Source organism: Methylocystis iwaonis (assembly GCF_027925385.1).
Lineage (GTDB): Bacteria > Pseudomonadota > Alphaproteobacteria > Rhizobiales > Beijerinckiaceae > Methylocystis > Methylocystis iwaonis.
Genome location: NZ_AP027142.1, coordinates 3,062,501 through 3,517,060, shown reverse-complemented (window position 1 = coordinate 3,517,060; position 454,560 = coordinate 3,062,501). Strand labels below are relative to the sequence as shown.

Below are 454,560 nucleotides of genomic sequence, written 5' to 3'. Positions count from 1 at the left end.
CGACCTGCCGAAGAAGGTCCGCACCCTCGCGCTGAAGCACGCCCTCTCGGCCAAGGCCAAGGACGGCGGCATCATCGTCTGGGAAAAGGCCGAGCTCGAAGCCGCCAAGACGAAGGTTCTCGCCTCCGGCTTCGCCAAGACCGGCCTGCAGAATGCGATCATCATCGTCGGCGGCGCGCCGCAGCAGAATTTCGCGCTTGCCGCCCGTAACATCCCGCTGATCGACGTGCTGCCGGTCGAGGGCGTCAATGTTTACGACATCATCCGTCGCGAAAAGCTGGTCCTGACCCGCGAAGCGGTGGACGCGCTGGAGGCGCGCCTGAAATGAGCAAGGACGTGCGCCATTACGACGTGATCGTCGCCCCGGTCATCACCGAGAAGGCGACCATCGCCTCCGAGAACAACAAGGTGGTCTTCAAGGTCGCCAAGACCGCGACCAAGCCGCAGATCAAGGCGGCGGTCGAGGGTCTCTTCGACGTGAAGGTCGAATCCGTGAACACGCTTGTCCGCAAGGGCAAGGTGAAGGCGTTCCGCGGCGTGCGCGGCCAGCAGAGCGACGTCAAGAAGGCCGTCGTGACGCTTGCCGAAGGGCACAAGATCGACGTGACGACCGGACTGTAAGGAAGGCTTAGAGAACCATGGCGCTGAAGACATTCAAGCCGGTCACGCCGGGCCTTCGCCAGCTCGTCATCGTCGACCGCAGCGATCTTTATAAGGGCAAGCCCGTCAAAACCCTCACCGAGGGCAAGAGCTCCAAGGGCGGCCGCAACAATAACGGCCGCGTCACGGTTCGCTTCCGTGGCGGCGGACATAAGCAGACCTATCGCCTCGTCGACTTCAAGCGTCGTAAGCTCGATGTCGTCGGCAAGGTCGAGCGTCTGGAATATGATCCGAACCGCACGGCCTTCATCGCGCTCATCCGCTATGCGGACGACACGCTGGCTTACATCCTCGCCCCGCAACGTCTGTCGGTCGGCGATTCGGTGGTCGCCGGCAATCAGGTCGACGTGAAACCGGGCAATGCGATGCCGATCGCCAATATCCCGGTCGGCACGATCGTCCACAATGTCGAGATGAAGATCGGCAAAGGCGGCGCGATCGCGCGTTCGGCGGGCACCTACGCCCAGATCGTCGGCCGCGACCAGGGTTACGTCATCCTCCGCCTGAACTCGGGTGAGCAGCGCCTGGTTCACGGCCAGTGCTTCGCCACCATCGGCGCGGTGTCGAACCCCGACCACATGAACACCTCGATCGGCAAGGCCGGTCGTTCGCGCTGGCTTGGCCGTCGCCCGCATAACCGCGGCGTCACCATGAACCCGATCGACCATCCGCACGGCGGCGGTGAAGGCCGCACCTCTGGCGGCCGTCATCCGGTCACGCCCTGGGGCAAGCCGACCAAGGGCAAGAAGACCCGCAGCAACAAGTCCACCGACCGTTTCATTGTGTCCTCGCGGCACAATCGCAAGAAGAAGGGCTAATCCATGGCTCGCTCGATTTGGAAAGGCCCGTTCGTCGACGGCTATCTGCTGAAGAAGGCGGAAACCTCGCGCGCCTCCGGCCGCTCCGAAGTTATCAAAATCTGGAGCCGCCGCTCCACCATTCTGCCCCAGTTCGTCGGATTGACCTTCGGCGTGCACAACGGCCAGAAGCATATTCCTGTGAATGTCAGCGAAGACATGATCGGGCACAAGTTCGGCGAATTTGCTCCGACGCGCACCTTCCACGGCCACGCGGCGGACAAGAAGGCGAAGAGGGGCTAAGAAATGTCCAAAGAGGCTAATCCGCCCCACGTCGCGGAGAATGAAGCGCGGGCCGTCGCGCGCATGATCCGCGTGTCGCCGCAAAAGCTCAATCTTCTTGCCCAGCTCATCCGCGGCAAGAAGGTCGACCGCGCGCTTGCCGATCTCGAGTTTTCCCGCAAGCGCATTGCGCATGAGGTGAAGAAGACGCTGGAAAGCGCCATCGCCAACGCCGAGAACAATCACGGCCTCGACGTCGACGATCTGATCGTCGCCCAGGCCTATGTCGGCAAGGCGCTGGTCATGAAGCGCTTCCACGCCCGCGCCCGCGGCCGCGCGAGCCGGGTCGAGAAGCCCTTCTCGAACCTCACGATCATCGTGCGCGAAGTCGAAGCGCAAGCGAACGCCTAAAGGATAACAACCATGGGTCAGAAGGTTAATCCGATCGGGCTGCGCCTCGGCGTCAATCGCACCTGGGACTCGCGCTGGTTCGCGAGCAAGGGCGAATACGCCAAGCTTCTGCACGAAGACATGAAGATCCGCGAGACGGTGGCCAAGACGCTGAAGCAGGCGGCCGTCTCCAAGATCATCATCGAGCGTCCGCACAAGAAGTGCCGCGTGACGATCCATTCCGCCCGTCCGGGCGTCGTGATCGGCAAGAAGGGCGCGGACATCGACAAGATTCGCAAGCTCGTCGCCAAGCTGACGGGCAGCGAAGTCGTGATCAACATCGTCGAAGTGCGCAAGCCGGAAACGGAAGCCGCGCTCGTCGCCGAGTCGATCGCGCAGCAGCTCGAGCGCCGTGTGGCTTTCCGCCGCGCGATGAAGCGGGCCGTTCAGTCGGCCATTCGTCTCGGCGCCCAGGGCATCCGCATCAACTGCTCGGGCCGTCTCGGCGGCGCGGAAATCGCCCGTCTGGAATGGTATCGCGAGGGCCGCGTGCCGCTGCATACGCTGCGCGCCGACGTCGATTACGGCGTCTCCACCGCGCATACCGCCTATGGCGCCTGCGGCATCAAGGTTTGGATCTTCAAAGGCGAGATCCTCGAGCACGATCCGATGGCGTCCGAGCGGCGCGCGGCGGAGCAGGCGTCTTCCGGCGACCATGGCGAGCGTGAACGCGGCGACCGCGGCGATCGCGACCGGCGTCGTCGTGAACCGCGCGAACCCCGCGGCGACGCTGCCTAAGGCGCAACAAACGATTTAAAGAGCACCCATCATGCTGTCACCCAAGCGCACAAAGTTCCGCAAGGCCTTCAAGGGCCGCATCCACGGCGTCGCGAAAGGCGGCTTCTCGCTGAACTTTGGTCAGTTCGGCCTGAAGGCGCTCGAGCCCGAGCGCGTCACCGCGCGTCAGATCGAGGCGGCCCGCCGCGCCATGACGCGCCATATGAAGCGCGCCGGCCGCGTCTGGATCCGCGTCTTCCCCGACGTGCCGGTCTCCACCAAGCCGACCGAAGTCCGCATGGGTAAGGGCAAGGGCGCTCCGGATTTCTGGGCCGTGCGCATCGCGCCCGGTCGCATCATGTTCGAAGTCGACGGCGTTCCGGCGGCGCTGGCCCGCGAAGCTTTGACGCTCGCGGCGGCCAAGCTGCCGATCAAGACCCGCTTCATCGAACGCATCGCAGAATAAAGGGAGGACGACATGAAATCCAAGCAACGCCTCTCCGACATCAAGGCGATGACCGAGGACCAGCTCAACGACGAAGTGCTGAAGCTCAAGAAGGAGCAGTTCAATCTGCGCTTCCAGCGGGCGACCGGCCAGCTCGAGGACACTGCCCGCGTGCGCGTCATTCGTCGCGACATCGCCCGGATCAAGACCGTCGCCGCGCAGAAGAGCGCGGACAATCAAGGTTAAAGCCCAATGCCGAAGCGAATTCTCCAGGGCGTCGTCGTCAGCGACAAGCAGAACAAGACCGTGGTCGTGAAGGTCGAGCGCCGTTTCACGCATCCGCTGTTCCAGAAGACGGTGCGTCGCACGAAACATTATCACGCGCATGACGAAAACGGCGCCTTCAAGGTCGGAGATACGGTTTTCATCGAAGAAACCGCGCCGATCTCGAAATTGAAGCGCTGGCGGGTTGTGGAAACCGGCGCAACCGCGTAAATACCCCGCTCGAGCCGGCTGACAGAGGTCACGAAGCTTTTCGGACCCGGCCGCTCGTGCCCTGAAAAAACTGGCGCGCTTCTCGATCGCATGGACCATGCGATTTGGAAGCGCGCTGGAAGTTGGAAACAAAGGTTTTCCGGACGAAGTCGGTCGTCGCGATTGGGCGGGTCCGAAACCAGACCGGAGTGAAAGGCGGAAATGCCATGATTCAGATGCAAACAAACCTCGACGTCGCCGATAACTCCGGCGCCCGCCGCGTGATGTGCATCAAGGTGTTGGGCGGCTCGAAGCGGAAATATGCCGGCGTCGGCGACATTATCGTCGTGTCGATCAAGGAGGCGATTCCGCGCGGGCGCGTCAAGAAGGGCGATGTGCTGAAGGCCGTCGTCGTGCGCACCTCGAAGGACATCAAGCGGTCGGACGGTTCGGTGATCCGTTTCGACTCGAATGCTGCCGTTCTGATCAACAATCAGAAGGAGCCGATCGGCACCCGTATCTTCGGGCCGGTCCCGCGCGAGCTGCGCGCCAAGAACCATATGAAGATCATCTCGCTCGCGCCGGAGGTGCTGTAATGGCCGCCAAAATCAAGAAGGGCGACAAGGTCGTCGTTCTCGCCGGCCGCGACAAGGGCAAGTCCGGCCAAGTGCTGAGCGTGAACCCCGACGAGGGTCGCGCCATCGTCGACGGCGTCAATATGGTCAAGCGCCATCAGCGCCAGACGAAGGACCGCGAGGCGGGCATCATCAACAAGGCCGCGCCGATCGACCTTTCCAATCTTGCGATCGCCGACCCCAAGGACGGCAAGGCGACCCGCGTGGGCTTCAAGATTCTCGACGACGGCCGCAAGGTCCGCGTCGCCAAGCGTTCCGGAGAATTGATCGATGGCTGAGGAAAAGAAAGCCAAGGGAGCCAAGGCGCCGAAGGCCGCCAAGGAAGCTCCGGCGGTCGCCGCCGTCGCTCAAGCGAGCATCGCTGGCTATACGCCGCGCATGCGGAAGCACTATGAAGAAGTCGTTCGCGGACAGCTCATCGAGCAGTTCGGCTACAAGAACGCTTTCGAAGTGCCGACCATCGAGAAGATCGTGCTGAACATGGGCGTCGGCGAGGCGGTCAACGACACCAAGAAGGTGACGTCGGCGGCTGGCGATCTCAGCCTCATCGCTGGTCAGAAGCCGGTCATTACCCGCGCCCGTAAGGCCATCTCGACCTTCAAGGTGCGCGAGAACATGCCGATCGGCGCGAAGGTGACCCTCCGCAAGACCCGCATGTACGAGTTCCTCGATCGTCTGATCACGATCGCGCTGCCGCGCGTGCGAGACTTCCGTGGCTTGAACCCGAAGTCCTTCGACGGGCGTGGCAATTTTGCGCTCGGCATCAAGGAGCACATCGTGTTCCCTGAAATCGACTACGACAAGGCGGAGTCGATCCTCGGCATGGACGTGATCGTCTGCACGACGGCCAAGACCGACGACGAAGCGCGCGCTCTGCTGCGTGCGTTCAATTTCCCGTTCCGGCAGTGAGGGGTTAATCCCTCTCAAACGCGGATACCGAAAGGCTAATACTGATGGCGAAGAAAAGCGCGATCGAAAACAACAAAAAGAAGGCGAAGCTCGTCAAGGCTTTCGCTGGCCGCCGCGAGCGGCTGAAGGCGAAGGCCAACGACAAGTCGCTCTCCATCGAGGAGCAGTTCGAGGCTCGTCTGAAGCTCGCTGAGCTGCCGCGCAACTCCGCGAAGATTCGCGTTCGTAACCGTTGCGAGATTTCCGGCCGCCCGCGCGCCTTTTATCGCAAGCTGAAGATGTCGCGCATCGCGCTGCGCGAGCTCGGGTCCAAGGGTCTGATCCCGGGCCTGGTGAAGTCGAGCTGGTAAGGAGACTCTTAAAATGGCGATCAACGATCCGTTGGGAGATCTCCTCACCCGCATTCGCAACGCGCAGATGCGCCGCAAGGACAAGGTGTCCTCGCCGGGCTCCAAGCTGCGCGCTCATGTCCTCGACGTTCTCAAGGACGAGGGCTACATCCGCGGCTACTCGGCGACGGATTTCGGCAATGGCCGGACCGAGTTCGAGATCGAGCTGAAATATTTCGACGGGCAGCCGGTCATCAAGCAGATCGAGCGCGTTTCCCGCCCGGGCCGCCGCGTCTACGCGGCTGTCGACGCCGTTCCGCGCGTGGCCAATGGCCTCGGCGTGACGATCATGTCGACGCCCAAGGGCGTGATGGCCGATCATGCGGCCCGCGAGAACAACGTCGGCGGCGAGGTGCTCTGCAAGGTCTTCTGACCTTGTGTGAGCGCTCAGACTGAACAGGATTGCAACTATGTCACGTATCGGCAAGAAGCCTGTGGTCGTCCCGGCCGGCGTCACCGCCAAGGTCGACGGCCAGCTCGTGTCCGTGAAGGGCGCGAAGGGCCAGCTCGAATTCCTGGTGCCGGACGACGTTTCCGTCGTGCATCAGGACAACGCCATCAAGGTCGACCCGCGGGGCGACTCCAAGCGCGCCCGCGCGCTGTGGGGCACGTCCCGCGCCCGCGTCAACAATCTGATCGTCGGCGTCACCTCGGGCTTCGAGAAGAAGCTCGAAATCACCGGCGTCGGCTATCGCGCCGCTGTCCAGGGCAAGGTGCTCCAGCTCGCGCTGGGCTATTCGCATGACGTGAACTATCCGATCCCCAACGGCATCGCCATCGTGACGCCGAAGCCGACGGAAATCACGATCAGCGGCATGGACAAGCAACAGGTCGGCCAGGTCGCGGCCGAGATCCGCGCGCTGCGCGGCCCCGAGCCCTATAAGGGCAAGGGCGTCAAATACGCGAACGAATTCATCTTCCGCAAGGAAGGCAAGAAGAAGTAAGGACCAGGCTCCATGGCCAAGGATGTCAGCATCGAACAGCGCCGCAAGGCGCGTGTCCGCAAGGCGATCCGCGAGCGCGCCTATGGCCGCCCGCGTCTCTCCGTGTTCCGCTCGTCGAAGCAGATCTATGCTCAGATCATCGACGACGAGAAGGGGCAGACCCTCGTCGCCGCTTCCTCGATCGAGAAGGCGAACCGCGAATCTTTGAAGACCGGCGCGAATATCGACGCCGCGAAATTCGTGGGCAAGCTTCTCGCCGAGCGCGCCGCCGAAAAGGGCGTCAAAGAGGTCGTGTTCGACCGTGGCGCGTACATGTATCACGGCCGCGTCAAGGCGCTGGCCGACGGCGCCCGCGAGGGCGGCCTGCAGTTTTAATTTCCCTTCTCCCGCACGCGGGAGAGGGCGCCATGCGAAGGCGTGGCGGATGAGGGCCTTACCCGACCTCTGCGGAGGCCGGGTCCGCTGTTTCCCGAAAGGGGGAGAGGCGGGAAGCCCAACGAAGCGAGCGGCGGAGACGCCGCGTAAGTGACGGAAGAAAAAATGGCGCGTGAAGCTGAAGGCGGTCGCGGTCGCGACCGGGATAGAGAAGAGCGCGATAGCGAATTCGTGGATCGTCTGGTCCACATCAATCGCGTCGCGAAAGTCGTGAAGGGCGGCCGTCGTTTCGGCTTCGCCGCTCTCGTCGTCGTCGGCGACCAGAAGGGTCGCGTCGGCTATGGCCATGGCAAGGCGCGCGAAGTGCCGGAAGCGATCCGCAAGGCGACGGAAGCCGCCAAGCGCGCGCTCATCCGCGTGCCGCTGCGCGAAGGCCGCACGCTGCATCACGACGTCTATGGTCGTCACGGTTCGGGCCGCGTGATTCTGCGCGCCGCGCCGGCCGGCACGGGCATCATCGCGGGCGGCCCGATGCGCGCCGTCTTCGAGACGCTCGGCATGCATGATGTGGTGGCGAAGAGCCAGGGCTCCTCGAACCCCTACAACATGATCCGCGCCACCTTCGACGCGCTCGGTCGCGAGGACTCGCCGCGTTCCGTCGCCGCGCGCCGTTCGCTGAAAGTCTCCGCGCTTCAGGCGCGCCGCCAGGGCGTCGACGCTGACGCCGTCGACGCGTAAGGGAGGCTCTCGACATGTCGAATGGCAAGCAGATCACCGTCGAGCAGACGGGCAGCTCGATCGGCCGTAACGAGCGTCAGCGCAAGACGCTTTTGGGCCTCGGCCTGACCCGCATCGGCCGCAAGCGCCAGTTGGAGGACACTCCGGCTGTGCGCGGCATGATCGCCAAGGTGGCGCATCTCGTCAAAATTGTCGGCGAGAAGTGAGGACGCGGCAATGAAACTCAACGAAATCTCCGACAATCCGGGCTCCAGCAAGAACCGGATGCGCGTTGGCCGCGGCATTGGCTCTGGCAAGGGCAAAACCGGCGGACGCGGCGTGAAGGGCCAGAAGGCGCGCACCGGCGTCGCCATCAAGGGCTTCGAGGGCGGTCAGATGCCGTTGCATCGGCGTCTGCCGAAGCGCGGCTTCCACAATCCCTTCCCGACCGACTACAATGAGATCAACATCGGCCGCGTGCAGCAGGCGGTCGACGCCGGCAAGCTCGACGCGAATGCGCCGGTGACGGTCGAAGCGTTGATTGCGGCCGGCCTCGTGGCCAAGGCCCGCGACGGCGTGAAGATCCTCGGGCAGGGCGAGATCAAGGCGAAGCTCGCCTTCGAGGTCGCCGCCGCCTCCAAGAGCGCCATTGCGGCGATCGAGGGCGCGGGCGGGTCGGTGAAGCTCCTCGCGGGCGAAACGGCCACGGCCTAAGGTCAGGTTTTTAGGCGGCCGCTCTCGCAAGAGCGGCCGCTTTGTCTTATAGAGGCGTCTCCCGTCGCTGATGCGATCGGGCGAACACTGCCCTCCGGGCGACAAACAAAAAAGGCGCCAAAGAAAAATAGGCGCGACAAAGGGGAGTTCCTCCATGGCATCGGCAGCCGAGCAGCTCGCGGCCAACGTCAATCTCTCCGCCTTCGGCAAGTCCGAGGAACTCAAGAAGCGCATCCTGTTCACGCTCGGGGCGCTGATTGTCTATCGCCTCGGCACCTATGTGCCGCTGCCGGGCATCGACCCGGAGGCTTTCGCGAAGAGCTTCTTCGGCCAGTCGAAAGGCATGCTGGAGCTGTTCAACATGTTCGCCGGCGGCGCCGTGCAGCGTCGCGCGATTTTCGCCCTCAACATCATGCCGTATATTTCGGCGTCCATTATCATTCAGCTTTTGACCTCGGTGTTTCCGTCGCTCGAATCGCTGAAGAAAGAGGGCGAGCAGGGCCGCAAAGTCCTCAATCAATACACCCGCTATCTCACCGTCGCGCTCGCGACCTTCCAGGCCTACGCCATGGCGATCGGCCTCGAAGGACAGCAGGGCGTCGTCACCGAGCCCGGGCTCTTCTTCCGCATTACAACCGTCGTGACGCTTGTCGGCGGCACCATGTTCCTGATGTGGCTCGGCGAGCAGATCACCTCGCGCGGCATCGGCAACGGCTCGTCGCTGATCATTTTCGCCGGTATCGTCGCAGCCTTCCCCTCAGCGATCGTCTCGACTCTCGAACTCGGCCGCCAGGGCGCCATCTCGACCGGCATCATCCTCGGCGTGATTGCGATGTCGTTCCTCGTCATCGCCTTCATCGTCTTCATGGAGCGCGCCCAGCGTCGCCTGCTGATCACCTATCCGAAGCGTCAGCACGGCAACCGCGTCTATGAGGGGCAGACGTCCTTCCTGCCGTTGAAGCTCAACACGGCCGGCGTCATCCCGCCGATCTTCGCTTCGTCGCTGCTGCTGTTGCCGACGACTGTCGCCAACTTCTATCAATCGACGGGCTCGGAAAGCATTTTTGCGACGATCTCGGCCTATTTCGGTCACGGGCGTCCGCTCTATATGCTGGCCTATGTCGGCCTCATCGTCTTCTTCGCGTTCTTCTACACGGCCATCGTCTTCAACCCGACGGAGACGGCCGATAATCTCAAGAAGCATGGCGGCTTCATCCCCGGCATTCGCCCGGGCGAGCGCACGGCGAAGTTCATCGACGACGTGCTCATGCGCATCACCGTGCTCGGCGCCGCCTATCTCGCCATCATCTGTCTTCTGCCGGAAGGGCTCATCGCCTATGCGAACCTGCCCTTCTACTTCGGCGGCACCTCTTTGCTCATCGTGGTGAGCGTGACCATGGACACGGTCTCGCAGATCCACGGCCATATGCAGGCGCAGCAATATGAGGGGCTGATCCGCAAGACCAAGCTCAAGGGACGTCGTAAATGAGGCTCGTCCTTCTCGGCCCCCCGGGCGCCGGCAAGGGAACGCAGTCCGCTCGCCTCGTCGAAAAGCTGGGCGTGCCCCAGCTCTCGACCGGCGACATGCTGCGCGCGGCCGTCGCGGCCGGAACGCCGATCGGCCTGAAGGCCAAGGCGCTGATGGACTCCGGCCAGCTCGTGCCCGACGAAGTGGTCATCGGCATCATCGACCAGCGGATCGATGATGCCGACTGCGCCAATGGCTTCATCCTGGACGGCTTTCCGCGCACCGTCGCGCAGGCCGAGGCGCTCCGCGATCTTCTGGACCGCAAGGGGTTGAGGCTCGACGCGGTGATCGAGCTTGTCGTCGACGAGAATGCGCTCGTCGACCGGATGCGCAGGCGCGTCGCCGAGACGCTTGCCGCCGGCAAGCCGGTTCGCGCCGACGACAATCCGGAAAGCTTCAAGACGCGGCTCGACACCTATCGCGCGCAGACTGCGCCGGTCTCGGCGCATTACGCCGGGCGCGGCGAGCTGAAACGGATCGACGGCATGGCGCCGATAGACGATGTGACGGCGGCAATCGACAGATCGCTCGGCGCCTGATAGAAAGCTTCAAGAAATCAGACATCGGCCCGGCTCTGCCGGGCCGATGCTTTTTGTCCTCCCGACAAACCCAGAGACTTCACCGATGGAAGCAAAGTCATTTTGCGGCCTGGACTTCGGCACGTCGAATTCGACAGTCGCCGTCGAGGGGGCGCAGGGCATGGAGCTCGCGCCGCTCGAAGGCGGAAGCCGCACGCTGCCGAGTTCGATCTTCTTCGATTTCTCGGACGGTTCGCCCATCTTCGGCCGCGCGGCGATCAAAGCCTATGTCGACGGCGTCGAGGGGCGGCTGATGCGCAGCCTGAAATCGGTGCTGGGCACAGCGCTGATGGACGAGACCACGCGAATCAAGACGAAAGCCTATTCGTTCAAGGACATCATCGGCCTCATCGTCGGAAAGCTGAAAGACGCCGCCGACGGCGTCGCAGGCGAGGACGTTACAAAGGTCGTGCTCGGCCGGCCTGTGCATTTCGTCGACGACGACCCGGCCGCCGATCGCCGCGCGCAGGACGCACTCGAGGAAATCGCGCGGGCGCGGGGTTTCCGCGAGATCGCCTTTCAATATGAGCCAATCGCCGCGGCGCTGACCTATGAGCAGAGCGTGCGGGAGGAGCAATATGCGCTTATCGCCGACATCGGCGGCGGCACGTCGGATTTCTCCGTGGTGCGCGTTTCGCCGCAGGCGCGTTGGCGCGCGGATCGGGCAGGGGACGTGCTCGCCAATAAGGGCGTGCATATCGGCGGCACGGATATCGATCGGCTCTTCAGCCTGAAGTCGGTCATGCCGCATCTGGGGCTCGGGAGCGAGATGCGCCTGCCTTTCGGGGACAAAGTGCTGCCGGCCCCGAACGGCTTTTTCGTCGATCTCGCGACCTGGCATCGGATCAATCTCCTCTATACGCCCAAGGTTGCCCGGGAGCTCGAGGAGATGGAGCGCTATTCGCTCTCGCCCGCGAAGATCGCCCGTCTAGCGGAGGTGATCGAAAGCCGCCGCGGCCATTCGATCGCGCTGTCGGTGGAGCACGCTAAGATCGATCTGTCGGACTCGGATCGCGCGACGATCGACCTCACAGAAGTGGAGCGGGCATTCGAGGTCGAAACTTCCGCCAATACGCTGCATGAGGCGATTGCGGACCAGCTCGGCTCGCTCTCGCGCACGCTGAAGGAAACTCTCGCCGCCTCAGGGCTTTCCGGCGGGCGCATCGATGCGGTCTTCCTCACCGGCGGCTCGACCGCAATTCCGGCCGTGCGTGCGGCGGTCACCGGCCAGACACCCGGCGCGAAAATCGTCGAAGGCGATATGTTCGGCGCCGTGGGTCTCGGCTTAGGGCTGGACGCGCAACGAAAATTCGGTTCTGATGGCTTGCGTCGCAGCGCTTGAGTCTCGCGAGGGAAGAAAATCGCATTTCCCTCGCCAGTTTTGCTTGACTCGTGCGCGATCGCTCGCTATCGCCTGACTTCTGACGGAAATTCGAGGGAAGCTCTCTTCGGAGGGCTTCCGTTTTTGCGTTCGGACAATCGGAATCACCCGCAGGGGCCGGCCTCCACCGGACGCGGGTTCACTCCGGCGGCGCCGCAAGGCTGTCGCCCGAAATGGAGAAAATCGTGGCACGTATCGCAGGCGTCAACATCCCGACCAACAAGCGCGTCGTCATCGCGCTTCAGTATATTCACGGCATCGGCCCCAAGAAGGCTGAAGAAATCTGCGAGAAGGTGAGCATCCCGGCCGAGCGCCGCGTGGCCCAGCTTACCGACGCGGAAGTCCTGCAAATCCGCGAGACCATCGACCGTGACTATCTCGTGGAAGGCGATCTGCGCCGCGAAGTCGCGATCAACATCAAGCGCCTGATGGACCTCGGCTGCTACCGTGGCCTGCGCCACCGCCGTCAGCTTCCGGTTCGCGGCCAGCGCACGCATACCAACGCCCGCACCCGCAAGGGCAAGGCGAAGCCGATCGCCGGCAAGAAGAAGTAATTCCGGCAATCGTCAAGTCGGGCAGTCGGTAACTCTGGCTGCCTGCAAGGTGGAGCCGCTGGCGTTACGGCGGCGTCGATATCGAAAGGCAAGAGTTAAATGGCCAAGGACACTACCCGCGTTCGTCGTCGCGAGCGCAAGAACATCGTCTCCGGCGTCGCGCATGTGAACTCGACGTTCAACAACACGATGATCACCATCACCGACGCTCAAGGCAATACTGTGTCGTGGTCGTCGGCCGGCTCGATGGGCTTCAAGGGTTCGCGTAAGTCGACCCCCTACGCCGCGCAGATGGCCGCCGAGGACGCCGCCCGCAAGGCCGGCGAGCATGGCGTGCGCACGCTCGAAGTCGAGGTTTCGGGCCCCGGTTCGGGCCGCGAATCGGCTCTGCGCGCGCTGCAGGCGGCGGGCTTCACCGTTACGTCGATCCGCGACGTGACGCCGATCCCGCACAATGGTTGCCGTCCGCGCAAGCGCCGTCGCGTCTGACGCTACGGCAATAGGAAGCCTGCTTTCAATCGAGCATATTTCGCGCGGCCCCGGCTCCTCCCCGCCGGAGCCGCGTTCAGGAGCTTCAAGGAAAGGCGCCCCAGTGAGCATCCAGAAGAACTGGCAGGAACTCATCAAGCCGAACAAGCTCGACGTGACGCCCGGCGACGATCCGCGCCGCGTGGCGACCGCCGTTGCCGAGCCGCTGGAGCGGGGCTTCGGCGTGACGCTCGGCAACGCCCTGCGCCGCATTCTTCTCTCGTCGCTGCAGGGCGCGGCGATCACCTCGATTCACATCGACGGCGTTCTGCACGAATTTTCGTCGATCCCCGGCGTGCGCGAGGACGTGACCGACATCGTCCTCAACATCAAGGACATTTCGGTCAAGTATCAGGGCGAGGGCGTGAAGCGCCTGACGCTCAAGAAGACGGGCCCGGGCATTGTCACCGCTGGCGACATTCAGGCGACGGGCGACGTGCAGGTTCTCAACCCCGACCTCGTCATCTGCACGCTCGACGAGGGCGCCGAGTTCCGCGTCGAATTCACCATTTCGACCGGCAAGGGCTATGTGCCGGCTGACCGCAATCGCGCCGAGGATGCGCCGATCGGCCTCATCCCGGTGGACAGCCTTTATTCGCCGGTGAAGAAGGTCAGCTATCGCGTCGAGAACACCCGCGAAGGCCAGGTGCTCGACTATGACAAGCTGACGCTGACCGTCGAGACCAATGGCGCGATCACGCCGGAGGACGCGCTCGCTTTCTCGGCGCGCATCCTGCAGGATCAGCTGAACGTCTTCGTCAATTTCGAGGAGCCGCGCCGCGAAGAGGCCGCCCCGTCGATCCCGCAGCTCGCCTTCAATCCGGCGCTGCTCAAGAAGGTCGACGAGCTGGAGCTTTCGGTGCGCTCGGCGAATTGCCTGAAGAACGACAATATCGTCTATATCGGCGACCTTATTCAGAAGTCGGAGGCGGAAATGCTCCGCACCCCGAACTTCGGCCGCAAATCCTTGAACGAGATCAAGGAAGTCCTTGCGCAGATGGGCCTGCATCTGGGCATGGAAGTCCCCGGCTGGCCGCCGGAGAACATCGACGATCTCGCCAAGCGGTTCGAAGAGCATTATTGAGTTTGCGCCCTTCTCCCGCTTGCGGGAGAAATGAGGGCCCTCACCCGACCCCTGCTCCGCAGGGGCCACCCTCTCCCGCAAACGGGAGAGGGACATAAGGAGACGGCCGTACCTTGGCACGGCGGCCGCATAAGCAACGGAGAGCCACATGTATCACGGTCACAAGAAGCGCCGTTTCGGCCGCACCCATGAGCACCGCAAGGCCATGTTCGCGAATATGGCGCAGGCGCTCATCAAGCATGAGCTGATCATCACCACTCTGCCGAAGGCGAAGGATCTTCGTCCCGTGGTCGAGAAGCTGGTGACGCTCGGCAAGCGGGGCGATCTGCACGCCCGCCGTCAGGCGATCGCCCAGATCAAGGACGTCAAGCTCGTCGCGAAGCTCTTCGACGTTCTCGGCCCACGCTACAAGGAGCGCAATGGCGGCTACACCCGCGTTCTGAAGGCGGGCTTCCGCTATGGCGACAATGCGCCGATGGCCGTCATCGAATTCGTCGATCGCGACGTCAATGCGCGCGGTCAGGACTCCGGCCCGGTTCAGGTCGAAGAAGAGGCGGCGTAAGCCCATGAAGACGATCGGCGCGGAACCGGGTTTTGTTTCCGGCGCGCCGAAGCTTTTGCTGAGAATTGAAGGGGCGGCGCTGATGGCGGCCGCCCTTTTCTATTACGCGCAGGCCGGCGGCGACTGGGGACGTTTCGCGCTGCTGTTTCTGTTCCCGGACCTTTCGCTCTTGGCTTATCTCGCTGGGCCGCGGCTCGGGGCGATCGCCTATAATCTCGCCCACACGACCATCGGCCCCTTCGCCTATGGCGTCTTGGGCGCCGCGACCGGGCAGCCGCTGCTCATGCAGATCGCAGCGATCCATTTGGCCCACATCGGCTTCGATCGGCTGCTGGGCTTCGGGCTCAAATATGGCGTGAGCTTCTCCGCCACGCATCTTGGTCCGGTTGGAAAGGCGGCGCCCCGGACCGCGAGCCTTCAGGCTCGCTTCTAAAGGCACTCCGCAAACGTCGATAGACTTTTGCGAAAAGAATGCGCTCCAGCTTTTTGGATCTGCTAAGCGCGCCCAAAGGCGGCGGTCCATAGCTGCATCCTCGCGGTCGCCAGAATTCATGCTTATATACCGCCCCGTTGGATTCTCTTTCCGGAGCGGCTGATGCGCCTCGATCTGCGCCACCTTGTTTTTGGAGCTTTTGCCTGCGCGGCCGGCGTTAGCGCCGCCTATATCGAACGCGCGGCCGAGCCCGCGCCCGCGCATGCGCAGGCGGTAGAGGGCAGCGTCGTTCCCAAAAGCCGCGCAGAGATCACGCTTTCCTTCGCCCCGGTCGTCAAAAAAGCCCAGCCGGCGGTCGTCAACGTCTTCGCCTCGCGCGTCGAGCGCATGCCGGCCAATCCCTTCCTCGACGACCCGATCTTTCGCCGCTTCTTCGGCGAGGGTGGCGGCATGCCGGGCCGCTCCAATACAGCGCAGTCGCTCGGCTCCGGCGTCATCGTCGACCCCGCGGGTCTCGTCGTGACAAATAACCACGTCATCGAGGGCATGACCGACGTGAAGGTCGCGCTCGCCGACAAGCGCGAGATCCCCGCCAAAATCCTGCTGCGCGATCCCCGCACCGATCTCGCCGTGCTGAAGCTTACCGAGGGAACGAACTTCCCGACGATGGAGCTTGGCGATTCGGACGCGCTCGAAGTCGGCGATCTGGCGCTCGCCATCGGCAATCCCTTCGGCGTCGGCCAAACTGTCACGCAAGGCATCGTCTCGGCCCTGGCGCGCACCCATGTCGGCATCTCCGACTATGGCTTCTTCATTCAGACGGACGCCGCCATCAATCCCGGCAACTCCGGTGGCCCGCTCGTCGATATGAACGCCCGCGTCGTCGGCATTAATTCAGCGATCTTCTCGAAGTCCGGCGGCTCCATCGGCATTGGCTTCGCGATCCCCGTCAATATGGTGAAAAGCGTGCTGCTTGCGGCCAAGGGCGGCGGCAAGATGGTCAAGCGCCCGTGGCTCGGCGCGACGCTGCAAACCATCTCTCAGGAGATCGCCGAAGGTCTGGGGCTCGATCGCCCGACCGGCGCGCTGCTCGCCGACATCGACCCCAAGGGGCCTGCCGCCGATGCGGGGCTAAAGCGCGGCGACGTGATTGTCTCCATCGACGGCCAAACGGCGGACGATCCGGAGGCGGTCGGCTATCGCCTGGGCACCAAGCCGCTCGGCGGGCAGGCGACGCTCGGCGTGCTCCGCGGCGGCAAGAAGATCGTTGCGCAAATGCGCCTGACCCCCGCGCCCGAGACGCCGCCGCGCGATACCATCAAGCTTAAGGGCCCGTCGCCTTTCGCCGGCGCCACGGTGGTCAATGTCTCGCCGGCCGTCGTCGAGGAAATGTCGGTCCAGGGCGCCGCCAATGGCGTCGTCGTGTCCGAGATCGAGGACGGCTCCTTCGCCCAGCAGCTCAATCTGCAGCGCGGCGACGTCGTGCTCGCGGTCAACGACCAGAAAATCGAGACGACCCGCGACCTCGAAAAGGCCGTCTCCAGCCGCGCTTATTACTGGAAGATCACGCTGGCGCGCGGCGGGCAGGTCTTCACCACGGTCGTCGGCGGCTAGGATGAGCGGCGTCTCGATCCTGGTGACGACGATCGATTCGGACGAGAAGGCGCGCGCCCTAGCGCATGCCGCTCTCGCCGAAAAGCTCGCCGCCTGCGTGCAGATCACGCCGATCTCCAGCCTCTACGTCTGGAAAGGCGCATGCTGCGAGGAGTCCGAATTCCGAATCGAGATGAAGCACCGCACGGAAGATTATGCGGCGCTCGCGGCTTTGGTGCGCCGCCTGCACAGCTACGAGACGCCGGAGATACTCCGCGTCGACGCGGCCGATACGGATCCCGCCTATGCCGCCTGGCTGCGCGAGTCGACGCAGCGCGGCTGATTTTGCGAAAATTTGAGCCCTTTCGCGGCGTGGGCTTTGCAAACCGCCCCAGCGGCGCTTACCTACTGCCCGCAGCACAGCGCTGCCAGGAGCGATGAATGACGGCAACCACGGATTATTTGCTCGACCGTCGGCGGTTGCGGCGAAAACTCGGCTGGTGGCGCATGGGCGCCATTGTTGCGGCCGTGATCGCCGCGCTCATTGCGCTCTCGCGGCTGTCGGGCGCTGATTCTCCTGACAAGCTTACGCCCCACGTCGCCCGACTGTCGCTGCAGGGCGTGATCACCGGCGACAAGGATACGATCGACCTCATCAAGAAGATCGGGGAATCGAGCCAGGCAAAGGCGGTGCTGCTGACGATCGATAGCCCCGGCGGGACGACGACAGGAGCCGAGAGGCTCTACAACGAGCTGCGGCGCCTCGGCGAGAAAAAGCCCGTCGTCGCAGTCGTCGGCACGGTTGCGGCCTCCGGCGCTTACATTGCGGCGCTCGCCGCCAATACGATCGTCGCCGAGAGCAATTCGCTCGTCGGCTCGGTCGGCGTCCTGTTCCAGTTTCCCAATTTCTACAAGCTTTTGGAAAATGTCGGCGTAAAGGTCGAAGAGGTGAAATCCTCGCCCCTGAAAGCCGCGCCCAATGGCTACGAGCCCACGAGCGAGGCGGCCAAGGCGGCGATCGCCAACCTCGTCGCCGACTCCTATGGCTGGTTCAAGGAGCTTGTGAAGCAGCGCAGGGGGCTCGACGACGCCGAGCTGGCGAAGGTCGCGGACGGCCGCGTTTTCACCGCGCGTCAGGGTGTGCCGCTCAAGCTCGTGGATATTATCGGCGGCGAGCGCGAGGCGATCATCTGGCTCGAGACCAATAAGAACATCGCCAAGGACTTGCCGGTCCGGGACTGGAAGAAGAAATCGAGCATCGAGCGTCTTGGGCTCGTCGAAGGCGCGGCCGCGCTCGCCAGGGTCGCCGGCCTCGCCGCCATCGCCGAGGTGCTGGATCAGGCGGCGAGCGCCGAGCGGAGCGCGAGTCTTGACGGTCTTCTGGCGATTTGGCAGGGTTTCGACGCGCGCTGACGCCGACCCGAGGTCGATTTTCAGCAGAAAAGGACACTAGAGCCAACATGATCAAGTCGGAGCTTATTCAGCGAATTGCACGCCGCAACGGTCATCTTTACCAACGTGACGTCGAGACGATCGTCAGCACGATCCTCGACGAGATCACAGCGGCTCTGGCGCGCGGCGACCGGGTTGAGCTGCGCGGTTTCGGCGCTTTCTCGGTCAAGAAACGGGACGCGCGCACTGGCCGCAACCCGCGCACGGGCGCGCAAGTCTCCGTGCAGGAAAAATCCGTGCCCTTCTTCAAGACGGGCAAGGAGATGCGCGAACGCCTGAACGAGAACTACCAGGGCTGACGCCAGCCGCCGCGCTCGATCGGGCGCGGCGCCATCATGACGCCGGGCTCCCGCGGCCGATGCGCTGCCAACAAGCCGGCGCGCGGTCGACGTTAGGGAGAGGCAATGAAATCCATTCTGCGAGTCCTCGTCTTCGTTCCGCTGGCGTTGATCATCCTGTTCTTTTCCATGGCCAATCGCGCGATGGTGAAGATCGGGCTCGATCCTTTCGCGGCCAATCCGGCCGACGCGCCTTCTGTCGAAGCGCCGATGTATCTGGTCGTCCTGGCCGCGATGGCGCTCGGCGTGCTCGCCGGCGGCGTCTCCTCCTGGCTCGGCCATCTGCCGGTGCGCCGCGCCGCCAAAGTTGCGCGCGCCGAAGCCAAGAAAACCCGGCTCGAGATCGAGAAGCTGCGTCAGCAGGCGCTTGCGGAACTGCCGAGCGAGTCCAAGGCGGCCAAGCGTTGACGGCTCGACCGGGCGGAAGGCGCGACTCACAAAATCTTGCAACCAAGACGCTTGAAAAACCAGCCGCACGCCGATAAGAGAAACCCGCGCGCCCAGAGCCGCGCATGCCGCAATAGCTCAGCTGGTAGAGCACATCATTCGTAATGATGGGGTCGGGGGTTCGAATCCCTCTTGCGGCACCATATCTACCTCCGAGAACGTCCAAATCCGTCTAAAAATCGCTGAAAAACAAAGCCTTCAGGCAAATTCGTAGTCTGAGGGCGTCCTTTGTCGTCCGGTTGTGTCCAACAAATTCGTTGGTATCGTTGTTGGCATATTCCCCGCTTTCAGGGCGATACCAACATGCCGCTCAACGATCTTGAAATCCGCAACGCCAAGCCCAGCGACCGACTCAGGAAGCTTTCGGACGGCGGAGGCCTCCAGCTTTGGATCACACCGGACGGGGCGAAGCGCTGGAGACAAGAAGCGCCGCGAGGAAAATGCCGACCGGACGCTCTCCAAGATCAAATGGCTGTTGAGCCTCGCCAAGTCCGATATTGGGGCGCGCCCGATTTCCGAAATCAGCGCCCCAGAAGTTCTCCGGGTCCTGCGTGCCGTCGAAGCGCGGGGCCGCCATGAGACTGCGCGCCGGTTACGTGCGACCATCGGGCAGGTTTTTCGTTACGCCGTCGCCACTGGCCGCGCCGACACCGATCCGACTGGAGCGCTTAGAGGAGCTATCATCGCGCCGGTGGTGCGCCATCGGGCGGCAATAATCGAGCCAAAGGCATTCGGAGGCTTGCTGCGCGCCATTTGGGATTACGAAGGCGCGCCTGAAACCAGGATCGCGCTGGACCTGCTTTCGCTGACTTTCGTCCGCCCTGGCGAACTACGCGCGGCCGGATGGTCGGAATTCGACCTGGAAGCCGCAGTCTGGGCAATACCGGCGGAAAAGATGAAAATGAAGCGCACATCGGGTTCCCCTCGCGCCCCAAGCCGTCGCCCTGTTGCGAGAACTTCACGCAATCACCGGTGACGGCAAATTCCTTTTCCCTTCCGTTCGCTCGGCGAACCGCTGCATGAGCGAGAACACAATCAACGCCGCATTGCGTCGCCTCGGATTCGGCAAGGAGGAAATAACGGGGCACGGTTTCCGGTCTGCGGCTTCGTCAATTCTGAACGAATCGGGATTGTGGAATGCCGACGCCATCGAACGCCAATTGGCTCACGTCGACAATGACTCGGTTCGGCGCGCCTATGCCCGCGCGGATTTTTGGGACGAGCGCGTCCGCATGATGGCTTGGTGGGCGGAAAGGTGCGAGGAGATGCGCCGTGGCGGGGTTGTCATCCCGTTGCGAGCGTGATCGGTGAATGATTATCTTTCGCGGACAGAAAAAATTTCCGCGTGAAAGGGAGCCCGATCGATATGACCCTCCGAGGCCCTGAACTTTAACCCCACCGCCTGCGGCGGATTTCCATCAAGCGATTTCCTGCAGAAGCGCCTCGGCCTGGGCCAGCACGGTTTGAACGGCTTCTTCCGCAAGGTCCGGCGGATAGCCGTATTTTTTCAGGATGCGCTTCACCAACACGCGCATATTGGCGCGTGCGCTTTCTCGTTTCGCCCAATCGACAGTCACATTCTTGCGTAAGTTTTCGAGAAGCTCATGCGCGATGACGCGCAGCTTTTCGTCGCCCATCGCCTTGACTGCGCTTTCGTTCTCCGCGAGCGCCTCATAGAAGGCGACTTCTTCGGGGGACAGCCCTAGCTCTTCGCCCCTCGCGCGTGCCGATTGCATGTCCTTGGCGAGTGCGATGAGTTCGTTGATCAGTTCGAGCGCGGAAATCGCGTTGGTGTGGTAGCGCGCCACCGCCTCTTCAAGGCGGGTGGAGAATTTCCTGGCTTCGACAAGGTTCGATTTCGAGCGGCTGCGAATTTCGCCGTTCAGCAGCTTTTTCAGCGCCTCCAGTGCAAGGTTCTTGCGCTTCATGCCCTGAATTTCCGCGAGAAACTCGTCGGACAGGATCGAAATATCCGGCGAGGTCACGCCCGCCGCCTTGAGGATGTCGACGACTTCCGACGAGGCGATGGCCCGGTCGATCAGTTGTTGCACGGCAAGGGCGCGCTCGGCCTTGCCGATTCCGCCTTTCAATGTCGATTTGGCGATCGCCGCGCGGACGGTCTGGAAGAAGCCCACCTCGTCCCGGATGGCCGCCGCCTCGTCGCTCGCCGAGGCCAGCGAATAGGCCTTGGTCAGCTCCAGCACCAGATCCTGATAGGCGCGATGGGCGCGCTTCTTCTCCTCGTCGCTGGCCTTTTTGGCGGCCTCGCCCTCCTGCCATTTCAGCACCCAGTCGATGGCGCCGGCGAGCGTCGCTAATCGTTGCTGCGGCGGCCCAGCCATGCCGGTGGCATAGTCGAAGCCGTGATAGACCGCTTTCACGCGCTCAAAGCATTCGCGCATCTTGGCGATGGCGGCTTCTTCGTCGATGCCGGTCTTATCGCGGTCCGAGTCGCTATAGTCCGCGAGCGCCTTTCGGAGGTTCTGGGCGATGCCGATATAGTCGACGACAAGCCCGCCCTCTTTATCACGAAAGACCCGATTAACGCGGGCGATGGCCTGCATGAGCCCGTGGCCGCGCATCGGTTTGTCGATATACATCGTATTCATGCAGGGCGCGTCGAAGCCCGTCAGCCACATGTCGCGCACAAGAACGAGCTTTAGAGGGTCGTCGGGATTGCGCGCGCGCTTGGCCAGGGCGTCGCGCCGGCGCTTGCCGCCAATATGCTGTTGCCAAGGTGCCGGGTCGGAGGCGGCGCCGGTCATGACGATCTTGATCGCGCCTTCCGCGTCGTCGTCCGAATGCCAATCGGGGCGTAGAGTGACGATTTCGTCGTAGAGTTTCACGCAGATGCGCCGGCTCATGCAGACCGCCATCGCCTTGCCCTGCAAGGCTTCGAGGCGCGCCTCCAGATGCGTGACGAGATCGGCGGCGATTTGCTTGATGCGCTTGTCCGAGCCGACCAGCGCTTCGACCGTCGACCATTTCGCCTTGAACTTCTCCGCCTCGGTCAGCGTCTCGTCTTCGAGCATCTCCTCGATTTCGGCGTCAATCTTCGGCTTTTCGTCTTCGTTCAGCTCGATGCGCGCGACGCGGCTTTCGTAATAGATCGGGACGGTAGCGCGATCCTCCACCGCGCGGGAAATGTCGTAAATGTCGATGTAGTCGCCGAAAATCGCAGGCGTGTTGCGGTCGTCGCCTTCAACGGGCGTGCCGGTGAAGCCGATGAAGGAGGCGTTGGGGAGCGCCTGCCGCAGATAATGCGCATAGCCGTAGCGGCGCTTGCCGGTCTTCGTGTCGAGCTTGGCGTCGAAGCCATATTGGCTGCGATGCGCTTCGTCGGCGACGACGATGACATTGCGGCGATCGGTCAGCAGCGGGAAATCCTCTTCGCCAGGCGCCGGCGAGAATTTCTGCAAGGTGGTGAAGATGACGCCGCCAGCCGAGCGCTCCAGCAGACGCTTCAAATCATCGCGGCTCGTCGCCTGTTCGGGCGTCTGGCGGATGAGATCGCGGCAGAGGCTGAAGGTCGCGAAAAGCTGATCGTCGAGATCGTTGCGGTCGGTGAGGACAACGAGCGTCGGATTGGCCAGTTCGCTCGCGCGCACGGCAAGGCCGGCGAAAAATGCCATGAGATAGCTCTTGCCCGAGCCCTGGGTATGCCAGATGATGCCGATCTTGCGGTCGCCGTCCGGCTGCGACGCAGCGATGGCCTCGCTGATCGCCTTTTGCGCGCCGTGGAACTGGTGATAGCCGGCGATGATCTTGAACGGGCCTTCGCCCTTGTCGCCGAAGACGGTGAAGTCGCGAATGAGCTTCAGGAAGTTTGCATGGTCGAAGACGCCGCGTAAAAGCGTGTCGAGTTCCGGCGCGCCGGGCGGGGCGTAGTCGGCGCCATTGACGGTGCGCCAGGGCATGTAGCGCTCTTCGTCGGCGGTCAGAGAGCCGATGCGCGCCCTTATGCCGTCGGAGACGACGAGGGCGGCGTTGGCGCGAAAGAGCGAGGGAATTTCGGCCTTGTAGGTTTCGATTTGGCGAATGGCGGCGGAAATCGTCGCGTTTTCGTCGCCGGGATTTTTAAACTCCAGCACGGCGAGCGGCAGGCCGTTGACGAAGAGAACCACATCGGCGCGGCGATTGCGTCGACGCTCGATCATCGTGAACTGATTGACGACGAGCCAGTCATTGGCCGCGGGATTGGAAAAGTCGACCAGCCAGACTTTGGCGGAAAGGACTCGGCCCGCATCCTTATATTGGACATCGACGCCTTCGGTGATGAGCCGATGCAGGCGGCGATTTTCTTCAACGAGAACCAGCGTTTCGTCATTGAGAACGCGGCGGATGGCTTCGGCGCGCGCTTCTTCGGGAATGGTCGGATTGATGTCGGCGACGCAGGCCTCAAAGCGCTTGACGAGGATCGCATCCTTGAAGGAGGCGCGTTGCGGGGCGGCGCCGTCGGGGGAAATGTCGCCCCCGTGGAAATAGGCCCAGCCGAGCGATTTAAGCGTCTCGATGCCGGCATGCTCGACATGGTCTTCGGAGAAACCAAAGCGAAAGTCAGCCATCTAAACCGCCTTCCATCAAACTGATTAGGAGGTCCTCGATGGATTGATCATGATCGTCCGGTGGATAGTAGATCGGGTGGATTTCAGCATCGGCCAAAAAAGCGCGTCTTTCTGGCCTTTCTGCTTCGGGCGGGCAAGGCAAGAATGCGTAGTGTCGGACTGGAGTATCGGGCGCGTTTGACCGGATTTCTCGTAATGCATTGATCGTTCGGTCCGCTTGCAGGCTGCATCCCATAAACAGAAGGCTGCGGCTACCAAGAAGCACGTTCAAAATTGCCGTAAGTGTAGTGCGCCCATTGTAAGCGGCCTCGTATTCGGTCCTGGTCAGCACGCGTCCGTCACTCGAATCTGCCTCGCCGTGCAAGCGAAGGAGACAATGAGGATTGTTGGCGATGCGAGACCGAGCATCAGCCAAACGCGATCCTGAATATTCGATTGGAAAGGCCTTACCGGCATTTCGATAGACATGGGTGAGTACGTAATCAAAATTGGTTGTGATAACTTCTTGCTCAAACAGAACCGGCATCAACTGAACGGGGCCTGCAACGTTCCGGCAGTGACTTCCGAGGTGGCTATGAATTTCCTCATTGAAGGCTCCACGCAGCTCATTTTGAATGCGCTCAGCCGCCTCCTCATAAAGCCCTTCACGTAGAAGCCGCTCTATGTCTGATTTCAAATGGGGAAGGTCCACCAAAAGAGAGAGCAGGAAAGTGCCCCACGGCTTGAAGCCGCTGGCCAACGACATTCCGGCTCCCACGAAAGGCAAGACCGCGCCGTTACGAAACCTTTGCGTGAGCGCGCGAAATCGCGGGAGGCCTCCATTATCTGTCAAGAACTGGCGCGCGCGCTCTTTTGCAGCCTGCTTTGCATCGTCCACCCATTCGATGAAAACCTGAATATAGCCGTCAGGGTCCAGACCTTCGAGGACTTGCTGACGAGACCAGCGAAGACCGCGAATTTTGATATCGCCTTCTTCGTTCAATTCATCAAGGAAGCGTTGGCGAAAGTATTCCATTGCAGCTCTCAAACGAACTTTTCAGCATCGCGCACGCGCACGCGCACGCGCACGCGCACTCCGCCGGACATGAGTTTGGAAAGGAGATAGTCGCGGGTTTCGGCGAGGGTGCGGTTTTCGGAGCCTCGGCTTTGAATCAAGTTCAGCAACGGGCCTACGAGTTCGTCGTGCGCCGACAGCAATTTTTCAGGCGGCAAATCCAGCACGATTTGTCGAATGCTCTCTGAGTTTACGGCAGTTGCGATAGACGATGTGCTCCCTAGAGGGTGTTATGTACTTTGGTAGTTGATTATCTTAATGGAATCGGATGTCTCCGATTCGCAAACCGTATCCGTCTGATGTCAGCGACGAGGAATGGTCGCTGGTTGCGCCGTATCTGACGCTGATGGACGAGGGCGCTCCGCAACGTCAGCATTTGCTTCGTGAGCTATTCAACGGCCTGCGCTACGTTCTGCGTTACGGCATAGCATGGCGCGCCATGCCCAACGATCTGCCGCCCTGGTCCGCAGTGTATCAGCAATCGCAGCGCTGGCTGGCGGCGGGCGTGTTCGAAGAGCTTGCGCAGGACCTGCGCGCCTTGTTGCGCGTCGCCTCCGGTCGCGCCGAGGAGCCAACCGCGGCGATCATCGACAGCCGCACGCTGCGTTCGACGCCGGAAAGCGGTCCACGGGCCGGCTATGACGGCGCCAAGCGCAAGCGCGGCTCCAAGCTGCACATGGCGGTCGACACGCTGGGGCACTTGCTGGCGCTGCACGTTACGCCAGCGAATGTCGACGACCGCGCCGAGGTCGGCAAGCTCGCCGCCGCTGTGCAGGACGCCACAGGCGAGAACGTCGAGCTTATTTATGTCGATCAAGGTTATACCGGCGAGAAAGCCACGGAGGCGGCCAAAGCGCAGGGCGTCGAACTCTGCGTGGTCAAACTCTCCGAAGCGAAAAAAGGCTTCGTGCTGTTGCCCAAACGCTGGGTTGTCGAACGATCCTTCGCTTGGGCGACCCGATGCAGGCGGCTGGTCAAAGACTACGAACGCTACGCCGACACACTCGCTGGCCTCCACGTCGTCGCTTTTGCCTGCCTCATGCTCAAACGCGCAGCCGACTTCGTAATACAGAGTGCATAACACCCTCTAGTAGGGAATAGTCGAATTGCTTCATGAAGGAATAAGTGAAGGCGGTCGGCGGACTTTCAGCTTTAATGGCTAACTGCGCGATGGCCTCATTAGACAGCATTTGTCGTTCTGCAATAGCGACACGCCCAACGGTCAGCTTAAAGCTAACGAGGACTGTACCCTTTTCGATAAGCGGAACTCTAAATTCATTTACTGCGTCGGCGGTCAAACATTCAGACGTCGAGTGTGCGAAAGTGCCGCATGTTCCGAGATCGCGAATGGATAGCCATGGAATGCCGTCGGCTTCATTTCCAACGAAATGATGCCTTTCCTTGCGAGGCGGAGTTCTCCCAATCTTTATCTCGAATAGTTTCCCCAATTCGCTAGGGCTCCATCCCGCAGGCACGCCATCATCGCCGAGCGTATCGGGAAACAGCGCCGCGAGTTCATCGGCGCGGACGGCGTTCTGGACGAGGCCGCCCATGATGGCTATGGGGTCGCTCGCACCTTCCTGCTTGCGGCGGACGGGGCCGAAATCGACAAACCAATCCCGAAAAATCGCCTGCGCCATTTGCTCCAGCGTCTCATTCATCCGTCGGTTCAGTTCGATCTTGTCGTCGAGGGCTGAAAGGACAGACGCGATAGCTCGCTGTGTATCGATATCTGGCGCGCGAATAGGGATGCGACTTAGGTTGGCTTGGGTCAATTTCGGCATCGTTGAGCCAGACAAATAGCTCGTAACGTCGGCTATTTGCAGCGCGTAATGCAGAAATCGCGTATCTGCCTTGTCATTCCCGCGCACAATGTGCGCGTGGTTGTTTACCCAGAATTTTCCGTCTGCCAGAAAAGCGATCGGAAGTTTGCGAGTTCTCAGATTCTCCCCGTCCTCCGCAATAAGCAAATGAAGCCCTTCGAAAAGGTAATCATCGACATAATCGACAACACCCGATGCTCCATAATATGGGAATGGGCCACGCTTGCGATCGGCTTCCTTTACGGGTTTTCGTCGAGAATCGAGGTTTTCCGTCAAGGCAGCAAGGGAATAAACAACCCAATTATTCACCGACTCTCACTCCTGAGAGAGCTTCGATAATCTTTGCCTCTAAAGCCCTTCCTTCCGCAAATTGAATTGACAGTCGGTCTTTCAAATCGGCGATTCGTTCCTCGAACGCGACCCCGTCATCCTCGATATCTGCCGCCCCAACATATCGCCCCGGCGTCAGCACAAAGCCCTGCTTGGCGATATCCGCGATCTTTGCTGACTTACAGAAGCCCGGCACGTCTTCATAAAGCCCGAAATCCGCGCCCTTTGCTCGCCAGCGGTGATAGGTCCCGGCGATCTTCTCGATATCCTCCGGCGAAAACTCCCGCCGCGTGCGGTCGACCATGCGCCCGAGATTGCGCGCTTCAATGAAGAGAATTTCGCCGCGCCGGTCGCGATGGCCATTCGCGCTCTTGTCGCGCGCCAGAAACCACAGGCAGGCGGGAATCTGCGTCGAATAGAAAAGCTGGCCCGGCAGCGCCACCATGCAGTCGATGGCGTCGGCGTCAATCATCTTACGGCGGATGTCGCCTTCGCCCGATTGCTGCGATGACATGGAGCCATTGGCCAGCACCACGCCCGCCGTGCCGCGCGGCGCGAGGTGATGATAGATGTGCGACAGCCACGCATAATTGGCGTTGCCCTGCGGCGGCGTCCCGAAACTCCAGCGGATGTCGTCCTCCAGATTCGCCCGCCACCAGTCGGAGACGTTGAAGGGCGGATTGGCGAGGATGAAGTCGAACTTCACATTGGAGAATTCGTCGCGGACGAAGGAGCCTTCATTGTTCCATTTGATGTCCGCGTCGATGCCGCGCACGGCGAGGTTCATCTTGCAGAGGCGCCAGGTGGTGTTGTTGCGCTCCTGCCCATAGATCGAAAGATCGTTGAGCCGACCGCCATGCTCCTCGACGAATTTCTCTGAACTGACGAACATGCCGCCCGAGCCGCAGCAGGGGTCATAGACGCGGCCCTTATAGGGCTCCAGCATGTCGACGAGGACGCGCACCACCGAGCGCGGCGTAAAGAACTCCCCCCCGCGCTTGCCCTCGGCGCCCGCGAAGCCCGAGAGGAAATATTCATAGGCGCGGCCGAGAAGGTCCTTCGTCTCCTCGCCCTCTTCATGCATGCCGATATCGGAGAAGAGTTCGACGAGATCGCCGATCATCTGCTTGTCGAGGGCCGGGCGGCCGTAGTCTTTGGGCAGCACGCCCTTGAGGGTCGCTTCGTTGGCCTTCTCGATCGCCTCCATCGCGGCGTCGATAAGCCCGCCGATGTCGACGCGGCGCGGCTTGCCGGTGGCCGGGTCCGTGATTTCGAGATCGCGCGCGCGGGCGTTGGCCTTGAGGTTGGACCAGCGGGCGATTTCCGGCACCCAGAAGACGCGGGCGGCCGTGTATTCCTCCGGGTCTTCGGGGTCGGCGTATTCCTCCTTCTCCAGCTTCACGCGCTGAATCTCGAAAGCGTCGGAGATGTATTTCAGGAAGATGAGGCCGAGGGCGACGTGCTTATATTCCGAGGGCTCCAGATTGCCCCGCAATTTATCCGCCGCCTTGAAAAGCTCCGCCTCGAAATTGAGGTCGCCCCCGCCGTTACGCGCGCCTGCCATCGCCTTGTTCCAATCGTCCGCCCTGTCGGGCAAGTTCTTATTTTCTCGTCGGAAACGGGGTTTTGGTGAACCGAATCCCGGAAACGTAACCTTTCACATCCCCGGTGGGGCGCGCAAGCGGGTTCGCGGTTCAGACGTCTGTCGAAGCAAGAGCGGCTTCTTTGGCGCTGCGGAGGAAGCTCTCCAGCCCATCGATATCGAGCCCTTTCACCGAAAGATTTTGCCGGGGGGTGGCTAGGGCGCGCATGATTTCCGACTGGCGATGCGCCGGCACATGGCCATAGCCAACGAAAGTCGTGGCCTCGCTTTCATGCCCGAGATTTTGGCTCCAGGCCTTCCACTCCTCGGGGGTGCGGCAGAGCTGCTCGCCGAGCTGCGCCAGCGTATCCCGGAAGCTATGGGGCTTGGCGTAGGGCAGGCCGGCTGCCGCGAAGGCGTCACGGAAGATTTGCCGGATCGGCGCGGCGGTCCGCCAATGCTCCCGAGACAGGCCAACCGGCATGAAGCCCCGGTCCTCGCCCCGGCCGATGAGGGTCGCGGGGAAAAGCGGGGCCTCGGGGCCGAAACCCAGTTCGCCCGTCAGCATCGCAATGTAATCGCAGACGATCGCCAGAGGCTCGGGGCCAACCGGGAAGAAGGCAGAAGTGAACGTCTTGCGCCGCTTGGTGTTCACCTCGCGCCCGTCCTGGAAGACGGTCTGAGCCTTCAGGTCGACATGCTTCAGGCGAAAGGAGGCGATTGCGCTGTCGCGTGCGCCCGAAAGAATGGTGAAGGCGACGAGCGCCCGGTCCCGCTTTTTGATCTGACTTGCAGCCGGCATGGCGGCTAGGACCTGGGCAATTTCTTCGAAGGTCGCCACGCGCTTTTCCCGCCGCGCCGTCGCCACGCGCAAGTCCTGGTCTGAGGGCGTGAAATAGTTGGCATCGTTCGGGTTCAGCGCAGACCGAAAGCCGGGCTCGCGGGACAGCCAGAGGAAGAAGTTGCGAAGGTGCTTGAGAGTCGTGGTGATGGTCGCGGCGCCGAGAGGCTTCCCATTCTTCCCGGTTTCTTCCAGGAGACGGGCGCGGAATGAGCGGGCCTGTTCCACATGGAATTTGCGGAAGGGCTTCCGGCCGGTCAAGACTTCGAAGCGCTCGATGGCGCGCAAGGCCGCGTCGATGGACGCGTCCTGCTTGCCATTCGCCGCCTCCAGGAAGAAGGCGTAATCGCGCTTAACCCGCTCGTTTTCTGGGTCATATTTCTTCATGGGTTCCTACCCCCTTTCAAAGTATGGATTGCAGTTAGAGCTGTGCGTCTCGCCTAGGCGCGATTCCGCGTGCTTGATTGAGACCTTCAAATCACCGGTCGCTGCATGGAGCTTGGCGATGGAGGTTCGCCGGTGCATGAGGCCCGCACAGTTGGGACAGAGGCCCGTAAGCGTTCCGAGCTTCGGCCCGTCGGGGCAGAATTCAGCCTCGCCGAAAATCACTGAAAAAGAAGGCCTTCAGGCGGAGATGTCGTCTGAGAGCGTCCTTTGGCGTCCGGTTGTGTCCAACAAATTCGTTGGTATCGTTGTTGGCACAGGGCGATACCAACATCGCCGCTCAACGATCTGGAAATCCGCAACGCCAAGCCCGGCGACCGACTCAGGAAGCTTTCGGACGGCGGCGGCCTTCAACTCTGGGTCACGCCAGATGGGGCGAAGCGCTGGAGGTTGGCCTACCGCTTCGCTGGCGCGGAGAAAAACCTCGCCATTGGCGTCTACCCGACCGTTGGCCTGAAGGAAGCGCGTGCCAAGCGTGACGAGGCGAAGCGGCTCTTGGCGGACGGACAGGACCCATCGGTCGCCAAGAAGATTGCAAAGGCCGCCCGCGCACAAGCGGTTGCCGATACATTTGAGGCCATCGCGGCCGAGTTGACGGACAAGAAGCGCCGCGACGAAAAGGCCGACCGGACACTCTCCAAGATCGAATCGCTACTGAGCCTCGCCAAGCCGGATATTGGCAGTCGGCCGATTGCGGAAATCAGCGCCCCCGAAGTCCTGCGAGTTCTTCGGGCCGTCGAAACGCGGGGCCGTCACGAGACGGCGCGCCGGCTGCGCGCCACCATCGGGCAGGTCTTCCGCTACGCCGTCGCGACAGGCCGCGCCGACACAGACCCGACTGGAGCGCTCAAAGGAGCCTTCGTCACCCCAGTCGTGCGTCATCGAGCGGCAATCAGTCGGAAGTTGTCCTAGACGCCGCCGTATGGGCGATACCGGCCAAAAGGATGAAAATGAAGCGCCCTCACCGGGTTCCTCTCGCGCCGCAGGCTGTCGCCCAGTTGCGCGAGCTTCAGGCGATTACCGGCGGGGCAAGTTCCTATTTCCGGTTCGTGCGCCGAATCGTTGCATGAGTGAAAACACGATCAATGCGGCGTTGCGTCGCCTTGGCTTCGGCAAGGATGAGATGACCGGCCACGGTTTCCGCTCTGCCGCTTCGTCGATCCTGAACGAATCGGGCCTTTGGCACGTGGACGCAATCGAGCGTCAATTGGCGCATGTCGACAACGATTCGGTCCGCCGCGCCTATGCGCGAGCTGATTACTGGGACGAGCGCGTCCGCATGAGGGGTTGGTGGGCAGAGAAGCGTGAGGAAATGAGGCGAGGCGCAACCGTCATTCCATTACGGGCATAATCACACTGCTCGCGCGATGATCGTTTCTGCCCGAATAGTCGACGCAGGGGCGCGGGCGAACAGGTATAGCGTCAGTTCCGGTTGAGACCGAAATCGCCGCGTGCCATGAGGATGCGCTTCCAGAATGCCTCGCGGGCGAGGATGACGTCGTCAGCTGTCGGCGCGGGACGGGTTTCGAGCAGCGCTAATCGAAAAGCCTTGCAGCAGTATTCCAGCGACGGATCGCTTACGAGGGTACGAAGCTCCACATTCCCGCCGTGACCGCTCGTGACGTAATCGCACCAGCGGGACCAGATGCCTTGATCGCCGTAGCGGATCCGATATAGCGTTTGCCCGTCTTAACATCTGAAATCAGATAAATGCCCTGTCCCATAGCGATAATCATCGACGGTCACTTGCGCGCCGCACACTCCGTAAGAGGTTTCTTCAAGCTCAAAGCCGCAGTTTGCGCATCGGTTCTCCTGCACGATAAATGTCGCGCGCCCACATTCCGGGCAGTTCTCCAATGGAGAATCGCCGCCATCTTTGATCGCCACGTGAGCGTCACACGCAAGATGCTCTTCGATTGCGGCCTCGATAACCGCTTCGTGGTCGGCTTCTTTGCCGCACTCGGAGCAGATCAGGTGAAGGTCCGTCGGTGCCTTTGCATCTGCGTTATCGTTGCGGAGGAGCGCGGCCGAACAATTCGGGCAGCGGAACTCCGTTACTGTCTCGGCAAGGGTCTCGCTTTCCCAGTCGATAGCCTCGAAGCTTTTCCGGCAGGCATCCTGCTCGGCTTTAAACACCTTAGCTTGATCCGGTAGGGCGTCCCATGCGGTTTGTCCGAGCAAGGCGGATGGTTCCTCTTGAAGTTCCTTCACGGTGATGTCGCGGATGATTGGCATCGCGTCCGCGATCGCCTCTTGGATCAGTGCGGGCGCATGCTGCGGATGCATGTGCTCGATGTCATTTCGAATGTCGGCGAGGCGCTTCAGGTTCGAGAGGTCGACTGCCAGTTGAGGTTGCTTGAAGGTCTCCTCGATCTCGAAGCGGTCGAGTGTCTTCTTACCATCGCCGACGAGCATAACAGTTCCATCCTGCTGCTTCACCGCCCTCTTCTTCGTGCGGATTAGAATATCGTTTGATCCAAGCGGAGACAGCTAGCGAAGCACATCCTTCGCCAGCAGCAACACCCCCGAATAGAGGTTTCTCACTGCCGAGATGATGCGGCGCTTGTCGTTAGAGCGGTTTCTTTTCAAAGAGGCTCATAGCCTGCTGCGGCGAAGAAGTTGGCGCTTTCCTGCGGCGTGAACTTCTCGAGCAAGGCGCCAATTCTATCCCACAATGTATCGACGCTCCGCTCCGCGGCCTTACGCAGCAGCGCTTTGAGCTTCGAGAAGGCTTTTTCGACGGGTTGAAGTCAGGGCTGTAGGGCCGCAGGTAAAGCAGCGTCGCCCTCTCCTCCTCGACCGCCCTGCGCACCCCAGCGGCCTTGTGGCTGCCGAGATTGTCCATCACAACAATGTCACCCGGCGAGAGCGTCGGAACGAGAACCTGCTCGACATAGGCCTGGAACCATTGGCCGTTGATCGGCCTGTCGAGAACCGTCGGCGCTGTGAGCCCGGATAAGCGCAGGCCGGCGATAAAATTCGTCGTTTTCCAATGGCCGTGGGGCACAGCGGCGCGCAGTCGCCCAGGTCTCGTCGATGAAGACGAGCTTCTCGGGGTCGAGGTCCAGTTGATCGTAGAACCATGCCTGGCGGCGCTTCATGACGTCCGGCCGGTCCTGCTCGCTCGCGTGAGCGGTCTTTTTTTCCAGGTGATGTCGTGGCGGTCGAAGAAGCGCCATAGCGCGCCGATGCTGAGGGCGATGTCGCAGGTCTCCTCGACGAGCGACAGGATCAGGCTCTTGTGCGCATCGATACGCGCCGACCAGCGATCGCCGCCGGGCTTGTAGGAGGCCGGGCTGCCAATCTCCTTCTGCCTCTGACACCATCGGATGGCGCTTGCTGCGGAGTCGCCGAAGCGTTCCGCCGCCTGCCGCCGAGACATGCCACTCGATACGGCGGCGACCACGCGTTCCCGAAGATCGAGCAAAAGGGTCTTCTTCGACATGCCTGCCAGCCTCCTTCGCCAGCAGGCAGGTTGAATCAGACTGCAGCCGATTCGTGAATCCCCGTCGATTCAGTCAGACAAGAAACCGGCAGCAGGCCCGACGCTCCGACAGGCTCATCACGGCCCGAAGGTGCGCGATGGCTTCGCGCTTGACGGCGGGCCCTACCATTTTTTCCCAGAAGCTCCCGGAGCGCCGCGGCCTCGAGCATCTGATCCGCCAGGAGCTTCTTCAGCTTTACGTTCTCCTCCTCCAGCGCCTTCAGCCGCTTCGCTTCCGAAACGTCCATGCCCCCGAATTTGGCCTTCCAATTATAGAGCGTCGCTTCCGAAACCGCGTATTTGCGCGCCAGATCCGCGACCTTCGCGCCCGCTTCCTGCTCCCGCAAAATCCCGATGATCTGCTCTTCCGTGAACCTCTTCTTCTTCATCTCGTCCGTCCTGCAATGTGCCGGACTCTAATCGAAGCTGGAGGAGTTTTTCAGGGCAGGTCAATATGGCCGAGGCGTTCCTTTGTTCTTGGACTTATCAAGCATCTTTCCGAGGCGTGCTTCGGACACATCTCCTACACGAACCCAACCCCATGCCGGAGGCGAGGCTCGCCGTCGCCAGCCGGTCGCACGTCGCCTCTTGGCGTTCCCGTGCTGCCTCCAGCCGGTCGCCCTGGCGCATCAATTCATCGACCTTGGCGACGATGCGGCGCTGACCAGACTCTGTTCCGTATCTGGTCTTTTTGCGCGCGCGCCGAGGCCCTGACCAATATGCGCCCTTGGGAAGGCGGAAAAAATCAGCCAAAGTTATAGCATTTACCTCATCGGGACGGGACGTGATCGCCACTCGAATTCATCGCAGATGCAGGGGAAATGCGAATCCCCTGCCGTTTCCGCAGAGTCTTCTTGACTTCTGCCCCGTGAAACAATTAAGGAGATGCCGCAAATTAAGTGGAGAGTTAGCTGGCCGAAAGCGCAACTTGGCATGGTGCGTCGCACCAAATATGACAGCAAACCGAAATTCCCGCGCCGCAAGAATCGCATAGCGCGCAATTCCAAATCACGATTTGCACTCAGGGTTGCAAATTATCTGCGACGAAAAATGAGGTGATAGGTGAGCTCCTGCCCGGCAAAAAGGTCTATCGTGAGGTTTGCATTGAGGCGTTTCTAGCGAAATACAGGGTTTTGGCGACACTCCCGTATCCCTAAGGCGGAATTAGACAATTCCAAATTTCGCCTGACTGCCTTGTCCTTTTTCTGGAAGCGAACCAATAAGCCTTTAGCAAAACGAACGGAGCCTGAAATGCTTGTCGATCCCCAAAAGCGGGTGTCTGAAATCCGCCGCGTCGACCAAACGAAGCTGGAAAGCACCTACATTTCCCGAAGCGGTTTCAACGAGTTTTCCCAGTATGGGGAAGACGGCGTGATCAAAAAAATATTTTCTATCCTCAAAGAGGACTCGCGGTGGAGTGTCGAATTCGGCGCGTGGGATGGGAAGTATCTGAGCAATACACACGCGCTCATGCGGCAAGGATGGGATGGTGTCTTTATCGAAGGAAATACCGAACGCTTCAAGGACCTGCAGGCGACCTATAGTGGCAATAGCAAGGCTCACATGATCTGTGGTATGGTTGACTTCGACCCCGAAAAAAACAGCCTAGAATATTATCTCTCAAAGACAGCCATTCCTCTGAAATTTGATTTACTGTCAATCGACATCGACGGCAACGACTGGCATATTTGGAACTCGATGACGAAATACCGTCCCCGTGTGGTGGTGATTGAGTTTAACCCGACCGTTCCGAACGACGTGTTCTTTACACAAGAGCGCGATTTTTCGATCAACATGGGGTGCTCATTGTTGGCACTCGTCGAACTCGGGAAGGACAAGGGCTATGAGCTTTGCGCCGTCACGAATTCCAACGCGTTCTTCGTCGTTGACGAGGAGTTCGGCAAGCTCGGAATTAAAGACAACAGCATTCCTGCCATGTATCATGACTTTCAATCAGCTAGGATTTTCACCGGGCCGGCCAGCGAGATCGTGACAGTGGAGCTGATCTTGTTCTGGTATGGTGTGACGAAGGTTCCGCCGGATCTACTACAGGTGCTCCCGAAAGATCAAATCCGCTATGGTGACGCGCTCGGGCTGGCAAGGAAGCCGGACTAATATATAGTGTCATAATTCGAATGCGAGCTCATCGTACTAGACGCGGTTGAATAAGGCGTTCGAGAACGTAATCTGCATCAAAGCGATATTCGTTTGCCGACAAAGAATCGCTTTTGTGAATCAACCACGCCGATTACGATGGTCCAGACCCATAAAATTCTTGGCGTGTTGCTCTGATTATGATTCACGGTTTCCGAAAGGAAACGCGCGCGTTCTGCGGACCAGCGACGCTTACCAGTTCACAGACCCTCGGGAACCGTCATCGGCTTCTAAAGCTAGAAACCATCCTGGAGAACCTCAATCCAAGATTCTTCGTTCGATACGGGGAAGCCGCAAGAGCCGCTCTTCCCCGTATCGAGGCCGCGTTGGGGCGCTTGGGTCTGAAAAAGCCAAGTCGCCGCTTGTTAAAGCGGCGGCTCGGGAGCGGCTGCGCTTTGGCGATTCTCAAGGAGCTTCGTGAGCAAACGCTGTAAATTGTCGGCGGAGCGCTCATACTGATAGCCCGGCGCTTCGTCCACGAGCGCAATCTAGTCCAGATATCCAAGCAGCACGCCAGCGATTTTTTTACAGCGCCAGCCAACCGGGGCTTCTTCCAAGTTCAGGTGATGAGCCAAAAACGACTTTCATCCTTTGGGAAATAAGCCGATGCACAAAATCGAGGGGGACGAAGAGTCCATCCTGCTCCGCGAACGGAACATTGAACTTCCGGGCGACGCCAGCGTGACGCCCACATTTTCACAACACACCTGAAACTTTACCGCTGGTCTCTTCCTTCGAAGCCGAGCGTCGTCAGCATCGGCGAGCAAAATCGTACGGACGCCATCAGCCATGACGGCGTAAGTCATGGAATGACCGACCAGCTTAAATGTCCGGCTATGGGTGATTCGAGGATCGACGCTCTTGGTCGTATGCAGCGTCAGCCGTGCAAAGACGCGCAGGCGGTAATGACGTCAGCAGCGCCAGAGCGCAGCGAACGTCACCCAGTTGGCCAGGCGTCACTTCAAACGCGACGGGGCGTCCTTCTCCATCGACGACTGCGTGGATCTTTGTCGTATGTCCCCGCGCGAGCGCCCGATCGCCTGTTCCGTGGCCCCCTTTTCCGCCGGCCGCCGAGCGGTGGGCCTTGGCCGTGGTGGAGTCGATCATCTGGACGTCGTCGGAGCTGGTTTCCGCCAAGGCGGCGAACTGGTGCCGCCACTGCCCCTTGATGCTCCAGCGTCGGAAGCGGTTAGAGCTGGCTCCAGTTGTTTGGACAGCTCCCCACGGATTTTAAGTGGATCTCTGCCGGGGTTTGCTGAACGCGAGGTTCTTCGATTTGCCGCGGCGTCGGGAGGGCCGTAGGCCCGACCAGAGCGGCGACAAATCGAAAGGCGAAGTCATGCGGACATCGCCGTTTCCTTGGCCCCAAAATAGGCCTCGTCCGGCGTGCGCCCGTCAAGCGACGAATGCGGGCGTCGCTCGTTGTAGAATTCCAAATACCGCCCGATCGACGCGCGCGCCTCGGAGACGCTGTCGTAGGCGTGCAGATAGACTTCCTCATATTTCACGCTGCGCCACAGTCGCTCGACAAAGACATTGTCGCGCCAAGCGCCCTTGCCGTCCATGCTGATGGCGACCTTGGCGTCGAGCAGCACGCGGGTGAAGTCCAGACTGGTGAACTGGCTCCCCTGATCCGTGTTGAAAATCTCAGGCTTGCCATGTTTCGCCAGCGCCTCTTCGAGCGCTTCGACGCAGAACGCCGCCTCCATCGTGATCGACACGCGATGCGACAGAACGCGGCGGCTGGCCACGTCGACGACTGCCGCGAGATAGACAAAGCCGCGCCGCATGGGGATGTAGCTGATGTCCATCGCCCAGACATGATCCGGCCGCTCGACCGTCACGCCGCGCAAAAGATACGTAGATCTTGTGGCCGGGCGCCGGCTTGCTCGTATTCGGCCGCCGGTAGATAGCCTCGATTCCCATTCGTTTCATCAGCGTCGTCACATGCCTGCGGCCGACGACGGCGCCCTCGCGCCGCACAGATCGCGCAGCATCCGCGCCCCCGCGAAGGGGTAATCGAGATGCAATTCGTCGAGGCGCCGCATCAGCTTCAGATCATCGCTCGAGACCGGCCGAGTCTTGTAATAGACCGCGCTGCGGGCGAGGCCGAGCATCTTTGCTTGCCCTTTGATCGGGAAGGCGTGGCTGCGATCGATCATCGCTTTGCGCTCAGCAGGCCGGATTTGCTGAGCGCGCCCTCTAAAAAATCATTGGCCAGGGTCAACTCGCCGATCTTGGCGTGAAGCGACTTCAAATCCACGGCTGCCTCTTTCGGCTCCGCCTTCTCCTGCCCGAACACGCCCGCCGCGCCTTCGAGCAACTGGCTCTCCCAGGTCGTGATCTGGTTCGGATGGACGTCGAACTGCTGCGCCAGTCGGCCAGCGTCTTCTCGCCCTTGATCGCGGCCAAACCCACTTTCGACTTGAACGCCGGAGAATGCATCCGGCGGCATTCGCTTCGTCATCGAATGCTCCTGATTCGCGGCGAGAATCCTCGCCGCCGTCAGGCAGAAAATCCACTCAAGCTACTGTCCGAATTTGCGGGGCCAGCTCTAGGAGCCAATCAAGCGGATTCCATATGACAGGCTAATGTCCGAGGCTGAAAAAGATCGGCCTGCTTTTATTGGAGCACAGTCTTCAATCGTCTGAGGCATGGGCGCTTGCGCGCATTCCACGGCGTTGGAGTTTATGGCTGGCCCGCCGACCGAGGAGGCAAGGGTCGCCGCATAAAAGAAAAGGCCCGGCGTTAGCCGGGCCATCTCTCACGTCACGAACAGAGGCTGGATCTGTTCGATCAGTATTTCGCGACGACCGGAGCAGGGGCGCCCCAGTTGAAGTGATAGTTCAGGCCCGCGCGGACGATGTTGCCGTTGAAGCGGGTCGTGACTTGCGGGAAAGCCGAGCTGTAAGTGCCGCCGGGAACGGCCGACGCGGGGCCGCCGATATTGACGAGCGGGCTGCCGGCCACGGTGACGCTGCCGAGATCATAATAAAGATATTCGACCTTGGCGGACCAGTTGGGCCAGAACATCCATTCGACGCCGCCGCCAGCCGTCCAGCCGACGCGCGTATCCGAGAAGGTCGCCGCCGAGAAATAGCTGTTCGGCAGACTTGCGTCTCTGAGTTCGGTGCCGACGGAGCCGTAATTCAGGCTGACGCCGCCGTAAGCGAGGCCGCCCGTGCCATAGATCAACAGGGTCGGCGTGGCCAACCAGCCGAGACGACCGCGCACCGTCCCGATATAATCGAGCGAACGCGACACGGAGGTCGTCTGAACGAGCAGATTGGTGAAGCTCGGGTTCTGCAGCGCGGCCGAGGAAATCGCGTTGCGGCGGGACGCGGCGACGCCCTGGATGTCCGCTTCGACGCCGACGACGAAGCTGTTGTAGAACTGCCAGTTGTAGCCAATCTGGCCGCCGCCGATGAAACCGCCCTGGTTTCCGTTGTTGATGTTGCCGGTCGACACCGCGGCCAGGAGCTGGCTGGAGTTCGGAACCGCGGCGCAGCCGGGGAACCCTACGTTACACCCGCCCGGGAAGGACGCGTAAGTAATATTGTTGCTGTTGGACCAAGTGCCGCCGGCGTTCAGGCCGACATAGAAGCCCGTCCAAAGCGGCGGCGGGGGCGGCGGCGGAAGGACCGGCGGACCTTTGCGGGAGGGGAGGTCGGCGGCGAGGGCCGAGCCGACGGTCATCGTCAGGGCAAGAGCCGAAAGAGCGATTTTGTGCATGTGTCTTTGATCCCAATTAGAGGCGACCGCAAATCGCCCTAACACAAACGAACAGGCAAAAACCGGAAAAGTCTTTGCGGAAAATCAAATATAACGACATTGCCGCGCGCAGCGGTACTTGTACAACATATAGCTAAGATCGCGCTTGATAGATAAAATGGCCACCTGGAGGCGACGTCGCAAATTTGTATTTGGAGTTTACTTTGGCCGAGCTTACGCTCTGCGAAATGCCGTCGCGACGGGCGGGCGCGATCGGATCAAGCGAACGACGGCGCGGCTGCAAGCGACCTGGGCATATTTTTCGGCTATTATCCGGCAAGGAAAGCGGCGCCTCGACCCCATCCAGGCGCTTCGATACAAGTGAGGCGCGCGGGTATGGGAAGAGATCCGCTCGATTGGTTCGGCGCCATTCGCGACGCTTCGCGCCAGCGAAGCGATCGGGAATCCAGAGCAAAATCATCGCTTTTGCGGCTCTGGATTGTGGGGCGGGCTTTCTTTGCGTTTGCGGCAATCGCGAGCCTCCTCGGCGGCGTCGTCCCGAGCGTCGGCCAGGAATCGAATTCGCTCGCCGCCGATGCGCGCATCGCGGGCCATAAATTCGCGCTCCAGGTCTGCGCGGCCTGTCATGTTGTCGCCAAAGACCAGACGACGCGGCCGATTTTGAAACCGCCGGCGCCGAGCTTTTTGCGCATCATGCGCCGCCCGAGCGTGACTGAAGCGTTTCTTCGGGGATTTTTGAGAACCCCGCATGGGAAGATGCCCAATCCGGAGCTTGCCGATTTCCAGATCGACGAGGTCGTGGCCTATATGCTGAGCCTCGAGCAGAAAAAATAGCGCTGCGCCGAGATGTTCGAGGATAGCCGATGTTCGTGAGGTCGTTTCGCGGCGCTGTGAGCCTGTTCGCTGTCGTTCTCATCGCGTCGGGCGCCGCTGCGCAGGCGAGCAAGCCTTCGGCGCCGGAGCGCCTCGACATCGCCGATATGACCTGGGTGGAGCTGCGCCAGGCGATCGAGCAAGGCTACACGACCGTCATCGTCCCGAGCGGGGGGATCGAGGAAAACGGCCCGCATATGGTCTTGGGAAAACACGACCAGATCGTTCGCAGGACGTCACACGAGATTGCGCGCGCGCTGGGTAACGCTCTGGTGGCGCCGGTGATCTCCTTTGTTCCGGAGGGCGAGGGCCTGATGCAATTTCCCGGCACCATCGGCGTGCCCGAAGAGGTTTTTGCCGGAGTGCTCGAGGGCGCGGCGCGCAGCCTGAGAGGGAGCGGGTTCAAGAATATATGTCTCATTGCCGACCATGGCGGCAGCGTCGGGCCGCAAGCAGAGGTTGCGACACGTCTGACGCGCGAATGGGCCGGCGACGGCGTGCGCGTTTTCGATGTCTCGGATTATTACGGATCGATTGCGGCTCAGAATGATCTTTTGAAAGCCCAAGGCGAAACGCCGGCCTCGATTGGAGAGCATGCCGGCATTGTCGATACCTCCGAGCTGATGGCGATAAATCCGAAAGGCGTCGATCTCTCGCGCGTCAATGAGGCGTCGCCCTTTGCCGTGAGCGGCGTCATCGGCAATCCAAAGAGAGCTTCGGCGGAGCGTGGGCAGGCGTTGCTCACCATAAAGATCGAGAAGGCGGTAAAGCAGATTAGAGCGTTGATCCTTCAACCGGCGGCAAACGCTTACGAAGGCCGATAAGGCGAAGCAGCTCCTCAAAGGGATAGATGAGCTGGCGCGTGAATCTCGGCGGAAAGGCTTGGTCGTCGATACCGTAACGCGCCGGAAGCGCGCCGGCCGGCATGAAAAACGTGCCGAACAGGACATCCCAAATGGCGAAGGTCGGCGCGAAATTGGCCGCGCCGCCCTGATTGGATCGGGTGTGATGCCAGCGGTGAAAGACAGGCGTCGCAATCACATATCGCAGCGGGCCGAGAGTCCAGTTGAGATTGGAATGCACAAAATAGCCGACTGCCGTGTCCAAGGGCGCCAGGAGGATGATGACCTCGAGTGGGATGCCAAGATAAAGCATCAGCAACGGAACCAAATGGGCGCTCAGCGCCAAATTGATGGGATGCATGCGGTATCCGCTCGTCCAATCGACGTCTTCGCTCGCGTGATGAATCGCGTGGAACGGCCAGAGAATTTTGCGATGGAACCCACGGTGAATCCAGTAAAGCAAAAAATCGGATATGGCCAAATAGAGCGCGCATTGCGCGGCAAGCGGGAAACGCGCAAACAGGCCGTTCCCCTGCAGCAGCCGGATAATTTCGACCGCCGGGAGGAACAAGGTCAAAGTCAAGGCAAGAGCGATTGCGACGGCAGTTGAAAGATACGTGGCCAGGATCGCATTCAGCGCCAGAAAGCAGCCGTCTGTGGCGAGGCCGCGATTTCGCCACCAGGGCTTTCCGGGATTGCACGCGACGCCGGGGACAAGTGCCAATGCGGTGAAAATGGCGCCGCCGGCAAGGAGCGACGTCGTCATATTTTGCATGGCGCTCAGGATTTCCGGCGATAGCTGCTGCAATAGCCCTTGCATGATTTCTTGCCCCTGACTTGGCTGCATCGCTGACTGGCTGGCGATGATGAAGCGAATGAGAATTGAAATCGCCGGTACGAAAAGCCAAGACGAGCCGCCAAGACGGCATCGACCTTGTCTTGCGAGTCATGCCTGATCGCGCTGCAACAGCACTGGCCCCGAGCCGGTGGCGCCTAACTCGTCGGAGGGATTACGTAGCGGACAATCCTCTAGCGACAGGCATCCACACCCGATGCAGCCATCCAGATGGTCGCGCAATCGGGTCAGTCCGTCGATGCGAGCCTGCAAGGACTGCCGCCAGTTGCCGACCATCTCACGGACAGCAGCGGCTGTAGGTTGTTTTCCGGCTGGTATCGGCTTCAGAAGGGCAGTGATTTCCGCCAACGGCAGCCCCAGGTGCTGCGCCACTCGGATAATGGCGATCCGACGCAGAATATCCCTCGAAAAGCGCCGCTGATTGCCGCGGCTGCGGGTTGCCGCGATGAGCCCCTTGGCCTCGTAAAAATGCAAAGTCGAAACGGCGACGCCGCTCCGTTGCGCCACTTCGCCCACTGTCATTTGCTGGGGCGGTGTCCCACGTCTGTCCAATGCGAAAAACCCTTGACCTCAACCATGCTTGAGGTTTTATACAAGGTGTCCGCTTGCCTATGCAAGCCCTTCAGCCAAGCTCGGCCGAAGTGTCTCCTGCGTCGACGGCCGTGTTCGCGTGGAGGACCGGCGTGACGCTTGCACATATGGGACGGACATAATGGGGACAACAGAGATTATCGTCTTGGTCAGCGGCGCGAACCGCGGCATCGGGCTCGCCATTGCAACCGGGCTGGCCCGTCATAAAGGCGTGAATGTGCTGCTTGGGTGCCGCGATCTCGACCGAGGCAAAGAGGCGAGTATCCCGCTGCAGGCGGAGGGGCTACGCGTCAGGCCGGTGCAACTGGACACTACGGACGAAGACAGCGTATTGGCGCTTACTGACTTGATCGAAAGAGAATACGGCCGACTGGACGCTCTGGTCAACAACGCCGGTATTGGGTTGGATTATCACCCGACGTTGTCCGTCGCCGAACAGATGAGGCAGACCTTGGAGGTTAACGTCGTCGGCGTCTTACGACTCACAGAAGCGATGGCGCCGTTCCTGGCGAAATCTAACCGTCCGCGCATCGTCAACGTATCGTCGGAACTGAGTTCGTTCGGAATGCGCGCGGATCCGAACTGGGCTTATAGCGCCATCAAGCTTCCCACCTATGCGGCATCTAAGGCGGCGCTGAACTCGCTGACCGTCAGCTATGCCGACCAACTGAGAGATAAAGGGTTCAAGGTAAACGCCATTTGCCCGGGCTACACGGCGACCGAGGCGACCAATTTTTCAGGGACACGCACGCCCGAACAGGCGGCCGTCATTGCCGTCAACTTCGCGTTGCTCGACGAGGAGGGACCCAATGGTATTTTCGTCAATGAAGCACGAGAACTGCCTTGGTAAGGTGAGCTGAAATCAAGCGCAAAATTAGCCCGTGGGCGTCGATTCGCAGACAGGATCGTGGTGCGTCGGAGACGAAGTAACCCGGTCCGTCTGTACGGCCGCTGCTATAGGCCACGTTTATGTGGCAATTCCTCGTCTGCACTGGGTAGACGCCGCAACCTCCGGACCGGAAAAATTCTCGTCGCAAACAGAGCTGGCGAGGCCCGCCCGTACAGGAACAAAAACCTTCTGGATGCGTTGTTGGGCTTTACCGAGACGATCTGCGACCGTAACCGACTCGGGCGCAACGCATGAAGGGAACACAATGCCTTTCGCGCAGAGATCGAGCGCCCGGCGACCCCTATCGTTCACGCCTGCGGCGGCGGCGCCGCTTACGCGCGGGGCCGGCGGCGAGCCCCATTCGGGTCGCGGTTGATCATGCTTCCCGGCGCGTCCGACATCGGGCGACTTACCTCGCCCGACGCATTTTTATGGGCGGTGGGAATCGAAGACACTTTCATAACGGCTCCGCATCGCGGAACTGGGCGGACGCTGGACGAATATGAGCTGACCGACCATTACGGCCGGTGGCGCGAAGACATCGGCCTGATGGCGCAACTGGGCGCGCCTTGCGCGCGCTACGGCGTTCCCTGGCATCGCATCCAACCTGCGCCCAATGTCTGGCAATGGGATTTCGTCGACGCCGCGCTGGAGCGGATGCTCTCGCTAAAGATCGATCCGATCGTCGATCTCGTCCATTACGGCCTGCCGGCCTGGATCGACCAGGCTTTTCTCAACCCGGATTACCCACATTACGTCGCCGAATACGCCACGCGACTGGCGGAGCGGTTCCGTGGGCGCGTGCGGTGGTACACGCCGCTGAACGAGCCGCGCATCACCGCTTGGTATTGCGGCCGGCTCGGCTGGTGGCCGCCCTATCAGCGAAGCTGGCGCGGATTTGTCGCGCTCATGCTCGCGATCTGCCAAGGCATAGTGGAGACGGTGCGGGCGCTACGCCGGGTCGATCCCGAAATCACGCCCTTCCATGTGGACGCCACGGATGTCTTCGAGACCGACGATCCAGCGCTCGCGGCGGAGGCCGCCCGGCGTCAGGAACTCGTCTTTCTTGCGCTCGACCTTATCAGCGGGCGGGTCAATCCGGGGCACGCGCTTTGGAATTGGCTGCGCAGCAATGGGGCGGATGAGAAGCGGCTCGAAAGCTTTGCGCGTGAGCCGCTGGAATTGCCGATCATCGGCGTCAATCTCTATCCGATCTTCACCAAGAAACGGATTCTGCGCGACCACGAAGGGCGGCTGCGGATCAGAATGCCCTATGCCTCCGGCGATCTGGTCGAGAAGATCGGACATATGTATTTCGAGCGCTACGGCGTTCCGTTGATGATCTCCGAGACGGCGGACAAGGGTTCGGTCGAGCGGCGGCTCGAATGGCTGCGCCGCTCCGTCGCCGCGGTGGGCGCGCTGCGCGCGCAGGGAATTCCTATGATCGGTTATACTTGGTGGCCGATGTTCGCGCTGGTGACCTGGGCCTATCGCCAGGGCCTGCGGCCGTTGCACGACCATCTCTTGCAAATGGGCCTCTGGGATCTCGATCCAGATCCCAAAAGGCGTCTGGCGCGGATCGAAACCCCGCTCGTCGACGCTTATCGCGGCCTCGTGTCCGGCGGCGCCGCGGCAGTGGGACGCCTCGCGACGGCCGAGGCTTCCGTCGATCGCCTGCGCGCCGGATAGCGCGCATTTCGCCTCCTCTTTGGCCAATAATGAATGCGGAGGAAAATTATGTTTCGCAGCTTCTTTCTTGCCGGCTTCGAGGGCTCGACCGGCTACAACCGGCATGGCGAATGGTTCGATCACGTGGCCGCGACCGGCCATGACGCCATGGCGGACGAGGATTACCGCGACATCGCCGGGGTCGGCCTTCACGCGGTCCGGGAAACGGTTCGCTGGCCGCTTGTCGATATTGCCGGACGCCACGACTTTTCCACTGTGAAGCCCTTCATCGAGGCGGCGAAGCGTCACCATGTGGAAGTGATCTGGGATCTCTTCCACTACGGCTTTCCCGACGACCTCGATCTCTGGTCGAATGCTTTGCCCCGGCGCTTTGCGGCTTACTGCTACGCCTTCGCGCGCTATGTCGCCGCGCATATGGACGGCCCTCATGTTTTCACCCCGGTAAACGAACCGTCGTTCATGTCTTATGCGGCGGGCGAGAAGGGCTTGTTCGCGCCGCATGCGACGGGCCGCGGCTTCGAGCTCAAGGTCGCCCTCGCGCGCGCGGCGATCGCGGGCATAGACGCCATTCGCGCTGCTTGCCCGACTGCGCGTTTCGTCAATGTCGATCCGCTCTGCCGCGTGGTCGCGCCCCCCGACCGGCCCGATCTTGCGGCGCAAGCCCATCATTTCAACGAAGCGCTGGTGTTCCAATCCTGGGACATGCTTTGCGGGCGGCTGCTGCCGGAATTGGGCGGCAGTCCAGACCATCTCGATGTCGTCGGGATCAATTATTATTGGACCAATCAATGGGCGCTCGATGGCCTCCCAAATGCGCAAGGGGTTATCCCGCCGCTTGCCGACGACGATCCGCGCCGCGCGCCGCTCGCCGATCTCATCCGCGCGGTTTGCAAGCGCTATGGCCGCGATGTGATGATCACGGAAACGAGCCACGTCGGCGACAATCGCGGACCATGGCTGCTTGAGGTCGCGGCTGCGTGCGAGACGCTGCTTTGCGAAGGCGCGCCGCTGCGCGGCGTATGTCTCTACCCTATTCTCGGCATGCCCGAATGGCATGATCGAAACATCTGGACGCCGATGGGCTTGTGGGATCCGATGCATCGTCACGATCCCTGCGCCGGGCGCCTTTTATGCGAGCCCATGCTGCATGCGCTTCGTTCGGCGCAGAAGACTGTCACGCCACGCTGGCAGCCGCTGCGGCGAACAGAGACGTTGGCGCAAAGACGCGGGCGCCCCGCGTCACGACTAAATGCGCACACTGTCGCCAGTGATCGCGAACGGAGCGAATTTAAAAGGCGGCGAAGCTGGCGATGGTGAAGCGCTGCTTCCGGTCGTCAGTCTAACAAAATGTCGCAGCCGCAAGGCTGGCTCATGTCCGGCTCGGACCTAGATGCTCACAACGGGGCGGGCCGCGGCCGCCCTAGCCCTAGCAGGGAGCCGGGAGCATGGAGACAACGCCTCAAATCGATTTTCAGGGCATGGAGCCATCGCCTGTTTACCGTCAGCAAATATTGGAACACATCCAGCGACTCGAGGATAAATTCGGGCGGATGACAGCCTGCCGTGTCGTGGTCGAGGCGCCGAGCGGGCGCCATCGCACCGGCGGTCTTTACGAGGTTCATATTTACCTGGCCCTGCCGGACGAGCGGGAGGTCGCCGTCGACCGCACCCCGCATCTCGACGAGCGTTTTCAGCGCTTCGAATTTGCCCTCAACGACGCCTTCAGCCGCGCCGGACGCCAGCTACAGGATCAAGTCGGGCAAATGCGCGGGAAAGTGAAGCATCACGAGGAGGCGCCGACAGGTGTCGTGAAACGGCTGATGCGCGAGGACGGCTACGGTTTTCTCGAGAGCGTCGATGGTCGCGAAATCTATTTCCACCGCAATAGCGTGAGGGAGCCGGGTTACGACCATCTGGAGCTCGGCGTGCGCGTGAACTTCGTCGAAGAGGAGGGCGCGCAGGGGCCGCAGGCCAGCCGCGTCATGCCGATCGCCGAAAAGGCGCCGGAATAGCGCGCGTTCTTATCGAAAAACGCCCTGAACTTTTCAGGAAGTCGCTCTAGCTAACGAAAGAACGAGGTCCCGTTTCAGGCGCTGCGCCGCTTATGGACATGAACGCAAATGCGCGATCTGACGCCCCCTCGGGCGGGCCGTCGCGCGAGGTCGCCCTCATCGCTTTGCTGGAAGAGCTTTCGCATGAGCTGCGCCCGAAGCAGAGCCAGCCTTTCGGCGTTCGAGCGGCGAGCAGACTCGAACAGGATCTCGGCATAGATAGCCTGGCGCGAACGGAGCTGAGTGCGCGCATCGAGCGGCGCTTCGGCGTTCGCTTAGCCTTCGACGCCGTCAGCCAGGCCGAGACGGTCGGCGATCTGCTTGCGGCGCTCGAACTTGCGCCAGCGACTGGGGCGGGCGCCGAACCGAGCGCGGTCGCGGCGGCGCCGCCCTTGCCGAGCGCAGCGACGCCAACGACCGCGCGTACGCTGATCGAGGCGCTCGAATGGCATGTCGCGCATCATCCGGAGCGGCGCCATCTCAGCGTGCTGGAGGATGACCGCAAAATCATCGGCGAGCTGACTTATGGACAGCTCGCGTTGCAGGCGCGCCGTGTTGCGGCTGGCCTCGTTGAGCGGGATATCGTGCCCGGCGACCGGGTCGCGATCATGCTTCCGACAGGGCTCGATTTCTTCACGGTGTTCTTTGGTATCTTGTATGCGGGCGCGACGCCGGTTCCGATCTATCCGCCGATGCGGCTGTCGCAGATCGAGGATCATCTGCAACGGCAGGCCGGGATTCTGCGCAACGCCGGCGCGCGTATTCTCGTCACCATGCCCGAGGGGCTGCGCCTTGCGCAGCTCTTGCGCGCACAGGTCGAGAGTCTCGATTCCATCGAAAGCGCCGCAAGCCTTTCAGCCGCCGAGGACGTCGCCTTGCCTACGTCGCGCGACGAGAAATCCATCGCGCTGATCCAATACACGTCCGGCAGCACCGGCGATCCCAAAGGCGTCGTGCTCAGCCACGCCAATCTGCTCGCCAATGTGAGAGCGATGGGCGCGGCGATCGGCGCAAGCTCCAAGGATGTGTTCGTGAGCTGGCTGCCGCTCTATCACGACATGGGGCTCATCGGCGCCTGGCTCGGCTCGCTTTATTTCGCCGCGCCGCTCTTTGTCATGTCGCCTCTGAGCTTCCTGGCGCGGCCCGCGAACTGGCTCTGGGCCTTGCATCGCTTTCGCGCGACTTTGAGCGCCTCGCCGAATTTCGGCTTCGAACTCTGCGTCGCCAAGGTGGATGAAGCGAGCCTTGCTGGACTCGATCTTAGTTCCTTGCGCATGGTCGCCAATGGCGCCGAGCCGGTGAGCGTCTATACGCTCCGGCGCTTTTGCGAGAAATTCCGCCGCTTCGGCTTCAGGGAAGAGGCGATGGCGCCCGTCTATGGCCTTGCCGAAAACGCCGTCGGCCTCGCCTTTCCGCCGACCGGCCGTCGCCCTGTGATCGACCGCATCGAGCGGGACGCCCTGACGCACCGCGGCCTTGCAAAGCCGGCGCGCGAAGCGGACGCCAAGGCGATCGAACTCGCGGCCAGCGGCCAGCCCTTGCCGGGCAACGACATACGCATCGTCGACGAGGGCGGGCGCGAGCTGGGCGAGCGCCAGGAAGGGCGCCTCGAATTCCGCGGCCCTTCGGCGACGGCGGGTTATTTCATGAATGAGGCGAAGACCCGCGAGCTCATTCACAACGGGTGGCTCGACAGCGGCGACCGCGCCTATATCGCCAATGGCGACGTGTTCATCACCGGGCGGATCAAGGACATTATCATCCGCGCCGGCCAGCATCTCTATCCGCAGGAGATCGAGGAGGCCGTTGCGCGCATCCCCGGGATTCGCAAAGGCTGCGTCGCCGTCTTCGGCGCCGCTGATCCGCGTTCGGGAACCGAGCGCGTCGTCGTGCTCGCCGAAACCGCCGAAACCGACCCATCGGCGCGCGCAGGGCTCGAAACAAAGGTGCAGGAGGTCACGACGGACATCAGCGGGACGATCGCCGACGAGATCGTGCTGGCGCCGCCGCGCAGCGTTCCGAAGACGTCGAGCGGCAAAATTCGCAGAAGCGCCGCCAAGGCTCTTTACGAGCGCGGCGCCGTCGGGGGGGCGCAGCAGCCAGTATGGCGGCAATTTTTACACCTGGCGCTCGCGGGTCTCGGTCCGCAATTGCGCCGTTCCCTGAGTTTCGTCGGCGGCGGCCTTTATGCGGTCTGGTGGTGGCTGGTTATCGGTTCGAGCTATGCGGCCGCTTGGTTGGGCGTGATGGCGCTTCCGGGGCTGGGACGACGTTGGGCTTTCGTGCGACGCCTCGCCAATGGCGCGCTCGCCGCGTTGCGCGTTCCCATCTCCGCGAGCGGGCTGGAAAATATTCCGAACGGCAACGCCATGCTCGTCTTCAACCATTCGAGCTACGCCGACGCCATTCTCCTTACCGCCATATTGCCGGGCGCGCCGGCTTTCGTCGCCAAAAAGGAGCTGGCGCGGCAGATGTTCGCCGGACCATTCCTGCGTCGCCTCGGGGTGCAATTTGTCGACCGTTACGATGTCGCGAGCAGCCTCGGCGACATCGACGCGCTCATCGCGGCGGCGCGGGGAGGCCGCAATCTGGTTTACTTCCCCGAGGGGACATTCACGCGCCGGGCGGGACTTTCAGGCTTCTATCTCGGCGCCTTCAAAACCGCCGCGGAGGCGGGCCTCGCCGTCGTCCCAGGCGCATTGCGCGGAACGCGCTCCATGCTGCGCGGCGAGCAATGGTTTCCAAGGTGGGCGCCGCTCGGCGTCACGATCGGAAAACCCATAAGCCCCGCCGAAAAGGATTTCGCTTCCTTGCTGAAGCTGCGCGACGCGGCGAGACGCGCAATATTGGCGAATTGCGGCGAGCCCGATCTGGATGAACTCGTCAAGCCGCCCGCGCCCGGCCTCGCAGACAAGCCGAGCGCGACCTCGTGAGACGCCGCCGATCTTGCGATGCAAGGCTTGCGGCGATGCGCGCAATCTCCGTGTTGCCGATAAGGTTTTGGCAAGCCTTCTGGGCTAAGTTGATTCGGTAGAATCGGCGCGCCGCTCGAAGATGAATTTCGACCCCCGCCTCGTCTTCCCCGGAGCCCAAAAGTGTCGACGATTTCCAGCTATCAGCAGATCTCGAAAAATTTGAGCAAGTGGCAGGCGATAGAGGCCAAAAAGCCTGAGGTCTCGACAGCGAACAAATACTTCCAAGAGAATATCGGAAAGGTAAAAAACGCGGATGATTTGATCAAAAATCCGCGCCTCTTCAACTACGCGATGTCAGCTTTTGGGCTGGGCGACCGGACCTACGCCAAGGGCCTCATGAAGCAGGTCTTGCAGCAGGGGGTGACAAGCAGCAAGGCGCTCGCAAACAAGCTCAACGATCCTAATATTCAGGCATTCGCCAAGGCTTTCGACTTCGCCGCCAAAGGCGCCGATACGACCAAGTCGTCCACGCTCGTTTCCAGCGTCGTCAACCGCTACACGGAAAATGCGCTGGAGACGGATCAGGGCCAGCAAAATCCGGGCGTCCAACTGGCGCTCTATTTCAAGCAACATGCGCCGAGCATCACCAGCGCCTATGGCATACTCGCCGATAAAAACATCTTGACCGTGGTGCAAACCGCCCTTGGCATTTCGCCGCTCACAAAGGCGCAGCCCGTCGACACGCAATATCGGCTCTTGAACCAAAAGCTGAACATCAAGGATTTCCAGGACCCCAAAAAGCTCGAAGCCTTCATCTCGCGCTTCGCCGCCATGTACGACTCCAACAGCGTCGACCCGACGAGCGCGTCCTATACGGGGGCGGGCGCGGCGAATGCGATCCTGCTCGGCGCCTCGGTGGCGGGCACGGATGGCGTTATCGGGGTTGACCAGAGTCTTCTTCTGCAAATAGCCGGCAAGCGCACGTCCGCATATTTCGCGTGATCACACGAGGTCGCGCCGGGCCAATGATCGGAAAAGGCCATTGCCGCCAATCCGCCAACGGCCTGCCTTGTAATCGCCCGATCAGGCGTTAACTCTCCAATGCGCCGGCGGCTTGGTCCGCTGGAGAAAAACGGCCCGAGCGCGAAGGTACCGCCGGGCCGTTTTTCGCGATGTCAACGCCAGTGGCCGCGCCCGCCGAAGCCGTGATGCCAGCCGCCGCCATGCCCGCCACGCCAGCCATAACCGTAATGGCGGTAGTGAGGATGGCGCCATCCGTAGTGGTAGCCATAGGGACGGCGCCAGCCGTAACGATAAGCGCCGTAATAGGGGCGCCTATAGCCGTAATAAGGGCCAGTCGCTCTCCACCAGCAATGGCCATAGGCATTGCACACGCGCACGGCGGCCACATCCTCGATCTGCGGCGCCGGGGCGAGATCGACATTGGCGATCGGCATCGCCGACGCCGCGCTCGGCGCCATGGCGGCGGCCCCACAAGCGAACGCCGCCGCGACAGCAAATTTGACAGGGTTCATGCCAGACATCCTTCCACTGCGGCTACACCGCTGAACGCGCCATTGCGAAGGCTTGGCGAGGGCGCCATCCAGGGCCGCAAGGCCGCTCTGGATGGCGTCGCTTCGCTCACAATGACCCGCAGCATTTAAGCGCCGGGTACGAGCGTCGCGTTCGACGAAGGCGACGAACGGAACCTGTCGCTGGCGGCCTGTCTTTCAAGCCCTAGCGCGCTTTCCGCTCGCATGGAATCATGCGAGCGATGAGAAAGCGCGCAGGTTCAAAAAGCTGGAGCGCATCAGCTTTTGCAGAATGCGCTCTAGCGCGCTTTTGGCGCGCGCCCGAGTGTTTTTTCGACGTCGACGATACGCGTCGTTGTCCGCAGGATGGTGTCGGGGTTCAGGCTGATCGAATCGATGCCGAGGCGCACCAGAAACTCCGCCATCTCAGGATAGTCCGACGGCGCCTGGCCGCAGATGCCGCAATGACGCCCGTTGCGTTGCGCGCCCTCGACCGCCATGCGGATGATCGTCTTCACGCCCTCGTCGCGTTCGTCGAAATCAAAAGCCACGATCTCCGAGTCACGATCAACGCCGAGCGTAAGCTGCGTGAGATCGTTCGATCCGATCGAGAATCCATCGAAATGTTTCGAGAATTCGTCGATCAGCATCACATTGTTGGGAATCTCGCACATCACGAAAATTTCGAGTCCGTCCTTGCCGCGCTCGAGGCCCAATTCGCTCATGAGCGCGATGACCTTCTGTGCTTCGTCGATGCGGCGGCAGAAGGGGATCATCAGTTTGACGTTCGTCAGACCGAGATCGTCGCGCACCCGCTTCATCGCCGCGCATTCCAGCGCAAAGCCCTCGCGATAGTTGGGGTGAGCGTAGCGCGACGCGCCGCGGAAACCGATCATCGGATTTTCCTCATGGCACTCGAAAACGCGCCCGCCCAGAAGCGAGGCATATTCGTTGCTCTTGAAGTCCGACATGCGCACGACCACGGGCTTGGGATAGAAAGCGGCGGCGATGGTCGCGACGCCTTCCGAGAGGCGCTCGACGAAGAATGTGCTTGGGCTCTCATATTGCGCCGTCAGCCGTTCGATTTCGGCACGCTCCTTTGCGTCGAGGCGTTCGGGGTGGATGAGCGCCATCGGATGCGCCTTGATCGACTCGGCGATGATGAACTCCATGCGCGCAAGCCCGACGCCGTCATTGGGCAGCGCCGAAATGCCGAAGGCGATATCGGGGTTGCCGACATTCATCATCACATGCGTCGCCGGCCGCGCCAGATTGGCGAGATCCGTTTTCACCACCTCGAAATCGATTTCGCCCTCATAGACCTTGCCGACGTCTCCCTCGGCGCAGCTCACGGCGATAAGGTCGCCGGTGCGGATGACATGCGTCGCCCGATCCGTGCCCACGATGGCTGGAATGCCGAGCTCGCGCGCGACGATCGCCGCATGGCAGGTGCGTCCGCCGCGATTGGTGACGATGGCGGCGGCCGATTTCATCACTGTGCCCCAATCGGGCGAGGTGGTGTCGGCGACGAGGATCTCGCCCGGCAAGAAGCTCGACAACTCGGTCGAATGCGCGATGACGCGGGCCTTGCCGAAAGCGATCTTGGCCCCGACGGCGCGGCCTTCGACTTTTGCCGCGCCATGCTTCTTGACCTTATATTCCTCGACGACATTGCGGTTGCGCCGCGACGCGACGGTCTCGGGCCGCGCCTGCACGATGTAGAGCTTGCCGTCGACGCCGTCCTTCGCCCATTCGATGTCCATCGGGCGATGTTCGCCCGCCTTGGCGCTGTAATGTTTCTCGATCTCGATCGCTTGGCCCGCGAGCGTCAGAACTTCGTCATCCGCGATGCAGAATTTCTCGCGCTCCTTGCGGTCGGTGGGGATGTTGCGCGTGGTGACGCGGCCGCCGCTGGAAAAGATCATCTTGATCTTCTTGGGGCCCAAAGTCCGTTTCAGCACGCCGCGCTTGCCTTGCGCATAGGTCGGCTTGAAGACATAGAATTCATCGGGATCGACCGCGCCCTGCACGACGTTTTCGCCGAGCCCATAGGCGCCTGTGATGAAGACGACGTCCTCGAAGCCGGTTTCCGTGTCGATCGTAAAAATCACGCCGGAGGCGGCGAGGTCCGAGCGCACCATCTTCATGACGGCGACGGAGTTGAACACTTTGAAATGATCGAAGCCATTGTCGATCCGGTAACGGATGGCGCGGTCTGTGAAGAGACTCGCAAAGCAATGGCGCACCGAGTCGAGTGTCGCCGCCTCGCCGTGAATGTTGAGATAGGTGTCGTGCTGGCCGGCAAAACTCGCGCTCGGCAAATCTTCCGCCGTCGCGGAAGAGCGCACCGCGACCGTCAGCTCCGCGCCATATTCTTCGGCCAGCCGCGCGAGCGCCGCGCGAATATCCGCTTCGACCTCCGCCGGCAGGCCGGCGCCATAGACGATTTCCCGCGCACGGGCGGCGCGGCGGGCGAGATCGTCCACGTCGTCGGGATTCAAGCCTTGCAACGATTCCTTCAGCGCCGGCCAAGCGCCGGCGGCGTCGAGCGCATGCCGATAGGCTTCGGCGGTAACAGCAAAACCATTGGGAATGAGAAGCCCTTTCGCCGTCAGCTCGCGATACATCTCGCCGAGCGACGCATTCTTGCCGCCGACGAGCGGCACGTCGGCGATCCCGATCTGCGAAAAGAAACGGACATAACGGCCTGCCTCGGTCTTCCCCGACGCGCGTGTGTTTTTGGTCGGCTGCATGTCTTCCTTCCCTCTCATTGGGCGCTTCCAGCGCCTTATGTCAGTTGGATAGCGAGTCGATTTTGCGACATTCAGCCTAACGGGGCCTTGCCTGTTCGCCTTGGAGGCATTTAGCCGCGCGTCGCTTCGGCGCCATAGCGGTCGAGAAGGTCGATGACCTCATCGTCTTCCGTCTGGCTGAAATCGGCGTAGTAGCAGCCAACTCCCAGGAAATAGTCATGCGACTCCAGGCAGGTAATCTCGTCGGCCTCGGCGCGCAGCTCTCCGAGGCTCTCTGTCGGCGCCACCGGCACGGCGAGGATCAGCTTCTTCGGCGCGCGGGCGCGGACCGCCCGGAGCGCCGCGCGCGTCGTGGCGCCGGTCGCCACGCCGTCGTCGACGACGATCGCAACGCGTCCTTTCGCGTCAGCGCGTTCGCGCCCGCCAAGATAGAGGCGTCGGCGGCGTTCGATTTCCACAGTTTCATGGGAGACGGCGCGGTGGAACTGCGTTTCGGTCACGCCCGCGAGCGCGATGACGTCCTCGTTGCGCGCGACGACGAGCTCGCCGCCATCCGCGATGGCGCCCATCGCCAGCTCGGGCTGAAAGGGAACGCCTATCTTACGCACCAGCACGAGATCGAGCGGCGCGCCGAGCGCCTTGGCGATTTGCGCGGCGACAGGAACGCCGCCGCGCGGCAGAGCGAAGACCACAGTGTCCGGGCCCTTGAAGCGCTTGAGCGCTTCGGCAAGGCGCTGGCCGGCTTCTTGACGATCCTGGAACGGCAAATCCTCCTCCCTTCGATTAAAACCCGCCGTCGAGCGCCCGCGCAGCGAGACCAAGATAACGATTTGCGAGAGGGGCCCATTTCTCCGGGTGGCGCGGCGACGCATCCAGCAGGTGCGCGATGGAAAGGCGCGCGCGCAGCGCCGCGCGCCAGGCGGCGTAAAGCCAGATCAAGTCCCATGGCGGGACGGCCTCTTCCAAATGCGACGCAAGCGCCTCGATGAAGCGGCGCAACAAGTGGGGCGCGCCGAGTTGCGCGCATTCGACGCCCAGAAAGGCGACCTCGTCGAACGGATCGACCTGACGCAGCTCGGCGTTGAATTCGAGGCAATCGAAAATGACGACGGGCTCGGTGAGGCAAATATGTTCGGGGCGTAGATCGCCATGCCCATCGACGATGCGCCCCGCCGTGACGCGCGCTTCGAGCTGCGGGCGCTGGGCGGCGAGGCGCGCGTCGAGACGCTCGAGGATCTGCGGGGCGCCGTCGATCCCGGGATGCGTCAGCATTGCGCGATTGATGTCCTGCTCGGCAGCGAAGCGCGCGATATATTGCTCAGGCCGAATCTTGGAGCGCTCTGCGCGCCGGTAGAATTGCGCGAGCGTTTCGCAAACGGCCGTAATCTGTGAAACGCTTACGCCCCTGGTCTGGAGCAGAGAGTTGAGCATGAGCTCGCCCGGCAGGCGGCGCATCTCGACAAGCCAATCCACGATCTCGCCTGTATCGCCAAGCGACAGGCGATCACCGACTGCCGTGAGCGGCGCCACGTCGAGATAGACGTCTTCCGACAGGCGGCGGTTCAGGCGCAGCTCTTCGCGGCAATCGCGCTCGCGCGCCTCGATGGTGGAGAAGTCGAGGAAAGGATAGCGCACCGGTTTCTTCAGCTTGTAGGCGCGCGCGCCAGCAAGGAAGACATAGGACATATGCGTCTCGACCAGCTGGACCATGGCCGGCTTATGCGGATAGGCGGAGGGCGCGCAGAGAAAGCGCAGCTTGTCGCGAATTGAAAGCGCGCTCTCCGAAGCGCCTGGTTCGAGCTTTGCAACCATTCGCATTCCTGCCCGTTCATCACATATGATAGGCCGCCTTCGATCATGATGGAAAAGGCTATGGCCTGGGACATATGGACGCGAAATCCTTTCGCTTGGCCGCTCTTGACCATGGAGATATGGCGCCGCGCGCTGGAAGAGGCCGCTTTTCCGGCGCCGGCGCCGGGCGTCGGCCCCGAGTGGTGCACGCCCAATCGGCTCTTGCTCGAGCTCAATGGGCTTCGGCTGTGGGATTTTTCGGTTTCGGACGCAGGCGCGCCCGTGCTTATCGTCGCGCCTTATGCGCTTCATGACGCTCAGCTTGCGGATCTCGCGCCGGATCACAGCATTGTTCAAGCTTTGCTGCAAAATGGCTGTGAAAGGCTTTATCTCGCTGAATGGAAGTCGGCCACGTCCGAAACGCGGCTTGTCGGCATCGACGCTCAGCTTGCGGCGCTGAATGTTGCGGTCGACGACATCGGCGGGCCAGTCGATCTCATCGGCCCGTGCCAGGGTGGTTGGTTTTCCCTCGTCTATGCTGCGCGCTTTCCCCACAAAATCCGCCGTATCGTGGTCGCCGGCGCGCCAATCGATTTGCAGGCCGCATGTTCGGCCCTGTCCGAGCCAGTCGAAAAAACGACGAACCATGTGATCGATCGGCTGATCGAGAGCGGCGGCGGCATTGTGAAAGGCGAGCAGATGGCTCCGCTCTGGCCGCGAGAGGATTGCGAGGAGAGGCGACTCGTCGACTCGCTGCAGCTCCGGCCGCCTTTTTCGTCGCCTCCTGAACAGGCCGCCGTCGTCGCCTTCCAGCGTTGGGACAAACGCGTCGTCGATCTGCCGGGCCCCTACTACCGCGAAGTGTTCTGCCGTCTTTTCCGTGAGAATCTACTGGCGCGGGGCGCCTTTCCGGCCTTGGGCAAGGCGGCGAATATTTGCGCGCTCGACAAGCCCCTGTTTCTGCTCGTCGGCGAGCATGACACAATCGCGCCGCCGGGGCAGGCTCTGGCCGGCGCGGATCTTGTCGCAGGCGCGGTGGAGACGGCGATCGCGCCATGCGGCCATCTTGCGCTTTTCATGGGGCGCAGCACGATTGCAAATGAATGGCCGCGCATCGCATCCTGGCTCGTGGAGGCATAGGCGCCGTCATGGGGAAGCTCTCTCTCTTTGCGCAGGGCTCCAGCCGCGCTTTTGGCGAGGCCGTCGCGCGTAGGCTTGGCGTCGATCTCGCGCCGCTTGAAGACCGCGCATTCGAAGACGGCGAATATAAGCTGCGCCCGCTTACGAGCGTGCGCGGCCATGACGCCTATGCGCTCTTCAGCCTGCATGGCGAAGCAGGCGCAAGCAGCGCGGATAAACTCCTGAAGCTTCTGTTTTTCATCGGCGCGCTGAAAGATTCCGGAGCGGCGCGGGTGACGGCGGTCGCGCCTTATCTTTGCTTTTCGCGCAAGGACCGTCGCACCAAGCCGCGTGATCCCATCACGACACGCTACGTGGCGCAGCTCTTCGAGGCCATGCGGACAGACGCGGTGATGACCGTCGACGTCCACAATATCGCGGCTTTCGAGAACGCCTTTCGTTGCGAGACAATTCCGCTCGACGCTCATGCGCTTTTCGCGCGCCACTTCGAGCCTCTGATCGGCGAAGCGCCCGCCGCGGTCGTCTCTCCCGATCTCGGCGGCGAGAAACGCGCCGAATTGTTCCGCCAACGGCTGGAGGGCGTGCTGCGTCGCCCTGTCGCCAAGGCTTTCATGGATAAGACGCGCAGCGAAGGACGCGTTACGGGAGAGATTTTCGCGGGCGATGTCGACGGACGCGTCGCCATCATCCTGGACGATCTTATCGCGGGAGGCGGCACCGCGGCGCGGGCTGCGGCGGCATGTCGCACGCATGGCGCCGCGCGGGTTTTCGTCGCGGCGACGCACGGCGTCTTCGCCAAGGCCGCGGCGCAGACGCTGCGGGACGCGCCGATCGACGGCGTCGTCATTACAGACGCCGTTCCTTTGCATGGCGGCGATGCAACGGCGCAAGCGCTGGGAGAGCGCTTAACCATCGTTTCAATTGCCGATCTCTTCGCGCAAGCGATCAGGTGGCGTCATGAAAACGGCTCGATCACCGAGCTGCTGGCTGAGGGCCCTTAGCCTGACCTTCACGCATTTGCTATAATGCGGCGGCAGAGTAGGGTGGACGTAAAGGGCCAGCCATGGACCAGCCTGTTACAAAGCGTAGCTCGGATGCTCCCCGCGCTCTCGAGCGCCGTGCGCCGCCGCCGCTCATGTCGTTGACGCGGCCACAATCTTTCGAGACCGTCGACCGCGTCGCGCAGGCGACCATCGCGCGCTTTACCCAGGGCATTTCGCCGCATGCGCAAATCTCGGCCTGGATCGACTGGGCGGCGCATCTTGCACAGTCGCCGGGACGTCAACTCGAACTGACGATGGAGGCCTTTTCTTCGGCCGCGCGACTTGCCCATTTCGGCATGCATAATCTCGTCAGCGACAAGGCGGAGCGCCCCTTTGCGCCCGAGCCTTCCGACAGACGCTTCAACGATCCCGCCTGGGCGGCTTTTCCCTATCTCTTCTTCGAGCAAGCATTTCTGTCGCAGCAGCAATGGTGGCGCAAGGCGACGAGAGAGTTGCGCGGCATGCGGCCGAACAACGCCGCGCGCGTGTCTTTTCTCGCGACGAAATATATCGACGTCTTTTCGCCCTCGAACTTTCCCTGGCTCAATCCCGTCGTCATGGATCGAACCCAGCGGGAAGGCGGCGCCAATTTGCTGCGCGGGCTCGAATTTTTCATTCAGGATTTTCTCGACGTCGCGACGCAATCCGGCAATGGCGACAATGGCTATGAAATCGGTAAGGATGTTGTGGCGACGCCGGGCGAGGTGATCTTCCGCAATCATCTCATAGAGCTGATTCAATATCAGCCGACGACCGAAAATGTGGTGGCCGAGCCCATACTGATCGTTCCGGCCTGGATCATGAAATATTACGTTCTCGACCTTGCCGCGCATCATTCGCTTGTGCGCTATCTGGTCGAGCGCGGCTTCACCGTGTTCATGATCTCCTGGCGCAATCCGACGGCCAAGGACCGCGACGTCGAGTTCGACGACTATCGCACCTTCGGCGTCATGGAAGCGATCGAGGTCGTCAACGCTGTCTTGCCCGGACGCAAGATCCATGCGGCCGGCTATTGCCTCGGCGGAACGCTGCTCTCCATCGCGGCGGCGACAATGGCGCGTGACGGCGACGATCGGCTGGCGTCGATGACGCTTCTTGCTTCGCAAACCGACTTCAGCGAGCCCGGCGACCTCATGCTCTTCGTCGATGCGGCGCAGGTCGCGTTCCTCGAAGACATGATGTGGGATCAGGGCTATCTCGACACGCATCAAATGTCCGGCGTCTTCATGGCGCTGCGCTCCAACGAGCTCTTCTGGGCGCGGGCAATACAGGAATATTTCCTGGGCGAGAGAGATCACGCCACCGATCTCATGGCCTGGAGCGCGGATCAGACGCGCATGCCCTATCTCATGCATTCGCAATATTTGCGCGGTCTGTTTTTGGAAAACCGGCTGACCGCCGGGCGCTACGCCGTCAATGACGACGTCATCGCCTTGAAGGATATTTCCGTTCCCATGTTTGTTGTCGGCACGGAGACCGACCACATCTCGCCTTGGCGCTCCGTCTATAAGGTTCACCTCTTCACGGATAACGATCTGACCTTCGTGCTCACCAATGGCGGGCACAATGCCGGCATTGTTTCCGAGCCCGGCCATGAGGGGCGGCGTTATCATCTCGCCGTGCGCCCGCGAAACGACCGCTATGTCAGCGCCGAGCATTGGCGCGAACGCGCCAAGCTTTTTGAAGGCTCATGGTGGCCGGCCTGGGCCTCATGGCTGGAGCGGGAGAGCGCCAAGGAGCGCGTTGCTGCGCCCCAGATGGGCGCGCCGGAAAAAGGCTTCGTGCCACTCGAGCCCGCGCCGGGCAGATATGTTCATCAACACTGATCGAGGCGGCGGCCGCTCAAGCCTGCGCCGGGGTGTTTGTCTGAACATCGTTTATCCACACAAGTGTTGAAAAATGAAATGAAATCGACCCGCAAAAGCGCGAAAACGGATTAAGCTTGCGCCCGTAGCGAATCGTTCAAGCGAGCTGGGAATTGCGCGAAGAGGGGATCGACATGGCGACGTTCAGGCCGGAAGAGGAAGATTCCATCTATATCGGACAAGGCGCCGAGCTAACGGGCGCGATTAAGGCGCGCGGCAGCGTCGTGGTCGACGGTTCGTTCGATGGCGAGATCGATTGCCGACACCTTCTCGTTGGACCGACGGGCGTCGTCAAAGGCAAGATCGAGGCGTCGACCGCCGACATCTCCGGCTACGTCAACGCCGACATTGCCGCGCGAGATTTGCTGGCCGTCCGCGCCATGGGCCGCGTCGAAGGCAAATGGGACTGCGGCGCCATCGAGGTGACGCGTGGCGGCGTGCTGAACGGCGCAGCTCATGTGTCCGAGACCGAGAGCGGCCGGCGCGTGGTCGAGGAATTCCAGGAGACGAGAGTTGCGCTCATCGAGCGCGAAGAAGCGCCTCTGGCGCTCGAGCCGCCGCCCGAGCCCCGCAAGGTGACCAAGCTTCAACTCCGCTCGCCGCTGCGCTCGTCGCGCCGCTCGGTTGGGTGATAGTCACGTAACTTGGGGCCGGTGTCATTCCCGACGCTCGCGTAGCGAGCGATCGGGAATCCAGAGCCGAACCAGCGCTTTTGTGGCTCTGGATTCTCGGTCGGGCTTTCAGCCCGCCGGGAATGACATGTCCCAATACGAGCGGTTCAAACGAAACGCGAGTTAAACCTCAACCTTCCAAATCTCTTCCGCATATTCGCGAATGGTGCGGTCGGACGAGAACCACGCGACGCGCGCTGTGTTGAGTATTGCTGAGCGACGCCACGCCTTCTGGTCGCGCCAACGCGCGTCGACCTTGCGTTGCGTGTTGCAATAGCTGTCGAAATCCTTCGTAATCAAGAAGTGATCGTAATAGGTCAGCGTATCGACGAGCTGCGCATAGCGATGCGGATCGTCGGGCGAGAACATGCCGCTCGCCACCGCCTGCAGCGCTTCGGCGAGACGTGGGCTCGCCGCAATCGTCTCGCGCGCGTCTATTCCGCGCGCACGGCTTTCCGCCACCTGCTGCGCCGTCAGCCCGAAGATGAAGATATTGTCGTCGCCGACATGTTCCTGGATTTCGACATTGGCGCCGTCGAGCGTGCCGATGGTCAGCGCGCCATTGAGCGCGAATTTCATATTGCCTGTGCCTGAGGCTTCCATGCCGGCGGTCGAAATCTGCTCGGAGAGATCGGCGGCGGGGATGATGACTTCCGCCAGGCTCACATTGTAGTTCGGCAGGAAAACAATCTTGAGCAGATCGCGCGTCGCGGCGTCCGCGTTCACAATGCTCGCGACGTCATTTGCGAGCTTGATGATAAGCTTCGCTTGATGATAGCTCGCCGCCGCCTTCCCGGCGAAGATTTTCACGCGCGGCACGAAATCGCGGCTCGGCTGCGATTTGATGTCGAGATAGAGCGCGACAGCCTCCAGCACATTGAGGAGCTGGCGCTTATATTCGTGGATGCGTTTGATCTGCGCGTCAAAGAGCGCGTCGGGATCCACTCTGACGCCGACGCTCTCGAAGATTTTAACGGCGAGCCGCTCCTTGTTTTCGCGCTTGGCGGCGGCGAAGCGGCTCTGGAAATCGGGGTCGTCCGCGAAGGCTTCGAGCTTGTTGAGCAGTGTGGCGTCGTCGAAGACGCTTGTTCCGATCGTCTCGGCCAGCAGGCGCGACAGCGGCGGATTGGCCTCGAGCAGCCAACGCCGGAAGGTCACGCCATTTGTCTTGTTGACGATGCGATCCGGGTAGAGACGATGGAAATCTTTGAAAACCGTTTCCTTCACCAATTCGCTATGCAAGGCGGAAACGCCATTGACCTTATGCGAGCCGAGAAAGGCGAGATGACCCATGCGGACATGGCGTCCATTGTGCTCGTCGATGAGCGAGACGGATGAGAGAACGCCAGAATCCGCAACGCCCTTCTCGCGTAAGCCGTCGAGATGCATGGCGTTGATGAGATAGATGATCTGCATGTGGCGCGGCAGCAGCTTCTCCATCAGCCACACCGGCCAGGTCTCGAGCGCCTCGGGAAGCAATGTATGATTGGTATAGGCGAAGGTCGCCTGTGTGATTTTCCAGGCCTCCTTCCATTCAACGCCATGGACGTCGACGAGAAGGCGCATCAGCTCGGCGACGCCGATCGCCGGATGTGTGTCGTTGAGCTGGATCGCGGTTTTTTCGGCGAGCTTCGTGATGTCGCCGGTCTGTTTCATGTGGCGGCGGATGAGATCCTGCAGCGACGCGGAGACGAAGAAATATTCCTGCCGCAGCCGCAGCTCCTGGCCGGCGGGCGTCGCGTCGCTGGGATAGAGAATCTTGGAGATCGCCTCGGCGCGCACCTGCTCGGTGAGCGCGCCCACATGGTCGCCCTGGTTGAAGGCGTCGAGACGCAGCGGATCGAGGGCGCGCGCCGACCATAGGCGCAGCGTGTTCACATGCTTGCCGTGCCAGCCGACCACCGGCGTGTCATAAGCGACGGCGACGATCGTCTCGCCGGGTCGCCACACATGCGCCGCAGCGCCATCCGGCAGCCGCGTCGTCTCCACATGGCCGCCAAAGCCAATGTCATAAGTGATTTCCGGGCGCGGGAACTCCCAGGGGTTTCCGAAAGACAGCCAATCCTCGGGATATTCATGCTGCCAGCCGTCTTTGATCGTCTGGCGGAACAGGCCGTGGTCGTAGCGGATGCCATAGCCGCAGGCGGCGATTTCCAGCGTCGCCATGCTGTCCATGAAGCAGGCGGCGAGGCGCCCCAGCCCGCCATTGCCGAGCGCAGCGTCGGGCTCGACGTCGCGCCGCTTCTCCAGATCGACCCCGAGCTCGGCGAGCGCGTCGCGCATGGCGGCGGTTAGGCCGAGATTGGTCAGCGTATCGATCAGAAGCCTGCCGATGAGGAATTCGAGCGAGAGATAATAAACGCGGCGGCGATCTTCGCTGTAATTGCGCTTGGTCGAGGCGAGCCAGGACTCGACCACCCGGTCGCGCGCCGCCAGCGCGGTGGCGACGAACCAGTCGCGCGGGCTGGCGGTCGCCGCGTCCTTGCAGATCGTGAAGGTGAGGCGATGCAGCACCTCTTCCTTCAGCGCGGCGACGGTTGCGGCGTGATCGGGCGGCGTGATGGCGTTCAAGGCGGTCTTTCTCTCCAGCGAAGGGCGCCGCACGGCTGATCCGGGCCGTTCTTTGTCGAAAACAAAAGCTGTGCCGCTCAGCGCAGGATGTATTCGATCGCGACGGGGCGGCGCGCCTCGCCCGCCTTCTCGCAGCAGCCTATGGCGACGAGTTTATGGCCAGAAACGCCTTCCAGGCGCAAATAATGCACGGCCGCCAGCGCGCGGCGGCGCGACAAGAGATCGTCCTCGGCGCCGGCGTCGCCATGGCCGCGCACTTCGATGGTCGCTTCGGGGCACTGGCGAATGATTTCAGCGGCCTTGTCGAGCGCAAGCGCCGTGCGTCGGTTGACCGTGGCGCGCGCTTCGTGGAAAGCGACCGGGTCGGAGACTTGGACAGCGTCCAGCGCGCGCTGGCAGGCGGCGCGGTCTAATTCGGCCGGCGGCCGGGACACAGAAGCCGAGGTGCTCGCAAGCGTCGGCGAAGCTTCCGCAGCGGGCGCTGCGACATTCAGCTCCTTATTCGCGGCGACTGCCGGGGGCGCCGACGCGTTTCGTCCCGCAAGCGCCATTCCCGCGGGATCGGCGCCTGCCGTCTGGGTCAGCGCCGCGATGCGTTTTTGCAGATCCGCTTCATAGGTGCGCTCGATGAACTCTGATGCGCCCCACCACAGGAGCGCGGCGGGAATGAGCCCGAGCGCCCAGGCCTCATGGCCTGCGAGCGTGCGCTGGAAGATGAGCGCGCCGGCGCCAGCCCCGATCAGGAAGGCGGCAAAGCAAGCGAGCGCGGCTTCAATATGGAGGGAGGCAGTCTCCTGAACGGCCCCGAGTGCGATTGCAGCGACGCCGGCAATCGACGCGAGGCCGAGCCATATCAGCCAGCGGGCCGGGGGCTTGCCCCTCGTCTTCCCCGGGGCCAGCGCACCCATCGCCGCGCCCACGGCAAAGCAGGCGGCGAGCCAGGGCCAGAGAGGGACATAGAAATCCAGCATGGAAGCCTTTGTTCTGTAGGAACGTGGCTTTTTGACAATGACGCGCCGCCTCGCCGCTCGCAAGCGCTCAGAAGCGCTACACGCCGTCGCGCCTGCTCCGCCACGCCGGGGGCTTGGTGGGCGCTGAACGCCGTTAGACGCGCATCGGCATCAGCACGTAAAGCGCGCTGGCCCCGTCGCGGTCTTGGATCAGCGTCGGCGAGCCCGGATCGGCGAGCTTGAAGAGCGCCGTATCGCTGTCGAGCTGCTGGGTGATGTCGAGGAGATATCTGGCGTTGAAGCCGACGTCGAGCGGCGCGCCGTCGTAGTCAGCTTCGATCTCTTCGACCGCCGAGCCCTGATCGGGGTTGGTGACGGAGAGCACGAGCTTGCCTTCCGTCAGAGCGAGCTTAACCGCGCGGCCGCGCTCCGACGAAATGGTGGAGACGCGGTCGACGGCCTTGGCGAAGACGTCGCGCTCCACGGTCAGGCGCTTGTCGTTGCCCGCCGGTATGACGCGGCCGTAGTCGGGGAAGGTGCCGTCGATGAGCTTCGTCGTCAGCAGCGCGTCGCCGAAGGAGAAGCGCATCTTGTTCGTCGAGAGCTCGACCAGCACCTCGCCCTGGGCGTCTTCGATGAGGCGCTGCACTTCCTGCACCGCCTTACGGGGGAGAATGACGCCGGGCATGCCCGCGCAGCCTTCCGGCGCCGGCAGCTCAAGACGGGCGAGGCGGTGGCCGTCGGTCGCCACTGCGCGCAGCATCAACTGGCCCTCGACCTCCATCGCATGGATGTAGATGCCATTGAGATAATAGCGGGTCTCTTCGTTGGAGATGGCGAATTGCGTCTTCTCGATGAGCCGCTTGAGATCGGCGGGCGCCAGCGAGAAGCTATGGCTGAACTCGCCCGAGGTCACGTCGGGGAAGTCGCTTTCGGGCAGCGTCGACAGGTTGAAGCGCGAACGCCCCGAGCGCAGCGTGAGCTGGCCGGCCTCTCCGGAGCCGTCGAGCGACACCTGCGCGCCTTCGGGCAGCTTGCGGACGATATCGTAGAGCGTATGGGCGGGAAGAGTGGCGCCGCCGGCCTGTCCGACCTCGGCCGGCGCCTTTTCGGTGATCTCGAGATCGAGGTCGGTCGCCTTCAGCGTCAGCGTTCGGTCCCTGGCGTCGATCAGCACGTTGGCGAGAATGGGGATCGTGGTGCGCCGTTCAACCACCCGATGCACATGGCCGAGCGCCCGCAACAGCGCCGCTCTCTCGATCGTAACCTTCATCGCCTTGGAAACCGTCTCGTTCATTGACGCGGCGCGCCGGGGGCGGTGACTTTGGCAAGCCCGAGAAGGAAGCGCAAGGGGCGGCGCGTCGGGAGTGGTGGAGAAATTCAGCCTGCGAGCCAGCTTTCGGGGTCTCTTGCGCCATGAACAATGGCGATGATTGTGAGGCCGTCTTCCGCAGGCTCGTAAATAATCAGGTAGCGCCCCTCGACGAGGATGCGGGCGTTAGCGCTCAGCTCGGGTCGGGGCGCGCCCATCCGCGGATTTTCCGCGGCAAGTCGCGCTTTCTTCATTATGCGTTGGAAAAGCCCGTCGGCCGCTCGGACATTATCGAGCGCCACTGTCGCCCATATATCGAAAAGCGCCGCTTCCGCAGCCGGCGTGAGGGTGACCCTAGCCACTCAGGCCGGCTTTCCTTTTGAACTCGGCCAGCAGCGAATCTGCTTCCACCTCGCGTCCGGGGCCGCTCGCCAGGCCAGTCTCATAGGCCTGCTTGAGTCGCTTGAGTTCGAGCGCGCGGATTTCCTCGCGTTGCTCCCAAAGGCGAAGCGCTTCACGGAGCACCTCGCTATTCGATGCATAGGCGCCCGTTTCCACCGCTAGCTGGATACGGCGGGCCTGCTGGTCAGAGAGAGAGATTGTCATCGTGCGCATGCGGCATGCTCTCAAAAAATCACAAAAATTAATAGCCCGCGCCCGCGCGATTTCTTAACCAGCCCTTAAAGCGCCTTCCTTAAGTTGAATTCAGGGGCAGGCGGAGAGCCTCTGGACGGAAAAAATGGCGCGCGGCGGCAAACGTCAGGAACCTAGGTTCGACGACGGCGAGGACGACGACTGGGACTTGCGGGCTGAAAGACGGCCCTCGCCCCGGTCTCGTCAGGCGCGTGAGGCGGAGGAGCCGGACGATTTCGACGCTGAAGCAACTGCCAAACCGAAGCCTCGGCGGTCCAGATCGATGATCGGCGCGCTCTTTTATTGGGGCTTCACCCTTTCAATCTGGGGCGTGGTCGGCGCCGGCGCGCTCGCGGTCTATTACGGCTCGCAATTGCCGCCGATCGACCAGCTCGCGGTGCCCAAGCGCCCGCCCAATATTGCGATCATGGGCTCGGATGGCGAGCTGCTCGCCAATCGCGGCGATACGGGGGGCGCGGCGATCCGCATTTCGGAGCTGCCGCCCTATCTGCCCAAGGCCTTCATCGCCATCGAGGACCGGCGTTTCTATTCGCATTGGGGCGTCGATCCGCAAGGCATCGGCCGCGCGCTGCTGCGCAATGTCACCGGCCGCGGCGGCATGCAGGGCGGCTCGACGCTGACCCAGCAGCTCGCCAAAAACCTGTTCCTGACGCAGGAGCGGACGATTTCACGCAAGATCCAGGAGGCGATCCTCGCGCTGTGGCTCGAGCATAAATATTCGAAGGACCAGATTCTCGAGCTTTACCTCAACCGCGTCTATTTCGGCTCCGGCGCCTATGGCGTGGAGGCGGCGACGCAGCGTTATTTCGGCCATAGCGCCAGGACCGCGACGCTTTCCGAATCCGCCGTGCTCGCAGGGTTGATGAAGGCCCCGAGCAAGCTCGCCCCCGACCGCAATCCCGAAGGCGCGACCGAGCGCGCCGCGCAGGTCATCACGGCCATGGCGCAGGAAGGCCATATCAGCGAGACAATGGCCAAGGCGGCGCTCGCCCATCCGGCGCAGGCGGCCAAAGGCTTGGGCGCGGGCTCGGCCAATTATGCGGCCGACTACGTTATGGACATGCTCGACGACACGATCGGCGCCATCGACCAGGACATTGTCGTCACGACAACCATCGACCCGCGCCTGCAGGCCGTGGCGGAAGGCGCGCTGAAGGAGGAGCTCGACAACAAGGGCGCAAAATACGGCGTGTCGCAAGGCGCCATCGTGTCGATCGACCCCAATGGCGCGATCCGCGCGCTGGTCGGCGGCCGCGACTATTCGGAGAGCCAGTTCAATCGCGCCGTCTCCGCCAAGCGCCAGCCGGGCTCGGCCTTCAAACCCTTCGTCTATCTCGCCGGTCTCGAACATGGCATGACGCCGGAGTCCGTGCGCGAGGACGGTCCGCTCAACATCAAGGGCTGGACGCCGGAGAACTACAGCCACGAATATTTCGGCCCCGTCACGCTCACCAAGGCGCTGGCGCTCTCGCTCAATACGGTCGCGGTGCGCGTCGGCCTGGAAGTTGGGCCGAAGGCCGTGGTGAAGACGGCGCACCGGCTCGGCGTCCAATCCGACCTTCAGCCCAACGCCTCCATCGCGCTCGGCACGTCGGAAGTGACGCCGCTGGAGCTTGTCGCCGCCTACGCGCCCTTCGCGAATGGCGGGGTCGGCGTGCAGCCGCACATCATCACACGGGTGAAGACGGCGAGCGGCAAGACGCTCTACCAGCGCAAAGGCTCCGTCTTCGGCCGCGTGATCGAGCCGCAATATGTGGCGATGATGAACACGATGATGCAGGAGACGCTGCTGACCGGCACGGCGCGCAAGGCGGCGCTGCCCGGCTGGCAGGCGGCCGGCAAGACAGGGACCAGCCAGGATTTCCGCGACGCCTGGTTTGTCGGCTATACGAGCCGGCTCGTCACCGGCGTGTGGCTTGGCAATGACGACAGCTCGCCGACGAAGAAGGCCTCGGGCGGCAATCTGCCGGTGGAAATCTGGAGCCGCTATATGGGGATCGCCCTGCGCGGCGCGCCGGTCGCGAGCCTGCCGACCGGCTCCTGGCGCTCGGACGCCGAGGAAGTCATCGCCAAGCCGCTCGATGAGTTGATCGGCATCTTCACAGGCGCCGACCACCAGCCTGCGCCCGCGCCGCCGCCGAGGCCACAAAGACAAGCGCCGCCGCCTCCGGCGGAAAATCGGGCCGCCGAGGAGACGCTGTCGTCGCCGGACGAAACGGCGACGATACTGCCGCCCCCACGCGCTCGCGCGGCGCGCACGAGAGAGATCGACGACCTGCTGCCGCCCGCGGACGTCCCCAATGCCGGCGCGGCGCCGCCCCCCAGCCCGCGGCGCGGGCGCAGCCCGGCGCCGCAGGAGAAGAATATTTTCGAACAGCTCTTCGGGGGCAATTGAACGCGCGAGCCTCGCCCGCTCAGTCCGACGTCACCATGACTGGCGGCATCTCGTCGTTTTCCGGACGATCGAGTCCATCTTCCTCGGCAAGCTCCACCCCGGTGATGCAGACGTCCTCGCCGTCGACGACGACCTCGATCTTTTCCAGCGCGGCGCCGGCGCAAGGGCCGTCGTAACAATTGCCCGTCACCGGATCAAAGAGCGCGCCGTGCTTGCCGCAGACGATGGCGCGGTGGCCCTGGTCGAGGAAGTGGCCGGGCTGGAAGTCGATCCGCGCGCCCTGATGCGGGCAGCGGTTGGCGTAAGCGTGGTAGACCCTGCCCTGGCGGACGACGAAGATTGGGAAGGGCACGGTCTTGTCGCCCTCCCTGCGCGCCAGCACGAAGCCGACCGCGCCGCGCTTGGCGACGTCGTTAACGTGACAGACAGCAAATAACTCGGTTGCCGGCATGAACGCCTCCATGGCGGGGCAGGCGGCCCCTTTCCGATATGGAAGCAAAAACCCTGCCTTCGTCCCGCCGGTAGGGCGAATGGCGGTTATCAAATGAAAATGCAAAGGCGGCCCCGGCCCCGCGGCGGGCCGGGTCTATTGCCCAACATCAGTGCAGGCTGACCATGGTGAGGTCGTTTTCCCGGGCGTTGCCAATGGCGCCCTCTTCCGAGTCGGCGAGAACGATCGGGGCGCCGTCGGCGCCGATCAGCGCGAAAATGGTGAGACCGGGTTGGATCTGCGGCGCTTGCGGATAGAGGCGGTTGACGTCTTCGGACCGCATGGCGCGCACATAAGCTATCATGCCGTCGCCCAGATTGGCGAATTGTTCCGGCGTCAGGAGCGGCTCCCTTCGCTCGATCGTGATTTTTTCTTGCATGTTGCTCCTCCTCGGCGTCCGTGACGACCCGCCCGTCGACGCCTGCCGCGCAGCGCGTCTTGCACCTAGATGTGTGGCGCTTTGGAGCAGTTTTAAAGAGGGCGCCAAGGCCGATTCTGCGGCCAAGGTTACCCCTTTATGCGGGAGCGAAGCGGCTGTTTCTGGCTCAGCGCCTCACCCTCTCTAGCAGGAACCGTGCGGGTTTCGGGGAGGGGCGCTCCCCTCCCCTTACAGCGCCAGCGCCAGACGGCCCGGGTCCTCCAGCGTCTCCTTGACGCGCACGAGGAAGGTCACCGCCTCCTTCCCGTCGACGAGGCGATGGTCGTAGGAGAGCGCCAGATACATCATCGGGCGGATCTCGATCTTGCCGTCGACCGCAATCGGGCGCTCCTGAATCTTGTGCATGCCCAGAATGCCGGATTGCGGCGCGTTCAATATGGGCGTCGACATCAGCGAGCCATAGACTCCGCCGTTCGAAATGGTGAAAGTGCCGCCCTGCAGATCGGCGATGTCGAGCGCGCCGTCGCGCGCCTTCTTGCCCAGCGCGGCGATGCTTTTCTCGATCTCGGCCAGAGACATGCGATCGGCGTCGCGCACCACGGGCACGACGAGGCCCTTATCCGTGCCCACCGCCACGCCGATGTGGCAGAAGCGCTTGTAGATGATGTCCGTCCCGTCGATCTCGGCGTTGACCGCCGGGATTTCCTCCAGCGCCTGACAGCAGGCTTTCACGAAATAGGACATGAAGCCGAGCTTAACGCCGTGCTTCTTCTCGAAGAGATCCTTGTATTTGTTGCGCTGGGCGATGAGCGCCGACATGTCGACCTCGTTGAAGGTCGTCAGCATCGCCGCGACGCTCTGCGCTTCCTTCAGGCGCCGAGCGATGGTCTGGCGCAGGCGCGACATTTTCACGCGCTCCTCGCGCGCGGCGTCCTCCTGCGGCGCGGGGGCGCGCGGGGCGGGCGGCGGCGGCGCTTCGACGACTGGCGCCGGCGGTGCAGGGGCTCGGGCGGCGAAATCGATCACGTCGGATTTGAGCGCCTGACCGCGCTTGCCGGAACCTGAGACCTGCGAGACGTCGATGCCTTTCTCCGCCGCGATCTTGGCGGCGGCGGGCGAGGGCGGCATGGTCGTGGCCGGCTGGCTCGGCGCGGCGGGAGCGGGCGCAGCGGCGGCAGGCGCCGGAGCGGGTTTTGCGGCCGGCGCCGGCGCAGCAGCAGCGCCCCCGGCGACGATCTGGCCGAGCAGCGCGCCCGGCTGCACCGTTTCGCCTTCCTTGACCAGAACTTCGGCGAGGACGCCCGCCGCAGGGGCGTTGACCTCTAAGGTCACCTTGTCGGTCTCGAGCTCGGCAAGCGTTTCATCGGCGCGCACCACGTCGCCCGCCTTTTTGAACCAGCGGCCGATCGTCGCCTCCGTGACGGATTCGCCGAGGGTCGGGACACGAATTTCAGTCATCGATCATTCCTCGTATGGCTCAGCGGAGTTAGCTAATTTTCTAAATGTGCTGGCGAGGCCCCCTCCCTGTCCCTCCCCCGCTCCGCGGGAGAGGGGACGCTCGTGATCAGCGTTGTCGATGAAGGCCACGATGTTCTCCCTCTCCCGCAAAGCGGGGGAGGGCTGGGGAGGGGGCGCTAGGCCGCAAAAGCGTCATCCAGGAAAGCCCGAAGCTGCGCGAGATGCTTCGACATGGCGCCGGCGGCGGTCGAGGCCGAGGCGGGGCGTCCGATATAACGCGCGCGCTTCGCCGTCGCGCCCACCTGGGCCAGCACCCATTCCAGATAAGGTTCGACGAAGAACCAGGCGCCCATGTTCTTGGGCTCCTCCTGGCACCAGGCGATGTCGGCGTTCTTGAACCGCGACAAAGCGGTGACGAGGCTCTTCAGCGGGAAGGGATAAAGCTGCTCGACGCGCAGCAGATAAACGTCGTCGATCCCGCGCTTCTCACGGTCTTCCAGCAAATCGTAATAGACCTTGCCGCTGCACAGCACGACGCGGCGAATCTGCTCGTCGGGTTTCAGCAGCGCCGTCTCATGCGTCTCGCCGTCGTCGAGCAGGATGCGCTGGAAGCTCGACGCCATGCCCATCTCGCCGAGGCGCGAGACGCAGCGCTTGTGACGCAGCAACGACTTCGGCGCCATGAGAATGAGCGGCTTGCGCAAGTTGCGATGGAGCTGGCGGCGCAGAATGTGGAAGTAGTTCGCCGGCGTCGAGCAGTTCGCCACCTGCATATTGTCTTCGGCGCAAAGCTGCAGATAGCGTTCGAGGCGCGCCGAGGAATGTTCCGGCCCCTGTCCCTCATAGCCATGCGGCAGCAGGCAGACGAGGCCGGACATGCGCAGCCATTTGCGCTCGCCCGCCGATAGGAACTGGTCGAAGATCACCTGCGCGCCATTGGCGAAGTCGCCGAACTGCGCTTCCCACAGCACGAGCGCATTGGGCTCGGCGAGGGAATAGCCATATTCGAAGCCGAGCACGGCTTCTTCAGAGAGCATCGAATTGATGACCTCGAACCGGCCCTGCTCTGGCGAGATGTGATCGAGCGGAATGTAGCGCGCTTCCGTTTCCTGATCGATCAGCACGCTGTGGCGCTGCGAGAAGGTGCCGCGCTCGCTGTCCTGGCCGGAGAGGCGCACGTCCCAGCCCTCGATCAGCAGCGCGCCGAAGGCCAGCGCCTCCGCCGTCGCCCAGTCGATCGACGTCCCTTCCTCGATCGCATTGCGGCGATTGTCGAGGAAACGCTGGATGGTGCGATGCGCTTTGAAATCCGGGGGAATCGTCGTCAGTCTCGCGCCGATGTCGCGCAAGGTTTCGAGCGGCGCGCCGGTCTTTCCTCTTCGCTCGTCCTCGGACGCCTGATAGCCGGGCTTCAAGCCCGCCCAGCGCCCGTCGAGCCAATCCGCCTTGTTGGGCTTATAGGTCCCGCTCGCTTCGAACTCGACCTCGAGCCGCGCGCGCCACTCCTCCTTCATCCGGTCTGCGTCGGCCTTGGCGAGCTGGCCTTCGTTGGCGAGCTTCTCGCCATAGAGGTCGAGCGTCGTGCGGTGCGCGCGGATCTTTTTGTACATCAGCGGCTGGGTGAAGCCGGGCTCGTCGCCTTCATTGTGGCCGAAGCGGCGGTAGCACCACATGTCGATGACGACGGGTTTCTGGAATTGCTGGCGGAACTCGGTCGCGACGCGCGCAGCGAAGACGACCGCCTCCGGATCGTCGCCATTGACGTGGAAGATCGGCGCTTCGACCATTTTCGCGACATCCGACGGATAGGGCGAAGAGCGCGAGAAGCGCGGATAGGTGGTGAAGCCGATCTGGTTGTTGATGATGAAATGCACCGAGCCGCCGGTGCGATGGCCCTTGAGCCCAGAGAGGCCGAAACATTCCGCCACGACGCCCTGGCCCGCGAAAGCTGCATCGCCATGGATGAGCAGCGGCAGCACCGTGCGGCGGTCGCCATCATGCTGATCCTGCTTGGCGCGGACTTTCCCGAGCACGACCGGATCGACGATTTCGAGATGCGAGGGGTTCGCCGTGAGCGAGAGATGGACCTTGTTGTTATCGAACTCGCGATCGGACGAGGCGCCCAAGTGATATTTCACGTCGCCGGAGCCTTCCACCTCGTCGGGCAGGAAAGAGCCGCCCTTGAATTCGTGGAAGAGCGCGCGATGCGGCTTGCCCATCACCTGGCAGAGAACATTCAGGCGGCCGCGATGGGCCATGCCCAGGACGATCTCCTGCACGCCGAGCGCGCCGCCGCGCTTGATGATCTGCTCCAGCGCCGGGACCATCGCCTCCGCGCCGTCGAGGCCGAAGCGCTTGGTGCCGGTATATTTCACGTCGAGGAATTTCTCGAAGCCCTCGGCCTCGACAAGCTTCTTGTAAATCGCGCGCTTGCCCTCGTCGGTGAAGACGATCTCCTTCTTGGGGCCTTCGATGCGCGCCTGCAGCCAGGCCTTCTCCTCCGGATTGGAGATATGCATAAATTCGAAGCCGATCGAGCCGCAATAGGTGCGGCGCAGGATCGTCACCATCTCGAAGACGCTGGCGTATTGCATGCCCAAGACGCCGTCGATGAAGATCTTGCGGTCGTAGTCCTCGTCCTTGAAACCGTAGGTTTCGGGATGCAGCTCGCCATGGTCGGGGCGCTGCTCGAGGCCCAAAGGATCGAGATTGGCGTGGAGATGGCCGCGCATGCGATAGGCGCGGATCATCATCAAAGCGCGCACGGAGTCGCGCGTGGCGCGTTGAATATCGTCGGCCGTTGCGGCCGCGGGGGCCGGCGCCGGCGCGCCTTTGGCGGCGGGCTTTTGGGCCGGGGCGGGGTATTCGCCGGTGAGCGCGCTGACCCATTCGCCATTGGCCGTCGGCGGCCAATCGCGGCGCGCCCAGGAGGGGCCGGAAGCAGGGGGCTGGGCGGCGGTCGGCGCTATTCCCATTTCTACGAAGAATTTCGCCCATTCGGGACTGACCGAGGAAGGGTCGGCCTCATAGGCGTCGAGCAGGCCCTCGATATAGGCTGCATTGGCGCCCTGTAAAAATGAAGTGGCTGCAAAATTATTGTTTTGCGTAGAACGCGGGCCGCCGGGAGCCGCCGGTCCGGCCACGCCATCAGTTTCAAGACGCGCCATTGTCTCGCTTCTCTTGGAGCCGACGATGGCGCGTCTGCGAGCATGCAACCCGCCGCCGAAGGCTGATTTCGAGGCGCCGCCGACTTGCGGCGTCGCCTCTAATTTAAGTTCCTCGAGGCGGTATAGAAGAGGCGCGGCTGCGCCTAACCTTTGAGCACCTCGACCAAAGTCTTGCCCAGACGGGCCGGAGACGGCGACACGCGAATGCCGGCCGATTCCATCGCCGCGATCTTGCTCTCGGCGTCGCCCTTGCCGCCCGAAATAATCGCGCCGGCGTGGCCCATTCGACGGCCGGGAGGGGCCGTGCGGCCGGCAATGAAGCCCACCATGGGCTTCTTGCGACCGCGCTTGGCTTCGTCCTTCAAGAATTGGGCCGCTTCTTCCTCGGCCGAGCCGCCGATCTCGCCGATCATGATGATCGACTTCGTCGCCTCGTCGGCGAGGAAGAGCTCCAGGATCTCGATGAAGTCGGAGCCCTTGACCGGATCGCCGCCGATGCCGACCGCGCTCGTCTGGCCGAGGCCCTCGCGGCTCGTCTGGAAGACGGCTTCATAGGTCAGCGTGCCGGAGCGCGACACGACGCCGACCGAGCCCTTCGAGAAGATATTGCCGGGCATGATGCCGATCTTGCTCTCGCCCGCGGTGACGACGCCCGGGCAGTTCGGCCCGATGAGGCGGGACTTGGAGCCTGACAGCGAGCGCTTGACGCGGATCATGTCCTGCACCGGCACGCCCTCGGTGATGCAGACGATCAGCGGGATTTCCGCGTCGATCGCCTCGCAGATGGCGTCGGCCGCGCCCGGCGGCGGGACATAGATGACCGAGGCCTCGGCGCCGGTTTTCTCGCGCGCTTCCACGACCGTGTCGAAGACGGGGAGGCCCAGATGGCTGGAGCCGCCTTTGCCCGGAGACACGCCGCCGACCATCTTGGTTCCATAGGCGATCGCCTGTTCCGAATGGAAAGTGGCGGTCTTCCCGGTGAAGCCTTGAGTGATGACTTTGGTGTTCTTGTCGATCAGCACGGACATGCAGCGATTCCTAAAGAGAACGGGCGGCGCGGAAAGCGCGAGCCGCCGCCTCCCCAAGGGGAGCCGGGCTCTCGCGCCGCGATTTTTCGCGGTCGCCAAACTATTGGGAAGATCGCCCGCATACAAGGCGGAAAGCGCCCACTTGGCGGGCTGTCGGGATTAATTTTGGCGCAGGGACAGGCCGAGCGCATGCCGCAAGCGCTCTCGCCCCGGCTCGTCTTCCATTAGAAGAGGATGATCCGACGGAGTTCGTCGCTCCCCTTTCACAAACGCGTCCAAACCCCTATATTCGTTCTGCCGGTTCGCGCCGGCTATGGCGATAAACGAACATCGAAATAAACCATCCGGACCCGGGGGCGGTACCCGGCGCCTCCACCACAGCGCGTCACGGCGCGCTGCGGCGGGGGCGAAATAGGATCGACGGGGGCGTAAAGGGTGCTTTTTCGCTCGGCATGATACCGCCGTTATCGGGTCAAACCTTATAGTTGCCAACGACAACTATGCTCCGGTGGCCGTCGCCGCGTAATGCGGCGCCCAAACTGGGATCAAAGCCCTAGGGGTTAGCACTTCTAGGCGGGGCTCGGAGGCGCCTGGCAACAGAAGCCTCCACTTCATTTTTCGCGCTGGCCGGGAGGCTGGGCGCAGGCGCGTGATCGTGGCGCCCCTTTTGGGACGGGACCATGCGCCGGGGAAGAGCGCATGGCCACTGATCTTATTCGTTACGATCTACTCGTTCAGGATGCGATGCGCAGCGTGGTGCGCAAGGTTTTGGGAGATGTGGCGGCGAGCGGCTATCTACCCGGCGATCATCACTTCACCATAAGCTTCAAAACCGACGCGCCCGGCGTGAAAATCTCGCGCCGTCTGGCCGAGCAATGGCCGCAGGAGCTGACGATCATCCTGCAGCATCAATATACCAACCTCGAGGTCGACGACGAGGGCTTCGGCGTCACCCTGTCCTTCCGCTCGATCCCCGAGCGCCTCTACGTCCCCTACGCCTCGATCACCGGCTTCTACGATCCGTCGGTGGAGTTCGGCCTGCGCTTCGAGGCTGCCGATCTCGAGGAGGAGGAAGAGGAGGAAGAGGTTTCGCCCACGCGCCCGAGCCTCGTCGCGGCGCGCCCGGCCGAGGAGAAGGCCGAGGCAAAGCCAGAGCCCCAAAAGCTGGAGAAGGCGGATAGTCCCAAGCCTGCGGCCGCCGAAGCCGCGGAAGGCGAAGGCGACGCCAAGGTCGTCTCCATCGACGCATTCCGCAAAAAGACCTGATGGCCGAAGTCGTCAATCTCCGCCGCGCCCGCAAGGACCGCGCGAAGCGCGAGAAAGAGGCGCAGGCGCAGGAGAATCGCGTCGCTTTCGGCCGCACGAAAGCGGAGCGCGACCTGACCGACGCGCAAAAGCGGCTGGAGGCCGCCAAGCTCGACGCGCATAAGCGCGATGACGCCCCATGAGCACGGACCGCGCGCCTTCCGGCGCGCAAGCGGATGGCTTCGGCGAAGGTCCGCAGCCGGAAGGCCGCAAGTCCGGCGTCCGGGTCGTCAAACATTCCATCGTCATCGCCGGCCACCGCACCAGCGTCTCGCTAGAAGACGCCTTCTGGCGCGCGCTGAAAGGCATCGCGGCAAAGGACGGCGTCTCGCTTGCCGGGTTGGTTGCGCGCGTGGACGCCGAGCGCGGCGAGGCGAATCTCTCCTCTGCGCTGCGGGTGTTTGTGCTGGAGCGGGCGAAGGAGCGCCGGCCGTCCGACGACTGAATACACTTCCCGGGCTGGGTTAAGCCCTCATCGCGCGCATCCGGACTCTGCCGGGCTCGATTACGGAAAAGTGACTTTCCCAGTCACCGCGTTCTTCTATTCGAGCGAGCAACGTCGCGCCGATCGATTGCGCTGGCGGCGTCGGCAAGCGGAAAAGAATAATCCCGCAACAGGCCGAATGACCTTTGCGCCACGCAAGCTCGCCGAAATCCTTATCGAAAGTCAGAAGGATGCGCGCTTGCGCAACCGCCATTTCCAGGACGCGGGCGTCACTCGCGCCAGACGCCGTCTCGCTTACCCAGAGAATGTCGTGCCCTGCTGAGCGCAGCGCCGTCACCGCCTCGCCGGGGAAGTTTTCATCGGCGAGGAAGCGCATGTCAGGCGGCGCTGGGGTAGGTTTTCTCGGATCTCAGAGCGTCTCGCGCATAGGCAAGGCAGGCAGAGATATCCTCGTGCGCCAGCGCCGGATAGTTGCGCAGGATATCGGCCTCGCTCCAGCCATCCGCCATAAGGCCGATGACAAACTCGACCGAAAGGCGCGTGCCGCGGACAATTGGTTTGCCGGCCAGAATTTCGGAGTCGAGAATAATGCGGCGCGATGGGTCGGACATTGGCGGCCTCCTGCCCGGATTATAGCCTTCGACCGCCTCTATCCCAACACTTCGGTCACACCAACCGGCTCTGCGCCTTCGCCGCCGCAATAAAGCTCGCGAACAGCGGATGCGGTTCGAACGGCCGCGACTTCAGCGCCGGTGGCGCTCGGAGATTTGGGTCAGGTCTTGCCGTAGATATCCGCGATGCGAGTGTTCTGCTGGAGCGGGCGACGATGGGGGGCCGACCGTCGGCCGACTGAGAGTCGACGCTCTGGCGCTATTCCAAAATGGCGGCGAGCTTGGCGAGCGCTTCGTCGACGATTTCCGGCGGTGCGCTTTCGAGCTTGCGGCCACGGCGTGCGCCGAGGTCGAGGGCGCGCGGCTGGTCGCAACGGATGACGCCGGTCGTCTGCGTGCCTGCGCCCGAGAGAGACACTGCAAAGCCGGCTGTGCGCGCGAAATTGCCGCTGCTGGTAATCGGCAGGACGATGGGCGTTTTCGTTATTTTGTTGAAGGCCGTCGCCGAGACGATGAGCACCGGCCGCGCGCCCCGTTGCTCGTGCCCCGAGGTCGGATCGAGCGAGACGAGGTAGATGTCGCCGCGCTCCATGTCAGAGCAGCTCCGAGCCTTGCGGCTTATCACCGAGCCAGGCGCGATCTTCCTCGGAAGATTCGCCCTGGGCGTCGCATTGGGCGAGAAGGTCGCCGAGCGTGTAGCGCGGCTTTGACGCTGGCGCGATAACAAGCTTGCCGTCTTCGACGGAGACGCCAACCGTCGCCCCGGCCTTCAAGTTAAGGAGGTCGAGAATGGCAGGCGGCAGAGCCAACATGACTGACCCGCCGACTTTCCGAAGAGTGGTTGTGGGCATTGGATAGCCTCAAGTTATACGTCAGTATAACTTATGAAGCCTAGAGTTCGCAAATCCAGTTCACGTCATGCCCGGCCTTGTGCCGGGCATCCACGCGGCGCCGCCATGACTACGTCGATCGAAAGCCGCAGTGTCTTGGCGTGGATGGCCGGGACAAGTGTTCAGTCCGGATAGATGACCGACGGGTGTTCGGGGACATAGCCGACACGTTCACAATGGCTTGGATTGGCAATTTGGAGGGCCGTCCATGCCGTGGCTGGAGGTGTCGATCGTGGAACAGCGTCGGGAGTTTGTGCGGCTTGCGAGCCAGGAGGGGGCGAACCGGCGGGAACTATGCCGCCGGTTCGGCATACACCCGGATACGGGTTACAAATGGTTGGCCCGCTGGGCCGAAGGCGAGGCGGGGCTGGCCGATCGCTCCCGCCGGCCGCGCAACAGCCCCTCGCGGAGCGCGGCCGAGACCGAAGCGCTGGTGCTGTCGGTGCGGGACGACCATCCAGCCTGGGGCGCGCGCAAAATCCGGCGCGTTCTGGAAGAGCGCGGCCACGCCGTTCCCGCCTCTTCGACCATCCACGTCATATTGAGCCGGCGCGGCCGCATTGTCTTGCCCGCAGGCGCGCCGGCCGGGCCCTATCAGCGCTTCGAGAAGGACGCCCCCAATCAGCTCTGGCAGATGGACTTCAAAGGTTGGATCAAGCTCGCCGACGGCCGCCGCTGCCACCCTTTGACCATCGTGGACGATCACTCTCGCTTTGCGCCTTGCCTCAAAGCCTGCGGCAATCAACAAGGCCCGACAGTTCAAGGCCATTTGACGACGACGTTCGAACGCTATGGTTTGCCTGACGCCCTGTTCGTCGATAACGGCGCGCCGTGGGGGGACGCCTCGGGCCATTGGACGGCCTTGCGGCTCTGGCTTTTGAAGCTGGACGTTAAAGTCATCTATTCCCGGCCCTATCACCCGCAAGGCCGCGGCAAGAACGAGCGCTTCCATCGCACCCTCAAGGCCGAAGTCTTCGCCATGAAGCGCTTCGCCGACCAAGCCCAGGTCCAGCGCGCCTTCGATGCTTGGCGCGAGGTCTATAATTTCGAACGCCCCCATGAAGCCTTGGGCCAGAAGCCTCCCGCCAGCCGCTACCGCCCAAGCCCGCGGCCGATGCCAAAGCGCCTGCCCGCGCCCGAATATGACGAAGGCGAGATCCTGCGCATCGTGCCGCGCTCCAAAGACTACATCAGCTTCAAGGGCCGTCTGTGGAAAGTGCCTCAAGCCTTTCGGGGAGAGCGCCTGGCCATCCGCCCCCGCGACAAGGACGGTCGGTTCGCCGTCTGCTTCGCCTCGCATCAGATCACAACTATCGACTTGACCGACCCCGAAGGCGTCGGTCATGTCTCCGAACATGTGTCGGCTATGTTCCCGGACTGAACAACAAGCCCGGCCATGACGAAGGAAACGCTGCGAGGCTCGTTGGGGAGCCAGCTATCCTAGGGAATCACACCAACCGGCTCTGCGCCTTCGCCGCCGCAATAAAGCTCGCGAACAGCGGATGCGGCTCGAACGGCCGCGACTTCAGCTCGGGGTGATATTGCACGCCAATGAACCACGGATGGTCAGGGATTTCGACCGTCTCGGGCAGGAGACCGTCCGGCGAGGAGCCGGCGAACAGGAGCCCGCAGGACTCCAGCCGCTCGCGATATCCGAAGTTCACCTCATAGCGGTGGCGATGGCGCTCGGAGATTTGGGTCTTGCCGTAGATGTCAGCGATGCGCGAGCCGGGCTTCAGCAGCGCCGGAAAGGCGCCGAGGCGCATGGTGCCGCCGAGATCGCCGCCCGCCGCGCGTTTCTCGAGCTCGTTGCCCTTGAGCCATTCGGTCATCAGGCCGACGACCGGCTCCTCGCAGGGGCCGAATTCGGTGGAGTTGGCCTTCTCAATTCCGGCAAGCGCGCGCGCCGCCTCGATCACCGCCATCTGCATGCCGAAGCAGATGCCGAAATAAGGCACCTTGCGCTCGCGGGCGAAGCGCGCCGCGAGAATCTTGCCCTCGGCGCCGCGCTGGCCGAAGCCGCCCGGCACGAGAATGCCGTGCACATGTTCGAGATAGGCGGCCGGATCGCCTTCCTCGAAAACTTCCGATTCGATCCAGTCGAGATTGACCTTCACGCGATTTGCCAGGCCGCCATGGGCAAGAGCCTCGATGAGGCTCTTATAAGCGTCCTTCATCTCGGTATATTTGCCGACGACGGCGATGGTGACCTCGCCCTCGGGATTCATAATCCGCTGCGTTACTGCGCTCCAGCGGCTCATATCGGGCTTGGGCGCCGGCTCGATGCCGAAGGCCGCCAGCACCTGCGCGTCGAGGCCCGCCGCATGATAGGCGCGCGGAACGTCGTAGATATTGGCCGCGTCGCGCGCCTCGATCACCGCCTGTTCGCGCACGTTGCAGAAGAGGCCGAGCTTGCGGCGCTCCTCGCGCGGAATCTCGCGGTCGGTGCGGCAGAGCAGAATGTCCGGCTGAATGCCGATCGAGCGCAGCTCCTTCACCGAATGCTGCGTCGGCTTGGTCTTGAGCTCCCCGGCGCTCGGGATGAAGGGCAGCAGCGTCAGATGCACATAGATGCAGTGATGCGGCGGCAGGTCGTTCTTGAGCTGGCGGATCGCCTCGAAGAAGGGCAGGCCCTCGATGTCGCCCACCGTGCCGCCGATCTCGATCAGCGCGAAATCGACATTGTCATTGCCGTCGAGGACGAACTCCTTGATGGCGTTGGTGACATGCGGAATGACCTGGATCGTCGCGCCGAGATAGTCGCCGCGCCGCTCCTTGTTGATGATGTCCTGATAGATGCGGCCGGTCGTGACATTGTCCTGCTTCGTGGCCGGACGGCCAGTGAAGCGTTCGTAATGCCCAAGGTCGAGATCTGTCTCGGCGCCGTCGTCGGTGACGAAGACTTCGCCGTGCTGATAGGGGGACATCGTCCCCGGATCGATGTTGAGATAGGGGTCGAGCTTGCGGAGCCGGACGGTGTAGCCGCGCGCCTGCAAGAGCGCGCCGAGAACCGCCGACGCGAGACCCTTGCCGAGGGAGGAAACCACGCCGCCGGTGATGAAGATGTAGCGCGCCATGGGGCCTAACGCCTAACGCCTTTCGGTGGATTTTGATAGCGCTGATTGCGCCGGGGAAGCAGTCTTCCCCAGCGGAGTTGCGTGTCGTCTGTGTGAAGGAGCCGCGCGCTTATTGGGTAGGCGACTTCCACTGCGTCGGGGCCGACGGCTTGTCGGCGGGCGTCTCGGCCTTGGTCGCGTCCGAGGCCTTGGGCGCTTCCGGCGCGGCGGTCTCGGGCTTGGGAGCCTCAGCTTTCGGAGCCTCGGCGGGAGCCGGCGCTTCGGACTTGGTCGCCTCCGGGGCCTTGGGCGCTTCCGCGGCCGGCGCTTCGTTCTTCGGAGCCTCGGCCTTCGGAGCCTCAGTCTTGGGGGCTTCCGTCGCCGGCTCGGACTTCGGGGCCTCGGCCTTCGGCGGCTCCTGCGACGGGCGGAGGGCCGGCTTTTCCTCGGCCGGAGCGACCGGCGTGCTCTGCTGGCGCTTCTGCTGGGCGCGCTGGAGCTGCTCGAAGACCGAGTCTTTCCCGGCCTCCGGCGCCTTCTCGCCGGGCTTCACTTCCTTGAGCTTGATGTCGCCCTGGTCGATCGCCTTGGTCCAGTCGTCGCCGCCCGCGGCGCGGCGTTCCCAGGCCGGCAGCACGGTCAGCGCAATGCTGGTGAGGAAGAAGATCGTCGCGAGAATGCCGGTCGCGCGGGTGAGCGCATTGGCCTGGCCGCGTCCGGTGAAGACGCCGCTGCCGCCCATGCCGAGCGCGCCCCCCTCGGACTTTTGATAAAGAACGAGGATAACGAGCGCCGTCACCACCATCAGGTGGATCGCGATAATGACCTGCTGCATTTTCGACCTTCTTCCCGAGCGGAGCCGCGGCCTGGCCGGGCTCGACGCCTAATCCCTAGGCGGCTTCTACACTATGCGGAAGGCGCAAGGAAGGGGCCTGTTTCGCCGGCTTTTTTACCAAAGGCGCGGTAAGACGCCGTCGAACGCCGGATCGGCGGAAACGAGCGTCAGCCTGTCCAGTATCGCTGTCGCTGCGATCAGCCGGTCGAAGGGATCGCGATGCGCCCAATCCATCGTGCCCGCTAAAGTGCAGACAACGGGGTCAAACCGGGCCGCGCGACCGCCCTGTTCGAGGAGCAGATCAGGCAGGGACCCGATATGTGGCTCCATTTGGGGCCATTTGCCGAGCCGCACCTTTTGGGCGATTTCATAGAAAGTGATCGGGCTCACATAGACCACGCCCGCCGATCCGATCGCCCGACGCGCCGCTTCGGAGAGCCGCGGATCGTCCGTCAGGCTCCATGCCCACGCATGCGTGTCGAGCAGAACGGCGCTCAGAACGCTTGTGACGGCCCGCCGCCCTCCCAAAGACCAAGCTCTTCCTCATCGAGCGGCTGAAGAAAATCCGGCCCGGACCCGAGCTTCTTGTCCCTCAGCAAGCCGATCTTGAATGCGCCTTGCTCCATCGCGACGAGCCGAACGACCGGCTTGTCGCCCCTGGCGATGATCACGTCCTCGCCAGCGAGCGCGGCTTCGATCAGCTTCGAAAGCTGCGTTTTCGCCTTATGGATATTGACCAGCAAGGAAGCCCCCTTAGCTAAGCTAGCTAAAGTTAGGCGAAGGCGACGAATTCTGCAATCGCATCGCTCAACAAAAAAGCGGGCCGCCCGGGCCCGCTTCTCGATTTCTCCGATGCTTCGGCTCAATAGAGATTGCCGTCCTGGCCTTTCCACTTGCCGCCGCTCTGGTCGAAACGCGTCTCGTCCTTGAACTCGACGACCTTGCCGGGCTCGATATACTGCTTTTCCTTGATCATCTGGTTCTGGACGGTGGTCGAATAATAGGCGCTCGCCGAGCAGCCTTGCTTCACCTGGCCGGCGCTGTCGGGCTTGCATTCCAGATTGGCGCCCTTGGGGAAGCGCACACTTGCGGTAAAGTAGAATTCATAGCCCTTGTGACCCGCGCCCTCGACGTCGAGCGGCCAATAACGGGTGACGCCGAACTTCTCGATGGTCGCGTCCGGGTCGAACCTCTTCTTGATCAGATTTTCGAAAACCTTGCGCGCGTCCTCGGGCTTGGGCTCGCAGTTGAACAGGCAGAAAGCCTTGGCGGGCAGCGCCCCGGCAAAGGCGGCGAACGCCGCCAGCGCGACAATCTTCATAAGCTTCATGAGTAGCGTCTCCCTCGTTCCGCCCTCGGCGTTGCGAACGATCGACGCTCGTTTAGCGCGCTTTCGGCTCGGGCGGAATCGCCCAGCAAAAATCGCGCGTTGGAAATGGCGTCGACTTCGAACCGCAACGCTTTTGACATTTTTCAAGCTGCACGGCTTCGCCCTTTCCGGCAAGAGCGGCGCGGCCGCGCGAATTGTCGCACGGAAGGCCCCGCGCGTCGCCATGTTGCGCCGCTCGCCGCGCCGCTCTATTGACCGGCGCAGGCTTCTCGAACGCAAAGAAGAGGGTTTCATGTCCGCCTATAAGCTCCTGCTCCTGCCCGGCGACGGGATCGGCCCCGAAATCTCCGCCGAGGCCGAGAAGGTGATCGACTTCCTGGGGCAGGCGGGCGTGGCGAAATTCGAGGTGGAGCGCGGCCTCGTGGGCGGCTCCGCCTATGACGCTCATGGCGTCGCGATCAGCGAAGGCGACATGGCCCTGGCCCAGGCCGCCGACGCCGTGCTGCTGGCCGCCGTCGGCGGGCCGAAATGGGACGGCGTGCCTTATGACGTGCGCCCCGAGGCGGGCCTCTTGCGCCTGCGCAAGGACCTCGCCCTCTTCGCCAATCTGCGCCCGGCGATCTGCTATCCGGCGCTGGCCGACGCCTCGTCGCTCAAACGCGAGCTGGTCGACGGCCTCGACATCATGATCGTGCGCGAGCTCACCGGCGGCGTCTATTTCGGCGAGCCGAAGGAGGTCGTCACCCTCGAGAACGGCGAGAAGCGCGCCGTCGACACGCAGGTCTACACGACCCACGAGATCGAGCGCATCGGCCGCGTCGCCTTCGAGCTCGCGCGCAAGCGCAACAACAAGGTCACCTCGTCCGAAAAGGCGAATGTGATGAAGTCGGGCCATTTGTGGCGCGAAGTCATCACCGCGCTGCACAAGCGCGAATATCCGGATGTGAAGCTCGAGCACATGCTCGCCGACGCGCTCGGCATGCAGCTCGTGCGCTGGCCCAAGCAGTTCGACGTGATCTGCACCGACAACCTCTTCGGCGACATGCTGTCGGACGTCGCCTCCATGCTCACCGGCTCGCTCGGCATGCTGCCCTCGGCTTCGCTCGGCGCCGCCGACGCCAGCGGCAAGCGCCACGCCATGTATGAGCCCTGCCACGGCTCGGCGCCGGACATCGCCGGCAAGGGCATCGCCAATCCGATCGCCATGATCGGCTCGCTCGGCATGGCGCTGCGCTATTCCTTCGACAACGCCAAGGCGGCGGATGCGATCGACAACGCCATCGCCGGCGTGCTCGCCAAGGGCCTGCGCACCATCGACATCAAGGGCGATGCGCCGACCTCCATCTCGACCGCCCAGATGGGCGACGCCATCGTGGCCGAGCTGAAGACCATCCTGGCGTAAGAGCCTCGCGTCGATAATCAGGCGCTCGCCGCGAGCTCGGCGAGCGCCTGTTCTATTTTGGGGCCGAGAGTTTTCTCCCGGCTGGCCAATAGGTTCCTGACCTTGTCGGTGTATGAGTTTCGGCCGGCGATCATGCAATCGACAAAGGTTTGCCCGCCCTCCGGATGCAGGCCGACGGTCGCGACGCTTTCCGTCCTCCCCAAGTCGAGCTGCAGGACGACAAGCGCGTCGGGGCGGCTTTCGATCACCGCGGCCGCGCCGAGCGCGGACCAACGCGCGGGATCGCTCACGAGATTGAACAGCTTGTGCGTCCCCGCGTCGATCGCGATCGAGCGCCGCACCATATAGCGGTCGGATTGCAGGATGATCGCGGCGGCAAGCAGGGCCAGCGCGAAATAAAGCAGAACGAGCCCGACGCCCAGCATGATCGCCTCCCTGGCGCGCGCATGGAGGTCAAACTAGCGCTCCTCGGCGCTGCGGCGACTCCACCATGCGCGGCGCTGTCCTGTTGCGGGCTAGCGCGCTAAGATCGTCGCGATGCCGACGACGCCCCAGCAAATCGATCTCAACGCCGATCTCGGCGAAGGCTTCGGCCCTTGGCGCATGGGCGACGACGCCGCCATGCTCGATATTGTGACCAGCGCCAATGTCGCTTGCGGCTTTCACGCCGGCGACCCCGACATCATGGCCAGAACCTTTGCGCTTGCCCGGGAGAAAGGCGTCGCGATCGGCGCCCATGTGGGCTTTCCCGATCTCGCAGGCTTCGGGCGCCGCCCGATGGCGATGACGCCTAAGGAGATTGAACATGCGGTCGCCTATCAGATCGGCGCGGCGCAGGCGCTCGCCGCCTATGCGGGCCATCGCATCGCTTATGTGAAGGCGCATGGCGCGCTGGCGAATATTGCGGAGAAGGATGCAAGTGTCGCCGACGCTCTGGCGCGCGCGACGCGCGCGGTCGATCCTTCGCTGACTCTTCTGGCCATTGCGCTTTCCGAACAGACGCGGGCGGGCGAGCGGGCGGGCTTGCAGATCGCCCATGAGATATTCGCCGACCGCGCCTATCTGGACGACGCAAGGCTGCAACCGCGCGCCGAGCCCGACGCGGTGATCTCAGATTGCGACGCGGCGATTGCGCGCCTGCGCGAGATGCTGAGCGCGGGCGCTCTCGTCACGGTCAGCGGCAAGCGCCTGCCGACGAAGATCGACTCCGTCTGCGTGCATGGCGATACGCCCCATGCCGTGGAGATGGCGCGACGCCTGAGGGTGGCGCTGGCGCAAGAGGGGTTCCGGCTGCGTCCCTTCGTCGAGGGCTGAGATGCGCTACGATCGTCCGCGCTTTCTCGACCAGGGCGAAGCGGCGCTGACAGTGGAGTTCGGCGACGCCGTCGACGCCGAGCTCAATGCACTGGTTCTCGCGCTCGACGGCGCTTTTCTCCAAGAGGGTTTGCAGGGCGTGCGGGAAACCACGCCAACTTACCGTTCGCTGCTCGTGCATTACGAGCCATTGGAGATGTCGCGGCAGGCGCTCATCGGCTGGATCGAGCAGCGCCTTCCCGTCATTGCGAGCGAAGCGAAGCAATCCAGAGCCGCGGTCGCTGGCGCTTCTCGCAATGACGGCGGGGTATGGGTTATCCCGTGTTGCTACGATCCTGAGATTGCCGAGGACATAAAGGAGGCAGGGTCAATTCTGGGCCTCTCCCCGTCGTCGCTCGCCGAAGCACACGCGGCGGCGGACTACCGCGCCTTCATGTATGGCTTCGCGCCCGGCTGGTGCTATCTCGGCGGCCTGCCCGAGGCGCTCGCCATCCCGCGTCGCCTGGCGCCGCGCGGCCTGACGCCCGAGGGCGCCGTGCTGATCGGGGGCGGGTTGTCGCTTGTCGCGACCAACCCTATGCCGACAGGTTGGTATATCATCGGTCGCACGCCAGAGCGGCTGTTTTCGCTCACCCGCGAGCCGCCTTTCCTTATCGCGCCTGGCGAGGCGCTGCGTTTCGAACCCATCGACGCCGAGACTTTCGCGGCGCTCGACGCCCGCGCGGCGAAGGGCGAAATCCTCGCGCGGCGCGAGGAGAGGGCGTGAGCGCGCGGTTGCACATATGCGCCGCCGGGCCGGGCGTCACCGTGCAGGATGCGGGGCGCTTCGGCTATTCGCGCTATGGCGTCACGCCCGCGGGCCCGATGGACGAAGCCGCCTTCCTGACGGCGACCCGCGCCGTCGGCGCCGCTGCGGCGATAGAAATCTCGCTCGGCGGCGTGACTTTGGAGACCGAAGGCGCATCGCTGGCGGTCGCCATCGCGGGCGGCGCCTTCGACATCCGGCTCGATCAGCAAAAACTCCCTTCCGCCTGCCTCATTCCGCTTACGCCGGGCGCGCGGCTGACGATACGCGCGGGCGTTTCTGGCGCCTGGTGCTATGTGGCCGTCGGCGCGCGCTTCGATCTGCCCCTGGCGCTTGGGTCGCTTTCGACCCACGCCCGCTCAGGCATCGGCCCCAAGCCGCTTGCAGCTGGCGACGCCTTAAGGTTTCTCGGCGTGGCGCCTGCGCCGGATGGCGCGCAAGCGATCGAGGCGCCCTGGCTCGCGCGCGATGACGCGCCGATCCGCGTGATGCTCGGCCCGCAGGATGATTATTTCACGCCCAAAGCGATCGAGGCTCTTCTCTCGGCCGAATGGCGGGTCGGCGCGCGCAGCGACCGTATGGCCTATGCGCTGGAGGGGCCGCAACTTACCCATTCGCGCGGCCACGACATCGTATCCGACGGCGCCGCCATCGGCGCTATTCAGATTCCCGGCTCCGGCGCGCCATTTGTCTTGATGGCCGACCGCCAACCGACCGGCGGTTACCCCAAGATCGCGACGGTCATCGGCGCCGACCTCGGGCGGCTGGCGCAATTGCGCCCCGGGGAGACCCTGCGGTTCACGAAGGTGGGGTGGGCGGAAGCCGTCGCTGCGCGGGCGGCGCTTAAAAATAAATTGGCGGCGGGAGCGGTTTTGACGCCCCTCGCCGCCGAGGTCTCGACGGAGAAGCTGCTTGCCGTGAATTTGATTGGCGGGGTCGTGAGCGGGCGGGAGTGAAACGGGGGACGCCCAGCGCCGTCATTGCGAGCGAAGCGAAGCAATCCAAGGCCGTGATGTGGCTCTGGATTGCTTCGTCGCTTCGCTCCTCGCAATGACGGTGGGCTTCAGCCCGCCCTTTACTCCGCCGGCTCCTTGACCAGCGTGGCATTCTCCGCCGCCGCCGCGACGACGGGCGCCTGCGTGGCCTTGCGCGCCTTGCGCCATTTCCACAGCATCATCCACCAGGGATCGCCGACATGCAGATGGTAGCGCAGCGGCGTCTTGATGATGGCGAGCACCAGGCCGATCGAGAACAGGCACCAGACCGCCGGCCATTCATTGATGTTGCTTGTCGTGAGCCCCGCCAGGAACGGGCCCGCCACCCAGGAGAACAGGATGAAGCGCCAGCTTCCGTAGAGCGAGGGAATGAAGAAGGCCATCATCGGATAGCCGATAAAGCCGCGACCAAGCCACGCGTCGCCGGCCATGGAATTGCCGATGCCGTTGGTCGGCAGCAGCCAGGCGATGTGCCATTCGCCCTTCACCGTGCAGAGCACATCGCCGCAAAGCGGACGGCCGACGGCGCAATGGCCCGCCCAGGCGAAGGGATAAAGCTGGATCAGCATGAGGATCGCCGCGACGAAACAGCCGAAATAGGCCCAGGGCGCGATGATCCGGGCGCTGTCCTTCGGCATGAAATACAGCGCCACGGCGTTGATGAAGAAGGGCTGGAAGGTGATGTGCAGATAACCGAACAGGGTCATCACCTGATTTAGTGGCGAGTCGCATTGGTTGAGCACCGAATAGGCGACCGCCTGCAGCGACTCCATGCTCGCGAAATAGAGAAGGCACACCCATAGCGCGAGCGGCTCGGGGTTCTTTTTGAGCGCGGAATAGGCCGCGCCGGCGATGCCAGTCGCCGCCAAGACAGTAGAAGCTTCCCCACTCCAGCACATGGGCGCGGTTTCCTCGTGAAATGTTGTTATGCGCCCCGATACACTATCCCGCGGCCTGCAAAAAGCCCCGCTCTCGGACTCGCCTCAAGCGAGCGGGATCTGGCCCGGCTCGGCGATCTCGAAATGGGCGAATTCGAAGCCCGGCGCGACGGTGCAGCCGACAAGCGTCCAGGCGCCGAGGCTCTCGGCCGATTGCCAGACCCCCGCCGGCACGATCCCCTGCGGGCGCTCGCCGCCCAAGAGATCAGCGCCGAGCCGTATGGCCGTGCGGGCGCCGTTTTCGAACAGCGAGAGCGCCAAGGGCGCGCCGGCGTGCCAATGCCAGATTTCAGCGGCGTCGACCCTGTGCCAGGCCGAGATTTGTCCGGCCGGCAGCAGATAGTAAATCGCGGTCGACGCCGACCGGCCGTCGATGAGGCGCGGATCGCGGAAGGTCTCGCGGTAGAAGCCGCCTTCCGGATGCGGGGCGAGATCGAGCAGCCGCGCAACCTCTTCCGCTGAGAGGCGATCGAGCCCGCTCATCCGGCGAAACTGTTTTTGCGTTCGCGCATCGTGGCGAAAACGGCGAAGGGATCGGCGCCGGCCATGCCCATCGCCGCCTTCACCTTCGGGTCTTCGGCGCGCAGGAAGGGATTGGTCGCGTTTTCGAGACCCACCGTCGAGGGCAGGGTGAACTCGCCCGCCGCGCGCAGTCGCGCGACGTCCTGGATCCGGTCCCGCAAGGCAGGATTTTCCGGGTCGACCGTGACGGCGAAGCGGCCGTTCGCCTGGGTGTATTCGTGGCCACAATAAACGCGGGTCTCGCGCGGCAGATTGGCGATCCTTTCGAGGGAGTGGCGCATTTGCGCCATCGTGCCGTCGAAAACCCGCCCGCAGCCCAAGGAAAACAGCGTGTCGCCGACGAAAACCGCCGCGTCGTCCGGGAAATAATAGCAGACATGCCCCGAGGTATGGCCGGGCGTGGCGATGATCTGCGCGCGGGAGGCGCCGAGGCGCAGCTCGTCGCCGTCCGAGACGGCCTGGTCGAGCGGCGGCAGGCGATGCGCGTCCTTGGCGGAGCCGACGATCTTCATGCCGGGAAAACGCTTTTTCAGCACGTCCCAGCCCTCGATATGGTCGAGATGGTGATGGGTGATGAGAAGATGGGTGAGCGGCCAGCCGCGCCGCTCGGCCTCAGCAGCAATGGCCTCGCCTTCGGGCGCGTCGATGCTGGCGGTCGCGCCGGTCTCGCGATCATGGACCAGCAGGCCGAAATTGTCGGTGAGGCAAATGAATTGGTCGACCTCTATAGACATCGTTTTCCCCCGCGAGCGAACCTTGCCGAAACAGCCGGCAGGAAGTCGCTCCGCTATGTTGGATAGCGCTGGTCGCGGCCATCATACCGCTTGCAAGCAAAAATGCGACCGGCGGCTCCCTTGCGCCTCGCCGCGAATAAGGAGATGATCCGGCCATGGCGCTGGACGTGGTCGAGCTGCGGGCCTTTTACGAAACCGCTTTGGGCGAGGTCGCCCGCCGCGTCGTCGGGCGTCTGCTGCGCGCGCGCTGGGACGACCATGTCGGCCTGCGCGTGCTCGGCATGGGCTATGCGCCGCCCTATCTCGACAATTTCCGCGAGAAAGCCCAGCGCGTGCTGGCCTTCATGCCGGCGACCCAGGGCGTGATGCATTGGCCGCTCGACGGCCGCTCGGCGACGGCGCTGGTCGAGGCTTCCATGACGCCGCTGCCCGACGCCAGCATGGATCGTATCCTGCTGGTGCATGCGCTGGAGGTCGAGGAGCATCCGCAGGATTTGCTCGACGAGGTCTGGCGCATTCTGGCGCCCGGCGGGCGGGTGGTGATCGTCGCGCCGAGCCGCACCGGCCTCTGGGCGCGCCTCGACACCACGCCCTTCGGCCATGGCCATCCCTATTCTCGCGGCCAGTTGCAGACGCTGTTGCAGGAGGCGCAGTTTCTGCCGGTTTTCTGGGGGGAGGCGCTCTATGTGCCGCCTTTCCAGCGGGTCACGCTGCTGCGCTCGGCCCCGGCCTTCGAGCGCATCGCCGGGCGCTTCTCGCTGCCGGGCGGCGGCGTGCATGTGGTGGAGGCGACGAAGCAGCTCTATCGCCCGATCGTCCGCCGCGCCGTGCGGCGGATTCCGCGATTCGCGGAGCCGGTGCTGGAGCCGGCGCTCGAGCCGGACGGGGCGGAGCCGGCGTGAGGCGTAGGCCCTCATCCGACCCCTGCTAACGCAGGGGCCACCTTCTCCCGCTTGCGGCAGGGCTGTCCGGGGAAATCATAGGGCCGCGAGCTGGAGCTGCAGACTAGAGAAGTCTCGGCCGGGCTTGGGCCTGATTGGCGGCTTGTCGATAAGCGCGATCGGCCGGCGGTCGAAGAGGAAGCGGCCGACGAGCTCGGCGAAACGCAGTGCCGCCATGTCGATCTTGTGGACGCAGGCGGCGATGCGCAGCAGGGTGAAGGCGATCATCGCGGCGAAGAGCTGCAGGCGCACGGCGTTTTCGGCCTCGCCGATGAAGCTCTTGATGTTGAGATGCTGCTTGATCCAACGGAACAGCAGCTCGATTGCCCAGCGGCCCTTGTAGAGCGCGGCGATTTCCGCGGCCGGGCGGCGCATGTCGTTGACGATGAGGACGATGCGGCCTTTGGCCTCGTCTCTTTCCACGGTGATGCGCCGCAGCGGCATGGGCAGCTTGGAATCGCCTTTGCTGGCCAGCGCCACCTCCTCGTCGGCGATCACGGCGAAGCCGTCGCCCCGCGCGCTTTCGGGGTCGAGCGGGCGGGCGGCGATCGCCCGGAAGCGGGCGTTCGCCTTCGGCCGGGTGACGAAGAAAGCGCCTTGCGCGGCGATCTCGGTCCACCAGCGATAGTCGCAATAGCCTTTGTCGAAGACATAAGCGGCGCCCGGCTCGATATCGGTTTTCTTGCCGATCTCTATGTCGTTCACATTGGCGGGCGTGACTTCCGCGCGAAGGGGCCGATTGGCGCGCGGGTCATGGACCACGTGCATTTTGAGGCCGTGAGTGCGGCCGTTGGAGCGGGCGTAATCGAGGAATTTGCTCAAAGGGATGGGCGTCGAATCGATGAGGCGGATCATGTCCGCGCCCTCCCGGCGCGTATGACGGTCGAGCGCGCCGGAGAGCATGGCGAAGAGATCGGCGAAGACGGCGACGGGCCGGCGGGCGTTGGCGTCGGAAAGGGTCGTGCGCGCGAGCCGCCGCGTCCCGAGGTGATAATGCGCGCGCGCGTCGGCGTTGAAGGCGGGAACGAGGGCGCGCAGGCTGGAGACCCCGGCAAGCTGGGCGTAGATGAGCGCGACGAGGTGATCCCAGCTCTTGAAGGATTTGTCGTAGGCGTCGCCGCCATGCCGCTCGACGATCTGCTTGAAGGCGCGCCGATCGACCGGCTTGAGCAGTTGGGCGAATACAGTAGAGTGCACGGGCATGTCCGGTCCTTTTTTCCAGTCTCGACAACCGGAAAATACCCGACAACCGTCGGGAAAACCGGGCATGCGCCCGCGACCTTTCGACTCATTCCCCGGACAGCCCTGCGCTTGCGGGAGAAGGGAAGAACCTCTCGGTTTTGGATCACAAATATTGGGACGCGATTCCTTCGCCCGTTTACGGGAGAAGGTGGCCCCGCGAAGCGGGGGCGGATGAGGGCGCGCCCCGCCTACCGCCGCCCGTATTCCACCTTCACCCCAAAAGCCTGCGCCAGAAACAGCGCCCCATGGATCAGCCCGGCGTTGTCGATGCCGTGGCCCAGGCCGGCGGACATATGCCATTGCGCCGGCACGCTCATGTCGGCGAGCGAATTGGCCGATAGCATCATGGCGTCCACGGGGATGAGGTCATCCTCTTCGCCATGCACGAGCAGCACGGAAGGCGGCGGGTTCTGCGGCGGCCGTTCGGCCCCCGGCTGGTTGGGGCCGAGCACCAGAATGCCGGAATAGCCGAGAATGGCGCGCGGCGCCTTGGGCCGGCGCAGCCCCGTATGCAGCGCCATCATCGTGCCCTGGCTGAAGCCGACCAGCGCCAGCGAGCGCTCGTCGAAGCCGCGCTTTTCCAGCTCCGCGTCGAGGAAGGCGTCGAGGGTCGGGCGGGCGGAAATCACCCCGCGCCAGCGCTCGTCCGGGTCGCGCATGGTGAGCGGGAACCATTGCCGCCCCATGGGCGACATGGCGCAGCGCTCGGGCGCATGGGGGGCGATGAAATCCGCGTCGGGCAGGAAGGAGCGCCATTGCCGCCCGATCTCGATGAGATCGGCGCCATCCGCTCCAAAGCCATGCAGGAAGACGACAAGCTGGCGGGCCTTGCCCGATTTCGCCCCAACTCTCGGACCGTCGATCGCCGCAGCCATATGTCGCGCTCCCCCCTTTTTGACAGATTAGCTGTCACGGGTTCGCGCGCCGAGGTCAAGAGGCGGCGACGCCCAAGAAATCGGCGCCGACGCGGGAGCGCGAGCGTCAGTGGGCCAAAGCGAAGCGCAGAATCTTGAACGCGAAGATGCACGCGCCGGCGAGCGTGCCGTGCTTCACCATTGTCATAGCGATAAAGAGATGGTCCGGCCTCATCATGTTACTTTTACCTTTTCGATCGAGCGCGTACGGCGCCCGCGCCTTCGCTGAGAGTGAAGAAGAGACGTTTTGTTATTCGGGTTCAGGGCGTCCGCGTCTCGACAGGCCCTTGCGAAAGACGCGCCATGGCGCCTTCATTCGGCTGAGCGATTTCGTCGCACTGTGGCGCGATCCGTCGCTGCTCGAAACCCGACAGCGAGGTATCGGCGCGCCCGCTTTTTTGCAAGCGAAGAGGCTCGCGATTTGGCCTTTCGCGACAATATGTCGCCTCGTGCGGGGGATGCGCAGCGGAGAGGCGAGTAATGCCTAGATTGTTGATTTTGGTCGGGATCGTGCTTATTGCGCTCGGCCTGTTGTGGCTCGCGGCGGAACGTCTGGGCCTCGGGCGCCTGCCCGGCGACATCGTCTTCGAGCGCGGCAATCTGCGCGTCTATATTCCGCTCGCCACGTCGCTGCTGCTGAGCGTCATATTGAGCCTGATCTTTTGGCTCCTCAACCGATAGAGCGGGTTTTGACAAAGCCTTGCTTCCATCGCCAAAATGATGGCGCGGGGAGTAGGCGATGCATGATTTGTTAAAAGGTTTTTCGACGATGGAGCTGGCCCTCATTTACTGCGTCGGCTTCGCGGCGCTCACCGTGGCCTGTATCTTCCTGTGTCGGCCCTATTCGCGGCGATGGATTCACGGCCGACGCAACGCCAATGACATGATCGGCTTTTCGCTGCAGAGCTTCGCGGCGCTCTACGGCATTCTGCTCGGCCTGCTCGCCGTCGAGGCCTATCAGGACTTCTCGAGCGTCAAGGACGCCGTTTCGAAGCAGGCGCTCACTTTCGCGACGCTGCGCCACAATCTCGATGGCTTGCCGGCGCCTGTGAGCGGGGCGCTGCAGGAGGATTTGCGCGATTACGCCGTGGAGGCGCTCGAGACCCACTGGCCCAAGGATGTGACGACGCCGACGCCGACCGGCGCGTCGCCGATCTTGCGCCGCATGCTCGGCAGACTCCTCGCATTCCAGCCCGCGACCAAGAGCGAGGAACTCGTTTACGGCGAGGTTTTCCGCCAGGTCAATCTGCTCATCGAGCAGCGCCGCCTCCTGCTGTCGAGCGAAGGCAACGGCATTCCGGGCGCGATGTGGGCCGTCGTTTATATCGGCGCCTTTCTCTTCATTCTGCTCATGTGCCTCTTCGATATGGAGGCGCATGTGCATGTCTTGCTGGGGGCGACCACCGCGCTCTTTCTCGGCGCCGTCGTCTTTCTGATTGCCGCGCTCGATAATCCGTTCCGGGGCGGCGTCACTGTCGACCCCGCGCCCATCGTCGAAATGCGCGACGCGCTGGCGCATGAGAATCCCCCCGCCGCGGCGGGCCAGCGGCGAGAACTCTGAAAGTCGATTCTCGGCCTTTTTTAAAGAGGCGGACCGCTGAGAGGCGGCGGATGCGCTTCAAGCTTCTGCGTATTTCCCGTAACGTAAGCTCGAGCTTTTATTCAAGGGGAGAGCGGTCTTGACACTCGATAGGACTTTCGCGCGCGGGCTTGTGTTTTTTGCCGGCCTTCTCATCTCTGGCGCCGTCTCCGCCGAGGAACTCAAATCGCAATACACCTCTCTCCAGGATTGCGAGACGCTCGAACGCCTGAAGCTGCCCGGGCGCGCGCTCGAGAAAGGGGCCGGGACGGGCATTTTCCGTTGCAAGGGGATCGACAATTATTCTGTCTATGTGATCGAGGACGATCCGCGCAGCTTTCTGGTTTTGGGGCGCGACGGAAAGCTTTTCTCCCTGGAAAAGCCGCTGGTCTCGAATTTCAAGCTCGGCGAGTTTCCCAATGTCTCGGGCGCCAAGAAAGCGGAGTGGCGGCTCGACGCCGACGGCAAGGCGGCGGGGCTGATCGTGCGCGTCTCCTATCAGCGTGCGGAGAAGCCCGGCGCCTCCGCCTCGGCGCTCTTCGTGTTCGATCTGCGCGGGGAGCCTGCCTTCATTGGCTCCGCGGCGACAAATGAGGAAGCGCGCGGGCTTATCGACGGCGCGCTTGGCGCAGGCGCTGCGGCCGAGGACAAGCGGTCGCGCGACTGCAATGCGATCTATGCCGGACTCTGCAAGGGATTCGAGCCCGGGCCGGAAATGCTCGGGCGCTGCTTCGACAAACGGCCGGCCATCGCCGATAAAATTCCGCCCAAATGCATCGCCGATTTCCAAACGAACATCGAAAACTATCACGAGGCCACCGCCGGCGGGAAATAAAGGACGTCCCTTATCTCCCTTTGCCGTGTGAAACGCCGGCAAGCGAGAGCGTGTGGGCCGCCTCCAAAGGCGTCCAATGAGGCGCTCTTTCAGCATACAAAGAAAAGCGCTGGCTTAGCGTTTGATGTATCTCAAAAATTATAGGTCGCTGGAAATTTTGTAACAGGGAGTTAAGAAAATTACCGCAGCTTATTCGAGTAAATACTTGCATAAACTATGCAGTTTCCGCGAGTTTTGGATGAGCGTGGCAGTATGCCTGGAAGATATGCTTCAGCTTTGCGACAATATCTCCGCAATGCCACTGCTTTGGCGTTCGGCGCATTCGCCGGGGACACTGCTGGGTCTTATGTCGTCCTCGCCGCTCTCTCGATGCCTGTCATCATCGGCAGCGTCAGTCTCGGGGCGGAAGTTGGGCTCTGGTATTACAAGCATCAGCTCATGCAGAGCGCGGCCGACTCCGCCGCGCTCAGCGCTGCGGCGGCGGCCGCTCTCGGCGAGAGCAATCTCACGACGCAAGCCGCGGCCATTGCGTCCTCCTATGGCGTTGCGCCGGGAACGAACGGGGTCACGCTCGCCCTCAACACGCCGCCGCTCTCCGGCCCCAATCGGGCGACCGCGGGCGCTTTAGAGATCGTCCTGCAAGGGCCCCAGCCGCGTTTCTTTTCGCAGTTTTTCAGTTCGCAGCCTCTCGCCGTTGCAGCGCGCGCCGTCGCGGTGAGCGGCCATCCGGGCTGCGTCCTATCCTTGAACGCGAGCGCGAGCAGCGCGATCAATCTTCAAGGGACCAACACGGTCGCTCTGAACAATTGCAGCCTCTACGGTAATTCCAGCAGCGGCGCGGCGCTCAACGTCGGCGGCTCCGCCACGCTCTCAGCGATGTACGCCGCGGTCGTCGGCGGCATATCCGGCGCGTCGAATATCACGACCATGCTGGGCATGAAGTCCGGCGCATCCGCTGCCGCGGACCCTTACGCCAATGCGGCCTATCCGCCGTTCTCAGGCTGCGACTACAACAATTTCACGACAAGCATCACGCAAACTATGGCCCCGGGCGTCTACTGCGGCGGCATGACGTTCAAAGCCGGCGCGAATGTCACGCTGTCTCCGGGCGTTTATTATCTCGATCAGGGAAGCTTTCAGGCGGCCGGCCAGTCAACCATTCAGGGCGCGGGCGTCACGCTGGTTTTCACGTCCAGCACGGGAAAAAACTACGCCACCGCGACATCGACGGGCGGGGCGACCATCAATCTCACCGCGCCGACGACGGGTCCGCTGGCGGGCGTCGTCATTTTCGGCGATCGCGGAATGCCGACATCGACGAGCTTCAAATTCGCCGGCAATGGCGACCAGGTCTTTGGCGGCGCCGTCTATCTGCCGAAAGGCGCGCTCTCCTTTTCCGGCGGCACGGGCGGCGCGAATAATTGCACCCAGCTCATCGCCGACACCATCAATTTCGTCGGCGTCTCGAACCTCGCCATCAACTGCGGCGCCTATGGGACGAAGCAAATGTCCAATCTCGCGTCGCTCGTGGAGTGAAGATGATGCGTCTTTACGCGCAAACGGCGAGCGGCGCGCTATTCGCTCTTCGGACTTTGTTCGACCACAGCGGGCGGTCGATCGCGGGGGTAATGAGCATAGAGCTCGCGCTCATCCTTCCGGCGCTTGCCCTTTGCATCATCTGCGTCGCGGATCTGGGTCTCGGGATCTACCGAAAGATGCAGGTGCAATCAGCCGCGCAAGCCGGCGCCGAATATGCCGCCGTGCATGGCTACGATCAGAACGGAACGACCAACGCCATTCTCGCCGCCACGAGCTATTCGGGGGTCAGCGCCGCTCCGCAGCCGCAGCTCTATTGCGGTTGCGCCTCGGCGACCGGTGTTGTGGCGGCCGCCTGCGGCTCGATTTGCGCCTCCGGTTCGGCAGCCGGTCAGTTCGTGCAGGCGTCGGCGAGCGCGACCTACCAGACCGTCCTTGCCTATCCGCTGCTTCCCAAAAGCTTCGCCCTCACGGCTCAATCGACGGTGCGCATCAAATGATTTCCAAAAAATTCCTCGATAATGTCTCTGGCGTCGCCGCCGTTGAATTCGCTTTCACGGCGCCGCTGTTTCTGCTCGGTCTGTTGGCGACCTTTCAGCTCGGCATGTGGATGTGGACGCAAGTCGGATTGCAGCACGGGGCCGAAATGGCCGCGCGATGCGCGACCATTAATCCGGCGGTCTGCAGCTCGCCCGCCGCGATCCAGCAGTTCGCAGTCGGTCAGGCTTTCGGTCTGAACCTTCCCGCTACGACCTTCTCGTTCAGCCAGTCATCCTGCGGCAATCTCGTTTCGGCGAGCTACGCCTTCCCGAATTTCGCGCCCTATTTGAACCTGCCGAGTTTCGACATCCGTGCGTCGTCCTGCTTCCCCGTGTGAGGACTCAAAGACCGAGTTCGGTGAGGCCGGGGAAATCGTCGGGACGACGCCCTTGCGGGAAGGTCAGCTTGCGCTCTTTTTCGTCGATCGGCAGATCATTGATGCTGGCGATGCGCCGGCGCACGAGCCCGTTTTCGGCGAACTCCCAATTCTCGTTGCCATAGGCGCGAAACCAGTTGCCGGACGCGTCGTGATATTCATAGGCGAAGCGCACGGCGATGCGATTGCCCTGATGCGCCCAGATCTCCTTGATCAACCGGTAGTCTTGTTCGGCCGCCCATTTGGCTTCGAGAAAGGCGATGATTTCCGCGCGGCCCGAAATGAATCGCGACCGATTCCGCCACTGGCTGTCGCAGGTATAGGCCAAGGCCACGCGCGCCGGGTCCCTGCTGTTCCAGGCGTCTTCGGCGAGCCTTACTTTCTGCCGCGCCGTTTCGTCGGTGAACGGGGGCAGCGGCGGGCGGGCTTCATCGGCCATGGATCAGGCTCCGGAATAATCGGTTGTCGAGCCGGCGGGCGCGTCTCCGACGCCAGTTTCAGAAGGGAAGATGCAGGCTGAGGCCGCCGCCGTAATTCGACGTAACCGAGTTTCCGTTCGATTGGTAGGTGTTTTCCGATTGATAGGCGCCGCCGCCGGGGCCGGTCGGGCGCGGGTTGAGCTTCGCTGTCGGCTTGATCTCGATGCCGTCGGCGGTCCGCTCGTGTTGGATCGAGGCAGCCGAGGGAACCGGCAAAGCGTCTCGGTCTCCTTCTCCGAAGCAGACGGGATCGTCCTTCCATGTGGCGCGAGGGCAGGGCGCCGGCTCGCTCACGGGCGGCGCCGGTCGCTTTTCCGCGCTGGATTTCCTTGCGTGGGACGGTCGATCTTGCGCATTGGCCCACCCCGCGGCGAGCATGATGATCACAGCGGCAAGGAAAGCTGTTGGGCGGCGGCGCATATCCGAAAATCCATCAAAAAGGAAGGGCGCGAGAGCGTACCGCGGCATCGACGCCGCAGCGCATCTTTTGGCGGAAGCGTCCGTGTGAAAAGAGGCGCGAAGATGGCTCAGATGCGACGTCATGGAACCGGGCGCTTCCTCGCACGGACGCCGCACAGCGACCCTCATTGGCGCACGGCAAAGCATGTCCTCCTGTACGTAGCTACACGTAAGCAGATATAAGTAAGTATAAATACTACACATGCCTATGACTTAACTGTATTATTGGCAATATTTGTTGCACATTTGGCACATGCGATAATAAAGAACGACTTTGCCGTAATATCCATCTTCTCATAAAACTATACGTGCGATCTATTCCCCGCGATCACTAGAGGCGTGATTCAAGGAGGATGATCGTTATGAAAAAATTCTGTCTTTCGGTTGCAGCTTCGGCGTTGATGGCGGGCTCCGCCTTTGCGGCGGACCTTCCGTCCCTTAAGGCTCCGCCCGCCGTGGCGCCGGCGGCTGCGCCCTTGCCGACCTGGACAGGTTTCTATGCTGGCGTGAACGCCGGCGGGACATGGGCCTCCGACACAACGGCGACGCTCACGCAGTTCGACGGCGTCCTGGTGACGTCTGCGCCCGCCAAGCGCTGGGGCGGCCCCCAGCCTGCGCCTGCGCCCGGCCAATGGGCCTGGTTCAGCGGCGGCCAGGGATTTGCGGGGATCGGCAACCGTTCCGGCTTCATCGGCGGCGGCCAGGTGGGCTATAATTACCAGTTCTACCAGAACTTCCTCGTGGGCCTGGAGGCGGACATCCAGGGCGTCGCCAGCGGCGGCGGCGACACCACCCTTTTTGGCGTGCTGCCGCTCCCCTCGGGCTTCAGCGTGAGCCAGTTCACGCGGCTTTCAGGCAGCCTCGACTATCTCGGCACGGTGCGTGGTCGCTTGGGCTGGCTCGTCATGCCGACCCTCTTGCTCTATGGCACGGGCGGCTTCGCCTATGGCGGCGTGACCTTGAACGCGAGCACGCTTCAAATCCTCAACCCGACCGGCCAGTTCGGCGCCGGCTTCTCGAGCTTCTCCGACACGGCGACGGGCTGGACGGCGGGCGGCGGCCTCGAATGGATGTTCATGCCAAACTGGTCCGCAAAGGTCGAATATCTCTATTACGACCTGGGCACGATCCACACCTTCGGCGGCGCAGGCATCGCTTTCACGCCGGTTCCCACTTGGAGCTTTGCAGCGACAACGCCTGTGGTCTCCGCGCCCATCCGCGGCAATATCGTGCGCGCGGGCGTGAACTACCATTTCAACTGGGGCTCGGCGCCGGTCCTCGCGAGTTTTTGACCGAGCGAAATCCAGCCTTTCGTTCGTCAAGGGGAGGCCCGGTTCACGCCGGGCCTTTTCTTTTTGGCTAGTGATCATCGAACGACGAAACAAATCAAACGGGTAAGCAAAGAACCTTAGGCTAAAAGCAGAGGCGCAAATGACGCGCCGGATCAACGCATAACGATATCTTTATGTACTAGTATCAAGGGTTTGCGGTGGAATATGCTCAGTTGGCACTCGACTCGCGAGAGCGCCAGCGCAAAACTCATGCCTTCGGCGAATCAAGAGGGGGACAGCCGATTGCCGCGGCGTCCCCCAAATTCAGGTCAAGCCGCTAGGCCCTTCCTCCCTGAACAAGCGGACCCTATGCCGAAAGTCCGTGGGCAGTCTAGTGTCTTGTCGCCGCACAAAGGCGTACAAATGACTGATAACAAACTCGACTTCTTCAAAGTCAAAGGCCGTAAAATCGCAGTGGATGGAAAAGGGCGCATCCGCCTCGATGACATCCACAAAGCCGGCGGCTTTACGCGACAAACACCCTACGAGTGGGGCAGGCTTGCAACGACGCTCTCGCTTATCACGTTTACGGCAGAAAAAAACACGGGGAAATCCCGTCTCTTGTCAAAAGATGATCTGTTATCAGTGTTTTGCGCTAGACGTGGGAACCTTGGTGGCGTTTGGGCGCATCCAAATCTTGCCCTCGCATACGCTAAGTATCTGAGCCCGTCGCTTCATTACGAAGTCAACGAGGTTTTCCTTCGCTACAAGGCCGGCGACGCAACGCTTGCGGATGAAATCCTCCAGCACGCGCCCGCGAAGGATAACGAATGGGCTGGCGTTCGCGCTCTTGGTCGAGCCAAGCGCATCGATCTAACCGCGACCCTCAAAGAGCACGATGTAACGAAGCCTCTTGAATTCGCTCGCGTTACCAATGGCACATACAAAGGCCTTCTGGGCAAGACCGCCAAACAATTGAGAGCTGAGAAAGGCCTGTCAAAAACCGCCAGTTTACGGGACGCGATGAATACTCGCGACCTTGTGTTCGTCATGGCCTCCGAGCAATTGGCTAAAGAACGGATCGAAGACGAAGACTCGCGCGGCGTTCACCAGTGTGAGATTGCGGCCACCAAAAGTGCTGCGAGTATCCGTAGCGCGATCGAAGCAGACCGCGCCGACCGCAGCAAACGCCTCGTCTAGCTCTTAGACTTGCCCTTGTGGACGCGCCCCTTGCTCGCAGGGCGCGTCTTTTTATCCATGCTAGGCGGGCGGATTTATGCTTTAGGCCGCCCTTAACCGCAGCGTCTACGGCACACTCAAATCGCGCCCAAGCATCTTGATCAGACGCGTCACCGCGCGGCTCACTTTCCTGTTTGGACTTTGACATGCCTTACATCCCCGGCGACGATGAGAACTCCGAATTTGCCACGTTCATTAGCGCCTTCGAGGAGCTGTACCACGACTATTGGTTCCATCTCGGGAAATTCATCCATGCATTCTCCGGAACGGAATCCGATCTGCTAAGGCTTTTGGTCAAAATTCTAGGTCTCCGAAAAGCAAAGCAGGGGCAATTATCACCATAACGTAGTAGGCGACTAAATGTCGGCAACATCTCAAGCTGACCAGCAAGGGAGAGAGGTGGTTATAACCACTGAGATGTTGGACGCGGCGTGTCGGGTTATGGAGAGCTTTGACGCTTGCGTAGGAAGTCCAGACGACTTCGCATGTGTATTATATGTCGCGATGTTACAGCATGACCCATCAGTGTCTTCGGCTGGTTGCCGTGTGACAGGGCTGACTTTACGTTCAGGGCCATTGGAGCGACGCATTTTCTAAATGTCTGCATGTCGGCAAAAATCTCAAAGCAATGCTCGACATCTGACTGAATTATTTTAGATTTTACCGCGCCTGTCGCCTTACCTGTGACATGGCGTTTCGTTAGCGTTGCTGTTTTATCGCCCTCCGGCGGGAGGGCGTGGCTTAGGTTGTTTCGCTCCACCCTTATCGCGTTGAAAAACGCGCATATGTCGTCGACTTCACTCAAAAAATCAGCGTCTTGAAAGTGCACCATAGCGGCGTTGCGTAGCAATTCTGTGCGACTCACGTTGGCGATCATGTTTGTGATTAGCTCGCCAACCTTTTGATCAAGACCTAGCATGGTCCAGAGCGCATATTGCATGTCGAATTCGGCACTTACCCATCCTAGTGAAACAATTCCGATGGCGGTAAGGTGGTCTTTGTCAACGCCCAGATGTTGGGCTGCGCTGTCAAACCTGTCTGGGGTCGAGGACATGCCGGGAAACCATAAAAAAGAGCCTGTTGGCGTGGGGGATGAGCCGGAGGCATGGTCCCGCTTTGAACGCGCCGTCGATGCAGCGGTTAAGAGCGGGCCGAAACGCAATCCTGCGCCGCAGCCTGTGAACAAGAAGGCGCGCCCCGCGAGCAAAGGGCGTGTCCATAAGGGGAAGAAAGATGGATGAGGATAGGCTCGCGTCGGTTTTAGCAGCTGCGCTTTATCTTTCGAGCCCGCATTTGTGGGAGGACCCGGCGCGTGCCGTAACGACAATCAAGGACGCTATCTTGAACTTGTCCCGTATTGAGAGCTTAGGCGCGCCATCTTCTCCATCATGCGCCTCTGGTGTTCTTGCTGATCGGCAAACGACTGCATGATTTTTTGGATTGCCTTCAGCGTCTCATTCATTTGCTCCAATTGCTGAAGCGTCTTTTCCTCAAATTCTGTCATGGCTTATTCCTCTTTCTCCAACGAATGAAAGCGTGAGCCGCCTTTTTAAAGTGGGCCTGCTTCACCAGCGCGCCGATACATCAAGCGCTTTCCGACAATGCCGGGGATGCTCCCGGCCATACGGTCGAAATCGCGCGTAGAGCGCGTGTTGTAGCGGTAATCGAATTCGAGCATGTAGCGGTGAAGGTGCGCCTCGGAAACGTGATGATACGAGCCGATGATGCCGCGCTTCACGATGCTGAAGAAGCTCTCGGCTGTGTTGATGTGGATGTAGGAACCAAGGCGGACATACTCGTTGGCGGAATGGTTGACCGTGTGGTGGGCATCGAAACGCTTGCCAATGCCGCTATAAACCGGCGCTTCATCGGTCATGAGCACGGAAGCCGCCTCGACGTTCTTCGCGATGATGGGCTTCAGCGTCTTGGCGGTCACGTTCGGCACATGGAACGAGCGGACTTGGCCTTTCTCGCGGTCGATAAGGGAGAGAACGGCCTTCTTGGGGGCGGGTTCCTTAAAGGCGCGGTTCTTCGCCTTGCCGCCGACGAAGGTTTCATCGGCTTCAACCGGCGTGTTCGGGCCGCCGAACGGCGTGGCAGCGTCATTGCGGAAGCTCTCGCGGATGCGATGGCACATGAACCAGACCGTCTTGTAGGGGCGGCCGATCATGCGGCTGATTTGAAGGGCGCTCATGCCCTTCTTTGAAGACATCATCAGGAAGGTGACGGCCAGCCACGTATGCAGCGGCACCTTTGAGCTTTCGTAAAGCGTGCCAACGGTGACGGTGAACGGCTTAAGGCAGGCGTTGCACTGGTAGAGGCCCGCGCGATGGCTCTTGCCCTTCATAAGGGTGGCGTGGTTCTCCGCCTTGCAATGGGGGCAAACCGGGCCGTTCGGCCAAACCCGTGCTTCCAACCAAGCGCGAGCGGCGTCTTCGTCATGGAAAATCGGGTTGGAAAGGTCGTTGGCCATCTGAATTGCTCCTTATGGGAGCATAACAACATATGGCCACTACTACGTCAAGGTGATAATTGCCAAAGCAGGAGCCATTTTTAATGGGGTAAGACAAGACGTCGCGAGGACGTATATAAAGTCGGTGTTAGACGCAACAAAACAGAAAAAACGCAAACTTAGGATTGAGAGGCCGTTTGATCAGTTTGGAGCTATCGCCACACTTAGGAACGAAGTTGTGCACTGGGGAGCAAGCTCGGATTTATGCGGAAACTTCATTATTTCAAATTATGATAGGAAGCCTCTAAAGCCGAAATTGTATCAGATAAATATTGAACACCTAAAGCATGCTTGTGCGGACCTGCTGAAAATTTCGCTTTTCATTCAATTTGAGCTCGGTGAGATAGACGTTCCAGTTGAGAAGGTTGACGCATATATGCGCGAAGCATGGCAATATAAACCGCCTCAGCTTTCTGCTCAGCGTCAAGCCCAAGATATTCGCCGAGCAAAATAGCCGCCCCCGCGACCTGAAAAAACGAACATTCAATTAATTCGGCTAGGACGATACAACGAGAAGTCGGCCATCGCACACCGAATGATGAGGCGTCAGCGGCTCTTGCAGCAGGGGCGCCTTGGCGCCCGCGTTGTGATCTGTGGCGGTCCCGACAGGATTCGAACCTGTGACCTTCGGTTTAGGAAGCCTCAGTCAGGGCCGAGCCATCAAAGCCTTAGCGCTCGCCGGGCTGTAAAACCGGCGACGGGAAATCAGCGGCTTACGGTCGATTTGTCAAACCAAGACCATCGCGACTCCGACCGTTCGACCAGGGGGGCGTGATGGGAAAAGACGAAATCGCCCAGGCCGTCGAGGGCGCGGAAATCTTGGCCTTCCCAGGGGCGCGCAAGGCGACGCGGGCGGAGGGCGGAGCCGCTGCCGAGTTTGAGCATGATCGGCCGTGTAGTGGTGGCGGCGACTCCGAGCCACCCAAAGATGACGCGTCGCCAGAAGAGGGGGACGGCGGATCGGGCGATTTAATTGACGATATGAATCGTGAGTGGAGCTTCGTTTTGATGGGCTCCCGTGCCGTCGTGATGCGTGAAACGCCTCAGGCGCCGATCGAGGATCAGACGCGAGTTCTGTCAATCGACGCGTTCAAAGCGTATTTTCAGAACACGTTCTGTCCCGTCCTCAAGCGGGAGCGACAGGAAGACGGCTCCTATCAGACCGTCCGTCGCTATGTGTCCGTCGCGCCCTATTGGCTCAAGCACGCGCGCCGGCGCACCTATGATGGCATCGAGTTTTTCCCCGATCCGAACAATGCGCCGGGGACGAAGGGCTATTTCAATTTGTGGCGAGGTTTCTCTGTCTCGCCGGACATGGAGACGCCTGCCAAAGAGCGTTGGAAGAAATATTTCACCTTCCAGGATCACGTGAAGGCGAACATCTGCGATAGCAACTACGAAATCTATCGCTGGGTCTGGCACTGGTTCGCCCATCTCGTGCAACGGCCACGCGAGCGCATCGGCACGGCGATCGTGTTGCGCGGCAAGATGGGCACTGGCAAGACCGTCGTCGGCGACGTCATCGGCTCGCTCTTCGCCTCGCACTATTTTCTCGTCGACGATCCGCGTTACCTCGTCGGCCAGTTCAACGCCCATATGGGCTCTTGCATTCTGCTGCAGGTGGATGAGGGCATTTGGGCCGGCGACAAGGCGGCGGAAGGTCGGCTGAAGGGCCTCGTCACCGCGCCCAAGCAGATGATCGAAGCCAAGGGCGTCGATCCAATACGGCTAGACAATTACGTCCGTCTGCTCTTCTCATCGAATGAAAACTGGGTGATCCCCGCTGGCATGGATGAGCGCCGCTTCGCCTGCTTTGATGTCGCGGACCATTGGAAGGAAGATCACGGACGTTTTGCGCAGCTTTACGCCGAGCTCAATAGCGGCGGGAGAGAGGCGTTGTTGGCCGATTTGCTGTCGGTCGATCTCGACGCGCCGGATGCTCCCAACCTGCGAGTGATCCCGAAAACACCGGCGCTGCTCGAACAGAAAATTCGGTCACTCGATCCGATCGCGGCCTGGTGGCTTCAGCGCCTCGAAGATGGCGCGCAGACGCATCGTGCGGGGGCCTGGCGCGAGAAGGTGCCGGCTGCAATGCTCTTCAATGATTATCTCCGCACGAACGAAAAGATTGGTGTGCGGCGAAAGGCGAGCGAGACAGAATTCGGAATAGCGATTCGCCGCTTGGTGCCTGGCGTCGAGCGCGTGCGCTCCGTCGAAGAAATCGAGGTCTGGGACGAAGAGACGCTAAAGCCCGTCCAGGTCACGCGGCGCGTATGGTGCTTGCGTTTTCCGTCTCTCGCGCAGTGCAAGAGGAGTTTCGAGGCGGCGCTGAAGCAGGAATTTCCATGGGGCGAAGCCGTGCCCGAGGAAGAAGCGGAGCCCGACGCGATCTGAAAGTGTCCCACCTTGTCCCACCTTCTCGCAAAGGTGGGACACTGTAAGCAACTGAATTCAAGAGCGTTGTCCCACCTGTCCTACCTTTTTCGGCAATTCGAACAAATTGGCCGGCGCGGTCCGATAAGCAAAATAGGTGGGACAGGTGGGACAGGTGGGACAAGCGACGTGTAATCAGGTTGTTAGCGTGTCCCACCTTTATTTTTTTATCTATCGAGGTGGGACAGGTGGGACACTTTAGTTGAGTGTGACCCGGGGGCATCCGGCGAGGCGAGCAGCAATCAAACGGCGCTGGCACGTGATCGAATGCTACAGGCTAAGGACACGGCCCCCGAACGGGTTACGGGTCCTCCCCGCGCGAAGCCAATACGATAGAGGCGGGGGTCCGGGGGTGGGGACGAGGTTGGAATTTGCGGCAGAGTTGCGGATTGCAGGTTGCACGTTAGTTGAGGTTGCAGATGGACCTGGATGGTTGCGCGAGCGATGCGGAGTTGAGGGAGGATGCTGGCGACTGGGCCTCGATGACAGACCTGGCCTGCATTACCGGCACGTCGCATCAAAACATCTCAAAACGTGTCGCTGCCTTCGTTAGGAAGGGTTTGTTGCAGACAAGGCGGGCGGGAAAGACGAAGCTGGTCCATCGGCCAACCTACGAGGCGCTCGCTCTCGCGGCGCATGATCCGGCGCAGGGTCTTCGCCTAAGGCACGTCAAGGCCGCGAGCGACTCAAACCCAACGACGACTATTCAGCCCCGCGATGTTGCGGGGAAGGGGCGGGCTTCCGTCGCGGACTATGACGACGCCGCCGCGCGGGAGAAGAACGCCAAGGCCGCGCTCGCCGAGTTGGAACTGTCGCGCCGCCGGGGAGAGCTTGTTTCGGCGCGGGACCTCGAGGGCGCCGCAGTCGCGGTTGGAACAAGCATTGCGCAGCGCGTCGCCGCGTTGAAGACGCTGGCCGGGAAGCTCTATGCGGCATCCAAGGGCGGGGAAGAGGCGCTGGCGGCAACGCTGACACAGGAAGTCGCCGAGGTATGTCGCTTGATCGGTGAAGATATGCAGAAGCTAGGTGAATTTGGCGAAGCGAAGGATGCGGCGGCGCGGTCGAACTGACGATCGCGCAAACAAAGCAAAGCGGGACTGAGATTAGCCAGGCGTGCAGTCCAAAGGCCTTCGCAAACAGCCGCGTTGCCGGAAGCCTGCTCTACGAGCGCGCCTTAGATCGGCGACGTCGTCTTGACTGTTAATGGGCGTCTCGATACGTTTTCCGGAGCTTACGCGTGAAGCGCCCCAACAGGCGCTGGCCTGGCGCTTCGCTAGGTCTCATTTTATTGTTCCCACTTGCGGCCTCGGAAGACGGCTTTGGGCCATCGTCTGGGGACCGCTCCGCTCGATGGCCCAAAGCCGTCTTCCGAGTCCTTAAAGGTAAGCTATTGTTGCCGTTTATCGAAGATTTTGATGTAGATCGCATCCATGTAAGGGAGCCGTTTGAGGTAATACTTCTATGCGGCGGCGAATACGGTGACATAAATGAACCGGTTCCGAAATCACTGCGCGATGCCTTTTTGAAGGCAACTCCTCCGAAGTCCATCGCCAATCGCGAGCTAATACAGGCCGAAAGTATCACTAAGGAGTATGATTTCTTTGAAAGCTATCCAGACATACTAATTTTTGAGACTGACCTCGCGCAAATAGTGGACCTTATAATTTTGTTCTGTGAAAGCGAAGGTAGCCTTGCTGAGTTAGGCGCATTCGCTGTTATGGAAGAGACTCTAAAGCGTTTGTTCGTCGTTATCAGAGAAAAGCATTGGAAGAATGCCTCTTTTGTAAGGCTAGGCCCTCTCAAGCGCATAGAAAATGAGGTTGATCGCAGTGCAATACAAGTAATTGCGGATGCGGACGTTGGCTTAGAAGAGCGATCGGCCGCTAAAGTCGATAAGCATAAATTGATAGAGCTTCTTGATGGGCCTCTAGAGAGGCGCTTAAGTGTCGATCGTGAGTCCACCACGTTCGATCCCGCGCGTGCAGGGCATGTGATAAAGTTAATAGTTGGTCTTGTCCAAGAATACGGCGCGCTTACGTTGGCAGAAATTTCGCTTTTATTAGAGAAATTCGAAGCGCCTAGGGATGAAAAGCAAATAAAAGGCTATCTCAGGTGTGCAATGGTCGTCGGTTGGTTGACGGTAATCTCGAAAGGAAGTGATGATTATTATGTTCAGACCCTTAGCAGCCTTGCGAAGGGGGTGGATGCCGCGACTTTGCCAATGAAGGATGGGTCCAAAGAGACGAGCAAGCCACGTCGACGCGCTTTCATAAGGGAGTATTGGAAGGAAAAGGACAAGATTCGATTTGCAGCAATTCAGCAATCGGCAAGGTCTCTCGCCAGTGTCTAAATTTATCCGCTCGCTCGTTGAAGCCTCTGGGATGAGTGAACTGGATGTACGAGTAATTGTCACCACGGCACCCGTGCGCTACAAAAGATATTCTATAGAAAAGAGAAATGGTGGCGAGCGGATAATATCTCAGCCTGCTAAAGAGGTGAAATATCTCCAGCGTATTTTCGTTGAAGAATTTTTGACAAAACTTCCGGTGCACAGCGCGGCAAAAGCGTATCGAGAAGGCCTGTCCATTCGAAGCAACGCGGAAGTTCACGCTGAATCCGGTGCTATACTTAAATTTGACTTTTCGAATTTCTTTCCGTCGATCCGATCGGATGATTGGTCGCTTTACTGTAAGAAAAATAGTGTATTCGATGAAGACGAAGATATATATCTAAGTTCCATGTTATTGTTTAGTCGCACTAGTTATGGGTCGCTCTTGAGATTGGCGATAGGCGCTCCATCGTCGCCGGCTCTTTCTAATATTCTAATGTTCGACTTTGACAGCCTGATAACAGAGGAAATGAAAAAAGATAAGGTAAATTACACGCGCTATGCAGATGATCTAACTTTCTCTGCCAAGCGGGTTGGTAATCTATCTGGTGTTGAACGTGCGTTGCGTAGAACTATAAAGGAGGTATCTTTTCCAAGATTGCGGTTAAATGAAGATAAAACTGTTCTTGCAACCAAGAAATACCGAAGAGTTGTTACCGGATTGGTTCTTTCGGACGCGGGGACTGTGTCGCTCGGACGCGATCGCAAGCGGGAAATTCGCGCAGCCGTCCACCATTACACGATGGGCCGGCTTGATTCTAAAGAAATATCTCGCCTCGGTGGTATGCTGGCTTTTGTCAAGGCAGTCGAGCCTGATTTTCTATTGAGGCTTTCTGAAAAATTTGGTCAAGGTACTATCAAGCGGATCAAAACCGGTCAGCCTCCCCAGCGTCCTCTACATGCGCAGGCTGACAGTTCCTTCTAGGATTTTTTTAGTCGAACGCCTGCGCCGCCGCCGTTTTCGGGTAGGAATTCGACGCCGGCCGCTTCAAGCGCGGCCTGTATGGCGGCAATTGTGCGGGGCTTTAGCTCTTCGCCTGCTTCCAAACGCGAGATCGTATTGGGCGCTACCTGAGCCAATTGTGCCAACTCTCGTATGCCAAGCCCAGTCGCAACCCGGGCCATTTTGCACTGGATCGCATTCATTTCGAAACCATGCTCTCTTTTGGCGTTGACGTATCGATTAATGGCCTCTAAAAAGTAGCCTCGTTTCGATTTCATATCACGTAACCAACGGCGAAACCAACGTTTCGGTGAACAGGAGAATTTTGCCATGAGCCAGGCGCGGGAATTCGTTGAATTGCCACGAGGAATACGGGCGCGCATCGAAGCGACGATCGAGGCGTTGGTAGCAGCCCTCGATGAAATGGACGGCGATTCCGATGTCGAGCCGAGCCTCGGATCTACCGAAATGTCGGCAGAACGCAGCCAGCTCTATTGGGGCGCGAGCGGCGCGCCGGAGGGCGAAGACGAAGAAGGCGGCGACGATGAGCCCTCGGGAGACGAGCGCGAGCCGACCCTGGGCGCGACGGCGGCGCTCAACCAACCGACCGCCTGGGCGTCCCCACGCGACACTTGGATAACGGGCGGCGAGGGCGAACTGGAGCCGTCTCTCGGCTGGACGCGACATGGCTACGGTGCGCCGGGAGCCTTCAACCGAGGCTATGACCACGACCGCGAATTCACAACCGGCCCGAACGATGAGGAAGGAGACGTCGCTGAATTATCGGGAGTTGGCGATGCGGATGGCCTCGCCGAACAATGCCCGAGTTGGACCGGAGCGGCCGAATGATCTGAAAGACGCACGTTCGTGCGTGGCGTCGCGCTTTTTTGATCCGCTAACCAACTGATTTCCAACGACGGGTTTTGCGTCGCCCGTCCGCAGTGTCTATTTCGAGTATGATGATACTTGAATATCGCTGTGTTTGAGTTATATTCAGGCACGAGCATACAAGACGGAGGCCGTCGTGATCTTCGCCGATGGGTACCACGTATCGACAGGAAAGCTTGCCGTCCTCACGGGCCGTAAGCACGACCGCGTGAATAAGTTCGCCGAGCAGCTCGCGACGAAGGCGGTAGGAACCTTTTTCCTCACGGAAGGCGGCAAACGCCGCTGGTTTGCGTCGCAGGTGCTTCGCGCTGAGATAGCCTTCAACGCCGCCGACCTGGATGGGAAAACAGGCGGCATGTCTGCGGTCGACCTTTTTCGTAACCTCGACAGCGTCGACCACCTTCCCGCCGCGTTCGACGACGTTTTCGAGCCCTATCCGCGCGGGAAGAAGACAGAGATTTGGACCGATCGCACCAAAGACCTCTATGTCGCCATATGGTTCTACACCCACGCGGGCGACGATATCGCGTCGAAACACAGCTACCTTGCGACGGCGTGTGGAAGCCGTGAGCAGATCATTGAGAAACTCGCCGCGTGCGATACGAGTATCTGCGTCAATCAGGTGCATCTTTTCAACGTGCACGCGGCAGCGGCTCGCGTTCAGCATCGCGCGCGTGAGGCGGGGCTCGATTTCCCCGCGCTGCGTGAGCATCTCGGCCGCCCCGAACTAACGGCTCCGCAGGACTGAGGGCGCAACGATGAAAAAGACCGCGAAAGCCTTCCAGTTTGAGACCAAGCGCTGCGAGAGGGCCGCTCGGGGCCAGAAGGTCTCGCATCTCACGCTTGAGTCTTTGCCTGTCAAAAAATTCACCCCCTCGCAGGGGGCGATCATGACGCGTGCAGCGCCCCGTGTTGGCGCGAAGCGCAGTGGGCCTCCCGCGTCGAGCCAGTCGCGCTCTGCGAGTGTCGCGCCGGGCTCTTACGACCCCGAGATGCGCAGTTTCCGCACCGTCCTCTCGACGGGTGCGAGCGTCAAGCGCTACGGCTTCAACGAAGAACTGAACATGGACCCCGCCGCCGTCGACCTTTCGCGAGTCGCGCTTGGGCAGGTGAAGTTTCTCGACTCCCATAATCAGGGCGCGGTCGGCGCCATTATTGGCACTTTGACAGACGCTCGTTTCGAGAATGGGCTTTTGGTCGGGATCGTGCAGCTTGCCGAGTCTGAAGCGGCGCACGCAATCGAGCCGGATATTGCGGCCGGGCATATCAAGGGCATTTCGATCGGCTATCGCGTCGATCAGTGGACGTTGGTTGCGAGCGGCGACGTCGAAACCTGGCGCGCCGATAAGTGGGCGCTGTTGGAAGCTTCCGCCGTCAGCGTTCCCGCCGACGCGGGCGCGATGATCCGCTCGTTAGACGAAGGCGAGGAGGATTTCGACGACGAGGATTTCGGCGGGTCCGCTCCTGCATCAAGCGGAGCGCGAAAACGCAAAAATCCACTGGAAAAGCCGATCGACGCACGCGGCTACCAGCTCTTCGTCGAAATTTTCGGGGAGGGCTTCAAGCCGCATCTCGACCAACTTGTCGCCCAGGACGCCTCGTTTGCCTCCGTTCGTGAAGCGGCGATGGCCTACAAGCGTGCGCTGACCGAAGCCGGCCCAATCATTTCCAACATCAATCGTGAGGCAAGCGATGCCCGAGGCTATCGCCTAGAGCCTCGAAATTCGTCCGAACATGACATCGGAGAACGTGGCTATATGCGCGCAAACGCAGAGACTCTCGACAACCCGCAGTTCTTGCGCCAGACGCTCGAAAACGCCCTCTATGCGCGGATGGCAGGCAAGCCGCCGGAAGGCGCTGCCAAACAGTTCGTTAACACCCGGCTTGCGGACTATGATGACATTCTCGCCGAGTCGGGCGGCGAGCGCCGCTCCTGGCTCTCGCGCGGACCGGGCCGCTGGTTTGGCGGAGCGCGGGCCTCACACACGACGAGCGACTTCCCGAATCTATTGATGGGCGCGGGCAACCGCGTGCTTCAGGACGCCTATCAGGTCGCGCAATCGCCTCTCATGATGTTGAGCCGCGAGCGCATGAGCGCCGATTTTCGGCCCGTGAACATTCTCAAGATTTCGGAGGCACCGGAACTCAAGGAAGTGAAGGAGAGCGGCGAAATCACCTATGGTTCGCGTGGCGAAGAGGCTCAGGCTTTCAGCGTGAAGACCTTCGCGCGCCTCTTCTCTCTGAGCCGGCAAGCCTATACGAATGACGACCTTTCGGCTTTCGCCGACTTTCTGCAAGCCTTCGGTCGCGCGGCGGCCGAGACGGCGGCAAGCCAGATGGTTGCGCTTTTCACGGCGAATAGCGGCAACGGCGTAAACCTCTCGGACGGAAGCGCGCTGTTCACGACGGCGCGCGGGAACAAAGCGGCAGCCGGGGCGGTGATCGCTGTCGACTCGCTCGGCGCCGCGCGACAGGCGCTGAGGGAAACAAAGGGCCTCGACGGCAAGACGCCGATCGGCCTCACGCCGCGTTACCTCGTTGTCGGTCCCGCCAAGGAAACCGAGGCCGAACAGGCAATCTCGGCGATCATGGCGAACCAGGTTAGCAACGCCAATCCCTTCGCCGGCAAGCTCGAAATCCTAGTCGAGCCCCGCTTCGCGGGGAACGCCTGGCGCGTCTTCGCCGATCCCGCGCAGCAGTCCGTTATCAGCCATGCGTTCTTGAACGGGCGCGGCGGGCCGATCCTCGAAACGCGCGAGGGGTGGACAACGCTTGGCGTCGAATTCCGCGCCATCCTAGACTTCGGATGCGGCGCGACCGATTGGCGTGGCGCTTATCTCAATCCGGGCAACTGACGCCCGCAAGCTTTCCCCTCGCGCGAAACAGCGGCCGTGCGAGGGGATGAGCGCTCGTCTTCCGAATTTCTTGGCGGAACGGCGGAACTGGCGAGCGCGGCCCGCGTGTGGGGTAATCCTCGCTCTGCGCGCGGGCCGCCATCCGAAAAGCGTGAGGTTGACGACGTGGCCAGTGCGACAGTGCAACTCAACATCATTCCAAAGCGCATGCTGACCAGGGCGGAAGCCGCACACCATTGCGGCAGGCCGGTCAAACGCTTCGAAGTTGAGTGCCACGTTGCGCCCGTGCGCTTTCCGAATGGCGACGCTCGCTACGATGTGCGCGATCTCGACGCTTGGCTTGATAGCCTTAAAGGTGGATGCTCAAGCGACGCCGACGATATTGTCGGGAGGCTCGAGTGACGAAGATAAAGCTACGCGGCTTCCAGATTTTCAAAGACCGCCATGGGCGGTGGCGCTGCTACCATCGGAAATCGCGTACAGCTATAGACCTTATGAAGTTCCAGCTCGGCTCGGCTGAGTTTTTTGCGGAATGCTCGCGGATTGCGGCGCTGAAAGAGGCGCAGACGCCGAAGGAAAAGCCGGGCACTCTTGGGATGCTCATCGCAGGCTATCGCTCGCATACCGCGTTCCTCGACCTCGCGCCCCGCACGCAGGCGGACTACCAGGGGCATTTCGACTACTTGCGGCCGATCGCCGACACGCCGCTCGCCCGCTTTGATCGGCCGCTTGTTGTGCGCATCCGCGACAAGGCGGCGGCTACCAAGGGCCGGCGATTCGGAAACTATCTCAAGGCGACGCTTTCCGTGCTTTTTGGCTGGGGTCGAGAGCGTGGCTATCTCGCCGACAATCCCGCGTCGGGCATTAAATCGATCCGTCGGCCAAAGGGCGCGCCGGATGCGAACCGGCCGTGGAGCGACGCGGAACGCCATGCCGTTCTCGACGCAGCGCCGGCGCATATGCAGCCGGCAATCGCGCTCATGATGATGACAGGGCTTGGCCCCAAGGATGCGCTCGCGCTCCCACGCAATCACTGGCGCAACGGCGAGATTGCAACGAAGCGCGCCAAGACCGGTGAGCCTGTGTTCTGGCCTGTCCCGGCGCCATTGGAAGCGATTTTGCGAGCCGCGCCGGGTCACGACGCCGTAACGCTTTGCGCCAGCTCCACGGGCCGCCCCTGGACCCTCGACGGCTTTCGGGCTTCGTGGCGGACGCTGCGCTTGAAACTGGAAAAGGAAGAGGAGGTCGGGCCGGGCCTCACCCTCTACGGGCTCCGCCACACGGTCGCGGTCATCCTCCGAGAGGCGGGCCACGATGAACGCACGATCGCCGACGCCCTCGGGCAACGCACCATCGAGATGGCGCGTCGCTACGCTCGCGGCGCCGACCTCCGCCCGAAGATGAGAGGCGTTGTCACTTCTCTGGAGGCCGAATTGGACAAGCGGCGAACAAAGACTGTCAAACCCGCCTAGGAAAAGTGTCAAACTTTGCGGCGGCGCAGAGAGGTCAAAGCCAAATGTGTATAGAAATCAGTAGATTGAGTGGCGGTCCCGACAGGATTCGAACCTGTGACCTTCGGTTTAGGAAACCGCTGCTCTATCCTGCTGAGCTACGGGACCCGCTCGCCGCTACATCTACCACAGCTTGCCCGTTTGAAAAGTTGCCTTTGCCGGAAAGAGACCCATGTTCGAATCCGCCAACCTGCCGCATGTCATGACCAGAGACGAGTTCGAGGCCGCCGAGACGCGGTTGCGCGAGCTTTTGCTCGACGCGCAGTTCGAGGTGGCGGAGCAGAGGCGCGCCGCGATCATGGTGCTCGTCAACGGCTCGGACGGGGCCGGCAAGGGCGAGGTCGTCAACCGGCTCTACGACTGGCTCGACGACCATCTCGTCGAGACCCTCTCTTACCGCAAACCGACGGACGAAGAACGGGCGCGCCCCGGCTCCTGGCGCTATTGGCGGGATATGCCGTCCAAGGGACGCATCGCGCTCGTCATCGGCTCCTGGCACCATCGGCTGCTGCGCAACCGCGCCTTGGGGCGGCTGGACAAAAACGCTTATGACAACGCCCTGGAGGATATGATCCGCTCCGAGGAAATGCTGCGCCGCGAGGGCGTGCATCTCCTCAAGATCTGGCTCCATATGGACGATCGCGAGGCGCAGAAGCGGCTCGAGAAGCTGCGCGAGGCCAATGGCGCGCTGCGCCGCCCCGCCGTCATCGAATGGGACGAGATCGACGGCGGTAAGGCTCGGGCCCGCCTGACCGACGCGGCGTTGGAGATGATCGAAAAGACCTCCACCGGCAATGCGCCCTGGGCCGTGGTGCCGGCGTCCGACCCGCATTACCGCGACGCCGCCGTCGGCGATCTCTTGTTGCAGACTCTGACCGGCGCCGCCGAGGGGACGCCGGCAGCGCCGAGCACGCAGGCCGTCGCGACGCCGGAGAGCGCTTTGCCGCGGCCGAGCCTCGTTTCCGCGCTGGATCTGGCGAAAACCGCCGATCGGGAGACCTACAGCCAGGAGCTGCGGGACTTGCAGCAGCGCCTGACCGAGGCCACGACGGCCAAGAGCTTTCGGAACAGAGGGCTGGTCCTGGTCTTCGAGGGCAATGACGCGGCGGGGAAGGGCGGGGCGATCCGGCGCGTGCGCGAGGCGCTCGATCCGCGCCGCTTCCGGGTCCATGGCGTCGCCGCGCCCAGCGACGAAGAGCTGGCGCGGCCCTATCTCTGGCGCTTCTGGCGCAATCTCCCGCGCCGCGGCGACGTCGCCATCTTCGACCGTAGCTGGTACGGACGCGTGCTCGTCGAGCGCGTCGAGGGCTTCGCGCCGCCGGAGGATTGGATGCGCGCCTATCCGGAGATCAATGATTTCGAACGCCAGCTCGGCGAGTGCGGCTATCTCGTCGTCAAATTCTGGCTCGCCATCTCGCAGGACGAGCAGTTGCGCCGCTTCCAGGATCGGGAAGCCAAGCCGTTCAAGCGCTACAAGCTGACCCCCGACGATTGGCGCAACCGCGAGAAATGGGCCCTTTACGAACAGGCGATGACCGAAATGGTCGACCGCACCAGCTCGCGGCTCGCGCCCTGGACGCTGGTCGAGGCCAATGACAAGAAGTTCGCCCGTCTCAAGGTGCTGCGAACCATCGTCGAGCGGCTGGAGGCGTGATTGGAGAGCCCCTTCAACTCGGCTTCGTGCGCCTTCAACCGGCGTAGACGTCTCCCGCGTCATGGCCGCGCTTGTCGCGGCCATCCACGCCGCGCCGAAGCGGAAAGCTGAGAACATGAGCGGGACCAACGCTTATGCTGCCCGCGTGTCGTAACGTCCCGGCGTGGATGCCCGCGACAAGCGCGGGCATGACGCGGCTGCGTAGGGTTTTCTAACCTGGATTCGGAGCCCTGAGTTTTCAGCGGTGGGCGACGCGGCGACCCACCGCAGAACCGGCCTACCCCGGATGACCCGACCGCTCGCCGAGCTTCCTCTCCCAGTCGAGCGCTTGCCGCACGATCTCGTCCAGATTGTCGTGCTCCGGCGTCCAGCCGAGCACATTTCGCGCGCGATCATTGGCGGCGACGATCGCCGCCGGATCGCCCGGCCGGCGCGGGGCGTAGTCGACCGGAAAATCGACGCCGGAGATGCGCTTGACCGCCTCGATGACCTCCAGCACCGAAAAGCCATGCGCATAACCGCAATTGGCGACGAGGCTTTTCCCGCCGTCGCGCAGATAGCGCAAAGCGTCGAGATGGGCGCGGGCGAGGTCCGTGACCTGGATATAGTCGCGAACGCAGGTGCCGTCGGGGGTGGGATAATCCGTGCCGAAGACCTGCATCTTCGGCCGCTTGCCGAGCGCCGCCTGCGCCGCGACCTTGATGAGATGGGTGGCGTTGGGCGTGGATTGGCCGGAGCGGCCCTTGGGGTCGGCTCCCGCGACGTTGAAATAACGCAGCGCTACATAGTCGAAATCATGCGCCCGCGCGGTATCCTCCAGCATCCATTCGACCATGAGCTTGGAGCGGCCATAGGGCGAGACGGGCTTCAAGGGCTCGTCTTCGGTCACGGGCAGATGCTCGGGATCGCCATAGACGGCGGCGGTCGAGGAGAAGATGAAATGCTTCACGCCGCAGCCGACCGCGGTCGCGATCAGCGAGCGCGCTTTCGCCGTATTGTTGAGATAGTAGCCCAAAGGATCGGCGACGGAGTCGGGGACGACGATCTTGGCGGCGAAATGGATGATGGCGTCGACTTTGTGGTCGCGGATCAGCTCCGCGACGAGCTTTTCGTCGCCGTCGTCGCCGACGACGAGTTGCGCCCCCTCGGGGACAGCCCAACGAAAGCCGGTCGACAGATCGTCCAGCACGACCGGTCTTTCGCCGGCGTCGAGGAGCTCGAGAACTGTATGGCTGCCGATGTAGCCAGCGCCGCCCGTGACCAAAACCGTCATCTTGCCCCTCCGGTGTTCCTCACCCCAAATTAACGCCGCATCGTTAAAACTCAGGCCGGCTGCGTAGAATTTGAGTCTTTTACGCGAGATTCGGCGCTTCCGTAACCTAACCACTCGAAGTCGGACCAATGACCAAACGCATACGTAAGGCTGTTTTTCCTGTCGCCGGCCTCGGCACGCGCTTCCTGCCGGCCACAAAGGCGGTGCCGAAGGAAATGCTGACGGTCGTCGACCGTCCTGTGGTCCAGCATGTGGTCGACGAGGCGCGCGAAGCCGGCATCGAGCATTTCGTTTTCGTCACCGGACGCGGCAAGGCCGCGATCGAGGACCACTTCGACATGTCCTATGAGCTCGAGGACACCCTTAAGCGCCGCAACAAGACAAAAGAATACGAAAGCCTGATGGCCGATCTGCCGAAGGCGGGCGCCACGAGCTTCACGCGCCAGCAAGCGCCGCTGGGTCTCGGCCACGCCGTCTGGTGCGCGCGCGAGATCATCGGCGACGAGCCCTTCGCGGTGCTGCTTCCCGACATGATCACCCTCCCGGCCGCCGGCAAAACCTCGCGCTGCATGGCGCAGGCCGTCGAGGCCTATGAGAAGCACGGCGGCAACATCATCGCCGTCGAGGAGGTGAGACCCGAGGAGACGCATCAATACGGGATCGTCGCCAAGGGCAAGGATTTCGGCGAGACGTTCGAGATCACCGGCATGGTGGAGAAGCCGCCGCAGGGCACCGCGCCCAGCAACTTCATTATCTCGGGACGCTATATTCTTGAGCCGGAGATCTTCGCGCTGCTCGAAAAGGGCGAGAAGGGCGCGGGCGGCGAGATCCAATTGACCGACGCCATGATCCACCTCGCCAAGGAGCGGCCCTTCCACGGCGTGCGCTTCGACGGCCGCACCTATGACACGGGCTCGAAGCTCGGCTTCCTGGCGGCGAATGTCGCCTTCGGCTTGGCGCGGCCGGATGTGGCCGATGGGCTGCGGGCGGAGCTGAAAAAGCTTCTGGGCTGAAGATAATCAAGCGCGCCTAAAGGCGCGCTCGGACTGCTGATAAAGTGGCGGCGACGCCCCTCGTGCTTCGAGACGCCTGCTGCGCAGGCTCCTCAGCATGAGGGGCTTCTGCATCAAACACTTAGGCCTCATCCTGAGGAGCGAGCGAAGCTCGCGTCTCGAAGGACGAGGCCGCCTTGGAGGTTTGCTGATAAACTGAGCGCGCCTGAAGGCGCGCGGTCCAATGGTGGCGCTGGACCGCGCGCCTTCAGGCGCGCATCCGGGACCGCTCAGCCCTTCTTGGGGCGAATGCGGATGATCACGTCGCAGCCGACGATCTCCATGCCCTCCGGCGGCGCCGGCAGGCGGGAGAACTCCACCGAGCGATCGGCCGCGTCGAACATGCGGCCTGTGGCTTCATCCATGAAATGGTGGTGAGGCGAGGTGCGGGTGTGGAAATAGGTGCGCGGGCCCTGGACCGCGATCTCCCGCAGAAGCCCAGCTTGCGCGAATTGGTTCAGCGTGTTGTAGACAGTCGAGAGCGACATGGTGAGGCCGGCTTCGCGCGCCTCGGCATGGAGCGCCTCGGCGCTGACGTGGCGATCGCCTTTGCCGAAGAGAAGCTTACTGAGCGCCAGACGTTGCACGGTGGGGCGCAGGCCGGCGTTGCGGAGCTTGGTCTTCGGATCCAGCGGAACGCCGGCGGGCTGCTCCCGCAAGCGGCGGGAGTCGTTGAAGCTTCTAGGCACAGCTTGATGTGTCATTGTAAGGACCGACAGCGAGCAATCTCGCCCCTCGAAACTCTGTTGTCTTCAGTAGACGGCAGCGCGGCTGGCCTGTCAAATGCTGCAATATGAAAGATTTCCAAACAAGCAGGGCCAGGGGAAGACAATGAGCCGCAGGGAAAGGGCCTTGGGCCCTCTCGATCGTCGCCGCGCCTTGCAGGGGCTGGCTCTGAGCCTGATCGCGCTCGCCCTTCCGGCGCAGGCTGAAGATTTCGCGCAATTTCTGCAAAACATCTGGCCGCAAGCCCAGGCGGCGGGCGTCTCCCGCGCCACCTTCGAGGCGGCGGTCTTTGGCCTCGCGCCGGAGCCGGGCGTTCTCGCCAAGCCCAAGGCCCAGGCCGAATTCACCATCTCCATCCCCGCCTATCTCGCTGGAGCGGTGACGAGCAGCCGCGTCGCGCGCGGCCAATCCGTCGCGGCGGAGCTCGCCGGCCCTTTGCGCCGGGCGACGGCGCGGCATGGCGTTCCTGGCGAGATCATCGTCGCCATTCTCGGCGTCGAGAGCAATTTCGGGACGGCGACCGGGGGCGCCGATGTTCTGAAGGTGCTGGCGACGCTCGCCTGGAAAGGCCACCGCGCCGAGACGTTCATCGAGGAATTCGTCGCCGCTCTGGTGATGCTGGAAAAGGGCTATGCGACGCGCGCGCAATTGCGCGGCTCCTGGGCGGGCGCCATGGGCCAGCCGCAGTTCATGCCTTCCGCCTATCTTAAATATGCGGAAAGCGACGACGGCGCCGGCGCGCCGGATATCTGGCGTTCGCATGCGGACGCCGTCGCCTCGATCGCGCGTTTCCTTGCGAAATCCGGTTGGGTCGCTGGCCTTCCTGCGGTGGTCGAGGTCCGCCTGCCGGATGGCTTCGATTACGCGGCTTTCGATCTCGACTTCGGTCGCTGTCGGTCGCTGGGCGTTCAGCGGGCGGACGGAGAGGCGCTGCCTTCAAGTGGCGCAGCAAGCCTTTACTTGCCGGCTGGCGCGAATGGGCCGGCGTTTCTGATCTCGGATAACTTCGAGGTCATTCGGCAATATAATACTTCGGACGCCTATGCGATGTCGGTTGCTATTCTCGCGGATCGTATCGCCGGACGAGAGACGCCGTTAACCCCTTGGCCGCGCGTCGCGCCACTTTCCACCGGCGACGTCAAGGCGATGCAGCAGTTGCTGACCGAGAAGGGCTATTACCGGGGCGCAATCGACGGGAAGTTGGGCCGCACCAGCCGTAACGCCGTCCATGCCTTTCAGATCGCGGAAGGGATACAGCCCGCCGACGGCTTCGCGACGAAGGAAATCCTCACGAGGTTGAAAGGGCGCTGAGCGTCAGACCATTTCCGTTTGAACAAGTGCTGAAAGCCCGACCGGGAATCCAGAGCCAAAATAGCGCTGGTTTTGCTCTGGATTCCCGATCGCTCGCTGCGCGAGCGTCGGGAATGACACTGACCCAGTCCATGCGGACCTAGCACCGGTCGATCATTGCGAGGAGATCGCGCTTCGCTACGCTCGCAATGACGGCGTGATTAGCGTACGGGCGCGGAGACGAAGCCGAAGGCGACGCGCGTCAGCATATCCGAGCCGAAGCGCTCTTCCGCGCGACGGACGGTCTGGCCGCCGAGGCCGCGGTAGAAAGACAGCGCCTTCTCATTATCAGCGAGCGCCCAGACGATCGTCGAGAGATAGCCGTGCTCGGCGAGCTCGCGCCGCGCCGCGTTGAACAGGCGCCGGCCCAAGCCCAGGCCCTGATGCTGCGGCGCCAAATACAGCTCGAAGATTTCGCCCGAATAGGGCATCGACGGCACGCGGTTGCGGCCATAGGTCGAGTAGCCGGCGATCTGCTTGTCGAAATCCAGCACGAGCAGGCCCGTGCCGCGCACGATCGCGGAATGCCACCAAGCCGGCCCGCGCCGCGCAATCATGCGTTCGAGTTCGACGCCAGGAATGACGCCGCGATAGGCGTCGCGCCAGGAAGCGTCGTGAACGCGTGCAATTTCCTCGGCGTCGCCGGGGCGTGCGTGGCGGATCGAGAAGGCGGTTTTGACCATGGAGAGATGTTAGGGCTCATATCGGCCTTTGGGCAAGAGGCACGAAAGGCGGAAAGCGCAAAAAAACAAATGCGCTTCGAATAGACTTTTGATAGCCTCGACTTACGTCGGACACGCAGGCGGTCGCTTGCCTGCCGCCGCGTATTTGCTTATCCTTGGGCGATTTCGGCCTGGAGAAGGCCGTCGAAGCGAGGACGTCGGAAGGTGGCTGCCGATACCGCCACATTTGAAGCTAAAAAGGCGTGCGGGCTTGCCGGCTCTTGCGCGGCTTTTGCGCGCGCCGGCCTGCTGCTTCTTCGTCGCCCCTGACGCCCGCAGGGCTTTTGCCCAGGCGGTCAGGGGCTCGACGTAACCCGGATATGCCCTGACATCGGGCGCAGCAGCTTCAGAAAGTTTCATCATGACCCATACCGCACATGGCTGCCAGGACGGCGAGCGCGTCGTCATTTTCGACACGACCCTGCGTGACGGCGAGCAATCGCCCGGCGCCTCCATGACGCTGGAGGAAAAGCTGGAAGTCGCCGAACTGCTCGACCAATTGGGCGTCGACATCATCGAGGCGGGCTTTCCAATTGCGAGCCCCGGCGATTTCGAAAGCGTCTGCGAGGTCGCGCGGCGCGTGAAGAATGCGACGGTCGCCGGCCTGGCGCGCGCGTCCGAAAAAGACATCGACCGCTGCGCCGAGGCGCTGCGCGAGGCGAAGCGGGCGCGCATCCACACTTTCATCTCCACCTCGCCCGTTCACATGAAATACAAGCTCCAGATGGAGCCGGCGCGGGTGCTGGAGCTGGTCGCCTCCTCGGTTGGTCGCGCGCGCAATCAGGTGGCGGACGTCGAATGGTCGGCGGAGGACGGCACGCGCACGGAAATCGATTTCCTGTGCCGCTGCGTCGAAACGGCGATCAAAGCCGGCGCGACGACGATCAATATTCCCGACACCGTCGGCTATACGACGCCGCAGGAATATGAGCAGCTTTTCCGCACCGTGCGCGAGCGCGTGCCCAATTCGGACAAGGCGATTTTCTCCGTCCATTGCCACGACGATCTGGGTCTCGCGGTCGCCAATTCGCTCGCCGGCGTGCGCGGCGGCGCGCGGCAGGTCGAATGCACGATCAATGGTCTGGGCGAGCGCGCGGGCAACGCCGCGATGGAGGAAATCGTGATGGCGTTGAAGACGCGTCACGACATTCTGCCCTATCACACCAACATCGACGCCACGCTGCTGACGCGCGCCTCCAAGCTCGTCTCGGCGGTGACGTCCTTCCCGGTGCAATACAACAAGGCGATCGTCGGCCGTAACGCCTTTGCGCATGAGAGCGGCATCCATCAGGACGGCATGCTCAAAAATGCGCATACTTACGAGATCATGACGCCCGAGAGCGTCGGCGTCACCAAGACCTCGCTCGTCATGGGCAAGCACTCCGGCCGCCACGCCTTCCGCGAAAAGCTGAAGGAGCTGGGCTACGACCTCGGCGAGAATGCGTTGCAGGACGCCTTCAACCGCTTCAAGGATCTCGCCGACCGCAAGAAGTTCGTCTACGACGAAGATCTGGTTGCGCTCGTCGACGACGAGATCGTTTCGGCGCATGATCACATCAAGGTGCTCGCCTTGATGGTCATGGCCGGCACGCATGGTCCGCAGTCGGCGGCTCTCACGCTCGACATCGACGGCGACAAGGTGACTCACCAGGCGACCGGCAATGGCCCGGTGGACGCGATCTTCAACGCCATCAAGGCGCTCGCGCCGCATGAGGCGACGCTGGAGCTCTATCAGGTCCACGCCGTCACCGAGGGCACCGACGCGCAGGCGGAAGTCTCCGTGCGCCTCACCGAAGAGGGCAAATCCGTCACCGGCCGGGGCGCCGATCCGGACACGCTCGTCGCTTCGGCGCGCGCCTATGTCTCGGCGCTCAATAAGCTGATGGTGAAGCGCGGCCGCTCCAAGCCGGAGGCGATGCAGGCGGTCTGATTGTCGAAAATGAGCGTCCCTCGACCTCTCTGGCGAGGGACGCCCTTTATCTCGTGACGGAACGACTATCGCCGGCGTTTGCCTTCGCGCCAGCGTCGCGAGCCGAGGGCGCCGGTCTCGCGTGCGTGGCGCGCCGAAGCGTCGTTCCGCTCATTCCCGATGAAAATTGCCCGACTGGATAATCCCATGCCCGAAGAAGAGAGGAGTTTTCCGGATACGATCGTTCAGGAAAACTATGTGACCTTTCAGCACGAGTTCATCGAGTTTCTGGTCGCCCAGCTCATCGATTTTCGTAAGGTATTCAACGGTGATCTCGACGAGCTGCTGATCTTTATTTTCGTTTCCCGTTACTATCTGCGCGAGGAGCGCGGCCGCCTGCAGGAGCAGGAGCAGGACGTTCTGTGGGCGGTTCCGCCCACCCTCTCCCGAATATCGGAACTTACCGGAATCCCGCGGGAGACGGTGCGCAGAAAGCTGCTCGCTTTGCAGAAGCGCGGCCTTCTGGAAAAGGTCGAGCCGGATAAATGGCAGGTGGCCGTGCGTAACGACCAGCCGATCATCCGGGCGGATTACGAACAGTTCTGGCAGCGAGAAATGCGCCGCCTCGTGAAACTGGTGCGCGCGCTCGCGCCTTATATCTGATCACGAAAGAAAAATGGGCTGCCGTCGCCAGCAGCCCAAGTCGGGGGGAGAACGCCCAAAAGGGCAAGATCAGCAGGAAGGTAAGCTGACTGATTGTGAATCTATTGGGCGCTTCCGTTTGCTTCAACGAGGCCGCGCCCATTTTGGGCGTAGAACGCAAGAATGGACAAAATGCCGCAACGCAGCGCGTCGCGCAAAAGCGGCAAGCGCCTCGGAACGCTCGGCATTTACGCGCGTTAACGATCCATTGCTTGAGCCGCGCGTAAGCGCTTGCCGTTAATCGACGCGCTTCTACTCGGGAGATTGGCGTCCGAAACCGCAGGATTGCTGCGAGGAGAGAGGCTCCGCCGTGAATTTGCCCCTGGATGAAGCGCAGGCGCCCGAAACAGCGCCGCACCCCCGGATGAAACGTCGCCAGCGCGCCCTCGACGTGCTGGTCGTGGAAGACGAGTCGATCATCGCCAAGGACATCGAGTTCATCATCACCGATCTCGGGCATCGGGTGATCGGTCCGGCCCGCACCCAGGAAGAGGCGTTGTCGCTCGCCCTCAAATCGCGGCCGGCGGTGGTGGTCGCCGATGTGCGGCTGGCCGACGGCAGCTCGGGAATCGTCGCGGTCGACGAGATGCTCAAGCAGATCGACGCCGCGGTGGTGTTCGTGACCGCCGTTCCGCAATGGCTTCAAACCGGCGACCTCGAGCCCGTGTTGGTGATACCCAAGCCTTACACGGTCGAGGAGGTGAAAGCCGCTGTGGCGCAGGCCGCCTCCAAGCGCGCGCAGTCGCTCGAGACCATCATGGCGACGAAAGCGGCGGTCGGCCGCCTGACGCGCAAGCAATAAGGATTTTCTAGCCATGCGGCGACCCGCCCGCTCGCGCGGGGATGGCCGAGCGCCTATATTAGGCCGGACGATTTGAACGAAAACCATAGAGGGAGGCGGCGGCGATGTACAAGAAGATTCTCGTGCCCGTGGATTTGGGCGAAGCCGACATGACTAGGATCGGGCTCGACGCCGCCTTGTCTCTGGCGAAGGCCGCCCCCGAGGCGCAGTTGCGCCTCGTGAGCGTCCAGCCGCTCGTGCCGGTGGCTTTTGTCGATTACATCCCGCCGAATTTCGACGAGGAAATGCGCCTTGCGGCGGAGAGGGATCTGGCGGATGTCGCCGGCAAGGTCGATCTGCCGGCCGGGCGGGTTTCTTCCACGGTGCGTTTCGGCGCCGTCTATCCCGAGGTCCTCGCCGAGGCTGAAGACTGGGGCGCCGATCTCATCGTCGTCGGCTCGCATCGCCCGACCATGGCGACCTATCTCCTGGGCTCCAACGCCAAGACGATCGTGCGCCACGCCAAATGCTCGGTGCTGGTGGTGCGGCAATAGGCGCGGATGGCGGGCGCAGGAGCGGCGGCTAGATTGACGAACATGCTTCGCTTCGCGCTCTCCGCCGCCCTCGTTGTTCTTGCCGCCACGCTCGGCTTGGCGCCTGCCGCGGCGGACAGGGGGCGTCTGGCGCTCGGGGCCAGCATCGCAAAAGCCAATTGCAGCCGTTGCCACGCCATCGGCCGAACAGGCGCGAGCGCCAACCCCAAAGCGCCGCCCTTCCGTTACCTCGCCCGCAGATATCCGCTCTCCAATCTGGAGGAGGCGCTGGGCGAGGGCATCGTCGTCGGCCATGAGGGGCCGGAGATGCCGCAGTTCCGGTTCGACGCGCAGCAGATCGAGGCGCTGCTCGCTTATCTGGCGTCGATCCAGCGATAGGCCTGCAACGCCCCGCGCCGGCGTTTCTGAGCGGACTTTGCGCTTCCCCTTGGGCTGGTCTAAAACGCCCCGAAAGCAGCCGAGGAAAAGATGTCCGCCATCCCCGATTTCACCAAAATCCCCTTCGCCGCCACCAAAGTCGCGCAGGAGGCGCCGCCGCGCAGTTGGCTGACGCCCGAGGGCATCGAGGTGAAAAGCGCCTACGGGCCGGGGGATGTCGAGGGGCTTTCCTTCATCGACGGTTTCCCCGGCGTCGCGCCTTTCGTGCGCGGGCCTTACTCCACCATGTATGTCGCCCAGCCCTGGACAATCCGCCAATATGCCGGCTTCTCCACGGCCGAGGACTCCAACGCCTTCTATCGCCGCAATCTCGCCGCCGGCCAGAAGGGCCTCTCCGTCGCCTTCGACCTCGCGACCCACCGCGGCTATGACTCCGACCATCCGCGCGTCATGGGCGACGTCGGCATGGCGGGCGTTGCGATCGACTCCATCTACGACATGCGCACGCTCTTCGACGGCATTCCGCTCGATCAGATGTCCGTGTCGATGACGATGAACGGCGCGGTGCTGCCGGTTCTCGCGCTCTTCATCGTTGCGGCGGAAGAGCAGGGCGTGTCGGCCGACAAGCTCACAGGCACGATTCAGAACGATATTCTCAAAGAGTTCATGGTGCGCAACACCTACATCTATCCGCCGGACCCCTCCATGCGGATCGTGTCGGATATTTTTGCGTACACCTCGCAGAACATGCCGAAGTTCAACTCGATCTCGATCTCCGGCTATCACATGCAGGAAGCGGGCGCCTCGGCGGATTTGGAGCTCGGCTACACGCTCGCCGACGGCGTCGAATATGTGCGCGCCGGCGTTGCGGCGGGCCTCGATATCGACGCTTTCGCGCCGCGTCTCTCCTTCTTCTTCGCCATCGGCATGAATTTCTTCATGGAGGTCGCCAAGCTGCGCGCCGCGCGGCTGCTCTGGGCGCGCCTCATGAAGGATCTCGGCGCCAAGTCGGAAAAGAGCCTCACGCTGCGCACCCACTGCCAGACCTCCGGCTGGTCACTCACCGCGCAGGACGTCTATGTCAATTCGATCCGCACCTGCGTGGAGGCCATGGCGGCGACGCAAGGCCACACCCAATCGCTGCACACCAATGCGCTGGACGAGGCGCTGGCGCTCCCCACCGACTTCTCCGCCCGCATCGCCCGCAACACGCAGATCGTGTTGCAGCAGGAGAGCGGCACGACGCGCGTGATCGACCCCTGGGGCGGCTCCTATTATGTCGAGCGCCTCACGGCGGAACTCGCCAAAAAGGCCTGGGCGCATATCGAGGAGATCGAGGCGTTAGGGGGCATGGCCAAGGCCATTGCGGCGGGCGTGCCCAAGCAGCGCATCGAGGAGGCCGCCGCCAAGACGCAGGCGCGCATCGATAGCGGGACGCAGATCGTCGTGGGCGTCAATAAATATCAGCCCGAGAACGACGCCAAGCCGAATGTGCTCAAGGTCGACAACGCCGCCGTGCGCGCCGCGCAGCTCGACAAGCTGAAGCGCCTGCGCGGCGAGCGCGGCGAGCGCGACGAGGCGACGACGCAGGCCGCGCTGAATGTGCTGACCGAGGGCGCGACCTCGGGCGCCAATCTGCTCGACCTTGCGGTGAAGGCGGCGCGCGCCAAGGCGAGCGTCGGCGAGATTTCCTTCGCGCTCGAAAAGGTCTTCACGCGCCACAAGCCCAAGGCCAATGTCATTTCGGGCGTCTATGCGCGCGAGGCCGGCAAGGACAGCGCCCAGGTCGGCCGCGTTGTCGGCATGACCCGCGACTTCGAGGACAACACCGGCCGCAAGCCGCGCATCCTCGTCGCGAAGATGGGCCAGGACGGCCACGACCGCGGCCAGAAGGTCATCGCCTCGGCCTTCGCCGACATGGGCTTCGACGTGGTGATCGGCGATCTTTTCGCGACGCCGGACGAAGTGGCGCAGAAGGCCAAGGAGGCCGACGTCCATATCGTCGGCGTCTCGACCATGACGGCGGGCCATCTGACGCTGACCCCGGAGCTGCGCGACGCGCTGGCGGGAGTGGGCCGCCAGGACATTATGATGGTCGTCGGCGGCGTCATTCCGCCGGACGATTTCCAGGCCCTCTACGATTTCGGCGCCGCGGCGATCTTCCCGCCCGGCACGAATATTCCCGCTGCGGCCGAGAAGCTGCTGTATGAGCTGAACATCCGCCTCGGCTATGCGCAGCGCGAGCCAGCGAAGGCGTAATCGGGACGCGCCCGACTCCTCTCCCCGCTTGCGGGGAGAGGTTGGGTGAGGGGCCGGGGGATTATCGAGCGCCTTTCCCATGCGCGACCTGCGCTTCATCGAACTCCGGCGCGCCGTGAATTGCGCCGAAACGCGACTTTTGCCGGAAAAACTTTATCGGCGCGATTGAACCGGCAGTACAAAAACCAACTCGACACCCTGACCCAATCGAGATACAGAATTTCAGTTCTGATATTTCAGGGCGGTTATCGATGGCTAGAACCCGAGAATTTGATCCTGCGGCGGCGCTCGATGCTGCGATGAAAGTGTTTTGGCGATACGGCTATCACGCGACCTCTATTGAGGACCTCGTAACTGGCACGGGCGTCAGCCGCTATGGCCTTTATGGGTTGTATGAGAGCAAGCATGGTCTCTTTCTTGCGGCGCTTGACCACTACCTAACCACTGTGGTTCGGGAACTAGCGGGCGTCCTGCACCGCGACGATGCCTCGCTCGATACAATCAAAGACTTTATACATCGCCTCGGAGAAATCGCGGCTAAGCCATCGGGCCGGATAGGATGTTTGCTGTGGAATACAGCTACTGAGGTTGGCCCCGATGACAAAGCGGTAGCGCGAAAAGTCGCCGACTTTCGAACTTTCCTGTCAACAGGCTTCGAAAGCGCCCTTCGCAATGCAGTGGCTAACGGCGAGTTGAGGCCTGAGTTCGACACCAAGGGGGAGGCAGATTTCCTTGCGGGTGTTGTTCAAAATCTCGCCGCTCTCGCGCGGTCGAGCGCGAGTCCTCGCTCCATCGCCAATTTTGTAAATATCAGCCTTGGGACCCTGAGCTAAGCGCGCAGCGTCTCTAAAAATAACAGAACAATTGTTCTTGTCCCTATTGACTCTTTTCAGAACGCATGTTCTGTTATCTGTCGAGATTAAAAGCGAACACTCGCAAGACGGTTCGTTCGCGGATGTTGATGTTGCAAAAGGAGTGGATGCATGAATGTATTTGCGGTCGGGAATGAAGCCGTGTGTGCGGAAGCCGCCAGCAAAATTCGAGCGCCATTGCGCTTCGAAGGTGTCGGCTACTATGACGCCGCCCCCGAAAAAATGTTTGCGGCCATCTCCGAGCCGGAGTTGATGAGCAAATGGCTCCCGATGCTCAAATCATTGCATTTGAGTCATGCGGCGTCTGACAACGGTCCCGCCTCATGCGGAATCGGTTCGGAGCGCAGCTGTTCATTCAGCATGATGGGCGACGTTTTCGAGCGGGTGATCTGGTGGGACCCGCCGCGTGGTTATGCTTTCAGCTTTCAGCCCAAAAACCGGGTCATGATGCCGACTCGCGATCACTCGGTCGTTTTCCTCGTGCGTCCTCATGGAAATGGCGGCAGTGAATTCGTTTTCCGAACCTACTTCAACTGGCAGCCGGGACCAATGCGTTTTGTGGCGGCGCACATGATGCCGATGATCCTGAACATGTCCCTTGCAAACCTTAAGAGGCTGCTCGGCGGCAAGGGCGGCAAAGCGCGGCGGGTGGCTTAAGATCATGAGCAAGCAGCAAGCCAACAGCATCGACCCGGAAATCCTCGCGCACGAGTCCCTTACACAGCAGATCGCTGCATTCACCGCAGCGGCGGAGCAGCGTCTTCCGTCTGGCTACATCGACTCTTTCCGAGCCTTGGTGGCCCGTCTCAAGAATGAAGGTATCGGATATTGCACGCCAGTGGTTGGCGCGGAATTTCCAGACTTCGAGTTGCACGATGACGGCGGGAACAATGTGCGCGCCAGTGACTATTGGGGCCGTCGCACCCTGATTATCAAATTTTATCGCGGTCGGATGGTGTCCCTACTGCAATCTGGAGCTTAAAGCTCTGCAAAAGCATCAGCCAGACTTTGAGCTGTTAAACGCCGGGGTTTTTGCGATCGCGCCGGAAAAATCTATGGCGCTCATCGAGACCAAAGCGAAGGCTGCGGCGAATTTCAGATTCCTGTGGGACAACGATAATAAGCTCGCTCGTCGACTCGGTATTTCGTTCGCTGTTGGCAACGAGGTTAAGGACATTTACGGAAAGCTCGGGCTTGATCTTCTGGAAATCAATGGCGCTTGGGAACTTCCGGTGCCCGCGACATTCGTGGTCAGGGACGGTCGGCTAAAATATCGGTTTCTCGACGCGAACTATCTGGAGCGACAGGATCCGGCCGAACTAATCGCGTGGCTAAAAACGGACGCGGCAATCAATCGAGCGGGGGCACTTAATGGCTAAGAACTCGTCTAAGAAAAAGCCGCAGCAACGTGACACACAGTGGGAAGGTTCCCGCCTGTTCGAAGTCGTCGCCGAAGCAATGCACGCGACTGAGTCGCACGTTGAGCGGGTGAAACTATTCGGGTTCGACTGCCTGCGGATCAAGGGGAAGGTGTTTGCAAAAGCCAGCAAGGGGCGGCTTGTCGTGAAGCTCCCCGCGACGCGCGTCGCTAGCCTCATGATGGCAGGCTGCGTTGAGCCCTATGCGGGAGCGCGGGGCAATATGAAAGAGTGGGCGGTCGTCACGACCGACGATTTAGCGGCCCTTGGCCTCTCGCAGGAGGCGCTTTCCTTCGTCAGGTGATACCAACTCAAATTACGCAAAAGTCCGCCCTTCCGGCGGGCTTTTGCACTTTACCGCTGCGCCCATATGCATAATTCTTGATATTTGCACGATTATGAGATGCCGAAGACCGGCCCGATGATCATCATGGGCTAATCCAAGTGGAGGCAGGTAGCCATCAGCAGGCAGCGGCCAAACAGCAAATTTTTGCTCTTGCGGCGAGTCTGCTTGCTTTACTGTTCCTTTTCTTGTTCCGAGCTTATCAAGCGAGCCTCCTGCCGGGATGACTCGAGTTCATAGGTGTCAGCACCAGCACACACGCATGGGCGATGCGGCCACTTATCTCTCAAAACCCCTCACGAACGCGACCCGCCCACCCTGCCCAACAGGGGGAAAGCTGCGCGCGGGCCTTCGTCAAATAAATCTATCCCCACCCCCCTGACTCGCCCTTACGCTCCCCCCGCCTCGTCACCTAAGGGGCGTCGTCAAGGTCGGCGGCGCGGCGGGGCCGGTCAAGCGTCCGCCGGGCCTTTCGGCGGATGTGGGCGGGTCGTCGGTCGGGCTTCCCCTTGGCGGGGGGCGCGTGAATGCTCACGCGCAAAAGGCTGGGCCTCAATATTCCTTCGGGCTACGCCGCGGTCCCTCCTGAAAAGGGAGCCCGCGCCTCAAGGAAGACGGCATTGGAAGACTGCGGGAATGACATTGCCCGCGGCGTTCGAGCGCGCGCCCGTCTGGCCATTTGGTCAGGAGGGAAAGAAGCGGTCCTGTCAGGGGCCGTGTCCGGGAGCGAGGTCACTCCGTCGGGAAGAGGTGCGCGTGTATAAAGACCGTGTCCGGGACGCTTTAGCTCCGGTGCGCATAAACAAAATACATCTCGGCCGAACGGGGCCGGGGCGTTCCGGACTTCCCTTACAACTCGCGTCGAGAGACGGCGGGGCGTTTGGCGTCGGTGAATTTGCTGGAGAGAAATTGCCTTGGCTGCATCGCCCCCTGGCTCATGCAATGAAACGCTGGATGCAAGCCCCCTTGCGTCCGTGCCGTTCTATCGCCATTTGCTGTGCGGTCGCCGCGCGGGCGGCTGCCGGAGCGCGCAACCATCGCCGCTTTTCATCAAAGGCGCGCTTCCAAGAAGAGGCCATGCATGACTTTCATGTTCGACGCCGCCCTCGCCTCCCTGCGCGAGATCGTCTCGCCGCCGTTCCGCAATGTGCTGTTCAAGAGCTTAGGGATGACCTTCCTGCTGCTCGCGCTGGCATGGGTCGGGCTCGATAAGCTTGCTTTGTCCTATATCTCCGTCGACCATTCCTGGCTGCAGCTCGCGCTGACTTATGCGACGGGCGTCGGGCTGTTTGTCTTTCTCGCTTTTCTCATCGGCCCGATATCGGTGCTGGTGGCGGGGCTTTTTCTCGATGATCTCGCCGATGTCGTCGAAGCCGATCTTTATCCACCCGGCGAAAGGGGCACGGCCATACCGGTCTCTCAGGCGGTCATGATGGGCGTGAAATTCGCAGTCGTGTCGGCGGGCGTGAATTTCCTGGCTTTGCTGCTGCTGCTTCTGCCCGGCATAAACGCCGTGGCCTTTCTGCTCGCCAACGCCTATCTGCTCGGGCGCGAATATTTCCTCTTCGCCGCGACGCGCTTTCGCTCGCTCGAGGAGGCGATGGAGCTGCGCCGGCGCTACGCGCCGCAGCTCTTTCTCGCCGGCCTGTTCATGGCCGCCTTCGTCGTGACGCCGGGCCTCAATGTGCTGACGCCGCTCTTCGGCGTCGCCTTCATGGCGCGGATTCACAAAATGCTGTCGGCGGAGCGGCAGGCGCGTTGGGCGGGGCGGTGATTTCGCGCGCCCGCGCCGCCGTCATTGCGAGCGAAGCGAAGCAATCCAGGGCCGTGATGTGGCTCTGGATTGCTTCGTCGCTTTGCTCCTCGCAATGACGGGGTGGTCGCTCGCCGGGAATGATGTCATTCCCGACGCTCGCAAAGCGAGCGATCGGGAATCCAGAGCAAAACCAGCGCTGTTGTGGCTCTGGATTCCCGGTCGGGCTTTCAGCCCGCCGGGAATGACAATCCTAATGCGAGCTGTCCTAATGCGAGCTGTTCAAACGAAAATGGTAAGACCCGCGCGCCTGATTATCCCTCACGCCTCCAGGCGCTGCGCCTGATACTGGCCGGTCTTGCGGTAGCGATAGAGATAGGTCGGCGCGATGGCCTCGAAGGACTGCGGCTCGACGCCGAGCCCCTGCAGCGTGCGGCCTTCCTTGATCGCCGCAGCGCTCACGACATTGTCGTGCTGCAGCAGCTCCACCTGATCGGCCGTCATGCGCAGCAGCGTCGGGAACAACCCGAGCGACAGCTTGGTGAACAAGCTGGTGATGGAGGCGACGAGCTTGCCGGTCGCGAAGGAGAGCTTGGCGACATGCCGCTCGCGCTCGGTGACCTTCAGGACGAAGTCGATCAGCGCCGCGAAGCTGCGCACCTCGGGGCCGCCGAGCTCATAGACCGCGCCCGCCGTGGCGCGGCCGGCGATGGCGGCGGCAACCGCCTCGGCGACATCGCCGACATAGACCGGCTGGAACTTCGTCTCCGCGCCGACGACCGGGATCGCGGGGAAGTAGCGGGCCATGGTGGCGAAGCGGTTGAAGAACTGGTCCTCGATGCCGAAGATCACCGACGGGCGCAAAATGACGGCGGTGGGAACCGCGGCGAGCACGGCGGCCTCGCCAGCGGCCTTGCTGCGGGCGTATTGCGAGGCCGAACTGGCGTCCGCCCCGATCGCCGAAATATGCACGAGAGTGTCGATGCCGGCGGCCTTGGCGGCCTCGGCGATGGTCTTGGCGCCCTCGGCCTGCACCTTGGAGAATTTCTGCGCGCCGCTCTCGGCCAGGATGCCGACGAGATTCACCACCGCCGAAGCGCCGCGCAGCGCGGCGGCGACCGATTCGGGATGGCGGACATTGGCCTGCACCGCCATCACCTGGCCGACGCGGCCCTGCGGCTGCAGGTGAAAGGCGAGGTCAGGGCGGCGGCAGGCGATGCGCACGCGCCAGCCGTCGCGCGCCAGCGCCCGCACGACATAGCGTCCGACGAAGCCCGAACCGCCAAATACCGTCACAACGCGCCCCGCGCCACCGTTCACGCCGTTCATCGTTCTCTTGCTCCGTTCGCCGCGCCGGCCGGGCCGGCTGGAAAATTCGTCGCCCGTGCTCTAGCGAAATTCGGTGGGGAAGGAAATGCGCCGCGAGGCTTTGGCCGCCCCGCTGGCGCTCTTTTTCCGTTCGAAGGCGCATTTTCCCACAGAGCCACATTGACAGACGCCATGCGGCGCCCCTAAGAGAGCGTCCCACGTGCCCAGGTGGCGGAATTGGTAGACGCGCTGGTTTCAGGTACCAGTGGTGAAAGCCGTGGAGGTTCGAGTCCTCTCCTGGGCACCATCCTTTCAAGGATCGTGCTGTAAGACGACAGCCATTCGGCACCGATGCTGGTCAGCGCTCGTTCTTCCTATTGGCGAGTTCCGGCTCCACCAGACTGTAGCGGATCAGAAATTTCAGCGCCCGGCTCCAGGATTCGTCGGTTTCGTTGCGCAGGTCAGTTTGCGAGACATTGACGAGCGCGCCGGTTTTGGCGTCGCGGATACGAAACTCCAGATTTTGCTCCATGACGCTGATCTTGCGGAAGAAGCCCATGAAGGACATGTCGGCCCCGAGTTCGCGGGCGGCGTCAGCCTCGCATCCGTTGCACTTTCGCAGCCAGTGATCCTTGGCCATCGGGTGACTGGAGTTGCTTGCGTCGACGATCTCGAACAGGCCGGAGCGGGCCAATAAGTCGCGCACCAGGCGATTCATGCGCTGGAGCCGCTCGGTCTCAGCGGGGCTCTCGCCCGCGAGCGGGCCGCCGGCGCTGAAATCGTCCAGCTCCATATCGAATACGGCAAGCTTGATCGGGCGCGTGGTTTCCGCGACGCTCGCCGACGGCTGAAATAAAAACAGCCCGAAGGCGAGCAGGCAGGCGGGTGCGGCCATATTGAAGGCGCGGCTGCGCATAGGCGTCTCCTGAAGTCGTCTCGCAGACTTTGCGTCTGCGCGGCTATTTTAGGAGAGGGTCCGGACCGAAGGCCTCGGCGCTTTTCCCGCCGCCTGCCGGGCAAAATTCCTGGAGATCACGTCACGTCGGCGTCACCGACGAGTCCTGCGCCGATGGCGAGCCAAACCAGATGGGCGTCCGTCTTCGCGCCGATCTTGGATTTGATTTGGTAGTGATAATTCTGAACCGTCTTGCAACTGAGGTTGAGCAGCGCGGCGATCTCGTCGCTCGTTCGCCCCGACGCCACAAGACGCAATATTTCCGTCTCGCGCGGGCCGAGCTCGTCGGCGAGCGAACGGCCCTCGCCGAGGCGTTCGGCGGCGATTTCGCGCGCAATGTCGTCGCTGAGGGCGCGCCCGCCATGGGCCACGGTCGACACGGCCCGCAGCAGCTCCGCGGCGTCGCTGCTCTTGGTGATATAGCCAGCGGCGCCTGCTTCGAAAGCCTTGAGCGCGAAGGCTGCGGCGCTATGCATGGTGAAAACGAGGATGCGCGCCTGCTTGTCCCATTGCCGGATATGGCGCACCGCCTCTATGCCTCCGGCGCCCGGGAGCGATAGATCCATGATGACGACATCAGGCGAGGTCTCGCGATAAAGGCGATAGGCCGCAACGGCGTCTTCGGCCTCCGCGACCACCGAGAAGCCTGCGTGGCGCTCCAGGAGACGGCGATAGCCCTCCCGAACAACAGGATGGTCGTCGACGAGAAGGATTCTCACATCGCTCATGTTCGATTGCGTGATCGGGGCCCAAGGGAGCGGCCATTAGATCAGCAATCAGGATGAGTGCAATATGAGCGGCGCGCTTTTGGCGCTCGCGGTATGACGTCGGGCAAATTGCCTATGGAGGCCGCGCGTATTCGCGGCCTCTCTTTTCTCGCAGATGTTTACTTGAGCTGATCCGCTACCTTGTCGATCGCCGCTTTCGCGCAGGCTTCGTCCTTCTCTCCGCCGGGCGCGCCGGAGACGCCGACGGCGCCGATCACCGTGTCGCCGGTCTTGATCGGCAGCGCGCCCTGGGCGGCGACGATATTGGCGAGATGCACCTGCCCCGAGGTCGGATTGTCCTTCACGCGCTGCGCAAATTCGCCGGAGGGGATGCGGAAGGTGCGCGAGGTATAGGCCTTGCGGAGGCTATTCTCGATCGTGTGAGGCGAGGTGCTGTCGCCACGAAGCGAGATCAGCGGTTGGCCTTCGAGACCAACGACAGTCACCGACACATGATAGCCCTGCTGCAGGCAGGCGTCATAGGCGGTTTGAGCGATGCTCAAGGCGATGGGCGCTGACAGCGCCTTGAGCGAGAGAAGCTCGGCGCGCGCCGGCAAAGCGAACGGCGCGCCAAGAGAAGCGCCAAGCGTCGCGACGGCGGCGAAAGTGGCAAGAAACCTCATAAATTCAGCTCCAAACTGAGGCCGCCGGGTCGGCAGGCATATTCATACTAGGATTATGCATTTTACTCAGTCAAGACCGCGGCGCAGATCGCACGCATATCGCGCCAGATGGGTAGGCATACCCATCCCTTTTTGCCTAATCAACAAAACTCCTTGACCACGGCTGAGTTGGAGACATAAATGGTTAGATGATAGGGTCTATAGACATGAACAAGCATGGTCAGAAGCGCGAGGCCGCAGCGGAAAGCGCCCTTGCCGCGCTTGTCGCCGATCGATTGAAGCAACTCGTCACGCTCGAGGGCCGTTCCTTCAAGAGGCTTGCGCAACTGACCGGCATAGATCCTTCCGAGCTTTTGCGGATCGAGGCGGGGGCGGTGGCGCCGACGATCAACCATCTCTGGCGCATCGCCAATGCGCTGGGGGTTCCCTTCGGCCGTCTCGTCGCCTCGGCGGGGCGCCGCGGCGTCCTGGTTTTGCGCAGCGACTCGCGTCAGAGCGTCACGTCGCAGGACGGAAATTTCAGCACGCGTCCTCTCTTTCCTTATGACGGGCTCCGTAGCGCGGAGTTCTACGAGATCACGCTCGCGCCCCACCATAGCCAGCATGTCGAGGCGCATGCGCCCGGCACCAAAGAGAATCTGGTCGTCGCCAAGGGGGCGATCGAAATCGTCGTCGGCCGTGAGAGCCCGCAAATTCTGCAGGAGGGCGACGCCATCGATTTCCTGGCCGATGTGCCGCACCTGTATCGGAACCTCGGCGACGCGCCTGCGACGCTTTATCTAGTCATGTCCTATGAATTTTGCCCTCCAGACGGGGCGCTTTGAGACAATTCGATCAGTTTGGGCCGGCCCCGCAAGGGCTGCTCGCATGCACATATCTTCATGTCGCCGCCCTCGTCATGGCCGGGCTTTTCCCGGCCGCTCACGCCACGCAAACAACGGCGAATGCCGGTCATAGGTCGGCGTGACCGCAAAGCCTGTACCGAGCTTTATCCATAGCGATAACGCGTCTCGTTGAGCTGCGCCCGGGGGGCGTGGGTCGCCGGGACAAGCTTTCCCATGACGGTCCTCGAAATGTGTGCTCCCTTCGCCCTCGGGGGCAGGGGGCCTCTCAATTGCTATAGCGAAACCCGAAGGCTAGCCGTCAACCGCCAGGTCCGCCGCGCCAAAAAATCTGGATTTAAAACATACAATATAGGTAGACTTCATAGTTTAGGTAGGCTAGCTTTCGCTCATTCGGGACACGCCTATCCCAAAAGCGAATCCGCAGAGAGCCATTGGATCGAGGCAGAAGAAATGAAGAAAACTGCGAAGAAAGCCTACCTTGCGATGCTCATGAGCGTCTCCCTCGCCGCGCTTGCCGTGGCGGCGGAGGTGAAGCCCAATGATTCCGCCGCGGCGGCGCCCGAAGCTCCGAAGGCCGCAAGCCCCTCATCTAAGCCGCATTGGTCGTGGCTGCCCGTCCAGGCGCAATTCGTTCCTGTCGTGAAGCAGAAGGAGTGGGTGCGCTCGCCCCTCGACGCCTTTGTGCTCGCGAAGATCGAAGGCAAGAGCCTCGCGCCCTCCAAGGACGCCGACCGCGCCACCTTCATCCGGCGCGCCACGCTCGACGCCTGGGGCATTGTCCCGGCGCCGGAGGAGGTCGACGCCTTTGTGAACGACACCGCGTCAGACGCCTATGAGAAGCTTGTCGACCGCCTTCTCGCCTCGCCGCGTTACGGCGAGCGTCAGGCGCGCCTGTGGCTCGATCTCGCGCGCTATGCGGATTCGACCGGCTTCCAGAACGACAATACGAGGCCCAATCTCTTCCGCTACCGCGACTATGTCATCAAGGCGTTCAATGAGGACAAGCCTTATTCGCGTTTCATTCAGGAGCAGATTGCCGGCGACGAGATTGCCCCGAACGATCAGGACGTCCTCGTCGCAACCGGCTTTCTCGCGGGATATCCCGACAACAGCAATTCGCGCGACCTCGTGCAGCGCAAATATCAGATCACCACGGACATCGTCGATACGATCGGCCAGGCCGTTCTCGGCACGACGGTGAGCTGCGCCCGCTGCCACAATCACAAGAGCGACAAGTTCACCCAGAGAGATTATTTCTCGCTGCAGGCATTCTTCGCCAATACCGCCTTCCAGGAGAAGGCGCCCGCGAAGAAAGGCGAGCAGGAGCTCGCCTATGAAAAGGCGCAGGCGATTTACGACGAGGCCACGAAGGATATTCGGGCCAAGCAGAAAGCCATTATCGATGGCGTTTACGAAGCCGCGCTCAAATATCACAAAGAGCGCTACCTCACCGACAGCCGCGAATCCATCTTCAAGCCGAAGGACCAGTGGAACGCGCTCGATCGCTGGGTCAATCATCGTCTCGACGCGGTGACAGACCGGCCGCAGCTCGCCGCCTATCTGCGTTACGCCGCCGAGGATAAATCGGCGCCCGAGCACAGCCCAGAGGCGGTGCAGAAATACGAGGAGTATCAGAAGCTCCAGCGTGAGCTGCAAAAATTCGCCGATAAAAAGCCCGCGCGCGGCGCCAACACCTTCACGACGGCGACGGAGCTCGGCCATCCGGACGCGCCGCCAACCTATGTCCTGTTCGGCGGCAATCACGAGAAGCCTCTGGAAGAAGTCCAGCCCGCTTTCCCCGAGGCGATCACCGGCGAGAAGCCCGACATCAAGCCGACGGCGACATCGTCGGGCCGTCGCACGGCTCTGGCGAGCTGGCTGGCGAGCGCGACGAATCCGCTCACCGCGCGCGTCTTCGTCAATCGCGTCTGGAACCAATATTTCGGCAAGGGCATTGTCGGCACGGTCTCCGATTTCGGCAAGGCTGGCGACAAGCCGACCAATCCGGAGCTGCTGGATTACCTTGCCGATCATTTCGTGAAGGACGGTTGGAGCGTCAAAAAGCTCCATCGCGACATTCTGCTCTCGTCGACCTATCGCCAATCCTCCGATTTCCGCGAGGATATCGCCAAGGCCGATCCGGAGAACAAGCTCCTCGCCGTCTTCCCGCGCAAGCGTCTCGAGGCCGAAGAGATTCGCGACTCTGTTCTCGTCGCGTCGGGTAAGCTCAATGAAGAAATCGGCGGCCCGAGCGTCTTCCCGCCGCTTCCCGCCAATGTGAGCGGCGGCAACAACTTCAACGCGGACCCGGCCTGGACGACGTCGAAAGACCCGAAGGACCATGCGCGCCGTAGCCTCTACATCTTCACGCGCCGCAGTCTGCCCTATCCGCTGCTCGAAACCTTCGACATGGCGAATGCGCAGCAGATTCACAGCAAGCGCGACGTGACGACGACGCCGCTGCAAGCGCTGACGCTCTACAACAGCGATCAGTTCTTCCAGTGGTCGCAGGCGCTCGCCGGCCGCGTGATCAATGAAGCCGGTCCGGATGAGACGGCGCGCATCGACCGCCTGTATCAAATCCTCTTCTCGCGCAAAGCGACCGACGCCGAGAAGGAAGCGCTGCGCGCCTTCCTCGATCAGCACCAGAAGACGATCGCGCAAAAGGCCGAAGACGGAAAGCTCGCCATCGCTTTGCCGATCGGCGCCAAGGAAAAGCCTTCCGATCCGCTGCGCGCCTCGGCCTTCGTCGATCTCGTGCACACGGTCATGAACTCCAACGACTTCGTCTATCGCTTCTGATCCTTCGAAAGGAACATTCGTCATGTTGATCAAGACCTCTCGTCGCGACTGGTTGCGCGGCGCCGCTTACGGTCTCGGCGGCTACGCCGTCAGCGGCATGATGCCGGGGGGCGGCTGGTTCGGCGCTCCAGCGGCCAACGCCGCCGGCTTCGTCGATCCGCTGGCCCCCAAGGCCCCGCATTTCGAGCCGAAAGTGAAGTCGGTGATCTGGCTTCACATGGATGGCGCGCCCTCGACGCTCGATCTCTTCGACTATAAGCCCGAGCTCGTGCGCCTCGCCGGGCAGGAGGTGCCGGAATCCTTCCTCAAGGGCATCAAGACCTCGACCCAGGGCGGCGTCGGCAAGCTCTTCGCCACCAACCGCACCTGGAAGCAATATGGCCAGAGCGGCGCCTGGTTCTCCGATTGGGTTCCAAACATCGCGCAGCACGCCGATAAGCTCACCTTCATCAAATCGAGCGTCACCGTCGGCGCCACGCATGATATTTCGATCCTGAAGCTCAACACCGGCGACCTCTCGCCGGGCCGCCCGTCGCTCGGCGCCTGGGTCACTTATGCGCTTGGCTCCGCCAATCCCGATCTTCCGCCCTATGTCGTGCTCTACAGCGGCAAGCGCGAGCCGCGCGCGGGCTCGGTGAACTGGAGTTCCGGATTCCTTCCGGCTGTCTATCAGGGCACGGCCTTCCGTCCCGGCGCGCAGCCGATCCTGCATCAGGCGCCGCCGGATCTCATCGGCTTGCAGCAGCAGCGCGAGAGCCTCGACCTCTTGAAGCAGCTCAACGATCTGCGCGGCGCAGCGCATCCGGAGGACACCGAACTCGAGGCGCGCACGCGCTCCTATGATCTCGCCTATCGCATGGAGGCGACGGCGCCGGAGGCTGTCGATCTCTCCAAGGAAACCGAGGCCACCAAAGCGGCTTATGGCCTCAATGAAGACGCCACGAAGGACTACGGCACCGTGCTGCTGCGCGCGCGTCGCCTCGTCGAGCGCGGCGTTCGCTTCATCCAGGTTGTTTCGGGCCCCATCGAAGGTTCCGGCGTCGGCGACGACTCTAACTGGGACGCGCATCGCCAGCTCGAAAAGAACCACAGCATGCATGTCAAAGCGGTGGACAAGCCGATCGGCGCTCTCCTCGCCGATCTCGAGGCGCGCGGCCTGCTGGATCAGACGCTCGTCATCTGGACCTCGGAATTCGGCCGCACCTCTTACGGCCAGAGTGGCGACGGCCGTGACCATAATCCATGGGGCTATACGCAATGGCTCGCCGGCGGCGGTCTGAAGCACGGTCTCACCTATGGTCAGACCGACGAGATCGGCTTGAAGACCGTCGAAAATCCGGTGGACACCTACGACGTCCATGCGACGGTCCTCCAGCTTCTCGGCCTGGATCACCTGAAGACGATCTATTTGCGCGCCGGCCGCGCCGAACGTCCGACCGTCGTCTATGGCAAGGTCGTCAAAGACATCCTCGCCTAGGCGCCGCTTCATGCAGCTTGGTCGCGGATCTTTCTTTCTCCTCTTTGGACTGGCGGTCTCCGCCAGTCCTTCCACAGCAGGGGCGCAAAGCGCGCCGGCAAAGATCGTCATCGAACACTATGCATTCGGTCCGCCGGCTCTCAGCGTGAAAGTTGGAGAGAGGATCGAATTCACTAACAACGACCAAATTCCCCATTCGATTGTCCTCGAAGGGCCGAATGGCGAGACCTTTCGCTCCAAGGAGCAGCTCGACGAGGGCGAGAGCTTCGGCGTCGTGCTCTCGGCGCCCGGCGAAGCGGTTTATTACTGCGGCGTGCACTCGGGGATGCAAGGGAAAATCACGGTGACCAAATGATCGAGTTTCTCAAGCTACTGCGTGTCGACTTCCTGATTGCATTCGCCGCGGTTCTCGTGAGCGCGCCCGTCATCGCAGCGATCGATCTGCGTGACTACGACAATGATCTCATGCGGGACCTCGATAAGACCGTCAAATATTTCGAGCCCGACATCACCGCGAAGAATGCGGATGCGGCGAAGGAAGATGCGCAGGTGCTGCTCGACGGCTTCAAATATACAGAAGACTATTTCGCCAAGAAGGGCGCCGACGACGCCGTCGAAATCTCGCGCAAGGGCGTGAAGCTCATCAGCGCCGTATTGGCGAGCGTCGACAGCAACGACTTCGATGCGGCGGCGTCGGCCGCGCGCGGCGCGCCCGATCTCTGCAAATCCTGCCACGACATCTACAAGCCGCGTCTCGCGCGCTAGGCCTTCAATCCAACGCCAAAGGGAAGAACATGACTCGCAAGACGGCAAAGGATTTCAGTCCCGCTGTGCTGAAGTCTTTCGATCTCTATGTCCACGGCGACATCGACCGGCGGGGCTTCCTCGATCGCGTCGGCAAGCTCGGGCTCGGCGCCGCCGGCGCGGCCGCGATGCTCGACGCCTTGAATCCGCGCTTCGCCGAGGCCGAACAGGTCAAGAAAGACGATGCGCGTATTGTCGGGCGGATAGTCGAATATCCGTCGCCGGACGGCAATAGCGTGGTGAAGGGCTATCTCGTAAAGCCGGCGAATGTCAGCGGGAAGCTGCCTGTCGTTCTCGTCGTCCATGAGAACCGCGGCCTCAATCCGCACATCGAAGATATTGCGCGCCGCCTGGCGCTCGCCAATTTCATCGCCTTTGCGCCGGACGCGCTGGCGCCGCTCGGCGGCTACCCTGGCGATGAAGACAAAGCGCGCGAACTTTTCCAAAAGCTCGATCAGGAAAAAACACGCAAGGATTTCGTCGCGGCGGTTTCGGCGCTGAAGGCGCTGCCGGACGGCAATGGCAAGGTTGGCGTCGTGGGCTTCTGCTACGGCGGCGGCGTCTCCAATTTCCTGGCGACCAAAGTTCCGGATCTGGCGGCGTCCGTGCCGTTTTACGGCGGACAGCCGAAGGCCGAGGACGTCAAGAACATCAAGGCGCCTCTGCTGCTCCATTACGCCGGCAATGACGATCGCATCAATGCAGGCTGGCCGGCCTATGAGGCGGCGCTCAAGGACGCGAAGATCTCCTATGAAGCGCACGTCTATCCCGGCGTACAGCATGGCTTCAACAATGACACCACGCCTCGCTACGACGAGGCTGCGGCGAAGCTCGCATGGGGGCGCACCATCGATTTCTTCAACGCCCATCTGCGCGGCTGACACAGTTCCCAAAGGATACACGCCATGAAGACACCGCTCTTGTTCCTCGTCTCTTTTCTCGCCGCCACGACGGCCTTCGCCGCCGACAATCCGGCTGCGCCCGCAGCGGCGGCGCCCGCGGCGACGAATCCGGCGCCTGTCACGCCGGCAAATGACCCGGCCTATACCTATAAGACGCTTCGCCTCAATCGCGCGGCTTTCGATGCGCTCGCGGCGCGTCCCGGTGAGCTGCTCGTTCTCGATGTGCGGCGGCCCGACGAGCTCACGAAAGTGGGGGGCTTTCCTGTCTATCTCAGCATTCAGACGAAAGAGGTGCAGAATAGTCTCGCCTATATCCCCCGGGATCGGCTGATCGTCGTCGTTTCAAATCGCGCGCATCGCGCCGGCGCTGTCGGTGATCTGCTCTCGTCTTATGGATTCCGTGTCGTCGGCGCCATCGGCGTGCGCGATTATGAAGACGAGGGCGGTTCCCTGTTGAAGATCGCGCCGCCTGCGCAGAGCGCCGCCGCGCCTAGCGCCGCGCAAACGGCTGCCGCGGCTCCTGCTCAACAGGCGAAATAGAAAAGGTCCGTCGCGATGAACATCACGCGCGTCATCATTTCGCTGTTCCTCGCTTTGTCGGCCAGCGCGGCGCAAGCCGCGTTGAAGCCCGGCGACGCAGCGCCGGACTTCGCCGCGCAAGCGGCGATCGGCGGCAAGGATTTCAACTTCTCCCTCACGGAGGCTTTGAAGAAGGGCCCCGTCGTCCTCTACTTCTATCCGAAATCGTTTACGCGCGGCTGCACGATCGAGGCGCATGAATTCGCCGAAAGCTATGACAGTTTTGCTGCGGCGGGCGCATCCCTCATCGGCGTATCGAGCGACACGATCGAGACGCAGCGCGAATTCTCGACGAAAGAGTGCCGCGACAAATTTCCTGTTGCCGCCGATCCAGCCTTCAAGGTGATCAACGCCTATGACGCCAAGCGGCTCAAGCCGAGCGCCTCGGGGGATACGGTTGCCGACCGCATCTCTTATGTGATCCTGCCGGACGGAAAAGTCGCTTTCTCACTGACCGACTCCAACCCGAGCCGGCATGTCGAGAGCACGCTCGAGTTCGTTCGCAAATGGCGTGAAGAGCACAAGCCGTAAGCCGGCTGTTTCCACCACTATTACTCATCGCAAATGGAGTTCGTTGCATATGTCTCGTCTATCACACCGCGCCGGGCCTCTCATGATTGCCGCCGCCGTTGCCCTCGCGAGCGTCGCTATTGTGGCTGGCGCTCAGGCGCAGAACGCGCCCGCGCCTGGTAAGCAGGCCGTCGAGAACCGCAAGGCCGGTTTCCTGCTGATCGGCAATTACTTTCGCTATTTCGGCGCTGTTTCGAAGGGGACCGCCCCGTATGACGAAGCGGAGGCGACAAAGCGCGCGTCGAGAATCGCCTTTTTGTCGACGATTGTCGAAGACGCCTTTCCCGAAGGCTCGAACCCCGGCGAGCCCGAATCCAAGGCCAAGGCCGACGTCTGGAGCAATCGCGCCGATTTCGACAAGAAGCTGAAAGATTTCCAGGCGCACGCCCAGGCGCTCGTCGAGGTCAACGCCAAAGAAAAGGGCGCGACCGACGCTTTCAAAGCGGCCGTCGCGGCTCTGGCGGGTGACTGCAAGGGCTGCCACGAGACCTACAAGGCGAAATAACCAAGGCGAAATAAGACTAAAACGGTGACGAGGCCGATATGACCACCATCGAGAATGACCGTCTCTCTTCTGCGACGTCGTACAGTGAGACGAGGACTTATCGCAAGGTCTGGGATTGGCCGACACGGTTCTTCCATTGGAGCCTCGTCGCCGCATTCGCCGGAGCCTATGCGTCCAACAAGCTCGGCGCGGCCTATTTCTCGCTGCATTTGTTTTTCGGCTATGCGGTTATCGTCCTCGTGACTTTCCGCATCGTCTGGGGCTTCGTCGGGGCGCGGCATGCGCGTTTCGCCAGTTTTTTAAAAGGGCCGCGCAGCGTGTTGCATTATGTGAGCGCGGTTGGACGCGGTCGACATACACGCTATGTTGGGCACAACCCGCTCGGCGCATTGATGGTGATCGCGCTGCTGGCGGCGCTCGGCGCGCAGGCGGCTTTCGGGCTCTTCGGCGACGATGAGATATTCAATGCGGGGCCGCTTGCCCCTCTTGTCAGCAAGGACGCAAGCCTCCTGCTGACCTCGCTTCATCGCAAGCTCTTTTACCTCATTCTCGCGGCGGTCTTCGTGCATGTCGCCGCAGTGCTCGCGCATGTCGTCGTTGCGCGGGAGCCGATCATCCGCGCCATGGTGACGGGAAGCAAACCCAGTGAATTCGTGCCGGCCGAGGAAACGCTGCGATCTTCTCGCGGCGCGGTCGCCTTTCTCCTGTTCGTCGCGATCGTCGCCGCTTTCGCGTTCGGCCTGCGCTTTGTGCCCGGGGCGCAGGTCGATATCGCCGCTTTCTGAACTTTATCCATAGTCACGAACGATGGAATAGCCGCGTAGGTCCCCTCGCGTTCTCCTACGTGGCGACAAGGCCGCGATCTCTCACGAGATCGCGGCCGATTTTGTTTTGTGTGCGTTTTGTTGCCGTTTTGCAACATCAGGCGATATTGGGCGCAGTCTGGCGGCGAGATCGGGCGCGAATGCGATTGCCAGCTTGACCGGCAGTTACAAATATACATAGTTGGTAGATATAATAAGCAAACGGGTGGGTGTTCCAATGCGCCGTAACGGCTTCGCGTTTCGTAGAATGCTTCTTTCCAGCGCCGCACTCGCGCCGCTGTCCCTTGGCGCGCTTGCGACGCTGGTCGCCGACGCCGCTCGCGCCCAGGATGCGCAGGTGGAGGAGGTAAAGGTCACGGCGCGTCAGCGCGAGGAGAAAGCGCAGGATGTGCCGTTGCCGGTCAGCGTGGTCGGCGCCAAGACGCAGGAGAGAGAGCGTCTCGAGCGCCTGCAGGACTTCGCGCAGAAAGTCCCGAATTTCGTGCCGTCGATCAACAATCCGCGCACCTCGGCCATGTCGATTCGCGGCATTTCCGGCATCTCTGGCGGCGCCGACGGTTCCGAGTCGGCGGTCGGCCTCATCGTCGACAACGTCTTCTACACGCATGTCGGCTTCCAATGGGCCGACTTCGTCGATTTGCAATCGCTCGAGGTTGCGCGCGGCCCGCAAGGCACGCTGCTCGGCAAAAACACGACGGTGGGCGCCGTCGTGATCCGCACGCAATTGCCGTCCTTTGCCCGATCTGCGACGTCCGAGACGACCATCGGCGCCTACAACCGCGTCACGCAAAAGCTCAACGTCACCGGTCCGATCATCGACGACAAGCTCGCCTATCGTGTGACGCTCTATTACGATCGTGGCGACGGCTGGATCCATAACCAGTTCAACAGCCAGAAGCTCCTGGACAATAATCGCTGGGGCATTCGCGGGCAGTTGCTCTATGTCGGCGAGAACTTCACCGATCGCCTGATTTTCGACCGCCTGCGTTCCGATGAATACAACAACTACAGCGGCGTCGTCGGAAACTCCTTCCCGCTATGGGCAAATGGCGCTCTGGCGAGGACCTATGCGCAAAATCTCTGGACGCGCCTGCGCACGCCGATCCTCACATTCGATCCCTACCAGCCTTATCTCACGCGACTGGGCAAGCTCGATCAGCGCACGACCGGCGTCTCGAACGAGTTCAATTACACTTTGGGAGAGAATACGCTGACCGGCGTCTCGGCCTGGCGTCAATTCATTCTGCATCCCAACAACTCGACCGGCAATCAGCTCACCGACATCAGCGCGAACGCCTATGACGTGAAGGTCGATCAATTCTCGCACGAAACGCGCCTTGCGTCGCCGCAGGGCCAGGAATTCGAGTGGACGATCGGCAACTACAATCTCTACGAACATGTCTGGTCGTATAACCACGTCGATTTCGGTTCACAGGCGAGCCAGTGGTTCGCCAACAACATCAACGCCAATCCCTATAATCTCTGGGGCCTCTCCTATCGCAACGACGGCGTCGCGCGCACTTTCAGCACGGCTGCTTTCGGCCAGGGAACTTGGCACATCGACGAAAAATGGGCGCTGACGGCGGGGTTGCGCGACACTTACGAGATACGTGAGGGGTCGGATTTCGGCTGGATTCAGGGGCTTTCCAGCCTCAGCCAGCTCGCGGCGGTCAGGCAGGCGACCGGCGGCACGACGTTCTTCGACACGGGCGGACAGCAGAAACGCGTCAATTCGATCTCGGGACTTTTCAATCCCTCCTATCGCATCAACGAAAACGTCATGACCTATGGCTCGGTGGCGCGCGGCGAAAAATCCGGCGCGGTCAATACCCAGGCCTTGCCGATCCTCAACAGCGCCGGCGTTTTCCAAGGGTGGCAGCCCGTCATCACCAAGCCGGAAGTCTCATGGGACTATGAAATCGGCGTCAAGACGAACTGGTTCGACAACCGGCTCATCCTCAACGCCAACGCCTATTGGAATGATATCTACAATTTCCAGTCGGTGCTCGTGAACACGGATTATACCGACGTCTCCGGCGTGCCGATTCGCAAGAACTATCTCGGCAACATCGGTCATGTGCGTCTGCGCGGTTTCGAAATCGACGGACGCTGGAGCCCGATCGATCGCCTCTGGCTGACCTTCTCGGGCGCTTATACCAACGCCCAATACGTCGATTTCCCCAAGGCCTCGCCATCGCCGGAATTCCTGTGGCCGGCCTCGAGCAATATCGGCGGCGTGGCGGCGCCGGCCTATATGAGCCTCTCGGGCCACAGCATCACCGGCGGCGTTTCGGGAAATAACCCGGTTGCGCCGTTCTCCTTCAACCTCGGCTTCAATCACGAATATCCGCTTGGTGCGATCTTCCGCGACGTCGGCTATACGGGGCCCGTGACGCTCTTCAGCTATTCCAACGCCGCATGGCGGGCGCGCACGCAGCTTTCCAATCCGCTGTCCATCTATCCGCTGTTCATGCCAGCCTACGCGATCTGGAACGCTGGCGTCGGTCTGAAGACTGACGACGATGTCTACAGTTTCAATCTCTGGGTCCGCAATCTTCTCGACGAGCGCATCATCGTCGCACAAACGATCGCGTCTACGGGCCTGTCACCCTCGCCGTCCACCGTCACCTTCGACGCATACAACCCACGCACCTTCGGCGCGACGCTGCGCGTCAAGCTCTATTGAGCAACGTCTCGCTACACGTTCAGGAGTTCGTACGATGAAGAGAATTACCGTCTTCCATCTGGCCGCTATGACGATCTCGCTGCTCGCAGGATCGGCGGCGGCGGCCGATCTGCCGAGCGCCAAAGCGCCTCCACCGCCCCCGCCGCCGCCGGTGTTTAGCTGGCAGGGCGGCTATGTCGGCGTTTACGCGGGCGCAATTCTCGGCGAGGGCGCATTCACGCTCGTCAATCAAACGCCCCTGCGCGGCTCGGCTTTCGTGGGTGGTGGAACGATCGGCTATAATTGGCAATGGACCGATACGATCGTTCTCGGCGCGGAAGCCGATTTCGGCTATCGCGGCAGCATTCAGCCTGGTCGCACGGGTTGGAGCTATCCCGGCCGGACCGACTCCGGGGTGCTCGGGACCCTGCGTGGCAGAGTGGGCTACGCCTTCGCGCCGCGCTGGCTCGCTTATGTCAGCGCCGGCTTGGCTTACGGAACGAATTTCATCTCGAATAATTTTTCGAGCCTTCCGCCTTTCACCTATGGGCAGTTGAGTTCGGGGCCGACGCTGCGTCCCGGTTGGACCGCTGGCGCCGGCTTCGAATATGCCTGGAACGACAAAATCTCGATCAAGGGTGAATATCTCTATGCCTGGCTTGCCGAGACAGGCGTCGCCTACAACACTAATCGCGGCGTCCTCAATGCGAATGTTTCGAGCGCCGGACATGTGGTGCGCGCTGGAATAAACTATCATTTCTCCGCTGGCCCGCTCGCGGCGCCGCCGGCGCTCGTTAAATAGGTTTTGGTGGTTTGCGGCGCTTTGGGCTCGGGGCATTTGTTCCGAGCCCTTTTTTGTTGCGCGGCTGACGCATGAAGTGAAAAGAATGTGCGATGCAGCTATAATCACATTGCGTCTATAGGAAATATACGCTAGTCATTGGGCGTCTGGTTTTCATGAGAAAGGGCGACATCGATGGCGACAGCCGCCGCGCCGAATTTCGACTCCGCCGACGCCGCCGGCGATGATTTCCTCGTTGATCCGCAGGGTGTGCAGGGATTGCTGCAGCCGAGTGGGCTGCGGCCGAATTATCCCGCCCAATTGGGCGCGGCCGCCCTCTACGCTCTTCTGCTCGGCCTGATCGTCACCCTGTCTTTCAAAGCCGCGGAGGCGCCCGTCGAAGAGCAGCAAGTAATCGAACTTGCGCCCGTGCCGGCCGAGGAGCCGCCCCCGCCAGAGGACACGCCGCCGCCGCCCGAGGAGCTCGTGCTCCCTGACGAGCCGCCGCCGCCCCCGCCGGTCTTGGACCCGATTGCGCCGATCGAACCGCCGAAGCCGATCGAGAAACCCGCCATCAAGCCCAAGCTCGAGAAGAAAATCGAAAAGCCGGTCGCCGCGAAGCCGGCGACCGCCCGCGCGCCGACGGCCGCGAGAACGGATGCGCCTGCTGTTCGTGCGCCGGCGGCTCCCTCGGGCGCAACGGCCTCGGCGATCGCCAACCAGTTCCACGCTTGCATGCAGCGCGCCGCCGCCAACGCCTATCCGGATTCGCAGGCGCCGCGCACCGCGCATATCGGCTACCGCGCGACCTTCGGCGCCACCGGATCGATGACCTCTTTCTCGATCACGCCTTCGGGCAATGGCGCTTTCGATGCGGTCGCCAACCGGCTCGGGGGCCGTTGCGGCTCCGTCGCCGCGCCCGGCAAGCCGGTCTCGCTTTCGGGCTCCTTCACCTTCAGCCCCTGATTCCCAGCTATTGAAAGGCAGATAAATGGCAGATCCTGTCACCAACACGGCCTCGACGGCGCTCGCGCATACGCTGACGCCCATCGAGCTCTTCCTGCAAGCCGACGCCATCGTGAAGAGCGTCATCATCCTGCTCATCATCGCTTCGGCTTGGGGTTGGGCGGTGATCGCGGAGAAGCTCATCCGTCTGCGCATTCTGCATAAGCGCGCCGACAAGCTCATCGCCAGCGTTCAGGACGGCCTGCCGGTTGCGGCGGTCGCGGAGAGCTTCAGCTCGGCTTCCGAGGACGATCCGCTCGTGCAGGTCTATCGGGCGATGGTCGACGAGCAGACACGTTCGGCGGATCTCGTTTATACGGAGGCGCAGCGCGACTCCCTGCAAGACCGCGTTCACCGCGTTGCGCAGCTTGCGAGCTCCCATGCGCTCGATCAACTGCAGTTGCGGCTGCCGTTCCTCGCCACCATCGGCGCAGTGGCGCCCTTCGTCGGCCTCTTCGGCACGGTCTGGGGCATCATGAACTCGTTCCAGGGCATTGCGGCGTCGAACAACACCAGCCTCGCGGTGGTTGCGCCCGGCATCGCCGAAGCGCTCTTCGCGACCGCGCTCGGCCTCGTCGCCGCCATTCCCGCCGTCATTTTCTACAACCGCATCAGCGGCGACATCGGCGCCTATGGCAAACGCCTGACCGCCTTCATCGGCGTCTTCGAGGTGGAACTGTCCCGTCATCTGTCCAAGAGAGGAGAGCGCAATGGCCTTCGCGTTGCGTAAGCACGATTCGGAATTCGACTCGCAGCCTATCGCCGACATCAATGTCACGCCGCTCGTCGACGTCATGCTGGTGCTGCTCATCGTCTTCATGGTGGCGGCGCCCTTGATGACCTCGGGCGTGCCTGTCGATCTGCCCAAGACGGCGGCCAAGCAGCTCAATGACCAGCAGCCGCCGATCGTTGTCAGCGTCGACGCCAACGGCTCCTATTTCGTCGACAAGAAAGAGGCGACCGGCGTCGAGGGCCTGCTCGCCGTGCTCAAGGAGAACAGCGAGAACAACAAGGACCGCCGCATCCATCTGCGCGCCGACAAGGCCGTCGCCTATGGCAAGGTCGCCGAGGCGATGGGCGTGATCAACGCCGCCGGCTATGTGAAGGTCGCTCTCGTCTCCGAGGGCGCTGGATCGGGCGCCAGGGCCGCTTCGGCGGCGCAATAGGCGCGCGAAACGTCCCGGGCTCGTTTCCTCAAGGCGCTCCGCCGTCCTCGGAGCGCCCAGTTTCTCCCGGGCCCGGGACGTGTTTTTTGATAATTTCAGATTATAAAATCAGTTGCTTGCCCCGACCGCCCAGGCGGCGGAGGCCGATAGGCAGGCAGATTTGCGCTTCTGCTTTCGCCCGATGTTCCTATATGATAGCTAGCGTTGATCGGGGCGGTCCGCATCGGAGGGCCTCCCAAGCGCGCGGGCAGGCCGATTTGGCCTCGAAAGAAGAATGCTCTCGAATAAAGCGAAATACGGGCTGAAGGCGCTCATCCATCTCGCCAAGGCGGACGACAAATGTCTGGCTGGCGATATCGCGACCGCCAACAACATCCCTCGGAAATTCCTGGACGCCATCCTGGTCGAGCTGCGCAACGCCGGCATTCTCAACAGCCGGAAGGGCAAGGGCGGCGGCTATCATCTGGCGCGCCCGGCGGAGAAGATCACCGTCGGCCAGATCATCCGCATCCTCGACGGCCCGCTCGCGCCGATCGCCTGCGCGAGCCGCACGGCCTATCAGCGCTGCGCCGACTGCCCGGACGAAGACGCCTGCGCGATCCGCGACATCATGCTGGACGTGCGCGATTCGATCGCGCTCATTCTGGACCGCACCAGCATTGCGTCGCTGCGCAACCGCGGCAATCGAGAGACGCAGATTTTGCGGTGACGCTTTCCGCTCGCCCGGGTGCGGTCGAGTGGCGAGAAATCGCGCCGCCTCGAAAAGTGGGGCTGTTATTCCCGGCGGGCTGGAACCCCGACCGGAAATTCAGAGCCTTCCGTCGTTGCGAGCGAAGCGAAGCAATCCAGAGCCGCTATAGCTGCCCTGGATTGCTTCGTCGCTCTGCTCCTCGCAATGACGGTGGGCGCCAAAATATAGCGCTGGATTTGTTCTGGGTTCCTGATCGCTCGCTTCGCGAGCGGCGGAAGGGCAACAGTCGTTTATTTTACTTCGGTTTCGGCCAATTGCTGCTCTGCGGATCCGGCGCGCCGACTTGCGTCGTCGTTACCGGTCCGACGCCGATGATCTGCACGACAACCTCTTCCGCGCCGGCGCCGTCCCAATGCACGCCATTGGCCGGATGCAGCATGTAAGAGCCTTCCTTCAGCGGCGCGGCGGCGTTGAAGTCGATCTTCTCGCCCACTCCAGTGTACCAGACGCCCTTGATGACGGTCGCGTGCCGGTCCTGGGAATGGAAATGCGGGTTGGAATGCGCGCCGGGCGGGAAGCGGTTGCGCACGACATAGAGACCGGGTTTGGAAGGATCGCCATAGATGATCGCCTGGGACGGCCCTGCGCCAAGCGGCGATTTGAAGGGCGCCTGCTCGGGCAAAAGGCGGATGAATCCGTTTTCCGTGTCCGCCCGGCTCGGGAGGGCGACTTGAAGCGCCCCCGCGAGGCCCAGAACAAGACCCGCGCCGAGCGACGCGTTCAGCAATTTACCCATGTCTATCTCACTCCCGGATACGAGCGGCTCGAGCGGCCATGCATCGACCTCATTTGCTATCGAACAAAATGACCGCAGCGCTTCTCGCATCCTCCGCGCGGTCGAATACGAGCTCTTCGAGTTCTCGAAAAGAGTCTTCGATCGCGTAGAAGCGGTAGCCCTCGGGTCCGTCCGCGACGACGCCGACGGGGTCGACGCCGATCTTGATCAAATAGACGTGAAACATCGCTGGCCTCGCTCGATCGCCGTGCTTACTTTGCTTTGGCCGAAATATGGAAACTCGCGTTCTCTGGCGGCGTCACGCTTTCTTCGCTATGCGGCGTTCCCTCCGGCGCCCATTCGTAAGGAACCGGCTGCGCCCGATAGACCGCGTAACTCACAGTGGCGCGACCGGTCTCGGGATCTTTGCCGCGGCGCGGATAAGGATTGACATATTCCCAGACGATCTCGCCCGCCGGCGTCACCTGGAAGAAACGGCCGATCTGACCTTCGTCGATGAAGGTGTTGCCGTTGGGAAGCCGGCGCGCATTGCTGATATGCGTGCTTCGGAACGCCCATCCCTGCTGGCCCGAGCTGGCGCCCGTATATTGCCAGACAATTTCCTTCGTCACTGGATTGATCTCGAGCACGCGCGAGCCGCCGGTGATGGAGACGGCGGCGTGCGGATAGCCGGCCTCGCCCTGGTTGTCGAAGACGAGGAGATTGCCCGCGCCCGGCAAGCCTTTTGGAATGATATGCGCGTCGTGCTGGCCGGAGATCTGATCGACCGGACGTGGCACCTTCCGCGAGGTCGGGCTCCCATCTTCCGAAATCCCCGGATAATGCGGCCCCAGGGTCCAGGCGATCTTGCGCGTCTTGCGGTCGATGATCGCGATGAAGTTCGCAGAGCGTGAATCGAAGATGAGATTGTCCGGCGCGAAACGCTGGTCGCCTTCGTCGAACCAATGGTTCGGGCCGACGGGCTTCAGATCATTGACGTGAAGATAGTCGGCGCTTTTCGAGTTCTTTACGAGTTTCAGCTCGTCGGCGGTAAAGCCGATCTCGTCGATATGGTCCGATGCAGCCCATGTCCAGACGATGTCGCCCTCCGGATTCACTTCATAGGCGACGTCGTCGAGCACTTGCGGCGTGGCGAAGCCCGGCAGCGGGTAGACGATATTCGAGAGCACGAGCGTATTGCCGTTTGGCAGCCGTGCAATGTCGTGATGTTGCTGCGCACGGCCGCCGGGCGCGTTGGCGCCGAATTCCCAGAGCTTGGCGCCGTTCCAGTCCACCTCGCCGACGCTTTTGCGGATTCGCGTGAAGGTGCGGCCGGGCACGAGATCCGTGCCTTTGCCTTCCTCCGTTTCCAGCGTGACGAAGACATGGCCGCGCGCGCCGCCGACAAGCGCCGGATCGATAAAGGCGACGGGCTGCCCCGAATATTTCCATTCGTGCACGACCTTTCCGGTGAGGTCGATCAAGCGGGAAACGTCGTCGCCGCCCGGAAAGAGCACGTAGGAATTATAGGCCTTGGCCGGATCGTAGATCGTGGTTCCGGTGGGGTAGACGCTCGGTTCGGCGTGGGCGGGCGGCGCCGCGCGCATCGCGAAGAAAAAGAAAGCGGCGCCCGTCAAAGCGAGGAGCCGCTGCTTGCGAGATTGGTTCTGAACGAGCGCGCAAGCCGTCGAATGAGCCATGAGTCTACCTCTCCGTCGCCTGGAACTGAGGCGATTATAACTATAGTGTTTTGGTATGCAATAGCCTGCGACCGGGACGAAGAGAATAGAGTGTTTGGTGCTTTTATATAAGGAAAAAGTTGTGCATGACGAGCGCGCGCTTGTCGCGGCAATATAAAATATCCTTCTTGTGGATAGGTAAGAACATGTTAGTTTGCCGCGCCGAAGACGTCGCCTCGAAGGAAGCGCCTATGAAATCATCCGTCGTCCTTGCTTTGAGCCTCTCGCTGTCCGCCGCGGCCCAAGCCGGCGCCGAAACAGCGCTCACGCTCGACCCCGACGACATCGGCGGCGTCGTGACGAGCCGCGTCGGCGCCGAGGCGGGCGTATGGGTCATCGCCGAGACGACGGAACTCGGGACTCGTTTCGCGAAGATCGCGGTGACGGACGAGGCGGGGCGCTACGTCATCCCGGATCTGCCCAAAGCGCATTACCGGCTTTGGGTGCGCGGCTATGGGCTGGTCGATTCGCCAAAGGTCGCCGCGGAGCCGGGACAAAAGATCGATCTGCAGGCAGTCGTTGCGCCGAGCCTCTCGGCCGCGGCGCAATATTATCCGCCGATCTACTGGCTTTCCCTGCTCAAAGTTCCCGGCCGTGAGAAGTTTCCCGGCACGGGAGCGAGCGGCAATGGTGTGCCTGAGAATTTTACATCGCAAGAGCAATGGCTCGATCTTGTGAAGACTAATGGTTGCGGTCCTTGTCATCAGCTCGGCAATCTGGCCACGCGCGCCATTCCCGCTTCGCTGGGGCACTTCGATTCATCCATCGAGGCTTGGCGGCGGCGCCTGCAATCGGGTCAGGGCGGCACGGCAATGATCAACGGGATTGCCCGTCTCGATTCGCCGGATGGCGGGCAGCTCGCGCTTTTTGCTGATTGGACCGACCGTATCGCCGGCGGAGAGTTGCCGCATGAGACGCCGCCTCGCCCGTCCGGCGTCGAGCGCAACATCGTCGTCACCGTGCATGATTATGCGGACGCGAAGCATTATCTCCACGACCTGACTTTGACCGACAAGCGCAAGCCGACCGTCAATCCCTATGGCCTGATCTATGGCGCGACCGAACTCGGCAGCGACGACATTCCGGTTCTCGATCCGGTCAGGAACACGAAATCGCTGCTGCCCGCGCAGTTGCGCGACGCGGATGCGCCAAGCTCGCTCCTCGCCAATCCGGTGATCGCGCCTTCGCCCTATTTCGGCAATGAGGCCTTGTGGAACAGCAAATTCAACGCCCATACGCCGACGATGGATTCGCAAGGCCGCGTCTATTTCGCGGCGCAAATCCGCTCGCCAAAGAACACGCCAGATTATTGCACGAAGGACTCCCCACTGCGTTCTGCGCAGCTTTATCCGTTGCCCGCTAAGCCCGAAGGCTTCGTCGGCAATGCGCGTCAGGTCTCGGTCTATGATCCGAAGACGAAGAAATGGGCCTTCATCGACACCTGCTTCGGCTCGCATCATTTGAATTTTGCCGAGGATAAGAGCGACACGCTGTTCCTCAACAATGTGGGGCAGGGGGAGCTTGCCGTCCTCGGCTGGGTCAACACCAGGAAATTCTGGGAGACCGGCGACAGCGCGCAATCGCAGGGGTGGACGGCGCTCGTCGTCGACACCAATGGCGACGGCAAGCGCTCGGAGGACTACAACCAACCGGGCAAGCCGATCGACGCGACGAAAGACACGCGCGTGCCTTACGGGCTCTACAGCGTCGCCTCCAGCCCGCTCGACGGTTCCGTGTGGGGCTCCAATCTCACTTTCCCCGGCTATGCGGTGCGCGTCGCGCTCGGCGCCAATCCGCCGGAGACGGCGCTCACCGAAATCTACAAAGTGCCGTCGCCGGGCTATGGCATTCGCGGCGCGGACGTAGATCGCAACGGCGTCTTTTGGGCGGCGCTCGGCAGCGGGCATCTGGCGAGCTTCGACCGCCGCAAATGCAAGGGGCCGCTCAACGGGGCCGGCGCCGAAAAGGGCGAGAAATGCCCTGAGGGCTGGAGCTTCTATCCGCTTCCGGGCCCCGGTTTCGCCGGCGCGCCGGGCGCGGCGGAGACGCCCTATTACGCCTGGGTGGATCAGCACGATATTCTGGGCCTCGGGCCGAACACGCCCTTCGCCACCGGCAATCAATCGGACTCGCTGCACGCGCTGGTGAACGGACAGATTGTCGAGCTGCGCGTCCCCTATCCGATGGGTTTCTATGCAAAGGGCGTCGACGGCCGCATCGACGATCCGTCCGCTGGCTGGAAAGGCCGCGGCCTTTGGACGACTTCCGGCAATCGCACGCCTTTCCATATCGAGGCGATCGACGCCCCTGCGCCGGGCGCGCCGGGCAAGACGCCGGAAACCTATTCGGCGCCGCTTGTCGTGAACTTCCAGCTTCGCCCGTCGCCGCTTGCACATTGAGAACCGAGGAGGAGGCCCCTTGTCGCGTTTTCTGCTTCTGACGCTGCTCCTGCTGTCGATGTCGGCGCCGCAATCAGTCATTGCGGCCGGCAAGCTCCCGCCTTGCCCGGCGAGCCGAAAGGTCGTGTGGACCGATTGCGAAGGCGCTTACACTTATGACGATTGGTCGAAATATGTCGGCGCGTTCAAAGACGATAAAAGACATGGGCAGGGCGCGATCACTTATCCGGATGGGCAGCAATATACCGGCGGCTTCGTGAATGACCGCCGCGAAGGCGCAGGCGTCTATACGAGCCAGAACGGCAACAAATGGTCGGGCGAATTCAAAAATGATAGACCGAATGGGCGCGGCGTGCTCACTGATAAATCGGGAAAGATTTTGAAGGAAGGCGTCTGGGTCGACGGCGCCTTCGCGGGGCAGGGCGCGCAGACGCCGCGCTGATCGCTATGCATATGCCTGGCGCAAATTGGACCGGTCGAGGCAGTCAGCTTGCGGAAAGCTTGTCTTCATAGGCTTGCAGCCGGCGACTTCCTTTTTTCGGCTCACCTTTGCCTATGGCCCGGTCTCGACATCAGACAGTACGACATGCGCCCAGCGCCTTCGCGCCGCCAGTAGGCGCGGCGTATTTTGTCGCGAAAGGCGCGGCCGAGCTTTTGGCGCGGCGCTATGCGCAGGCGCATGCCGCTTATAGCAAGGCGCTCAAATTCGATAAAAACTGCATCGACGCGCTGAGGGGACGCGCGCTGTCTCTGCACGCATTGGGCCGCGACAATGAAGCCCTCTTCGATTACGACGCCGCGCTCGCTCTTGCGCCGCGAGAAGAGGATCTATGGTACAATTTCGGCGTCTCATTATTGGGGCTCGGCGCGGTCGACGACGCGCTTCTCGCCTTTGCGCGGGCGCTGGAAATCAACCCGAGCTATGCGATTGCCGCGGATTCGGCGGCTTTCGCCGAGAGCAAGCGTGGGCGATTTCTGGAGGCGATCGCCTATTGCGATCGGCTGCTCGAGAAAGACCCGCGCAACCAGCGCGCCTTGCGCCTCAAGGCCGATGCGCTGCTCGCGGCGAAACGCTTCGACGAGGCGTTGAAAATCTACGATGCTGCCTTGCGCCTTTCACCGCGCGACGTCGAGCTTCTCGTCAATCGCTCTACGGCGCTTCTCTCGCTCAATCGGCGCGACGAAGCCTTCGCCAGCGCAAAAGAAGCCCTTGCTTGCGACGCAAACGTGTCGCTGGCCTGGCGCGCCTATGGCACTGTCGCTTTGAAGCTCGGCTTGTATGAGACGGCGCGGGACGCCTTCATCCGCGCGCTGGAGCTCTCCCCCAATGACGCGGATGCCTTGAGCGGCCAGGCCATTGCGCTCAAAGAACTCGGAGAGATCGACGCCGCTTTGCGCACATTCGATGCGGCGCTGGCGATCAACCCTGAAAATGAAGATGTGAAAAGCAACAAGGGCGCTCTCTTGTTGCTGCTTGGCCGCTATCCCGAGGGGCTTCCGCTCTTCGAATATCGGCGGGCGAATAGCCACACTCTACACTTGAAAGCGTGGTTGCCCTGGCCGGAATGGCGCGGCGAGGATTTAACAGGTAAGCGCCTGCTGGTGATGGATGAAGCCGGTCTCGGCGACGTCATCCAATATAGCCGCTATTTTCCCTTATTGGCGCGAGAACCTGCGCGCCGAGTTGCATTTGGTTGTCGCGCGAGCATGCGCGCTTTGATCGAGACACTCGACCCGCCGACCGAGCTGGTGACGGATGTGCGGGTCGACGAGTTCGATCTTTTCACGCCGCTTTGCAGCCTTCCGCTCGTCTTAGGGACGAGGGTCGACAGCATACCGGCGCCCGCGCGTTACCTGGCGGCCGATCCTCGGCGGCGTGACGTCTGGCGGCAGCGGATCGGCGCCCACGGGTTCAAGATCGGCGTCTCCTGGCGCGGCAGCTCGACCGCCCAGTCGGATGATACCCGCAGCGCGCCGCTTTCCGCTTTCGCGCCGCTCGCCGAGCTTCCGGGCGTTCGTCTCATCAGCCTGCAGAAGAACGAGGGCGTGCAGGAAATCACGAAGGCCAATGGGGTGTTTCGGATCGAGGAGCTGGGCCCGGATTTCGACACGGGGCCCGATGCTTTTCTCGACACGGCGGCGGCGATGGAGGCGATGGACCTCGTCATCACGATCGACACGTCGATCGCCCATCTCGCGGGCGCGCTAGGTCGTCCGCTATGGATCGCCCTCAAATATGTGCCCGAGTGGCGCTGGCTGCTGCAGCGCGACGATAGCCCATGGTATCCGACCGCGCGGCTTTTTCGCCCGCGCACGTTGGGCGATTGGGGCGGCGTGATTGCGGACATGACGGAGGCTTTGCGAGCGAGGCTATGACGACGAAGCAGTCGATCTTCGGAAACAATGATCCCTTGATGCTTCCGTCTTCGATCGGAGAACTCTTCGATCGCATCTCCATATTGGAGCTCAAGGAGCATCACATCGAAGATGCAAAGAAGCTTACCAATGTTCGGCAGGAGCTGAAGCTCTTGCGCGAAACGGAGTTTCGTCTCGGTCTCGGGGCCTCCGATCTGGAGTCCGTACGTCGCCAATTGGCCGAGGTGAATGCGGCGCTTTGGGCGATCGAGGACGAAATCCGCGACTGTGAGCGCAAGGGCGATTTCGGCCCGCGTTTCATCGAGCTTGCGCGCAGCGTTTATCACCAGAACGACCGGCGCGCCGCGCTGAAATATCGGCTGAACCAACTCTGCGGCTCGTCTCTGGTCGAGGAAAAATCCTACTGCTGAGGCGAGTCGCGTCATTCCCGACGCTCGCAAAGCAAGCGATCGGGAATCCAGCGCGAAACAGCGCTGTTGCGGGCTCTGGATTCCCGGTCGGGCTTTCAGCCCGCCGGGAATGACGGCGGCTACAACCCTTCGAAAAGCGCCGTGGAGAGATAACGCTCCGCGAAAGACGGAACGATCACGACAATATTCTTTCCTTCGGCCTCCGGGCGGGCGCCGATCTCCAATGCGGCCGCGAGCGCCGCGCCCGAAGAAATGCCGACGGGGACGCCTTCGGTCCGTGCAATGAGTCGCGCGGTGTCGAGCGCCGTCTGATTGCCGATGGTGACGATCTCGTCGATCACGCTCCGGTCGAGAACGGGCGGCACGAAGCCTGCGCCAATGCCCTGAATCTTGTGCGGTCCCGGCGGGCGGCCGGAGAGCACCGCCGAGTCTTCCGGCTCCACGGCGACGACGCGCAGATTTTGGTTGCGCCGCTTCAGCACTTGTCCGACGCCGGTGATCGTGCCGCCCGTGCCGACGCCTGAAATGAAATAATCGATCTCGCCATTGGTGTCGTTCCAGATTTCCTCCGCCGTGGTCGCGCGATGAATTTCGGGATTGGCGGGGTTCTCGAACTGCTGGGGGATGAGCGCGTCGGGGTTCTGCGCAAGAAGCTCATTGGCTTTCGCGAGCGCGCCCTTCATTCCTTGCGAGGCAGGCGTGAGCACGAGCTCCGCGCCGAGCAGAGCGAGCATCTTGCGCCGTTCGAGCGACATCGATTCAGGCATCACCAGAATGAGCCGGTAGCCGCGCGCGGCGGCGACGAAGGCGAGCGCAATGCCGGTGTTGCCGGATGTCGGCTCGATTAGAACCGTCCTGCCGGGCGCAATACGCCCCTCCTTTTCGAGCGTCTCGATCATCGCAACGCCGATGCGGTCCTTGACGCTGGAGATGGGATTGAAGAATTCGAGCTTCGCCAGAATATTCGCCTTCACGCCTTTGAGGCGCGCAATGCGATCGAGCCGCACGATCGGCGTGTCGCCGATGGTTTGGGTGATGGAGTCGTAGATCCGGCCGCGCCCTGGCCGCGCCGCCGGGGTGAAGTTCACGCTGTGAATAGTCATTCGTCTATCCTTTCACTTCCTGCCGAAGCGCTTCCGGTCCGCCGATCGAAACTCATATGCCTGCCCCATGGTCGAAGACTTCCACGCGCGCCTTCGCCTGGGAAATGTTGGCGCCGGGCGGCACGCTCTGGGTGAGCCAGACATTGCCGCCGATGGCGGAGCCACGACCGATGGTGATACGGCCGAGCACGGTGGCGCCCGCATAGATCACGACGTCGTCCTCGATGATCGGATGGCGCGGCTTGCCTTTTTCGAGTGCGCCGTTCTCGTCGACGTCGAAACGCTTGGCTCCGAGGGTAACGGCCTGATAGAGGCGCACGCGCTTGCCGATGATCGCCGTCTCGCCGATGACGACGCCTGTCCCGTGATCGATGAAAAAGCTTTCGCCGATGGTCGCGCCGGGGTGAATATCGATGCCGGTTTGCGAATGCGCGATCTCGGCGACGATGCGGGCGATCATCGTCGCGCCGAGCAAATAAAGCCGATGCGCGAGACGATGGCGGATGATGGCGGAAACGCCAGGATAGCAGAAGACGACTTCGTCGAGACTCTTGGCCGCCGGATCGCCTGTGAAGGCGGCGCGAATATCCGTATCGAGAAGCATGCGGACCTGTGGCAGCGCCTGCGCGAATTCTTCTGTGATCAGTCTGGCGCGGGTCGCGAGCGCATCGTCGGCGGCTTCGGGTTCGAAGAGCTTGAGCTCGCGGCGGACCTGCTCACGCAGCATCCGCAGCGCACGGCCGAGAGTCCGGGTCAAGAAGGCGTCCGTCGTCTCCGGCGTCAGCTCATAAGGGCCGAAATGCCGTGGATAGAGAACCGCGGTCAAATCCTCGACAGTGTCGAGTATGGCCGCGCGCGACGGCAGCTCGGGAAGCCGGCCGTTTCCGTAACGATTCGTCTGCGACTTTCGACGCAAGATGGCGAGAGCTGAGACGATGTCTTCGACGTCGAATCCGTCCGGGTCCAGGAAAATTGTCTCGAACTGTTGCGTCATTCCACGGCCTTCAAGCAGCGCGCGAATTAATCTATAAAAGTCATAGACTATATCATCAGAAAAGGCAATAGCCGCAAAACGCGCTTTGCTATCTTCGCCTCGGCTGTCAGCAGCATGTACGGCTGGTCGTATTAGTATATGTATTCTAATATAGTAGAACTTTGTCATGTATTAATTCCATGAAATACTCTTGAATCCAGAACGATAGCGTGTAGAGTTCACGCTGTCGCAAGCAACATGTTAGCGATTTCTTGTATTTGAAAAGACGACGCGCCCTCCCGCGCGGCGCCCGTCTGTTCCCGTCGACCCTCCTAGGACGATTGCATGACTGCAGAACCCGAAGTCCGCCGAACATTGAGCGAGGCGGCGGCGCGCCAGCTCGCCAACGCAACGAAAACCCGCCCGCAATGGTCGGGCATCACGCCGCGCTGGCTCGTGTCCTTCCTCCCCTGGGTGCCGGTCGAAGCCGGCATCTACCGCCTGAACCGCGTCAAGGAATCGTCGGCGTTGAGCGACGCCGTCGTGCAATGCAGCCCGGCGCGCGATCGTGATGCGGACCTACCGGAGACCTTCGTCGATTACGAAGATGCGCCGCGCGAATATTCGATGAACGCGGTGACGACGATCCTCGACGTTCAGACCCGCGTCTCGGATCTTTACAACCATCCCTATGATCAGATTCAGGAGCAGGTCCGTCTCCTCACCGAGAAGGTGAAGGAGAGGCAGGAGGCCGAACTCATCAACAATGCGGAATATGGCTTCCTCGCCAATGCGCATCCGTCGATGAGGATCAAGACCCGCAAGGGACCGCCGACGCCGGACGATCTCGACGAGCTGATCTCCAAAGTGTGGAAGGAGCCGGCGTTCTTCCTGGCGCATCCGCGCGCCATTGCGGCGTTCGGCCGGGAATGCACCCGCCGCGGCGTGCCGCCGCCAACCGTCACGCTGTTCGGCTCGCCCTTCATCACCTGGCGCGGCCTGCCGCTGGTGCCGAGCGACAAGCTCTACATCGACGAGAACGGCAAGACAAATATTCTTCTGCTGCGCACCGGCGAGAAGAAGCAGGGCGTCATCGGCCTGTTCCAGCCGGGCGTCCCCGGCGAGGTGGCGCCGAGTCTGTCGGTTCGCTTCATGGGCATCAACCGCAAGGCGATCGCCTCCTATCTGATCTCGCTCTATTGCTCGGCCGCAGTGCTGACGCATGACGCCCTCGGCGTGCTCGAGGATGTCGATGTGAGCAAGTTCCACGAATACGACGACAAGCGCGTCTGATCGCAACAACGCCGGCGGCCCAGCGCCGCCGGCTCTCTTTCACGCCGAGGAAGCCGCCTTCATGTCGCCTGCGAAGCCCGCCATTCCCGCTTCCGCCGATTTGCCGCTCGACAATCTCCCCGCTCAGGACGCCGGCCATCACGCCGCGCCGACAATCGACCCGAATATGATCGCGCGGCTGGCCAACGCTTTTTTCCAGCAGCCGCCGGTTCCGCTGGCCAATTCCTCGCTGCCCTTCGGTCCGCCGGCGCTGACGCCGAGCCTGCCCGACGCGCCGGCGCCTTCGGTCGTGACGACGGTCGCGCCGCTCGCCCCCGCGCGCACCCAGATGGGGCCGCCGGACGTGCCGCAAACGACAATCCTCTCCGTCATCCCGACGCCGAACATCCCCGCGCCGGCCGCGCCGACGGGTTTGCAGTCGCCGACGCGCCCGCTCGGTCTCGACCAAATTCCGCAGCCAGGCGCGTCGCTCGGCAGCTCCACCCCTTCCGCTATTCCCTCGGACGTCGATTACAGCCTCATTCCGCGCCTTCTCGCCGCAGACATGTCGCTCGTGCCACAAAGCCACGTCAACGCGCCGGAAGCGATCGGCCCCGCCGGGGTAAGCGCGAGCCCTGCGGTCGATAATCTCTACTTCCTGCATGAGCGGGCGGCCCCCACGAGCGCGCCGGCCGCGCCCGCGCCGTCCTATCTCTCGCCGCATACGCCGGCGGTCGCGCCGCAGCCGGAGCTCGGACAGCCGAACATTCCGGTCTCCGCGCCGAGCGCGCCGGCGGAGGCCGAGGCCAGGGCTCCCGCCGCGCCGGAGAGCTTCGCCATCTCAGGGCCGTCGGAAGCCGATCCGCACCGTCTCTCGGACTCCGCTTCGCTCGCCACGCCGCCCGTCGGCGGCGAGCAATTTTCGAGCGGCTTCGAGAGCTTCCCGACGCCCGGCCAATCCGGCCCCGCCGCGAGCGACGCGCTTTACTTCGTGAGCCATACGGGCGGCCATCCCGCCGCCGCGCCGGCGCAGCCTGCCGCCGAGCCGCAGGGCTTCGCGCCGCAGCTTTCGCCCAGCTCCACTGAGACGCGCCAGGTCTTCGATCCCTATCGGGTGAAGCGCGACTTCCCGATCCTGCAGCAGCAGGTTCATGGCAAGCCGCTCGTCTGGCTCGACAATGCGGCGACGACGCAGAAGCCGCAGTCGGTCATCGACCGGCTGTCGCATTTCTACGAGTATGAAAACTCCAACATCCACCGCGCCGCCCATGCGCTCGCCGCGCGCTCGACCGACGCCTATGAGGCCGCGCGCGAAAAGGTTCGCCGCTTTTTGAAGGCGCCCAGCGTTAAGGACATTGTGTTCGTGCGCGGCGCCACGGAGGGCATCAATCTCGTCGCCCAGGCCTGGGGCCGCCGCAATGTGCGCGAGGGTGACGAGATCGTCGTCTCCTGGCTGGAGCATCACGCCAATATCGTTCCCTGGCAGATGCTCTGCGCCGAGAAGGGCGCGCGGCTGCGCGTCGCGCCGGTCGACGATCGCGGCCAGCTCATTCTCGAAGAATATGAGAAGCTGCTCAATCCGAAGACGCGCATCGTCGCCGTGACGCAGGTCTCCAATGCGCTCGGCACGGTGACGCCGGTGCGCGAGATCACCGCCATGGCGCATCGCCACGGCGCCTGCGTGCTGATCGACGGCGCGCAATCCGTCTCGCATATGCCGGTCGACGTGCAGTCAATCGACTGCGACTTCTTCATCTTCTCGGGCCACAAGGTCTTCGGGCCGACCGGCATCGGCGTCGTCTACGGCAAGGACGCAGTGCTCGAAAATATGCCGCCCTGGCAGGGCGGCGGCAATATGATCGCCGACGTTACCTTCGAGAAGACGATCTATCAGGGCGCGCCGGAGCGTTTCGAGGCGGGTACGGGCAATATCGCCGACGCAGTGGGTCTCGGCGCGGCGCTCGATTATGTCGAGAGCATCGGCATGGAGGTCATCGCCCGTTACGAGCATGACCTTCTCGTCTATGCCACCGAGAAAATGCGCCTGGTGCCTGGCCTGACCTTTATCGGGACGGCGGCCGAGAAGGCCTCCGTGCTGTCCTTCGTGCTCGACGGCCACAGCACGCAGGAGGTCGGCAAGGCGCTCGATCGGGAAGGCATCGCCGTGCGCGCGGGCCATCATTGCGCCCAGCCGATCCTGCGCCGTTTCGGCCTCGAGGCGACGGTGCGGCCTTCGCTCGCCTTCTACAACACCTGCGCGGACGTCGATGCGCTGGTGGCGGCGCTGTTGAAGCTGCAGGCGGGCCGCGGCGGCTTCTGAGCTGGGGCAAAAGAGAGGGGCGGCATGGCGTCAGCCGCCCATTCACCCACATGATCGGCTCATTTAGAGGCTCGACCGTTTGTCTGTTTTGAAGCCTGTATAATCTATGGAAATAGTTGACTGATTAGCTGCATGGGGATAACAGCGGAAAGCGCTCGCTTTCGGGAAGTCATCCGCGTGCTGACAAAAAAGGGAAAATACGGCCTCAAAGCCATGGTGCATCTGGCGCAGTCCGAGCCCGGGCGCCCGGTTCCCGTGCTCGAAATTTCCGAAAAGCAATGCATCCCGAAAAAGTTTCTCGACGCCATCCTCTGCGAGCTGCGCAACGCGGGATTTGTCCATTCGAAGATGGGGAAGGGCGGCGGCTACGCTCTGTCGCGCCCGGCGAGCGAGATTACCGTCGGCGAACTCGTGCGCGCGATCGACGGGCCTTTGGCGCCGGTGCCTTGCGCGAGTAAGACGCGCTACCGGCGCTGTGACGATTGCTTCGACGAAAACACCTGCGCCGTGCGCAAGATCATGCAGCGCGCCCAGGAAGCCTTGTCGAACGTGCTTGACAATTGTTCTCTTCAAGAGATGGGCGACCGAGCGAAAAACAACGCGGAAGCGATCTTCTTCGATATCTGACTCGTGCAACTCGCATTGGGGCGCGTCACGCTATCTCCGTTTGAACAGCTCGCATTGGGATGTGTCATTCCCGACGGGCGGGAATCCAGAGCCTCGTCGGTTCTGCACTGAATTCCCCATCATACTCCGCTTGATTGGTTCGGTGCCATTCCCGACGCTCGCGTAGCGAGTGATCGGGAATCCAGAGCAAAACCTGCGCTCTTGTGGCTCTGGATTCCCGATCGGGCCTTCGGCCCGTCGGGAATGACAAGCGCCAATGCGAGCTATTCAAACGGAAACGGTATCACTCGCTGCGCGAGCGTCGGGAATAACGATGAACCAAGCAGGCAGTTTAGTGTGTTCTCGGTTCGCACCTGCGGCAGCGCACGACGACACCAGAGTGCCTAAACGGATTTGAATGCGAGAATGCTGTAGAAAAAGATGAGATTAGAAATGCTATAATATAGAACTATTAAAATAAACAGAGATGCGTATATTTGTCGCACGTAATCTTCGTTGAGATAATTTGGCGCCGGTCCTAACCTTTCCTCGCAAAGCCCGATAAGGGGACTGCTGGAGGAAACAAATCATGCAGACAGCCCACAACAGCAAAGAACTATTCAGGGCCCTCGTTGTCGTCGCTGCAGTCGCAGCGGGATTCATCATCGTGCTTCACAACATCACCGGTTTGATCGGCTGACAGCCAACTCTTCCTCACTTCTGAATTTCGCCGGAGCCAGCAAACGGCTGACTCCGGCGTCTTGCTGCGCTTTGGGCTGACGCCGAGGCGCGCTTTTCCCAAGCGCTATGACAGCGGCGCGCTTTCCTCTACGAGCCATGCCTGCCTCGCGATAATGCTGGCCGCCGTAATGCCGGCGCCGGACTCCAACTGGACGCCGTCATTGCGAGGAGCGTAAGCGACGAAGCAATCCAGGGCCGCACCGCTGCTCTGGATTGCTTCGCTTCGCTCGCAATGACGGTTTGCAGCTTGGCGCCTCCCGTAAACATGAGCCGGTTGTCGTTCCCGCCGACGCCTAAGTATTCGTTGCCAAGCGCGACTCAAGCGGCAAGGGTCGGAAAGGCGCCTCGCCTTCTCTCACGGTTGCTACCGTTCGAGCGCAACCGCGTTTCACCACACAAGCCCAAATGATGAAGAATGTCCCTGTCTCGAAAAAATCATACTTAGCCCATTCGGCTTAGACCTTTTTGCCAGCCAAGCATATCCAGAATTCAACGCCGCTCGTTATTGATATAATATTGCTCTCATGGTCTGATCGATCCGTAATTATTCAAGGAAAAGCGGATCATGTTCATCGACGCGTTGGGTTTGGACGATGAATACAGGATAGAATCCGAGATCTGCATCATAGGCGGGGGCGTTGCGGGGATCACCCTCGCGCTCGAGTTCGAGAAACGCGGCATAGAGGTCGTTCTTATCGAGAGCGGCGGCTTCCAAAGCGAGGAGGCCAACCGCGACCTTTATCGTGGGGAGAGCGTTGGGCTGCCCTATCGTTTCGCCGATGGCTGCCGTAGCCGCTACCTTGGCGGAAGCAGCAACTGCTGGGGCGGCTGGTGCAGGCCCTTCGAAGAAGACGACTTCGTCGCGCGCCACTGGGTCCCCTATAGCGGCTGGCCGTTCGAAAGATCGGAGCTCGAGCCCTATTATGAGCGCACCCATTCCATTCTGCAGCTTGGCCCAACCAATTTCGACGCGTCTTTCTGGGTAGACGCTATCGGACGCAGCAACGTCCGGCGCCACTCTTATGCCGGCGACGATGTTATCGACGTTATCTCTCAATTCAGCCCGCCGGTGCGATTTGGTCAGGTCTACCGCTCGCAATTGAAGCAAGCGCGCCATGTCACCGTCTTCCTCAATGCCAATGTCACCGACATTTCGACAGAGGGCGGCCAGTCGGTTCGCTACGCGCGATTGAGAATGTTGAACGGGCGCTCGGCGACTGTTGCAGCGAAAATCTTTATCCTGGCGACCGGGGGCATAGAGAACGCGCGCCTTTTGTTGCTGTCCAACAAGGATCGGCCGCAGGGGCTCGGCAATCATCATGATTTGGTCGGACGCTTTTTCATGGATCATCCCTGCCTGACGACGGCAACCGTCCGCTTCCGCGACGGATGGTCCGACAACATGCTCTATGACGCGAAATTCCATTACCGCAACGACGCCGTCGCCGCCCACGGCACCTGCATCGCCGGGCATCTCTCTTTAAGTCCCAAAGCGCGCGAGCGCGAGCGGCTGTTGAATACCAACATCACCTTCGTGCCGATATTCCCGGGCGAATACACCGGCGTCAAAGACGCGCTTGTCCGCCTCAAGCGCCGACTCGAAGGCGTTCAAGAAACGCAACGCTCCCTGCTGCGCGAATTCCTGACGCTGGCGGGGCAGCCGCTCAATACTCTCGGCTTCATCGCCGCGCGTTATCTGCAAATGGGCTCGCTGCAGATGCGCTCGCTCATCGACCACACACGGCTCCAGGTCATTTGCGAACCGGCTCCCAATCCCGATAGCCGCGTGACGCTTTCCATGGCGAGGGATCAGCTCGGCTTGAACCGGGTGAAAGTCGATTGGCGCCTCGGCGACCAAACCAAGAGAACCATCGACCGTACGGTCGCTCTTGTCGCTGAAGAGTTGAGCCGCTCCGGAGTCGCCGACATAGCGCTCGACCCGCCCATCGTCGAAAATGGCTGGCCGGAAAGTTTCTCGCAGGAGGGATGCTGGCACCATATGGGAACGACGCGCATGCATGAGTCGCCCAAGCTCGGCGTCGTTGATCCCAACTGCCGCATTCACGAAATCACGAATATGTATGTCGCCGGCAGCTCGATTTTTCCCACAGCAGGCGGCGATTTTCCAACGACGACCATCGTCGCTCTGGCGCTTCGACTCGCCGATCATATCGCATCCACTCTGGACCGTGGTTCGAGCGCCGACATCGTTACGAAACTGGCGAACGCAGAAAGCACGCTTCGAACGCCATGACAGGCTCGGTCCTGTTGTGCGCCTGAAGCAAATGTGGAGTTGTTCGAATGGTCCAGCCGAGGCAGATCGTCTACCCGATGCGGTACCTCACGCCGTGGGTCTCGGGAAACGCGCAATCAGAAAGAACCTTCATCGCGCAAAGCTCGGAGAGGCTGGGTGGCGCCCATATCCTTCCGCTCGGGCGGGCGCGGGCGGGGATATACCTTCTGGTCAAAAGCGCGCTGACCGATACGAGGCGGCGCGTCCTGATGTCGCCTTTGACGATTGCCGATGTCGTCAACATGGTGAGATTTGCCGGCGGCGAGCCGGTGTTCGTCGATTGCCTTCCCGATTCCACGAATATGGATGTCGCCCATCTGCGCTCTCTCATCGACGACAGCGCGGCTTGCGTGTTGCTCACGCATTATTGCGTCACCCAGAACAGGACGCAGGAGATTGTCGGCCTGTGCCACAGTAACGGCGTGAAAGTCTTCGAGGATTGCGCCGTGGCTCTCGGCGCGACGCTCGACGGACAGCCGGTCGGCGCGTTCGGCGACGCCAGCGTGTTCAGCCTGTCGGGCTTCAAGATTCAGAACTTCATCTGGGGCGGTTTTATCGCCACAAGAGATGCCGAGCTTTTCGACGCGCTCTCGCGCGAAGTGTCGCGCTGGCCACGTCTGCGGCCGCGGCAGTATCTCGGAATGGCGAAGACGGTGCTTCGCTATGCATTTCTGACAAGTCCGCTGGTGTTTCCCTTCGCGTTTCGGGCGCGAAGACTAAGCGTGCAGCAGGGGAAAATCGCCGATCTTATTCCCCGCGTTCTGATCGAAACGCCAACTCTGGACGAGACGATCACGACCCGTCCGTCACTGGGCGCCTTTGCGGAATGGAACCACAAGTCCCGCGATGTCGAGCGCATCAATGCGCATCGGCGAAAGATCGCTGCGATCTATGACAAAAGATTCCGAGACCTTTGCGCGGCGGCGGAAACGGACGAAGAGACGCGCGCGTCCTCGTCCTGGTTCAGCTATCCGATCGTCGTCGGAAAAGAGAACAGGGAGCGCGTCTATCGGGAAGTGTTGCGGCGCGGCTATGACATCGGCCTCATGTTGTATCCTAATGTGCACGAGCTTCCCGCGAATGCGACCATTCCAGGACGCTCCAGCACGATCTCCGCCTTCGTGCGCGCCATTCTCACGCTGCCGACGCATCCGAGAATCACCGCGTCTTACGCCGAGGAGCTGGCAAGCTGCGTCGCCGAGGTACTGGCGAACTACGCGCAGGATGTCCAATCTCCGCGTATCGACAACGCGCCAAAGGAAAGAGTTTAGGCGTTTTGCGTTTCGCGAGACCCAGCGGCGCGCTGGTCTCGTGGAAACAGACCAATCGGCGCGGCGCGAGGCGTTCATAAGCGCCATCGCTTTTTCAACTCCGACGCGAGACCTGCTGACATGCGAGCATCCAATGCAGCGACGTGAGAACCAGCAATTGTCGGGGTTGTTCCGCCCGGCGCGCACATCCTTTGGGATTTGCCTGCTATCCGGCGCGCTCGCTTCAGATATTTGCAATCGACCGCAAAAGCCGGCGCCAATCGAGGCCCCCATGGCCGCGCGCGAGGCGACGAGCGGCATCAAGCTCCTGACGGCGCAAGAGGAGCCGCCAGCGCAAGCAAAGCTCTTGATCGACGCGCATCTCACCTCGCCTCGAGCCAGGTTGATCGGCATGGTGCGCGCCGAGGCCAAGACCAGGAATCTTCCAGAAGACCTCGCAGAAGCCGTCGCCTATATCGAAAGCGCCTATGATCCGGAGGCGAGGGGGGCAGTGGGGGAGGTTGGGCTGATGCAAGTGCTTCCCAGCACCGCCGCCATGATGGGCTTCAAGGGCGCCATGAGCGACCTCGCTGCGCCGCAAACCAACATTTACTACGGCGTGGGTTACCTCGCCAAAGCCTGGCGTATGTCGAACGGCGACATCTGTCGCGCATTGATGAAATACCGAGCGGGCCTCGGAGAAGAGCGCATGACCGCGCGTTCGATCGACTATTGTCGGCGCGCAAAGCTGTATCTTTCGCAGATCGACTCCGGGTTCAAGCGCGAGGACGCAATCGCGCCGCGACTCATTTCAAGCGCGAATGCTGAACCGCGCGCGATTGCCCCGACCTTGAATGTGTCGGCCGGGGCGCCGCTTCCGGCCAAACTTCTTATTAGGCCGCAATCGCCAAAACGGTTCAAAAGCTCCGATAGCTTCTGGGTGTGGCATGAGGCGCGCATCCGGGCGCTCAAGCAAAAGGTGCACGCCAAATGGGGGCGTTTCCTATTTGCCCGAAACAGAGGCTGACGGCCGGGTTAGGCCATGCTTAAGCGCCGAGCGAGAATCCAATGCCGCAAACGCGCTGTTGTTGCCCTGGATTCTCGATCGCTCGCTACGCGAGCGTCGGGAATGACACCAAATCAAACGGATCTCGTATCAGTAGTGCAACACGAAACTCGTTTGGGCGGCGTTCAGCGTTATGTAGGAGAGGTCCGCCAGAACCTGAAGCGTCTTTCGCAGCTCGACTGTCGGCGCGTTGCTGATGTAGATGACGTCGCTGTGGATGACGTCGATTTGCTGGGACGCCAGCAAATGATTGGGATCTCTTAGATCAAAGTGATAGATGGTCGGGACGGTCGGCGTAACGTAGCTCGCCACCGGGCGCCCGATTTTCTCGAGCGCTTGTTTCTTCTCCCAGCGGAGCAGAAACACGCCTGTCGGATCGGCTTGCGTATCGAGAAGTCCTTGCGCGCGGCCGACGGCCTCCGCAAGGGTGATCTTGGGCACGTCGATTGGATAATGGCCGCTTTTGCCTGCCGCTCCGAGCGCTGTGTAGAATCTCGGCTCGCGTCGCAAAAAGACCGAATCCCCGGGGCGCAGAAAGATGTTCTCGCGAGGATCGGCGATGATGTTCTGCATCATAGCCGTCGCGGTCTTCCCGCCACGATTGATCGTGATGGAAGTCTCGTAATCGGCCCACTTCGGGCCGCCTGCGAGAGCGATGCCCGCGAGCAGTTTTTGGCCAGCCCAGTTGACTGGGAAGCTACCGGGCCTCTGCGCTTCGCCGAGAACCGAAAAGAGGCTCGAACGCGAATCGACGAGGCTGACGACAATCTGCGGCTCGACCGCTCGCGTTTTGAGCTGGCTGACGATTTCCTGCTCGAGCTGACGGGTTGTCTTTCCTCTCGCCATAATGCGGCCGGCGTAAGGAACGCTCACGGTTCCGTCTTGCTCGACGACCTGCTGCGGGAAATTCACGTAATTGCCTTGTCGGATCGTGTCCGTTGCGGCCGGCGTGAAGAGCCCTCCCGCGGAGGCTTCGTAGACCGAAAGTCCGATGACGTCGCCAACCCCGATCGTGACCTGCGAGGGCCCCAAGCGGCCGCCGCCGAAGTGGCCGTAAAGGCTGTCGCTGGACCGGCGCCGCAGGATCTCGAGGATCGGGCTGGAGTATTCGATCAGCTCATAGTTCGGGCGGAGTACCTCGCCCTCTTGGGTTACCGCATTCGCGTAAACAGCCTCGATCTGCGGCCCTGAGCCGGGCGTGAAACATCCTTCGAGGGCGAGCGGCAGCAACAGCAAGCCCGTGAAGGGGATCAAGCCTCGCATGGATCGGGTAATCCTTTTCGTTGAGCTACACGGCGATAGGATGCGTTACGCTATAGATATTTCCGCCTGAACGTCTCATGCATCCGCCAATTTACGCAATCGAGAATGTTACGTACGTACGAGAGTTTATGCTCACTGTTGCAATCTCACAACAAGCAAAATGGCCAAGGCCCAGATAATTGAAACCCTCGGGCGCCAAGAGAAACGGCGTCCCAAGGCGTCAACTTCCGAGGTAATCTCAATGTTTACTGGGAGTTGACCTTGTTGCGACGCGATCGGTCGCCAGGTCGACGAAAATTACCGCGACGAGATGCTTGGGCTTGAGCATTATCCCGGCGAACGGCGTGTTCTTATCGTTAAGGTCGCGCTCGCATCGGTCGTCGGGCTTTGCACGACTATCTCGGCGACACCGGCGAGGTCCGGGCGCCGCTGTGTCGCTCTTCTCACTGCATATGGACATTCGAGATTGGCGGGTCGAGCGGACGCTCAAGACGCGAACACGCCAATGCCGAGGCAAGTCCGGATTACCACGACTTCGAGCGTGAGAGATTGGCGCCGCTACCTTTGACCAATTCAAAGATGTGCGCGCCCGGGCGCTAATGCCTCAGCGACCGAGTAGCGCTTTTTCGTTTCGAAAGCGCCGCTTCCGATTGAGGAGAACCGAATCCGTGGCCTCCAAAACCTTTATTACGACCAGTTGGGACGACGGACATCCGCTGGATCTGCGCGTGGCGGAGCTACTGGCGAAATTCGATGTCTCCGGCACGTTCTACATCCCTCGCGCCAATGAGAAAGCAACTCTGACAGAATGCGAAATCCGCGAGTTGAGCGCGGCGTTCGAAATCGGCGCGCATACGCTTGGGCATCAAGTCCTGACCGAGGTTTCCCTTCCACGCGCAGAGGCGGAGATCTCCGGCTCGAAAAGCTGGGTCGAGAGTGTCACGGGTGTCTCTTGCAGAATGTTTTGCCCCCCTCAGGGGCGATACAGCCGTCAGCATATGCTCATGGCGGAGCGGGCGGGCTATGTCGGGTTTCGAACCGTTGCGCTGCTATCTCTCGATCTTCCGCAACGCGTGGGCGGCATCATGCTGATGCCGACGACGATCCAGGCCCACCCCCACGACGCGATGGTCTATGCGAGAAATACATTAAAGCGGGCGGCGCTCAGGAGCATATGGCGCTTCGTCACCCATGGCCGCTCGCGCGATTGGCCCGTATTGGCGCGCTCGCTCGCTTGCGAGGCCACGACAAGAGGGGGCGTGTTTCACCTCTGGGGCCATTCATGGGAGCTGCAAGACAATAATCAGTGGGAGCGTCTGGAATATATCCTCGCGCTTCTCGGCGATCTGGCAAAAGACGCGCGCACGCTCTCGAACGGGCAATTATGCGCCGAAGAGAGTCGCTGAGACGGCGATACATATCCAAATTTTGAAGGCAGCGAGGGCTCCCCGATGGACATCGTCGTCGCGCACGACTTTTATCAGCAAAGAGGCGGAGAGGATCAGTGTGTCGAGGACGAGGTGAAAATGCTGAGGTCGCACGGACACAATGTGACCGAATACTTTGTCCACAACGACTCTCTCGAGGGGATGCCGCCCCTCACGCTCGCCGCCAACACCATCTGGAGCAGACAAGCATTCAACGACCTTGGCGCGATCGTGCGTGACCGGCGCCCCCAGGTCGTGCATTTCCACAACACCTTGCCGCTGATTTCTCCCTCTGCATATTACGCAACCAAGCAGCACGGCGCGGCAGTCGTCCAGACCCTGCATAATTACCGGCTTCTTTGCCCCAACGGGCTTTTCTTCCGTCAGGGAAGGGTGTGTGAAGACTGCTGCGGCAAAATGGTTCCTTGGCCCGCGATCAAAAATAAGTGCTACCGCGCAAGTCGCGCAGCGACCGCGACAATCTCCGGGATGCTCGCGATCCATAAACTCGCAGGGACATGGCGCAGCGCCGTCGATATGTATATTGCACTTAGCGAATTCGGCAGAAGCAAGCTCGTCGCGGGCGGCTTTCCAGCCAGTAGAGTTGCGACGAAGCCTAACTTCCTCGCCCGTGACGCCCAGCCGGGTCCCGGGCGCGGCGGCTACGTCATATATGCTGGACGCCTTTCTAGCGAGAAGGGCGTCGATCTATTGCTGGAGGCCTGGGGCGCGCTCGGCCGCGAGGTCCCTCTCAAGATTATCGGCGACGGCCCGATGGCGGGGCGCGTAAAAGATGCTTGCTCGCAAGAGCCTGCGATCGAGTGGCTTGGACAGCTCGACATAGAAGCTGTCTACGAACTCGTTGGAGACGCCGAAGCGCTGATCGTGCCGTCAAGATGCTACGAAAATTTCCCGCGCGTGATCGTCGAGGCCTTTGGCAAAGGAACGCCCGTCATCGCGCCAGGCTTCGGGCCCATTGGGGAGATTATTGAAAATGGCGTGACCGGGCTCTTGTTTCGGCCGGGCGATGCATCCGATCTTGTGCAGAAAGTTCGCGGCATGATGGCGGATGGAGTAGCGCGCGCTCATATGCGCCGAGCTGCCTATCGGGCCTATGCTGACAATTTTACCGAAGGCGTCAATCACAAGTCGCTCATGCGAATCTACGAAAGGGCTATTGCGACGGCGGACGCGAGCAGGCGGCGCCAATCTATACGCGTTTACGCCGAGACCCGACAAAAAACGCCTCAGTAAATCGCGTCGAACAATTTCCGGAATTGGCTCGCACCGGGGTCTGTCATACGAGATTTGGTTCTGCGCCGTCCCCGACGCTCGCGCCGTCTGGATGCACAGGAAATCACCGCCGTCATTGCGAGGAGGCGGAGCCGACGAAGCAATCCAGCGCCACATCGCTGCCCTGGGTTGCTTCGCTTCGCTCGCAATGACGGGCTCTCGGCAAAACCAGCGCTCTTGTGGCTCTGGATTCCCGATCACGCGCTTGCGGGTGGGAACCGCGCCCGACGCAAGCGGATCACGACCTTCATCGAGCGGATAAGCTCTGCTCCGCGTCGCGACTTTCCATGTACCGCGCCGGTAAACGCTTTTCGATCTCGGCGTAAAGCGCCGCCGTCACGGACGGCCACTTGTAGCGCTGGTAGCGTCGGACTGCGCCATTTGCCAAATCGAGACGCTTGTCCTCATCCAGCGCAAGAGAAGCTATCGCATCGGCAAGCGCGCCGACGCATTCCGCCTCGCTTCGCCCCGCGGCCGGAATGACGCATCCGCAGGTCTCCTCCACCATTTTCGCCGGACCGCCCAACCCCAGGCAGATCGCGGGCAATCCATTGGCGAAGGCTTCGAGCACCACGGTCGGGGCCGCGTCATGCAGGCTGGGAAAAAGAAAGGCGTGATGTTCGCGAAACATCGTCAGCGTTTCGTCATGGGGCGCCTGACCACGAAATCGGACATGCTCGGAAACCCCAAGACGCTGCGCCAACTGCTCGAAATCCGCTCGCGCAGGCCCGCTTCCGACAAGCGTCAATGTCGCTTCGGCGCCGCGCGAACGGGCAGCGGCGAGCGCGCGGATGGCCAGATGGCCGCCCTTCCAATAAACCAGCCGCCCTGCATAAAGCAGCCGAAATGGACGGCCCGGGACGCGACGCTGCGGTCGCGTTTCCTCAGCCTCGGCGATGCCCATTCCGACGTCGACAACGGCTTTGTCCCGGTATCGCGGCGGGACCGCTGCGAGAGATTCTTCAGAACGCACGAAAATAAGCGCGCCATTACGGAAGGCCGATCGAGTAAACGGGTCGATCCGCAACGCCACATTGTGCATGTCGCGAAAAAGCTCCGAAAGCCGATCCTTCAACGGCATGCTTTTGCGTAGCGCGAACGGCGCTCTTTCGCCGCCGCCTAAGGGCCCGATCACTGTGGGAAGCCCAAGTGACGCGAGAAGAGTCGGATAGCGGATTCCCGCCAGCGTAACGTGGTGAATAATGTCGAAGCCTGCGTGTCGATAACGGCGCCAGGCGCGCTGAAGCGCGCAAAACTGCCATAGGAAATTCACCGTGTGCCAGGTGAGGGAAAAGAAACCCATCTTCAAGCCGCGGTCCCGCAACGCCTCGAGCCAGGGCGGCATGTATATGTCGAAAGTAAGATTTGGCGGCAAGGCTCCCGCAGCCATCTCTCTTTCTATTTCGGGACGGAACTCTGTTTGGGTCAGCACATGAACAACATGACCCAATCGAGCCGTTTCGATCGCCATATTCCAGCCGACGCCAGGCTCGGATCCCTGCCCCGGGCCACATGAAAATGCGCTCATCAGGATCTTCACAGCAAAGCCCCGCATAATTGACGTTAAACGGATCGGAGAGTTTTGCGAGGCGCGAAGATGCGCTACGCGGACCTTGAGCAAATTCTTAAAGGCGTCCCTTGCAGGTTGGAAAATGCTCTTCGGAGATAATCCGAAGTCGCATAATTCTAAACCTTTGGGCTATGCTTGGGCATGAATTTCATGCCGAATGTTCTGCTCGGCGTCATTCGAATCCCGCGGCAAAGCAGTTCGCGTCAGCGCGGCCCTTATAAGAGCAACCAGGTTCTTGGACTCCTCGGCCGGGATTTCCTCCAATCGAAGCCGCTCCAAGACAAGCCTGCCGCTCCTCGTGATCGCGGCGTCTCCTCCCATCGCGTCGACCCAAGTTTCGATCTCTCGCATTTCATCCAGCCGGCGCCTTGCGTGATGGACATAGGTTGGAAGCGTTCGACGTAGAAACTGCAACATGCCCGGATAGAGTTCCTCAAAAAGGCTTATCGTGAGTTCGAGCTGGCTGGAGTTGGCGGCGGCGCCCATCGCCTCCAAAAAAAGAACCGGCAATGTTTTTGTCACGCTCGCCATAGACATTTTAACGGCGGCGGCTGCGACGAAATCGTCGCCTGCTATTTTGACTCGCGTAAGCGGTTCGAAAAGCGCCGCTGCTTCACGGGCGTTCTCTCCGCTTATGACGATGATGTTGTCTATGGTCAGGCTATCCGATGGACCGAACACGCTCACCTTCGCAGAAGCGACATCGGCCGGCGCAAGCGCGTCGAGCACGTCTTGCGCCGTCAATGGCGAAATAGAGTTGCCATCCACATAAAGGGGCCGAGAGGAGGATGTCAGAATGTCGCGCTCGCTCCGGCGCCGCGCAACCAGTCGAGCGACAGATAATGCCTGGGCAGGGGGCACAAAAGAAAGGATCACGTCACACGCGTCGATTACTTCAGGAAGCGATGTCGTCAGAACAAGGCCGGCTTCGGCGGCGCGCTGCCTGGTTTGTTCGCTTCGACCGGAAACTTCGCAGAAGACTTCATGGCCCGTCGCCGCCAAAGCGCGCCCGATTGCCGCGCCAAGCCCTCCGGGAGACAAAAGTGCAATTCGGCTCATGAGTTCTTACCCGCCTGGACTCCGGGAAGGCGGAAGTCGATAGATTTCCCGAGGAGTCTCGCGCGGCACATCTCAACGAGCCGTAAGGCGCGCTGCGCATTGCAGTAGAGGCTCGGCGCTGGGTCTTTCCATGAAAAATAGGGAAGGACGCGCGCGCGCGATACGCTGCGCAACCAATCAAAAAGGGTAATCTCGCCTCGCGACCGCAATTGCCAAAAGGTGCGGAGATCCTCAGCAGGCAGCCAAAATACCAGATCCTTTCTATAATCCTGCGTCGGGATCACTGGCTGATCTGTCAGACGGGCGTAGGTGATCCAGGCAAGATCGACGCCGCTTGCCACAAGCAAAGGGTCTCCCAAGGTGAAGCGGGCGTTGGCTTCGATGACCTTCAGACGGCCATCCCGTAGGTCGCGTTTGAATTCGATATTTCCGATCCCGCGGAGCTTCACATGTTTGAAGAATTTTCGTCCCAGCTCGGCGGCTTCGGGATTCCAGTCCGAAATATGGTAGCACGCGCTGCCCGTGTGTATCGGGGAGCGGCGAAGCAATCGCTTTGTAAATTCGACGATCGGCTCCCCTCTTTCATCCATGTAGCAATAATAGCTGCAGAGGAGATCGTCGCCGCCCGGAACAAATTCCATTGCAACGGTCTTGATCCCTGTCGCGAGCCGATCCTTGAGAGCGAGCAGCTCGCTCTCATTGCGAGCCATCAGGAATTTTCCGCCGAGCCGAGCCGAGTCCGGAGAGTAGAGGGGTTTGAGAATGAACGGAAAGCGAAACTTGGACGTCAGCTCGGAGAGTTGAGCAGCGGAATCGACGAGCGCGAAATCGACCGTCGGCACGCCGGCCTCCCGAGCTCTATAATAGGTTTGCAGCTTGTCGAGGAGGCAAAGCCGGGTTGCTGGATCACCCTCCTCGATCAGAAATTTGCGCGAGAGCGCTTCACTATTTTGAGAGATCAACTTTATAGCGGGATCGCTACAGGCAAGCAGCGCCGCTCCGCCAAGGTAATCCGACTCCGGCCCAAGCAGGAACTTTTCCCATGACGCGGGCGATCCGCCATCGGACATGCGTAGCCATGTGACGCCGCGAGAGTATCGAACGGGTTCGCTCGCATCGCAAAGGACATAAACTTTGATCCCTTTGCGGATGAGGCTGCGGGCCACAGACAAATTATTGTATGTCCCGTCGATCACGATCGCGGCTGGTTGCTTTTGAGGGGAACTGAAATCGTTATGATCAACCATGAACGCTCCTCGCAGGATTTCAGCCGGGTGGGACGAACCCGTCTTTTTTCAATAATGGTGACGAACGCAGGGCCGCCTTGACCGCCAGGCAGGCGCCGTCATCGCCAATCTTCCGAGTATGTCAGTGCGCGGACCTCTAAATGTGCTCAGAACCTCCACCCCAAGGAGCCAAGGATGTCGTCGACCCATGCATTCGAAAAGGTTCCTGCCCTTAGGCTCCGCCGGTAATCCGCGCTTCTACGCAGGTAGTCCTGCAGTCGGTCGCGGATTTCGATTGCGTGCGCCTGTGGCACAATGACGATTCCGCTCGAGTCTCCGACAACAATGTCGCCCGGGTGGACGACGACGCCGCCGCAGCAAACTGGATAATTGATTTCGCCGGGGCCTCTGTGGAGCGGCCCTACGGGCGTTGTGCCACGCGCGAAAACCGGAAAGCCGGTTTCTCGCACGCCGTCTATGTCGCGCACATATCCGTCGACCACAAAGCCAGCAATGCCCCGATGCTTCGCCTTTGTGCAAACCATGTCGCCAAGCACAGCGTTTAGAGAAGATCCTCGAGCGTCGATAACGACGACGTCGCCAGGCCGCGCGACATCGAGCGACTTATGCACCATAAGATTGTCGCCAGGAAAAACCCGCACTGTACAGGCTGGTCCGATCAATCGCTTTTCAGACGCAGCCAGGGACTTGATTTCGGGATCGACAGCATAGAGCCTGTTCATCTGGTCGGAGATGTCGGCGACGTCGAGCCCTTCGAATGCCTCCAGCAGCTCAGGCGCCGGCCTGTCGAAATCGAGTCTTATGCGGAATCCGGGGCCAAGGTGGATCTTTGCTGAACGCGGCGGGGTCACCCCCGTCGGCACGACATTTCCCGTCGAAGACACGGCTGTCGAAGCAAATTGTTTCATGAGCATGTTTCCCTCGTGGGATCGGAAATGCGTCCGCTCCATCCACGCCCGCCGTCTTCCTTGCCCACCGCGCCGGAAAAGTTTTTCTCCGCCAGAGAAAAAACTTACACAGATTGAATGCCACATCCTGCGCTTCTACTGAATTAGATATACGGGCTACCTCTAAGGGGCCGCCGCAGCGCTCGCTAAAGCGAGGCGATGGTTTGCGAATGTCGTATGAATTTTGGAGTGGCGCGGGGAAGCCTTCATCCAATCGGAGGCATCCTCGAGAGTTAGTCCCGGGCGCCAAGCTGCATCCGCTTGCGCAATATCCGTTCTGTCGTCGTCCGCATATCGTTGGCGCATCAGAGCCGAGTGCGATGTATCGGCGAAAGAAGGATGCGGCCATTGCGAGCTTTCGAAAGACCTTGCGACGCTTCTCGTCACGGCGCCGGTCCAGCGACTGTACGAGAAAAGATCGCTGAGGATGTAAGTGTGTTTGGGGTTAGGCTTAGCGCTACGAATCTCACAGAGGCGTCGGAGCTTGTCGAGCGATCGATCCGTGAGCGTCGGAAAGTCTATATTTGCGTTACGGACGCAAACGCGCTTCTCGCCGCCCGGCAGGATGCGACGTTGAACGAAATCTACAGGAATGCAGCCCTATCTCTGCCAGATGGAATGCCCATCGTGTGGCTTTCGAAGTTGCTCGGAAAATCCGGGGTCGAACGGGTGCGTGGAACGGATTTCATGCGGACAATTACGGCAATGTCGTGCGGGCTCGGTCTGCGTCATTTTTACGTTGGCGGGGCTCCGGGAACCGCCGCTGCGCTGAGCGCGAAGCTGATCACCGCCCATCCTGGGCTCAAAGTGGTCGGCGCACTCTGTCCTCCCTTTCGTGAGCTTTCGGCCGCCGAGAACCTCGAAACGGTCGAGGAGATCAATGCGGCGAGGCCGGATGTCCTATGGATCGGCCTTGGCGCGCCCAAGCAGGAACGCTGGATGGTGGCGAATTTCGACCGTATCGACGCGCCCGTCATGGTTGGCGTCGGAGCGGCCTTCGATTTTTTGGCAGGAACCAAACCAGAGGCGCCGAAATGGCTGCAGCGAAGCGGTCTGGAATGGCTTTTCCGATTGGCTTGCGAGCCGAGACGGCTCTGGCGACGTTATGCGATCGTGGTTCCCACCTTCCTATGTTTGAGCGCGCGAGAATTGTTACTGCGCCGTTTGATGAAGGTGCAGAAGGTCTAAGCTGTGTTAGCCGAGGCGTTCCACTGACCGGCGGATTCAACACACCGCACGCTTAAGTGGTTCGCGCGTGGCGCCGCGGAAAAGGAAGGCCCTTCGAGTGTGATCAAACAAGCAAGCAGCGCGTCATACCTGGGGGTACATGCGTAATAGAAGCAAAATCGATCGAGCGGAGTAACTCTCCAAAGCAATTGAGTAGAATAGGCCAGGACACATAGAAGTATATTTCTCGGGCGAAACTATCGGCGGAGAAATATTCAATGCTCTGGCAGCGTTTATCTCCTCATGTCGTTCGCAGCGCATCGTCGTGGTGGGAGGGAGCAGGAAATACATTCAGCTCGGACACATCGAGATGGCGCATCTCATATCCCTATGTGCTGGCGGGTGTGGCGCTGTCAGAGGCTGCGGCAATTTTCGGCGGGGCTCTTGCGGTCGAGTATATTGGGCAATCTTTCCTGTCGTTAACGCCCTTTCTTGACCGAACGATTGCGCTGAGCGAGGTCGGTTTCGTTGTTTACGCCTTGCTCTGCCAATCAAAAGGTCTTTATCGCATGAGCGCGCTGCTGGACGCGCGGCAGCATCGGAATCACGTCATTCTCTCATGGTTGCTGGCGCTAGCGATGCAGCTTGCGCTCATCTACCCCTTGCGGCTGGCGGATTCGTTTTATGTCGGGCTTTTGTTCGCTTCAGGGGCAGTCGATCTGGCGTTGTTGCTCGCGATCCGGCGCGCGTTTGCGCGCGCCCTGCGAGCCTTCACAGCGAAACATTCGGTAGCGGGGCGTCGGGCGGTCGTTATTGGCGACGCCGAGGAGCTGGGGCGTTTGAGCGCCGCTCATTTGAACCTGTCTTTCGGGCTCAGCGAGGTTGCTCGCGTAACGCTCGATGACGAGGCCGCTGCAAACGGCCAGCTAACGGAGCGCGGGCAATCCAAATTGGAGGAAGCCAGGAGAATTTCCGCCGAGACGAACGCGGACGAGTTCGTCATTGCGTTTCGTTGGCGCGACGTGGATCTGATCGCAGAGATAGACCTGCGCCTGCGCTGTTCAGCGCTTCCCGTGCGTCTCATTCCGGACCGATCTTTACGGAGATTGGTGAGCAGCGCGACGTCGATTGAAATGCCACGCATCGCGATGAGCGCGACAGAGCGAGCCATCAAGCGCGGATGCGATATCGCACTCGCGTCCTTAGCGCTTCTCTTGCTTTCTCCCGTCATGCTTGCGACGGCGATCGCTATCAAGGCGGGGAGCCCAGGTCCAGTTATATTCAGGCAAATGCGGAGTGGTTTCAATGAAAGGAAGTTCGTCATCTACAAATTCCGTACGATGAACGTATTGGAAAATGGCGCGTCGATCGAGCAAGCGCGGAAGAATGATGCGCGGGTCAATTGCGTCGGCCGCGTGTTGCGCAAGACGAGCATCGACGAGCTGCCCCAATTGTTCAACGTGCTGAAGGGCGATATGTCGCTTGTCGGACCGCGCCCCCATGCGCTCGCGCATGACGCTCAATATAAGGCGCTCATACAGGACTATGTGTATCGCTTACATGTCCTTCCTGGCATGACCGGTTTGGCGCAAGTGAACGGCTTTCGTGGCGAGACGGCTATGCTCAGCGACATGAAACGGCGCGTTGATTTCGACGTCCTTTACGTGAAGAATTGGTCGCTCTGGCTGGATATGTGGATACTGATGCGCACGCCGGTCGCACTTATCCTCGGGCGCGCCTATTGAGGCGGCGTGTCGATGAGAGCGACCGAGGACTCTCGATTGCTTGAGGAGTCGAGCTTTCCTTTGGCGCTCTCGGCGACCAGGAGCTGGTTTTGGCTCAGAGCCCAGACGGCGGCCTGGGTCCGATTTTGTAGTCGAATTTTGCGTAAGATTGCTTTCACATGCACTTTGACGGTCGCCTCTGCGATGCCGATTCTACGGGCGATAGATTTGTTGGAGTCGCCATCGACGAGGCAGCGCAGGATGCGTCGCTCTTGGTCCGAGAATTGGGGCGTCGTGTCATTCTTTGCTAGCGCGTTATGCTGCGCGCGTTCGCCAGCGACGGCGGTTGCGTCGATCCTGCATTTCAATTCATTCACCGAGGTCTCGATTTGCAGTTGGGGCAGGGCGGTAGGAGCGCTCTTGGAGTTGACGAGCAGCGTCGCGAGAAGTTGTTGCGGTAAGACGGTCTCTCCGAGCATGACGAGTTCTAGCGCCTTGATGAGCGCCTCGCCCCGCATCGAGCTACTGAGGAAGGCCGAGACGCCCTCTTGGAGCAGTGGCGCCAGGTCGCTGTCCAAGCTTGGCGCAAGCACAGCGACCGGCGCGTCCGCACGAAAGCTTTTGAAGAGCCTGATCTGACTGAGCGTGTCCCGGAGATCCTGCCCAAGGTCGATGACCAGCAGGTCGGGTTTCTGGTCGCGGATCAACGCTATGGCGTCTGCGTCTATTACTGGGGCGGATAGGATGACGTCGAAACGGCTCGTTTGAAGTATTTCGACAAGCCCGTCTCTAAACAAGCCATTGCGCTCAACTATGGCAGTCACGACAGTCTTGTGGTCTGGATAGCTGCGCCTGTGCATAGGCCCCCTCCGGGAACGAGAACGCGAGCAATAAAGAATAGTGCTCGTCGAGTTATTTTGAGGTCATCCCGACTTCCTACCTCTAATTAAAAATAGGTGAAGCATCAACGCATTTTTTGAAAATATGGCGTGTATTGTCCATAATGCGCGGCTGCGTAACAATACGTATGACCAATTGACTAATTCAAACGTGCGCGAGCCAGTGTGGGCATCTCCGGCAATTATGGGTTATACGTTTTGCATGCGTTGTTTTGACCAAAAACTCACGTAAACTTTCCTGAAGCATTGTTTAGGACCCGTCGTTAAAGCGACGGACTTTCATTCAATGGGCAGGGCGCATGCTAGTGAAATTCTCGAGACAGAAACCTCTTGGAAGCAACAAGACGCGCGGGAAGCGGGTGGCCGAGGGGCCGGAAGACATCGGCGGCTCGGGGGCCAAGCATGGCAAGCAAACGCTTCGGGTTGGCTCCAAAGCGCTTCACGCGAAAGGCCGCACGCCGGCGATGAATGGTCGGAAGCGCTTTAAGCAGCGTCTTTGGTCGAGTTGCCCGCAAACAGCGGCGACGCCCGCCTCGATCGATCTTTTTTCATTCGGCGTTTCCGCGCAACGGACGCAAAAGACGTCCGAGTCGGTCGAGCGGGCTTCGCCGATGCAACAGCCCGCGGATCACGCCCCGAACCGGGGCGCCGTCTCTCGGAAGGCGTCGCTCGGAAAGCGAATTCTTTTTATTGCGGCTGGCGCATTCCTGGGGGGCGGCTTGGTCGGTTTTGGCGGGCTCTTATTTAGTCCGACCTATTCCGCCAAATCGCAGCTTCTGATCGAAATGCAAAAGGACTCCGCTACCGGTGCAGAAACGCCAAATGGCGCCCAGCCGCCAGCGGCGCCCGTTCAGCCTGCGGCAATCGAGACCGCTATGGCGAAACTTCTTTCTCGCGACTTTCTACGCCGCGCGATGCTCGGATTATGGGAGCCGTCCCCCGATCCGGTTAGCTCGGCGACGGAGGCCACGGGCGGTTTCGAGGCGTCGCAGACTGGTCAGCTCAGCGTCTCCGAGCTGAAGCGCCGTTTCGAAATCTGGTTAGGCGCATTGACGAAAAAGCCATCCGGCGGCGGGCCCCGGCCAGAGGATTTTGAGAAGCGCGTGAAAGTTTCTCAAGAGGGTCACTCGGATGTCATTTCGATAAACTTTTCGTCTCCAGATCCAATCAAGACGGCTGGTCTTGTCAACCGGATGGCCGATCTCTTCGTCGCCAGCTCTGTGGAAACGAAGCGAAATGCGCTGGAGCTCGAACTGACCCGGATATCGGCCCAACTGGATGTCATAAGGTCGCAAGCAATACAGACGGACAGCCTGGCTCGAAATCTCCTGCAGAACCAGGCAGAGGCGATTCACGACGCCAGTGGGCGCAACAAATTCACGGATCAGCGTATCCGCGAAGCCTTGACGCAGGCGTCCGCAGCGCGCCAATTGCAGCCAGCTTTGGAGCGGCAGGTGAACATTATCCGCGAGCGGATAGCGCACTGCAAACCGGATGCGCGGGTTCTCTCTTACGCCCCGATACCGGACAGGCCCAGCTCGATAAATCCTCTTCTGCTCGTGATCCCCGCGATGCTCGCCTTCGGCTACGCAGGAAATTGGCTCGCAGCTTGGCTGGCTCAATTCGACCGTCGGATAAGGACTGAACGGGACGTTATGACGTCACTGGGCGTTCCTTGCGCTGCGGTCGTGCCGCATATTCGGCTCCCAAAGAAGGAATGGCCATATCGAAAGCTGCTGATGGAGCGCTCCACGCCGTTTGCGCAATCGGTCCAATTATTGACCGACGCCCTGCAACCGGAGTTTCGAGTGGCGCCGGGGAACGCATCGAAAACGGTCATGGTGACGTCAGGCGGCGCAGACGAAGGCAAGACGACGCTCTGCCTTAGTCTCGCTGTCCTCTCCGCGATCCATGGACGGCGGGCGGTGGTCGTCGATTTCGATATCTGGCCCCAGGCTTTGCAACGTGATGGCCTGACGACCGGGACGCAGTCTTGTCTCGATCCAGGCGTGTTCGATCGGAGCATATTCGACTCGATCCAACGGATTCAGAGCCTAGGCGTCGACTATCTTCCCTTCGGCCGAATTTCCGACGATCTATCGGAATCGAATGCGGCTGTGCGCTTGCTTGCCGTGCTCGCGGCGCTGCGAGAACGATATGACTGGGTGTTCTTCGACGCGCCTCCGTTGCTCGACGTGGCCGATACGCGTTTGCTGGCGCGTTTCGCTGACGAAGTCCTTTTCCTTGTGAAATGGGAGAGCACGCGCTTCGAAGACGCCCGCAACGCGATCGAGCTCCTCAAAGATATACGCCGCGAAGAGACAACGGTCGTGCTGACGCAAGTCAATCTGAAGAAGCACGCGCAGAGCGGCTATGGGCGCCTCGCCAGTTATCTCATAAGGCACGAGAAATACGCGTCGGCAAAGAGGAAGGAAAAACGTCACCTCGATTTTGGCGCCGTTGCGACGAAGACCGCTCAGGCGGCGGAGGCAAAATAGCAATAGGCGGCGCGGGGCAGAAGGTAGTCACTCGTTTGCCTCGACGTGTATCGAGTTAGTGTTGGAGGAGCGAGCACATGGGCAGACAGCGCATATGGGTGGCTGGCCACAAAGGCATGGTTGGCTCGGCGGTAACCAGATGTTTGGAGTCGCGTGGCGACGAAGTGCTGAAAGTCGATCGCTCCGTCGTCGATTTACGGGATCAGCGGTCGGTCGAGTTGTGGCTGAAACAAAACCGCGCGGACGCCATTATATTCGCAGCGGCGAAAGTCGGCGGCATATTTGCAAATGACGCATTCCCGGCCGAGTTCATATACGACAATCTCGCTATCGAAACGAACATCATTCATTCTGCGCACGCCGCTAACGTCGACCGGCTCGTGTTCCTGGGATCCTCCTGCATCTATCCAAAGTTCGCGCCGCAGCCGATCAAGGAGGAGGCGTTGCTTTCCGGGCCCCTGGAGCCGACAAATGAATGGTACGCCGTCGCCAAGATCGCAGGCATCAAGCTCTGTCAGGCGTATCGGCGTCAATATGGGCGACGTTATATCTCCGTGATGCCTTGCAATTTATATGGCCCAAACGATAGCTTCGACCTGACGACCAGTCATGTGCTACCCGCGCTCATGCGGAAATTCCACGAAGCGAAATGTGACGGCCGTCGTGACGTTGTGGTCTGGGGAACGGGTTCGCCGATGCGAGAATTTCTGCATGTAGACGATTTGGCGAAGGGCGTGGTCTTCTGCATGGATCATTACGACGGTTACGAGCATATCAATTGCGGCGCAGGGTCGGAGATCGCGATTCGCGATCTTGCGGAGCTGATCGCCTGCGCCGTCGGCTTCACCGGAAACATCGTTTTCGATTCCTCGAAACCCGACGGAACGCCGCGCAAGCTGATGGATTCGAGCCGCATCGCCAAGCTCGGGTGGCGGCCGCAGGTGGCGCTCAAAGACGGGATCGCGAGCACATACAAGTGGTATCTTGAACGCCTCCACCAATCGGATGCGTGCGGGGCTGTTGCTGCTTAGCGGGCGTGCCCATAGGCCTGGAATGCAGAAGTAAAAGTCAGTTGTGCTGAGGCTTTGGTGCATGAGCGTCAAGACGATCTTGTTTGACATATCGAACCATGGCTTTGGGCATCTGTCACAAACCGCTCCTGTTATCGACCGGTTGCAGGAGCGCTTTTCGGGCCTCCGGATCGTCCTGCGAACCAAACACCCGAGGCGCGTGGTCGAAGAGTTCATTTCCTCCGGCATCGAGATCCTCCAGGCGCCTATGGACGTAACCGTCGACGCTCCGGATGCGATGTCTGTCGATTTGGAGGCCAGCGCGGCCGCCTATATGCGTTTATACAAGGCGTGGGAAACCCTTTTGAATGTCGAGTCGCAATTCATGCGGGCGCTCGAGCCGTCACTGGTTGTATCGAATATCAGTCCACTGAGCCTCGCAGCGGCGCGTCGCGCGGGCGTGCGCAATATCGCCCTATGTTGCATGAATTGGGCGGATATTTACGAGAATTTCTTCAGTGGCCGTCCCGAAGCTTCCCGCGTCCTTGGAACGCTGCGCGAGGCTTATTCCACTGCGGAATTGTTTCTACAGCCGCGCCCGCATATGAGCATGTCGGATATTTCGAGTGGGCGGCCGATCGGGCCGATCGCGCGCAAAGGCGTCCGACGCAGGGACGAGTTGCGCAAACGGCTCAATGTGGGTAATGGCGAGAGGCTCGTGCTGCTGACCCTTGGAGGCTTGCCAAACCCCGGTTCGCTCGATCTTCCGAGGGTAGATGGCGTACGTTGGTTGGTGCGTCGCGCGATCGCGCCGCTTCGCGACGACGTATCAGCCTGCGAAGCGTCGGTTCTATCGGCGCTCGACCTGTTGTTTTCTGTTGACGCGGTCATTTGCAAGGACAGCTACTGCACTGTCGTTGAAGCAGCCTGTGCCGCGGTCGGAGTCGTCATTGCGCCGAGAAAAGATTGGCCGGAGACCGACTGCCTTGTCGATTGGGCGGAGCGTCATTGCAATTTTGCATTGGCGTCAGGAGGCCTCAAGGATGCACGCGGCTTGGCAGTCGAGTTGGAGAAGGTACTTTGCGGCCCACAAAGGGCCCCGATAGAACCGACTGGCGTCGATGAGGCGGTGGAGGCGATCGCGACGGCCGCGGGCCTTTAGCGCGTTCGAGGAAGACGGCCAAGCGCGCGCCTTCGCGACTCGAAAGGGCTAAGTCGATTGGAGGCGTGGGCGCGCCAGTGAAAGCGAGGTCCGCTCTGGACCGCGAGCTTCAGGCTCGCCGCCGCCAAAGCGAGCCTGAAGGCGCGCGGTCCTAGGCTGCAGACCAAGACATCAGGAGGGGAGCGCAAGGTCCGATATGGCGGCCGCCAGAAACCGTCCCGCTTCTCCGCCCGACACGACGCGATGGTCGAATGTCAGGCTTAAGGGAAGCACATGTGAGACGGCCGGCGCGCCATCTCTGGCTTTCACCTCGGCTCTGATACGGCCCGCCCCGAGTATCGCGACCGTCGGCGGCAACACAATGGGCGCGGCGTAGCGGCCGGCGATCGTCCCGAAATTCGACAAGGTGATTGTCGCGCCGCGCAGCTCTTCCGGTGGGATACGCCTTTCGCGAACATCGGCGCGCATGCGATCCAGTCCTCGGCGCAGATCGGCGGGATCGCGGTTTCCCACATCGCGCAGAACCGGAACAAAGAGCCCGTCTGGCATATCCACGGCAATGCCAAGATCGATTTTTCGCAGTATCCGGCGGGAGAGCGTTGCGCTCTCGAACCAGCAATTGAGGCCCGCCTCAGCTTCGCAACCTTTCACAAGCGCGCGGATCAGGCGGATGGTGACATCCGCGCCAGCCTCCCACGCGTCGACGACGGCGTCGTCCATGATCGTCGCCGCGGCCACCTCTGCTTGCGCAAAGGCCATGTTTTGCGCCATGGCGCGCCGCGGACCTCTCAAAGGTTCTGCGGGCTCCGTCTCGCTCAAGACCCTCGCGACGCGGCGCACATCGTCGGGTGTGATGACGCCATCCGCGCCCGACGGCGTCACCATCGTCAAATCGACGTCGAGTTGTCTTGCAAGAGCGCGCGCCGCAGGAATCACCCTCACCGAACCGTGGGAGCGGCCAAGAGACGTCGGTGCTTCACGCAATATGTTGGCGCCGCTCTCGACTGCGCCGACGACCGTGCCGGCGTCGTCGTTGGCTTGCCCTTCAAACTCGACGAGAGGCGCGCCGACGCGGATAATGTCGCCTGCGTTTGCAAAAAGCCTTTCGACGCGGCCTGCGCAGGGGGAGGGAATCTCAACGACCGCCTTCGCGGTTTCGACGGCCAGAAGTGGCTGATCGACAGCGATCTCTTCGCCGGGTTTCACACGCCATTCGACCAGCTCGGCTTCCTGCAAGCCCTCGCCAAGATCAGGCAATCGGAATGTCCTCATGACCCCTCCATGGCGCTGCGCACGGCCTCGACGATTCGATCCACGCTGGGGATGTATTGGCGCTCCAGGCGGGACAGTGGCACGACGACGTCATAGGCGGCGACGCGCTTCACCGGCGCAAGCAGCGAAAACAGTGCGCGCTCGGCGATTTCAGCGGCGATCTCGGCGCCGAAGCCGGCGGTGCGGGGCGCTTCGTGGATGATCACGCAGCGACCGGTCTTTTCGACGGAGCGTAGAATCGTTTCCACGTCGAGCGGCTTGATGGTCGCGACATCGATAACCTCAGCGTCGACGCCTTCCTGTTCGAGAGCGTCGGCTGCGGCGAGAGTCTCTTGCATCATCGCGCCCCAGGCGACGAGCGTGACGTCCTTGCCCTCGCGCGACAGAAAGCAAGCGTCGAGCGGCAGGCTTTCCCCGTCATCCGCGACCGCCTGTTTGAATAAGCGATAGAGTCGCGTCGGCTCGAGAAACACGACCGGATCGGGGTCGCGCATGGCTGCGAGCAGCAAGCCATAGGCGCGCGCTGGCGACGACGGGATCACCACGCGCAAGCCAGGCATATGCGCGAAGATCGCCTCTGGGCTCTCGGAGTGATGCTCGGGGGCGTGAATGCCGGCGCCATAGGGCGAACGCAGCACCATCGGACAGGTCAGCCGCCCGCGCGTGCGATTGCGCAGACGCGATGCGTGGTTGATCATCTGATCGATGGTTGGATAGATGAAGCCTGTGAACTGGATTTCCGCAACGGGCTTCAGCCCCATGGCGGCCATGCCGACGGCGACGCCCGCGATGGCCCCTTCGGCAAGCGGCGTATCGATCACCCTCTCGCACCCGAAGCGCGCTTGCAGGCCATTGGTGGCGCGAAATACGCCGCCATTGACGCCGATGTCCTCGCCGAGCAGCAACACGCTCTCGTCATTCGCCATCTCGTAAGCGAGCGCGTGGTTGACAGCTTCGACAAGGTTCAGCTCAGCCATGGCCGCCTCCGTTGCGTGGCGAGAAGCGGCGGGCCATGTCGCGCTGGTAGGAATAAGATGCGGGAAGCGCGGCGTAGAGATGGTCGAACATGGCGTTGCAGTCTGCTGGCTGTGCGCCGAGATAGGCGTTTACCGCCTGCCCAACCTCTTCCAGACATTCGCGTTGCAGCGCGTCTTCCTTGTGTTGGCTCCAAGCGCCTTTCCTGGTGAGATAGGCGCGCAGCCGCGCGATTGGTTCGCGCGTCCATTCGCGTCGCACGAGTTCCGGATCGCGATAGCGTGTGGCGTCGTCGGCCGTGGTATGGTCGCCGAGGCGATAAGTGAGGGCTTCGATCAAAGTGGGCCCCTGTCCGGCGCGCGCCTTTTCGATTGCCTGGCGGACAGTGTCATAGACCGCCACGACATCATTGCCGTCGACCTGCCGCCCCTCGATGCCGACAGCGACGCTTTTTTGCGCCAGTGAGGCGGCCGCGCATTCGCGCGCGCAAGGCGTCGAGATCGCCCAGCCGTTGTTGTTGATAACGATCACGGCTGGCGTTTTCCAAACGCCGGCCATGTTCAAAGCCTCGTAGAAACCACCATTGGAGGTCCCGCCGTCGCCGATGAAGGTGAGAACGACGCGGTCTTCGCGCCGTAACTTGAAGGCATATGCCGCGCCCACTGCATGCGCGATCTGCGTTGCGACGGGCACGCAGTTGGGAAAATCGAGGCGAGGGCCGGCGAAATCGCTGCCCCTCTCGTCTCCGCCCCAATAGAGCAGGCATTCGGCCATGGTCATGCCGCGCAGGAATTGCGCGCCGTGATCTCGATAGGATGGGGCAAGAACGTCGCGCGCCTGCATTGCGGCGGCGGCGCCTACGCCGACGGCCTCCTGACCAAGAGCGGACGCAAAGGTGCCGAGCTGCCCCGTGCGCTGCAAGGCGACCGCCTTGCCGTCGAAGATCCGCGTGCGCGTCATCGCCCGATAGAGCATCACGAGCAATTCGTCGCCAATAGACGAGGGGATCGGGCGGCATAAGGCGCCTTCTGGCGAAAGGAAGCGTACAGTATCTGTCTCTGGGTCAACGCTTGTGTGAATGCCCATGCGAGACTCGTCGCGTTCAAGTCACAGCGCGAACCAGGTCAGCGCCTCGATGCAGGCTGAAGTAGCGCGCCGAAGCTCGAAGTCACGTTGGGGCAGTCGAATTTTCAAGCGCCGCCTTCCTGCGTTGCACAATAGCGGCGCGCCATGGCGCCTCTTGACCAAGGGCCTTGCGCTTCCAAGCTAATCATTATGTCGACCAATACAAACGCGGAACTTTTCGCCTTCGGCGATGCGCTCGGGCCCGCGAAGATCGTCTATTTGCACACGCCATCGGTCGGGCTGCGGGCGATCGTCGTCATCGACAATGTCGCCGCGGGGCCTGCGATTGGCGGAACCCGCATGGCGCCGGACGTCTCGGTCCTAGAATGTTTTCGCCTGGCGCGCGCGATGACGCTGAAGAACGCCGCCTGCTCTCTGCGGCACGGGGGCGCCAAATCGGTCATTTTTGGCGATCCGACCATGCCGCGACACGAGAAGGAGCGGTTGATCCGCGCCTTTGCGTGCGCCATCGCGCCGCTTGTCGAATATATACCTGGCCCGGATATGGGCACCGACGAATTGGCGATGGGCTGGATTCACGATGAAATCGGGCGTGCGGTTGGCCTTCCGGCGGAAATAGGCGGCATTCCGCTCAATGAAATCGGCGCGACGGGTTTCGGCGTCGCGATTGCGGCCGAAGTCGCCGCGCCTTTCGCCGGCCTTTCCTTGGAGGGCGCACGCGTCGTCGTGCAGGGCTTTGGCGCCGTCGGCGAGCATGCGTCGCGTTTCCTCGCAAAGAGAGGCGCGCGCCTGGTTGGCGTTGCGGATATCGCCGGGGCGATCTCAAACCCCGATGGGATCGACATAGAAGTGCTGACGGAACTGAAGCGGGCGGGTAAGAGCGTTTCCGCCTATCCTAAGGCAACAGTCATCCCCGGTGACGCGCTGGTCGCCCTCCCATGCGACATTTGGATTCCCGCGGCGCGGCCGGATGCGCTACGCGCCGACAATGTCGATCGCCTCGCCTGCAAGCTTGTCGTTCAAGGCGCAAATGTTCCGGCGACCAAAGACGCCGAAGCGCGAATGTTCGAACGCGGGATCATCAGCGTTCCCGATTTTATCGCCAATGCCGGCGGCGTGATCGCTGGCGCCGTCGAATATGGCGGCGGCTCCGAGGCGATCGCCTTGGCCGCCATCGAGGAGAAGGTCGGGCGCAACACGCGGCTTACGCTCGAGGGCGCCCTCGCAGCGCATGTTCCGCCCGCCGAGGCGGCGACGAAGCTTGCGGTGGATCGACTTCACAAAATGATGAAACTCAAGCGCTGGCGCTAGTGAAATCCAAGCGTCGGCGCTTACAGAGACCGCTCGATTGCGACGGCCGTCGCTTCCCCGCCGCCAATGCAGAGCGCGGCGACGCCTCTGCGAAGATCATATCGTTCGAGCGCTGCAAGCAGGGTCACGACGATACGCGCGCCAGACGCGCCGATCGGATGGCCGATCGCGCAGGCGCCGCCGTGGATATTCACCTTATCGTCGGGCAAAGCAAGGTCGCGCTGTGCGGCCATTGCGACGACAGCGAAGGCTTCGTTGATCTCAAAGAGATCGACGTCTTCCGCGCGCCAAGCGAGCTTGTCCAGGAGTTTTCGTATGGCGGCGATCGGCGCTGTCGGGAATTTGCCGGGAGGTCCGGCGTGGGTGACATGGCGGACGAGCCTTGCGCGTGGCGTTAGCCCATTGCGCTCTGCGTGCTCAAGGCGGGTCAACACCAAAGCGGCGGCGCCGTCCGAGATTGCGCTCGAATTCGCCGCAGTCAATGTGCCATCCGGTCTGAACGCCGGTCGAAGCGTCTCGATCGCCTCGGCGTTGGCTTTTCTGGGAAGTTCGTCGCTGAGAACTTCGGTCTTGGTTTTGGCTGACGCGACGGGCGTGATTTCGGCGTCGAAAAGACCTTGCCGCGCGGCTTGTTGCGCGCGTGTAAGCGATCTCAGCGCAAACGCGTCCTGCATCTTGCGCGTGAATTGATAGTCGGTCGCGCAATCTTCCGCGAAGGCGCCCATCAGCCGCCCTTTTTCATAGGCGTCCTCGAGCCCGTCCAAAAACATATGATCGAGCGCACGCCCGTGCCCCATACGAAAGCCGGTCCGTGCGCGATCCAGTAAATAAGGCGCGTTGCTCATGCTCTCCATGCCGCCCGCGACCACGAGATCGACGCTCTCGGCCAGGAGCTGGTCATGGGCCGAGATGAGCGCCTGCATGCCGGAGCCGCACATTTTATTGACAGTGACGCATCCGGTCTCGACGCCAAGGCCTGCGCCGAGAGCGGCTTGCCGCGCGGGAGCCTGGCCCAAGCCGGCGCTCAAGACGCAACCCATCACGCATGAGTCGATCTGGTCTTTCGGCGCTCCTGCGCGGGTCACAGCCGCTTCAATCGCGCGCGCGCCAAGTTGTGGGGCAGTCACATGCGCCAACTCGCCCAGAAAAGCGCCGATCGGCGTCCGTGCAGCGCCGACAATGACCACCGGGTCTTTCATTCTCGTTCCGCCGCCTCCTGCGTTTGCCCCGCCAATGATGAAGTGGGGTGGGCTCGCTGATGGGGAAGGGCTGGCGCCTATTGCTGCAAAGAACCGAAATCGGGTTCTGGGTCGTCACGCGCTTCGATAATTTTCTGCACAGCGATGTCGTCGACTTCCTCGAGCGACGACGGAAGCCATCTTGGCGTCTTGTCCTTATCGATGAGCGCCGCGCGTATGCCCTCGTAGAGATCGTGGCTGTCCAGCAGGCTGCAGGCCGCACGATACTCGTTGATCAGACACGCCTCCAATCTCCCGGCAATCCTCGCGCGCTCTAAAAGCGCGTGCGTGACCTTCAAGCTCGTCGGCGAGTTACGGCGAATTTCCTCGGCTGCCTTGCGCCCGAAAGTCGATCCGTTCAAACGTAAATGATCCAAAACGCGCTCGACGCTATCCAAAGCGATTATGCCTTGCAGCTCTTCTTCATGCCGCTGCAGTTCCCCTTTCCCGGCGTCGATCACGAAAGAGCAAAGTATCCTATCGACATGATTGGCGTTGGGCGCCAGCGTCAACTCTTCGAGGAGCTCGGGGACGCGAGCGGAAGCGACCGTCAAGTCGCACAGCCCGACATGGATGGCGTCAGCCGCGCCGACCGCAGCGCCCGAGAGCGCCATATAGACGCCGGCGCCGTTTCTTCGCGTCAGCAGCCACGTTCCGCCGACGTCCGGGATGAAGCCGATCCGCGTCTCGGGCATGGCGATCTGCGTGCGTTCGGTCGCGATCCGGCGATTCCCATGCGCGGAAACGCCGACGCCGCCGCCCATGACGACGCCGTCCATCAGCGCGATATAAGGCTTGGGGAAAGACGCGATGCGCGCATTGAGCGCATATTCCTCTCGCCAAAAGGTCTTGTAATGCTCTTTGCCGTCGTTGCGGCATTCGTAAAGCGCGCGAATGTCCCCGCCGGCGCAGAGCCCGCGTTCGCCTTCCCCGGTGAGCAGCACGGCCACGATATTGGGATCGTCAGCAAAATCGGCGAGCGCTCGCGTGAAACGCCGGACCATATCCAGCGTCAGGCTGTTCAGCGCCTTTGGCCGGTTGAGCCGGATGCGCCCCAGCCCGTGTTCGCGGGAAACGAGAAGCGGCTCTTCTTCGCTCATTTCGTTTCGCTTTCGAGAAGCGAACGGGCCACGATCAGCCGCATTATTTCATTTGTGCCTTCGAGGATGCGATGAACCCGCAGATCGCGCACGATCTTCTCCAGCCCATAATCGCAAAGATAGCCGTAGCCGCCATGCAGTTGCAGCGCCTGATCGGCGACCTCGAAACCAATATCTGTAGCCACGCGCTTCGCCATGGCGCAAAGTCGCCCCGCATCCGGCGCGCCGGCGTCGAGCGCCGAGGCGGCGCGCCACAAGAGCGCGCGCGCGGCTTCGAGTTCGGTGGCCATATCAGCGATACGAAATTGCAGCGCCTGGAATTCGTCGAGCCGGCGACCAAAAGCCTTGCGCTCCTTCATATAGGCGAGCGCATGGTTGAGCGCGCCGTCGGCGCCGCCGATCGAGCAGGCGCCGATGTTCAACCTGCCGCCGTCGAGCGCAGCCATCGCCATTGCAAAGCCGCGTCCTTCGGGCCCGAGCATGCAACTGGCGGGCACTTGGCATTCGTCTAAAATGACCGCGCGCGTCGGTTGCGCGTTCCAGCCCATCTTCCGCTCATTGGCGCCGAGCCTTATGCCGGGACTTCCGCCTTCGACGAGAAAGGCGGAGATTCCAGATGGTCCCTCCGCGCCTGTGCGCGCCATCACGAGATAGAGATGCTCATCGCCACCAGCGCCCGCGCCCGAGATGAATTGCTTCTCGCCAGTTAGTAAATAAGCGTCGCCGCGCTTTTTGGCGCGGGTGCGCAACGCAGCCGCGTCGGAGCCGCAGCCCGGTTCCGTCAGGCAATAGCTCGTGAGGAACTGCATCTTGGCGAGGCGCGGCATCCAGATCTCACGCTGCGCATCGGAGCCGAAGGCGTCAATCATCCAGGCGCACATATTGTGGATCGAGAGATAGGCGGCGATCGCCGGACAGCCCGTCGCCAGCGCTTCGAAGATCAGAGCCGCATCCAATCGAGAAAGGCCCGCGCCGCCGGAGTTTTCTCTAACATAGATCGCCGCCATGCCGAGGTCGGCTGCGGCGCGCATGGTCTCCACGGGAAAAAACTTATCTCTGTCCCAATCATTTGCGAAAGGCGCAATCTGTTCTTGCGCGAACGCCATCGCCATCTCGCGTATCGCAAGCTGGTCGGCGGTCAATCCGGCAGTCGAACACGCGCCCAATCGCAAATCCTCGCCCTTGCCTATGAGAGATTTGTCGCGCAGCGCTGTCCCGGCAAGCCTTCGCCTGCAAGGCGCGCCCGCGCGACCTTGCTCTCCGGCGGTCTGCCGAGGTTCCCGCAGATAAAGCGCGTGGCGTCGAGGAGCTTGTTCAGATCGACGCCTGTCTCGACGCCGCATCCATCGAGCATATAAACAACGTCTTCCGTTGCGACATTCCCAGCGGCGCCGGGCGCAAAAGGACAACCGCCAAGACCTGCGATGGAGCTGTCGATGACGGCAACGCCCATCTCCAGACAGGCGAAGATATTGGCCAGGGCCTGGCCATAGGTGTCGTGGAAATGAACGGCAATGCGCGCGACAGGAATAGATTGCGTCATGCGCTGGATCAGGCTGCGTGCGGCCATCGGCGTTCCAACGCCGATCGTATCGCCAAGTGAAACCTCATAGCAGCCGAGCGCGAAGAGACGCTGCGCGACATCAACAACGCGTTCCAGATCGACCGCGCCTTCATAAGGACATCCGAGCGCGCAGGAAACATAGCCACGCATGGGCAGCCCCGCGTCTTTCGCCGCTATCGTAACTTCGGAAAATCTTCTGAAGCTCTCGTCGACCCCACAGCCCAAATTATGAAGAGAGAAGCTCTCTGTCGCGGCGGCGAATATCGCGACTTCGCCCACGCCGGCCGCCCTTGCAGCAGCGAATCCCCGGACGTTTGGAATAAGCGCGGCCAGCCTCACGTCTTTGGGAACGTGTATTGTCTGCAAGACGTCCGCCGTCGCGACCATTTGCGGGACGGCTTTCTCCGAGACAAAGCTCCCCGCTTCGATGCGATTGAGCCCGGCGCGAGAGAGAAGCTCGATGAGCCGCGCGCGCACGGCGACCGGCATGATCGCCGCTTCATTTTGGAGGCCGTCGCGCGGTCCGACCTCGACGATTTGCACGCGAGACGGCAGCGTCACGACGCCTCCGCGAGGCGCACGAGATCGGCGCCCTCGCGAACCGTCTCTCCCTCTTTGCAAAAGATATTCTCGACCTCTCCGTGGCGCGGCGCAGTGAGCGTGATTTCCATCTTCATTGCCTCCAGCATGAGAAGCTGTTCTCCTTTCGAGACCCGATCCCCCGCCTTGACCAAAATGCGCGTTACCCGGGCAGGGAGCGGCGCCAGGAGAGTCTCTTCTCTCGCTTGATCCGTCGCTCTTGGCGCGAACAGGTCCAAGCGTTCAAGCGAATAATTGCGTCCCGCAAGAACGACGACGTAATGTTTTCCCTGCCGAATGATCGCGACATCGCGCTTCACGCCGTCGACGAAGATAGTCCATCTGTCGCCGTCCCGGCTCGTTTGCACTTGAAACGCCTGCGAAGAAGTTTCCAGCAAAAACGCGTTAGCTCCCAGCGGGCGAACGCGCCCCGATAGCGATTTGCCATCCCAGAGAAATGCGACTTCCTGCGAGGCGCTGTCGTAGAGACGCCAGGCGTCAGCCAGGCCCCATGGCGACCAGGGATCGCCAGAGGCGCCGGCGTCTCGTTCTGCGCTTCTGGCTACCTCGTCCAGCCAGGCCGCCGCCGCTGCTGAAAATAGAAATGTTTCGTCTTGCGGCTCGGCGGACTGCGTCCAGTCTTGGAATGCGCCTATCAAGCTCGTGTCATAGTCGCCAAGCGCGAAGCGCCGATCTCTTACCAGCGCGCGCAAAAAGTCGAGATTAGTAGCGACGCCCACGAGTTCGCAGCTATCGAGCGCTTTTTGCAGCCTCATGATGGCGCTAGCGCGATCTGGACTCCAGACGATGAGCTTGGCGAGGAGAGAGTCGTAATAGGACGAGACTCGATCGCCTTCCCTAACGCCGGAGTCGACGCGCGTATGAGCGTCCTGCTGGGGGAACCGTAGGTGCGCGATGACCCCCGTTGCGGGAATGAACCCTTCGGCCGGGTTCTCAGCGCATATCCGCGCTTCGATGGCGCTGCCTCGGGTTTCGATTTCGTCCTGAGCCATCGGCAGCGCCTCGCCCGCAGCGACGCGGAACTGCCATTCTACGAGATCGAGACCGGAAATCATTTCGGTGACCGGATGCTCGACCTGAAGACGGGTATTCATCTCGAGGAAATAAAAGGCGTCGTCCTGGACGAGAAACTCTACCGTGCCTGCCCCGACATAGCTCGAATGGCGGGCTGCCTTCGTTGCCGCCGCGCGCATCGAGCGACTCAGATCGGTAGGGAGGGCCGCAGGCGTTTCTTCGATGACCTTTTGGCGTCTGCGCTGCAAGGAGCAGTCACGCTCTGGAAAGGTGACGACAGCGCCAAACGCGTCCGCGAAAAGCTGGACCTCCACGTGCCTTGGATGGGTCAGATATTTTTCGATCATCAATCGACCGTCGCCGAAAGCTGCGACAGCCTCGCGCCGAGCGCTCTCAATGGCGAGATCGAGCTCGCCCGGCGTCGAAACGATGCGCATGCCGCGTCCGCCGCCTCCGGCCGACGCCTTGACGAGAACAGGAAATCCGGTCGCCGCTGCAGCTTCGGCGAGCAATGCCGTTTCCTGCGCCTCGCCATGATAGCCCGGCAGGATCGGCACGCCGATGCGCGCCATCAATTCCTTGGCTTGCGCCTTGGAGCCCATCAGACGCATTGCCGCCGCCGACGGCCCAATAAATGTCAGTCCTACCTGTTTGCACTCTTCTGCAAAATCCGGGTTCTCGGAGAGGAAGCCGTAGCCCGGGTGGATGGCGTCCGCGCCGCTTCGACGCGCTGCGTCCAGGATTCGATCGATCGATAAATAGCTTTCCTGTGGCGACGGTGGGCCGATGTTAATCGCTTCGTCGGCCACCGCCACATGCAGGGTGTTTTGATCCGCCTCCGAATAGACAGCCACGGTGGCGATGCCCATCCTGCGCGCTGTGCGCGCGATGCGGCAGGCGATCTCCCCGCGGTTTGCGATGAGAACTTTTCGAAACATGTCAGGCTTGCCGGCGTGGACGCCAATTTGGCGCACGCCTTTCAAGAAAGCTGCTCAAGCCTTCTGCTCCTTCCGAAGAGGCCCAACGCGCCATAATCACATGCGCCGTTTCTCGCCTAAGCGAGAGATCGATCGGACGTTGCTCACAGAGCGCGACAAGGTCCTTGGTCTGCGCCTGCGCGCCCGGTGCGCCGAACAGCAACGCATCGATCACATGATCGCGCGCCGCCTCGATTTCGTTTTTCTCAGCAATCTCGTGAATTAGTCCAGTTTGCAGGGCTCTGTCTGCTGAAATGGGCTCGGCGGTCAGGAACAAGGCGCGCGACGCCCGGGGACCAACGGCTCTTACGACATACGGTCCGACAACCGCGGGCGCCAGCCCAAGCCTGACCTCGCTCATGGAGAACTTTGAGCTGTTGTCGCATATGGCGATGTCGCAGCAAGCGACGAGACCGACGCCCCCGCCGAAAGCAACGCCCTCTATCATGGCCACTGTCGGCTTCGAGAGCGTATCGAGTGTGTGGAACATCTCCGAGAGCGCCAGCGCATCGTCTTCCTGCGCCTGTGGCGAGGCGTTGGCGAGACCGCGCATCCATTCGATGTCGCCGCCAGCGCAGAAATTGCCGCCAGCGCCGGAGAGCGCCACGACACGCACGCGCGCGTCGGAGTCGAGGCGGCGCAATATCGTCGTCAGCTCCAGCATGGAGGCGCGATCGAAGGCGTTGCGTCGATGTGGACGATTGAGCGTCAGATGGACGACCCCGCGTTCGTCGATCGATTCGAGAATATCCATGCAACCTCACATGCGGAACAGACCAAAATGGGTATCCTCGATCTTCGCATTGGCGCTTGCGGACAGCGCCAACGCCAAAACGCGGCGCGTATCGGCGGGATCGATGACGCCGTCGTCCCAAAGCCGGGCGCTCGAATAGAGCGGGTCGCTTTGCCGTTCGTAATTCGCCTGGATCGGCGCAGCGAATTCTCGCTCTTGTTCGAGAGACCATTCTTCGCCGCGCGATTGCATGGTCTGGCGGCGCAAACGGGACAGCACCGAGGCAGCCTGGGCGCCGCCCATCACGCCGATGCGCGCGTTTGGCCACATCCAGAGGAAATTCGGCGAAAAAGCCCGGCCGCACATTGCGTAATTGCCGGCGCCGAAGCTGGCGCCGATAACGACCGTGAGTTTCGGCACCGCAGCCGTCGACACCGCCGTCACCATCTTCGCTCCTTCCTTGGCGACGCCTTCCGCTTCGACTTTGCTCCCCACCATGAAGCCGGTGGTGTTCTGCAAGAAGACGAGGGGGATTTTGCGCTGTGCGCAAAGCTCGATGAAATGCGCAGCCTTGAGCGCGCTCTCTGGAAAGAGAATGCCATTGTTTGCGATGATCCCAACGGGATAGCCCCAGATGCGCGCAAATCCGGTCACAAGAGTGGGGCCATAAAGGGCTTTGAATTCGTCGAACTCCGATCCATCGACAATGCGCGCGATGACTTCCTTGACATCGAACTGCTTGCGCAAATCGGCGGGAACGGCGCCATAAAGCTCCGCCGGATCGTGGCGCGGCTGCATCGGTGGATTCTCGCAACGCGCTGCGCGTTGGTGCGGCAGAGTGGCGACGGCTTCGCGAGCGAGCGCGATGGCGTGCGCGTCATTTTCCGCGAGGTAATCGGCCACGCCCGAGCGTCGACAGTGCGTCTCGGCGCCGCCTAGCTCTTCGGCGCTCACAACCTCTCCCGTGGCCGCTTCGACGAGCGGCGGGCCGGCGAGAAAGATGGTTCCTTCGTTTCTCACAATGATGGTCTCGTCGCACATGGCGGGGACATAAGCGCCGCCGGCCGTGCAGGAGCCCATCACCACGGCGATTTGCGCAATGCCCTGCGCCGACATTCGCGCCTGGTTGTAGAAAATACGCCCGAAATGCTCGCGGTCGGGAAAGACTTCGTCTTGCGTGGGGAGATTGGCGCCGCCTGAATCGACCAGATACAGGCAGGGCAGCCTATTTTGTGCTGCGATCTCCTGCGCGCGCAAATGTTTCTTGACGGTCATTGGAAAATAGACGCCGCCCTTCACCGTTGCGTCATTCGCAATGATCATGCATTCACGGCCGTTGATCCTGCCGATTCCAGCCACGACGCCAGCGCAGGCCAGCTTGCCGTCATACATATCATGCGCCGCGAATTGTCCGACCTCCAGGAAGGGCGACAGCGGGTCGATCAGCGCGTCGATGCGCTCCCGGACGAGCATTTTCCCGCGCCGCCGCTGCCGCTCGCGTGCTTCCTCTCCCCCGCCTTCTCGAATTTTGCGGGAGATGGCGCGCAGCCGTTCGACCTGCGCCGTCATTGCGTCGCGGTTGTGCGAAAATTCTGAGGAACGCGTATCGATCGACGTCTCCAGCGCCGCCATCGGTTCGTTTCCTTCAGGCTGTCTCCTGATATAATTCACGTCCAATCAGCATTCGACGGATTTCGCTGGTGCCTGCGCCGATCTCATAGAGCTTGGCGTCGCGAAGCAGCCGCCCGGCCGGGTAGTCGTTTGTGTATCCGTTACCGCCGAGGCATTGGATTGCTTCCAGCGCCATCCAAGTGGCGCGCTCGGCCGCGAATAGAATCGCGGCGGCGGCGTCTTTGCGCGTGACGTTCCCGAGATCGCAGGCCTTGGCGACGGCATAGACATAAGCTCTCGCCGCGCTGAGCGCCGTATACATGTCCGCAAGCTTGCCCTGCATGAGCTCGAATTCGCCGATTGGTTGGCCGAATTGCTTGCGATCGTGAACATAAGGAAGGACGACATCCATGCAGGCGCGCATGATGCCGATCGGCCCGCCGGCAAGCACCGCGCGCTCATAGTCCAGCCCGCTCATCAATACGGCAATCCCTTGCTCGGGACGCCCCAGCACATTTTCCGCCGGGACGACGCAATTCTCGAACGCCAGCTCGCATGTGTTCGAGCCGCGCATGCCGAGCTTGTCGATTTTGGCCAAGGGCTGAAAGCCCGGAAACGCCTTTTCGATGATGAAAGCGGTGATGCCATGCGCGCCAGCCGAGGCGTTGGTTTTCGCGTAAACCACCAGAACGTCGGCGTCCGGCCCGTTGGTCACCCACATTTTGGCGCCGTTGAGAACGTAAGAAACGCCGCGCTTCTCCGCGCGTAAGCGCATGTTGGCGACATCTGAACCCGCGCCCGGTTCGGACATGGCCAGCGCGCCAACATGCTCGCCAGAGATGAGCCTGGGCAAATAGCGGCGCTTTTGCTCGGGCGAGCCGTTACGATGGATTTGGTTGACGCAGAGATTGGAATGCGCGCCATAAGAGAGACCGACAGACGCCGAGGCGCGGCTGATCTCCTCCATGAGGATCACATGCTCGAGATAGCCGAGACCAGCGCCGCCATATTCCGGCGCGACGGTGACGCCGAGAAAACCAAGCGCGCCGAGCTTTCTCCATAGCTCGCTCGGAAAGGCGTTATCGGCGTCGATCCGCGCTGCGCGCGGGGCGATCTCGCGCGCGGCGAATGTCTCGACCTGCGTTCGCAGAAGGTCCGTGGTCTCGCCGAGATCGAAATCCAGGACCCGTGCAAAATGGCGCATCGCGCCCCGCTCCTTTACGCCAAGCGCCGGCATGACGGCTATATTTGCCAGCGCCGGCCGGTTTCAAGGCGCCGACCGCGCCTTTACTCGGCGTCTGGCTGTGCGGAAGGATGCGCAGCGCGAAAGGCGGGATGCGCGTCGCAGGTCGCGCCGACGGCGCGTACTTTCGGAAAGGCGTCGAGCGGGATCGTGAAGCGCGCGGCATAGAAGAGCTGCGGCGCGAGGCAGAGGTCGGCGATCGTCGGCTGCGCGCCGAAGCAAAAGGGGGCGGGGTCGATCAACTGCTCGATCGCCGCCAATCCGTCGTGAACCCAGCGTTTGCGCCAGTCCGCAATGGCTTGCTCGCTCTGCCCAAGCTCGTCCCTCAAATAGGCGAGCACCCGCAAATTGCCGAGTGGATGAATGTCGCAAGCGACGGCGAGCGCAACGGCCCGCGACTTCGCGGCAAGGATCGGGTCATCCGGAATGAGGCGGGGCGTTGGCTGCAGCGTATCGAGATATTCAATGATCGCCACGGATTGAGTCAGCGTCACGCCATTGTCGAGCTCGAGCGCGGGAACGAGAGCTTGAGGGTTTTTTTCGCGATAGGCTTTTTTCTTTTGCATCCCGCCATCTCTCACGAGATGGACGAAGCGGCGTTCGACCGAAATCCCTTTCAATGCAAGAGCGATGCGCACCCGAAAGGCGGCCGACGAGCGAAAGTAATCATAAAGGAGCATTCTCCGTCTCCCGCGAAAAACATCCCGATAGGCTCGAGATAGGGCTTCAACCCCGGCAGCGCCGCTATATTTCGTGTTTGTTCGTCTCGCCTCTCAAGAGAGGAAGAAGACAATGGATCCGCTCGCGCGACAGGAAGAGAGCGACCTTCTCCCCGGCGATAATCCGATGGGGACGGATGGCTTCGAGTTCGTCGAATACGCCCATCCCGATCCTGCGGCGCTCGCCGCGCTGTTCCAGACGATGGGCTTTTCGGCCGTCGCCCGCCACCGGTCGAAGAACGTCACGCTCTTTCGGCAAGGCGACATCAACTATGTTTTGAACGCTGAGCCCGATAGTTTCGGCGCGGCCTTCGCGCGAAGCCATGGGCCATCTGTCTGCGCGATCGGTTTCCGGGTGCGGGACGCCGCCCATGCATTGCGCCGCGCCGCCGCTTTGGGCGCCAAGGTCATCCCCGCGCATCCGGGGCCGATGGAGCTGCATATTCCTGCCATCGAGGGCGTCGGCGGCGCGTTGATCTATCTGGTTGACCGCTATGGCGCGCGCGGGTCGATCTGGGACGTCGATTTTCGCTGGACCGGCGCAGCCGAGCCGAGGCCCGAGGGCGTCGGTCTCCTCGTGATCGACCATCTCACTCATAATGTCCGGCGCGGACGCATGAACGAGCTTGCCGATTGGTATGCGCGCCTCTTCAACTTTCGGCAAATTCGCTATTTCGACATAGAGGGGCGGTTCACCGGGCTTCACTCGCGCGCGATGACGAGCCCTTGCGGCAAGATTCGCATTCCGATCAACGAAAGCGCCGACGAGACCAGCCAGATCGAGGAATTTATCCACGCCTATAAGGGCGAGGGCGTACAGCATGTCGCCTGCTTGTGCCGGGACATCTACGCGACTGTGGAACGCCTGCGCGAACGTGGGCTCGACTTCATGCCAGCGCCGCCGGATGCCTATTATGAAGCGATCGAAAGACGTCTCCCGGGCCACGGGGAGCCGGTCGAGAGATTGAAGCGGCTCGGCATATTGATCGATGGCGTCGAGGGAGCTGCGGGTTCGCCGCCGCGTCTGCTTTTGCAGATCTTCTCGAAGACCGTCGTCGGCCCGATCTTTTTCGAGTTCATCCAGCGAAAGGGCGACGAGGGATTCGGCGAAGGCAATTTCCGCGCGCTCTTCGAGTCGATCGAAGAGGATCAATTGCGCCGCGGCGCGCTGAAACCTGCGGAGTGACGCGCGATGTCGGCCTATATGAGCGGCTTCGGCAATGAGTTCGAATCGGAAGCCTTGCCGGGGGCTTTGCCAAGAGGCCAGAACTCACCCCAGCGTTGCCCTTTCGGGCTCTATGCAGAGCAGCTCTCCGGCTCGGCCTTCACTGCGCCGCAAGGGTCCAACCGGCGCTCGTGGCTTTACCGCATTCGTCCTTCCGTTCTGCACGCGCGGAATTTCCGGGCGGCCGAGCTGCCGCTATGGGAGACGGCGCCCTGCCGAACGACGACGGCGCATCCAATCGACCAGATGAGATGGGGACCCACGCCGCTGCCCGACGGCGCCGTCACCTTTATCGAGGGCGTGCGGATCATGACGACGGCGGGCGACGCAGACGCGCGCATTGGAATGGCGGCGGGCGTCTATGTTGCGACGCGGTCTATGGCCGACACTTATTTCTATAACGCCGATGGCGAGATTTTGATCGCGCCAGAACAGGGCGCGCTGATTTTCGACACGGAGTTCGGACGCATCGACGCGGGGCCGGGCGAAATATGTGTCTTGCCGCGCGGCGTGAAATTCCGCGTCAGTCTGAAAGATGGTCCCGCGCGAGGCTATTTGTGCGAGAATTATGGCGCGCCTTTCGTTCTGCCGAGCCGTGGCGTCATCGGCGCCAATGGCCTTGCCAACGCCCGCGATTTTCTCACGCCTGTCGCCGCTTTCGAGGATAGCCAGCGCCCCTCCGTCATGATGGTCAAATGGGGCGGGCGCTTTTATGTGTGCGATACTCCGAGTTCGCCACTCGATGTCGTCGCCTGGCACGGAAACTACGCGCCGTACAAATACGATCTTAGTCTCTTCTGTCCTGTCGGCGCCTTGCTGTTCGATCACCCCGATCCTTCGATCTTCTGCGTGCTGACCTCGCCGTCCGCTCAAGCGGGCGTGGGCGACGTCGACTTCGTCATTTTTCCGCCGCGCTGGCAGGTCGCTGAGCATACGTTCCGGCCGCCATGGTTCCATATGAATGTCATGAGCGAATTCATGGGGCTTATCTTTGGCGCTTACGACGCGAAGCCGAGCGGCTTCGTTCCAGGCGGCGTCTCTTTGCACAACGCCATGCTGCCGCATGGGCCAGATGCGGCGGCGTTCGAGATTGCGATACATGCGGAGCTTGCGCCCGCCAAGCTCGAAAACACGCTTGCTTTCATGTTCGAGTCGCGCTTGTCGCAGCATCCGACAGACTTTGCCCTGACGCACGAAAGCCGTCAGGCGGATTACGCCGCGTGCTGGGATGGCCTGCCCGACCGGTTCGAGAGGCAGCGGCCATGAAGCTCGCATCCTTGAAAGGCGGTCGCGACGGCAGGCTCGTCGTCGTCTCGCGCGATCTGACGCGTGCGGCGCTTGCCGGTGACATCACGCCGACGTTGCAGGCGGCGCTCGACGATTGGGCGCGCATCGCCCCGCTGCTTCAGGCGCTTTACGAACAGGTTGAAGCCGACTCCACGGCGACGTTCCGCTTTCGCGAGCGCGATTGCGCGTCTCCTTTGCCGCGCGCCTTCCAATGGGCGGACGGCTCCGCCTATCTCAACCACGTCGAGCTTGTCAGGAAAGCGCGCGGCGCGGAGATGCCCGCGAGCTTCTTGAGCGAACCGCTCATCTATCAGGGCGGCTCCGATGCTTTTCTGGGGCCACGCGATCCGATCTTTCTGCACAACGCGCAACACGGCCTCGATCTGGAAGCGGAGATCGCTGTCGTCACCGACGACGTGCCGATGGGCGTCGGGCCCGTTGCGGCGCGGGAGAGCATCCTGCTCGTCATGCTCGTCAACGACATCACGCTTCGCGGGCTCGTGCCCGACGAGATCGCCAAAGGCTTCGGCTTTTTCCAGTCCAAGCCCAATTCTGCTTTTTCTCCCGTCGCGGTAACGCCCGATGAGCTCGGCTCGGCCTGGGACGGCGGCAGGCTTTCGCGGCCGCTGCTCTCGTCTATCGATGGCGCGCCGCTCGGTCGACCAAACGCCGGCGCCGATATGATCTTCGATTTCGGACAACTGATCGCCCATGCGGCGCGCACGCGTCCGCTGTCGGCTGGAACGATCATCGGTTCGGGCACGGTGTCGAACCGCGGCGCGGATGGCGGGCCGGGGCTTCCCATCGCGAAGGGCGGCCTCGGCTATTCCTGCCTTATCGAGCAGCGCACCGTCGAGACGCTGACGGAAGGCGCGGCGCGCACGCCTTTTCTCAAAGCCGGCGACGTCGTGCGCATCGAAATGCTGGACGATGAACGCCACTCGATCTTCGGAGCGATCGAGCAGCATGTGGAGGCGAGATAGCGGCGACATCATCGAGGAAGATGAAGATGCAGGAGCTGACGCATTTTATCGGAGGGCGTCGCGTCCCCGGACGCTCTGGCCGCTTCGTCGACGTTTACGAGCCGATGACTGGCGCGGTCAGGGCACGGGCGCCGCTGGCTTCATCCGAAGAGGTTCACGCCGCCGTCGCCAATGCGCGGGCCACGCAAGCCGAGTGGGCGGCGGTCAATCCACAGCGGCGCGCGCGCGTCATGATCCGCTTTCTGGAGATCATGGCGCGAGAGCAGGACGCCCTCGCCAAGCTCCTTGCTTGCGAGCATGGCAAGACGATTGCCGATGCGCGCGGCGATATTCAACGCGGCCTGGAGGTCGTCGAATTTTGCGTGGGCGCGCCGCACCTCCTCAAAGGCGATTACACGAATTCAGCCGGCGCCGGCATCGACATCGCCTCCATGCGCCAGCCCATTGGCGTCGCGGCCGGGATCACGCCGTTCAACTTCCCGGCGATGATCCCGATGTGGATGTTCGCGCCAGCGATTGCCTGCGGCGACGCCTTCATTCTCAAACCGTCGGAGCGCAATCCCAGCGTGCCGTTGCGTCTCGCGGAGCTGATGCTGGAAGCCGGCCTGCCGCCGGGCGTCCTCAACGTGATCAACGGCGACAAAGAGGCGGTCGACGCGCTCCTCGATCATGCCGACGTCGAAGCGATCGCCTTTGTCGGTTCCACGCCGATCGCAGAATATGTCTATGCGCGCGCGACGGGGAACGGCAAAAGGGCGCAATGTTTCGGCGCTGGAAAAAACCACATGGTCGTCATGCCGGACGCCGACATGGATCAAGCCGTCGATGCGCTGGTTGGCGCGGGTTACGGCTCGGCTGGCGAGCGCTGCATGGCGGTTTCCGTCGCCGTGCCGGTTGGACAATCGACGGCGAAGGAGCTGCTGCGTCGGCTGACGCCGCGAGTCGAGTCCTTGAAGGTCGGTCTGTCGACGGATGAAACGGCGGACTTTGGGCCGCTGATCTCGAAGGCCCATCTCGACAGAGTGCAAAACTACATTTCGCTCGGTGTTTCCGAAGGCGCCAAGCTCCTCGTCGATGGGCGCGGTTTCAAGATGCAGGGTTATGAAAGCGGCTTCTTCATCGGCGGCTGTCTTTTCGACGAGGTCGAGCCAAGCATGCGAATCTATCGAGAAGAGATTTTCGGCCCTGTGGTCTCGGTCGTGCGCGCGGAGAGTTACGAGCAGGCGCTCGCCCTTGTCGATCAGCACGAATATGGCAATGGCGCCGCCATATTCACTAGGTCGGGCGATGTTGCGCGGGATTTCGCCTCGCGCGCCAAAGCAGGGATGATCGGCGTCAATGTCGCGACGCCGACGCCGCTTGCCTATTACACATTCGGCGGCTGGAAACGCTCATTCTTCGGCGATCTCAACCAGCATGGCCCGGATGCGTTTCGCTTCTTTACGAGAACGAAAACCGTCACCTCGCGCTGGGCTGGCGGCGACAGGGAAGGGGCGAATTTCGCCTTTCCGACGATGTCCTGAGCAAGGAGAGCCAATTGTCTCGAATCGCCTTCATCGGATTGGGCGCCATGGGGCTTCCGATGGCCGCCAATCTCTCGGCGTCGGGCTATGAAATCGCGGGCTTCGATTGCTCGGCCTCCGCCCGCGACAAGGCGGCGAGCCAGGGCCTCCGGCTCAGCGACTCGATGGAGCAGGCGGCCGAGGACGCCGACGCAGTTGTGACGATGCTGCAAAACGGCGACCAGGTTCTATCTGTCTGGGAGGGAATGCTCGGACTTGCAGCCGATGCGCTCTTCATCGATTGCTCCACCATCGATCTGGCGAGCGCCCGACGCGCCCATGGCCTGGCGCGCGCGCGGGGCGCGCTATCGGTGGACGCGCCAGTTTCGGGCGGAGTCGCCGGCGCACAGGCGGGCAAGCTCACTTTTATGTGCGGGGCTGAGCGTGACGCTTTCGAGAAGGCCGAGCCAATCCTGCAAAGCATGGGCGCGCGCATCGTGCATTGCGGCGGCCCGGGGCTCGGGCAAGCAGCGAAGATTTGCAACAATCTGATGCTCGGCGTCGCCATGGCCGCCACGGCCGAGGCTTTTACCCTCGCCGAGCAGCTCGGCCTTTCCAGCCAGGCGCTCTTCGACGTGGCGTCGGTCTCGTCGGGGCAATCCTGGTCGCTGACGAGCTATTGCCCCGTGGCGGGATTGACGCCGGATTCGCCCGCCAACCGGGGCTACAAGGCCGGCTTCCAGACGAAGCTCATGCTCAAGGATTTGAGGCTCGCCGAAATGGCGGCTGCGGGCTCCGGGCTCGAGACGCCCATGGCTTCAGCCGCGGCTCGGCTCTATTCTGAGTTCGAGAGCGAAGGGGGCGGGGAAGACGACTTCTCCGGGGTGATTCAGGCGATGCGCCGGCGTTGAGGCGCAAGCAGTCCCCGCAGCGGGGAGCGCAGACGACGCCGAGTGATTGAATTTGTGGCGGAGAGGGAGGGATTCGAACCCCCGATACAGTTGCCCGTATGCCGCATTTCGAGTGCGGTGCTTTCAACCACTCAGCCACCTCTCCGGCGCGCCGATTCGGCCCCGAGGGGCCACAGCTTTGTGGTGAGGGGCCCCTTAACACGCAAATCGACGCGTGATCAAGCGGGAGTCGCGCCATTGGCGCAACCGAAACGCCGTTTGGACCTAAAAGACGGAAATTTGGGCGCAAGTGGGATAATTTCGATCTCGGCAATTGCGTTCCGAGCCGCCATGAATATATTGCGCGCCAACGGAGGGGTGGCCGAGTGGTTGAAGGCGCACGCCTGGAAAGTGTGTATACGGGAAACCGTATCGCGGGTTCGAATCCCGCCCCCTCCGCCATTCCATTTCCGCTTGATTGGCTCGCATGCCGCGCCTCGCGGCGCTTCTCATCGTTCCCCTTTCCGGCCCGTTCTCGACGACGCCGCCAAGCCGAGGAACACCATCACAGCCTGGTTGAGCCGGACCACGTCCTCGTCGTCCAGCCGGCCGATCCGCTCTCCGGCCTTGGATTTCGGGACGGTGGTAATCTTGTCCACCATCAGCCGAGAGGAGGAATTTAGCCCGTTGCGCTCGTTTGGCTCCACCAGAAGCCGGAACAGAGGCGCTTCGGTCGGGTCCGTGGTGAAGGCGCAGATCGTGATCGAATCCGTCGCATCGAAGCTGTCGTCCTGCACGATGACGACGGGGCGAGGCTTGCCTGCGTAGTGCTTGCCGCCGGAAACGGTCCAGATGTCTCCCCGCCTCATTCTTCGTCCCAGTCGGACACGGCGTCGATGAACGCCTGATCTTCGGCAGCATGGGCGCTCGCCGCCACGGCCAGAGATTGCCGGTGCGCCTCAGATCGGAAGGACGACGCCCGCACATCCGGCACCCAAATCTGGATCGGCCGCAGGCCTTGGGCGCGCAGCCGGTCTCGGTGCTCCCGCACCTTCACCTTGATGGGCTTCGTGCCTCTCGCCTGCACCATGATCCGATCCTCTGATAAAGTTACATGTAACCCATCGGGAGGCGCCGGGCAAGGGGAACAGATCGGTTTGGCAGTCCGGGATGCCGATCTCGCGCAAAACCCCGACGGGCCCTCAACCCACCATACCCGGATTGAGACGGGTGAACCCTTCCTGCCGCCGGTAAGGGAAATGCGGATAGGGCGCCGCAACGGCGCTCGCTTCGTCGAGCGTGGCGATCTGTTTGGCGGAAAGCGTCCAGCCGATTGCGCCGAGGTTCTGGCGAAGCTGATCCTCGTTGCGTGCGCCGATGATCACGGAGGAGACCGTCGGGCGCTGGATGAGCCAGTTGATCGCCACTTGCGGCACGGTCTTCCCGGTTTCCGCCGCCACGGCCTCCAGCGGATCGACGACGCGGTAAAGATAATCGTCCTCGACCGGCGGGCCGTACTGAGCGGTCTCATGCAAGCGGCTTCCTTCCGGCAATGGCGCGCCGCGCCTGATCTTGCCCGTGAGCCGTCCCCAACCAAGCGGACTCCACACCAGAGCGCCGAGACCCTGATCGGCCCCGAACGGCATGAGATCCCATTCGTAATCGCGGCCGATCAGCGAGTAATAGACTTGGTTGGCCACATAGCGCGGCCAGCCGTAGCGGTCGGCGACCGCCAGCGCCTTCATGATCTGCCAGCCAGAGAAGTTCGACACGCCGACGTAGCGAACCTTGCCGTCGCGCACGAGCGTATCGAGCGTGGATAACACTTCCTCCACGGGCGTCGCCGCGTCGAAGGCGTGCAATTGCAAGAGGTCGATATAGTCGGTGTCGAGCCGCCTCAGCGCGCCCTCGACCGCGCGGATCAGGCGGAAACGCGACGAGCCCGCGTCATTCGGGCCGTCGCCCATCGGCAGGCTGGTCTTTGTCGAGATAAGCGCGTGATTGCGCCGCCCCTTCAGCGCGGCGCCAAGCGCCTCCTCGGAGGCGCCGCTGGAATATACATCGGCCGTGTCGAAAAAATTGACGCCTGCGTCCAGGCAAATGTCGACGAGACGGCGCGCTTCGTTGGCGTCGGTAGTGCCCCAGGCGCGGAACAACTGTCCGACGCCGCCGAATGTGGCGGCGCCGAAGCTCAAGACGGGAACCTTGAGGCCGGATCGACCGAGCGAGCGATATTCCATTGAATGATCCTTTCAAATGCGAGTGGGCGATCGCCGGAACGAAGCCGGCGCGAGACCAACCCGGAAGACGTTCCCAAGATAGACGCCGCGCTGAAGGCGACATAGAATGCCGATAGGAACATCACTTATGAATTGAATGACCAATGACGCGGCCAGAGATCAACCGTTCCGGCGAGATGGAGGTCTTCGTTTGCGTGGTGGAGCGCGGAGGGTTCTCCGCCGCCGCACGCGCGCGCCGCATGACGCCTTCGGCCGTCAGCAAGCTCGTCTCCCGTCTGGAAGCTCGCCTTGGCGCAAGGTTGGTCAACCGTTCTACCCGCGCCTTTCAGCTCACGCCGGAGGGATGCGCATTCTATGAGCGGGCGGCGCGCATTCTGGCCGACATCGAGGACGCCGAACGTAGTGCAGGCTCGGGCGAGCAGCCGGTGGGTCGAATCCGGCTCACTGCCAACGCCTCCTATGCCACGCATATCTTGGCGCCGATCCTGCCCGAGTTTTTGGACCGCTATCCCGGCGTCACGCTCGATCTCATCCAGACCGACAGGGTGATGGATCTGCTGGCGGAGCGAACCGACGTGGCGGTTCGCGCGGGACCGCTCAAAAGTTCCAGCCTGGTCGCCCGAAAGCTGGGCGATACGGCCATGCTTGTCGTCGGCGCGCCTGCTTATCTCGCGCGCTTCGGCGAGCCGAAGACGGTGGATGAACTCGACCGTCACAACCGCCTCGGCTTCGGCTATGTCCGCACCGTCGATGGCTGGCCAATGCGCAAGGACGGCGAAATCATCGTCGTTCCCACCGTGGGGCGCGTGCAAGCGAGCGATGGCGAGGCGCTGCGGCGGCTGGCGCTCGGCGGCGCAGGGCTTGCGCGTCTCGCCAGCTTTACCGTGCGCGACGACATCGCCGCCGGCCGCCTTCGGCCTGTTCTCGAACATCTAAACCCCGGCGACCGGGAAGCCTTCCATGCCATCCACATCGGCCAGGGCGGGCCGCTCCCCTCGCGGGTAAGGGCGCTCCTCGACTTCCTCGCGGAAAGAGGGAAGGTATTATGACTCTGTCTCGGAAATAGGCCGTGGCGTCGTTCCTGTGGGCGATTACGTGCGCCACATCTTGACGATCTGCGGCGCGTAGCGATCCCCCTCGATGGCCCCCGGCGCGAAGAGACGGTCGAGGGCGGCGCGTTCGCCGGCCGAGAGAAGGATGTCGGTCGCCTCGAGATTCTCGCGAATGCGGCTGCGGTTGCTCATGCCCATCAGCGCCACGATGTCCGCGCCCTGCGCCAACACCCAGGCGGCGGCGAGTTGCGTGGGCGTGCAGCCCTTCGCGGCCGCCATTTTCTCGAACTCCGCGACAACGCCGAGATTTTTCGCGAGCGCTTCGCCCTGGAAGCGCGGCGTCGAGTTGCGCGCGTCGCCGAGCGGCAGCGGCCCCTTGATCGCGCCGGTGAGCAGCCCCTGCGCCGCCACGCTGTAGGCGACGACGCCGACGCCGAGCTCGCGCGCCACGGGCAGCAGGTCCTCCTCGATGGCGCGGCCGGCGAGCGAATATTCGACCTCGACGGCCGTCACCGGATAAACCGCATGGGCGCGGCGGAGCTGCGCGCCGGTTACCTCGGACAGGCCGAGATAGCGGACCTTGCCTTCTTTGATGAGGTCGGCGATCGCGCCGACTGTCTCCTCGATGGGGGCCGAGGTTGGGATACGGCCGGGCTGGTAGAGGTCGATCACATCGGTGTTAAGCCGCTCCAGCGAGTAGGAGCAGAAGTTCTTGACCGCGCGGGCGCTGACGTCGAGGCCAAGCGGCGTTCCGCTCGGCGCGACCATCATGCCGAATTTGACGCTGAGAAAAGCCCGGTCTCGGCGACCGCGCAGCGCGTCGCGCAGCAGCAATTCATTGTGACCCATGCCGTAGAAGTCGCCGGTGTTGATCAGCCGGATCCCCGCGTCGAGCGCCGCCTGGATCGTCGCCACGCTCTCGGCGTCTTGCGCCGCATCGTGGCGGCCGGGCTGCGGGCGCAACGGCGACATCCCCATGCAGCCGAGGCCGAGCGCCGGCAGTTCAGGTCCGTCCTTCCCTAATCGCCGCAGCTTCAACGGAATGTTCCTTTTGCTAGAATGATCGCTCTATCTTTATATCCACGACGGGAGCGGCGGGTCAAGATTCCTAGAGCGGCTGCTCTAGTTTTTGGAAGGGCAGCATGAGAAAGCTCGATCCCGCCCGGCACGATCAAAAGCGGCAGGAAATTCTGTCGGCCGCCAGACGCTGCTTCGAGCGCAGCGGGCTCAAGGGCGCCTCGATCGCGCACATTTGCAAGGAGGCCGGAATCAGCCCGGGCCACCTCTATCATTATTTCAAAAGCAAGGACGCGATCGTCGCCACGCTCTCCGAGGCCTGGCTCGACAACATCAGCCGGCGCTTCGAGCAATTGCCGATCGAGGAGGGCGGCGTCGTGGCGTCACTCGTCGAGGAAATCAGCCAGCTCGTTCCCAGCGGGCCGAACGCCCGTTCGCAGCTCGTCTTCGAAATGCTCGCGGAGAGCACGCGCAACGCCGGCATGGCGAAGCTGGTGCAGGCGCACAGCCGCAGGCTGCGCAGCATTCTGGCAAATGTGCTACGGCAGGGGCAGCAGCGGGGAGCGATCGATCCGGCCCTCGATCCCGAGACGACGGCGACGATCATGATCGCGATGATCGACGGGTTGAAAGCGCTGCCCCTTCGTGATCCCGAGGCCGATCGCCGCGCTGTCGCGGACATGTTGCAGCAGACGCTTGCGGCCATGCTGAAACGCGATCGGGCGGAAAAGACGGGCGAAATATCCGGTCGCAGGCGATAACCGGCGCCCGCTCCAGACGCCCTGCCGATAAGGCCGTTTTTCGAGTTGCGCCGCGGTTGCTCGCCAGGACAGGGTCGCGACCGCTTGCACGAAGCCGAGCATGCTCAGGTTGTGAAACGCCGCATTGAACATACTTGACAATGACAGGCGCCGATCGAGCCATCCTCGCGGCCCCGGAGCCGAACATGCGCGCGAAAGATATTATGACGACAGACGTGGCCTTCGTTGAGAGCGATGCGACCATGCGCGACGTCGCGCGGCTGTTGATCGAGAAATCGATCAGCGCCGCGCCGGTCCTCGAGGCGGGAAAGCCCGTCGGGATGATCAGCGAGGGCGACCTCGCCGCCGCCAATGAGCTGCGCCGGAAGGAGCGCGCCCAATGGTGGCTCGCCCAATTGGCGGAAGGTGAGCCGCTGGATGAGAAATTTCTGGCCGCCGCCCGGAGCGACAGTCGTTGCGTCAGAGAGCTGATGTCGCATCCGGTCATCGCGGTCGCCGAAACAGCGGAGGTCGAGGAGATCGCGCGCCTGATGGAGGCGCATAAGATCAAGCGGGTTCTCGTTTGCGACGACGGCCGGATGGTCGGGATCGTAACGCGAGCGGATATTGTACGCGCTATCGCGGCGGAGCTGGAGGCCCCTTTCCGAACGCCGCCGGTGACGGAGCAGGGCAGGGTGGTCGCCGCCGATTGAACGGGCGTGCGGCAAGGTTATGCTCGAGCAGGCTTCCCGGGACGGGATCGGCCGGCGTCCGGTGGGGAAAAACCATTATGGATCAATCCAGCGACAAGCCGAGGACACGTTTCGACATCGGCTATTTCCTGCTTGCCCTCTCGGCGATCCTCCTCATCCACCAGCTTCTGGACACAAGCAGCCGCGTCCAGATCGTCTCTTACAGCGAATTCTATGACATGCTGCGTGAGGGAAAGATCGCCGATGTCGAGGTCGGCGAAAAAACTGTGCGCGCCACATTGAAAACGCCGATGCGCGACGGGCGCAAGGACATTTTCGCCCGTCGCGTCGACCCGAATTTCGCCCAAGAGCTGGAAGCCGCGAAGGTGAAATATTCCGGGGCCGCCGAAAGCACCTGGGTGTCGACTCTTCTTTCCTGGATTTTGCCGGCGACGATTTTCTTTCTCATTTGGAGCTTTGTTTCCCGCCGCCTCGGGCAGGGGCTCGGCTCCATCATGTCCGTCGGGCAGAGCAAGGCCAAAATCTTCGTCGAAAAGGATATTCGGATCGGCTTCCGCGAGGTCGCCGGCGTCGATGAAGCCAAGGAAGAGCTTCAAGAGATCGTGGCGTTTCTCAAAGACCCGGCGACCTATGGCCGGCTCGGCGCGCATGTGCCCAAGGGCATCCTCCTCGTCGGCCCGCCCGGAACAGGCAAGACCTTGCTGGCGCGCGCGGTGGCGGGCGAGGCGGGGGTTCCCTTCTTTTCAATCAACGGCTCGGAATTCGTCGAAATGTTCGTGGGCGTCGGCGCCGCGCGCGTTCGCGATCTCTTCGCGCAGGCGCGCGCCACCGCGCCTTGCATTATCTTTATCGACGAATTGGATGCGCTCGGGCGCGCCAGAGGGATTTCCGGCCTGAGCGGCGGCCACGACGAGAAAGAACAGACGCTCAACCAGCTCCTGAGCGAACTCGACGGCTTCGATCCAACGGTCGGCGTGGTGCTGCTCGCCGCGACCAATCGCCCGGAGGTGCTCGACCCGGCCCTTTTGCGCGCGGGGCGTTTCGACCGTCAGATCTCAGTCGATCGGCCAGACAAGAACGGCCGTGTCGCCATTCTTCAGGTGCATTTGGCAAAGGTCAAATTGGACGGCGACGTGGATGCGGCGCAGATCGCGGCGATGACGCCGGGGTTCACCGGCGCCGATCTCGCCAATCTGGTCAATGAAGCGGCGATGCTGGCGACGCGGCGCAAGGCGACGGCGGTTTCGGCCGCCGACTTTACCGCGGCGATCGAGCGCGTTCTCGCCTGCCCCGAGAAGCGCAAGCGCATTCTCAATCCGCGTGAGCGGCGAATCGTGGCTTATCACGAGATGGGCCACGCCATTGTCGCAATGGCGCTGCCGGACGTCGATGCGATCAAGAAAGTCTCGATCATCCCGCGCGGCCTCGGGGCGCTCGGCTATACGATGCAAATGCCAACAGAAGATCGTTATCTGATGACGCGGACGGAGCTGCTCCACCGCATGACCGTGCTGCTCGGCGGTAGAGCGGCTGAAATGCTCATTTTCCAAGAGGCGACGACGGGCGCCGCGGACGATCTCCAACGCGCGACGGAGATGGCGCGCGCCATGGTCACGCGCTACGGAATGGAGGAAGAGCTCGGGCGCGCGTCTTTCGTCGTCGAACGCCCGCGTTATCTGGATTTACAGGGGCTGGGTCCGCAGCAATCGGAAATGAGCGACGAAACCAGCGCAAGGATCGACGAAGCGATCGGCCGTCTCGTCGAGGAGGCGTTCGAGCGGGCGACCGAGGTTCTGCGCGCTTGCGCATCCGTGCATCGCGAGTCGGCGGAGCGTCTGCTCGAAACAGAAACCTTCGGCGAAGAAGACCTTGGCGCGTTGTCGGCGCGGGTGAAAGCGATCGTTTCCGCGCAAGCCGCGACGCATGTCGGCGTGAGCGATTCCGCTCGATGAGAAAAGGGCGCAAGGTTTATTGAGGCTATTCTAATTTGTTCCCGCACTCATTTGCGTCGTTTGTAAACAAGCGGACGCAGGCCGAGTGAAATTTCTCATGGGATTGCCTTGGCCGGCTCCATTGCCGAGATAAAGCGATTTTTCGAAGCTAAACTGGAAGCCTGATCAGGCTGGATCAAAAACAGTTCCTCCACACGCAAGACGTCCGCTTCGGAAGCGCGCACACTCGCGACCGATATGGAATCCAGTGAACGACGGCGGCCGCCGAGGTCGTCGTTGCGTCGCCGATCGGTTCGAGCGCCGCGTCGTCGAGCCAATGTGTTTTCTTTTGCATCGTGTTGATGGAGGCCCGCACGCAGAGCGGCGCAAGGCTTCCACGGAGGGCTGGGATGAAGCTTCGCACGCAAGTCGTCAATTCTGGATCGCACTCCGCGCACACGGTCATTCTTTCCGGGAAGAGGGCCACTCTGGATGCAGGCCATGCCGAGCGCGTGGCTTTGGCGCTTCACGCCAACAGGGTTGCTGTTTACGAGCGTCAGGGCGACGATCTTATTCTCGTGTTGACGAATGGCGAATGGATCCGCCTGAACAATTTCTTCAGAGACGACGCGGACGGCCGTCCGGTCTTGTTTCTGGAAAAAGACGACTGCGCGGATGCTGACGCCGAGGGCGTCGACGGTCGCTACATCGAAATAAACTTCAGGGACGACCGCCAGGGAATCCTTCAGCCGATCCTGGCGGAGGATTCATGCGCGCGCATCGATGATCAAAGCGCGCCGGAGCACGCCGGCGGCCTGCCCGATATGGCGCTCTTGCCGTTGGCGCTGCTCGGCGCCGGAGGCGCCGCGGCTGGCGTTGCGGCCGCCGGGGGCGGCGGCAGTGGCGGCGGCGCATATCCTTTCGCCTGGTTTCCGCCCGCCGCGCCGGTTGCGCCTGCGGCGCCGACGTTGACGCTCTCCGACGCCAACGCCAACGGCCGACCGGAAGTCGCGGGGACTGCGGCGCCCGGCTCAACGGTGACGGTGACTTGGCCCGACGGCTCTACGTCCGTAGCGACGGCGGACGCGTCTGGCCATTACACGGCCGAGTCGCCGACGGTTCAGCCGAATGGCGCAGTGTCAGCGGTGGGGACTAGCCCCACTGGCGCAACCAGTCCGTCGGCGACGGCGACCTATACGGACACGACGCCCCCCGCGGCGCCGACGCTTGCCGCCATAGACGCCAACCTCAACGGCCGGCCCGAGGCCTCGGGGACGGCCGAGCCCGGCTCCACCGTAACGCTGACCTGGCCGGATGGAACGACATCTTCCGTGACGGCCGACGCCTCGGGTCAATACACGGTCGAGGCGCCGACAGTGCAGCCGACCGGGCCGGTGACCGCGACGGCGACGGACATCAACGGCAATGTGGGTCCGGCCGCCTCGACGATCTTTATCGATCCGCCGACGCTCGCTGTGTCCGACGCCGACGCCGACGGCCTGCCGGAAGCGGCGGGCGTGGCGGGGCCCGGCTCGACGGTGACGGTGACCTGGCCGGACGGCTCGATTTCGACGACGGTGGTGGACGCCGCCGGTCAATATGCGGTCGAGGCGCCGACAGTGCAGCCGAGCGGCCTGGTGACGGCGACGGCGACGGACCTCGCCGGCGAGGTAAGCCCAGCCACGACGGCGACCTATACCGACACGACCCCGCCGGCGCTGACGCTCGCCGTCGCCGAGGCGAATAGTTACGATCAGCCCGAAGCCTCGGGCTCCGCGGAGCCCGGCGCGACGGTGACCGTCACCTGGCCGGACGGTTCGACCTCGACGACGGTCGCCGATTTGGCGGGCCATTACCTTATCGAGGCCCCAACAGCCCAGACCAGCGGGCTGGTGACGGCGACGGCGACCGACATCAACGGAAACACCGCTCCCCCTGCGACAGTCGATTATATCGACTCCATCGCAACGAGGATCGCGAGTTTCAGCGATAGCGTCGGCGCGAACCGGGGTGATTATGCGAGCGGGACCGCGACGGACGACGCCTCGCCGGTTCTGCACGGCGCGATTTCCGCGCCGCTGCCGCCGGGCGAGGAAGTGCGCGTCTACGAAGGCGCGACGCTCATTGGGACGGCGAGCGTCTCGGGGACGAGCTGGACGCTGGCGCTTTCCGGCCTCTCGGAAGGAACGCACAGCTACACGGCGGTGGTGGCGGACGCGGCCGGCATTGATGGTCCGATCTCGTCTCCCTTCGTGGTGACGGTGGACACGACGGCGCCGACGGCCACCAGCGTCATCGCCAGCTTCACCGACAATGTCGGGACGCAGCAGGGGAACTACCTCAGCGGGACGGCGACGGACGATTCATCGCCGGTCCTGAACGGAACGCTGTCGGCGCCGCTGGCGTCGGGCGAGGAAGTGCGGGTTTACGAAGGCGCGACGCTGGTCGGGACGGCGAGCGTCTCGGGGACAGGCTGGACGCTGGCGCTTTCCGGGCTCTCGGAGGGAACGCACAACTACACGGCGGTCGTGGCGGACGCCGCCGGCAATGAAGGGACGGCCTCGGCGGCCTTCGCTGTGGCGGTCGATACGACGGCGCCGATCACGACGGCGACGATTGCGACCTTCACCGACAATGTCGGGTTGCACCAGGGCGATTACCCCAGCGCGACGAGCACGGACGACGCGTCGCCGGTCCTGAACGGAACGCTGTCGGCGCCGCTGGCGGCGGGCGAGGAAGTGCGGGTCTACGAAGGCGCGACGCTCATTGGGACGGCGAGCGTCTCGGGGACAGGCTGGACGCTGGCGCTCTCCGGGCTCTCGGAAGGGACGCACAGCTACACGGCGGTCGTGGCGGACGCGGCGGGCAATGAGGGGACGGCGTCGTCTGCCTTCGCTGTGGCGGTCGATACCACAGCGCCGGCGGCCACCACTGTCATCGCCAGTTTCACGGACAACGTCGGCGCGCACCAGGGCGATTACCCCAGCGCGACGAGCACGGACGATTCATCGCCTGTTCTGAACGGAACGCTGTCGGCGCCGCTTGCGGCGGGCGAGGAAGTGCGGGTCTACGAAGGCGCGACGCTGGTCGGGACGGCGAGCGTCTCGGGGACGAGTTGGAGTCTGGCGCTCTCCGGGCTTGCGGAAGGGACGCACAGCTATACGGCGGTGGTGGCGGACGCCGCCGGCAACGAGGGGACGGCCTCGTCTCCCTTCGCTGTGGCGGTGGATACGACGGCGCCGACTGTCGCCGCCAACATCGCCAGCTTCACGGACAACATCGGGACGCAGCAGGGGAACTACGCCAGCGGGACGGCGACGGACGACGCGTCTCCGGTTCTGAATGGAACGCTCTCGGCGCCGCTTGCGGCGGGCGAGGAAGTGCGGGTCTACGAAGGCGCGACGCTGGTCGGGACGGCGAGCGTCTCGGGGACGAGTTGGAGTCTGGCGCTCTCCGGGCTTGCGGAAGGGACGCACAGCTATACGGCGGTGGTGGCGGACGCGGCGGGCAATGAGGGGACGGCGTCGTCTGCCTTCGCTGTGGCGGTCGATGCGACGGCGCCGGCGACCACCACTGTCATCGCCAGCTTCACGGACAACGTCGGCGCGCACCAAGGGAACTACCTCAGCGGGACGGCGACGGACGATTCGTCGCCGGTTCTGAACGGAACGCTGTCGGCGCCGCTGGCGTCGGGCGAGGAAGTGCGGGTCTACGAAGGCGCGACGCTCATCGGGACGGCGAGCGTCTCGGGGACAGGCTGGACGCTGGCGCTCTCCGGGCTCTCGGAAGGGACGCACAGCTACACGGCGGTCGTGGCGGACGCGGCGGGCATTGAGGGGACGGCGTCGTCTGCCTTCGCTGTGGCGGTCGATACCACAGCGCCGACTGTCGCCACCAACATCGCCAGTTTCACGGACAATGTCGGCGCGCACCAGGGCGATTACCCCAGCGCGACGAGCACGGACGATTCATCGCCTGTTCTGAACGGAACGCTGTCGGCGCCGCTGGCGCCGGGCGAGGAAGTGCGGGTCTACGAAGGCGCGACGCTGGTCGGGACGGCGAGCGTCTCGGGGACGAGCTGGACGCTGGCGCTCTCCGGCCTCTCAGAGGGAACGCACAGCTACACGGCGGTCGTGGCGGACGCCGCGGGCAATGAGGGGACGGCGTCGGCGGCCTTCGCTGTGGCGGTCGATACGACGGCGCCGGCGACCACCGCCGTCATCGCCAGCTTCACGGACAATATCGGGACACAGCAGGGGAACTACGCCAGCGGAACGGCGACGGACGACGCGTCGCCGGTCCTGAACGGAACGCTGTCGGCGCCGCTGGCGGCGGGCGAGGAGTTGCGGGTCTACGAAGGCGCGACGCTCATTGGGACGGCGAGCGTCTCGGGGACAGGCTGGACGCTGGCGCTCTCCGGGCTCTCGGAAGGGACGCACAGCTACACGGCGGTCGTGGCGGACGCGGCGGGCAATGAGGGGACGGCGTCGTCTGCCTTCGCTGTGGCGGTCGATACCACAGCGCCGGCGGCCACCACTGTCATCGCCAGTTTCACGGACAACGTCGGCGCGCACCAGGGCGATTACCCCAGCGCGACGAGCACGGACGATTCATCGCCTGTTCTGAACGGAACGCTGTCGGCGCCGCTTGCGGCGGGCGAGGAAGTGCGGGTCTACGAAGGCGCGACGCTGGTCGGGACGGCGAGCGTCTCGGGGACGAGTTGGAGTCTGGCGCTCTCCGGGCTTGCGGAAGGGACGCACAGCTATACGGCGGTGGTGGCGGACGCGGCCGGCAATGAGGGGACCGCGTCGGCGGCCTTCGCTGTGGCGGTGGATACGACGGCGCCGACTGTCGCCACCAACATCGCCAGCTTCACGGACAACATCGGGACGCAGCAGGGGAACTACCTCAGCGGGACGGCGACGGACGACGCGTCTCCGGTTCTGAATGGAACGCTCTCGGCGCCGCTGGCGTCGGGCGAGGAAGTGCGCGTCTACGAAGGCGCGACGCTGGTCGGGACGGCGAGCGTCTCGGGGACGAGTTGGACTCTGGCGCTCTCCGGGCTTGCGGAGGGGACGCACAGCTATACGGCGGTGGTGGCGGACGCCGCCGGCAATGAAGGGACGGCCTCGTCTCCCTTCGCTGTGGCGGTGGATACGACGGCGCCGACTGTCGCCACCAACATCGCCAGCTTCACCGACAATGTCGGGACGCAGCAGGGGAACTACCTCAGCGGGACGGCGACGGACGATGCGTCGCCGGTCCTGAACGGAACGCTGTCGGCGCCGCTGGCGGCGGGCGAGGAGCTGCGGGTTTACGAAGGCGCGACGCTGGTCGGGACGGCGAGCGTCTCGGGGACGGGCTGGACGCTGGCGCTCTCCGGGCTCTCGGAAGGGACGCACAGCTATACGGCGGTGGTGGCGGACGCAGCCGGCAATGAGGGGACGGCGTCGTCGCCCTTCGCTGTGGCGGTGGATACGACGGCGCCGACTGTCGCCGCCAACATCGCCAGCTTCACGGACAATGTCGGGACGCAGCAGGGGAACTACCTCAGCGGGACGGCGACGGACGATTCGTCGCCGGTTCTAAATGGAATGCTGTCGACGCCGCTTGCGGCGGGCGAGGAAGTGCGCGTCTACGAAGGCGCGACGCTGGTCGGGACGGCGAGCGTCTCGGGGACGGGCTGGACGCTGGCGCTCTCCGGGCTCTCGGAAGGGACGCACAACTACACGGCGGTGGTGGCGGACGCCGCCGGCAATGAGGGGACGGCGTCGTCTGCCTTCGCTGTGGCGGTCGATGCGACGGCGCCGGCGACCACCACTGTCATCGCCAGCTTCACGGACAATGTCGGCGCGCACCAAGGGAACTACCTCAGCGGGACGGCGACGGACGATTCGTCGCCGGTTCTGAACGGAACGCTGTCGGCGCCGCTGGCGTCGGGCGAGGAAGTGCGGGTCTACGAAGGCGCGACGCTCATTGGGACGGCGAACGTCTCGGGGACGAGCTGGACGCTGGCGCTCTCCGGGCTCTCGGAAGGGACGCACAGCTACACGGCGGTCGTGGCGGACGCGGCGGGCAATGAGGGGACGGCGTCGTCTGCCTTCGCTGTGGCGGTCGATACCACAGCGCCGACTGTCGCCACCAACATCGCCAGTTTCACGGACAATGTCGGGACGAATCAGGGGAGCTACCCCAGCGGGACGGCGACGGACGATTCGTCGCCGGTTCTGAACGGAACGCTGTCGGCGCCGCTGGCGTCGGGCGAGGAAGTGCGCGTCTACGAAGGCGCGACGCTGGTCGGGACGGCGAGCGTCTCGGGGACGAGTTGGACTCTGGCGCTCTCCGGGCTTGCGGAGGGGACGCACAGCTATACGGCGGTGGTGGCGGACGCCGCCGGCAATGAAGGGACGGCCTCGTCTCCCTTCGCTGTGGCGGTGGATACGACGGCGCCGACTGTCGCCACCAACATCGCCAGCTTCACCGACAATGTCGGGACGCAGCAGGGGAACTACCTCAGCGGGACGGCGACGGACGATGCGTCGCCGGTCCTGAACGGAACGCTGTCGGCGCCGCTGGCGGCGGGCGAGGAGCTGCGGGTTTACGAAGGCGCGACGCTGATCGGAACGGCGAGCGTCTCGGGGACGGGCTGGACGCTGGCGCTTTCCGGGCTCTCGGAGGGAACGCACAACTACACGGCGGTGGTGGCGGACGCAGCCGGCAATGAGGGGACGGCGTCGTCGCCCTTCGCTGTGGCGGTGGATACGACGGCGCCGACTGTCGCCGCCGTCATCGCCAGCTTCACGGACAATATCGGGACACAGCAGGGGAACTACGCCAGCGGAACGGCGACGGACGATGCGTCGCCGGTGCTGAATGGAACGCTCTCGGCGCCGCTGGCGTCGGGCGAGGAAGTGCGGGTCTACGAAGGCGCGACGCTCATTGGGACGGCGAACGTCTCGGGGACGAGCTGGACGCTGGCGCTCTCCGGGCTCTCGGAAGGGACGCACAGCTACACGGCGGTCGTGGCGGACGCGGCGGGCAATGAGGGGACGGCGTCGTCTGCCTTCGCTGTGGCGGTCGATACCACAGCGCCGACTGTCGCCACCAACATCGCCAGTTTCACGGACAATGTCGGGACGAATCAGGGGAGCTACCCCAGCGGGACGGCGACGGACGATTCGTCGCCGGTTCTGAACGGAACGCTGTCGGCGCCGCTGGCGTCGGGCGAGGAAGTGCGGGTCTACGAAGGGGCGACGCTCATTGGGACGGCGAGCGTCTCGGGGACGGGCTGGACTCTGGCGCTCTCCGGGCTCTCGGAAGGGACGCACAGCTACACGGCGGTCGTGGCGGACGCGGCGGGCAATGAGGGGACGGCGTCGTCTGCCTTCGCTGTGGCGGTCGATACCACAGCGCCGACTGTCGCCACCAACATCGCCAGTTTCACGGACAATGTCGGGACGAATCAGGGGAGCTACCCCAGCGGGACGGCGACGGACGATTCGTCGCCGGTTCTGAACGGAACGCTGTCGGCGCCGCTGGCGTCGGGCGAGGAAGTGCGCGTCTACGAAGGCGCGACGCTGGTCGGGACGGCGAGCGTCTCGGGGACGAGTTGGACTCTGGCGCTCTCCGGGCTTGCGGAGGGGACGCACAGCTATACGGCGGTGGTGGCGGACGCCGCCGGCAATGAAGGGACGGCCTCGTCTCCCTTCGCTGTGGCGGTGGATACGACGGCGCCGACTGTCGCCACCAACATCGCCAGCTTCACCGACAATGTCGGGACGCAGCAGGGGAACTACCTCAGCGGGACGGCGACGGACGATGCGTCGCCGGTCCTGAACGGAACGCTGTCGGCGCCGCTGGCGGCGGGCGAGGAGCTGCGGGTTTACGAAGGCGCGACGCTGATCGGAACGGCGAGCGTCTCGGGGACGGGCTGGACGCTGGCGCTTTCCGGGCTCTCGGAGGGAACGCACAACTACACGGCGGTGGTGGCGGACGCAGCCGGCAATGAGGGGACGGCGTCGTCGCCCTTCGCTGTGGCGGTGGATACGACGGCGCCGACTGTCGCCGCCAACATCGCCAGCTTCACGGACAATGTCGGGACGCAGCAGGGGAACTACCTCAGCGGGACGGCGACGGACGATTCGTCGCCGGTTCTAAATGGAACGCTGTCGACGCCGCTTGCGGCGGGCGAGGAGTTGCGTGTCTACGAAGGCGCGACGCTCATTGGGACGGCGAGCGTCTCGGGGACAGGCTGGACTCTGGCGCTCTCCGGGCTTTCGGAAGGAATGCACAGCTACACGGCGGTGGTGGCGGACGCCGCCGGCAACGAGGGGACGGCCTCGTCTCCCTTCGCTGTGGCGGTGGATACGACGGCGCCGACTGTCGCCGCCAACATCGCCAGCTTCACGGACAACATCGGGACGCAGCAGGGGAACTACGCCAGCGGGACGGCGACGGACGACGCGTCTCCGGTTCTGAATGGAACGCTCTCGGCGCCGCTTGCGGCGGGCGAGGAAGTGCGGGTCTACGAAGGCGCGACGCTGGTCGGGACGGCGAGCGTCTCGGGGACGAGTTGGAGTCTGGCGCTCTCCGGGCTTGCGGAAGGGACGCACAGCTACACGGCGGTCGTGGCGGACGCGGCGGGCAATGAGGGGACGGCGTCGTCTGCCTTCGCTGTGGCGGTCGATGCGACGGCGCCGGCGACCACCACTGTCATCGCCAGCTTCACGGACAACGTCGGCGCGCACCAAGGGAACTACCTCAGCGGGACGGCGACGGACGATTCGTCGCCGGTTCTGAACGGAACGCTGTCGGCGCCGCTGGCGTCGGGCGAGGAAGTGCGGGTCTACGAAGGCGCGACGCTCATCGGGACGGCGAGCGTCTCGGGGACAGGCTGGACGCTGGCGCTCTCCGGGCTCTCGGAAGGGACGCACAGCTACACGGCGGTCGTCGCCGACACGGCCGGCAATGAAGGGACGGCCTCGTCTCCCTTCGCTGTGGGGGTGGATACGACGGCGCCGGCGACCACCACTGTCATCGCCAGCTTCAGCGACAACGTCGGGACGCAGCAGGGGAACTACCTCAGCGGGACGGCGACGGACGATTCGTCGCCGGTCCTGAACGGGACTCTGTCCGCGCCGCTTGCGGCGGGCGAGGAGCTTCGGGTCTACGAAGGCGCGACGCTCATTGGGACGGCGAGCGTCTCGGGGACAAGTTGGACGCTGGCGCTTTCCGGCCTCTCGGAAGGGACGCACAGCTATACGGCGGTGGTCGCCGACGCCGCGGGCAATGAGGGGACGGCGTCGTCTCCGTTCGCCGTGGCGGTCGATACGACGGCGCCCTCGGGCACGCTGCTGATCGACCTTGCCAGTGCGAGCGACACTGGCCCGAGCACCACCGACAACATCACCGCCCTCTCGACGCCGACAGTCACAGTATATGTCAGCGGCGTCAACGCGGCCGACGCCGCCTCGATTGAAGCAGGGCATACAACCCTCAATTTGTGGGACGACGCGAATAACAACAATGCGATTGACGCGGGCGAGCGAGTGCTGGTCAGCAACGATAATTTCAGCGCAGCGTTTGCCGGCTCCTCGGCGATGCTCAGCCTCACGCTGCCGTCTCTTCCGGACGCGGTCTATAATTTGAAAGTTGAAATGACCGACCCCGCCGGAAATGCAAAGGTGGGCTATTTCGATAGCTCGAGCACTTCCGGAAGCTTGCTCACAGTTTCGACCGGGACGTTTACGACCGCGAACGCGGGTTATTCAGTGCAGTCTCACGACGGTCTCGGCTTTGCGGCGAGCGCGGCGGGGGACTTCAACGGCGACGGATACATGGACTATGCGGTTTCGGGGCCGCACGACCACTATGGCGACGCGGTCGGAGGGGCGTCCGAACTGTACCTGATCTATGGCTCGGCCAACGGTTTGCCGTCGACCAACGACGCCGATAGCCTACCGGCGTCGAAGGCGCTGCATATCACTGGCCAGGGCGTTTCCGGGGACCAAGACATTCAGGGCTTGCAAGTGCAAGGCGTCGGCGACCTGAACGGCGACGGATTTAGCGACCTTCTCGTGACATCTGTGCTGAACGACGGCGCCTTTGTCATCTGGGGACGCGCGGCGGCCACGGGGACGATCAGCCTTGGCTCGATGGATACAACCGCGACGAGCGACGGGTTCGCAATTCACGGCGTTACGGGCTCCGTTTTGTTTGGGGCCGCGGGCGGCAGCACGGACTTGAACAACGATGGCTATGCGGATCTGCTTTTGAGCGATCCCAGCGGTTACTCGGCCGAGTCGTCGCCCGCCGGCGCTTTAGCCGCCGGCGCCTTGCACGTGCTCTATGGTCATTCGGGCACTGGGCCGGCGGTCTGGACGAATCTATATGGGAACGCAAACGGTCTATACGACTCCGTGACCAACACCCAATTGGGAGCGGGCGCCCAGACCACGATTGGGACGAATGACGCTGCCGCGGCGCATTTCGGCGGCAAGGTCGAGAATGTGGGAGATGTGAACGGCGACGGCATTCTCGATTTTGTCGTCACCGATCCGCGGCTCGGCGACGCAACTGCGCTCAACTCGGGCGCTGCCTATCTCGTTTTTGGGCAGCAGGGCGGTCTCGCGTCTGACGTGAACATAACTTCTCTGCTTTCTGCGGGGCAGGCCATTCGTCTCTATGGCTCTCAGGTCGGAGAAGACCTCGGCGGCGCTCAATTGGACTATGGGAATAACGGTTCGGCTGACGCGTGGCGCTCGGGCGAAGGAAATACGATCGCCGCATTGGGCGACATCAATGGCGACGGCTTTGGGGATTTTGCGATTGGCTCGCCCGAATGGGGCGATGCGTTGGAGGATGGTTTCGCGCCCGGGCGCGTTTACGTGCTCTACGGCAGTCAATCGGGATGGGCCTCCGGGTCGATTGCAACCGCGGCGAGCGGCGCCAACGGCTTCACGCTGACCAGCAGCCTGTCGACCAACGCAACAAACGGCTGGCTGGGTTTCGATATTCGCGGCGCCGGCGACATCAATGGCGATGGCGTCGATGATTTCCTGATCGGCGCGCCAGGGATCGACGCGGGCGGGACCGACAGCGGCAGCGTATATGTGGTCTATGGCGACGGCGGCGGGGGTTTTGTAAGCGGCAACCTTGAGGCAATGGTCTCCGGCGGGACCGCCGTAAGGCTCGACGATTTGGGCGCGGGGTCTCTCCTGGGCGTCAGCACGGCCGTGGGCGATTGGAACGGCGACGGCATAAGCGACTTTGCCATCGGTGCCTGGGGGATCAATACGGGCGCCGGCGGCTTCTACAGCTTCCTGGGTTCGACCAGCGAACTCACCCAATCCTTCACTGTCGGGAACGACACGCTGGTTGCCGCAGGCACGACGATCGGGGCCGCTCCGATCGTTGACGGCGTCGATCGGATCAGCGGCGGTCTGGGCAATGATACGATACTCGGCATCGGCACGGACACGACCGGCACGACTGCAACCAGCGCCTTGCACGACGTGGCTTATGGCGGGCAGGGAAGCGACGCGATCCATCTTGTCGGCCTCAACTTCACGCGCGTCGATGGCGGCCAGGGGATCGATACTCTGGCGCTGGATGGGTCTGGTCTGGTTCTGAACCTCGGCGATTATGGCGACAGGGTCCAGGGCTTCGAGAAGTTCGATTTGGGGACCGGCGGCAATGAGCTCGATATCCGCCTTTCCGATGTGTTGAACGAACCCGAAGCGGCGTCGGCGCTCGGGCATATCGAGATCACGGGCAGCGCAGGGTCGACTGTGAACCTCATCGATGGCGGCGGCGCGTGGTCGGTTACGAATACGCAGACAGTCGGTTCCGTGACCTTCGATGTTTATCACAGCAGCGCTCTCGATGCGGCTCATACGTTCGGCGATGTCTGGATTCAGCAAGGGATAGTGGTTGTCTGATTGGTCGGCGTCATTCCTGACGCTCGCATAGCGAGCGATCGGGAATCCACTGCAAAGCAGCGCTTTTGTGGCTCTGCCTTCCTGATCGGGCCTCCGGCCCGTCGGGAATGACAGGCGCTGATGCGCGTTGCCAAACGGAAATAGTCTGATTCAGAGGCGGGGGCTCGCATCCCTGATTTGGAGCGAGAATGGCTTTCGTCGACGCGCTCTACGCATGCGGCGCAGTGGAGAGCTGCTTTTGTCGAGTGATTTTTACTCCAGGAGAATTTTGCTTGAAAAAGCGTGTCGGGCGCCTCACGAGGCGCCTTATCCTCGGTCTGCTTGAACAGCTCGCATTAGAGTTCGCCATTCCCGGCGGGGGCAAAGTCCAACCGGGAATGTCTTGTCTTCTTTGTGAATCGGCGTGGAATAAGGACCCCGTTTTCGGGGTGATCGGCATCCAATCGGGACCCCGGGGCTGAGGGTCCACATTGGCCTCCTTTTTCGAGGGAGGCCGGGGTTGGGATGCTGGTTGTGGAAACGATTGCGAAGATACGGCGCGCCTATTTTTCCCAGAAGAAGCCGATCAAGGAGATCTGTCGCGAGCTGCGCGTGTCGCGGAAGGTGGTGCGCAAGGTCGTTCGGTCGGACGCGACGGAGTTCCGCTACGAACGCGAGACGCAGCCGCTTCCCAAGATTGGCCCCTGGCGGGAGCAACTGGAAGGGCTCCTATCGGAGAACGAGGCAAAGGCGCCTCGGGAACGGCTGACGCTTGTCCGGCTTTACGAGGAGCTGCGCGGGATTGGCTATGACGGAAGCTACGACGCTGTCCGCCGCTACGCGAAAAACTGGCGCAAGGAACGCGGCGCCGCCCTGGCCCAGGCCTATGTGCCGCTGACCTTTTCCCCGGGCGAGGCCTATCAGTTCGACTGGAGCCACGAAGTCGTCGTGCTGAACGGCGCGACGGTGACCGTGAAGGTCGCCCACATGCGGCTTTGCCATAGCCGCATGCCGTTCGTCCGCGCCTATCCGCGCGAGACGCAAGAGATGGTGTTCGACGCGCACGATCGCGCCTTCGCCTTTTTCAAGGGCGCTTGCGCGCGCGGCATCTACGACAACATGAAGACGGCGGTGGAGACGATCTTCGTCGGCAAGGAGCGGCAATACAACCGCCGCTTCCTCCAGATGTGCGGGCATTACCTCGTCGAGCCCGTGGCCTGCACGCCGGCGTCTGGCTGGGAGAAAGGCCAGGTCGAAAACCAGGTCGGCTTGGTGCGCGAGCGCTTCTTCACGCCGCGTCTGAGGTTTAAGAGTTACGACGAGTTGAACGCCTGGCTGCTCGACAAATGCGTCGCCTACGCCAAAGCGCATCGCCATCCCGAGATTGCCGATAAAACAATCTGGGAGGCCTTCGAGGAGGAGCGCCCAAAGCTCGTGCCGTTGCGGGGCCGCTTCGACGGCTTCCATGCGGTGAGCGCGGCGGTGTCGAAGACCTGCCTGGTCCGCTTCGACAGCAACAAATACTCGGTGAAGGCCAGCGCCGTGGGCCGGCCCGTCGAAGTCCAGGCCTATGCCGACCGCATCATCATTCGGCAGGACGGGATTGTCGTCGCCGAACACCGTAGGCGCTTTGGCCGAGACGAGACGGCCTATGACCCTTGGCATTACGTGCCCGTGCTGGCGAGGAAGCCGGGCGCCCTGAGGAACGGCGCGCCGTTCAAGGACTGGGTGCTGCCGTCCGCCATGGAGAAGATCCGCCGCAAGCTCGCGGGCTCCGCCGACGGCGATCGGCAGATGGTGAAAATCCTCGCCGCCGTTCTCGACGACGGACTGCCAGCGGTCGAAGCCGCCTGCACCGAGGCGGCTGATCAGGGCGTTCATTCCGCCGACGTCATTCTCAACATTCTGGCGCGTCGCCGCGATCCCGGCCCGCCGCTGACCATCCTCACGCCGGACGCCCTGACGCTCCGGCACGCCCCTCTCGCCGATTGCGCAAGATACGACCAACTGAGGAGTTCGGGCTGATGATGGAACGCACGCAAATCTTCGATTTGATGGGAGAACTCAAGCTCCATGGCATGAGGAGCGCTTACGACGAGGTGATGGCGACGGGCATCAAGCGGCAGCATGAGCCGCCGCAGATCGTGGGCGACCTTCTCAAAGCCGAAATCGCCGAAAAGCACGCCCGCTCGATCAAATATCAGATGACGATCGCCAAGCTGCCCTTGGCGAAAGACATCGACGACTTCGACTTCGACGGGGCGACAGTCAACGAAACCCTGGTGCGCGATCTCGCCAGCGGGGCCTTCGTCGGTCAGCAGCGAAACATTGTTCTCGTCGGCGGCACAGGAACTGGCAAGACGCATCTCGCCATCGCCATTGCCCGAAGCTGCATTCGCGCCGGCCTGCGCGGGCGCTTCTTCAATACGGTCGATCTCGTCAATCGCCTCGAGGCGGAGACCCGCGCTGGACGCCAGGGGCGCATCGCCGACTACCTCACCCGCATGGACTTCGTTGTTCTCGACGAACTCGGCTATCTGCCCTTCGCGCAGGCGGGCGGCCAGCTCCTGTTCCACCTCGTCAGCCGGCTCTATGAGCGCACCTCGGTGATCGTCACCACCAATCTCGCCTTCGGCGAATGGCCCAGCGTCTTCGTCGACGCCAAGATGACGACCGCGCTGCTCGATCGCCTCACCCATCACTGCGACATCGTCGAAACCGGCAACGAAAGCTGGCGCTTCAAAAACCGCGCCTGACGCCGTCGCCCCATTCAGGCCGCTGCGGTTATCGGCGTAACTCCGGTCGGGCTACGCCCTCCCTCCGTCACGCCGATAACCGCAGAACCGCTTCGCAAAAGGGGTCCCTTTTCGGCGCCGAGCTGGGGTCCCATTTCAATGCTGATTGACAGTCTTCTTGTCGCCGTCGCGCTTCACGGCTGCTCCAGCGTCGGCAATGACACGCCGCCTGAGATGGCCGCCGCAGTTGTGACGCGCGCCGTGGCGAGCGAGAAGGTCGTCGCCAAAAAGGAGGCTCCGGCCCCGCCCCTCGTTGCGGATCGCCCCCTCAGCCTCGATACGATGCGCGGCGCCGTTTCGGCTGCGCTCGATTACAGCTCGAGCGTTCGGCGCGCCGGCTCGCAGCTTGCCTTGTCGGGCGTCAACATCGATATTGCGCGGGCTGGCTATCAGCCGACGCTGCAGGGCTCCGCGGGCGGCATAAAACATTCGGCCTACCGCAATCTCGGCGTCGCCGGCCTGCCGGATTTCCAGTTCACCGTGAGCCAGCCGCTCTACGATTGGGGAAAGACCGACGCCGACGTCGATCGCGCCCATGCGGAAAGCGAAGCGGCCGGATTGGAGCTCGCGGCGGAGCACGAGAAGGCCGCGCTCGAAGCGGCGCAGGCATACATATCCGTCAAGCGTAACGAGGCGATCGTTCGCGCCGCTCAGGATAATCTTTCCGCCCATGAGCGCTTCACCAAACTCGCGAAGGAACGCGCGAAGGGCGGCGTCGGCGACCACAGCGAGGTCGAGCTCGCCGGCGTTCACCAGTCGGAGGCGGCGTCGGAGCTCGAAAACGTCAACGGGCAGTTGCGCAACGCCCGCAGCGTTTTCCTGTCGAAAGTCGGATATGAGCCGAAGCAGCTCGCAGATATCCCAGACCTCAATCTCGCGCTTGGCGACATAACGGATGTCAGAGCCGAAGCCTCTCTGGCGCCGGCCGCTTCCGCTTCGCTGGCGAAGGGCAGGGCGGCGGAACATGCCGTGGCTTCTGCGAAAGCGGAGCTCTTTCCCAAGCTCACCGCGGAAGGCTTCGTGCGACAATATCCGAACAATTCCTACGCCAACTCGCAGTACCCCTACACGCGCACGACCGACGCGGGCGTGGGTCTGCGGCTCGTTGCGCCGACCTTCGTCGGGCTGAGCAACTTCAAGCGTGTCGAGGCCGCTCACCTGCAGGCCGACAGCGCGCAATGGGCGGCCGAGACGACTATTCGCAAGGCAGTGGAGGATGTCCGCGCCTTTCAGGACAAGGCGCCGACCCTGCGCAGCCAAGTGAGTATTCTCGAGGCGCAACTGCGTAAAGCCAAGGCGCTGCGCAAAATCTATGAAGATCAGTTCCTGCTCGGAGAACGCACGCTCACCGATCTCGCATCGGTTCAGGGGGACGTTTATCGCATCGAGCGCAACGGCGCCGAAGCGCGATATGCGATTTCCGATCTGCAATATTCGGCGGCGAGCGCGCTCGGCAGGCTCCTGCAGTTGCTCGACATCGCCGCCGGGGAGCAGAAGAAATGACCGAGCCGGGAAAGGTTCAGTCGATCAAGGCCGCCCCCCGCATGCGCGACTCCGACGCGCAGGACCCTTTGCTGGACGGGCTGCTGCTGCTTTGCCAACTCTACAATCGCCCAGCGAGCGCCTCGGAATTAACGGCGGGTCTGCCGCTCGACGGCGGGCGCCTCACCCCCGGTCTGCTCCGCCGCGCCGGCGCCCGCGTGGACCTCGACGTCCAGGTTCGCCGCAAGGACATCAGCGCGATCGTCTCGGGGTTTCTGCCCGTGCTGCTCCTGATGAAGGATGGTTCCGTGGCCGCGCTGCTCAGCGTCAAGGAGGGCAAAGCAAAGATCGTCCTGCCCGATTTGCCCACGCGCGAAATGTCGGCGCCGGTCGAGAGTCTGATGGCGCGCCACAGCGGCCTTGTTGTCCTTGCCGCGCCTTTGGCGCGGCGCGACTCGCGCGCCGACGGGTTTGGAGACGCACCGGACAAACATTGGTTCTGGGATGAAATCAAGCGTTACTGGCCGAATTTCCTGGAAGTCGCTTTTGCAGCGGGCATCGCCAATCTCCTCGCCATCGCCACCTCGCTGTTCGCCAAGCAGGTCTATGATCGCGTCGTCCCAAATTTGTCTTTCGCAACTCTGTGGGTGCTCGCTCTGGGCGTCGGTCTGGCGATCGTCCTCGAGACCGTCATGCGGATCTTGCGCGCGCATCTGATGGACGTCGCCGGCCGCCGGCTGGACCTCACTCTATCGGCGCGCCTTTTCGAAAGGGCGCTTGGCCTGCGGCTGGAAGCCCGGCCTCGATCGGTTGGCTCTTTCGCCAGTCAGCTCCGCGAAATGGACGCGGTGCGCGAGTTTTTTACCTCGGCGACGATCGGCGCGCTGAGCGACATTCCCTTCCTCGTCTTGTTCATCGTCATTGTCGCCTATATCGGCGGACCGATCGCTATTGTCCTTGCCTGCGCCGTCCCGCTGATTGTCGTCCCCGGCGTCATCGCGCAATGGCCGATTTCCGCGCTATCGCAACAGCACTTGCGCGAAGGCGCCGTCCGCCACGGGCTGCTCATGGAGGCGCTCTCCGGCATCGAAACGGTCAAATCGACACAAGCGGAAGGCCGTTTCCAGCGGTTGTGGGAAGAATATACGGCGTTGCTCGCGCAAAACGGCGTGCGTATGCGCACTATCTCCAGCGTGCTGATGTTCTCCGCGACCGCCGTTCAGCAGATCGCCTATGTGCTGGTGATGGTCGTCGGCGTCTATCGGATCGCCGACGGCGAGATGACGGTCGGCGCCTTGCTGGCCTGCTCGATCCTCTCGTCACGGACAATCGCGCCGCTGACGCAGCTTGCCGGAATCTTTGCTCGCTGGCAGCACATGCGCGCCGCGCTCGACAGCCTCGACGCGCTCATGGAGTCGCCAGTCGATCGGCCAGCCGACAGGAAATTTGTGCACAGGCCGCGGCTATCCGGCAATTATCGATTCGAGAACGTCGCTTTCACCTATGATAAGGACAGCAACCCCGCGCTGCAGATTTCCGCGCTGTCATTCGAAGCCGGCGCGTCCACCGCGCTGCTCGGCGCCAATGGATCTGGAAAATCCACGCTGCTGAAGATCATGGCTGGGCTTTACCATGTGCAGCAGGGGCAATTGCTGCTCGACGGCGCGGAGATCAGGCAGATCGACCCGGCGGATGTACGAAAATCGGTGGCCTATCTGCCGCAGGATGTGCGGCTGTTCCATGGAACCTTACGCGACAATCTTCGCCTCGGGCTCGAGACGAAGCAGGACGAGGAATTGCTGGAAGCCCTGGCTTTCGTCGGCGCGGAGGGGCTCGTCCAGGAACATCCTCTCGGCCTCGATCGGATGATCACCGAAGGCGGCGGTGGCGTCTCCGGGGGGCAGCGGCAGTCTGTCGGCCTCGCTCGCATCTGGCTGCGCGATCCGCGAATCGTTCTGCTCGACGAGCCGACGGCGGCGATCGACCACGCGTTGGAGCTCGTGCTCATCAGCCGCATCAGGGAATGGGCCGCTGGCCGCACGCTCGTCGTCGCCACCCATCGCCAACCGGTGCTCGCCCTCACGCAGCGCGCCATCGTGCTCAACGCGGGCCGCCCGGCCGCTCATGGGCCGGTCGAGGGCGTGCTCGCGGCGCTTGCCTCCAATCGCACGGTCGGTCCGGCCCGTCATCCACAGCCCTCGAGGGAGGCCGAGTGATGGACATGAAACGCATCGGCGCCAATGCGGCTGCGCTGATCGCCGCTACGATGGAGGACGAAGCCTCCGATCGCTACAGAATGTCGCGGCCACTTCTCTGGATCACCGCGCTTGGTCTCGTGGTTTTTTTGGTCTGGGCGGCTAATGCCTCGCTCGACGAGGTCACCAATGGCGCCGGGAAGGTCGAGCCATTGAGCCGCAGCCAGGTTATCCAAAGTCTGCAAGGAGGAATCCTGGAGTCCCTTGCCGTTCAGGAAGGCGAGGAGGTCGCGGTCGGCCAGAAGCTCGCCGTCATCGAAGATACGCAGTTCCGCGCCGCCTATCAGGATCTCGACGGCCAGACGATCGCTTTGAAGGCCGCGTTGAGCCGGCTTTACGCGGAGCTGAGCGGCGCCGATCACATCGACTTCAACCGGGACGTAAAGGCCAACGACGAGATCATCCGAGGCGAAATCAGCCTCTTCAATGCGCGGCGGCAACATTTTTCGGAAGCAGTTTCTTCGCTCGACGAACGCATCGGACTGACCTCCCGACAGCTCGAACTGCTCAAGCCGATGGTGGAGCGGGGCGCTTCGAGCAGGTTGAAACAGATCGAGCTCGAGCGGACGCTGGCCGATCTGAAGGGGCAACTGGCGGAAGCCCGCAATTCCTACTTTCAGGAAATCAACGACCAGATCACCAAAAAGAGCGCCGAGCTTGCGAGCCTGACGCAGCAGCGCGAACAGAAACGCGACGCGCTCACCCATGCCGTGCTGAAATCGCCAGTGCGCGGCATCGTCAAGAATTTGAAAGTGACGACGCGCGGCGGCGTCGTCTCTCCCGGCGAGACCATCATGGAAATCGTGCCGCTCGACGATCAGCTCTATGTCGAAGCCGAAATCAGGCCCCAGGACGTCGCCTTCCTGCATACGGGTCAGCGCGCCAATGTCAAAATCACGGCTTATGATTACACGATCTACGGGATGCTCACCGGAGAGCTTGTGTTTATCAGCGCCGACACCCTCAAGGACGAGACGCGGAAGGACGCCGACCCCTATTATAGAGTCCGCGTGCTCACCGACACGGCTGCGTTGCAGGGTCCGGACGGCCCCCTCCCGATCAAGCCCGGAATGGTCGCCGACGTCAATATTCAGACCGGCAAGAAAACCGTGCTCGACTATTTGCTCAAACCGATATTGAAAGGGCAAGAGGCGCTACACGAACGCTGACGCGTAGCGCCGCTCACTCCGCGCGCGCTCGCTTCAGTGCGTGGCGCCGAGGGTCTGAACCGCTTGCTGGCACGCTTGCTCGCAGCTCTGACAGGCCTCCGCGCAGATACGGCAATGCTCATGCGACTGCGCGTGCTTCTGGCATTCGTCTGCGCAGAGGCGGCAGGCCAGCATGCAGTTCTCCAGCGTGGAACGGATGATCTCCTCATTGCTTCCCGTGCGGCGCGTTGCAATCGCCCCGGCTGCAAAGCAAATGTCCGCGCAATCGAGGTTGAGGCGGATGCACTGCCTGAGGCGCGTGACCTCTTGCTCCCCGATACAAGCGTCGGCGCAGGAAATGCAGCTCTGTCCGCAGTCGTAGCATTCCTCGATCGCGCGGATCAGGGCTTGGTTGGTCTGCCCCTTTACGTCTGGATGCGTCCCGATGATCTCCTGAGTGTGCATGAGGCTTCTCCGCAAGTTGAGACGCGGGAACAACCCTGCCCATGCGAAATTGTTTCCGGCGGCGCCCTAGCGGGCTTTCCGCTGGCGTGGATTCATACAAGCGATGAGAAATGGCGTAGAGTCAAAAAGCTGGAGCGCGTTCTTTTCGCGAAAGTCTATCATGCCATTTCCGGGAATAGCTCGCACTGGCGCTTGTCATTCCCGATCGCTCGCTGCGCGAGCGTCCGGAACGACCCCGAACCAATCAAGCGGACTTCTAGTATCTCTTTTGCGGAAGCGCTGTAGCCGCGGTCACGGCCGGGATGGCCCCTAATGAAAAGATTAAACTATAAGTTGCCGGATTGTCTTAATGCTCGGGTTGGACGAGTTCTCGGGCCGCTCGATCGACCGCGTCACGATCTTTCATTGTCCTAACCGCCAAGGTTTCGTCCGCGTTCCAGATTTCACGCCGACGGTCGCTGAAAGGCGTGATTTTCAGAGCCTTATCCAAATGCAAAGGGTGGATAGGACAAGCGCGACCATGGAGCTTGACACTCTACAGACTTCGGCCATTTTAGGGGCGATGGCTTGGCGGCAGATAAAATACAGCAGCTTTCGGCGCGCGTTTATCGCTTGCGCCACGCTATCTATTTTTATGCTTCAGCTCGCGTCATTAGCGGGAGCGATAAAGCTTTCCGGGGTCATCGGTCTATACGCATCCTCGGAAGCCGCCGCCTTGTGCAGCCTGGAGGGCGATAACGCCGCTCCGGCGCATGGCGATAGTCATCATTCCAAATGCCGCGACCATTGTTTGGCGAACGGCCGCGCGGCGTCTGCTCTGGCGTTCGCGGTCACTTGCTTCGCTATCCTGGACTTATTCCCCGAGCGCCAAATCGCCGCTTATGGCCTCTTGGACGAACCCTGGCCCATCCCGGGCCGGTTGAATAGCTGGTCGTCTCGCGCGCCACCCTTCTTCTCCTGATCGACCGAACGCAGCCAGAGTCTGCGCAAGATAATTTCGGTTCTCGCGGCCGACAGCGCCGTCAGGGAGAAGCAACGTGTTTTCAACCGTTTCATCGAGCGGCGAGCAGTCGCGTGCTCCCGTTGGGGAAGCTTATTCGCTTCGTGAGGTCTTCCTTTCGAGCCAAGGAGACCTTCTCCGCTACCTCACGCGAAAGGTCGGCTCGACCGACGCGCCGGACCTTCTTCAAGAGACCTTTGTCCGAGTCGTCCGGCTGGAAAAGCCGGAGAGAATCAATGATCCGCCGGCCTTCCTAAAAACGATCGCGACTAATCTGGCGCGCGATTTTGTGCGCCGCCGGAGAACCGAGGCGGGCTATATCCAGTTTGGCGACTATCTGGTCGAAGCGCCGTCCGCAGATGCTCCCGCCGACGAACGTCTGGATTATGAACGTAAATCCCGCCTCCTCGACGTGGCTGTCAGCTCTCTGCCGCCGCGGTGCCGGGAGGTTTTCAAGCTTCATATCTACGAAGACGTTCCCCTCCACGAGATTGCGCGGAAATTAGAGATCTCCGACAGGATGGTGCGTAAGCATCTCAGCCTGGCTTTCCGGACCTGCCGCGCCGCGCTCAAATCTTCTTTAGAGTGACACGAGCCCGCTGCAGAAAAAAATTCCCGCGGCGAGGTTCCTTATTCTCGATCTGATGCGTCTAAGGAGGTTGGGACAACCTATAGCTCTGATGATCTGACGGGGAGTGCGACAATTGGCTCGATGAGGGCGCGTCGAGACGAAGTCGCCCTTTCGTGCGGCCAAGCGCCATGGCGTCGCTGGACGCCAGCGAGTATCTCACTGTTCCGCATAGAAGATTAACCGCGCCGTATGTGTTTGCTGGTCCGCGAATGAGGGTCGAAGCGATGCTGGGATCGATTGGAAGGACTGCATTTTGGCTGCTATTGACGCTCGCGGCGCTCGCCGGCGTCGGAGAGGCCGCAGCGAAAGATTTGCCTGTCGCCATCAACTTCGGACTGATGGCGGATGGAAAGGATGTCGGCTGCGGGGCGCCGCTCGCCAATCTCGGCGTCGCCCATCTGCAGGCCAAGCTCCATGAGGCGCGTTTTTACATCTATGGCGTGAAGCTCATCGACGCCAAGGGAATACGTACGCCCGTGGCGCTCGCGCAAAACGAATGGCAGTACGGCGACGTCGCTTTGGTCGATTTCAAAGACGCGCGCGGCGGCAACGCTCCCTGCACGGAGAGTAATCCGGCCAAGAATGCGAGGATTTCCGGGACCGCGCCGCGCCGCGCCTATGTCGGTCTGGAATTTTCCGTCGGCGCGCCTGTGGAGACGATTATCGACGGAAAGCCCGTCTCCATCAACCATTCCAACGTCGAGACGGCGCCGCCGCCTCTCGATGTCGCCGGCATGGCGTGGAATTGGCAGGCCGGGCGTCGATTCCTGGTGTTCGAGGTCGATCCGCCGTCTCCGATCGTCAAAGCGGACGGTTCCAAGACCAAGACCTGGACGGTGCATCTGGGCTCGACGGGCTGCAAGGGTAATCCCGCCACGGGCGAAATCGTTTCCTGCGCCCATGAAAATCGTTTCACTGTGACCTTCGACCGTTTCGACCCGAAGACGCAGCGCGTCGAATTCGACCTCACCCGGCTCTTCGAGAACAGCGACCTTCTTGTCGATAAGGGCGGCGCGGTCGGTTGCATGAGCGGGCTCGATGATCCGGAATGCCCCGCGATTTTCGCCGCGCTTGGCCTCAATCTCACGGGCGCCGACGGGACGGCAGGCAAGCAAACGAAGCCAGGCGCCTCCCCGGTCTTCAAGGCCGGCCTCGCGAAATTGGCGGGAGGCAAGCAATGAGGCGCAGGCAGCTTTTCGCGATCGCTTTGCTGGGTTTCGCCGCCGCGTCTTTCGCGATGGCCGAGCCGGCCAAGCAAACCGGCTGGAAATGGGACCTGCCCAACTATGTTCCGCCGCCGCGCGTTCCTGCGGACAATCCGATGTCGGAGGAGAAGTTCCAGCTCGGCAGACGCTTGTTCTACGATAAGCGTTTGTCGGGGAACGGGACGATCTCCTGCAGCTCCTGCCATCTGCAGGAGCGCGCCTTCACGGACGGCCGCGTGGTGAGCGTCGGCTCGACCGGCGAGAACACGCCCCGAAACGCCCCCTCGATCATCAATTCGGGATGGCATGGGACGCTGACCTGGGCCAATCCGGCGCTGGTGACGCTCGAGCGGCAGATGACGAACCCGTTGATGGGCGAGCGGCCGATCGAAATGGGCGTGAACGACTCGAACAAGAACGAGATCCTTGCGCGCTTTCGCGCCGACCCGGATTATCGAAAATGGTTCAAGGAGGCGTTTCCCGACAAGATCGATCCGATCTCCCTGGAGACCATCGTCAAGGCGATTTCCGCATTCGAGCGGGGGGTCGTGTCGTTCAACAGTCGCTATGATCAGTACCTGCAAGGCAAGCTCAAATTGACCGAGGCCGAGCAACGGGGGCATGATCTTTATTTCGGCGAGAAAGCGGAGTGTCATCACTGCCACGGCAGCGTGAATTTCAATGACCAGTTTGTTCACGTGAAGACGCGCGAGGCCGAGACGCCCTTCCACAACACCGGGCTTTACGACATCGACGGCAAGGGCGGATATCCCCTTCCGAACCGCGGTCTCTTCGATATAACGTCCGATCCTGACGACATGGGCAAATTCCGCGCGCCCAGCCTGCGCAACATTGCGGTGACAGGCCCCTACATGCATGACGGAACCGTCGCGACGCTCGAAGACGTCATCGAGATTTATTCGAAGGGCGGCCGTAAGATCGAGAAAGGGCCGAACGCCGGCGACGGACAAGCGAGCCCGCTCAAAAGCGGCCTGATCGTCAAGATCGATCTGACGCCGCAGGAAAAGGCCGATCTCGTCGCCTTCCTGAAAACTCTCACTGACGAGACTCTGCTGACCTCGCCAAGGTTCTCTGATCCTTGGAAAAAGGCGGCGGCGTCGAATTAGCGAGAAGGCGGCGCCTCGTCATAGAGCGCATTCCGCAAAGTGGTGCGCTTTTGCGAAATGAATGCGCTCCTGCTTTTTGAAGCTGCGCGCTTTCTCGTCGCTCGCATGATCCCATGCGAGCGGAAAGCGCGCGAGAGGCGCCGCCATCTTCGAACCCGCACCTTCAGTTGTGCTGAAACCGATGCTGGCGCATCTGCGCTCGCCGTGTCTCGCGGCTCCTCTTTGCCGGGCGCATGTTCTTTGTTGACGCCCTCCTTGGGCGCTGATCTTTTGCCGGCCGCATCGACAGGCGCCAATGCAGCGCCTTCCTGGAGAGAATATTTACGCCAACCGATGCGTTACACGATTCCGATCGGATTTCCGGGTCAGCTTGCATTTCGCGCGCGAGGAGTATTCTCTCGGCTGAGCGCCATGCGAGCAGACGAAGAGCAGCAATTTCGGTTCGATCAATGATGCCTGGCACTGAAACACCGCCCTCCGACTCCGACGATGCTGGAGACGAAGCCATCGACTGGTTCGTGAGGTTGAGGGCGGGACTGTCGTCCGACGAGGAAAAGGCGGCTTTCGAGCAGTGGCGCGCCAAAGACGCGGAAAATGCCGCGGCCTTCGAGGAGGTCCTGCGGATGTTTGGCCATCTCGCCGGGATGAGCCCGTCGCGTCGGGCCCAAACGCCACGCCATAGCGGTAGACGCCATGCCGCGGCCGCGGTTGCCGTACTGGCGGCGGCTCTCGCGCTACTGCTGTCCTTGGGCGACGTCGCTACGCGACTCCGCGCAGATCACTATGCCGGCGTCGGCGAAAGGAAGGTCGTCGCCTTGGAAGACGGCTCAAAGGCGGAACTCGACGCGAGATCCTCTATCGCGGTCCGCTACAGCGCCGCGGAGCGGCGCGTGATCCTGCTGTCCGGCGAAGCCTGGTTCGATGTCGCGCGCGACCCCGCGCGTCCCTTTGTCGTCGAGGCTGGCGAAGGATCGGCGACAGCGCTCGGCACCGCCTTCGACGTCGCCTTGATCGGTTCCGGCGCGCGCGTCACAGTGAATGAACATCGCGTGCTGGTCATGAGCGGGGGAGCCTCGGTCGTGGTGGAGGAGGGCCAACAGAGCGCTTATGAGAGAGACGCAGCGGCGGGCGCGCCCGAAACCGTGGACGTCGAGGCGGCGACCGCCTGGCGACGCGGGAAGCTGATCGTGACCAAGCTGCCGCTCGGCGACGTTCTGGCGACGGTTGGGCGTTACCATCGCGGGTTTATTTATTGCGTCGAGCCTTCAGCTTGCAGTCGCCGCGTTTCTGGTGTTTTCGACGTCGCGGACGCGGCGCAGATCATTAGCGAAATCGAGATGTCGCTCGGTCTGCGCGCCATTCGTCTGACGCCGTTCGCGACCTTCTTGTATTGACGTTCGAGCGCCTGCGATTTCCGGTCTCTCTGCGTCGAAGGAGAAAGAATGAGAAAAGAGACGCCGCAACGGCTCCGATATTGTGATGACCTCATGCGCTCGTCCTTTCCATTTCGCGGCGCCCAGCAACTGCCCCTGCGGCGCGGAGCGAGATGAACGTCTCCGCGCCTTTCATTCGACGCCCCGTCGCCACCACGTTAATTGCCGCCGCCCTCTTCCTGCTCGGCGCGCTCGCCTATTTTTTTCTGCCGGTCGCCAGCATTCCGTCCGTCGAGCGGCCGATCATCAGCGTCTCCGCCAATCGTCCGGGGACCGATCCGGCCACCATGGCGGCCTCGGTGGCCGCGCCGCTGGAACGGCGGCTCGCGGGCATATCCGGCGTTACCGAGCTCACTTCCGCCAATTCATACGGTTCGACGTCGATCACTCTCCAATTCGGGCTCGACCGAAACATCGATGCGGCGGCGCGCGACGTGCAGGCTGCGATCAACGCGGCGATGACCGATCTTCCCTCCGACCTGCCGTCCCCGCCTTCCTTCCGCAAGGCCAGCCTGGCCGGGCCGCCGGTCTTCGCCCTCGCGATGACGTCGGATACGCTGCCGACCAGCGCGATCTATGACATAGCGGACACGGTTATCGCCCAGCGAATCGCGCAGATTCCAGGCGTCGCCGACGTAAGGATCGCTGGCGCCGAGCAGCCGGCAATCCGCATCCAGGCGGACCCGACGCGGCTCGCGAGCATGGGCCTCAGCATCGACAGGGTGAGCGAGGCGATCCGGAAGGCCAATGTCCTCGGTCCGCTCGGCGCGCTCGACGGCGACGCGCGTTCCCTGACCTTCGGCGCAAACGGCCTCCTGTCGACGCCCGAGGAATTTCGTCAGATTGTGGTCGCTTCCTCGGCCGGCGCCGTGACGAAGCTCGGCGACGTCGCCTCTGTCGAGCTGGGCCCGCGCAACCGGCTGTCGGCCGGATGGTACAACGGCAAGCCTGCGCTTTTCGTCGTCGTCTCCAAGCAGCCGAGCGCCAATGTGATCGAGACGGTGGATCAGATAAAGGCGTTGCTGCCGAGATTGCAGAACTGGATTCCGAGCGGCGTCGACATCTCGGTGCTCACAGACCGCACGCAGACGATCCGCGCCAGCGTTTCGGAGATCCGGCGCGCCTTGCTGATCTCGGTTATCCTCGTCATGCTGGTGGTGTTTCTCTTCCTTCGCCGCGCGGCGCCCACCTTTGCGGCGGGGATCACCGTCCCGCTCTCTCTTGCGAGCGCCTGCGTGGCGATCTGGGCGGCAGGATTCACGCTGGACAATTTTTCGCTCATGGCGCTGACGATCGCTGTCGGCTTCGTCGTCGACGACGCCATCGTGATGATCGAGAATATCGAAAGGAATATCGAGCGCGGGATGGGGCGACTCGCGGCGGCGCTCGAGGGCGCGCGGCAGATCGGCTTCACGGTCGTCTCCATCAGCCTGTCTCTCGTCGCTGTATTTGTCCCTCTGCTCTTCATGAGAGACACCGTCGGCATGATGCTGCGGGAATTCGCATTCACGCTGAGCTTCGCAATCGTCGCGTCGATGCTCGTGTCCTTGACGGTCACGCCGATGATCTGCGCGCATCTTCGTTCGGCTCGGCCCGCGAGTCCGTCGGTCATGGACCGGATCGTGGGCGGCGCGCTCGGCGCGATCCTGCGGCTCTATGCACGAACATTGCGGCCCGTCGTGGATCATCCGCGCGTGATGCTCCTCGTGATCCTGGCGACGATAGGCGTGACTGTGTGGCTCTATCTCACCATACCTCAGGGCGTCATGCCGCAGGACGACATCGGCCTTATCAACGGGACGTCTGAGGCCTCGCCCGAGATATCTTTCTCGAGCATGGTCGAGCTGCAGCGGAAAGCCGCCGATGTGATCGGCGCCGATCCGGACGTCGTGGGGGTCGGTTCGGTCCTGGGCGGCGGCTTGGGCATGCTTGGCAATCAGGGGCGGTTTTTTATCGCGCTGAAGCCGGCGGGCCAGCGCAAAGCGACGAGCGCCGAGATTGTCGCGCGGCTGCGGCCGAAGCTTGCCGAGATCGACGGCTTGAAACTCTTCATGATCCCGGCGCAGGATTTTCGCGCGGGCGGCCGGCAGAGCAAGGCGCAATTTCAATTCACGCTTTGGGATGCTTCCGTTGAGGAGCTGGGACGATGGACCCCTAAAGTCCTTCAGCGTCTGAAAGCGCTGCCTCAGCTCGCCGACGTATCGAGCGACGTGCAGAGAGGCGGCCTCCGAGCAAATGTGATGATCGATCGCAACGCTGCGTCCCGAATGGGCGTCGCGATCTCGTCGATCGACGCCGCGCTGAACAGCGCTTTCGGCCAAAGGCAGGCGTCGATCATCTACACAGAGCGCAACCAATATCGCGTGATCGTCGAAGCGCCCGAATCGCGTCAGCGCAGCCTGCCCGATCTCGAAAGCGTCTATGTGACGGGGACCGGCGGACAGATCATGCCGCTCGCCGCGGTCGCGCGTATCGAGAGCGGGGCTATGCCGCTTGCCGTCAATCATCAGGGCGTCTCGCCCGCCATCACGCTGACATTCAACACGGCTCCCGGCTATTCGCTCGGTGCCGCCGCGGCGGCGGTGCGCGAGGCGGTCGACGATCTTAGCATTCCAGATGGGCTACATGCCGAATTCGCCGGCGACGCGGCGGATTTCATCAAGACCGTGAAGGGGACGCCGCTCTTCGTGCTCGGCGCGCTCATCGCCGTCTACATCATCCTTGGCATGCTCTACGAGAGTTTTATCCATCCGTTGACGATCCTTTCCACGCTGCCGTCGGCCGGGCTGGGCGCGCTGGTCGCGCTCGAAGCGTTTCAGACGCCATTCACCACCATGGCTTTGATCGGCGTTCTGCTGCTGATTGGTATCGTCAAGAAAAACGGCATCATGCTCGTCGACTTCGCGCTTCAGGCAGAGCATGAGAAGGGCCTCTCGCCGCACGACGCCATACTGGCGGCGGCGGCCGAGCGGTTCCGCCCGATCCTGATGACGACGCTGACAGCAATGCTGGGCGCGCTCCCCCTCGCTTTGGCCACGGGCGTCGGCGCCGAATTGCGCCGCCCGGTCGGCGTCACCATCGTCGGCGGTCTGCTTCTCAGCCAGATCATGACGCTCTATACGACGCCGGTTATCTATCTCGTCATGAGCAAGCTGCAAAGAAGAGCGCCGCGCCGAAACGCCGAAGCGCCGATTGGCTCAGAGGAAGCGGTTGGTTGTAGCGGGGGGCTACAGCCGCGCAGTTGAAAATTCGATGAAGTCGCGAAAGCGCCCCGGGGAGATGGGGAAACGCGCGATTGGTTCGCTGTCGTTCCCGACGCTCGCAAGGCGAGCGATCGGGAATTACCGCCGTCATTGCGAGGAGGCGGAGCCGACGAAGCAATCCAGGGCGGCGCCGCTGCCTGGATTGCTTCGCTTCGCTCGCAATGACGGGCTCTGAGTAAAACCAGCGCTTTTTGGGCTCTGTATTCCCGACGCTCGCTCAAGCGAGCGTCGGGAATGACAGGGAACCGATCAAGCGGATCTCGTATCAAACCACACCGCCGGAAATCCGCTCGATGGTCAGAATTCCAGACGCAAGGAACCAAGTATGGTTCTCGGGGGGCCGGCCATGATCTGGAACCGGGACGCAGCGCTCGCATAATATGTCGTGTCCAAGAGATTCTTTGCGTTGAGCTGCGCGGTGAGATGCGCGGGACCGACGTCGAAGCGATAAGAGATCATTCCATTCAGGATTGCGTAGGCCGGAATGGTGAAGGAGTTGGCGTTGTCGCCAAAAGCGCTTCCCACGACTTGCGCGCCGCCGCCGATGCTGAGGCCTTGGAATGAGCCGTCAGCGTCGTATTTGACCCAAAGATTGCCCATGTTTTTTGGAACGGTCGGAAGCCGGTTCCCAGCGATGAATAACTGAGTGTTGATTTCGGTGAGCGGATTGTAGAGCGAGCCTTTGGTGACGCGTGCGTCGTCATGTGTATAATTGGCGATCACGCTCCAATTTTCGTTTATTTGGCCCTTTAGATCGACCTCGAATCCTTTGCTTTCGGCTTCGCCCGCCACCAGCGTGTTGCCGGGATTGGTCGGATCAGGCCCCGGGACATTCGTCTTGACGAGATCGAAATAGGCCAGTGTCAGCAAGAGGCGCTTATCCAAAAACTCCGCCTTGACGCCGCCTTCCCATTCATAGGATCGGACCGGAGGCAAGGGCGACGGGATCGCGCTGCCGGCGTTGAGTCCATTGTCGGCGTTCAGCGACTTCGTGTAATTGGCGTATAAGGAAAGCCAAGGCATCGGCTGTATGGTTAGACCCACGCGTGGGCTAAACGCCTTGCTCAAATTCGGGCTCACGATCCAAGCGGTGCGCAGATCATTATTCTTAACCTGCCAGTTGACCTCGGCCCAATCATATCGGCCGCCGAGAAGCAGATGGACTTTATCGTCCCAGAACGAAATCGTGTCCTGAGCGTAGACGCCCTTCCAGGATTCTGAATTTGTCGTGAAAAGATTGGGCGTTACGCCGGCATATCTGCTTCCGTAAACCGGCGCGTAGATGTTGAACGCGGGCAGATATTTCGACGCGGGAACGACAAGATAGAAGGGCGCGAGCGGCTGATAGTTGCTGTAATAATCGAACCCGACAAGCGTGGAATGGCTCAAGGGCCCGGTGACGAATTTGCCCTTCAAATCCAGATTTGTGGCCATGCCTTGGTTGGTGATGGACTGGTAATAGGAGCCGCGCGTCAGGGCGCCTGTCGCTTGGTTGAGGCCGATGAAAGACACCGACGATAGGTCTTGACCCTGACTCCGATAGTAGAGCCTGTTCGTCAGGCTCCAATTCTTGTCGATGTCGAACGTCCAGTCATAGCCATAGTATCTAAGGTCGAACCGCTGCGGAAGCTTGCCGGTGTACGATGGGTCTTGAAGATAGCGCGTGATTGGAATCGATGCGGGCCTGTTGCCGACCGCGACGGTGTTGGACTCGGGCATGAACACGTCATGCATGAATTGCAGGTCGATGTTGGCCCTGAACTGATCGTTCGGGCGGATGGAGAATGTCGGCGCCAGGAAGTAATATTCTTTGTTTGCAAAATCCTGGTAGGAGTCGGAGCGCACATAGCTGCCGTTGAAGCGATAGGCGAGCGTCTTCTCCTTGTTCAAAGGCGCGGTGGCGTCCACCGTTGTCCGGGTAAAGCCATATGACCCGGCTTGCTGCTGCACGGAATAATATGGTGTGTCCAAGGGGCGTTTCGGCACGAGATCAACCAAGCCGCCGGGCTCGGATCGCCCATAGAGCATCGCTGCCGGACCTTTCAAAACGTCCACCGACTGAAGATTGGCGGTATCGACGTTCATAAGCTGGTACTGGCGCAGACCGTTGAAATAAACGCTTGTGTTCGTGGAAAAACCGCGAATCATCAGTCCTGTGTAGAAGGAGCTGTTGGGCACGGCGAGCACGCCGCTCGAATTGCCCACAACCGCATCTTTGAGATCGATTGCCTGCTGATCGTCCATCGTCTGGCGCGTGATGACCTGCACCGAGAAGGGAGTCTTCAGCAGCGGCGCGTCGGTTTTCAGCGTTGTGCTGGCCGTGTCCGACATGTAGCCGGTGAATCGTCCGCCGAGACCATCTTTTCCGGCGTTTTGGTCACGCGAGGCGGTTGCGGCGGACCGGCCGGCTCCGCTCCCATGAGGCGCCTGTTCATTTGACTGGGGAGACGCGCCGACTTCGATCGGCGGCAATGCTTGCGCATTGCGTGGGCTCGCGTCGCTCACCGTCCTGTTCGATTGGGCCAGCACGATCGAAATCGCTTCGCCGTTCTCGCTGAGCCGGTAATTGAGCCCCGTTCCCGACAGCAGCGAGTCGAGCGCGCCAGAGAGCGTATAATTTCCGTTTAGCCCCGGGGTCGTGAGATTTTCCGTTAGACGCGAATGATAGAGAACGTGAAGGCCATTCGCATCCGCCAACCGGTTGAGAGCAACATCCATCGAGCTTTGAGGAATCTGGTAGGTTTTGACCGCCTGTGCGATTTCCCTGTTGGTCATCGAGGCATGCGCGACTGCGGGGCTGCCGGCGTCGATCGCTTTCACGGCCATGACGATCGCTATCGCCGTTGTTTTCTTCCACTCTCTTTTGGCCGTTGTCTCGTTCATTTTCCACCACACAGAAAAATCGGCGAGGACGAATCTCCTCCCTTCTTTTCTGGGACGCGTGGCGTGTCGTTTCTGGAACGTCGTTCGACATCTATTTTTGGCGTTATCGAAGCGCGACGCACGCATATCGCAGCGAAAGCTAGCGCATGAGCGTCTCGGAGCGCCCGAGCAAGGAATGTTGGTCCATTCGGAACCTCGCGGACGATGTCCGGGTTCTGGCGAAGGCCCCCTTGGATCATAGTAGGTGCGACATGGAACGCCGCTCTATTAAAGACACGCCGGCATGCGCTCCCGTTTCGAGACCGGATTGCCCCGATTGGGCGCTCCGGCGACTGAGACTGGAACGTCTGGCGAGCTTGATGGAAGCTGAGAGTGAGCCGGTGCGGCTCTTCTCGACGATGGAATGCTATCCGAAAAAAAGGCGCCTCGCTCTGCGGCAGGAAGGATCGCCCCTGGCCATCGCCTTCAAGGATTCGATCTTCCGGCTAGAAGGCCTGTCGGGGGACACTGTCGGCGACGGCGTCTCCTTCTTCAAGCTGTCCGTGTCGGAGGCGCATGAACTCCTTTGCGACTGCCATTACGGCGGCGTCTTGCATTTCGGGCAGCCAATCAGCGAACAGGTCGCCCGCCGGGCGCGGTCGCTCGCGGCGAAGCACAGCTTCGCGGAGCTGCGAGATCGCGTGACGTCCTGGCTTGGGCGGCAGTAGGCGCGCATCCCGCCGGCCGTTCGGAAAGCGGCGAACGGCCGATCGGGCGCGCTTATCGAAGAGGCGGACAAATGCCGAAGCGGTTGATGATGATGGCGGCGCTTCTGCTCGCGACGACCCTGCCGGCGGCGTCGCAAAGCCAGGAGCACCGGGAACATAGCGCCATGCAGCACCTCGGCGGCCACTACCGCCATATGCACCGCGACTGGAGCGGCGAGAAGGGGCGCCATGTGCACAGCGTCTGCTGGGATTGGGACGCAGGCGAGGGCTGGGTCTGGATTTGCCGATGAGCGCCTTCGGTGGCTGGTCCGATCCGCGGTTGAGTTCGCCGTCCCCCGATGGTTGCCGACCGGACCTTCTGTGTTATTGTGTGGCCGGGAAACGCAATGAAGCTCAACTGGCTGCGCCTTATCGTCTCTGCGATGCTCGTCATCGCCGCTCTGTGGGCGGCGGCGCCGGGTTACGCTGCGCCTGCGCCCCATGCCTGTGCGGCGATGACCGCAGCGGACGACTGCCCCGACCATTCGGCCAACCATGCGACGGCGCCGCGGCACTGCGATTCTCTCATTTGCGGCGCTATTCAGTTGACGCCGCCTAGCGCCCTTGTGCCGACGATCACGGCCGCGCTCTCACCGGCGCGTCGTATATTCGACGACGCGGCCTATCGAGGGCGCACGGCGCCGCCGGACCTTCGTCCCCCGATTCTCTGAGCGCCCACCTAGGGCCCGCTCCGTGCGCGTGCGCCATCATGGGCGCCTCGGTGGGTGACGCCATCGGGCCAACGCGCGCGAGCGGCCCGGATTCTCCGTCTTACGATCTCATATCAGGCCCCCAGCGGGGCGGTAGCCCACTTGCGCGCAGCGACGCTTGCGCGTGAGGCGTGAGAGAACTCACAGATGCGACAGAACTTCTTGCGGCTTGTCGGCGCGATGGCTGTCTTCGCGCTCGGCCTCGGATATGCCCGCGCGGCGGCCGACGATTACGCATTTCAACTGGTTCAAACTCGAATCAAAAAGGGGCAAAGCTTCGCCGATGTGCGCCTGGTCCATAAACCGGACGGCAAACTTGTTGGCGACGCCATTATTTTCGCCACGCGACTCGACATGGCGCCGGATGACATGGAATCGATGACGAGCGCCATCGAACTGACGCAAAGCCCTGAGCCTGGCCTTTACCGCTTCAAGGTCGATCTGACGGATGAGGGACGCTGGCGCATGTCCATCGCGGCGAAGATTCAGGGAGAGACCGGAACGCTCCAGGGCCGGCTGATCTTGCAGGCGACTCCATGAGGCGACTCGTTTTTTTGTCGATCTGCGTCGCGATAGGCGTTTTCGCTTCGCCTGTTTCGGGGGCGGAAAGGAGTCCGCCCGGCGCGACGGCGGAGAGCGTGGTGGCCTTGGCGCGGCGGCTCAGTCCAGAGCTCGCGGCCGCCGTTCTCGACGCCGACGCGGCCTTGCAGCGCGTGGGCGCCGCCGGGGTTCAACCCGACCCGACGATCACCCTGCAGGCATGGGACGTGAACAGCAAGGGCGTTGGCCAGCGCTGGATCGGCGTCGAGCAGACCTTCAGACTCTGGGGTAAGACGGACCTCGAAAAAGGCGTCGCCCAGGCGGACGCCGATGCGTCGCGGCATCAGAGCCAGGCGATGGAGGTCGATCTCGTCGCTCGTGTGAAGACCGCCTACGCCCAATACAGCGCCGCCCAGCGCGCGCTGGAATTATCGAAGTCGCTCCAGCAGCGCGTCGATCAGCTCCTGGAGTTGTTGCGACTGCGTTATGGCGCAAGCTCGGTCGATCAGCAGGAGGTCATCAGGTCCGAGCTGGAGGCGGCCACCGCGGCCGCCGACGTCGCCCGCAGGGAGGGGGACGTCAAATCGTCGGCCGCGCGCTTGAATGCGCTCATCGGCCGCGACGCGCGTGCGCCGCTGGCGCCGTCCAAGGGCTTTCCGCCGCTGAGGACAAAGCTGACGCTCTCCGGCGTCCAGGATCTTGCCCGGTCGTCGAATCCCCAGCTCGCGGCGACGCATGCGCAGGTGCGCTCCGCCACGACCACGAAGGAATTGACCGACCTCAACTACTATCCGGACATCACCGCCGGCGCGAATTTCGTGCAGCGCCAGAGCGGCGAAAACAGCGGCATGTTCCTGCTGGGCTTCAAAGTGCCGCTGCAATATGAAGCGAAGGACGCCGAGCAGCGCGCGGCCAGCGCCAGTCTCGGGGCCGCGCAGGCGCGCAACGACGCGCTTCGTATCCGCCTCGACGGAGACGTCGCCGAGGCGTGGTATCGCTTGGAGGCCATCCGCAAGGCGATCAAAATCTTCGAGCAGCGCCAGCTTCCCCCGGCGCGGCTGTCTGTCGAGACGGCGCGCAGCGGTTTCGACGCCGGAACGACCAATCTCGCGACGCTTCTCGAATCTGAGCGGCGCCTGCGCGCCGTCGAACTGGAGCTTCTCGCTTTGAAGGTCGAGGAGCAGAGCAAATACGCCGACCTCGAACGTCTGGCAGGAGGCGCGCTATGAGCCGCGCAAAACTCATTTTTTCGGCCGTCCTCGCCGCTGTCGCGCTCGGCGCCGCCGGCCTGTGGCTGTGGCGCGCAGAGACGCCGCGCAACGCCGGCGAGATGCATGCGCAAGGGATCGGCCCAATCATCTACTACCGTGATCCGGATGGCCCCTTCTATTCGATAAAGCCGAAGAAGAACGCCGCCGGCAAGGACTATGTCGCCGTTCGCGCCAGCGAGGATGTCTCCTTCGAGGACAAGCCGCCGGAAGTTGCGCAAACGCAATCGACCGGCCGGCGCATTCGCTATTACCGCAACCCCATGGGCCTTCCGGACACGTCGCCCGTTCCCAAGAAAGACCCGATGGGAATGGACTACGTCCCTGTCTATGAGGACGAAGCGCAGGACGTTTCGACCGTCACGATCAGCCCCGGCAAGCTGCAAAAGACGGGCGTGCGCTCGGAGCCTGTCGAGCGTCGGGCTGTGACCGTTCCTGTGCGCGCGGCGGGCCGCGTGGATTTCGATCCGCGGCGAACTGCGGTCGTTGCGCTGCGCTTCGAGGGCTTCATCGAATCCGTCGAGAAGATCGCCGAGGGCGATTATGTGCATAAGGGCCAGCCGCTCATGCGCGTCTATGGGCCCGACCTCTCGAGCGCCGCCGCGGAATATGTGGCCGTGCTCAACGCGCATTCGGCGGCGCGCACGGAAGGGGCGCGGCGCCGACTCGTCAATCTCGGACTCGACAATGTGACGATCGCCGCGATCGCGCGCAGCCGCCGCGTGCCACGCGTCATCGACTGGCCCGCGCCGCAGGACGGCCATGTCATCGAGCGCACGGCGCTGAGCGGGATGCGCGCGGCGCCGGGCGAGACGCTGTTTCGCATCGTCGACCACAGCCTTGTCTGGATTTTGGCCGATATACCGGAGCGCGACGTGGAGACCGTGGCGCCGGGGCAGACGGCGATCATCCGCGCGCGCTCCTACCCCGATCATCCTTTCAAAGGGCGCGTCGCGCTCATCTATCCGCATTTGAATATGGAGACCCGCACGGCCCGCGTGCGCATCGAGCTGCCAAATCCCGAGGGGCGCCTGCTCGGCGACATGTTTGCTGACGTCGAGATCGAAGCGGGCGGCAAGGAGAAGGTTCTGGCCGCGCCGGAGAGCGCCATCATCGACGCCGGCAAGCGACAAGTCGTCATCCTCGATAAGGGCGAGGGTCATTTCGAGCCGCGCGAAATCAAGATCGGGAAGCGCGGCGACGGCTATGCGGAAATTGCCAGCGGCCTTGCTGAGGGCGACCGCATCGTGACGTCGGCGAACTTCCTGATCGACGCCGAAAGCAATCTCAAAGCCGCACTGCAGGCGCTCGACCACGCAGAGGCGGGCAAATGATCGGCCGTCTCATTGCTTGGTCGGCGCGCAATCTGGTGCTGGTCTTCGTCGGCACGGCCTTTGCCGTCGCCGCGGGTCTCTATGCGCTGCGCACCCTGCCGCTCGACGCCATTCCCGATCTCTCCGACGTGCAGGCGATCGTCTATACGGAATATCCGGGTCAGGCGCCGCAGGTGGTCGAGGATCAGGTCACCTATCCTCTCACAAGCGCCATGCTCACCGTGCCGCGCTCCAAAGTGGTGCGCGGTTTCTCCTTCTTCGGCGTCTCTTTCGTCTATGTCATCTTCGAGGATGGGGTCGACGTCTATTGGGCGCGTTCGCGTGTGCTCGAATATTTGAGCGCCGCAACCAAACGCTTGCCCGCGGGCGCCGCGCCGGTGCTCGGCCCGGACGCCACGGGCGTCGGCTGGGTCTATCAATATGCGCTCGTCGCCAAGGAAATGACGCTCGCCGAACTGCGATCGCTGCAGGATTGGACGCTGCGCTACGGGCTCGCCAAGGCCGAAGGAGTCGCCGAGGTCGCAAGCGTTGGCGGCTTCGTTCGACAATATAACGTCGTCGTCGATCCTAATCGCCTGCGCGCGCTCAACATCCCGCTCTCGCGCATTCGCGAGGTCATCCGCGCCAATAATGCCGATGTCGGCGGCCGCACGGTCGAACTGTCCGAATTCGAGTTCATCGTTCGCGGCCGCGGCTATCTGAAGGGAGTCACTGACCTTGAGAACATCGTGCTGCGCGCCGGCGGCGGGACGCCGCTGCTCCTCAAGGATGTGGCGCGCATAGAGCTCGGGCCCGATGAGCGCCGCGGCATCACGGAGCTCAACGGCGAGGGCGAGGTTGCGAGCGGCATTGCACTGCAACGCTACGGCGCCAACGCCCTCACTGTCATAGACAATGTCAAGGCCGCTCTGGCGCAGCTCGCGCCGAGCCTGCCCAAGGGCGTCGAGATCGTCCCGGTCTATGACCGCTCTGAGCTCATCCATGCGGCGATCGAAACGCTGCGCGGCGCGCTGGTCGAGGAAAGCGTCATCGTCGCGCTCGTCTGCGTCGTCTTCCTTTTGCATTTCCGCAGCGCGCTGGTCGCCATCATCATGCTGCCGGTCGGCGTGCTGATGGCCTTCGCGGCGATGAAGGCGCTGGGGCTCGGCTCCAACATTATGAGCTTAGGGGGCATCGCCATCGCCATCGGCGCCATGGTCGACGCGGCGATCGTCATGATCGAGAACGCGCACAAACGTCTGGAGCGCGCCCCGCCCGATACGCCGCGCATCGATATATTGATCGACGCCGCGACCGAAGTCGGCCCGGCGCTGTTCTTCAGCCTGCTGATCATCACCGTGTCCTTCCTGCCGATCTTCACTTTGGAGTCGCAGGAAGGGCGTCTCTTCAGTCCGCTCGCTTATACGAAGACCTTCGCCATGGCGTCGTCGGCGCTTCTGTCGGTCACGCTGGTTCCGGCGCTGATGGTGATTTTCGTGCGCGGCAAGATCGTCTCGGAGGAGAAAAACCCGATCAATCGGGCGCTCATCTATATCTACCGGCCGATCATCCGCCTCGTGATGCGTGCGAAAATTCCAACTGTCGTTCTGGCGCTCGCGGCCGTCGCCGTCACGATCATTCCCGCACGCCAGCTCGGCTCCGAATTCATGCCGGCGCTCAACGAAGGCGCGCTGCTCTACATGCCGACGACGCTGCCGGGGCTTTCGGTGACCAAGGCCGCGCAATTGCTGCAGACGCAGGACCGGATCATCAAATCCTTTCCGGAAGTGAAATCCACCTTCGGCAAGGCGGGCCGCGCAGCGACGGCGACCGATCCGGCGCCGCTCGAAATGTTCGAGACGGTCATCGATCTCAAGCCGAAAGCGGAGTGGCGGCCCGGCGTGACCGTCGAAAGTCTCGTCGCCGACATGGACGCGGCGCTGCAATTTCCTGGCGTCTCCAACGCCTGGACCATGCCGATCCGCAATCGCATCGACATGCTCGCCACCGGCATTCGCACGCCTGTCGGCGTCAAGATCATGGGGCGCGATCTCGCGCAGCTCGAAGGACTCGCGCGCCAGGTCGAGAAGGTCGTGAAAGGCGTTCGTGGCGCCGCGTCCGCTTATGCCGAGCGCGTCATGGGCGGTTACTATCTCGACATCATCCCTGATCGCGCAGCGCTCGCGCGTTACGGACTGATGATGGACGACGTGCAGGCGACCATTGCCACGGCCCTCGGCGGCGAAACAGTGACCACCACAGTGGAGGGGCGCGAGCGCTATGGCGTGAACGTGCGCTATCCGCGCGACTTCCGATCGAGCCCGCGCGCGATTGCGAGCGACGTTCTGATCCCGCTCGCTGGGGGCGGAACCATCCCGCTAGGCGAGGTCGCGAAGGTGGATTTGGTTCGCGGCCCGACGTCGATCCGCACGGAGAACGGGCAGCTCGCCGTCTATATCTTCGTCGATGTCCGGGACCGCGACATTGGCGGCTTCGTGACCGAGGCGCAAAAGGCCGTCTCCGAGGCGGTTCAATTCCCCGCCGGCTCCTATGCTGTCTGGAGCGGCCAATATGAATATCTCGAACGCGCGGAAGCGCGCATGCGCGTCGTCGTGCCGGTGACGCTCGCGATCATTTTCCTGCTGCTCTATCTGAATTTCCGCAAGATCACCGAGACGCTCATCGTCATGCTGTCCTTACCCTTCGCGCTCGTGGGCGGCGTTTGGCTGATGTGGGTCATGAACTTCAACATGTCGGTCGCCGTGGGCGTGGGTTTCATTGCGCTTGCAGGCGTCGCGGCCGAGACCGGCGTCGTCATGCTCATCTATCTCGACGCCGCGCGGCAGGAGATCGCGGCGCAACGCGCCGAGGAAGGGAAAGCCTTCACGAAGATGGATCTTCACAAGGCCATCATGCTCGGCGCCGTGGAGCGCGTGCGCCCCAAGATGATGACGGTCGTGGCGATCATGGCCGGCCTCGTGCCGATCCTTTGGAGCACCGGCGCCGGATCGGAGGTCATGCAGCGCATCGCGGTCCCGATGATCGGCGGGATGGTCTCGTCCACTTTGCTGACGCTTTTGGTCATTCCGGCGATCTACGCTTTGATCAAGGGAGTTGGTTTGCCGGCGGACGATCAACCGAGCTTGCGCGTGGTTACAAGTCGATGGCGGGGCCGGTGTAGGGCTTTGTGGTTCGGTGTTGATCCCGACGCTCGCAAAACGAGCGACGGGAAATACCGCCGTCGTTGCGAGGAGGCGGAGCCGACGAAGCAAACCAGCGCCGCATCGCTGCCCTGGATTGCTTCGCTTCGCTCGCAATGACGGGCTCTGGGTCAGGCGCGGGGCCAGAGACGCGCCAAGGCGGCGCCACATGCGAGCCCAACGGTCAGTCCCGTTGAGCTGGCTAAGGCGTCGAGAAGGTCGGGCGACCGCCCGGGGATGAAACTCTGAATCCCCTCCAAGACGACGCTCGCGATAACGAGCGCGCCCCAAATCAGCGCCCGCGTTCTACGGCGTCGATAGGCAATGCTGAAAAGGAGCCCCGTTCCTGCATAGGCGATAAAATGTTCGAGCTTTCCCGGCAGAGCAGTGTGCGGGCGAGCGTCGCCGGGCGCCAGTGAAAGCGCCAGGATCGCCAAGACGCATGCCCAAGCGAGCATGCGGATCATTCGATGAGCTGCGCTCGCCACGTTCACTTCTCCATCGTCGTCACCTTTCGCCCGCCCGAGCGAAAGGAAAGGACGTGCTCAATATGTATCTCAAACCCGGCGTCTGGAAAGCAGTCCCTTAGCAAACGCCGACTTACCGAATGCCCGTGCAAATAGTAAGCGTCGGTTGACAGATCCACGCTAAGCTTGTCACCTCCGGCAATGTTTGGGCAGAAGCGGCAGAGGGACATCATGGACGGGAAGATCGGGCTCGAGGAGCATTTCGGCACGGCGGATTTTCTTCACGATTCCGAAGGCGTCGTGCCTGCCGACCGTTGGGACGAGCTGAAAAGCAGGATTCTCGACATCCACGACCGCCGTCTGCGGCTGATGGACGAATACGGCATGGAGATGATGATCCTGTCGCTGACCTCGCCCGGAATACAAGAGATTCCAGACGCCCCCACGGCCATCGAAACCGCCCGACGCTTGAACGATTATCTTGCGGAACAGGTCGCCAAACGACCGGATCGGTTTCAAGGCTTTGCGGCGCTGCCGATGCAGGACCCGGACGCGGCCTGTGTTGAGTTGGAGCGCTGCATCGGCGCCCTCGGCTTTCGCGGCGCCCTTGTGAACGGCTTCACCGAGCTTGGCGCCGACCGTGAGGCTCTGTATTACGACATGCCGAGGTACCGTCCGTTCTGGGCGCTCATGGAGCAACTCGGCGCGCCATTCTACCTTCATCCGCGGAATCCCCTGCCGCGCAACGCCGGCGTTTACGAGGGTCAGGAATGGCTCATGGGCCCCACCTGGGCCTTCGGCAGCGAAACGGCGGTGCATGCCTTGCGCTTGATGGGATCGGGCCTCTTCGACGAGCATCCTGGCCTGGCCATCCTAATGGGGCATCTCGGCGAAGGGCTCCCTTACAGCATCTGGCGCGTCGATCATCACAACGCATGGGCCAAGGCGCCGCCCAAGCACAAAGCGAAACGGGGCCTTCGCGACTATTTCCAGGAAAACTTTTACCTGACGACGTCGGGCAACTTTCACACGCCGACGCTGATGTGCGCGATTGCCGAACTGGGCGCCGACCACGTCCTGTTCTCGACGGATTGGCCTTTCGAAAACATCGACCAAGCCGCCCTTTGGTTCGATGCGGTCGATATGAGCGAAGGCGACCGCCGTAAAATCGGCCGAACGAACGCGCAGAAGCTGTTCAAATTAGGCGGCGACGGCGCCTAGCCGCGCCGTCGATTGGCCCAACACGTTTAGTCACGAGAGAAGCGCGATGAAGAACGGTGACGATCTGACAAATCCTTCTCGTCGCGCCATACTGACGTCCAGCGCCGCCCTTGTTGGCGCGAGCGTCGTTCCTCAGGCGCAGGCCAACGCTCACAGCGAGCTTCCACAAAACAACACCGCCACCGCGCCCGAATTGCCGCCGCAAGGTTACAACATCCTTTTCATCCTGGTGGATCAGGAGCGGTTTTTTCCTAAGTGGCCATTCCCGGTCCCGGCCCGCGAGTGGCTCAAGAAGAACGGCGTCACATTCAACAACCACCAGATTGGCGCCTCGGTCTGCTCGCCGGCACGCTCGGTCATTTACACCGGCCAGCATATTCAGCACACGGGCGTCTTCGATCTGATGAACTATCTGTGGCAGCCGGACATGTCGACGAAGGTGAGAACCGTCGGCGACCGCCTGCAGCAGCTCGGCTACTATCCGGTTTACCAGGGTAAATGGCACCTCTCGTATAACCTCGATCAGGCGAAGCGCCCGTTTGAGGCGCCGGTGCAGGAGTACCGGAAAATCCTCGAGAGCTATGGCTTCAAGGATTTTTTCGGCTACGGCGACATCGTCGATAAGGAACTCGGCGGCTACCGGTACGACGCGGATACGGCGTCGATCGCGATCACCTGGATGCGAACCGAGGGCGAGAAACTGCGGGCCGAGGGCAAGCCTTGGTTCATGGCCGTAAACTTCGTCAATCCACACGACGTGATGTATATCGATACCGACCTTCCCGGGCGCCCCGTCCAAGGCAAGAAGCACGCACTTGGCATTGCGCCGCCGCCGTATGACGAGATCTATTCGGCGAGCTGGGACGGCGTTCCGCTACCAAGCACGCGCAGTCAGCCCCTCGACGCGCCAGGCCGTCCCGAAGCCCATAAGATCTACGGCGATATTCAATATCTCTTCTCTGGCGAGTGGCCCGATGAAGACCGCCGCTGGCGTCTCCTGCAGAACTATTACTTCAACTGCATTCGCGATTGCGACCGCCACATCATGCGTGTCCTGGAGGCGTTGAAGGCGCACAGGCTCGACAAGAATACGATTGTTATCTTCACCTCGGACCACGGCGAGTATGGCGGCTGCCATCAGATGCGGGGCAAGGGCAATTCCGCCTACCGTCAGCAAAACCACGTGCCGCTCATGATCTATCATCCGGCATATCCGGGCGGCGTGGAGTGCAACGCCGTCACATCGCAAATCGACCTCGCGCCTACGATCCTTGGCCTGACGGGGCTCGATAAGGAAAAGATCAAGCAGGCTTCGGAGGGTCTGAAGGGGAGGGACATTTCGGCGCTTCTGAAGAGCCCGGCGACAGCGAAGGAAGACACGCTGCGGTCCGGCGCGCTGTTCTGCTTCGACATGCTGCTGTTCCAGGACGCCTTCTGGATCGCCAACCTTTACGACTTCATGGAGTCGGCGAAGGTTCCCGATAAGAAAAAGATCAAGGTCCTGAAACAGAAAGAGCCGAACTTTCACCACCGGGTGTCGATGCGCAGCGTGTTCGACGGGCGCTATCGTTTCTCGCGCTACTTTTCGCCCTTGCAGTTCAACACGCCCACGACAATGGAAGAGCTACTGGCCAGGAACGACCTCGAGCTCTTCGACCACAGTAGCGACCCGGAGGAAGTCGAGAATCTCGCCATGAAACCCAAGGAGCGAGGCGAACTGATCATGGCCCTCAACGCCAAGCTCAACACTCTGGTTGCGAACGAAGTGGGCGTGGATGACGGCAGTTTCCTGCCGATCCGCAACGGCAAGTGGCGTTTCCCTCCCAAGAGCGAGCGCTGATCGCTGGAGGCTGTCGCCTTTACCATTTCCGTTTGAGCAGCTCGCATTGGGGCTTGTCATTCCCGGTGGGCTGAAAGCCCGACCGGGAATCCAGGGCCATAGTAGCTAGTGTTGCTCTGGATTCCCGATCGCTCGCTTCGCGAGCGTCGGGGATGACACCGAACCAACCAAGCGGATCTCGCCTAAGCCGACCGACGGCGATCAGGCAATTTCCGCCTCGATTTCTTCCAGAGTCTTGGGCTCCGTCTTCTTCGGGGTGTGAGAGTTTCCGCGCCAGCGCTCGTCCAGCGTCTGAAGCACCACGAAGAACGCCGGCACCAGGAGAACCGCGAGGACGGTCGATGAAATCATTCCGGTGAAGACGCTAGTGCCGAGTGACCGACGAGAATTGGCGCCGGCGCCTGTCGCCAAGACGAGCGGCAGAACGCCGAGGATAAAGGCGATCGACGTCATCAGGATGGGTCGAAAGCGCGAGCGCGCCGCGTCGATCGCCGATTCCAGTATCGGCTTGCCGTCATTGAGGCGCACTTCGCGCGCAACCTCGACGATCAAGATGCCGTTCTTGGCCGAAAGGGCGATCAGCAGCATCAGTCCGATCTGCACATAGAGATTATTGTCGATGCCGAGGCTGGTCAGGGTCAAGGCCGGCCCGACCAGCGCCAAAGGAACGGCCGCGATCACCGCCAGCGGCAGCAGCCAGCTCTCATATTGACCCGCGAGCACGAGATAGACGAGAAGCACGGACATGGCGAAACCCAGATAAAGCAGGTTTCCCGTGATCTCTTCCTGATAGGAGACGGCGCTCCACGCGTAGCCCATGTCGCTCGGCAAGGTCTTGGCGGCCACGGACTCCATGTGCTCCATCGCCTGGCCCGAGCTGACGCCCGGCGCAGACCCTCCCGTGATCGTGGCGGAGGGGTAGAGATTGAAGAGCGTAATCAGGGGAGGCGCCGAGGTTTGCGTCAGTTGCGCGAGCGTCCCGATCGCCACCATGTTCCCGTCCGTCCCGCGAACATACATGTTCAACAGGTCTTCCGGTTGAAGACGAAACTGCGAGTCGGCCTGCACATAGACTTGCAGGACCTGCCCGAACTTGGTGAATTGGCTGACATAGGAGGAGCCGACATAAGACGTCAGCGCCGAGAAGACGTCGCCGACGGAAACTTTGACCGTCTCTGCCTGAACGCGGTCGACGTTCAGCCCGACATGCGGCGAATTGGCCCGGAAAGTGGTGGACGGCTGCTGCAGCGCGGCGTCGGCCTGCGCATTTTTCACCATGTTTTGCGCCGCCACGCCCAGTTTCGCATAGTCGAAGCTGCCGCCCATCAAATTCACTTGCATCTGGAAGCCAGAGGCGTTTCCGACGCCCTGGATGGCGGGCGGCGCCACCACGACCGCCAGGCCGTCCGAGATGCTCGCCAACTTCTTCTGTACAATTTTCGTAAGCGACGCTATGTCCTGGTCCTTGGCCTTTCCGCGCGCGTCCCAGTCATCGAGGGAGAGGTAGGCGACTCCGGCGTTGGAGAGCACGGCGTTGTTGTCGAGCACCGAAACGCCGGCGATGGTGATCACATTCTTCACGCCGGGCGTCGACATCCCGCTGCGCGCCGCTTCGCTCAAAGTGTTGGCCGTGCGTTCGAGTGACGCGCCTTCCGGCAGTTGCGCCACCACGATCAGATAGCCCTGGTCCTCGTTGGGGATGAAGGCTTTCGGCAAACGCGCGATCCCCCACACAGCCAAAGCCGAAATCGCGAGACCGATCAGCACAACCGCTTTCGAACGCGCCACCAGCGCGCCGACGAAGCGGATGTAGATGCCTTCGAGGTAATTATAGGCAATGTTGAAGGCGCGATAAAAGGCGTTGGTGTTTTCAGCCTGTTGTGGGCGCAGCCACTGGGCGCATTGCGTCGGCTTCAAGGTCGCCGCATTGATCGCGCTGATGAGCGCTGTCGTCGCAATGACGACAGCGAATTGCGCGAGCATCTTGCCGGAGAGCCCGGGCAAAAAGGCGGGCGGGACGAAAACGGCCATCAGGACGAGGGTGATGCCGATGATCGGCCCGAACAGTTCCTTCATGGCCCGGATCGCGGCGTCATGGCCGGACATGCCCTGCTCGATATATTTCGACGCGCCCTCGACAATAACGATGGCGTCGTCGACGACAATGCCGATCGCCAGCACGACGCCGAACAGGGTCGACATGTTGATGCTGTAACCCAGCGCCGCCATGCCGGCGAAGGCGCCAATGATCGTCACCGGCACGGTGGTCGCAGGGACGAGCGTCGCGCGGAAGTTTTGCAAAAACACCAGAATAACGACAAGGACGAGGATGCCAGCCTCGTACAGCGTCGTGTAAACCTCATTGATGGAGGTTTTGACGAAATCCGTGGTGTCGAGGGGAAGGGTATATTGCAGATCCTGCGGGAAACGCCGCGCCAGCTCCACCATCTTGGCGCGCACCTCCTGCGAAACCTGAATCGCGTTGGCGTCCGGCGTCTGGAAAATGGCGATGCAGCCCGCGGGACGATCGTTCATCTTGCATTGTTGCGAGTAGTTCTGCGAGCCAAGCTCGACCCGGCCGATATCCTTGACTCTGACGAGACGTCCGCCCTGAACCGTCCCTTCGGACTTCACGATGATGTTCTCGAACTCCCCGGGATCGTTGAAGCGTGAGCGAATATCGACCGTGTACTGGAAATCCTGATTTTTCGCGGCTGGCGGCATGCCTGTCTGTCCGGCCGCCACGAGCTGGCTTTGTTGATTGATGGCGGTGCTGACATCCTGGGGCGTCAGTCCGAAGGAATAGAGCTTGCGCGGATCCATCCAGACCCGCATGGCGTATTTCGCCGCGCCGAAGACGGTGACATTGGCGACGCCATGCAGGCGCGCCAGCTCGTTCACGAGATTGATTGTCGCGTAATTGCTGAGGAAGGAGGCGTCGAAGGTTCCCTTTGGCGAATTCAGCGCAATGATCTGCAGGATCGCGGTCGATTTTTTCTGAACGGTCACGCCCTGCGACTGCACGGCGGCAGGAAGCGAAGACAGCGCATTGGATACCCGATTCTGGACGAGCACCTGCGCCATGTCGGGGTCCGTCCCGATCTTGAAGGTCACGATGAGCTGGTAGCTGCCGTCGGCCGCGCTCGTCGAGGACATGTAAAGCATATTGTCGACGCCATTGACCTGCAACTCGATGGGCAGGGCGACGTTGTCGATCACCGTCTGCGGGCTGGCGCCCGGATAGTTGGTCGAGACCACCACGGTCGGCGGAACGATATTCGGATACTGGGCGACCGGCAGGCTCCGCATCGCAACGAGGCCGATCACCACGATCACGACCGCAATGACGTTTGCGAGGATGGGATGTTCGATAAAGAATTTAGAGATCATTGCTGATCGGCGCTCCCCTCGATTGCCGTCAGCCTGGGCGTGACCTTCGCTCCGGCCGAAATTCGCCAGAAATCCCCGACGACGATGCGATCGTCGCTCTGAATGCCGGAGAGGATGACGCGAAGGTTGCCGTCGAGATCGCCGAGCTGAACATAGCGTTGCTCGACTGCGTCATCCTTGTTCAGCACGTAGAGAAAGCGGCCGACTTGATCCGATTGCACGGCGCGATCCGGCACGAGCAACGCTCCCGGCAATACGCGGGCTTTCGGCAAACGAATCTGCACGAAAAAGCCGGGCAGAAGCCTGTGGTTGGGATTATCCAGCACGCCGCGCACGTAGAGCGTCCCGGTCTTGGGATCGATGCCGGGCGCGACATATTGAATTGTCCCGCGGAAGGGATAATCGCCCTGGTTCTCCATGCCGACCTCGACGGGAACCTGCATGAGTTCGGCGTGGCTCGGCATGCGTTGATTCAGGTTCTTTCGAACCGTCAGAAATTCCGTTTCGCTGAGGTTGGCCACGACATAGATCGGGTCGAGCTGGAGGATGTCGGCGAGGACGGTGCGCTGGCCGGAGCCCCCGACCGTATTGCCCGGGTCGACATAACGCTTGCTCATCTGGCCGTCGAAGGGGGCGCGAACCTCGGTGTAACTGAGATTGAGCTTTGCGATGTCGACTTGCGCTCTGGCCGAGGCGAGATCGGCCTCGGTTTTTTTGGTCTGGAAGTTCCACTGATCGACGACGACCTGCGCCGCCGCGCCCTTCTTTTGCAGCGCTTCGTAACGGGCGGTCTCGATCTTCGCATAGACGAGCGCCGCTTCCAGCGCGCGGACCTGGGCTTCCGCCTGTTGAAGCTGATCCTTGTATTGCTGCTGCTGGATCGTGAACAGAAGGTCGCCTTTCTTGACGATCTGGCCGTCGAGAAAGTGAATCTTCTCGAGATAGCCTTCGACGCGGGCGATGAGGTTGACCGTGTTGATCGGCGTGGCGTTGCCGGTGAGTTGAATATACTCGGTCACCTTTTGGACTTTGGGACGCACGACCGGGACCGACGGACCCGCCGATTGAGCGGCGACCACGGCCGTCGGCTTGCTCGCGGAGCTTTGCGCGGTTTTTTCCTGCGCCGGGGGTTGGGAGCTGTCGCTTGCGCCGAAAAGCTTGCTCCACGCCGATTCTGCGAGGCACGGCTGCGTCGATCCGCCAAGGAGCGCGCCGACGACGGCCAGCGCGGCGCCAGGACGCGACGTCCCGTTGCGGGCTCTTGAGCAGCCCGCGCCTCGCGCCAAATGAATAATGACCATCATCGCGAATCGCCCTTTGCTTTTGCCTTCGTCCTCACCATTCCGGCAGGCGGATTGTGGGGCCTCGGTCCTCGGGCCCAGGCAGACCGGGGTCCGGCGGCGGCGTTTCTCCCTCGGGCGATAGCAAGTCGCCCCAATTGGTCCGGCTGCGCATCTCGCGCGCGGTGGCCTCGTTCACGAAGCCTTTGCCCTCGCGGATCTGCCAGCCGCCGCCAAGACCGCGGAAGACGGCGACGAGCCCGGTCGCTACATTGCCGCTTGCCGCCGCGAGATTGTTTTGGGCCGTCAAAAGATTTTCTTCAGAGGTCAGGACCGTCGTGAAGTCTTGCGTTCCCTGCTGATATTGCAGCAGCGCGATATCGACTGCGCCGCGCGCCTCCAAGACGCTGCGCGCCAGATAGCGCGCCTGCGTCTTGGATAGCGTGAATTTGGAGATGCCGTCTTCGACTTGCTGCTGCGCCACGAGCACAGCGTTCTGATAGTCGACCAGATATTGCTGCAGGGTCGCGTCCTGGAGACGCACATTATTGGTGATCTGGCCGTAATTGAGCACGTTCCATTTGAACGACGGCCCGACGGTGAACATTCGGCCGATGGGGTGGAACGCCTGAGCCAGATTATGTCCGCTGGCCGTGGACGCGAGCCCGCCGAAGCCGCCTGTGATGCTGATCGCCGGGTAGAGCTCCGCCTGCGCCACGCCGATCTGCGCGCTTTGCGCCGCGGCCTTCAATTCGGCGGCGCGAATATCCGGTCTGCGGCGCAGCAGATCCGCCGGAACGCCGACCACCACTTTGTCCGGGGCGGATGGGATTTTCCCGCTGGAAGAGGCGAGCATGGCGCCGATCTCGCCCGGCGCCATGCCGAGGAGCACGGCCAATGCGTTTTGCCCCGTGCGCAATTGGAGCGTCAGTTGCGGGACGGTCGCCTCGGTGGTTGCCAGCACATTTTCCGCCTGGTGGACGTCGAGCATCGTGGCGGCGCCGCCCTTGTAGCGGTCGCGCGCAATGCGGACCGCCTCACGCTGCCGCGTGATATTTTCGCGGGCGATGGCGATTTGGCGTTCGAGCGTGCGAATGCCGATATAGGTCTGCGCGACGTCGGCGAGCAGGGTGACGAGCACGTCGTCATAGCTCGCGATCGAGGCGAGATAAGTGGCGTCGGCGGATTCGACGCCGCGCCGGAATTTCCCCCAGAAATCGAGTTCCCAGACGGCGGCCGCCGACCAATTGTCGGCCCAGAAATTTCCGAGCTTGGAGGAGTTTCCGCCTTGGGACGGCGTGGTCGCGTTGCTCGAGCGATTGTACGACGTCGAGATGGAAAGCGCTTGTTTCTGAGGGAATAATTCTCCGATCGCGACGCCCAGCTCTGCGCGCGCCTGGAGCACTTTCGTTCCGGCGCTCAGCAGGGTCAGGTTCTGGGCGTAGGCGGCGTCGATGAGCCGGTCGAGGACCGGATCGTGGAAGACCCGCCACCAGTCCCGATATTCGGCAGGACCGCTTTTGAGCGAGTGGTTGCGCCATTCGATCCAGGCGTCGGCGATCGGCGCCTGCGGCGTTGCGAAGTCAGGGCCGACAGCGCATCCGGCCGACAGGGTCGAAAGGACGATCGCGACACACGCCGCGCCCCTCTTCTTCGCACCAGCAGCTCCCATCAAGGCCCCAATTTTTCTCGTAAAATGCTTTGGCCAGTTGACGCGCGACGCGCGGCCTCCCGGTGCGTTCCTTGACCAAGGATCGACGTCCTTCAGTGGAGGTCTGGAGCGAGAGGCGAATCAGCCGGCGCGACTACCGAGCTCAAGTTAATATACAGTGCAACGCTCATGGCGCCAGATTTCCCGATATCTTCCCACAGTTCCTTCTGAATGGCCACGCGCGACAATCTCGCCAGTGAGCGCTGATCGGCCCTTCTAGCCTTCGAGAAATTTGCGCGCCGCTTCGACGCTTGGCCGCGCTCGCCCGCTTTTGCGCGGCTCGTCGAGAGCTCAAGCCTCCCCGAGAAGACAGTATATTTTGCTAACTGGAACGATTCCTAACTGGGAATCGACCTTGTTTGAAATAAAACAATCCGTACAGCGGCCTGTCGGAAAGCGTCTTATTGTAAGAGTTCCATTCTAGGCCCGCGAATAATTGACCAATGGCAAGCTACAGCACTAGCTTTAGTCAGCAGACATTGCGCTTCGACATGGCGCAGACGCACACAGACAGTATGGATTTAGAATGAAGAAGGTCAAATCTCCCGTTTCGCTCCGAGCATTGCACGCGTCTCTCCCCGGCCTCTCGGAACGCGCCTCGGCGAAAGCGCTCGGCGCTGCGATTGTCGCCACCGGCGTCAGCGTCTCGGCTTTGGCGCAGGAGTCGTCGACGACCCTGCCGCCTGTCAAAGTCGACGCGCCTCGAGAGAAGCCGCGCCCAGTCGTCACTCCCGTGAAGCCGAAACCCACGCCGGTCGCCGCCGCGAAGCCGCAACCAGCCCAACACCCGGCCCAGTCTCACGCATCGGCGGGAGAGCGCAACGCCGGTACGACGTCTGCGAGCGCGGCTTCGGCAGGCGGGCGGGGCGGCGCGCCGAGCGTTCCGCTCTTCGTTAGCGCGGCCGATGCCGACCCCTATGCAGATCCGGTCGCGCCGTATCGTGCTGTTCGACTTTCGTCGAATAAATTCACGCAGCCGATACTCGATACGCCGCGCACCATAACGGTCCTCACCAAAGAGGTGCTCCAGGACAAGAACGCCACGACCCTGCGCGAGATTGGCCGCAGCACGGCGGGCGTGACGCTCGGAACGGGTGAAGGCGGCAACGCCTTTGGCGACCGTTTCTTCATTCGCGGCTTCGACGCGCGTAACGATATCTTCGTCGATGGCGTTCGCGATCCGGGCGTCAGCATTCGCGAAAATTTCTACACCCAGCAGGTCGAAATCCTGCGCGGCCCCGGCTCGACATTCGCCGGTCGCGGCACCGCCGGCGGCGCGGTCAATATCGTGACCAAACAGGCGACCGACCGTGATTTCACGGATCTGAATTTCATGGGCGGCTTTTCGGATCATACCAAGCGCGTCACGCTCGACGTCAACAAAGCGATCAGCCCGATCCTGGCGGTGCGCCTCAACGCCATGTATCAGGGCGCCAATGTGGCCGGGCGCAGCTATGTCGTCGACGACCGCAACGGCGTCGCGGGTTCTGTCGTTTTCAAGCCGATCGAGGGGCTGACGCTGACGGCGGAATATAACCACGTCTATCTACGTGGGCTGCCGGACTTTGGCGTGCCCTACAATCGAATCGCCAATCGCCCGGTCACCGAAAATCTGGCGCCGCGCTACACTTGGTACGGGCTCCTTGGCCGGGATTTCCAAGCCTCGCAGCAGGACTTCGGCACCTTCACCGCTCAATATAAAGTGTCGGAAAACGTGACGCTCAGCAGCCGTTTTCGTCAGGGGCGATCGGTTCTGGACTATATCGGCACGCTCGCGCAAAACGCCAATATCTTTACGGGGACCGTGTCGCTCAGCCCGCAAAGCCGAAATCAGGTTACGAGCGTATTGGATAATCAAACAGAGGCGAACATCAAGTTCAACACAGGCCCCGTCAGTCACGCGGTCGTGACGGGCGTCGAGTTTTCCCGAGAAGGTCTCACGCGAAACACTTATTCCGGTTTGCAATCCGAGCTCAACGCCGCAGGACCCGCTAACGGCAGCGTCGTCGGCAACCTGTATCTGCCGCCAACATATCTGCCTTTCTTGAACGCCCCCTATCTGACCGCCAATCCCACGCGCATAGCGGTCGACACCAAGTCGGGATATGTCATAGAGACGGCGAATTATCAGGATCTCGTTCTCGCCAACGGCGGCGTCCGCTACGACGATTACACGATCACCAGTCGCAACGAGACCTATACGACTTTCGCGGCCAATCACTCCGGCATGGTCAACTACAATGTCGGTCTGACCGTGAAGCCGATGCCGAACGTCAGCCTTTATGCGGCTTACGCAACATCGAGCAATCCCGTGGGGGCCGAGCTGGACGGAAGCGCTGCAAATTACGGCGGTCTTTCGACTGCGGCCCAGATTTTCGCGCCTCAATACAACCGTGCGAAGGAGTTGGGCGTCAAATGGGAGCTGTTCGGGCATCTGCTCGCGACTGCGGCCTTGTTCCGGACCGACGTGACCGGCGCACGCGAAGTGAACGCCGGCGTGACCACCGGCAATGCGGCCTATTATGTTCAGGGCGTCGATCTCGAACTGGCCGGCAACATCACGGAAAAGTGGAGCGCGATGGGCGGGCTCGTCCTGATGGAGTCCAAGGTGACGAGCTCCTATGCTCCGACCAATGTCGGCTTGCAGCTCGCCAATGTCGCCCACCAGTCGTTCAGCATGCTCTCCAAATACAAATTCGGAGACTTGCTTGGGCTTAATCCCGACGTCCTGGAGTTCGGCGGACAAGCAATCTACCGGTCGAAAATCTACGGCGGCAACAATCTCGTCGCCAATGGCGGAACCAGCTTCAACGCCTTTGGCTGGCCGACGCCGACCGCGAGCAATCCCTTCGTGAATGTGCCAACGCAACTTCCGTCCTACTGGCGGTTCGATGTCTTCACCGAAGCGAAGATCGGCCCCTACACGACGCTCAAATTCTCAGTGACGAACCTCTTCAACCGCACCTACTACGACTCCTTCTACCAAACTGCCGCGCCTTTCGCGCAGATGGCGCCCGGTCGCGCCGCCTATCTCGAAGCCCGCGTGAAGTTCTAGGAGGCTTGCGATGCTCGCATATGTTCCAATGGCGCTCGGAAAGGCGGAAGTCCTGCGCTTTCGTGACGCGCTCGCCGGCGCGCCGTGGGAGGACGGCGCGCCGTCGGGAGGAGCAAGCAAGACGGCGAAGCGAAACAGCCAGGTCCCGCCCGACTCCGAGTTGGCGCGCAAGCTCGGGGCGGCGGTGGGGTCAGCCCTGCTCGCCAGTCCGGCCTTCGTCGCGGCGGCGATTCCGCTGAGAATCTTCCCGCCTCTTTTCGAGCGTCACGAAGTGGGGGATCGCTACGATCCACATGTCGATAATGCGGTGCGCGGAGACGCCATGACCGGCGCGCGCATCCGCGTCGATCTCGCAGCGACTCTCCTCCTGTCGGAGCCAGAGGAATATGACGGCGGTCATCTCGTCGTTGAAGACATGTTTGGCTCTCGTGAATTCAAGCCCCGCGCCGGCGATGCAGTGCTGTTTTCCGCTGGCAGCCTGAACATGTTGACGCCCATCACAAGAGGCGAGCGCATCTCATCCTTTGTCTGGGTGCAGAGCATGATCCAGTCGGACGAGGCGCGCGACATGATCTGCGATCTCGATACGGCGATACAGGACCTTTCGGCGCGTATCGATGGGGACGACCCCGACATGCGCAAGCTCACGACTGTCTATCACAACCTCATCCGAATCTGGGGAGAAGCGTAGGCGCCCATGCTGATCTGCATTCCCGAGGTATTGACCAAACAACAGGTGGCTTTCTTTCGAGAGACCATGTCGGCTGCCGATTGGGAGGATGGTCGCGCCACGGCCGGCGCACAATCATCGCTTGTGAAGAGCAATCTGCAGCTCCCGCAGGACAGCGCCGCCGCCCGGGAATTGGGCGAGCACGTCTTGCAGGCCCTCGCCAATTCGCCGGCTTTCGTGTCAGCGGCGCTGCCGCTGAAAATCTTTCCGCCGCTCTTCAATCGCTATTGCACGGGACACAATTTCGGCCTCCACGTCGACAACGCTATTCGCGGCGTTCCCGGCGCGGCGGTCCGCATTCGCACCGATCTGTCTTGCACCCTCTTCCTCTCTGAGGCCGAGGATTACGACGGCGGGGAGCTTGTGATCGAGGACCGCGTGGGGCAGCAGGAGGTCAAGCTCGCTGCAGGCGATCTGGTCCTTTACCCGTCGACGAGCCTTCATTTCGTCCGTGAGGTCACGCGCGGCGAGCGCGTCGCTTCGTTTTTCTGGCTGCAGAGCATGATCCGGGACAATGTGGCGCGCGCTTTGCTCTTCGATTTAGACCAAGCGATCCAGTCTTTGAGCAATCGGCTTGGCGCTGGCGACCCGGCTTGCGTGCGGCTGACAGGCATCTACCACAACCTCATTCGGATATGGGCGGAAGCATGAAAAGCATAATGCGATCGGCGTTCCTCGGAATGCTTGCTCTCGGAAGCTTCGTCTCATCCTGCGCGGCTCAAAGCCCGTCGGCTGTGCGCGCAGTCGATGCAGCCAGGACTCACGACCTCTCCGTCTGGGCGATGTTTTACAACGCGGACATCGTCGTCAAAGTGGTCATGATCGGCTTGTTGCTCGCCTCGATAGGAACGTGGACCGTTCTGATCGCCAAGACGGTCGAGCTGAAGCGCGCGCGCCAGCGCGCCATCGATGCGATCGCCAGGCTCTCCGAGGCGCGCGGACTTTCGGAGGCGCGACTTGCCTTGGGCAATGCAGATCGTTTGACCGCCGCTCTTCTGTCCGAAGCAACGCGGGAACTGAAGCTGTCCTCGGACATTCTCTCCGGACCTGGCGTCAAGGAGCGTATCGCCTCCTGTTTTGCGGAAGTCGAACGCGCCGAGGCGCTGGCGATCAAGCGCGGGACGGGATTGCTGGCTTCTGTCGGCTCCACGGGGCCCTTTGTCGGCTTGTTCGGCACAGTCTGGGGCATCATGAACAGCTTCATCGGCATTTCGAAAGCGCAGACGACCAATCTCGCCGTCGTCGCGCCCGGCATCGCCGAAGCGCTTCTCGCGACAGCCGTCGGCCTCTTCGCGGCTATTCCCGCGGTGCTGATCTACAACCATCTGGCGCGCCAGACCGGCGCCTATCTCGAACTCGTGACGAATGTCTCAGGCGAGCTGCTGCGCATCGTTTCCCGCGACCTCGATCGCGGACATCATGCAAACAAGATCCAGGCCGCGGAGTAAACGACCATGGCCGCGCATCTCGGCAAGGGCGACCTTCAGGAAACGCATGAGATCAACGTCACGCCTTTCATCGACGTCATGCTCGTTTTGCTGATCATCTTCATGGTTGCGGCGCCGCTCGCGACCGTTGACCTTCCCGTCGATCTTCCTGCCTCCAACGCCGCGCCGCACGAGAAACCGGACAAGCCCGTCTATGTGACGATCCAATCCGATCTTGCGCTCGCGATCGGCGACACGCCGGTCAAGCGCAACGATCTTGTCGCGACGCTGGAACGTCAGCTCGGAGACAAGAACAAACGCATCTATTTGCGCGCCGACAGCGCGGTGCCATATGGAGAGATGATGGCGGTGCTGGAGCGGTTGCGCGCCGGCGGCTTTCTGAAGGTTGCGCTTGTCGCGCTCGATGCGGGCGGCAAAAACGCGAGCGCCGTGAAATGAGCGGCGCGACGGCTCTGAGAAACGAAGCGCCCAACAACAGGCTCTGGAGCCTCGCGGCGCTTTGCGCGATACTCCTACATGTCGGCGGCGCGGGGACGGCGCTCCTCGCCCTGCGCGGCGACATCGAAGACGACGCCAGTGGCGCGCCCGCAATCGAGCTTTCACTCGAACCTGTCGCGGCGCGCGAGACCGAGCCGACCGATCTGCCGCCTGGACCCGTCACCGACGAATCCGCCGCCGCGGCGCCCTCCGTCTCCTCCGCCGAAACGAAGGAAAGCACCGAAGAGCAAATTGCGCGCGCCGAGGCGGAAGACGCGGAATTGTCGCGCGACGCCAAACCGGAACGGCCGGTCGAAAACCAAAAGTCGCAGCAGGCCCAGCAGGTCGTTTCGAGCGAGTCCGCTGCGTCCGAAGCGACCGCGCCGCCGAAATCGGAAGCTGCGAAAGTCGCAGATCGCCCCGCCGCGCCGGTGCAAGGCGCGGACGCGGCGGTGAACGCCGTCAAGCTGACGTGGCAAAAGGCGCTCATGGCGCATCTTAACCGCGCGAAACGCTATCCGGCGGGCGGCGGCAGGCGTGCGGCGGAAGCGAGTGTCCATTTCACGCTCGATCGGCTCGGTCACGTGCTGGCCTATAGCGTCAATCGCTCTTCCGGCCTGCCGCTCTTCGACGAGGCAGCGCTCGCCATGATGAAGCGCGCCGATCCGGTGCCGCCGCCCCCCGCGGTCATCGCAGACCAAGGATTGTCTTTCGACGTGCCGGTGCAGTTCCGAGCGGACCGGCGATAAGCCGGGCCGCGCCGCCTGCGGAGCATGCCCTCGGTTCAGTCCGCGGGCGCCGCCTCAGCGGTCTCCGCGCTCGCCGCGGCGTTGGGATCGCCAGAATCGGTTTCCCAGGCGACGCCGGGAATGGCCACGATGCGTCTGCCCAGGCCGTCGAGGCGGCAGACGATCGCCTCACGCTCTTCCATATAGGCCAAAAGGCGGCGCGCCCGCCGGGGGGAGTTGGTGCCATAGGCGCGGGCGACCTCTGCGTCGGAGGGGCAGGGGCGGCGGTCGAATGCGGCCCGCGCAAGGGAGAGGAACACGCCCTGCGAGTCCTCCGGCAGCGCGTCCGCCATGGCCAGCACTTCCGCCCAAGGAGAGCCCTCCGCTTCCGCCTCGGCGAGGTCGACGCCCGCATGGGCCGCCGCGAGTCGCCGGCGGAACGACGCCAGGCTGAGCGGCTCGCCGCCGATCCGGCGAATCCGGCAGCGCGCCAGGAAGTCCTGGTAAAGCGCGGCGGCGGCGCGGAACTCGCCGGCGCCCTCGCTCACAATATCGCAGACCGCCGCGTCGATCGCCGCTTGGCGCTCCTCAGGCGACAGGCCGGGCGGCGGCTCGGCGACAGGCGGCGGCGCCGGCGGCGCGCTGCGGGCGAGCTGGGCGAGCACGTCCACTGTTGGCGTCACCGCTGCAGGCCGGCGCGGAACCGAGAGACGGGCCTCGTCGGCGCCGGGGGTGAACAGCAGATCATGGGCGTCCTCTGCGGCCATAGGCTCCGGCAGCGGCGCGAGCTTGGGATTGGTCGAGCGCGCCGAGGTCTCCACCGGGCCGATTCGCACAGGCAGCGGGCGGCGCGCCAGGGCCGGGCCGAGGGCGACGAAATTGCCGCTTTCCAGGTCGCGGAACATCTCCGCCTGACGGCGCTCCATGCCGAGGAGATCGGCGGCGCGGGCCATGTCGATGTCGAGAAAGGTGCGGCCCATGAGGAAGTTGGAGGCCTCCGCCGCGACATTCTTCGCGAGCTTGGCGAGGCGCTGGGTTGCGATCACCCCCGCGAGGCCGCGTTTGCGTCCGCGGCACATGAGATTGGTCATGGCGGCGAGCGACGCCTTGCGCGCCTCGTCGGACACCTCGCCCGCGGCGGTGGGGGCGAACAATTGCGCCTCGTCCACAACCACCAGAACGGGATGCCACATCTCGCGTTCGGCCTCGAACAGGCCGCCGAGGAAGGCGGCGGCGGCGCGCATCTGCTGCTCGGTCTCGAGCCCTTCGAGATTGAGCACCACCGAGACCCGGTGCTTACGCACGCGCGCGGCGATGCGCTGGAGGTCCGTTTCGCTGCGCTGGGCGTCGACCACCACATGGCCGTAGCGCTCGGCCAGGGTGACGAAATCGCCCTCCGGGTCGATGACGGCCTGCTGCACCCATGGCGCGCTCTGCTCCAGCAGGCGGCGCAGCAGATGCGACTTGCCGGAGCCGGAATTGCCTTGCACCAGCAGGCGGGTGGTCAGCAGCTCCTCAAGATCCAGCAGGGCCGTCGCCCCGCCCGCGCGGGCGCCGAGGTCGATGGAAATCCTGGGGGACGGCGTCATCGCAGCGCCCGCCCGGCAGTGAGGGAACCAAAAATCATTGCGCGACTCATATCGATTCGCGCGGCGCGTTCAACTGCGGGAATTAGATGGCGAGCGCCCGCTATACACAGGGCGGAAATCTGTCAGCGGCAGTGGATCGCGATGGCGAAGCCAATTGAGTTGACCGCGAGAACTGCTCCCGCTGATGATTTGCAGGTTTCCTCCACAGCTTTCGAAGCGTCTCCCACGTAAACCCTTTATCAAGCATTTTTGCTTGAACTCTGCATCTGATGGTATATTTAACAATATAACGAAGTATGCTGAGTAGCAGCTTGATGATGTTGTAGATGATATCTGAGGTTATGACCGTAATGAATTAGCGAGTAGACGCAGCTGGTGTGCGCTACGATAACAAAACAACAAATTTTCGTAAGTTCGCTTGGTAAACTTCTGAAACCGTGCCTCTTTCTGATTAAGGGTGGCGCAACGAGCCTTCAACCTGATCTTCAGTCCTCGTTCCCCAGGAGCGTGCAGAGCGGTTGAAAAAGCTGCTTGCCGAATGGAAGGCGGCCAAGGCCGGCTTCGTGGCGGCGAGCAAGGCTTGCCACTGAGCCTCGATCATCGTTTGGATTGGAGTTCGCGCAGCTTTCTAGGAGATTGCACCCGCCCCTGAGTCCGTCGAAAAAACGCGCCCTGAGGACTGACGATGTTGTGGCTGGCCCGACTGTCAGCTATCCTGAGTGATAACTTCACGGAAGAAAATGACGACCTTAGATCTCTTTCGACATGATTTCGTGCTCAGCATCAAGCCCGAATACGCGATCAAGATTATTGAGGGCGTAAAAAAGGTCGAGCTGCGTCGTCGCTTCCCGCCAGGCACAGTAACTGGCGCACGTCTTTACGTCTATGCGACGGTTCCGCTCCGAGCGCTAATCGGATTTGCTACGATTAGCCGGATCGACTATTTGCCGGTCAATGATATTTGGCGTCTTTATGGTGAAGTTGCGTGCATCGCACGCGAGGATTTTGACGCCTACTATCGTGGTCTCACCTCAGGCTACGTCATTGTTCTCAAGGATGTCGTGCCGCTTTCACGGCCCATTCCGTTGGCTGTCTTGAAGGAAGAACTCGGCTTTACTCCTCCCCAGTCCTTCGCATACGCCGACGATGGATTTCGTAAGATTGTCAGTGGTGATCTGAAATGAAGCTTTTGATTGACACGAACATCATTATCGAGCTTGAGGACGACAAAGAGGTCGCAGACCATTTTGCAGAAATGCATCGCAAGTGCGGCGAACATGGAATCAAGCTCTTCGTTCACGAAGCTTCCAAAGAGGACATTGAACGCGACAAGGATGCAGTGCGGAAGCGTAAGACGCTCAGCAAAATCAAGAAATTTCTACCTTTGAAGCGGAGTGGCAAGCCGACCGATGCGGTTCTCGAGGAAGCGTTCGGAGCACTGAAGAAGCCTAACGATAAGGTCGATGCGACGCTCCTACACTCTCTTAGCAAAAAGGCGATCGATCTCCTGGTATCGGAGGATGTAGGCCTGCATAAACGGGCTGCCGCCGCCGGACTTGGATCGCGCGTCTTGACTGTCCAGGATGCGCTGAGCTGGCTCAAACGAAATTTCGACCAGGACAGGAGAGCCGGCCTCACGAATTCGGACAGTAGCTTGAGTGGATTTTCTGCCTGACAGCGGCGAGGATTCTCGCTGCGAATCAGGAGCATTCGATGACGAAGCGAAGCCGCCGGACGCATTCTCCGGCCTTCAAGGCGAAAGTGGCTTTGGCCGCGATCAAGGGCGAGAAGACGCTGGCCGAGCTGGCGCAGCAGTTTGACGTCCACCCGAACCAGATCACGACGTGGCGAAGCCAGTTGCTGGAAGGCGCGGCCGGCGTTTTCGGGCAGGATAAGACGGAGCCGAAAGAGGCCGCCGTCGACCTGAAGGGTCTTCACGCGAAGATCGGCGAACTCACGTTGGAGAACGATTTTTTGTCCGGCGCGCTCACAAAAGCGGGATTGCTGAGCGCAAAAAGATGATCGACCGCGATCACGATCTTTCGATCGCCCGGCAGGCGAAGGCGCTGGGCGTCGCCCGCAGCTCCGTCTACTACAGGCCGCGGCCGGTTTCGGCCGAGGACCTCGAGCTGATGCGCCGTCTCGACGCGCTGCATCTCGAACACCCCTTCGCGGGCGCGCGGATGCTGCGCGATCTTCTGCGGCGCGAGGGCGTCGCCGTGGGCCGCCGGCATGTCGCGACATTGATGAAGCGGATGGGGATCGAGGCGCTCTATCGGCGGCCGAACACGAGCAAGCCTGCGCCGGGACACAAGGTGTACCCGTATCTGCTGCGCGGGGTGAAGATCGAACGGCCGAACCAGGTCTGGGCGACGGACATCAGCTACATCCCGATGCGGCGCGGCTTCGTCTATCTCGCAGCGGTCGTCGACGTCTTCACGCGGCGCGTCCTGTCGCATCGCGTGTCGATCACTATGGAGGCGGAGTTCTGCGTCGAAGCCTTGAAGGAGGCCCTGGCGAAATACGGCAAGCCAGAGATTTTCAACACGGACCAAGGCAGCCAGTTCACCAGTCTCGACTTCACCGGCGTGCTGCTCGATGCGAAAATATCGATCAGCATGGACGGCAAGGGCGCGTGGCGGGACAATGTCTTCGTCGAGCGGCTGTGGCGCAGCGTGAAATACGAGGAGGTCTATCTCAAGGCCTATGACAGCATGTCCGAGGCGCGCGCCTCGATCGGCCGCTATCTGGCCTTCTACAACGAGGGGCGCCCGCATACGGCGCTTGACGGGCGCACGCCCGACGAGGCCTACTTCGGCATCAAGGAAACGGCGATGGCCGCATGACCATCGCCGTCGATTTTGTCGCAGCTCTGGTCGGGCCTAGGCCCTCCCGCCGCCGCGACAAAATCGAAACGCCCCGCGTTCGGCAAACCCCGGCAGAGATCCACTCAAAATCCGCGGGGAGCTGTCCAGACAAGCGAGGCCAGCTCTAGGGTCTTTCTCCCTTCAGTCGCGGAAGTTGGGGCTCATGAGCTAGATTTTGAAGCCCCACTTTTTGATGGCCTTCGCTCGGATTACCCCTTTGATACGTGGGCAGAGAAGTGCCGTAACGAGCATCGTCCATGCTGGGTCGTCTGGGACGGTGAAAATCTTGCGGCCGTCGTCATCAGGAAGGACGAGACTCGTGACGAGGCCAGAACTACCTCACCGGGAGACCGAGTGCTCAAGATGTGCACGTTCAAGGTCGGCGAGGGGTATCGGGGGTTAAAACTCGGCGAACAGCTGCTCAAGCAGGTTTTCTGGCATGCTCAGCGTAATGGCTACGACACGGTTTATGTGACAGCCTTCCCCAAGCAGAAGGAGCTCATTGGGCTCCTGAAGGAGTATGGTATCTTCGATTCGAGAGTCGCCGAGAACGGCGAGCATGTCTTCGAGAAGGCAATAATAAGAGGCGCGCCGACTCTCTTTCCCGATGAGGAACTGCTGGCTGGCGCGCATAGGATTTACCCGAGATATTTTGACGGCCCCGATATTCAGAAGTTTGTGGTGCCGATTTGGCCTACATATCACGAAAAACTGTTTCCGGAAGCCGCCATGGACGAGACGGCTACCGCCGAATCGACCGGCAAGCCCGGCAACACCATTAAGAAGGTCTATCTTTGTAACTCTCCCAACAATCAGCTCAGGCCTGGTGATCTCCTATTCTTTTATGTGACCAAGGGAGGATCGCAGTTTTCGCAGTCCGTCGCGACGTTAGGCGTGATCGAGTCCGTGCAAATTGCTTCCAACATCGCTGATGTGCGCCGATTGACCGCCAAGAGATCGGTCTTTCTGGACCAAGAGCTGGTTAGCTGGGTAAGACAGAAGAGTTCCATCAAGGTGATTGATTTTCTGCTTGTGGGTCATCTCGATCCAGCGATTCCGCTCAGCGAGGCCATCAAAAAAGGTGCCCTTAAGAGCCATCCGCAGTCGATTGTTCAGTTGCTAGAGATTCGATACAAGCGGCTCAAATCGTTGTTCCCTGAGGGGTTTGGGTCCTGACTGTTGCTGAACTTGTCCTAGCGCGCCGCGAGGTAGCCACTCTGACGTTCGGCTGTTTGCCAGTGGGAACGAAATGATAAATGCTCACAAAATCAGTCGGCTTTAGAGGCCCATAAAAACCCTGCAGTGCGGTCAGAAGTTCGTGCCTTGAACGGAATCCGTCTGACACGGCATCCTGATCGTTCAGGTCCTTGATATTCTTGTATTGGACGCGGGCAATGCGTAACTCGCCCCTCTGGCGGGCCGTTAGGTGACTTGCGCCTTTCTCTACTACAAAGAGTGGGAGGGTGGACTCGCAGGGGAATTCGACGGCGTGCGGCGTATACCGGATCGTCGTATGCTTGCGATTAGCCGTGACCAGCTCGGCGAGCGCTGTCAGCATGACAAACCGCGACCGGCCAACAGAGCGCAGGCTTGGGAAACGGCGCTCAAGCTCGCCCTTTAGAGCCTGTGGCTGCCAAGCGTGGCGGCCGGCCAAATCAAGCGTGTATTCGAAGCGCATTCGTTCCCCGATTCGCTCCCAAAATGAGATGCTGCTTCCCGGCCAAACCTGAGTTTCGCGTTTTAGCCCATCAATTAGAATGACGAGGCGATTTTCTAGGCCGTCATCATAGGAGACCGACTTTATGATGAAAATGGTAGATCGACTGGGTGAGGCTGAATTTTTGGGGGTGGCATCGTGACTACGATTGCGGTTTTTGGAATTTCTGGCGTTGGAAAGTCGCGGCTGTGCTCGCTTTTGGCCGACAGGTTTGGCCTCGCTCACGCCCAGGCGAGCGACCTTCTCAAGCGGGCCAAGGAAGTGGAAGCGGGCAAGTCTGTTTCCGCTGAAGACCTGCGCAAAGGCGCGGTTTTGGATAATCAGTCCTTATTGGTGTGGTCATTTAGGAAATTTGCGGCGCAAGAGCCCCGCGACATCATCTTTGACGGGCATTCCGTGATCGACGCGGGAGACAAGTTGATCGAGATTCCAGTCGACGTGATCACAGCGATCGGTCCGGCGGCGGTGTTGTTTCTTTGGGAAGAGCCTCAGACTATCGCCGTGCGCCGTACAGCTGATTTAGGCCGACAACGCCCATCTCGCTCGGCGGCAGAGCTTGCGGAACATCAGACGCGGGCCGAAGAGCTTGCGCAGTTCTATGCGCAAAGGCTGCAGATCCCTTTCTTCCGGCTCCGCTCTGGAGACGATGAAGAATGCTGCAACCTGTTGGATGGGCTCCTATCACAATAGGTATCCCACTGTACTGCTGGGCGGGTGCGATGTCGTCGCGCGGGTGACCTGCCCCTGAACTTCCACTCACCGGCGAGTTCAGCCCCCGGCAGATGATACAACCGTAGGAAAGGCGTTCGATTAAATTGGCCTCTCGACACGCCGCTGCCAGGGAGGCTAGCAAGCAGCGAATTCGGCTGCGTGGCGACATGGTGGCGACACAGCTCCCAAGGAGGCCACTCGGGCTGCCGCATGTCATCGTAACGTCTTGATTTGAGTGGTGAGCGCGCCGGGGCTCGAACCCGGGACCCCCTGATTAAAAGTCTCATTTTCCGCCTATCCGGCACTATCCGATTCCCCGCCACAGTGCGATATCATATTGATTTATATTGACATTATCTTCGGCATCGTTTCCGATTGCCGCCAGCGACTTTCTTGCATGTGGTCACCATTTGGTCACCGAAGGAGGCGAGATGAGTGAGCGAATCGCGAAGCTGACGAAGCGCGTCGTCGACGCGGCGGCGCCAAACGCCGAGCGCTATGTCATCTGGGATAGCGCCCTCAAAGGGTTCGGCCTGAGGGTCGAGCCCTCGGGCACGAAGACATTTCTGGTCCGATATCGGGCTGCCGGGCGAAAGCGATTTGTGGCGGTCGGCCGGTTTGGCCCCTTGACCCCGGAACAAGCGCGGGGGCTGGCGCAGGCGACGCTCTCGGAGGTGCATATGGGGCACGATCCGGCGGAAGAGCGACGCCGGGAGCGCGCGGCGATAACAGTCGCGGAGCTGGCGCTTCGATTTCTGGCGGAGCATGTCGGGCCGAAACGGAAGGGAACGACGGCCATTCACTACCGAAGCCTAATCGAGCGTTATCTCGTTCCAAAGCATGGGGTCCGCAAAGTGCATGATTTGTCACGGCCCGATCTCGCGCGCCTCCATCTGTCCATGCGGGAGCAGCCCTATCAGGCCAACCGGCTGCTGGCGGTGGTCGCCAGTATGTATTCGTTTGGAGAGCGGATGGGACTGACGCCCGAAGCGTATAATCCGGCGAGCCGTATCGAGCGATTTCCGGAAAGCCGACGTGAACGGTTCTTGAGTAAGGAGGAGCTGGGGCGGCTCGGGGAAGCATTCCGACGCTTCGAAGGCGACGGGCGGTTCCGAGAAGGGGTCGCCGCGTTGAGACTGCTGCTCTTCACCGGGGCGCGCCTGCGAGAAATCCTCCACCTGCGCTGGGAGCATGTCGACCTCGACCGCGGGCTTTTGTTCTTGCCCGACTCGAAGACCGGCAAGAAGACAATCACGCTCAATGCGCCGGCGATGATGGTGCTAAGCTCGCTAGAACGCGTTGGCGACTGCGTCATTCCCGGCGCCAATCCCAATGTCCCGCGAGCCGACCTCAAGAAGCCCTGGCTTGCCGTTACAGAGGCCGCCGGCCTTGAGGGACTACGCATTCACGATCTACGCCACTCCTTTGCCAGCGTCGGAGCCGGGGCGGGGCTTGGGCTCCCGATTGTCGGCAAGCTTCTAGGCCATATGCAAACTGCGACAACGCAGCGCTACGCGCATCTCGACGCCGACCCAGTCCGTCTCGCGGCAGATAAGATTGGCGCGAGCCTCGCCGCCGCGCTTGACGGCAGTGCATGAAAACGGCGAGGGGATGGTCAATCATGCGACCCGGGCCTGCCTGCAAACGCGATAACTTCCTCCGCGTTATCCAACAGTGCGATCATTTTGGCGACGACGCGCCGGGCGTTTAGCGCGCCTGACGGGCGCGCTCGAACTCGTCGAGGAGATCGGCGATGGTGGGCGGGAAACGGTCCTTACCCAAATGCGAACAATGGCGGCGGCGAGGATTTGGGCCGAGAGAACAATCTCGCCGAGCTCCAGGAGAGCCGCGTCGGCATAAGTCTGGACGTTCGGGGATCATCCCGCGCGGGAAGCCGTCCAGCATGATCGACAGCAGCACGGAGACCATCTTCTCGTCGGCCTTGGCGTCGAGCACATGGCACAATTCGTCGTCCCGTCGGTGCAGCGCCTCGCGGGCCGGCAATTGCTCCCGGCGGATGAGAGCGCGTTAACGGACGGCGTCTGGGGTTCGCAAGTCCAGCAATCTGACGCCGATCCACTCGCCGAGCCCGGCGTCGATGATCCGGCGCAGGATTTGTTGATGTTCGAGAAGCGGCTCGAACAGCGCGCGGGTTCGTCGGGTGCGGCGGCCGTAGCCCCGAATAACGGCGCCTGGATCGGCGCTACCAAGGAGCGTCAGTTCGTCCATGATCAATCTCTCTTGGCTCTGGGAGCCTCGGTTTCGCGACTGGACATTTGGATCGCTTTAGACTTGCTCGGCGAGGAGCGCCGCAAGACCGGTTGGATGCTCGCCGAGGCGGCCGGCGATTCGGGGCCGTGGCGACAACAAGTGATCCTTGGCCGTGCACGCTGGGACGCGGATGCGTTGGGCGGCATCGTGCGCGATGACGCGCCCGAAATCCCTGGCCGATGACGGCATGGTTCTCATCGACGAGACAGGGTTCCTGAGGCTGGGCAAAGCCGCCCTGCGGCTCGTGCGGCAATACACGGGCTCGGCGGGCAAGATCATGAACCGCCAGATTGCGTCGTCGCCTGCTTTATCGCGCCGCGCCGCCAAGCTTCATTGACCACGAATTGCATGTACCCAAGAGCTGGATGGACAATCCGGAGCGTATGGCAAAGGCGCATGTTCCAAATGGGTTCGCTGCCGAGCAACTCAACGCACCGTGTCTGAAGCACGTCAAGAGCGACCGCCATCTGGAAAGGAACACGCCGCGGATTCCCTGATCTCTGGCGGAGCGCCTTGCTTCTCTCCCGTTCCGGACAGCCATCCGAAAATCTTAATGGCTTCCTTATGTCTTTTGCGGCCATCCTCCATCGTGTCTGATCGGTCCTTCGGCGACAAACTCGAACGGACCGATAATGCAGGCCATGGAGTTCTGTCATGCCAGAGCCAATCTTGGCGTTAGGCCTTTTCGCCTTTGTATTCACGGTCGGAAACAATCTCGTGCAGGAGATCAAATGGCGACGGGATAGAAAGACACGGCGCAGCTGAGGAGGCGGCGAATGCTCGACTTTGTCTACGTCGCCTTGGACATCGTTCTCTTTGTCGTCGCCGCCGCCTATGCGCGCGCGTGCGGTCGTCTTTGAAGGAGCGGCGGCATGTCGGAACCAGCCATCGGCTTGCTCGTGGCCGTTCTTCTCGGCGTTTATCTCGTCTACACGCTTCTGCGCCCCGAAAAATTTTGATGAGGGAGGCCCGGCTCCGTCCGGGTGTTCGCCATGACCGCAATTGGACTGGCGCAGATCGCCATCGTCCTTGTCGCCGTGATTGCCGCGGCCTTGCCGCTCGGCGCCTATATCGCCCGCGTCATGGGCGGGGAGCGTACGGCGTTTACGCCCGCGCTCGCGCCGATCGAGCGCGGCTTCTATAAATTATCCGGCGTCGATCCTGCGCGCGAGCAAAATTGGCTTGCCTATGCGATGGCGATGCTCGCCTTCAGCATCGTCGGCTTGCTGTCGCTCTATGCGTTGCAGCGGCTGCAGGGCGTTTTGCCCCTCAATCCGCAAGGCTTCGCCGGCGTGCCCGCCGACCTTGCCTTCAATACCTCGGTCAGCTTCGTCACCAATACGAACTGGCAGAATTACGCCGGCGAGACGACCATGAGTCATCTGACCCAGATGCTCGGCCTCACCGTGCATAATTTCGTCTCCGCCGCGACAGGTCTTGCGATGGCCTTTGCGCTGGTTCGCGGCTTCGCGCGCAGCGATTCTTCGACAATCGGCAATTTCTGGGTCGATCTGACGCGTGCGACGCTTTACGTGCTGCTGCCCATGTCGATCGTCCTGGCGCTCGCCCTTGTCGCGCTCGGCGTTCCGCAGACGCTCGCGGCCTCCGCGAAAGCGACGACACTCGAAGGCATTGATCAGGTGATCGCGCTCGGGCCTGTCGCCAGCCAAGAGGCAATCAAAGAGCTTGGCACGAATGGCGGCGGCTTCTTCAACGCCAATTCCGCCCACCCCTTCGAAAACCCCAACGCCCTCTCCAATATGCTGGAGATATGGGCGCTTCTCGTCATTCCCTTCGCGTCGGTCTTCGCCTTTGGGCGCGCAGTTCTCGACGCGCGTCAGGGGCGCGCGGTCGCGACGGCGATGGGGATCGTGCTGCTGTTTGGCGCGCTTTTCGTGTATTGGGCGGAAGCGGCGGGCAATCCGTTTCTGACGGACATCGGCGTCGATCCTTCGCCCGGCAATATGGAAGGCAAGGAAGTCCGCCTCGGCGTCGCCACCACCGTCCTTTTCGCCGCCGCGACGACCGGAACAAGCTGCGGCGCGGTCAACGCCATGCACGACTCTTTTACCCCTCTCGGCGGTCTGCTGCCCATGTTCAACATGCTGATGGGCAGCATTGCGCCGGGCGGGGTCGGGGCGGGGCTTTACGGTTTCCTCATGCTGGCGGTCATCGCCGTCTTCGTGGCCGGTCTGATGGTCGGGCGCACGCCGGAATATCTCGGCAAGAAAATCGAAACGCGCGAGATGAAGCTCGCCATGCTTGCGATGCTGATCTACCCGCTGACCGTTCTGGGCTTCACCGCCGCGTCCGTCATGTTGCAGACAGGCCTCGCCAGCATGAACAACGCCGGGCCGCACGGATTGTCCGAGGTTCTCTACGCCTTCGCCTCGGCGAACGACAACAACGGCTCCGCCTTCGCGGGTCTCTCGGGTAACACGCTTTGGTATAACACCACGCTCGGCGTGGCGATGTTCGTCGGCCGCTTCCTCTTCGTCATTCCGCTGCTCGCGATGGCGGGCTCCTTTGCGGCGAAGAAGAAGGCTGCGGCCTCGGTCGGCACATTCCCGACACACGGTCCGCTGTTCATCGGCCTGCTGCTCGGCGTGATCGTCATCCTCTACCTGCTGCAATATTTCCCGGCGCTGGCGCTCGGCCCGATCGTCGAGCACTTGCTCATGACCGCCGGCAAAACCTTCTGATTGGAGCACGCTCATGTCCTCGAAAGTCGCCGCTCCCGGCTTGTTCGACGCCGCGATCATCAAACGCGCCAGCATCGACGCCTTCAAAAAGCTCGATCCACGCCGACTGGCGCGCAATCCGGTGATCTTCGTCACGGAAATAGTTTCCGCGCTGGTCACGGCCTTTTTTGTGCGAGACCTCATCGCCCAAAATGGCCAGGCGTTCTTCTCAGGCCAGATCGCAGCCTGGCTTTGGTTTACCGTACTGTTCGCCAATTTCGCCGAGGCGGTGGCGGAAGGGCGCGGCAAGGCGCAGGCCGATGCGCTGCGCAAGACCCGTAGCGACACGCTCGCCAAGCGACTCATAGACCCCTGTGGCGAAGCCGGCATGAAAGAGGTCTATCAGGGCGTCTCGGCGCTCGAGCTGCGCGTCGGCGACATCGTGCTCGTCGAGCCGGGAGATCTCATTCCCGGCGACGGCGAGGTGACCGAAGGCGTCGCCTCCGTCAACGAGTCCGCGATCACCGGCGAGTCAGCTCCGGTCATCCGCGAGGCGGGCGGCGACCGTTCCGCGGTCACGGGCGGCACGACTGTCTTATCCGACTGGATCAAGGTCAAGATCACCGCCGCGCCCGGTTCTACTTTCATCGATCGCATGATCGCGCTCGTTGAGGGCGCGCAGCGACAGAAGACGCCCAACGAGCTGGCCCTCTCCATTCTGCTATCGGGCCTGACAATCGTCTTTCTCATCGTCTGCGTGACGCTGTGGCCGCTTGCGGTCTATTCGGGCGCGTATCTCTCCATCACTGTGCTTATTGCGCTGCTCGTCTGCCTGATTCCGACAACGATCGGCGGGTTGCTCTCGGCGATCGGCATCGCGGGCATGGACCGGCTCATCCGCTTCAACGTCGTCGCCACCTCGGGACGCGCGGTGGAAGCGGCGGGCGATGTCGACACGCTGTTGCTCGACAAAACTGGAACGATCACTTTCGGCAACCGCATGGCGGATGAATTCGTGCCTGTCGGCGGCGTCTCGGAGCATAGGCTTGCCGAAGCGGTGCTGCTGGCGTCTCTCGCCGACGAGACGCCTGAGGGCCGTTCGATCGTCGCACTGGCGACGAGCCGTTACGGTCTCGAGGCCCCGGTGCTCGGCGCGGAAGCGATGATCGTTCCCTTCTCGGCGCATACGCGCATTTCCGGCGTCGATCTTCCCGGCCGCTCGCTGCGCAAGGGTGCCGTCGACGCGGTGCTCGCCCAGGCGACGCCTGCGGTCTCTGAGTGGATCGGTGGCGGTACGACGACGCTCTCCCCCAGCGCGGTCGATCGCGCGCGTGTCGAATTCGATCAGGCGGTCGAGCGTATTTCGCGCGCCGGCGGAACGCCGCTGGCGGTGTCGGAGAACGGCCGGCTGCTCGGCGTCGTGCATCTGAAGGACATCATCAAGCCCGATATAAAAGCGCGCTTTGCGGCTCTGCGCGCCATGGGGATCAAGACGGTCATGGTGACCGGCGACAATCCGATCACCGCCGCGGCGATCGCGGGCGAGGCGGGCGTAGACGATTTCATCGCCCAGGCGAAACCTGAGGACAAGCTCGCCTATATCCGAAGGGAGCAACAGGGCGGGCGCCTCATCGCCATGTGCGGCGACGGCACCAATGACGCGCCGGCGTTGGCGCAGGCGGATGTCGGCGTCGCCATGCAGACGGGCACGCAGGCGGCGCGCGAGGCCGGCAATATGGTGGACCTCGACAGCGATCCGACGAAGCTTATCGAGATCGTGCAGATCGGCAAGCAGCTTCTGATGACGCGGGGCTCGCTGACGACCTTCTCCATCGCCAATGACGTCGCGAAATATTTCGCGATCATTCCGGCGCTTTTCGTCGCCGCCTATCCCCAGCTCGAGACGCTCAATGTCATGAAGCTGGCGTCACCCCAATCCGCGATCCTTTCGGCGGTCATCTTCAACGCGCTCATCATCATTGCGCTCATCCCGCTCGCCTTGAAGGGCGTCGAATATCGTCCCGTGGGCGCCGCCGCGCTGCTGCGTCGCAATCTGCTGATTTACGGACTCGGCGGCATCATCGTCCCCTTCGGGGGAATCAAGGCGATCGACCTCGTCGTCTCTCTTCTTCATCTCGCTTGAGGAGGCGCGAATGCTTTCCCAACTTCGTTCCGCAATTGTCATGATGGCGCTGTTTACGGTCCTCACAGGCGTCGTCTACCCGCTCGCCATCACCGGCGTCTCTCAGCTCGCCTTCGCCGAGCGAGCCAATGGCAGCATGATCGAGCGCAACGGCGTGACCGTGGGATCGTCGCTTATCGGTCAGAACTTTACATCCGAGCGCTATTTCCACGGACGGCCGTCGGCGACGGTTGGCTACGACCCCTCTGACGCCACCAAGACGGTAGACGCGCCATACAATGCCGCGAACTCCGCGGGCTCCAATCTCGGGCCAACGTCGAAGAAACTCGTCGACCGCGTTAATGCGGCAATCGAGGGGGAGTTCGCGGCGGGGCGCATCGACGTTGTCGCGGCCGACGCCGTGACGACCTCGGGGTCGGGCCTCGATCCCCATATCTCGCCGCAATTCGCGCTGGCTCAGATACCCGCCCTTGCCAAGGCGCGCGGGCTCGGCGAAGACCGATTGCGCCTCCTCGTGGAGGAGCATACGGAGGGGCGGCTCATGGGCGTGATCGGCGAACCGCGCGTTAACGTCCTGCTGCTCAACATTGCCCTCGACGCGCTAAAATAAACGGAGATCAGGCGGAGCTAAGAAGCCTTGTCGCGAGACGAGTTCGATCGCCGCCCTGACCCCGACGCTCTCCTCGCCTTGAGCGAGAAGGAGGGGCAGGGCAAGCTGCGCGTCTTCCTGGGCGCGGCGCCGGGCGTTGGCAAAACCTACGCCATGCTCTTGCGCGCCCGCGCGGCAAAGGCCGATGGTCTGGATATTGTGGTCGGCCTTGTAGAAACGCATGGCCGCGCCGAGACGCAAGCGCTGCTGGAGGGGCTCGATGTCCTGCCGCGCCGGCGCAGCGAATATAAAGGGCGCGCGATCGATGAATTCGATATCGACGCCGCGCTCGCGCGCAAGCCCCAGCTCATCGTTGTCGACGAGCTCGCCCATACCAACGCCCCCAACAGTCGGCATCCGAAGAGATGGCAGGACGTCGAGGAGTTGCTTCAGGCGGGAATCGACGTCTGGACAGCGATGAATGTCCAGCACCTCGAGAGTCTCGCCGACGTCGTCACGCGCATTACCGGCGTCGCCGTCCGCGAGACGGTGCCCGACCGTCTGTTGCAGGACGCCAATGACGTCATCCTGGTCGACATCACGCCGGACGAGCTTCTCCAACGGCTGAAAGAGGGGAAGGTATATGTTCCCGAGACGGCCAGGCGGGCGACGCAAAACTTCTTCACGCCGCGCAATCTGACGGCGCTGCGCGAGCTGGCCCTCAGGCGTACGGCCGAGCGCGTCGACGATCAGATGGTCGATTTTCTGCGTCAGGGCGCGATCGAAGGGCCCTGGGCGACCTCGGAGCGCCTTCTGGTTTGTGTCGGACATGACAGGACGTCGCTCGCCGTCGTGCGCGCCGGCGCGCGCCTCGCCACTGGCCTCAACGCCCCGTGGATCGCGCTTTATGTCCAGCTTGCGGGCCAGGAGGAGCGGTCTGCGGAGACCGTGCGGAATATCGACGCCGCTCTACGGTTGGCCGAGCGGCTCGGAGCGCAGGTCGAACGCCTGTCTGGCGACGACCTCGCGGCGGAAGTTCTCAAATACGCGCGCCGCGAGAACATCACCCAGATTGTTCTCGGCCGCTCGCGCGCCGGCCGCCTGGCGCGACTCCTGGGACGATCTTTCACCGACGAAATTGTCCGGCGATCGAAGGAGATCGCTGTCCATGTCGTCGTGGACGATATGGGGACGACCGAGCCTCGGCCCCGTCGATGGCGGTTGCCCTCGCTTCCAGAGACAGGGATTTCGGTTCTGGGGGCTATCGGCGCGGTCTCACTCACCGTCGCTTTTGGTTATTTGCTCGATTACTGGCTGCATCCACCCAATCTGTCCGTCGTCTTCCTTCTGCCTGCCGTCCTGTGCGCCGCCCAATTCGGGCTGCTTTCAGCGATTGCGGCCGCAATCCTGTCCTTTCTCGCCTGCGACTTCTTTTTCATCGAACCGCGATATGTGTTCACCATTTCCGAGCCTGAGGAATTTTTGGCTTTGGTCGTCTCCCTAGTCGTCGCGGTGATCACCGGCACGCTGGCGAGCAAGATGCGCGAGCAGGCCCAGAAGATGAGGCGGCGGGCGCAGGCGGCGCAGGCGCTCTTCGAATATTCCCGCAAACTCTCCGCCGCCAAGGATCTCGATGAAGTCCTGTGGGCCGCCACGATGCAAATCCAGAAGGCCCTCAACGCGCCATGCGTCGTTATGATGATGCCCAACGACGGCGCGCTGCGGCTCGGCGCCGCCTGGCCGCCTTTGGACCAGCTCGACGCTGGCGAAGCCGCCGCGGCGCGCTGGGCGCTCGAAAAGGGAGAAGCCGCCGGCTGGCGGACAGGAACGCTCCCAAGCGTCCGGTTCCAGTTTCGTCCGCTTGCGACGGGGCGCGGCGTCCTCGCCGTTTGCGGCGTCGAGCCACGACATCCGAGCGAACCCTTTTCCGCCGAGGAGGAAAGCGCCCTGACCTCGTTGATCGAGCAATCATGCGTCGCGATCGACCGGTCAATGCTGGTCGGCGACTCGATCCGGGCGGCGGCTCTGGAGGAAAATGAAAAGCTGCGCACAACGCTGCTGGCCTCGCTGTCTCACGACCTGCGCACGCCTCTCACCTCCATCACCGGGGCGGTGACCAGCCTGCGAGAGCTCGGCGAAAAACTGCCGAAGGCCGATCGTGACGATCTCTTGTTGTCGATCGAAGAAGAAGCCGGGCGGCTTTCCCGGTTCGTCGCCAATCTGCTGGACATGTCGCGCATCGAGTCGGGCGCGCTCTCGCCGCGCCGGGATCTCGTCAATGTCGCAGAAGTCATCCGGCGACTCGTCGAAAGATGCAAAAAGGCGTTTCCCGGCCAGAAACTCGGGGTCAGCGTCGCCTCCGATCTCCCGCCTATTCGTGGAGACGCCAATCTGCTGGCGCAGGTTCTCTTCAACCTTGTCGACAATGCGCAAAAATATGGCGGAGAGACCGGCGCCGTCATCCATGCGCGGCGCGAAGAGAAAGATGTAGTCGTCACGGTGACCGACGAGGGGCCCGGCGTGAAGGCCGCCGATCTCGAGCGCATTTTCGAGAAATTCTATCGAAGCGGCCGTGTCGATGGGCGCAAGGCCGGCACGGGCCTCGGCCTGTCGATCTGTCGCGGTTTGGTGAGTGCGATGGGAGGAACCATCGTCGCGCAGAGTCCCGCGGTCCGACGAAAAGGAACGAGGATCGTCATGCGTTTCCCTGCCGTGTCCGAGCAGTAGGAGAGCAATCGCATGGAGAAGCTGCGCGTCCTCATTGTGGATGACGAGCCGCAGATCAGGCGCGTTCTCAGACCTTCCTTGACCGCGAGCGGCTACGAGGTGCAGGAAGCCGCAAGCGGCCATGACGCGCTCATGCGAATTTCCGAGCGCCCGCCGGACCTCGTGATCCTCGACCTCGGCCTTCCGGATATCGACGGCAAGGAGGTGCTCCGCAAGCTGCGGCTCATGACGATGAAAACGCCTGTCATCATTCTATCGGCCCGCGAACGAGAATCCGAAAAGATTGCGGCGCTCGATCTCGGCGCCAACGACTATGTCGAAAAGCCCTTCGCTATGGGCGAGCTCCTCGCGCGCATGCGCGCGGCGCTGCGCCTCGCGCATGCCGCAGACGCGGAGCCGGCAACCGTTACGGCTGGCGCCTTATGCGTGGATATTCCCAAGCGGCTCGTGACCAGGAGCGGACAAAACTTGCGCCTCACGCCAAAGGAGTTCGACCTTTTGGCTATCCTCGCGCGCAACGCCGGGCGGCCTCTCACGCATCGCGAGATACTGCGCGCCGTGTGGGGGGCGTCGCATCAGGACGACGTGCAATATCTCCGCGTTTTCATAGGCCAGCTGCGGGCTAAGATAGAAGACAACCCCGCGACGCCCCGGATTCTCCTGACCGAGACGGGGATCGGCTATCGTTTCATCGCTGATTAGACGCGTAACGGGCCGCAGCGACTCGGAGTCTTCGCTGTGAGTGAACTGATCATCCTACAGAATGGTGGTGTGAAACGGAGGCCGACTTTCTTCGGCTCCAAGCATCATCGGAGGATGACCATGGAGCACGGCTTGATGTAGTCGCGGCTAATCACGAGATCGCGGCCGTTGGCTCGGCCCCGCACCAGGACATGGATGTGGGCATGCTCGGTGTTCCAATGGTCGATCGCCGCCCAGTCGATTATGGTCCCGAGATCACGGTCCATCTAGCCCATGAGATCACGGGCGAAGGCTCGCAAGTCGGAGGAGCTCCCCGGCGTCATCTAGCGAGACAATGAACCGGAAATGATGACGATCCCCCGCCATCGCCCCGCGAAGGCGCGCGCGTACGCTTCGCCGCCGACATGCGTTCGGCTGCGCCGTCGCGGTTGACGCCGTCGCGTTGCAGATAGGTAAGATGGCGCGGTGAGCGGCGCCGACTTCGGACCATGTCGCACATGAGTGGCGGCTAGCAGGCGCGACACGAAGCTCCTTGTTCTTCCCGGCTTCGTCGAGCGGATGCGGCCGGGCCGGATGCGAATGTCGTCTTCATGGGGCATGACGAATCGCGGGCGAGGTGGAAATTGATACGTCGTTGCAACGACTTGCAAGGGCCGAGAGGCTGCGCATCGAAATCGCAGCCTGTGTTAATGCCTTGAAGGACAACGACAAACCGACCGCCGGACAAAGCCGCAGGCTGTCCCTTTTATCCTGCCTTAGCTCGGTCGCTTGGGCTCCCTCGGCGGGGTTCGCGCATAAAGGCGCGAGGACATACGCAATTCTGCGAAGGCTGGGGAGCCGCGTCTTGGGATGCGCCTGATAGCCGGCGAACGGCGAAGAAGTCGGAGGAGCGCGGAAGAGGAGCAGGCGACGAAGCGTTGGAACCCCTCGCTACTAGCCGGTTTATTGCAAATACTGCGACGTCTGGCTGCGGTGGAACCAGAGAGCGACGTGCCGATCGCTCGGGTTCTGAAGTTCGGTTGAGGCCCGGTGTCCGCATGCCCTTTCCGACTCGGTGAACGCAACAAAGATTGGAGAAGCACGGTTACCGGAAGAAGCCAGATAAGGCGCCGCGGAGTTTCCGCCGAGTGAAACTGCTACGCAATCTCTCGGACATGATTCGTCGTTTCGGCTGACAAAGAGCGACCGCGAAGGTAGTCCTCACATCACCTTGGGTCGGCGTCATACGCCGCCAGAAAGCCGTGCTCGCCATATTGGTCGAGCAACTCCCGAAGGTAAGTCGTGAGGATCGAAATGATCGACGCCAAGGCCGTAGTGCGTCCGCAATCCGGCTAGGTCTCCGGCATGAGCTGCATGAGGCGACCGCGCCTTCGCTGGAGACGGATGCAGCTTCTCCGTTGCTTTCAGTGCGCATTATGGCGCGCAGCCAATGGACCGGTAGACGGAAACGATTGAACGCCTTCCTGAGCGCGCTTGTGATGGCGAGACGGCGCGATGTTCGCTGGCGTCGACAGAGATAGTGTGGTCTGCTCGGCAAACATTCTGCCCGGGAAGCGCCGCGATCGGTTTGATCAGTAGCGCTCCTTTGGGCAAATAGCCGCGGACGGCGAGCCCAGACATCGATGCGCGAGACAAGCGTTCCATGCGCATTCGACGCGCAGCGGATGATGTCGAAGATAGCGAATGTCGCGACGCGCCGCCGGCGATCGAGCGTTCGTTCGCTGATCGGCGTGCCGAAGCGTAGCCAGCGTTCGATCTTGCCCTGTGACGAAGCAGAGATTGACTTCGGTCGGCGCGCTCATGACCGGCCTCCGATCGGGTGATCATCGAAGGGAGACGCGAGCCAAATTCGGTCCTTAACGACGTCGCTATCGGCTGGACGGTCGGCGCGCTCACGTTGTGAGCGCCGAGCTATGGGCGCTCCTTCTTCTCTTACCGGGAGGCTTTTCGCTCGTTCGGCCCGCGGTCAGGGGGCGGGCGCCCGCCGTTAGAAGGAATCCGAAGGATTCCGAAGTTAGTAAGTTAGGAGCGCCGTGAATGACGCAGTGACAATGCATTGGGCACCAATTTGGTCCCCGATAGCACGAGGATTCGGTCCCCGATAGCACGATAGGCGCGGTCCCCGATAGCACGAGCCTATTCACAGCTTTTCCCAAGCGGCGAGGCGACGATCGAGGCGCTGGACGGCGCGCTCGAGGGGATCGGTGGTGAGCGGCGTGAAGATGAGAAGTTGCGGTCGAACGGGCCTCGGCGAATGTCTGGGAATGGGCTGCGGTCGAACGATGTCGCGTGTTTCGAAGGCAAAATGTTTGAGCGGCGAGAGCGCGCCGGACTTGGCGTGGAGACGCGTGAAATCGAAGCTCCAACCTCCCGGCTGATTGCCGGCGTGCTTGCAAACGAGGCGATAAAGCCAGCGCTCCAGACCGCCCGTCAGCGAGAAATAAGCCCGGTCGATTTTGAGCACCAAGGCTTCTTGAGGATGCCCTCGTAGAACCAGTCAGGATGATGAGTTCAACGCCGAGAGGGCGTCCGCTCGGATCTGCGGTCTCCTTCCATTCGTTGGTCGAGGAGAAGCGCCGTCGCCGGCGCCCGGTGCATTGACGGATGGATGTCACGACGTTCGTCGATTGCAGGCGGCCGAAGGCGGCGCGCAGCCGTTGATAGTTGCGCGCGCCCGAGGCGGGGCCGGTGAAGGTGAGGATCTCTACTCGCTCATGGCGAAGCTAAAGACGCAGTTGTTCGGGCCCTGACTTATCGGGCTTGCCCGCGGCATCCTATAAATTTTCAGTGAGGCGCGAGTGGTCACCATGTGGTCACCAGCCTATAGCGCGCAGATACCACGCGACGCTTATACCTTTGATTTTCTTGGTGAGCGCGCCGGGGCTCGAACCCGGGACCCCCTGATTAAAAGTCAGATGCTCTACCGACTGAGCTACGCGCTCTAACCGTTTTGCCCCGTCACATCTGGCGGCGGCTGTAGGCAGGCGGGTCGGTCCGCTTGCCGGCCGCTGGCGCGGCTAGCGTTCAACTACCGGCCGCCGCGGGGCGGGTCAACCCCGGTTCGGCCCGTTCGGCCTTCAATTGCCCCAAAAAGCTAGCCGGCGATGAAATTGGCGGCGATTACGACCAAGCCGAAGATCAGGGCCGCAACCACGGTGGTGATCGCGGCTTTCCTAGCGAGCTGGGGCGCGACGGGCGAGCCCGGATCGGCGCCTTCCGGCAGCTCCTCGCCCGCTTCCTCGGACGAGCGAACGCCGAGCGGCAGGACCGCAAGCAGGGTGATCCACCAGATCGTGACGTAGATCGCCAGGGCGAGGGGAAGCGGGAAGGGCATGGGTCAGGCCTGCTCGAGTTCGATCAGCGTGCCGCAGAAGTCTTTCGGGTGCAGGAAGAGCACCGGCTTGCCATGCGCGCCGATCTTCGGCTCGCCGTCGCCCAGAACTCTGGCGCCCGCGCCCTTCAGTTGATCGCGCGCCGCGAGGATGTCGTCTACCTCATAGCACACGTGATGGACGCCGCCGGACGGCGACTTGGCGACGAAGCCGGCGATCGGCGAATTCTCGCCATAGGGCTCGAGCAGCTCGATCTTGGTGTTCGGCAGTTCGACGAAAACGACGGTAACGCCGTGTTCGGCAAGCGTCTCGGGCTCCGTTACCTTTGCGCCCAGCGCGTCGCGATAGACCGCCGAGGCTTTTTCCACGCTTGCGACGGCGATAGCGACGTGATTGAGACGACCGATCATTCTTTAATTTCCCCAAGCCGAGCGGCGACGCCGCGATGTTGCTCGCGGCATTAAGGCCACGGCGGGACAAATATCAACCGTCCTCGACGATCTGGATCGGGCTGCCGCGCAAGCTGCTTATTTCGCTGCGCAGAGGCGTGAGGCGCGGTTCATGCGGCGCGAAGACGAACCAGGGGCAGCCCTCGTCGCGCGCCCGACGGAGCGACTCTCTCGCTTCGGCGTCTCGGCCGAGCGCCAGTTTTGCGGCCGTCTCGAACAGACGGGGCGGCGCAAAGTCGCCATCCGGCGAACAGGCGGCAAGGGCCGTTTCGGCCTCGTCGTGCCGTCCCGCTCTCGCGAGCACATAGGAAAAGGCGGCGAGAAGCAGCGGGTCGTTGGGCGTCGCCTGCAATCCGTGTCGCGCCGCTTCGTGAGCGTCGTCATGCTTTCCGCACAGGCTGCACGCCGTGGCGGCGACAACGCGCAGGCTGGCGGCGTCGGGCCGCAGATGCAGCCCCCGGCGGGCCAGCGCGTCGGTCGCTTCGGGATCGCCGGCGCAGAGCTCCAGCCAGGCGCGCAAGCTCAGAAGCGTTTCATCGTAAGGGCAAACCCGCAGCCCGGCTTCAACGTCCTGAATCGCCTCGGCCAGCCGATCGCCCCCCGCGAGCGCCCAGCCGCGGTAAGCCCGCGCCCTGCCGTAATCGGGGTCTTGCGCCAGCGCTCTGTCGAGCATCTCCAGCCCCTCGTCGAGCCGCGCCGAGAGCGTGGCGCGCGCCCAGCCCAGCGCGGCCAAAGCGGGAGGAAAATCAGGGGAAAGCGCGAGCGCGCGGCCGGCGTCGGCCTCGATCATCGCCGCCGCTTGCGCGGGGCGCAGATGCCCGCGAACGACGCGGCCGGCCGCGATATCGGCGGAAAGCGACCAGATCGCCGGCGATTCGCCCCCGTTCTCGACCGCGGCGGCGATCGCCGCTTGCGCCCGCGCGTAGCCGTCGCGGGAATGCGTTCCAGCGAGCTCACAGGCCGTGCGCCAAAGATCGAGAATGCGTCCCTCGATGGCCTCTGGCGGCGCGCGCATCGGCGCGCTCTCGGGGTCGGCCGGCTGCACTTTCGCGCGCAGGGAGAGACCCCGGCCATAGGCGGTCGCGATCAGATCGCCGGAGCCGGCTTCTCGCAGCGGCTTGCGCAAGAGGTAGGCGCAGCGGTCGATCGAATCGTCCGACGGCGGGCGATCCGGCCATAGTCGGGAAGCGATCTCGGCCTTCGAGACGACTCCCCCATTCGACTCGAGAAGAAGTTCGAGCAGTTGGCGGGCCTGGGGCCCGAGGTGAATCGGGACGCCATCCCGTTGTAAGCCGGTCTGAGCGCTGTAAAAAAATCCTGCGAACCTGACAGAACCGACCATCGTCCCCTCCCGGGTTACAATGTCCGATTTCCGCTGTCTGGCGCAAGACCTTAAAATAACAAATCTTTTTGCCTCTGGCGTTGCGAGAATCTCGCAAATGCCGGGCATAAAAAAACGCCGGGCGTACCTCCGGCCCGGCGTTTTTAGAACTTCCGAGCTGTCGCCCAGCGGTTCTAAGGCCGGTTTAGAGGGGCAGGGTGACGGGCAAATGACATTGCGCCGACGTTGCGTCACCTTGGCCGGCGACCGCTGGTTGTCGCGCGGGCGAAGCGTTAGACTGCAAAACAGACTTCTTTAAGGATAGGAAAGCGCGATGCGTCTTGTGCTCGCTATGCTCTTGCTCGCGGCCGCCCCTGCGGCGGCGGCCGACATAAACGACTACCCCACCTCGGCGCGCGCCGATTATGTGTTCGCCTGCATGAAAGCAAACGGCGATTCGCGGCTGTCGCTCGAGCAATGCTCCTGCTCCATCGACGTGATCGCGAGCATTCTGTCCTATGACAGCTATGTCGCCGCCGAGACCGTCGCGAGCGTCAATCAGCAGCCGGGACAGATCGGCATGATGATGCGCAACACGGGCGCCGCGCGCGATACGTTGGAAACGCTGCGTCGCGCGCAGGCCGAAGCGCAAGTGCGCTGTTTTTGAGGCGTATAACTCTTTTTGCCAACGGCGAGGAGCCAACCAGACATGCTCGTTCTTATTCTCGGCATAGCGCTTTTCATTGGCGTCCATGTCTTTTCCACCCTGCGCGGCGCGCGCGGCCAGCTCGTCTCGCAATATGGCCTGCAGGCCTATAAGGGCGCTTATTCGCTTGTCGCGCTTCTCGGTCTCGTGCTGATCGTCTGGGGCTTCTCGCGCTATCGCGCCGAGGGAATCGTCCAGATCTGGGACCCGCCGTCCTGGACGCGCCATCTCGCCATGCCGCTGGTGTGGATCGCCTTCGTGGCGCTTGCCAGCCGCCGCGCGCCGCCCTCGCGCATCAGAGGCTGGCTGCGTCATCCGACGCTCGTCGCGTTGAAGAGCTGGGCGACGGCGCATCTTCTCGTCAACGGCGATCTCGGCGGCATGCTGCTTTTCGGCTCTTTCCTTGGCTTCGGCGTCTATGACCGAATCGCCGTCAAGCGGCGCGGCGACCTCGGCGCGCCGCGTCTCGACGCCTTCACCAAGGGCGACGCCATCGCGCTCGGCGCCGGCACGGCGCTTTATGTGTTGTTCCTTTTGCTGCATCCCTATCTCTTCGGCGTCTCCGTTCTGCGCTGAGCGACATAACCGCTTGGATAGCTCTCAATGGCATCTGTCATTCCCGGCGGGCTGAAAGCCCGACCGGGAATCCAGAGCCAGAGTAGCTGGTCTTGCTCTGGATTCCCGATCGCTCGCTGCGCGAGCGTCGGGAATGACAGCGCACCAGTCGACCAAAATTCATATGACTTCGGAAGAGGGCCCTCTCAGCCCGCAAGGCGCGCGATTGCGGTCATGCGCCCGATCAGCGGCAGGAGCGCCGCGAGCTCGGGACCGCTTTCTTCCCCCGTAAGCGCGAGGCGCAGCGGGTGGAACAGCGCCTTTCCCTTGCGGCCCGTCGCCGTCTTCACGTCGCCGACCCAGGCGGACCAGGTCGTCTCGTCCCAGGGCTCCTGCGGCAGAAGCGCGGCGGCCTGTGCGAGGAACTCGGTGTCCTCGCGGACCGGCGCGATCTCGCCCTCGACCACACGCCACCATTTCAGAATATCCTCGAAGGTCGAGAGATTGCCGCGCGCCGCGCGCCACAGCGGCTCCGCCTTGTGGCCGACGACGTCGAGCGCGGCGAGACGCTCGCGCACATCCTCGAATTCGAAGAGCGCCAGCGTGCGATGCGTCAGCGTCGCGAGATCGCCGGGGTCGAAGCGCGCCGGATTGCGCGAGACATGGGCGAGATCGAAATGCCGCCCAAGCTGGGCGAGCGTGCGCACGGCCTGCACATTATCGGAGGAGCCGGTCAGCGTCGCGAGCGCCGCGACGGCTAGCGCCTCATAGCCTTCCTCGCGCAGCGAGGCGATGGAGAGCGAGCCGGTGCGCTTGGAAAGCCCTTCGCCGCTCGCGCCGATCAGCAGATTGTGATGGGCGAAAGCGGGCGGCGGCGCCTGAGGCGCAAGCGCCGCGAAGAGCTGGAGCTGCACGGCCGTGTTGGTCACATGGTCCTCGCCGCGAATGACATGGGTGATCTTCATGTCGATGTCGTCGGCGACGGAGGGCAGGGTGTAGAGGAAGCTCCCATCCTCGCGGATCAGCACCGGATCGGAGAGCGCCGCGCAATCGATATGCACAGGCCCGCGAATGAGGTCGTTCCATTCCACGACGCCCGGCGCGAGCTTGAAGCGCCAATGCGGCCGGCGGCCCTCGGCCTCGAGCTTGGCGCGCTCGGCGTCGGAAAGGCGCAGCGCGGCGCGGTCGTAAACTGGCGGCAAGCCGCGCGCCTGCTGCATTTTGCGGCGCTTTTCCAGCTCGTCCTGCGTCTCGTAGCAGGGGTAGAGGCGACCCTCTTCGCGCAATTTTGCGGCCGCGGCCTCATAGAGCGCGATGCGCTCCGACTGCCTGAAAATCGCGTCCGGAACGACGCCGAGCCAGGCGAGATCGATTTCGATCGAGCCTGCAAATTCCTCGGTAGATCGGGCGAAATCAGTGTCATCGAACCGCAGTATGAATCGTCCATGGTGCATTGTGACGAACAAATAATTGAACAACGCGACCCGCGCATTGCCGATATGGATGCGGCCTGTCGGGGACGGCGCGAAACGAACGATCGGAGAGGTCATGAGGAAGCTTCGTCAGGAGTTTTCGCAAAGCGAGGGCAGGGAAAAGAATCCCGCGCCGCAACCCTTTTGCCAAGAGCCGACGTTTTTGTCAGTCGGAATATTGAGCTGGCCGCGTCCGGGCCTGGCGCGCCGCGCCAACCGTCAGGCCGAAGCCAGCCTTCGCCTGCGCCGCCAATCCGCCCAAGTCGACGCGTGAGCCGAAAAACTCGATGATCCTCGCCTATATCTGCGCCGGATGGTGCGCCTTCATCCTCGTTCTCAACTTCGCCAGCATGTGGCTCATGGGCCGCAAGTGCCGCGCCCGCGAGCGGAACATGCCGGCTCCGGCCGATGCGCCCTGGGTCAGCATCGTGCGCCCGGTGCGCGGCCTCGAGGCTTTTTCGGAGGAGACGCTCGGCGCGACCTTCGAGCTCGACTATCCCCATTATGAAATCATCTTCTGCGTGCAGTCGCCGAGCGATCCGATCATCCCGCTCGTCGAGCAATTGATCGAGGCGCATCCCGAACGCGACGCGCGGCTCTTGATCGGCGACGATTACGTCAGCGCCAATCCCAAGCTCAATAATTGCGTCAAGGGCTGGGAGGCGGCGCGCTACGACTATGTGATCCTCGCCGATTCCAACGCTTTGCCGCCGCGTGATTATGTGCAGACCATGCTCGCCGCCTTCCGGCCGGACACGGCGATGACCGTCTCCATGCCGATCGGCTCCCGCCCGGTCGGCTTCTGGGGCGCGGTCGAATGCGCGATCCTCAACACCTTCCAGGCGCGCTGGCAATATGGCGCCGAGGCGATCGGCGCGGGCTTCGCCCAGGGCAAGAATATGATGTGGCGGCGCGAGGTGCTCGACCGCGCCGGCGGCATTCGCGCGCTCGGCGCCGAGATCGCCGAGGACGCCGCCTCGACCAAGGTCATCCGCGCCCAGAACATGCGGGTGCGTCTCGTCGACATGCCGTTCGAGCAGCCGCTCGGCCAGCGCACGGCGTATGAGGTCTATTCCCGCCATGTCCGCTGGGCGCGCCTGCGCCGCGTGACGTTCCCCGCCCATTACGCGCCGGAGTTCATGAACGGCAGCTTCGTGGCCGTGGTGCTCGGCGCCTATGCAGCGCTGGAGTTCGGCGGCGACGCGGCTTCCGCCGCTTTGACCGCCACTGCGATTGTCGGCGCGCTGCATGGCGGCGAATTGTGGCTGGCGCGCGTTTGCCGCTTCCCGCTCGACTGGCGCACGCCCTTCGCGCTGGCGATGCGCGATCTGCTCCTGCCAGTGATGTTCGTCGACGCGCTTCTGTTCGACGATTTCGTCTGGCACGGCAACGCCATGACTGTGCGCGAGGTCGAGGATACGGTGGGCTGACGCTGCTGTCGCAGATAGGATCGCCGACAAAGTGGCATTGACGCCCCTCGTGCTTCGAGACGGCTGCTGCGCAGCCTCCTCAGCATGAGGGGCTTCTGCATCTGCGCCAAACACATAGGCCTCATCCTGAGGAGGGCGCGAAGCGCCCGTCTCGAAGGACGAGGCCGCCTCCGAAGTTCGTAAACAAACTGAAGGGCGCATTCACCGCCCTTCTTCTTTTAGCAATTCGAGCGTTTTCGGATCTTCCGCGCCGTCGAAAAAACGCGCCAGAGCCCTTGCGAAAAGCGGCTCCTGCGGCGCGGCATGCGCAAACAGCGTCATCGACGAGCGGAACTTCATCGCGTCGGTTGAACCCAGGACATCCTCGGCGCTGCGATCGCCCGTCGCCAGCATGGCGCCCACGCATTCGCGCAACCGCGATCCAAGAGCGGGATGGGCGAGATAGGCGCGGGCTTCATTAAGCCCGGAAAGACCGTAGAAACGGCTGGCCTGACTGAAGCCGAGACCCGTCAGTTGCGGAAAGACATACCAGATCCAATGGCTGGTTTTGCGCCCGGCGCGCAGCTCGGCGAGCGCCTGCGCGTAAGAGCCCCTTTGCGCCTCGATGAAGCGCTGCAGATTGAAAGGGTCGTTGTTTTCCGGTGCGCTCATGGCCGCCAGCTCCATCCCTTTTCCCATCGTCGCCACAAGCATCTTAGCGGCGTAGCGGCGGGTGGGGAGAGATATAGCGTGGCAGCTTCACGCCGCGCCTTCAGGCGCAGCGTCAACGGCTATATATGATATCCGCTTGGTTGGTTCGGTTGTCATTCCCGACGCTCGCGTAGCGAGCGATCGGGAATCCAGAGCCAAACCAGCGCTTTTGTGGCTCTGGATTCCCGGTCGGGCTTTCAGCCCGCCGGGAATGACATGACCCTAAGCGAGCTGTTCAACGGAAAGGGTTTTACTCCGCCGCGTGTTGCTCCGGCACGCCGCGGGAAACCCGCTCCGCCTTGAGCAGTTCGGCCACGAGGAAGGCCACCTCGATGGCCTGTTCCGCATTGAGGCGCGGATCGCAATAGGTGTGGTAGCGGTCGCGCAGATCGTTTTCCGAAATGGCCCGGGCGCCGCCGGTGCATTCGGTGACGTCCTTGCCGGTCATTTCGAGATGGATGCCGCCGGCATAGCTGCCTTCGGCCTGATGGACCTCGAAGAAGCCGCGGATTTCCGACATGATCCGGTCGAAGGGGCGCGTCTTGTAGCCGGCCGCGCTGATCGTGTTGCCGTGCATCGGATCGCAGGACCACACGACATTGCGGCCCTCGCGGGTGACGGCGCGCACGAGCGCCGGCATGGCGTCGCCGATCTTATCCGCGCCGAAGCGGCAGATGAGCGTCAGCCGCCCCGCCTCATTGTCGGGATTGAGGGCGTCGATGAGGCGCAGCAATCCGTCCGGCGTGAGGCTCGGACCGCATTTCAGGCCGATCGGGTTCTTGATGCCGCGCATGAACTCGACATGCGCGCCTTGCTCCTGGCGCGTGCGATCGCCGATCCACAGCATATGGCCGGAGGTCGCGTAATAGTCGCCCGTCGTGGAATCGATGCGGGTCAGCGCCTGCTCGTAGCAGAGCAGGAGCGCCTCGTGCGAGGTGTAGAAATCCGTGCCGCGCAGCTCGGGATGGTGCTCGGGATCGAGGCCGATCGCGCGCATGAAGCCGAGCGTTTCGGTGATATGGTCGGCGAGCTTCTGATAGCGCGCGGATTGCGGGCTGTTCTTGACGAAGCCGAGCATCCAACGATGCACATTTTCGAGATTGGCGAAGCCGCCGGCCGCGAAAGCGCGGATCAGATTGAGCGTCGCCGCCGACTGGCGATAGGCCAGCAACTGACGCTGCGGATCGGGCTCGCGGGAGGCGAGCGTGAATTCCAAGTCGTTGATGATGTCGCCGCGATAGCTCGGCAGCTCCTGATCGCCCTTCTTTTCAGTCGGCGAGGAGCGCGGCTTGGCGAATTGCCCGGCGATGCGGCCGACCTTGACCACGGGCGAGCCCGCCGCATAGGTCAGCACCACCGCCATCTGCAGGAAAACGCGGAAGAAATCGCGGATGTTGTCGGCCGAATGCTCGTTGAAGCTCTCGGCGCAATCGCCGCCCTGAAGCAGGAAAGCCTTGCCGGCCGCCACATCGGCGAGCTGGCGCTTCAGATTGCGCGCCTCGCCGGCAAAAACGAGCGGGGGAAAGCCGGCGAGCTGCCTCTCGACATCCGCGAGCGCCGCCTGGTCGCGATAGACCGGCGTCTGCTCGATCGGCAAATTCCTCCAACTGCCCGGCGTCCAGCGTTCCACTTTCCAAACTCCACGAAATCAGCCGCCGCGAGTCCATGGCCTCCTGAGGCCACGGCTTTGGCGTGAAAGGCGCTTATAGAGGAAAATTCGAGACGGCGCGACCCTTTCCGGCGTCTCGCTGGACGCCCCGGCCCTGATTGGCTGCGCGCAGGGAAATGGGCATCATTTCCATCACTGAAACGCCCCCTCCCTGTCCCTCCCCCGCAAGCGGGAGAGGGGACGCTCGCGATCTGCATTGCTGATGAAGGCCACAATCTACCCCCTCTCCCGCGAAGCGGGCTATCGGATTCACACATCGTAGAAGGTCAGCGCGGCTCCGAACTTTATTCGTCGAAAGTCGTCGAGGCCCTGGCGCATTACTTTGGGGCCGGGCTTTCCGTAATAGGCGGTCCAGCCGCCGAGCCTGGCGACGACCCAGGCGGCGAAGGCGAGGCTGCCTTTGCGGTGGGGGTTCTTCTGGCGGGCCGTCGCGCCCTCGAGCTTCGCCGAGACGGCCTCGAGCAGCGCTTCGTCCTCGGGCTCGAAAGCGTCCGTCAGCAACTGGTCGGTCGCGCCGTCGCGCGCCTTGACCAGTTGCATGACCGTCACAGCGGCGACCGCCGTCGCCGCCACCAGCTTGATCATCACTTTCGGATCGCAGATGTCGGCCTGCTCGATCTCGAAGCCCGCCGTCTTCAGCGTGCGGAAGAATTCCTCGATGGTCCAGCGCATTCGATAGAGGTCGATCACCCGGCGCGCCTCGGCCAGGCTCGTCGCCGCATGGGTCGTGAGAAGCCGCCAATGAATGGGCGCGACGCCCTCGGCGGCCCCGACCTCGCGCACGTCGACCAAAGTCACGCCGACCGCGTCCGGCAAGTCGCGCGCGCCGTGGCGCGGCTTGCGCAAAGTGACCGGCGAGACGCGGACCGCGAGCGCCGCCTTGCGCGCCTTGCGTCCCGGAGCCGCCGGGATCTCGGCGACGAAGCGGCCCGCCTCGGCCAATCCGTCGGCGAAGGGGAACAAAAGCTCGATCGCATCCTCGCCGTCTGCGGCGATCGTCCGGTTCTGGCAGGCGCGCACAATCAGCTCCACGCCGCCCGGACGCTGCGCGAGATGCGCGTAGATGTCGCTCTCCCGATCCGAGACGACAGTGATCCGCTTCGCCGCCGCGAAATCCTCGCGCGCATGCGTCGCCACATCGAGCCAGCGCTGCGATTCCTTGTCCGCGAGCGCGCGCGAGCGCCGCGCCGCGACCTTGGCCCCCGTGTCGCGGTTCCAGACCTCGGCATGAGCGAGGCCGAGCAGCGCGCCCGTGCCGGCGTCGAGCGCCAGGGCCGCGTGCAGCAAAAGGCCGCGCGTCCCGCCGCCCTTGCCGACCGGCCCATAGCCGTTCGCCTGCGCGCGCTTGCCGCCGAGCGCCAGCTCGCTGGTGTCCTGCGCCACCACTATGTCGCGACCCGCCGCCCGCGCCGCTGTGAGCCCGGCGGCGTGCCGCGCCATCTCCTCGGCGGTCACCGCAGGATTGCGCAGGAAGCGCGCGAGCCGCACCTCCTGCGCCCGCCGCCCGCCGGCGATCCGACGGATGCGCGCGCACGGCCGCGCGACGAGGCCCCGATGCAACGAGACCCCCCTTTTTCCAGGCGGCGGTCGCCGAACCGCCCCAGTCCATACGAAATCGCCATGCCCCACCCCGCGAATCAAAACGCGACCAACGGAATCAAACAGACCCGACCGAGGCAATCACGATGTGTGCATTCGATAGCGCGAAGCGGGGGAGGGTTGGGGAGGGGGCAATGCAGCGCCACAAATCCCGCCGCCGTGTCCGACGCGAGGCGATACAGGAAGCCGGGACGCCCCGGCCCCGTTCGGCCGGTAGCGTGAAAGAATAAGCGCATCGGAACCAGAACGTCCCGGCTGCGGTCTTTATTCGCGCGCACCTTTCCGGGCCGAAGTAGCGCCATCTTGTGGCGGTTCCTCCGTCCGGCGCAGCCGCCAGACGGCGCCTGCTTCTTTCCCAAAGGCTTTGCAGCCTTTGGGCGCGTCGCAAGGGCCTCGACATGCGCCGCCTTCGGCCCGCCGGCCCTTTCCCTTTCGGTACTCGGGCCGCGTGTTGCGGGCGCGAAAACTATGCCCAGCCTTTGCGTGGGATTTCTCCCGCGCAATCTCCCCACGGAGGAGAGGCCCGGCGGGCGGCGCCGGAGTCCCGCACGGAACGAGGGTCGCGTCCCGCGCTTAACCGACCCCGCCGGCGCCGCCGACCCTGACGACGCCCCCGCAAGTTGGCGAGGCGGGAGCGAGTATAGGGGCGCTTTGGAGGGTGGGGATAAAATGAGCGGGCGAGATAGGCCCTCATCCGAACCTCGCTGACGCGAGGGCCAGCTTCGCCCGCAAGCGAGAGAAGGGGAGAGCGCGAGAAAGCATGGGCGCCTCTGGACCGCGAGCCTTCAGGCTCGCCCCGCAATGCGAGCCTGAAGGCTCGCGGTCCCGTAAGAATAAGGCGCTGGCAGCTCCCGCTAACCCTCGCGCCTGATCTTCCGCGCCGGCGCCCGCATCGTCACCAGCTCTTCGGCAGCCGTCGGATGCACGGCCATGGTCGCGTCGAAGTCGCGCTTGGTCGCGCCCATGTTGAGGGGAATGGCGAGGAGCTGCGCCATCTCTCCCGCCTCGGGGCCGAAAATATGCGCGCCGACGACGCGCTGGCCTTCGGCCTCGACGATGAGCTTCATATAGATGCGCTCGGAGCGGCCGGAGAGCGTCGCGCGCATCGGGCGGAAGCTCGTCTCGTAAATATCGAGCGCCGCGTATTTCTCTTGGGCGGCAGCCTCCGTCAGCCCGACCGCGCCCACTTCGGGCGTGGTGAAAACGGCGCTCGCCACATTGTCGTAGTTCACCGAGGTGGGCAGATCGCCGAAGACGGTGTCCGCGAAAGCATGGCCCTCGCGGATCGCCACCGGAGTCAGATTGATGCGGTCCGTCACGTCGCCCACCGCATAGATGGACGGCACGTTTGTGCGCGACTGCGCGTCGACGATGATCGCGCCATTCTCGCGCGTCGCCACGCCCGCGCGCTCCAATCCGAGATGTTGCGTGAGCGGCCGGCGGCCGGTGGCGACCAGCACGGCGTCGACCTCGCGCGTCTCGCCGTCGCTCATGGAGACGGCGTAGCCCTTGGCGCATTTGTCGATGCGCGTCGGCAGCGCGCCGGCGTGATGCGCAACGCCTGCCGACGTCAGCGCCTCGGCGACGCGCTTGCGCAAGTCTTCGTCGAAGCCGCGTAAAGGGAGATCGGCGCGATAGGCGAGATAGACCTGCGCGCCGAGCCGCGCGAAGACGCTCGCGAATTCGACGGCGATATAGCCGCCGCCGACGATCAGCAGCCGCTGCGGGAAAGTCGGAAGGTCGAAGATTTCATTCGACGAGAGGCCCCATTCGAGGCCGGGAATATGCGGCGCCAGCACCGGCGCGCCGCCCGTCGCGATGAGGATGTAGCGCGCGCTTGCCGTGCGCCCGTCGGAGAAATGCACGGCGTTCGGGCCCGCGATGGTCGCGCGGGCGCGGATCAACTCTACTTTCGCATTGCCGAGCGTCTGCTCGTAGAGGCCGGAGAGGCGGGTGATCTCCTTCTCTTTCGCGGCGACGAGCGTCGGCCAGTCGAAAGAGGCGTCGCCCACATGCCAGCCGAAGCCCTTGGCGTCCTCGAACTCGTCCTTGAAGCGGCTCGCGAGCACATAGAGCTTCTTGGGCACGCAGCCGCGGATGACGCAGGTGCCGCCGACGCGGAATTCCTCGGCGATGGCGACCTTGGCGCCATGGCTCGCCGCCACGCGCGCGGCGCGCACGCCGCCCGAGCCCGCGCCGATGACGATGAGATCGTAATCGAAGCCGCTCATAGCGCGCCGCCTGTCACGTCGCCGACGATGCGCACGCCATCCTTGCCGGCGACGAAGATCGCCGTGGCGAGGCCGATGAAGAGGCCGTGGTCCACGACGCCGGGAATGGCCCGCAGCCGCTCGGCGAGCGTCTCGGGCGCATCGATCGCCCCGAAGGCGCAGTCGTAGATATAATGGCCGCCGTCGGTGAGATAGGGCGCGTCCGGCGCGCTCATGCGCAGCGTGATCGGACCCTCCAGCCCCAAGCCGCGCGCGACGCGCTCGATATGCAGCCTCGTCGAGCGCGCGCCGAAACGGTCAATCTCGACGGGCAGGGGAAAGGCGCCGAGCGTCTCGACCTCCTTCGTGGCGTCGGCGATGACGAACATGCGCTTGGAGGCCGCCGCGACAATCTTTTCGCGCAGCAAAGCGCCGCCGCCGCCTTTGATCAGCCGCAGCGATGCGTCGAACTCGTCGGCGCCGTCGATCGTGAGGTCGAGCTCCGGCGTTTCATCGAGCGTCGAGAGCGTGATGCCGAGCCCCTCGGCCTGGAGGCGCGTGCGCTCGGAGGTCGGCACGCCGACCACCTCAAGCCCCTGGCGCACACGGGCGCCGAGCAGATCGACGAAATGCGCGGCTGTGGAGCCGGTGCCGAGCCCAAGGCGCATGCCGTGGGTGACCGATTGAAGCGCCGCCTCGGCGGCGGCGCGCTTCATGGCGTCAGCGGAAAAGGGCGACATGGTGTGATCCCGCGCCGCGGGAGAGGCGGCGAAACCCGCGAATAGGAGCTTGCGGACGCAAAATCAATCGTCGCGGTCGCAATCGCCCGGGCGGCCCGCCGCCGCTTCCGCTCTACCGCGTTTTTTTTGCCTGTATCACCGCGTCGGCGATTTCGACGAAGCCGGCGCCGCCGGGGCCTTGCGTGATCCAGGCGGGAGGCGTCGAGATTTCCGACAGATAGTCGCGGACCGTGCTGACGCCGACGGTGTGACGGAAGAAGGCGAACATGGGCGCGTCATTCGTCGAGTCGCCGGAATAGAGCACTGCGTCGCGATCGTCGTCGATGTTGAGGCTGAATGTTTCGGCGAGGACGCGACGGGCCATTGCGAGCTTGTCATAGCCGCCGATCCAGCCGAGAATCCAGAGGTTGTTGACCGTCGCATCCGCGCCGGCCTCCTTCAGCGCGGAAAGAATTTTGCCGCAAAGAACGGGGTCGTCCGGCCGCGCAAAGGCGACGCTCGTCAGTCGGAATGGCTGGTCTTGCGCGAGCCGCGCCTGCGGAAGGGCGCCTTGCACGGCCTCGGCAATCGCCTGCAAACGGGCGGCGACCTCCGCGCGCGCCGCGTCCGGATGCCAAAATGTCCGCGCTATGTCGTGCCCGCTGGGATCGCGCTGGAAAAAGAACCCGCCGTTCTCGCCGATGACGCCGTCGACGGGCCACATGCGCGCCATCTGATCGCACCAGCCCGCCGGAGCGCCAGTCACCGGGATGACCGTCACGCCGGCGTCGCGCAACCGCTCCAGCGCCGAATAGGTATCGGCGTGGAGGCGGCCGCGATAGGTCAGCGTCTCGTCCATGTCCGTGAGAACGAAGCGAACGCTCGCGAACTCAACCGCCGTCGCCTGCGCCAGAGGCTTCATGTTCGCCGGCTCTCTCACTTTGCCTGGGGCGTGCAGACGACCGAGCTTTCGTTGAGCACGAAGCAGATCGACATCATGCCCGAGCGCAGATCGACGCGGAAGACGCCGCCTTCGCCCGTATGGCGCGAGGCGACGAGCGCATATTCGCTGAAGGTTCCGGCCTTGGCGCCTTCGCCCGGCGGATAGCATAAAGTGACGCCGATCGCGGTGCCTTCCTTCAGGCCATATTGGCAGGCGCCGATTTCGCCCGTCGCCTTGTCGAGCCGGAAGACGCGGTTGAGGTCGGTCTGCGGGGCGGCGAGAAATTCGTAGTTTCCGGCCGCGAGCGCAGCGCCCGTCGCCAGGAGCGGCCCGAGGGCGAGCGATGCGGCGCGCAAACGGCGTCCCCGGCCACCGAAAAATTGCGAAAGACGCATTCCTTCTCTCCTGTCGCGAATCGGTTGCGCGCAGTCTACACGCCGCCTTTCGGCGCGAAAATCGGGCGGCGGCGCTTGATCGGCGGGCGCGCGCCCTTTAGGCCCAGGCGCATGACCCAGCGCGCGCCCATTCTCGTCTTCGATCTCGACGGCACTTTGGCGGACACCGCCCATGATCTCATCGCCACCCTCAATGTGCTGCTGGCCCGGGAGGGCTTGCCGATGGCGCCGCCCGCGTCGGCGCGCAGCATCGTGGGGGCGGGGGCGCGGGCGTTGATCGAGCGCGGCTTCGCCCTCAGCGGCGCGCCGCTGCCGCCGGAGCGGGTGGAGCCGCTGGTCGTCGAGTTCCTGGCCCATTACGAGGCCCATATCGCCGATGAGAGCCGCCTGTTTCCCGGCGCGCTGGCGGCGCTCGATCGCTTCGGGGACGCCGGCTTCACGCTCGCGGTCTGCACCAACAAGCCCGAGCGGATGGCCCGGCTGCTGTTGGAGAAGCTCGGGGCCGCCGATCGTTTCGCGGCGATCTGCGGGCGCGGCACCTTCCCCATGCACAAGCCCGACCCGCGCACTTTGGAGCTGACCATTCAAACGGCGGGCGGGGATCCGGCGCGGGCGGTGATGGTGGGCGACTCCAAGACCGACATCGACACCGCCAAAGGCGCGGGGGCGCCGGTGGTGGCGGTCGATTTCGGCTATACGGAGATCCCCGTGACCGAGCTCGCGCCCGACCGGGTGATCTCGCATTTCGACGAGCTTTGGGCGGCGGCGGAGTCGATTCTCCCGCCTTCCGCCTTCACGCGCACTTGACGGAACGCCCCGCCCTCTCTTACAGGAGGGTTCCTCGCGTCCGACGCGACGGGCGATTAGCTCAGCGGGAGAGCACTCCCTTCACACGGGAGGGGTCGCAGGTTCAATCCCTGCATCGCCCACCACTAACAAGCGCACCGTCAGCGATGAAATTATCGACCGCGATGCCGAGCGACGGTTGGGCTGGCGAGGCCGCGAAGCCGGCGACCGCTTAAGAGGGGTCGTCGACAGCAAGATCGCGGCTGAGATCTGTGAAGCCCGGCGCGACGCGGCTTATGATACGAGTCCGCTTGCTTGGTTCGGTGTCATTCCCCGCTGGCTGAAAGCCCGACCGGGAATCCAGAGCCACAAATGCGCTGGTTTTACCCAGAGCCCGTCATTGCGAGCGAAGCGAAGCAATCCAGGGCAGCGATGCGGCTCTGGATTGCTTCGTCGGCTCCGCCTCCTCGCAATGACGGCAGGGGTTTCCTGTGTGTCCAAACGGCGCGAGCGTCGGGAATGTACATCGAAGCGATCCAGCGGATCTCGTATGAGGATCGGAAATACGGTCCGCCGGACGCCAGACGCGGACTTTACCGTGCCATTCCGTAATGGGACCTATAGGAACGCCATGGGCGCGCGCCCTCAAATCTAATTCTAATCTTCAACCTTCTCAACCTCTTCGAATGCCCCATCACTAAAGAGCAGGTTCCGCTCCTCTGTGGGCGACTCTGATCTTGCAACCCTAATTTGCAGATCATAGCGATCCCCCCATTCAGAGGCGCCGATGCTCAGCACTCGCGCGACTTCAGGGCTTTTGTTGCCGGGGCCGTAATCTAGCCGCACCCACATTCCCTCCTTGAAATCACTTTTACGAAGGAAGCGCTTAACTCTCCAAACAGCGTTGTCATGTTCAAACAGAGTCTCGTCGGCCAACTGATCTGGGAGCCTATTGGCTTTCTTTTCGGATGCCTCATGCTGCGGCTCGATTATTGGGGGCGCGGGACGTACTCTCCCAATCTGGTTGGGACGGTTCCATTCTGCCCCTTCAGCACCCAGCTCCTTTGCAAACTGCCTCATGAATTGTTCGTAGTGGGTGGACAGCTCTGCATCTGGCGCTTCCTCGTTTGAAAAGAATCGCGCCCAGTTGCTATCCCATTCGCTTAACCAGTATCCTTGGGCTGTCGCCAGTTTCAGTCGTATAGTTGCGGGTTTTCCGAACCCGTTGAATTCCCTAAAACATGCTTCGATGAATTTCTGATAAGCTACGAATAGCGCCTCGTCGAATAACGGGCGATATATATGCATTTGCTTATCGCATGCCCGCTTTTTTTCTAAAACATCACTAGGAGTGAGCGTTCTCCAGTTGCCAAGGAAAAATATATAACAAAATATAGCGTTTACTTCCGGCGCTACTTCTTTATATAAAACAAGCTTTTGCTTTATTAATTCCTGGTTTGCCGCCTTCTTCTTATCTGTAAGAATGCCGCTTTTAGCTAATATTATTGACAAATATAAGCCGATCGCGGGCGTGGCAAGTTTAATCAACAGGTCTGCGGCGGTTCCATATTCCTGCATAAAATCGTGAATAGTCATGGATACCTCCCGATCCAGAAAGATAACCGGAGGTCCCAATCATTTCCCAATCTGCTCCGGATTTGCAATCATTTATGCGATAAAGCGCGCGTACAAATAAAGCCCCGGAGCCAGATGTCTGGCCACAGCCCCTATCCCAACAGAGCACAAACGTCCCTTGTTTTCGACCGGCTACCCTGGAGCGCGGAAGGACGAACGTCCTCTCACTGGCGCGCCGAGCACTTTCCTTGGGGCGTTGCGCATCGAATTTTGAACCTTCGAGCGCAAGCGCGAAGGCGCCTGTCTCATTTACGAAGCGGCGTTTCCCGCCATCGCGCGGACCCTGGCGGTCAATTCGTCCAGAAGGAACGGCTTGCGCAGGATTTGCATATTTGGCGCGAGCCGCAACGTCTCCAACGAATTCCCCGCATAGCCCGTAATCAGCAGCACCGGTAGCTCCGGCCGCTTGGATTGAGCGGTTTCGGCGAGCTGGCGGCCGTTCACGCCCGGCAGGCAAACGTCGGTGATCAGCAGGTCCAGCGGCGCGTCGGACTCCAATTCCTTCAGTCCGGCCAGGCCCTCGCTGGCTTCGACGACGGTAAAGCCCATTCGGGCGACCGCCTCGGCGATTTGCGCGCGCACCTCCGCCTGGTCCTCGACGACGAGAGCTTTTCCACGATGGGTCGACTCGGACAAAGCCGCTGCTTCGATGCGGGGGCGATCTTCAGCGGCGACGCAATCCTTTACGGGCCCGCGGCCGGGAAGATAAATCCTCACGCGCGTTCCCCCGCCAGGATGGCTCTCGATCCGCACGAATCCGCCGGATTGTTTGACGAAACCATATATCTGGGACAAGCCGAGGCCCGTGCCTTTGCCCGTCGGCTTGGTCGTGAAGAAAGGTTCGAACACCCGGCTCAGGACCTCACGGGTCATGCCCTCGCCGCTGTCGGTCACCGCGATCTCGACGTAGTTTCCCGGCTGCGCGCCGGGGGTGTCCGGGTCGGCGATCAGCTCCCGATCCGCCGTGGCGATTTGAAGCGCGCCGCCTTCGGGCATGGCGTCGCGCGCATTGATGGCGAGATTCAGCAGAGCGCTCTCGAGCTGCGAAGGGTCGCAGGCGACGTTCCAGCGCGCCGGCGCCAGGCGTAGCTGCAGCTCGATTTCGGGCCCCAGAGTCCGACGCAGCAACTCTTCCATTTCGGCGACGAGCCTGCCGGGCTCGATGACGCGCGGCGTCAACGTCTGGCGCAGCGAGAAGGCGAGCAATCTGTTGATGAGGCTCGAGGCGTTGTTCGCGGCTTTTTGTATGGCGGCGACGGCAGGCTTGATGTCTTGGGCGCGCCCGATCTCGATCTGGTGTTCGATGACGCTGATCGACCCCACGATCACCTGAAGCATATTGTTGAAGTCATGCGCGATGCCGCCCGTCAATTGCCCGATCGCCTCCATCTTCTGCGCATGCGCCAGGCGTTCCTCGCTCTCGCGCAGGGCGGCGTTGGCGTCGCGTAATTGGGCGATCGACGGGAGGGAGAGAAAATCCGGCAGCTTCCACCACAGCACGATCGCCGTGGAAATCGAGGCCAGCGCCGTCGCAGCCTTGACGACGCCCTGAATGCCGTAGAGCGGCGTCCAAAGCGTGGCCAGATCGAGCCAATGGGTGGTGCCGCAAAGCATGATGAAAGCGGCGAACAGCCACAGCATCGGAGGAAAGATGAGATCGCGGCGCCTTCTTCCGATAATGCCGAGCGCCATGGGGATGGAAAAATAAGCGACCGCGATGGCTGTGTCGGAAATCGCATAAAGCCAAATCAGCTCGGGTTCCCAAAGCAGGCAATAGCCGTGGGGCGCGAGCCCGGACGCGCCAAACAGCCACTCACTCAACGCGGATAACATGTGCCGCAACTCCCGTCGCCGCGAGAAACCGCCAAGCCCTCGCTAATCCCTTGAACGCGCCGCGAGAGCCGTTTCGGCTATGCCTCCCCAAGCAGGTGGAGGCCGGAATTTCAAGCTGCGCCATGGACATAATATACCCAGGGCGGCAGTTTTTCGCTCCGTGTGCGCTCGTAATGCCATTTCCGTTTAAACTGCTCGGATTGCCGAAAGCTCGACCGGAATCCAGAGCAGCAAAGGCGCTGATTTTGCTCAGCGCCCGTCATTGCGAGCGAAGCAAAGCAATCCAGGGGCCGCGATCTGGCCCCTGGATTGCTTCGTCGGCTCCGCCTCCTCGCAATGACGGCGGTGAACCAATCAAGCCGAACTCGTATAACAAGCGCTCGAGCTTCAGTATCCTGCAGCAAAGACTTTACGGGCCTGTGGAACGCGGCGTCGCGCAGGGCGCCCCTGCCATTGTCGCTCGCAATTTCATACGGCGCTGCTCTTCGGCAGCCCGCAGTTTCGCGCGAAGGTCGCCCTCGGCGGCGACCTGACTGCCAGGGTCCGGCCGTATCCCATATCTGCGCCCTTGCGACGCATCGAAGAGGGAGACGCTATGCCTTTGGCAGAGCCTTACGAGATCGGTCTCGTCCATCAGGGTGAGGCCGAGCACGATCGGCCTGTTGCGCAGAAACGGATCGTTGCGGACGAGATCCTCGCTGAAGAGGAGGTCGCTCCCGTCGAGAATGACGAGATCCGTTGGGGCGCGCGCGATGGCGGCGCTGGCTCTGGCGTAGGGGGCCGCAAAGTCGTGCGCCTGCTTTGCATGCGCGGGGAAAAGGAGGAATGCGGCAAAGGCGCTCGAAATGGCGACGATCGATCGGCAAGCCGCCATTTGCGCGGCGCTTGCCTGCGCCGTAACGCCGACCCAGCCATAGGCCGCGAGCAGCGCCAGATTGCCGATCAGCCCGTGTAAATAACGGTACCCCCAGCCATGGCCCTGATAGGTCATGATAATCATCATCGCGTAAAGCGTCAGCGCGACCCCGGCGGCCAGCTCGCGCGCAATGCCCGTTCCCTGGCGTATCTGGCCATAGGCGAGGAGCGCCAGAGGCAGAAGAAGCGGGTTTTGCCAGCCGACGAAGCGCAAAATGTTCATCAGCATGATGGCGAAGCTATTCTTCTCGCCGGTGAGGATCTGCTCCACCGCGCGATCGATGAAATCGAGAAGCCCCGCGCCACGCGCAGTTTCCGCAGTCATGCCCTGGAGCTCCAGGGCGATCTGAAAATAGCGCATCCAGAACAGGCAGATGACCGCATAGCTGACGCCATAGACCACCGCCAGAACGCGTCGCTTTTTCCACCACAAGCGAAGGATGAAGGGCGCGGCGAAGAGGGGATGAAAAACGACCTGGTGCAGGCCGCAGGCGAGCGCGCCGACGAGAATGGCGCCCGCATGTCCGATTTTGTCGTTTCTGAGAAAGAGCCAGAGCCACAAGAGATTGAGCGCCAAATGGGCGGTCATCGCATAGCTTGTCATGGCGGTGACGAGCGTCTGCGACGAGGTGGCGATCATCAGCGGCGCGATAATGGCGGCGTCGCGGCGGTCGGGCCAGAGCCGTCGCGCGACGCCATAGGCGGAAAGGACGGCGATCGCCAGCAATATCGGGCTCGTGAGGTTGGGATCGGCCCATAAGCCGACGACAGCGCGAAGCAGCGCGTTGCCGGGGAGATATTGGGAGGAAAAACCCATCTGCTCCGCGATCGGAAGCATGAAACGCGGGGCGAGCGCTTGCGAGAAGGGGCGCCACTCCGGCGCGACCGGCGCGATCAATCGACCGGTGCGAAAAATCACGGCGTCGAATTCCGCGAGAGCCTCGTCTCGAGCAAGATGGTAGCCGTCGAAGACGAGCTGCGCGCCGATGGCGCCGCAAAGGAAGACCAAGGCGGCGAGCGCGAGCGCAACGAGGCCGGGGGAAATCCTGTTGGGGAGCGCGGCCGAGAAAACCATCGGAAAACGCAAAACGCTGCAAGCGGCCAGGAAAACGGCGATCGCCACAAGCCAAAAAGCATCCTGGGCGCGGAAAAAATATTCCGCTAACGCGGCGGCGGGTCGAAGCGGATAGAGCGTGACCGCGACATAAGCGGCCGAAGAGACGGCAATGATCGACGCGGCGCAGGCAATCAGCGCGTGACGAAGTGCAAGAGGCGCCCGGTGCGTGGGGAAAACCCGGTCACGGACGATGTCTTTCTTACCAAGTTCCATGTTCATGATAGGCAACCAAACTAGAAGCTGGCGTACAGGACGCCTGAGGCGGCGTCGTTCGCCGGTTTCGGCTTTTCCTTCATTTTCCTGACGCGCTCGGCTGTTCCTTTGGCAGCCAAAGCCGCTCGAGACGCCTGGCTACGATTTCCCAATCATATGCCTCGAGGCCCTCGAGAGGGCGAAGCGCCTCTTTACGAGACAGCGCAAGGCCGATCTTGGCCGCAAGGTCGTCCTCCGATTCATCAGCCAGGAAGCCGTTGACGCCTCACGGATCAGCGCCTGCGCCGCGTTGTCCGGATGACGCAGGGTCACCACGGGAATGCCGGCGGCGTTGGCCTCTAGCGCCACGAGCCCGAATCCTTCGCGCCGTGAGGGAAGGGCTAGAACGCTTGATGACTTCATCAATGCGAAGACTCGTTCGTTTGCGTCGATTTGGCCGAGAAAAAGAATATTCTTCGATAGGCCGAGCGACGCGGTCATTTGAATCAGGCGTTTTTCTTCGGGGCCTGTTCCGATAATCAGAACGCGAATATTCGGCCGTTCGGCCTCGAGTCTCGAGATGGCTCGAACAAGCAGGTCGACGCCCTTATGGCTGATAAGTCTGCCGACATAAATGACGTCGCTTTGCTCTTCTGCATGACCAACTGCCGCAATCGCCTTAGCGTCTACGCCGAGAGGCACGGTCTCGATCTGACAGGTCGCGCCATTCGCGCGTAAGCGCGCCGTCGTGAGTTCGCAATCAGAAGCGATAGCGTCAGGGAGCGAGAAGGATATTCGTTCCGTCAGATAGCCGATCGCGCCGGCTGGGCCGCGCATATATTTGAACCAATAATCACGTCCCCAGACCTCATGCCATATGGCTGTCATCCGTCTTCCTCTGAGCCAGGCGACGATCCGGGCGCTATAGAGTGGGAAGAAGGGCATGTGATCGACGTGGAGCACGTCGAAGGGCTCGAAAAGGAGTTTGAATACGGAAAACGCGAAGAACAGCGCTTGCGCGGTCGAGCGGCGATCGCCCCTGTAAAGCGGTCTGAATTTGCAAAGCCCGTGGAAATAAACTCCCTCTCTTTCAATGATTGCAGGACCGCCCCACCAGTTCATCGTGTAGATATGCACTTCCTGGTCCGCGCGACGGAGCCTTCGGCATATCTGATGCAGGATCATTTCGCGCCCGCCCTTGTTCCACGGCATGACCGCGTCGCAGACGATGGCAATGCGCCGAGGGGAGATCATCTTTCCACTTCCGGCAACCGTGGGGCTTCCGGCGAACTACCTTCGGATTCGATCGCCCATCGGGTCGCTATCAGATTCCAGAGTGACAGCATTGCCGTCATGGCCGGCCCCGCGATGTAAATTGGTAGCCTGAGGATGTGACAAAACACATAGATTAGGGCGAGGCTGATTGGAGAGCATCGCGATGCAGTAGCGCAGGAAGGCGGCCCAGGTCGGGCGCTCGCGGAACACAAAACCGGCCTGAAGAGCGTAGCCGATCATGAGACTTGGTGGCACGGTCGCCAGCGCTGCACCGATCGGCATGAGCCCCAGCATCACGAAGTAAATTAGCAAAGCGTTGTTTAATAAGGCGCATGTCACGCCGACGATTGCAAAACGCGCGAACATCGGGGCGTCGAACCAGGTCGAGAGTTTTAGGAAGCATTGGCTCCGCATCGTCACCTCGGGCGAAGGCGCCTGTGTCCCGCACTGAGGCCCTTGTTCCGGTTTAAGGCGAGATCATTTACCGAGCCTTGAAGACGCTTCGTCAACGGCGGCGTCCTTTGCGCAGGCGCATCGTTGGGCTTCAAGGCTTGTGGCCGACCAACAGCAGGCATGACGCGCTCTCGGGGGCGAGCCAAAGACTGTCATTGTCGCCTACGGGAACCCCGAAACTGACAGCGCGCGCCATTGCCGTGGCGAGAAAATCAGGCAATTTTGCTCGGTTCAGAAAGTCTCGCATTCCCAGAGTTCGTTGAATCTCGATGGGCTGCTTAAGTCCGCCGAAGATGGAATAGAATAAGCCGCCAGTCATGCGAGACAGGGTCTCCCAGCGGCAGGTCTGATCCCGATCCAGATAGCCGAGAGCATTATCTAGCTGGAGTCCGTGCCGCGAGAGGACTTCGCGCCAGCCTTCGTGATCGAGGTAATTCAGATGCGCGAGGCGCTGGTCGAGCGTCTTCAGATAGGTCTCACGGGAAACGCCGGGACTGAGCGGGCCGGCAAGGTTCTCTCGAAACCTCGGCCCAGGGACCGTAAACAGGAACTGCCCGCAACGCTTGAGCACGCGGGACGCCTCGCAAAGCGTGGAGTCGAGCTGAGGGATATGTTCGAGCACCGAGTTTGATAGAATGAAATCGAAACTCTTTTCTTCCTCCGGGATGGCGTCTCCTTGCGTGACATGGACGCGATCGTAGAAAGAGAACTTTCGAGCGGCGCCGGCTTCCAAGGGATCCGGATCGATTCCGACTAATTTGCGGGAGCCCGTGTGCGATAAGAGAATGCGGGTCAATATGCCATCGCCGCATCCCAGATCGAGCCCCAGCCCTTGCGGCAGGCCATGTCGTATCAACGCGCCGATTTCGATCGCCCGCCAATAGGCAGTGGCTGGCTGCGCCGGGTACGCCGCAATAAACTCGGAGAGAAGGTCTTTGCAGGTCATCTGGCGTTTTCCGTAAGCAGGCTTTGGTCGTTGAACCGGTGGGAGCAGTGACTAGGACAAAGGCGCGCGGTTCAGCCTGTGGCGCGATCGAAGCGCCTCTGGCGGGTCGACTCCTGACCCGTTCGTTCCTGCCGCCGCCTGGGCGGCGAAAGATCGACGAATCTGGCTTCGTTGCCGTTGATGATTGCGAGCAGGAACCCGCCCAAAGCATTTTGCGCGCCTAGGACGATCAGCGTCGTTCCGAGGACCGCTGGTAACACATTGCCAATCGCGACAAAGTGATGCCCCGACCAATAGCTCAGCACGCCGAGCAGGATCGCCAGGCCAACGAGCATGGCGCCCGCGCCCGAAACGAGCATGGCTTCGAGCGTCGCCCATCTGGCGAGGCGCGCCTCCCAGAGGGCGGGCCGGCGATAGCCCTGCCGGCGGCCGTAGAGATGGCTCGCGGTCGCAAGAAGCACGGCGACATGGGAGAGGCCAAGAAGCGCGCCGGCCAGGATGATCCAGTAATTGCCGAAAGGCGATTCCTTAGGCGATCCCAGCAGCGCGCTCGAGCCGGCGACGCCGAGGATGACGAGCGAGAGCGCCGCGGCGAAGGCCGCAGGCGCCGCAAAGACCCATGCGGGACTGAGCATCAGCAGATAGCGAAGGTGCCGCCAACCGTCCCGCCAGGGACGCAGATGGGGCGCGCGCCCACGCAGATCCCGCCGCAGGATCACCGGCGTTTCGACGATCTTCTGGCGCTTGAGCGCGGCCTTGATGATCATCTCGCTGGCGAACTCCATGCCCGCGCCGCCGAGAGCGAGCCGCTCGAAACATTCTTTCGTCAAGGCGCGCAAGCCGCAATGCGCGTCGCTCACGCTCGCGCGAAAGAACAGGTTCAGGATGAAAGTGAGGACGGGATTGCCGATGTAGCGATTCTTCCAGGGCATGGCCCCGGCTTCGATGCCGCCCTTGAAGCGCGAGCCCATGCACAGGTCGGCGCCGCGCGCGAGGGCGCGCACCATGGCGACCGATTCGGTGAAATCATAAGAGCCATCCGCGTCGCCCATCACGAGATAGCTTCCGCTCGCCGCCTGCATTCCGCCGATCAAGGCCGCGCCATAGCCGCGGCGCTGGACGTCCACCACGCGCGCGCCCAGCGCCCGCGCGATCAATTGGCTGCCATCCGTGCTGCCATTATCCGCGACGACGATCTCGCCGGAGAGTCCGAGGTCGGCGCGCATGCGCTCCAGCGCCGCGCGGGCGTTGGCGATGCAGGCTGGAAGCGACTTGGCTTCGTCGAGGCAGGGCATCACGATGGAGACGTCGGGGCCATATGCACGTTCCCCGGAGATCGCGACCAGACCGCTCATAAAACCCCTCGGACCTCGGCAACGCCCAGCCTGCCGAAAGCGGCGCAGATCGCGTCAAGCCTGCGGTGATTCTGACGAGGGAGGGTTTATCGAGCCTTAACGAGCCTCACGGCTTCTTTTTATCGCGTGAGGCGGCAAATTTTCTTTCAGCAACGCCATCGCCGGTTGTATCTTTCCCGATGCTTCCCTCGGCACGGAAGCGGGCGGCCGCCAATTTGCAGCTTCTGGCGGCGCCAAGCGTCGCGCGTCAGTTCCCGGCGTTTCAACCCTGAACCAGGCGGGGGCATGCATATCGTCGCATTCGTCGCCCAGAAGGGCGGCTCCGGGAAAAGCACGCTCGCGAGCAATGTCGCCGTCGCCGGCCATCTTGCGGGCGAGCGCGTCTTCATCTGCGATCTCGATCCGCTGCAATTGCTGGTCAAATGGTCGAAGGCGCGCAAGGCGGTCGACGTTCCGGTCGAACATATCCCGCCGGGCAAGCTCGCGCCCGCCTTGGCGGCGCTGGCAAGCAAGGGCGTGACGCTGGCGGTGATCGACACGCCGGGGGCCGATCCGGCCGCCTGCGAAGAGGCAATACGGGCCGCGGATCTTTGCGTGATCCCGGCGCGGCCCAACACGCTCGACATATGGGCGAGCGAAGCGACCCTGGCCAAGGTGCGGTCGTGCGGCAAGGATTACGCTTTCCTTCTCAACCAATGTCCGCCCGCCCAGCAGGGCGTTCGCGTCGAGCGCGGCGCGCAGGCCTTGCAGCAGCTCGGGGCCCTGCTGGCGCCGCTCGTCTCCACCCGCGTCGATTATCAGGACGCTATCCGCCTCGGCCTCGGGGTCGGGGAGCTCAACCCGAGCGGCGTCGCCGCCCGGGAGATGCGCCGGCTTTGGGCCTCGCTGCGGGGCCGACTCGAGGAGAACGCCAGATCGGCGGCGCCGGAGCTGTCCCTGTTCCCGTATCGGAGCTTCTTCGATCAGGCGATCAAGGCGCACGACTTTTACGCCAGCTTCCTGAATGCGCTTTTGCCAGCCGACAGGGGGACGGCGGAACGGCCGCCGCCGGAAGACGCCGCCCGGCGGCGGTGATTCGTAAGCCCCGGACCTTCTTTCGCAAGCGCGCGTTAGGAGCCAATGGGCGCCGGGCGTCTTTCGCCGGCCCGGCGCATGATCCGGCGGAGGAAGCAATGGTCGTCGCCGTCGAGACGCTTTATCTCACCGCTTTGCTCAGCGCTTTCATCGGCCTTGTCGGTCTGTTCGCCCTCGCCGGTCCGGCGGCGCGAACCTCGTTGCGGGCAAGGCAAAGCCTTCTCGGAGTCATTGTCGCGGCGACGGCGGTCTCGCTCTCGTCATATGTTCTTTATGCGCTCAGTCCACATCAGGAGGCGCGTCAGGCCACCTATGGGGCCTTAACCACGCCGGGCGGGTTTTCCTCCCGGATGGACTCGTCGCCTCGGTAGGAAATCGAGCGCGCGCAGAAGCTGGAGCGCGTGCTTGCAAAAAGCCTGTCGATTTTTGCGGATTTTGCGCCAAGCGGCGCTTGCCGCCGGTCCCCTTTAATTTATCGTCTCCCATCCCAATATGCAGGCGAAACGATCGGAAGGGCTCTATGACTGACAACACCCATGACGATATGGACGGCCTGTCCGACCCCTTCAGCTACGAGGATCTCGTTTCCCAGCGGGCGATGGCCTTCTACCATGTCGCGCGTTTGACCGACACGGTGCAGGACGACGCGGTGAAAGAACTGTGCCTCACAATGCTGCGCAAGCTCAACGCCAGCATCAAGGCGCCCTCCACGGCCGAGCTGCGCACATTCGAGGGCAGCAAGCCCCGCTGACCGGTTGTGGTAAAGCTGCAACAGCACAGCTTTTTTGGAGCTTCGGCCCCCGTCGAACACAGTTTTGCCATAGCTCACGCGTGCAATCATCGTGTGCTCTCCTTGGGCATTTCCTCCCTGAACTTGGGCCGCTGGCCGACCAGCGGCTCTTTTTTTGGCCCGATGGGCGTTTTTCGGCCCTCGCCGGGCAGCGACCGCGGTCAGGGCGGTTTCGCCAAGGCTTCCAATCGCGTATGATCCGCTCAGCCTGCGCTGAGCGCCGCAGGAAATCCAAATCAATCGAGAAGGGACGTGTGAATGCGCATTTTTATCCGGCTTTCGGCTTTGCTGGCGATCACCGTGGCCGCGCCGGCCCTGGCTGAGGGCACCGCCTCCCAGCGCGCCGCCTGCGAGGACGACGCTTACCGTTTCTGCCAGGCCCAGGTGCCGGACGCCGTCGCGATCGAGAAATGCCTGCGGGCCAGCGCGGCCAGCATCAGCCCAGCCTGCCGCACCGAGTTGGGCCTTGCTTCGCCGGCGTCCGAGACCACGCCTCCGTCGGGCGGCAAGAAGCGCAAGCACTGATCGATCGGCGCGGGCGTCTCGTCCGCGCCTTCTCATTTTTTCAAGATTTTTGATTTTTCGCGCGCCCCGGAGCACGCTTGCCGCGCCGCTACACGCCGTCAGCCCCCGACATAGATAGAAGCGTGGGGGGAGGGCGAGGTCTTCCATGGCCGAAGCGTCACAGTCACACAATCGCGCCGCCGAGGCGCCGCGGAACGGCGGCTGGACGATCGCGCAAAACTGGCGCTCCTATACGCAGGACGAACACGACCGCTGGAGCCGCCTTGTCGCGCGGCAGGAAAAGCTTCTGCCGGGCCGCGCCTGCGACGCCTTTCTCGAAGCCAAAGAGACGCTGAAGCTCCCGCGCCATTGCATTCCCGATTTCTCGAAAGTGAGCGATCGCCTCTCCCGCCTGACGGGCTGGCGCATCGCGCCCGTCGCGGGCCTTATCCCCGACGACGTCTTTTTCGATTGTCTCGCCAATCGCCGCTTTCCCGCCGGCGCCTTCATCCGTTCGGAGCGCGCGCTCGATTATCTTTCCGAGCCAGACGTGTTTCACGATGTCTTCGGCCATGTGCCGTTGCTGGCCGATCCTGTCTATGCGCGTTTTCTCGAAGCCTATGGCAAGGGCGGCCAGCGCGCGCTGAGTAGAGGCCAATTGCACAATCTGGCGCGGCTCTACTGGTATACGGTGGAGTTCGGCTTGATCCGCTCCAGCGATGGGCTGCGCATTTTCGGCGCCGGCATATTGTCGTCGCCGGGCGAAACCGTTTTCTCGATCGAAGACACGTCACCCAATCGGATCGCTTTCGATCTCTTTCGCATCATGCGAACGAAATATGTCATCAGCGATTATCAGCAGATCTATTTCGTCATCGACAGCTTCGAGCAGCTTCTCGACCAATGCTACCAGGATTTCGGCGCGTTTTATGATCGCCTGCAGGCGGCGCGCGATATAGAGCCGCACGAACTTCTCCCTGACGATCACGTCATCACGACGGGCGATCTGCGATACTTTCGTACGCGGCATTGAAGGTCGAAATGCGCCCCGTACGGGCGCTGCGCTGGCTGGCGGCTATGCGGCCCCTTGGAACAAAAGCGTTTCCGAGCTGTTTCGACAAGGGCGGCAGAGCAACGCCCGTGCAAAGACGATGCGAGCGGGAGCTACGCGGACAAGGAGTCACCAATGGCGCGTGCGGTACATGAGACGAGCGCTTCATCCCATCTTTTATGCTTTTCACATTTGCGTTGGCGTTTTGTTTTTCAACGTCCTCAACATCTCATGACCCGCGCGGCGAAAGAGTTCCAAACCTGGTATTTCGAGGAGCCCGAGTTTTTCGACGGACCGCCTGTCTTGCGCATAGAGACGGATGAAGCGTGCAACGTCTCGGTCGTCACGCCGCTCGTGCCGAAAGGGCTGAACGAGCCAGAGACCAACGAAACATTGAAAGCGCTTTTGGCGCGGCTTTTGTCGCGGATTCAGCCAAAGCGATTGATTGCCTGGTATTACACGCCCATGGCGCTCCGCTTCACGCATGAGCTCGAGCCCGATGGCTGCGTCTACGACAATATGGACGAACTCTCCGCCTTTGTCGGAGCGCCGGGCGACATTGCCGATTGGGAACGCCGCTTGCTGGAGAAATGCGACGTCGTCTATGTCGGCGGCCGTTCGCTTTACGAGGCCAAACGCAATCGGCATCCAAATATCCACGTCTATCCCAGCAGCGTCGACGTCGCGCATTTTCGTGTGGCGCGGACCATGCGCGACGCGCCCGAGGATCAGGCGCTCATTCCGCATCCGCGCATGGGATTTTTCGGCGTCATCGACGAGCGGATGGATCTCGACATCGTCGCCGGCGTCGCCGCGCTTCGCCCGCAGTGGCAATTGGTGATGGTGGGCCCGACCGCGAAGATCGATCCATCGCGGCTTCCAATTGCGCCGAACATCCATTGGCTCGGGTGCAAGAGCTATGAGTCGCTGCCGCGTTACCTGGCGGGATGGGACGTTGGTTTTATGCCTTTCGCGCTGAATGAGGCGACGCGTTTTATCAGCCCCACAAAGACGCCCGAGTTTCTTGCCGCTGGCGTCCCATTGGTGTCGACGCCGATCGCCGACGTCGTCGAGCCTTATGGAAAGGCGGGGCTCGTGGAGATCGCAAGAACGGCGGAACAATTTGTCGAACGCGCGGAATATCTGCTGCGCAGACCGAAAGGACCCTGGCTGAGAATGGTCGACGCGCATCTTTCCGGCATGTCGTGGGACAGCACATGGGCGGGGATGGCGGGGCATCTGAATTCGATCTCGCACAGAGGCATGGAGGCGCGTCGTGTTTGACTGGCTGATCGTCGGCGCGGGCTTCGCCGGAAGCGTTCTTGCGGAACGCATTGCGTCTCAACGCGGAGAGCGGGTTCTTCTCATCGACAAAAGGGCGCATATCGGCGGAAACGCCTATGACCGGCATGATGAAGCCGGCGTTCTCATTCATCAATACGGACCGCATATTTTTCATACCAATTCCGAAGCGATCTTCAGCTATCTTTCGAAGTTCACGCGGTGGCGTCCCTATGAGCACCGTGTGCTGGCGAAGGTCGATGGGATGCTTTTGCCGATCCCCATCAATCTCGACACGGTCAACAAGCTTTTTGGCCTCTCACTCGACTCCGAGGGCCTCGCCGCATGGTTTGCGGCGCGCGCCGAGAAGAGAGAAGAAATCAAAAGCTCCGAAGATGTCGTCGTCGCCACTGTGGGACGCGAGCTCTATGAGAAATTCTTCAAGGGTTACACGAAGAAGCAATGGGGCGTCGAGCCGTCGCAGCTCGACAAATCCGTGACGGCGCGCGTGCCGACGCGCGTCAACAGGGACGATCGCTATTTTACCGACAGCCATCAATACATGCCCACGGACGGATATACGCGCATGTTCGAACGCATGCTCGATCATCCCAACATCAAGATCATGTTGCAAACGGATTTCGAGGAGATACGCAACGAAGTCGATTATCGGCGTCTCATCTACACGGGCCCGATCGACGAGTTTTTTGAGTTCCGTTTCGGCAAGCTGCCTTATCGGTCGTTGCAGTTCAAGCATGTGACGCTCGATCGGCCGTGGCTCCAGCCCGTCGCCGTCGTGAATTATCCGCAGACGGAGGCTTACACGCGCGTCACCGAATATAAGCATCTGACCGGACAGCGCCATGAGAAGACGAGCGTGACCTTCGAGTATCCGTGCGATAGCGGCGATCCCTATTATCCCGTGCCGCGCGCGGAGAATATGGAGCTCTATAAAAGATACGAGAAACTCGCGCTGGCGCAGAAGGACGTCTGGTTCGTCGGGCGGCTTGCGACCTACCGCTATTACAATATGGACCAGGTTGTCGGACAGGCGCTCGCCTCGTTCCGTCGCATCTGCGCCGAGGTTGCGCCGCCGAAAAACCGTGCGCTGGCGAGCGCCGTGGCGGCGGAGTAATACCATTTCCGTTGAACAGCTCTCATTCGAGTTTGTCATTCCCGGCGGGCTGAAAGCCCGACCGGGAATCTAGAGCCAAAATGGCAGTGGTTGCTCTGGATTCCCGATCGCTCGCTTTGCGAGCGTCGGGAATGACACACCAGTCGAGCGGATCTCGTATAAGGCCGCGCGCAAGACGGCGCACGCGCTCCGAATTGGGAACCGGGTTGGCCGACAAGCGTTTCGCCGGGAGCGCCCGCGACAGGAGACGGCCATGTTCACGCACAATAAAAAGCTCCAGTATACGGTTCGCGTCTCGGAGCCGAATCCTGTGCTGGCGAGTCTCATTCTCGAGCAGTTCGGCGGCCCGCAGGGCGAGCTTGCGGCGGCCATGCGCTATTTCACGCAGGCGCTCGCCGAGGACGATCCCGGCCGCAAGGACATGCTGCTCGACATCGCCACGGAAGAGCTGAGCCATCTCGAAGTTATCGGCAGCATCGTCGCCATGCTGAACAAGGGCGTGAAAGGCGAGCTGGCGGAGGCGACGCAATCGGAGGCGGATCTCTATCGCTCGCTGACCCAGGGCGGCGACAGTCATACGCAGGCGATTCTTTACGGCGGCGGACCGGGCCTGACCAATTCCTCGGGCGTGCCATGGACCGCCGCCTATATCGACACGGTCGGCGATCCGGCCTGCGATCTGCGCTCCAATATTGCGGCGGAGGCGCGCGCCAAGATTGTTTATGAGCGCCTGATCAACGTCACCGACGACGCGGGCGTCAAGGAAGCGCTCGGCTTTTTGATGACGCGCGAGATCGCGCATCAGAAATCTTTCGAGAAGGCGCTGTATTCGATCGAAGGCAACTTCCCGCCCGGCAAGCTGCAAGGCATTCCCGAATACGCCGACCTTTACGTCAACACTTCGCAAGGCGAGGGCGATACGACGGGCCCGTGGAACTCGGGCGAGCAGTGGCGGCGCATGGACGATGTTATCGGCGCCATTCCTGTCGATGGCGGCGAAGGCGATGCGAGCGTCGGCCTGACGAGTTCCGAACGCAGCGATTTGTCGAGCTTTGCGGCTCGGACCATGTCGAACCCCATGGCCGATCCGACGACGGGCGCGGATCTCGGGCAGTCGGGGAGAGCGTGATCCTCGCGTCAGAACGCCTTGCGCGGCGCGTGACGGCGCGCCGCGAGCCCACGCCATAGTTCTTCGAGATAGGGCAGGAGGCCCAGCAGGGCCGCCCCGGAAAGAACGGCGGCGACATAACTTTGTGGCAGCGGTTCGGACTTCCACGCCAGCGCGGTTCTGGGCGCTTCTTCTCCAGCGCCGAAAAGGGCGAGAAATTGCGGCCAGTGGCGCGCGATGATGAGAAGCAACGCCATGAGCGGGATCATCTCCAAAAAGCTGTGCACATGCTGCTCGACAGGCGTCACGCGCCGCGTCGAGACAGCGTAGGAGACATCCCAGAAGGCGGTCGCCTCATGCAGAAGAAACATGGCGATCATGAAAGCGATCACCAGCGCGTTCACGTCGAGGAAGATCGCCGCCAGCAAGGGCAGGCCGAGTTCCGCGAACATGAGGAGATGCAGGAGCGACTCTTTTGGACCGGATGTCGTTTCGATATGCGTCGCTCTGTGACACATCCAATCGGCCACGCCGGCGAGAAACCAAATCGGAACGATGAAATACATCAATATGAGCGCCGTTGGGTCCTGGGCCATCGGGCGCTCCGGCGTCAGCTCTCGATTTTGCGCAGCGGCGAGAAAGCCGGCGCGTTGAGCGCTTCGCCATCCGGCGCGAATTGAGAGCCGTGGCAGGGGCAATCCCAGCACTTCTCGAAGTCGTTCCAATGGACATGGCAACCCACATGCGTGCAGGAGGCCGAGCGCAGGTAAAGCGTTCCGTCCGCTTCGCGATAAGCGGCGACCTTTTCAAGGCCGTTCCGCACGATCGCGCCATGGCCCGGCGCGATCTCCTGGGTCGAAGCGACTTCGCCGCCTTTCAGATAGTCAACGAAATGCTTGGCCGCCGACACATTTTCTTTGATGAACTCTCCGGCCGCTTTCATCGGCTTGCGCGAGGGATCATAGACGCTCTGCCAGGGGCTTCCGCCGCGCAGGATGAGATCGGAGATCAACAGGCCCGCGACGGCGCCATGGGTCATGCCCTGGCCGGAGTCGCCGGTTGCGACATAGACGCGCTTGGCCCCCGGCGAGCGCCCGATGAAGCCCATGTAATCCATCGGCTCCATAACCTGCCCCGACCAACGCGCCTTCTCGCGGCCGAGCTGGGGAACAAGGCCCCGCGTCCAGCTCGTCAGCGATCGGATGCGCGCGTCTCCGTCATTGCTCTCGCCGGTCTTATGATCTTCTCCGCCGACGATGAGAATGTCGAAATCGCCCTCGCCCGGCTGAAGCCTTACATAATGATAGGGATCGAGCGTATCCCAGTAGAGCGCGTCCGGCAGGCTTGCGTGGGGAATTTCGAAAGCGACGACATAGGTGCGGTACGGCGCCTGTTTGGCGCTGATCGCCAATCTGTCGTTGATCGGCGCATTGGTGGCGACGACCGCGGCATCGGCCAGGACGCGGGCGCCCTCGAGCGTCGTCAGGACGACGCCATTTTCATCTTCCTCCACCGAGGAAACCGGGCTCTCGGAATAAAAGTGGCCCCCGCTTCGAGAGATGGCTCCCGCGAGCGCCGCGAGATATTTCGTCGGGTGAAAGGTCGCCTGGTCGGGAAAGCGCAGCACTGGGGTCGCTTCCAGGCCAGTGAAAGGAACGCCCTCTTGCCGCAGCGCGATCATGCCGACCTGTGCGCTCGCCACAAGCTCAGAGTCGATGACGCCCGGGTCGGTTTCGGGCGCGAGAAACAGGAAGGCGTCCAGGCGACGGAAGTCGCAGGCCGCGCCGAGTTCGGCCTGGATCGCTTCGATCCGGGAAATCGCGGCGGCCTGGCTTTCCTGCCAGCCCTTGGCGGCCTCGAGGCCGCGCGTGTCGATAAGCTCGCGGAAGCCATCGTCGCTATAGGACGAAAGATGCGCCGTGGTTCGCGCCGTCATGCCGCCGCCGATGGGCCCGCGATCGATTACGGCGACGTTTTTACCCGCTTTGGCAAGCTCATAAGCGACCGACATGCCCGCGATGCCGGAGCCGACCACCGCCACTTCGGCTTTTATCTCGCCCTGCAAGCGCGCGGCGGTCGCGCCAACGCCTTCCCAGATCGATTTGCTGCGTTCGGAGCTGACATTCATCTCGCGCTCCTCCAGCTTGGGCGCACATGTGCGCCGGCGGGGCGGGGAATGAACCGGAAAGCGGGAACGAATGTTCCGGGAGATAAAGCGCAGACGGACGAGCGGGGGTAAAGCGAGCCTTGCTTATTCGGAGTCGGACTTAGGGGGCTCCGCCGCCAGCGCCATCTTGACGAGCTCCGCTAGATTGCCGGCGCGCATCTTGGCCATGATATTGGCGCGATGGACCTCGGCGGTGCGGATGCTGATGCCGAGATCATGGGCGATCACCTTGTTCGAAAGCCCTTTCAGCAGACCGGCCAGAATTTCGTTTTCGCGCCGGGTGAGGGTCGCGAGCCGGTTCTTGATGGCGATCGACTCGCGCGAGCGCGATTCCTCGGCGTTACGGCGTTCCAGCGCGGCGTCGACGGCGGCGAGCAGGGCTTCATCCTCGAAAGGCTTTTCGAGGAGATCGACGGCTCCGAGCTTCATCGCCTCGACCGCCAAGGGCACGTCCGCATGTGCGGTCAGCACGATGACCGGAATCGAAATCTTCTCTTCCTTCATCTTGGCGATAAGCTCGATGCCGTTCATCTCCGGCATGCGAACGTCAGTGACCACACAGCCCTCGCCCTGGGCGGCGGCCGTCTTGAGAAAGGCCGGCGCAGAAGGATAGGCGTGGACCTTATAGCCTTCCGTGCTCAGCAGAAGCCCGACGGCGTCGCGCACGGCGGCGTCGTCGTCGATGACGTGAACGACCTTGTGACTATTCATGAATCGAGACCCGAGTCTTGCAAAGGCAATGTGAAGCTGAAGACGGCTCCGCCGCCGGCGTTCGGCATTGCCCATATGCGCCCATCGTGGGCCTCGATGATCGATTTCGAAATAGACAGCCCCACGCCCATTCCCCTCACTTTGGTCGTCGTAAACAAATCGAAACAGCCTTCTTCTGAGGAGTCCGGCAGCCCGCAACCTCTGTCGGCGACATCCACACGAATGGTCTTATCATCTGGATTGCTCGTCGCAATCAGGAGTTGAGCAATTTCGTTCAGTTGCATCGCTTCATTGGCGTTGTGCATCAAGCTGGCGAACACCTGCCCGAGCTGCGCCCGATCGGCCAAAATCCGGTCGTTTTTGGCGGCGCAGGAGAGGTCGATGACGAATCCGGCTGGCGCGCCGTCCGACAGGAACGCCTCACGCGCCGCGGAGATAAGCGCGTGCATGCTCAGCAATGTCTTATCCGGTTCCTCGCGACGCACGAGGTCTTTCAAATTCAAAACGATACGCCCGGCCCGCAGCGTCTGCGCCGTCGCCTTGTCGAGAACAGCTAGAACATTGCTGCAATCTAGCTCCGATTTTTGCAGAAGACGCCGCGCGACGCGCATATAGGTGGCGCTTGCAGCGAGCGGCTGGTTGATCTCATGCGCGAGCGCCGCCGCGAGAGCGCCGATGGCGTCCAGGCGGCTGGCGTGCTGCGCGTCGACCTCTCGCTCCATGTTTCTGCGATCCGTCACGTCCGTTACAATGGCGACAAAAAGCCTGTTGCCGTCGAAATCCATTTCTTCGAGCGTGAGCTCGGCTGAAAAACGCGCGCCGTTCTTGCGTCGGCCTTTGATTGCGGTTCGCTCCGTCATGCTAAGGCCAGGGGCGCGTCCAATCAAAGGAGATTCGAGGCCAGCGGGCAAATCGAAGAGGGTCTGCGCCGTCGCGCCGATTATCTCATCGGCGGGATAGGCGAACATCGCTGCGCCCGCGCGGTTCGCCGAAAGGATACGGCCTTCGCTATCCATTATCAGAACGCCGTCTTGCGCCGCGTCGATCGCCCCCGCACGCGGCCGCGGCTCCGTCTGCCACGCGAGCGGCGCAACAGCGGCAAACGCGACCCCCTTATCTTTGAATATGCAACGAAAAACCCCGGTGAGGAGGCAGAGGGACGCGCAGCTCGCCAGGAAAAGCGCGAGTCCCATTTGCGCGCGATCGGAAGCGATGGGCGCAAACAAGAGATGGGCCAGGAATGCGCTCGCGAGCATTGCGAGAAGGCCGACAATCCATCCGCCCAGCAAAGCCGAGGCTTCTACTGCCAAGTAATAGGTTGCATAGGGAACGGCCTCTCCGAGGATCGGCTGAATCGCGAAGCGCAGCGCTGTCGCAATCGCCACCGCGAGCGTGGCGATCAGCAGCCGGACCGGCAAGGGCTGGGTAAAAGCCGAGGCGACGCTTCGCCCGTCTTTCGTGAGCCACTGAAAAAAGTGACGGCCGCGCGTGCTCATCGGAGAAAGAGGCGCGCCGGCGCTGCGCGTTGCAAACAGCAGAGTGTGCCCGACCGCATGGTGAAAACCTCTCGATAAGCGCAAGGGTTTTGCTTGGAAACCGGTATTTTCGACGAACGGTGGCACTCTATCCCGGGTGTTGTCGCGCAAAAAGAGGCTTGCATGGTGGGGCGGTCGGATGCGGTCCTGACAGGCGCCACCTCGAAATTTCTGCGTAACGCCGACGGTTTTACACTACGCTGCTAGTTCCCCAAACTAAGGAAAAACACTTAGATGGGCGCATTGATCCTGCAATATCCGAAAGTTTAGGTGGCGCTTTTCTTTAAATCTCGGTTAGGCAATTGAAGCGCTATGAATTTAAGAAGGCACGGATGCGGCAAGCCGGAGCTCTCGATTTGATATTCCAGAAAAACGCTGTCGATAAGGGCGTGGCAATTGAAGCCGTTCTCGTCCCCTTTCTCGACCTGCTGCCTCAGGAATGCCTGGCCGTCGATCGATCGGGCGTTATCGTTGCGATAAACGAAAAATGGGCCCGCAATGCGACGCCCACCCTCCTTGGCGCTCCGGTGCAGATCGGCTGCAATCTCTTCGAGGCTTTCGGCGCTTCTCCACAAGGCTCGGACGGCCGCAGATTGCTCGACGGATTGGAGGCCATCGCCGGCGGAGCCGCCGGCGAGATCACGATCGAATATCTCGACGGCTCGGGGGAGGAGGGGCAAGCTTTCGTCGTCGAAGCGAAACACTCGCCGCTGACCGAGGGCGGGGCGATCCTTACACGAAGCAGACACGCCGCTTCACTGGCCTGCGACGCCGCTGTGCGCGACAGCGAGGCGCAGTTCCGCGCGATGTTCGAGCGCGCCGGCGTTGGGATGGCGCAAGGCGATCTCGAAACAGGCCGGTTGCTGCGCGTCAATGAAACCTTGGCCAATATGCTCGGTTATGACATATCCGAGCTTGTCGGACGGCCCTTCGGCGACTTCACCTATCCTGACGATCGCGCGGGGCATTGGGAACGGCTCACTCGGATGAAACGCGGCGAAACCGCCGCATATGACGCCGAGAAGCGCTGCCTGCGCAAGGACGGCACGCATTTTTGGGCGCGGGTCACGGCGACCTCGATACGGACGCCGGGCAAGGAGAAGCCGAGCGCCGTGACCGTGGTTCAGGACATCAGCCTTCAAAGACAGGTCGAAGGCGCGCTCCGCAAAGGCGAGGAGCGCCAGGCCTTCCTGCTGAAATGCGCGGACGCGTTGCGCCAGATCGCCGACCCTCGAAAAATCCAGGAGACGGGTTGCAGGCTTCTCGCCGAGTATCTGCGAGTCGAGCGGGTTTTCTACGCGGATATAGAAGGCGAGGAGCTCGTCATTCGCAGTTCGGCGGGTGCGGGGCCCTGCGCCGGCAGGACGCCGATCGCGTCACTGGGCGTGGCGGCGCTTGCGGCGTTTCAGAGCGGAGAAGCTTTCGCCACTGAGGATATTTCAAGGGACGAACGTCTCAGCGCCTCAGAGAAGGAGCGCCTGCGATCGACAGGCGTCGCCGCATTGCTCTGCGCCGTGCTCACGAAGCAGGGGCAATGGGTCGGCGCCCTCTGCGCACAGCATGGCGCGCCGCGCGCATGGACGCCTTTCGAGATCGCCTTGATTCAGGAAGTCGGAGAGCGTGTCTGGGCCGCTTGCGAACGCGCCCGCGCGCAGGAGGCGTTGCGCGAAAGTGAATTCCGCCTGCAGCTCGCTTTGAGTTCGGGCAACGTCGGCATCTACGAATGGCGCATCGAAAGCGACGAGCTGATCTGGGACGATTGGCTGCGCAAGAAATGGAATTTGCCCGCCGGCGCTACGGTGAGCTACGCCCTGTTCCTGCAGGGCGTTCACGCCGCTGATCGAGAACGCGTGCAACACGCGGTGGAGCGCTCGCTCGATCCCGAAAGCGGCGGGAGTCTCTCTCTCGAATATCGTCTGGCGAGACCCGACCAAGCGGAGCGTTGGATCGCGACGACAGGCGCGGTGTTTTTCGAGAATGGTCGACCGATCCGCATGGTCGGCACCGCTCAGGACGTGACGGAACGAAAGCGCGCCGAGGCGGAGCGTCAAAAGTTCGTGTCGCTTGCCGAACAGAGCATGGAATTCATCGGCATTTGCAGCCTCGAATTCGAGCCGCTCTACATCAACCCCGCCGGCGCGAGACTGGTTGGCTTGGAGAGAGAGAAGGCGCCGCACACGCCCATTCAGGATTACTTCTTTCCCGAAGATCGCGCCTTCGTTTTCAACGAGTTTCACGCGTGCCTGATGCGCGACGACCACGCCAATGTCGAAATCCGCTTCCGCCACTTCAAGACCGGCGAAGCCTTATGGATGCTTTATAACGTCTTCGTTCTGAGAGATGAGGCCGGCGCGCGGATCGGCCTCGCGACGGTGAGCCGTGACATAACGGCGCGTAAGCGCGCAGAGGATGCCCTCAAAGCCGCAGATCGACGGAAGGACGAATTCCTCGCGACTCTTGCGCATGAGCTGCGCAATCCGCTGGCGCCCATTCGCAACGCCGTCCATATTCTACGCCACGACGTGGGGGAGACGACGAAGGGAAAACGCGATCTCACCCTGCTCTCGATGGTGGACCGGCAGGTCGAGCACCTTATTCGCCTCGTCGACGATCTGCTCGAGGTGTCGCGCATCACGCGCGGCAAGATCGAACTCAAGAAGCGCCGCATCGATCTTGGCGAGGTCTTACGGCATGCGATCGAGACGGCGCAGCCGATGATCGACGCCGGCGGCCACGAGCTGAAGGTCGAGCTGCCCAGCGAACCTATGGAGCTCGACGCCGATCCGGTGCGCCTCGCGCAGGTCTTCACCAACCTCCTCAACAATGCGGCGAAATACACGGAGCAGGGCGGGATCATCGAGCTTGTCGCCGAGCGTCGCGGCAGGGAGGCGGCGATCGCCGTGCGCGACAGCGGCGTCGGCATACCGCCGGAAATGCTGCCGCGCGTTTTCGATCTCTTCACGCAGGTCGATCGCTCTCTGGGCCGCGCGCAAGGCGGTCTCGGGATCGGGCTCGCCCTGGTGAAAAGCCTGCTGCGATTGCATGGGGGAACCGTGGAGGCGCATAGCGACGGCCTGGGCCGCGGCAGCGTCTTCCTCGTGCGTCTGCCCATCGGCACAAATCAAAGTTCGGAGGCCCCTATGCCGGCGACGACCGGAGTTGAAGCGAGCGGCGCAAGGCGCATCCTTGTCATCGACGACGACCACGACGTCGCAGACAGCCTCGTGATGTTTCTGGAGACATTCGGCGCCGACGTGCGCGTCGCCTACAGCGGCCTAGACGGCGTCGAGGCTGTGAAGGCGTTCGAGCCCGAGCTGGTCTTCCTCGATCTCGGCATGCCCGGCATGGACGGATATGAGACCGCGCGGCGTATTCGCGCGCTGCCGAATAGCGCCCGCATCACGCTTGTCGCGCTGACGGGATGGGGGCAGGACCAGATACGGGACCGCGCCAGAGAAGCGGGCTTCGACCGCCAGCTCACCAAGCCCGCGGGGCTCGACGCGCTGCAGGACTTGCTGGGGTCTCTGTGATGAGCCCGAGCGAAGGAAACTCCCGCGCGTTGCGTTGCTGCTCTGGATTTCCCGCTTTCGCGGGGATGACAGTCGGCGAGCTGCTATTTTCGTCATTGCGAGGAGCAAAGCGACGAAGCAATCCAGGGCAGCCACGGCGGCCCTGGATTGCTTCGCTCGCAATGACGATTCCCGAGCGTCAATCTCTCACAGAAAAGTCCATCGCGCGAAAGTCGCCGCCTGCCCGGCGGGATGGCCGGCGTTGTCCGTCACGTTCCAAATCGTGGCGTTGGCGATATGGAAGCGGCGGCCGGTCGCGCTGATGCGCACGCCCTCATAGCCGTGCACAAAGCCGTCGCGCGCGGCTTGCGCCAAAAACTGCTCGCGCGCTTCCCTCAGCGGCGCTTCTGCGGTCAGACGCGACGGCGTCGCGATCAGTTGCATGGGAGACATCTCCCACAGCGCCAGCGCGACGCGATTGCCGTAGTTGAGGATAGGGTCGGCCTCGGTCCCATGCGAGACGACGACGAATGGCGCGGCGAGCAGGCGCTCAGCCTCCGCGTGGGCGCCGCCGCCGCGTGGCATGAGATCGCGGCCCGTGGCCTTGTGATAGGAATTGAGCAAATCAGCCGAATGCGAAATCCAGCGCTCCCAGAGGCCGGGCGGAAGTTCAGCGCGAAAGGTCGACATTTTCCCTCGTGAGGGCGCGCGCCTTACTGGTCGGGCGACGCCAGATGCGCCTTTAGCACTTCATTCGTCGTCGCGTCGACCTCTTCGAGCAGAACGTCATAGCCCCAGAGCAAAGTGAGATGGCGCAGGACCAGCGCGGCGTCGACGACGTCGAGCAGCTTGCCGGAAAACACGCGGTGATGCAGCACGAGCTTGCGGGAGCCCGCGAGATCCACGTCGACCACCTGAATATCCGGCGCGTGCCGGCCGACCTCATATTCGGCGGCGAGGCCGCGCCTCAGATCGTGATAGCCGCGCTCATTGTGAATCTTTTCCACTTTGAGCTTCGGCGCGTCTTCCTCGTCGACGATGTGGAACAGCCGCCATTTGCGCATCAAATGCGGGCTGAGGAACTGCGCGATGAAGCTGTCGTCGCGGTAATTGGCCCAGACCTCCTTGAGCACCGCCATCTCATCCTTGCGGCCGGCAATCTCGGGGAACCACAGCCGATCCTCTTCGGTGGGCTCGCGCACGATGCGCGCAATATCGCACATCATGTCGAAGCCGAGCGCGTAAGGATTGACCCCACTATAGGAGGGATCATGCGCGGTCGGCTGTCGAATGGCGTTGCTGTGGGAATGGATGAATTCGAGGAAGCTGCCGTCGCTGATCTGGCCCTTCTCGTGCAGCCGGTTCATGATGCGGTAATGGCAATAGGTCGCGCAGCCTTCGTTCATGACCTTGGTTTGTTGCTGCGGATAGAAATATTGGGCGATGAGGCGCACGATGCGCAACACCTCGCGCTGCCAGGGTTGCAGCCTGGGAGCGGTCTTTTCGAGGAAATAAAGGACGTTCTCCTGCGGGAGACGCAAGAGCGCGCGTTGGTGGTCGATGCTCTTCTTTGTCTTCTCGGCGCCGCGCGGCACGGTGCGCCAGAGATCGTCGTACAGCCGCTCGTGCTCCTCGCGGCGGTCGCGGTCGCGCCTTTCTTCGTCGGAAAGACTAATCGGCCGCTTGCGCGGATAGCGATCGACGCCTTGCGGCGCAAGCGCATGGGCGGAGTCGAGGAGCCGCTCGACTTCCAGCTCGCCATAGCGCTCTTCGCAGGCTGCAATATAGTTCTTGGCGTAGGCGAGATAATCGAGGATGCCGGAGGCGTCCGTCCATTGGCGGAACTGGTAGTTGTTCTTGAAGAAGTGATTATGGCCGAAGGCGGCGTGAGCGATCACCAGCGCCTGCATGGTGGCGCTGTTTTCCTCCATCACATAACTGATGCAAGGATTGGCGTTGATGACGATCTCATAGGCGAGCCCTTGCAGGCCGGCGCGATAGACCCCTTCATATTGAGCGAAGCGCTTGCCGAACGACCAATGCCGGTAGAGCAGCGGCATGCCGGTCGATGAATAGGCGTCGAGCATCTGCTCGGCCGTGATCACTTCGATCTGATTGGGGAAAGTATCGAGGCCGAGCTCGCCCTTGCCGACGACCTCGACCGCGTCGTGAATATGCTGGAGCGTCTCGAAGCTCCAGTCTTTTCCTGTGAAAAGAAGCGCATCGCTCATGTGGCGGGCTCCGCGCGCGCGCCTTCGCGGCGTTGGAACAGCTCGCGAAACACGGGGTAGATATGTTCGCGCCGGGAAACGCGGCGCATCTGGAAATTGCGCTCGCTCGTCGCGAGCGGCGCATAAGCGTTCCACAGCGAGCTGCCGCCCACATAGGAGAGGGGAGAGCCCTCATGCGAATTCGCGACTTCGAGATAGGCGAAATATTGGCAGAGCGGCAGAATCTTGTCCTGCAGCAGCTCACGCGTGCGCTGATTGTCGCTCATCATATTGTCGCCGTCCGACGCCTGCGCGCCGTAGATGTTCCAATTGGCCGGATCGAAACGGTCGGTAATGATGCGGTCCATCTCCGCGAGCGCCGACGAAACGATCGTGCCGCCGGTCTCGGTCGAGCGGAAAAACGTCTCCTCGTCGACCTCCTGGGCTTCGTCGGTATGTCTGATGAAGACGATCTCGACGCGCTCGTAGCGTCGCGTGAGAAAGACATGCAGCAGCATGAAGAAGCGCTTGGCGAGATCCTTCATATGCTCCGTCATCGAGCCGGAGACGTCCATGAGGCAGAACATCACCGCCTGCGCCACGGGCTTGGGAAAGCGCTCGAAATGACGGTAGCGCAGATCGACGGGGTCCAGAAAGGGAATGCGCATCCGCCGCGCGCGCACGGCGCGCAATCTTTCGTCCATGACGTCGAGCGAGTCGCTTTCCTTTGCCCCGGCAATCTCCTCTTCGAGCTGTTCGACCGTCGCGCGCGGCGGCCGGCCCATGGCGATGCGCCTTGCGAGTGACATTCGCATGGTGCGGCCAAGCGCGAGATTGGCCGGCGTGCCGCTCGTCGAATAGCCGGCGCGGCGCGAGCCGAGCTTCTGCGCGTCGACAAGACCGCGCTTGGCGAAATCCGGCAGCTCCAGATCGTCGAGAAAGATGCTGAGAAATTCCTCGCGCGTGAGCACGAATCTGAAGGCGTCCTCCTGGCCGTTGCCGCGCCCCGGCTCCGAGCCCCCGCCGCCGCCTTCGCCTGTCGGCCGGTCGATGAGGTCGCCTTCGATATATTCGCGGTTTCCCGGCAGGATATAGTCGCGGCGTTCGCCGCGCGTATGCCGAAACATCGGCTCGCGCGCGCCGTCCGCCGGCACGGTCACTTCCTGCGCGTTTTCCAGATCTTCGATTGCGCGTTCGCGGCTGGCTTCGCGAACCGCGCGCTCGACTGTGTCTCGGACACGGCGAAGAAAACGCTGACGGTTCGAGAAGCTTTTGCCCCCTGGATTGAGCCGGCGATCGACGATGCGCATCTCTTCCTTCACGATCCTTGCAAGCGCGTCGCCGGCAAAACCCTATCAGCCTGCCTGCTTCACGCGCATGTACCATTCCACCAGGCGCCGCACCTGCCGCTCGGTGTAGCCGCGAGCGACCATGCGGCTAACAAACTCTGTATGCTTGCTTTCTGTTTCGTTGTCTTTCTTCGTTCCGAAACTGATGACCGGCAAAAGGTCTTCCACTTGGGAGAACATTCTCTTTTCGATCACGTCACGGATCTTTTCGTAACTCGCCCAGGACGGGTTGCGCCCCTTGTTCGAGGCGCGCCAGCGCAGCGCGAATTTGACCACCTCGTTGCGGAAGTCCTTGGGATTGGCGATGCCGGCCGGCTTTTCGATTTTTGTTAGTTCCTGATTCAACAGCTCGCGGTCGAGCATCTGTCCGGTGTCGGGATCCTTGAAATCCAGGTCCTCAATCCAAGCGTCTGCATAATCGATGTAGCGGTCGAAAAGATTCTGGCCATAGTCCTGATAAGATTCGAGATATGCTTTTTGAATTTCCTTGCCGATAAATTCCGCGTAGCGCGGTGCAAGTTCGCCTTTAATGAACTCAATATACCGCTTCTCCGTCTCGGCGGGAAGCTGTTCGCGCCGCAGCGCCTGCTCCAGCACATACATGAGATGAACGGGATCAGCCGCAACCTCGACAGTATCGTGGTTGAAGGTCGCCGCGAGCACCTTGAAGGCGAAGCGCGTCGAAAGCCCCGTCATGCCTTCGTCGACGCCGGCCGCCTCCCGATACTCCAGAATGCTGCGCGCGCGCGGGTCCACCTCACGCAGGCTCTCGCCGTCATAGACGCGCATCTTCGAGAAGAGGTTGGAGTTCTCGTGGGGGCTCAGGCGCGACAGCACGATGAAGCGCGCCAGCATCTCCAGCGTGTTGGGCGCGCAGGCGGCGTTCGCCAGCTCGGACTCGCGCAGCAGCTTCTCATAGATGCGCTGCTCCTCCGTCACGCGCAGGCAATAGGGCACTTTGATGACGTAGATGCGGTCGATGAAGGCTTCATTGTTGCGGTTGGATTTGAAGCTTTGCCACTCGGCCTCGTTCGAATGGGCGAGGACGATGCCCGAGAAGGGGATCGCGCCGATATTCTCCGTGCCGATGTAATTGCCTTCCTGCGTCGCCGTGAGCAGGGGGTGCAGCATCTTGATGGGCGCCTTGAACATCTCGACGAATTCGAGAAGGCCCTGATTGGCGCGGTTCAGGCCGCCGGAATAATTATAGGCGTCCGGATCGGCCTGCGCATGCGCCTCGAGCTTGCGAATATCCACCTTGCCGACAAGCGACGAGATGTCCTGATTATTCTCGTCGCCTGGCTCTGTCTTGGCGATTGCGATCTGGCGCAGGCGCGAGGGCGCGAGCTTGGCGACGGTGAAGCGCGTGATGTCGCCATTGAATTCATCGAGCCGCTTCAGGCACCACGGGCTCATGATCGAGCCGAGGCGGCGCCGCGGGATGCCGTAACGCTCTTCGAGGAGGGGGCCGGCTTCGGCGGGATCGAAAAGCGACAGCGGGCTCTCGAAGACCGGGCTGAGCTCGGAGCCCGCCTTCAGCACATAGATCGGGTTGGCTTCCATCAGCGCCTTGAGGCGCTCGGCGAGCGACGACTTGCCGCCGCCGACGGGCCCGAGCAGATAGAGGATTTGCTTGCGCTCCTCCAGCCCCTGCGCCGCGTGGCGGAAGAAGCTGACGATGCGTTCGATCGTCTCTTCCATGCCGTAGAATTCGGCGAAGGCCGGATAGACGCGAATGGTGCGGTTCATGAAAATCCGGCCGAGACGCGGGTCTCTCGACGTATCGACGAGCTCGGGCTCGCCGATGGCGGCCAGGATACGCTCGGCGGCGCTCGCGTAGGTCTTTGGATTGCCCCGGCAAAGCTGGAGATAGGACTCGAGCGACATCTCTGCCGCCTGACGTTCTCTATAGAAGTGAACGAAATCTGCGAAGACGTCGGTGTTCGCCATAGATGGGCCCCCTGAGCATGGACGCGGGATGATGCGCGTTCCAACAGAAGGTACCTGAGCAAGCTGGCGCTGATTTCAATATGAGACAGAGCGATAAGACATGAGGGCGCCAGTCTCTTGGCGCAGCGCCCGGCGGTTGGGCGGGATGGGTCTATCGTTGTCGAATGAGGCTATGTGACTGTTTGGGCAGCGCCGCCCGTGGCCCGCGCGCGCCTTTCGCCTAGGTTTAAGGCTCCCAAAAGCTCTGTAAGATCGTTTGGTTGCGGCCCGGCGCTCGAGCCGGGCCGCGAAGTGGCTCAGTAGTAGTAGCGCGGACGGCGGTAATAGCGCCGCGGCTGGGGCGCCGTGGCGGCGCCGACGAGCGCGCCGCCGGCCGCGCCGATGGCCGCGCCGGCGAGCGTCGGACCAGCCATGCCGCCCGAGGCCAGCGCGCCAATGCCCGCGCCGCCCAGACCGCCGATGAGGCCGCCGCCGAGCGCGCGTTCGCCCGGCGTATAGCAGCCATAGAGCGGCAGGGCGCTCATCAGGACGGCGGCGACGATGAAAGCCTTCTTGGCCGGGCGGCGGAGAACGATGTTTTGCATTGGAAGACCTTTTTTAGGATCGTTGAATGATTCGCCTCCGGCGAGGCGGCGCCTTCAGCGTAGCCCCTAAAAAACCGACGTTTACGCCATTACGATGGCGGGGCTTTTGTCCGACACGGACCCGCCCGACGCAGCCTGCTCCTCTCCTGCCTTAACCCTGCCGGTCTTCCGCTTCCTTGAGAACCTGGAGAAGATAGGCGCCGTAGCCGCTCTTTAAGAGGCGCGCGGCGGCTTCGCGCATCTCCTGCGCGCCGATCCAGCCGTTTTGGAATGCAATCTCCTCCAGGCAGGCGATCCGTTGGCCCTGTCGTTGTTCGACCGCCTGCACATATTGCCCCGCTTCGAGCAAGGACGCCGGCGTGCCGGTGTCCAGCCAGGCGAAGCCGCGGCCCAGCCGCTCTACGTTCAAATCGCCGGCTTCGAGATAGACGCGGTTGAGATCTGTGATCTCCAATTCTCCGCGCGCCGATGGTCTCAGCGAGGCCGCATATTCCGGCGCGCGACGGTCGTAAAAATAAAGCCCGGTCACCGCCCAGTTGGATTTTGGCGTCGCAGGCTTTTCTTCGAGCGACACGGCTTTTCTGTCGGGTCCGAATTCGACCACGCCATAGCGCTCGGGATCCTTCACATGATAGGCGAAGACCGTCGCGCCGTCCTTACGCGCGGCGGCGGCGGCGAGCGTGTTCGTCAGCCCGTGGCCATAAAAAATATTGTCGCCGAGGACGAGCGCGGAATTATGTCCTTCCACGAAGGGCGCCCCAATCGTATAGGCTTGGGCGAGCCCCTCCGGACGCGGCTGCTCGGCATAAGACAAAGAGACGCCCCATTGCGCGCCCGAGCCGAGGAGGCGCTTGAACGCGGGAAGATCCTCCGGCGTCGAGATCACCAATATGTCGCGCGCGCCCGCGAGCATAAGCACCGATAGCGGATAATAGACCATCGGCTTGTCATAGACAGGCAGCAATTGCTTCGACGCCGCCAGCGTCATGGGATGGAGCCTGGTGCCGGATCCTCCGGCGAGAACAATGCCGCGCATAACGCCCCTCAAAGTTAATCGAATCTATGGAAGCGGGGATCGCCAGGGCGACCCGCCTGCCATTTCAGTCGAAAGCGTCCGCAAGATCGCGCAGGCGCGGCCAGCGCTTATCTTTTTCGGAAAGAATGGCGCCGCCGGGCGGCAATGGCCAGTCGATGCCGACATCCGGATCGTCATAGGCAAGACCGCGATCATTCGCAGCCGAATAGAGCGCCGTGACCTTGTATTGCACCTCGGTGTCAGGCTCCAATGTGACAAAGCCATGGGCAAATCCGATGGGCACGAGAAGTTGTCGCCAATTTTCAGCGGAGAGCTCGACGGCGACATGCTTGCCGAAGGTCGGGGATGAACGGCGGATGTCCACCGCGACATCGAGGATGCGGCCGCGCGTGACGCGGATCAGCTTGTCTTGCGCGAAAGGCGGCGTCTGGAAATGCAAGCCGCGCAGCGTGCCAACAGGGGCGGAGAAGGAGTGATTGTCCTGAACGAAACTGTAGTTCAGCCCGGCTTTTTGCCACTCCGATTCCTTGTAAACCTCTGAGAAAAAGCCGCGTGCGTCGCCATGCTTCTTCGGTGTGACGATTATCACGGCGGGAATGTCGGTGGCCTGAAATTGCATGACGCTCTCGATGAGTTTGAATGACCGGAGAATGGGCGTTCCGCTAAGCTGTGAGGCCGAGCCGCTCGCCCCGATATTTGCCGGAGCGTATCGCCTGCCACCAGGCTGGATTGTCCAGATACCACTGCACGGTTTTGCGTAGGCCGGTCTCAAAAGTCTCGGTCGGACTCCACCCAAGCTCGCGCTCGATCTTGGAGCAGTCGATGGCGTAGCGAAGGTCGTGTCCGGGACGATCCGTTACGAATGTGATGAGATTGCGGTAGGAGCCATTGCCGCTCGGCCGCAGCTCATCGAGAATGTCGCAGATGGCGTTGACCACCTCGATGTTGGTTCTCTCGTTGCGTCCGCCGACGTTGTACGACTCACCGATGACGCCTTTGCGCGCAACCAGCATCAGCGCCGCGGCGTGATCCTCGACGAAGAGCCAGTCGCGGATATTTTCGCCGCGTCCATAGACAGGAAGCGGCTTTCCCTCGATTGCGTTGAGGATGGTCAGTGGGATGAGTTTTTCAGGGAAATGATAGGGGCCATAATTATTGGAGCAGTTGGTGACGATTGTCGGCAGGCCATAAGTTTCGCGCCAGGCGCGAACAAGATGATCGGAGCCTGCTTTCGACGCCGAATAAGGCGAATTTGGCGCGTAGGGCGTGTCCTCCCCAAAAAAGCCTTCCTTGCCCAGCGCGCCGAACACCTCATCGGTTGAAATATGCATGAAGCGAAAAGCCGCTGATTTCTCCTTGGGGAGACCGCGCCAATAATCCAGCGCCGCGGCGAGCATTGTGAAGGTGCCGACGACATTGGTCTCGATGAAGGCAGCGGGACCGTCGATAGAGCGGTCGACATGGCTCTCGGCGGCGAGATGCATGACGACATCCGGCTGAAATTCCGCCAACGACTGTGCAACTTCGGCGCGGTTGCATATATCCGCGTGGCGGAACGAATATCTCGGATCGTCCGCAATTGGCGCGAGGGAATCTAGATTTCCAGCATAGGTTAATTTGTCGAAAATCAGAATCTGATCGGAAGTTTCCGAAATGAAACGTCTCGCGACCGCCGAACCGATAAAGCCAGCCCCGCCGGTGATAAACACGCGCATTAAACACCTCTGCCTGCAATCTTTAAGCGGGATTTCGAAAAGCGCGGCGCGGCTTTTCCTGAAAACCCCGCTTAGACTCAAAGGTCTCCTTAAATGATCGCGCGGTTAAATCAAGAGCAGGCGCGCTCGCGCGCTTGCCGGTCGGGCGGAAGCGTTGAGAATAACAAAAAGCATGCCAAAAAATTGCTTTTTTCCTGGGATATACTAATGCGCTTCGTCCCAGTTCTTGGCCGCGCGGGCGTCGACCTGTAGCGGCACTGTGAGCTGCACGGCGGGGAGGGGCGCGTCTTCCATCACGCGGCGGGCGAGGGCGATTGTCGCCTCGGCTTCCGCTTCCGGCGCCTCGAAGACGAGCTCGTCGTGCACTTGCAAGAGCATCTGCGCCGACAAATCCGCTTCGACCAACGCGGCGTCCATGCGCACCATGGCGCGGCGGATGATGTCGGCGGCAGCGCCCTGTATCGGCGCGTTGATCGCGGCGCGCTCGTAAAAGGCGCGGTCGGACGCATTGGCCGAGGCGATGCGCGGGAAATGCAGCGCGCGGCCGAAAATCGTCGTCACGCACATCTTCTCGCGCACGGTTTTCTTGGTCGCGTCCATATAGTCCCGGATGCCGGGAAAGCGCTCGAAATAGCGCTTGATATAGGCCCCCGCCTCCTCGCGCGGAATGGAGAGCTGATTGGCGAGGCCAAAGGCGGAAATGCCGTAGATGATGCCGAAGTTGATCGCCTTGGCGCGCCGGCGCACTTCCGGCGGCATATCCTTCACCGGCACGCCAAACATTTCCGAGGCCGTCATGGCGTGAATGTCGACGCCGTCGGCGAAAGCCTTCTTCAATTGCGGAATATCGGCGATATGCGCGAGCAGCCTCAGCTCGATCTGCGAGTAATCCGCCGAGATCAGCACACGCCCCGGCGGAGCGACGAAGGCCTTGCGGATCTTGCGGCCGGCCTCGTTGCGCACGGGAATGTTCTGCAGATTGGGCTCGGACGACGAAAGCCGACCCGTCGTCGTCGCGGCGAGCGAATAGCAGGTATGGACGCGGCCGGTTTCCTTGTTCACGAAGCCGGGCAGCGCGTCGGCGTAAGTGCTTTTGAGCTTCGAAAGCTGGCGCCAGTCGAGAATGCGGCGGCAGAATTCATTGCCTTCCGCCGCGAGATCCTCGAGCACGCTGGCGGAGGTCGACCAGGCGCCGGTCGCAGTCTTTTTGGCGCCGGGCAGGCCCATCTTGCCGAAGAGAATGTCGCCCAACTGCTTGGGCGAGCCGAGATTGAAGCTCGCGCCGGCGAGATCGAAAATATCCGCCTCCAGCCGCGCCATGTCCTGCGCAAACTCGCCCGAGAGGCGCGAGAGCATGTGTCGGTCGATGGTGATTCCACGCCGCTCCATATGCGCCAGCGTCGTCACCATGGGGCGCTCCAGCGTCTCATAGACGGCGGTCTTTCCTTCGGCGGCGAGGCGCGGTTTCAGCGCGCGCCACAGGCGCAGCGACACGTCGGCGTCCTCGGCTGCATATTCCGTCGCTTTATCGAGCGGAACGCGCGCGAAGCCGATGAAAGTACGGCCCGAGCCCGCCACTTGCGCGAAAGTGATGTTCTCGTGTCCGAGATGTTTTTGCGCAAGCTCGTCGAGCCCGTGATTGTTGCGGCCTGTATCCAGCGCATAGGAGATCAGCATCGTGTCGTCCATCGGCGCGACTTCGATGCCGTAGCGCGAGAGCACGAGCAGATCATATTTCATGTTCTGCGCGACCTTGAGGACGGCGTCGTCCTCAAAGAGCGGCTTGAGTTTTTCGATCGCGGTTTCGAGCGGTATCTGACCGGCGACGAGATCGGCGCCGCCAAAGAGATCGCCATTTCCGCCTTCGCGATGCTGAAGCGGAATATAGCAGGCGCGGCCCGGCCCGAGCGCGAGCGACACACCGACAAGATCGCAGCTCAGCGGATCGAGCGATGTGGTCTCCGTGTCGAGCGCGACGATCCCCGCCTCGAAAGCGTCGGCGACCCATTCTTCGAGCCGCTCGACGGACATGACGGTCTCATAGGTCGAGCGGTCGATCTTCTCGGCGAGCGCCGCCGCTTTGCGGGCGCCGGCGAGCGTCGCGGGCGAGAAGCCTTCCGTCGCCTTGTCGGCGGCAGGCGCACGCGGCTCCTTCGGCTTTGGCCCCGCCGGCGCCGCGGCGTGATCGACCTCGCCATTGCGGGCGCGCCAGCCTGCCGCGCCGACATAATGCGGATCGGGTTCGATGTCGTGAATATCGACGCCATAGAGATCGCCGACGCGCCGTGTGATCGTCGTGAACTCCATCGCCTGCAGGAAGGCGACGAGCTTATTCGGATCGGGTTGATGCAGGCCGAGATCGTCGAGCTTGGTTTCCACCGGCGCGTCGCGCACGAGCTCGACGAGCTTTTTGGAGAGGCGAATGAGCGCGACCGCTTGCGGGTCCGTCAGCGCCTCGCGGCGCTTGGGCTGCTTGATGCCGGGCGCCTTTTCCAGCAGCGAGTCGAGATCGCCATATTCATTTATGAGCTGGGCGGCGGTCTTGATGCCGATGCCTTTGGCGCCCGGCACATTATCCGTCGAATCGCCGGCGAGCGCCTGCACGTCGACAACTTTGTCCGGCGTGACGCCGAAATAGTCGACGACCTCCGCCTCATTGATGAGCCGTTCTTCGCGCGAGCCTTTGGCGCCGGCCGTTCCCGAGGCCGGGTCGTACATGGTCACGCCCGGCCCGATGAGCTGCATGAGGTCTTTGTCGGCGGAGACGATGAGCACATCCGCGCCCTTCTCACGGGCCTGTGCGGCGTAAGTGGCGATGAGGTCGTCGGCCTCGTAGATGTCCTGCTCGATCGGCGTGAGGCCGAAGGCGCGCACAGCCGCCCGCATCAGGGGAAATTGCGGGACGAGGTCTTCCGGCGGCTCGCTGCGATGCGCCTTGTATTCGGGATAGATTTCCTTGCGGAAGCTGTTCTCGCTCTTGTCGAAAATGATGGCGAGATGGGTGGGCGTCGCGCCCGCCGCGCCTTCGCGCACGAATTGCAGGAGCTTGGTGCAGAAGAGCCGCACGGCGCCGGTCGGCAGCCGGTCGGAGCGATAGTTGTATTTCGCGTCCTGCCGGATCGACTGGAAATAAGCGCGAAAGACGAAGGAGGAGCCGTCGACGAGGAAGACGTGAGAGCCGGGGCCGACGGGCTTGTGCGTGAGTGTCATGGGCGCATTTTAGCGCCGACTTTCCTCGGCGTCTTCCGTCATTGCGGGCCTCGATTGCTTCGCCGCGCTCGCAAGGACGGTTGTGGCGTTTGATGAAGGCGACGATCCATCCCTCCCCCTTGCGGGGAGGGCAGGGTGGGGGTAGCCGAGATGGCGACGAAGATTGTCGACCCCCACCCCTAACCCCTCCCCGCAAGGGGGAGGGAGACGTGGCTCACGATCGGCGCGGTCGATGAAGGCGACAATCTACTCCCTCTCCCGCGAAGCGCAGGGCTGTCCGGGGAATGAGTCGAAAGGTCGCGGGCGCATGCCCGGTTTTCCCGACGGTTGTCGGGTATTTTCCGGTTGTCGAGACTGGAAAAAAGGACCGGACATGCCCGTGCACTCTACTGTATTCGCCCAACTGCTCAAGCCGGTCGATCGGCGCGCCTTCAAGCAGATCGTCGAGCGGCATGGCGGCGACGCCTACGACAAATCCTTCAAGAGCTGGGATCACCTCGTCGCGCTCATCTACGCCCAGCTTGCCGGGGTCTCCAGCCTGCGCGCCCTCGTTCCCGCCTTCAACGCCGACGCGCGCGCGCATTATCACCTCGGGACGCGGCGGCTCGCGCGCACGACCCTTTCCGACGCCAACGCCCGCCGGCCCGTCGCCGTCTTCGCCGATCTCTTCGCCATGCTCTCCGGCGCGCTCGACCGTCATACGCGCCGGGAGGGCGCGGACATGATCCGCCTCATCGATTCGACGCCCATCCCTTTGAGCAAATTCCTCGATTACGCCCGCTCCAACGGCCGCACTCACGGCCTCAAAATGCACGTGGTCCATGACCCGCGCGCCAATCGGCCCCTTCGCGCGGAAGTCACGCCCGCCAATGTGAACGACATAGAGATCGGCAAGAAAACCGATATCGAGCCGGGCGCCGCTTATGTCTTCGACAAAGGCTATTGCGACTATCGCTGGTGGACCGAGATCGCCGCGCAAGGCGCTTTCTTCGTCACCCGGCCGAAGGCGAACGCCCGCTTCCGGGCGATCGCCGCCCGCCCGCTCGACCCCGAAAGCGCGCGGGGCGACGGCTTCGCCGTGATCGCCGACGAGGAGGTGGCGCTGGCCAGCAAAGGCGATTCCAAGCTGCCCATGCCGCTGCGGCGCATCACCGTGGAAAGAGACGAGGCCAAAGGCCGCATCGTCCTCATCGTCAACGACATGCGCCGCCCGGCCGCGGAAATCGCCGCGCTCTACAAGGGCCGCTGGGCAATCGAGCTGCTGTTCCGTTGGATCAAGCAGCATCTCAACATCAAGAGCTTCATCGGCGAGGCCGAAAACGCCGTGCGCCTGCAGCTCTTCGCCGCGATGATCGCCTTCACCCTGCTGCGCATCGCCGCCTGCGTCCACAAGATCGACATGGCGGCACTGCGTTTCGCCGAGCTCGTCGGCCGCTTCCTCTTCGACCGCCGGCCGATCGCGCTTATCGACAAGCCGCCAATCAGGCCCAAGCCCGGCCGAGACTTCTCTAGTCTGCAGCTCCAGCTCGCGGCCCTATGATTTCCCCGGACAGCCCTGCGCGAAGCGGGGGAGGGTTGGGGAGGGGGTCCTTAACCCAGCCGCCCCATCGCCGCCGTCAGCTTCTCGATGCGCGCCTGCGCCTCGTCGCGGCGCTCCTTGTGCTCCTCGATGACATCTTCGTCCGCCTTGGCGAGGAAGCCCGGATTGGCGAGCTTGGCGTCGACCTTCTTCACCTCGCCTTCGAGCTTGCCGATTTCCTTGGCGAGACGCGCCTTCTCGGCGCCGAGGTCGATCACGCCTTCGAGCGGGATGGCGACGACGCCCCCGCGCACGATGATCTGCGCCGACGATTTCGGCGCGGCCTCGGCGAAGCCGATCTTCGACTGGCGCGCGAGCTTGCGGATTGTCTCCTCCCAGCGCGTCGCGCGCGTCTGAAGGCCGGCGTCGGCGCCGATCAGCAGAAGCTCGGTTTCGACGTTCAAATTCATCTCGGCGCGCAGCGAGCGGATTTCCGAGATGAGGTCGACCACCCAGCCAATCTCGCTCTCGGCCTCGGCGTCATCCAGGCCTTCGAGCGACGGCCAATGCGCGAGAACGAGCAGGCTGTCTCGCGCCGGGCCATCCGCGCCCTTGATCGCCCATAGCTCCTCGGTGATGAAGGGCATGAAGGGATGCAACAGCGCGTAAATCTGGTCGAGCACGAAGGCGGTGGTCGCTCGCGTTTCGTCCTTTTCGGCGCCGTCGGGGCCGGTGAGGAGCGGCTTCGTCAGCTCCACATACCAGTCGCAGAAGACGTTCCAGACGAAGCGATAGGCCGCGCCCGCCGCGTCGTTGAAGCGATAGGCGTCAATCGCGGCGGAAACGTCGCGAACCGTGCGCGCCGCTTCAGTGACGATCCAGCGGTTGAGCGTCACCTTATTGGCGCGCGGATCATAGGCCGCAACGCGCGCGCAGCCGTTCATCTCGGCGAAGCGCGAGGCGTTCCAGAGCTTCGTCGCAAAATTGCGATAGCCTTCGACGCGCTGCGTCGAGAGCTTGATGTCGCGGCCCTGCGCCGCCATGGCGGCGAGCGTGAAGCGCAAAGCGTCGGCGCCATATTCGTCGATGAGCTGCAGCGGATCGATGACATTGCCCTTCGACTTCGACATCTTCGCGCCCTTCTCGTCACGAACGAGGGCGTGGATGTAGACGTCGTGGAAGGGAATCTCCTTTTTGAAGTGCAGGCCCATCATCATCATGCGGGCGACCCAGAAGAAGATGATGTCGAAGCCCGTGACCAGCACATTCGTCGGATAGAAGCGGGCAAGCTCCGGCGTCTCGTCTGGCCAGCCGAGCGTCGAGAAGGGCCAGAGCGCGGAGGAGAACCAGGTGTCGAGTACGTCCTCGTCGCGCGTCAGCGTCACATTCTCGCCGGTGCGTGCGCGGGCGGCGGCATGGGCGGCTTCCTCGCTCTCCTCGACATAGACATTGCCGTCGGCGTCATACCAGGCGGGAATGCGATGGCCCCACCAGAGCTGGCGCGACACGCACCAGGGCTGGATGTTTTCGAGCCAATCAAAATAGGTCTTTTCCCAGTTCTTCGGCACGAAACTCGTGCGGCCGTCGCGCACGGCGGCGAGCGCCGGCTGCGCGAGCGTCTTCGCGTCGACATACCATTGGTCGGTGAGGCGCGGCTCCAGCACGGCGTTGGAGCGGTCGCCATGCGGGACCATATGCTTGTGGTCGTCGATGCCGTCGAGAAGGCCGCGCTCCTCCATCATCTCGACGACACGCTTGCGCGCGTCGAAACGATCATGGCCGTCGAGCGCTGCGACCGTCGCGACAAGCTCTTCGGAGGAGTCGACGCCTTCGTGGAATTCGGCATTGGCGGCGAGCGTCATGCGCGCCTGCGCGTCGAGCACATTGATGAGCCGCAGCCCATGCCGCTTGCCGACCTCGAAGTCGTTGAAGTCATGCGCCGGGGTGATCTTCACCGCGCCCGTGCCCTTTTCGGGGTCCGAATATTCATCCGCGACGACGGGAATGAATCGGCCGACGAGCGGAAGGCGCAGCCTCTTGCCGACGAGCGCCTTGTAGCGTTCGTCTTCCGGATGCACGGCCACCGCCGTGTCGCCGAGCATGGTCTCAGGACGCGTCGTCGCGACGACGATATAGTCGCCGGTCTCTTTGCCGGCGTCGTCGACGACCGGATATTTGAAGCGCCAGAGATGGCCCTTCACTTCCTGCTGCAGCACTTCGAGGTCAGAGATCGCCGTGTGCAGGACCGGGTCCCAATTGACGAGGCGCTTGTCCTTGTAAAGCAGCCCATCGCGATAGAGCTGCACGAAGACCTTCGCGACGGCGCGCGAGAGGCCCTCATCCAGCGTGAAGCGCTCGCGCGACCAGTCGCAGGAGGCGCCGATGCGCTTCAACTGCTCGACGATCTTGCCGCCCGATTCCGCCTTCCATTCCCAGACGCGTTCGAGGAATTTATCGCGGCCCATCTCGCGGCGCCCGGGCTCCTGGCGCTCCATGAGCTGGCGCTCGACCACCATTTGCGTGGCGATGCCCGCGTGATCCGTGCCCGGCTGCCACAGGACGTCGAGGCCCTTCATGCGGTGATAGCGCACGAGAATGTCCTGCAGCGTATTGTTGAGCGCATGGCCCATATGCAGGCTGCCGGTGACGTTGGGCGGCGGAATGACGATGGAATAGGGGGCGGCGTCCGCGCGTTCCGGGCGTCCGGCGCGGAACGCCTGCGCGTCTTCCCAGGTGGCGCGGATGCGGCTCTCTATGGAGCGGGGATCGAAGGTTTTTTCCATGGTCATCGGGTAAGCCGGGCGTTTGTTACAAAAATCCCTCCCCTTTACGGGGAGGGTGGCCCGGCGAAGCCGGGTCGGGTGGGGTAAGCGTGGGCCCTCCGTCATTGCGAGGAGCGAAGCTCCGAAGCAATCCAGCGGCGTCACGCGGGCTCTGGATTGCTTCGCTTCGCTCGCAATGACGATGCGGACAGCAAGGCCGGGCCCCATCCGGCTCGCTGCGCTCGCCACCCTCCCCGTAAAGGGGAGGGAGGGGAGCCCCGAGATCGCGGCTCGCGATCAGGCGAGCTGCTTGAGCGCGCTCTTGCCGGCGTAGATCGCCGCCTCGCCCAGCTCCTCCTCGATGCGGATGAGCTGGTTGTATTTGGCGATCCGGTCCGAACGGGCGAGCGAGCCGGTCTTGATCTGGCCGCAGTTCAGCGCGACGGCGAGATCGGCGATCGTCGAATCCTCGGTCTCGCCGGAGCGATGCGACATCACGCTGGTGTAGCCGGCGCGATGCGCCATATCGACGGCGGCGATCGTCTCGGTGAGCGAGCCGATCTGGTTGACCTTCACCAGGATCGAGTTGGCGGTGCCGCTCTTGATGCCCTGCGACAGGCGGGTGACGTTGGTCACGAACAGATCGTCGCCGACGATCTGCACTTTCTTGCCGAGCGCGTCGGTCAGCTTCTTCCAGCCTTCCCAATCGTCCTCTGCCATGCCGTCCTCGATGGAGACGATCGGATAGGCGCTGGCGAGCTTGGCGAGATAGGCGACCTGCTCGTCGATGGTGCGGGTCACGCCCTCGCCTTCATAGACATATTTGCCGTCCTTGAAGAACTCGGTCGCCGCGCAGTCGGAGGCGAGATGCACGTCGACGCCCGGCTTGAAGCCCGCGTCCTCGATCGCCTTCATGATGAAGTCGAGCGCGGCTTCGGCGGAGGGAAGGTTCGGCGCGAAGCCGCCTTCGTCGCCGACCGAAGTGCTGAGGCCGGCCTTCTTCAGCGCGCTCTTCAGCGTGTGGAAAATCTCGGCGCCCCAGCGGATGCCGTCGCGCACGCTGTCCGCGCCCGTCGGCATGATCATGAATTCTTGGAAGTCGATGGGGTTGTCGGCGTGGACGCCGCCATTGACGATGTTCATCATGGGCGTCGGCAGGACGCGCGCCTGCGTGCCGCCGATATAGCGGTAGAGCGGCAAAGCGGTGGCTTCCGCGGCGGCCTTGGCGACGGCGAGCGAGACGCCGAGAATGGCGTTGGCGCCGAGGCGGCTCTTGTTCGGCGTGCCGTCGAGCTTGATCATCGTCTGGTCGAGGGCGACCTGATCCTCGGCCTCGAGGCCCAGGAGCGCGCCGGCGATCTCGTCATTCACATTATCGACCGCCTGCAGCACGCCCTTGCCGAGGTAGCGCGACTTGTCGCCGTCGCGCTTCTCCACGGCCTCATGGGCGCCGGTGGAGGCGCCGGACGGCACGGCGGCGCGGCCCGAAGACCCATCCTCCAGCGTCACATCGACCTCTACGGTCGGATTCCCGCGCGAGTCGAGAATTTCACGGGCGTGGATGTCGATGATTTCGGTCATATATGGGCCTCTTTTCGATGCGCCGCGAAGCGAGCCGCCGCCTTTTAGCCCCATTAAGCGGCGCGGGGAAGCCTAGCTGGGCGGATTAACGCGGCAAGCGTACATTAAGCGCCCCGCTGTCACGCGGCAGGTGACGTATTCGGGGTTTTTGCGCTGGGCTCCCGAGCCGGTTGACTGGCGCGGGGCCGCCGTTACCGTGCGTTTTAGCAAATATAGGGCGTCCTCGAAACGCCTGAAAAGCAAAGAATAGGCTGGGAGGAATTGGGAATGGCTTTCGATAAAGGAAAAATCGCCTTCGCGGCGGCTGTAGCGCTCTTTAGCGCGCAAGGCGCGGCGGCGCAGACGGCGGAGCATGTCGCCGCCGTCAAGGCCATTTTCGAGAAATCTCCCGTTCGCGCGGGAACTTGCGCCCCTGTCTCGGAGGATTTCCAGGGCTGGCCGGCGGCGCTGGTGCAGCGCTGCGACTATGGCGGCAACGTCGCCTATATCCTCGACGTCAGCCCCGAGAAAATGGCGAAATGGATCGAGACCGGCTGCGCCGCCCATATGTCCGGCGTGGCGGCTTGTTTCGACCGCATGGCGAAATGCGCGGTGGAGAAATCGAACGCCACTTTCGTCGTCGGCGGCAATCTCGCCGCCCAGCGCAAGGGCGCCGTGACGAATATGTTTTACCGCAATGGCGTCGTCATCGCCGCGCCCGCCAATGGCAAAAGTGACCCCGTGCCGCTTGCCGAGCAGGAGAAGCTCGCAAAGACGCCCGAGTCGGCTGTGGACGCCATGCAGGGCGGCGGCGCGGTCGCCTTCTGGCACACCATGCCGTTCCAATTCGCCATCAAGGCCATCGATCTCGGCGTGCCCGCCGAGATGAACACGCCGGACCGGCGCCAGAAATGGCTGGAGATCATTCGCGCCGAGATGCAGGCGGCGCTCAAGGGCGACGGCAATCGCTTTCTTTCGGGCTGGATGACGGCGCATCCGATCACGCTGCGCACGGGGGAATGCGCCGACGATCGCGATCCCTGATCGCGGGTCCGTCATTGCGAGGCGCGAAGCGACGAAGCAACCCAGGGGCGTGGTCGCGGCTCTGGAGTGCGTCGCTTCGCTGCAAGACGGATGGCGCGCTTGACGGACGCGCCGGGCCGTTATCTTTAACCCCCATGACCAAGACTCATGAAGGCGCGCTTCTCCTCGGCGAGAAAGCGCCGCTGCCCGCTTCGCCGGACGAGGCCGAGCTCGACCTCGTGCCCAATCCGCACAAGGATGCGGCCTATCTCGTGCGCTTCACGGCGCCGGAGTTCACCTCGCTCTGCCCGGTGACCGGCCAGCCGGACTTCGCCCATGTCGTGATCGACTATGTTCCGGGCGAGTGGCTGGTCGAGTCGAAATCCTTAAAGCTCTATCTGGGAAGCTTCCGCAATCACGGCGCCTTTCATGAGGATTGCACGCTGCGCATCGCGCGCGATCTCGTTGCGGCGATGACGCCGAAATGGCTGCGGATCGGCGGCTATTGGTATCCGCGCGGGGGCATTCCCATCGACGTCTTCTGGCAGACCGGCGCGCCGCCGGAGGGGCTCTGGCTGCCGGATCAGGGCGTGCCGCCCTATCGCGGGCGGGGTTAGCGCACTTCCCGGAATTTGCCGCTTTTTGAGAGCGCTTGAACGCGTTCGACCGCTCGGAGGCGCGAGATGCAAAAGATCAAATATCGGATGAGCGGCGAGGATTTGCGCCCGCGCCGCACCAGGCTCGAAATTCCGGGCTGGGCGGGCGAGCCGGAGCGCCGGACCGACGGCTCGCATGAATACGCCTGGCACTGCGTGCCCTTCACCGAGGCCGCGAAATATGGGGTGGAGGTCTTCTACCCCTATGACAACGCGCTTCACGTCACGACTCGGGGCGGCAAGCTGGCGATGGCGGGCGACTTCGGCCCGCCGCCCTCGCTCGGCCGGAGCTGGCCGCCGTTCCGGAACTTCGGCGAGTCTTTTTACACCTATCAGATCCTGCTCGATCTCAAGCCCGAGCCGGGCCATGCGATCAAGGTCGAAACGCATCCGAGCTTCTATACGGACACCACCGGAACGGCGCCGATCGCCGTGCCGGCGCTGATCCGCGAATGGTGGCCGATGCTCTATTTCATCGTCTTCAAAGCGCCGCCGGAGGGGCAGACGCATATTTTCCGGCCGGGCGCGCCCATGGCGCAATTCACCATGGTCCCGGCCGAGTGCGAGGTCGAGCTGGTTGCGATGAGCGAGGATGAGGCGGCGGAGCGGGAGCTGCAGTCGCGGCGCATCTACGCAAGCCGCGAGACGCTCGGCGCCGATTCGCAATGGCTTTCGACGACCGACACCGTGTTCGACGGCACCTATCGCCGCATGCATGGCGCGGCGCGGAAATTGTCTGAAGGGTAAGGCGCGCTCGTCGTGGCGCCGCTCGATTGGTTCGGCGCCATCCGCTCGCGCAGTTTGGACACAGAGGAAATCACCGCCGTCATTGCGAGGAGGCGGAGCCGACGAAGCAATCCAGGGCCGCATCGCCGCCCCTGGATTGCTTCGCGTCGCTCGCAATGACGGGCTCAGAGCAAAACCAGCGCTCTTGTGGCTCTGGATTCCCGTCGGGCTTTCAGCCCGCCGGGAGTGACAGGCGCCCGATGCGAGTTCTTCAGTCTTCGCCCCAGTGATGATGATGGTGGTGGTGATGGTGATGGTGATGGTAATAGGGCCGCCCCCAACCGCCATAGCCGCCGCCGTAGCCGCCGTAGCCGCCGTAGCCGCCCCAATAATTGCTATGATGATGGTGGTGATGGTGATAATAGCGCCGGCGCGGCTGATAGTAATAGTTGTAGTTCGGATAGTAATACTGAGCCTGCTCGACCTTGGCCTCCGGCTCGGGCGCCGCGGTTGCGGCTTGCTTCAGCAGTTCGGCGGCATTGGGAATCGGCTGCAGAAGTTCGGCGTATGAGGTCGGAGCCATCACTTCCGCCAGCGTCTTGACCGCCGGGGCGGCGCTCGCCGCCAAGGGGGTCAGCGCCGATATGGCGCCGACAAGGCCGGCTGTCTTCTTGTCCATGCTGCATTTCCTTTCGGGCGGGCGCGCCGGGGAGACGTTCTTCCCCGAGGCGGATTTTTGGAGCCGGCGGCGATGTTCGCCTCTGGCTCATGAACTTCCCGTGAACGATTTGGCCAGGCGGTCGAACGCCATGAGCGTCTCGACCAAGGCCGCGAGCTCGCGCAGCGGGAGCTGCGTGGCGCTGTCGGAGAGGGCGGCGTCTGGATCAGGATGGGTTTCCAAGAATAGCCCCGCGACGCCCACGGCGACCGCCGCCCGCGCCAGCGCGGCCACGAAGCGCCGCTCTCCCCCCGAGGCGCCGCCGCGCCCGCCCGGCTGCTGGACCGAATGCGTGGCGTCGAAAATCACCGGCGCGCCGGTCTCCTGCATGATGGGGAGGCCGCGCATGTCGGCGACGAGCGCATTATAGCCGAAGCTCGTCCCGCGCTCGGTGAGGAGAACGCCGGCGGCGCCCGCGGCGCGGGCTTTTTGCGCGGGATATTCCATATCCCAGGGCGCAATAAACTGGCCCTTCTTGATATTCACCGGTCGCCCGGTCCGCGCCGCCGCGGCGATAAGATCGGTCTGCCGGCACAGGAAGGCGGGGATTTGCAGGAGATCGACGACCGCGGCGACGCGGGCGCATTGCCAGCTTTCATGCACGTCGGTGGTGACCGGAAGGCCGAATTTTTCCTTTACTTCCGCGAGGATGGGCAGCGCGGCGTCGAGACCCGGACCACGCGGCGCGCCGCCGCTGGTGCGATTGGCCTTGTCGAAGGAGCCCTTGAAGACGACGCCGATCCCGAGCCGGTCCGACAGAAGCGCCAATTCGCTCGCGACTTCGAGCGCCATCTCCCGGCTCTCCAGTGCGCAGGGTCCGGCGATCAGCGCCAAGGGCCGGTTGTTGTCGAATGAGACGCGGCGCGCGCCCTCTCCCACAGCGACAGTGCTCATGGCGCTTTTCCCGGCTTGCCGACGAGCCGCGCGACCTCGGCGCGCAGCGCCGGCAGGACCTCCGCCTCGAACCAGGGATTCTTTTTGAGCCAGCCGGTGTTGCGCCAGGAGGGGTGGGGCAAGGGGAAGATCAGCGGCTTTCCACCCTGAAATGCGCGCCAGCCGGCGACGGTCTCAGAGACGCCCGCTGATTTGGGCAGCGCATGGCCGAGACGGGCGAAGTGGTACGTCTGCGCGTAGCGGCCGATGGCGAGCACGGTTTCGATCTGCGGCATGGCCTCGAACAGCGCATCGTGCCAGAGCTTGCGGCACTCCGGGCGCGGCGGCAGATCGCCGCCCGTCGCGTCATTGCCGGGAAAGCAGAAGCCCATGGGGACGATGGCGACGCGCGACACATCGTAGAATGTGTCGCGGTCGATCCCCATCCAATCGCGCAGCCGCTCGCCAGACGGATCGTTGAAGGGAATGCCGGTCTGATTGACCAGATTGCCGGGCGCCTGACTTGCGACGAGAAGGCGCGCCGTGGGCGAAACCCGCAGGACCGGGCGCGGCGCGTGCGGCAGCGGCGACGGCGCCTCGGCGCAATGGCGGCAGGCGCGAATCCGTGTCGCAAGCGCCTCCAGCCGCTGTCGCGCGCCTGAGGCCATCAGGCCGCCGCGCTCGGACGCGCCGAGATTTCCCGCCGCCAGCGGGCGAGGTGGGGCAGGTCGTCGGGGACCGCGAGTCCCGCAGGCGTCGTCAGCTCCATCGCGACGAAGGCGGTGATGTCCGCGATGGTGAACGCGTCTCCGGCGACATAGGGGCGCTTCGAAAGCTCGCCGTCGAGGAAGCGCATGGCCCAGATCGCGCGTGGGCGCAGCGACTCGGCGTAGTCCGGGAGCTGGGGCTGCTGCATCGCCGCGAGCTTCGGATGGGTATGACGGAAAATCATGGCCACCGCCAGAAAGAGGGAAAACTCCATGCGCCTTTGCCACATCTCCACGAAAGCCTGCTCGCGCGCGTCGCGCCCGAAGAGCGGCGGTTCAGGATGGAGCCATTCGATATAGCGGCAGATGGCGACGGATTCGGTGAGGACTTCTCCGTCGTCGAGAACCAGGGCCGGGACGGCGCCCATCGGGTTGATACGCCTGAAATCCTCGCCTTTTTGTTCGAGCGCGAGCAGATCGACGCTGCGCGTGGGGATGGAGATCCCCTTCTCCGCGAGGAAAATCCGAACCCTCTTGGCGTTGGGGGCGAGCGCCGTATCGTAAAGAAGCATTTTGGACCTTTCTCTTTACTTGCAATTCAGAATTTAGTCGAAAGCGTGGCTGGTTGTGAGGGTGCTGTTAATATTTACCGGGAATTATCGCATTCGTCGGCTTCCGACGCAGTAACGTCTTGCGTGTGTAAAATGAGTGAAGTCACTGCGGAAATGATCGAGCGTGGTCGTGGGCTCGATCCTCAGACTGCGACGCAAAAGCGTCGACTCGGCGCGCGCGTGCGCGAGGCGCGAGAGCGCCTGACCACCTCCGACACAGGATATCGCGGCGCCGATCTCGAGCTGCTGCGGGCCTATGCCGAGACGCGCGTCAATTCCGCCGTATCGGCGGTGGCGCTCATTCTGATGATGTCCTTTCTGGCCCTGTATTGGGTCCCGAGCCAACGGATCATCGTCTGGCTCGTTCTCGCCTTTTCGAGCCTCATCCTCTGCTACGGCACGGCCAAGAATTTGCTGGGCCGGGAGGACTCCAAGATCACGGTCAAGGAGTGGCGCACCAAATTCGTCGCGACCGAGCTTATCCATGGCTTCGTATGGGCCGGCGTCGCGGCGACCCTCCTGAGCGTCGGCGACCCCAACGCGCGCACGCTGGTCATCTGCATGATGCTGATGTCCTCGGCGTTCAACACAATGGTGACGGCGACCATTCCGGCGGCCGTCTACGCCGCCATTCTGCCGGCCTCTGTGGCGAGCGTCGCCTATATCGCCGTCGCCGCGCGCGGCGCCCAAACCATCGCCCCCCTCGTCGCCATGGTGGCGGCGAGCCAGGTGTTTTTCTATGTGCTCGCCAGGCGTTTCCACCAGCTCGCCTCCGAAAGCCTGTTCTTCCGCGCCGAGAAGAACGAACTCATCGCCGAGCTGGAGCAGGCCAAGGCGAATTCCGACGAGGCGCGCCGCCGGTCGGAAGAGGCCAATCTCGCGAAGTCGCGCTTCCTCGCGACCATGAGCCACGAGCTGCGCACGCCGCTCAACGCGATCCTCGGCTTTTCCGAGGTGCTGAAAAACGAGCTTTTCGGCCCGCATTCCAACCCTGCCTATAAGGAATATTCCTCGGATATTCATTCGAGCGGCCAGCATCTTCTGATGCTGATTAATGAAATCCTCGATCTCTCGCGCGTCGAGGCGGGCCGCTACGAATTGAAGGAGGAGAGCGTCTCGCTCGTCAATGTCGCGCAGGAGTGCCGTCATCTTTTGACGATCCGCGCCCAGAAGCGCGACATCAATTTGGTCGAGGCGCTGGAGCCCAACATGCCGCGCATCTGGGTGGACGAACGGGCCGTGCGCCAGGTCATTCTCAACCTTCTCACCAACGCCATCAAATTCACGCCGCAGGGCGGGCAGGTGACGCTGAAGGTCGGCTGGACCAGCGCCGGCGGCCAATATGTCGCCATCAAGGACACAGGCCCCGGCATCCCCGAGGAGGAAATCGCCGTCGTCATGGCGTCCTTCGGACGTGGCACGCTCGCGCAGAAGAACGCCGACGAGGGCACAGGCCTCGGCCTGCCGATCGTCAAGGGGCTCGTCGAGCTCCATGGCGGCCAATTCATGCTGAAATCCAAAGTGCGCGAGGGCACCGAGGCGATCGTCATCTTCCCGCCCCAGCGCGTGATGAACGCGCTGCCGAAGTTCGAGACGCCGACGGCTCAGAGCGCCGCCCGCCGCACGGCGGCGTGAGTTCGCGGACCGGGGGCGTTGCCGATCGGGGCTTTCGGCGGGTTCGCCAATTCCATGCGAGCGGAAAGCGCGCTAGCTTCGTCTCATGACGACCCATGACGCAAATCCCGCCGGGGACTCCGCGGCGCTCGTGCTTTTCTCCGGCGGACAGGACTCGACCACCTGCCTCGCCTGGGCGCTGGCGCATTTCTCCCGCGTCGAGACTGTGGGCTTCGATTACGGCCAGCGGCACCGAATCGAGCTGGCGCAACGCGCGGCTCTGAGAGACGGCCTTGCTGCGCTCTCGCCGCTGTGGCGTTCGCGGCTCGACGAGGACCATACGATCTCGCTCGAGGCGCTCGGCGCCATCTCGGAAACCGCGCTGACGCGGGAGGCCGAAATCGCGCTCGGGGAGGGCGGCCTGCCGAACACCTTCGTTCCCGGCCGCAATATCATCTTCCTCACTTTCGCGGCCGCGCTCGCCTATCGGCGCTCCATCGCCGACCTCGTCGGCGGCATGTGCGAGACCGATTACTCCGGCTATCCGGACTGCCGCTACGATACGATTCGCGCCGTGAACCGGGCGTTGACCCTCGGCATGGCGACCGATGTCGAAATTCATACGCCGTTGATGTGGATCGACAAGGCGGCGACCTGGCGCATGGCGCACGACCTCGGCGGCGAGGGGCTCGTCGACCTCATCGTGGAGGAATCGCACACCTGCTATCTCGGCGAGCGCGGCAAGCGCTTCGAATGGGGCTATGGTTGCGGCGAGTGCCCCTCCTGCAAGCTGCGCGCAGCGGGCTGGGAGAAATTCGCCGCGACGCTGTGAGAGGACAATTCGGGCGAACGCCGGGCGTGAGCCCATCCCTCCACCTTTACGGGGAGGGTGGCCCCGCGTCAGCGAGGTCGGGTGGGGTAAAACCCAACCGCTGTCATTGCTGCACGGGCCCACCCGGCGGCCTTTGGCTGCCGACCTCCCCGTAAAGGGGAGGTATCGGGGCCAACGACGCCAGTTTCGACTTGATCGGCGGCGTAAAATTTGGCATATCCGGCCGTAACGAGGCGCTGGGCGTTATCCCGGCCAGTGTTCTATTGCCGAGGATAGACCATGAAAGTCCGCAACTCTCTGAAGTCCCTGCGTTCGCGCCATCGCGCCAACCAGATCGTGCGCCGCAAGGGCCGCGTTTACGTCATCAACAAGGTTCAGAAGCGCTACAAGGCCCGCCAGGGCTGAGCGTCCGGGGCTCTCCCCGCAATAAAGCTTTTCAAAAGCCGCGACGCCGACAGGCTCGCGGCTTTTGCTTATTCCAAAAGGCCTAAGTAGTTCTCCAGTATCGGTCGTGACCGAAAGGCCGAATTTCGTCGGCTATGCTTTCCTGAATATCTTCAGCTCGAGACAAATCCTAGAGGTCTGCCGACCGCGTCCCTCGTGGCGACGCATAAGGCACAACAGGAAGGCTCGATATGAACGATCTTCTTCATCTCCCTGCGCAATACGCCGTCCCGGACGCGGGCGTCGCCCATGTGGATGCGGGCGCCCAAAACCCGTCGTCCTTTCCCGAGTGGACGCTGGATCAGATTGGCGCGGAGGACGAGGAGATCAAGAACCGCTGCATCGACCTTGTCCAGAAGGTCGAGGAGCTTTGCGCGGTCAAGGCGCATTTCGTCGAGATTTCGAACTGGATCGGCCATATCCTCGCGGCGCGCGAGGAGACCAACGCCGCGCTGGTCGAGCGCGGCATGATGATCGCGCTCACCGAGGGCGCGCTTGCCGACATGAAGGAAGAAAACCGCACGCTCTATGAGGAGCGGGACGAGGCGCGGACCGAGAACAGCCTGCTGACCTTGGAGACTGCGCGGCTGCGCGAGGCGACGCAGGTCCATGAAGCGCGGATCGAGACGCTGGAGGCGGATCTGCGCCAGGCGCAGGGCGTCGGCGCGCAATATCAGGAGGCTTATGAAGCCGAGCGCGCCGAAGTCTATCATCTCAAGGGCGACCTCGACGAATTGCAGGACGCCGTAGCCAAGAATGACAGGCTCATCACGCAGCTTCAGCTCGATCTTTCGGCGGCGCGGGACGAAGCCGCCTTCGCGCGCCAGCACGCCGATGTCCTGCAAGCAAATCTCGTCGAAGTTCAGACGCATGCGGGCGCGCTGCAGAACGAGCTGGCGGAGGGGAAGGTCTATGCTGGGGGCCTCGTCGAGCGCATCCGCGAATTGGAGATCGCCCTCGAAACCGAGCGGCGCCAGATCGGCAAGCTCGAGGAGCTGATCGCCTCGACCCATATGGAGCATCAAAGGGCGCAGGCCGCCTCACGCCTGGAGCTCGAGGAGCATCGCCGTCAGATCGCTGAGCTCGAAGCCAAGCTCGACGAGCAGATCTCGCGCGCGCAGGCCGCCGAGCGCCTTCTTGTCGAGGCGCGGTCCGAGCTGCAGGAGAAGAGCGACCAGTGCCGCGTCGGCGAGCGCCTGGTTCAAGACCTGGAGCAGAAGCTCCTGCGTCTTTCGGAACATTCCGAAGCCACAGCCGCCGACATGCTGCAGCTCAAGGAAAAGCTGGACGCCCGCGAGCGCGCCCATGCGCGGCTCAGCCGGCGCGCCCGCTCGCTGATCCGGGCGATGCGCGACCTCTCCGCCCGGCTGGAAAAATCCGAGCAGAAAGCCTCGCTCGCCGGCGACCGGCTGAACGCGGAACGCAGCCGCTTCGCCGATCAGAAGGCGCATCTCGAACAGGCCAACCGCGACCTGGTGGAGCAGCTCGAAAGGGAGCGCGCTTCCGGCAAGGTGACGGCGGGCGCCCTGGAGGCGGCGCGGCAGCAGCGGCTGCTGCAATCCCGCGAGGAAGAGCCGTCGCGCGACGATCTGATCCTTGCCGACATTCTGGCCCGCGCGGAAAGGGCCCATCTCGAGGCGGAGGCCCTGGCCGCCGCTCAGGCGCCCATCAAGGCCTGAACATGGGCCGCGACGCTGCGGCTCAAGCCTTCGAGATCGTAGCCGCCTTCGAGAAGAGACACGACGCGCCCGCCGCATTTCTTGTCGGCGACGTCCATCAGGCGCTTGGTCGTCTCGCTGAAATCCCGCTCGGTGAGGAGAAGCCCGCCGAGCGGGTCCCGTTCATGGGCGTCGAAGCCGGCCGAGATGAGGAGGATGTCGGGGCCAAAATCACGCAGCCGCGGCAGGACGCGGTCGACGAACGCCTCCTGGAAGGCGTAACCCGAGGAGCCGGCGAGCAAGGGCGCATTGACGATGGTGTCGTGCTCGCCGGTTTCGTTGCGCCCGCCGGTGCCGGGGTAAAACGGCGCCTGATGGAGGGAACAATAAAGAACGCTGCCGTCTGCCCAGAAAATATCCTGCGTGCCATTGCCGTGATGCACGTCGAAATCGACGATGGCGACGCGCTCCACGCCATAGGCCGCCTGGGCGTGGCGCGCGGCGATCGCGATATTGTTCACGAAGCAGAAGCCCATCGGCGTCTGCACGCTCGCGTGATGGCCGGGCGGGCGCGTGGCGACGAAAGCGGTGTCGGCCGAGTCGCTCATCACCGCGTCGACCGCGGCGACGGCTCCGCCCGCAGAGCGCCATACCGCCTCGAGCGTCTTGGCGCACATCAGCGTGTCGCTGTCGAGCGCCGCATAACCTTCGCGCGGTTCGGCCTGTTCGAGCGCCGCGAGATAGCTTTGCGGATGCACGCGCAGCACCGCTTCGAGGGGCGCGCGCGGCGCATTTACGCGCGTAAGGGATTGGAAGCGCTCGGCCTCCAGCTCCTGCTCAATCGCGCGCAGCCGTTCTGGGCGCTCGGGATGCCCCGGACCCATTTCGTGATCGAGACCGCTCGCATGCGTGACGAGAAGCGTTTTCACAAGATCGCCGCTAAGGGGGCGGACGATTCGCGTCCGGTTCCTGTGTTTTTCGCCCATGTCTGTGAAAAATGAAAGACGTCAAGTCCCCATCTTGCGCCGCAAGGGGCAATTTCTTCGCGCTGCAACGTGGCGCCCTCGCAACACCGGGGGAATATTGGCTCCGATATGGCGGTGAGGCGGATTGTCCCGGGCAAGTTCGTGATAAGGCTTTTTTAGTGACTATCCTGCGGCGGAAAGGAGCGTTGGCATGAATTCGAGGCTTTTGGTTGCAACGGCGCTATCCGCGCTCGCGCTCGCCGGCTGTTATAGCGGGACGCGTTTGCCCGAGCCGAAGCTGTCGGGTCGCGACGCCGAATTTCTGGCGCTTGCGCCGAAAGCCGAAATCAGCTCCGAGTTCGATCGCTATCTCGTGGATTACAAGACGAATGAGCCGGTTGGCTCGATCATCGTCGATTCGAGGTCGCATTTCCTTTACTACGTCATGCCCGGCGGCAAGGCCGTTCGTTATGGCGTGGCGACGGGGCAGGACGCGATGGGTTGGAGCGGCCGCGCCTATGTCGGCGCGATGCAGGAATGGCCGCGCTGGATTCCGCCAAAGGACATGCTCCAGCGCTGGCCGCATCTGCAGCCGACCGCCGACGCCGGCGGCCTGCCGGGCGGCCCCGACAATCCGCTCGGCTCGCGCGCCCTCTATCTCTATCAGGAGGGCAAGGACACGCTCTACCGCATCCACGGCACCAATGAGCCGGAGAAGATCGGCCAGGGCGTTTCCTCGGGCTGCATCCGCATGCGCGACATCGACGCGATCGATCTCTACAACCGCGTCAAGGTCGGCACCAAGGTCGTCGTGATCTAATCTCGTTTACCGCCCCTCGCGCTTCGAGACGCCTGCTGCGCAGGCTCCTCAGCATGAGGGGCTTCTGCTTCTGCGCCAAACACTTAGGCCTCCTCCTGAGGAGCGAGCAAAGCTCGCGTCTCGAAGGACGAGGCCGCCGTCAAAGTTTGGCGACAAACCGAGCCTCCTCCGCCGCGGGGAGGCTTTTTCATTGCGAGCCGCGTCTGGCCAGTGCGCCTTCGCACAGCTCTCGCGTCCCGGCCTCCCTAATCTACGCTTATTCGCCGAAGGGCGACGGAGATAGAAGGAGGCTTCCATGCGACAGACAGCGGGATTGGGCGCTTTGCTCGTGGTCTTTCTGGTTCTCGCGCTGGAGCTGGCCGGCGCTGGCGCTTACGTCGTAACGAGCGCTCATGCGGATCCGAGCGATTTTTGCTTCGGCTATGCGCTTTGTCGTTAAACACGTTAGAGGGCGCCCGGATGGTTTCTCGGAACCGGAGCCGTAGGATCGGCGTTAGTCGGCCAAGGGGGAGCAGGCGCGCAGGTTGAGAGGCGGGGCCGCCCCCGATATTGCGGCGCAAGACATTTCGGGGGAGGGGCTTATGAGAAAATCACTTATTTTCGGTCTTCTATTCCTGATGGTCGCGGCAAGCTTCGCGAGCGCGGGGGCCTTGTTCAAACCCCCGTCCGAGGCGGCAGCGGATTTCTGCTTCGGCTACGCCATCTGTGAGTGATACGAGATCCGCTCGATCGGTTCGGTGTTGATCCCGACGTTCGCAAACGAGCGATCGGGATTACCGCCGTCATTGCGAGGAGGCGGAGCCGACGAAGCAATCCAACGCCGCATCGCTGCCCTGGATAGCTTCGCTTCGCTCGCAATGACGGGCTCCGAGCAAAACCAGCGCACTTATGGCTCTGGATTCCCGGTCGGGCTTTCGGCCCGCCGGAAATGAGACGTCCCCAGGCGGGCGATTCAAACGGTTATGGTATGAGCGCTCACGCCGCGCCCCGCGATTTTACCAGGGCGCGCAGGCGGGCGATCTGTTTTCTCAATAGTTCCCCGTCCCCGCCCAGGTAGGACGCGAGAGTGGCGCGCAGCCGGCCGAGTCCTTCGACCAAGCGCTCTTTGTAAGGCTTCACGAGCCGCGACGCCCAGGCGCGTATGTCGAGGACGGTCGAATAGAAGCGTGCGAACCATTGCATCTGCAAAAGCTTGTCGCGGCAGATGTCGAACAGGAAGGCCTCGACGCCCAGCGCCAGCATTTTCGCCAGCAGAATGACGCCGACGCCCGCCAGAATATGGCCATGCGCCAGCAGCGCCAAGGCGGCTATTTTAAGCGGCAATATGCCGGCGATCGGCCCCACGAAAAGGGCGAGCGCCATGGGCGGCGAGAGCCGCGCGACAAGCGCTTTCAGCCAGGGCTCTAACCTTTCCACGCCGAGCCAGCGCTCGAGCGCGTGCAGCCCGTCCTTGAGATGGTCCCAGAGCCAGCTCTCGATCAGGAAGAGAAGCGCCAGCGTGAACCAGAAGGCCCGCGCCAGCCGCGGCTTCAACCAGCCGAGAAATGCGTTCACTTGTTCCATCGGGCGCTCCAGCAGCAGTCCGGCAAGAATGTAAGCGTCCGATCGTGAACGCCAATTTGGTCGGCGCCCATTCCGGAGACTCGCGCAGCGAGCGATCGGGAAACCCGCGCTTTTGTGGCTCTGGATTCCCGGTCGGGCTTTCAGCCCGCCGGGAATGACAAGGCCGAATGCGAGCTGCTCAAACGGAAATGGCGTCAGATGTGGATCGCCCGCTTGGCCACGGCGAGCGCCGCCTCCTTCATTGCCTCCGACATGGTGGGATGGGCGTGGCAGGTGCGCGCGAGATCCTCGGACGAGCCCGAGAATTCCATGAGCACAGCCGCTTCCGCGATCAGCTCGCCGGCGCCGGCGCCGAGGATATGGACGCCCAGCACCCGGTCGGTGGCGGCGTCGGCGATGAATTTCACGAAGCCGTCGGTCTCGCGCATCGAGCGAGCGCGGCCATTGGCGGAGAAGGGGAATTTGCCGATGGCGACGTCGAGGCCCTTGGCCTTGGCGTCTTCCTCGGTGACGCCCACCGAGGCGACTTCAGGGCTCGTGTAAACGACGCTCGGAATGACGTTGTAATTCACATGGCCGGCCTGGCCCGTGAGGATTTCGGCGACGGCGACGCCCTCATCCTCGGCCTTATGGGCAAGCATCGGCCCGCGCACCACGTCGCCGATGGCGTAGACGCCCGGGACATTGGTGGCGAAATGGTCGTCGATGACGACGCGCCCGCGCTCCAGCGCGACGCCCGCCTCTTCGAGCCTGAGGGCCTGCGTATAGGGGATGCGGCCGGTGGCCACCAAAACGACGTCCGCCGCGACTGTATCCGAGGTTGCGCCGTCGACGGAGGAATAGGAGACCACGACGCCCTCGCCCTCGTGCTTGACGCCCGTGACCTTGGAGGAAAGCTTGAAGGCGAAGCCCTGCTTCTCGAGGAGCTTCTGAAAGCGTGTCGCCACTTCGAGATCGAAGCCGGGCAGCACGCGGTCGAGATATTCGATCGCCGTCACTTGCGCGCCGAGCCGCCGCCAGACCGAGCCGAGCTCCAGGCCGATGACCCCCGCGCCGATGACGACGAGCCGTTGCGGAACCTTCTCCAGCGACAATGCGCCGGTGGAGGAGACGACGAGCTTTTCGTCGATCTGGATTTCCGCGCCGGAAGCATCACGCAAAGGCGCGACCGCCGAACCGGTGGCGATCACGATATTCCTGGTTTCGAGGGTCTGCGACGCGCCATCGGCGCCGGTCACTTCAACTTTGCCCGCGCCAGCAAGGCGGCCGACGCCGCGATAGGCGTCGACCTTGTTCTTTTTGAACAAAAAGGCAACGCCGTTTACATTCGCGCCAACTGTTTCGTTCTTGTGCTTCATCATCGCCGCGAGATCGAGCTTCGGCGGATCGACGATCACGCCGAGCGGCGCAAGGCCGTGGCCGGCCTCCTCGAACATATGGGAAGCATGCAGCAGCGCTTTCGAGGGAATGCAGCCGACGTTGAGGCAGGTTCCGCCATAGGTCGGGTCTTTCTCGACGACGGCGGTTTTCAGGCCCAATTGCGCGGCCCGGATCGCGCAGACATAGCCGCCCGGACCCGAACCGATCACGACAAGATCATAAATCATGAATGCCGCTCTTCAAGATTGGCGCCGAAGGCCCTGAGGCGCAGTCTGCTTGCGTGGGGTGCGCTGGCGGAAGACGCGTTAGCCGGCCGCCCAAAGGAAGATCGCGAGGGCAAGGACGCCGATCGCCGTCTGGCCGATCTCCAGCTTGCCCCAAAGATCGATCACTTTGCGCGCCTCATGCGCAGCGTCGGCGGCGATGAGGCCGAGGATGCGGTTGTTGAGCGGCACGATCGCCCAATAGGTGTAGGGCCATGACGCCAGAATAACCAGGGCGCCGAACAGCCAGCGAATGTCGTCGAGCTCGCGAAAGGCGATGAAGCCGAACAATGCGGCAATCGCCGCCAATCCCGCGAGCACAATGAAGCCGCGATGATCGGAGGGCTCCCATTCCTTGATGAGCGCATCGTCGCTCAAAGCGAGACGCGCCGGCTGCTCGACGTAATTCACGTAAAGAGAGGCGCCGGTAAAAGCCCCCGCAGCGGCGAGCGCAAGCGAAGCTACGATCATGTTCGATCCTTTGGAAATCGGCTGTCGGCTCGGTGGTCATGAAGAATTCAGCGGATCGGCGCTGGCGCCGATCCGCCGATCGCCGTCTCACGCAGACTCGATCGCCTCCTCGTCGCAGACGACGCGGGCGCTGGCTTCGGCTTCCGCCGCGACGTCGAATTTCAGCGAACGAATCGCTTCCTCCTCGCGCGCCTTGTCGGTGAAGTGATCGAAGAACATCTTCATTGTGCGGTCGATGCCATGCGCATTGATGCGCCGCGTATCGTCGCGATAGAAGCGTCCCGTATTGGGGGAGATGTTCACGAGATCAAAGGAGGGGAAATAGGCGATGTTCGGGCGCGCCCGCACGACCTCGTCCGCCGCCGCCCGCAAAATAGATTTGACGGCCACATTGGAGACGGCGACGTGCCGGTCTTCGTAGGTCGCGATGATCCCGACCGGCGACACGCTCAGGATGATGCGGACTTTCGGATTGACCTCGCGAATGCGATCCACGGCGGCGAGGAAGTCGCGCACGACTTCGCTCACCGTCATATTGTAGAACTCGTAGACGTTTTCGTCCCATGTCCCGCCGGCGACGCCGGGCGCGAGCTGCAAGATCGCGCCATCCGCCTTGTGGCGCCAGGTCTCGGTATGGCCGAAGGTGAAGACGAAAACGTCCATCGTCTCCAGCATGTGACGCACGGCGGCGAAATGGCTTTCGCGATCGGCGCGCATCGCCTCGACCGTCTCATAGGCGTCCGGCTCGATGCGCGGGCGGAAGGGGTCGACAAAGCGGCCGTCCTCCGGGCGATTCCAGTAATCGAGCGACGGCGTGAAACGCCCATAGACGCGCTCGATCAACTGCCGCAATTGCGCGGTCGTGTAGAGATTGCCGTAGCGGCAGGAATACATCGAGTAGTTGCGCCGCAGCGCTTCCTCGGCCGACATCCCCTGCGGCGGTTTTTCGGCGAGATAATAGGTGTAGCCGCTCGTCTGCAGGCGATGGGCGATTTCCTGCGCAAAGCAGCTTCCCGCTGTCGCCACGCGATCTTCGCGGGCGATCTTGAAGGGCATGGAAATCACCGGGTCGATGGCGAAGGGCGGCAGTCCGGTCACAGCCTTGCGCCAGAAGCGATGGTCGGGTAGGGAGCTATAGGGGTTGTCTGCCAAGGGCAAACTCCTCGTCGATTCGAATCGATCTTCGCAAACGGACCTCGTAGCGCTCGTCTTCGTTGCGCATATGGCGCGCCGTTGCGTGTGAGCGGACCATAGACGCGGCGCCGCCTCTTGTCACCAGCCCAGGGCCGGAAGACGGGACGCGCCCCGGCGAAACTGGTGAATGACCGTATGTTATCTCAAATCGACAAGCAGATTTTCCGCACCTGGCGCCAATATGCGGTCGAGCCGCACATCGCCAAGCTGACGGGCCGCGTTATCCGCGCCACGGGGCCGCGAATCGCCGTTATCGGCAATTGTCAGGCATTCGGGATCGCCTATGCGATGAAGGTCATGAATCCGAGCGCCGTGGTCGATCACTTCTCGGCGATCGGCCACGCCAAGGCCTCGATGGACCTTCTGGTCAAGACGCTGGATACGTATGATTACATCTTCACGCATGATTTTCTCGCCGGCCATTTGCGCGGCGGTGGAGATTCGGAGGAGCTGCGCAGCCGCCTGCCGAAGACGACGCTGACGCCCGCGATCAGTTTCGCGGCGTTTCATCCCGACCTCATCTATATCGAGGACAAATCGCAGCCGCTGCACGGCTTCATCTTCGGGCCGGTCGGGCCCTATCATTCGGCGCTCGCCCTTTTCGCCTACCGCGCGGGGCTTTCGGTCGACGAAGCGCGGGCGCTGTTCAATGAGAATGTCTTTCAGGCCCTGGGCTATTTCGATGTCTGGAACGACGCTGCGCGAGAGCTGCTCGAGACGTCGAAAGCGCGTTTCGGCGTCGATCTCTCGGAAGACCTCATGAAATGGGCGCGCCGCGGCGTCTTCATGTACAGCATCTTGCATCCCAAGAGCTTCGTGCTCTTCGATATTGCGCGGCGGATGTGGGAGAAAGTCGGCCTGAAGCCGCCGTCGACGGATTTCAGCTATTACGAAATCCACGACCTCGCGCGCGCTGAAATCTTCCCGGTCTATCCGGGAATCGCCAAAGTGTTCGGCGCGCAGGGCGGCTATCTGTTCAAGCTGCAGAACCACCATCTCGCCAATTCGGTCGGCGATTTTCTCAACCTGCCGCAATATCTCACGGCGTCGTTCAAGACCTATGAAAAGGCGGGCCCAGAGCGGCTCTCCAATGCGCGCGTCGATGCGTGGATTGCGGATGAGCAGACGAAAAATCTGCTCCTTGGTCTCGCCCGCGAAAACCTCAAAGCAGGGCTGACGCCGACGTTGTAAGCGGCGCAGCGGGGACCACGAGCCTTCAGGCTCGCCGGAGACTGGGGCCGTTGACGCCCTTCGTGCTTCGAGACGCCTGCTGCGCAGGCCCCTCAGCATGAGGGGCTTCTGCATCTGCGCCAAACACTTAGGCCTCATCGTGAGGAGCGAGCGACGCTCGCGTCTCGAAGGACGAGGCCGCCTCGGAGGTTTATCGAAAAGCTGGCGAGCCTTCAGGCTCGCTGCCCTTTCTTTAGCGCGCCTGAAGGCGCGCGGTCCCCTTCAGGCTTCGACTTTCTCGATTTCGCTCGTGAAGGCGCAGATGCGCGGCGCGATGTCGCGGCGGAAGCGCGAGCCGTTGAAGACGCCGTAATGGCCGACGCCCAGTTGCAGATGATGCGCCTTACGCGCATCGGGGATGCCGGGGCAGAGCGCCTGCGCCGCAAAAGTCTGGCCGACGCCTGAAATATCGTCTTTCTCGCCCTCGACGGTCAGCAGCGCCGTGCGGCGGATCGCCGCGAGGTCGATAAGCTCGCCGCGATGGCGCAACAGGCCGAGCGGCACCTCGTGCCGGATGAAGACGTGCTCGACCGTCTGCAAATAGAATTCGGCGGTGAGGTCCATCACCGCGAGATATTCATCATAGAAATCGCGGTGCTTTTCGGCCGAGTCGCCGTCGCCTTCGACGAGATGGTTGAACATTTCGAGATGCGCCGAGACATGGCGCTCGATGTTCATCGCCATGAAGCCCGAAAGCTGCAGGAAGCCCGGATAGACCTCGCGGCCCATGCCGGCATGCGGGAAGGGCACGGTGTGGATGCAGTGCCGACGGAACCAGTCGATGCCGCGCTTCTCGGCGAGCTGGTTCACGGCCGTCGGATTGACGCGCGGGTCGATCGGGCCGCCCATCAGCACCATCGAGTCCGGCGCGGCGGGGTCATTCGCCGCTTCCAACGCGGCGATGGCGCAGATCAGCGGGACAGAGGCCTGGCAGACGCCGAGCGTATGCACCGGCTGGCCGTCCTGCGCCAGATGGCGCAGCATGTCCTCGAGATAATCGATGTAATCGTCGAGATCGAACCCGCCGTCGATCAGCGGCACGGTGCGCGCGTCGGCCCAGTCGGTGATGTAGACGTCGTGGGTCGGCAGAAAGGCTTCGACCGTGCCGCGCAGCAGCGTGGCGTAATGGCCGGACATGGGCGCGACGATCAGCAGCTTCGATTGCTTCGGCTCCTCGCCCTCGAAGGCCCGCTTGAAATGCAGCAGGCCGCAGAAGGGCTTCATCCAGACATGCTCCTCGACGATCGAGACCTCGACGCCGTCGATGGTCGTCGTATCGAGTCCGAAGAGGGGCTTGCCGTAGCGGCGCGTCATGCGCTCGAAGAGCTCGGCGGAGGCGGCGATGCTGCGCCCGAAGGACGTATGCGAAAATGGGTTTAAAGGGCTCTTGATCGTATGGAGCAGGGCGTCGGTCGCCGCGCGCGCAGGCGCGAAGGCCAGATGCAGCATCTCATAAACCTGGTACGACATACGGTCCATAATTACGCGTCTCCCGGCGCTTCTACGCCTCCGTTATGTTGCGCTGCACAATACCCCTTAACATATTCGAATTCCGGGAAAATGAAAGGGCGAGCTCCATCCGGTTGTCCGGGGGAAAGGATCTCGCGTTTATCCTTGAAAAACAGACTATCTAGCGCCCGCGAGGGCGCCGACGACCATAATAAGCCAAAGCATGGCCAGCGCAGCCTTGTAAATCCTCAGTGCGCGAAAAATATCGCCAGCCGTCGCGTCGCGCCGTCCGCTTCCCAGCGTGGCGCCGGCGATTTCGAGGTCGTGATAGCGGCGCGGACCGCCGAGCGAAAGTCCCAAGGCGCCGGCCATCGCCGCCTCCGGCCAGCCGGCATTGGGCGAGGCGTGCTTGGAGGCGTCGCGCAAGGCGGTCTCATAGGCGTCCCGCGCCGGCGCGCCGGTCGCCCATGCGGCTGCGACGATTAGCCCCGCCGCCATGCGGGCGGGCATCAGGTTGAAAAGATCGTCGCAGCGGGCCGCCGCCCAACCGAAAGCGAAATAGCGCGCGGATTTGTGGCCGATCATGCTGTCGGCGGTGTTGACGGCCTTGTAGAGCAGCGCGCCGGGCAGGCCGAAGAGCGCGAGAAACAGCGCCGGCGCCACGACGCCATCGGAGAAATTTTCGGCGAGACTTTCGATCGCCGCGCGGGCGACGCCGGCTTCGTCGAGCAGGGTAACGTCGCGGCCCACAATTTTACCGACCTCGCGGCGGCCATCGTCGAGCGAGCGGGAAAGCCCGCGCGCGACATCCGCCACATGGGCGTAAAGGCTCCTTTGCGCGAGGAGGCTCGAAGCGAGGACGGCAAGCGCGATCCAGCCGTAAGGGAGCGAGAGGGCGAGGTTTTCGATAATCGAACCGGCGACGAGCGCGGTCGCGGCGAGCGCGACGAGCGCGACGGCGCCCTTGGCGCGGCGCAGGGCGAAAGGGTCGCTTTCGAGATTGAGGCGCTTGTCGAGCGCTAGGATGAGCGCGCCCGCCCATGTGACAGGGTGGCCGACGCGGCGGAAGAGCGGGTCCGGATAGCCGCAGAGAGCTTCGATGGCGAGCGCGAGCAGCGCGGTGGCGGGGTTGGTCATGCAGTCGTCAGCAACGGCGCATGACGACGACCCTGTCATTCCCGACGCGCGCGAGGCGGGCGATCGGGAATCGAGAGCCGAAGGCGCGCGCGGTCGCCCTGGATTCCCGGTCAGGCCTTCGGCCCGCCAGGAATGACAACCCCGTCATTGCGAGGAGCGGAAGCGACGAAGCAATCCAGGAGCCGAGATGGCGCTCTGGATTGCTTCGCTTCGCGCGCAATGACGGATGCGCCACGCCCTTTACCGCCCGAACAGCCCAGTGATGGACGCCTTGGCCAGCGCATTGCCGTTGATGGTGAAGCCGGCGACCGCCGTGCGGCCGTGCGCCGCGTCGCCGAGCTTGTCGATCTTCAGCGCATAGACCGTGAAAATGTAGCGATGCGGCTTGCCGGGCGGCGGGCAGGGGCCGCCATAGGCCTTTTCGCCGAAGTCGGTTTCGAGCTGATGCGCGCCGGGCGGCAGCTTCTTGCCGGAGGCGTCGCCGGCGCCCTGCTCGAGGCTGCGCACATCCGGGGGAATATCGACAACGAGCCAGTGCCAGAAACCGGCGCCGCCCGTCGGCGCGTCGGGATCGTGGACGAGCACGGCGAAGCTCTTCGTGCCGGCCGGCGGATCGCTCCAGCTGAGCGCCGGCGAGAGATTGCCGCCCGTGCAGCCGAAGGAGTTGTAGACATGCGTCATGTCGATGGTCTTGCCCTCGGCGATGTCCGGGCTTTTCAGCTCGAAGGCCTGCGCGCCGCCGGCGTCCGCCGCCGCAAGCGCCGCAAAGGCGAAGAAGGACGAAAGGCTGCGTCTCATGGGCCAAGCTCCCTGTCGAATGAAACCGGCGCTCCTTTTAGCGGATCGTTCGGCCGGTGTCGCGTTGCGCGGCGACTTGCTAAAGAAGACGCATGACAGACGCGCCAAAAGATCGCCCGCTGCGCCGGGGCTGGACCACCGGCGCCTGCGCCACGGCGGCGGCGCGCGCGGCTTATCAAGCGCTTGTCACGGGCGCGCCGCCGCCGGACCCTGTGGAAATCGCTCTACCCTCCGGCAAGCGCGTCGCCTTCGCGCTGGCGGAGTTTACGCGCGGCGATGATTTCGCCCGCGCCGGGGTGGTGAAGGACGCCGGCGACGATCCGGACGTCACCCACGGCGCGTTGATCCGCGCCACTGTCCGCCGCGCGGCGCCGGGCGCGGGAGTGTCTTTCAAGGCGGGGGAGGGCGTGGGCGTGATCACGCGTCCCGGCCTGCCGCTGCCGCCGGGCGAACCCGCCATCAATCCCGTGCCGCGCCAGATGATGCGCCAGACGATCGCGGAGGCTGCTTCGCGGCTCGGCGTTGGCGCAGACGCCGAAATCGAGATTTCCATTCCCGGCGGCGAGGAGATGGCGAAACATACGCTCAATGGGCGACTGGGCATTATCGGCGGCCTCTCCATTCTCGGCACGACGGGCATCGTCACGCCTTTCTCCTGCGCGGCCTGGATCGACAGCATCCATCGCGGCGTCGATGTCGCGCGGGCGAGCGGGCTCACGCATATTGCGGGAACGACAGGCTCGACGTCGGAAGCCGCTGTGAAGAAGCTCTATGATCTTCCCGAGGCGGCGCTGATCGAAATGGGCGATTTCGTCGGCGGTTTCTTGAAATATCTGCGCACGCATCCGGTGGCGCGCGTAACGATCGGCGGTGGATTTGCGAAGATGACCAAGCTCGCGCAGGGCCGGCTGGATTTGCATTCGGGCAGGTCGAGCGTGGATTTCGCGCGGCTCGCGCAGAGCGCGCGGGCGGCCGGCGCAAGTGATGAGATTGCGCGTAGAATCGAAGAAGCGAACAGCGCGTTGGAGGCGTTGCAGATCGCGCAGCGCGCGCATGTCGATCTCGCGAGTGAAATCGCCAGGCTTGCCTATGCGACCGCGGCGCAGACGCTGGGCGCCAGCGAAACAGAGGTCGAAGTGATCGTCTTCGATCGCGAGGGCGGCCTTTTGGCGCGCACCGGATTCAAAAGAGCCGAGCATGTTTAATACGGATTTCTCTCGGTGTCATTCCCGACGCTCGCAAAGCGAGCGATCGGGAATCCAGGGCCGAACCAGCGCTTTTGTGGCTCTGGATTCCCGGTCGGGCTTTCAGCCCGCCGGGAATGACGGGTGGCATGACCGCAAGGGCCCGTCATTGCGAGGAGCTGGAGGCGACGAAGCAATCCAGAGCCTCCGCGCGGCGGCTGCTGGATTGCTTCGCTTCGCTCGTACTGGAAGTGCGCGATGATTGAGAATCCGCGTCTCACTTTCGTCCTCGGCGGGGCGCGCTCGGGCAAGAGCGCCTATGCCGAAAGCCTCGTGATGGCGCATCCCGGGCCGTGGACTTATATCGCGACGGCGCAAGCCTTCGACGATGAGATGCGCGCGCGCATCGCGACGCATCAGGCGCGTCGTGGCGGCGAGTGGCGCACCGTCGAGGCGCCGCAGCATTTGCCCGAGGCGATTAGCGCCGCGCCCGCGGATTTGCCGCTGCTGATCGATTGCCTCGCCATCTGGCTCTCCAACAGAATGTTTGTCGAAGCCGATCTTATTGCGGATCGCGCCGCCCTGGTCGCCGCTTTATCAGCGCGCGAGGCGCCGACGGTTGTGGTGTCGCCGGAGGTGGGACTGTCGATCGTGCCCGAAAACGCGCTCGCCCGCGCCTTCCGCGACGCGGCCGGCCTGCTGCATCAGGAGGTCGCGCGGATCGCTAAGGATGTGGCGCTGGTTGTGGCTGGGTATCCGATGAAGGTGAAGTCGTGAGAGCCCCCTCCCTGTCCCTCCCCCGCTAAAGCGGGAGAGGGGACGCTCGCGATCCGCATTCTCGATGAAGGCGACACTCTGCTCCCTCTCCCACGAAGTGGGGGAGGGCTGGGGAGGGGGCGCTAAGTCGAGGGGGTCAAACGCCTGCCGCTGTTAGCCCTTTCTCCAAATCCGCGAGAATATCGTCGATATGCTCGAGGCCGATCGAAAGCCGCACATAGCCGGGCGTCACGCCGCTCGCGAGCTGCGCTTCCTCGCCGAGCTGCGAATGCGTCGTTGTCGCGGGATGGATCGCGAGGCTGCGCGCGTCGCCGATATTGGCGACGTGATAGAACATCTCCAGCGCGTCGATGAAACGCCGGCCGGCGTCGGCGCCGCCCTTGAGCTCGAAGCCGATGAGCGCGCCATAGCCACCCTTGAGATATTTGTCGGCGCGCGCGCGTGTTTCGCCGCTTTGATGCGAGGGGTAGATGACTTTCGTGATCTCGCTACGCTGGCCGAGGAAATCTGCGACCTTTTGCGCGTTGCTCACATGGCGCTCCATGCGCAGCGTGAGTGTTTCGATTCCCTGCAAGGTCAGAAACGCGTTGAAGGGCGAGGGCGCGGAGCCGAGATCGCGCAGCAGCGTCGTGCGCGCTTTGATGATATAGGCGACGGGACCGAGCGCCTTGACCGCCTCGACCCACACAGCGCCGTGATAGCTCGGATCAGGCGTGTTGAGCGCCGGCTGGCGCGCCGGGAACTTCTCCCAGTCGAAATTGCCGCCGTCGATGATGGCGCCGCCGATCGACGTGCCATGGCCGCCGAGATATTTCGTCGTGGAATAAACGACGATCGCCGCGCCGTGATCGAAGGGGCGCGCAAGAAGCGGCGCCGCCGTATTGTCCATGATGAGCGGAACGCCATATTCGCGGCCGATCGCCGCCACTTCCGCAATCGGGAAGACTTCGAGCTTCGGGTTGGGCAGCGTCTCGGCGTAATAGGCGCGGGTGCGCTCGTCCGTCGCGCGGCGGAAATTCTCGGGGTCGGCCGGATCGACGAAGCGCACGTCGATCCCCTGGTCCTTCAGCGTATTGGCGAAGAGATTCCAGGTGCCGCCGTAAAGACCGGTGGAGGAGACGATATTGTCGCCGACGCGCGCGATGTTCTGGATCGCGAAGGCCGAGGCCGCCTGGCCGGAGGAAAGCGCCAGCGCGGCGACGCCGCCTTCGAGCGCGGCGAGGCGCGCTTCCAGAACGTCGGTCGTGGGATTGCCGATGCGGGTGTAGATCGGCCCGAGCTCCTTCAACGCAAAAAGATTGGCGGCGTGCTCGGCGTCGCGGAATTGATAGGACGTTGTTTGATAAATCGGAACGGCGACGGCGCCGGTAGACTTATCCGCGCGCCAGCCTGCATGAAGCGCAAGGGTTTCAGGATGTTTTGATTCGATGGCCATGGCAATTTCCTCCTGCAAAGCTCAATTAAACGAAAAACGCGGCGCAAGGCGATCTTTTCTTGCCGGCTTTGGCGGCTCTCCCATCTAGGCTCTTGGGGCTTGCCCGGTCCGCCTCGGGGGGCGGCGGCAGGAGTGGACGCCATGAAGAAGTTTGTCGTGATCTCCGCCCTTCTCGCGGCGGGCGCTTTTGCGCCGGCGCTCGCGCAGGATCAGGGAGATCCCAATCCGCCCGTCATCCCAGGGCCGCAGAAAAAACCCGCGATGAACGAGGAAACGGGCGGCGCCGGGCCGGCCGTCGTCTCGCAGGAAACCGGCGACGCTTCGGGCCCCGCAACGGCCGCCGGGTCGCAGGGAGCCGGCGACACCTCGGGCCCCGCCGCGGGCACGAATGTGCAGCCGCCGACCGTGGTGCAGAAGGATAATCCGGAGGCGCAGAAACACGCGTCGCCTGCCGGCGTCGCCGGCCCGAGCGGAACGGCGGCGGGGTCGCCCGGCATCGAAGCCAAGCGCGGCACGCAGGGCGGACGGGAATGGCTGCCGCCGGAGGAAATCCAGCGCAAGCGCCCCTCTATGTAAGGCGCGCCGCGCAGGCGATGGCGAAGGCGTATTCGAGCGCCGTATCCTCCAGCGCCTCGAAACGGCCTGACGCGCCGGCGTGGCCCGCGCCCATATGCGTATGGAGCAGCACGGGCCCGCCGCCTGTCATGGTCGCGCGCAGCTTCGCGACCCACTTCAAGGGCTCCCAATAGGTCACGCGGGGATCGGTCAGTCCCGCGATGGAGAGGATCGGCGGATAGTTCTGCGCGCGAATATTGTCGTAGGGGGAGTAAGAGGCGATCCGGTCATAGACCTGCGGGTCGGCGATCGGATTGCCCCATTCGAGCCATTCGGGCGGCGTCAGTGGAAGGTCGTCGCGCAGCATTGTGGCGAGCACGTCCACGAAGGGCACGCCGGCGATAACGCCCGCGAAAAGCTGCGGCGCCTCATTGACGATGGCGCCCATCAGCATCCCGCCCGCCGAGGCGCCTTGCGCGACGATCGCGCCTTCGCGCGTATAGCCGCAAGCGATGAGATGACGGGCGCAGGCGATGAAGTCCGAGAAAGTGTTCGTCTTCTTGTCGAGCTTGCCGTTTTCGTACCAGCCCCAGCCCTTATCGGTTCCGCCGCGCGTATGCGCGAGGGCATAGACGAAGCCGCGATCGACGAGCGAGAGCGCATCCTCGTCGAAGTCCGCCGCGAGTGAATGGCCGTAGGCGCCATAGCCGTAGAGCAGCAGCGGCGCGCCGTCGCCGCCGGGCGTGAAATCCGCGCGATGTAGGAGCGTGACCGGGATGCTTTCGCCATCCTGCGCCGGCGCGAACACGCGGCGCGTCACGTAATTCTTCGGGTCGTGCCCTGAAGGAATTTCCTGCCGCTTGCGGAGAACGCGCGTGCGCGCGCCCATGTCGTAGTCGTAGGTTTCTTCCGGCGTGGTCATCGAGGCGTAGACGAAACGCAATTGCGTCGTATCGAACTCGAGCCCGGCGTCGAGCTCCAGCGCATAGGCTTCTTCCTCGAAGGCGATGGCGTGCTCGTCATTGGTTTCGAGATCGCGCACGACAATGCGCGGCAATGAATTCTCGCGCAACATCCACACCAGATAGCGCTCGAAGACCGTGAAGGTCACGATCATGGCGCCGGCGCGCAGGGGGACGACATCGCGCCAATTGGCGCGCTGCGGCGCGTCGAGCGGCGCGACGCAAATGCGGAAGTCATCCGCGCCGTCGGCGTTGTTGTGGATATAGAGAAGCTCGCCGTGCGGCTCGACGCCGTAGCGCAACTTCGGCTCGCGCTTGGCGACGAGTCGCGGGCGCGCCTCGGCGTCGCGCAGATCGACGAGCCAGCATTCGGAAGCGTCATGGCCGTGGATCGTGACGATGGCGAAGCGCCGGCAGCGGCTTTCGTCCAGTCCGACGAACCACGCGCTGTCCGTCTCTTCGAGTATGAGGCGGTCGCTCTTCGGATCGGCGCCGACGATATGGCGGAAGACCTGCGCCGTGCGATGGTTCTCGTCGACGCGCACATAATAAAACGCCGTCGAGTCGGCGCTCCAGACGATGGAGCCGTCGGTGTCTTCAACGACGTCGTCGCGATCCTTGCCGTCGCAGAGCGCGCGCGTGCGAATGGCGTAAAGCTCGGAGCCCTTGTCGTCGACGCTCCAGGCGAGCTGCGCATGGTCGGGCGATTGGGCGGTGTCGCCGATGTCGAAGAAATCGTGGCCCTTCGCCAGCGCCTCGCCGTCGAGCAGCACGGTCTCCGGCCCGCCGTCGCGCGGCGTGCGGCAATAGAGCGGATGCTCCGCGCCGTCGCGGAAACGGCCGTAATAGGCGTAGGGGCCGTCCTTGTCGGGGACGTCCGCGTCGTCCTCCTTGATGCGGCCGCGCATTTCCTTCACCAGCGTCTTGCGCAGCTCTTTCAACGGCGCAACGACTTTGGCGCAATAAGCGTTCTCGGCTTTCACCAGCGCGGCGATGTCTTTTGGCAAAGTCTTCGGATCGCGCAGCACATCCCGCCAATTCTGCGCGGCGAGCCAAGTATAGGCGTCGTCCAGAACGCGATCATGGGTGATTTTCTGAAAGGGGCGGCGTTCGGCGATCGGCGGCGTCGCGGTCAGATCGAATTGCGCCGAGCTTCTTTTCTTGATCTCGATCATATTTCCCTTGTTTTCCAACTTGCTGGCGTTGTCGAGACATTTTCTCAAAAATGTCATAATCTTGGTCCGGCCACGCTCGCGTAAGCGTGTGGTCGAGGGAGTCACGAAGCCGCGCGGGCTTCAATAACAATAAAAGAGACGTCATGTACAAGAGCATCAAGATTCTTTCCGCCGCCAGCGCCTGCGCCGCGCTGCTCGTCGTTTCGGCCCATGCCGAGACCGTTTGGAAGCCGCCGGCGGAGATCGCCCAGAAGGCTGGCGACGCTGGCGCCGCTCCGACCGCCGCCGCCCCTGCCGCGCCCGCTCCGGCGGCTGCGCCCGCTGCGCCCGTGTCGAAGGCCGAAAAGGAAAAGAGCTGCGCCGATCAGGCTGTCGCCAAGGGCCTCAAGGGCAAGGCGAAGCGCCAGTTCAAGGCCGAATGCGTCAAGGCCTAAAAAATAGGCCGGCCGCGAGGGGCTCGCGGCCGGCGTCTCGAATGCTTGCTTGGCGCGTCGTTCAGTAGACGCGCTCGATACAGAAATCGACTACTTCGAGCAGCGCGTCCTTCCAGGGCGAGGCCGGGAAGATCTCCATGGCGTCGCGCGCGATCGCGCCGTAATGCGCGGCCCGCTCGATCGTGTCGTCGAGCGCCTTGTGCTTCTTCATCAGGCCGCAGGCGGTCTCGACGTCGCCGTCGTTGATTTCGCCCTTCTCCAGCGTGCGCCGCCAGAACTCGCGCTCCTTCTCGCTGCCGCGGCGGAAGGCGAGCACGACCGGCAAAGTGATTTTGCCCTCGCGGAAATCGTCGCCGACATTCTTGCCGAGCTTGGCGGAGGAGCCGCCGTAATCCAGCGCGTCGTCGATGAGCTGGAAGGCGATGCCGAGATTCATGCCGTAGCTGCGCGCGGCGGCCTCATCCGCCTTGGGCTTGCCGGAGAGCATCACGCCCACCTCGGCCGCGGCGGCGAAGAGCTCCGCCGTCTTGCGGCGGATGACGCCCATATAGGCGTCCTCGGTCGTCGTCGTGTCCTTGGCGGCGTTGAGCTGCAGGATTTCGCCCTCGGCGATGACGGCGGCGGCCTGGGAGACGATGCTGAGCGGCGGGATCATGCCGGGCTCGACCATCATCTTGAAGGCGTGGCCGAGCAGGAAGTCGCCGACGAGCACGCAGGTCTGGTTGCCCCAGAGCATGCGCGCGGCGATCTTGCCACGGCGCATGTCCGATTCGTCGACCACGTCGTCGTGCAGCAGCGTCGCCGTGTGCATGAACTCGATGCCGGCGGCGAATTTCAGGTGCCCGTCGCCCTTGTAGCCGCACATATTGGCCGTCGCGAGCACCAGCATCGGCCGCAGGCGCTTGCCGCCAGCCGAAATCAAATGGTTGGCGACCTCCGGGATCGTCGTGACGTCGGAACCCATGCGCTGGATGATGAGCTGATTGGTGCGCTCGAGGTCCGGGCGGATGAGTTCGAGAAGGCTCTCGAGGCCCGCGCTTTTCTTCTCTTCGAGCGGAATAACGATACCCACGGACCCCCCTGCGGACAAAACAACCTAGCTTTGGGAATTTACGTCCTTGCGTCCTTACCGGCAAGTCGACGGCTCCCCTGCCTGCTTGCCGGCTTTTTTGGGGCGCCGCAAGCGGTTAGTCGAGCGGCTCCTCGATCTCGGCGGCCAGCGTCTGGGCCAGCCGCTCGCTTTGCTCGGCAAGGCGCGAGGCGAGTTCGGAGAGGCGACGGCCCGAGTCGGTCTCGGCGCCAGCGCATAAATCCTGGATCGCCCATTCCAAGCCACGGCAGCATATGGCTAATTGGCTCAGCCGGGCGCCGAGCTCCGCTTGCGGGACGGGACCCTGATTCTTAACATTGCCGTAGAGGCGGATCGTCATGGCAAAGACCGGTTTTGGCGAGATTAGCGGCAGAACATGCGTCGTCTTGCCACGGGGCGCGCGAGCGTAAGCTTAATCGAATGGCTAAAATTTTACCGAGCGCGTGAAGGCGCGGCCGCGCCAAAGACATAAGCCAATGGATTTCAGCGGGATGCCCGCCCGGTCGGGGGAAAGTTAAAAATACTTCATATTGTCGACGTCACGCTTGTGGACAGCGGACGCGCGTGGAACTGTCCGGGCAATGAGCATCGAAGCGGCCGATGGTTTTCTCGACGGCAGGCTGCGCCTGAAGCAGGGGCGCGGCCATCGCGCCGGCCATGACGCCGTGCTGCTGGCCTCCCTCACGGACGCGAATCAGACAGGGCTCATTCTCGACATTGGCGCGGGGGCGGGGGCCGTCGGGTTGATGGCGGCCACGCTCGCGCCCGCCGCGACGGTCGGCCTCGTGGAGATCGACCCGGAGAGCTGCGGGCTGGCGCAGGAGAATGTCGCGCTGAATGCGCTTTCGGGGCGCGTGTCGGTTTACTGCTGCGACGCGACGTCGGCGAAATCCCGCCGCGCGGCGGGGCTTGCGGAGGAAAAGGCGGCGCTCGTGCTCACCAACCCGCCCTTTTACGAAGCCGACCGCGTGCGGGTGACGCCCGACCCGGACAAGGCCCGCGCCCATGTCGCCGCCGTGCCGCTGGCCGAATGGGTGCGCGGCTGCCTTGCCTTGCTTGCGCCGGGCGGCGTCTTCGCCATGGTCCACCGCGCCGACGCTTTATATGAGTGCCTCGCTTCAGTTGCGGGGCGGCTCGGCGGTGTCACTGTACGGCCGGTCTATTCCCGCCCCGGCGCGCCGGCGGTGCGGATTTTGGTGACGGGGGTGAAGGGCTCGCGGGCGCCGATGCGCGTGTTGGAGGGGCTGGTCGTGTGAGTTCAGACGAGACGCTCTCTCAGTTTGGACACACAGGGACTCATCGCCGTCATTGCGAGGAGGCGGAGCCGACGAAGCAATCCAGGGCAGCGATGCGGCCCTGGATTGCTTCGCGTCGCTCGCAATGACGGGCTCTGGGCAAAACCAGCGCTTTTGTGGTTTTCGATTCCCGATCGCCAAGAATAAGATTCCCCATGCGAGCCAATCAAACGGAAATGGAATCAGACGCCGAGAAGCCCTTGTGGCGGGCGATGAGACCAGGCGATCTCGAAGAGGTCTGCCGGATCGCCGTTGGCGTCCATCCCGGACTGCCCGAGCGGCAGGAGGTTTTCGAAGAAAAATTCCGGTTGTTCCCCGCCGGTTGCTTTGCTCTGGAGCAGGGCGGATCGCTCGTCGGCTACGCCATTTCCCATCCCTGGACGCTTTTCGAGATTCCGCCGCTCGACGCTATTCTCGAAAGATTGCCGCCCTCGCCCGACTGTCTCTATCTGCACGACGTCGCGGTGATCCCGGCCGCGCGCGGGTGCGGGGCGGCTGCGCAATTGATGGACCGGCTCTGCCTCCTCGCCAGCCGGGAGGGCGTCGGTTTTATTGCGTTGGCGTCTGTCTATGGAACGGGCCGCTTCTGGCGCGCGATGGGGTTCGCGGCTGCTTCCAGCGACAGGCTCGCCGAAAAGCTGCAGAGCTACGGGCCAAGCGCCTGCTATATGGTGAAGAAGCTCTCGCTCTGAAGCTGCTCGTCTTTACTGCACGATGCTGGCGCGGATGATGAGCTTTGTCCCTTCACATTCCGCGTAGCCGAGCAGACCGGTGCTCTGTGCGCCGCCGGCGGCCGGGGCGTGTCCGGTCCAGACGCAGTCCTTCTTGCCGTCGCTACGGTCGCTCAGCTTGATGGTGTAGACGCCGCCCTCGAACGAGCCGTCGACCTTGTAGGTCAGCGACTTGCCATTGTCCGTCTGCATCGAGGCGTCGCCGCTCAGCCTGTCTCCGTCCTTCTTGACGGTCCAGGAGCCCTGAGCGCCCCGAACGCCGGCGATATTCTCCTCGGTGACGAGCCATGTCGTCCCGGCCGCCGATGCGGGGCCGCTGATCGCCAGCATGGCCGCGACCGCGGCAAAGAGCCATTTGTTCATGATCTCCTCCCTCTTCTTTCTTTTTGTCGGCGCATTTGAAAGCCGTTCTGTCAGCAAGGCAAGCAAGGGCGCTGCGTCGGGAAGACTGGGAGGCTAGCGTCCCCCGCTGATCGAAATCCGCGCGCCCTCTCGCCGCACCATGTCGTAAAGCATCGCCGCGTGCCCTGGGGAAAGGCGCACGCAGCCGTGCGAGACGGGCCGGCCCAGCGAGCGGGTCGCATAAGTGCCATGGATGGCGTAGCCGCCCGAAAAGAAGATCGAATGCGGCATGGGGGCGTTGTCATATTTGCTGGAGTAATGGAGGCGCTGCAGCGATTTCGCAGCAAAACTTCCGCGCGGCGTCCGATAGCCCCGGCGCGCGGTCGACACCGGCCAGACGTAACTGCCCGAGGACGAGACGACATACATCCGCTGGGCCGACAGATCGATATGCACGCGCACGACGGCCTGCGCCGTCCCGCCAATGGCGAGCGCCATGGGCAGCGCAAGGAGCAAGGGCCAGTAGCGCATAGGAGAACTCCGGGCGCCTGGGCGGGCGAAAGGCGGCCAATCGCTCGACCGCCCATATAATATGCATCGCTGAGCGCTGCCGTCCAATACGACAGGACGAATTAGGCCGGCGGGGCGCCCGGCTGACCGGCCGACTCCGCGTCTTCCCGCGCCAGATAGCGCTCCAGCGCCGCGGGCCGGCGTCGGCGGGCCTGCGCGAGGATAGGATCGCTGTAATAGGCGCGGGGACCGCTGTTCGCTGCAAAGCCGTCAAAACCGTAACGCCCGCGGGTTCTGGGCTTACTCGCGGCGAAGAGGCGCGACTCGACCTGGGAAATCGTGATGTTGTCGACGACATAGGCGCCCTTGCGATCGACATGGGCGATCTCGTCGCGCACCAGCCGGTTGAGGATGGCGACGAGATTGTCCTGCACATTTTGCGCAAGGAGCTGCAGCGCGGGATCCTTGGGGTCGATCGTGCTCATATCGCCGCGCTTGGGCCGGGCGACGCGCAAGATTGCCTTCATGGCGCGGATTTCGACGGGTTCCTCCTCGTCATCGGTCAAATCCATGGGCGTCATGAACTGACGCCGCTCGCGCGGCTCGAAGCCGCGTTTGAAGATTTCCGACAGGAACTTCATGATGAAGAGAAAGGCGTCCTGCGCCATCGCGACGCAAATCGCCATGGTCGAATCGGGCGTGAAGCTCCAAAAGGCCTCGCGGGCGAGTTCGAATTTGTTGCGCTCGGTGGAATGCGCCCGCAGATAGGCGTCGCTTTTCTTCAACAGTTCCCGCACGTCGTCTTCGGAGAGGCCCACCGCCTTGCCGGCCATGACGCAGGCGTCGACAAGGCCCTTCGCCTCGTTGAAGCCATTGGCGGCGGCGGTCCTGTCGGCGGCAGGGGCGGCGCGGATCTTGGCGACAACGGCTGTCAGCTCGTCGCGCAGCCCCGTCTCCAGTCCGCATTTCTTGTCGAAGGCGGCGCGGGCGGCGAGGGCCTCCTCGCGCGCCGAGAGGAGATCGCGCGCCGCGCCCTGCGGCTCGCAGGCGAAGTCGCCGCCGACCGCCTGGGGCAGCGCATTGGACTGGCGCGCCGCGGCGAGGATCGGCTCGCAGAGCGGCTTGGCTTCATGGACGCGCGCCCATGTCGGCTCGACGCGAAGCTGGTCGCGCAGCGCTGTCAGATCGCGCAGCGTGGCGTCGAGATCGAGGCTGGCTTCGGCCTTGGGCATCGGCCGCTTGGCGGCGTCGCCGGCAAGCTCGGCCTTCTGCTTGAGCGAGATGGACTGGGCGGCCAGCGCGTCGCGTTTCTTCAGGGCGGCGGCCCGCTCGGCGGTCGGCCCGGCGAGGGTCTGGCGGATGGCGGCGATGCGGCGATTGACTTCCTCCGCCTTGAGCCGATGGGTCCGGCAGTTTATCCCGCAGGCCGCGCCGCGATTGTCGAGACCATGCTCGGCGTCGACCGCAAGCTGCTCCTCCTGCCGCGCGGTGAGGCTAAGAGCGGCGATCTCGTCCTGCTTGGCCTTGATGGTGGCGTCGAGGTTCTCGACGCTTTTCTCGAGAGCGGCGATCTCGGCGCGGCCTTCGTCATATTGGCGGCGCGCGGCGTTGGCGCTTTCGAGCTCCGCAGCCGCCTGTTGCGCCGCCTTCGCCAGCACGGCCTGCTGGGCTTCCTGGCTCTTGCGGATGGTCTCGCGTAAGGCGGGGCCGGCGGTCCGCGCCGTGTCGATCAGCGCGTCGAGCGAGTCGAGATAGGCCTTGAAGGCGGGGTCGGCGACGATCTTGGCGGAGGCGGCCTCATAGGCGGCGTTGATCTCTTTCGTTGCCGGCAGGACGACGTCGGCGGCCAGCTCCATGGGCTGCAGCTCGGCGACGATCTTGCGCGAGGAGAGCTTGAAGATGTTGTTGTAATAATAAGTGAAAGAGAAAAAGGCCGAGATCGAGAAGACGAATAGAAACACCGCCGCCGTCACGGCCGTCTTCACCACCATGCGCTCGCGGGCCATGCGGCGGCGTGCGATCAGCGCCGCGAGGTCGGCGCCGAGCGACCAGGAGGTCGAGGCGAGCATGACGAGCACCGCCGTGGTGGCGACGAAAGTGCCGGCGATCCCGACCACGTCGCCCTGCTCCTTCTGCATGATGTCGATCATGCCGGAGGAGGTCGTGTAGAAAACCCAGGCGAGGACGGGCAGGGTCACGGCCATGCCGATGCGGCCGAGGTCGATGTCCCCCGCCCAGAAGCGCTTGAGCGGCGCGAAAAGCGCGGCAAGGCGGCGCGGGGCCGGACTCACGGCGGGACGGGCGGGCGGGCTCGCGGCAGTCATTGAATAGCGCTCCTCCAATCAGCCCCGCATCATGGGCCTCGGCAATCTGGCTAGCCTGTCCCCATTCCTCCCCTTTACGGGGAGGTCGGCGGCCGCCAGCTCGCTAACCGTCGCGGTTGATGCGATGGAAATGAGACCTATTTTTGCCGCTTCGCAAGCTGTCTGCTCTTTGGACCGCGCGCCTTCGGGCGCGCCGCCAAAAAAGCGAGCCTGAAGGCTCGCGGTCCAAGTAGCTTGCAGGCCCTTGGCTGGGCGGGTTTTCCTCCCCCGCAGTTTCGTGTTAGACGGCCGAACCGGCGCGATGGTCGCAGCAGGACGCGCGCCGGCGCCTCTTGTCTCGCGGCCCCTTGACGGTTCGCGCACCATAGCAGGAACAAGCCGTGTCCATACCTTTCCGTTACGTTGCAAAGATCGGCTCTTATCTCGTCAAGCAGCATCTTATGGGCAGGAAACGCTATCCGCTCGTTTTGATGCTGGAGCCGCTGTTTCGTTGCAACCTGGCCTGTTCCGGCTGCGGCAAGATCGACTATCCCGACCACATCCTGAACAAGCGGCTCTCGGTCGACGAATGCCTCGCCTCGGTCGACGAATGCGGCGCGCCGGTCGTCGTCATCGCGGGCGGCGAGCCGCTGCTGCACAAGGATTTGCCGCAGATCGTCGAGGGTATTGCGAAGCGCGGCAAATTCGCGATCGTCTGCACCAATGCGCTGCTGCTCGCCAAGAAAATCGACCAGTACAAGCCCTCGCCCTATTTCACCTGGTCGATTCATCTTGACGGCGACAAGGAGATGCACGACCGCGCCGTGAGCCAGGAGGGCGTCTACGAGCGCGCCGTCGAGGCGATCAAACTCGCCAAATCCAAGGGCTTCCGCGTCACGACGAACAGCACCTTCTTCGCCGACGCCGACCCGGCGAAGGTCGCCAAATTCCTCGACGACGCCACGGCGCTTGGCATCGACGGGATGACGGTGTCGCCCGGCTACGCCTATGAGCGCGCGCCGGACCAGACCCACTTCCTGAACCGCCAGAAGACCAAGGAGCTGTTCCGCGACATCCTGCGCCGCGGTCGCGGCGGGCGCGCCTGGGCGTTTCAGCAATCCGGCCTGTTCATGAACTTCCTTGCGGGCAACGAGAGCTACGCCTGCACGCCCTGGGGCAATCCGCTGCGCACCGTCTTCGGCTGGCAGCGCCCCTGCTATCTTCTCGGCGAAGGCTATGTGCCGACCTTCAAGCAGTTGATGGAAGAGACCAATTGGGACGCCTATGGCGTCGGCAACTATGAGAAATGCGCCGACTGCATGGTCCATTGCGGCTTCGAGCCGAGCGCCGTGGCCGATACGGTGAAGCGCCCGTGGAAGGCGGCGGCCGTGGCGCTCTTCGGCGTGCGCACCGAGGGCCCGATGGCGGCGGACATCTCGCTCGAGAACCAGCGCCCGGCCGAATATGTCTATGACGAGAACATCGCCCGGCTCTCAGAGATCCGCGAGCATGAGGCGCGCGAGCGGTCCGAGAAGCGGTCCACAGCGGCCTAAGGAGCCGAAGGCCGCGCGGGAATCGAGGCCTGCGAGAATCAATTCGCCGATTTGACGTGGCGCGCGGAGCAGTTCGCGCGCCACAATTTTTCCGTCCACGTCGCCCTCGGGCGTCAGCGCCTTGGCGGCGAGCGGGGGCAGGGCGCGCGAGGCCGGATCGCTGATGGCGCGCAGCGCGACGAAGGGGATTTTCCAGTCACGGGCGTATTCGGCGGCGAGATGGGATTCCATGTCGACCGCATGGGCGCGCGACGATTCGCGCAGCCACGCCTTGCTCATCGTATCCATGGCGGGTTCGTCGACGCCCACGATCGCGCCCGGAACGGCCTTGCGGCCCTTGGCGGCGATGGCTTCCGCCAATGCGCCGGAGAGATGCTCATGCGTCTCGTGGCGCGCGCCATTGGAAATGACGGCGTCCGCGACGACGATATCGCCCGGGCGCAGCGCGTAATCGAGGCCGCCGGCGAGGCCGAAGCTCACAATGGCCGAAAAACGCCGCCCATGCAGCCGGTCGAGCTCCACACGCAGGCGCGTGACGCTGGCGCCGCTGCACAGGACGACGACGCCCTCCCCCATCGCGCAGGCGGCTTCGCGCTTCATGCCGGTGACGACAAGGACGGGACCGGGAGCCTCGGTCCTGACCGCCTCCCTGCGTCGGCTCTGAACGAGCGTCATGGCGTCTCCCTGCTTGGCAACCGCGCCTACCTCCGATGTTTCGGAAGGCGAAGTCAACGGTAAACAGGGACGCAGGCGGGGTTACCCCCTCCCCAACCCTCCCCCGCTTCGCGTCGCGCAGCGGGGGAGGGGCAGAGCGTGGCCGTCATAGAGAAAATTCGCTCCCTAATTTATCCCCACCCCCAAAAACCGCATTATCCTTCCCCCGCCTCGCCAACTTGCAGGGGCGCCGTCAGGGTCGGCGGCGCCGGCGGGGTCGGTTAAGCGCGGGACGCGACCCTCGTTCCGTGCGGGACTCCGGCGCCGCCCGCCGGGTCTCTCCTTCGTGGGGAGATTGCGTGGAGAAATCCGCGCAAAGGCTGGGCATAGTTTTCGCGCCCGCGACACGCGGCCCGAGTACCGAAAGGGAAAGCGCCGGCGGGCCGGAGGCGGCGCATGTCGAGGCCCTTGCGACGCGCCCAAAGGCTGCAAAGCCTTTGGCAAAGAAGCGGCCGCCGTCTGGCGGTCGTGCCGGACGGAGGAACCGCTGCTTGGATGGCGCTACTTCGGCTCGGAACGGTGCGCGCGAATAAAGACCGCAGCCGGGACGCTCTGGCCCCGATGCGCTTATTTTTCACGCTACCGGCCGAACGGGGCCGGGGCGTCCCGGCTTCCTGGATCGCTCGCGTCGGAAATCGGCGGCGGGATTTGTGGCGCTGCATTGCCCCCTCCCCAACCCTCCCCCGCTTCGCGCAGGGCTGTCCGGGGAATGAGTCGAAAGGTCGCGGGCGCATGCCCGGTTTTCCCGACGGTTGTCGGGTATTTTCCGGTTGTCGAGACTGGAAAAAAGGACCGGACATGCCCGTGCACTCTACTGTATTCGCCCAACTGCTCAAGCCGGTCGATCGGCGCGCCTTCAAGCAGATCGTCGAGCGGCATGGCGGCGACGCCTACGACAAATCCTTCAAGAGCTGGGATCACCTCGTCGCGCTCATCTACGCCCAGCTTGCCGGGGTCTCCAGCCTGCGCGCCCTCGTTCCCGCCTTCAACGCCGACGCGCGCGCGCATTATCACCTCGGGACGCGGCGGCTCGCGCGCACGACCCTTTCCGACGCCAACGCCCGCCGGCCCGTCGCCGTCTTCGCCGATCTCTTCGCCATGCTCTCCGGCGCGCTCGACCGTCATACGCGCCGGGAGGGCGCGGACATGATCCGCCTCATCGATTCGACGCCCATCCCTTTGAGCAAATTCCTCGATTACGCCCGCTCCAACGGCCGCACTCACGGCCTCAAAATGCACGTGGTCCATGACCCGCGCGCCAATCGGCCCCTTCGCGCGGAAGTCACGCCCGCCAATGTGAACGACATAGAGATCGGCAAGAAAACCGATATCGAGCCGGGCGCCGCTTATGTCTTCGACAAAGGCTATTGCGACTATCGCTGGTGGACCGAGATCGCCGCGCAAGGCGCTTTCTTCGTCACCCGGCCGAAGGCGAACGCCCGCTTCCGGGCGATCGCCGCCCGCCCGCTCGACCCCGAAAGCGCGCGGGGCGACGGCTTCGCCGTGATCGCCGACGAGGAGGTGGCGCTGGCCAGCAAAGGCGATTCCAAGCTGCCCATGCCGCTGCGGCGCATCACCGTGGAAAGAGACGAGGCCAAAGGCCGCATCGTCCTCATCGTCAACGACATGCGCCGCCCGGCCGCGGAAATCGCCGCGCTCTACAAGGGCCGCTGGGCAATCGAGCTGCTGTTCCGTTGGATCAAGCAGCATCTCAACATCAAGAGCTTCATCGGCGAGGCCGAAAACGCCGTGCGCCTGCAGCTCTTCGCCGCGATGATCGCCTTCACCCTGCTGCGCATCGCCGCCTGCGTCCACAAGATCGACATGGCGGCACTGCGTTTCGCCGAGCTCGTCGGCCGCTTCCTCTTCGACCGCCGGCCGATCGCGCTTATCGACAAGCCGCCAATCAGGCCCAAGCCCGGCCGAGACTTCTCTAGTCTGCAGCTCCAGCTCGCGGCCCTATGATTTCCCCGGACAGCCCTGCGCTTCGCGGGAGAGGGAGCAGATTGTGGCCTTCATAGACAATGTGGATCATGAGTGTCCCCTCTCCCGCGAAGCGGGCTATCGGATTCACACATCGTAGAAGGTCAGCGCGGCTCCGAACTTTATTCGTCGAAAGTCGTCGAGGCCCTGGCGCATTACTTTGGGGCCGGGCTTTCCGTAATAGGCGGTCCAGCCGCCGAGCCTGGCGACGACCCAGGCGGCGAAGGCGAGGCTGCCTTTGCGGTGGGGGTTCTTCTGGCGGGCCGTCGCGCCCTCGAGCTTCGCCGAGACGGCCTCGAGCAGCGCTTCGTCCTCGGGCTCGAAAGCGTCCGTCAGCAACTGGTCGGTCGCGCCGTCGCGCGCCTTGACCAGTTGCATGACCGTCACAGCGGCGACCGCCGTCGCCGCCACCAGCTTGATCATCACTTTCGGATCGCAGATGTCGGCCTGCTCGATCTCGAAGCCCGCCGTCTTCAGCGTGCGGAAGAATTCCTCGATGGTCCAGCGCATTCGATAGAGGTCGATCACCCGGCGCGCCTCGGCCAGGCTCGTCGCCGCATGGGTCGTGAGAAGCCGCCAATGAATGGGCGCGACGCCCTCGGCGGCCCCGACCTCGCGCACGTCGACCAAAGTCACGCCGACCGCGTCCGGCAAGTCGCGCGCGCCGTGGCGCGGCTTGCGCAAAGTGACCGGCGAGACGCGGACCGCGAGCGCCGCCTTGCGCGCCTTGCGTCCCGGAGCCGCCGGGATCTCGGCGACGAAGCGGCCCGCCTCGGCCAATCCGTCGGCGAAGGGGAACAAAAGCTCGATCGCATCCTCGCCGTCTGCGGCGATCGTCCGGTTCTGGCAGGCGCGCACAATCAGCTCCACGCCGCCCGGACGCTGCGCGAGATGCGCGTAGATGTCGCTCTCCCGATCCGAGACGACAGTGATCCGCTTCGCCGCCGCGAAATCCTCGCGCGCATGCGTCGCCACATCGAGCCAGCGCTGCGATTCCTTGTCCGCGAGCGCGCGCGAGCGCCGCGCCGCGACCTTGGCCCCCGTGTCGCGGTTCCAGACCTCGGCATGAGCGAGGCCGAGCAGCGCGCCCGTGCCGGCGTCGAGCGCCAGGGCCGCGTGCAGCAAAAGGCCGCGCGTCCCGCCGCCCTTGCCGACCGGCCCATAGCCGTTCGCCTGCGCGCGCTTGCCGCCGAGCGCCAGCTCGCTGGTGTCCTGCGCCACCACTATGTCGCGACCCGCCGCCCGCGCCGCTGTGAGCCCGGCGGCGTGCCGCGCCATCTCCTCGGCGGTCACCGCAGGATTGCGCAGGAAGCGCGCGAGCCGCACCTCCTGCGCCCGCTGCCCGCCGGCGATCCGACGGATGCGCGCGCACGGCCGCGCGACGAGGCCCCGATGCAACGAGACCCCCCTTTTTCCAGGCGGCGGTCGCCGAACCGCCCCAGTCCATACGAAATCGCCATGCCCCACCCCGCGAATCAAAACGCGACCAACGGAATCAAACAGACCCGACCGAGGCAATCACGATGTGTGCATTCGATAGCCGCGAGCGGGGGAGGGACAGGGAGGGGGCGTTTCAGTGATGTGACGGATGCACGTGGTCACACGCGCCAGCGCACCTCACGCAATTTGCGATAAGGTTGCGCTCGAGATTTTTGTTTAGGACGCCCCATGTCGAAAAAGAATATCGCCGCCCATCTTTCCCGCATCGCCGACGCGCTCGAGCGCCTCGCGCCGCCCGCGCCGCCGGCGCCGGATTTCTCGGCCGCCGAAGCCTTTGTCTGGCGGGCGGCGGGCTCGGTCTTCCATCCGGTCGAGCGGGTCAACCGCGTGAGCCTCGGCCTGCTCGAGGGGATCAACCTTCAGCGCGATATTCTCTTTTCCAACACCGCGCGTTTCGCCCAGGGCCTGCCCGCCAATAACGCGCTGCTCTGGGGCGCGCGCGGCATGGGCAAATCCTCGCTGGTCAAGGCCGTGCATGGCGCGCTGGCCGGGGAGGGGCGGCTCAAGCTCGTCGAAATCCATCGCGAGGACATCGAGGCTCTGCCCGATCTGCTCGGCGCCCTCGCCGGCGCGCCCTACCAGTTCGTCGTCTTTTGCGACGATCTTTCCTTCGACGGGCCGGAGACGAGCTACAAGGCGCTCAAAAGCGCGCTGGAGGGCGGCGTCGAAGGGCGCCCTGGCAATGTCCTCTTCTACGCCACCTCGAACCGGCGCCATCTCATGCCGCGCGACATGATGGAAAATGAGAGCGCCAACGCCATTCACGGCAAGGAGGCGGTGGAGGAGAAGGTCTCGCTCTCCGACCGTTTCGGTCTTTGGATCGGTTTCCACAACTGCAGTCAGGATGATTACCTCGCGATGGTCTTCGGCTACGCCCGCCATTATGGGCTGGAGGCGCCGGAGGCCGATATACGCGCGCAGGCGCTGGAATGGGCGATGACTCGCGGCGCGCGCTCGGGCCGCGTGGCGTGGCAATTCGTGACCGACCTTGCCGGGCGGTTGGGGAAGACGCTGTAGATGAGACGGACGGCTCTCCTCATCATCGCGCTGGCGATCGCTCTGCTCCTGCTTTGGCTGTTTGCGCCGAGGCCGGAGGAGGAGGCGGGCCGGCGCATCGAGGGCCGCGCCAAAATCGAACTGATTGAAGCCTGCAATCAGGCGGCCGCCGATACCGGGCGCGCCATTCGCTTCACCACTGCCGATGTCGTCGCGCCCGCTAAGGAAGCGGTCGAGACGGCGAGCGGCGTGGCGCTGCTCGCCTCGATCCTGCAAGCGCGCCGCGCCGGCCAGCTCTGCGCCTGGAACGGGATCGACCCGGCGACGATCACGGCGGAGGGATCGAGATGAAATCCGGCTCGCCGACACAGCGTCCGAGGCGGTCTCGCTTGCTCCTCAGGAAGACGCCTAAGTGTTTGGCGCAGATGCAGAAGCCCCTCATGCTGAGGAGCCTGCGCAGCAGGCGTCTCGAAGCACGAGGGGCGTCGCAACGCCGCTTTGTCAGCAGAACCGCCTCAGGGCGCCGGATGCGAGTGGCCTTCGCCCTCCTTGGGCTCGGGGATCAACGAGCCTTTGCCGTCCGGCAGGGCGGCGGGCAGCAGCTCGAAATTCAGCAGCACGACAGGCGTCTTGCCGACATTCGACGATTCATGGGTCTGGGCGCCGGTCTCGGTGAAGCAGTCGCCTGCTTTGTAGACGGTGGTCTTGCCGCCGATGGCGTAGGCCATTTCGCCAGAGACCATGCAGCGGATGCCCGGCCCGACATGGTGGTGAGCGTGCATATAGCCGGCCTCGTCCATGGTGACCTGCGTCACGCGGATTTTGTATTTGCCGGTGAGCTCGGAGAGATGGCCGAGGTCGGCGAGCTCCGCCAGAGCCTTGGCGTGGAAGCCCTTGAGATCGACGCCATCGGCGCGAGCGGCGCCGGCGAAGGAGAGGCAGAAGAGGGCGAGGCAGGCTGCAAGCTTATTCGACATGGCGCTTCCTTTATTTCTGGCCCGCCAGTCTATCGGAGCCCGAGGGGCCAGCAAGCGACCTTGTCGCTTTGCGCCGGCGCCAGGGGAGGCCCGCGCCGCCCCCCTTCACTCTCGCGGCCTGCTGGCCTAAGAGAAGCGCCATGCGCGACACGCCCGAGCTCACCTCCGCCGCCGACATGCTTGCCGATTTGCGCGGCGAGATCGACCGCATCGATCTCGATATGCATCGGCTGCTGATGGCCCGCGGCGAGATCATCGACCGACTGATCGCGGCCAAGCGCGCTCAGGGCGGCGGCTGCGCCTTCCGGCCGGATCGCGAGGCGCAGATGATGCGCGCGCTGGTCGAGCGTCATCATGGCCTGCTGCCGCTCGACGCGGTCGAGGGCATCTGGCGCGTCATCGTCTCGACCTTCACTTATGTGCAGGCGAATTATTCCGTGCATGCCGACGACTCGGGCGGCGACGCGCAGATGCGCGACAGCGCTCGCTTTCACTTCGGCTTCACCGTGCCTTATGTGGCCCATCACGGCGCTCGCGCGGTGATCGACGCGGTTGCGGCCTCGCGCGGCGATCTCGGCATGTTGCGCGCAGCCGGCGCCCTGGAGGAGGGCGCCTGGTGGATGCGGCTCATCGGCGAGAGCGCGCCCAAGATCATCGCGCGGCTGCCTTTCGTCGAACGCCCCGATCATCCGGCGGGTCTGCCCGTCTTCATCGTGGCGCGGCTCGCCGCGGACGCCGCGTCGCGCGACATTCTCTTGCACGCAATCAATTTGCCGCATTGGACGCACGCCATCCCCGCCGTCGTCTCGGCGCTGGAGGGCGAGATCCTCGCCAGCGCGCCCCATGCCGGCGGCCTGTCGCTCATGGTGGCCGCCCCGGGCCGCGTCGAGGCCGCGCGCTTTGCGCAGGAGTTGGCGGCGGCCGGCGTGGCCGACGCCATCGTGGAGCCCATCGGCAGCCACGCCGAAAGATATGAACTCAGCGAAGCGCGCAGCGGCGTCTTTGCGCCCAGGAGCTAAGCCATGACGCGTCCTATTCCTCGCCCCGGCGTCCTCGATATCGACGCCTATGTGCCCGGCAAGGCCGGCACGCCCGGCGCAGGCCGCGTTTTCAAGCTCTCGGCCAATGAAACGCCGCTCGGCCCATCGCCCGCCGCGGTGCAGGCGCTGCGCGACATGGCGCATCAGATCGCCATCTATCCGGAAGGCTCCTCGGCGGCGCTGCGCGAGGCGGTCGGCGCCCGCTATGGGCTCGATCCCGCGCGCATCATCATGGGGGCGGGCTCCGATAATATTTTGGAGCTGCTGGCGCTCGCCTATATCGGGCCGGGCGACGAGGGCCTCTACAGCCAATATGGCTTCCTGGAATATAAAATCGTCACGCTCGCCGCCGGCGGCGTCCCCGTCGTTGCGCCCGAGACCGATTACACGGCGAATGTCGACGCCATATTGGAGCGCGTGACCGAGAAGACGAAGATCGTCTTCCTCGCGAATCCGAACAATCCCACCGGCAGCTATCTTCCGGCCGCAGAGGTCGAGCGGCTCGCCAAGGGCCTGCCGGCGCGCACGCTTCTCGTCCTCGACGCCGCCTACGCCGAATATGTCATGCGCGCCGATTACGAAGCGGGGATCGCGCTGGTCGACGCTCATGAGAATGTCGTCATGACGCGCACTTTCTCGAAGATCTATGGTCTGGCGGGCGTGCGGCTCGGCTGGGGCTATGGGCCGGCGCATGTGATCGATTCGCTCAATCGCATCCGTTCGCCGTTCAACGTGTCGAGCGCGGCCTCGATCGCGGGCGTCGCCGCCGTTCAGGATACGGCGCATGTCGCGGCGGCCGTGGCCCACAACGAAAAATGGCTGCCCTGGCTGACGCGCGAAATCTCGGGGCTAGGGCTCGAGGTTTTGCCGAGCGTCGGCAATTTCATCGCCATCCGTTTCCCGCAAACGCCGGGCCGCACGGCCGCCGACGCCGATCGGTTCCTGACAGCGCGGGGCCTCGTGCTGCGCGCCATCGGCGCCTATGGCATGGGCGAATTTCTGCGCCTGACCATCGGCTCTCAGGAGGCCAATGAAGCGGTGGTCGCCGCGCTCGGCGATTTCATGTCGGACAGGAAAGCGGCGGCTAATGGCTGAGCCGATCTTCGACAGGCTTGCGATCATCGGCGCGGGCCTCATCGGCTCGTCCATCGCCCGGGCGGCCCGTGACTATGGGGCGGCAGGCGAGATCGCAATTGTCGACGCCTCGCAGCAAGTCATGGCCCGCGTGCGCGAACTGGGCATTGCGGATGACGCAGGCGGCGATATGGCGCAGGCTCTGAAGGGCGCCGATCTCATCATTATCTGCACGCCGGTCGGCGTCTGCGGCGTGGTCGCGCAAGCAATCGCGCCCCATCTCGAAAAAGGCGCCATTCTCTCCGACGTCGGGTCGGTGAAAGGCGCGGTTGTGGCGCAGATTGCGCCCCATGTGCCGGCGGGGGTTCATTTCATCCCCGCGCATCCGCTCGCCGGCACCGAATTCTCGGGCCCCGACGCGGGCTTTGCGACGCTGTTCCAGAATCGCTGGTCCATCCTCACGCCGCTCGAAGGCGCAGACGCCTCTGCGGTGGCGCGGCTCGCGAATTTCTGGACGCGAATCGGCGCGAAAGTCGAAACGATGAGCCCCGAGCATCACGACAAGGTGCTGGCGCTCACGAGCCATCTGCCGCATCTCATCGCCTACAACATCGTCGGCACGGCGGATGATTTCGGTGAGCAGACGCGCTCGGAGGTCATTAAATTTTCGGCCTCGGGCTTTCGTGATTTTACCCGCATCGCCGCCTCCGATCCGACTATGTGGCGTGATATTTTCCTCAATAATCGCGAGGCGGTCCTCGAAATGCTCGGACGCTTCAACGAGGACTTGAGTGCGCTTCAACGCATGATTCGCCGCGGCGACGGCGAGGGGCTCTTCGACTTCTTCACCCGCACTCGCGCTATTCGCCGCTCGATCGTCGAGCAGGGACAAGACACGTCCGCGCCGGATTTCGGCAGGAGATAATCAAAACCAAAACACAACTTAGACGAATTTAGCTTCGCCTCGAGCATTGACTGTGCTAGAGTGCTTTTATTCTAGCAGCGCGTTTTCCGTCCGCATCGAAAAATGTAGACGCCAGAAATCGCGAATTTTTCAAGAATGAAGCGCGCCTGTCGTAGAAGACTTATGAGCTTTTGCGGGTGGCGTTCTAAGACGTTCAAGGACGTCGACATGCCGACTATCTATGTCGTTGCGCAAGAGCAGGACGAACGGGCGGCTATTGCCGCGCTTGTTTGCCAGGAGTGTCGCTCCGTCGAGGTTTTCAAAGACGTGTCGGCCTTTCTCGCCCATAAGGACCCGAGCGAGCCCGGATGCGTCATTCTGGAGCTCAAAGAGCCAGCCTCCGCGTCGATTCGACGGTTGCGAGAGTTCCTCGAGCCGCTGCCGATCATCGTTGTCTCGCCCAGCGCAGTCGTTGCGCGAGCGGTGCAGGCGATGAAACAGGGCGCCGCGGATTTCCTCGCCAAGCCGCTCGAAAAAGAGAGGCTCGTTTCCGCCGTCCAGCGGGGACTCGACATCAGTTGGGCGCGAATGGAGCAGACGCGGCGCAAGAACGAGTTGCTCGCGCGATACCAAACGCTCAGCGCGCGCGAGAAGGATGTGGTCGGCGCCATCCTCGATGGGCGCCCGAACCGGGAAGTCGCTTTGCAGCTCGGCATTCGACCACGCACCGTCGAGATTCACCGCTCGAATGCAATGGCCAAACTCGGGGCGCGAACCTTGCCCGAGCTGGTGCGCATCTGGTTCGACCTCGCAGACGGCGATATGTGCTGAATTAAGCGCCAAAGAGGCACTCGGGAGTCATGTAAATACTTGCGAAAACCTCGTTTCACAGAGAATTAGGTATATTCCCCAAATTGAGCGGCGCGCCTGTCGCGGCTAGGTTCCGGGCCACAGTTTCGGTGTCCGCTGCGGCTTGTTCCAGCGTTTCGTGCGGGGAGTGCAAATGACCGAACTCGGCAAATTTGGCGTTGCTTTGGCGTTGAACGAAATCACTCTTTCAGCATCCGTTACCCCCATGCATCGGACGCTTCTCGCAAGTTATCGGATGAATGCGCATCGCGGCGAGACGTCGGCGCGCGAGCTGATTCTGAGCGATCTTCGCAGCTTTCTCGATCTCGGCGCGCTCGACCGCGCCACGGACATACTGATCGTCCTGGCGCTTTTCATGAGAGAATCGGCGCGCAATGAGCGGCGTCTGTCGCTCGCGAAAAGGCGCCATCACGACGCCATTGCCCTCCAACGCGGGCGTGGCGCCACGCGGGCGCATTATGCAGTTGGCAAGAATGCGAATGCTCTACAGCAGCCGAACCTGCGACTGGTGTCGTCCGAAAACATGCATCTCGAGGCGGCGGAAAGCGAGGGGGGCGACGCCCTTCGCTGATCAGGAGGTCTTTTTTCCGGGGCCGATGCGCAGGACGTCATTCGCGTTGCGAGAGATGAAATCCTGAAGCCCGCCGGAGAGCTTGGCGAGCAACCAGGGCAGTTGCACCTCTATCCGAACCAGCTCGGGCAGCACCGTCATTCGCGCCGTCGCGCTTTGGCCCAGCGCGGCGACGCGGACCGTGGCGACGTCGCCCGCCCAGCTTACTTCTGACTGCGCGACCTTATCCATATATTCACGCTGCAGCATCTCGATGCGCTCGGCGAGACGCTTTTTCGCGGTCTCCACTCCAAGATCATGCGGCACGGTGATCGTTATGGTGTTCGCCATGAGCGCTTCTCTCTGCCCGACGCTGATGTAGGCGCCCGCGCGCCTAAAGGAAAGCGTCGCCCTCCCTATCTGAACTGTCGCAGTAAGCCTCGCCGCTAAAAAAATGGGCCGCCAGAGGGCGGCCCACCGATTCTCATCCGTAAGTCTCCAGCTTCACCAGAAGCTGGCTCCTTATGGATCAGTAGCTGTAATACATATCGAACTCGACCGGATGGGGCGTCATTTCGAAGCGATAGACGTCCTGCATCTTGAGATCGATGTAAGCGTTGATGAAGTCTTCGTTGAACACGCCGCCGGCCGTCAGATAGGCGTAGTCGGCCTTGAGGCTGTCGAGCGCTTCACGCAGCGAGCCGCAAACCGTCGGGATCGCCTTCAACTCTTCCGGCGGCAGATCGTAGAGGTCCTTGTCGGCCGGCGCGCCCGGATCAATCTTGTTGGCGATGCCGTCGAGGCCGGCCATCAGCATGGCCGCGAAGGCGAGATAGGGGTTCGCCGTCGGATCGGGGAAGCGAACCTCGATGCGCTTGGCCTTCGGGTTGGAGCCGAAGGGAATGCGGCAGGAGGCCGAACGGTTGCGCGAGGAATAGGCGAGCAGCACCGGCGCCTCGAAGCCCGGGACCAGACGCTTATAGGAGTTGGTCGACGGGTTGGTGAAGGCGTTCAGCGACTTGGCGTGCTTGATGATGCCGCCGATGTACCACAGGCACTCCTGGGAGAGGCCGGCGTATTTGTCGCCAGCGAACACCGGCTTGCCTTCCTTCCAGATCGACTGGTGGACGTGCATGCCCGAGCCATTGTCGCCATAGACCGGCTTCGGCATGAAGGTCGCCGACTTGCCGTAGGAATGCGCCACCTGATGGATCGCATACTTATAGATCTGCAGGTGGTCGGCGACGGTGACGAGCGTCTCGAACTTCAGACCGAGCTCATGCTGGGCGGAAGCCACTTCGTGGTGGTGCTTCTCGACCTTGACGCCCATGGCCGCCATGGCGGCGAGCATCTCGGAGCGCATGTCCTGGGCCGAGTCGACCGGCGGAACCGGGAAGTAGCCGCCCTTGGTGCGGACGCGATGGCCGAGGTTGCCGCCCTCATAGGCGGTGTCGGAGTTCGTCGGCAGCTCGACCGAGTCGAGCTGGAAGCCCGTGTTGTAGGGGTCGGACGAAAAACGGACGTCGTCGAAGACGAAGAATTCGGCCTCGGGGCCGAAGAAGGCGGTGTCGCCGACGCCAATCGACTTCACATGCGCCATGGCCTTCTTGGCGATCGAGCGCGGGTCGCGGTTGTAGGGCTGGCCGGTCGCCGGCTCCACGACGTCGCAGACGATCGACATGGTCGAGGCCGCGAAGAAGGGGTCCATGGTGACGGTCGAGAGGTCGGGCAGGAGCGTCATGTCCGACTCGTTGATCGCCTTCCAGCCGGCGATCGAGGAGCCGTCGAACATGATGCCTTCGTTCAGCGCCTCTTCGTCGACGATCGACACGTCGAAGGTCACGTGCTGCCACTTGCCGCGCGGATCGGTAAAGCGGAAGTCGACGTATTTTACGTCGTTGTCCTTGATCTGCTTGATTACGTCCTTGGCAGTTGTCATGTCGATCCTTGCCTCTTCCTTGGGTTTAGTTGCATGCGTTTGCGGCGCAGCGGAACGGCGAAACAGTCTTTCTAGGAAGCTCACGATAGCCCCGAAGGTTAAATCGCGTCCACGCCGGTTTCCCCCGTGCGGATTCTGATTGCGCCCTCGATGTTCGAAACAAAAATCTTGCCATCGCCGATGCGACCCGTCTGGGCGGCCGTGCGAATGGCCTCGACGGCGCGATCGACGGCCTCGTCCGCAAGGACGATCTCGATTTTTACTTTCGGCAGGAAGTCAACGACATATTCGGCCCCCCGGTAAAGCTCGGTGTGACCCTTCTGGCGGCCGAAACCCTTCGCCTCGGTGACAGTGATGCCTTGCAGGCCAGCCGCCTGCAGCGCCTCTTTCACTTCATCGAGCTTGAAAGGTTTAATGATCGCCTCGACTTTTTTCATCGCTTGTCCCCGCTGCGCCTGAAGCTCCCGCCCGCACCCGCGCTTCGCCTTTGCCGACGCCGCCGAGCTTCTACCACCTGAGCGATTTCCGCGCCATGGCCAATCGGTCGGCGCCGAAACCCGTGATGATGCCTGATATTTAGGCTATATGATTAAGTTATGAGCTAAATTTGCTCGATTCATCAGCGCTAGTCTGAATAGGAAACAACCGGCAGATCGGCGCGGGCGCCCCACTCCGACCATGAGCCGTCATAGACTGTCGCCATCGGCCGGCCAGCGGCGGCGAGGGCAAGGCTGAGGATGCAGGCGGTCATCCCCGATCCGCAGCTTGCTATCGTCCGCTTTGCAGGATCGAGGCCCGCCGCTGCGAAAGCGGCTTCCAATCCCGCTTTGTCTTTCATCTTTCCGCCCTCGATCACCTCGCCAAAGGGCAGATTGTGAGCGCCGGGCATATGGCCGGCGCGCAGCCCCGCACGCGGCTCGGGGGCGCGGCCCATGAAGCGCTCAGCGGCGCGTGCGTCGACGACCTGAGCGTCGCCGCTCGAAAGCGACGTATCTAGCTGTTTCCAATCTGCGACGAGTTCCGGATTGAATGCGGGCGTAAAGTCGCGCGGTTCGCGGGTGACATCGCCCGTCTCGAGCGGCCGGCCCTCCGCCTTCCACGCCGGAAGGCCCCCGGAAAGGATCGAGACCTTTTTCACGCCGAAGACCTTCATCGTCCACCAGAGGCGCGGGGCCGAGAAGAGGCCGACGCTGTCGTAGATGACCGCGCGCATGCCGTCTCCAAAGCCCAGCCGGCGCATCTCGGCGGCGAAGACCTCGGGCGAGGGGAGCATATGCGGCAGGCCGGTCGAGTGATCGGCGATCGCGTCTATGTCGAAGAAGACGGCGCCCGGGATATGCCCCGCCAAATATTCGGCCCGCGGATCGCGGTTCGCCGCCGGCATATGCCAGGACGCGTCGAAAACGACGATGTCAGGCGACGCGAGATTCTCGGCAAGCCACTGCGGCGGAACGAAAAGCGTCGAGGGGTTGATGTCAGGCGCCATGCTTTGTTCTTCCCTCTTCAAGTGGCTTTGGCGCGCGGCGAGGGCCAGCGCGCTCGTGACGGCGCCCCTTCGGCGCCGGCGCTGCTTGCATCCAGCGCCGTCCGGGGGACAATAAGCCGATTCGATTCTCACTGTCTCCCTGGCGCGGTTATCATGCTCGACATCCCCGGCAAGGCCTGCGGCCCCTGCCATTTCTGCTGCAAGGTCCTCGAAATCGAGGAGATGAAGAAGACCGCGGGCAAGCTCTGCGAACATTGCGCCGGCGCGGGAGGTTGCGGCGTTTACGCAACGCGCCCCGAGGTTTGCCGGGATTATTACTGCCAATGGAAAGAAGATCGCGGGCTGCCGGCGACGATGCGGCCCGACAAGGTCGGGACGCTCCTCATGGACGATCCGGACAGCGACGAGTACCACGCCGTTTGCGATCCGGAGAAGCCCTTTTCCTGGCGCAATCCTCTCATATTCAGACATCTCGTCTCGGAAGCGAAAGCCGGTAGGATGGTTGTCGCCAAGGCGGGGCTGCGCGCCTGGCGCATCTATTCGGACGGGCATTGGCAGGAGTCGGCGTGAGGCTTCGTTCCGCGGCGCGTCACCTACTGCAGTCTTGAGCAACATGAGCCGGATCTTGAAGCTTTTCCCGCCCTCCGCGGCTTTGCCGATTGCGGCGCTGCTTTGCGCCGGCGCCGGGCCGGTCGCGGCCGAAACGATCAAGGCGCACTACGCCTTGAGCCTGATGGGGCTCTCGATCGGCAGCGCCTCCGCCTCGGGCGTGGTCGAGCCGGAAAGCTACCGCGTCGATATTTCCATGCGGACCTCGGGACTCGCCAATCTCGTGAACAACACCAAGGGGGCGGCGACCGCGAGCGGCGGCTTGACCGCCGCCGGCCCGTCGCCTTCGGCCTACGCCAATACGACCTCGAACAACGACGAGACGCGCACGGTGCGGATGTCGCTTGCCAGCAACGCCGTGCGCGCGGTCGAGGTGAAGCCGGAGCCTTGGGACGCGGAGATGCGCGTTCCGCTCAACGACGGCGCCAAGAAACGCATCGTTGATCCCGTCAGCGCGCTGATCATGAGCGTTCCCCAGAGCCAGGAGCTTATCGGGCCGGCCGCCTGCAACCGCACGATCTCCGTGTTCGACGGCGTGACCCGTTTCGACGTCCAGCTCTCTTTTGCGGGCGCTCACACGGCTCAGACGCACGGCTATTCGGGGCCAGTCGCCGTTTGCTCGGCGCGTTACACGCCGATCGCCGGACACCGCCCCGATAGTAAGTCGACCCGCTATTTGGCTGAGAACCGGGATATAAACGTGTGGCTCGCGCCCTTGCCGGACGTGCATGTCGTCGTGCCGATCCATATCGACATGCGCACCGGCGCGGGCCAGCTCGTCATCGACGCCTCGGATTTCCAAATCGCGCCGCGGCGGGCCGACGCGGGCAGATGAGCCAAGCGGAGCTTTAGCCTCCTTAGTCGATACGCACTTCCTTGGTCTTTTTCCGGTTGCGGCGATCGGACTCATATTCGAGGTAGCGGATTTCCTTCGGCTCCCCGTCGGCGCGCAGGCAGAACGCCGGGCGAGGCGTAAAGCCGCCGGCCGGATTTTCGAAGCAATCGGAGAAACGCAGCTCGCACTGGAACATGGTCTCGGTTTTCGGAGCCGCCTGCGCAGCGACGGCGTGGGCTTTGTCGACCGCCTGCTTGCAGAGCCCGGAATCGAACCCCCAGGCCTGACATTCGCTCACCGAGGACATGTATTTCCCGTCTTCCGTGCAGGCTGGGGCCGTGCGCCGCGCATAGAAAAACGAAAAGCCGGCGGCGGCCAGCGCAACGAGGATGACGACCAATTTCAAAGGCGTGTTAGCCATGAGCGCTCGCTTTGTTAATCATTCGGACATTAGTCGTCTGCAATACGGGCGGGCAAGCGCAATCTCCACGGCCGTCTCGCGCGATGACAGTCCCGCGCCTGCGCATTTGCGCGCCGACAACGAGGTCGCTTGACAAGGATCAGCGACTACAATAGTTCGTTGCATCACCGCATTTCGGAACCACGGTCGATGAGCTGTGGAAGCAAACGCTCACCGAGCGCGGACAGGGCAGAACAGATATGCGCCCGCCCTTTCGAGGATCGCGTTAAACGCGCGATGGGAACATGTCGGCGATGCGATCCTAAAACTTGGTATCTCACGATTCCGCCGGCGACGATGGATCAGATGGCAGCATGTCGGCTAATGGTTAGAACCGACAGTTAAGTGTGACAGAAGGAGGAGATAATGGGCGCTATTCTCGAACTCACCAGCTATGCGGCGACCCCCGTCGGCATGATCGCGATCATCGTGATCGGCGCGGCTGCTTACTTCGCTGCGCGTTGGGTCTTCACCGACTAATTCAGCGCTTCTAGCAGCTTACGTTCAGGCGCGACGCGTCGGCACTTGCCGATGCGGCGCGCCTTAATTTTTTGCGGTTGTCCATTCGGCGTTCGTCGCCCGCGTGAGAACCGCTTGCGTCTTGCCGCGCCATGAGTATTCTGGGCCCGCTTCCCAACTCGAATGGGCAGGTATCAAATCGGCGTCGCTTCGAGGACGGTCAACCAGATCAATGGCTGTCGCGATGCATATGAGGCGTTTTTTCCGTTCTCGTGGCCCGCCATGCGAAAGTGGAAGAAATGGGAGCGCCTACCTTTTCGATCAGGGCTGGGAGGGGCGGATGGACAATATCCGGGCGAGCGGGGAAAGTGCGGATCTCGCGAAGACCGCTCCGCGCCCAGAAGGTGACGACGGCGCGCCCTCGCAGCAGGCCGCCAGCATCGATGTCGCCATCGCCGACAAGAGCCCGCTGATTCTTGCCGGCCTCGACAAGCTCCTGTCCGACGACAAGCGTTTCAACCTCGTCCTCAAAGTGACGGATGGCGAAGAGTTTCTCGAGGCCGCCCGACAGCAGAAATTCGCGATCGCCGTCATCGGCTGGCAATTGCCCACGCTGCATGCGCGCGATGTTTTACGCGCCCTCTCGCGCCAGGTCTCGGCGCCCAAGATCGTGGTCTATAGCGGCACCAACGATCCCGCGGCGCCTGCCGAGACATTGCAGCTCGGGGGCGCGGGCTTCGTCTCCAAGCGCGCCCCGCCGGAACGGCTTCTCGACGTGCTGGCGGCGGTGGCGGCGGGCGATATGGTCTTCCCCTTCGTCGACATCCGCAAGATGCGCAGCGATCCTTTGGAGAATCTCACGCTGCGCGAGAGAAGCCTCTTGTCGGCGCTGGGGTCGGGCCACACCAACAGCCAGCTCGCCAAGGATTTCGGCGTTTCGATCAACACGATCAAATTCCATCTGCGCAATCTTTTCGAGAAGCTCGACGTGCGTAACCGCGCCCAAGCGATCGCTTTGTTTCTCGAAATGAAGCACGGTAGCTGGCCGGGCGGCTCCGGCGGGCGCAGCATGGAGCCGACGACAACCACGCGCGGGCGGCGGCGCGCCGAATAAGCGCTCTGCAATTTTTTAGGGCGCCGGAAAGAGCGCGTCGGTCTTTCCCGTCAGCCAATAGGCGGCGAGGCCCACCCATTCATGCGCCGCGAATTCGAGGAGCCCGAAGCTTCGCGACGCGTGGCGCGGCACGCTCCAGCCGCTCATGTCGCCGGCCGTGCGGTAATCGACGGGATAGGCGATTACGGGAAAGCCGGCCTTGCGGAATATGCCGACCGAGCGCGGCATATGCATCGCCGAAGTGACAAGCAGCCAGCGTTCGCCGGGCTTGGGCTGCACGAGGTCGCGCGTGAAGGCGGCGTTCTCGAATGTGTTCCGGGATTTGTCTTCGTAAAGCACGTCGCCCTGGTCGAGGCCGACCTCCCGCCAGAAGCGCTGCACCGTCCCCGCTTCCGTATAGGCCGACCCGCGCAAGGCCGAGGTGCCGCCTGTGAAGACGAGGCGCGCCGTCGGATACTGCCGCTTCAAGGCGATTGGCGCGGTGAGGCGCTCCGCCGCCTCGGCGAGGGTGACACGGTTGCGCATGCCGCTCAGATTTTCGTCGACAGAGCCGCCGAGCACGATAATCCCATCCGGCGCCGGCATGTCATCGGGCGGCGGCGGAAAACGCGCTTCGAGCGGGATCGCGACGAGACCGGCGAGCGGCGAAAAGCCCATGACGAGCAGAAGGGCGATCGCGCCGCCGGGGAGCGCGCAACCTGTCCTTTTGAGGCGGGTGAACGAAAGCGCGACGCCGAGAGCGCCGATAAACAGCGCGAAATGCGTCGGCGTCGCGAGAAACTCGAAAATCTTGGAAAAGATGAAGAACATGGGAGCTCAGTGAGAAAATGCGCGCCTCACGCCATTGGCGCAGGGTTGGCGCCGAGAAGGGAGAGGAAGTCGAGCACAGATCGGTTCTCTGTCATTCCCGACGCTCGCGAAGCGAGCGATCGGGAATCCAGAACGACATCAGCGCTATTGAGGCTCTGGATTCCCGGTCGGGCTTTTCAGCCCGCCGGGAATGACAAGCCGTCCGAGCGGCCTCACATATTCGGATAGTTTGGCCCGCCGCCGCCTTCCGGCGGAACCCAGGTGATGTTCTGCGCAGGGTCCTTGATGTCGCAGGTTTTGCAGTGCACGCAGTTTTGCGCGTTGATCACGAAGCGCGGATCGGCCTTCGCCTCCTCGTCGCCATAGACGACTTCATAGACGCCCGCCGGGCAGTAGAGCCGCGCCGGCTCGCCATAGATCGGCAGATTTTGCTCGATCGGAATCGACGGATCGGCCAGCTTCAGATGCACCGGCTGGTCTTCCTCGTGGTTCGTGTTCGAGACGAAGACCGAGGAGAGCTTGTCGAAAGCCGGCTTCTGCGTGAGCTTTTGATAGACGAGCGGCGTGACTTCCGAGAGCGGCTTCAGACAGGCATGGTCCGGCTTGCCGTGCTTAACCGTGCCGAAGAACGAGAAGCCGAAGAGCTCATTCGTCCACATGTCGAGGCCAAAGAGCGGCGCGCCGAGATAGGTGCCGAGCTTGGACCAGATAGGCTTCACATTGCGTACCGGCTTCAGGTCACGGCCGATGTCCGACGCGCGCCAGGCGGCGTCGTAAGCGCTCACCTCGTCATGCGCGCGGCCTTCCGCGATCGCCGCCGCCACATGCTCGGCCGCGAGCATGCCAGAGAGAATGGCGTTGTGAGAGCCCTTGATGCGCGGCACATTCATGAAGCCTGCCGCGCAGCCGATCAGCGCGCCGCCGGGGAAAACCAGCTTGGGCACGCTCTGCCAGCCGCCTTCGGTGAGTGCGCGCGCGCCATAGGCGAGACGCTCGCCGCCTTCCAGCGTCGGCGCGACCATCGGATGGCATTTGAAGCGCTGGAATTCGTCGAAGGGCGAGAGCGTCGGGTTCGAATAGTTCAAGTGCACGACGAAGCCGACCGACACCAGCCCATCCTCGAAATGATAGAGGAAGGAGCCGCCGCCCGTGTCGGACTGCAGAGGCCAGCCGAAGGAATGCTGCACGCGGCCGGGGTGGTGCTTCTCCTTGGGGATGCGCCACAGCTCCTTGAAGCCGATGCCAAATTTCTGCACGTCGCTGTTCTTGCAGAGATCATATTTGGCGAGCACTTGTTTCGACAGAGAGCCGCGCGCGCCTTCCGCGAAGAGCGTATATTTGGCGCGCAGCTCCATGCCGCGGGTAAAACTGTCCTTTGGCGTGCCGTCGCGGTCGACGCCCATGTCGCCCGTGGCGACGCCGAGCACCTCGCCCTTGTCGCCGTAGAGAATCTCGGCGCCGGCGAAGCCCGGGTAAATTTCTACGCCCAGCGCCTCGGCCTCCGAGGCCAGGAAGCGCACGACATTGCCGAGCGAGCCGATGAAATTGCCATGGTTATTCATCAGCTTCGGCATCAAGATATTGGGGATGCGGAAGCCGCCCTTTTCGGAAAGCAGCAGGAACTGGTCGTCGTGCACCTGCGTCTTCAACGGCGCTTCGTCGTGCGACCGCCAGGAGGGGAGGAGGCGATCGAGGCCGATGGGATCGATGACGGCGCCGGAGAGAATATGCGCGCCCGGCTCGGAGCCTTTTTCGATGACGACGACGGAAAGATCGGGCGCGACCTGCTTGAGTCGAATCGCGGCGGCGAGGCCGGCCGGTCCCGCGCCGACGATCGCGACATCGTAGTCCATGCCCTCGCGCTCGGGCAATTCCGTAATCTCTTCAGACATTTCCGATCCCTTTTCGCGTCCTTTTCGCGCAGCGTCGGCGGCACTCTAGCCTTTTTCTTCGCGGCGCGCCAAAACTAGGCCCTGGAGTCGGCGGATTGGGCGGCTTGGAGGCGATCAACCGATGTTTTCTTGCCTCTCCTGGCCTGCCGCAGTCTGGTTGTTTATCGCGGCGACTGCATTGCACAATCTGGAAGAGGCGATCTGGTTGCCGGGTCCGCACGAAAGCGCGGGCGCATGAAGCGGCTCGGCCTTCTCCTCGTCATTCTTATCCTTGCCGCCGGTCTTTGGTGGGGCCTCACGCGCAACAATGCGTCGCGGCAGACCGCCTTCCTTGGGTATGTCGAAGGCGAGACCCTCTACATCGGCCCCAACGAAGGCGAGCGGCTGGCGCAGCTCTTCGTTGCGGCAGGCTCCGTGGTGAAGCCCGGCGATCGGCTTTTCAACATGTCGACGACGCTTCTCGATCGCAGCCGCGCCGAGGCCGTCGCGCGCATCGGCCAGCTCGAGGCGCAGGTGCAGAACCTCCAGGCGGCCATCAACCGCCCGCAGCAGATCGCGGTGCTGCAAGCCGCGCTGGAGCGCGCCGAGGCGTCGCTCACCTTGTCGCGCAATGATTACGATCGCCAGCGCAAGCTTTTCGCCACCGGCGACATTCCGAAGTCCACACTCGACCGCGCCGAAATGGCGCTGAGGCGCGACGAGGCCAGCGTGAAGGAGGCGCGGCGGCAGGTGGAGGCGGCGCGCATTCCGGGCCGCACGCAGGAAATCGAGGCGGCGCAGGCGTCGCTCAATCAGGCGCATGCGCAATTGCAGGCGATCGACATTCGCATCGGCCGCCAGAATGTCGTCGCGCCGGCCGGCGGGGTGGTGCAGGATGTGTTTTTTCGCCCCGGCGAAGTGGTGAACGCCGGCCAACCCGTGGTGGCGCTGCTGCCGCCGGAAAATCGCAAGGTGCGGTTCTACGTGCCGGAGCCGCGCCTCGCCGGCGTCCGGCTTGGGGGGCGCGCGCGGGTGCAATGCGACGGCTGTCCGGACGATCTCTACGGACGCATTTCTTTCGTCGCGAGCCGGCAGGAATACACGCCGCCGGTGATTTTCAGCGACGTCGAGCGGGCGAAACTCGTTTTCAAAGTGGAGGCGCGGCTCGAAGGGAAGGCGCGGGAGCTGCCATTGGGGATGCCGGTTTCAGTGACGCCGTTGGCGGAAGCGGTGGAGGCGGGGAAGTGAGAAAGCCGCAACGGTCTTTGGTTATCGCCGGAAATCTCTCGGCGTCATGCCCGGCCTTGTGCCGGGCATCCACGCGAGGCAGCCGCAGCGCGGTCGCCATGTCATCAAGGTTTTTGCAGCTTCGGGGCGTGGATGGCCGGGACAAGCCCGGCCATGACGACTGACAGGCAGGCGGCCGATGACAGAACCAGCCTCGCCCGACATTGCGATCGACGTCTCGGGCCTCACCAAAATCTTTGGGGAGAAGAAAGTCGTCGATAATTTCACCCTGCGCGTGCGGCGTGGCCACATACAGGGCTTTCTCGGACCCAATGGCAGCGGCAAGACGACGACGATCCGCATGCTGTGCGGCCTGTTGACGCCCGATGGCGGCGAGGGGCGTTGCCTCGGCCTCGACATCCGCACGCAGCAGGACGAGATCAAGCGCCAAGTCGGCTACATGACCCAGGGCTTCTCGCTGTATCGCGACCTCACCATCCGTGAGAACCTTGAATTCGTCGCGCGCATCTATGGTCTCGAAGCGCCGGAAGACATGGCGCAGGCGGCGCTGGAGCGGCTTGGGCTCACGGCGCGGGCGGGGCAGCTCGCGGGCGAGCTCTCCGGCGGCTGGAAGCAGCGGCTGGCGCTTGGCGCCTGCATTCTGCCGGGGCCGTCGCTGCTTCTGCTGGACGAGCCGACGGCTGGCGTCGATCCGAAAGCGCGCCGCGATTTCTGGGACGAGATCCACCATCTCGCCAATGAAGGCCTGACCGTGCTCGTCTCGACGCATTACATGGACGAGGCCGAGCGCTGTCACGAGATCGCTTATATTCTCGATGGGAAACTGCTGGTCTCGGGCACGATCGAGGACATTATCCGCAACGCAGGGCTCACGACCTATGTCGTCACCGGCGAAGGGCTCGACGCTTTGGCCGCTGAATTGAAACATGCGCCGGGCGTCGACATGGTGGCGCGTTTTGGCGCGGCCCTGCATGTCGGCGGTCGCGATGCCGGCGCGATGGAGGCGGTCGCCGCGCGCTACGCCAACGCGAGCCATCGCTGGACGCATGACAAGCCGACGCTGGAGGATGTCTTCATCGATCTGATGACGCGCAACCACCGGAACGGCCAATGACGCAAGCGCCGAGACACATGGATGCGCGGCCCGCGCGGCGGGGGCGCCTCGCGCAATCCTGGCAGCGGCTCGTCGCCATGTTCGTGAAAGAGTTCATCCAGCTCCGCCGCGATCGGCCGACGCTCGGCATGATCGTGGGCATTCCGCTCATGCAATTGCTGCTCTTCGGCTTTGCGATCAACACGGACCCAAAGCATTTGCCTACTGCAGTGCTGATGAGCGACGACAGCCCGATTGCGCGCGCGCTCCTCGGCGCTTTGCGGGCGACAGACTATTTCGACGTCAAATATGTCGCGAAGGGAGAGGAGGACGCCGATGCGTTGATCCTTTCCAACCGCGCGCTCTTCGTCATCCAGATCCCGCCGGATTTCTCGCGCCGGCTGGTGCGCGGCGAACGCCCTTCACTCCTTGTCATTGCCGACGCCACAGACCCCACGGCGACCATCGGCGCCGTTGCGGCGGCCGCCGGCGCCGCCAATCAAGCGCTCGATCGCGAGCTTACCGGACCGCTCGCGTCACTCGCTCAAAATGCGCCGCCCTTCGATTTGCAAGTGCAGCGCCGCTACAATCCGGCAGGCGAGGCGCGCCGCAATATTGTGCCTGGGCTCATCGGCACCATCCTCACCATGACGATGCTGATCTATACGGCGCTGTCCGTCACGCGTGAGACGGAGCGCGGGACGATGGAAGCGCTGCTCGCCATGCCGGTCAAGCCCGTCGAAATCATGCTCGGCAAGATCACGCCCTATGTTTTGGTTGGCGCCGTCCAAATGGCGACGATTCTGATCGTTGCGCGCTTTCTCTTTCAAGTGCCCATCGTCGGCTCGCTCTTCGTGCTCGTGCCGCTGACGCTGCTTTTCATCGTCGCCAATCTGTCGATGGGCTACACGCTTTCGACCATCGCCGAGAATCAGCTCCAGGCGATTCAGATGACCTTCTTTTTCTTCCTGCCGAGCATGTTGCTCTCGGGCTTCCTCTTTCCCTTCTATGGCATGCCGGTCTGGGCGCAATATATCGGCGAGGCGCTGCCGCTCACTCATTTTCTGCGAATCGTGCGCGCCGTGATGTTGAAAGGCTCGGGCTTCGTCGATCTTGCGACGGATGCCGGCGCTTTGGCGCTGTTCGCGCTTGTCGCAATGAGCATTGCCGTCATGCGCTTCCGCCAGACGCTGGATTGACGGACGGCCGCGGACGCCTAACATTGAGACCATGGAGGCAGTCATGACGAAGCCAGAAGCCGACCCGATCACGCGCTTCAACACGATTTGGAAAGTTGCATTCGTTCTCGCGCTGCTTCTCGGCGCCTATAATCTCTGGTCCTTCTTCAACAGCAGCCGCTATCAGGCCCTCTGCGGCGCCTCCTATTGGGAGCTGAGCCGCGCGCAGCTCGACGGCTGCCTGGAGCAGAAGCAAAATCTGGAAGGCAAATAGGTCGGCGAGGGGAAATCGCGATGGGCAAGACTTTCGCTTACGCCATTTGCTGTGCGCTCGTCCCGGCGGCGGCTGGCGCCACCGAAATTCATCTCGATTGCGCGCGGTCGAACCAGACAGCGATGGTCGATATCGACACCGACCGGCAGTTTTTGCAGATCATGTGGGGCGAAGGCGTCGCCGAGGAATATAAGCAGGGCGACTCCTATATTTCGGGGCCGGACAAATACGGGCGCAAGGAGAAGGTCGTCTATGTGATGGGCCTCGATAAGAGCCTCGTCACCTTCGGCACGGATCGGCTCTGCATGGAGGACGGCGCCAAAAAATGCCGCGAGCAGCATGTGCGCAACACACTTGACGTCGCGCGCGGCGAAATGAAATACGATAACGGCGACGAGATCGCCGTTCTGACCTGCCATCCCGCGCCGCCGGGGCGGCGGTTTTAGGCGTAAAACCGCGCTCCCAGCTTCTGACGGGCCCGCTTTCATTCGGAAAGGCTGCGGCGTCGTAAGTCGCCACAGCTCCCTCCGTGACAAGGGCCCCTATGATTCGCCTGGAAAACATCAGTAAGCAGAACGGCTCCCAGATTCTCTTCGTCGAGGCGTCCGCGGCGCTCCTGAAAGGGGAAAAAGCCGGTCTCGTCGGCCCGAACGGCGCGGGCAAGACGACGCTCTTTCGGATGATCTCGGGCCGCGAGCTGCCGGACGAAGGCCAGGTCTCGACCGATCGCGGCGTGACGATCGGCTATTTTAATCAGGAGGTCGGCGAAATGTCGGGCCGCAGCGCGGTGGCCGAGGTGATGGACGGGGCGGGGCCCGTCAGCATCGTCGCCGCTGAGCTGCGGGAGCTCGAGGCCGCCATGGCCGATCCCGACCGCGCCGACGATATGGACGCGATCATCGAACGCTATGGGGAAGTGCAGGGCCGCTTCGAGGAGCTCGACGGCTATGCGTTGGACGGGCGCGCGCGCGAGGTCCTCGCCGGCCTCAATTTCAGCCAGGAGATGATGGACGGCGACGTCGGCGCGCTGTCCGGCGGATGGAAGATGCGCGTCGCGCTCGCCCGCATCCTGCTCATGCGTCCGGACGCCATGCTGCTCGACGAGCCGAGCAACCATCTCGACATCGAAAGCCTCATCTGGCTCGAGGCGTTTCTGAAAGGCTACGAGGGCGCGTTGCTCATGACCTCGCATGATCGCGAATTCATGAATCGCATCGTCGATAAGGTCATTGAGATCGACGGCGGCGCGCTGAACACCTATTCCGGCGACTATGAGTTCTACGAGCAGCAGCGTGCGCTCAACGAAAAGCAGCAGCAGGCGCAATTCGAGCGTCAGCAGGCGATGCTCGCCAAGGAGATCAAATTCATCGAGCGCTTTAAAGCGCGCGCCTCGCATGCGGCGCAGGTGCAGAGCCGCGTGAAGAAGCTCGACAAGATCGAGAAGATCGAGCCGCCGAAGCGCCGCCAGACCATTCTCTTCGAATTCCGGCCGGCGCCGCGCTCGGGAGAGGATGTTGCGACGTTGAAGAGCGTGCACAAGAGCTACGGCAGCCGGCGCATCTATGAAGGGCTCGATTTCGCGGTGCGCCGTAAGGAGCGCTGGGCCGTGATGGGCGTCAACGGGGCGGGGAAGTCGACGCTTCTGAAACTCATCGCAGGCGCGGCGCAGCCGGACGACGGCGCGGTGACGATCGGCGCCAGCGTGAAAATGGGTTACTTCGCCCAGCACGCCATGGAGCTTCTCGACGGCGACCGCACGGTTTTCGAGGAGCTGGAATACACTTTTCCGCAGGCGGGGCAGGGGTCGCTGCGCACGCTCGCCGGCTGTTTCGGCTTTTCCGGCGACGACGCGGAGAAGAAGTGCAATTTTCTCTCTGGCGGGGAGAAGGCGCGGCTCGTCATGGCCAAGATGCTGTACGATCCGCCGAATTTCCTCGTGCTCGACGAGCCCACGAACCATCTCGATCTCGCGACAAAAGAGATGCTCATCGCCGCGCTCGCCGAATATGAGGGCGCGATGCTGTTCGTCTCGCATGATCGCCGCTTCCTGGGGGCGCTTTCAAATCGCGTTCTCGAGCTGACGCCCGAGGGCGTTCACAAATATGATGGCGGCTATACGGAATATGTTGCGCGCGCGGGCTATGAAGCGCCGGGATTACACGATTGACCGGCGCGGCTTCTTCTTGGAACTATTATAAAAAGCTCAATATTTGAGCGCTCCGCCCGCTTGGCTAAATCTCGGACATGCGCCACTATGTTGCGTGTCTATATAGCGCTGGCGGGCGGCCTCCAAAGCTGGGCCGGGAGAGAAGATCGGACGCTGCTCTCTTAAACCATCGGCGCGCAACCTACATGACGGAACGATCCATGACCGATCTGGTTGAACAACGCGCCTTGAAGTCCACGCAAACGCTTCCCGGCGCCGCCCCGGCCGAAGAGCAACCCAACGCTTTTTCGAGTGGCGTCGCTCTTCAAGACGCGACTGTTTTGATCCATGTGCGCTTCCGGCCCGACGGCAAGGTTTGGGAAATCGCCGAATGCCCCGACTTCATGGATAAGGACGAATGGTTCAAGCGGCTTTGCGCCCACGCCGGAGACAAGTTCCAGACGCGCTGCGGCGCACGCGGACTCTTCCGCTTGTCGCTCGAGCAACTCGAGGGGCTGAAGGCGCCCATCCATCACTGATACGAAATCCGCTGGTCGGCTCGCTGTCATTCCCGACGCTCGCAAAGCGAGCGATCGGGAATCCAGAGCAAAACCTGCGTTCTTGTGGCTCTGGATTCCCGGTCTGGCTTTCAGCCAGCCGGGAATGACAAAAGCCTGCGAGATGCAGAAGCGATTAAGTGTCCGGCGTCGCGTCGCCGCGCGCCTGCATAATTATCTCCCGCAAAAGACGTCGTGCAGCAGCGCGATCACGCGTTGCACGCGCTCGTCCGCGAGCGAATAATAGATTGTGCGAGAGTCGCGCCGCGTCGTCACAAGGCCGTCTTGCCGCAATCTCGCGAGGTGCTGCGAGAGCGCGGATTGGCTCAGCCCAACGGCCTCCTGCAAATCTGTGACGCAAATCTCGCCCTTATGAAGCTCACACAAAACCATGAGCCGATGCGCATTGGCGATCGCCTTCAGAAAATGCTCGGCCTCCTCGGCCTTGGGGATAAGGGCCTGGATGACGTCGGCTTGCGGTTTCGACGTCGAGCTTCTGGCTGTCCTCTGGGGTTTCGGCAAAAGCGTGAGATCCTGAAGCGTCATATGCGTGGCCCCTTGCTGGTCAGCGCGCAGATCGCGTTCTGAAAAAGCCATGTTGACGCAGTGCTAGCGCCAATTCGGACTATAGTCAACTAGTTCTATAGACTTTGGCAGCAACTTCTTGTTCGGCCGTCGCAACTTTGGCGTCCCGGCCTTTGCGCCCAGCGCCGGCGCCGCGTTTAGCGCGGCGAGCGGCCTTGTCGTCTGTCTGCCGGCGCCAGAGCCGCGCATAGGCGCCGCCCTGCGCCAGAAGCTGCGCATGCGTGCCAGTTTCGACGATCCGCCCGGCGTGCATCGCAAAGACCTGATCGCAGTCCACGACTGAATCGAGCCGATGGGTGACGAGCAGGACGGTGCGACGTCTCTTGAGGCGGTGCAGGGTGTCGATCAGCCGCAGCTCGTTTTCGGGATCGAGCGCGCTCGTCGGCTCGTCGAGGACGAGGAAGGGCGCTTGGCTCACGAGCGCTCTTGCAATCGCGAGGCGCTGTCGTTGGCCGCCGGAGAGATTGGCGCCCCCTTCGCTGAGCACTGTGTCGTAACCCTCCGGGAGCGCGTCGATGAACTCCGTCGCGCCCGCGAGCGCCGCCGCGTCTTCGATATCCGCGTTGCTCGCCGACGGCCTTCCATAGGCGATGTTCTCGGCGACGCTTGTCGGAAGCACGAGATTGTCTTGCGTCACGAAGGCGAAATGCGCGCGCAGATCGACGAGACGCGCTCGGCGTATGTCGAGGCCGTCGAGCCGCACGGCGCCGCGAGACGGATCGTGAAAACGCAGCATCAATTTGAGCAGCGAGCTTTTGCCAACGCCGCTCGGCCCAACAAAAGCGACCATCTCGCCCGGCGCGACTGTGGCCGTGATGTCCGACAGCACCGGGCAGTCGCGCCGATAGGCGAAGGAAACATGGTCGAAAGAGAGACGCCGCGGGCGCGGCGGCAGCGGTTGCGCGTCGGGCCTGTCCTTGATCGCTTCAGGCTCGTCCAGGACGAAAAACACACGCCGTGCGGCGGCTTCGAATGTGCGAATTTTCGAGAAAAACTCGGCGAGCCATTTCAGAGGGTCCCAAAGCTTACGCAAATAATCCATGAAAATGATCAGCGCCCCGACCGTCATGCCGTCCGGCGTCGGCGCGAGAAACTGGTCGTGATACACGAGCCAACCGCCATAGCCGAGAATGATCGCGCCGCCGATCGAGAGGATAATGTCGCGCGCGAGCGGATAGAGCTGCTCCTGCCAGTTCAGTCGCAATAGCGCCTTTACGCTGCGCGCGACGGCGTCCTCGAAGCGGCGGAACTCGAAGGGCTCGCGTCGGAAGGCCTGCGACAGCGGCACGCGCGACATCGCCTGCTGGATATGCGCGGTGAGATCGGCGTCGATCTGCTTCGACTCGAGCGCGCGCTGGTGGATGCGCATGCCGAAACGCCAGTTGCTCCACAAGATCAGCGGAGCCACTGCATAGGCTGCGAAAGTGAGCGGCGCGCTGCGCGACAATAGTATCGCCGTCATGACGGTAAGCGTTACGGCCGCAACGGAGGTGCCGATCATAATGTCGACGACGCCCCACGGTCCGAAGGCGTCGGTGGTCAGGCGGTAGATGGAGTCGCCCAGCGGGCGCGATTGGTGATAGCCCAGATCGAGCCGTTGCAGCTTGCCGAAAAGATCGGCGCGCACGCGCGTGGTGCCCCAATAGTTCAGGTAAAAATTGATCATCATCCGCACCATCCAGGCCGAATAGCCGATGATCTGCAGAGAGAGGCCGATAATGACGAGGCCGACAATCTGCCCCGGCTTGTCCTCTGGCAGGACGGCGAGAAAATAGCCGTGCAGCCAGCCGCCTTTTGGCTCCGTTGTCAGCACCGAGTCCACGAGCACTGCAAGCGGCCAGGCTTCCAATAATCCGACGCCTACGGAAACGCCGATGAGGAAGACCAGCGTCGCGATCCAGGGCCAATTGGGCGAAAAGTAAGAGAAGGCGCGTTCGTAGACCGTGCGTTTTGCGCCGGCGTGCAGTCGCTCGTCTGTCGGGTTCATGCGCCCTTCAACGCGCGGCCAAGCAAAAAGGTCGCGCTGGCGCGCTGTGCAAACATACTGGCAAACAAGAAAAAACCTGTCTTGCGGAAGCGGGGCCGGCGATCTGCCCATATGAACGTCTTGCTACGTATTCGTACTTACTTCCCATGCTCACCGCGCAAACGATCTAGCGCTGATCGCTTCGATCGTCCGGCGATCGCGACCGGCGTTTCAGTCTCTGAAGCGCCGGCGCTGTGGCAACCGGATGAGAGGCTGCTCGGCTGGAAGGATGCGCTGACCGGCTACGGCAGGGGCTGAAAGAGCCCTCAAACTTCCAGCGCAGCGGTGGAAACGGGAGGTCAACATGCCACGCAGTCACGGCACGGAACAAGGCAAAGGCACCGAGAAGTCCAAGGGCACGATGACGGTTCAGGAAGCCGGCAAGATGGGCGGCGAGATCCGTAAGGAGGAACTCGGCCCGGAAGGCTATTCCGAGATCGGCAAGATGGGCGGCGAGGTCCGCAAGGAGCAGCTCGGCCACGAGGGCTATTCGGAAATGGGTAAGAAGGGCGGCGAGGCGCGCAAAGAGCAGCTCGGCCCGGAAGGCTATTCCGAACTCGGCAAGATGGGCGGCGAAGCGCGCAAGGAGCAGCTCGGTCCTGAGGGATACTCCGAACTCGGCCACAAAGGCGGGCAGCGCGTGAAGCAGCTCATCGAGGAAGGCAAGCGCGCCGAAGGCGAGGGCGCTGGCGAGGAGGAAGAAGGCGGCGAGGAAAGCCCTCGCGGCAAACCGCGCCACTGACGCCGACTTTTGAAGGAGAAGCGCGATGGCCCAGCGGCAATCTGGTCGGGAACCCGGGAAGGCCGGCAAGGGAAAGATGACCGTCCAGGAAGCCGGCCACCTCGGCGGCGAGAAGGGCGGCCATAAGGGCGGTCAGCGGGTCAAGGAGCTGATCGAGGAAGGCAAGGAGAAAGAACAGGAACAGTCGACGGGCAAGGGCGCCCAACCCAAGCAGCGCCACTGACGGTGGGCCACAGGAGAAGGAGGCCATCATGCCGCAGAAGCACACTGAGCCCGAGAAGCCGCCGGTTCGGCACGGGCAGATGACGGTCGAGGAGGCGGGACGCCTCGGCGGCCACAAGGGCGGCCAGCGCGTGAAGCAGCTTGTCGAGGAAGGCAAGCGCGTCGAGCGCGCGGAAGGCGCCGAGGACATCGAGAACACGCAGGATGAAGAGGAGGACGGCGAAGCCTGATCCTTGGGTTTCGCCGCAACGGCGAAAGGAACAGAAGATGCCGCAGAAACACAGTGGAACGCAGGGCGGCGGGAAGTCGCCGGCCAAGCCGATGACCGTCAAGGAAGCCGGCAAGATGGGCGGCGAGATCCGCAAGGAGGAGCTGGGCCCCGAGGGCTATTCCGAGCTTGGCCACAAGGGTGGGCAGCGCGTGAAGGAGCTCATCGAGGAAGGCAAGCGCTCCGAGGGCGGCCCTGCAAAGGGCGGCAAGAAGCACTAGCCCGACCAGGAGGACATCATGCCTCGAACGACCGAAAACACGGGCGAGGGTCGCGGCAGCGGCCATAAGGGACCTGCGAAGGGCTTCGCCTTCGGCGTCGCATCGGTGACGCAGGCGCTCCATGGCGCAAGCTTCCCGATCACCAAGGAGGATCTCATCCGAGAGCACGGCAAGGAGGAGGTCAACTGGACGAAGGACAGCTCCGAAAGTCTGGGCGACATTCTCAGAGACGTGGATAAGGACGAGTTCCTTTCGGTCGCCGACGTCGCTTCGGCCGTTTCCGAAGCGCACCGGGAGGAGGGGGAGGAGGAGTAGTAGCTTCCCCCCTCCAAGACCATCGACCAAGACCGTCGACCAGAGGGGGGCCGGCGGGCTGCTCGAAAGGAATATTCCGGAGATTGCGAAGCGTTGTTTTTTGCGCAGAGGCCGGCGGCGGAGGCTGACTGGCTGCGGCCTCGATTGCGCCGCCCCGCCCGCGGCGTTACAACGCGCTCCTTCACACATCGCTAGCGACTCACGCCGATCCGTGTCGGCGAATGAGCGCGACAGGAGCGTCATATGGTTGCGGTTACTTTCCCCGACGGGGCGTCCCGTCAGTTCGAGCCCGGCGTCACGGGCTTCGACATCGCCAAAAGCATCTCCCCCTCTCTGGCCAAGCGCAGCGTCGCCATGACGCTCGACGGCGCGCTCGTCGATCTGATGAAGCCGGTCGAGAAGGACGCCAAGCTCGAATTCGTCTCGCGCGATGATCCCCGCGCGCTGGAGCTTATTCGCCACGACGCCGCCCATGTGCTGGCCGAGGCCGTGCAGGAGCTTTACCCCGGCACGCAGGTGACGATCGGCCCGGTCATCGAGAACGGCTTCTATTACGATTTCCATCGCGCCGAACCCTTCACGCTCGAGGACCTGCCGGTCATCGAGAAGAAGATGCGCGAGATCATCGCCCGCGACGCGCCGATCGTGCGCGAGGAATGGGACCGCGATCACGCCAAGACATGGTTCATCGCCAAGGGCGAGACCTTCAAGGGCGAGTTGATCGACAGCATCAAGTCGGACGAGCCGCTCTCCGTCTATAAGCAGGGCCACTGGCTCGATCTCTGCCGCGGCCCGCATCTGCCGTCGGTCGGCAAGATCGGCAACGCCTTCAAGCTGATGAAGGTCGCGGGCGCCTATTGGCGCGGCGACTCCACCAAGCCCATGCTCTCGCGCATCTACGGCACCGCCTGGACGACGCAGGAGGAGCTCGACGCTTACCTGCATCGCCTGGAGGAGGCCGAGCGCCGCGATCATCGGCGTTTGGGCCGTGAGATGGATCTCTTTCATTTCCAGGAGGAGGGACCGGGCGCGATCTTCTGGCATCCCAAGGGCTGGACGCTCTTCCAGTCGCTTGTCTCCTACATGCGCCGCAAGCAGAAGGCCGCCGGATACACCGAGGTCAACACCCCGCAGGTGCTCGACCGCGCGCTGTGGGAGACCTCCGGCCATTGGCAGACGTACCGCGAGAATATGTTCGTCACCAAGACGGAGGACGAGCGCGTCTTCGCGATCAAGCCGATGAACTGCCCCGGCCATGTGCAGATCTTCAAGAACGGTTTGAAGTCCTATCGCGACCTGCCGGTGAAGATCGCCGAGTTCGGCGTCGTGCATCGCTACGAGCCCTCGGGCGCGCTGCACGGCATGATGCGCGTGCGCGCCTTCACGCAGGACGACGCGCATATCTTCTGCTCCGAAGACCAGATCATGGACGAGGCGCTGAAGATCAACGATCTCATCCTCACCATCTATCGCGACTTCGGCTTCGACGATGTGGTGGTGAAGCTCTCCACCCGGCCCGAGAAGCGCGTGGGCTCCGACGAAGCCTGGGATAAGGCGGAAGCCGCTTTGTCGCGCGTGTTGGATGAGCTCGCCAAGCGTGGGCTGAAGACCGGCGTTCAGGCGGGCGAGGGCGCTTTCTATGGGCCCAAGCTCGAATATACGCTGCGCGACGCCATCGGCCGCGAATGGCAATGCGGCACGACGCAGGTCGACTTCAATCTGCCGGTGCGGTTTGGCGCTTTCTATATCGGCGCCGACAGCGAGAAGAAGATTCCGGTGATGATCCACCGCGCGATGTTCGGCTCGCTCGAGCGCTTCACCGGCATATTGATCGAGCATTACGCCGGCCATCTGCCGCTGTGGCTCTCGCCACTGCAGATCGTCATTTGCACGATCACGCAGGAGGCCGACGACTACGCCTATGAGGTCGCCGCGGCGGCGCGCAAGCTCGGCCTCAATGTCGACGTCGACGCCCGCAACGAGAAGATCACCTATAAGGTGCGCGAACATTCGCTCGCCAAGGTTCCCGTGCTTCTCGTCGCCGGCAAGAAGGAGGCGGCCGAGCGGACGATCTCCATCCGCCGCCTCGGCTCGCAACAGCAGACGCAGCTCGGCATCGACGAGGCGCTGAGGCAGCTCGCCGATGAGGCGACGCCGCCGGATGTGAAGGGCGCGGCGTAGGGCGCATATGCCGGGGGGCGTGGTTGCTGAGGCGCCCCCTCCCTGTCCCTCCCCCGTTTCACGGGAGAGGGGACACTCGCGATCAGCATTCTCAATGAAGGCCACAATCTACCCCCTCTCCCGCGAAGCGGGGGAGGGCCGGGGAGGGGGCAATCCAGCGCCACGACTCCCGCTGCCGTTTCCGACGCGAGGCGATACAGGAAGCCGGGACGCCCCGGCCCGTTCGGCCGGTAGCGTGAAGGAAATAAACGCATCGGAACCAGAGCGTCCCGGCTGCGGTCTTTATTCGCGCGCACCTTTCCGTCCGGGGTGGGGTCATCTTGTGACCTTGGCCCTTCGGGCGCAGCCGCCAGACGGCGCCTGCTTCTTTCCCGGGAGTTTTGACGCTCCCGAGCGCGTCGCAAGGGTCTCGACATGCGCCGCCTCCGGCCCGCCGGCGCTTTCCCTTTCGGTACTCGGGCCGCGTGTCGCGGGCGCGGAAACTCTGCCCAGCCTTTGCGTGGATTTCTCCACGCAATCTCCCCACGAAGGAGAGACCCGGCGGGCGGCGCCGGAGTCCCGCACGGAACGAGGGTCGCGTCCCGCGCTTAACCGACCCCGCCGGCGCCGCCGACCCTGACGGCGTCCCTGCAAGTTGGCGAGGCGGGCGAAGGATAACGCGGTCTTTGGGGGTGGGGATAAATCAGGGAGCAAATTTCTCGACGACGGCCGCGCTCCGCCCCTCTCCCCGCGCTTGCGCGGGGAGAGGTTGGGTGAGGGGCCTGGGGGATGAGTGGAAACGTTAAACGGCGCAGGGCGCTTGGTTTTTTAATGCACGCCCGGGTTCCGGCCCCGGCCCCTCACCCAGCCTCGCAAGTGGGGAGAGGGGCAGATGCTCCCAAAATGCTTAGGTTGTGGTAGCTTTGGCGGGCATTTTTTGAAGCAGGTTGTCGGAATGCATATTGTCCATAACGAACGGCTGAAATTGCGCGCGGCCTTGCTCAACACAGCGGCGGGCTCGTCGTTTACCGTCGGCGTCCTTGCACCGATAGCGGCGGCATACTACTCTGCGGCTTCGACGCCGGAGCTTTGGACAATCATCCTAGGGGTGGTTATGTGGCTTTTAACCGCCGTCGTCCTACATCTATCAGCGGACTATATCCTAGGGCGCTACGCGAATGACAGCCATTCAGACGTTCGCTTTCATTGTCCTCCCGGTCATAATCATGATCGCGGGAGCTGGGATCGCGTATCTCTCAGTGAACTCGAGATGACGTCCCCGCTTAGGCGGGGCTTTTCTATTTTTGAGGCGAGGCTTTCTGGTTCGCCAACAATCCTCCGATGCGGCCTCTCCTTCGAGATGCGAGCTTCGCTCGCTCCTCCGCGGAAGCGGTGAAGCCGCTGTTTAGAAGCATGAGGACTGCCGCCGAGCGGCGCCCCCTTCCATAATCGGCCTTATGCGATTTCAACCTGAATATTGCGGCGGAGGCGTTGTTTTGAGGCTTTCCATACACGTTGCAAACAAGCTTGCGCGCACCTCACGGTTCGCCGCTTGGCGGATCATCCTCGGCGCCCTTCTGTTTTCCGCCATGCCAGTTGGAAGCGCCGCTCCGGCCAGAGCGGCGGAAAACTATAGGGGCCACGATCCCGACTCTTACGAGTGCAGTTCGGACTTCAACATCCTGAACCGCTTTTCCGCACCTCGCAGCGCTTTGTTGCCCCGCTCGACAAAGTATGCCGACGTCCGGTTCACGTTGGAAGACAACGTCATCGCGGTCAAGGATGCATCGAACTCAAAGGATTTTGTGTTTATAACCGTGGACGAGAAGACGAAATATTGCGCCTTCAAAGAAGTAGAACGATATGATCGCGGAAAGGAGTTTTCTGGAAAATTCGATGTGCCCCAATGCGCGATCAAGTACTTCATTTTTCGTATGAAATTGATAATAGACAATGACTTGCCGGTAAGGCCTTTTTCCTTGCCTCGTCCGCCGGAATACAGTCGGGATGCTGAGAAAATGGGCCATTTCGACCGAATGGATCATGTTGTCGAGATCGATGTATACCGCGCGGTGGATAGGAGAAAAAAGAATTTGTCCGCGGGCTGCAATGAAGCTGGCGAGAGCCCGGATAGCCCTTACTTTGGAATTAGCCTTCTTGGCTTGATGACAAACAACAAATCAACAGTTAATATAGAGGAAAGAGGTCCGCTTAAGCTTAGACAAGGTGAAACCTATTCTCGTTATGGACGAGACGTTCTCACGACGTCGCGACCGGAGCCCAGGCCGAAGTAGGAGCTTCGCTCTTTCGACTGAGCCCGATACCGCGGCCAACCGTGCGTGGTTGGCGCCTCGCGTGAGGCGCGCCAACTTTCGGGGGACGTCGGCAGTTTGCGCAGCCTGCGCAAACCTCGCTGTGTGGTAGGCGGATCGAGCCGCCCAGGATTTTGGGGTGAGCTTTTTATCCCACCCGACACCGCTTCCCGGCGCCATGCTCCCCGCAGGGGAACGGACACGCCCAGCATTCGCTTCCGTGACCTCCAGCCCGCTTGACGACTCCGCCCCGCCATGGCCATTAAGCGCCAAGCCCCATCGGCGCGCCGTTTTTGCTTCGAGGAGAGACTCCGGCATGAATATCCACGAATACCAGGCCAAAGCCATTTTGCGCGAGTTCGGCGCGCCCGTCGCCGCTGGCTTTCCGGTCCTGAAGGCCGATGAGGCCGCCGAGGCCGCCAAGAAGCTTCCGGGCCCGGTCTATGTGGTGAAAGCGCAGATTCACGCCGGCGGCCGCGGCAAGGGCAAGTTCAAGGAAGAAGCGGCCGGCCCGCAGGGCGGCGTGCGCATCGCCAAGTCGATCGAGGAGGCGGAAGGCTTCGCCCGGCAGATGCTCGGCAATACGCTCGTCACGATCCAGACCGGCGAGCCCGGCAAGCAGGTCAACCGCCTCTATATCGAGGACGGCGCCGCGATCGACAAGGAATTCTACCTCTCCATGCTGATCGACCGCGCGACCTCGCGCATCGCCTTCGTCGTCTCGACGGAAGGCGGCATGGACATCGAGAAGGTCGCCCACGACACGCCTGAGAAGATCGTCACCTTCTCGGTCGATCCGGCCACCGGCCTGATGCCGCATCACGGGCGCCGCGTCGCCGACGCGCTCGGCCTCAAGGGCGATCTGGCCAAGCAAGCGGGCGATCTCGTCGGCAAGCTCTATGCGGCCTTTGTCGCCAAGGACATGGAGCTGCTGGAGATCAATCCGCTGATCACCACCAAGGACGGCAAGCTGCGCTGCCTCGACGCCAAGGTGAGCTTCGAGAACAATGCGCTCTATCGCCATCCGGAGCTGGCGGAGCTGCGCGATCTTTCCGAAGAGGATGAGAAGGAGATCGAGGCGTCGAAGCACGACCTCGCCTATATCTCGCTCGACGGCAATATCGGCTGCATGGTCAATGGCGCCGGCCTCGCAATGGCGACCATGGACATCATCAAGCTCTATGGCGCCTTCCCGGCGAACTTCCTCGACGTCGGCGGCGGCGCCACGACCGAGAAGGTGACGGCGGCCTTCAAGATCATCACCGCTGACCCGAATGTGAAGGGCATACTGGTCAATATCTTCGGCGGCATCATGCGCTGCGACACCATCGCGGAAGGCGTGATCGCGGCGGTGAAGGAAGTGGGCCTCAAGGTGCCGCTGGTCGTGCGCCTCGAAGGCACCAATGTCGATCTGGGCAAGAAGATCATCAGCGAGTCGGGGCTGAATGTGATCCCGGCCGACGATCTCGACGACGCCGCGCAGAAGATCGTGAAGGCGATTAGCTGAGCTGAGGCCCGGCTTACGTCTGTTGATTTTGCCCCTCGTCCTTCCAAGGACGAGGGGCTTTTTTCTTTTTGCGTTTGATTTCTGCTCCAAGCGCTGGGCGTGAGCCCATCCCTCCCCTTTACGGGGAGGGTGGCCCCGCGTGAGCGGGGTCGGGTGGGGTAAGCCCCACGACGGTTGTTGCGGCGCGGACCCCACCCGGCGGCCTGCGGCCGCCGACCTCCCCGTGAAGGGGAGGTATGGGGATCACGGCGCTAGATCGCTTAAATCCGATTGGCGCGGATGGGTTCATCAGCCTTGCTTCGCGGGCGCAAAACCGCCATCTTTGGGGCCGAACCTGACTACTCCGGCCACTCGTCCGGGCGGATGCGCCATGTCTGAAACGCGCCGCCCTTTTCCTAGGAAAGCGCCCGTGCCTCGTTTCGCTGATCCGCTCGCTGCCGCGTCCCGCGGCGCCAGGAGCCTGTTGCTGCGCGGCGGCGTGGCGCTCGTCGCCCTTTCCGCCTGGTGCGCTTTCCCGACGGCGAGCTTCGCGCTGGCCCGCGAGGGAAATCTTTCGGTCGCGCGGCCTTTCGAGGTCGGGTCGAGCATCTCCGGCAATTATCTCGCCGCCATCGTCGCCGGCGCCGAGCGCGACACGCTTGCCGCCTCGACCTTCTTCCGCGAGGCGTTGCGCGACGATCCCAATAATCAGGACCTGGTCGACCGCTCTTTCGTCGCGGCGCTCGCCAATGGCAATATGGCCGATGCGGTGGCGCTCGCGCCGCGCGTCGTGGCCCATGACAAGGCCAACGGTCTCGCGCATCTGACCAAGGGCGTCGATCTCATCAAGAATCGCCGCTACGTTGCGGCGCGGGCCGAGCTGGCCAAGAGCGGCGGCGACCGGCGCCACGACATCACCTCGACGCTGCTGACCGCCTGGACCTATGCGGGCGCCAAGGACACGCGCAAGGCGCTGGCGACGCTCGACTCGCTGAACGACGAAGCTTTCATCGTTTTCCGCGACTATCACGCGGCGCTGATCGCCGACATCGGCGGCAACAAGGCGGAGGCGGAGAAGCGCTTCAAATCCGCTTACGCCGCTGAGCGCAACACGCTGCGCCTCGTCGACGCCTACGCCCGCTTCCTCGCGAGCCGCGGCCAGCGCGACGAAGCCAAGAAGCTCTATCAAGGTTTCGACGAGGTGGCGCCGGGCCATCCGATCATCACGGCCGGTCTCACGGCGCTCGACGAGGGCAAGCCGCTGCCGCCTTTCGTGCGCACGCCGGAGGAGGGCGCGGGCGAAGCGCTCTACGGGCTCGGCGCGGTCGGCGGCCGCTCGGGCGACGAGCTGGCTTCGCTCATCTATCTGCGCCTGGCGCTCCATCTCGCGACGGAGAACGCCCTCGCCATCATCACGCTCGGCGACGTCTATGAGCGCATGAAGCAGGAGGAGACGGCGATCGACCTCTATGACAGCGTGCCCAAGGACAGCCCGCTGCGGGTCAACGCCGATGTGCAGGCGGCGCTGCTGCTGGAGACGCTCGGCAAGTCGAAGGAGGCGAGCGAGCATCTTGGCCAGGTGGTCGGCGCCAATCCGAAAAATCAGGAAGCGCTGACGGCGCTCGGCAATCTCCAGCGCTCGCGCAAGCTCTTCAATGACGCGGCGGCGACCTATTCGCGCGTGATCGCTTTGCAGCCCAAACCCGACAAGGGCCAGTGGCTGCTCTACTATTATCGCGGCATCGCCAATGAGCGCCGCAAGGACTGGAAGGGCGCCGAGTCCGATCTCAAGAAGGCTTTGGAGCTGAATCCCGATCAGCCGCTGGTGCTGAATTACCTCGGCTATAGCTGGGTGGATCAGGGGATCAATCTCGACGAAGCCTTCCGAATGCTGCGCCGCGCCGTCGATCTGCGTCAGCGCGACGGCTATATCGTCGACAGCCTGGGATGGGCCTATTACCGCCTCGGCCGCTGGGACGACGCGGTGCGCGAGCTGGAAAAGGCGATCGACCTGAAGCCCTCGGATCCGGTGATCAACGACCATCTGGGCGACGCCTATTGGCGCGTGGGCCGCAAGCTCGAGGCGCAGTTCCAGTGGAACCATGCGCGCGATCTGAACCCCGACCCGGACGACCTGCCGAAGATCCTGGATAAGATCAAAAATGGGCTGAAGGATCAGCCTGAGGTGGCGGGCGACGCGCGCAAGACCGGGGGGTAGGCGTAGGTAGCATCGCGTCTGGCGTGGCCTCGTTCGAGAACGATGCGGCCACGCAAGCAAAAGCGGGCGTTCTGTCCTGAGGTCGAATTCGTCTTCAGGCCGTGCGCCGTCTAACTTTCGGGCCGAAGGTCGCGTGAGGGCTTCGAGAAATTTGATCCGGAGCCCGGCGGGACGTTCATCACATCCATATTGCTTGCAACATAACATCCCGTATCCGCTTAACCGTGGCGGGCCCCACCATTTCGATTTGCTTCAATTTATTTTCCGATGAATTTGCAAGCTCCTGAATGGTCGTTATGCCGGCTGATTTTAGGCGAAGGATTTTGTCCTCGGTTAGCCCATATGGGTATGCCCGTGACTTTGCTAGTACATCGATGCTCTTACTAAGAATTCCAAGCGTATTTTCTGGAGCTAGCGGAGGCAGAACAATGTTGTTGAAAGTCGCTGCCGAGGAGTGAATTTCTGCCAAATCCGGCTTGGCCCCGATCCATTCGTCAATCATCTCGATAGTCAGCCGCTTGGAAGGCACTTGTTCCAACAAGCTGCAAAGATTAACGGCGAAAACGGGGCCCCGCCCTCCCGACTTCATTCCACGGGATGCCTCTCGCTTGGCAATAAAGCCAAGATATTCCAATATCTCGAATATTTTCGAGAACTGACCCACGATGTTCCTGTGTATAGTAACTCGATCTTGAGCTATCATCTTTGCATTGGTCCGCACGGCCCTTGAGAGATGATCGACAAGAGCCTCAAACACGGAAGAGGCTGGCTCTATGAGAGGTTCGTAAACGCCAAGCTTTGGCGCAACTTCTTCCATCAAAGGCCAATAATAATCTTCAGCCATGTTAAGAAGGCAGGCGTTTACGTCGGGAATGCTTATGCGCTCCTTGTCATCGAATCGATTGCAAGCCAAGATAAAGGCTCGCATATTGCCGACGACGGCGCGGCCAAGTAGGCTCGCGAAATTGTCGGGCGTCAATCTGTCAGAAAATATCTCCCGCTGGGCTAGTTTTGGATATCGGGTTCTTATCACGTCACTAAAATAGGATCCGCCAGTAGAAACATCTGATCTGCTTATGTCTATGACTGTTGAGTCGTTGAATACATCAAACCGTACCCCAAATTTTGTTACGCCGGGGTAGATTGACGCCTTGCAGGACGTGGTGTTACTAGACAATGTTCGAAAAAGGTCAAAAAATACCTCAAGTGGCTTCTCGCGACCGATGTGAGCAGCGTCGTCGAAGAGGATAACTATCCGCTTCGTTAGTGATTTTGCTAATTTAGCCAAGGAAATCTGAAGCTCTACCTCGTCTTCTGCGAAATCGAATTGGACTGAATGACTTTGGGTAGCCAGCTCAGCCGCAATCTCTTTTGAAAGTAGCGTGCAAAAATGCCCGATGTATTCTGGGCCGTCTGATTGAAGTAACGGCAGATAACGAAGGCTCATGTATACGGAAAAAGCCGAGCTGTTGGCCCGCATCCGTCGGTGCGACTCGATAAGAAGTGCACTCTTGCCGCTCCCACGGCCTCCTCGAAGGAGAACGGGGCCATGGGCAGAAAGCTTGCGGATTATGACGTCGTCAAACGGTGAAAAATGATGGTAGCCCGCGAATTTTTCCGACGGGCACTCTTCGGCCGCGAGAATTAATCCCGCATCATTGTCTTCAAGAGTTGGCTCGCTCACTGGAACGCCTTTCTGAATTCTCTGTATGTGTCTAGTGCGTCGTCTGGGTTAAGTGAGCGGTAGGCTGTGGGTACAAAGTGGGACACCAAGCCCATGTTTGCGATCTGAATACAGCTGTCTCTAATTGCGTCTTTCAGTGTCCCTTCGTCCATCACTACAGATGAGACGAAAAACTCCCAATGCACACCTTTAGATAGCTTTGAATAAAGTGTCGCACATCTTCCTTTCGTGGCGGATATGAATGTTTCAGGTACAATGTTTTTCAAGTCCATGAATATGTCACCGTCTTCTTTGTCGGCAATGAAATCTAGCGCGGACTCAAACGCAGGTTTCCAAAAAACGTGGTCCATGTGCGGGGAAAAGAGCGCTCTGCTTATGGCCGTAAGATTATGGTCAGAGTTCCATAAATTAGGATTTGGTTTTTCATCGGCTAAGACGTCACCTAGAGCTGGCCTCGCTTGTCTGGACAGCTCCCCGCGGATTTTGAGTGGATCTCTGCCGGGGTTTGCCGAACGCGGGGCGTTTCGATTTTGTCGCGGCGGCGGGAGGGCCTAGGCCCGACCAGAGCTGCGACAAAATCGACGGCGATGGTCATGCGGCCATCGCCGTTTCCTTGATGCCGAAGTAGGCCTCGTCGGGCGTGCGCCCGTCAAGCGCCGTATGCGGGCGCCCCTCGTTGTAGAAGGCCAGATAGCGGCCGATCGAGGCGCGCGCCTCGGACATGCTGTCATAGGCCTTGAGATAGACCTCCTCGTATTTCACGCTGCGCCACAGCCGCTCGACGAAGACATTGTCCCGCCACGCGCCCTTGCCGTCCATGCTGATCGATATTTTCGCATCGAGCAGCACGCCGGTGAAGTCGAGACTGGTGAACTGGCTGCCTTGGTCCGTGTTGAAAATCTCTGGCTTGCCGTATTTCGCCAGGGCCTCCTTCAAGGCTTCGACGCAGAACTCCGCCTCCATAGTGATCGACACGCGATGCGACAGGACGCGCCGCGTGAAGACGTCGACGACCGCTGCGAGATAGACGAAGCCGCGCCGCATCGGGATGTAGCTGATGTCCGTCGCCCAGACCTGGTTCGGCCGTTCGATCTTCACCCCGCGCAGCAGATACGGGTACACCTTGTGTCCCGGCGCAGGCTTGCTCGTGTTCGGCCGCCGATAGAGCGCCTCGATCCCCATCCGCTTCATCAATGTCGCGACATGCCGGCGGCCCACGGCGACGCCCTCGCGCCGCAGAAGATCGCGCAGCATCCGCGCGCCCGCGAAGGGGTGTTCGAGATGCAGCGCGTCGAGACGGCGCATCAGCTCGAGGTCCTCGGCCGAAACCGGCCGCGGCCTGTAGTAGACGGAGCTGCGGGCGACGCCCAGCGCCTTCGCCTGCCGGGCGATCGAAAGATCGTGATCGCGGTCGATCATCTTTTTGCGCTCAGCAATCCCGCTTTTGTGAGCGCGCCGGACAAAAAATCGTTCTCCAACGTGAGTTCGCCGATCTTCGCGTGAAGACCCTTCAGGTCGACGGCGGCCTCTTTCGGCTCCGTCTTATCCTGCCCGAAAACGCCGGCCGCGCCTTCCAGCAACTGGCTTCGCCACGTCGTGATCTGGTTCGGGTGGACGTCAAACTGCTGCGCCAGCTCGGCCAGCGTCTTCTCGCCCTTGATCGCGGCCAAAGCCACTTTCGCCTTGAAGGCCGGAGAATGCGTCCGGCGGCTTCGCTTCGTCATCGAATGCTCCTGATTCGCAGCGAGAATCCTCGCCGCTGTCAGGCAGAAAATCCACTCAAGCTACTGTCCGAATTCGTGAGGCCGGCTCTCCTGTCCACTTAAACCCTGATTTCGCTGACTTTCCGTATTCAAAGCCACCTTGAGACTGGAATTCGGTCAAATAAAGCATCCTGAATGGGTCCAGGCGGCCGACGAGCGCTGCGCACGCATTCTCAAGAGCTGCTCTGGCGCAGAACGCGCCAAATAAGGCAGCTTCATCTGAGAATTCGTTATTTAAATAGTTGACAGATCTAAGGGAAAAGCGATCGATCGAGCTGCTCAAAAGATTCAAAGTGGCGTTCGCTGTGCACGGCGCATCGTTGCTTCCGCAGACCAGTTTGCCGAGTTCCAAAATCCCCCTCCTCTAAAATGCTTTTTCAATTCTAATTTTCTATCCTTGCTTACGCGGCTCCGGGAGTCAGTTCGCCCCCGCCAACTCTAGCACGATGGCCCATTCCGCATCGGTCACCGGCTGCACGGACAGGCGTGAATTATTCACGAGCACCATGTCTGCGAGCCGCGGCTCCGCCTTGATCTGCGCGAGCGTGACGGGCTTCTTCAACGGCTTCACCGCCTTCACGTCGACCATGCCGAATTTGCCGGTCTCGTCGGTGTGGTCGGGGTAATATTCCTTGATAATCTCTACAATGCCGACGATCGCGCGCTCTTCGTTGGAGTGGTAGAAGAAGCCGCGTTCGCCCTTCTTCATCGCCATCAGATGTTTCTTGGCGAGATGGTTGCGCACGCCGTTCCAGAACGTGCCTTTCGCGCCCGCCTCGACCTGCTGGTCCCAGGACCATTTCGAGGGTTCGCTCTTCAAAAGCCAATGCGCCATCTATAGCTCCGCGCCCACGACGCGCTTCCAGGCCTTGAGCTCGACGCGCTCGAAAAGGCCGGCCGCCGCGTATGGATCCTTCGCAAGCAAGGCGCGGGCCGAGGCTTCGTCTGGGCAATCGAGGATGAGCATGGAGCCGACCGGCTTGTCGTTCTCGACAAAGGGGCCGGCGAGCTTCACTTGCGCCGCATGCGCGTCGAGAAAGGCGAGATGGGCGGCGCGGGTGGACATGCGCAGGTCGACGTGACCGGGCTTGTCGAAGCAAAGGGCGACGAAGAGCAAGGGCGGGCCTCTGTGGGACTGTTGAACGGGCCCCTTCAAACCAAAGGGCGCGACAGTGGTCAAGCCGCGGCCGTCATTGCGAGCACAGCGAAGCAATCCAGGGCCAGGATAGCTGCTCTGGTTTGCTTCGTCGCTGCGCTCCTCGCAATGACGGTCAGCCTGCGCGCTCGTGGACGGGCTCGACGAGGTCCACAACACGGTTGCCGAAGCTCGTGAGCGCCTCTCGCAGCGCGGCGAGGTCGGCTTGGGAGGGCTGAGCGCCGGCGAGGCGCTGCTGGGCGCGCTCGGCGCGTAGCGCCTCATTGGCGCCCTGCAGCATGGCGTTGTCGGCGCGCGCGATCTCCAGCCTGTCGGCGCCCTCGCGCGCTTCCGCGCGCGCGGCGCGCAGGGCGTTTTCGAGGCGCTCGACCTCGTTCTCGCGGCGCTCCTTCTCGGCCGCGCCTTCGGCGCGCGCCTTGTCGCGCTCCTGGAGCAGAGTCTCCCGCTCGGCGCGCGTCTTTTCGAGTTCTTCCTTTGCCGCCGACAGGTCTTTGACGAGGCCGGGGACATGGCCCGCCTCTTCGGACACGCGGGCGAATTCCTCTTTCATCGCGTCGAATTCGCGCTGGAGCTGCGTGTTCTGCTCGTGCAGCGCGCCGATCTTGGCTTCATGCGCGACGACGCGGCTATATTGCGCTTCCTTCTCGCGGCCGAGCTCTTCCTTGTCGGATTCGAGCAGCCGCAGGCGCTCGACCCAACGATCGGCGCGTTCGGTCATCTCATGCAGCGCAAGCTCGGTGGAGCGCAAAAGGTCGGTGCGCTCGGCCAGTATTTTCTGCGACTCGCGCAGCCGCAATTCCATGTCGCGGTTATCCGCCTCGGCTTTCTTGCGCGCCGTTTCCGCCTCGAGGACGCGCGCGGCGTGGCGGCCGACGGCGGCGAGGTCGTCGGCCTTCGAGGCCTTCACCGCTTCCATCTCCTGCTCCAGCCGGCGCTCACGCAGGGCGAAATCGGCGCGCAGCAGATCGCGCTCGGCGATGACCTCCTCCATGGACATGGGGGCGAGCATTTGCAGCCGGCGCATGGAAAGGCGCATGGCGCGCCGCCAGAAGGCCGGCAGGAAGAGAAGGGTGATGAGCCCGGCGACGAGAAAGCCGAGCGCGAAATACATCGCCTGTTCGATCAAGACGTCAACCTCGCGCCCCCTCGGGACTTTTGGGCGGGACGGGCCCGAGAGTGCCATGTCTGGCGCGTGAAATCAAAGCATCGGCGGCTTGGTAGTGGGTCAGTTTGTATTTTGATCCGGTGGCGATCGAAACAGCCCCTTAGCGATGAACCCGACAAGCCCAATAGCTGCGACGGCCGTGCTCCCGACAAGAGCGGCGAGAATGTTCTCTTCTAAAGAGAAGCCTTTCAGATGCGTCCCATGTAGGAAAACGAGAAAGCCAACGCCTAAGGAATATAGTTCTAAATATTTGAGTATGCGAGCGGCGTATGTTTTTCTCATACGACGGTCCGCTTTAACATTCTTGATCTGCGACTTCGCCAAAAGGTTCTTGAGCCGGATTCCATCCAGCTCAAGGTCTTCGCGCTCTAGCTTATCCTTCCTGTCGGGAGCGTTCTTCGCCGCTACGACCGGGATGCCACTATCGATGGCATCAATGGTTAGCTGCGGCTGGCTGCCTTCTAATGGCGAGGTCGACAAAGTGTTGCCTTATAAGGTCGTTCGGAATTTGTTCAAACTTACCGAGCCCGTTCCGATAGACGTCACTCCATGGGGTTCCGGGTTGGTGCGTCAATGCGGACAATTGGAACGCGTGGAAGCGCCCATAATCGGCAAATACCCTATTGATAATTTGCCTTTCATTACCCGATAGCGTGGCTCGCGCCGGCGCACCAGGCGCATCCGTAAATGCCGCAGGAAAATACTGTGAGTTTGTGATCTCATGCGTAATAGGAGATGCGCCATAGGTCCTTAGAGCGGACCTTAGCGAGCGATACACGGGTCCATATTCCCACGCTTCGGGAGCATCAACCGTCAGGGGGGCTCCAGTGATCGCAAGCGCCCATCCGTGCGCAATATAGACGAGCTTCTGGAGCTGCATTTGGGTAAAAGAATGGCCGGCCGCCTGTGCAAGGCGGATAAATTCATTAGCAATTTCTGGCGACCAGCCGGCCATCAAACTTATCCAAATCTGTTGTCCGTCTCTTATATAGGGCCGTTAACCTGCATGATAGCCTAGTTTTTAGGCGTTTTTATAGGGGGCCGCGCTTCGTCGCTTCCTCAGGGTGTCGACATCGCCGCCGCAGCCGAAGCTGCCCCAGGCCCTCAGAACGGATTCCAGGTCGAGTCCGGCGTGAATTTCAGATAGCCGAGCGCGACGCCGAGGCGCGCGCCGACGCCCGAGCGCACCGGCATCACGATGACGTCCTCGTTATTTAGCGCGGTGAAGCCCAATCCGCCGACGAGATAGGCCGAGCCATTGACGCCCGCATAGCGGCGATAGATCGCCTCGACGTCGGGCAGATTATAAACCAGCATCATGGTGCGGTCGCCGTCGGCGCCGGCGTCGAAGCCGATCGACGGGCCCTGCCAATAGACGCGTTTCTGCCCCGCATTGCGCGTGAACATCGTGCCTTCGCCGTAACGCACCCCGCCGATGAAGGCGCCTCCGGCTTCCTGGCCGAGGATATAGGCGTTGGGCTTGCCCCATTGCTTATTGGCGCGCTCCAGCCCCTCTGCGAGGCCGCGCGAGATGGAGCCGAAAAAGTGATGGCCGTTCTCGACGATCTCGCCGCTCGTGTAGGTTTCCGGGCGCTGGGCGGCGCGCGCAAGAGAGGGAAGCGCGGCGCTGGCCGCAGCGGCGGCGGCGAGACGGAGAAGGTCGCGGCGGGATGAAGACAAGACGCTCATGATCACAAGGGCTCCAAAACGCAAATAACCGATGCTCGACGCCTCGACGTCGAGTGCGGCAGTCGCGCGGCGCCAATACGTCAGCCCAGCGGCGGCGTCGCCAACTTGCGTAAAAGTCGCGCGACGTCGTTAAGAAAGCGTTGCCGACGCGGGATCGCCCCAGGCGATGAAGGGGCCGTTGAGGTATTTCTCGTGCGACTTGTTGTAGCGCAGCGGGGCGCCCGAGGGATCGAGCACGACGCCCCCGGCGGCGCGTAAAATAGCGTCGCCCGCGGCCGTGTCCCATTCCATGGTCGGTCCGAAGCGGGGATAGACGTCCGCTCTTCCCTCCGCCACTGCGCAGAACTTCAAGGATGAGCCGACAGACAGGCGCTCGGCGATGGGCAGGCGCGCAATAAAGGCTTGCGTTTCCGCATCGAGATGCGACTTGGAGACGAGCGCGGTCATTCCCTCTACTGGCGGCTTGCGCGTGCGCAGGCGCCGCCACTCCTGCGGCGCCGGCAAGGCGCCGCCGGGCGCGGCGTCGGCCAAATAGCTTTCGAGGCCGCCAAACCAGACTTTCGATCCCGCCGGCGCGGAGATGGCGCCGGCCACGGGGGCGCCGTCGACGATAAGCGCGAGATTGACGGTGAATTCCGGGCTGCGTGCGAGGAATTCGCGCGTGCCGTCGATCGGGTCGATGAGCAGGAAGGCCTCGCCATGCGTCATGGTCTCGCCGCGCGCCGCCGCTTCCTCGGCGATGATCGGCACGCCGGGAAGATCGCGCGCGAGCGCAGCCAGTAGATAATCTTCGACCCGCTCGTCCGCCTCGGTGACCGGCGATTTGTCGTCCTTGAGGCGGGAGTCGAGATTGGGACGCGCCAGCACCTCCATCGCCAGCGCGCCGGCGCTGACGACGAGATTGCCGAAAAGCCGCGCAAGCGCCTCGCGGTCAGTCGGCGAGACAGTCGGCGGCGTCCAGTGATCGGTCATAAGAGTCAGGGCTCCGAATTCGGGTTAAACGCGCAGATGTGTTCGCTTCTTCTTCCCGTGTCGTAATGTCCTGGCGTGGATGCCCGCGACAAGCGCGGGCATGACGGGCTGCGAAGGGTTTGTTCACCTGGATTCGGCGCCTCGTCATAAGACTATCCTTTAGTTTTTGTTTACGACCCGGACGCTTGCAATTTGCAATCTGCGTCGCCGCGGTTACCTTTCCCGGAAAGTGAATGGCGTGATTCGTTTGCTTTTTCTTTGCTAATTCGCGGCAAAGGATTTCGGGCTCGTATCACGCAACCATCGCGCGCCCGCGCGCCAAACGGGATAGCCCAATGACCCAGTTCTCGCTCGACGCCCTCGATCTCGCGGCCTTGCTGTCCTCGCGGGTCTGTCATGACGTGATCTCTCCCGTCGGCGCGATCGTCAATGGGCTCGAGGTGATGGAAGACAAGGATATGGACGCCGAAATGCGCAGCCATGCGCTGGCGCTCATCAAATCCAGCGCCGGCGAGGCCTCTGCGCGGCTGCAGTTCTGCCGCCTGGCCTTCGGCGCCGCCGGCTCCAAGGGCGCCTCGATCGACACCGGCGACGCCGAGCTTGTCACCCGCCAGCTTCTCGCCGACGAACGCACCAAGCTCAACTGGAGCGTTCCGCGCGCGCTGATGTCGAAGAACAAGGTCAAGCTGCTGCTCAATCTGTGCTTGCTGGCGGACACGACCATCCCGCGCGGCGGCGTGATCTCGGTTTCCTCGACCGGCGACGAAGAGAATGTTTCCTTCAAGATCGAGGCCAAGGGGACGAATGCGCGTCTGGCCGCCACGATTCCGGCCTTGCTCGCGGGCGAGACGGAAGAAGGCGCGCTCGACGCCCGCGCGATCCAGCCCTATTACGCCGGCCTCGTCGCCAAGGCTTGTGGGCTCGATGTGAGCGTGGCCTGCGAGCCCGAGCTGGTGACAATCGAAGCCAAGCCTGCGGCGGCGGGCGCCGCCTCGCAGGAGCCGCAGAGCGCGGTCGCGTAACGCGGCGCGCCGCAAGCTTCGAGATGGGATTTCGCTTCTTTTAACCCCTCTTGCCGATACTGCGCCCATTCGCCGCAACGGCCGGCGAGGGGCGCGGCATGGACGATCTGCTCAAGGATTTTCTTCAGGAGGCGACAGAGCACATCGACGCGACGTCGGTGGAGCTGCTGCGTTTCGAGAAGGATCAGACAGACCCGGCCCTCGTCGCCAGCCTGTTCCGCCATATCCACACGATCAAGGGGTCGAGCGGCTTTCTGAGCCTGCCGCGCGTCGCGCGGCTGACCCACGCCACAGAGACGCTGATCGGGCGGCTGCGCGACGGCGCGACGGCGACCTCCGCTCATGTGTCGTTGATTCTCGCGGCGGTCGACCGCCTGTCGATGTTGCTTCTCGAAATTGCCCGCAATGAGGTCGAGCCCGAAGGCGACGACAAAGCGTTGCTGACGCAGTTGGAGCAGGGCGCGGCGAGCCTTCGACCGAACGCGACGCTTGCGCCGCAGGACGCCAATCCGCCCGCCATGGCGCCGCAAGCGGCAAGCTCGTCGGAGACTCTCTCCAGCCTCGGCGCCCGGCTGAGCGATACGGTGCGCGTGTCGGTCGGCGTGCTCGATCGTTTGGTGGGGATCGTCTCTGAGCTGGTTCTGACCCGCAACCAGCTTCTCGAACTCTCCAGCGCTGGCGACGACGAAGTCATCAAGGCCGCCGTGCAGAATCTGTCGAGCGTCACCGGCGATCTGCAGGACGCGGTGATGCAGGTGCGCATGCAGCCGGTCGAGCGGCTTTTCGCGACGCTGCCGCGCCTCGTGCGCGATTTGTCACTCGAGCTCGGCAAGAAGATCGAACTTGTCACGCTCGGCGGCGACACGGAGCTTGATCGCCAGGTCATCGAACTCATCCGCGCGCCGCTGACGCATATTATTCGCAATGCGGCGGATCATGGGATCGAGACCGGCGCGGAGCGTCTGGCGCTCGGCAAGCCGGAGGCCGGCCGCATCCGCGTCAGCGCCAATTACGACGCGGGCCAGATCACCATCGAGATCAAGGACGATGGCCGCGGGCTCGATCGCGAGGCCATCAAGGCGAAGGCGATTGCCTTGGGGCTCGGCACGAAAGAGTCGCTCGCCCGCATGAGCGACGCCGACATTTTCGAATTCGTGATGCTGCCCGGCTTTTCGACGGCGCAGAGCATTACGAAAATCTCCGGCCGCGGCGTCGGCATGGACGTCGTGCGCGACAATATCCAGTCGATCGGCGGCGCGGTTTTCATCAATTCGGCGGCGGGCAAGGGCTCGACCGTTATCTTGCGCATCCCGCTGACGCTCGCCATTGCGCCAGCGCTCATTCTCTCCTGCGGCCGCTCCCGCTTCGCCGTGCTGCAAATGGCGGTGATCGAGGTGGTCGGGGTCGGCGAAGGTTTCGACCATCATATACAACTCATTCACGATGCGCCGGTCTTGCGGCTGCGTGGCGACGCGCTGCCGCTGGTCGATCTCGCGGATGTCCTCGATCTCGATGCGCCGGATGATGCGCCGCGGCGCGATGGATTCGCCGTCATCCTGCGGGTGGGCGGCGTGCGCTTTGGCCTTCTGGTCGAGACCATCGCGGATGTTCAGGAGATCGTCATCGAGCCGCTTTCCGGACCGCTCGCGCGCATCGGCGTGTTCTCCGGCCAGACCATCCTCGGCGACGGCGGCGTCGCGCTGATCCTCGATCCGGCGGCGATTATCGAAAGCATGGGCCTCGATAATCTCGCCGCGCCGGCGCGCCCGGCGCCCGCCGCGCTTCTTGCGCCCGAGCGTGAGAAGACGCGGATCATCCTGCTGCGCGCGGGCGGCGGATCGTTGAAGGCCTTGCCATTGTCGCTCGTCATGCGCATCGAGGAAGTGACGGCCGACCGCTTCGTTCCCTCCGGCGACGGCTATGCGATGCTTTACGAAAAGCGGCTGTTGCCGGTCTTTCCGGCGGCGACGGATATGCGCCTCGACGCGTCGCGTGATTATCCTATTCTCGTGCTCGCCGGCGCCGGACAGGCGACCGCGATCGTCGTCGACGAGGTCATCGACGTGGTCGAGGAGGAATTGTCCTTCCAGAAGAAAGGCGCCGATCCCAGGATCATCGGCACGGTCAGCATGAACGGCTGCATCGTCGATGTGCTCGACGTCGCCTATTTCATCGAAATGGCCGATCCAGGCGTGCTGACGCGCGGCGTCAATCAACGGCCGCGCGTGTTGCTCGTGGACGACAAGCAATTCTTCCGTGACATGCTGGCGCCTGTTCTGCTCGCGGCCGGCTATGAAGTCACGACGGCGGCCTCAGGCCGCGAGGCGCTCGAACTTGCCGCACGCGGGCTGCGCATCGACGCGGCCGTGACCGACATCGACATGCCGGACATGGACGGCTATGCGCTGGCGCGCGCCTTGCTGCAGACGCCGGGGCGCGCGGATTTGCCCATTATCGCACTCGCGCCGCAAAAGACGGCGAAAGCCCTCGAGGTTGCGACGCTCTGCGGCGTGCGCGCGCTCGTCGGCAAATTCGACAGGCGGGCATTGGTCGAAACGCTCGGCGCGCTGCTCGATGGCGTCGCGGCGTCGGGCGAGCAGATCGAGCGTCGCATCATGGCGGAGGCCGCCGCATGAGTTTTGACGTCGCCGACTTCAGCTACAGCCGCAGCCGCGCGGCGCCTGCCGTCACGCAAAGCCGCCATTTCGTGATCAGGGTGCGCGGCCAGATCGTGGGCCTGCCGGTCGAGCATGTGAAGACGGTTTTCTATCTTGACAATCTCACGCCGGTGCCGCTCGCGCCGCGCGAGGTAGCAGGGCTCACCAATTTGCGCGGCCGCATCGTGACGGCCCTCTATCTCGACCGCTGTCTGTGGCTCGATGAAGCAATCGACGGCTCCAACGGCCTTGCGGTCGGGATCGAGCATGACGGCGAGGAATATGCGCTGCTCGTCGAAGCGACGGAAGACGTCGTGGCGACGAGTGAAACCGATCTTATCGCCTGCCCGGCGCATATTGATCCGCGTCTCGCGGAGATGGTGGCAGGCTGCTATCGCTTGGACGACGGCTTTTTGTCTGTCCTCGACGTCGAGGCATTGCTGCGGCGCGTCGCGAAATTGAGCGAGGCGCCGCGTCGGCGCGGCGGGCGACAAGGCAATTCAAATTATTCGAATACAGGAGCAAGCTGAGATGAAACAGGTTCTCGTGGTGGACGACTCCCCCGTGATCCGCAAGGTCGCGCGCCGGATTCTCGAAGGATTGCATTTCCGCACCAGCGAGGCGGCGGACGGCAAGGCGGCGCTCGCCGAATGCGAAAAGGCGATGCCGGACGCCATTCTGCTCGACTGGAACATGCCGGAGATGGACGGCTTCGAATTCCTGTGCGCGTTGCGCAAAATGCCCGGCGGCGCAACGCCGAAGGTCGTCTTCTGCACGACGGAAAACGAAGTGGGCCATATTGCGCGCGCCATGCATGCGGGCGCCGACGAATATATCATGAAGCCCTTCGACCAGAACATCGTGCGGTCGAAGTTCGAGGAAATCGGCCTCGTTTGAGGCCGGTTTTCTAGCGCCGCAAGGCGCTTGTGTCGCGTTTCTCGTGCAAAGGCGTTGGTATATGCGTCGTTTTTTTATGTCTTCAGAAATTGTATCGAACGCTCGGGCGTTCAGAGCAAAAGTAGCGCCGTCATTGCGAGCGCAGCGAAGCAATCCAGAGCCCTCGTGTGGCTCTGGATTGCTTCGTCGCTTCGCTCCTCGCAATGACGGCCTTGGCGCCCAGCCTTCTTCTGCGAGGGCGCGCGCATGACTCTCGCCTTTGCGCGGTTTCGCCGTCAAATCGCCCTTGTCACCGGCATCGCTTTCGGCGCCGACAAGCAATATCTCGTCGAAAGCCGCCTCGCGCCCGTCATGCGGACGCATAACCTCTCCGGCTTCGCGGATCTCACGGAGGCTTTCGAGCGCCGCGACAATGGCTCGCTGGCGCAGGACGTCATTGATGCGCTGACGACAAATGAGACGTTCTTTTTTCGGGATCGGACCCCTTTCGAGACATTCAGGACGACGATTCTGCCAAGCCTGATAGCCGCGCGTGCGCAGGAGCGCCGGCTGCGCTTTTGGTGTGCGGCCTGCTCGACCGGCCAGGAAGCCTATTCGCTTGCGATGCTGCTGGAAAACGAGTCCGCGTCGCTGCGCGGCTGGAGCCTCGACATCCTCGCCACCGATCTCTCGACGCGCGCCGTTGAGACGGCGCGCAACGGACGCTATAGCCAATTCGAAGTGCAGCGCGGGCTTTCTACGGGCCTTCTGTTGCGGCATTTCCATCGCGACGGCGCAAGCTGGCGCGTGAACGAACATCTGCGCGCGCGCATCGACTTCCGCGCGTTCAATCTGCTGTCGGATTATGCGGCGCTCGGCGCCTTCGACGTCATCTTCTGCCGCAATGTGCTGATGTATTTCGAGCCGGAAACGAAGCGCGCCGTGCTCGCGCGTCTTGCCGACGCGTTGAGCGACGGCGGTTATCTCGTCCTCGGCGCCACGGAGACGGCGGCGGAGGCCGGCGCCTTTTTCTCGCAGACGACGGCGAATGGCGTTTGGCAGACGCGCCGGGCGCAGCCGCAGTTGCGCCTGGCTTGAAGACGATCGCGATCGCCCCCGTCGTCATTGCGAGGAGCGCAGCGACGAAGCAATCCAGAGCCGAGGCGGGGCTCTGGATTGCTTCGCTTCGCTCGCAATGACGGGCGGTAAACGAAAAGGCCACGTCCGTCTGGACATGGCCTTTTTCAATATCCGCTTCGATAATCGTCAGGCGGTGATGCGTTCGTCGGCTTCGCTCGGCTCGCGCAGCACATAGCCGCGGCCCCAGACGGTCTCGATGTAATTGCGGCCGTCGCTGGCGTTGGCGAGCTTCTTACGCAGCTTGCAGATGAAGACGTCGATGATCTTGAGCTCCGGCTCGTCCATCCCGCCATAGAGATGATTGAGGAACATCTCTTTCGTCAGCGTCGTGCCTTTGCGCAGCGAAAGCAGCTCCAGCATCTGATATTCCTTGCCGGTCAGATGCACGCGGGCGCCGCCCACTTCGACCGTCTTCTGGTCGAGATTGACGATGAGATCGCCCGTGGTGATGACCGACTGGGCATGCCCTTTGGAGCGGCGGACGATGGCGTGGATGCGGGCGACCAGCTCGTCCTTGTGGAAGGGCTTGGTCAGATAGTCGTCGGCGCCGAAACCGAGGCCCTTCACCTTGTCTTCGATGCCGGCGAGGCCCGAGAGAATGAGGATCGGCGTCTTCACCTTCGCGACGCGCAGATGGCGCAGAACCTCGTAACCCGACATGTCGGGGAGGTTCAAATCGAGTAGGATGATGTCGTAATCATAGAGCTTGCCGAGGTCGATGCCTTCCTCGCCGAGATCCGTCGTATAGACGTTGAAGTTCTCGGACTTGAGCATGAGCTCGATGCTTTGAGCCGTCGCGCTGTCATCTTCGATCAATAAAACGCGCATGTTGGTTCCCCACCGAGCTCCATCGAATTTGATCGCCGTCCGCCCATGGGCGCACGTCGGTCACGGACCAGCCCCCTGGTCCTGCGACTCTTCCCGTCTAGGTTCTGACGGTAAGCGGAATTGGTTAATAAACCTTCACTTGCGCCCGCAATGCGGCCCGAAGTCTTAATTCGGGCTCTGAACGGGGAACGCGCCACGCAACTGGAGAGAAGGCTTCGAGACAAAGCGAATCACTCGCTTCTCCCAATCTATACGCCGGCGTGAGTCGGGCGCGCAAAGGTAAAAGTTTGCGTTGGATGGGATTTGCGCGGCGCCCGAGCGGCGACGAAACGTCGCGCCCGGCTCCAGCTTCGACGGCGCCTCGTGTCTTTGCCCAGGCGCGCCGGGGGAAGAGCGGCGTTGTTGGGGAGAGGCTCGCTTTTTTGCGCCGCGGCGACGTCAGGGCGACGCCAGCGCCGTCATTGCGAGCGAAGCGAAGCAATCCAGGGCCGCGGCGGCTGCCCTGGATTGCTTCGTCGGCTTCGCCTCCTCGCAATGACGAAGGGGCGGCTAATTGCTACGAGGTCCGCTTGATTCAGCCGGTGTCATTCCCGACGCTCGCTTCAGCGAGCGATCTGGAATCCAGAGCCAAACCAGCGCTTTTGTGGCTCTGGATTCCCGGTCGGGCTTTCAGCCCGCCGGGAATGACAAGTCCCCATGCGCGTATAAGTGTGTCGCCGCCTCAATCGTTATCCGTGTTCCATTGCGGCATGAGGATGATGCAGTTGGGGTTGAAGCCCGCCTTCTGCAGGACGTCGATCTTGCCCGCCACTTTATTGGCCTGAAGATCGATCACGGTCACCGAACCGTCGTTCATGTCGGGCAGGTTGAGCAGGCTGTTCTGGACGAAGGCGTAGCGGCGGTCCGGCGAGAAAACGAAATGATGCGCGCCCGCCGCCGCCGGGATCGAGGCGAGGAGCTTCGGCTGCGTGGGCTCGGCAATGTCGAAGATGTTGAGCGCGCCGGGCTTGGCGGTCGTCACATAGAGCCGGTCGCCCGCCTCGTTGAACTCCATTTCGAGCGGCACGCCCTGGCCGATCGCCGAAAAGTCGTAGGCCTTGGCGAGGTCGAAAGACTTGTCGGCCTCTCGCCAGACGGCGCTCCACAGCGTCCCGCCGAGCATATTGGTGACAAAGGCCGTCTGCGGCGCCCCCTTAGGCGCGAAGGCGGTCTCGACCGGCGCCTCGGCGGCGGGCGAGGGTTTTTGCGAGACTTTCTGAGTGGCGAGAAGCTTCCCGCTCGACGCCTGCACGAGCGTGATTGTTTCGCCCGGTTTCGAGAAATCCACCGGATCGACCGTGCTCGTCACGACGAGCAGGTCGAGGCTCTCGTTCAGCGTCAGCCCATGCGGGTGCTCGATGAAGGGGCGCGGCGGCTCGCCAGCGGCGGGCTTCGGCGCGCCGATGACGGCGAGCGTCCGGTTGGTTTGCGCGTCGCCCATGATGACATTGCTGGAGCCCATGCAGCTCAAGAACCAGCGCTTGCGATCGGCGGTGAAGACCATGTCCTCGCCGACCTTGCAGTCGGGCACGGGAAACATTTCCGGGTCAGCCGGAAATTTATTGATGTCGTAAACCGCAATCGCCGAGCGCCCGAGCGAGGTCGCATAGACCTTGCTGCGGTCCTTGTTGAAATAGATATGATGGGCGACGAAGTCGGACGGCAGCGGCGCGTCCTTGACGATCTTGTTGAAATTCGGCGAGGCGGGGTCGATGTCGATGATCGCGACCCCTTCGCGACGGGGCGAGACGCCGGGTTTCGTCTCATAATTGAGCGCAGCCAGGATCTCCGATTGCGCGGGCGCGGCGGCGAAGGCGGTCAGCGCGCAGAAAAAGGCGACTGTTCTTTTCATTTTTCTCTCTCTCCCTTTGATATTGGACCGGTGATATTAGACCGGTCGTCTAGTCTAGGCTGACGAAGGTGGGTGGCTGCCTCCTTGTGAAACTAGGTCAGGCCGCGCAATAGCCGAGGAGCGTTTCCTCGATGAAGGCGTGGAGCGGCGCGGCGGATTGCTCGATCTTCATGCGCAGCATGGCCCCCTGCCAGCCGTCGATCAGCAGATCGGCCATGGCGCTGGCCGATCGGTCCTTGCGCGCGAGCCCTTCCGTCTGCGCCCGCGCCAGCCCCTCGGCGAGAAGGTCGCGATAGCGATCGACGCCCTTCTTCAGAGCCTCGCGCGACGCGGGGCTCGCATCGGCGATTTCGCCCATGAGATTGCCGAGCAGGCAGCCGCCCTTGAAGCCATTCGCCTCGAGCTCGCCGGCGAGCTCCCGGAAATAGCCGGCAAGCGCGTCGAGCCCGCTCTTCCCCGGCTCGCGCAGGCGCTCGGTGAGGCGGCGCAGGAAGGGCGCGAGATAATGTCCGATCGCTTCGGCGCCGAACGCTTCCTTGCTCTCGAAATAATAATAGAAGGAGCCCTTCGGCACTTGCGCGGCCTTGAGGATGTCGGCGAGGCCGGCGCCGCGATAGCCGTTCATCAGCATCAGCGCGACGCCGTGGTCGAGCAGGCGCTTGCGGGTTTCGTCGGTATTCTTGCGATCTGACATGGGGTGATTATTAGACCAGTCGTCTATAAAGTCAAATAATACTGGACCGCGCGCCTTCAGGCGCGCAGAAAAAGGCGAGCCTGAAGGCTCGCGGTCCGGGCGAGGCCTCTGGATTTGTCCGAAAACGGACGGCGGCGTCATTGACTTGCGCTGAGCCTTTCTCCTATATGCCACGCGCGGCGCCGCTCCGAGAGGGGCGGCGTCTAATCTGTTTTGCCGTCCCGCGATCGGCGGTCCCATGCGCTTTTCGAGCGCGGCGGGAAGGAAAAGCGGGCAGGGCGCATTGGAAGGCGGGCCAAGGCCGGAGGGGCCGCGGTTCGCGACGGAGACATTCGGTGAAAAGAACCTATCAACCCAGCAAAATCGTGCGCAAGCGCCGTCACGGCTTCCGCGCCCGCATGGCCACCGTCGGCGGCCGCGCCGTCATCGCTGCCCGCCGCGCCCGCGGCCGCAAGCGCCTCTCGGCCTGATAGGGCTTTTCGCGATCGACGGAACAGGCGGACGGCTGAAATGACGACCGACGCCCCCGTCGAATCGCAAAAGCCCGAGAAAAAGCGGGCGCGTCTGCGCCGGCGCCAGGATTTTGTGCGTGCGTCGAAGACCGGCGCGCGCTTTTCGGCGCGCTTGTTCACGCTTCAAATGGCGGGGCAGGGTGGGCCGGAAGAGACGGTCTCGCCAGCGGAGGCGCGTTTCGGCTTCACTGTCACCAAGAAGGTGGCGGGAGCCGTCGGGCGCAATCGAATCCGCCGCCGTCTCAAGGAGGCTCTCCGGATAAGCGGAGACCTTGGCGCGCGGCCCGGCCGCGATTACGTGTTCGTCGCCCGGCGAGGGGCGCTAGACGCGCCATTCGTCGAAATCGTCAGTGAGATGGCCAAAGGCTTCGCGCGGCTCGATGAGCGCAGCGCCGCGAAGGCCCGGCCTAAACAGAAAGACAGGCCTGCCGCGTCATGACGGAAAACACCAAAAACATGCTCATGGCCGCGGCGCTCTCGATGATCTTCATCGGCCTGTGGGACTATTTCTACGCCTTTCCAGAGATGGAGCGGCAGCGTCAGGCGCAGGTCGAACAGCAGCGCATGGCCAAAATTCCGAAGCTCGGCGCGCCCGACAAGAGCGCCGCCGCGCCGGTCAAGATCGCCCGCACCCGCGAAGAGGCGCTCGCCGAGAGCCCGCGCATCGCCGTCGACACGCGCACGATCTCCGGCTCGATCGCCCTCAAGGGCGGCCGCGTCGACGACGTGTCTCTCAAGAATTATCGTCAGACCGTCGATCCGACGAGCCCGATCATCACGCTGCTCTCGCCGGAAAACGCCCCGGGTGCCTATTACGCCGAGCTCGGCTATCTGACCGGCGAAACCGAAAACGCGCCGGCGCTGCCGACGACCGAGACGCTCTGGACGGCGGATTCGGACAAGCTCACCTCCGGCAAGCCGGTGACGCTCTCCTGGGACAATGGCCAGGGCCTCGTCTTCAAGCGCGTCATTTCGGTCGACGACGAATATCTGTTCACGATCAAGGACAGCGTCGAGAACAAATCCGCCAAGCCGGCGCCGCTCTACACCTTCTCGCGCGTGATCCGCGTCGGCCGCCCGCCGTCCGCCGGCTACGCCGCTTTGCATGAAGGCTATGTCGGCGTCATTGGCGAACAGGCGGAGGAGCTCACCTACGACAAGATCGAGAAAGAGCCCAATTACACCAAGACCTTCAAGGGCGTTGGCGGCTGGGTCGGCTTCACCGACAAATATTGGGGCGCGGTCGTCGCCCCTGCCCAGGACATCGCCTTCGAGGCTCGCTATATGGCCATGGGCGGCGCCACCAAGACCTATCAGGCCGATACGGTCAGCGAGCCCAAGACGATCGAGCCCGGCGCCAGCGCCGAGACGACGACCTATGTCTTCGCCGGCGCCAAGGAAATCGATACGCTCGACGCCTATAAGGCCAATCCGGGCCTGAAGCGCTTCGATCTGCTGATCGACTGGGGCTGGTTCTATTTCATCACGCGGCCGATGTTCCGCCTGATCGACTTCCTCTACAAGCTCTTCGGCAATTTCGGCGTCGCGATCCTGGCGGTGACGGTTATCGTCAAGCTCGCCTTCCTGCCGCTCGCCAACAAGAGCTATCAGTCGATCGCCAAGATGAAGGAAATTCAGCCCAAGATCAAAGAGCTGAAAGAGAAGTTCGGCGACGACAAGCAAGCCTTCAACATGGCGCAGATGGAGCTTTACAAGCGCGAGAAGGTCAATCCGGCGAGCGGTTGCCTGCCCGTGCTGCTGCAGATCCCGGTGTTCTTCTCGCTCTATAAGGTGCTCGTCGTGACGATCGAGATGCGTCACGCGCCCTTCTTCGGCTGGATCAAGGACCTTTCGGCGCCGGACCCGACCAATATCTTCAATCTCTTCGGCCTGCTGCCCTTCGATCCGACCCATGTCGCCTTCTTCGGGCCCTATTTGGCGCTCGGCGTCTGGCCGCTGGTCATGGGCGTGACCATGTGGCTGCAGATGAAGATGAACCCGGAGCCGACCGACGAAATCCAGAAGACCATGTTCGCCTGGATGCCGGTGATGTTCACCTTCACCATGGGCGGCTTCGCCTCGGGCCTGGTCATCTATTGGTCGTGGAACAATCTGCTCTCGATCACTCAACAGGGCGTGATCATGAAGCGCGCCGGCGTGAAGTTCGAGCTGTGGGACAATCTGCGCAAGACCTTCGGGCTGGCTTAAGCGGCGTCCGGGTGGACCGCGCGCCTTCAGGCGCGCATCGAAGCGAGCCTGAAGGCTCGCGGTCCACTGGGAGCCCGTCATGGCCGGGCTTGTCCCGGCCATCCACGCCAGTCAGATGACAGCGAACGCTGGGCGACCGCCATGACTGATTTCCTCGAAGACGGCCGCCTTCTCTTCGCCGGCCCTTGCGATTTCATCTTCGCCAGCGCCAAGGCGGGCGACCTGCCTCCGCTTGGCCCCCCCGAGATCGCCTTCGCCGGCCGCTCCAATGTCGGTAAATCCTCGCTCCTCAATGCGCTGACGAATCGCAAGACGCTTGCCCGCGTCTCGCATACGCCCGGCCGCACGCAGCAGCTCAATTTCTTTGCGCTCGGCGGGGAGCCCGGCGCCGAGCGGCTGCGCCTCGTCGACATGCCGGGCTACGGCTATGCAGCAGTCAGCAAGGAAAAAGTCGCGAGCTGGGGCGCGCTGATGCGCAATTATCTGCGAGGCCGCGCCTCGCTCGCGCGGGTCTTCGTGCTCGTCGACGGGCGGCGCGGAGTCAAGCCTGTGGACGCGGAGATGTTCGATCTCCTCGATCAATCGGCCGTCTCCTATCAGGTCGTTCTCACCAAGCACGACGAGCTGAAAATCTCGGAGCGCGGCGCCGTCGTCGCCGCGACTGCCGAAGCGCTATCGAAGCGCCCGGCCGCCTATCCGGAGATCATCTTCACCTCCTCGCAGACGGGGGAGGGGATTCCGGCGCTGCGCGGCGCCGTGGCTCAGCTTCTGGCTGAGCGGGGGGCTTGAATATGAAGGATCGAACGGGCTAGTTCGGCAGCGACCCCTCCCCAGCGTTGCGGGAGAGGAAGCAGATACGGGGCTTCATCCGGCATTCTCGATCGCCGGGGAGGGATGGGTCCAGCGCCAATGATCCAGGAAGTTCTCCCATGACCGTCTCGACCACTGAAAGCGCGCTCGAACAGGCCCGCATCCTCATGCAGGCGCTGCCGCATATGCTGCGCTACGACGAGGCCATCGTCGTCGTGAAATACGGCGGCCACGCCATGGGCGACGACGAGGTCGCGCGTAATTTCTCGCGCGACATGGTGCTGCTCGAGCAGTCCGGCGTGAATCCGGTCGTCGTGCATGGCGGCGGGCCGCAAATCGGCTCCATGCTCAAGCGGCTCGGCGTCGAATCGCGATTCGCCGACGGCCTGCGCATCACCGACGGCGAGACCATGGGCATTGTCGAGATGGTGCTCGCGGGCTCCATCAACAAGCAGATCGTCGGCTACATCAATTCGGAAGGCGGCCGCGCCATCGGCCTGACCGGCAAGGACGGCCGCATGCTGACGGCCAAGAAGCTCGAACGCTCGGACGGCGTCGATCTCGGCTATGTCGGCGAGCCCGACAAGGTCGACACGACCGTTCTCGACCAGGTGCTCGGCCGCGAGCTGATCCCCGTGCTGGCGCCGGTCGCGCAGGGGCCGGGCGGCGCGAGCTTCAACGTCAACGCCGATACCTTTGCGGGAGCCATCGCCGGCGCGCTCGGCGCCAAGCGCCTGCTGTTCCTGACCGACGTTCCCGGCGTGCTGGATAAGAACAAGGAGCTCATCCGAGAGCTGAAGGTCGCCGATATTCCGGGCCTCATCGCCGAGGGCACCATCACCGGGGGCATGATCCCGAAGGTCGAGACCTGCATGTATGCGATCGAGCGCGGCGTCGAGGGCGTGGTTATTCTCGATGGCAAGCTGCCGCATGCGGTGTTGATTGAATTGCTGACCGACCACGGCGCCGGCACGCTGATCACGCGGTGAGGAAACGTGGAACGCAGGACGCTTTGCAAGAGGATTCCCGTCATGCCCGGCCTTGTGCCGGGCATCCACGCCGGACGGCGATGAGCGAGGGCCAACGCATTTGCCGCGTGGATGGCCGGGACAAGCCCGGCCATGACGGTTGTCGTGGCTGAAGGACGATGAGCAACCCTCTAGGCGCTGGCCTGAACGATCGCTTCTCCCACATCGACACTTGGGTGTTCGATCTCGACAACACCCTCTATCCGCAGACGGCCGACCTCTGGCCCAAGATCGACGCGCGCATCACCCTGTTCATGATGCGCCTGTTCGGCCTCGACGCCATTTCGCTGCGCGCCCTACAGAAACATTACTATCTGCGCTACGGGACGACGCTGCGCGGCTTGATGATCGAGCACGAAGTCGAGGCCGAAGCCTATCTCGAATTCGTCCACGACATCGACCGCTCGTCGCTCGAGCATAATCATTCGCTGGCCGAAGCGATCGCGGCTTTGCCGGGCCGCAAGCTGATTCTCACGAACGGCTCGCGCCATCATGCGACCGCGACCGCCAAACAGCTCGGGATCGATCATCTCTTCGAAGATATTTTCGACATTATCGCCGCGGATTTCATCGCCAAGCCGGAGGAGGCCGCCTATGAACGCTTCTTCGAGCGGCTGAAGGTCGACCCCGCACGCTCTGTGCTCTTTGAAGACATTCCGCGCAATCTCCTCGTGCCGCACAGGCGCGGGATGACGACGGTGCTCGTTCTGCCGGCCGCAGGAGAGGCGGTCGAGCGCGAGGCATGGGAGGTCGCGCGCGGCGACGAGCCTCATGTCGATTTCGTCACCGACGACCTCGTGGGTTTTCTCGAAACGCTCGGTCGCTGACACTTAACCGTCATTCAGGCGACATTGCTCTGTCTTGGCCATTACTTAGGCCTCCACCCGCCGGCTGCGTCGATCGTACGGGCCGATGGATGGAGAGCCCGCAATGAAAAAATTCTTTTCCGCCGCCTTGCTTGCGGCTCTATGCGCCGCGCAGGCGCCCGCGCTTGCCGAAGAGCGCGACGAGCATGAAGATTCTGCCCGCAAGACGATCGCCGTCTTCGGCGACTGGCCGTACAACAAGCTGCTGATCGACAATGCGAAGCTGCTGATCGACTCGGTCAATAAGGACGGAGACGTCAGCCTCGTCATGCATCTCGGCGACATTCATTCAGGCAGCATGCCCTGCACCAGCGCCGGCATCCTGCCGCCGGTTCCGACGTCCGACCCGGGCTATAATCAGAAGATTTTCTCGTTCTTCCAGCAGTTCAAATCGCCGGTTGTCTATACGCCGGGCGACAATGAGTGGACCGACTGCCATCGCACCAAGGAGGCCACGAGTGCGCCGCTCAATGAAATCGCCTCGATTCGCACCCTGTTTTTCGCGCGTCCCGGCCACACGCTCGGGCTCACCGACAAGACCGTCTACACCCAGGCTGAGAAATTCGACACGAACTTCCCCAAGGACGCACAATATGTCGAGAACGTGCTGTGGTCGGACGCGCGGGTGATGTTCGTCACCCTGAACATGCCGGGTTCGAACAACGACAAGAACGCCTGGACGAATGGTTTCGAAGGCCCCGCGCATCAGCAGGAAATCGCCGACCGCACGGCCGCGGCGATTCGCTGGCTCAATACAGCCTTCCAATTCGCCATGCGCTATCGGATGAAGGGCGTCGTGATCGGCATTCAGGCTGATATGTGGGATCGCTTCGCGGCGGCGCCCGGCGGCGACGGCCTCGACGGCTACACGGGTTTTGTGAATGAGCTGGCGCGTCTCAGCGTCGCCTTCGGCAAGCCGGTGCTGCTGCTCAACGGCGACTCGCATATCTTCACGGTCGACAAGCCGCTCGCCGATCCGTCGAGCGCCACGGGCCAGATTCACAAGACCATTCCCGTGCCGAATCTGACCCGCATCACCGTGCAGGGCTCGACGGTCGCGCCGGCCGAGTGGCTGAAGCTGACCATCGATCCGCGCTCGGCCAATCTCTTCAGATGGCAGAATGTGCCCTTCTGCAAAGACCCGCTGACGAGCTGCCAGTAATACGAGATCCGCTTGATTGGTTCGGTGTTGATCGCGACGCTCGTAAAACGAGCGAGCGGAATTACCGCCGTCATTGCGAGGAGGCGGAGCCGACGAAGCAATCCAGAGCCGCATCGCTGCCCTGGATTGCTTCGCTTCGCTCGCAATGACGGCTCTGAGCAAAACCAGCGCTCTTGTGGCTCTCTCCAATCCAGCGGATCCCGGATTATTTAGGCAAGCTGCATAATCGCCAGATCCGTCCCGTGCGGCCGCGCCCCCGCGGCGGTGAGCATAGCGTGAACCTGCCCGCGATGGTGGGTCTGGTGATTGAAGATATGGACCACGATGAGATGCTTGGGCTTCGCGATCGTGCTTTGAAGCAGGCCCGAATACCAGGTGAACTCTCCTTCGAGCGCCGACGCGTCGAGGCGATTCGCCCAGTCGATCAGCCGTAAGTCGGTTTGCACGCGGTCGGCCTTCATGACCTCCCATTCGGCGCGAAACGCGCTCGAGTCGTCCAGGCTGCACTCCGGCGGCTCGCCCCCGGCGATGCGGCTGAGCCACATATAGTCCGCCCACAGCAAATGATTGAGCGTCGCATGGATCGATTTGAAGAACGCGCCCCGGTCCTTGCGCCGCTCTTCGTCAGATAAGCCGTCAGCGGCGGCATAGAGGTTTTGGTTCTGCCATTGATTGTAGCGCGCCATGGTTCGCGCAAAGGATGGGTCGATCATCGGCTTGCCTTTTGTGATTCAAAATCGCGTTTTCGCCGCCGCCTCTTTCCAAGGCCCGCCGCCGCCGCGGGTCAAGAGCAAGGCGCGGCTGTGCGGCTGGCGCTCAGAGTTGACTCCCCCCGCCATGCGCCTACAAACCGGCCCAGCTTTCTCCACCCATGGGACCTTCATGCCGCACACCGGATTAGAAACCCTCATCACCGCCGCCTTCGAGGATCGCGCCAATATCAACGCCGAGACCCAGGGCGATATTCGCCGCGCCGTCGACAGCGCGCTGCGCCTGCTCGACGCCGGCAAGCTGCGCGTCGCGGAGAAGATCGAGGGCAAGGAGGGGCCGGAGTCCTGGCAGGTCAATCAATGGCTCAAGAAGGCCGTGCTGCTCTCCTTCCGTCTCAACGACATGGCGGTGATCGCGGGCGGGCCCGGCGGCGCCACCTGGTGGGACAAAGTCCCTTCGAAGTTCGTCGGCTGGGGCGCGGGCGAGCATAGCGCGGCCGGTTTCCGCTCCGTGCCGGGCGCGATCGTGCGCCATTCGGCCTATGTGGCGCCGGGGGCGATCCTCATGCCGTCTTTCGTGAATCTTGGCGCCTATGTCGACGCCGGCACCATGGTCGACACCTGGGTGACGGTCGGCTCCTGCGCGCAGATCGGCAAGAATGTGCATCTTTCGGGCGGCGTCGGCATCGGCGGCGTGCTGGAGCCGCTGCAGGCCAATCCGACGATCATCGAGGACGATTGCTTCATCGGCGCGCGCTCGGAGGTCGTGGAGGGCGTCGTCGTCGGGAAGGGCTCGGTTCTGTCGATGGGCGTCTTCATCGGCGCTTCGACCAAGATCATCGATCGCGCCACGGGCAAGGTCTACACGGGTTATGTGCCGCCTTATTCGGTCGTCGTCTCGGGAAGCCTGCCCGGCAAGCCGCTCCCCAATGGCGAGCCCGGCCCGTCGCTTTATTGCGCGGTCATCGTCAAGACCGTCGACGCGCAGACCCGCTCCAAGACCGGCATCAATGAGCTGTTGAGGGACTGATGGCCATCGACGCCGAGCGCATCCGCTTCCTCTACCGCACCGAGCAGGGGCGCATCGACTGCGCGACCTGGCTCAAGGGCGCGGGCGCGCTGGCGGCGGTGATTGCGCCTTTCTTCCTCATCTGGCTGGCGCTCTCGCCCTATACCGAGCATGATCTCGCCAAGGACCCCTTCTTCGTGCCGATGACGGCCGTGGCTTACAGCTTTGTCCTCGTCTACGCCTTTGCGATCCTGCTCGTCGCGGTCTGCTATGTGAATCTCTCCGCCAAGCGCTTCCGCGACCTCGGCCAGCCTGCGCCGGTCGCGCTCGCGGGGCTTGCGCCGCTCGTCGCGCTGATCGACGGCGCGACCCGCTGGCTGCAGCCACGTGTGGCCGAGGTGATGCCGATCTATTGGGTCTGGGGTGTGGACGCCGTGCTGGTCGGGGTGATCGCCTGGTCCGTGTATGAGCTGGGGTTCAGGGAAGCGCGTTCGCCTGAGCTTTCTTGACAACCGGCAGGGAGAGGCCGACCTTTTTGTCCATGCCGAAACCTGTGCAAATCGACGCCGAATGGGACGACGAGGCGCGCGTCTGGATCGCGACAAGCGACGACGCGCCGGGCCTCGTGGTGGAGGCGGAAACCTGGCAGGCCATGATCGACGACGTGCGGGCGGTATTGCCGGCGCTGCTCGGGCTGAACGAGGGCTTTGCTGGCGGCCTTACGCTGACATTTCGGGCCGAGACGCGCCTCGCACTCGCCGGCGGCTGATGGCGCGCCGAACGACGCTGTCATTCCCGACGCTCGCGCAGCGAGTGATCGGGAATCCAGAGCAAAAATAGCGCTTTTGTGGCTCTGGATTCCCGGCTAGCCGGGAAGGACGTCGTTCGAGCAGAAATGCTATCTTGCCGCGTTCGACCAAGTCCCGCCGCTCCGCGCGCGAGGCCCTGAAACATCCGCCGAAAGCTTTCTGATATGTCCCTCTCTCGCGCCGTTTCCCTCTCCCGCGATCTCATCCGCTGCCCGTCGGTCACGCCCGCCGACGCCGGCGCGCTCGATGTGGTGGAGCGCGAATTGAAAGCCGCTGGTTTCGAGACACATCGGCTGATTTTCACCGAGCCCGGCACGCCGGATGTCGATAATCTCTTCGCCAAAATAGGCGCAGGCGCCCCGCATCTCGTCTTCGCCGGCCACACCGACGTCGTCCCCGCCGGCGACGTCGCGCGCTGGAGCTCGGCCCCTTTCGCCGGAGAGATCGTCGACGGCCGGCTCGTCGGCCGCGGCGCGAGCGACATGAAAGGGGCGATCGGCGCCTTCATGGCGGCGGCGCTCTCCTATGTCGCCCGCCATGGCGCCCCCAAGGGGACGATCTCCTTCCTCATTACCGGCGACGAGGAAGGCCCGTCGATCAACGGCACGGTGAAAATGCTCGACTGGGCGCGGGCGCGGGGCGAGAAATTCGACCACGCCATCGTCGGCGAGCCGACCAATGTTTCTGCGCTCGGCGATACGATCAAGATCGGCCGACGCGGCTCGCTCAACGGCAAGATTCGGGTGATCGGCAAACAAGGCCATGTCGCCTATCCGCATCGCGCGGATAATCCCGTGCCAGCCATTGCGCGCATTGTCTCGGCGCTCTCGTCTTACGAATTCGATCGCGGCACGGCGCATTTCGACCCGACCAATCTCGAAGTCTCGTCGATCGACGTGGGCAATCCGGCGGTCAATGTCATTCCCGGGGAGGCCCGGGCGCAATTCAACGTGCGCTTCAACGACGCCTGGACGCTCGAGACGCTGCGCGCGCGCATCGCCGCCGTGGTCGAGGAGGCGGCCGGCGCGGCGCGCGTGGAGCTAGAGTTCTTGCCG

General features: G+C 62.6%; 415 protein-coding genes, 7 tRNA genes, 1 other RNA gene and 7 pseudogenes (2 of these 430 only partly in view). 255 read left to right on the top strand and 175 right to left on the bottom strand.

Annotated elements, in window-relative coordinates; all coding sequences use genetic code 11:
• The 34 genes and pseudogenes from rplD to QMG84_RS16625 form a co-directional block, all read left to right on the top strand.
• On the top strand, positions 1–328 hold the 3' portion of the coding sequence (gene rplD, locus QMG84_RS16790) for a 50S ribosomal protein L4 (RefSeq protein ID WP_202071280.1). The gene continues 293 nt to the left of window position 1, outside the view; only the last 328 of its 621 coding nucleotides appear in the window; its start codon lies beyond the left edge, outside the window; the stop codon is at positions 326–328.
• Positions 325–621 carry a 50S ribosomal protein L23 gene (locus QMG84_RS16785; RefSeq protein WP_202071281.1) on the top strand — a complete coding sequence of 99 codons (297 nt, stop codon included), beginning with the start codon at positions 325–327 and terminating at the stop codon, positions 619–621. Before rplD ends, QMG84_RS16785 begins: the two co-directional genes overlap by 4 nt.
• Before the next feature lie 17 nt (positions 622–638).
• On the top strand, positions 639–1,478 hold the full coding sequence (rplB, locus tag QMG84_RS16780; protein WP_202071282.1) for a 50S ribosomal protein L2: 840 nt from the start codon (positions 639–641) through the stop codon (positions 1,476–1,478).
• 3 nt (positions 1,479–1,481) lie between these two features.
• A complete protein-coding gene (gene rpsS / locus QMG84_RS16775) occupies positions 1,482–1,760 on the top strand; it encodes a 30S ribosomal protein S19 (RefSeq protein WP_016917716.1) in 279 nt (92 codons plus the stop codon).
• A gap of 3 nt (positions 1,761–1,763) precedes the next feature.
• On the top strand, positions 1,764–2,150 hold the full coding sequence (rplV, locus tag QMG84_RS16770) for a 50S ribosomal protein L22 (protein WP_281929297.1): 387 nt from the start codon (positions 1,764–1,766) through the stop codon (positions 2,148–2,150).
• A 12-nt stretch (positions 2,151–2,162) separates the two neighbouring features.
• Positions 2,163–2,927: a 30S ribosomal protein S3 gene (rpsC, locus tag QMG84_RS16765; protein WP_202071284.1), complete on the top strand. Its 765-nt coding sequence runs from the start codon at positions 2,163–2,165 to the stop codon at positions 2,925–2,927.
• A 31-nt stretch (positions 2,928–2,958) separates the two neighbouring features.
• The gene (rplP, locus tag QMG84_RS16760) at positions 2,959–3,372 is read left to right on the top strand and encodes a 50S ribosomal protein L16 (RefSeq protein WP_165054996.1); all 414 of its coding nucleotides are present in this window, start codon (positions 2,959–2,961) and stop codon (positions 3,370–3,372) included.
• A 12-nt stretch (positions 3,373–3,384) separates the two neighbouring features.
• Positions 3,385–3,597, top strand: a complete 213-nt coding sequence (gene rpmC / locus QMG84_RS16755) for a 50S ribosomal protein L29 (protein ID WP_202071285.1) — start codon at positions 3,385–3,387, stop codon at positions 3,595–3,597.
• A gap of 6 nt (positions 3,598–3,603) precedes the next feature.
• Positions 3,604–3,846: a 30S ribosomal protein S17 gene (rpsQ, locus tag QMG84_RS16750; protein ID WP_202071286.1), complete on the top strand. Its 243-nt coding sequence runs from the start codon at positions 3,604–3,606 to the stop codon at positions 3,844–3,846.
• Positions 3,847–4,052: 206 nt separating this feature from the next.
• Positions 4,053–4,421 carry a 50S ribosomal protein L14 gene (gene rplN / locus QMG84_RS16745; protein WP_138166882.1) on the top strand — a complete coding sequence of 123 codons (369 nt, stop codon included), beginning with the start codon at positions 4,053–4,055 and terminating at the stop codon, positions 4,419–4,421.
• The gene (rplX, locus tag QMG84_RS16740) at positions 4,421–4,738 is read left to right on the top strand and encodes a 50S ribosomal protein L24 (RefSeq protein WP_281929294.1); all 318 of its coding nucleotides are present in this window, start codon (positions 4,421–4,423) and stop codon (positions 4,736–4,738) included. The genes rplN and rplX overlap by 1 nt, the downstream gene beginning before the upstream one ends.
• Positions 4,731–5,369, top strand: coding sequence for a 50S ribosomal protein L5 (gene rplE, locus QMG84_RS16735; protein ID WP_281929293.1), 639 nt, complete (start codon positions 4,731–4,733; stop codon positions 5,367–5,369). Before rplX ends, rplE begins: the two co-directional genes overlap by 8 nt.
• 44 nt (positions 5,370–5,413) lie before the next feature.
• Positions 5,414–5,719, top strand: coding sequence for a 30S ribosomal protein S14 (gene rpsN / locus QMG84_RS16730; protein ID WP_202071288.1), 306 nt, complete (start codon positions 5,414–5,416; stop codon positions 5,717–5,719).
• Between the two features lie 13 nt (positions 5,720–5,732).
• Positions 5,733–6,131, top strand: a complete 399-nt coding sequence (gene rpsH / locus QMG84_RS16725; protein WP_202071289.1) for a 30S ribosomal protein S8 — start codon at positions 5,733–5,735, stop codon at positions 6,129–6,131.
• A 37-nt stretch (positions 6,132–6,168) separates the two neighbouring features.
• The gene (gene rplF, locus QMG84_RS16720) at positions 6,169–6,702 is read left to right on the top strand and encodes a 50S ribosomal protein L6 (RefSeq protein WP_202071290.1); all 534 of its coding nucleotides are present in this window, start codon (positions 6,169–6,171) and stop codon (positions 6,700–6,702) included.
• A gap of 12 nt (positions 6,703–6,714) precedes the next feature.
• Complete coding sequence (gene rplR / locus QMG84_RS16715) at positions 6,715–7,077, top strand: 50S ribosomal protein L18 (protein WP_202071291.1); 363 nt, start codon at positions 6,715–6,717, stop codon at positions 7,075–7,077.
• A gap of 165 nt (positions 7,078–7,242) precedes the next feature.
• Positions 7,243–7,815: a 30S ribosomal protein S5 gene (gene rpsE, locus QMG84_RS16710; protein WP_165055011.1), complete on the top strand. Its 573-nt coding sequence runs from the start codon at positions 7,243–7,245 to the stop codon at positions 7,813–7,815.
• A gap of 14 nt (positions 7,816–7,829) precedes the next feature.
• On the top strand, positions 7,830–8,021 hold the full coding sequence (gene rpmD / locus QMG84_RS16705) for a 50S ribosomal protein L30 (protein ID WP_202071292.1): 192 nt from the start codon (positions 7,830–7,832) through the stop codon (positions 8,019–8,021).
• Positions 8,022–8,031: 10 nt separating this feature from the next.
• Positions 8,032–8,508 (top strand): 50S ribosomal protein L15, encoded by a 477-nt coding sequence (rplO, locus tag QMG84_RS16700; protein WP_202071293.1) that lies wholly within the window; start codon positions 8,032–8,034, stop codon positions 8,506–8,508.
• Between the two features lie 154 nt (positions 8,509–8,662).
• On the top strand, positions 8,663–9,997 hold the full coding sequence (secY, locus tag QMG84_RS16695) for a preprotein translocase subunit SecY (RefSeq protein ID WP_202071294.1): 1,335 nt from the start codon (positions 8,663–8,665) through the stop codon (positions 9,995–9,997).
• Positions 9,994–10,575, top strand: coding sequence for an adenylate kinase (locus QMG84_RS16690; RefSeq protein WP_281929290.1), 582 nt, complete (start codon positions 9,994–9,996; stop codon positions 10,573–10,575). The genes secY and QMG84_RS16690 overlap by 4 nt, the downstream gene beginning before the upstream one ends.
• Before the next feature lie 85 nt (positions 10,576–10,660).
• On the top strand, positions 10,661–11,956 hold the full coding sequence (locus QMG84_RS16685; RefSeq protein WP_281929289.1) for an Hsp70 family protein: 1,296 nt from the start codon (positions 10,661–10,663) through the stop codon (positions 11,954–11,956).
• Between the two features lie 224 nt (positions 11,957–12,180).
• The gene (gene rpsM / locus QMG84_RS16680; RefSeq protein WP_026015932.1) at positions 12,181–12,549 is read left to right on the top strand and encodes a 30S ribosomal protein S13; all 369 of its coding nucleotides are present in this window, start codon (positions 12,181–12,183) and stop codon (positions 12,547–12,549) included.
• Between the two features lie 99 nt (positions 12,550–12,648).
• Complete coding sequence (gene rpsK / locus QMG84_RS16675; RefSeq protein WP_014890740.1) at positions 12,649–13,038, top strand: 30S ribosomal protein S11; 390 nt, start codon at positions 12,649–12,651, stop codon at positions 13,036–13,038.
• A 103-nt stretch (positions 13,039–13,141) separates the two neighbouring features.
• A complete protein-coding gene (locus QMG84_RS16670) occupies positions 13,142–14,161 on the top strand; it encodes a DNA-directed RNA polymerase subunit alpha (protein ID WP_202071297.1) in 1,020 nt (339 codons plus the stop codon).
• Between the two features lie 148 nt (positions 14,162–14,309).
• Positions 14,310–14,723 (top strand): 50S ribosomal protein L17, encoded by a 414-nt coding sequence (gene rplQ / locus QMG84_RS16665; RefSeq protein WP_202071298.1) that lies wholly within the window; start codon positions 14,310–14,312, stop codon positions 14,721–14,723.
• A 4-nt stretch (positions 14,724–14,727) separates the two neighbouring features.
• Positions 14,728–15,156: a DUF4260 domain-containing protein gene (locus tag QMG84_RS16660; RefSeq protein WP_281929284.1), complete on the top strand. Its 429-nt coding sequence runs from the start codon at positions 14,728–14,730 to the stop codon at positions 15,154–15,156.
• A gap of 162 nt (positions 15,157–15,318) precedes the next feature.
• Positions 15,319–16,770, top strand: coding sequence for a DegQ family serine endoprotease (locus QMG84_RS16655; RefSeq protein WP_281929283.1), 1,452 nt, complete (start codon positions 15,319–15,321; stop codon positions 16,768–16,770).
• Between the two features lies 1 nt (position 16,771).
• The gene (gene cutA, locus QMG84_RS16650; RefSeq protein WP_281929281.1) at positions 16,772–17,092 is read left to right on the top strand and encodes a divalent-cation tolerance protein CutA; all 321 of its coding nucleotides are present in this window, start codon (positions 16,772–16,774) and stop codon (positions 17,090–17,092) included.
• Positions 17,093–17,190: 98 nt separating this feature from the next.
• Positions 17,191–18,162, top strand: coding sequence for a signal peptide peptidase SppA (gene sppA / locus QMG84_RS16645; protein WP_281929280.1), 972 nt, complete (start codon positions 17,191–17,193; stop codon positions 18,160–18,162).
• A gap of 47 nt (positions 18,163–18,209) precedes the next feature.
• Complete coding sequence (ihfB, locus tag QMG84_RS16640) at positions 18,210–18,500, top strand: integration host factor subunit beta (protein WP_036285063.1); 291 nt, start codon at positions 18,210–18,212, stop codon at positions 18,498–18,500.
• Positions 18,501–18,605: 105 nt separating this feature from the next.
• On the top strand, positions 18,606–18,947 hold the full coding sequence (locus QMG84_RS16635) for a LapA family protein (protein ID WP_202071303.1): 342 nt from the start codon (positions 18,606–18,608) through the stop codon (positions 18,945–18,947).
• Between the two features lie 106 nt (positions 18,948–19,053).
• Positions 19,054–19,129: transfer RNA gene (locus tag QMG84_RS16630), tRNA-Thr, on the top strand.
• Between the two features lie 160 nt (positions 19,130–19,289).
• Positions 19,290–20,290: pseudogene (locus QMG84_RS16625) on the top strand (phage integrase central domain-containing protein).
• A 114-nt stretch (positions 20,291–20,404) separates the two neighbouring features.
• Here QMG84_RS16625 and QMG84_RS16620 read toward each other — a convergent pair.
• The 3 genes from QMG84_RS16620 to QMG84_RS16610 are packed head-to-tail and all read right to left on the bottom strand — an operon-like array spanning position 20,405 to position 24,772.
• Positions 20,405–23,551: a type I restriction endonuclease subunit R gene (locus tag QMG84_RS16620; RefSeq protein ID WP_281929279.1), complete on the bottom strand. Its 3,147-nt coding sequence runs from the start codon at positions 23,549–23,551 to the stop codon at positions 20,405–20,407.
• Positions 23,544–24,566: an SIR2 family protein gene (locus tag QMG84_RS16615; protein WP_281929278.1), complete on the bottom strand. Its 1,023-nt coding sequence runs from the start codon at positions 24,564–24,566 to the stop codon at positions 23,544–23,546. Before QMG84_RS16615 ends, QMG84_RS16620 begins: the two co-directional genes overlap by 8 nt.
• A gap of 8 nt (positions 24,567–24,574) precedes the next feature.
• Entirely contained in the window at positions 24,575–24,772 is a 198-nt protein-coding gene (locus tag QMG84_RS16610; protein ID WP_281929277.1) for a restriction endonuclease subunit S domain-containing protein, read from the bottom strand.
• Between the two features lie 101 nt (positions 24,773–24,873).
• On the opposite strand from QMG84_RS16610, the gene QMG84_RS16605 reads away from it, so the two are divergent.
• On the top strand, positions 24,874–25,686 hold the full coding sequence (locus QMG84_RS16605) for an IS5 family transposase (RefSeq protein WP_202074029.1): 813 nt from the start codon (positions 24,874–24,876) through the stop codon (positions 25,684–25,686).
• Here QMG84_RS16605 and QMG84_RS16600 read toward each other — a convergent pair.
• The 3 genes from QMG84_RS16600 to QMG84_RS16590 all read right to left on the bottom strand — a co-directional run bounded on the left by QMG84_RS16600 (position 25,649) and on the right by QMG84_RS16590 (position 29,568).
• Positions 25,649–26,737 (bottom strand): restriction endonuclease subunit S, encoded by a 1,089-nt coding sequence (locus tag QMG84_RS16600; protein ID WP_281929275.1) that lies wholly within the window; start codon positions 26,735–26,737, stop codon positions 25,649–25,651. The two genes, QMG84_RS16605 and QMG84_RS16600, sit on opposite strands and share 38 nt — an antisense overlap.
• Positions 26,730–28,355: a class I SAM-dependent DNA methyltransferase gene (locus QMG84_RS16595; protein ID WP_281929274.1), complete on the bottom strand. Its 1,626-nt coding sequence runs from the start codon at positions 28,353–28,355 to the stop codon at positions 26,730–26,732. The genes QMG84_RS16600 and QMG84_RS16595 overlap by 8 nt, the downstream gene beginning before the upstream one ends.
• A 97-nt stretch (positions 28,356–28,452) precedes the next feature.
• On the bottom strand, positions 28,453–29,568 hold the full coding sequence (locus tag QMG84_RS16590) for a tyrosine-type recombinase/integrase (RefSeq protein WP_281929272.1): 1,116 nt from the start codon (positions 29,566–29,568) through the stop codon (positions 28,453–28,455).
• A 267-nt stretch (positions 29,569–29,835) separates the two neighbouring features.
• On the opposite strand from QMG84_RS16590, the gene QMG84_RS21455 reads away from it, so the two are divergent.
• Positions 29,836–30,537: a tyrosine-type recombinase/integrase gene (locus QMG84_RS21455; protein WP_350356500.1), complete on the top strand. Its 702-nt coding sequence runs from the start codon at positions 29,836–29,838 to the stop codon at positions 30,535–30,537.
• 154 nt (positions 30,538–30,691) lie between these two features.
• Positions 30,692–30,976 (top strand): tyrosine-type recombinase/integrase, encoded by a 285-nt coding sequence (locus QMG84_RS21450; RefSeq protein WP_350356499.1) that lies wholly within the window; start codon positions 30,692–30,694, stop codon positions 30,974–30,976.
• Between the two features lie 71 nt (positions 30,977–31,047).
• Here the strand turns inward: QMG84_RS21450 and QMG84_RS16580 are convergent, their stop codons facing one another.
• The 4 genes and pseudogenes from QMG84_RS16580 to QMG84_RS16565 all read right to left on the bottom strand — a co-directional run.
• Positions 31,048–31,224 (bottom strand): GIY-YIG nuclease family protein, encoded by a 177-nt coding sequence (locus tag QMG84_RS16580; protein ID WP_281929271.1) that lies wholly within the window; start codon positions 31,222–31,224, stop codon positions 31,048–31,050.
• Positions 31,225–31,314: 90 nt separating this feature from the next.
• Positions 31,315–32,064 carry a hypothetical protein gene (locus QMG84_RS16575; protein ID WP_281929270.1) on the bottom strand — a complete coding sequence of 250 codons (750 nt, stop codon included), beginning with the start codon at positions 32,062–32,064 and terminating at the stop codon, positions 31,315–31,317.
• Positions 32,065–32,210: 146 nt separating this feature from the next.
• Positions 32,211–33,070, bottom strand: a pseudogene (locus tag QMG84_RS16570) (IS630 family transposase).
• Between the two features lie 91 nt (positions 33,071–33,161).
• Positions 33,162–33,498: pseudogene (locus QMG84_RS16565) on the bottom strand (transposase); the annotation flags it as partial.
• 862 nt (positions 33,499–34,360) lie between these two features.
• On the opposite strand from QMG84_RS16565, the gene QMG84_RS16560 reads away from it, so the two are divergent.
• Positions 34,361–35,224 carry a hypothetical protein gene (locus QMG84_RS16560; RefSeq protein ID WP_281929269.1) on the top strand — a complete coding sequence of 288 codons (864 nt, stop codon included), beginning with the start codon at positions 34,361–34,363 and terminating at the stop codon, positions 35,222–35,224.
• A gap of 873 nt (positions 35,225–36,097) precedes the next feature.
• Here QMG84_RS16560 and QMG84_RS21445 read toward each other — a convergent pair.
• The 3 genes and pseudogenes from QMG84_RS21445 to QMG84_RS16550 form a co-directional block, all read right to left on the bottom strand.
• Positions 36,098–36,370, bottom strand: a complete 273-nt coding sequence (locus QMG84_RS21445; protein ID WP_350356498.1) for a transposase — start codon at positions 36,368–36,370, stop codon at positions 36,098–36,100.
• A 230-nt stretch (positions 36,371–36,600) separates the two neighbouring features.
• Positions 36,601–37,708: pseudogene (locus QMG84_RS16555) on the bottom strand (IS3 family transposase).
• A gap of 351 nt (positions 37,709–38,059) precedes the next feature.
• A complete protein-coding gene (locus tag QMG84_RS16550; RefSeq protein WP_281929268.1) occupies positions 38,060–38,995 on the bottom strand; it encodes an outer membrane protein in 936 nt (311 codons plus the stop codon).
• Between the two features lie 375 nt (positions 38,996–39,370).
• Between QMG84_RS16550 and QMG84_RS16545 the strand changes: the two genes are divergently transcribed.
• Both QMG84_RS16545 and QMG84_RS16540 read left to right on the top strand, forming a co-directional pair.
• On the top strand, positions 39,371–39,829 hold the full coding sequence (locus tag QMG84_RS16545; protein ID WP_281929267.1) for a hypothetical protein: 459 nt from the start codon (positions 39,371–39,373) through the stop codon (positions 39,827–39,829).
• Positions 39,830–39,858: 29 nt separating this feature from the next.
• The gene (locus tag QMG84_RS16540; protein ID WP_281929266.1) at positions 39,859–40,692 is read left to right on the top strand and encodes a creatininase family protein; all 834 of its coding nucleotides are present in this window, start codon (positions 39,859–39,861) and stop codon (positions 40,690–40,692) included.
• Here QMG84_RS16540 and QMG84_RS16535 read toward each other — a convergent pair.
• On the bottom strand, positions 40,643–41,530 hold the full coding sequence (locus QMG84_RS16535) for a sterol desaturase family protein (RefSeq protein ID WP_281929264.1): 888 nt from the start codon (positions 41,528–41,530) through the stop codon (positions 40,643–40,645). The two genes, QMG84_RS16540 and QMG84_RS16535, sit on opposite strands and share 50 nt — an antisense overlap.
• 126 nt (positions 41,531–41,656) lie before the next feature.
• Entirely contained in the window at positions 41,657–42,088 is a 432-nt protein-coding gene (gene soxR / locus QMG84_RS16530) for a redox-sensitive transcriptional activator SoxR (protein WP_281929262.1), read from the bottom strand.
• 190 nt (positions 42,089–42,278) lie between these two features.
• Here soxR and QMG84_RS16525 point away from each other — a divergent pair, with 190 nt between their 5' ends.
• The 6 genes from QMG84_RS16525 (at position 42,279) to QMG84_RS16500 (ending at position 50,703) form a co-directional block, all read left to right on the top strand.
• Entirely contained in the window at positions 42,279–43,007 is a 729-nt protein-coding gene (locus QMG84_RS16525) for an SDR family oxidoreductase (protein ID WP_281929260.1), read from the top strand.
• Between the two features lie 417 nt (positions 43,008–43,424).
• Complete coding sequence (locus QMG84_RS16520) at positions 43,425–44,735, top strand: family 1 glycosylhydrolase (RefSeq protein ID WP_281929259.1); 1,311 nt, start codon at positions 43,425–43,427, stop codon at positions 44,733–44,735.
• Positions 44,736–44,783: 48 nt separating this feature from the next.
• On the top strand, positions 44,784–46,052 hold the full coding sequence (locus tag QMG84_RS16515; RefSeq protein ID WP_281929257.1) for a glycoside hydrolase family 1 protein: 1,269 nt from the start codon (positions 44,784–44,786) through the stop codon (positions 46,050–46,052).
• A gap of 233 nt (positions 46,053–46,285) precedes the next feature.
• Complete coding sequence (locus QMG84_RS16510) at positions 46,286–46,747, top strand: cold-shock protein (RefSeq protein WP_281929256.1); 462 nt, start codon at positions 46,286–46,288, stop codon at positions 46,745–46,747.
• A gap of 92 nt (positions 46,748–46,839) precedes the next feature.
• Positions 46,840–49,719: an AMP-binding protein gene (locus QMG84_RS16505; protein ID WP_281929254.1), complete on the top strand. Its 2,880-nt coding sequence runs from the start codon at positions 46,840–46,842 to the stop codon at positions 49,717–49,719.
• A 162-nt stretch (positions 49,720–49,881) separates the two neighbouring features.
• Positions 49,882–50,703 (top strand): DUF1217 domain-containing protein, encoded by an 822-nt coding sequence (locus QMG84_RS16500; RefSeq protein WP_281929253.1) that lies wholly within the window; start codon positions 49,882–49,884, stop codon positions 50,701–50,703.
• 173 nt (positions 50,704–50,876) lie between these two features.
• Here QMG84_RS16500 and QMG84_RS16495 read toward each other — a convergent pair whose 3' ends face one another.
• The 4 genes from QMG84_RS16495 to QMG84_RS16480 all read right to left on the bottom strand — a co-directional run bounded on the left by QMG84_RS16495 (position 50,877) and on the right by QMG84_RS16480 (position 55,798).
• Positions 50,877–51,236, bottom strand: a complete 360-nt coding sequence (locus QMG84_RS16495) for a hypothetical protein (protein ID WP_281929251.1) — start codon at positions 51,234–51,236, stop codon at positions 50,877–50,879.
• 296 nt (positions 51,237–51,532) lie between these two features.
• Entirely contained in the window at positions 51,533–53,986 is a 2,454-nt protein-coding gene (gene ppsA / locus QMG84_RS16490; RefSeq protein WP_281929250.1) for a phosphoenolpyruvate synthase, read from the bottom strand.
• A 110-nt stretch (positions 53,987–54,096) separates the two neighbouring features.
• Positions 54,097–54,753 (bottom strand): phosphoribosyltransferase, encoded by a 657-nt coding sequence (locus QMG84_RS16485; protein ID WP_281929248.1) that lies wholly within the window; start codon positions 54,751–54,753, stop codon positions 54,097–54,099.
• A 16-nt stretch (positions 54,754–54,769) separates the two neighbouring features.
• A complete protein-coding gene (locus tag QMG84_RS16480) occupies positions 54,770–55,798 on the bottom strand; it encodes a hypothetical protein (protein WP_281929246.1) in 1,029 nt (342 codons plus the stop codon).
• Positions 55,799–55,858: 60 nt separating this feature from the next.
• On the opposite strand from QMG84_RS16480, the gene QMG84_RS16475 reads away from it, so the two are divergent.
• The 4 genes from QMG84_RS16475 (at position 55,859) to QMG84_RS16460 (ending at position 60,457) form a co-directional block, all read left to right on the top strand.
• Complete coding sequence (locus tag QMG84_RS16475) at positions 55,859–56,917, top strand: alpha/beta fold hydrolase (protein ID WP_281929245.1); 1,059 nt, start codon at positions 55,859–55,861, stop codon at positions 56,915–56,917.
• 8 nt (positions 56,918–56,925) lie between these two features.
• Positions 56,926–57,918, top strand: a complete 993-nt coding sequence (locus QMG84_RS16470; RefSeq protein ID WP_281929243.1) for a ribose-phosphate diphosphokinase — start codon at positions 56,926–56,928, stop codon at positions 57,916–57,918.
• A 62-nt stretch (positions 57,919–57,980) separates the two neighbouring features.
• Positions 57,981–59,786: a PHA/PHB synthase family protein gene (locus QMG84_RS16465; protein ID WP_281929242.1), complete on the top strand. Its 1,806-nt coding sequence runs from the start codon at positions 57,981–57,983 to the stop codon at positions 59,784–59,786.
• A gap of 173 nt (positions 59,787–59,959) precedes the next feature.
• On the top strand, positions 59,960–60,457 hold the full coding sequence (locus QMG84_RS16460; RefSeq protein ID WP_281929241.1) for a bactofilin family protein: 498 nt from the start codon (positions 59,960–59,962) through the stop codon (positions 60,455–60,457).
• Positions 60,458–60,619: 162 nt separating this feature from the next.
• Here the strand turns inward: QMG84_RS16460 and QMG84_RS16455 are convergent, their stop codons facing one another.
• The 5 genes from QMG84_RS16455 to QMG84_RS16435 form a co-directional block, all read right to left on the bottom strand.
• On the bottom strand, positions 60,620–63,100 hold the full coding sequence (locus tag QMG84_RS16455) for a glycogen/starch/alpha-glucan phosphorylase (RefSeq protein WP_434085962.1): 2,481 nt from the start codon (positions 63,098–63,100) through the stop codon (positions 60,620–60,622).
• A gap of 44 nt (positions 63,101–63,144) precedes the next feature.
• Positions 63,145–64,038 carry an OmpA family protein gene (locus QMG84_RS16450; protein ID WP_281929239.1) on the bottom strand — a complete coding sequence of 298 codons (894 nt, stop codon included), beginning with the start codon at positions 64,036–64,038 and terminating at the stop codon, positions 63,145–63,147.
• A gap of 133 nt (positions 64,039–64,171) precedes the next feature.
• The gene (dnaN, locus tag QMG84_RS16445; protein WP_281932051.1) at positions 64,172–65,290 is read right to left on the bottom strand and encodes a DNA polymerase III subunit beta; all 1,119 of its coding nucleotides are present in this window, start codon (positions 65,288–65,290) and stop codon (positions 64,172–64,174) included.
• Positions 65,291–65,397: 107 nt separating this feature from the next.
• Positions 65,398–65,691: a type II toxin-antitoxin system RelE/ParE family toxin gene (locus QMG84_RS16440; RefSeq protein ID WP_281929237.1), complete on the bottom strand. Its 294-nt coding sequence runs from the start codon at positions 65,689–65,691 to the stop codon at positions 65,398–65,400.
• Positions 65,684–65,944 carry a type II toxin-antitoxin system ParD family antitoxin gene (locus QMG84_RS16435; protein WP_281929235.1) on the bottom strand — a complete coding sequence of 87 codons (261 nt, stop codon included), beginning with the start codon at positions 65,942–65,944 and terminating at the stop codon, positions 65,684–65,686. The genes QMG84_RS16440 and QMG84_RS16435 overlap by 8 nt, the downstream gene beginning before the upstream one ends.
• A gap of 124 nt (positions 65,945–66,068) precedes the next feature.
• Between QMG84_RS16435 and QMG84_RS16430 the strand changes: the two genes are divergently transcribed.
• A complete protein-coding gene (locus QMG84_RS16430) occupies positions 66,069–68,378 on the top strand; it encodes a transglycosylase domain-containing protein (protein WP_281929233.1) in 2,310 nt (769 codons plus the stop codon).
• A 19-nt stretch (positions 68,379–68,397) separates the two neighbouring features.
• On the opposite strand, the gene QMG84_RS16425 is transcribed toward QMG84_RS16430, so the two are convergent.
• The 5 genes from QMG84_RS16425 to sucD all read right to left on the bottom strand — a co-directional run bounded on the left by QMG84_RS16425 (position 68,398) and on the right by sucD (position 74,900).
• Entirely contained in the window at positions 68,398–68,829 is a 432-nt protein-coding gene (locus QMG84_RS16425) for a Rieske (2Fe-2S) protein (RefSeq protein ID WP_202071353.1), read from the bottom strand.
• 148 nt (positions 68,830–68,977) lie between these two features.
• Entirely contained in the window at positions 68,978–69,247 is a 270-nt protein-coding gene (locus QMG84_RS16420) for a BQ00720 family protein (RefSeq protein ID WP_202071354.1), read from the bottom strand.
• A gap of 228 nt (positions 69,248–69,475) precedes the next feature.
• Positions 69,476–70,705, bottom strand: a complete 1,230-nt coding sequence (gene odhB / locus QMG84_RS16415; protein WP_281929230.1) for a 2-oxoglutarate dehydrogenase complex dihydrolipoyllysine-residue succinyltransferase — start codon at positions 70,703–70,705, stop codon at positions 69,476–69,478.
• 176 nt (positions 70,706–70,881) lie between these two features.
• Complete coding sequence (locus QMG84_RS16410; RefSeq protein ID WP_281929228.1) at positions 70,882–73,872, bottom strand: 2-oxoglutarate dehydrogenase E1 component; 2,991 nt, start codon at positions 73,870–73,872, stop codon at positions 70,882–70,884.
• Between the two features lie 143 nt (positions 73,873–74,015).
• Entirely contained in the window at positions 74,016–74,900 is an 885-nt protein-coding gene (gene sucD, locus QMG84_RS16405; protein ID WP_202071357.1) for a succinate--CoA ligase subunit alpha, read from the bottom strand.
• Between the two features lie 257 nt (positions 74,901–75,157).
• Between sucD and ssrA the strand changes: the two genes are divergently transcribed.
• The 4 genes from ssrA (at position 75,158) to QMG84_RS16385 (ending at position 76,650) form a co-directional block, all read left to right on the top strand.
• Positions 75,158–75,511, top strand: a transfer-messenger RNA (tmRNA) gene (gene ssrA, locus QMG84_RS16400).
• Positions 75,512–75,599: 88 nt separating this feature from the next.
• On the top strand, positions 75,600–76,166 hold the full coding sequence (locus QMG84_RS16395) for an SspB family protein (RefSeq protein ID WP_281929226.1): 567 nt from the start codon (positions 75,600–75,602) through the stop codon (positions 76,164–76,166).
• Positions 76,166–76,348, top strand: a complete 183-nt coding sequence (locus QMG84_RS16390) for a DUF4169 family protein (RefSeq protein WP_281929225.1) — start codon at positions 76,166–76,168, stop codon at positions 76,346–76,348. The genes QMG84_RS16395 and QMG84_RS16390 overlap by 1 nt, the downstream gene beginning before the upstream one ends.
• Positions 76,345–76,650, top strand: a complete 306-nt coding sequence (locus QMG84_RS16385; RefSeq protein WP_434085961.1) for a ribbon-helix-helix domain-containing protein — start codon at positions 76,345–76,347, stop codon at positions 76,648–76,650. Before QMG84_RS16390 ends, QMG84_RS16385 begins: the two co-directional genes overlap by 4 nt.
• A gap of 19 nt (positions 76,651–76,669) precedes the next feature.
• Here the strand turns inward: QMG84_RS16385 and QMG84_RS16380 are convergent, their stop codons facing one another.
• From QMG84_RS16380 to QMG84_RS16365, 4 genes are all read right to left on the bottom strand, one after another.
• Positions 76,670–77,026, bottom strand: coding sequence for a DUF5615 family PIN-like protein (locus QMG84_RS16380; protein ID WP_281929224.1), 357 nt, complete (start codon positions 77,024–77,026; stop codon positions 76,670–76,672).
• Between the two features lies 1 nt (position 77,027).
• Positions 77,028–77,261 (bottom strand): DUF433 domain-containing protein, encoded by a 234-nt coding sequence (locus tag QMG84_RS16375; RefSeq protein WP_281929223.1) that lies wholly within the window; start codon positions 77,259–77,261, stop codon positions 77,028–77,030.
• A 259-nt stretch (positions 77,262–77,520) separates the two neighbouring features.
• Positions 77,521–77,853 (bottom strand): type II toxin-antitoxin system PemK/MazF family toxin, encoded by a 333-nt coding sequence (locus QMG84_RS16370; protein ID WP_281929221.1) that lies wholly within the window; start codon positions 77,851–77,853, stop codon positions 77,521–77,523.
• Between the two features lies 1 nt (position 77,854).
• Entirely contained in the window at positions 77,855–78,073 is a 219-nt protein-coding gene (locus QMG84_RS16365) for an AbrB/MazE/SpoVT family DNA-binding domain-containing protein (RefSeq protein ID WP_434085960.1), read from the bottom strand.
• Between the two features lie 286 nt (positions 78,074–78,359).
• Between QMG84_RS16365 and QMG84_RS16360 the strand changes: the two genes are divergently transcribed.
• Positions 78,360–79,532: an IS481 family transposase gene (locus tag QMG84_RS16360; RefSeq protein ID WP_281929217.1), complete on the top strand. Its 1,173-nt coding sequence runs from the start codon at positions 78,360–78,362 to the stop codon at positions 79,530–79,532.
• 67 nt (positions 79,533–79,599) lie between these two features.
• Here the strand turns inward: QMG84_RS16360 and pyrG are convergent, their stop codons facing one another.
• From pyrG to QMG84_RS16335, 5 genes are all read right to left on the bottom strand, one after another.
• Positions 79,600–81,228, bottom strand: coding sequence for a CTP synthase (gene pyrG, locus QMG84_RS16355; RefSeq protein WP_281929215.1), 1,629 nt, complete (start codon positions 81,226–81,228; stop codon positions 79,600–79,602).
• Positions 81,229–81,337: 109 nt separating this feature from the next.
• On the bottom strand, positions 81,338–82,042 hold the full coding sequence (secG, locus tag QMG84_RS16350) for a preprotein translocase subunit SecG (protein ID WP_281929213.1): 705 nt from the start codon (positions 82,040–82,042) through the stop codon (positions 81,338–81,340).
• 114 nt (positions 82,043–82,156) lie between these two features.
• Positions 82,157–82,570 (bottom strand): type II toxin-antitoxin system VapC family toxin, encoded by a 414-nt coding sequence (locus tag QMG84_RS16345; protein WP_281929211.1) that lies wholly within the window; start codon positions 82,568–82,570, stop codon positions 82,157–82,159.
• Positions 82,537–82,785 (bottom strand): type II toxin-antitoxin system Phd/YefM family antitoxin, encoded by a 249-nt coding sequence (locus QMG84_RS16340; RefSeq protein WP_281929209.1) that lies wholly within the window; start codon positions 82,783–82,785, stop codon positions 82,537–82,539. The genes QMG84_RS16345 and QMG84_RS16340 overlap by 34 nt, the downstream gene beginning before the upstream one ends.
• 119 nt (positions 82,786–82,904) lie before the next feature.
• Positions 82,905–83,372 (bottom strand): hypothetical protein, encoded by a 468-nt coding sequence (locus tag QMG84_RS16335; RefSeq protein WP_281929208.1) that lies wholly within the window; start codon positions 83,370–83,372, stop codon positions 82,905–82,907.
• A 292-nt stretch (positions 83,373–83,664) separates the two neighbouring features.
• Here QMG84_RS16335 and leuB point away from each other — a divergent pair, with 292 nt between their 5' ends.
• Positions 83,665–84,774, top strand: a complete 1,110-nt coding sequence (gene leuB, locus QMG84_RS16330) for a 3-isopropylmalate dehydrogenase (RefSeq protein WP_281929206.1) — start codon at positions 83,665–83,667, stop codon at positions 84,772–84,774.
• A gap of 17 nt (positions 84,775–84,791) precedes the next feature.
• Here leuB and QMG84_RS16325 read toward each other — a convergent pair whose 3' ends face one another.
• Positions 84,792–85,199 (bottom strand): SRPBCC family protein, encoded by a 408-nt coding sequence (locus QMG84_RS16325; RefSeq protein ID WP_281929204.1) that lies wholly within the window; start codon positions 85,197–85,199, stop codon positions 84,792–84,794.
• A 112-nt stretch (positions 85,200–85,311) separates the two neighbouring features.
• Here QMG84_RS16325 and QMG84_RS16320 point away from each other — a divergent pair, with 112 nt between their 5' ends.
• From QMG84_RS16320 to QMG84_RS16310, 3 genes are read left to right on the top strand one after another with little or no spacing between them, the layout of a single operon-like run.
• Entirely contained in the window at positions 85,312–86,088 is a 777-nt protein-coding gene (locus QMG84_RS16320; RefSeq protein WP_281929202.1) for a LamB/YcsF family protein, read from the top strand.
• 1 nt (position 86,089) lies between these two features.
• The gene (locus tag QMG84_RS16315; protein ID WP_281929200.1) at positions 86,090–86,854 is read left to right on the top strand and encodes a 5-oxoprolinase subunit B family protein; all 765 of its coding nucleotides are present in this window, start codon (positions 86,090–86,092) and stop codon (positions 86,852–86,854) included.
• Positions 86,851–87,849, top strand: a complete 999-nt coding sequence (locus QMG84_RS16310; protein WP_281929199.1) for a 5-oxoprolinase subunit C family protein — start codon at positions 86,851–86,853, stop codon at positions 87,847–87,849. The genes QMG84_RS16315 and QMG84_RS16310 overlap by 4 nt, the downstream gene beginning before the upstream one ends.
• Positions 87,850–87,968: 119 nt before the next feature.
• Here the strand turns inward: QMG84_RS16310 and QMG84_RS16305 are convergent, their stop codons facing one another.
• The 3 genes from QMG84_RS16305 to gloB all read right to left on the bottom strand — a co-directional run bounded on the left by QMG84_RS16305 (position 87,969) and on the right by gloB (position 90,082).
• A complete protein-coding gene (locus QMG84_RS16305) occupies positions 87,969–88,787 on the bottom strand; it encodes a DUF5765 domain-containing protein (protein ID WP_281929198.1) in 819 nt (272 codons plus the stop codon).
• An 84-nt stretch (positions 88,788–88,871) separates the two neighbouring features.
• Positions 88,872–89,309 carry a cupin domain-containing protein gene (locus QMG84_RS16300; RefSeq protein WP_281929196.1) on the bottom strand — a complete coding sequence of 146 codons (438 nt, stop codon included), beginning with the start codon at positions 89,307–89,309 and terminating at the stop codon, positions 88,872–88,874.
• Positions 89,306–90,082: a hydroxyacylglutathione hydrolase gene (gloB, locus tag QMG84_RS16295; RefSeq protein WP_281929195.1), complete on the bottom strand. Its 777-nt coding sequence runs from the start codon at positions 90,080–90,082 to the stop codon at positions 89,306–89,308. The genes QMG84_RS16300 and gloB overlap by 4 nt, the downstream gene beginning before the upstream one ends.
• Positions 90,083–90,237: 155 nt before the next feature.
• Between gloB and QMG84_RS16290 the strand changes: the two genes are divergently transcribed.
• A complete protein-coding gene (locus tag QMG84_RS16290; protein WP_202071372.1) occupies positions 90,238–90,984 on the top strand; it encodes a class I SAM-dependent methyltransferase in 747 nt (248 codons plus the stop codon).
• 75 nt (positions 90,985–91,059) lie between these two features.
• Here the strand turns inward: QMG84_RS16290 and QMG84_RS16285 are convergent, their stop codons facing one another.
• Both QMG84_RS16285 and QMG84_RS16280 read right to left on the bottom strand, forming a co-directional pair.
• On the bottom strand, positions 91,060–92,226 hold the full coding sequence (locus QMG84_RS16285; protein WP_281927877.1) for an IS4 family transposase: 1,167 nt from the start codon (positions 92,224–92,226) through the stop codon (positions 91,060–91,062).
• A 227-nt stretch (positions 92,227–92,453) separates the two neighbouring features.
• Positions 92,454–93,140, bottom strand: coding sequence for an alpha/beta hydrolase (locus QMG84_RS16280; protein WP_281929193.1), 687 nt, complete (start codon positions 93,138–93,140; stop codon positions 92,454–92,456).
• A gap of 519 nt (positions 93,141–93,659) precedes the next feature.
• Between QMG84_RS16280 and QMG84_RS16275 the strand changes: the two genes are divergently transcribed.
• From QMG84_RS16275 to QMG84_RS16250, 6 genes are all read left to right on the top strand, one after another.
• On the top strand, positions 93,660–93,860 hold the full coding sequence (locus tag QMG84_RS16275) for a DUF2905 domain-containing protein (protein WP_281929192.1): 201 nt from the start codon (positions 93,660–93,662) through the stop codon (positions 93,858–93,860).
• 58 nt (positions 93,861–93,918) lie between these two features.
• A complete protein-coding gene (locus QMG84_RS16270; protein WP_281929191.1) occupies positions 93,919–94,740 on the top strand; it encodes a bestrophin-like domain in 822 nt (273 codons plus the stop codon).
• 118 nt (positions 94,741–94,858) lie between these two features.
• On the top strand, positions 94,859–95,593 hold the full coding sequence (locus QMG84_RS16265) for a hypothetical protein (RefSeq protein ID WP_281929190.1): 735 nt from the start codon (positions 94,859–94,861) through the stop codon (positions 95,591–95,593).
• 276 nt (positions 95,594–95,869) lie between these two features.
• Positions 95,870–97,129 carry a pilus assembly protein TadG-related protein gene (locus tag QMG84_RS16260; protein ID WP_281929189.1) on the top strand — a complete coding sequence of 420 codons (1,260 nt, stop codon included), beginning with the start codon at positions 95,870–95,872 and terminating at the stop codon, positions 97,127–97,129.
• Positions 97,130–97,131: 2 nt separating this feature from the next.
• Positions 97,132–97,629 carry a TadE/TadG family type IV pilus assembly protein gene (locus QMG84_RS16255; protein WP_281929188.1) on the top strand — a complete coding sequence of 166 codons (498 nt, stop codon included), beginning with the start codon at positions 97,132–97,134 and terminating at the stop codon, positions 97,627–97,629.
• Positions 97,626–98,006: a TadE/TadG family type IV pilus assembly protein gene (locus QMG84_RS16250; protein ID WP_281929187.1), complete on the top strand. Its 381-nt coding sequence runs from the start codon at positions 97,626–97,628 to the stop codon at positions 98,004–98,006. Before QMG84_RS16255 ends, QMG84_RS16250 begins: the two co-directional genes overlap by 4 nt.
• 4 nt (positions 98,007–98,010) lie before the next feature.
• On the opposite strand, the gene QMG84_RS16245 is transcribed toward QMG84_RS16250, so the two are convergent.
• Positions 98,011–98,484, bottom strand: coding sequence for a nuclear transport factor 2 family protein (locus tag QMG84_RS16245; RefSeq protein WP_281929186.1), 474 nt, complete (start codon positions 98,482–98,484; stop codon positions 98,011–98,013).
• 58 nt (positions 98,485–98,542) lie between these two features.
• Positions 98,543–98,818, bottom strand: coding sequence for a hypothetical protein (locus QMG84_RS16240; protein WP_281929184.1), 276 nt, complete (start codon positions 98,816–98,818; stop codon positions 98,543–98,545).
• Positions 98,819–99,345: 527 nt separating this feature from the next.
• Here QMG84_RS16240 and QMG84_RS16235 point away from each other — a divergent pair.
• Positions 99,346–100,275, top strand: a complete 930-nt coding sequence (locus tag QMG84_RS16235; RefSeq protein ID WP_281929182.1) for an outer membrane protein — start codon at positions 99,346–99,348, stop codon at positions 100,273–100,275.
• Positions 100,276–100,677: 402 nt separating this feature from the next.
• A complete protein-coding gene (locus QMG84_RS16230) occupies positions 100,678–101,454 on the top strand; it encodes a KilA-N domain-containing protein (RefSeq protein ID WP_281929180.1) in 777 nt (258 codons plus the stop codon).
• Between the two features lie 478 nt (positions 101,455–101,932).
• Here QMG84_RS16230 and QMG84_RS16225 read toward each other — a convergent pair whose 3' ends face one another.
• The 3 genes from QMG84_RS16225 to QMG84_RS16215 all read right to left on the bottom strand — a co-directional run bounded on the left by QMG84_RS16225 (position 101,933) and on the right by QMG84_RS16215 (position 103,966).
• Positions 101,933–102,679: a hypothetical protein gene (locus QMG84_RS16225; protein WP_281929179.1), complete on the bottom strand. Its 747-nt coding sequence runs from the start codon at positions 102,677–102,679 to the stop codon at positions 101,933–101,935.
• A gap of 150 nt (positions 102,680–102,829) precedes the next feature.
• Positions 102,830–102,997, bottom strand: coding sequence for a hypothetical protein (locus tag QMG84_RS16220; protein ID WP_281929177.1), 168 nt, complete (start codon positions 102,995–102,997; stop codon positions 102,830–102,832).
• 45 nt (positions 102,998–103,042) lie between these two features.
• Entirely contained in the window at positions 103,043–103,966 is a 924-nt protein-coding gene (locus tag QMG84_RS16215) for an IS1595 family transposase (protein ID WP_281929176.1), read from the bottom strand.
• Between the two features lie 124 nt (positions 103,967–104,090).
• On the opposite strand from QMG84_RS16215, the gene QMG84_RS16210 reads away from it, so the two are divergent.
• The 5 genes from QMG84_RS16210 to QMG84_RS16190 all read left to right on the top strand — a co-directional run bounded on the left by QMG84_RS16210 (position 104,091) and on the right by QMG84_RS16190 (position 109,752).
• Positions 104,091–104,459 (top strand): hypothetical protein, encoded by a 369-nt coding sequence (locus QMG84_RS16210; RefSeq protein WP_281929174.1) that lies wholly within the window; start codon positions 104,091–104,093, stop codon positions 104,457–104,459.
• A 320-nt stretch (positions 104,460–104,779) separates the two neighbouring features.
• The gene (locus QMG84_RS16205) at positions 104,780–106,399 is read left to right on the top strand and encodes a DUF5906 domain-containing protein (RefSeq protein WP_281929173.1); all 1,620 of its coding nucleotides are present in this window, start codon (positions 104,780–104,782) and stop codon (positions 106,397–106,399) included.
• Between the two features lie 458 nt (positions 106,400–106,857).
• Positions 106,858–107,508 (top strand): hypothetical protein, encoded by a 651-nt coding sequence (locus QMG84_RS16200; RefSeq protein WP_281929172.1) that lies wholly within the window; start codon positions 106,858–106,860, stop codon positions 107,506–107,508.
• A 323-nt stretch (positions 107,509–107,831) separates the two neighbouring features.
• Complete coding sequence (locus tag QMG84_RS16195) at positions 107,832–108,788, top strand: retron St85 family effector protein (protein ID WP_281929171.1); 957 nt, start codon at positions 107,832–107,834, stop codon at positions 108,786–108,788.
• A 31-nt stretch (positions 108,789–108,819) separates the two neighbouring features.
• Complete coding sequence (locus QMG84_RS16190) at positions 108,820–109,752, top strand: retron St85 family RNA-directed DNA polymerase (RefSeq protein WP_281929170.1); 933 nt, start codon at positions 108,820–108,822, stop codon at positions 109,750–109,752.
• Here QMG84_RS16190 and QMG84_RS21565 read toward each other — a convergent pair.
• Entirely contained in the window at positions 109,749–110,102 is a 354-nt protein-coding gene (locus QMG84_RS21565) for a helix-turn-helix domain-containing protein (RefSeq protein WP_434085959.1), read from the bottom strand. The two genes, QMG84_RS16190 and QMG84_RS21565, sit on opposite strands and share 4 nt — an antisense overlap.
• On the opposite strand from QMG84_RS21565, the gene QMG84_RS16180 reads away from it, so the two are divergent.
• The 4 genes from QMG84_RS16180 to QMG84_RS16165 all read left to right on the top strand — a co-directional run bounded on the left by QMG84_RS16180 (position 110,101) and on the right by QMG84_RS16165 (position 114,985).
• The gene (locus tag QMG84_RS16180; RefSeq protein ID WP_281929169.1) at positions 110,101–110,619 is read left to right on the top strand and encodes a hypothetical protein; all 519 of its coding nucleotides are present in this window, start codon (positions 110,101–110,103) and stop codon (positions 110,617–110,619) included. The genes QMG84_RS21565 and QMG84_RS16180 overlap by 2 nt on opposite strands.
• Before the next feature lie 175 nt (positions 110,620–110,794).
• Entirely contained in the window at positions 110,795–111,406 is a 612-nt protein-coding gene (locus tag QMG84_RS16175) for a hypothetical protein (protein ID WP_281929168.1), read from the top strand.
• 142 nt (positions 111,407–111,548) lie between these two features.
• On the top strand, positions 111,549–113,513 hold the full coding sequence (locus tag QMG84_RS16170; RefSeq protein ID WP_281929167.1) for a prohead protease/major capsid protein fusion protein: 1,965 nt from the start codon (positions 111,549–111,551) through the stop codon (positions 113,511–113,513).
• Between the two features lie 398 nt (positions 113,514–113,911).
• Positions 113,912–114,985: a tyrosine-type recombinase/integrase gene (locus QMG84_RS16165; protein ID WP_281929165.1), complete on the top strand. Its 1,074-nt coding sequence runs from the start codon at positions 113,912–113,914 to the stop codon at positions 114,983–114,985.
• Positions 114,986–115,055: 70 nt separating this feature from the next.
• Here the strand turns inward: QMG84_RS16165 and QMG84_RS16160 are convergent.
• A tRNA-Arg gene (locus QMG84_RS16160) sits at positions 115,056–115,132 on the bottom strand.
• A 64-nt stretch (positions 115,133–115,196) separates the two neighbouring features.
• Between QMG84_RS16160 and pap the strand changes: the two genes are divergently transcribed.
• Positions 115,197–116,678: a polyphosphate:AMP phosphotransferase gene (gene pap / locus QMG84_RS16155; RefSeq protein WP_281929164.1), complete on the top strand. Its 1,482-nt coding sequence runs from the start codon at positions 115,197–115,199 to the stop codon at positions 116,676–116,678.
• A gap of 277 nt (positions 116,679–116,955) precedes the next feature.
• Here the strand turns inward: pap and galE are convergent, their stop codons facing one another.
• Complete coding sequence (galE, locus tag QMG84_RS16150) at positions 116,956–117,951, bottom strand: UDP-glucose 4-epimerase GalE (protein WP_281929163.1); 996 nt, start codon at positions 117,949–117,951, stop codon at positions 116,956–116,958.
• A gap of 128 nt (positions 117,952–118,079) precedes the next feature.
• On the opposite strand from galE, the gene galU reads away from it, so the two are divergent.
• A complete protein-coding gene (gene galU / locus QMG84_RS16145) occupies positions 118,080–118,964 on the top strand; it encodes a UTP--glucose-1-phosphate uridylyltransferase GalU (protein WP_202071384.1) in 885 nt (294 codons plus the stop codon).
• 269 nt (positions 118,965–119,233) lie between these two features.
• Here the strand turns inward: galU and irrA are convergent, their stop codons facing one another.
• Positions 119,234–119,707 (bottom strand): iron response transcriptional regulator IrrA, encoded by a 474-nt coding sequence (irrA, locus tag QMG84_RS16140; protein ID WP_246744674.1) that lies wholly within the window; start codon positions 119,705–119,707, stop codon positions 119,234–119,236.
• 127 nt (positions 119,708–119,834) lie between these two features.
• On the opposite strand from irrA, the gene QMG84_RS16135 reads away from it, so the two are divergent.
• Positions 119,835–121,040, top strand: a complete 1,206-nt coding sequence (locus QMG84_RS16135; RefSeq protein ID WP_281929161.1) for a lytic murein transglycosylase — start codon at positions 119,835–119,837, stop codon at positions 121,038–121,040.
• A gap of 200 nt (positions 121,041–121,240) precedes the next feature.
• Here QMG84_RS16135 and QMG84_RS16130 read toward each other — a convergent pair whose 3' ends face one another.
• The gene (locus QMG84_RS16130) at positions 121,241–121,762 is read right to left on the bottom strand and encodes a GNAT family N-acetyltransferase (protein ID WP_202071386.1); all 522 of its coding nucleotides are present in this window, start codon (positions 121,760–121,762) and stop codon (positions 121,241–121,243) included.
• 400 nt (positions 121,763–122,162) lie between these two features.
• On the opposite strand from QMG84_RS16130, the gene QMG84_RS16125 reads away from it, so the two are divergent.
• From QMG84_RS16125 to QMG84_RS16070, 12 genes are all read left to right on the top strand, one after another.
• Positions 122,163–123,731 (top strand): 2-isopropylmalate synthase, encoded by a 1,569-nt coding sequence (locus QMG84_RS16125; protein WP_281929159.1) that lies wholly within the window; start codon positions 122,163–122,165, stop codon positions 123,729–123,731.
• Between the two features lie 186 nt (positions 123,732–123,917).
• Positions 123,918–124,373, top strand: coding sequence for a helix-turn-helix domain-containing protein (locus QMG84_RS16120; RefSeq protein WP_281929157.1), 456 nt, complete (start codon positions 123,918–123,920; stop codon positions 124,371–124,373).
• A 349-nt stretch (positions 124,374–124,722) separates the two neighbouring features.
• Positions 124,723–125,214, top strand: a complete 492-nt coding sequence (locus QMG84_RS16115; protein ID WP_281929156.1) for a response regulator — start codon at positions 124,723–124,725, stop codon at positions 125,212–125,214.
• A 104-nt stretch (positions 125,215–125,318) separates the two neighbouring features.
• A complete protein-coding gene (locus QMG84_RS16110) occupies positions 125,319–125,747 on the top strand; it encodes a universal stress protein (protein WP_202071390.1) in 429 nt (142 codons plus the stop codon).
• Between the two features lie 42 nt (positions 125,748–125,789).
• A complete protein-coding gene (locus QMG84_RS16105; protein ID WP_281932046.1) occupies positions 125,790–126,125 on the top strand; it encodes a c-type cytochrome in 336 nt (111 codons plus the stop codon).
• A gap of 90 nt (positions 126,126–126,215) precedes the next feature.
• Positions 126,216–128,384 (top strand): methylmalonyl-CoA mutase, encoded by a 2,169-nt coding sequence (gene scpA, locus QMG84_RS16100; RefSeq protein WP_281929154.1) that lies wholly within the window; start codon positions 126,216–126,218, stop codon positions 128,382–128,384.
• 251 nt (positions 128,385–128,635) lie between these two features.
• Positions 128,636–129,217 carry a TetR/AcrR family transcriptional regulator gene (locus tag QMG84_RS16095; protein ID WP_281929153.1) on the top strand — a complete coding sequence of 194 codons (582 nt, stop codon included), beginning with the start codon at positions 128,636–128,638 and terminating at the stop codon, positions 129,215–129,217.
• Between the two features lie 150 nt (positions 129,218–129,367).
• Positions 129,368–129,913 carry an SRPBCC family protein gene (locus QMG84_RS16090; RefSeq protein WP_281929151.1) on the top strand — a complete coding sequence of 182 codons (546 nt, stop codon included), beginning with the start codon at positions 129,368–129,370 and terminating at the stop codon, positions 129,911–129,913.
• Between the two features lie 4 nt (positions 129,914–129,917).
• Complete coding sequence (locus tag QMG84_RS16085; RefSeq protein WP_281929149.1) at positions 129,918–130,238, top strand: thioredoxin domain-containing protein; 321 nt, start codon at positions 129,918–129,920, stop codon at positions 130,236–130,238.
• Positions 130,198–130,635, top strand: a complete 438-nt coding sequence (locus QMG84_RS16080; protein WP_350356514.1) for a redoxin domain-containing protein — start codon at positions 130,198–130,200, stop codon at positions 130,633–130,635. The genes QMG84_RS16085 and QMG84_RS16080 overlap by 41 nt, the downstream gene beginning before the upstream one ends.
• Positions 130,628–130,978, top strand: coding sequence for a hypothetical protein (locus QMG84_RS16075; protein WP_281929147.1), 351 nt, complete (start codon positions 130,628–130,630; stop codon positions 130,976–130,978). Before QMG84_RS16080 ends, QMG84_RS16075 begins: the two co-directional genes overlap by 8 nt.
• Positions 130,979–132,098: 1,120 nt before the next feature.
• Positions 132,099–132,791, top strand: a complete 693-nt coding sequence (locus QMG84_RS16070; protein WP_281929146.1) for a sulfate transporter family protein — start codon at positions 132,099–132,101, stop codon at positions 132,789–132,791.
• A gap of 300 nt (positions 132,792–133,091) precedes the next feature.
• Here the strand turns inward: QMG84_RS16070 and QMG84_RS16065 are convergent, their stop codons facing one another.
• Positions 133,092–134,099 (bottom strand): complex I NDUFA9 subunit family protein, encoded by a 1,008-nt coding sequence (locus tag QMG84_RS16065; protein ID WP_281929145.1) that lies wholly within the window; start codon positions 134,097–134,099, stop codon positions 133,092–133,094.
• Between the two features lie 201 nt (positions 134,100–134,300).
• On the opposite strand from QMG84_RS16065, the gene QMG84_RS16060 reads away from it, so the two are divergent.
• Positions 134,301–134,385, top strand: a tRNA-Leu gene (locus QMG84_RS16060).
• A gap of 51 nt (positions 134,386–134,436) precedes the next feature.
• Here QMG84_RS16060 and QMG84_RS16055 read toward each other — a convergent pair.
• The 3 genes from QMG84_RS16055 to QMG84_RS16045 form a co-directional block, all read right to left on the bottom strand.
• Complete coding sequence (locus QMG84_RS16055; RefSeq protein WP_281929143.1) at positions 134,437–134,994, bottom strand: DUF3280 domain-containing protein; 558 nt, start codon at positions 134,992–134,994, stop codon at positions 134,437–134,439.
• A gap of 116 nt (positions 134,995–135,110) precedes the next feature.
• Positions 135,111–135,761, bottom strand: coding sequence for a response regulator (locus QMG84_RS16050; protein ID WP_202071403.1), 651 nt, complete (start codon positions 135,759–135,761; stop codon positions 135,111–135,113).
• Positions 135,762–135,919: 158 nt separating this feature from the next.
• The gene (locus tag QMG84_RS16045) at positions 135,920–136,423 is read right to left on the bottom strand and encodes a GlcG/HbpS family heme-binding protein (protein ID WP_202071404.1); all 504 of its coding nucleotides are present in this window, start codon (positions 136,421–136,423) and stop codon (positions 135,920–135,922) included.
• 206 nt (positions 136,424–136,629) lie between these two features.
• Between QMG84_RS16045 and QMG84_RS16040 the strand changes: the two genes are divergently transcribed.
• The 16 genes from QMG84_RS16040 (at position 136,630) to QMG84_RS15965 (ending at position 152,057) form a co-directional block, all read left to right on the top strand.
• Positions 136,630–137,247, top strand: coding sequence for a helix-turn-helix domain-containing protein (locus QMG84_RS16040; protein WP_202071405.1), 618 nt, complete (start codon positions 136,630–136,632; stop codon positions 137,245–137,247).
• Positions 137,248–137,718: 471 nt separating this feature from the next.
• Positions 137,719–140,070 (top strand): DUF1549 and DUF1553 domain-containing protein, encoded by a 2,352-nt coding sequence (locus QMG84_RS16035; protein ID WP_281929141.1) that lies wholly within the window; start codon positions 137,719–137,721, stop codon positions 140,068–140,070.
• Positions 140,071–140,092: 22 nt separating this feature from the next.
• Positions 140,093–141,547 (top strand): DUF1501 domain-containing protein, encoded by a 1,455-nt coding sequence (locus tag QMG84_RS16030; protein ID WP_281929140.1) that lies wholly within the window; start codon positions 140,093–140,095, stop codon positions 141,545–141,547.
• Between the two features lie 10 nt (positions 141,548–141,557).
• Positions 141,558–141,902: a cupredoxin domain-containing protein gene (locus QMG84_RS16025; protein ID WP_281929139.1), complete on the top strand. Its 345-nt coding sequence runs from the start codon at positions 141,558–141,560 to the stop codon at positions 141,900–141,902.
• Positions 141,899–142,312, top strand: a complete 414-nt coding sequence (locus QMG84_RS16020) for a hypothetical protein (protein WP_281929138.1) — start codon at positions 141,899–141,901, stop codon at positions 142,310–142,312. Before QMG84_RS16025 ends, QMG84_RS16020 begins: the two co-directional genes overlap by 4 nt.
• A gap of 29 nt (positions 142,313–142,341) precedes the next feature.
• Positions 142,342–143,232 carry a dienelactone hydrolase family protein gene (locus QMG84_RS16015; protein ID WP_281929137.1) on the top strand — a complete coding sequence of 297 codons (891 nt, stop codon included), beginning with the start codon at positions 142,342–142,344 and terminating at the stop codon, positions 143,230–143,232.
• Between the two features lie 24 nt (positions 143,233–143,256).
• Entirely contained in the window at positions 143,257–143,793 is a 537-nt protein-coding gene (locus tag QMG84_RS16010; RefSeq protein WP_281929135.1) for a rhodanese-like domain-containing protein, read from the top strand.
• A gap of 15 nt (positions 143,794–143,808) precedes the next feature.
• On the top strand, positions 143,809–144,363 hold the full coding sequence (locus tag QMG84_RS16005) for a peroxiredoxin (RefSeq protein WP_281929134.1): 555 nt from the start codon (positions 143,809–143,811) through the stop codon (positions 144,361–144,363).
• A 49-nt stretch (positions 144,364–144,412) separates the two neighbouring features.
• A complete protein-coding gene (locus QMG84_RS16000; protein WP_281929132.1) occupies positions 144,413–144,907 on the top strand; it encodes a c-type cytochrome in 495 nt (164 codons plus the stop codon).
• Between the two features lie 38 nt (positions 144,908–144,945).
• Positions 144,946–145,692, top strand: a complete 747-nt coding sequence (locus QMG84_RS15995; protein ID WP_281929130.1) for a cytochrome b/b6 domain-containing protein — start codon at positions 144,946–144,948, stop codon at positions 145,690–145,692.
• A gap of 286 nt (positions 145,693–145,978) precedes the next feature.
• Positions 145,979–148,417 carry a TonB-dependent receptor gene (locus tag QMG84_RS15990; protein ID WP_281929129.1) on the top strand — a complete coding sequence of 813 codons (2,439 nt, stop codon included), beginning with the start codon at positions 145,979–145,981 and terminating at the stop codon, positions 148,415–148,417.
• A gap of 34 nt (positions 148,418–148,451) precedes the next feature.
• Positions 148,452–149,198 carry an outer membrane protein gene (locus QMG84_RS15985; RefSeq protein ID WP_281929128.1) on the top strand — a complete coding sequence of 249 codons (747 nt, stop codon included), beginning with the start codon at positions 148,452–148,454 and terminating at the stop codon, positions 149,196–149,198.
• Between the two features lie 174 nt (positions 149,199–149,372).
• Positions 149,373–150,143: a hypothetical protein gene (locus QMG84_RS15980; protein ID WP_281929127.1), complete on the top strand. Its 771-nt coding sequence runs from the start codon at positions 149,373–149,375 to the stop codon at positions 150,141–150,143.
• A gap of 25 nt (positions 150,144–150,168) precedes the next feature.
• Complete coding sequence (locus QMG84_RS15975) at positions 150,169–150,912, top strand: MotA/TolQ/ExbB proton channel family protein (protein ID WP_202071418.1); 744 nt, start codon at positions 150,169–150,171, stop codon at positions 150,910–150,912.
• Entirely contained in the window at positions 150,893–151,348 is a 456-nt protein-coding gene (gene tolR / locus QMG84_RS15970; protein WP_202071419.1) for a protein TolR, read from the top strand. Before QMG84_RS15975 ends, tolR begins: the two co-directional genes overlap by 20 nt.
• 274 nt (positions 151,349–151,622) lie before the next feature.
• Positions 151,623–152,057, top strand: coding sequence for an RrF2 family transcriptional regulator (locus QMG84_RS15965; RefSeq protein WP_202071420.1), 435 nt, complete (start codon positions 151,623–151,625; stop codon positions 152,055–152,057).
• A 277-nt stretch (positions 152,058–152,334) separates the two neighbouring features.
• On the opposite strand, the gene QMG84_RS15960 is transcribed toward QMG84_RS15965, so the two are convergent.
• From QMG84_RS15960 to QMG84_RS15950, 3 genes are read right to left on the bottom strand one after another with little or no spacing between them, the layout of a single operon-like run.
• Positions 152,335–152,835, bottom strand: coding sequence for a cupin domain-containing protein (locus QMG84_RS15960; protein ID WP_281929124.1), 501 nt, complete (start codon positions 152,833–152,835; stop codon positions 152,335–152,337).
• A gap of 49 nt (positions 152,836–152,884) precedes the next feature.
• Positions 152,885–153,061: a hypothetical protein gene (locus QMG84_RS15955; protein ID WP_281929122.1), complete on the bottom strand. Its 177-nt coding sequence runs from the start codon at positions 153,059–153,061 to the stop codon at positions 152,885–152,887.
• A gap of 25 nt (positions 153,062–153,086) precedes the next feature.
• Positions 153,087–154,514: an aryl-sulfate sulfotransferase gene (locus tag QMG84_RS15950; protein ID WP_281929119.1), complete on the bottom strand. Its 1,428-nt coding sequence runs from the start codon at positions 154,512–154,514 to the stop codon at positions 153,087–153,089.
• A gap of 230 nt (positions 154,515–154,744) precedes the next feature.
• Between QMG84_RS15950 and QMG84_RS15945 the strand changes: the two genes are divergently transcribed.
• From QMG84_RS15945 to QMG84_RS15930, 4 genes are all read left to right on the top strand, one after another.
• Positions 154,745–156,952 (top strand): carboxypeptidase-like regulatory domain-containing protein, encoded by a 2,208-nt coding sequence (locus QMG84_RS15945; protein WP_281929118.1) that lies wholly within the window; start codon positions 154,745–154,747, stop codon positions 156,950–156,952.
• A gap of 19 nt (positions 156,953–156,971) precedes the next feature.
• Positions 156,972–157,394, top strand: coding sequence for an MORN repeat-containing protein (locus tag QMG84_RS15940; RefSeq protein WP_202071424.1), 423 nt, complete (start codon positions 156,972–156,974; stop codon positions 157,392–157,394).
• A gap of 113 nt (positions 157,395–157,507) precedes the next feature.
• The gene (locus QMG84_RS15935) at positions 157,508–159,328 is read left to right on the top strand and encodes a tetratricopeptide repeat protein (protein WP_281929117.1); all 1,821 of its coding nucleotides are present in this window, start codon (positions 157,508–157,510) and stop codon (positions 159,326–159,328) included.
• Positions 159,325–159,738: a DUF6165 family protein gene (locus QMG84_RS15930; RefSeq protein WP_281929115.1), complete on the top strand. Its 414-nt coding sequence runs from the start codon at positions 159,325–159,327 to the stop codon at positions 159,736–159,738. The genes QMG84_RS15935 and QMG84_RS15930 overlap by 4 nt, the downstream gene beginning before the upstream one ends.
• Before the next feature lie 119 nt (positions 159,739–159,857).
• On the opposite strand, the gene cysK is transcribed toward QMG84_RS15930, so the two are convergent.
• Both cysK and epsC read right to left on the bottom strand, forming a co-directional pair.
• Positions 159,858–160,841, bottom strand: a complete 984-nt coding sequence (gene cysK / locus QMG84_RS15925) for a cysteine synthase A (RefSeq protein ID WP_281929113.1) — start codon at positions 160,839–160,841, stop codon at positions 159,858–159,860.
• 52 nt (positions 160,842–160,893) lie between these two features.
• Entirely contained in the window at positions 160,894–161,835 is a 942-nt protein-coding gene (gene epsC / locus QMG84_RS15920) for a serine O-acetyltransferase EpsC (RefSeq protein ID WP_281929111.1), read from the bottom strand.
• A gap of 324 nt (positions 161,836–162,159) precedes the next feature.
• Here epsC and QMG84_RS15915 point away from each other — a divergent pair, with 324 nt between their 5' ends.
• From QMG84_RS15915 to QMG84_RS15890, 6 genes are all read left to right on the top strand, one after another.
• Complete coding sequence (locus tag QMG84_RS15915; protein WP_281929110.1) at positions 162,160–163,107, top strand: family 2A encapsulin nanocompartment shell protein; 948 nt, start codon at positions 162,160–162,162, stop codon at positions 163,105–163,107.
• Positions 163,108–163,168: 61 nt separating this feature from the next.
• Positions 163,169–165,406, top strand: coding sequence for a family 2A encapsulin nanocompartment cargo protein cysteine desulfurase (locus tag QMG84_RS15910; protein ID WP_281929109.1), 2,238 nt, complete (start codon positions 163,169–163,171; stop codon positions 165,404–165,406).
• 177 nt (positions 165,407–165,583) lie between these two features.
• Complete coding sequence (locus QMG84_RS15905) at positions 165,584–166,033, top strand: RrF2 family transcriptional regulator (RefSeq protein ID WP_281929108.1); 450 nt, start codon at positions 165,584–165,586, stop codon at positions 166,031–166,033.
• Between the two features lie 1,285 nt (positions 166,034–167,318).
• The gene (locus QMG84_RS15900; RefSeq protein ID WP_281929107.1) at positions 167,319–169,007 is read left to right on the top strand and encodes an FAD-dependent oxidoreductase; all 1,689 of its coding nucleotides are present in this window, start codon (positions 167,319–167,321) and stop codon (positions 169,005–169,007) included.
• Positions 169,008–169,054: 47 nt separating this feature from the next.
• Positions 169,055–170,317 carry a DegT/DnrJ/EryC1/StrS family aminotransferase gene (locus QMG84_RS15895; RefSeq protein ID WP_281929106.1) on the top strand — a complete coding sequence of 421 codons (1,263 nt, stop codon included), beginning with the start codon at positions 169,055–169,057 and terminating at the stop codon, positions 170,315–170,317.
• Positions 170,318–170,588: 271 nt separating this feature from the next.
• Complete coding sequence (locus QMG84_RS15890) at positions 170,589–171,323, top strand: lytic transglycosylase domain-containing protein (RefSeq protein ID WP_281929104.1); 735 nt, start codon at positions 170,589–170,591, stop codon at positions 171,321–171,323.
• Positions 171,324–171,452: 129 nt separating this feature from the next.
• Here QMG84_RS15890 and QMG84_RS15885 read toward each other — a convergent pair whose 3' ends face one another.
• The gene (locus tag QMG84_RS15885) at positions 171,453–172,625 is read right to left on the bottom strand and encodes a polysaccharide biosynthesis/export family protein (RefSeq protein WP_281929103.1); all 1,173 of its coding nucleotides are present in this window, start codon (positions 172,623–172,625) and stop codon (positions 171,453–171,455) included.
• A gap of 668 nt (positions 172,626–173,293) precedes the next feature.
• Here QMG84_RS15885 and QMG84_RS15880 point away from each other — a divergent pair.
• The gene (locus QMG84_RS15880) at positions 173,294–174,031 is read left to right on the top strand and encodes a polysaccharide deacetylase family protein (RefSeq protein WP_202071435.1); all 738 of its coding nucleotides are present in this window, start codon (positions 173,294–173,296) and stop codon (positions 174,029–174,031) included.
• 45 nt (positions 174,032–174,076) lie between these two features.
• On the top strand, positions 174,077–175,306 hold the full coding sequence (locus QMG84_RS15875) for a glycosyltransferase family 4 protein (protein ID WP_281929100.1): 1,230 nt from the start codon (positions 174,077–174,079) through the stop codon (positions 175,304–175,306).
• A gap of 286 nt (positions 175,307–175,592) precedes the next feature.
• Here QMG84_RS15875 and QMG84_RS15870 read toward each other — a convergent pair whose 3' ends face one another.
• The 4 genes from QMG84_RS15870 to QMG84_RS15855 form a co-directional block, all read right to left on the bottom strand.
• Positions 175,593–176,735, bottom strand: a complete 1,143-nt coding sequence (locus tag QMG84_RS15870) for a glycosyltransferase family 4 protein (protein ID WP_281929098.1) — start codon at positions 176,733–176,735, stop codon at positions 175,593–175,595.
• Between the two features lie 309 nt (positions 176,736–177,044).
• On the bottom strand, positions 177,045–177,974 hold the full coding sequence (locus QMG84_RS15865) for an NAD(P)-dependent oxidoreductase (RefSeq protein WP_281929096.1): 930 nt from the start codon (positions 177,972–177,974) through the stop codon (positions 177,045–177,047).
• On the bottom strand, positions 177,971–178,816 hold the full coding sequence (locus QMG84_RS15860) for a hypothetical protein (protein ID WP_281929094.1): 846 nt from the start codon (positions 178,814–178,816) through the stop codon (positions 177,971–177,973). Before QMG84_RS15860 ends, QMG84_RS15865 begins: the two co-directional genes overlap by 4 nt.
• A 551-nt stretch (positions 178,817–179,367) precedes the next feature.
• Positions 179,368–180,129: an RraA family protein gene (locus QMG84_RS15855; RefSeq protein ID WP_281929092.1), complete on the bottom strand. Its 762-nt coding sequence runs from the start codon at positions 180,127–180,129 to the stop codon at positions 179,368–179,370.
• A gap of 300 nt (positions 180,130–180,429) precedes the next feature.
• Between QMG84_RS15855 and QMG84_RS15850 the strand changes: the two genes are divergently transcribed.
• Together QMG84_RS15850 and QMG84_RS15845 are read left to right on the top strand one after the other, a co-directional pair.
• Positions 180,430–181,356: a WecB/TagA/CpsF family glycosyltransferase gene (locus QMG84_RS15850; protein WP_281929091.1), complete on the top strand. Its 927-nt coding sequence runs from the start codon at positions 180,430–180,432 to the stop codon at positions 181,354–181,356.
• Between the two features lie 257 nt (positions 181,357–181,613).
• On the top strand, positions 181,614–183,080 hold the full coding sequence (locus tag QMG84_RS15845; RefSeq protein ID WP_281929090.1) for an exopolysaccharide biosynthesis polyprenyl glycosylphosphotransferase: 1,467 nt from the start codon (positions 181,614–181,616) through the stop codon (positions 183,078–183,080).
• On the opposite strand, the gene QMG84_RS15840 is transcribed toward QMG84_RS15845, so the two are convergent.
• Positions 183,074–183,883, bottom strand: a complete 810-nt coding sequence (locus QMG84_RS15840) for a LuxR C-terminal-related transcriptional regulator (protein ID WP_281929089.1) — start codon at positions 183,881–183,883, stop codon at positions 183,074–183,076. The two genes, QMG84_RS15845 and QMG84_RS15840, sit on opposite strands and share 7 nt — an antisense overlap.
• A 950-nt stretch (positions 183,884–184,833) precedes the next feature.
• On the opposite strand from QMG84_RS15840, the gene QMG84_RS15835 reads away from it, so the two are divergent.
• From QMG84_RS15835 to QMG84_RS15825, 3 genes are all read left to right on the top strand, one after another.
• Positions 184,834–186,456, top strand: a complete 1,623-nt coding sequence (locus QMG84_RS15835) for a polysaccharide biosynthesis tyrosine autokinase (protein WP_281929087.1) — start codon at positions 184,834–184,836, stop codon at positions 186,454–186,456.
• 77 nt (positions 186,457–186,533) lie between these two features.
• The gene (gene fcl, locus QMG84_RS15830) at positions 186,534–187,487 is read left to right on the top strand and encodes a GDP-L-fucose synthase (RefSeq protein ID WP_281929086.1); all 954 of its coding nucleotides are present in this window, start codon (positions 186,534–186,536) and stop codon (positions 187,485–187,487) included.
• 61 nt (positions 187,488–187,548) lie between these two features.
• A complete protein-coding gene (locus QMG84_RS15825) occupies positions 187,549–188,628 on the top strand; it encodes a hypothetical protein (protein WP_281929085.1) in 1,080 nt (359 codons plus the stop codon).
• A 171-nt stretch (positions 188,629–188,799) separates the two neighbouring features.
• On the opposite strand, the gene QMG84_RS15820 is transcribed toward QMG84_RS15825, so the two are convergent.
• Genes QMG84_RS15820 through pdhA form a run of 3 tightly spaced genes read right to left on the bottom strand, consistent with a single transcriptional unit; the run spans position 188,800 to position 191,961 of the window.
• Positions 188,800–189,900 carry a dihydrolipoamide acetyltransferase family protein gene (locus QMG84_RS15820; RefSeq protein WP_281929069.1) on the bottom strand — a complete coding sequence of 367 codons (1,101 nt, stop codon included), beginning with the start codon at positions 189,898–189,900 and terminating at the stop codon, positions 188,800–188,802.
• Positions 189,897–190,877: an alpha-ketoacid dehydrogenase subunit beta gene (locus QMG84_RS15815; protein ID WP_281929068.1), complete on the bottom strand. Its 981-nt coding sequence runs from the start codon at positions 190,875–190,877 to the stop codon at positions 189,897–189,899. Before QMG84_RS15815 ends, QMG84_RS15820 begins: the two co-directional genes overlap by 4 nt.
• On the bottom strand, positions 190,870–191,961 hold the full coding sequence (gene pdhA / locus QMG84_RS15810) for a pyruvate dehydrogenase (acetyl-transferring) E1 component subunit alpha (protein ID WP_281929066.1): 1,092 nt from the start codon (positions 191,959–191,961) through the stop codon (positions 190,870–190,872). Before pdhA ends, QMG84_RS15815 begins: the two co-directional genes overlap by 8 nt.
• 189 nt (positions 191,962–192,150) lie before the next feature.
• Here pdhA and QMG84_RS15805 point away from each other — a divergent pair, with 189 nt between their 5' ends.
• A complete protein-coding gene (locus QMG84_RS15805; RefSeq protein WP_281929064.1) occupies positions 192,151–193,272 on the top strand; it encodes a Glu/Leu/Phe/Val family dehydrogenase in 1,122 nt (373 codons plus the stop codon).
• A 20-nt stretch (positions 193,273–193,292) separates the two neighbouring features.
• Here QMG84_RS15805 and QMG84_RS15800 read toward each other — a convergent pair whose 3' ends face one another.
• From QMG84_RS15800 to maiA, 9 genes are all read right to left on the bottom strand, one after another.
• Positions 193,293–194,471 (bottom strand): acetyl-CoA C-acyltransferase, encoded by a 1,179-nt coding sequence (locus QMG84_RS15800; protein WP_281929063.1) that lies wholly within the window; start codon positions 194,469–194,471, stop codon positions 193,293–193,295.
• A gap of 77 nt (positions 194,472–194,548) precedes the next feature.
• Entirely contained in the window at positions 194,549–195,610 is a 1,062-nt protein-coding gene (locus tag QMG84_RS15795) for a 3-hydroxyisobutyryl-CoA hydrolase (protein ID WP_281929062.1), read from the bottom strand.
• Positions 195,607–196,716: an acyl-CoA dehydrogenase family protein gene (locus tag QMG84_RS15790; protein ID WP_281929060.1), complete on the bottom strand. Its 1,110-nt coding sequence runs from the start codon at positions 196,714–196,716 to the stop codon at positions 195,607–195,609. Before QMG84_RS15790 ends, QMG84_RS15795 begins: the two co-directional genes overlap by 4 nt.
• Before the next feature lie 80 nt (positions 196,717–196,796).
• Positions 196,797–197,735 carry a hydroxymethylglutaryl-CoA lyase gene (locus tag QMG84_RS15785; protein WP_281929058.1) on the bottom strand — a complete coding sequence of 313 codons (939 nt, stop codon included), beginning with the start codon at positions 197,733–197,735 and terminating at the stop codon, positions 196,797–196,799.
• Positions 197,732–199,726 carry an acetyl/propionyl/methylcrotonyl-CoA carboxylase subunit alpha gene (locus QMG84_RS15780; protein ID WP_281929057.1) on the bottom strand — a complete coding sequence of 665 codons (1,995 nt, stop codon included), beginning with the start codon at positions 199,724–199,726 and terminating at the stop codon, positions 197,732–197,734. Before QMG84_RS15780 ends, QMG84_RS15785 begins: the two co-directional genes overlap by 4 nt.
• 1 nt (position 199,727) lies before the next feature.
• Complete coding sequence (locus tag QMG84_RS15775) at positions 199,728–200,519, bottom strand: enoyl-CoA hydratase-related protein (protein ID WP_281929056.1); 792 nt, start codon at positions 200,517–200,519, stop codon at positions 199,728–199,730.
• A gap of 6 nt (positions 200,520–200,525) precedes the next feature.
• Positions 200,526–202,130 carry a carboxyl transferase domain-containing protein gene (locus QMG84_RS15770; protein WP_281929054.1) on the bottom strand — a complete coding sequence of 535 codons (1,605 nt, stop codon included), beginning with the start codon at positions 202,128–202,130 and terminating at the stop codon, positions 200,526–200,528.
• A gap of 13 nt (positions 202,131–202,143) precedes the next feature.
• Complete coding sequence (locus tag QMG84_RS15765; protein WP_281929053.1) at positions 202,144–203,313, bottom strand: isovaleryl-CoA dehydrogenase; 1,170 nt, start codon at positions 203,311–203,313, stop codon at positions 202,144–202,146.
• Between the two features lie 83 nt (positions 203,314–203,396).
• Positions 203,397–204,032, bottom strand: a complete 636-nt coding sequence (gene maiA, locus QMG84_RS15760) for a maleylacetoacetate isomerase (RefSeq protein ID WP_281929052.1) — start codon at positions 204,030–204,032, stop codon at positions 203,397–203,399.
• Between the two features lie 112 nt (positions 204,033–204,144).
• Between maiA and hppD the strand changes: the two genes are divergently transcribed.
• The 5 genes from hppD to mmsB are packed head-to-tail and all read left to right on the top strand — an operon-like array spanning position 204,145 to position 209,979.
• Positions 204,145–205,257, top strand: coding sequence for a 4-hydroxyphenylpyruvate dioxygenase (gene hppD / locus QMG84_RS15755; RefSeq protein WP_281929051.1), 1,113 nt, complete (start codon positions 204,145–204,147; stop codon positions 205,255–205,257).
• Positions 205,258–205,263: 6 nt separating this feature from the next.
• Positions 205,264–206,562 (top strand): homogentisate 1,2-dioxygenase, encoded by a 1,299-nt coding sequence (gene hmgA, locus QMG84_RS15750; RefSeq protein WP_281929049.1) that lies wholly within the window; start codon positions 205,264–205,266, stop codon positions 206,560–206,562.
• Positions 206,559–207,566, top strand: a complete 1,008-nt coding sequence (locus QMG84_RS15745; RefSeq protein ID WP_281929047.1) for a fumarylacetoacetate hydrolase family protein — start codon at positions 206,559–206,561, stop codon at positions 207,564–207,566. Before hmgA ends, QMG84_RS15745 begins: the two co-directional genes overlap by 4 nt.
• A 26-nt stretch (positions 207,567–207,592) precedes the next feature.
• On the top strand, positions 207,593–209,089 hold the full coding sequence (locus QMG84_RS15740) for a CoA-acylating methylmalonate-semialdehyde dehydrogenase (protein ID WP_281929045.1): 1,497 nt from the start codon (positions 207,593–207,595) through the stop codon (positions 209,087–209,089).
• Positions 209,035–209,979 (top strand): 3-hydroxyisobutyrate dehydrogenase, encoded by a 945-nt coding sequence (gene mmsB / locus QMG84_RS15735; RefSeq protein WP_281932043.1) that lies wholly within the window; start codon positions 209,035–209,037, stop codon positions 209,977–209,979. The genes QMG84_RS15740 and mmsB overlap by 55 nt, the downstream gene beginning before the upstream one ends.
• Before the next feature lie 55 nt (positions 209,980–210,034).
• On the opposite strand, the gene QMG84_RS15730 is transcribed toward mmsB, so the two are convergent.
• Positions 210,035–210,124: transfer RNA gene (locus tag QMG84_RS15730), tRNA-Ser, on the bottom strand.
• A 206-nt stretch (positions 210,125–210,330) separates the two neighbouring features.
• Between QMG84_RS15730 and QMG84_RS15725 the strand changes: the two genes are divergently transcribed.
• Positions 210,331–210,420: transfer RNA gene (locus tag QMG84_RS15725), tRNA-Ser, on the top strand.
• A 47-nt stretch (positions 210,421–210,467) separates the two neighbouring features.
• On the opposite strand, the gene QMG84_RS15720 is transcribed toward QMG84_RS15725, so the two are convergent.
• The 3 genes from QMG84_RS15720 to QMG84_RS15710 form a co-directional block, all read right to left on the bottom strand.
• Positions 210,468–210,827, bottom strand: a complete 360-nt coding sequence (locus QMG84_RS15720) for a type II toxin-antitoxin system PemK/MazF family toxin (RefSeq protein WP_202071465.1) — start codon at positions 210,825–210,827, stop codon at positions 210,468–210,470.
• Positions 210,824–211,048 carry an antitoxin MazE family protein gene (locus tag QMG84_RS15715; RefSeq protein WP_281929041.1) on the bottom strand — a complete coding sequence of 75 codons (225 nt, stop codon included), beginning with the start codon at positions 211,046–211,048 and terminating at the stop codon, positions 210,824–210,826. The genes QMG84_RS15720 and QMG84_RS15715 overlap by 4 nt, the downstream gene beginning before the upstream one ends.
• A 112-nt stretch (positions 211,049–211,160) precedes the next feature.
• The gene (locus QMG84_RS15710; RefSeq protein WP_281929039.1) at positions 211,161–212,198 is read right to left on the bottom strand and encodes an aldo/keto reductase; all 1,038 of its coding nucleotides are present in this window, start codon (positions 212,196–212,198) and stop codon (positions 211,161–211,163) included.
• 143 nt (positions 212,199–212,341) lie between these two features.
• On the opposite strand from QMG84_RS15710, the gene QMG84_RS15705 reads away from it, so the two are divergent.
• The gene (locus tag QMG84_RS15705; protein WP_281929038.1) at positions 212,342–213,247 is read left to right on the top strand and encodes a LysR family transcriptional regulator; all 906 of its coding nucleotides are present in this window, start codon (positions 212,342–212,344) and stop codon (positions 213,245–213,247) included.
• Between the two features lie 42 nt (positions 213,248–213,289).
• Here the strand turns inward: QMG84_RS15705 and QMG84_RS15700 are convergent, their stop codons facing one another.
• On the bottom strand, positions 213,290–214,288 hold the full coding sequence (locus tag QMG84_RS15700) for an aldo/keto reductase (protein ID WP_281929036.1): 999 nt from the start codon (positions 214,286–214,288) through the stop codon (positions 213,290–213,292).
• Positions 214,289–214,392: 104 nt separating this feature from the next.
• Between QMG84_RS15700 and QMG84_RS15695 the strand changes: the two genes are divergently transcribed.
• From QMG84_RS15695 to QMG84_RS15655, 9 genes are all read left to right on the top strand, one after another.
• A complete protein-coding gene (locus QMG84_RS15695; protein WP_281929034.1) occupies positions 214,393–215,028 on the top strand; it encodes a TetR/AcrR family transcriptional regulator in 636 nt (211 codons plus the stop codon).
• 185 nt (positions 215,029–215,213) lie between these two features.
• Positions 215,214–215,720 carry a CBS domain-containing protein gene (locus QMG84_RS15690; RefSeq protein ID WP_281929033.1) on the top strand — a complete coding sequence of 169 codons (507 nt, stop codon included), beginning with the start codon at positions 215,214–215,216 and terminating at the stop codon, positions 215,718–215,720.
• A gap of 77 nt (positions 215,721–215,797) precedes the next feature.
• Entirely contained in the window at positions 215,798–217,672 is a 1,875-nt protein-coding gene (gene ftsH / locus QMG84_RS15685) for an ATP-dependent zinc metalloprotease FtsH (protein ID WP_281929032.1), read from the top strand.
• 389 nt (positions 217,673–218,061) lie between these two features.
• Positions 218,062–229,590: an Ig-like domain-containing protein gene (locus QMG84_RS15680; RefSeq protein ID WP_281929031.1), complete on the top strand. Its 11,529-nt coding sequence runs from the start codon at positions 218,062–218,064 to the stop codon at positions 229,588–229,590.
• 504 nt (positions 229,591–230,094) lie between these two features.
• Positions 230,095–231,594, top strand: a complete 1,500-nt coding sequence (istA, locus tag QMG84_RS15675) for an IS21 family transposase (protein ID WP_281929030.1) — start codon at positions 230,095–230,097, stop codon at positions 231,592–231,594.
• 2 nt (positions 231,595–231,596) lie between these two features.
• Positions 231,597–232,325 (top strand): IS21-like element helper ATPase IstB, encoded by a 729-nt coding sequence (istB, locus tag QMG84_RS15670; protein WP_281932041.1) that lies wholly within the window; start codon positions 231,597–231,599, stop codon positions 232,323–232,325.
• Between the two features lie 138 nt (positions 232,326–232,463).
• On the top strand, positions 232,464–233,867 hold the full coding sequence (locus tag QMG84_RS15665; protein ID WP_281929028.1) for a TolC family protein: 1,404 nt from the start codon (positions 232,464–232,466) through the stop codon (positions 233,865–233,867).
• Entirely contained in the window at positions 233,864–236,062 is a 2,199-nt protein-coding gene (locus QMG84_RS15660; RefSeq protein ID WP_281929026.1) for a type I secretion system permease/ATPase, read from the top strand. The genes QMG84_RS15665 and QMG84_RS15660 overlap by 4 nt, the downstream gene beginning before the upstream one ends.
• Complete coding sequence (locus QMG84_RS15655) at positions 236,062–237,270, top strand: HlyD family type I secretion periplasmic adaptor subunit (RefSeq protein ID WP_281932039.1); 1,209 nt, start codon at positions 236,062–236,064, stop codon at positions 237,268–237,270. Before QMG84_RS15660 ends, QMG84_RS15655 begins: the two co-directional genes overlap by 1 nt.
• A gap of 33 nt (positions 237,271–237,303) precedes the next feature.
• Here QMG84_RS15655 and QMG84_RS15650 read toward each other — a convergent pair whose 3' ends face one another.
• Positions 237,304–237,714, bottom strand: coding sequence for a four-helix bundle copper-binding protein (locus QMG84_RS15650; RefSeq protein ID WP_281929025.1), 411 nt, complete (start codon positions 237,712–237,714; stop codon positions 237,304–237,306).
• Positions 237,715–238,063: 349 nt separating this feature from the next.
• On the opposite strand from QMG84_RS15650, the gene QMG84_RS15645 reads away from it, so the two are divergent.
• The 6 genes from QMG84_RS15645 (at position 238,064) to QMG84_RS15620 (ending at position 246,355) form a co-directional block, all read left to right on the top strand.
• Entirely contained in the window at positions 238,064–238,675 is a 612-nt protein-coding gene (locus QMG84_RS15645; protein WP_281929024.1) for a hypothetical protein, read from the top strand.
• A gap of 76 nt (positions 238,676–238,751) precedes the next feature.
• Positions 238,752–239,303 (top strand): RNA polymerase sigma factor, encoded by a 552-nt coding sequence (locus QMG84_RS15640; protein ID WP_281929023.1) that lies wholly within the window; start codon positions 238,752–238,754, stop codon positions 239,301–239,303.
• A gap of 266 nt (positions 239,304–239,569) precedes the next feature.
• The gene (locus QMG84_RS15635) at positions 239,570–240,526 is read left to right on the top strand and encodes an MbnP family copper-binding protein (protein ID WP_202072055.1); all 957 of its coding nucleotides are present in this window, start codon (positions 239,570–239,572) and stop codon (positions 240,524–240,526) included.
• Positions 240,523–241,677, top strand: a complete 1,155-nt coding sequence (locus QMG84_RS15630) for an MbnH family di-heme enzyme (protein ID WP_350356497.1) — start codon at positions 240,523–240,525, stop codon at positions 241,675–241,677. Before QMG84_RS15635 ends, QMG84_RS15630 begins: the two co-directional genes overlap by 4 nt.
• A 449-nt stretch (positions 241,678–242,126) precedes the next feature.
• Positions 242,127–243,071 carry a FecR family protein gene (locus QMG84_RS15625; protein WP_281929022.1) on the top strand — a complete coding sequence of 315 codons (945 nt, stop codon included), beginning with the start codon at positions 242,127–242,129 and terminating at the stop codon, positions 243,069–243,071.
• A 152-nt stretch (positions 243,072–243,223) separates the two neighbouring features.
• A complete protein-coding gene (locus QMG84_RS15620) occupies positions 243,224–246,355 on the top strand; it encodes an efflux RND transporter permease subunit (RefSeq protein ID WP_281929021.1) in 3,132 nt (1,043 codons plus the stop codon).
• Between the two features lie 315 nt (positions 246,356–246,670).
• Here QMG84_RS15620 and QMG84_RS15615 read toward each other — a convergent pair whose 3' ends face one another.
• Complete coding sequence (locus QMG84_RS15615) at positions 246,671–249,256, bottom strand: TonB-dependent siderophore receptor (RefSeq protein ID WP_281929020.1); 2,586 nt, start codon at positions 249,254–249,256, stop codon at positions 246,671–246,673.
• A gap of 359 nt (positions 249,257–249,615) precedes the next feature.
• Here QMG84_RS15615 and QMG84_RS15610 point away from each other — a divergent pair, with 359 nt between their 5' ends.
• The 7 genes from QMG84_RS15610 to QMG84_RS15580 all read left to right on the top strand — a co-directional run bounded on the left by QMG84_RS15610 (position 249,616) and on the right by QMG84_RS15580 (position 257,153).
• Entirely contained in the window at positions 249,616–249,963 is a 348-nt protein-coding gene (locus QMG84_RS15610) for a hypothetical protein (RefSeq protein WP_281929018.1), read from the top strand.
• 71 nt (positions 249,964–250,034) lie between these two features.
• On the top strand, positions 250,035–250,253 hold the full coding sequence (locus QMG84_RS15605) for a hypothetical protein (RefSeq protein ID WP_281929017.1): 219 nt from the start codon (positions 250,035–250,037) through the stop codon (positions 250,251–250,253).
• A gap of 96 nt (positions 250,254–250,349) precedes the next feature.
• Positions 250,350–250,673, top strand: a complete 324-nt coding sequence (locus tag QMG84_RS15600) for a hypothetical protein (protein ID WP_281929016.1) — start codon at positions 250,350–250,352, stop codon at positions 250,671–250,673.
• A gap of 186 nt (positions 250,674–250,859) precedes the next feature.
• Positions 250,860–251,252 carry a FixH family protein gene (locus QMG84_RS15595; RefSeq protein ID WP_281929014.1) on the top strand — a complete coding sequence of 131 codons (393 nt, stop codon included), beginning with the start codon at positions 250,860–250,862 and terminating at the stop codon, positions 251,250–251,252.
• Positions 251,249–252,481: a TolC family protein gene (locus tag QMG84_RS15590; protein ID WP_281929013.1), complete on the top strand. Its 1,233-nt coding sequence runs from the start codon at positions 251,249–251,251 to the stop codon at positions 252,479–252,481. The genes QMG84_RS15595 and QMG84_RS15590 overlap by 4 nt, the downstream gene beginning before the upstream one ends.
• The gene (locus QMG84_RS15585) at positions 252,478–253,854 is read left to right on the top strand and encodes an efflux RND transporter periplasmic adaptor subunit (protein ID WP_281929012.1); all 1,377 of its coding nucleotides are present in this window, start codon (positions 252,478–252,480) and stop codon (positions 253,852–253,854) included. The genes QMG84_RS15590 and QMG84_RS15585 overlap by 4 nt, the downstream gene beginning before the upstream one ends.
• Positions 253,851–257,153, top strand: a complete 3,303-nt coding sequence (locus QMG84_RS15580) for an efflux RND transporter permease subunit (protein WP_281929011.1) — start codon at positions 253,851–253,853, stop codon at positions 257,151–257,153. Before QMG84_RS15585 ends, QMG84_RS15580 begins: the two co-directional genes overlap by 4 nt.
• An 11-nt stretch (positions 257,154–257,164) precedes the next feature.
• On the opposite strand, the gene QMG84_RS15575 is transcribed toward QMG84_RS15580, so the two are convergent.
• Positions 257,165–257,521 (bottom strand): VanZ family protein, encoded by a 357-nt coding sequence (locus tag QMG84_RS15575; protein WP_202072066.1) that lies wholly within the window; start codon positions 257,519–257,521, stop codon positions 257,165–257,167.
• A gap of 210 nt (positions 257,522–257,731) precedes the next feature.
• Between QMG84_RS15575 and QMG84_RS15570 the strand changes: the two genes are divergently transcribed.
• Together QMG84_RS15570 and QMG84_RS15565 are read left to right on the top strand one after the other, a co-directional pair.
• Complete coding sequence (locus tag QMG84_RS15570) at positions 257,732–258,721, top strand: amidohydrolase family protein (RefSeq protein WP_281929010.1); 990 nt, start codon at positions 257,732–257,734, stop codon at positions 258,719–258,721.
• A 46-nt stretch (positions 258,722–258,767) separates the two neighbouring features.
• Positions 258,768–260,561 carry a sulfatase family protein gene (locus QMG84_RS15565; protein WP_281929009.1) on the top strand — a complete coding sequence of 598 codons (1,794 nt, stop codon included), beginning with the start codon at positions 258,768–258,770 and terminating at the stop codon, positions 260,559–260,561.
• Positions 260,562–260,762: 201 nt separating this feature from the next.
• Here the strand turns inward: QMG84_RS15565 and QMG84_RS15560 are convergent, their stop codons facing one another.
• Genes QMG84_RS15560 through QMG84_RS15550 form a run of 3 tightly spaced genes read right to left on the bottom strand, consistent with a single transcriptional unit; the run spans position 260,763 to position 266,903 of the window.
• Positions 260,763–263,951 (bottom strand): efflux RND transporter permease subunit, encoded by a 3,189-nt coding sequence (locus tag QMG84_RS15560; protein ID WP_281929008.1) that lies wholly within the window; start codon positions 263,949–263,951, stop codon positions 260,763–260,765.
• On the bottom strand, positions 263,948–265,255 hold the full coding sequence (locus QMG84_RS15555) for an efflux RND transporter periplasmic adaptor subunit (protein ID WP_281929007.1): 1,308 nt from the start codon (positions 265,253–265,255) through the stop codon (positions 263,948–263,950). Before QMG84_RS15555 ends, QMG84_RS15560 begins: the two co-directional genes overlap by 4 nt.
• A 31-nt stretch (positions 265,256–265,286) precedes the next feature.
• Positions 265,287–266,903: an efflux transporter outer membrane subunit gene (locus QMG84_RS15550; RefSeq protein WP_281929005.1), complete on the bottom strand. Its 1,617-nt coding sequence runs from the start codon at positions 266,901–266,903 to the stop codon at positions 265,287–265,289.
• 565 nt (positions 266,904–267,468) lie between these two features.
• Here QMG84_RS15550 and QMG84_RS15545 point away from each other — a divergent pair.
• Genes QMG84_RS15545 through QMG84_RS15520 form a run of 6 tightly spaced genes read left to right on the top strand, consistent with a single transcriptional unit; the run spans position 267,469 to position 273,401 of the window.
• On the top strand, positions 267,469–269,997 hold the full coding sequence (locus QMG84_RS15545) for a TonB-dependent receptor domain-containing protein (RefSeq protein ID WP_281929003.1): 2,529 nt from the start codon (positions 267,469–267,471) through the stop codon (positions 269,995–269,997).
• Between the two features lie 10 nt (positions 269,998–270,007).
• On the top strand, positions 270,008–270,688 hold the full coding sequence (locus tag QMG84_RS15540) for a Fe2+-dependent dioxygenase (protein WP_281929002.1): 681 nt from the start codon (positions 270,008–270,010) through the stop codon (positions 270,686–270,688).
• Between the two features lie 6 nt (positions 270,689–270,694).
• Complete coding sequence (locus QMG84_RS15535) at positions 270,695–271,378, top strand: Fe2+-dependent dioxygenase (protein ID WP_281929001.1); 684 nt, start codon at positions 270,695–270,697, stop codon at positions 271,376–271,378.
• Between the two features lie 29 nt (positions 271,379–271,407).
• Positions 271,408–272,175 carry a tonB-system energizer ExbB gene (exbB, locus tag QMG84_RS15530; protein ID WP_281929000.1) on the top strand — a complete coding sequence of 256 codons (768 nt, stop codon included), beginning with the start codon at positions 271,408–271,410 and terminating at the stop codon, positions 272,173–272,175.
• A 6-nt stretch (positions 272,176–272,181) separates the two neighbouring features.
• The gene (gene exbD / locus QMG84_RS15525) at positions 272,182–272,613 is read left to right on the top strand and encodes a TonB system transport protein ExbD (protein ID WP_281928999.1); all 432 of its coding nucleotides are present in this window, start codon (positions 272,182–272,184) and stop codon (positions 272,611–272,613) included.
• Positions 272,610–273,401 carry an energy transducer TonB gene (locus QMG84_RS15520; protein WP_281928997.1) on the top strand — a complete coding sequence of 264 codons (792 nt, stop codon included), beginning with the start codon at positions 272,610–272,612 and terminating at the stop codon, positions 273,399–273,401. Before exbD ends, QMG84_RS15520 begins: the two co-directional genes overlap by 4 nt.
• A gap of 35 nt (positions 273,402–273,436) precedes the next feature.
• Here the strand turns inward: QMG84_RS15520 and QMG84_RS15515 are convergent, their stop codons facing one another.
• Positions 273,437–274,969 (bottom strand): helicase HerA domain-containing protein, encoded by a 1,533-nt coding sequence (locus QMG84_RS15515; RefSeq protein ID WP_281928995.1) that lies wholly within the window; start codon positions 274,967–274,969, stop codon positions 273,437–273,439.
• A 740-nt stretch (positions 274,970–275,709) separates the two neighbouring features.
• Between QMG84_RS15515 and QMG84_RS15510 the strand changes: the two genes are divergently transcribed.
• The 6 genes from QMG84_RS15510 to QMG84_RS15485 all read left to right on the top strand — a co-directional run bounded on the left by QMG84_RS15510 (position 275,710) and on the right by QMG84_RS15485 (position 281,862).
• Entirely contained in the window at positions 275,710–276,153 is a 444-nt protein-coding gene (locus tag QMG84_RS15510) for an ASCH domain-containing protein (protein ID WP_281928993.1), read from the top strand.
• A complete protein-coding gene (locus QMG84_RS15505) occupies positions 276,150–276,644 on the top strand; it encodes a PIN domain-containing protein (RefSeq protein ID WP_281928991.1) in 495 nt (164 codons plus the stop codon). Before QMG84_RS15510 ends, QMG84_RS15505 begins: the two co-directional genes overlap by 4 nt.
• Positions 276,645–276,682: 38 nt before the next feature.
• Positions 276,683–277,815, top strand: a protein-coding gene (locus QMG84_RS15500) for an IS3 family transposase (protein ID WP_281927849.1) whose coding sequence is annotated in 2 segments (ribosomal slippage) — positions 276,683–276,938 and positions 276,938–277,815 — 1,134 coding nt in all. Because the reading frame shifts where the segments join, the coding sequence is not laid out codon by codon here.
• Positions 277,816–277,830: 15 nt separating this feature from the next.
• Positions 277,831–279,012, top strand: coding sequence for a GNAT family N-acetyltransferase (locus QMG84_RS15495; protein WP_281928990.1), 1,182 nt, complete (start codon positions 277,831–277,833; stop codon positions 279,010–279,012).
• A gap of 679 nt (positions 279,013–279,691) precedes the next feature.
• Entirely contained in the window at positions 279,692–280,243 is a 552-nt protein-coding gene (locus QMG84_RS15490) for an ATP-binding protein (protein ID WP_281928988.1), read from the top strand.
• Between the two features lie 452 nt (positions 280,244–280,695).
• Positions 280,696–281,862 (top strand): site-specific integrase, encoded by a 1,167-nt coding sequence (locus QMG84_RS15485; protein WP_281928986.1) that lies wholly within the window; start codon positions 280,696–280,698, stop codon positions 281,860–281,862.
• Positions 281,863–281,971: 109 nt separating this feature from the next.
• On the opposite strand, the gene QMG84_RS15480 is transcribed toward QMG84_RS15485, so the two are convergent.
• Positions 281,972–282,229: a hypothetical protein gene (locus QMG84_RS15480; protein WP_281928984.1), complete on the bottom strand. Its 258-nt coding sequence runs from the start codon at positions 282,227–282,229 to the stop codon at positions 281,972–281,974.
• A 327-nt stretch (positions 282,230–282,556) separates the two neighbouring features.
• Between QMG84_RS15480 and QMG84_RS15475 the strand changes: the two are divergent.
• The 7 genes and pseudogenes from QMG84_RS15475 to QMG84_RS15445 all read left to right on the top strand — a co-directional run.
• Positions 282,557–282,951 (top strand): annotated as a pseudogene (locus QMG84_RS15475) (transposase); the annotation flags it as partial.
• 456 nt (positions 282,952–283,407) lie between these two features.
• Entirely contained in the window at positions 283,408–283,494 is an 87-nt protein-coding gene (gene kdpF / locus QMG84_RS15470; RefSeq protein WP_281932035.1) for a K(+)-transporting ATPase subunit F, read from the top strand.
• A 33-nt stretch (positions 283,495–283,527) separates the two neighbouring features.
• Positions 283,528–285,237, top strand: coding sequence for a potassium-transporting ATPase subunit KdpA (kdpA, locus tag QMG84_RS15465; protein WP_281928983.1), 1,710 nt, complete (start codon positions 283,528–283,530; stop codon positions 285,235–285,237).
• Between the two features lie 13 nt (positions 285,238–285,250).
• The gene (gene kdpB, locus QMG84_RS15460) at positions 285,251–287,359 is read left to right on the top strand and encodes a potassium-transporting ATPase subunit KdpB (protein WP_281928981.1); all 2,109 of its coding nucleotides are present in this window, start codon (positions 285,251–285,253) and stop codon (positions 287,357–287,359) included.
• A gap of 10 nt (positions 287,360–287,369) precedes the next feature.
• Positions 287,370–287,969 carry a potassium-transporting ATPase subunit KdpC gene (gene kdpC / locus QMG84_RS15455; RefSeq protein ID WP_281928979.1) on the top strand — a complete coding sequence of 200 codons (600 nt, stop codon included), beginning with the start codon at positions 287,370–287,372 and terminating at the stop codon, positions 287,967–287,969.
• A 27-nt stretch (positions 287,970–287,996) separates the two neighbouring features.
• A complete protein-coding gene (locus tag QMG84_RS15450) occupies positions 287,997–290,675 on the top strand; it encodes a sensor histidine kinase (protein ID WP_281928977.1) in 2,679 nt (892 codons plus the stop codon).
• 12 nt (positions 290,676–290,687) lie between these two features.
• The gene (locus QMG84_RS15445) at positions 290,688–291,377 is read left to right on the top strand and encodes a response regulator (RefSeq protein WP_281928976.1); all 690 of its coding nucleotides are present in this window, start codon (positions 290,688–290,690) and stop codon (positions 291,375–291,377) included.
• Positions 291,378–293,049: 1,672 nt separating this feature from the next.
• Here the strand turns inward: QMG84_RS15445 and QMG84_RS15440 are convergent.
• The 6 genes and pseudogenes from QMG84_RS15440 to QMG84_RS15415 form a co-directional block, all read right to left on the bottom strand.
• Positions 293,050–293,103 (bottom strand): annotated as a pseudogene (locus QMG84_RS15440) (hypothetical protein); the annotation flags it as partial.
• A gap of 414 nt (positions 293,104–293,517) precedes the next feature.
• Positions 293,518–294,082, bottom strand: a pseudogene (locus tag QMG84_RS15435) (replication initiator protein A); the annotation flags it as partial.
• Positions 294,083–294,243: 161 nt separating this feature from the next.
• Positions 294,244–294,319, bottom strand: a tRNA-Lys gene (locus QMG84_RS15430).
• A 152-nt stretch (positions 294,320–294,471) separates the two neighbouring features.
• Positions 294,472–294,711, bottom strand: a complete 240-nt coding sequence (locus QMG84_RS15425) for a DUF1467 family protein (protein ID WP_202072088.1) — start codon at positions 294,709–294,711, stop codon at positions 294,472–294,474.
• Between the two features lie 3 nt (positions 294,712–294,714).
• Positions 294,715–295,119 carry a methylmalonyl-CoA epimerase gene (gene mce / locus QMG84_RS15420; RefSeq protein WP_202072089.1) on the bottom strand — a complete coding sequence of 135 codons (405 nt, stop codon included), beginning with the start codon at positions 295,117–295,119 and terminating at the stop codon, positions 294,715–294,717.
• A gap of 73 nt (positions 295,120–295,192) precedes the next feature.
• Positions 295,193–296,500 (bottom strand): winged helix-turn-helix domain-containing protein, encoded by a 1,308-nt coding sequence (locus tag QMG84_RS15415; RefSeq protein WP_281928973.1) that lies wholly within the window; start codon positions 296,498–296,500, stop codon positions 295,193–295,195.
• Positions 296,501–296,813: 313 nt separating this feature from the next.
• Here QMG84_RS15415 and QMG84_RS15410 point away from each other — a divergent pair, with 313 nt between their 5' ends.
• Both QMG84_RS15410 and QMG84_RS15405 read left to right on the top strand, forming a co-directional pair.
• The gene (locus QMG84_RS15410; protein ID WP_281928971.1) at positions 296,814–297,146 is read left to right on the top strand and encodes a hypothetical protein; all 333 of its coding nucleotides are present in this window, start codon (positions 296,814–296,816) and stop codon (positions 297,144–297,146) included.
• A 42-nt stretch (positions 297,147–297,188) separates the two neighbouring features.
• The gene (locus QMG84_RS15405) at positions 297,189–297,761 is read left to right on the top strand and encodes an NnrU family protein (RefSeq protein ID WP_281928969.1); all 573 of its coding nucleotides are present in this window, start codon (positions 297,189–297,191) and stop codon (positions 297,759–297,761) included.
• Between the two features lie 185 nt (positions 297,762–297,946).
• Here the strand turns inward: QMG84_RS15405 and gltX are convergent, their stop codons facing one another.
• Positions 297,947–299,290 carry a glutamate--tRNA ligase gene (gene gltX, locus QMG84_RS15400; protein ID WP_281928967.1) on the bottom strand — a complete coding sequence of 448 codons (1,344 nt, stop codon included), beginning with the start codon at positions 299,288–299,290 and terminating at the stop codon, positions 297,947–297,949.
• A gap of 209 nt (positions 299,291–299,499) precedes the next feature.
• On the opposite strand from gltX, the gene QMG84_RS15395 reads away from it, so the two are divergent.
• A complete protein-coding gene (locus tag QMG84_RS15395; protein WP_281928965.1) occupies positions 299,500–300,642 on the top strand; it encodes a ceramide glucosyltransferase in 1,143 nt (380 codons plus the stop codon).
• A gap of 201 nt (positions 300,643–300,843) precedes the next feature.
• Here QMG84_RS15395 and QMG84_RS15390 read toward each other — a convergent pair whose 3' ends face one another.
• From QMG84_RS15390 to QMG84_RS15360, 7 genes are all read right to left on the bottom strand, one after another.
• Entirely contained in the window at positions 300,844–301,293 is a 450-nt protein-coding gene (locus QMG84_RS15390; RefSeq protein ID WP_281928963.1) for a DUF1810 domain-containing protein, read from the bottom strand.
• Between the two features lie 289 nt (positions 301,294–301,582).
• Positions 301,583–302,962, bottom strand: a complete 1,380-nt coding sequence (locus QMG84_RS15385) for a class II 3-deoxy-7-phosphoheptulonate synthase (protein WP_281928961.1) — start codon at positions 302,960–302,962, stop codon at positions 301,583–301,585.
• Positions 302,963–303,250: 288 nt separating this feature from the next.
• The gene (locus QMG84_RS15380) at positions 303,251–304,561 is read right to left on the bottom strand and encodes an IS4 family transposase (RefSeq protein ID WP_281928760.1); all 1,311 of its coding nucleotides are present in this window, start codon (positions 304,559–304,561) and stop codon (positions 303,251–303,253) included.
• A gap of 893 nt (positions 304,562–305,454) precedes the next feature.
• A complete protein-coding gene (gor, locus tag QMG84_RS15375; RefSeq protein WP_281928959.1) occupies positions 305,455–306,831 on the bottom strand; it encodes a glutathione-disulfide reductase in 1,377 nt (458 codons plus the stop codon).
• Positions 306,828–307,550 carry a ribose-5-phosphate isomerase RpiA gene (gene rpiA / locus QMG84_RS15370; RefSeq protein ID WP_281928957.1) on the bottom strand — a complete coding sequence of 241 codons (723 nt, stop codon included), beginning with the start codon at positions 307,548–307,550 and terminating at the stop codon, positions 306,828–306,830. The genes gor and rpiA overlap by 4 nt, the downstream gene beginning before the upstream one ends.
• 112 nt (positions 307,551–307,662) lie before the next feature.
• Positions 307,663–308,451: an HAD-IIB family hydrolase gene (locus QMG84_RS15365; RefSeq protein WP_281928955.1), complete on the bottom strand. Its 789-nt coding sequence runs from the start codon at positions 308,449–308,451 to the stop codon at positions 307,663–307,665.
• Between the two features lie 14 nt (positions 308,452–308,465).
• A complete protein-coding gene (locus QMG84_RS15360; RefSeq protein WP_202072100.1) occupies positions 308,466–308,867 on the bottom strand; it encodes a hypothetical protein in 402 nt (133 codons plus the stop codon).
• Positions 308,868–308,978: 111 nt separating this feature from the next.
• On the opposite strand from QMG84_RS15360, the gene QMG84_RS15355 reads away from it, so the two are divergent.
• Entirely contained in the window at positions 308,979–309,674 is a 696-nt protein-coding gene (locus QMG84_RS15355) for an HAD family hydrolase (RefSeq protein ID WP_281928954.1), read from the top strand.
• Positions 309,675–309,724: 50 nt separating this feature from the next.
• Positions 309,725–309,799: transfer RNA gene (locus tag QMG84_RS15350), tRNA-Val, on the top strand.
• Positions 309,800–310,310: 511 nt separating this feature from the next.
• On the opposite strand, the gene QMG84_RS15345 is transcribed toward QMG84_RS15350, so the two are convergent.
• The 7 genes from QMG84_RS15345 to QMG84_RS15315 form a co-directional block, all read right to left on the bottom strand.
• The gene (locus QMG84_RS15345) at positions 310,311–311,249 is read right to left on the bottom strand and encodes a hypothetical protein (RefSeq protein ID WP_281928952.1); all 939 of its coding nucleotides are present in this window, start codon (positions 311,247–311,249) and stop codon (positions 310,311–310,313) included.
• Positions 311,250–311,537: 288 nt separating this feature from the next.
• Positions 311,538–313,121, bottom strand: a complete 1,584-nt coding sequence (locus QMG84_RS15340; RefSeq protein WP_281928950.1) for an ATP-binding protein — start codon at positions 313,119–313,121, stop codon at positions 311,538–311,540.
• A 409-nt stretch (positions 313,122–313,530) separates the two neighbouring features.
• Complete coding sequence (locus QMG84_RS15335; RefSeq protein ID WP_281928949.1) at positions 313,531–315,372, bottom strand: hypothetical protein; 1,842 nt, start codon at positions 315,370–315,372, stop codon at positions 313,531–313,533.
• A 132-nt stretch (positions 315,373–315,504) separates the two neighbouring features.
• Complete coding sequence (locus QMG84_RS15330) at positions 315,505–316,599, bottom strand: glycosyltransferase family 4 protein (protein WP_281928947.1); 1,095 nt, start codon at positions 316,597–316,599, stop codon at positions 315,505–315,507.
• Positions 316,600–316,635: 36 nt separating this feature from the next.
• Entirely contained in the window at positions 316,636–316,986 is a 351-nt protein-coding gene (locus QMG84_RS15325) for a GtrA family protein (protein WP_281928945.1), read from the bottom strand.
• A 178-nt stretch (positions 316,987–317,164) separates the two neighbouring features.
• Entirely contained in the window at positions 317,165–318,019 is an 855-nt protein-coding gene (locus tag QMG84_RS15320) for a class I SAM-dependent methyltransferase (protein WP_281928944.1), read from the bottom strand.
• Positions 318,020–318,090: 71 nt separating this feature from the next.
• Entirely contained in the window at positions 318,091–319,374 is a 1,284-nt protein-coding gene (locus tag QMG84_RS15315; protein WP_281928942.1) for a glycosyltransferase family 2 protein, read from the bottom strand.
• Positions 319,375–319,659: 285 nt separating this feature from the next.
• On the opposite strand from QMG84_RS15315, the gene QMG84_RS15310 reads away from it, so the two are divergent.
• The 8 genes from QMG84_RS15310 to QMG84_RS15275 all read left to right on the top strand — a co-directional run bounded on the left by QMG84_RS15310 (position 319,660) and on the right by QMG84_RS15275 (position 326,338).
• Positions 319,660–320,448, top strand: a complete 789-nt coding sequence (locus QMG84_RS15310) for a division plane positioning ATPase MipZ (RefSeq protein WP_281928941.1) — start codon at positions 319,660–319,662, stop codon at positions 320,446–320,448.
• Between the two features lie 98 nt (positions 320,449–320,546).
• Positions 320,547–320,819 (top strand): hypothetical protein, encoded by a 273-nt coding sequence (locus QMG84_RS15305; RefSeq protein WP_202072106.1) that lies wholly within the window; start codon positions 320,547–320,549, stop codon positions 320,817–320,819.
• A 149-nt stretch (positions 320,820–320,968) separates the two neighbouring features.
• Positions 320,969–321,199, top strand: coding sequence for a hypothetical protein (locus QMG84_RS15300; protein WP_202072107.1), 231 nt, complete (start codon positions 320,969–320,971; stop codon positions 321,197–321,199).
• Between the two features lie 297 nt (positions 321,200–321,496).
• On the top strand, positions 321,497–321,763 hold the full coding sequence (locus QMG84_RS15295) for a hypothetical protein (RefSeq protein ID WP_202072108.1): 267 nt from the start codon (positions 321,497–321,499) through the stop codon (positions 321,761–321,763).
• 145 nt (positions 321,764–321,908) lie between these two features.
• The gene (phhA, locus tag QMG84_RS15290; RefSeq protein WP_281928938.1) at positions 321,909–322,775 is read left to right on the top strand and encodes a phenylalanine 4-monooxygenase; all 867 of its coding nucleotides are present in this window, start codon (positions 321,909–321,911) and stop codon (positions 322,773–322,775) included.
• 249 nt (positions 322,776–323,024) lie between these two features.
• The gene (locus tag QMG84_RS15285) at positions 323,025–324,077 is read left to right on the top strand and encodes a glycosyltransferase (RefSeq protein WP_281928937.1); all 1,053 of its coding nucleotides are present in this window, start codon (positions 323,025–323,027) and stop codon (positions 324,075–324,077) included.
• A complete protein-coding gene (gene glf, locus QMG84_RS15280; protein ID WP_281928935.1) occupies positions 324,070–325,209 on the top strand; it encodes a UDP-galactopyranose mutase in 1,140 nt (379 codons plus the stop codon). The genes QMG84_RS15285 and glf overlap by 8 nt, the downstream gene beginning before the upstream one ends.
• A gap of 253 nt (positions 325,210–325,462) precedes the next feature.
• On the top strand, positions 325,463–326,338 hold the full coding sequence (locus QMG84_RS15275; protein WP_281928933.1) for a manganese catalase family protein: 876 nt from the start codon (positions 325,463–325,465) through the stop codon (positions 326,336–326,338).
• Between the two features lie 8 nt (positions 326,339–326,346).
• Here QMG84_RS15275 and QMG84_RS15270 read toward each other — a convergent pair whose 3' ends face one another.
• The 4 genes from QMG84_RS15270 to QMG84_RS15255 form a co-directional block, all read right to left on the bottom strand.
• Entirely contained in the window at positions 326,347–326,913 is a 567-nt protein-coding gene (locus QMG84_RS15270; protein WP_281928932.1) for a diguanylate cyclase, read from the bottom strand.
• Positions 326,914–326,927: 14 nt separating this feature from the next.
• Positions 326,928–328,445 (bottom strand): FAD-dependent oxidoreductase, encoded by a 1,518-nt coding sequence (locus QMG84_RS15265; RefSeq protein WP_281928930.1) that lies wholly within the window; start codon positions 328,443–328,445, stop codon positions 326,928–326,930.
• A 123-nt stretch (positions 328,446–328,568) separates the two neighbouring features.
• Positions 328,569–329,195, bottom strand: a complete 627-nt coding sequence (gene fixJ, locus QMG84_RS15260) for a response regulator FixJ (protein ID WP_281928929.1) — start codon at positions 329,193–329,195, stop codon at positions 328,569–328,571.
• Positions 329,192–330,691, bottom strand: a complete 1,500-nt coding sequence (locus QMG84_RS15255; RefSeq protein ID WP_281928927.1) for a PAS domain-containing sensor histidine kinase — start codon at positions 330,689–330,691, stop codon at positions 329,192–329,194. Before QMG84_RS15255 ends, fixJ begins: the two co-directional genes overlap by 4 nt.
• A 371-nt stretch (positions 330,692–331,062) precedes the next feature.
• Between QMG84_RS15255 and QMG84_RS15250 the strand changes: the two genes are divergently transcribed.
• The gene (locus QMG84_RS15250) at positions 331,063–334,260 is read left to right on the top strand and encodes a PAS domain S-box protein (RefSeq protein ID WP_281928926.1); all 3,198 of its coding nucleotides are present in this window, start codon (positions 331,063–331,065) and stop codon (positions 334,258–334,260) included.
• A 186-nt stretch (positions 334,261–334,446) separates the two neighbouring features.
• Here QMG84_RS15250 and QMG84_RS15245 read toward each other — a convergent pair whose 3' ends face one another.
• The 9 genes from QMG84_RS15245 to polA all read right to left on the bottom strand — a co-directional run bounded on the left by QMG84_RS15245 (position 334,447) and on the right by polA (position 346,293).
• Complete coding sequence (locus QMG84_RS15245; RefSeq protein WP_281928925.1) at positions 334,447–334,929, bottom strand: MEKHLA domain-containing protein; 483 nt, start codon at positions 334,927–334,929, stop codon at positions 334,447–334,449.
• 23 nt (positions 334,930–334,952) lie between these two features.
• The gene (locus tag QMG84_RS15240) at positions 334,953–336,470 is read right to left on the bottom strand and encodes a SpoVR family protein (protein ID WP_202072119.1); all 1,518 of its coding nucleotides are present in this window, start codon (positions 336,468–336,470) and stop codon (positions 334,953–334,955) included.
• Positions 336,467–337,759, bottom strand: coding sequence for a YeaH/YhbH family protein (locus QMG84_RS15235; RefSeq protein ID WP_202072120.1), 1,293 nt, complete (start codon positions 337,757–337,759; stop codon positions 336,467–336,469). The genes QMG84_RS15240 and QMG84_RS15235 overlap by 4 nt, the downstream gene beginning before the upstream one ends.
• A 45-nt stretch (positions 337,760–337,804) precedes the next feature.
• Positions 337,805–339,748, bottom strand: a complete 1,944-nt coding sequence (locus tag QMG84_RS15230; protein ID WP_202072121.1) for a PrkA family serine protein kinase — start codon at positions 339,746–339,748, stop codon at positions 337,805–337,807.
• A 296-nt stretch (positions 339,749–340,044) separates the two neighbouring features.
• Positions 340,045–340,332, bottom strand: coding sequence for a YMGG-like glycine zipper-containing protein (locus QMG84_RS15225; RefSeq protein ID WP_281928924.1), 288 nt, complete (start codon positions 340,330–340,332; stop codon positions 340,045–340,047).
• A gap of 151 nt (positions 340,333–340,483) precedes the next feature.
• The gene (gene rfbA, locus QMG84_RS15220) at positions 340,484–341,368 is read right to left on the bottom strand and encodes a glucose-1-phosphate thymidylyltransferase RfbA (RefSeq protein WP_281928923.1); all 885 of its coding nucleotides are present in this window, start codon (positions 341,366–341,368) and stop codon (positions 340,484–340,486) included.
• 64 nt (positions 341,369–341,432) lie between these two features.
• Positions 341,433–341,987 carry a dTDP-4-dehydrorhamnose 3,5-epimerase gene (rfbC, locus tag QMG84_RS15215; protein ID WP_281928921.1) on the bottom strand — a complete coding sequence of 185 codons (555 nt, stop codon included), beginning with the start codon at positions 341,985–341,987 and terminating at the stop codon, positions 341,433–341,435.
• 43 nt (positions 341,988–342,030) lie between these two features.
• On the bottom strand, positions 342,031–343,083 hold the full coding sequence (gene rfbB / locus QMG84_RS15210; RefSeq protein ID WP_281932034.1) for a dTDP-glucose 4,6-dehydratase: 1,053 nt from the start codon (positions 343,081–343,083) through the stop codon (positions 342,031–342,033).
• A 204-nt stretch (positions 343,084–343,287) separates the two neighbouring features.
• Positions 343,288–346,293, bottom strand: a complete 3,006-nt coding sequence (polA, locus tag QMG84_RS15205) for a DNA polymerase I (protein ID WP_281928920.1) — start codon at positions 346,291–346,293, stop codon at positions 343,288–343,290.
• 373 nt (positions 346,294–346,666) lie between these two features.
• Here polA and QMG84_RS15200 point away from each other — a divergent pair, with 373 nt between their 5' ends.
• Positions 346,667–347,833: an IS4 family transposase gene (locus QMG84_RS15200; RefSeq protein ID WP_281927877.1), complete on the top strand. Its 1,167-nt coding sequence runs from the start codon at positions 346,667–346,669 to the stop codon at positions 347,831–347,833.
• A gap of 50 nt (positions 347,834–347,883) precedes the next feature.
• On the opposite strand, the gene QMG84_RS15195 is transcribed toward QMG84_RS15200, so the two are convergent.
• Both QMG84_RS15195 and eno read right to left on the bottom strand, forming a co-directional pair.
• Positions 347,884–350,595, bottom strand: a complete 2,712-nt coding sequence (locus tag QMG84_RS15195; protein ID WP_281932032.1) for a valine--tRNA ligase — start codon at positions 350,593–350,595, stop codon at positions 347,884–347,886.
• A 276-nt stretch (positions 350,596–350,871) separates the two neighbouring features.
• Entirely contained in the window at positions 350,872–352,155 is a 1,284-nt protein-coding gene (gene eno, locus QMG84_RS15190; protein WP_202072127.1) for a phosphopyruvate hydratase, read from the bottom strand.
• Between the two features lie 267 nt (positions 352,156–352,422).
• Between eno and QMG84_RS15185 the strand changes: the two genes are divergently transcribed.
• The 3 genes from QMG84_RS15185 to QMG84_RS15175 all read left to right on the top strand — a co-directional run bounded on the left by QMG84_RS15185 (position 352,423) and on the right by QMG84_RS15175 (position 354,560).
• A complete protein-coding gene (locus QMG84_RS15185) occupies positions 352,423–353,178 on the top strand; it encodes a hypothetical protein (RefSeq protein WP_281928917.1) in 756 nt (251 codons plus the stop codon).
• A 134-nt stretch (positions 353,179–353,312) separates the two neighbouring features.
• The gene (gene queF, locus QMG84_RS15180) at positions 353,313–353,774 is read left to right on the top strand and encodes a preQ(1) synthase (protein ID WP_202072129.1); all 462 of its coding nucleotides are present in this window, start codon (positions 353,313–353,315) and stop codon (positions 353,772–353,774) included.
• 66 nt (positions 353,775–353,840) lie between these two features.
• Positions 353,841–354,560, top strand: a complete 720-nt coding sequence (locus QMG84_RS15175) for a hypothetical protein (RefSeq protein WP_281928915.1) — start codon at positions 353,841–353,843, stop codon at positions 354,558–354,560.
• Between the two features lie 250 nt (positions 354,561–354,810).
• On the opposite strand, the gene QMG84_RS15170 is transcribed toward QMG84_RS15175, so the two are convergent.
• The 4 genes from QMG84_RS15170 to QMG84_RS15155 form a co-directional block, all read right to left on the bottom strand.
• On the bottom strand, positions 354,811–355,218 hold the full coding sequence (locus QMG84_RS15170; RefSeq protein WP_281928914.1) for a hypothetical protein: 408 nt from the start codon (positions 355,216–355,218) through the stop codon (positions 354,811–354,813).
• A gap of 87 nt (positions 355,219–355,305) precedes the next feature.
• Complete coding sequence (gene kdsA / locus QMG84_RS15165) at positions 355,306–356,151, bottom strand: 3-deoxy-8-phosphooctulonate synthase (RefSeq protein ID WP_281928912.1); 846 nt, start codon at positions 356,149–356,151, stop codon at positions 355,306–355,308.
• On the bottom strand, positions 356,148–356,798 hold the full coding sequence (locus QMG84_RS15160; protein WP_281928911.1) for a uracil-DNA glycosylase family protein: 651 nt from the start codon (positions 356,796–356,798) through the stop codon (positions 356,148–356,150). Before QMG84_RS15160 ends, kdsA begins: the two co-directional genes overlap by 4 nt.
• Entirely contained in the window at positions 356,798–357,409 is a 612-nt protein-coding gene (locus QMG84_RS15155) for a glutathione S-transferase family protein (RefSeq protein ID WP_281928910.1), read from the bottom strand. Before QMG84_RS15155 ends, QMG84_RS15160 begins: the two co-directional genes overlap by 1 nt.
• 132 nt (positions 357,410–357,541) lie before the next feature.
• On the opposite strand from QMG84_RS15155, the gene QMG84_RS15150 reads away from it, so the two are divergent.
• The 4 genes from QMG84_RS15150 (at position 357,542) to QMG84_RS15135 (ending at position 362,017) form a co-directional block, all read left to right on the top strand.
• Complete coding sequence (locus tag QMG84_RS15150) at positions 357,542–359,083, top strand: sensor histidine kinase (protein ID WP_281928909.1); 1,542 nt, start codon at positions 357,542–357,544, stop codon at positions 359,081–359,083.
• A gap of 85 nt (positions 359,084–359,168) precedes the next feature.
• On the top strand, positions 359,169–359,894 hold the full coding sequence (queC, locus tag QMG84_RS15145) for a 7-cyano-7-deazaguanine synthase QueC (protein ID WP_281928908.1): 726 nt from the start codon (positions 359,169–359,171) through the stop codon (positions 359,892–359,894).
• A gap of 279 nt (positions 359,895–360,173) precedes the next feature.
• Positions 360,174–360,299, top strand: coding sequence for a type B 50S ribosomal protein L36 (ykgO, locus tag QMG84_RS15140; protein WP_036283477.1), 126 nt, complete (start codon positions 360,174–360,176; stop codon positions 360,297–360,299).
• Positions 360,300–360,529: 230 nt separating this feature from the next.
• A complete protein-coding gene (locus QMG84_RS15135; RefSeq protein WP_281928907.1) occupies positions 360,530–362,017 on the top strand; it encodes a hypothetical protein in 1,488 nt (495 codons plus the stop codon).
• Here the strand turns inward: QMG84_RS15135 and QMG84_RS15130 are convergent.
• Positions 361,996–362,925, bottom strand: coding sequence for a histone deacetylase family protein (locus tag QMG84_RS15130; protein ID WP_281928906.1), 930 nt, complete (start codon positions 362,923–362,925; stop codon positions 361,996–361,998). The two genes, QMG84_RS15135 and QMG84_RS15130, sit on opposite strands and share 22 nt — an antisense overlap.
• Before the next feature lie 247 nt (positions 362,926–363,172).
• Here QMG84_RS15130 and QMG84_RS15125 point away from each other — a divergent pair, with 247 nt between their 5' ends.
• The 3 genes from QMG84_RS15125 to QMG84_RS15115 all read left to right on the top strand — a co-directional run bounded on the left by QMG84_RS15125 (position 363,173) and on the right by QMG84_RS15115 (position 364,494).
• Entirely contained in the window at positions 363,173–363,781 is a 609-nt protein-coding gene (locus tag QMG84_RS15125; RefSeq protein ID WP_281928905.1) for a L,D-transpeptidase, read from the top strand.
• Between the two features lie 295 nt (positions 363,782–364,076).
• Positions 364,077–364,220, top strand: coding sequence for a hypothetical protein (locus QMG84_RS15120; RefSeq protein WP_281928904.1), 144 nt, complete (start codon positions 364,077–364,079; stop codon positions 364,218–364,220).
• A gap of 142 nt (positions 364,221–364,362) precedes the next feature.
• Positions 364,363–364,494: a hypothetical protein gene (locus QMG84_RS15115; protein WP_281928903.1), complete on the top strand. Its 132-nt coding sequence runs from the start codon at positions 364,363–364,365 to the stop codon at positions 364,492–364,494.
• 262 nt (positions 364,495–364,756) lie between these two features.
• Here QMG84_RS15115 and QMG84_RS15110 read toward each other — a convergent pair whose 3' ends face one another.
• From QMG84_RS15110 to QMG84_RS15095, 4 genes are all read right to left on the bottom strand, one after another.
• Positions 364,757–365,344 carry a hypothetical protein gene (locus QMG84_RS15110; RefSeq protein ID WP_281928902.1) on the bottom strand — a complete coding sequence of 196 codons (588 nt, stop codon included), beginning with the start codon at positions 365,342–365,344 and terminating at the stop codon, positions 364,757–364,759.
• A gap of 194 nt (positions 365,345–365,538) precedes the next feature.
• On the bottom strand, positions 365,539–366,951 hold the full coding sequence (lpdA, locus tag QMG84_RS15105; protein WP_281928901.1) for a dihydrolipoyl dehydrogenase: 1,413 nt from the start codon (positions 366,949–366,951) through the stop codon (positions 365,539–365,541).
• Between the two features lie 78 nt (positions 366,952–367,029).
• Complete coding sequence (locus QMG84_RS15100) at positions 367,030–367,458, bottom strand: anthrone oxygenase family protein (RefSeq protein ID WP_202072142.1); 429 nt, start codon at positions 367,456–367,458, stop codon at positions 367,030–367,032.
• Between the two features lie 87 nt (positions 367,459–367,545).
• Entirely contained in the window at positions 367,546–368,610 is a 1,065-nt protein-coding gene (locus QMG84_RS15095) for a GSCFA domain-containing protein (RefSeq protein WP_202072143.1), read from the bottom strand.
• A 177-nt stretch (positions 368,611–368,787) separates the two neighbouring features.
• On the opposite strand from QMG84_RS15095, the gene QMG84_RS15090 reads away from it, so the two are divergent.
• Positions 368,788–369,843, top strand: a complete 1,056-nt coding sequence (locus QMG84_RS15090) for a WcbI family polysaccharide biosynthesis putative acetyltransferase (protein WP_281928900.1) — start codon at positions 368,788–368,790, stop codon at positions 369,841–369,843.
• A gap of 261 nt (positions 369,844–370,104) precedes the next feature.
• On the opposite strand, the gene QMG84_RS15085 is transcribed toward QMG84_RS15090, so the two are convergent.
• The 3 genes from QMG84_RS15085 to QMG84_RS15075 form a co-directional block, all read right to left on the bottom strand.
• Positions 370,105–371,361, bottom strand: a complete 1,257-nt coding sequence (locus QMG84_RS15085) for a polyhydroxyalkanoate depolymerase (RefSeq protein ID WP_281928899.1) — start codon at positions 371,359–371,361, stop codon at positions 370,105–370,107.
• A gap of 147 nt (positions 371,362–371,508) precedes the next feature.
• A complete protein-coding gene (gene cbiB, locus QMG84_RS15080) occupies positions 371,509–372,468 on the bottom strand; it encodes an adenosylcobinamide-phosphate synthase CbiB (RefSeq protein ID WP_281928898.1) in 960 nt (319 codons plus the stop codon).
• 240 nt (positions 372,469–372,708) lie between these two features.
• Positions 372,709–373,266 (bottom strand): YbhB/YbcL family Raf kinase inhibitor-like protein, encoded by a 558-nt coding sequence (locus QMG84_RS15075; protein WP_281928897.1) that lies wholly within the window; start codon positions 373,264–373,266, stop codon positions 372,709–372,711.
• A gap of 92 nt (positions 373,267–373,358) precedes the next feature.
• Here QMG84_RS15075 and QMG84_RS15070 point away from each other — a divergent pair, with 92 nt between their 5' ends.
• A complete protein-coding gene (locus tag QMG84_RS15070) occupies positions 373,359–374,471 on the top strand; it encodes a cobalt-precorrin-5B (C(1))-methyltransferase (RefSeq protein ID WP_281928896.1) in 1,113 nt (370 codons plus the stop codon).
• Between the two features lie 237 nt (positions 374,472–374,708).
• A complete protein-coding gene (gene cobU / locus QMG84_RS15065) occupies positions 374,709–375,227 on the top strand; it encodes a bifunctional adenosylcobinamide kinase/adenosylcobinamide-phosphate guanylyltransferase (protein ID WP_202072148.1) in 519 nt (172 codons plus the stop codon).
• A gap of 136 nt (positions 375,228–375,363) precedes the next feature.
• On the opposite strand, the gene QMG84_RS15060 is transcribed toward cobU, so the two are convergent.
• Complete coding sequence (locus QMG84_RS15060; RefSeq protein WP_281928895.1) at positions 375,364–376,662, bottom strand: O-acetylhomoserine aminocarboxypropyltransferase/cysteine synthase family protein; 1,299 nt, start codon at positions 376,660–376,662, stop codon at positions 375,364–375,366.
• A 141-nt stretch (positions 376,663–376,803) separates the two neighbouring features.
• Between QMG84_RS15060 and QMG84_RS15055 the strand changes: the two genes are divergently transcribed.
• The gene (locus QMG84_RS15055; RefSeq protein ID WP_281928894.1) at positions 376,804–377,238 is read left to right on the top strand and encodes a hypothetical protein; all 435 of its coding nucleotides are present in this window, start codon (positions 376,804–376,806) and stop codon (positions 377,236–377,238) included.
• Here QMG84_RS15055 and QMG84_RS15050 read toward each other — a convergent pair.
• Entirely contained in the window at positions 377,231–379,354 is a 2,124-nt protein-coding gene (locus tag QMG84_RS15050) for a S9 family peptidase (RefSeq protein WP_281932030.1), read from the bottom strand. The two genes, QMG84_RS15055 and QMG84_RS15050, sit on opposite strands and share 8 nt — an antisense overlap.
• 143 nt (positions 379,355–379,497) lie before the next feature.
• Between QMG84_RS15050 and QMG84_RS15045 the strand changes: the two genes are divergently transcribed.
• Positions 379,498–379,788 carry a PsiF family protein gene (locus QMG84_RS15045; RefSeq protein ID WP_281928893.1) on the top strand — a complete coding sequence of 97 codons (291 nt, stop codon included), beginning with the start codon at positions 379,498–379,500 and terminating at the stop codon, positions 379,786–379,788.
• Between the two features lie 61 nt (positions 379,789–379,849).
• Here the strand turns inward: QMG84_RS15045 and QMG84_RS15040 are convergent, their stop codons facing one another.
• Together QMG84_RS15040 and QMG84_RS15035 are read right to left on the bottom strand one after the other, a co-directional pair.
• The gene (locus QMG84_RS15040) at positions 379,850–380,860 is read right to left on the bottom strand and encodes a polyprenyl synthetase family protein (RefSeq protein WP_202072152.1); all 1,011 of its coding nucleotides are present in this window, start codon (positions 380,858–380,860) and stop codon (positions 379,850–379,852) included.
• A gap of 115 nt (positions 380,861–380,975) precedes the next feature.
• Complete coding sequence (locus QMG84_RS15035) at positions 380,976–381,218, bottom strand: hypothetical protein (RefSeq protein WP_202072153.1); 243 nt, start codon at positions 381,216–381,218, stop codon at positions 380,976–380,978.
• Positions 381,219–381,459: 241 nt separating this feature from the next.
• On the opposite strand from QMG84_RS15035, the gene QMG84_RS15030 reads away from it, so the two are divergent.
• Both QMG84_RS15030 and QMG84_RS15025 read left to right on the top strand, forming a co-directional pair.
• A complete protein-coding gene (locus QMG84_RS15030; protein ID WP_281928892.1) occupies positions 381,460–382,134 on the top strand; it encodes a tRNA1(Val) (adenine(37)-N6)-methyltransferase in 675 nt (224 codons plus the stop codon).
• 194 nt (positions 382,135–382,328) lie between these two features.
• The gene (locus QMG84_RS15025; RefSeq protein WP_281928891.1) at positions 382,329–382,865 is read left to right on the top strand and encodes a GNAT family N-acetyltransferase; all 537 of its coding nucleotides are present in this window, start codon (positions 382,329–382,331) and stop codon (positions 382,863–382,865) included.
• 12 nt (positions 382,866–382,877) lie between these two features.
• Here the strand turns inward: QMG84_RS15025 and QMG84_RS15020 are convergent, their stop codons facing one another.
• The 3 genes from QMG84_RS15020 to QMG84_RS15010 form a co-directional block, all read right to left on the bottom strand.
• Positions 382,878–383,267, bottom strand: coding sequence for a hypothetical protein (locus QMG84_RS15020; protein ID WP_281928889.1), 390 nt, complete (start codon positions 383,265–383,267; stop codon positions 382,878–382,880).
• A 93-nt stretch (positions 383,268–383,360) separates the two neighbouring features.
• Entirely contained in the window at positions 383,361–383,777 is a 417-nt protein-coding gene (locus tag QMG84_RS15015) for a L,D-transpeptidase (protein WP_246744774.1), read from the bottom strand.
• Positions 383,778–383,878: 101 nt separating this feature from the next.
• Positions 383,879–386,080, bottom strand: coding sequence for an ATP-binding protein (locus QMG84_RS15010; protein WP_281928887.1), 2,202 nt, complete (start codon positions 386,078–386,080; stop codon positions 383,879–383,881).
• Positions 386,081–386,460: 380 nt separating this feature from the next.
• On the opposite strand from QMG84_RS15010, the gene hpnH reads away from it, so the two are divergent.
• Complete coding sequence (gene hpnH / locus QMG84_RS15005; protein WP_281928886.1) at positions 386,461–387,612, top strand: adenosyl-hopene transferase HpnH; 1,152 nt, start codon at positions 386,461–386,463, stop codon at positions 387,610–387,612.
• Here hpnH and QMG84_RS15000 read toward each other — a convergent pair.
• Entirely contained in the window at positions 387,553–388,287 is a 735-nt protein-coding gene (locus QMG84_RS15000) for a phosphorylase family protein (RefSeq protein ID WP_281928885.1), read from the bottom strand. The genes hpnH and QMG84_RS15000 overlap by 60 nt on opposite strands.
• An 837-nt stretch (positions 388,288–389,124) precedes the next feature.
• Between QMG84_RS15000 and QMG84_RS14995 the strand changes: the two genes are divergently transcribed.
• Entirely contained in the window at positions 389,125–390,291 is a 1,167-nt protein-coding gene (locus tag QMG84_RS14995; protein ID WP_281927877.1) for an IS4 family transposase, read from the top strand.
• 105 nt (positions 390,292–390,396) lie between these two features.
• Here the strand turns inward: QMG84_RS14995 and QMG84_RS14990 are convergent, their stop codons facing one another.
• Positions 390,397–391,707, bottom strand: coding sequence for an IS4 family transposase (locus QMG84_RS14990; protein ID WP_281928884.1), 1,311 nt, complete (start codon positions 391,705–391,707; stop codon positions 390,397–390,399).
• 270 nt (positions 391,708–391,977) lie between these two features.
• On the opposite strand from QMG84_RS14990, the gene QMG84_RS14985 reads away from it, so the two are divergent.
• Together QMG84_RS14985 and QMG84_RS14980 are read left to right on the top strand one after the other, a co-directional pair.
• Positions 391,978–392,826 carry an ATP-binding protein gene (locus QMG84_RS14985; RefSeq protein WP_281928882.1) on the top strand — a complete coding sequence of 283 codons (849 nt, stop codon included), beginning with the start codon at positions 391,978–391,980 and terminating at the stop codon, positions 392,824–392,826.
• On the top strand, positions 392,827–393,156 hold the full coding sequence (locus tag QMG84_RS14980) for a hypothetical protein (RefSeq protein ID WP_281928881.1): 330 nt from the start codon (positions 392,827–392,829) through the stop codon (positions 393,154–393,156).
• 164 nt (positions 393,157–393,320) lie between these two features.
• Here QMG84_RS14980 and QMG84_RS14975 read toward each other — a convergent pair whose 3' ends face one another.
• Positions 393,321–393,782 (bottom strand): cupin domain-containing protein, encoded by a 462-nt coding sequence (locus QMG84_RS14975; protein ID WP_281928880.1) that lies wholly within the window; start codon positions 393,780–393,782, stop codon positions 393,321–393,323.
• A gap of 140 nt (positions 393,783–393,922) precedes the next feature.
• Between QMG84_RS14975 and QMG84_RS14970 the strand changes: the two genes are divergently transcribed.
• The 5 genes from QMG84_RS14970 to QMG84_RS14950 all read left to right on the top strand — a co-directional run bounded on the left by QMG84_RS14970 (position 393,923) and on the right by QMG84_RS14950 (position 398,241).
• On the top strand, positions 393,923–394,801 hold the full coding sequence (locus tag QMG84_RS14970; RefSeq protein ID WP_281928878.1) for a chorismate mutase: 879 nt from the start codon (positions 393,923–393,925) through the stop codon (positions 394,799–394,801).
• A gap of 3 nt (positions 394,802–394,804) precedes the next feature.
• Positions 394,805–395,917: a histidinol-phosphate transaminase gene (hisC, locus tag QMG84_RS14965; RefSeq protein WP_281928877.1), complete on the top strand. Its 1,113-nt coding sequence runs from the start codon at positions 394,805–394,807 to the stop codon at positions 395,915–395,917.
• The gene (locus tag QMG84_RS14960; RefSeq protein ID WP_281928876.1) at positions 395,910–396,821 is read left to right on the top strand and encodes a prephenate/arogenate dehydrogenase family protein; all 912 of its coding nucleotides are present in this window, start codon (positions 395,910–395,912) and stop codon (positions 396,819–396,821) included. The genes hisC and QMG84_RS14960 overlap by 8 nt, the downstream gene beginning before the upstream one ends.
• A 207-nt stretch (positions 396,822–397,028) precedes the next feature.
• Positions 397,029–397,631 carry a response regulator transcription factor gene (locus QMG84_RS14955; RefSeq protein WP_281928875.1) on the top strand — a complete coding sequence of 201 codons (603 nt, stop codon included), beginning with the start codon at positions 397,029–397,031 and terminating at the stop codon, positions 397,629–397,631.
• A 172-nt stretch (positions 397,632–397,803) separates the two neighbouring features.
• A complete protein-coding gene (locus QMG84_RS14950; protein ID WP_281928873.1) occupies positions 397,804–398,241 on the top strand; it encodes a hypothetical protein in 438 nt (145 codons plus the stop codon).
• Here QMG84_RS14950 and QMG84_RS14945 read toward each other — a convergent pair whose 3' ends face one another.
• The 4 genes from QMG84_RS14945 to sseA all read right to left on the bottom strand — a co-directional run bounded on the left by QMG84_RS14945 (position 398,242) and on the right by sseA (position 401,645).
• Positions 398,242–398,571, bottom strand: a complete 330-nt coding sequence (locus QMG84_RS14945; RefSeq protein WP_281928872.1) for a polyhydroxyalkanoic acid system family protein — start codon at positions 398,569–398,571, stop codon at positions 398,242–398,244.
• Between the two features lie 178 nt (positions 398,572–398,749).
• On the bottom strand, positions 398,750–400,159 hold the full coding sequence (glnA, locus tag QMG84_RS14940; protein ID WP_202074162.1) for a type I glutamate--ammonia ligase: 1,410 nt from the start codon (positions 400,157–400,159) through the stop codon (positions 398,750–398,752).
• 98 nt (positions 400,160–400,257) lie between these two features.
• Positions 400,258–400,596: a P-II family nitrogen regulator gene (locus tag QMG84_RS14935; RefSeq protein WP_165052984.1), complete on the bottom strand. Its 339-nt coding sequence runs from the start codon at positions 400,594–400,596 to the stop codon at positions 400,258–400,260.
• Between the two features lie 188 nt (positions 400,597–400,784).
• Positions 400,785–401,645, bottom strand: a complete 861-nt coding sequence (gene sseA / locus QMG84_RS14930) for a 3-mercaptopyruvate sulfurtransferase (protein WP_281928869.1) — start codon at positions 401,643–401,645, stop codon at positions 400,785–400,787.
• Between the two features lie 153 nt (positions 401,646–401,798).
• Between sseA and QMG84_RS14925 the strand changes: the two genes are divergently transcribed.
• Together QMG84_RS14925 and QMG84_RS14920 are read left to right on the top strand one after the other, a co-directional pair.
• Positions 401,799–402,215, top strand: a complete 417-nt coding sequence (locus QMG84_RS14925; protein ID WP_202074166.1) for a hypothetical protein — start codon at positions 401,799–401,801, stop codon at positions 402,213–402,215.
• Positions 402,216–402,270: 55 nt separating this feature from the next.
• Complete coding sequence (locus tag QMG84_RS14920) at positions 402,271–403,089, top strand: DUF3108 domain-containing protein (protein ID WP_281928867.1); 819 nt, start codon at positions 402,271–402,273, stop codon at positions 403,087–403,089.
• 22 nt (positions 403,090–403,111) lie between these two features.
• Here the strand turns inward: QMG84_RS14920 and QMG84_RS14915 are convergent, their stop codons facing one another.
• Complete coding sequence (locus QMG84_RS14915; RefSeq protein ID WP_202074168.1) at positions 403,112–403,510, bottom strand: DUF1190 domain-containing protein; 399 nt, start codon at positions 403,508–403,510, stop codon at positions 403,112–403,114.
• A gap of 838 nt (positions 403,511–404,348) precedes the next feature.
• On the opposite strand from QMG84_RS14915, the gene QMG84_RS14910 reads away from it, so the two are divergent.
• The gene (locus QMG84_RS14910) at positions 404,349–405,122 is read left to right on the top strand and encodes a response regulator transcription factor (protein ID WP_202074169.1); all 774 of its coding nucleotides are present in this window, start codon (positions 404,349–404,351) and stop codon (positions 405,120–405,122) included.
• A 15-nt stretch (positions 405,123–405,137) separates the two neighbouring features.
• Here QMG84_RS14910 and QMG84_RS14905 read toward each other — a convergent pair whose 3' ends face one another.
• A complete protein-coding gene (locus tag QMG84_RS14905) occupies positions 405,138–405,932 on the bottom strand; it encodes a YdcF family protein (protein WP_281928863.1) in 795 nt (264 codons plus the stop codon).
• Positions 405,933–406,144: 212 nt separating this feature from the next.
• The gene (locus QMG84_RS14900) at positions 406,145–407,824 is read right to left on the bottom strand and encodes an electron transfer flavoprotein-ubiquinone oxidoreductase (RefSeq protein WP_281928862.1); all 1,680 of its coding nucleotides are present in this window, start codon (positions 407,822–407,824) and stop codon (positions 406,145–406,147) included.
• Between the two features lie 234 nt (positions 407,825–408,058).
• On the opposite strand from QMG84_RS14900, the gene QMG84_RS14895 reads away from it, so the two are divergent.
• The 7 genes from QMG84_RS14895 to QMG84_RS14865 all read left to right on the top strand — a co-directional run bounded on the left by QMG84_RS14895 (position 408,059) and on the right by QMG84_RS14865 (position 414,281).
• Positions 408,059–409,051, top strand: a complete 993-nt coding sequence (locus tag QMG84_RS14895; protein ID WP_281928860.1) for an HlyD family secretion protein — start codon at positions 408,059–408,061, stop codon at positions 409,049–409,051.
• 178 nt (positions 409,052–409,229) lie between these two features.
• Positions 409,230–410,165 carry an ABC transporter ATP-binding protein gene (locus QMG84_RS14890; protein ID WP_281928858.1) on the top strand — a complete coding sequence of 312 codons (936 nt, stop codon included), beginning with the start codon at positions 409,230–409,232 and terminating at the stop codon, positions 410,163–410,165.
• Positions 410,166–410,182: 17 nt separating this feature from the next.
• Complete coding sequence (locus QMG84_RS14885; protein WP_281932029.1) at positions 410,183–411,343, top strand: ABC transporter permease; 1,161 nt, start codon at positions 410,183–410,185, stop codon at positions 411,341–411,343.
• A gap of 43 nt (positions 411,344–411,386) precedes the next feature.
• A complete protein-coding gene (locus QMG84_RS14880) occupies positions 411,387–411,596 on the top strand; it encodes a hypothetical protein (protein ID WP_202074175.1) in 210 nt (69 codons plus the stop codon).
• A 20-nt stretch (positions 411,597–411,616) separates the two neighbouring features.
• Positions 411,617–412,042 (top strand): hypothetical protein, encoded by a 426-nt coding sequence (locus tag QMG84_RS14875; protein WP_281928856.1) that lies wholly within the window; start codon positions 411,617–411,619, stop codon positions 412,040–412,042.
• 98 nt (positions 412,043–412,140) lie between these two features.
• On the top strand, positions 412,141–413,763 hold the full coding sequence (locus QMG84_RS14870; protein ID WP_202074177.1) for an ABC-F family ATP-binding cassette domain-containing protein: 1,623 nt from the start codon (positions 412,141–412,143) through the stop codon (positions 413,761–413,763).
• 200 nt (positions 413,764–413,963) lie between these two features.
• Entirely contained in the window at positions 413,964–414,281 is a 318-nt protein-coding gene (locus QMG84_RS14865; RefSeq protein ID WP_281928854.1) for a hypothetical protein, read from the top strand.
• 192 nt (positions 414,282–414,473) lie between these two features.
• Here the strand turns inward: QMG84_RS14865 and QMG84_RS14860 are convergent, their stop codons facing one another.
• Positions 414,474–414,845 (bottom strand): ArsR/SmtB family transcription factor, encoded by a 372-nt coding sequence (locus tag QMG84_RS14860; RefSeq protein ID WP_202074178.1) that lies wholly within the window; start codon positions 414,843–414,845, stop codon positions 414,474–414,476.
• Positions 414,846–414,930: 85 nt separating this feature from the next.
• A complete protein-coding gene (locus QMG84_RS14855; protein WP_281928852.1) occupies positions 414,931–416,871 on the bottom strand; it encodes an ABC transporter ATP-binding protein in 1,941 nt (646 codons plus the stop codon).
• Between the two features lie 111 nt (positions 416,872–416,982).
• Here QMG84_RS14855 and QMG84_RS14850 point away from each other — a divergent pair, with 111 nt between their 5' ends.
• From QMG84_RS14850 to QMG84_RS14805, 10 genes are all read left to right on the top strand, one after another.
• Positions 416,983–417,168, top strand: a complete 186-nt coding sequence (locus QMG84_RS14850) for a hypothetical protein (protein WP_202074180.1) — start codon at positions 416,983–416,985, stop codon at positions 417,166–417,168.
• A gap of 46 nt (positions 417,169–417,214) precedes the next feature.
• Positions 417,215–417,652 carry a KGG domain-containing protein gene (locus tag QMG84_RS14845; protein ID WP_246744988.1) on the top strand — a complete coding sequence of 146 codons (438 nt, stop codon included), beginning with the start codon at positions 417,215–417,217 and terminating at the stop codon, positions 417,650–417,652.
• A gap of 25 nt (positions 417,653–417,677) precedes the next feature.
• The gene (locus QMG84_RS14840; protein ID WP_281928850.1) at positions 417,678–417,875 is read left to right on the top strand and encodes a hypothetical protein; all 198 of its coding nucleotides are present in this window, start codon (positions 417,678–417,680) and stop codon (positions 417,873–417,875) included.
• 28 nt (positions 417,876–417,903) lie between these two features.
• Complete coding sequence (locus tag QMG84_RS14835) at positions 417,904–418,104, top strand: hypothetical protein (protein WP_202074182.1); 201 nt, start codon at positions 417,904–417,906, stop codon at positions 418,102–418,104.
• A 37-nt stretch (positions 418,105–418,141) separates the two neighbouring features.
• Positions 418,142–418,363 carry a hypothetical protein gene (locus QMG84_RS14830; RefSeq protein WP_281928848.1) on the top strand — a complete coding sequence of 74 codons (222 nt, stop codon included), beginning with the start codon at positions 418,142–418,144 and terminating at the stop codon, positions 418,361–418,363.
• Between the two features lie 18 nt (positions 418,364–418,381).
• A complete protein-coding gene (locus QMG84_RS14825; protein WP_281928845.1) occupies positions 418,382–418,678 on the top strand; it encodes a DUF5789 family protein in 297 nt (98 codons plus the stop codon).
• A gap of 243 nt (positions 418,679–418,921) precedes the next feature.
• Positions 418,922–420,859: a threonine--tRNA ligase gene (thrS, locus tag QMG84_RS14820; protein WP_281928843.1), complete on the top strand. Its 1,938-nt coding sequence runs from the start codon at positions 418,922–418,924 to the stop codon at positions 420,857–420,859.
• A 1,475-nt stretch (positions 420,860–422,334) separates the two neighbouring features.
• Positions 422,335–423,132, top strand: a complete 798-nt coding sequence (locus QMG84_RS14815; protein WP_281928842.1) for a hypothetical protein — start codon at positions 422,335–422,337, stop codon at positions 423,130–423,132.
• A gap of 334 nt (positions 423,133–423,466) precedes the next feature.
• Positions 423,467–424,657, top strand: coding sequence for an ADP-forming succinate--CoA ligase subunit beta (gene sucC / locus QMG84_RS14810; RefSeq protein ID WP_281928840.1), 1,191 nt, complete (start codon positions 423,467–423,469; stop codon positions 424,655–424,657).
• A gap of 409 nt (positions 424,658–425,066) precedes the next feature.
• Complete coding sequence (locus QMG84_RS14805) at positions 425,067–426,854, top strand: tetratricopeptide repeat protein (RefSeq protein ID WP_434085958.1); 1,788 nt, start codon at positions 425,067–425,069, stop codon at positions 426,852–426,854.
• A gap of 178 nt (positions 426,855–427,032) precedes the next feature.
• On the opposite strand, the gene QMG84_RS14800 is transcribed toward QMG84_RS14805, so the two are convergent.
• The 10 genes from QMG84_RS14800 to cysQ all read right to left on the bottom strand — a co-directional run bounded on the left by QMG84_RS14800 (position 427,033) and on the right by cysQ (position 435,283).
• A complete protein-coding gene (locus QMG84_RS14800) occupies positions 427,033–428,538 on the bottom strand; it encodes a helix-hairpin-helix domain-containing protein (RefSeq protein WP_281928839.1) in 1,506 nt (501 codons plus the stop codon).
• A 591-nt stretch (positions 428,539–429,129) separates the two neighbouring features.
• Positions 429,130–430,262 (bottom strand): IS3 family transposase gene (locus QMG84_RS14795; protein ID WP_281927849.1). Its coding sequence is split into 2 segments (ribosomal slippage): positions 429,130–430,007 and positions 430,007–430,262, totalling 1,134 coding nucleotides; the frame shifts between segments, so codons are not numbered across the junction.
• A 55-nt stretch (positions 430,263–430,317) separates the two neighbouring features.
• A complete protein-coding gene (locus tag QMG84_RS14790) occupies positions 430,318–430,653 on the bottom strand; it encodes a hypothetical protein (protein ID WP_281928837.1) in 336 nt (111 codons plus the stop codon).
• A 66-nt stretch (positions 430,654–430,719) separates the two neighbouring features.
• Positions 430,720–431,136, bottom strand: a complete 417-nt coding sequence (locus tag QMG84_RS14785; protein ID WP_281928835.1) for an EVE domain-containing protein — start codon at positions 431,134–431,136, stop codon at positions 430,720–430,722.
• Positions 431,137–431,418 (bottom strand): YciI family protein, encoded by a 282-nt coding sequence (locus tag QMG84_RS14780; RefSeq protein WP_281928833.1) that lies wholly within the window; start codon positions 431,416–431,418, stop codon positions 431,137–431,139. It lies immediately after the preceding gene.
• 154 nt (positions 431,419–431,572) lie between these two features.
• The gene (locus QMG84_RS14775) at positions 431,573–432,583 is read right to left on the bottom strand and encodes a coiled-coil domain-containing protein (protein ID WP_281928831.1); all 1,011 of its coding nucleotides are present in this window, start codon (positions 432,581–432,583) and stop codon (positions 431,573–431,575) included.
• Between the two features lie 99 nt (positions 432,584–432,682).
• Complete coding sequence (locus QMG84_RS14770) at positions 432,683–433,102, bottom strand: hypothetical protein (protein WP_202074190.1); 420 nt, start codon at positions 433,100–433,102, stop codon at positions 432,683–432,685.
• Entirely contained in the window at positions 433,056–433,577 is a 522-nt protein-coding gene (locus QMG84_RS14765; RefSeq protein ID WP_281928828.1) for a Panacea domain-containing protein, read from the bottom strand. Before QMG84_RS14765 ends, QMG84_RS14770 begins: the two co-directional genes overlap by 47 nt.
• Positions 433,578–433,726: 149 nt before the next feature.
• Positions 433,727–434,311 (bottom strand): DUF1134 domain-containing protein, encoded by a 585-nt coding sequence (locus tag QMG84_RS14760; protein ID WP_281928826.1) that lies wholly within the window; start codon positions 434,309–434,311, stop codon positions 433,727–433,729.
• A gap of 129 nt (positions 434,312–434,440) precedes the next feature.
• The gene (gene cysQ, locus QMG84_RS14755; RefSeq protein ID WP_281928825.1) at positions 434,441–435,283 is read right to left on the bottom strand and encodes a 3'(2'),5'-bisphosphate nucleotidase CysQ; all 843 of its coding nucleotides are present in this window, start codon (positions 435,281–435,283) and stop codon (positions 434,441–434,443) included.
• A gap of 335 nt (positions 435,284–435,618) precedes the next feature.
• On the opposite strand from cysQ, the gene chpT reads away from it, so the two are divergent.
• The 5 genes from chpT (at position 435,619) to QMG84_RS14730 (ending at position 440,936) form a co-directional block, all read left to right on the top strand.
• Positions 435,619–436,305: a histidine phosphotransferase ChpT gene (gene chpT, locus QMG84_RS14750; protein WP_202074194.1), complete on the top strand. Its 687-nt coding sequence runs from the start codon at positions 435,619–435,621 to the stop codon at positions 436,303–436,305.
• Positions 436,306–436,403: 98 nt separating this feature from the next.
• Positions 436,404–438,941: a hybrid sensor histidine kinase/response regulator gene (locus tag QMG84_RS14745; RefSeq protein ID WP_281928822.1), complete on the top strand. Its 2,538-nt coding sequence runs from the start codon at positions 436,404–436,406 to the stop codon at positions 438,939–438,941.
• Positions 438,938–439,492, top strand: a complete 555-nt coding sequence (locus tag QMG84_RS14740) for a chemotaxis protein CheW (protein ID WP_281928820.1) — start codon at positions 438,938–438,940, stop codon at positions 439,490–439,492. Before QMG84_RS14745 ends, QMG84_RS14740 begins: the two co-directional genes overlap by 4 nt.
• Before the next feature lies 1 nt (position 439,493).
• Complete coding sequence (locus tag QMG84_RS14735) at positions 439,494–439,859, top strand: response regulator (protein WP_202074197.1); 366 nt, start codon at positions 439,494–439,496, stop codon at positions 439,857–439,859.
• Between the two features lie 246 nt (positions 439,860–440,105).
• Positions 440,106–440,936: a CheR family methyltransferase gene (locus tag QMG84_RS14730; protein ID WP_281928819.1), complete on the top strand. Its 831-nt coding sequence runs from the start codon at positions 440,106–440,108 to the stop codon at positions 440,934–440,936.
• A 168-nt stretch (positions 440,937–441,104) separates the two neighbouring features.
• Here QMG84_RS14730 and ctrA read toward each other — a convergent pair whose 3' ends face one another.
• The 3 genes from ctrA to QMG84_RS14715 form a co-directional block, all read right to left on the bottom strand.
• The gene (gene ctrA, locus QMG84_RS14725) at positions 441,105–441,806 is read right to left on the bottom strand and encodes a response regulator transcription factor CtrA (RefSeq protein WP_165052893.1); all 702 of its coding nucleotides are present in this window, start codon (positions 441,804–441,806) and stop codon (positions 441,105–441,107) included.
• Between the two features lie 721 nt (positions 441,807–442,527).
• The gene (locus QMG84_RS14720) at positions 442,528–443,697 is read right to left on the bottom strand and encodes a YncE family protein (protein WP_281928817.1); all 1,170 of its coding nucleotides are present in this window, start codon (positions 443,695–443,697) and stop codon (positions 442,528–442,530) included.
• 97 nt (positions 443,698–443,794) lie between these two features.
• Positions 443,795–444,391: a TetR/AcrR family transcriptional regulator gene (locus QMG84_RS14715; RefSeq protein ID WP_281928815.1), complete on the bottom strand. Its 597-nt coding sequence runs from the start codon at positions 444,389–444,391 to the stop codon at positions 443,795–443,797.
• A gap of 335 nt (positions 444,392–444,726) precedes the next feature.
• Here QMG84_RS14715 and rpmH point away from each other — a divergent pair, with 335 nt between their 5' ends.
• From rpmH to QMG84_RS14680, 7 genes are all read left to right on the top strand, one after another.
• On the top strand, positions 444,727–444,861 hold the full coding sequence (rpmH, locus tag QMG84_RS14710; RefSeq protein WP_165052887.1) for a 50S ribosomal protein L34: 135 nt from the start codon (positions 444,727–444,729) through the stop codon (positions 444,859–444,861).
• A gap of 40 nt (positions 444,862–444,901) precedes the next feature.
• A complete protein-coding gene (gene rnpA / locus QMG84_RS14705; protein WP_281928812.1) occupies positions 444,902–445,342 on the top strand; it encodes a ribonuclease P protein component in 441 nt (146 codons plus the stop codon).
• A complete protein-coding gene (yidC, locus tag QMG84_RS14700; protein ID WP_281928810.1) occupies positions 445,339–447,111 on the top strand; it encodes a membrane protein insertase YidC in 1,773 nt (590 codons plus the stop codon). The genes rnpA and yidC overlap by 4 nt, the downstream gene beginning before the upstream one ends.
• Before the next feature lie 141 nt (positions 447,112–447,252).
• Positions 447,253–447,900 (top strand): ribosome biogenesis GTP-binding protein YihA/YsxC, encoded by a 648-nt coding sequence (gene yihA, locus QMG84_RS14695; RefSeq protein WP_281928808.1) that lies wholly within the window; start codon positions 447,253–447,255, stop codon positions 447,898–447,900.
• Between the two features lie 140 nt (positions 447,901–448,040).
• On the top strand, positions 448,041–448,910 hold the full coding sequence (gene argB / locus QMG84_RS14690) for an acetylglutamate kinase (RefSeq protein WP_202074204.1): 870 nt from the start codon (positions 448,041–448,043) through the stop codon (positions 448,908–448,910).
• Between the two features lie 158 nt (positions 448,911–449,068).
• Positions 449,069–449,776, top strand: a complete 708-nt coding sequence (locus QMG84_RS14685) for a pyrimidine 5'-nucleotidase (RefSeq protein ID WP_281928807.1) — start codon at positions 449,069–449,071, stop codon at positions 449,774–449,776.
• Between the two features lie 103 nt (positions 449,777–449,879).
• Entirely contained in the window at positions 449,880–450,977 is a 1,098-nt protein-coding gene (locus tag QMG84_RS14680; RefSeq protein WP_281928805.1) for a metallophosphoesterase, read from the top strand.
• A 209-nt stretch (positions 450,978–451,186) separates the two neighbouring features.
• On the opposite strand, the gene QMG84_RS14675 is transcribed toward QMG84_RS14680, so the two are convergent.
• Positions 451,187–451,690, bottom strand: a complete 504-nt coding sequence (locus tag QMG84_RS14675; protein WP_281928803.1) for a DinB family protein — start codon at positions 451,688–451,690, stop codon at positions 451,187–451,189.
• Positions 451,691–451,859: 169 nt separating this feature from the next.
• On the opposite strand from QMG84_RS14675, the gene dapD reads away from it, so the two are divergent.
• The 4 genes from dapD to dapE all read left to right on the top strand — a co-directional run.
• Positions 451,860–452,717: a 2,3,4,5-tetrahydropyridine-2,6-dicarboxylate N-succinyltransferase gene (gene dapD, locus QMG84_RS14670; RefSeq protein WP_202074217.1), complete on the top strand. Its 858-nt coding sequence runs from the start codon at positions 451,860–451,862 to the stop codon at positions 452,715–452,717.
• The gene (locus QMG84_RS14665) at positions 452,717–453,205 is read left to right on the top strand and encodes a hypothetical protein (protein WP_281928801.1); all 489 of its coding nucleotides are present in this window, start codon (positions 452,717–452,719) and stop codon (positions 453,203–453,205) included. The genes dapD and QMG84_RS14665 overlap by 1 nt, the downstream gene beginning before the upstream one ends.
• Before the next feature lie 32 nt (positions 453,206–453,237).
• Positions 453,238–453,465, top strand: coding sequence for a DUF1902 domain-containing protein (locus QMG84_RS14660; protein ID WP_281932025.1), 228 nt, complete (start codon positions 453,238–453,240; stop codon positions 453,463–453,465).
• Between the two features lie 204 nt (positions 453,466–453,669).
• Positions 453,670–454,560, top strand: the 5' portion of a protein-coding gene (gene dapE, locus QMG84_RS14655) for a succinyl-diaminopimelate desuccinylase (protein ID WP_281928799.1). 267 nt of this gene lie beyond the right edge of the window; only the first 891 of its 1,158 coding nucleotides appear in the window; its start codon is at positions 453,670–453,672; its stop codon lies off the right edge, out of view.

What these genes read in the sequence shown, in the direction of transcription:
- QMG84_RS15595 (WP_281929014.1), top strand. Translation starts at nt 250,860, where the DNA reads ATGCGACAGAACTTCTTGCGGCTTGTCGGCGCGATGGCTGTCTTCGCG.
- QMG84_RS14660 (WP_281932025.1), top strand. Translation starts at nt 453,238, where the DNA reads ATGCCGAAACCTGTGCAAATCGACGCCGAATGGGACGACGAGGCGCGC.
- QMG84_RS16510 (WP_281929256.1), top strand. Translation starts at nt 46,286, where the DNA reads ATGACAGCCTGCCGTGTCGTGGTCGAGGCGCCGAGCGGGCGCCATCGC.
- QMG84_RS16180 (WP_281929169.1), top strand. Translation starts at nt 110,101, where the DNA reads ATGAGCCAGGCGCGGGAATTCGTTGAATTGCCACGAGGAATACGGGCG.
- QMG84_RS14760 (WP_281928826.1), bottom strand. Translation starts at nt 434,311, where the DNA reads ATGAGCGTCTTGTCTTCATCCCGCCGCGACCTTCTCCGTCTCGCCGCC.
- QMG84_RS15405 (WP_281928969.1), top strand. Translation starts at nt 297,189, where the DNA reads ATGCTCGTTCTTATTCTCGGCATAGCGCTTTTCATTGGCGTCCATGTC.
- QMG84_RS15885 (WP_281929103.1), bottom strand. Translation starts at nt 172,625, where the DNA reads ATGCGAGGCTTGATCCCCTTCACGGGCTTGCTGTTGCTGCCGCTCGCC.
- QMG84_RS14785 (WP_281928835.1), bottom strand. Translation starts at nt 431,136, where the DNA reads ATGGCGCATTGGCTTTTGAAGAGCGAACCCTCGAAATGGTCCTGGGAC.
- QMG84_RS16450 (WP_281929239.1), bottom strand. Translation starts at nt 64,038, where the DNA reads ATGCTGGATTTCTATGTCCCTCTCTGGCCCTGGCTCGCCGCCTGCTTT.
- secG (WP_281929213.1), bottom strand. Translation starts at nt 82,042, where the DNA reads ATGCAGCAGGTCATTATCGCGATCCACCTGATGGTGGTGACGGCGCTC.
- maiA (WP_281929052.1), bottom strand. Translation starts at nt 204,032, where the DNA reads ATGCTCCTTTATGATTACTTTCGCTCGTCGGCCGCCTTTCGGGTGCGC.
- QMG84_RS15770 (WP_281929054.1), bottom strand. Translation starts at nt 202,130, where the DNA reads ATGGCGGCGCTGGAGACGTCGATCGATACGCGTTCCTCAGAATTTTCG.
- QMG84_RS14875 (WP_281928856.1), top strand. Translation starts at nt 411,617, where the DNA reads ATGGGCAAGACTTTCGCTTACGCCATTTGCTGTGCGCTCGTCCCGGCG.
- QMG84_RS14855 (WP_281928852.1), bottom strand. Translation starts at nt 416,871, where the DNA reads ATGAACCCGACAGACGAGCGACTGCACGCCGGCGCAAAACGCACGGTC.
- QMG84_RS15585 (WP_281929012.1), top strand. Translation starts at nt 252,478, where the DNA reads ATGAGCCGCGCAAAACTCATTTTTTCGGCCGTCCTCGCCGCTGTCGCG.
- QMG84_RS14925 (WP_202074166.1), top strand. Translation starts at nt 401,799, where the DNA reads ATGCTCGACATCCCCGGCAAGGCCTGCGGCCCCTGCCATTTCTGCTGC.
- QMG84_RS15325 (WP_281928945.1), bottom strand. Translation starts at nt 316,986, where the DNA reads ATGTTCGCGCGTTTTGCAATCGTCGGCGTGACATGCGCCTTATTAAAC.
- QMG84_RS15935 (WP_281929117.1), top strand. Translation starts at nt 157,508, where the DNA reads ATGGCCCGGTCTCGACATCAGACAGTACGACATGCGCCCAGCGCCTTC.
- QMG84_RS15645 (WP_281929024.1), top strand. Translation starts at nt 238,064, where the DNA reads ATGCTCGGGTTGGACGAGTTCTCGGGCCGCTCGATCGACCGCGTCACG.
- QMG84_RS14935 (WP_165052984.1), bottom strand. Translation starts at nt 400,596, where the DNA reads ATGAAAAAAGTCGAGGCGATCATTAAACCTTTCAAGCTCGATGAAGTG.
- QMG84_RS14910 (WP_202074169.1), top strand. Translation starts at nt 404,349, where the DNA reads ATGGACAATATCCGGGCGAGCGGGGAAAGTGCGGATCTCGCGAAGACC.
- QMG84_RS16190 (WP_281929170.1), top strand. Translation starts at nt 108,820, where the DNA reads ATGAGTGAACTGGATGTACGAGTAATTGTCACCACGGCACCCGTGCGC.
- gltX (WP_281928967.1), bottom strand. Translation starts at nt 299,290, where the DNA reads ATGACCTCTCCGATCGTTCGTTTCGCGCCGTCCCCGACAGGCCGCATC.
- QMG84_RS15025 (WP_281928891.1), top strand. Translation starts at nt 382,329, where the DNA reads ATGCGAGCCAATCAAACGGAAATGGAATCAGACGCCGAGAAGCCCTTG.
- QMG84_RS15650 (WP_281929025.1), bottom strand. Translation starts at nt 237,714, where the DNA reads ATGCACACTCAGGAGATCATCGGGACGCATCCAGACGTAAAGGGGCAG.
- QMG84_RS15740 (WP_281929045.1), top strand. Translation starts at nt 207,593, where the DNA reads ATGCAGGAGCTGACGCATTTTATCGGAGGGCGTCGCGTCCCCGGACGC.
- QMG84_RS16375 (WP_281929223.1), bottom strand. Translation starts at nt 77,261, where the DNA reads ATGTCCGACCCATCGCGCCGCATTATTCTCGACTCCGAAATTCTGGCC.
- QMG84_RS15020 (WP_281928889.1), bottom strand. Translation starts at nt 383,267, where the DNA reads ATGAACAAATGGCTCTTTGCCGCGGTCGCGGCCATGCTGGCGATCAGC.
- QMG84_RS16055 (WP_281929143.1), bottom strand. Translation starts at nt 134,994, where the DNA reads ATGCGCAGCCGCGCCTTCAATATGGCCGCACCCGCCTGCCTGCTCGCC.
- QMG84_RS16035 (WP_281929141.1), top strand. Translation starts at nt 137,719, where the DNA reads ATGAAGAAAACTGCGAAGAAAGCCTACCTTGCGATGCTCATGAGCGTC.
- QMG84_RS15985 (WP_281929128.1), top strand. Translation starts at nt 148,452, where the DNA reads ATGAAGAGAATTACCGTCTTCCATCTGGCCGCTATGACGATCTCGCTG.
- QMG84_RS15295 (WP_202072108.1), top strand. Translation starts at nt 321,497, where the DNA reads ATGCGCATTTTTATCCGGCTTTCGGCTTTGCTGGCGATCACCGTGGCC.
- QMG84_RS14675 (WP_281928803.1), bottom strand. Translation starts at nt 451,690, where the DNA reads ATGATCGACCCATCCTTTGCGCGAACCATGGCGCGCTACAATCAATGG.
- QMG84_RS14885 (WP_281932029.1), top strand. Translation starts at nt 410,183, where the DNA reads ATGGATGCGCGGCCCGCGCGGCGGGGGCGCCTCGCGCAATCCTGGCAG.
- rpsC (WP_202071284.1), top strand. Translation starts at nt 2,163, where the DNA reads ATGGGTCAGAAGGTTAATCCGATCGGGCTGCGCCTCGGCGTCAATCGC.
- exbB (WP_281929000.1), top strand. Translation starts at nt 271,408, where the DNA reads ATGCTTGCTCTCGGAAGCTTCGTCTCATCCTGCGCGGCTCAAAGCCCG.
- QMG84_RS15555 (WP_281929007.1), bottom strand. Translation starts at nt 265,255, where the DNA reads ATGATGGTCATTATTCATTTGGCGCGAGGCGCGGGCTGCTCAAGAGCC.
- rnpA (WP_281928812.1), top strand. Translation starts at nt 444,902, where the DNA reads ATGACGACCGACGCCCCCGTCGAATCGCAAAAGCCCGAGAAAAAGCGG.
- QMG84_RS16270 (WP_281929191.1), top strand. Translation starts at nt 93,919, where the DNA reads ATGCATGATTTGTTAAAAGGTTTTTCGACGATGGAGCTGGCCCTCATT.
- QMG84_RS16785 (WP_202071281.1), top strand. Translation starts at nt 325, where the DNA reads ATGAGCAAGGACGTGCGCCATTACGACGTGATCGTCGCCCCGGTCATC.
- QMG84_RS16015 (WP_281929137.1), top strand. Translation starts at nt 142,342, where the DNA reads ATGACTCGCAAGACGGCAAAGGATTTCAGTCCCGCTGTGCTGAAGTCT.
- QMG84_RS15540 (WP_281929002.1), top strand. Translation starts at nt 270,008, where the DNA reads ATGCTCGCATATGTTCCAATGGCGCTCGGAAAGGCGGAAGTCCTGCGC.
- QMG84_RS15125 (WP_281928905.1), top strand. Translation starts at nt 363,173, where the DNA reads ATGAATTCGAGGCTTTTGGTTGCAACGGCGCTATCCGCGCTCGCGCTC.
- QMG84_RS15955 (WP_281929122.1), bottom strand. Translation starts at nt 153,061, where the DNA reads ATGTTTCACGTCTATTTGATCAAGATCGGCGTCGACCCCGTCGGCGTC.
- rpmC (WP_202071285.1), top strand. Translation starts at nt 3,385, where the DNA reads ATGAAATCCAAGCAACGCCTCTCCGACATCAAGGCGATGACCGAGGAC.
- QMG84_RS16230 (WP_281929180.1), top strand. Translation starts at nt 100,678, where the DNA reads ATGACTGATAACAAACTCGACTTCTTCAAAGTCAAAGGCCGTAAAATC.
- QMG84_RS16390 (WP_281929225.1), top strand. Translation starts at nt 76,166, where the DNA reads ATGGCCGAAGTCGTCAATCTCCGCCGCGCCCGCAAGGACCGCGCGAAG.
- hppD (WP_281929051.1), top strand. Translation starts at nt 204,145, where the DNA reads ATGGATCCGCTCGCGCGACAGGAAGAGAGCGACCTTCTCCCCGGCGAT.
- irrA (WP_246744674.1), bottom strand. Translation starts at nt 119,707, where the DNA reads ATGACACATCAAGCTGTGCCTAGAAGCTTCAACGACTCCCGCCGCTTG.
- QMG84_RS15655 (WP_281932039.1), top strand. Translation starts at nt 236,062, where the DNA reads ATGGACATGAAACGCATCGGCGCCAATGCGGCTGCGCTGATCGCCGCT.
- QMG84_RS15360 (WP_202072100.1), bottom strand. Translation starts at nt 308,867, where the DNA reads ATGCGTCTTTCGCAATTTTTCGGTGGCCGGGGACGCCGTTTGCGCGCC.
- QMG84_RS15865 (WP_281929096.1), bottom strand. Translation starts at nt 177,974, where the DNA reads ATGAGCCGAATTGCACTTTTGTCTCCCGGAGGGCTTGGCGCGGCAATC.
- QMG84_RS15900 (WP_281929107.1), top strand. Translation starts at nt 167,319, where the DNA reads ATGTTCATCGACGCGTTGGGTTTGGACGATGAATACAGGATAGAATCC.
- QMG84_RS15120 (WP_281928904.1), top strand. Translation starts at nt 364,077, where the DNA reads ATGCGACAGACAGCGGGATTGGGCGCTTTGCTCGTGGTCTTTCTGGTT.
- QMG84_RS16615 (WP_281929278.1), bottom strand. Translation starts at nt 24,566, where the DNA reads ATGGAATACTTTCGCCAACGCTTCCTTGATGAATTGAACGAAGAAGGC.
- tolR (WP_202071419.1), top strand. Translation starts at nt 150,893, where the DNA reads ATGGCCTTCGCGTTGCGTAAGCACGATTCGGAATTCGACTCGCAGCCT.
- rpsN (WP_202071288.1), top strand. Translation starts at nt 5,414, where the DNA reads ATGGCGAAGAAAAGCGCGATCGAAAACAACAAAAAGAAGGCGAAGCTC.
- epsC (WP_281929111.1), bottom strand. Translation starts at nt 161,835, where the DNA reads ATGACGCAACAGTTCGAGACAATTTTCCTGGACCCGGACGGATTCGAC.
- rplQ (WP_202071298.1), top strand. Translation starts at nt 14,310, where the DNA reads ATGTATCACGGTCACAAGAAGCGCCGTTTCGGCCGCACCCATGAGCAC.
- QMG84_RS16215 (WP_281929176.1), bottom strand. Translation starts at nt 103,966, where the DNA reads ATGGCCAACGACCTTTCCAACCCGATTTTCCATGACGAAGACGCCGCT.
- QMG84_RS15600 (WP_281929016.1), top strand. Translation starts at nt 250,350, where the DNA reads ATGAAGCTCAACTGGCTGCGCCTTATCGTCTCTGCGATGCTCGTCATC.
- ftsH (WP_281929032.1), top strand. Translation starts at nt 215,798, where the DNA reads ATGGATCAATCCAGCGACAAGCCGAGGACACGTTTCGACATCGGCTAT.
- QMG84_RS16000 (WP_281929132.1), top strand. Translation starts at nt 144,413, where the DNA reads ATGTCTCGTCTATCACACCGCGCCGGGCCTCTCATGATTGCCGCCGCC.
- QMG84_RS15695 (WP_281929034.1), top strand. Translation starts at nt 214,393, where the DNA reads ATGAGAAAGCTCGATCCCGCCCGGCACGATCAAAAGCGGCAGGAAATT.
- QMG84_RS16535 (WP_281929264.1), bottom strand. Translation starts at nt 41,530, where the DNA reads ATGCAAGGGCTATTGCAGCAGCTATCGCCGGAAATCCTGAGCGCCATG.
- QMG84_RS15820 (WP_281929069.1), bottom strand. Translation starts at nt 189,900, where the DNA reads ATGAGGACATTCCGATTGCCTGATCTTGGCGAGGGCTTGCAGGAAGCC.
- QMG84_RS16110 (WP_202071390.1), top strand. Translation starts at nt 125,319, where the DNA reads ATGTACAAGAAGATTCTCGTGCCCGTGGATTTGGGCGAAGCCGACATG.
- QMG84_RS15710 (WP_281929039.1), bottom strand. Translation starts at nt 212,198, where the DNA reads ATGGAATATCGCTCGCTCGGTCGATCCGGCCTCAAGGTTCCCGTCTTG.
- QMG84_RS15980 (WP_281929127.1), top strand. Translation starts at nt 149,373, where the DNA reads ATGGCGACAGCCGCCGCGCCGAATTTCGACTCCGCCGACGCCGCCGGC.
- QMG84_RS16325 (WP_281929204.1), bottom strand. Translation starts at nt 85,199, where the DNA reads ATGCTGGGCGTCGGGCTCGTTCTGCTTTATTTCGCGCTGGCCCTGCTT.
- QMG84_RS16560 (WP_281929269.1), top strand. Translation starts at nt 34,361, where the DNA reads ATGCTTGTCGATCCCCAAAAGCGGGTGTCTGAAATCCGCCGCGTCGAC.
- QMG84_RS15230 (WP_202072121.1), bottom strand. Translation starts at nt 339,748, where the DNA reads ATGGCGAACACCGACGTCTTCGCAGATTTCGTTCACTTCTATAGAGAA.
- QMG84_RS14765 (WP_281928828.1), bottom strand. Translation starts at nt 433,577, where the DNA reads ATGGCCGGCTGGTCGCCAGAAATTGCTAATGAATTTATCCGCCTTGCA.
- QMG84_RS14900 (WP_281928862.1), bottom strand. Translation starts at nt 407,824, where the DNA reads ATGTCTGAAGAGATTACGGAATTGCCCGAGCGCGAGGGCATGGACTAC.
- pyrG (WP_281929215.1), bottom strand. Translation starts at nt 81,228, where the DNA reads ATGGCGCGCTACATCTTCATCACCGGCGGCGTGGTTTCCTCCCTCGGC.
- cobU (WP_202072148.1), top strand. Translation starts at nt 374,709, where the DNA reads ATGATTGAGAATCCGCGTCTCACTTTCGTCCTCGGCGGGGCGCGCTCG.
- QMG84_RS15110 (WP_281928902.1), bottom strand. Translation starts at nt 365,344, where the DNA reads ATGGAACAAGTGAACGCATTTCTCGGCTGGTTGAAGCCGCGGCTGGCG.
- QMG84_RS15175 (WP_281928915.1), top strand. Translation starts at nt 353,841, where the DNA reads ATGCAAAAGATCAAATATCGGATGAGCGGCGAGGATTTGCGCCCGCGC.
- QMG84_RS16105 (WP_281932046.1), top strand. Translation starts at nt 125,790, where the DNA reads ATGCTTCGCTTCGCGCTCTCCGCCGCCCTCGTTGTTCTTGCCGCCACG.
- QMG84_RS16090 (WP_281929151.1), top strand. Translation starts at nt 129,368, where the DNA reads ATGAATGTATTTGCGGTCGGGAATGAAGCCGTGTGTGCGGAAGCCGCC.
- QMG84_RS15605 (WP_281929017.1), top strand. Translation starts at nt 250,035, where the DNA reads ATGCCGAAGCGGTTGATGATGATGGCGGCGCTTCTGCTCGCGACGACC.
- hisC (WP_281928877.1), top strand. Translation starts at nt 394,805, where the DNA reads ATGACGCGTCCTATTCCTCGCCCCGGCGTCCTCGATATCGACGCCTAT.
- QMG84_RS14715 (WP_281928815.1), bottom strand. Translation starts at nt 444,391, where the DNA reads ATGTCAGATCGCAAGAATACCGACGAAACCCGCAAGCGCCTGCTCGAC.
- ihfB (WP_036285063.1), top strand. Translation starts at nt 18,210, where the DNA reads ATGATCAAGTCGGAGCTTATTCAGCGAATTGCACGCCGCAACGGTCAT.
- QMG84_RS16505 (WP_281929254.1), top strand. Translation starts at nt 46,840, where the DNA reads ATGGACATGAACGCAAATGCGCGATCTGACGCCCCCTCGGGCGGGCCG.
- QMG84_RS15520 (WP_281928997.1), top strand. Translation starts at nt 272,610, where the DNA reads ATGAGCGGCGCGACGGCTCTGAGAAACGAAGCGCCCAACAACAGGCTC.
- QMG84_RS15630 (WP_350356497.1), top strand. Translation starts at nt 240,523, where the DNA reads ATGAGGCGCAGGCAGCTTTTCGCGATCGCTTTGCTGGGTTTCGCCGCC.
- kdpA (WP_281928983.1), top strand. Translation starts at nt 283,528, where the DNA reads ATGACCGCAATTGGACTGGCGCAGATCGCCATCGTCCTTGTCGCCGTG.
- QMG84_RS15085 (WP_281928899.1), bottom strand. Translation starts at nt 371,361, where the DNA reads ATGGACCGTATGTCGTACCAGGTTTATGAGATGCTGCATCTGGCCTTC.
- QMG84_RS16030 (WP_281929140.1), top strand. Translation starts at nt 140,093, where the DNA reads ATGTTGATCAAGACCTCTCGTCGCGACTGGTTGCGCGGCGCCGCTTAC.
- QMG84_RS16095 (WP_281929153.1), top strand. Translation starts at nt 128,636, where the DNA reads ATGGCTAGAACCCGAGAATTTGATCCTGCGGCGGCGCTCGATGCTGCG.
- QMG84_RS15620 (WP_281929021.1), top strand. Translation starts at nt 243,224, where the DNA reads ATGAACGTCTCCGCGCCTTTCATTCGACGCCCCGTCGCCACCACGTTA.
- QMG84_RS15660 (WP_281929026.1), top strand. Translation starts at nt 233,864, where the DNA reads ATGACCGAGCCGGGAAAGGTTCAGTCGATCAAGGCCGCCCCCCGCATG.
- QMG84_RS15535 (WP_281929001.1), top strand. Translation starts at nt 270,695, where the DNA reads ATGCTGATCTGCATTCCCGAGGTATTGACCAAACAACAGGTGGCTTTC.
- QMG84_RS15790 (WP_281929060.1), bottom strand. Translation starts at nt 196,716, where the DNA reads ATGGCGTTCGCGCAAGAACAGATTGCGCCTTTCGCAAATGATTGGGAC.
- QMG84_RS16010 (WP_281929135.1), top strand. Translation starts at nt 143,257, where the DNA reads ATGAAGACACCGCTCTTGTTCCTCGTCTCTTTTCTCGCCGCCACGACG.
- QMG84_RS14665 (WP_281928801.1), top strand. Translation starts at nt 452,717, where the DNA reads ATGGCCATCGACGCCGAGCGCATCCGCTTCCTCTACCGCACCGAGCAG.
- QMG84_RS16480 (WP_281929246.1), bottom strand. Translation starts at nt 55,798, where the DNA reads ATGGTTGCAAAGCTCGAACCAGGCGCTTCGGAGAGCGCGCTTTCAATT.
- QMG84_RS16315 (WP_281929200.1), top strand. Translation starts at nt 86,090, where the DNA reads ATGCGCTACGATCGTCCGCGCTTTCTCGACCAGGGCGAAGCGGCGCTG.
- QMG84_RS15780 (WP_281929057.1), bottom strand. Translation starts at nt 199,726, where the DNA reads ATGTTTCGAAAAGTTCTCATCGCAAACCGCGGGGAGATCGCCTGCCGC.
- QMG84_RS15225 (WP_281928924.1), bottom strand. Translation starts at nt 340,332, where the DNA reads ATGCAAAACATCGTTCTCCGCCGCCCGGCCAAGAAGGCTTTCATCGTC.
- QMG84_RS16410 (WP_281929228.1), bottom strand. Translation starts at nt 73,872, where the DNA reads ATGGCGCGTCTTGAAACTGATGGCGTGGCCGGACCGGCGGCTCCCGGC.
- QMG84_RS16605 (WP_202074029.1), top strand. Translation starts at nt 24,874, where the DNA reads ATGTCTCCGATTCGCAAACCGTATCCGTCTGATGTCAGCGACGAGGAA.
- QMG84_RS16255 (WP_281929188.1), top strand. Translation starts at nt 97,132, where the DNA reads ATGATGCGTCTTTACGCGCAAACGGCGAGCGGCGCGCTATTCGCTCTT.
- pdhA (WP_281929066.1), bottom strand. Translation starts at nt 191,961, where the DNA reads ATGGGCATTCACACAAGCGTTGACCCAGAGACAGATACTGTACGCTTC.
- QMG84_RS14825 (WP_281928845.1), top strand. Translation starts at nt 418,382, where the DNA reads ATGCCTCGAACGACCGAAAACACGGGCGAGGGTCGCGGCAGCGGCCAT.
- QMG84_RS15170 (WP_281928914.1), bottom strand. Translation starts at nt 355,218, where the DNA reads ATGGACAAGAAGACAGCCGGCCTTGTCGGCGCCATATCGGCGCTGACC.
- QMG84_RS16430 (WP_281929233.1), top strand. Translation starts at nt 66,069, where the DNA reads ATGGCGCGCGGCGGCAAACGTCAGGAACCTAGGTTCGACGACGGCGAG.
- fcl (WP_281929086.1), top strand. Translation starts at nt 186,534, where the DNA reads ATGGGCAGACAGCGCATATGGGTGGCTGGCCACAAAGGCATGGTTGGC.
- QMG84_RS16250 (WP_281929187.1), top strand. Translation starts at nt 97,626, where the DNA reads ATGATTTCCAAAAAATTCCTCGATAATGTCTCTGGCGTCGCCGCCGTT.
- QMG84_RS16290 (WP_202071372.1), top strand. Translation starts at nt 90,238, where the DNA reads ATGGCGCTGGACGTGGTCGAGCTGCGGGCCTTTTACGAAACCGCTTTG.
- istB (WP_281932041.1), top strand. Translation starts at nt 231,597, where the DNA reads ATGGAACGCACGCAAATCTTCGATTTGATGGGAGAACTCAAGCTCCAT.
- QMG84_RS21445 (WP_350356498.1), bottom strand. Translation starts at nt 36,370, where the DNA reads ATGATCGACTCCACCACGGCCAAGGCCCACCGCTCGGCGGCCGGCGGA.
- QMG84_RS16200 (WP_281929172.1), top strand. Translation starts at nt 106,858, where the DNA reads ATGGACCTGGATGGTTGCGCGAGCGATGCGGAGTTGAGGGAGGATGCT.
- QMG84_RS16520 (WP_281929259.1), top strand. Translation starts at nt 43,425, where the DNA reads ATGCTTCCCGGCGCGTCCGACATCGGGCGACTTACCTCGCCCGACGCA.
- QMG84_RS15415 (WP_281928973.1), bottom strand. Translation starts at nt 296,500, where the DNA reads ATGGTCGGTTCTGTCAGGTTCGCAGGATTTTTTTACAGCGCTCAGACC.
- QMG84_RS15680 (WP_281929031.1), top strand. Translation starts at nt 218,062, where the DNA reads ATGAAGCTTCGCACGCAAGTCGTCAATTCTGGATCGCACTCCGCGCAC.
- rplX (WP_281929294.1), top strand. Translation starts at nt 4,421, where the DNA reads ATGGCCGCCAAAATCAAGAAGGGCGACAAGGTCGTCGTTCTCGCCGGC.
- QMG84_RS14950 (WP_281928873.1), top strand. Translation starts at nt 397,804, where the DNA reads ATGACCGAACTCGGCAAATTTGGCGTTGCTTTGGCGTTGAACGAAATC.
- queC (WP_281928908.1), top strand. Translation starts at nt 359,169, where the DNA reads ATGACGACCCATGACGCAAATCCCGCCGGGGACTCCGCGGCGCTCGTG.
- rplV (WP_281929297.1), top strand. Translation starts at nt 1,764, where the DNA reads ATGTCCAAAGAGGCTAATCCGCCCCACGTCGCGGAGAATGAAGCGCGG.
- QMG84_RS15795 (WP_281929062.1), bottom strand. Translation starts at nt 195,610, where the DNA reads ATGAGCGAAGAAGAGCCGCTTCTCGTTTCCCGCGAACACGGGCTGGGG.
- QMG84_RS16475 (WP_281929245.1), top strand. Translation starts at nt 55,859, where the DNA reads ATGGCCTGGGACATATGGACGCGAAATCCTTTCGCTTGGCCGCTCTTG.
- QMG84_RS15355 (WP_281928954.1), top strand. Translation starts at nt 308,979, where the DNA reads ATGACCCAGCGCGCGCCCATTCTCGTCTTCGATCTCGACGGCACTTTG.
- rpsH (WP_202071289.1), top strand. Translation starts at nt 5,733, where the DNA reads ATGGCGATCAACGATCCGTTGGGAGATCTCCTCACCCGCATTCGCAAC.
- galE (WP_281929163.1), bottom strand. Translation starts at nt 117,951, where the DNA reads ATGACGGTTTTGGTCACGGGCGGCGCTGGCTACATCGGCAGCCATACA.
- QMG84_RS14870 (WP_202074177.1), top strand. Translation starts at nt 412,141, where the DNA reads ATGATTCGCCTGGAAAACATCAGTAAGCAGAACGGCTCCCAGATTCTC.
- QMG84_RS15060 (WP_281928895.1), bottom strand. Translation starts at nt 376,662, where the DNA reads ATGGCCATCGAATCAAAACATCCTGAAACCCTTGCGCTTCATGCAGGC.
- QMG84_RS15995 (WP_281929130.1), top strand. Translation starts at nt 144,946, where the DNA reads ATGACCACCATCGAGAATGACCGTCTCTCTTCTGCGACGTCGTACAGT.
- QMG84_RS15705 (WP_281929038.1), top strand. Translation starts at nt 212,342, where the DNA reads ATGACGCGGCCAGAGATCAACCGTTCCGGCGAGATGGAGGTCTTCGTT.
- QMG84_RS15895 (WP_281929106.1), top strand. Translation starts at nt 169,055, where the DNA reads ATGGTCCAGCCGAGGCAGATCGTCTACCCGATGCGGTACCTCACGCCG.
- QMG84_RS15950 (WP_281929119.1), bottom strand. Translation starts at nt 154,514, where the DNA reads ATGGCTCATTCGACGGCTTGCGCGCTCGTTCAGAACCAATCTCGCAAG.
- QMG84_RS16025 (WP_281929139.1), top strand. Translation starts at nt 141,558, where the DNA reads ATGCAGCTTGGTCGCGGATCTTTCTTTCTCCTCTTTGGACTGGCGGTC.
- QMG84_RS16365 (WP_434085960.1), bottom strand. Translation starts at nt 78,073, where the DNA reads ATGTTGGCTCTGCCGCCTGCCATTCTCGACCTCCTTAACTTGAAGGCC.
- QMG84_RS16275 (WP_281929192.1), top strand. Translation starts at nt 93,660, where the DNA reads ATGCCTAGATTGTTGATTTTGGTCGGGATCGTGCTTATTGCGCTCGGC.
- QMG84_RS14865 (WP_281928854.1), top strand. Translation starts at nt 413,964, where the DNA reads ATGACCGATCTGGTTGAACAACGCGCCTTGAAGTCCACGCAAACGCTT.
- QMG84_RS15045 (WP_281928893.1), top strand. Translation starts at nt 379,498, where the DNA reads ATGTACAAGAGCATCAAGATTCTTTCCGCCGCCAGCGCCTGCGCCGCG.
- galU (WP_202071384.1), top strand. Translation starts at nt 118,080, where the DNA reads ATGACCAAACGCATACGTAAGGCTGTTTTTCCTGTCGCCGGCCTCGGC.
- QMG84_RS15615 (WP_281929020.1), bottom strand. Translation starts at nt 249,256, where the DNA reads ATGAACGAGACAACGGCCAAAAGAGAGTGGAAGAAAACAACGGCGATA.
- QMG84_RS14945 (WP_281928872.1), bottom strand. Translation starts at nt 398,571, where the DNA reads ATGGCGAACACCATAACGATCACCGTGCCGCATGATCTTGGAGTGGAG.
- QMG84_RS16660 (WP_281929284.1), top strand. Translation starts at nt 14,728, where the DNA reads ATGAAGACGATCGGCGCGGAACCGGGTTTTGTTTCCGGCGCGCCGAAG.
- QMG84_RS15100 (WP_202072142.1), bottom strand. Translation starts at nt 367,458, where the DNA reads ATGATCGTAGCTTCGCTTGCGCTCGCCGCTGCGGGGGCTTTTACCGGC.
- rpsS (WP_016917716.1), top strand. Translation starts at nt 1,482, where the DNA reads ATGGCTCGCTCGATTTGGAAAGGCCCGTTCGTCGACGGCTATCTGCTG.
- lpdA (WP_281928901.1), bottom strand. Translation starts at nt 366,951, where the DNA reads ATGATTTATGATCTTGTCGTGATCGGTTCGGGTCCGGGCGGCTATGTC.
- QMG84_RS15855 (WP_281929092.1), bottom strand. Translation starts at nt 180,129, where the DNA reads ATGAAACAATTTGCTTCGACAGCCGTGTCTTCGACGGGAAATGTCGTG.
- cysK (WP_281929113.1), bottom strand. Translation starts at nt 160,841, where the DNA reads ATGACTATTCACAGCGTGAACTTCACCCCGGCGGCGCGGCCAGGGCGC.
- sppA (WP_281929280.1), top strand. Translation starts at nt 17,191, where the DNA reads ATGACGGCAACCACGGATTATTTGCTCGACCGTCGGCGGTTGCGGCGA.
- QMG84_RS16470 (WP_281929243.1), top strand. Translation starts at nt 56,926, where the DNA reads ATGGGGAAGCTCTCTCTCTTTGCGCAGGGCTCCAGCCGCGCTTTTGGC.
- rplB (WP_202071282.1), top strand. Translation starts at nt 639, where the DNA reads ATGGCGCTGAAGACATTCAAGCCGGTCACGCCGGGCCTTCGCCAGCTC.
- QMG84_RS16335 (WP_281929208.1), bottom strand. Translation starts at nt 83,372, where the DNA reads ATGAAGCTTATGAAGATTGTCGCGCTGGCGGCGTTCGCCGCCTTTGCC.
- QMG84_RS14895 (WP_281928860.1), top strand. Translation starts at nt 408,059, where the DNA reads ATGAAGCGGCTCGGCCTTCTCCTCGTCATTCTTATCCTTGCCGCCGGT.
- QMG84_RS15240 (WP_202072119.1), bottom strand. Translation starts at nt 336,470, where the DNA reads ATGAGCGATGCGCTTCTTTTCACAGGAAAAGACTGGAGCTTCGAGACG.
- QMG84_RS16235 (WP_281929182.1), top strand. Translation starts at nt 99,346, where the DNA reads ATGAAAAAATTCTGTCTTTCGGTTGCAGCTTCGGCGTTGATGGCGGGC.
- QMG84_RS16040 (WP_202071405.1), top strand. Translation starts at nt 136,630, where the DNA reads ATGAACAAGCATGGTCAGAAGCGCGAGGCCGCAGCGGAAAGCGCCCTT.
- QMG84_RS16590 (WP_281929272.1), bottom strand. Translation starts at nt 29,568, where the DNA reads ATGAAGAAATATGACCCAGAAAACGAGCGGGTTAAGCGCGATTACGCC.
- QMG84_RS15550 (WP_281929005.1), bottom strand. Translation starts at nt 266,903, where the DNA reads ATGGGAGCTGCTGGTGCGAAGAAGAGGGGCGCGGCGTGTGTCGCGATC.
- rpmD (WP_202071292.1), top strand. Translation starts at nt 7,830, where the DNA reads ATGTCGAATGGCAAGCAGATCACCGTCGAGCAGACGGGCAGCTCGATC.
- QMG84_RS14685 (WP_281928807.1), top strand. Translation starts at nt 449,069, where the DNA reads ATGAGCAACCCTCTAGGCGCTGGCCTGAACGATCGCTTCTCCCACATC.
- leuB (WP_281929206.1), top strand. Translation starts at nt 83,665, where the DNA reads ATGTCCGCCTATAAGCTCCTGCTCCTGCCCGGCGACGGGATCGGCCCC.
- QMG84_RS15235 (WP_202072120.1), bottom strand. Translation starts at nt 337,759, where the DNA reads ATGCGCATCGTCGATCGCCGGCTCAATCCAGGGGGCAAAAGCTTCTCG.
- soxR (WP_281929262.1), bottom strand. Translation starts at nt 42,088, where the DNA reads ATGACAGTGGGCGAAGTGGCGCAACGGAGCGGCGTCGCCGTTTCGACT.
- QMG84_RS15570 (WP_281929010.1), top strand. Translation starts at nt 257,732, where the DNA reads ATGGACGGGAAGATCGGGCTCGAGGAGCATTTCGGCACGGCGGATTTT.
- QMG84_RS15275 (WP_281928933.1), top strand. Translation starts at nt 325,463, where the DNA reads ATGTTCACGCACAATAAAAAGCTCCAGTATACGGTTCGCGTCTCGGAG.
- QMG84_RS14730 (WP_281928819.1), top strand. Translation starts at nt 440,106, where the DNA reads ATGACTCTCGCCTTTGCGCGGTTTCGCCGTCAAATCGCCCTTGTCACC.
- rfbA (WP_281928923.1), bottom strand. Translation starts at nt 341,368, where the DNA reads ATGCGCGGCATTGTTCTCGCCGGAGGATCCGGCACCAGGCTCCATCCC.
- QMG84_RS15320 (WP_281928944.1), bottom strand. Translation starts at nt 318,019, where the DNA reads ATGACCTGCAAAGACCTTCTCTCCGAGTTTATTGCGGCGTACCCGGCG.
- QMG84_RS16525 (WP_281929260.1), top strand. Translation starts at nt 42,279, where the DNA reads ATGGGGACAACAGAGATTATCGTCTTGGTCAGCGGCGCGAACCGCGGC.
- QMG84_RS16320 (WP_281929202.1), top strand. Translation starts at nt 85,312, where the DNA reads ATGCCGACGACGCCCCAGCAAATCGATCTCAACGCCGATCTCGGCGAA.
- QMG84_RS21565 (WP_434085959.1), bottom strand. Translation starts at nt 110,102, where the DNA reads ATGGCAAAATTCTCCTGTTCACCGAAACGTTGGTTTCGCCGTTGGTTA.
- QMG84_RS14985 (WP_281928882.1), top strand. Translation starts at nt 391,978, where the DNA reads ATGTCGAAAAAGAATATCGCCGCCCATCTTTCCCGCATCGCCGACGCG.
- QMG84_RS16685 (WP_281929289.1), top strand. Translation starts at nt 10,661, where the DNA reads ATGGAAGCAAAGTCATTTTGCGGCCTGGACTTCGGCACGTCGAATTCG.
- QMG84_RS15185 (WP_281928917.1), top strand. Translation starts at nt 352,423, where the DNA reads ATGGCTTTCGATAAAGGAAAAATCGCCTTCGCGGCGGCTGTAGCGCTC.
- QMG84_RS15930 (WP_281929115.1), top strand. Translation starts at nt 159,325, where the DNA reads ATGACGACGAAGCAGTCGATCTTCGGAAACAATGATCCCTTGATGCTT.
- QMG84_RS16620 (WP_281929279.1), bottom strand. Translation starts at nt 23,551, where the DNA reads ATGGCTGACTTTCGCTTTGGTTTCTCCGAAGACCATGTCGAGCATGCC.
- QMG84_RS15510 (WP_281928993.1), top strand. Translation starts at nt 275,710, where the DNA reads ATGACGACCTTAGATCTCTTTCGACATGATTTCGTGCTCAGCATCAAG.
- QMG84_RS16120 (WP_281929157.1), top strand. Translation starts at nt 123,918, where the DNA reads ATGCCCGAAGAAGAGAGGAGTTTTCCGGATACGATCGTTCAGGAAAAC.
- rpsE (WP_165055011.1), top strand. Translation starts at nt 7,243, where the DNA reads ATGGCGCGTGAAGCTGAAGGCGGTCGCGGTCGCGACCGGGATAGAGAA.
- QMG84_RS15815 (WP_281929068.1), bottom strand. Translation starts at nt 190,877, where the DNA reads ATGGCTGAGCTGAACCTTGTCGAAGCTGTCAACCACGCGCTCGCTTAC.
- QMG84_RS16515 (WP_281929257.1), top strand. Translation starts at nt 44,784, where the DNA reads ATGTTTCGCAGCTTCTTTCTTGCCGGCTTCGAGGGCTCGACCGGCTAC.
- QMG84_RS15745 (WP_281929047.1), top strand. Translation starts at nt 206,559, where the DNA reads ATGAAGCTCGCATCCTTGAAAGGCGGTCGCGACGGCAGGCTCGTCGTC.
- QMG84_RS15135 (WP_281928907.1), top strand. Translation starts at nt 360,530, where the DNA reads ATGAACGATCTTCTTCATCTCCCTGCGCAATACGCCGTCCCGGACGCG.
- chpT (WP_202074194.1), top strand. Translation starts at nt 435,619, where the DNA reads ATGACCCAGTTCTCGCTCGACGCCCTCGATCTCGCGGCCTTGCTGTCC.
- QMG84_RS15870 (WP_281929098.1), bottom strand. Translation starts at nt 176,735, where the DNA reads ATGGCTGCGGGAGCCTTGCCGCCAAATCTTACTTTCGACATATACATG.
- QMG84_RS15765 (WP_281929053.1), bottom strand. Translation starts at nt 203,313, where the DNA reads ATGCGCCATTTTGCACGGGTCCTGGATTTCGATCTCGGCGAGACCACG.
- istA (WP_281929030.1), top strand. Translation starts at nt 230,095, where the DNA reads ATGCTGGTTGTGGAAACGATTGCGAAGATACGGCGCGCCTATTTTTCC.
- QMG84_RS15890 (WP_281929104.1), top strand. Translation starts at nt 170,589, where the DNA reads ATGGCCGCGCGCGAGGCGACGAGCGGCATCAAGCTCCTGACGGCGCAA.
- dapD (WP_202074217.1), top strand. Translation starts at nt 451,860, where the DNA reads ATGCCGCACACCGGATTAGAAACCCTCATCACCGCCGCCTTCGAGGAT.
- rplP (WP_165054996.1), top strand. Translation starts at nt 2,959, where the DNA reads ATGCTGTCACCCAAGCGCACAAAGTTCCGCAAGGCCTTCAAGGGCCGC.
- QMG84_RS15305 (WP_202072106.1), top strand. Translation starts at nt 320,547, where the DNA reads ATGGTCGTCGCCGTCGAGACGCTTTATCTCACCGCTTTGCTCAGCGCT.
- kdpB (WP_281928981.1), top strand. Translation starts at nt 285,251, where the DNA reads ATGTCCTCGAAAGTCGCCGCTCCCGGCTTGTTCGACGCCGCGATCATC.
- cutA (WP_281929281.1), top strand. Translation starts at nt 16,772, where the DNA reads ATGAGCGGCGTCTCGATCCTGGTGACGACGATCGATTCGGACGAGAAG.
- phhA (WP_281928938.1), top strand. Translation starts at nt 321,909, where the DNA reads ATGGCCGAAGCGTCACAGTCACACAATCGCGCCGCCGAGGCGCCGCGG.
- QMG84_RS14880 (WP_202074175.1), top strand. Translation starts at nt 411,387, where the DNA reads ATGACGAAGCCAGAAGCCGACCCGATCACGCGCTTCAACACGATTTGG.
- QMG84_RS14960 (WP_281928876.1), top strand. Translation starts at nt 395,910, where the DNA reads ATGGCTGAGCCGATCTTCGACAGGCTTGCGATCATCGGCGCGGGCCTC.
- QMG84_RS15445 (WP_281928976.1), top strand. Translation starts at nt 290,688, where the DNA reads ATGGAGAAGCTGCGCGTCCTCATTGTGGATGACGAGCCGCAGATCAGG.
- QMG84_RS15330 (WP_281928947.1), bottom strand. Translation starts at nt 316,599, where the DNA reads ATGATCTCCCCTCGGCGCATTGCCATCGTCTGCGACGCGGTCATGCCG.
- QMG84_RS15590 (WP_281929013.1), top strand. Translation starts at nt 251,249, where the DNA reads ATGAGGCGACTCGTTTTTTTGTCGATCTGCGTCGCGATAGGCGTTTTC.
- ppsA (WP_281929250.1), bottom strand. Translation starts at nt 53,986, where the DNA reads ATGCAGCCGACCAAAAACACACGCGCGTCGGGGAAGACCGAGGCAGGC.
- QMG84_RS16075 (WP_281929147.1), top strand. Translation starts at nt 130,628, where the DNA reads ATGGCTAAGAACTCGTCTAAGAAAAAGCCGCAGCAACGTGACACACAG.
- QMG84_RS16690 (WP_281929290.1), top strand. Translation starts at nt 9,994, where the DNA reads ATGAGGCTCGTCCTTCTCGGCCCCCCGGGCGCCGGCAAGGGAACGCAG.
- QMG84_RS14745 (WP_281928822.1), top strand. Translation starts at nt 436,404, where the DNA reads ATGGACGATCTGCTCAAGGATTTTCTTCAGGAGGCGACAGAGCACATC.
- QMG84_RS15625 (WP_281929022.1), top strand. Translation starts at nt 242,127, where the DNA reads ATGATGCCTGGCACTGAAACACCGCCCTCCGACTCCGACGATGCTGGA.
- QMG84_RS15515 (WP_281928995.1), bottom strand. Translation starts at nt 274,969, where the DNA reads ATGACGCCGTCCCCCAGGATTTCCATCGACCTCGGCGCCCGCGCGGGC.
- QMG84_RS15545 (WP_281929003.1), top strand. Translation starts at nt 267,469, where the DNA reads ATGAAGAAGGTCAAATCTCCCGTTTCGCTCCGAGCATTGCACGCGTCT.
- glnA (WP_202074162.1), bottom strand. Translation starts at nt 400,159, where the DNA reads ATGACAACTGCCAAGGACGTAATCAAGCAGATCAAGGACAACGACGTA.
- QMG84_RS15245 (WP_281928925.1), bottom strand. Translation starts at nt 334,929, where the DNA reads ATGTCGACCTTTCGCGCTGAACTTCCGCCCGGCCTCTGGGAGCGCTGG.
- QMG84_RS15200 (WP_281927877.1), top strand. Translation starts at nt 346,667, where the DNA reads ATGCCCGTGCACTCTACTGTATTCGCCCAACTGCTCAAGCCGGTCGAT.
- QMG84_RS14830 (WP_281928848.1), top strand. Translation starts at nt 418,142, where the DNA reads ATGCCGCAGAAACACAGTGGAACGCAGGGCGGCGGGAAGTCGCCGGCC.
- QMG84_RS16280 (WP_281929193.1), bottom strand. Translation starts at nt 93,140, where the DNA reads ATGGCTGCGGCGATCGACGGTCCGAGAGTTGGGGCGAAATCGGGCAAG.
- QMG84_RS15805 (WP_281929064.1), top strand. Translation starts at nt 192,151, where the DNA reads ATGTCGACCAATACAAACGCGGAACTTTTCGCCTTCGGCGATGCGCTC.
- sucC (WP_281928840.1), top strand. Translation starts at nt 423,467, where the DNA reads ATGAATATCCACGAATACCAGGCCAAAGCCATTTTGCGCGAGTTCGGC.
- QMG84_RS15055 (WP_281928894.1), top strand. Translation starts at nt 376,804, where the DNA reads ATGAAGAAGTTTGTCGTGATCTCCGCCCTTCTCGCGGCGGGCGCTTTT.
- QMG84_RS14845 (WP_246744988.1), top strand. Translation starts at nt 417,215, where the DNA reads ATGCCACGCAGTCACGGCACGGAACAAGGCAAAGGCACCGAGAAGTCC.
- rpiA (WP_281928957.1), bottom strand. Translation starts at nt 307,550, where the DNA reads ATGTCGCCCTTTTCCGCTGACGCCATGAAGCGCGCCGCCGCCGAGGCG.
- QMG84_RS15965 (WP_202071420.1), top strand. Translation starts at nt 151,623, where the DNA reads ATGCTCTCGAATAAAGCGAAATACGGGCTGAAGGCGCTCATCCATCTC.
- ctrA (WP_165052893.1), bottom strand. Translation starts at nt 441,806, where the DNA reads ATGCGCGTTTTATTGATCGAAGATGACAGCGCGACGGCTCAAAGCATC.
- QMG84_RS14840 (WP_281928850.1), top strand. Translation starts at nt 417,678, where the DNA reads ATGGCCCAGCGGCAATCTGGTCGGGAACCCGGGAAGGCCGGCAAGGGA.
- QMG84_RS14680 (WP_281928805.1), top strand. Translation starts at nt 449,880, where the DNA reads ATGAAAAAATTCTTTTCCGCCGCCTTGCTTGCGGCTCTATGCGCCGCG.
- rfbB (WP_281932034.1), bottom strand. Translation starts at nt 343,083, where the DNA reads ATGCGCGTGTTTATCACCGGCGGGGCTGGCTTTATCGGTTCGGCGGTC.
- QMG84_RS15875 (WP_281929100.1), top strand. Translation starts at nt 174,077, where the DNA reads ATGGACATCGTCGTCGCGCACGACTTTTATCAGCAAAGAGGCGGAGAG.
- sucD (WP_202071357.1), bottom strand. Translation starts at nt 74,900, where the DNA reads ATGTCCGTGCTGATCGACAAGAACACCAAAGTCATCACTCAAGGCTTC.
- QMG84_RS15665 (WP_281929028.1), top strand. Translation starts at nt 232,464, where the DNA reads ATGCTGATTGACAGTCTTCTTGTCGCCGTCGCGCTTCACGGCTGCTCC.
- cysQ (WP_281928825.1), bottom strand. Translation starts at nt 435,283, where the DNA reads ATGACCGATCACTGGACGCCGCCGACTGTCTCGCCGACTGACCGCGAG.
- QMG84_RS15345 (WP_281928952.1), bottom strand. Translation starts at nt 311,249, where the DNA reads ATGACTATTCACGATTTTATGCAGGAATATGGAACCGCCGCAGACCTG.
- QMG84_RS15150 (WP_281928909.1), top strand. Translation starts at nt 357,542, where the DNA reads ATGAGTGAAGTCACTGCGGAAATGATCGAGCGTGGTCGTGGGCTCGAT.
- QMG84_RS15835 (WP_281929087.1), top strand. Translation starts at nt 184,834, where the DNA reads ATGGCGAAACTTCTTTCTCGCGACTTTCTACGCCGCGCGATGCTCGGA.
- QMG84_RS15915 (WP_281929110.1), top strand. Translation starts at nt 162,160, where the DNA reads ATGACTGCAGAACCCGAAGTCCGCCGAACATTGAGCGAGGCGGCGGCG.
- QMG84_RS14850 (WP_202074180.1), top strand. Translation starts at nt 416,983, where the DNA reads ATGAACGTCTTGCTACGTATTCGTACTTACTTCCCATGCTCACCGCGC.
- QMG84_RS15075 (WP_281928897.1), bottom strand. Translation starts at nt 373,266, where the DNA reads ATGAGACGCAGCCTTTCGTCCTTCTTCGCCTTTGCGGCGCTTGCGGCG.
- dnaN (WP_281932051.1), bottom strand. Translation starts at nt 65,290, where the DNA reads ATGAAGGTTACGATCGAGAGAGCGGCGCTGTTGCGGGCGCTCGGCCAT.
- odhB (WP_281929230.1), bottom strand. Translation starts at nt 70,705, where the DNA reads ATGACTGAAATTCGTGTCCCGACCCTCGGCGAATCCGTCACGGAGGCG.
- QMG84_RS16065 (WP_281929145.1), bottom strand. Translation starts at nt 134,099, where the DNA reads ATGAACGGCGTGAACGGTGGCGCGGGGCGCGTTGTGACGGTATTTGGC.
- QMG84_RS15265 (WP_281928930.1), bottom strand. Translation starts at nt 328,445, where the DNA reads ATGAATGTCAGCTCCGAACGCAGCAAATCGATCTGGGAAGGCGTTGGC.
- QMG84_RS16385 (WP_434085961.1), top strand. Translation starts at nt 76,345, where the DNA reads ATGAGCACGGACCGCGCGCCTTCCGGCGCGCAAGCGGATGGCTTCGGC.
- yihA (WP_281928808.1), top strand. Translation starts at nt 447,253, where the DNA reads ATGACTGATTTCCTCGAAGACGGCCGCCTTCTCTTCGCCGGCCCTTGC.
- QMG84_RS14905 (WP_281928863.1), bottom strand. Translation starts at nt 405,932, where the DNA reads ATGTTCTTCATCTTTTCCAAGATTTTCGAGTTTCTCGCGACGCCGACG.
- QMG84_RS16540 (WP_281929266.1), top strand. Translation starts at nt 39,859, where the DNA reads ATGTTCGTGAGGTCGTTTCGCGGCGCTGTGAGCCTGTTCGCTGTCGTT.
- QMG84_RS14915 (WP_202074168.1), bottom strand. Translation starts at nt 403,510, where the DNA reads ATGGCTAACACGCCTTTGAAATTGGTCGTCATCCTCGTTGCGCTGGCC.
- QMG84_RS16220 (WP_281929177.1), bottom strand. Translation starts at nt 102,997, where the DNA reads ATGACAGAATTTGAGGAAAAGACGCTTCAGCAATTGGAGCAAATGAAT.
- QMG84_RS15035 (WP_202072153.1), bottom strand. Translation starts at nt 381,218, where the DNA reads ATGACGATCCGCCTCTACGGCAATGTTAAGAATCAGGGTCCCGTCCCG.
- QMG84_RS15715 (WP_281929041.1), bottom strand. Translation starts at nt 211,048, where the DNA reads ATGGTGCAGGCGAGAGGCACGAAGCCCATCAAGGTGAAGGTGCGGGAG.
- QMG84_RS16420 (WP_202071354.1), bottom strand. Translation starts at nt 69,247, where the DNA reads ATGCAAGAAAAAATCACGATCGAGCGAAGGGAGCCGCTCCTGACGCCG.
- scpA (WP_281929154.1), top strand. Translation starts at nt 126,216, where the DNA reads ATGTCCGCCATCCCCGATTTCACCAAAATCCCCTTCGCCGCCACCAAA.
- QMG84_RS15775 (WP_281929056.1), bottom strand. Translation starts at nt 200,519, where the DNA reads ATGGATATTCTCGAATCGATCGACGAACGCGGGGTCGTCCATCTGACG.
- QMG84_RS16635 (WP_202071303.1), top strand. Translation starts at nt 18,606, where the DNA reads ATGAAATCCATTCTGCGAGTCCTCGTCTTCGTTCCGCTGGCGTTGATC.
- QMG84_RS15565 (WP_281929009.1), top strand. Translation starts at nt 258,768, where the DNA reads ATGAAGAACGGTGACGATCTGACAAATCCTTCTCGTCGCGCCATACTG.
- QMG84_RS16045 (WP_202071404.1), bottom strand. Translation starts at nt 136,423, where the DNA reads ATGAGGTTTCTTGCCACTTTCGCCGCCGTCGCGACGCTTGGCGCTTCT.
- QMG84_RS15340 (WP_281928950.1), bottom strand. Translation starts at nt 313,121, where the DNA reads ATGTTATCCGCGTTGAGTGAGTGGCTGTTTGGCGCGTCCGGGCTCGCG.
- rpsK (WP_014890740.1), top strand. Translation starts at nt 12,649, where the DNA reads ATGGCCAAGGACACTACCCGCGTTCGTCGTCGCGAGCGCAAGAACATC.
- QMG84_RS14735 (WP_202074197.1), top strand. Translation starts at nt 439,494, where the DNA reads ATGAAACAGGTTCTCGTGGTGGACGACTCCCCCGTGATCCGCAAGGTC.
- QMG84_RS15635 (WP_202072055.1), top strand. Translation starts at nt 239,570, where the DNA reads ATGCTGGGATCGATTGGAAGGACTGCATTTTGGCTGCTATTGACGCTC.
- QMG84_RS16495 (WP_281929251.1), bottom strand. Translation starts at nt 51,236, where the DNA reads ATGAACCCTGTCAAATTTGCTGTCGCGGCGGCGTTCGCTTGTGGGGCC.
- cbiB (WP_281928898.1), bottom strand. Translation starts at nt 372,468, where the DNA reads ATGACCAACCCCGCCACCGCGCTGCTCGCGCTCGCCATCGAAGCTCTC.
- QMG84_RS16395 (WP_281929226.1), top strand. Translation starts at nt 75,600, where the DNA reads ATGGCCACTGATCTTATTCGTTACGATCTACTCGTTCAGGATGCGATG.
- QMG84_RS15250 (WP_281928926.1), top strand. Translation starts at nt 331,063, where the DNA reads ATGCGGCAAGCCGGAGCTCTCGATTTGATATTCCAGAAAAACGCTGTC.
- QMG84_RS15395 (WP_281928965.1), top strand. Translation starts at nt 299,500, where the DNA reads ATGATCCTCGCCTATATCTGCGCCGGATGGTGCGCCTTCATCCTCGTT.
- QMG84_RS14740 (WP_281928820.1), top strand. Translation starts at nt 438,938, where the DNA reads ATGAGTTTTGACGTCGCCGACTTCAGCTACAGCCGCAGCCGCGCGGCG.
- QMG84_RS14835 (WP_202074182.1), top strand. Translation starts at nt 417,904, where the DNA reads ATGCCGCAGAAGCACACTGAGCCCGAGAAGCCGCCGGTTCGGCACGGG.
- QMG84_RS14890 (WP_281928858.1), top strand. Translation starts at nt 409,230, where the DNA reads ATGACAGAACCAGCCTCGCCCGACATTGCGATCGACGTCTCGGGCCTC.
- QMG84_RS15270 (WP_281928932.1), bottom strand. Translation starts at nt 326,913, where the DNA reads ATGGCCCAGGACCCAACGGCGCTCATATTGATGTATTTCATCGTTCCG.
- QMG84_RS14970 (WP_281928878.1), top strand. Translation starts at nt 393,923, where the DNA reads ATGCGCGACACGCCCGAGCTCACCTCCGCCGCCGACATGCTTGCCGAT.
- QMG84_RS16655 (WP_281929283.1), top strand. Translation starts at nt 15,319, where the DNA reads ATGCGCCTCGATCTGCGCCACCTTGTTTTTGGAGCTTTTGCCTGCGCG.
- QMG84_RS15315 (WP_281928942.1), bottom strand. Translation starts at nt 319,374, where the DNA reads ATGAGCGGTCTGGTCGCGATCTCCGGGGAACGTGCATATGGCCCCGAC.
- QMG84_RS14975 (WP_281928880.1), bottom strand. Translation starts at nt 393,782, where the DNA reads ATGTCGAATAAGCTTGCAGCCTGCCTCGCCCTCTTCTGCCTCTCCTTC.
- QMG84_RS16005 (WP_281929134.1), top strand. Translation starts at nt 143,809, where the DNA reads ATGAACATCACGCGCGTCATCATTTCGCTGTTCCTCGCTTTGTCGGCC.
- rplF (WP_202071290.1), top strand. Translation starts at nt 6,169, where the DNA reads ATGTCACGTATCGGCAAGAAGCCTGTGGTCGTCCCGGCCGGCGTCACC.
- mce (WP_202072089.1), bottom strand. Translation starts at nt 295,119, where the DNA reads ATGATCGGTCGTCTCAATCACGTCGCTATCGCCGTCGCAAGCGTGGAA.
- QMG84_RS15155 (WP_281928910.1), bottom strand. Translation starts at nt 357,409, where the DNA reads ATGCTTCTTTACGATACGGCGCTCGCCCCCAACGCCAAGAGGGTTCGG.
- kdpF (WP_281932035.1), top strand. Translation starts at nt 283,408, where the DNA reads ATGTCGGAACCAGCCATCGGCTTGCTCGTGGCCGTTCTTCTCGGCGTT.
- QMG84_RS15030 (WP_281928892.1), top strand. Translation starts at nt 381,460, where the DNA reads ATGAGCATCGAAGCGGCCGATGGTTTTCTCGACGGCAGGCTGCGCCTG.
- QMG84_RS15115 (WP_281928903.1), top strand. Translation starts at nt 364,363, where the DNA reads ATGAGAAAATCACTTATTTTCGGTCTTCTATTCCTGATGGTCGCGGCA.
- QMG84_RS14860 (WP_202074178.1), bottom strand. Translation starts at nt 414,845, where the DNA reads ATGACGCTTCAGGATCTCACGCTTTTGCCGAAACCCCAGAGGACAGCC.
- rplN (WP_138166882.1), top strand. Translation starts at nt 4,053, where the DNA reads ATGATTCAGATGCAAACAAACCTCGACGTCGCCGATAACTCCGGCGCC.
- QMG84_RS15300 (WP_202072107.1), top strand. Translation starts at nt 320,969, where the DNA reads ATGACTGACAACACCCATGACGATATGGACGGCCTGTCCGACCCCTTC.
- sseA (WP_281928869.1), bottom strand. Translation starts at nt 401,645, where the DNA reads ATGGCGCCTGACATCAACCCCTCGACGCTTTTCGTTCCGCCGCAGTGG.
- thrS (WP_281928843.1), top strand. Translation starts at nt 418,922, where the DNA reads ATGGTTGCGGTTACTTTCCCCGACGGGGCGTCCCGTCAGTTCGAGCCC.
- QMG84_RS15010 (WP_281928887.1), bottom strand. Translation starts at nt 386,080, where the DNA reads ATGACTGCCGCGAGCCCGCCCGCCCGTCCCGCCGTGAGTCCGGCCCCG.
- QMG84_RS15960 (WP_281929124.1), bottom strand. Translation starts at nt 152,835, where the DNA reads ATGGGTAAATTGCTGAACGCGTCGCTCGGCGCGGGTCTTGTTCTGGGC.
- QMG84_RS16020 (WP_281929138.1), top strand. Translation starts at nt 141,899, where the DNA reads ATGATCGAGTTTCTCAAGCTACTGCGTGTCGACTTCCTGATTGCATTC.
- QMG84_RS16170 (WP_281929167.1), top strand. Translation starts at nt 111,549, where the DNA reads ATGACGCGTGCAGCGCCCCGTGTTGGCGCGAAGCGCAGTGGGCCTCCC.
- QMG84_RS15975 (WP_202071418.1), top strand. Translation starts at nt 150,169, where the DNA reads ATGGCAGATCCTGTCACCAACACGGCCTCGACGGCGCTCGCGCATACG.
- QMG84_RS14955 (WP_281928875.1), top strand. Translation starts at nt 397,029, where the DNA reads ATGCCGACTATCTATGTCGTTGCGCAAGAGCAGGACGAACGGGCGGCT.
- QMG84_RS15410 (WP_281928971.1), top strand. Translation starts at nt 296,814, where the DNA reads ATGCGTCTTGTGCTCGCTATGCTCTTGCTCGCGGCCGCCCCTGCGGCG.
- QMG84_RS15000 (WP_281928885.1), bottom strand. Translation starts at nt 388,287, where the DNA reads ATGACGCTCGTTCAGAGCCGACGCAGGGAGGCGGTCAGGACCGAGGCT.
- hmgA (WP_281929049.1), top strand. Translation starts at nt 205,264, where the DNA reads ATGTCGGCCTATATGAGCGGCTTCGGCAATGAGTTCGAATCGGAAGCC.
- rfbC (WP_281928921.1), bottom strand. Translation starts at nt 341,987, where the DNA reads ATGCAATTTCAGGCCACCGACATTCCCGCCGTGATAATCGTCACACCG.
- QMG84_RS16435 (WP_281929235.1), bottom strand. Translation starts at nt 65,944, where the DNA reads ATGCGCACGATGACAATCTCTCTCTCTGACCAGCAGGCCCGCCGTATC.
- rplR (WP_202071291.1), top strand. Translation starts at nt 6,715, where the DNA reads ATGGCCAAGGATGTCAGCATCGAACAGCGCCGCAAGGCGCGTGTCCGC.
- QMG84_RS16550 (WP_281929268.1), bottom strand. Translation starts at nt 38,995, where the DNA reads ATGCACAAAATCGCTCTTTCGGCTCTTGCCCTGACGATGACCGTCGGC.
- QMG84_RS15285 (WP_281928937.1), top strand. Translation starts at nt 323,025, where the DNA reads ATGACCCGCGCGGCGAAAGAGTTCCAAACCTGGTATTTCGAGGAGCCC.
- QMG84_RS16380 (WP_281929224.1), bottom strand. Translation starts at nt 77,026, where the DNA reads ATGCGCTTCCTCGCCGATGAAAACTTCCCCGGCGAGGCGGTGACGGCG.
- argB (WP_202074204.1), top strand. Translation starts at nt 448,041, where the DNA reads ATGACCGTCTCGACCACTGAAAGCGCGCTCGAACAGGCCCGCATCCTC.
- QMG84_RS16370 (WP_281929221.1), bottom strand. Translation starts at nt 77,853, where the DNA reads ATGGAGCGCGGCGACATCTACCTCGTCTCGCTCGATCCGACCTCGGGG.
- QMG84_RS15195 (WP_281932032.1), bottom strand. Translation starts at nt 350,595, where the DNA reads ATGGAAAAAACCTTCGATCCCCGCTCCATAGAGAGCCGCATCCGCGCC.
- QMG84_RS14720 (WP_281928817.1), bottom strand. Translation starts at nt 443,697, where the DNA reads ATGAAAAGAACAGTCGCCTTTTTCTGCGCGCTGACCGCCTTCGCCGCC.
- ykgO (WP_036283477.1), top strand. Translation starts at nt 360,174, where the DNA reads ATGAAAGTCCGCAACTCTCTGAAGTCCCTGCGTTCGCGCCATCGCGCC.
- QMG84_RS15560 (WP_281929008.1), bottom strand. Translation starts at nt 263,951, where the DNA reads ATGATCTCTAAATTCTTTATCGAACATCCCATCCTCGCAAACGTCATT.
- QMG84_RS15910 (WP_281929109.1), top strand. Translation starts at nt 163,169, where the DNA reads ATGTCGCCTGCGAAGCCCGCCATTCCCGCTTCCGCCGATTTGCCGCTC.
- QMG84_RS16085 (WP_281929149.1), top strand. Translation starts at nt 129,918, where the DNA reads ATGAGCAAGCAGCAAGCCAACAGCATCGACCCGGAAATCCTCGCGCAC.
- QMG84_RS15310 (WP_281928941.1), top strand. Translation starts at nt 319,660, where the DNA reads ATGCATATCGTCGCATTCGTCGCCCAGAAGGGCGGCTCCGGGAAAAGC.
- QMG84_RS16050 (WP_202071403.1), bottom strand. Translation starts at nt 135,761, where the DNA reads ATGAGCGATGTGAGAATCCTTCTCGTCGACGACCATCCTGTTGTTCGG.
- QMG84_RS15070 (WP_281928896.1), top strand. Translation starts at nt 373,359, where the DNA reads ATGACAGACGCGCCAAAAGATCGCCCGCTGCGCCGGGGCTGGACCACC.
- QMG84_RS15160 (WP_281928911.1), bottom strand. Translation starts at nt 356,798, where the DNA reads ATGGCCTCAGGCGCGCGACAGCGGCTGGAGGCGCTTGCGACACGGATT.
- rplO (WP_202071293.1), top strand. Translation starts at nt 8,032, where the DNA reads ATGAAACTCAACGAAATCTCCGACAATCCGGGCTCCAGCAAGAACCGG.
- yidC (WP_281928810.1), top strand. Translation starts at nt 445,339, where the DNA reads ATGACGGAAAACACCAAAAACATGCTCATGGCCGCGGCGCTCTCGATG.
- QMG84_RS16130 (WP_202071386.1), bottom strand. Translation starts at nt 121,762, where the DNA reads ATGGTCAAAACCGCCTTCTCGATCCGCCACGCACGCCCCGGCGACGCC.
- QMG84_RS16070 (WP_281929146.1), top strand. Translation starts at nt 132,099, where the DNA reads ATGACTTTCATGTTCGACGCCGCCCTCGCCTCCCTGCGCGAGATCGTC.
- exbD (WP_281928999.1), top strand. Translation starts at nt 272,182, where the DNA reads ATGGCCGCGCATCTCGGCAAGGGCGACCTTCAGGAAACGCATGAGATC.
- QMG84_RS16305 (WP_281929198.1), bottom strand. Translation starts at nt 88,787, where the DNA reads ATGTGCTGGAGTGGGGAAGCTTCTACTGTCTTGGCGGCGACTGGCATC.
- QMG84_RS16285 (WP_281927877.1), bottom strand. Translation starts at nt 92,226, where the DNA reads ATGCCCGTGCACTCTACTGTATTCGCCCAACTGCTCAAGCCGGTCGAT.
- QMG84_RS15335 (WP_281928949.1), bottom strand. Translation starts at nt 315,372, where the DNA reads ATGAACATGGAACTTGGTAAGAAAGACATCGTCCGTGACCGGGTTTTC.
- QMG84_RS16425 (WP_202071353.1), bottom strand. Translation starts at nt 68,829, where the DNA reads ATGCCGGCAACCGAGTTATTTGCTGTCTGTCACGTTAACGACGTCGCC.
- polA (WP_281928920.1), bottom strand. Translation starts at nt 346,293, where the DNA reads ATGACACTCACGCACAAGCCCGTCGGCCCCGGCTCTCACGTCTTCCTC.
- QMG84_RS15425 (WP_202072088.1), bottom strand. Translation starts at nt 294,711, where the DNA reads ATGCCCTTCCCGCTTCCCCTCGCCCTGGCGATCTACGTCACGATCTGG.
- gloB (WP_281929195.1), bottom strand. Translation starts at nt 90,082, where the DNA reads ATGTCTATAGAGGTCGACCAATTCATTTGCCTCACCGACAATTTCGGC.
- QMG84_RS15720 (WP_202071465.1), bottom strand. Translation starts at nt 210,827, where the DNA reads ATGAGGCGGGGAGACATCTGGACCGTTTCCGGCGGCAAGCACTACGCA.
- QMG84_RS15015 (WP_246744774.1), bottom strand. Translation starts at nt 383,777, where the DNA reads ATGCGCTACTGGCCCTTGCTCCTTGCGCTGCCCATGGCGCTCGCCATT.
- QMG84_RS15485 (WP_281928986.1), top strand. Translation starts at nt 280,696, where the DNA reads ATGAGTGAGCGAATCGCGAAGCTGACGAAGCGCGTCGTCGACGCGGCG.
- rpsQ (WP_202071286.1), top strand. Translation starts at nt 3,604, where the DNA reads ATGCCGAAGCGAATTCTCCAGGGCGTCGTCGTCAGCGACAAGCAGAAC.
- secY (WP_202071294.1), top strand. Translation starts at nt 8,663, where the DNA reads ATGGCATCGGCAGCCGAGCAGCTCGCGGCCAACGTCAATCTCTCCGCC.
- QMG84_RS15845 (WP_281929090.1), top strand. Translation starts at nt 181,614, where the DNA reads ATGCTCTGGCAGCGTTTATCTCCTCATGTCGTTCGCAGCGCATCGTCG.
- QMG84_RS15090 (WP_281928900.1), top strand. Translation starts at nt 368,788, where the DNA reads ATGTTATCTCAAATCGACAAGCAGATTTTCCGCACCTGGCGCCAATAT.
- QMG84_RS16135 (WP_281929161.1), top strand. Translation starts at nt 119,835, where the DNA reads ATGAGCCGCAGGGAAAGGGCCTTGGGCCCTCTCGATCGTCGCCGCGCC.
- QMG84_RS16460 (WP_281929241.1), top strand. Translation starts at nt 59,960, where the DNA reads ATGGCGACGTTCAGGCCGGAAGAGGAAGATTCCATCTATATCGGACAA.
- QMG84_RS15505 (WP_281928991.1), top strand. Translation starts at nt 276,150, where the DNA reads ATGAAGCTTTTGATTGACACGAACATCATTATCGAGCTTGAGGACGAC.
- gor (WP_281928959.1), bottom strand. Translation starts at nt 306,831, where the DNA reads ATGAGCGGCTTCGATTACGATCTCATCGTCATCGGCGCGGGCTCGGGC.
- kdpC (WP_281928979.1), top strand. Translation starts at nt 287,370, where the DNA reads ATGCTTTCCCAACTTCGTTCCGCAATTGTCATGATGGCGCTGTTTACG.
- eno (WP_202072127.1), bottom strand. Translation starts at nt 352,155, where the DNA reads ATGACCGAAATCATCGACATCCACGCCCGTGAAATTCTCGACTCGCGC.
- QMG84_RS15365 (WP_281928955.1), bottom strand. Translation starts at nt 308,451, where the DNA reads ATGAAGCCTCTGGCGCAGGCGACGGCGGTTGAGTTCGCGAGCGTTCGC.
- QMG84_RS16360 (WP_281929217.1), top strand. Translation starts at nt 78,360, where the DNA reads ATGCCGTGGCTGGAGGTGTCGATCGTGGAACAGCGTCGGGAGTTTGTG.
- fixJ (WP_281928929.1), bottom strand. Translation starts at nt 329,195, where the DNA reads ATGAATAGTCACAAGGTCGTTCACGTCATCGACGACGACGCCGCCGTG.
- rplE (WP_281929293.1), top strand. Translation starts at nt 4,731, where the DNA reads ATGGCTGAGGAAAAGAAAGCCAAGGGAGCCAAGGCGCCGAAGGCCGCC.
- QMG84_RS14995 (WP_281927877.1), top strand. Translation starts at nt 389,125, where the DNA reads ATGCCCGTGCACTCTACTGTATTCGCCCAACTGCTCAAGCCGGTCGAT.
- QMG84_RS15825 (WP_281929085.1), top strand. Translation starts at nt 187,549, where the DNA reads ATGAGCGTCAAGACGATCTTGTTTGACATATCGAACCATGGCTTTGGG.
- QMG84_RS15990 (WP_281929129.1), top strand. Translation starts at nt 145,979, where the DNA reads ATGCTTCTTTCCAGCGCCGCACTCGCGCCGCTGTCCCTTGGCGCGCTT.
- pap (WP_281929164.1), top strand. Translation starts at nt 115,197, where the DNA reads ATGTTCGAATCCGCCAACCTGCCGCATGTCATGACCAGAGACGAGTTC.
- QMG84_RS15945 (WP_281929118.1), top strand. Translation starts at nt 154,745, where the DNA reads ATGAAATCATCCGTCGTCCTTGCTTTGAGCCTCTCGCTGTCCGCCGCG.
- QMG84_RS15580 (WP_281929011.1), top strand. Translation starts at nt 253,851, where the DNA reads ATGATCGGCCGTCTCATTGCTTGGTCGGCGCGCAATCTGGTGCTGGTC.
- QMG84_RS15690 (WP_281929033.1), top strand. Translation starts at nt 215,214, where the DNA reads ATGCGCGCGAAAGATATTATGACGACAGACGTGGCCTTCGTTGAGAGC.
- QMG84_RS15800 (WP_281929063.1), bottom strand. Translation starts at nt 194,471, where the DNA reads ATGAAAGACCCGGTGGTCATTGTCGGCGCTGCACGGACGCCGATCGGC.
- kdsA (WP_281928912.1), bottom strand. Translation starts at nt 356,151, where the DNA reads ATGAGCACTGTCGCTGTGGGAGAGGGCGCGCGCCGCGTCTCATTCGAC.
- queF (WP_202072129.1), top strand. Translation starts at nt 353,313, where the DNA reads ATGACCAAGACTCATGAAGGCGCGCTTCTCCTCGGCGAGAAAGCGCCG.
- QMG84_RS15050 (WP_281932030.1), bottom strand. Translation starts at nt 379,354, where the DNA reads ATGATCGAGATCAAGAAAAGAAGCTCGGCGCAATTCGATCTGACCGCG.
- QMG84_RS14980 (WP_281928881.1), top strand. Translation starts at nt 392,827, where the DNA reads ATGAGACGGACGGCTCTCCTCATCATCGCGCTGGCGATCGCTCTGCTC.
- QMG84_RS15610 (WP_281929018.1), top strand. Translation starts at nt 249,616, where the DNA reads ATGGAAGCTGAGAGTGAGCCGGTGCGGCTCTTCTCGACGATGGAATGC.
- QMG84_RS16465 (WP_281929242.1), top strand. Translation starts at nt 57,981, where the DNA reads ATGGACCAGCCTGTTACAAAGCGTAGCTCGGATGCTCCCCGCGCTCTC.
- QMG84_RS15255 (WP_281928927.1), bottom strand. Translation starts at nt 330,691, where the DNA reads ATGAGCACGCGCGGCCGTCACTTTTTTCAGTGGCTCACGAAAGACGGG.
- QMG84_RS16545 (WP_281929267.1), top strand. Translation starts at nt 39,371, where the DNA reads ATGGGAAGAGATCCGCTCGATTGGTTCGGCGCCATTCGCGACGCTTCG.
- QMG84_RS16245 (WP_281929186.1), bottom strand. Translation starts at nt 98,484, where the DNA reads ATGGCCGATGAAGCCCGCCCGCCGCTGCCCCCGTTCACCGACGAAACG.
- QMG84_RS16125 (WP_281929159.1), top strand. Translation starts at nt 122,163, where the DNA reads ATGACCCATACCGCACATGGCTGCCAGGACGGCGAGCGCGTCGTCATT.
- QMG84_RS16300 (WP_281929196.1), bottom strand. Translation starts at nt 89,309, where the DNA reads ATGAGCGGGCTCGATCGCCTCTCAGCGGAAGAGGTTGCGCGGCTGCTC.
- QMG84_RS16205 (WP_281929173.1), top strand. Translation starts at nt 104,780, where the DNA reads ATGGGAAAAGACGAAATCGCCCAGGCCGTCGAGGGCGCGGAAATCTTG.
- QMG84_RS15390 (WP_281928963.1), bottom strand. Translation starts at nt 301,293, where the DNA reads ATGAGCGCACCGGAAAACAACGACCCTTTCAATCTGCAGCGCTTCATC.
- QMG84_RS21450 (WP_350356499.1), top strand. Translation starts at nt 30,692, where the DNA reads ATGAGTGAAAACACGATCAATGCGGCGTTGCGTCGCCTTGGCTTCGGC.